The 461373-nt window shown below is 32.3% G+C and carries 422 protein-coding genes, 6 tRNA genes and 1 pseudogene (2 of these 429 only partly in view); 208 read left to right on the top strand and 221 right to left on the bottom strand.

Annotated features, from left to right (window positions below):
• Together Ollyesu_RS06595 and Ollyesu_RS06600 are read left to right on the top strand one after the other, a co-directional pair.
• A protein-coding gene (locus Ollyesu_RS06595; protein WP_279303003.1) for an aspartate kinase crosses the window boundary here: on the top strand, positions 1-13 show its final stretch. It extends 1238 nt beyond the left edge of the window; the window shows 13 of its 1251 coding nt (coding positions 1239-1251); its start codon lies beyond the left edge, outside the window; its stop codon occupies positions 11-13.
• A gap of 44 nt (positions 14-57) precedes the next feature.
• Positions 58-1881, top strand: a complete 1824-nt coding sequence (locus Ollyesu_RS06600; protein WP_279303004.1) for a lysophospholipid acyltransferase family protein — start codon at positions 58-60, stop codon at positions 1879-1881.
• Between the two features lie 13 nt (positions 1882-1894).
• On the opposite strand, the gene Ollyesu_RS06605 is transcribed toward Ollyesu_RS06600, so the two are convergent.
• From Ollyesu_RS06605 to Ollyesu_RS06680, 16 genes are all read right to left on the bottom strand, one after another.
• Positions 1895-2221 carry a metalloregulator ArsR/SmtB family transcription factor gene (locus Ollyesu_RS06605; protein ID WP_279303005.1) on the bottom strand — a complete coding sequence of 109 codons (327 nt, stop codon included), beginning with the start codon at positions 2219-2221 and terminating at the stop codon, positions 1895-1897.
• 116 nt (positions 2222-2337) lie between these two features.
• Positions 2338-2880 (bottom strand): hypothetical protein, encoded by a 543-nt coding sequence (locus Ollyesu_RS06610; RefSeq protein WP_279303006.1) that lies wholly within the window; start codon positions 2878-2880, stop codon positions 2338-2340.
• A 55-nt stretch (positions 2881-2935) separates the two neighbouring features.
• Positions 2936-3322, bottom strand: coding sequence for a VOC family protein (locus Ollyesu_RS06615; protein ID WP_279303007.1), 387 nt, complete (start codon positions 3320-3322; stop codon positions 2936-2938).
• Between the two features lie 5 nt (positions 3323-3327).
• Entirely contained in the window at positions 3328-3783 is a 456-nt protein-coding gene (locus tag Ollyesu_RS06620; RefSeq protein WP_279303008.1) for a DUF1801 domain-containing protein, read from the bottom strand.
• 25 nt (positions 3784-3808) lie between these two features.
• Positions 3809-4747 carry a 2-hydroxyacid dehydrogenase gene (locus Ollyesu_RS06625; RefSeq protein WP_279303009.1) on the bottom strand — a complete coding sequence of 313 codons (939 nt, stop codon included), beginning with the start codon at positions 4745-4747 and terminating at the stop codon, positions 3809-3811.
• Between the two features lie 31 nt (positions 4748-4778).
• The gene (locus Ollyesu_RS06630) at positions 4779-5144 is read right to left on the bottom strand and encodes a cupin domain-containing protein (RefSeq protein ID WP_279303010.1); all 366 of its coding nucleotides are present in this window, start codon (positions 5142-5144) and stop codon (positions 4779-4781) included.
• 34 nt (positions 5145-5178) lie between these two features.
• The gene (gene mgtE, locus Ollyesu_RS06635; protein WP_279303065.1) at positions 5179-6528 is read right to left on the bottom strand and encodes a magnesium transporter; all 1350 of its coding nucleotides are present in this window, start codon (positions 6526-6528) and stop codon (positions 5179-5181) included.
• A gap of 25 nt (positions 6529-6553) precedes the next feature.
• Positions 6554-7351, bottom strand: coding sequence for a 16S rRNA (adenine(1518)-N(6)/adenine(1519)-N(6))-dimethyltransferase RsmA (rsmA, locus tag Ollyesu_RS06640; RefSeq protein ID WP_279303011.1), 798 nt, complete (start codon positions 7349-7351; stop codon positions 6554-6556).
• Positions 7352-7379: 28 nt separating this feature from the next.
• Positions 7380-7703 (bottom strand): DUF4286 family protein, encoded by a 324-nt coding sequence (locus tag Ollyesu_RS06645; RefSeq protein ID WP_279303012.1) that lies wholly within the window; start codon positions 7701-7703, stop codon positions 7380-7382.
• 2 nt (positions 7704-7705) lie between these two features.
• A complete protein-coding gene (locus Ollyesu_RS06650) occupies positions 7706-8218 on the bottom strand; it encodes a GNAT family N-acetyltransferase (RefSeq protein WP_279303013.1) in 513 nt (170 codons plus the stop codon).
• Positions 8219-8223: 5 nt separating this feature from the next.
• On the bottom strand, positions 8224-10008 hold the full coding sequence (locus Ollyesu_RS06655; protein ID WP_279303014.1) for a tetratricopeptide repeat protein: 1785 nt from the start codon (positions 10006-10008) through the stop codon (positions 8224-8226).
• Between the two features lie 168 nt (positions 10009-10176).
• Positions 10177-10299 (bottom strand): hypothetical protein, encoded by a 123-nt coding sequence (locus tag Ollyesu_RS06660; protein ID WP_279303015.1) that lies wholly within the window; start codon positions 10297-10299, stop codon positions 10177-10179.
• A gap of 137 nt (positions 10300-10436) precedes the next feature.
• Positions 10437-11708, bottom strand: coding sequence for a serine--tRNA ligase (gene serS / locus Ollyesu_RS06665; RefSeq protein WP_279303016.1), 1272 nt, complete (start codon positions 11706-11708; stop codon positions 10437-10439).
• Positions 11709-11856: 148 nt separating this feature from the next.
• Positions 11857-13176, bottom strand: coding sequence for an HTTM domain-containing protein (locus Ollyesu_RS06670; RefSeq protein WP_279303017.1), 1320 nt, complete (start codon positions 13174-13176; stop codon positions 11857-11859).
• Positions 13166-14077 carry a bifunctional riboflavin kinase/FAD synthetase gene (locus Ollyesu_RS06675; RefSeq protein ID WP_279303018.1) on the bottom strand — a complete coding sequence of 304 codons (912 nt, stop codon included), beginning with the start codon at positions 14075-14077 and terminating at the stop codon, positions 13166-13168. The genes Ollyesu_RS06670 and Ollyesu_RS06675 overlap by 11 nt, the downstream gene beginning before the upstream one ends.
• An 83-nt stretch (positions 14078-14160) precedes the next feature.
• Entirely contained in the window at positions 14161-16956 is a 2796-nt protein-coding gene (locus Ollyesu_RS06680; RefSeq protein ID WP_279303019.1) for a choice-of-anchor J domain-containing protein, read from the bottom strand.
• Positions 16957-17101: 145 nt separating this feature from the next.
• Here Ollyesu_RS06680 and Ollyesu_RS06685 point away from each other — a divergent pair, with 145 nt between their 5' ends.
• Entirely contained in the window at positions 17102-20455 is a 3354-nt protein-coding gene (locus Ollyesu_RS06685; protein ID WP_279303020.1) for a reprolysin-like metallopeptidase, read from the top strand.
• A gap of 47 nt (positions 20456-20502) precedes the next feature.
• Here the strand turns inward: Ollyesu_RS06685 and pth are convergent, their stop codons facing one another.
• The 3 genes from pth to Ollyesu_RS06700 all read right to left on the bottom strand — a co-directional run bounded on the left by pth (position 20503) and on the right by Ollyesu_RS06700 (position 22862).
• Positions 20503-21138: an aminoacyl-tRNA hydrolase gene (pth, locus tag Ollyesu_RS06690; RefSeq protein WP_279303021.1), complete on the bottom strand. Its 636-nt coding sequence runs from the start codon at positions 21136-21138 to the stop codon at positions 20503-20505.
• 78 nt (positions 21139-21216) lie between these two features.
• Positions 21217-21858, bottom strand: a complete 642-nt coding sequence (locus Ollyesu_RS06695; RefSeq protein WP_279303022.1) for a 50S ribosomal protein L25/general stress protein Ctc — start codon at positions 21856-21858, stop codon at positions 21217-21219.
• Between the two features lie 62 nt (positions 21859-21920).
• Positions 21921-22862 carry a ribose-phosphate pyrophosphokinase gene (locus Ollyesu_RS06700; protein ID WP_279303023.1) on the bottom strand — a complete coding sequence of 314 codons (942 nt, stop codon included), beginning with the start codon at positions 22860-22862 and terminating at the stop codon, positions 21921-21923.
• A gap of 144 nt (positions 22863-23006) precedes the next feature.
• Between Ollyesu_RS06700 and Ollyesu_RS06705 the strand changes: the two genes are divergently transcribed.
• Positions 23007-23088 (top strand) — tRNA-Leu (locus tag Ollyesu_RS06705).
• 35 nt (positions 23089-23123) lie between these two features.
• On the opposite strand, the gene pdeM is transcribed toward Ollyesu_RS06705, so the two are convergent.
• The 6 genes from pdeM to Ollyesu_RS06735 form a co-directional block, all read right to left on the bottom strand.
• Complete coding sequence (pdeM, locus tag Ollyesu_RS06710) at positions 23124-23801, bottom strand: ligase-associated DNA damage response endonuclease PdeM (RefSeq protein ID WP_279303024.1); 678 nt, start codon at positions 23799-23801, stop codon at positions 23124-23126.
• A gap of 16 nt (positions 23802-23817) precedes the next feature.
• Positions 23818-26283, bottom strand: a complete 2466-nt coding sequence (locus tag Ollyesu_RS06715; RefSeq protein WP_279303025.1) for a ligase-associated DNA damage response DEXH box helicase — start codon at positions 26281-26283, stop codon at positions 23818-23820.
• Positions 26270-27883 carry an ATP-dependent DNA ligase gene (locus Ollyesu_RS06720; RefSeq protein WP_279303026.1) on the bottom strand — a complete coding sequence of 538 codons (1614 nt, stop codon included), beginning with the start codon at positions 27881-27883 and terminating at the stop codon, positions 26270-26272. Before Ollyesu_RS06720 ends, Ollyesu_RS06715 begins: the two co-directional genes overlap by 14 nt.
• Positions 27880-28905: a ligase-associated DNA damage response exonuclease gene (locus Ollyesu_RS06725; protein ID WP_279303027.1), complete on the bottom strand. Its 1026-nt coding sequence runs from the start codon at positions 28903-28905 to the stop codon at positions 27880-27882. Before Ollyesu_RS06725 ends, Ollyesu_RS06720 begins: the two co-directional genes overlap by 4 nt.
• Before the next feature lie 293 nt (positions 28906-29198).
• Positions 29199-30209, bottom strand: a complete 1011-nt coding sequence (locus Ollyesu_RS06730; RefSeq protein ID WP_279303028.1) for a LacI family DNA-binding transcriptional regulator — start codon at positions 30207-30209, stop codon at positions 29199-29201.
• A gap of 10 nt (positions 30210-30219) precedes the next feature.
• Positions 30220-31191 carry a type I phosphomannose isomerase catalytic subunit gene (locus Ollyesu_RS06735; protein ID WP_279303029.1) on the bottom strand — a complete coding sequence of 324 codons (972 nt, stop codon included), beginning with the start codon at positions 31189-31191 and terminating at the stop codon, positions 30220-30222.
• A gap of 153 nt (positions 31192-31344) precedes the next feature.
• Here Ollyesu_RS06735 and Ollyesu_RS06740 point away from each other — a divergent pair, with 153 nt between their 5' ends.
• The 3 genes from Ollyesu_RS06740 to Ollyesu_RS06750 all read left to right on the top strand — a co-directional run bounded on the left by Ollyesu_RS06740 (position 31345) and on the right by Ollyesu_RS06750 (position 34080).
• Entirely contained in the window at positions 31345-31935 is a 591-nt protein-coding gene (locus Ollyesu_RS06740; RefSeq protein ID WP_279303030.1) for a HupE/UreJ family protein, read from the top strand.
• A 118-nt stretch (positions 31936-32053) separates the two neighbouring features.
• Positions 32054-32485 carry a dCMP deaminase family protein gene (locus Ollyesu_RS06745; protein WP_279303031.1) on the top strand — a complete coding sequence of 144 codons (432 nt, stop codon included), beginning with the start codon at positions 32054-32056 and terminating at the stop codon, positions 32483-32485.
• Positions 32485-34080 (top strand): S41 family peptidase, encoded by a 1596-nt coding sequence (locus tag Ollyesu_RS06750; protein ID WP_279303032.1) that lies wholly within the window; start codon positions 32485-32487, stop codon positions 34078-34080. The genes Ollyesu_RS06745 and Ollyesu_RS06750 overlap by 1 nt, the downstream gene beginning before the upstream one ends.
• On the opposite strand, the gene Ollyesu_RS06755 is transcribed toward Ollyesu_RS06750, so the two are convergent.
• Genes Ollyesu_RS06755 through Ollyesu_RS06765 form a run of 3 tightly spaced genes read right to left on the bottom strand, consistent with a single transcriptional unit; the run spans position 34077 to position 35490 of the window.
• Positions 34077-34682 carry an FAD-dependent oxidoreductase gene (locus Ollyesu_RS06755; protein WP_279303033.1) on the bottom strand — a complete coding sequence of 202 codons (606 nt, stop codon included), beginning with the start codon at positions 34680-34682 and terminating at the stop codon, positions 34077-34079. The two genes, Ollyesu_RS06750 and Ollyesu_RS06755, sit on opposite strands and share 4 nt — an antisense overlap.
• Positions 34682-34879 (bottom strand): hypothetical protein, encoded by a 198-nt coding sequence (locus Ollyesu_RS06760; RefSeq protein ID WP_279303034.1) that lies wholly within the window; start codon positions 34877-34879, stop codon positions 34682-34684. The genes Ollyesu_RS06755 and Ollyesu_RS06760 overlap by 1 nt, the downstream gene beginning before the upstream one ends.
• A gap of 29 nt (positions 34880-34908) precedes the next feature.
• Positions 34909-35490 (bottom strand): MarC family protein, encoded by a 582-nt coding sequence (locus Ollyesu_RS06765; RefSeq protein ID WP_279303035.1) that lies wholly within the window; start codon positions 35488-35490, stop codon positions 34909-34911.
• A gap of 109 nt (positions 35491-35599) precedes the next feature.
• Here Ollyesu_RS06765 and Ollyesu_RS06770 point away from each other — a divergent pair, with 109 nt between their 5' ends.
• Complete coding sequence (locus Ollyesu_RS06770; RefSeq protein ID WP_279303066.1) at positions 35600-36169, top strand: DUF3109 family protein; 570 nt, start codon at positions 35600-35602, stop codon at positions 36167-36169.
• Here the strand turns inward: Ollyesu_RS06770 and Ollyesu_RS06775 are convergent, their stop codons facing one another.
• Together Ollyesu_RS06775 and Ollyesu_RS06780 are read right to left on the bottom strand one after the other, a co-directional pair.
• Positions 36170-38143 carry a tetratricopeptide repeat protein gene (locus tag Ollyesu_RS06775; RefSeq protein ID WP_279303036.1) on the bottom strand — a complete coding sequence of 658 codons (1974 nt, stop codon included), beginning with the start codon at positions 38141-38143 and terminating at the stop codon, positions 36170-36172. It lies immediately after the preceding gene.
• Between the two features lie 5 nt (positions 38144-38148).
• Positions 38149-38883 carry a LytTR family DNA-binding domain-containing protein gene (locus Ollyesu_RS06780; protein WP_279303037.1) on the bottom strand — a complete coding sequence of 245 codons (735 nt, stop codon included), beginning with the start codon at positions 38881-38883 and terminating at the stop codon, positions 38149-38151.
• 724 nt (positions 38884-39607) lie between these two features.
• On the opposite strand from Ollyesu_RS06780, the gene Ollyesu_RS06785 reads away from it, so the two are divergent.
• The 4 genes from Ollyesu_RS06785 (at position 39608) to Ollyesu_RS06800 (ending at position 44029) form a co-directional block, all read left to right on the top strand.
• A complete protein-coding gene (locus tag Ollyesu_RS06785) occupies positions 39608-40882 on the top strand; it encodes a ribonucleotide-diphosphate reductase subunit beta (protein ID WP_279303038.1) in 1275 nt (424 codons plus the stop codon).
• A gap of 2 nt (positions 40883-40884) precedes the next feature.
• Positions 40885-42666: a ribonucleoside-diphosphate reductase subunit alpha gene (locus Ollyesu_RS06790; RefSeq protein ID WP_279303039.1), complete on the top strand. Its 1782-nt coding sequence runs from the start codon at positions 40885-40887 to the stop codon at positions 42664-42666.
• A gap of 110 nt (positions 42667-42776) precedes the next feature.
• A complete protein-coding gene (locus Ollyesu_RS06795; protein WP_279303040.1) occupies positions 42777-43283 on the top strand; it encodes a zinc ribbon domain-containing protein in 507 nt (168 codons plus the stop codon).
• Entirely contained in the window at positions 43283-44029 is a 747-nt protein-coding gene (locus Ollyesu_RS06800; protein WP_279303041.1) for a type II CAAX endopeptidase family protein, read from the top strand. The genes Ollyesu_RS06795 and Ollyesu_RS06800 overlap by 1 nt, the downstream gene beginning before the upstream one ends.
• A 49-nt stretch (positions 44030-44078) precedes the next feature.
• On the opposite strand, the gene Ollyesu_RS06805 is transcribed toward Ollyesu_RS06800, so the two are convergent.
• Positions 44079-44930 carry an OmpA family protein gene (locus tag Ollyesu_RS06805; RefSeq protein WP_279303042.1) on the bottom strand — a complete coding sequence of 284 codons (852 nt, stop codon included), beginning with the start codon at positions 44928-44930 and terminating at the stop codon, positions 44079-44081.
• Between the two features lie 63 nt (positions 44931-44993).
• The gene (locus Ollyesu_RS06810; RefSeq protein ID WP_279303043.1) at positions 44994-45716 is read right to left on the bottom strand and encodes a DUF6503 family protein; all 723 of its coding nucleotides are present in this window, start codon (positions 45714-45716) and stop codon (positions 44994-44996) included.
• A 77-nt stretch (positions 45717-45793) separates the two neighbouring features.
• On the opposite strand from Ollyesu_RS06810, the gene chrA reads away from it, so the two are divergent.
• Positions 45794-46918 carry a chromate efflux transporter gene (chrA, locus tag Ollyesu_RS06815; protein WP_279303044.1) on the top strand — a complete coding sequence of 375 codons (1125 nt, stop codon included), beginning with the start codon at positions 45794-45796 and terminating at the stop codon, positions 46916-46918.
• Between the two features lie 51 nt (positions 46919-46969).
• Here the strand turns inward: chrA and Ollyesu_RS06820 are convergent, their stop codons facing one another.
• Together Ollyesu_RS06820 and Ollyesu_RS06825 are read right to left on the bottom strand one after the other, a co-directional pair.
• On the bottom strand, positions 46970-49243 hold the full coding sequence (locus Ollyesu_RS06820; RefSeq protein ID WP_279303045.1) for an inorganic phosphate transporter: 2274 nt from the start codon (positions 49241-49243) through the stop codon (positions 46970-46972).
• A 76-nt stretch (positions 49244-49319) separates the two neighbouring features.
• On the bottom strand, positions 49320-50522 hold the full coding sequence (locus Ollyesu_RS06825) for a porin (RefSeq protein WP_279303046.1): 1203 nt from the start codon (positions 50520-50522) through the stop codon (positions 49320-49322).
• A 384-nt stretch (positions 50523-50906) separates the two neighbouring features.
• Here Ollyesu_RS06825 and Ollyesu_RS06830 point away from each other — a divergent pair, with 384 nt between their 5' ends.
• Positions 50907-51266 carry a nicotinic acid mononucleotide adenyltransferase gene (locus Ollyesu_RS06830; RefSeq protein ID WP_279303047.1) on the top strand — a complete coding sequence of 120 codons (360 nt, stop codon included), beginning with the start codon at positions 50907-50909 and terminating at the stop codon, positions 51264-51266.
• A gap of 66 nt (positions 51267-51332) precedes the next feature.
• Here the strand turns inward: Ollyesu_RS06830 and Ollyesu_RS06835 are convergent, their stop codons facing one another.
• Both Ollyesu_RS06835 and Ollyesu_RS06840 read right to left on the bottom strand, forming a co-directional pair.
• On the bottom strand, positions 51333-52502 hold the full coding sequence (locus Ollyesu_RS06835) for a multidrug transporter (RefSeq protein WP_279303048.1): 1170 nt from the start codon (positions 52500-52502) through the stop codon (positions 51333-51335).
• 34 nt (positions 52503-52536) lie between these two features.
• Positions 52537-55341, bottom strand: coding sequence for a TonB-dependent receptor (locus Ollyesu_RS06840; RefSeq protein ID WP_279300493.1), 2805 nt, complete (start codon positions 55339-55341; stop codon positions 52537-52539).
• Between the two features lie 205 nt (positions 55342-55546).
• Here Ollyesu_RS06840 and dgt point away from each other — a divergent pair, with 205 nt between their 5' ends.
• From dgt to Ollyesu_RS06855, 3 genes are all read left to right on the top strand, one after another.
• The gene (gene dgt / locus Ollyesu_RS06845; protein WP_279300494.1) at positions 55547-56890 is read left to right on the top strand and encodes a dGTP triphosphohydrolase; all 1344 of its coding nucleotides are present in this window, start codon (positions 55547-55549) and stop codon (positions 56888-56890) included.
• Positions 56891-56974: 84 nt separating this feature from the next.
• On the top strand, positions 56975-60973 hold the full coding sequence (locus tag Ollyesu_RS06850) for a thrombospondin type 3 repeat-containing protein (RefSeq protein WP_279300495.1): 3999 nt from the start codon (positions 56975-56977) through the stop codon (positions 60971-60973).
• A gap of 4 nt (positions 60974-60977) precedes the next feature.
• Positions 60978-61694 (top strand): hypothetical protein, encoded by a 717-nt coding sequence (locus Ollyesu_RS06855; protein WP_279300496.1) that lies wholly within the window; start codon positions 60978-60980, stop codon positions 61692-61694.
• 38 nt (positions 61695-61732) lie between these two features.
• Here the strand turns inward: Ollyesu_RS06855 and dxs are convergent, their stop codons facing one another.
• The 4 genes from dxs to Ollyesu_RS06875 form a co-directional block, all read right to left on the bottom strand.
• A complete protein-coding gene (gene dxs / locus Ollyesu_RS06860; RefSeq protein WP_279300497.1) occupies positions 61733-63508 on the bottom strand; it encodes a 1-deoxy-D-xylulose-5-phosphate synthase in 1776 nt (591 codons plus the stop codon).
• Between the two features lie 22 nt (positions 63509-63530).
• Positions 63531-64526 carry a hypothetical protein gene (locus tag Ollyesu_RS06865; protein ID WP_279300498.1) on the bottom strand — a complete coding sequence of 332 codons (996 nt, stop codon included), beginning with the start codon at positions 64524-64526 and terminating at the stop codon, positions 63531-63533.
• Positions 64527-64645: 119 nt separating this feature from the next.
• Entirely contained in the window at positions 64646-64975 is a 330-nt protein-coding gene (locus Ollyesu_RS06870; protein ID WP_279300499.1) for a hypothetical protein, read from the bottom strand.
• Positions 64976-65022: 47 nt separating this feature from the next.
• Positions 65023-65355 carry a hypothetical protein gene (locus tag Ollyesu_RS06875; RefSeq protein ID WP_279300500.1) on the bottom strand — a complete coding sequence of 111 codons (333 nt, stop codon included), beginning with the start codon at positions 65353-65355 and terminating at the stop codon, positions 65023-65025.
• A 61-nt stretch (positions 65356-65416) separates the two neighbouring features.
• Between Ollyesu_RS06875 and Ollyesu_RS06880 the strand changes: the two genes are divergently transcribed.
• The gene (locus Ollyesu_RS06880) at positions 65417-65866 is read left to right on the top strand and encodes a nucleoside deaminase (protein ID WP_279300501.1); all 450 of its coding nucleotides are present in this window, start codon (positions 65417-65419) and stop codon (positions 65864-65866) included.
• On the opposite strand, the gene Ollyesu_RS06885 is transcribed toward Ollyesu_RS06880, so the two are convergent.
• The 7 genes from Ollyesu_RS06885 to Ollyesu_RS06915 all read right to left on the bottom strand — a co-directional run bounded on the left by Ollyesu_RS06885 (position 65863) and on the right by Ollyesu_RS06915 (position 76470).
• Complete coding sequence (locus Ollyesu_RS06885; RefSeq protein WP_279300502.1) at positions 65863-66102, bottom strand: hypothetical protein; 240 nt, start codon at positions 66100-66102, stop codon at positions 65863-65865. The genes Ollyesu_RS06880 and Ollyesu_RS06885 overlap by 4 nt on opposite strands.
• Positions 66103-66111: 9 nt before the next feature.
• The gene (locus tag Ollyesu_RS06890) at positions 66112-67893 is read right to left on the bottom strand and encodes a chloride channel protein (protein ID WP_279300503.1); all 1782 of its coding nucleotides are present in this window, start codon (positions 67891-67893) and stop codon (positions 66112-66114) included.
• Positions 67894-67945: 52 nt separating this feature from the next.
• The gene (aspS, locus tag Ollyesu_RS06895; RefSeq protein ID WP_279300504.1) at positions 67946-69694 is read right to left on the bottom strand and encodes an aspartate--tRNA ligase; all 1749 of its coding nucleotides are present in this window, start codon (positions 69692-69694) and stop codon (positions 67946-67948) included.
• Between the two features lie 97 nt (positions 69695-69791).
• The gene (locus Ollyesu_RS06900; RefSeq protein WP_279300505.1) at positions 69792-73328 is read right to left on the bottom strand and encodes an efflux RND transporter permease subunit; all 3537 of its coding nucleotides are present in this window, start codon (positions 73326-73328) and stop codon (positions 69792-69794) included.
• Positions 73328-74503, bottom strand: a complete 1176-nt coding sequence (locus tag Ollyesu_RS06905; RefSeq protein WP_279300506.1) for an efflux RND transporter periplasmic adaptor subunit — start codon at positions 74501-74503, stop codon at positions 73328-73330. Before Ollyesu_RS06905 ends, Ollyesu_RS06900 begins: the two co-directional genes overlap by 1 nt.
• An 11-nt stretch (positions 74504-74514) precedes the next feature.
• Positions 74515-75828, bottom strand: coding sequence for a TolC family protein (locus Ollyesu_RS06910; protein ID WP_279300507.1), 1314 nt, complete (start codon positions 75826-75828; stop codon positions 74515-74517).
• A 36-nt stretch (positions 75829-75864) separates the two neighbouring features.
• The gene (locus Ollyesu_RS06915) at positions 75865-76470 is read right to left on the bottom strand and encodes a TetR/AcrR family transcriptional regulator (protein WP_279300508.1); all 606 of its coding nucleotides are present in this window, start codon (positions 76468-76470) and stop codon (positions 75865-75867) included.
• A gap of 128 nt (positions 76471-76598) precedes the next feature.
• Between Ollyesu_RS06915 and Ollyesu_RS06920 the strand changes: the two genes are divergently transcribed.
• Both Ollyesu_RS06920 and Ollyesu_RS06925 read left to right on the top strand, forming a co-directional pair.
• Entirely contained in the window at positions 76599-77573 is a 975-nt protein-coding gene (locus tag Ollyesu_RS06920) for a polyprenyl synthetase family protein (RefSeq protein WP_279300509.1), read from the top strand.
• The gene (locus Ollyesu_RS06925; protein WP_279300510.1) at positions 77573-77923 is read left to right on the top strand and encodes a hypothetical protein; all 351 of its coding nucleotides are present in this window, start codon (positions 77573-77575) and stop codon (positions 77921-77923) included. Before Ollyesu_RS06920 ends, Ollyesu_RS06925 begins: the two co-directional genes overlap by 1 nt.
• On the opposite strand, the gene Ollyesu_RS06930 is transcribed toward Ollyesu_RS06925, so the two are convergent.
• Complete coding sequence (locus tag Ollyesu_RS06930; protein ID WP_279300511.1) at positions 77920-78465, bottom strand: alpha-ketoglutarate decarboxylase; 546 nt, start codon at positions 78463-78465, stop codon at positions 77920-77922. The genes Ollyesu_RS06925 and Ollyesu_RS06930 overlap by 4 nt on opposite strands.
• A gap of 116 nt (positions 78466-78581) precedes the next feature.
• Here Ollyesu_RS06930 and Ollyesu_RS06935 point away from each other — a divergent pair, with 116 nt between their 5' ends.
• The 3 genes from Ollyesu_RS06935 to odhB are packed head-to-tail and all read left to right on the top strand — an operon-like array spanning position 78582 to position 83011.
• Positions 78582-81338 (top strand): 2-oxoglutarate dehydrogenase E1 component, encoded by a 2757-nt coding sequence (locus Ollyesu_RS06935; RefSeq protein WP_279300512.1) that lies wholly within the window; start codon positions 78582-78584, stop codon positions 81336-81338.
• Positions 81339-81356: 18 nt separating this feature from the next.
• Complete coding sequence (locus Ollyesu_RS06940) at positions 81357-81731, top strand: DUF3887 domain-containing protein (protein WP_279300513.1); 375 nt, start codon at positions 81357-81359, stop codon at positions 81729-81731.
• Positions 81732-81757: 26 nt separating this feature from the next.
• The gene (gene odhB / locus Ollyesu_RS06945) at positions 81758-83011 is read left to right on the top strand and encodes a 2-oxoglutarate dehydrogenase complex dihydrolipoyllysine-residue succinyltransferase (RefSeq protein WP_279300514.1); all 1254 of its coding nucleotides are present in this window, start codon (positions 81758-81760) and stop codon (positions 83009-83011) included.
• 843 nt (positions 83012-83854) lie between these two features.
• On the opposite strand, the gene Ollyesu_RS06950 is transcribed toward odhB, so the two are convergent.
• The 7 genes from Ollyesu_RS06950 to Ollyesu_RS06980 all read right to left on the bottom strand — a co-directional run bounded on the left by Ollyesu_RS06950 (position 83855) and on the right by Ollyesu_RS06980 (position 92528).
• The gene (locus Ollyesu_RS06950) at positions 83855-84496 is read right to left on the bottom strand and encodes a response regulator transcription factor (RefSeq protein ID WP_279300515.1); all 642 of its coding nucleotides are present in this window, start codon (positions 84494-84496) and stop codon (positions 83855-83857) included.
• Positions 84497-84556: 60 nt separating this feature from the next.
• The gene (locus tag Ollyesu_RS06955; protein WP_279300516.1) at positions 84557-85009 is read right to left on the bottom strand and encodes a retropepsin-like aspartic protease; all 453 of its coding nucleotides are present in this window, start codon (positions 85007-85009) and stop codon (positions 84557-84559) included.
• Positions 84993-87500: a CHAT domain-containing protein gene (locus Ollyesu_RS06960; RefSeq protein WP_279300517.1), complete on the bottom strand. Its 2508-nt coding sequence runs from the start codon at positions 87498-87500 to the stop codon at positions 84993-84995. Before Ollyesu_RS06960 ends, Ollyesu_RS06955 begins: the two co-directional genes overlap by 17 nt.
• A 127-nt stretch (positions 87501-87627) precedes the next feature.
• Positions 87628-89580 (bottom strand): PKD domain-containing protein, encoded by a 1953-nt coding sequence (locus Ollyesu_RS06965; protein WP_279300518.1) that lies wholly within the window; start codon positions 89578-89580, stop codon positions 87628-87630.
• Positions 89581-89986: 406 nt separating this feature from the next.
• The gene (locus Ollyesu_RS06970) at positions 89987-90967 is read right to left on the bottom strand and encodes a hypothetical protein (protein WP_279300519.1); all 981 of its coding nucleotides are present in this window, start codon (positions 90965-90967) and stop codon (positions 89987-89989) included.
• 82 nt (positions 90968-91049) lie between these two features.
• Positions 91050-92024, bottom strand: a complete 975-nt coding sequence (locus Ollyesu_RS06975; protein ID WP_279300520.1) for a hypothetical protein — start codon at positions 92022-92024, stop codon at positions 91050-91052.
• Between the two features lie 72 nt (positions 92025-92096).
• Positions 92097-92528, bottom strand: a complete 432-nt coding sequence (locus tag Ollyesu_RS06980) for a hypothetical protein (RefSeq protein ID WP_279300521.1) — start codon at positions 92526-92528, stop codon at positions 92097-92099.
• Positions 92529-92670: 142 nt separating this feature from the next.
• Here Ollyesu_RS06980 and Ollyesu_RS06985 point away from each other — a divergent pair, with 142 nt between their 5' ends.
• From Ollyesu_RS06985 to Ollyesu_RS07030, 10 genes are all read left to right on the top strand, one after another.
• Positions 92671-93252: a sigma-70 family RNA polymerase sigma factor gene (locus Ollyesu_RS06985; RefSeq protein WP_279300522.1), complete on the top strand. Its 582-nt coding sequence runs from the start codon at positions 92671-92673 to the stop codon at positions 93250-93252.
• Positions 93253-93256: 4 nt separating this feature from the next.
• The gene (locus Ollyesu_RS06990) at positions 93257-94012 is read left to right on the top strand and encodes a tetratricopeptide repeat protein (protein WP_279300523.1); all 756 of its coding nucleotides are present in this window, start codon (positions 93257-93259) and stop codon (positions 94010-94012) included.
• A 70-nt stretch (positions 94013-94082) separates the two neighbouring features.
• The gene (locus Ollyesu_RS06995; protein WP_279300524.1) at positions 94083-94850 is read left to right on the top strand and encodes a TatD family hydrolase; all 768 of its coding nucleotides are present in this window, start codon (positions 94083-94085) and stop codon (positions 94848-94850) included.
• Positions 94851-94919: 69 nt separating this feature from the next.
• Positions 94920-95951: an asparaginase gene (locus tag Ollyesu_RS07000; RefSeq protein ID WP_279300525.1), complete on the top strand. Its 1032-nt coding sequence runs from the start codon at positions 94920-94922 to the stop codon at positions 95949-95951.
• A gap of 73 nt (positions 95952-96024) precedes the next feature.
• Positions 96025-96112 (top strand) — tRNA-Ser (locus tag Ollyesu_RS07005).
• Between the two features lie 222 nt (positions 96113-96334).
• A complete protein-coding gene (locus Ollyesu_RS07010; protein ID WP_279300526.1) occupies positions 96335-97123 on the top strand; it encodes a MotA/TolQ/ExbB proton channel family protein in 789 nt (262 codons plus the stop codon).
• Between the two features lie 29 nt (positions 97124-97152).
• Positions 97153-97626 (top strand): hypothetical protein, encoded by a 474-nt coding sequence (locus Ollyesu_RS07015; protein ID WP_111659746.1) that lies wholly within the window; start codon positions 97153-97155, stop codon positions 97624-97626.
• A gap of 2 nt (positions 97627-97628) precedes the next feature.
• Positions 97629-98237: a biopolymer transporter ExbD gene (locus Ollyesu_RS07020; protein ID WP_279300527.1), complete on the top strand. Its 609-nt coding sequence runs from the start codon at positions 97629-97631 to the stop codon at positions 98235-98237.
• Between the two features lie 10 nt (positions 98238-98247).
• Entirely contained in the window at positions 98248-98718 is a 471-nt protein-coding gene (locus Ollyesu_RS07025; RefSeq protein WP_279300528.1) for a biopolymer transporter ExbD, read from the top strand.
• Between the two features lie 124 nt (positions 98719-98842).
• The gene (locus tag Ollyesu_RS07030) at positions 98843-99538 is read left to right on the top strand and encodes a porin family protein (protein WP_279300529.1); all 696 of its coding nucleotides are present in this window, start codon (positions 98843-98845) and stop codon (positions 99536-99538) included.
• Here Ollyesu_RS07030 and Ollyesu_RS07035 read toward each other — a convergent pair.
• The 17 genes from Ollyesu_RS07035 to Ollyesu_RS07115 all read right to left on the bottom strand — a co-directional run bounded on the left by Ollyesu_RS07035 (position 99533) and on the right by Ollyesu_RS07115 (position 118935).
• Positions 99533-100138: a hypothetical protein gene (locus tag Ollyesu_RS07035; RefSeq protein ID WP_279300530.1), complete on the bottom strand. Its 606-nt coding sequence runs from the start codon at positions 100136-100138 to the stop codon at positions 99533-99535. The genes Ollyesu_RS07030 and Ollyesu_RS07035 overlap by 6 nt on opposite strands.
• Positions 100139-100221: 83 nt before the next feature.
• Entirely contained in the window at positions 100222-101682 is a 1461-nt protein-coding gene (gene rpoN, locus Ollyesu_RS07040) for an RNA polymerase factor sigma-54 (protein WP_279300531.1), read from the bottom strand.
• A 52-nt stretch (positions 101683-101734) separates the two neighbouring features.
• Positions 101735-103165, bottom strand: coding sequence for an asparagine--tRNA ligase (gene asnS, locus Ollyesu_RS07045; protein WP_279300532.1), 1431 nt, complete (start codon positions 103163-103165; stop codon positions 101735-101737).
• 41 nt (positions 103166-103206) lie between these two features.
• Entirely contained in the window at positions 103207-105615 is a 2409-nt protein-coding gene (locus Ollyesu_RS07050) for an efflux RND transporter permease subunit (RefSeq protein WP_279300533.1), read from the bottom strand.
• Between the two features lie 63 nt (positions 105616-105678).
• Positions 105679-106968, bottom strand: coding sequence for a DUF5686 family protein (locus Ollyesu_RS07055; RefSeq protein WP_279300534.1), 1290 nt, complete (start codon positions 106966-106968; stop codon positions 105679-105681).
• Complete coding sequence (locus Ollyesu_RS07060) at positions 106955-107692, bottom strand: TlpA disulfide reductase family protein (protein ID WP_279300535.1); 738 nt, start codon at positions 107690-107692, stop codon at positions 106955-106957. The genes Ollyesu_RS07055 and Ollyesu_RS07060 overlap by 14 nt, the downstream gene beginning before the upstream one ends.
• 85 nt (positions 107693-107777) lie before the next feature.
• Positions 107778-108335 carry a ribosome recycling factor gene (gene frr / locus Ollyesu_RS07065; protein ID WP_279300536.1) on the bottom strand — a complete coding sequence of 186 codons (558 nt, stop codon included), beginning with the start codon at positions 108333-108335 and terminating at the stop codon, positions 107778-107780.
• A 70-nt stretch (positions 108336-108405) separates the two neighbouring features.
• Complete coding sequence (gene pyrH, locus Ollyesu_RS07070) at positions 108406-109113, bottom strand: UMP kinase (RefSeq protein WP_111659756.1); 708 nt, start codon at positions 109111-109113, stop codon at positions 108406-108408.
• Positions 109114-109313: 200 nt separating this feature from the next.
• Positions 109314-110273: a translation elongation factor Ts gene (gene tsf, locus Ollyesu_RS07075; protein ID WP_111659757.1), complete on the bottom strand. Its 960-nt coding sequence runs from the start codon at positions 110271-110273 to the stop codon at positions 109314-109316.
• A gap of 84 nt (positions 110274-110357) precedes the next feature.
• Positions 110358-111140, bottom strand: coding sequence for a 30S ribosomal protein S2 (gene rpsB, locus Ollyesu_RS07080; protein WP_279300537.1), 783 nt, complete (start codon positions 111138-111140; stop codon positions 110358-110360).
• A gap of 184 nt (positions 111141-111324) precedes the next feature.
• Entirely contained in the window at positions 111325-111711 is a 387-nt protein-coding gene (gene rpsI / locus Ollyesu_RS07085) for a 30S ribosomal protein S9 (RefSeq protein WP_279300538.1), read from the bottom strand.
• A complete protein-coding gene (gene rplM / locus Ollyesu_RS07090; RefSeq protein ID WP_279300539.1) occupies positions 111711-112166 on the bottom strand; it encodes a 50S ribosomal protein L13 in 456 nt (151 codons plus the stop codon). Before rplM ends, rpsI begins: the two co-directional genes overlap by 1 nt.
• Before the next feature lie 158 nt (positions 112167-112324).
• A complete protein-coding gene (locus tag Ollyesu_RS07095) occupies positions 112325-113698 on the bottom strand; it encodes a glycosyltransferase 87 family protein (RefSeq protein ID WP_279300540.1) in 1374 nt (457 codons plus the stop codon).
• Positions 113699-113806: 108 nt separating this feature from the next.
• On the bottom strand, positions 113807-115297 hold the full coding sequence (locus Ollyesu_RS07100) for a glycosyltransferase family 2 protein (RefSeq protein ID WP_279300541.1): 1491 nt from the start codon (positions 115295-115297) through the stop codon (positions 113807-113809).
• The gene (locus Ollyesu_RS07105) at positions 115294-115986 is read right to left on the bottom strand and encodes a glycosyltransferase family 2 protein (protein WP_279300542.1); all 693 of its coding nucleotides are present in this window, start codon (positions 115984-115986) and stop codon (positions 115294-115296) included. Before Ollyesu_RS07105 ends, Ollyesu_RS07100 begins: the two co-directional genes overlap by 4 nt.
• Positions 115987-116028: 42 nt before the next feature.
• Positions 116029-117621, bottom strand: a complete 1593-nt coding sequence (locus Ollyesu_RS07110) for a 4Fe-4S dicluster domain-containing protein (RefSeq protein WP_279300543.1) — start codon at positions 117619-117621, stop codon at positions 116029-116031.
• 9 nt (positions 117622-117630) lie between these two features.
• Positions 117631-118935 (bottom strand): FAD/NAD(P)-binding oxidoreductase, encoded by a 1305-nt coding sequence (locus tag Ollyesu_RS07115; RefSeq protein ID WP_279300544.1) that lies wholly within the window; start codon positions 118933-118935, stop codon positions 117631-117633.
• A 145-nt stretch (positions 118936-119080) separates the two neighbouring features.
• On the opposite strand from Ollyesu_RS07115, the gene Ollyesu_RS07120 reads away from it, so the two are divergent.
• From Ollyesu_RS07120 to Ollyesu_RS07130, 3 genes are all read left to right on the top strand, one after another.
• Positions 119081-120037, top strand: a complete 957-nt coding sequence (locus tag Ollyesu_RS07120) for a glycoside hydrolase (RefSeq protein ID WP_279300545.1) — start codon at positions 119081-119083, stop codon at positions 120035-120037.
• Complete coding sequence (locus Ollyesu_RS07125; protein WP_279300546.1) at positions 120037-121293, top strand: POTRA domain-containing protein; 1257 nt, start codon at positions 120037-120039, stop codon at positions 121291-121293. Before Ollyesu_RS07120 ends, Ollyesu_RS07125 begins: the two co-directional genes overlap by 1 nt.
• An 82-nt stretch (positions 121294-121375) precedes the next feature.
• A complete protein-coding gene (locus Ollyesu_RS07130; RefSeq protein WP_279300547.1) occupies positions 121376-122002 on the top strand; it encodes a response regulator transcription factor in 627 nt (208 codons plus the stop codon).
• Positions 122003-122254: 252 nt separating this feature from the next.
• On the opposite strand, the pseudogene Ollyesu_RS07135 reads toward Ollyesu_RS07130, so the two are convergent.
• Positions 122255-122350, bottom strand: a pseudogene (locus tag Ollyesu_RS07135) (glycosyl transferase family 2); the annotation flags it as partial.
• A 46-nt stretch (positions 122351-122396) separates the two neighbouring features.
• Here Ollyesu_RS07135 and Ollyesu_RS07140 point away from each other — a divergent pair.
• From Ollyesu_RS07140 to Ollyesu_RS07170, 7 genes are all read left to right on the top strand, one after another.
• A complete protein-coding gene (locus tag Ollyesu_RS07140) occupies positions 122397-123089 on the top strand; it encodes an NUDIX domain-containing protein (RefSeq protein ID WP_279300548.1) in 693 nt (230 codons plus the stop codon).
• Positions 123090-123152: 63 nt separating this feature from the next.
• Positions 123153-123986 (top strand): ribose-phosphate diphosphokinase, encoded by an 834-nt coding sequence (prs, locus tag Ollyesu_RS07145; protein ID WP_279300549.1) that lies wholly within the window; start codon positions 123153-123155, stop codon positions 123984-123986.
• The gene (locus Ollyesu_RS07150) at positions 123986-124945 is read left to right on the top strand and encodes an ADP-ribosylglycohydrolase family protein (protein WP_279300550.1); all 960 of its coding nucleotides are present in this window, start codon (positions 123986-123988) and stop codon (positions 124943-124945) included. Before prs ends, Ollyesu_RS07150 begins: the two co-directional genes overlap by 1 nt.
• Positions 124917-125174, top strand: a complete 258-nt coding sequence (locus Ollyesu_RS07155; protein ID WP_279300551.1) for a hypothetical protein — start codon at positions 124917-124919, stop codon at positions 125172-125174. The genes Ollyesu_RS07150 and Ollyesu_RS07155 overlap by 29 nt, the downstream gene beginning before the upstream one ends.
• Complete coding sequence (locus tag Ollyesu_RS07160) at positions 125158-125706, top strand: RNA 2'-phosphotransferase (protein ID WP_279300552.1); 549 nt, start codon at positions 125158-125160, stop codon at positions 125704-125706. Before Ollyesu_RS07155 ends, Ollyesu_RS07160 begins: the two co-directional genes overlap by 17 nt.
• A 7-nt stretch (positions 125707-125713) precedes the next feature.
• On the top strand, positions 125714-126481 hold the full coding sequence (locus Ollyesu_RS07165) for a metallophosphoesterase family protein (protein ID WP_279300553.1): 768 nt from the start codon (positions 125714-125716) through the stop codon (positions 126479-126481).
• Between the two features lie 8 nt (positions 126482-126489).
• Positions 126490-127941 carry a nicotinate phosphoribosyltransferase gene (locus Ollyesu_RS07170; protein WP_279300554.1) on the top strand — a complete coding sequence of 484 codons (1452 nt, stop codon included), beginning with the start codon at positions 126490-126492 and terminating at the stop codon, positions 127939-127941.
• Between the two features lie 3 nt (positions 127942-127944).
• On the opposite strand, the gene Ollyesu_RS07175 is transcribed toward Ollyesu_RS07170, so the two are convergent.
• From Ollyesu_RS07175 to Ollyesu_RS07220, 10 genes are all read right to left on the bottom strand, one after another.
• The gene (locus Ollyesu_RS07175) at positions 127945-128634 is read right to left on the bottom strand and encodes a TIGR04283 family arsenosugar biosynthesis glycosyltransferase (protein ID WP_279300555.1); all 690 of its coding nucleotides are present in this window, start codon (positions 128632-128634) and stop codon (positions 127945-127947) included.
• The gene (locus Ollyesu_RS07180) at positions 128627-129574 is read right to left on the bottom strand and encodes a DUF547 domain-containing protein (protein WP_279300556.1); all 948 of its coding nucleotides are present in this window, start codon (positions 129572-129574) and stop codon (positions 128627-128629) included. Before Ollyesu_RS07180 ends, Ollyesu_RS07175 begins: the two co-directional genes overlap by 8 nt.
• The gene (locus Ollyesu_RS07185) at positions 129571-130452 is read right to left on the bottom strand and encodes a sterol desaturase family protein (RefSeq protein ID WP_279300557.1); all 882 of its coding nucleotides are present in this window, start codon (positions 130450-130452) and stop codon (positions 129571-129573) included. The genes Ollyesu_RS07180 and Ollyesu_RS07185 overlap by 4 nt, the downstream gene beginning before the upstream one ends.
• A 48-nt stretch (positions 130453-130500) precedes the next feature.
• Complete coding sequence (gene arsM / locus Ollyesu_RS07190) at positions 130501-131469, bottom strand: arsenosugar biosynthesis arsenite methyltransferase ArsM (protein ID WP_279300558.1); 969 nt, start codon at positions 131467-131469, stop codon at positions 130501-130503.
• Position 131470: 1 nt separating this feature from the next.
• On the bottom strand, positions 131471-132283 hold the full coding sequence (locus Ollyesu_RS07195) for a purine-nucleoside phosphorylase (protein WP_279300559.1): 813 nt from the start codon (positions 132281-132283) through the stop codon (positions 131471-131473).
• Positions 132280-132888: a TIGR04282 family arsenosugar biosynthesis glycosyltransferase gene (locus Ollyesu_RS07200; protein WP_279300560.1), complete on the bottom strand. Its 609-nt coding sequence runs from the start codon at positions 132886-132888 to the stop codon at positions 132280-132282. Before Ollyesu_RS07200 ends, Ollyesu_RS07195 begins: the two co-directional genes overlap by 4 nt.
• Entirely contained in the window at positions 132881-133399 is a 519-nt protein-coding gene (locus Ollyesu_RS07205) for a rhodanese-like domain-containing protein (RefSeq protein ID WP_279300561.1), read from the bottom strand. Before Ollyesu_RS07205 ends, Ollyesu_RS07200 begins: the two co-directional genes overlap by 8 nt.
• Before the next feature lie 3 nt (positions 133400-133402).
• Positions 133403-134458: an arsenosugar biosynthesis radical SAM (seleno)protein ArsS gene (arsS, locus tag Ollyesu_RS07210; protein ID WP_279300562.1), complete on the bottom strand. Its 1056-nt coding sequence runs from the start codon at positions 134456-134458 to the stop codon at positions 133403-133405.
• Positions 134459-134514: 56 nt separating this feature from the next.
• Positions 134515-134850: an arsenosugar biosynthesis-associated peroxidase-like protein gene (locus Ollyesu_RS07215; protein WP_279300563.1), complete on the bottom strand. Its 336-nt coding sequence runs from the start codon at positions 134848-134850 to the stop codon at positions 134515-134517.
• Positions 134851-134921: 71 nt separating this feature from the next.
• On the bottom strand, positions 134922-135818 hold the full coding sequence (locus Ollyesu_RS07220; RefSeq protein ID WP_279300564.1) for an alpha/beta hydrolase: 897 nt from the start codon (positions 135816-135818) through the stop codon (positions 134922-134924).
• Between the two features lie 138 nt (positions 135819-135956).
• Between Ollyesu_RS07220 and xdhC the strand changes: the two genes are divergently transcribed.
• Genes xdhC through Ollyesu_RS07235 form a run of 3 tightly spaced genes read left to right on the top strand, consistent with a single transcriptional unit; the run spans position 135957 to position 138251 of the window.
• Positions 135957-136730 (top strand): xanthine dehydrogenase accessory protein XdhC, encoded by a 774-nt coding sequence (xdhC, locus tag Ollyesu_RS07225; protein WP_279300565.1) that lies wholly within the window; start codon positions 135957-135959, stop codon positions 136728-136730.
• Entirely contained in the window at positions 136723-137769 is a 1047-nt protein-coding gene (locus tag Ollyesu_RS07230; protein WP_279300566.1) for a hypothetical protein, read from the top strand. The genes xdhC and Ollyesu_RS07230 overlap by 8 nt, the downstream gene beginning before the upstream one ends.
• The gene (locus tag Ollyesu_RS07235; RefSeq protein ID WP_279300567.1) at positions 137766-138251 is read left to right on the top strand and encodes a nucleoside-triphosphatase; all 486 of its coding nucleotides are present in this window, start codon (positions 137766-137768) and stop codon (positions 138249-138251) included. Before Ollyesu_RS07230 ends, Ollyesu_RS07235 begins: the two co-directional genes overlap by 4 nt.
• Positions 138252-138316: 65 nt before the next feature.
• Here Ollyesu_RS07235 and Ollyesu_RS07240 read toward each other — a convergent pair whose 3' ends face one another.
• From Ollyesu_RS07240 to Ollyesu_RS07265, 6 genes are all read right to left on the bottom strand, one after another.
• A complete protein-coding gene (locus Ollyesu_RS07240) occupies positions 138317-138805 on the bottom strand; it encodes a hypothetical protein (protein ID WP_279300568.1) in 489 nt (162 codons plus the stop codon).
• Between the two features lie 18 nt (positions 138806-138823).
• Positions 138824-139276 carry a pyridoxamine 5'-phosphate oxidase family protein gene (locus tag Ollyesu_RS07245; protein ID WP_279300569.1) on the bottom strand — a complete coding sequence of 151 codons (453 nt, stop codon included), beginning with the start codon at positions 139274-139276 and terminating at the stop codon, positions 138824-138826.
• 9 nt (positions 139277-139285) lie between these two features.
• On the bottom strand, positions 139286-141607 hold the full coding sequence (locus Ollyesu_RS07250; RefSeq protein ID WP_279300570.1) for a molybdopterin cofactor-binding domain-containing protein: 2322 nt from the start codon (positions 141605-141607) through the stop codon (positions 139286-139288).
• Positions 141600-143009 carry an FAD binding domain-containing protein gene (locus Ollyesu_RS07255; RefSeq protein WP_279300571.1) on the bottom strand — a complete coding sequence of 470 codons (1410 nt, stop codon included), beginning with the start codon at positions 143007-143009 and terminating at the stop codon, positions 141600-141602. Before Ollyesu_RS07255 ends, Ollyesu_RS07250 begins: the two co-directional genes overlap by 8 nt.
• Positions 143010-143012: 3 nt before the next feature.
• Positions 143013-143486: a nucleoside deaminase gene (locus Ollyesu_RS07260; RefSeq protein WP_279300572.1), complete on the bottom strand. Its 474-nt coding sequence runs from the start codon at positions 143484-143486 to the stop codon at positions 143013-143015.
• Positions 143487-143602: 116 nt separating this feature from the next.
• Positions 143603-143678, bottom strand: a tRNA-Phe gene (locus Ollyesu_RS07265).
• Positions 143679-143863: 185 nt separating this feature from the next.
• On the opposite strand from Ollyesu_RS07265, the gene Ollyesu_RS07270 reads away from it, so the two are divergent.
• The 7 genes from Ollyesu_RS07270 (at position 143864) to Ollyesu_RS07300 (ending at position 151587) form a co-directional block, all read left to right on the top strand.
• A complete protein-coding gene (locus Ollyesu_RS07270; RefSeq protein ID WP_279300573.1) occupies positions 143864-144592 on the top strand; it encodes a type III pantothenate kinase in 729 nt (242 codons plus the stop codon).
• Entirely contained in the window at positions 144592-145878 is a 1287-nt protein-coding gene (locus Ollyesu_RS07275) for a hypothetical protein (RefSeq protein ID WP_279300574.1), read from the top strand. Before Ollyesu_RS07270 ends, Ollyesu_RS07275 begins: the two co-directional genes overlap by 1 nt.
• A 19-nt stretch (positions 145879-145897) precedes the next feature.
• Positions 145898-147229 carry a hypothetical protein gene (locus Ollyesu_RS07280; protein ID WP_279300575.1) on the top strand — a complete coding sequence of 444 codons (1332 nt, stop codon included), beginning with the start codon at positions 145898-145900 and terminating at the stop codon, positions 147227-147229.
• Complete coding sequence (lptC, locus tag Ollyesu_RS07285) at positions 147229-147783, top strand: LPS export ABC transporter periplasmic protein LptC (protein ID WP_279300576.1); 555 nt, start codon at positions 147229-147231, stop codon at positions 147781-147783. The genes Ollyesu_RS07280 and lptC overlap by 1 nt, the downstream gene beginning before the upstream one ends.
• A 59-nt stretch (positions 147784-147842) precedes the next feature.
• On the top strand, positions 147843-148025 hold the full coding sequence (locus Ollyesu_RS07290) for a hypothetical protein (RefSeq protein WP_111659781.1): 183 nt from the start codon (positions 147843-147845) through the stop codon (positions 148023-148025).
• A complete protein-coding gene (locus tag Ollyesu_RS07295) occupies positions 148026-149315 on the top strand; it encodes a hemolysin family protein (RefSeq protein ID WP_279300577.1) in 1290 nt (429 codons plus the stop codon).
• Between the two features lie 133 nt (positions 149316-149448).
• Positions 149449-151587 (top strand): SurA N-terminal domain-containing protein, encoded by a 2139-nt coding sequence (locus Ollyesu_RS07300; protein ID WP_279300578.1) that lies wholly within the window; start codon positions 149449-149451, stop codon positions 151585-151587.
• A gap of 67 nt (positions 151588-151654) precedes the next feature.
• Here the strand turns inward: Ollyesu_RS07300 and Ollyesu_RS07305 are convergent, their stop codons facing one another.
• A complete protein-coding gene (locus tag Ollyesu_RS07305) occupies positions 151655-152566 on the bottom strand; it encodes a GYDIA family GHMP kinase (RefSeq protein ID WP_279300579.1) in 912 nt (303 codons plus the stop codon).
• Entirely contained in the window at positions 152566-153864 is a 1299-nt protein-coding gene (locus Ollyesu_RS07310) for a hydroxymethylglutaryl-CoA reductase, degradative (RefSeq protein ID WP_279300580.1), read from the bottom strand. The genes Ollyesu_RS07305 and Ollyesu_RS07310 overlap by 1 nt, the downstream gene beginning before the upstream one ends.
• 147 nt (positions 153865-154011) lie before the next feature.
• Between Ollyesu_RS07310 and Ollyesu_RS07315 the strand changes: the two genes are divergently transcribed.
• From Ollyesu_RS07315 to Ollyesu_RS07325, 3 genes are all read left to right on the top strand, one after another.
• Positions 154012-156198, top strand: a complete 2187-nt coding sequence (locus Ollyesu_RS07315) for a S9 family peptidase (protein ID WP_279300581.1) — start codon at positions 154012-154014, stop codon at positions 156196-156198.
• Between the two features lie 26 nt (positions 156199-156224).
• The gene (locus Ollyesu_RS07320) at positions 156225-157820 is read left to right on the top strand and encodes a peptide MFS transporter (protein WP_279300582.1); all 1596 of its coding nucleotides are present in this window, start codon (positions 156225-156227) and stop codon (positions 157818-157820) included.
• Between the two features lie 102 nt (positions 157821-157922).
• A complete protein-coding gene (locus Ollyesu_RS07325; protein ID WP_279300583.1) occupies positions 157923-158474 on the top strand; it encodes a thioredoxin fold domain-containing protein in 552 nt (183 codons plus the stop codon).
• Positions 158475-158479: 5 nt separating this feature from the next.
• On the opposite strand, the gene Ollyesu_RS07330 is transcribed toward Ollyesu_RS07325, so the two are convergent.
• The 5 genes from Ollyesu_RS07330 to surE form a co-directional block, all read right to left on the bottom strand.
• Positions 158480-160453 carry a ComEC/Rec2 family competence protein gene (locus Ollyesu_RS07330; protein WP_279300584.1) on the bottom strand — a complete coding sequence of 658 codons (1974 nt, stop codon included), beginning with the start codon at positions 160451-160453 and terminating at the stop codon, positions 158480-158482.
• A 78-nt stretch (positions 160454-160531) separates the two neighbouring features.
• A complete protein-coding gene (locus tag Ollyesu_RS07335; protein ID WP_279300585.1) occupies positions 160532-161059 on the bottom strand; it encodes a C40 family peptidase in 528 nt (175 codons plus the stop codon).
• Between the two features lie 3 nt (positions 161060-161062).
• A complete protein-coding gene (gene lpxB, locus Ollyesu_RS07340; protein ID WP_279300586.1) occupies positions 161063-162184 on the bottom strand; it encodes a lipid-A-disaccharide synthase in 1122 nt (373 codons plus the stop codon).
• 1 nt (position 162185) lies between these two features.
• Positions 162186-162467: a hypothetical protein gene (locus tag Ollyesu_RS07345; protein ID WP_279300587.1), complete on the bottom strand. Its 282-nt coding sequence runs from the start codon at positions 162465-162467 to the stop codon at positions 162186-162188.
• Positions 162457-163233: a 5'/3'-nucleotidase SurE gene (surE, locus tag Ollyesu_RS07350; RefSeq protein WP_279300588.1), complete on the bottom strand. Its 777-nt coding sequence runs from the start codon at positions 163231-163233 to the stop codon at positions 162457-162459. Before surE ends, Ollyesu_RS07345 begins: the two co-directional genes overlap by 11 nt.
• Positions 163234-163386: 153 nt before the next feature.
• On the opposite strand from surE, the gene Ollyesu_RS07355 reads away from it, so the two are divergent.
• The 3 genes from Ollyesu_RS07355 to Ollyesu_RS07365 all read left to right on the top strand — a co-directional run bounded on the left by Ollyesu_RS07355 (position 163387) and on the right by Ollyesu_RS07365 (position 169149).
• Entirely contained in the window at positions 163387-165555 is a 2169-nt protein-coding gene (locus Ollyesu_RS07355) for a carboxy terminal-processing peptidase (RefSeq protein WP_279300589.1), read from the top strand.
• 8 nt (positions 165556-165563) lie between these two features.
• The gene (locus Ollyesu_RS07360) at positions 165564-166658 is read left to right on the top strand and encodes an ABC transporter permease (RefSeq protein ID WP_279300590.1); all 1095 of its coding nucleotides are present in this window, start codon (positions 165564-165566) and stop codon (positions 166656-166658) included.
• A 106-nt stretch (positions 166659-166764) separates the two neighbouring features.
• On the top strand, positions 166765-169149 hold the full coding sequence (locus Ollyesu_RS07365) for a GAF domain-containing protein (RefSeq protein WP_279300591.1): 2385 nt from the start codon (positions 166765-166767) through the stop codon (positions 169147-169149).
• On the opposite strand, the gene Ollyesu_RS07370 is transcribed toward Ollyesu_RS07365, so the two are convergent.
• Complete coding sequence (locus Ollyesu_RS07370) at positions 169139-170413, bottom strand: Pycsar system effector family protein (RefSeq protein ID WP_279300592.1); 1275 nt, start codon at positions 170411-170413, stop codon at positions 169139-169141. The genes Ollyesu_RS07365 and Ollyesu_RS07370 overlap by 11 nt on opposite strands.
• A gap of 56 nt (positions 170414-170469) precedes the next feature.
• Here Ollyesu_RS07370 and Ollyesu_RS07375 point away from each other — a divergent pair, with 56 nt between their 5' ends.
• Together Ollyesu_RS07375 and Ollyesu_RS07380 are read left to right on the top strand one after the other, a co-directional pair.
• A complete protein-coding gene (locus tag Ollyesu_RS07375) occupies positions 170470-174180 on the top strand; it encodes a metallophosphoesterase (RefSeq protein WP_279300593.1) in 3711 nt (1236 codons plus the stop codon).
• A 12-nt stretch (positions 174181-174192) separates the two neighbouring features.
• Positions 174193-175482: a DUF2254 domain-containing protein gene (locus Ollyesu_RS07380; RefSeq protein WP_279300594.1), complete on the top strand. Its 1290-nt coding sequence runs from the start codon at positions 174193-174195 to the stop codon at positions 175480-175482.
• Here the strand turns inward: Ollyesu_RS07380 and Ollyesu_RS07385 are convergent.
• Positions 175479-176288: an SdiA-regulated domain-containing protein gene (locus Ollyesu_RS07385; RefSeq protein WP_279300595.1), complete on the bottom strand. Its 810-nt coding sequence runs from the start codon at positions 176286-176288 to the stop codon at positions 175479-175481. The two genes, Ollyesu_RS07380 and Ollyesu_RS07385, sit on opposite strands and share 4 nt — an antisense overlap.
• A 92-nt stretch (positions 176289-176380) precedes the next feature.
• Here Ollyesu_RS07385 and Ollyesu_RS07390 point away from each other — a divergent pair, with 92 nt between their 5' ends.
• From Ollyesu_RS07390 to Ollyesu_RS07400, 3 genes are read left to right on the top strand one after another with little or no spacing between them, the layout of a single operon-like run.
• Positions 176381-177058: a glycerophosphodiester phosphodiesterase family protein gene (locus Ollyesu_RS07390; RefSeq protein WP_279300596.1), complete on the top strand. Its 678-nt coding sequence runs from the start codon at positions 176381-176383 to the stop codon at positions 177056-177058.
• A complete protein-coding gene (locus Ollyesu_RS07395; RefSeq protein ID WP_279300597.1) occupies positions 177055-178266 on the top strand; it encodes an NAD(P)/FAD-dependent oxidoreductase in 1212 nt (403 codons plus the stop codon). The genes Ollyesu_RS07390 and Ollyesu_RS07395 overlap by 4 nt, the downstream gene beginning before the upstream one ends.
• Before the next feature lie 2 nt (positions 178267-178268).
• The gene (locus Ollyesu_RS07400) at positions 178269-178808 is read left to right on the top strand and encodes a DUF1697 domain-containing protein (RefSeq protein WP_279300598.1); all 540 of its coding nucleotides are present in this window, start codon (positions 178269-178271) and stop codon (positions 178806-178808) included.
• On the opposite strand, the gene Ollyesu_RS07405 is transcribed toward Ollyesu_RS07400, so the two are convergent.
• Positions 178805-179362, bottom strand: coding sequence for a TetR/AcrR family transcriptional regulator (locus tag Ollyesu_RS07405; protein ID WP_279300599.1), 558 nt, complete (start codon positions 179360-179362; stop codon positions 178805-178807). The genes Ollyesu_RS07400 and Ollyesu_RS07405 overlap by 4 nt on opposite strands.
• 196 nt (positions 179363-179558) lie before the next feature.
• On the opposite strand from Ollyesu_RS07405, the gene Ollyesu_RS07410 reads away from it, so the two are divergent.
• The 6 genes from Ollyesu_RS07410 (at position 179559) to Ollyesu_RS07435 (ending at position 185070) form a co-directional block, all read left to right on the top strand.
• Positions 179559-180641: a diphosphomevalonate decarboxylase gene (locus tag Ollyesu_RS07410; RefSeq protein WP_279300600.1), complete on the top strand. Its 1083-nt coding sequence runs from the start codon at positions 179559-179561 to the stop codon at positions 180639-180641.
• Positions 180642-180669: 28 nt separating this feature from the next.
• Complete coding sequence (locus Ollyesu_RS07415; protein ID WP_279300601.1) at positions 180670-181599, top strand: mevalonate kinase; 930 nt, start codon at positions 180670-180672, stop codon at positions 181597-181599.
• A gap of 143 nt (positions 181600-181742) precedes the next feature.
• Positions 181743-182648 (top strand): geranylgeranylglycerol-phosphate geranylgeranyltransferase, encoded by a 906-nt coding sequence (locus tag Ollyesu_RS07420; protein ID WP_279300602.1) that lies wholly within the window; start codon positions 181743-181745, stop codon positions 182646-182648.
• A 2-nt stretch (positions 182649-182650) separates the two neighbouring features.
• Positions 182651-183601: a carbon-nitrogen hydrolase family protein gene (locus Ollyesu_RS07425; protein WP_279300603.1), complete on the top strand. Its 951-nt coding sequence runs from the start codon at positions 182651-182653 to the stop codon at positions 183599-183601.
• A gap of 55 nt (positions 183602-183656) precedes the next feature.
• Positions 183657-184493, top strand: a complete 837-nt coding sequence (locus tag Ollyesu_RS07430; RefSeq protein WP_279300604.1) for a pseudouridine synthase — start codon at positions 183657-183659, stop codon at positions 184491-184493.
• 187 nt (positions 184494-184680) lie between these two features.
• Positions 184681-185070, top strand: coding sequence for a hypothetical protein (locus Ollyesu_RS07435; protein WP_279300605.1), 390 nt, complete (start codon positions 184681-184683; stop codon positions 185068-185070).
• Between the two features lie 144 nt (positions 185071-185214).
• On the opposite strand, the gene Ollyesu_RS07440 is transcribed toward Ollyesu_RS07435, so the two are convergent.
• Together Ollyesu_RS07440 and Ollyesu_RS07445 are read right to left on the bottom strand one after the other, a co-directional pair.
• On the bottom strand, positions 185215-187716 hold the full coding sequence (locus Ollyesu_RS07440; RefSeq protein ID WP_279300606.1) for a DUF5686 and carboxypeptidase-like regulatory domain-containing protein: 2502 nt from the start codon (positions 187714-187716) through the stop codon (positions 185215-185217).
• A gap of 77 nt (positions 187717-187793) precedes the next feature.
• Positions 187794-188771, bottom strand: a complete 978-nt coding sequence (locus Ollyesu_RS07445; RefSeq protein ID WP_279300607.1) for a pyruvate dehydrogenase complex E1 component subunit beta — start codon at positions 188769-188771, stop codon at positions 187794-187796.
• A gap of 241 nt (positions 188772-189012) precedes the next feature.
• Here Ollyesu_RS07445 and Ollyesu_RS07450 point away from each other — a divergent pair, with 241 nt between their 5' ends.
• The 7 genes from Ollyesu_RS07450 to Ollyesu_RS07480 all read left to right on the top strand — a co-directional run bounded on the left by Ollyesu_RS07450 (position 189013) and on the right by Ollyesu_RS07480 (position 195670).
• Complete coding sequence (locus Ollyesu_RS07450) at positions 189013-189759, top strand: electron transfer flavoprotein subunit beta/FixA family protein (protein ID WP_279300608.1); 747 nt, start codon at positions 189013-189015, stop codon at positions 189757-189759.
• Positions 189760-189867: 108 nt separating this feature from the next.
• Positions 189868-190830: an electron transfer flavoprotein subunit alpha/FixB family protein gene (locus tag Ollyesu_RS07455; RefSeq protein ID WP_279300609.1), complete on the top strand. Its 963-nt coding sequence runs from the start codon at positions 189868-189870 to the stop codon at positions 190828-190830.
• Between the two features lie 113 nt (positions 190831-190943).
• Entirely contained in the window at positions 190944-191552 is a 609-nt protein-coding gene (locus tag Ollyesu_RS07460; RefSeq protein WP_279300610.1) for a bifunctional nuclease domain-containing protein, read from the top strand.
• A 13-nt stretch (positions 191553-191565) separates the two neighbouring features.
• A complete protein-coding gene (locus Ollyesu_RS07465) occupies positions 191566-193254 on the top strand; it encodes a nucleoside transporter C-terminal domain-containing protein (protein WP_279300611.1) in 1689 nt (562 codons plus the stop codon).
• Between the two features lie 95 nt (positions 193255-193349).
• Positions 193350-194174, top strand: coding sequence for a thymidylate synthase (locus tag Ollyesu_RS07470; RefSeq protein WP_279300612.1), 825 nt, complete (start codon positions 193350-193352; stop codon positions 194172-194174).
• 10 nt (positions 194175-194184) lie between these two features.
• The gene (locus tag Ollyesu_RS07475; protein WP_279300613.1) at positions 194185-195066 is read left to right on the top strand and encodes a hypothetical protein; all 882 of its coding nucleotides are present in this window, start codon (positions 194185-194187) and stop codon (positions 195064-195066) included.
• A gap of 1 nt (position 195067) precedes the next feature.
• The gene (locus tag Ollyesu_RS07480; RefSeq protein WP_279300614.1) at positions 195068-195670 is read left to right on the top strand and encodes an energy transducer TonB; all 603 of its coding nucleotides are present in this window, start codon (positions 195068-195070) and stop codon (positions 195668-195670) included.
• Between the two features lie 77 nt (positions 195671-195747).
• On the opposite strand, the gene Ollyesu_RS07485 is transcribed toward Ollyesu_RS07480, so the two are convergent.
• A complete protein-coding gene (locus tag Ollyesu_RS07485) occupies positions 195748-196044 on the bottom strand; it encodes an isoamylase early set domain-containing protein (protein ID WP_279300615.1) in 297 nt (98 codons plus the stop codon).
• Between the two features lie 264 nt (positions 196045-196308).
• Here Ollyesu_RS07485 and Ollyesu_RS07490 point away from each other — a divergent pair, with 264 nt between their 5' ends.
• The 4 genes from Ollyesu_RS07490 to Ollyesu_RS07505 all read left to right on the top strand — a co-directional run bounded on the left by Ollyesu_RS07490 (position 196309) and on the right by Ollyesu_RS07505 (position 201512).
• Positions 196309-197220, top strand: coding sequence for a dihydrofolate reductase (locus Ollyesu_RS07490; protein ID WP_279300616.1), 912 nt, complete (start codon positions 196309-196311; stop codon positions 197218-197220).
• Between the two features lie 158 nt (positions 197221-197378).
• The gene (locus Ollyesu_RS07495; protein WP_279300617.1) at positions 197379-197906 is read left to right on the top strand and encodes an inorganic diphosphatase; all 528 of its coding nucleotides are present in this window, start codon (positions 197379-197381) and stop codon (positions 197904-197906) included.
• A gap of 112 nt (positions 197907-198018) precedes the next feature.
• Positions 198019-200439 carry a sodium-translocating pyrophosphatase gene (locus Ollyesu_RS07500; protein ID WP_279300618.1) on the top strand — a complete coding sequence of 807 codons (2421 nt, stop codon included), beginning with the start codon at positions 198019-198021 and terminating at the stop codon, positions 200437-200439.
• 68 nt (positions 200440-200507) lie between these two features.
• On the top strand, positions 200508-201512 hold the full coding sequence (locus Ollyesu_RS07505; protein ID WP_279300619.1) for a phosphatase domain-containing protein: 1005 nt from the start codon (positions 200508-200510) through the stop codon (positions 201510-201512).
• Positions 201513-201546: 34 nt separating this feature from the next.
• Here the strand turns inward: Ollyesu_RS07505 and Ollyesu_RS07510 are convergent, their stop codons facing one another.
• Together Ollyesu_RS07510 and Ollyesu_RS07515 are read right to left on the bottom strand one after the other, a co-directional pair.
• Entirely contained in the window at positions 201547-202161 is a 615-nt protein-coding gene (locus Ollyesu_RS07510; protein WP_111659824.1) for a deoxynucleoside kinase, read from the bottom strand.
• A 2-nt stretch (positions 202162-202163) separates the two neighbouring features.
• On the bottom strand, positions 202164-202943 hold the full coding sequence (locus Ollyesu_RS07515) for a hypothetical protein (RefSeq protein WP_279300620.1): 780 nt from the start codon (positions 202941-202943) through the stop codon (positions 202164-202166).
• 159 nt (positions 202944-203102) lie between these two features.
• Here Ollyesu_RS07515 and Ollyesu_RS07520 point away from each other — a divergent pair, with 159 nt between their 5' ends.
• Positions 203103-204008 carry a GLPGLI family protein gene (locus tag Ollyesu_RS07520; RefSeq protein ID WP_279300621.1) on the top strand — a complete coding sequence of 302 codons (906 nt, stop codon included), beginning with the start codon at positions 203103-203105 and terminating at the stop codon, positions 204006-204008.
• Between the two features lie 35 nt (positions 204009-204043).
• Positions 204044-206767 carry a TonB-dependent receptor gene (locus tag Ollyesu_RS07525; RefSeq protein ID WP_279300622.1) on the top strand — a complete coding sequence of 908 codons (2724 nt, stop codon included), beginning with the start codon at positions 204044-204046 and terminating at the stop codon, positions 206765-206767.
• Positions 206768-206825: 58 nt separating this feature from the next.
• Here Ollyesu_RS07525 and rodA read toward each other — a convergent pair whose 3' ends face one another.
• Genes rodA through Ollyesu_RS07550 form a run of 5 tightly spaced genes read right to left on the bottom strand, consistent with a single transcriptional unit; the run spans position 206826 to position 212344 of the window.
• Positions 206826-208100: a rod shape-determining protein RodA gene (gene rodA, locus Ollyesu_RS07530; RefSeq protein WP_279300623.1), complete on the bottom strand. Its 1275-nt coding sequence runs from the start codon at positions 208098-208100 to the stop codon at positions 206826-206828.
• Positions 208087-209991, bottom strand: a complete 1905-nt coding sequence (gene mrdA / locus Ollyesu_RS07535) for a penicillin-binding protein 2 (RefSeq protein ID WP_279300624.1) — start codon at positions 209989-209991, stop codon at positions 208087-208089. The genes rodA and mrdA overlap by 14 nt, the downstream gene beginning before the upstream one ends.
• Positions 209988-210494, bottom strand: a complete 507-nt coding sequence (locus Ollyesu_RS07540) for a rod shape-determining protein MreD (protein WP_279300625.1) — start codon at positions 210492-210494, stop codon at positions 209988-209990. The genes mrdA and Ollyesu_RS07540 overlap by 4 nt, the downstream gene beginning before the upstream one ends.
• Positions 210487-211302, bottom strand: a complete 816-nt coding sequence (mreC, locus tag Ollyesu_RS07545) for a rod shape-determining protein MreC (RefSeq protein WP_279300626.1) — start codon at positions 211300-211302, stop codon at positions 210487-210489. Before mreC ends, Ollyesu_RS07540 begins: the two co-directional genes overlap by 8 nt.
• Before the next feature lie 13 nt (positions 211303-211315).
• Positions 211316-212344, bottom strand: a complete 1029-nt coding sequence (locus Ollyesu_RS07550) for a rod shape-determining protein (RefSeq protein WP_028283484.1) — start codon at positions 212342-212344, stop codon at positions 211316-211318.
• Positions 212345-212629: 285 nt separating this feature from the next.
• Here Ollyesu_RS07550 and Ollyesu_RS07555 point away from each other — a divergent pair, with 285 nt between their 5' ends.
• Entirely contained in the window at positions 212630-213349 is a 720-nt protein-coding gene (locus Ollyesu_RS07555; protein WP_279300627.1) for an SIMPL domain-containing protein, read from the top strand.
• 77 nt (positions 213350-213426) lie between these two features.
• Here Ollyesu_RS07555 and purH read toward each other — a convergent pair whose 3' ends face one another.
• Both purH and Ollyesu_RS07565 read right to left on the bottom strand, forming a co-directional pair.
• On the bottom strand, positions 213427-214956 hold the full coding sequence (purH, locus tag Ollyesu_RS07560; protein ID WP_279300628.1) for a bifunctional phosphoribosylaminoimidazolecarboxamide formyltransferase/IMP cyclohydrolase: 1530 nt from the start codon (positions 214954-214956) through the stop codon (positions 213427-213429).
• A 99-nt stretch (positions 214957-215055) separates the two neighbouring features.
• Positions 215056-215508 carry a GAF domain-containing protein gene (locus Ollyesu_RS07565; protein ID WP_279300629.1) on the bottom strand — a complete coding sequence of 151 codons (453 nt, stop codon included), beginning with the start codon at positions 215506-215508 and terminating at the stop codon, positions 215056-215058.
• 77 nt (positions 215509-215585) lie between these two features.
• Here Ollyesu_RS07565 and xrtF point away from each other — a divergent pair, with 77 nt between their 5' ends.
• The 3 genes from xrtF (at position 215586) to Ollyesu_RS07580 (ending at position 220640) form a co-directional block, all read left to right on the top strand.
• Positions 215586-216137: an exosortase family protein XrtF gene (gene xrtF, locus Ollyesu_RS07570; RefSeq protein ID WP_279300630.1), complete on the top strand. Its 552-nt coding sequence runs from the start codon at positions 215586-215588 to the stop codon at positions 216135-216137.
• Positions 216130-216558, top strand: coding sequence for an exosortase F system-associated protein (locus tag Ollyesu_RS07575; RefSeq protein WP_279300631.1), 429 nt, complete (start codon positions 216130-216132; stop codon positions 216556-216558). Before xrtF ends, Ollyesu_RS07575 begins: the two co-directional genes overlap by 8 nt.
• Before the next feature lie 200 nt (positions 216559-216758).
• Entirely contained in the window at positions 216759-220640 is a 3882-nt protein-coding gene (locus Ollyesu_RS07580; protein WP_279300632.1) for a LamG-like jellyroll fold domain-containing protein, read from the top strand.
• A 70-nt stretch (positions 220641-220710) separates the two neighbouring features.
• Here the strand turns inward: Ollyesu_RS07580 and groL are convergent, their stop codons facing one another.
• The 8 genes from groL to miaB all read right to left on the bottom strand — a co-directional run bounded on the left by groL (position 220711) and on the right by miaB (position 228426).
• The gene (gene groL / locus Ollyesu_RS07585; protein ID WP_279300633.1) at positions 220711-222345 is read right to left on the bottom strand and encodes a chaperonin GroEL; all 1635 of its coding nucleotides are present in this window, start codon (positions 222343-222345) and stop codon (positions 220711-220713) included.
• A 119-nt stretch (positions 222346-222464) separates the two neighbouring features.
• Complete coding sequence (locus Ollyesu_RS07590; RefSeq protein ID WP_279300634.1) at positions 222465-222743, bottom strand: co-chaperone GroES; 279 nt, start codon at positions 222741-222743, stop codon at positions 222465-222467.
• Between the two features lie 142 nt (positions 222744-222885).
• Entirely contained in the window at positions 222886-223230 is a 345-nt protein-coding gene (gene secG / locus Ollyesu_RS07595) for a preprotein translocase subunit SecG (protein ID WP_279300635.1), read from the bottom strand.
• Between the two features lie 13 nt (positions 223231-223243).
• Positions 223244-224167, bottom strand: coding sequence for a hypothetical protein (locus Ollyesu_RS07600; protein ID WP_279300636.1), 924 nt, complete (start codon positions 224165-224167; stop codon positions 223244-223246).
• Positions 224168-224193: 26 nt separating this feature from the next.
• Positions 224194-224700 (bottom strand): LptE family protein, encoded by a 507-nt coding sequence (locus Ollyesu_RS07605; protein WP_279300637.1) that lies wholly within the window; start codon positions 224698-224700, stop codon positions 224194-224196.
• Between the two features lie 28 nt (positions 224701-224728).
• Entirely contained in the window at positions 224729-226000 is a 1272-nt protein-coding gene (locus Ollyesu_RS07610; protein ID WP_279300638.1) for a sigma-54 dependent transcriptional regulator, read from the bottom strand.
• Between the two features lie 18 nt (positions 226001-226018).
• Positions 226019-226951, bottom strand: a complete 933-nt coding sequence (locus Ollyesu_RS07615; RefSeq protein ID WP_279300639.1) for a hypothetical protein — start codon at positions 226949-226951, stop codon at positions 226019-226021.
• Between the two features lie 29 nt (positions 226952-226980).
• Positions 226981-228426, bottom strand: coding sequence for a tRNA (N6-isopentenyl adenosine(37)-C2)-methylthiotransferase MiaB (gene miaB, locus Ollyesu_RS07620; RefSeq protein ID WP_279300640.1), 1446 nt, complete (start codon positions 228424-228426; stop codon positions 226981-226983).
• A 155-nt stretch (positions 228427-228581) separates the two neighbouring features.
• Between miaB and topA the strand changes: the two genes are divergently transcribed.
• The 7 genes from topA to Ollyesu_RS07655 all read left to right on the top strand — a co-directional run bounded on the left by topA (position 228582) and on the right by Ollyesu_RS07655 (position 238210).
• Positions 228582-231092, top strand: a complete 2511-nt coding sequence (gene topA / locus Ollyesu_RS07625) for a type I DNA topoisomerase (protein WP_279300641.1) — start codon at positions 228582-228584, stop codon at positions 231090-231092.
• 6 nt (positions 231093-231098) lie between these two features.
• Complete coding sequence (locus Ollyesu_RS07630) at positions 231099-232265, top strand: formimidoylglutamase (RefSeq protein WP_279300642.1); 1167 nt, start codon at positions 231099-231101, stop codon at positions 232263-232265.
• Between the two features lie 164 nt (positions 232266-232429).
• Positions 232430-233797: a gliding motility lipoprotein GldK gene (gene gldK, locus Ollyesu_RS07635; protein WP_279300643.1), complete on the top strand. Its 1368-nt coding sequence runs from the start codon at positions 232430-232432 to the stop codon at positions 233795-233797.
• Between the two features lie 68 nt (positions 233798-233865).
• Positions 233866-234498 (top strand): gliding motility protein GldL, encoded by a 633-nt coding sequence (gene gldL / locus Ollyesu_RS07640; protein ID WP_279300644.1) that lies wholly within the window; start codon positions 233866-233868, stop codon positions 234496-234498.
• A gap of 43 nt (positions 234499-234541) precedes the next feature.
• The gene (gene gldM / locus Ollyesu_RS07645; RefSeq protein ID WP_279300645.1) at positions 234542-236080 is read left to right on the top strand and encodes a gliding motility protein GldM; all 1539 of its coding nucleotides are present in this window, start codon (positions 234542-234544) and stop codon (positions 236078-236080) included.
• Positions 236081-236119: 39 nt separating this feature from the next.
• The gene (gene gldN / locus Ollyesu_RS07650) at positions 236120-237019 is read left to right on the top strand and encodes a gliding motility protein GldN (protein WP_279300646.1); all 900 of its coding nucleotides are present in this window, start codon (positions 236120-236122) and stop codon (positions 237017-237019) included.
• Positions 237020-237169: 150 nt separating this feature from the next.
• A complete protein-coding gene (locus tag Ollyesu_RS07655) occupies positions 237170-238210 on the top strand; it encodes an FAD-binding oxidoreductase (RefSeq protein ID WP_279300647.1) in 1041 nt (346 codons plus the stop codon).
• On the opposite strand, the gene Ollyesu_RS07660 is transcribed toward Ollyesu_RS07655, so the two are convergent.
• Complete coding sequence (locus Ollyesu_RS07660) at positions 238207-238614, bottom strand: DUF983 domain-containing protein (RefSeq protein ID WP_279300648.1); 408 nt, start codon at positions 238612-238614, stop codon at positions 238207-238209. The two genes, Ollyesu_RS07655 and Ollyesu_RS07660, sit on opposite strands and share 4 nt — an antisense overlap.
• 110 nt (positions 238615-238724) lie before the next feature.
• Between Ollyesu_RS07660 and Ollyesu_RS07665 the strand changes: the two genes are divergently transcribed.
• The 4 genes from Ollyesu_RS07665 to Ollyesu_RS07680 all read left to right on the top strand — a co-directional run bounded on the left by Ollyesu_RS07665 (position 238725) and on the right by Ollyesu_RS07680 (position 242181).
• Positions 238725-240632 (top strand): ABC-F family ATP-binding cassette domain-containing protein, encoded by a 1908-nt coding sequence (locus Ollyesu_RS07665; protein WP_279300649.1) that lies wholly within the window; start codon positions 238725-238727, stop codon positions 240630-240632.
• A 290-nt stretch (positions 240633-240922) separates the two neighbouring features.
• Positions 240923-241735 carry a Two component regulator three Y domain protein gene (locus tag Ollyesu_RS07670; protein WP_279300650.1) on the top strand — a complete coding sequence of 271 codons (813 nt, stop codon included), beginning with the start codon at positions 240923-240925 and terminating at the stop codon, positions 241733-241735.
• Positions 241736-241807: 72 nt separating this feature from the next.
• On the top strand, positions 241808-241990 hold the full coding sequence (locus Ollyesu_RS07675) for a CPXCG motif-containing cysteine-rich protein (RefSeq protein WP_279300651.1): 183 nt from the start codon (positions 241808-241810) through the stop codon (positions 241988-241990).
• 118 nt (positions 241991-242108) lie between these two features.
• Positions 242109-242181: transfer RNA gene (locus Ollyesu_RS07680), tRNA-Met, on the top strand.
• A 37-nt stretch (positions 242182-242218) separates the two neighbouring features.
• Here Ollyesu_RS07680 and Ollyesu_RS07685 read toward each other — a convergent pair.
• Positions 242219-242734, bottom strand: a complete 516-nt coding sequence (locus Ollyesu_RS07685) for a hypothetical protein (RefSeq protein ID WP_279300652.1) — start codon at positions 242732-242734, stop codon at positions 242219-242221.
• Positions 242735-242830: 96 nt separating this feature from the next.
• Here Ollyesu_RS07685 and Ollyesu_RS07690 point away from each other — a divergent pair, with 96 nt between their 5' ends.
• Positions 242831-243289 (top strand): RNA methyltransferase, encoded by a 459-nt coding sequence (locus Ollyesu_RS07690; RefSeq protein WP_279300653.1) that lies wholly within the window; start codon positions 242831-242833, stop codon positions 243287-243289.
• Positions 243290-243315: 26 nt separating this feature from the next.
• Positions 243316-244197 carry a GTPase Era gene (gene era, locus Ollyesu_RS07695; RefSeq protein WP_279300654.1) on the top strand — a complete coding sequence of 294 codons (882 nt, stop codon included), beginning with the start codon at positions 243316-243318 and terminating at the stop codon, positions 244195-244197.
• A gap of 2 nt (positions 244198-244199) precedes the next feature.
• Here era and Ollyesu_RS07700 read toward each other — a convergent pair whose 3' ends face one another.
• Positions 244200-244697: a GTP-binding protein gene (locus Ollyesu_RS07700; RefSeq protein WP_279300655.1), complete on the bottom strand. Its 498-nt coding sequence runs from the start codon at positions 244695-244697 to the stop codon at positions 244200-244202.
• Positions 244698-244796: 99 nt separating this feature from the next.
• Here Ollyesu_RS07700 and der point away from each other — a divergent pair, with 99 nt between their 5' ends.
• The 3 genes from der to Ollyesu_RS07715 all read left to right on the top strand — a co-directional run bounded on the left by der (position 244797) and on the right by Ollyesu_RS07715 (position 251541).
• A complete protein-coding gene (gene der / locus Ollyesu_RS07705; protein WP_279300656.1) occupies positions 244797-246104 on the top strand; it encodes a ribosome biogenesis GTPase Der in 1308 nt (435 codons plus the stop codon).
• Between the two features lie 108 nt (positions 246105-246212).
• Entirely contained in the window at positions 246213-248651 is a 2439-nt protein-coding gene (locus tag Ollyesu_RS07710) for a T9SS type B sorting domain-containing protein (protein ID WP_279300657.1), read from the top strand.
• Between the two features lie 109 nt (positions 248652-248760).
• Positions 248761-251541, top strand: coding sequence for an outer membrane beta-barrel protein (locus tag Ollyesu_RS07715; protein WP_279300658.1), 2781 nt, complete (start codon positions 248761-248763; stop codon positions 251539-251541).
• Here Ollyesu_RS07715 and Ollyesu_RS07720 read toward each other — a convergent pair.
• From Ollyesu_RS07720 to Ollyesu_RS07745, 6 genes are all read right to left on the bottom strand, one after another.
• Positions 251538-252014, bottom strand: a complete 477-nt coding sequence (locus Ollyesu_RS07720) for a TPM domain-containing protein (protein ID WP_279300659.1) — start codon at positions 252012-252014, stop codon at positions 251538-251540. The two genes, Ollyesu_RS07715 and Ollyesu_RS07720, sit on opposite strands and share 4 nt — an antisense overlap.
• 81 nt (positions 252015-252095) lie before the next feature.
• Entirely contained in the window at positions 252096-252896 is an 801-nt protein-coding gene (locus tag Ollyesu_RS07725) for a TPM domain-containing protein (protein ID WP_347567241.1), read from the bottom strand.
• Positions 252897-252964: 68 nt separating this feature from the next.
• Positions 252965-253408, bottom strand: a complete 444-nt coding sequence (locus tag Ollyesu_RS07730) for a TPM domain-containing protein (protein WP_279300661.1) — start codon at positions 253406-253408, stop codon at positions 252965-252967.
• 11 nt (positions 253409-253419) lie between these two features.
• Complete coding sequence (locus tag Ollyesu_RS07735; RefSeq protein WP_279300662.1) at positions 253420-254019, bottom strand: LemA family protein; 600 nt, start codon at positions 254017-254019, stop codon at positions 253420-253422.
• Between the two features lie 11 nt (positions 254020-254030).
• Complete coding sequence (locus Ollyesu_RS07740; RefSeq protein WP_279300663.1) at positions 254031-254360, bottom strand: MerR family transcriptional regulator; 330 nt, start codon at positions 254358-254360, stop codon at positions 254031-254033.
• A complete protein-coding gene (locus Ollyesu_RS07745) occupies positions 254360-255331 on the bottom strand; it encodes a M23 family metallopeptidase (RefSeq protein ID WP_279300664.1) in 972 nt (323 codons plus the stop codon). Before Ollyesu_RS07745 ends, Ollyesu_RS07740 begins: the two co-directional genes overlap by 1 nt.
• Positions 255332-255463: 132 nt before the next feature.
• On the opposite strand from Ollyesu_RS07745, the gene alaS reads away from it, so the two are divergent.
• The 3 genes from alaS (at position 255464) to Ollyesu_RS07760 (ending at position 259946) form a co-directional block, all read left to right on the top strand.
• On the top strand, positions 255464-258079 hold the full coding sequence (gene alaS / locus Ollyesu_RS07750) for an alanine--tRNA ligase (protein WP_279300665.1): 2616 nt from the start codon (positions 255464-255466) through the stop codon (positions 258077-258079).
• Positions 258080-258112: 33 nt separating this feature from the next.
• A complete protein-coding gene (locus Ollyesu_RS07755) occupies positions 258113-259081 on the top strand; it encodes a GSCFA domain-containing protein (protein ID WP_279300666.1) in 969 nt (322 codons plus the stop codon).
• Between the two features lie 253 nt (positions 259082-259334).
• Positions 259335-259946 carry a DUF4230 domain-containing protein gene (locus Ollyesu_RS07760; RefSeq protein WP_279300667.1) on the top strand — a complete coding sequence of 204 codons (612 nt, stop codon included), beginning with the start codon at positions 259335-259337 and terminating at the stop codon, positions 259944-259946.
• Here the strand turns inward: Ollyesu_RS07760 and Ollyesu_RS07765 are convergent.
• Entirely contained in the window at positions 259941-260246 is a 306-nt protein-coding gene (locus Ollyesu_RS07765) for a rhodanese-like domain-containing protein (protein WP_279300668.1), read from the bottom strand. The two genes, Ollyesu_RS07760 and Ollyesu_RS07765, sit on opposite strands and share 6 nt — an antisense overlap.
• A 44-nt stretch (positions 260247-260290) precedes the next feature.
• On the opposite strand from Ollyesu_RS07765, the gene Ollyesu_RS07770 reads away from it, so the two are divergent.
• From Ollyesu_RS07770 to Ollyesu_RS07830, 13 genes are all read left to right on the top strand, one after another.
• Positions 260291-260860 (top strand): TetR/AcrR family transcriptional regulator, encoded by a 570-nt coding sequence (locus Ollyesu_RS07770; RefSeq protein ID WP_279300669.1) that lies wholly within the window; start codon positions 260291-260293, stop codon positions 260858-260860.
• Between the two features lie 68 nt (positions 260861-260928).
• Positions 260929-262002 carry a 2Fe-2S iron-sulfur cluster-binding protein gene (locus tag Ollyesu_RS07775; RefSeq protein ID WP_279300670.1) on the top strand — a complete coding sequence of 358 codons (1074 nt, stop codon included), beginning with the start codon at positions 260929-260931 and terminating at the stop codon, positions 262000-262002.
• 167 nt (positions 262003-262169) lie between these two features.
• Positions 262170-263126, top strand: coding sequence for a 1,2-phenylacetyl-CoA epoxidase subunit PaaA (paaA, locus tag Ollyesu_RS07780; protein ID WP_347567242.1), 957 nt, complete (start codon positions 262170-262172; stop codon positions 263124-263126).
• A gap of 101 nt (positions 263127-263227) precedes the next feature.
• The gene (paaB, locus tag Ollyesu_RS07785) at positions 263228-263518 is read left to right on the top strand and encodes a 1,2-phenylacetyl-CoA epoxidase subunit PaaB (protein WP_279300672.1); all 291 of its coding nucleotides are present in this window, start codon (positions 263228-263230) and stop codon (positions 263516-263518) included.
• 58 nt (positions 263519-263576) lie between these two features.
• A complete protein-coding gene (gene paaC / locus Ollyesu_RS07790; RefSeq protein WP_279300673.1) occupies positions 263577-264332 on the top strand; it encodes a 1,2-phenylacetyl-CoA epoxidase subunit PaaC in 756 nt (251 codons plus the stop codon).
• Positions 264333-264411: 79 nt separating this feature from the next.
• Positions 264412-264912, top strand: coding sequence for a 1,2-phenylacetyl-CoA epoxidase subunit PaaD (gene paaD, locus Ollyesu_RS07795; protein WP_279300674.1), 501 nt, complete (start codon positions 264412-264414; stop codon positions 264910-264912).
• 66 nt (positions 264913-264978) lie between these two features.
• On the top strand, positions 264979-265764 hold the full coding sequence (locus Ollyesu_RS07800; RefSeq protein ID WP_279300675.1) for an enoyl-CoA hydratase-related protein: 786 nt from the start codon (positions 264979-264981) through the stop codon (positions 265762-265764).
• Positions 265765-266934 carry a 3-hydroxyacyl-CoA dehydrogenase NAD-binding domain-containing protein gene (locus Ollyesu_RS07805; RefSeq protein WP_279300676.1) on the top strand — a complete coding sequence of 390 codons (1170 nt, stop codon included), beginning with the start codon at positions 265765-265767 and terminating at the stop codon, positions 266932-266934. It begins immediately after the preceding gene.
• The gene (locus tag Ollyesu_RS07810) at positions 266935-267342 is read left to right on the top strand and encodes a hotdog fold thioesterase (RefSeq protein WP_279300677.1); all 408 of its coding nucleotides are present in this window, start codon (positions 266935-266937) and stop codon (positions 267340-267342) included.
• Between the two features lie 6 nt (positions 267343-267348).
• Positions 267349-268563: a 3-oxoadipyl-CoA thiolase gene (pcaF, locus tag Ollyesu_RS07815; protein WP_279300678.1), complete on the top strand. Its 1215-nt coding sequence runs from the start codon at positions 267349-267351 to the stop codon at positions 268561-268563.
• A 64-nt stretch (positions 268564-268627) separates the two neighbouring features.
• Entirely contained in the window at positions 268628-271165 is a 2538-nt protein-coding gene (paaZ, locus tag Ollyesu_RS07820) for a phenylacetic acid degradation bifunctional protein PaaZ (RefSeq protein ID WP_279300679.1), read from the top strand.
• A gap of 57 nt (positions 271166-271222) precedes the next feature.
• Entirely contained in the window at positions 271223-271975 is a 753-nt protein-coding gene (locus Ollyesu_RS07825; protein ID WP_279300680.1) for an enoyl-CoA hydratase/isomerase family protein, read from the top strand.
• 3 nt (positions 271976-271978) lie between these two features.
• Positions 271979-272575, top strand: coding sequence for a transferase hexapeptide repeat family protein (locus Ollyesu_RS07830; protein WP_279300681.1), 597 nt, complete (start codon positions 271979-271981; stop codon positions 272573-272575).
• 3 nt (positions 272576-272578) lie between these two features.
• On the opposite strand, the gene Ollyesu_RS07835 is transcribed toward Ollyesu_RS07830, so the two are convergent.
• On the bottom strand, positions 272579-273052 hold the full coding sequence (locus Ollyesu_RS07835; protein WP_279300682.1) for an Lrp/AsnC family transcriptional regulator: 474 nt from the start codon (positions 273050-273052) through the stop codon (positions 272579-272581).
• A 183-nt stretch (positions 273053-273235) separates the two neighbouring features.
• Here Ollyesu_RS07835 and Ollyesu_RS07840 point away from each other — a divergent pair, with 183 nt between their 5' ends.
• The 5 genes from Ollyesu_RS07840 (at position 273236) to Ollyesu_RS07860 (ending at position 280002) form a co-directional block, all read left to right on the top strand.
• The gene (locus Ollyesu_RS07840; RefSeq protein ID WP_279303067.1) at positions 273236-274522 is read left to right on the top strand and encodes a dihydrolipoamide acetyltransferase family protein; all 1287 of its coding nucleotides are present in this window, start codon (positions 273236-273238) and stop codon (positions 274520-274522) included.
• Positions 274523-274613: 91 nt separating this feature from the next.
• A complete protein-coding gene (locus Ollyesu_RS07845; protein WP_279300683.1) occupies positions 274614-275681 on the top strand; it encodes a branched-chain amino acid aminotransferase in 1068 nt (355 codons plus the stop codon).
• 104 nt (positions 275682-275785) lie between these two features.
• Positions 275786-277888 (top strand): alpha-ketoacid dehydrogenase subunit alpha/beta, encoded by a 2103-nt coding sequence (locus tag Ollyesu_RS07850; RefSeq protein ID WP_279303068.1) that lies wholly within the window; start codon positions 275786-275788, stop codon positions 277886-277888.
• Between the two features lie 58 nt (positions 277889-277946).
• Positions 277947-278234, top strand: coding sequence for a twin-arginine translocase TatA/TatE family subunit (locus Ollyesu_RS07855; protein WP_279300684.1), 288 nt, complete (start codon positions 277947-277949; stop codon positions 278232-278234).
• A 250-nt stretch (positions 278235-278484) separates the two neighbouring features.
• Entirely contained in the window at positions 278485-280002 is a 1518-nt protein-coding gene (locus Ollyesu_RS07860; protein ID WP_279300685.1) for a S8 family serine peptidase, read from the top strand.
• Positions 280003-280087: 85 nt separating this feature from the next.
• On the opposite strand, the gene Ollyesu_RS07865 is transcribed toward Ollyesu_RS07860, so the two are convergent.
• The 11 genes from Ollyesu_RS07865 to kynU form a co-directional block, all read right to left on the bottom strand.
• Complete coding sequence (locus Ollyesu_RS07865) at positions 280088-280567, bottom strand: hypothetical protein (protein WP_279300686.1); 480 nt, start codon at positions 280565-280567, stop codon at positions 280088-280090.
• A gap of 112 nt (positions 280568-280679) precedes the next feature.
• Positions 280680-281321: an O-methyltransferase gene (locus tag Ollyesu_RS07870; RefSeq protein ID WP_279300687.1), complete on the bottom strand. Its 642-nt coding sequence runs from the start codon at positions 281319-281321 to the stop codon at positions 280680-280682.
• A gap of 55 nt (positions 281322-281376) precedes the next feature.
• Positions 281377-282462, bottom strand: coding sequence for an amidohydrolase family protein (locus Ollyesu_RS07875; protein ID WP_279300688.1), 1086 nt, complete (start codon positions 282460-282462; stop codon positions 281377-281379).
• A gap of 88 nt (positions 282463-282550) precedes the next feature.
• Positions 282551-283084: a 3-hydroxyanthranilate 3,4-dioxygenase gene (locus Ollyesu_RS07880; RefSeq protein WP_279300689.1), complete on the bottom strand. Its 534-nt coding sequence runs from the start codon at positions 283082-283084 to the stop codon at positions 282551-282553.
• Between the two features lie 35 nt (positions 283085-283119).
• Positions 283120-283902, bottom strand: a complete 783-nt coding sequence (locus Ollyesu_RS07885) for an SDR family oxidoreductase (protein WP_279300690.1) — start codon at positions 283900-283902, stop codon at positions 283120-283122.
• Complete coding sequence (locus Ollyesu_RS07890; protein ID WP_279300691.1) at positions 283899-284435, bottom strand: hypothetical protein; 537 nt, start codon at positions 284433-284435, stop codon at positions 283899-283901. Before Ollyesu_RS07890 ends, Ollyesu_RS07885 begins: the two co-directional genes overlap by 4 nt.
• A gap of 19 nt (positions 284436-284454) precedes the next feature.
• Positions 284455-285297, bottom strand: a complete 843-nt coding sequence (locus Ollyesu_RS07895) for a hypothetical protein (protein ID WP_279300692.1) — start codon at positions 285295-285297, stop codon at positions 284455-284457.
• Positions 285298-285354: 57 nt separating this feature from the next.
• Positions 285355-286794 carry an aldehyde dehydrogenase gene (locus Ollyesu_RS07900; RefSeq protein ID WP_279300693.1) on the bottom strand — a complete coding sequence of 480 codons (1440 nt, stop codon included), beginning with the start codon at positions 286792-286794 and terminating at the stop codon, positions 285355-285357.
• An 81-nt stretch (positions 286795-286875) separates the two neighbouring features.
• Positions 286876-287301 carry a RidA family protein gene (locus Ollyesu_RS07905; protein ID WP_279300694.1) on the bottom strand — a complete coding sequence of 142 codons (426 nt, stop codon included), beginning with the start codon at positions 287299-287301 and terminating at the stop codon, positions 286876-286878.
• A gap of 75 nt (positions 287302-287376) precedes the next feature.
• Positions 287377-288774, bottom strand: a complete 1398-nt coding sequence (locus Ollyesu_RS07910; RefSeq protein WP_279300695.1) for an NAD(P)/FAD-dependent oxidoreductase — start codon at positions 288772-288774, stop codon at positions 287377-287379.
• A 3-nt stretch (positions 288775-288777) separates the two neighbouring features.
• The gene (kynU, locus tag Ollyesu_RS07915; protein WP_279300696.1) at positions 288778-290043 is read right to left on the bottom strand and encodes a kynureninase; all 1266 of its coding nucleotides are present in this window, start codon (positions 290041-290043) and stop codon (positions 288778-288780) included.
• 113 nt (positions 290044-290156) lie between these two features.
• On the opposite strand from kynU, the gene Ollyesu_RS07920 reads away from it, so the two are divergent.
• Complete coding sequence (locus Ollyesu_RS07920) at positions 290157-290576, top strand: (4Fe-4S)-binding protein (protein WP_279300697.1); 420 nt, start codon at positions 290157-290159, stop codon at positions 290574-290576.
• 106 nt (positions 290577-290682) lie between these two features.
• On the opposite strand, the gene Ollyesu_RS07925 is transcribed toward Ollyesu_RS07920, so the two are convergent.
• On the bottom strand, positions 290683-291354 hold the full coding sequence (locus tag Ollyesu_RS07925; protein ID WP_279300698.1) for a hypothetical protein: 672 nt from the start codon (positions 291352-291354) through the stop codon (positions 290683-290685).
• Positions 291355-291434: 80 nt separating this feature from the next.
• Here Ollyesu_RS07925 and Ollyesu_RS07930 point away from each other — a divergent pair, with 80 nt between their 5' ends.
• Complete coding sequence (locus Ollyesu_RS07930; RefSeq protein ID WP_279300699.1) at positions 291435-292229, top strand: class I SAM-dependent methyltransferase; 795 nt, start codon at positions 291435-291437, stop codon at positions 292227-292229.
• Here the strand turns inward: Ollyesu_RS07930 and Ollyesu_RS07935 are convergent.
• The 4 genes from Ollyesu_RS07935 to Ollyesu_RS07950 all read right to left on the bottom strand — a co-directional run bounded on the left by Ollyesu_RS07935 (position 292226) and on the right by Ollyesu_RS07950 (position 296982).
• Positions 292226-294193 (bottom strand): T9SS type A sorting domain-containing protein, encoded by a 1968-nt coding sequence (locus Ollyesu_RS07935; RefSeq protein WP_279300700.1) that lies wholly within the window; start codon positions 294191-294193, stop codon positions 292226-292228. The two genes, Ollyesu_RS07930 and Ollyesu_RS07935, sit on opposite strands and share 4 nt — an antisense overlap.
• Before the next feature lie 111 nt (positions 294194-294304).
• Positions 294305-294961, bottom strand: coding sequence for a peptide-methionine (S)-S-oxide reductase MsrA (gene msrA / locus Ollyesu_RS07940; protein WP_279300701.1), 657 nt, complete (start codon positions 294959-294961; stop codon positions 294305-294307).
• 140 nt (positions 294962-295101) lie between these two features.
• Entirely contained in the window at positions 295102-295884 is a 783-nt protein-coding gene (locus Ollyesu_RS07945; RefSeq protein ID WP_279300702.1) for a C4-type zinc ribbon domain-containing protein, read from the bottom strand.
• A gap of 3 nt (positions 295885-295887) precedes the next feature.
• Complete coding sequence (locus Ollyesu_RS07950; protein WP_279300703.1) at positions 295888-296982, bottom strand: Nif3-like dinuclear metal center hexameric protein; 1095 nt, start codon at positions 296980-296982, stop codon at positions 295888-295890.
• A gap of 116 nt (positions 296983-297098) precedes the next feature.
• Here Ollyesu_RS07950 and lpxK point away from each other — a divergent pair, with 116 nt between their 5' ends.
• Positions 297099-298103: a tetraacyldisaccharide 4'-kinase gene (gene lpxK / locus Ollyesu_RS07955; RefSeq protein WP_279300704.1), complete on the top strand. Its 1005-nt coding sequence runs from the start codon at positions 297099-297101 to the stop codon at positions 298101-298103.
• On the opposite strand, the gene Ollyesu_RS07960 is transcribed toward lpxK, so the two are convergent.
• The 11 genes from Ollyesu_RS07960 to Ollyesu_RS08010 all read right to left on the bottom strand — a co-directional run bounded on the left by Ollyesu_RS07960 (position 298093) and on the right by Ollyesu_RS08010 (position 309053).
• Positions 298093-300330 (bottom strand): ATP-binding protein, encoded by a 2238-nt coding sequence (locus Ollyesu_RS07960; RefSeq protein ID WP_279300705.1) that lies wholly within the window; start codon positions 300328-300330, stop codon positions 298093-298095. The genes lpxK and Ollyesu_RS07960 overlap by 11 nt on opposite strands.
• A 45-nt stretch (positions 300331-300375) precedes the next feature.
• Positions 300376-301374, bottom strand: a complete 999-nt coding sequence (gene gap, locus Ollyesu_RS07965) for a type I glyceraldehyde-3-phosphate dehydrogenase (RefSeq protein ID WP_279300706.1) — start codon at positions 301372-301374, stop codon at positions 300376-300378.
• Position 301375: 1 nt separating this feature from the next.
• Entirely contained in the window at positions 301376-302257 is an 882-nt protein-coding gene (gene lipA / locus Ollyesu_RS07970; RefSeq protein ID WP_279300707.1) for a lipoyl synthase, read from the bottom strand.
• 36 nt (positions 302258-302293) lie between these two features.
• Complete coding sequence (locus Ollyesu_RS07975) at positions 302294-303508, bottom strand: Nramp family divalent metal transporter (RefSeq protein WP_279300708.1); 1215 nt, start codon at positions 303506-303508, stop codon at positions 302294-302296.
• Positions 303508-304056, bottom strand: coding sequence for a sigma-70 family RNA polymerase sigma factor (locus Ollyesu_RS07980; protein ID WP_279300709.1), 549 nt, complete (start codon positions 304054-304056; stop codon positions 303508-303510). Before Ollyesu_RS07980 ends, Ollyesu_RS07975 begins: the two co-directional genes overlap by 1 nt.
• Entirely contained in the window at positions 304047-305159 is a 1113-nt protein-coding gene (locus Ollyesu_RS07985) for a glycosyltransferase (RefSeq protein ID WP_279300710.1), read from the bottom strand. Before Ollyesu_RS07985 ends, Ollyesu_RS07980 begins: the two co-directional genes overlap by 10 nt.
• Before the next feature lie 3 nt (positions 305160-305162).
• Positions 305163-305366, bottom strand: a complete 204-nt coding sequence (locus Ollyesu_RS07990; RefSeq protein WP_279300711.1) for a membrane or secreted protein — start codon at positions 305364-305366, stop codon at positions 305163-305165.
• A 92-nt stretch (positions 305367-305458) separates the two neighbouring features.
• Positions 305459-306253, bottom strand: coding sequence for an anti-sigma factor (locus Ollyesu_RS07995; protein ID WP_279300712.1), 795 nt, complete (start codon positions 306251-306253; stop codon positions 305459-305461).
• A gap of 11 nt (positions 306254-306264) precedes the next feature.
• Positions 306265-306795, bottom strand: a complete 531-nt coding sequence (locus Ollyesu_RS08000; protein ID WP_279300713.1) for a sigma-70 family RNA polymerase sigma factor — start codon at positions 306793-306795, stop codon at positions 306265-306267.
• A gap of 54 nt (positions 306796-306849) precedes the next feature.
• Positions 306850-307863 carry a UDP-N-acetylmuramate dehydrogenase gene (gene murB / locus Ollyesu_RS08005; RefSeq protein ID WP_279300714.1) on the bottom strand — a complete coding sequence of 338 codons (1014 nt, stop codon included), beginning with the start codon at positions 307861-307863 and terminating at the stop codon, positions 306850-306852.
• Complete coding sequence (locus Ollyesu_RS08010; protein ID WP_279300715.1) at positions 307863-309053, bottom strand: pyridoxal phosphate-dependent aminotransferase; 1191 nt, start codon at positions 309051-309053, stop codon at positions 307863-307865. The genes murB and Ollyesu_RS08010 overlap by 1 nt, the downstream gene beginning before the upstream one ends.
• 125 nt (positions 309054-309178) lie before the next feature.
• On the opposite strand from Ollyesu_RS08010, the gene Ollyesu_RS08015 reads away from it, so the two are divergent.
• A complete protein-coding gene (locus Ollyesu_RS08015) occupies positions 309179-310513 on the top strand; it encodes an aspartyl protease family protein (protein ID WP_279300716.1) in 1335 nt (444 codons plus the stop codon).
• Positions 310514-310562: 49 nt separating this feature from the next.
• Here the strand turns inward: Ollyesu_RS08015 and Ollyesu_RS08020 are convergent, their stop codons facing one another.
• The gene (locus tag Ollyesu_RS08020; protein WP_279300717.1) at positions 310563-310997 is read right to left on the bottom strand and encodes a DUF1573 domain-containing protein; all 435 of its coding nucleotides are present in this window, start codon (positions 310995-310997) and stop codon (positions 310563-310565) included.
• 185 nt (positions 310998-311182) lie between these two features.
• Between Ollyesu_RS08020 and Ollyesu_RS08025 the strand changes: the two genes are divergently transcribed.
• Both Ollyesu_RS08025 and Ollyesu_RS08030 read left to right on the top strand, forming a co-directional pair.
• Positions 311183-313819, top strand: coding sequence for a valine--tRNA ligase (locus tag Ollyesu_RS08025; RefSeq protein WP_279300718.1), 2637 nt, complete (start codon positions 311183-311185; stop codon positions 313817-313819).
• Between the two features lie 6 nt (positions 313820-313825).
• A complete protein-coding gene (locus Ollyesu_RS08030; RefSeq protein WP_279300719.1) occupies positions 313826-314632 on the top strand; it encodes a DNA/RNA non-specific endonuclease in 807 nt (268 codons plus the stop codon).
• Here the strand turns inward: Ollyesu_RS08030 and Ollyesu_RS08035 are convergent.
• Both Ollyesu_RS08035 and Ollyesu_RS08040 read right to left on the bottom strand, forming a co-directional pair.
• The gene (locus tag Ollyesu_RS08035; RefSeq protein WP_279300720.1) at positions 314629-315477 is read right to left on the bottom strand and encodes a glycosyltransferase family 2 protein; all 849 of its coding nucleotides are present in this window, start codon (positions 315475-315477) and stop codon (positions 314629-314631) included. The genes Ollyesu_RS08030 and Ollyesu_RS08035 overlap by 4 nt on opposite strands.
• Before the next feature lie 6 nt (positions 315478-315483).
• Positions 315484-316383: an FkbM family methyltransferase gene (locus Ollyesu_RS08040; RefSeq protein WP_279300721.1), complete on the bottom strand. Its 900-nt coding sequence runs from the start codon at positions 316381-316383 to the stop codon at positions 315484-315486.
• Positions 316384-316437: 54 nt separating this feature from the next.
• Between Ollyesu_RS08040 and Ollyesu_RS08045 the strand changes: the two genes are divergently transcribed.
• On the top strand, positions 316438-319617 hold the full coding sequence (locus tag Ollyesu_RS08045) for a T9SS type B sorting domain-containing protein (RefSeq protein WP_279300722.1): 3180 nt from the start codon (positions 316438-316440) through the stop codon (positions 319615-319617).
• A gap of 3 nt (positions 319618-319620) precedes the next feature.
• Here the strand turns inward: Ollyesu_RS08045 and Ollyesu_RS08050 are convergent, their stop codons facing one another.
• Together Ollyesu_RS08050 and gcvP are read right to left on the bottom strand one after the other, a co-directional pair.
• A complete protein-coding gene (locus Ollyesu_RS08050) occupies positions 319621-320679 on the bottom strand; it encodes a ketoacyl-ACP synthase III (RefSeq protein WP_279300723.1) in 1059 nt (352 codons plus the stop codon).
• Between the two features lie 99 nt (positions 320680-320778).
• On the bottom strand, positions 320779-323628 hold the full coding sequence (gene gcvP, locus Ollyesu_RS08055) for an aminomethyl-transferring glycine dehydrogenase (protein WP_279300724.1): 2850 nt from the start codon (positions 323626-323628) through the stop codon (positions 320779-320781).
• A gap of 165 nt (positions 323629-323793) precedes the next feature.
• On the opposite strand from gcvP, the gene Ollyesu_RS08060 reads away from it, so the two are divergent.
• Positions 323794-324621, top strand: a complete 828-nt coding sequence (locus Ollyesu_RS08060) for a hypothetical protein (protein ID WP_279300725.1) — start codon at positions 323794-323796, stop codon at positions 324619-324621.
• Here Ollyesu_RS08060 and Ollyesu_RS08065 read toward each other — a convergent pair.
• From Ollyesu_RS08065 to Ollyesu_RS08110, 10 genes are all read right to left on the bottom strand, one after another.
• Complete coding sequence (locus tag Ollyesu_RS08065) at positions 324604-324858, bottom strand: hypothetical protein (RefSeq protein ID WP_279300726.1); 255 nt, start codon at positions 324856-324858, stop codon at positions 324604-324606. The two genes, Ollyesu_RS08060 and Ollyesu_RS08065, sit on opposite strands and share 18 nt — an antisense overlap.
• 2 nt (positions 324859-324860) lie before the next feature.
• The gene (locus tag Ollyesu_RS08070; RefSeq protein WP_279300727.1) at positions 324861-325415 is read right to left on the bottom strand and encodes a sigma-70 family RNA polymerase sigma factor; all 555 of its coding nucleotides are present in this window, start codon (positions 325413-325415) and stop codon (positions 324861-324863) included.
• Between the two features lie 69 nt (positions 325416-325484).
• Positions 325485-326363, bottom strand: coding sequence for a methyltransferase domain-containing protein (locus Ollyesu_RS08075; RefSeq protein ID WP_279300728.1), 879 nt, complete (start codon positions 326361-326363; stop codon positions 325485-325487).
• Positions 326364-326367: 4 nt separating this feature from the next.
• On the bottom strand, positions 326368-326808 hold the full coding sequence (locus Ollyesu_RS08080) for a hypothetical protein (RefSeq protein WP_279300729.1): 441 nt from the start codon (positions 326806-326808) through the stop codon (positions 326368-326370).
• Positions 326809-326820: 12 nt separating this feature from the next.
• The gene (locus Ollyesu_RS08085) at positions 326821-327204 is read right to left on the bottom strand and encodes a hypothetical protein (protein ID WP_279300730.1); all 384 of its coding nucleotides are present in this window, start codon (positions 327202-327204) and stop codon (positions 326821-326823) included.
• A gap of 54 nt (positions 327205-327258) precedes the next feature.
• On the bottom strand, positions 327259-327762 hold the full coding sequence (locus tag Ollyesu_RS08090; RefSeq protein WP_279300731.1) for a MarR family transcriptional regulator: 504 nt from the start codon (positions 327760-327762) through the stop codon (positions 327259-327261).
• A gap of 86 nt (positions 327763-327848) precedes the next feature.
• Positions 327849-328943 carry a carboxypeptidase-like regulatory domain-containing protein gene (locus Ollyesu_RS08095; RefSeq protein WP_279300732.1) on the bottom strand — a complete coding sequence of 365 codons (1095 nt, stop codon included), beginning with the start codon at positions 328941-328943 and terminating at the stop codon, positions 327849-327851.
• 54 nt (positions 328944-328997) lie between these two features.
• Positions 328998-331028 (bottom strand): M3 family metallopeptidase, encoded by a 2031-nt coding sequence (locus Ollyesu_RS08100; RefSeq protein WP_279300733.1) that lies wholly within the window; start codon positions 331026-331028, stop codon positions 328998-329000.
• Positions 331029-331584: 556 nt separating this feature from the next.
• Positions 331585-332067, bottom strand: coding sequence for a 5-(carboxyamino)imidazole ribonucleotide mutase (gene purE, locus Ollyesu_RS08105; protein ID WP_279300734.1), 483 nt, complete (start codon positions 332065-332067; stop codon positions 331585-331587).
• Position 332068: 1 nt separating this feature from the next.
• A complete protein-coding gene (locus Ollyesu_RS08110) occupies positions 332069-333223 on the bottom strand; it encodes a 5-(carboxyamino)imidazole ribonucleotide synthase (protein ID WP_279300735.1) in 1155 nt (384 codons plus the stop codon).
• 120 nt (positions 333224-333343) lie between these two features.
• Between Ollyesu_RS08110 and Ollyesu_RS08115 the strand changes: the two genes are divergently transcribed.
• Together Ollyesu_RS08115 and obgE are read left to right on the top strand one after the other, a co-directional pair.
• Positions 333344-334459 carry an adenylate kinase gene (locus Ollyesu_RS08115; protein ID WP_279300736.1) on the top strand — a complete coding sequence of 372 codons (1116 nt, stop codon included), beginning with the start codon at positions 333344-333346 and terminating at the stop codon, positions 334457-334459.
• Between the two features lie 59 nt (positions 334460-334518).
• Entirely contained in the window at positions 334519-335514 is a 996-nt protein-coding gene (gene obgE / locus Ollyesu_RS08120; protein ID WP_279300737.1) for a GTPase ObgE, read from the top strand.
• On the opposite strand, the gene Ollyesu_RS08125 is transcribed toward obgE, so the two are convergent.
• The 5 genes from Ollyesu_RS08125 to Ollyesu_RS08145 all read right to left on the bottom strand — a co-directional run bounded on the left by Ollyesu_RS08125 (position 335511) and on the right by Ollyesu_RS08145 (position 344715).
• On the bottom strand, positions 335511-336611 hold the full coding sequence (locus Ollyesu_RS08125; RefSeq protein ID WP_279300738.1) for an alpha/beta fold hydrolase: 1101 nt from the start codon (positions 336609-336611) through the stop codon (positions 335511-335513). The two genes, obgE and Ollyesu_RS08125, sit on opposite strands and share 4 nt — an antisense overlap.
• 5 nt (positions 336612-336616) lie before the next feature.
• Complete coding sequence (locus tag Ollyesu_RS08130) at positions 336617-337255, bottom strand: SdpI family protein (RefSeq protein ID WP_279300739.1); 639 nt, start codon at positions 337253-337255, stop codon at positions 336617-336619.
• A gap of 4 nt (positions 337256-337259) precedes the next feature.
• Positions 337260-337514, bottom strand: coding sequence for an autorepressor SdpR family transcription factor (locus tag Ollyesu_RS08135; protein WP_279300740.1), 255 nt, complete (start codon positions 337512-337514; stop codon positions 337260-337262).
• Between the two features lie 97 nt (positions 337515-337611).
• A complete protein-coding gene (locus Ollyesu_RS08140; protein WP_279300741.1) occupies positions 337612-337983 on the bottom strand; it encodes a DoxX family membrane protein in 372 nt (123 codons plus the stop codon).
• Between the two features lie 144 nt (positions 337984-338127).
• Positions 338128-344715 (bottom strand): MG2 domain-containing protein, encoded by a 6588-nt coding sequence (locus Ollyesu_RS08145; RefSeq protein ID WP_279300742.1) that lies wholly within the window; start codon positions 344713-344715, stop codon positions 338128-338130.
• A 176-nt stretch (positions 344716-344891) separates the two neighbouring features.
• Here Ollyesu_RS08145 and Ollyesu_RS08150 point away from each other — a divergent pair, with 176 nt between their 5' ends.
• From Ollyesu_RS08150 to Ollyesu_RS08160, 3 genes are all read left to right on the top strand, one after another.
• The gene (locus Ollyesu_RS08150; protein ID WP_279300743.1) at positions 344892-345836 is read left to right on the top strand and encodes a tetratricopeptide repeat protein; all 945 of its coding nucleotides are present in this window, start codon (positions 344892-344894) and stop codon (positions 345834-345836) included.
• A 68-nt stretch (positions 345837-345904) separates the two neighbouring features.
• Positions 345905-347260, top strand: coding sequence for a Mur ligase family protein (locus tag Ollyesu_RS08155; RefSeq protein ID WP_279300744.1), 1356 nt, complete (start codon positions 345905-345907; stop codon positions 347258-347260).
• 131 nt (positions 347261-347391) lie between these two features.
• Positions 347392-348804, top strand: a complete 1413-nt coding sequence (locus Ollyesu_RS08160; RefSeq protein ID WP_279300745.1) for a hypothetical protein — start codon at positions 347392-347394, stop codon at positions 348802-348804.
• Between the two features lie 135 nt (positions 348805-348939).
• On the opposite strand, the gene Ollyesu_RS08165 is transcribed toward Ollyesu_RS08160, so the two are convergent.
• The 4 genes from Ollyesu_RS08165 to Ollyesu_RS08180 are packed head-to-tail and all read right to left on the bottom strand — an operon-like array spanning position 348940 to position 351028.
• A complete protein-coding gene (locus Ollyesu_RS08165) occupies positions 348940-349572 on the bottom strand; it encodes a porin family protein (protein WP_279300746.1) in 633 nt (210 codons plus the stop codon).
• A gap of 36 nt (positions 349573-349608) precedes the next feature.
• Entirely contained in the window at positions 349609-349971 is a 363-nt protein-coding gene (locus Ollyesu_RS08170; RefSeq protein ID WP_279300747.1) for a DUF1304 domain-containing protein, read from the bottom strand.
• 10 nt (positions 349972-349981) lie between these two features.
• A complete protein-coding gene (locus Ollyesu_RS08175; RefSeq protein ID WP_279300748.1) occupies positions 349982-350578 on the bottom strand; it encodes an FMN-binding negative transcriptional regulator in 597 nt (198 codons plus the stop codon).
• Positions 350579-350584: 6 nt separating this feature from the next.
• Positions 350585-351028 carry a DUF1569 domain-containing protein gene (locus Ollyesu_RS08180; protein ID WP_279300749.1) on the bottom strand — a complete coding sequence of 148 codons (444 nt, stop codon included), beginning with the start codon at positions 351026-351028 and terminating at the stop codon, positions 350585-350587.
• A gap of 37 nt (positions 351029-351065) precedes the next feature.
• Between Ollyesu_RS08180 and radC the strand changes: the two genes are divergently transcribed.
• From radC to Ollyesu_RS08200, 4 genes are all read left to right on the top strand, one after another.
• Positions 351066-351764: a DNA repair protein RadC gene (gene radC / locus Ollyesu_RS08185; protein WP_279300750.1), complete on the top strand. Its 699-nt coding sequence runs from the start codon at positions 351066-351068 to the stop codon at positions 351762-351764.
• A 72-nt stretch (positions 351765-351836) separates the two neighbouring features.
• Positions 351837-353063, top strand: coding sequence for a polysaccharide deacetylase family protein (locus tag Ollyesu_RS08190; RefSeq protein ID WP_347567246.1), 1227 nt, complete (start codon positions 351837-351839; stop codon positions 353061-353063).
• The gene (locus Ollyesu_RS08195; RefSeq protein ID WP_279300752.1) at positions 353047-353739 is read left to right on the top strand and encodes a YjjG family noncanonical pyrimidine nucleotidase; all 693 of its coding nucleotides are present in this window, start codon (positions 353047-353049) and stop codon (positions 353737-353739) included. The genes Ollyesu_RS08190 and Ollyesu_RS08195 overlap by 17 nt, the downstream gene beginning before the upstream one ends.
• A 2-nt stretch (positions 353740-353741) precedes the next feature.
• Positions 353742-354554, top strand: a complete 813-nt coding sequence (locus tag Ollyesu_RS08200) for a hypothetical protein (RefSeq protein ID WP_279300753.1) — start codon at positions 353742-353744, stop codon at positions 354552-354554.
• Here Ollyesu_RS08200 and Ollyesu_RS08205 read toward each other — a convergent pair.
• Positions 354551-355828 carry a replication-associated recombination protein A gene (locus Ollyesu_RS08205; protein ID WP_279300754.1) on the bottom strand — a complete coding sequence of 426 codons (1278 nt, stop codon included), beginning with the start codon at positions 355826-355828 and terminating at the stop codon, positions 354551-354553. The two genes, Ollyesu_RS08200 and Ollyesu_RS08205, sit on opposite strands and share 4 nt — an antisense overlap.
• 124 nt (positions 355829-355952) lie before the next feature.
• Here Ollyesu_RS08205 and Ollyesu_RS08210 point away from each other — a divergent pair, with 124 nt between their 5' ends.
• Positions 355953-356702 carry a rhomboid family intramembrane serine protease gene (locus Ollyesu_RS08210; protein ID WP_279300755.1) on the top strand — a complete coding sequence of 250 codons (750 nt, stop codon included), beginning with the start codon at positions 355953-355955 and terminating at the stop codon, positions 356700-356702.
• Here the strand turns inward: Ollyesu_RS08210 and rlmB are convergent.
• The 9 genes from rlmB to Ollyesu_RS08255 form a co-directional block, all read right to left on the bottom strand.
• Entirely contained in the window at positions 356697-357431 is a 735-nt protein-coding gene (gene rlmB, locus Ollyesu_RS08215; RefSeq protein ID WP_279300756.1) for a 23S rRNA (guanosine(2251)-2'-O)-methyltransferase RlmB, read from the bottom strand. The two genes, Ollyesu_RS08210 and rlmB, sit on opposite strands and share 6 nt — an antisense overlap.
• A 63-nt stretch (positions 357432-357494) precedes the next feature.
• Positions 357495-358229: a hypothetical protein gene (locus tag Ollyesu_RS08220; RefSeq protein WP_279300757.1), complete on the bottom strand. Its 735-nt coding sequence runs from the start codon at positions 358227-358229 to the stop codon at positions 357495-357497.
• A 60-nt stretch (positions 358230-358289) separates the two neighbouring features.
• Positions 358290-359798 (bottom strand): RagB/SusD family nutrient uptake outer membrane protein, encoded by a 1509-nt coding sequence (locus tag Ollyesu_RS08225; RefSeq protein ID WP_279300758.1) that lies wholly within the window; start codon positions 359796-359798, stop codon positions 358290-358292.
• An 18-nt stretch (positions 359799-359816) separates the two neighbouring features.
• Entirely contained in the window at positions 359817-363116 is a 3300-nt protein-coding gene (locus Ollyesu_RS08230) for a SusC/RagA family TonB-linked outer membrane protein (protein WP_279300759.1), read from the bottom strand.
• Positions 363117-363362: 246 nt separating this feature from the next.
• Complete coding sequence (locus tag Ollyesu_RS08235) at positions 363363-364394, bottom strand: hypothetical protein (protein WP_279300760.1); 1032 nt, start codon at positions 364392-364394, stop codon at positions 363363-363365.
• Positions 364395-364409: 15 nt separating this feature from the next.
• Positions 364410-365222: a hypothetical protein gene (locus Ollyesu_RS08240; RefSeq protein WP_279300761.1), complete on the bottom strand. Its 813-nt coding sequence runs from the start codon at positions 365220-365222 to the stop codon at positions 364410-364412.
• Positions 365223-365235: 13 nt separating this feature from the next.
• The gene (locus Ollyesu_RS08245) at positions 365236-366753 is read right to left on the bottom strand and encodes a SusD/RagB family nutrient-binding outer membrane lipoprotein (protein ID WP_279300762.1); all 1518 of its coding nucleotides are present in this window, start codon (positions 366751-366753) and stop codon (positions 365236-365238) included.
• A gap of 11 nt (positions 366754-366764) precedes the next feature.
• Entirely contained in the window at positions 366765-369836 is a 3072-nt protein-coding gene (locus tag Ollyesu_RS08250; protein ID WP_279300763.1) for a SusC/RagA family TonB-linked outer membrane protein, read from the bottom strand.
• Between the two features lie 119 nt (positions 369837-369955).
• Positions 369956-371578, bottom strand: coding sequence for a ShlB/FhaC/HecB family hemolysin secretion/activation protein (locus tag Ollyesu_RS08255; RefSeq protein WP_279300764.1), 1623 nt, complete (start codon positions 371576-371578; stop codon positions 369956-369958).
• Positions 371579-371834: 256 nt separating this feature from the next.
• On the opposite strand from Ollyesu_RS08255, the gene rpsL reads away from it, so the two are divergent.
• From rpsL to Ollyesu_RS08435, 36 genes are all read left to right on the top strand, one after another.
• Positions 371835-372209 carry a 30S ribosomal protein S12 gene (rpsL, locus tag Ollyesu_RS08260; RefSeq protein WP_008269190.1) on the top strand — a complete coding sequence of 125 codons (375 nt, stop codon included), beginning with the start codon at positions 371835-371837 and terminating at the stop codon, positions 372207-372209.
• Between the two features lie 22 nt (positions 372210-372231).
• On the top strand, positions 372232-372708 hold the full coding sequence (gene rpsG / locus Ollyesu_RS08265) for a 30S ribosomal protein S7 (protein WP_111659939.1): 477 nt from the start codon (positions 372232-372234) through the stop codon (positions 372706-372708).
• A gap of 6 nt (positions 372709-372714) precedes the next feature.
• Entirely contained in the window at positions 372715-374841 is a 2127-nt protein-coding gene (gene fusA, locus Ollyesu_RS08270) for an elongation factor G (RefSeq protein ID WP_279300765.1), read from the top strand.
• A gap of 12 nt (positions 374842-374853) precedes the next feature.
• Positions 374854-375159 carry a 30S ribosomal protein S10 gene (rpsJ, locus tag Ollyesu_RS08275; protein ID WP_010181931.1) on the top strand — a complete coding sequence of 102 codons (306 nt, stop codon included), beginning with the start codon at positions 374854-374856 and terminating at the stop codon, positions 375157-375159.
• A gap of 143 nt (positions 375160-375302) precedes the next feature.
• Positions 375303-375920, top strand: coding sequence for a 50S ribosomal protein L3 (gene rplC, locus Ollyesu_RS08280; protein ID WP_279300766.1), 618 nt, complete (start codon positions 375303-375305; stop codon positions 375918-375920).
• Complete coding sequence (gene rplD / locus Ollyesu_RS08285) at positions 375920-376549, top strand: 50S ribosomal protein L4 (RefSeq protein ID WP_279300767.1); 630 nt, start codon at positions 375920-375922, stop codon at positions 376547-376549. Before rplC ends, rplD begins: the two co-directional genes overlap by 1 nt.
• Positions 376550-376556: 7 nt before the next feature.
• Complete coding sequence (gene rplW, locus Ollyesu_RS08290; protein ID WP_279300768.1) at positions 376557-376847, top strand: 50S ribosomal protein L23; 291 nt, start codon at positions 376557-376559, stop codon at positions 376845-376847.
• Positions 376848-376857: 10 nt separating this feature from the next.
• Positions 376858-377682: a 50S ribosomal protein L2 gene (gene rplB, locus Ollyesu_RS08295; protein ID WP_279300769.1), complete on the top strand. Its 825-nt coding sequence runs from the start codon at positions 376858-376860 to the stop codon at positions 377680-377682.
• A gap of 6 nt (positions 377683-377688) precedes the next feature.
• Positions 377689-377967 (top strand): 30S ribosomal protein S19, encoded by a 279-nt coding sequence (rpsS, locus tag Ollyesu_RS08300; protein WP_027880209.1) that lies wholly within the window; start codon positions 377689-377691, stop codon positions 377965-377967.
• A gap of 3 nt (positions 377968-377970) precedes the next feature.
• Positions 377971-378378, top strand: coding sequence for a 50S ribosomal protein L22 (gene rplV / locus Ollyesu_RS08305; RefSeq protein ID WP_111659933.1), 408 nt, complete (start codon positions 377971-377973; stop codon positions 378376-378378).
• Positions 378379-378385: 7 nt separating this feature from the next.
• On the top strand, positions 378386-379108 hold the full coding sequence (rpsC, locus tag Ollyesu_RS08310; protein WP_111659932.1) for a 30S ribosomal protein S3: 723 nt from the start codon (positions 378386-378388) through the stop codon (positions 379106-379108).
• A gap of 20 nt (positions 379109-379128) precedes the next feature.
• The gene (rplP, locus tag Ollyesu_RS08315; RefSeq protein WP_279300770.1) at positions 379129-379548 is read left to right on the top strand and encodes a 50S ribosomal protein L16; all 420 of its coding nucleotides are present in this window, start codon (positions 379129-379131) and stop codon (positions 379546-379548) included.
• 13 nt (positions 379549-379561) lie between these two features.
• Positions 379562-379753 carry a 50S ribosomal protein L29 gene (gene rpmC, locus Ollyesu_RS08320; protein WP_111659930.1) on the top strand — a complete coding sequence of 64 codons (192 nt, stop codon included), beginning with the start codon at positions 379562-379564 and terminating at the stop codon, positions 379751-379753.
• Between the two features lie 13 nt (positions 379754-379766).
• The gene (gene rpsQ / locus Ollyesu_RS08325; RefSeq protein ID WP_111659929.1) at positions 379767-380024 is read left to right on the top strand and encodes a 30S ribosomal protein S17; all 258 of its coding nucleotides are present in this window, start codon (positions 379767-379769) and stop codon (positions 380022-380024) included.
• Positions 380025-380026: 2 nt separating this feature from the next.
• Positions 380027-380395, top strand: a complete 369-nt coding sequence (rplN, locus tag Ollyesu_RS08330) for a 50S ribosomal protein L14 (protein WP_111659928.1) — start codon at positions 380027-380029, stop codon at positions 380393-380395.
• An 11-nt stretch (positions 380396-380406) separates the two neighbouring features.
• Entirely contained in the window at positions 380407-380718 is a 312-nt protein-coding gene (gene rplX, locus Ollyesu_RS08335; protein ID WP_279300771.1) for a 50S ribosomal protein L24, read from the top strand.
• 2 nt (positions 380719-380720) lie between these two features.
• The gene (gene rplE, locus Ollyesu_RS08340; protein ID WP_111659926.1) at positions 380721-381272 is read left to right on the top strand and encodes a 50S ribosomal protein L5; all 552 of its coding nucleotides are present in this window, start codon (positions 380721-380723) and stop codon (positions 381270-381272) included.
• A gap of 3 nt (positions 381273-381275) precedes the next feature.
• Entirely contained in the window at positions 381276-381545 is a 270-nt protein-coding gene (gene rpsN, locus Ollyesu_RS08345) for a 30S ribosomal protein S14 (RefSeq protein ID WP_279300772.1), read from the top strand.
• A 59-nt stretch (positions 381546-381604) separates the two neighbouring features.
• Positions 381605-382003 (top strand): 30S ribosomal protein S8, encoded by a 399-nt coding sequence (gene rpsH, locus Ollyesu_RS08350; RefSeq protein ID WP_279300773.1) that lies wholly within the window; start codon positions 381605-381607, stop codon positions 382001-382003.
• A gap of 18 nt (positions 382004-382021) precedes the next feature.
• A complete protein-coding gene (gene rplF / locus Ollyesu_RS08355; RefSeq protein WP_279300774.1) occupies positions 382022-382564 on the top strand; it encodes a 50S ribosomal protein L6 in 543 nt (180 codons plus the stop codon).
• A gap of 10 nt (positions 382565-382574) precedes the next feature.
• On the top strand, positions 382575-382928 hold the full coding sequence (gene rplR / locus Ollyesu_RS08360) for a 50S ribosomal protein L18 (protein ID WP_279300775.1): 354 nt from the start codon (positions 382575-382577) through the stop codon (positions 382926-382928).
• A gap of 6 nt (positions 382929-382934) precedes the next feature.
• On the top strand, positions 382935-383459 hold the full coding sequence (rpsE, locus tag Ollyesu_RS08365) for a 30S ribosomal protein S5 (RefSeq protein ID WP_111659922.1): 525 nt from the start codon (positions 382935-382937) through the stop codon (positions 383457-383459).
• Between the two features lie 11 nt (positions 383460-383470).
• Positions 383471-383653: a 50S ribosomal protein L30 gene (gene rpmD / locus Ollyesu_RS08370; RefSeq protein WP_279300776.1), complete on the top strand. Its 183-nt coding sequence runs from the start codon at positions 383471-383473 to the stop codon at positions 383651-383653.
• An 11-nt stretch (positions 383654-383664) separates the two neighbouring features.
• The gene (rplO, locus tag Ollyesu_RS08375; protein ID WP_279300777.1) at positions 383665-384117 is read left to right on the top strand and encodes a 50S ribosomal protein L15; all 453 of its coding nucleotides are present in this window, start codon (positions 383665-383667) and stop codon (positions 384115-384117) included.
• 13 nt (positions 384118-384130) lie between these two features.
• Positions 384131-385480 carry a preprotein translocase subunit SecY gene (gene secY, locus Ollyesu_RS08380; protein ID WP_279300778.1) on the top strand — a complete coding sequence of 450 codons (1350 nt, stop codon included), beginning with the start codon at positions 384131-384133 and terminating at the stop codon, positions 385478-385480.
• 11 nt (positions 385481-385491) lie between these two features.
• A complete protein-coding gene (gene infA / locus Ollyesu_RS08385) occupies positions 385492-385707 on the top strand; it encodes a translation initiation factor IF-1 (RefSeq protein ID WP_007094967.1) in 216 nt (71 codons plus the stop codon).
• Positions 385708-385711: 4 nt separating this feature from the next.
• Positions 385712-385828: a type B 50S ribosomal protein L36 gene (gene ykgO / locus Ollyesu_RS08390; RefSeq protein WP_013305171.1), complete on the top strand. Its 117-nt coding sequence runs from the start codon at positions 385712-385714 to the stop codon at positions 385826-385828.
• A gap of 2 nt (positions 385829-385830) precedes the next feature.
• Positions 385831-386205 carry a 30S ribosomal protein S13 gene (gene rpsM / locus Ollyesu_RS08395; protein ID WP_111659918.1) on the top strand — a complete coding sequence of 125 codons (375 nt, stop codon included), beginning with the start codon at positions 385831-385833 and terminating at the stop codon, positions 386203-386205.
• 102 nt (positions 386206-386307) lie between these two features.
• Positions 386308-386691, top strand: a complete 384-nt coding sequence (rpsK, locus tag Ollyesu_RS08400; protein ID WP_111659917.1) for a 30S ribosomal protein S11 — start codon at positions 386308-386310, stop codon at positions 386689-386691.
• A 189-nt stretch (positions 386692-386880) separates the two neighbouring features.
• Positions 386881-387486, top strand: a complete 606-nt coding sequence (gene rpsD, locus Ollyesu_RS08405; protein ID WP_279300779.1) for a 30S ribosomal protein S4 — start codon at positions 386881-386883, stop codon at positions 387484-387486.
• 97 nt (positions 387487-387583) lie between these two features.
• Complete coding sequence (locus Ollyesu_RS08410) at positions 387584-388576, top strand: DNA-directed RNA polymerase subunit alpha (RefSeq protein ID WP_111659915.1); 993 nt, start codon at positions 387584-387586, stop codon at positions 388574-388576.
• 63 nt (positions 388577-388639) lie between these two features.
• Entirely contained in the window at positions 388640-389104 is a 465-nt protein-coding gene (rplQ, locus tag Ollyesu_RS08415; RefSeq protein ID WP_111659914.1) for a 50S ribosomal protein L17, read from the top strand.
• Positions 389105-389191: 87 nt separating this feature from the next.
• Positions 389192-390295: a glutamine-hydrolyzing carbamoyl-phosphate synthase small subunit gene (gene carA / locus Ollyesu_RS08420; protein ID WP_279300780.1), complete on the top strand. Its 1104-nt coding sequence runs from the start codon at positions 389192-389194 to the stop codon at positions 390293-390295.
• Between the two features lie 152 nt (positions 390296-390447).
• A complete protein-coding gene (gene eno, locus Ollyesu_RS08425; protein WP_279300781.1) occupies positions 390448-391743 on the top strand; it encodes a phosphopyruvate hydratase in 1296 nt (431 codons plus the stop codon).
• A gap of 180 nt (positions 391744-391923) precedes the next feature.
• Positions 391924-393210 carry a citrate synthase gene (locus tag Ollyesu_RS08430; protein ID WP_279300782.1) on the top strand — a complete coding sequence of 429 codons (1287 nt, stop codon included), beginning with the start codon at positions 391924-391926 and terminating at the stop codon, positions 393208-393210.
• A gap of 66 nt (positions 393211-393276) precedes the next feature.
• The gene (locus Ollyesu_RS08435) at positions 393277-394191 is read left to right on the top strand and encodes an arginine deiminase family protein (protein WP_279300783.1); all 915 of its coding nucleotides are present in this window, start codon (positions 393277-393279) and stop codon (positions 394189-394191) included.
• A 207-nt stretch (positions 394192-394398) separates the two neighbouring features.
• On the opposite strand, the gene Ollyesu_RS08440 is transcribed toward Ollyesu_RS08435, so the two are convergent.
• The 4 genes from Ollyesu_RS08440 to Ollyesu_RS08455 form a co-directional block, all read right to left on the bottom strand.
• Complete coding sequence (locus tag Ollyesu_RS08440; RefSeq protein WP_279300784.1) at positions 394399-395019, bottom strand: hypothetical protein; 621 nt, start codon at positions 395017-395019, stop codon at positions 394399-394401.
• A 132-nt stretch (positions 395020-395151) separates the two neighbouring features.
• Positions 395152-397428, bottom strand: a complete 2277-nt coding sequence (locus Ollyesu_RS08445; RefSeq protein ID WP_279300785.1) for a TonB-dependent receptor — start codon at positions 397426-397428, stop codon at positions 395152-395154.
• Complete coding sequence (locus tag Ollyesu_RS08450) at positions 397421-398320, bottom strand: FecR family protein (protein ID WP_279300786.1); 900 nt, start codon at positions 398318-398320, stop codon at positions 397421-397423. Before Ollyesu_RS08450 ends, Ollyesu_RS08445 begins: the two co-directional genes overlap by 8 nt.
• 47 nt (positions 398321-398367) lie before the next feature.
• Positions 398368-398883, bottom strand: coding sequence for a sigma-70 family RNA polymerase sigma factor (locus tag Ollyesu_RS08455; RefSeq protein ID WP_279300787.1), 516 nt, complete (start codon positions 398881-398883; stop codon positions 398368-398370).
• Between the two features lie 205 nt (positions 398884-399088).
• Between Ollyesu_RS08455 and Ollyesu_RS08460 the strand changes: the two genes are divergently transcribed.
• From Ollyesu_RS08460 to Ollyesu_RS08480, 5 genes are all read left to right on the top strand, one after another.
• On the top strand, positions 399089-401074 hold the full coding sequence (locus Ollyesu_RS08460) for a hypothetical protein (protein WP_279300788.1): 1986 nt from the start codon (positions 399089-399091) through the stop codon (positions 401072-401074).
• Positions 401075-401258: 184 nt separating this feature from the next.
• Positions 401259-402587 carry a signal recognition particle protein gene (ffh, locus tag Ollyesu_RS08465; RefSeq protein ID WP_279300789.1) on the top strand — a complete coding sequence of 443 codons (1329 nt, stop codon included), beginning with the start codon at positions 401259-401261 and terminating at the stop codon, positions 402585-402587.
• Positions 402588-402692: 105 nt separating this feature from the next.
• On the top strand, positions 402693-403091 hold the full coding sequence (locus tag Ollyesu_RS08470) for a four helix bundle protein (protein WP_279300790.1): 399 nt from the start codon (positions 402693-402695) through the stop codon (positions 403089-403091).
• A gap of 41 nt (positions 403092-403132) precedes the next feature.
• A complete protein-coding gene (locus Ollyesu_RS08475) occupies positions 403133-404023 on the top strand; it encodes a bifunctional 5,10-methylenetetrahydrofolate dehydrogenase/5,10-methenyltetrahydrofolate cyclohydrolase (protein ID WP_279300791.1) in 891 nt (296 codons plus the stop codon).
• 55 nt (positions 404024-404078) lie between these two features.
• Positions 404079-404792, top strand: a complete 714-nt coding sequence (locus tag Ollyesu_RS08480) for a TIGR02206 family membrane protein (RefSeq protein ID WP_279300792.1) — start codon at positions 404079-404081, stop codon at positions 404790-404792.
• Positions 404793-404812: 20 nt separating this feature from the next.
• Here Ollyesu_RS08480 and Ollyesu_RS08485 read toward each other — a convergent pair whose 3' ends face one another.
• The 8 genes from Ollyesu_RS08485 to Ollyesu_RS08520 form a co-directional block, all read right to left on the bottom strand.
• Positions 404813-405001, bottom strand: coding sequence for a hypothetical protein (locus tag Ollyesu_RS08485; protein WP_279300793.1), 189 nt, complete (start codon positions 404999-405001; stop codon positions 404813-404815).
• A gap of 62 nt (positions 405002-405063) precedes the next feature.
• Positions 405064-405486 carry a VOC family protein gene (locus Ollyesu_RS08490; RefSeq protein ID WP_279300794.1) on the bottom strand — a complete coding sequence of 141 codons (423 nt, stop codon included), beginning with the start codon at positions 405484-405486 and terminating at the stop codon, positions 405064-405066.
• A 14-nt stretch (positions 405487-405500) separates the two neighbouring features.
• Positions 405501-406448: a DUF4440 domain-containing protein gene (locus Ollyesu_RS08495; RefSeq protein ID WP_279300795.1), complete on the bottom strand. Its 948-nt coding sequence runs from the start codon at positions 406446-406448 to the stop codon at positions 405501-405503.
• A gap of 64 nt (positions 406449-406512) precedes the next feature.
• Positions 406513-407271 carry a 23S rRNA pseudouridine(2604) synthase RluF gene (gene rluF / locus Ollyesu_RS08500; RefSeq protein ID WP_279300796.1) on the bottom strand — a complete coding sequence of 253 codons (759 nt, stop codon included), beginning with the start codon at positions 407269-407271 and terminating at the stop codon, positions 406513-406515.
• Between the two features lie 6 nt (positions 407272-407277).
• The gene (locus tag Ollyesu_RS08505; RefSeq protein WP_279300797.1) at positions 407278-408117 is read right to left on the bottom strand and encodes an alpha/beta hydrolase; all 840 of its coding nucleotides are present in this window, start codon (positions 408115-408117) and stop codon (positions 407278-407280) included.
• A gap of 5 nt (positions 408118-408122) precedes the next feature.
• Positions 408123-408488, bottom strand: a complete 366-nt coding sequence (locus tag Ollyesu_RS08510; RefSeq protein WP_279300798.1) for a cupin domain-containing protein — start codon at positions 408486-408488, stop codon at positions 408123-408125.
• 10 nt (positions 408489-408498) lie between these two features.
• Positions 408499-409050 carry a hypothetical protein gene (locus Ollyesu_RS08515; protein ID WP_279300799.1) on the bottom strand — a complete coding sequence of 184 codons (552 nt, stop codon included), beginning with the start codon at positions 409048-409050 and terminating at the stop codon, positions 408499-408501.
• Between the two features lie 42 nt (positions 409051-409092).
• Positions 409093-410622, bottom strand: coding sequence for a helicase HerA-like domain-containing protein (locus tag Ollyesu_RS08520; RefSeq protein ID WP_279300800.1), 1530 nt, complete (start codon positions 410620-410622; stop codon positions 409093-409095).
• A gap of 106 nt (positions 410623-410728) precedes the next feature.
• Here Ollyesu_RS08520 and Ollyesu_RS08525 point away from each other — a divergent pair, with 106 nt between their 5' ends.
• Positions 410729-411358 carry a 7-carboxy-7-deazaguanine synthase QueE gene (locus Ollyesu_RS08525; RefSeq protein ID WP_279300801.1) on the top strand — a complete coding sequence of 210 codons (630 nt, stop codon included), beginning with the start codon at positions 410729-410731 and terminating at the stop codon, positions 411356-411358.
• Positions 411359-411581: 223 nt separating this feature from the next.
• Entirely contained in the window at positions 411582-413246 is a 1665-nt protein-coding gene (asnB, locus tag Ollyesu_RS08530; protein ID WP_279300802.1) for an asparagine synthase B, read from the top strand.
• Positions 413247-413306: 60 nt separating this feature from the next.
• On the opposite strand, the gene Ollyesu_RS08535 is transcribed toward asnB, so the two are convergent.
• On the bottom strand, positions 413307-414818 hold the full coding sequence (locus tag Ollyesu_RS08535; RefSeq protein ID WP_279300803.1) for an ATP-binding protein: 1512 nt from the start codon (positions 414816-414818) through the stop codon (positions 413307-413309).
• A gap of 439 nt (positions 414819-415257) precedes the next feature.
• Between Ollyesu_RS08535 and gyrB the strand changes: the two genes are divergently transcribed.
• From gyrB to secDF, 6 genes are all read left to right on the top strand, one after another.
• Positions 415258-417207, top strand: coding sequence for a DNA topoisomerase (ATP-hydrolyzing) subunit B (gene gyrB, locus Ollyesu_RS08540; RefSeq protein WP_279300804.1), 1950 nt, complete (start codon positions 415258-415260; stop codon positions 417205-417207).
• Between the two features lie 90 nt (positions 417208-417297).
• On the top strand, positions 417298-418311 hold the full coding sequence (locus Ollyesu_RS08545; protein WP_279300805.1) for a DUF6588 family protein: 1014 nt from the start codon (positions 417298-417300) through the stop codon (positions 418309-418311).
• Between the two features lie 96 nt (positions 418312-418407).
• Positions 418408-419334 (top strand): malate dehydrogenase, encoded by a 927-nt coding sequence (gene mdh, locus Ollyesu_RS08550; protein WP_279300806.1) that lies wholly within the window; start codon positions 418408-418410, stop codon positions 419332-419334.
• Between the two features lie 95 nt (positions 419335-419429).
• Complete coding sequence (locus Ollyesu_RS08555) at positions 419430-420080, top strand: hypothetical protein (RefSeq protein WP_279300807.1); 651 nt, start codon at positions 419430-419432, stop codon at positions 420078-420080.
• 118 nt (positions 420081-420198) lie between these two features.
• The gene (locus tag Ollyesu_RS08560; RefSeq protein ID WP_279300808.1) at positions 420199-420786 is read left to right on the top strand and encodes a hypothetical protein; all 588 of its coding nucleotides are present in this window, start codon (positions 420199-420201) and stop codon (positions 420784-420786) included.
• A 157-nt stretch (positions 420787-420943) separates the two neighbouring features.
• A complete protein-coding gene (secDF, locus tag Ollyesu_RS08565; RefSeq protein WP_279300809.1) occupies positions 420944-423955 on the top strand; it encodes a protein translocase subunit SecDF in 3012 nt (1003 codons plus the stop codon).
• A gap of 309 nt (positions 423956-424264) precedes the next feature.
• Here secDF and Ollyesu_RS08570 read toward each other — a convergent pair whose 3' ends face one another.
• From Ollyesu_RS08570 to folE, 5 genes are read right to left on the bottom strand one after another with little or no spacing between them, the layout of a single operon-like run.
• On the bottom strand, positions 424265-424768 hold the full coding sequence (locus tag Ollyesu_RS08570; RefSeq protein WP_279300810.1) for a DUF192 domain-containing protein: 504 nt from the start codon (positions 424766-424768) through the stop codon (positions 424265-424267).
• Positions 424769-425698 (bottom strand): prolipoprotein diacylglyceryl transferase, encoded by a 930-nt coding sequence (gene lgt, locus Ollyesu_RS08575; RefSeq protein WP_279300811.1) that lies wholly within the window; start codon positions 425696-425698, stop codon positions 424769-424771. It abuts the gene before it with no gap.
• Positions 425699-425754: 56 nt separating this feature from the next.
• Positions 425755-425976 carry a membrane protein insertion efficiency factor YidD gene (gene yidD / locus Ollyesu_RS08580; protein WP_279300812.1) on the bottom strand — a complete coding sequence of 74 codons (222 nt, stop codon included), beginning with the start codon at positions 425974-425976 and terminating at the stop codon, positions 425755-425757.
• A 41-nt stretch (positions 425977-426017) separates the two neighbouring features.
• Positions 426018-427502 carry a cysteine--tRNA ligase gene (cysS, locus tag Ollyesu_RS08585; protein ID WP_279300813.1) on the bottom strand — a complete coding sequence of 495 codons (1485 nt, stop codon included), beginning with the start codon at positions 427500-427502 and terminating at the stop codon, positions 426018-426020.
• Between the two features lie 17 nt (positions 427503-427519).
• The gene (folE, locus tag Ollyesu_RS08590; RefSeq protein WP_279300814.1) at positions 427520-428197 is read right to left on the bottom strand and encodes a GTP cyclohydrolase I FolE; all 678 of its coding nucleotides are present in this window, start codon (positions 428195-428197) and stop codon (positions 427520-427522) included.
• A gap of 195 nt (positions 428198-428392) precedes the next feature.
• Here folE and Ollyesu_RS08595 point away from each other — a divergent pair, with 195 nt between their 5' ends.
• Positions 428393-428866, top strand: a complete 474-nt coding sequence (locus Ollyesu_RS08595; protein ID WP_279300815.1) for a hypothetical protein — start codon at positions 428393-428395, stop codon at positions 428864-428866.
• Positions 428867-428911: 45 nt separating this feature from the next.
• Positions 428912-436105: a T9SS type B sorting domain-containing protein gene (locus Ollyesu_RS08600; RefSeq protein WP_279300816.1), complete on the top strand. Its 7194-nt coding sequence runs from the start codon at positions 428912-428914 to the stop codon at positions 436103-436105.
• A 243-nt stretch (positions 436106-436348) separates the two neighbouring features.
• Here the strand turns inward: Ollyesu_RS08600 and Ollyesu_RS08610 are convergent, their stop codons facing one another.
• Entirely contained in the window at positions 436349-437869 is a 1521-nt protein-coding gene (locus tag Ollyesu_RS08610; protein WP_279300817.1) for an outer membrane protein transport protein, read from the bottom strand.
• Between the two features lie 19 nt (positions 437870-437888).
• A complete protein-coding gene (locus Ollyesu_RS08615) occupies positions 437889-438884 on the bottom strand; it encodes a hypothetical protein (protein WP_279300818.1) in 996 nt (331 codons plus the stop codon).
• Between the two features lie 101 nt (positions 438885-438985).
• Here Ollyesu_RS08615 and proS point away from each other — a divergent pair, with 101 nt between their 5' ends.
• From proS to rpsT, 3 genes are all read left to right on the top strand, one after another.
• Entirely contained in the window at positions 438986-440464 is a 1479-nt protein-coding gene (gene proS, locus Ollyesu_RS08620) for a proline--tRNA ligase (RefSeq protein WP_279300819.1), read from the top strand.
• Positions 440465-440613: 149 nt separating this feature from the next.
• Positions 440614-440685, top strand: a tRNA-Glu gene (locus tag Ollyesu_RS08625).
• Positions 440686-440718: 33 nt separating this feature from the next.
• Positions 440719-440970, top strand: a complete 252-nt coding sequence (rpsT, locus tag Ollyesu_RS08630; protein WP_279300820.1) for a 30S ribosomal protein S20 — start codon at positions 440719-440721, stop codon at positions 440968-440970.
• 169 nt (positions 440971-441139) lie between these two features.
• Here the strand turns inward: rpsT and rho are convergent, their stop codons facing one another.
• Positions 441140-442786: a transcription termination factor Rho gene (gene rho / locus Ollyesu_RS08635; protein ID WP_279300821.1), complete on the bottom strand. Its 1647-nt coding sequence runs from the start codon at positions 442784-442786 to the stop codon at positions 441140-441142.
• 207 nt (positions 442787-442993) lie between these two features.
• Here rho and Ollyesu_RS08640 point away from each other — a divergent pair, with 207 nt between their 5' ends.
• Positions 442994-443407 (top strand): DUF4293 domain-containing protein, encoded by a 414-nt coding sequence (locus tag Ollyesu_RS08640; protein ID WP_279300822.1) that lies wholly within the window; start codon positions 442994-442996, stop codon positions 443405-443407.
• Between the two features lie 58 nt (positions 443408-443465).
• On the opposite strand, the gene Ollyesu_RS08645 is transcribed toward Ollyesu_RS08640, so the two are convergent.
• On the bottom strand, positions 443466-443960 hold the full coding sequence (locus Ollyesu_RS08645; RefSeq protein WP_279300823.1) for a metallophosphoesterase family protein: 495 nt from the start codon (positions 443958-443960) through the stop codon (positions 443466-443468).
• Between the two features lie 114 nt (positions 443961-444074).
• Between Ollyesu_RS08645 and truA the strand changes: the two genes are divergently transcribed.
• A complete protein-coding gene (truA, locus tag Ollyesu_RS08650) occupies positions 444075-444827 on the top strand; it encodes a tRNA pseudouridine(38-40) synthase TruA (RefSeq protein WP_279300824.1) in 753 nt (250 codons plus the stop codon).
• Between the two features lie 32 nt (positions 444828-444859).
• On the top strand, positions 444860-446632 hold the full coding sequence (locus Ollyesu_RS08655) for an ABC transporter ATP-binding protein (protein ID WP_279300825.1): 1773 nt from the start codon (positions 444860-444862) through the stop codon (positions 446630-446632).
• 2 nt (positions 446633-446634) lie between these two features.
• On the opposite strand, the gene Ollyesu_RS08660 is transcribed toward Ollyesu_RS08655, so the two are convergent.
• The 3 genes from Ollyesu_RS08660 to folP are packed head-to-tail and all read right to left on the bottom strand — an operon-like array spanning position 446635 to position 448986.
• A complete protein-coding gene (locus Ollyesu_RS08660; protein WP_279300826.1) occupies positions 446635-447426 on the bottom strand; it encodes a diadenylate cyclase in 792 nt (263 codons plus the stop codon).
• A 35-nt stretch (positions 447427-447461) separates the two neighbouring features.
• Positions 447462-448169 carry a hypothetical protein gene (locus tag Ollyesu_RS08665; protein WP_279300827.1) on the bottom strand — a complete coding sequence of 236 codons (708 nt, stop codon included), beginning with the start codon at positions 448167-448169 and terminating at the stop codon, positions 447462-447464.
• Positions 448162-448986 carry a dihydropteroate synthase gene (gene folP / locus Ollyesu_RS08670; RefSeq protein ID WP_279300828.1) on the bottom strand — a complete coding sequence of 275 codons (825 nt, stop codon included), beginning with the start codon at positions 448984-448986 and terminating at the stop codon, positions 448162-448164. The genes Ollyesu_RS08665 and folP overlap by 8 nt, the downstream gene beginning before the upstream one ends.
• Positions 448987-449102: 116 nt before the next feature.
• Here folP and Ollyesu_RS08675 point away from each other — a divergent pair, with 116 nt between their 5' ends.
• The 7 genes from Ollyesu_RS08675 to Ollyesu_RS08705 all read left to right on the top strand — a co-directional run bounded on the left by Ollyesu_RS08675 (position 449103) and on the right by Ollyesu_RS08705 (position 455087).
• The gene (locus Ollyesu_RS08675; RefSeq protein WP_279300829.1) at positions 449103-449645 is read left to right on the top strand and encodes a DUF1599 domain-containing protein; all 543 of its coding nucleotides are present in this window, start codon (positions 449103-449105) and stop codon (positions 449643-449645) included.
• A 2-nt stretch (positions 449646-449647) separates the two neighbouring features.
• On the top strand, positions 449648-450769 hold the full coding sequence (locus Ollyesu_RS08680; RefSeq protein ID WP_279300830.1) for a BT_3928 family protein: 1122 nt from the start codon (positions 449648-449650) through the stop codon (positions 450767-450769).
• Positions 450770-450781: 12 nt separating this feature from the next.
• On the top strand, positions 450782-451858 hold the full coding sequence (locus Ollyesu_RS08685; RefSeq protein ID WP_279303069.1) for an ABC transporter permease: 1077 nt from the start codon (positions 450782-450784) through the stop codon (positions 451856-451858).
• 11 nt (positions 451859-451869) lie between these two features.
• A complete protein-coding gene (gene tpiA / locus Ollyesu_RS08690; protein WP_279300831.1) occupies positions 451870-452619 on the top strand; it encodes a triose-phosphate isomerase in 750 nt (249 codons plus the stop codon).
• A 194-nt stretch (positions 452620-452813) separates the two neighbouring features.
• Positions 452814-453653, top strand: a complete 840-nt coding sequence (prmA, locus tag Ollyesu_RS08695; RefSeq protein ID WP_279300832.1) for a 50S ribosomal protein L11 methyltransferase — start codon at positions 452814-452816, stop codon at positions 453651-453653.
• A gap of 234 nt (positions 453654-453887) precedes the next feature.
• Positions 453888-454721, top strand: coding sequence for a M57 family metalloprotease (locus tag Ollyesu_RS08700; protein ID WP_279300833.1), 834 nt, complete (start codon positions 453888-453890; stop codon positions 454719-454721).
• 90 nt (positions 454722-454811) lie between these two features.
• Positions 454812-455087 carry an ATP-dependent Clp protease adaptor ClpS gene (locus tag Ollyesu_RS08705; RefSeq protein WP_279300834.1) on the top strand — a complete coding sequence of 92 codons (276 nt, stop codon included), beginning with the start codon at positions 454812-454814 and terminating at the stop codon, positions 455085-455087.
• Positions 455088-455118: 31 nt separating this feature from the next.
• Here the strand turns inward: Ollyesu_RS08705 and Ollyesu_RS08710 are convergent, their stop codons facing one another.
• From Ollyesu_RS08710 to Ollyesu_RS08720, 3 genes are all read right to left on the bottom strand, one after another.
• Positions 455119-455322, bottom strand: a complete 204-nt coding sequence (locus tag Ollyesu_RS08710; protein ID WP_279300835.1) for a DUF2892 domain-containing protein — start codon at positions 455320-455322, stop codon at positions 455119-455121.
• A gap of 164 nt (positions 455323-455486) precedes the next feature.
• Positions 455487-455560, bottom strand: a tRNA-Arg gene (locus Ollyesu_RS08715).
• 64 nt (positions 455561-455624) lie between these two features.
• Positions 455625-455777: an SsrA-binding protein gene (locus Ollyesu_RS08720; protein ID WP_279300836.1), complete on the bottom strand. Its 153-nt coding sequence runs from the start codon at positions 455775-455777 to the stop codon at positions 455625-455627.
• 543 nt (positions 455778-456320) lie between these two features.
• Between Ollyesu_RS08720 and Ollyesu_RS08725 the strand changes: the two genes are divergently transcribed.
• Complete coding sequence (locus Ollyesu_RS08725) at positions 456321-458306, top strand: endonuclease (protein WP_279300837.1); 1986 nt, start codon at positions 456321-456323, stop codon at positions 458304-458306.
• A gap of 63 nt (positions 458307-458369) precedes the next feature.
• Here Ollyesu_RS08725 and Ollyesu_RS08730 read toward each other — a convergent pair whose 3' ends face one another.
• Complete coding sequence (locus Ollyesu_RS08730; protein WP_279300838.1) at positions 458370-460229, bottom strand: M56 family metallopeptidase; 1860 nt, start codon at positions 460227-460229, stop codon at positions 458370-458372.
• 2 nt (positions 460230-460231) lie between these two features.
• Complete coding sequence (locus tag Ollyesu_RS08735) at positions 460232-460591, bottom strand: BlaI/MecI/CopY family transcriptional regulator (protein WP_279300839.1); 360 nt, start codon at positions 460589-460591, stop codon at positions 460232-460234.
• 182 nt (positions 460592-460773) lie between these two features.
• Here Ollyesu_RS08735 and Ollyesu_RS08740 point away from each other — a divergent pair, with 182 nt between their 5' ends.
• On the top strand, positions 460774-461373 hold the 5' portion of the coding sequence (locus Ollyesu_RS08740; protein WP_279300840.1) for a calcium/sodium antiporter. 342 nt of this gene lie beyond the right edge of the window; 600 of the gene's 942 nt are visible here — the first part of the coding sequence; it begins with the start codon at positions 460774-460776; its stop codon lies off the right edge, out of view.

Consider the following 461373-nt stretch of genomic DNA (forward strand, 5'->3'; position numbering starts at 1 on the left):
AGTAACAAAATAAATCTATTGATTACATTTGTATCAACCAAAAATGATAAATATTAAATGGGATTAGTCACTGCTAAAGAAGTTTCAAAAGCTATAAAACTTGATAAGTATGGGTTTTTAGGCACTTTTGTTGGGTGGTTGCTAATGAAAGTTTTAAAAATCTCAACTTTAAATAAAATATACAATCGAAATAAACATTTAAAAGATTTAGAATTTTTAAATGGAATTTTAGACGAGTTTCAAATTAAATTTGAAATTCCAGAAGAAGATTTAAAACGTTTACCTAAAGAAGGTGCTTATATAACAGTATCAAATCATCCACTTGGAGGAATAGATGGCATTCTGCTATTAAAATTAATGTTGGAGCAGCGTGACGATTTTAAAATTATCGCCAACTTTTTACTACATCGCATAGAACCAATGAAACCTTATATAATGCCAGTAAATCCTTTTGAAGACAGGAAAGATGTTAAGTCTAGTATTGCGGGATTTAAAAGCGCTATATCGCATTTAAGAGCAGGTTGTCCACTTGGTATATTTCCAGCAGGAGAGGTGTCTACATATAAAGATGGTAAGTTAATGGTTGATAGACCTTGGGAGGAAGCAGCAATGAAATTGGTACAGAAAGCAAATGTACCTGTGGTTCCTATTTATTTTCATGCAAAAAACAGTAAGCTCTTTTATAAATTATCTAAGATTAATGATACGTTTAGAACCGCTAAATTACCTTCGGAACTATTAACTCAAAAGCGAAGAGTTATTAAAGTTAGAATTGGTAAACCTATAAGTATATCAGATCAGGCAGAGCATGAGTCGCTAACTGATTTTTCTGAATTTATCAGAAAAAAAACCTATATGCTTTCCAATGCATTTGAGCCAAAAGAAAAAATTATAGATACCATATCATCCAGTTTAAAAGTTCCCAAATCATCTAAGCCTCCAAAACAAATTGTCACTCCTGTTAGTCAAGACTCTATGATTAACGAAGTGGAAAAGCTTAGAACTAATGACTGTAAATTATTAACCAGTAAAAACTACGAAGTCTTTTTAGCTCAAGCTGAAGATATGCCCAACTTACTCAGAGAAATTGGACGTTTAAGAGAAATAACTTTTAGAGAAGTAGGCGAAGGGACTAATGAGTCTATAGATTTAGACCAATTTGATAAGTATTATCATCATCTATTTTTATGGGATTACGAAGCCAATGTTTTAGCAGGCGCTTACAGAATGGGATTAGGATCTCAAATATTTGCAAATCATGGTATAAATGGTTTTTATCTTCAAGACTTATTTGGATTTGAACCAGAATTGTATAAAATGATGAGCGAGTCTATAGAAATGGGACGTGCTTTTATTATTAAAGACTATCAACAAAAACCAATGCCTTTATTTTTACTATGGAAAGGGATTGTACATACTACTTTACGTCATCCAGAGCACAAGTACTTAATTGGAGGTGTTAGTATTAGTAACCAGTTTTCAGAATTTTCAAAATCACTAATGATTGAGTTCATGAAATCTCATTATTACGATCCATACGTTGCACAATATGTGCATCCTAAAAAAGAATTTAAAGTAAAACTAAAGGATGCTGATAAAGATTTTGTTTTTGATGCTACTGAAGCTGATTTAAATAAATTTGATAAGATTATTGACGAAATAGAGCCTGGAGCTTTAAGACTACCAGTACTACTTAAAAAATACATCAAACAAAATGCACGATTAGTAGCATTTAATGTAGACCCATTATTTAATAATGCTGTCGATGGGTTGATGTATATAAAAATTGCTGACCTACCAGAAAGTACGGTAAGACCTGTTATGGAAGAATTTCAAGCAGAGTTAGAACGCAAGGTGTCTGAGCAAAATAATGAGTCTTAAATAATTTTGAATATTACTTACTACAATTTACCTGAGTTTTAACAAAAAAATCATTGACCACGCGTCTACACTCATTAAGTTGGTTGGTATCAATAGTATAAAATAGATTTTTACCCTTCACTTTTTGTTTTAATAAACCAATCTTTCTTATTTCAACTAGATGTTGTGATATGGTTGGTTGAGATAGTCCAGTGCTTTTTACAAGCTCATTGCAATTGCAGTTTTTATGTTCGCTAATGTGTTGTATCATGGCAACTCTAGCTGGATGACCTAATACTTTAGTGTAATTTGCTACTTGATTTTGAGTCGTATTAAACAGTTGTTTTTTTGAGAATCCCATAGATTTTAATTATTAATTAATATTATAATTGTGATATTGCAATATCACAATGTTAAAAATACATAAAAAACCAAAATCAAAACAGATTTTGGTTTTAAAATTTTATTGTACTATAACTATTTGCCAAATAATCTTTGGAAGAAGTTTTTTGTTTTCTTAGTCGTTTCTTCTATAACTTCTTTGGCATCCTCTGCAAAATCTTCCAGTTTGTCTCCAGCTTCATCAGCAAATTTGCTAGCTTTTTCTTTAGCGTCATCCAACATTTCTTTAGCATCTTCATTTATAAATTTTGATGCTTTCTCTTTTGCTTTTTCGTAGGTTTCTTTAGCGTCTTCAGAAAAGTCATCAAATTTTTCTCCAGCTTCTTTAGCTAGTTTTGAAGCTTTTTCTTTGGCGTCATCCATAAACTCTTTGGCATCTTCATTAATAAACTCGGTAGCTTTAGCTTTAGCCTTTTCGTATGTTTCTTTGGCTTCAGCCTTGATGTTTTCAAATTTATCTTCTGCTTTATCTAATACTGCTTCTGTTTTTGCTTTTGCTTCTTCAAAAGCCTCATTGGAGGTTTCACTTACTTCTTCAGCAGTTTCATTAACTGTTTCTTCAAGATTGTCTACAGTGTCTTCTGCTTCATTTTCTAAATTTTTATTCTCTTCGCTCATGTGTTTTGTGTGTTAATTTTCTGAATGCTAATATATTATATTTTTCAAATAATTACTATAAAAAGGCCTTATCTACAGGTTCCCAAAGTTCTATTTTATTTCCTTCATTATCCAAGATCCATCCAAATTTACCATAGTCATACTCTTCAATCTCGCCAACAACAGTCACACCTTCTTCTTTTAAAGTGGTCATCAATTCTTTTAAATTTTCTACTCGATAATTAAACATAAACTCCTTTTTTGAAGGCTCAAAATATTTGGTATCATCCTTAAATGGACTCCATTGAGTAGAACAATCTTTACCTTCTTTATCTTTCCACCAAAAGGTGCAGCCATAATCGTCTGTATTAAAACCAAGATGTTTTTTATACCAATCTTTAGAGGCTTTAGGATCTTTAGTTTTAAAAAATAAGCCACCAATTCCTGTTACACGTTTTTTCATAATATCTATTTTTTTATTGCAGACTCATATATTGTTATCCATTCTTCTACAGTCATTTTTGCTAAAAGCTCTTCAATTAAATTATACGGAATATCATCTACTTTTTTAAACCGAACACAACTTTTTCCCATATCTAACTTGGTTTTACAGTGTTTTGGGTACTCAGAAACAAACCAATCATATAATTCCTTTTTTGCATATAAACCAGAATGATACAAGGCTATAAAGTTTTTTTGAGAGGCCAAATTTATAAAAGGTAATGGTGGAAACGGTTTACAATGGTAACCTGCTGGATAAATAGACTTAGGTACATAGTATGCTAGCATACCATATCCCATTCCTGATTCTAAGCCTTTAGGCATATGTTTTTTTATTAGATTGTGCAGTTTTGTAATTGGCGCTTTACGGTTTTCTGGAAGTTGATTGATATACTCTTCTGGAGTTTCAGCTTTTGATGTCATAATAGTTAGTTTTAATGTTATAAAGCTAACAAAATTTTGCTTTTATCTTGTTTACTATAGTTTGCGCTAATTTTTCTTTACTTTCAATGGTCCAACCTGCTACATGAGGAGTTAGTAAAACATTCTTAGACGAAATTAAATTCTGAAACGCTTTTGGTAAGTTTTGATTAGTGAATAAATCTTCAAACGACCCTTTTTCATATTCTAAAACATCTAAACCTGCACCTAAAATTTGTCCAGATTGTAAGGCTTTAACCAAGTCTGAAGTAACGACACTTTTCCCTCTAGCAGTGTTAATTAACCAAAACGGGTTTTTAAACCCATTAATAAAATCTGAATTAACCATATTAATAGTTAAAGGTGTTTCGGGCGTGTGGAGACTTAATACGTCTATTTTTTCTTGAAGTTCTTCTAAGCTAACTTGTTTAGCATTATCATCTCCTACATTTGCTTTTATATCGTAACATAAAACATCAACATCAAACCCACGAAGCTTTTTAGCAAAAGCTTTACCCATATTTCCGTAACCTATTAAACCAATAGTTTTACCATCTAACTCTAATCCACGATTATTTTCGCGTAGCCATTTACCTTGTCTTACTTCTGTATCTGCTTTGTTCAATTTATTAAATAAAGATAGAAGCATTGCCAAACTATGTTCTCCTACTGCATTTCGATTACCTTCTGGTGCAGCAATTAAAGCTATTCCTTTATGTTCTGCATAGTCACAATCTATATTTTCTAATCCTGCACCAACACGACCTATAAACTTTAAATTTGTTGCTGAGGCTAAAAAATCTGCATCAATTTTAAATCGACTTCTAATTATAAATCCATCGTAGTTATGTATTTTTTTTTGAACCTCTGCTTTAGAACTACTGTAATCTTCATGATTTTCAAATCCTAAATCATTGAGTTGATTGATTAAGAGTGGATGGTTGGTATCTAAGTGAAGTATTTTCATGTGTTGAACTAAAAATTTAAAAAATTAGATTTTAAATTTTAGGATAATGGGTTTGTGTTTTTTCATGTTGTACTTGTCCTGTATGTGCAATAGTTAATTTTTCAAATAATAAAACATGGACTTCTTCATCATTTTTTGTTGAAGGATTATGCTCGACGCCTTTTGGTACAACTATCATTTCACCTTCTTTTACAACTTCTGTTCGGTCTCTAAATTGCATGTAAAGAGTACCTTTTACGACTTGAAACAGCTCATCTTCATTTTCATGACTATGCCATACAAAATCACCTTTTAACTTAGCTAAAAGGATTTGCATATCATCCACAATAGCAATTTGATGTGGTTTCCAGTGTTTAGAAAATTTTGTGAACTTCTGATTTACATTTAATGCTTGCATTGATTAAAAATACGGATTTTAATTTCAATCCAAATTAAAAACCAATAATTTGACCAGCAATAATAAAGAATAAGTAAATCCCTAATATATCATTACTTGTGGTAATAAAAGGACCTGTAGCGATTGCTGGATCAATACCTCTCTTGTCTAATATTATTGGCACAAACGTACCCACTAATGCAGCTACTACTATGACAGACATCATAGATACAGCAATAGCAACACTTTCTGTGGTGTCTTGACCTATAAAATAACCAAATAGAATAACCAAAAGTGCTAGTGCAAACCCATTGATTAGGCTTAAACCTACTTCTTTTATTAGTCGGTTAAACAGACTTCCTTTTACATTGTCGTTAGCTAAACCTTGTACAATAATAGCACTGGATTGTACACCAACATTACCAGCCATAGCTGCTATTAGTGGTGTATAAAAAAACAAATTTGGTACAGTTGCCATAATATCCTCAAAGCCTTTCATAATAAATACACTTCCCAATCCACCAAAAAGACCAAGGACTAACCAAGGTAAACGTGCTTTGGTTAACTCTAAAATACTATCATCTGCTTCTACATCTTGAGATATACCTGCTGCAAGTTGATAGTCTTTATCTGCTTCTTCGCGTATGACATCTACGATATCATCAATAGTAATACGACCTAATAGCGTTTTTTCTTGATCTACAACTGGTATAGCTTCTAGGTCATACTTTTGCATAATTTTAGCGACATCTTCTACATCTTCCTCTACATAAACATAGTCTACGTTACTATTAGACAGTTCTGCTATTTTTTGTTCGCTTTTTGCGGTAATTAAATCTTTTAACGAGAGACGTCCAACTAGTTTTTCTTCTTTATCAACCACATAAATCGAGTGTACACGACTAACATTTTGTGCTTGACCTCTTATACGTCTTAAGCAACCAGCAACAGTCCAGGTTTCATAAACCTTTACTAATTCTTTCGCCATTAATCCACCAGCTGTATCTTCATCATAAGCAAGTAGTTCTTCAATTTCTGCTTTATGGTCTTCATCTTCAATTTTGGAAATAACTTCAGCTTGACGATTTTCTGGTAATTCTGCAATAATATCTGCAGCATCATCGGTATCTAATTCTTCAATTTCTTCTGCAATCTCTTTAGCGGAAAGGTTTTTAAGGACTTTTTCACGATTATCTTCATCCAATTCCATAAGGACATCAGATGTAGTTTCAGAATCTAGAAGTTTAATAACATACATCGCATCTTCTAAACCTACTTCATCTAAAATTTCCGCAATATCTGCGTAGTGAAACTCTTCTAATAGCTGTCGAAGTGCTTTATCGTTTTTTAGTTCGATAAATAATTCTACTTGCTCTATAAGTGCATCAGAAAGTTGAAATTGTATGTTTTGGCTGTCTTCCAATTCTAGTTTATTTGTCGTTTTCTATCAAGCTTGTTAGCTCTAAAAATTGAGCGACACTTATTTGTTCTGGTCGTTTGTCAAATATAACATTTGCTTTTAAATTATCAGACAAATCAAATGTTTTTAAACTATTACGCATGGTTTTTCTGCGTTGTTGAAAAGCTGCTTTAACTACTTTAAAAAATAGTTTTTCATCACAGGGTAAATTGTAGTTTTCTTTCCTAGTTAAACGTAACACACCAGATTCTATTTTTGGTGGTGGGTTAAATACTGTTGGAGGTACTGTAAATAAATACTCAGCTTCATAAAACGCTTGAGTTAAAACCGATAGGATTCCGTATATCTTTGAGCCTTCTTTAGAGCAAATACGTTGTGCGACTTCTTTTTGAAACATTCCAGAAAATTCCGGAATTTGATTTCGTAACTCTAAGGTTTTAAAAACTATTTGTGTTGAAATATTGTATGGAAAATTACCAATAATAGCAAAAGATTCTTCTTTAAACGTTTGGCTTAAATCGTACTTTAAAAAATCTTTTTCTATAATTCTAGGTGCTAGATTAAGGTAGTTGTTTTTTAAGTAGTCTACACTTTCTGTATCAATCTCGATAACATAAGTGGTTATAGGTTTTTTAAGTAAGTATTTGGTCAAAACACCCATTCCTGGACCAATTTCTAAGACGTTGTCGTAACCATTTAATGTCAATGAGTCTGCAATATCTTGTGCAATACTTTCGTCTTCTAAAAAGTGTTGCCCTAAGAATTTTTTAGCTTTTACTTGATGATTATTTCCTTTGTGGTTTGACATGATACGGTTTTTTTCAGCGTAAGCTGAATTATTTAAACTCTACATTATATTCATCTATAATCTGAAGCTCTGTTCTAAAAGCTAACATTTTATCTGCAAATTTTTTCAATCCTTCAATTCTTAAAGCGTCTGCGTTTTCTTTATAATAAGCATCTAATGCTTCGCGCGAATAGGATTTATATTGAATAGAGTAGGTTTGTCCACCCATATCTTCATCCACTAAAACTTTTGTCAGGGTTGCTTTTTCAAATTTTCCTGTTGCTAATACTTGTGGAATATGCTCTTTTATCCAGATAAGCCAATCATCATGAACGCTATCGTCTATATTTACTGTAACATTATATATGTACATTGTTATAAGTTTTTTACAAATAACAGAAGTTCTGCATCGTCCTCAAAGGGTTTTACCTTTTTTTCATAGGTCAAGCCTAATTTTTCTAATAGTTTTATAGAATTGACGTTGTGTTCTAATGTTATGGCACCAATTTTTTTAAGCTTATAGGTATTTTTAGCTAATTTTAAAACTGCAATTGAAGATTCGTAACCAAATCCTTTATTTTCATATTCTGGTAACATCGCGAAACCAATATCTGGTAGTTCTAACGTGTCTCGTTTTGTTAAGCCATTAGTACCTATTGGTTTATTGTTTTCTGATTTTAATAATAGTTTATAAAAGCCATAACCAAGTTCGGCATAGTTTTTTAGATGTCCATTAGTGATGCGCTCTTGGGCTTGCTCTATAGTTTTTACTTTACGATTACCTATATATTTTATGAATTTTGGAGTATTAACCAACTCGATAAAAAAAGGAGCATCTTCTAAAGAAAATTTAGTGATTAAAAGACGTTCTGTTTCTGCAACTACCATTACTATTAGTTTAAGGCGTCACCACGTAATGCTCTAAATTTTTTACGAGCCTCTACAGCAAAAATACTATCTGAATGGTTAAACAATATGGCTTCGTATAATTTTTTTGCTTCTTCAGGTTGTGCAAGTTGATTTACATATAGTTCAGCTAAATTATATAATGCATTATCCATTAATATACTGTCTTTGTAATCTTTGATGATACGTTGGTAATTGTTTTTAGCTTTTTCAAAGCCCTGTAGTTTTTCAAATAACGTGGCTTGTTTAAATAAAGCTTGAGGTACAATAACTTCGGTTTTATGGTCTTCTAAGACTTGGCCTAAAATTTTGATGGCATCTTTGTTTTTGTTTTGAAAAGCCAACAAATCTGCTTTTGCATATTTTTTTAAGGCTCGTTGTAACGAGTCCTCAGCTCTGTTATCGCTAATTAATAATTTTAAATCTAAAGCATCATTTGCTGTTAATTGAGAGGTTGAAGATTTTAAAATTTTTAATTGGGATTCTGCCCATTTAAAATCGCCTTTATAATAACTAGTTTTTGCAACCCTAAATCTAGCCTCTTGAGCCAGCGTACTATTTTTAAGATTACGCTCAATTTGAGTGTAATAAATTAAAGCCTGATTAAATTTTTCTTCTAATACTAAAATGTCACCTAATTCTAACTTTACTAAAGCTAGTTGGCTTTCAGAAACATTGTAATTTAAAGTGTCTTTTAATAGGTTAATAGCTTCAGTAGGATTATCAAGATAGAATGCTAAAAAATGAGCGTAACTAATTTGTAAGTCTAGTGTTTGAGGTGTTTTACCGTAGGCTTCAAAAATAGAAACATAGTCTTCTCTGATGTCTTGATACGCTTCAGGCAAACCAGTTTTAGTCTTTATTTGTAGGGTTTTTAAATGACCAGTTAATTTGGTGTCAATATCTTGAGTGGTTTCAATAATAAAATTGAATATAGATAACGCCTCATTATATTGTTTTTGGTTTTCAGCAATTAAACCTAACTCGATAATACGATCTAAACTTTCTAATTCACGTTTATAAATGGCTTTTTCTTGTGCAAATGCTTTATTAAATTCTTTTTGTTGAATAAATAACCAACTGAGCATCTCATTCCACATCACATTTGGCGACTGCTGTATTTTTTTAAGTAGAATTTTTCTAAGGAAAATATTACTTTCATTTGTGCTGTCTTCAGAAATGAACTCACTAACATACCTTTTTATAGAGTCTATATAATTTGGATTAACCTCTGCAAAATCTATATAACTGCTAAACATTTTTTCAACGTTACCTTGCTCTCCATAAATACGTGCTAATTGCATGCTAAAGTTTAAGATTGGCTTCAGCTCCATTGCTTTGTTGTAAGTTGTTATGGCTTGGTCTAAAAGTGATAAATTTTCAAAAGTGCGACCAACGCGATAGGCATTATTTGCGTTGTCGTCTAAAGTTGCTATGGCTTGATTGTAATAGTTGTTGGCGTTGATTGTATCCTTTTGTAATTGATAATTATAACCTAACTCAACCAATAAGTCAGGAGCAGCTCTTTTTTGAATAGCTTCTAAAAGTCTTACTTCTGCATCTTTAAACAATTCTAATTGTTGTTCAATTTTTACAATTTTTAAGAGGTAGTTATTGTTTTTCGTGTTTTTACTATACAGTTTTTTATAACTACTTAACGCTTTTTCAAATTCGCCACTATTAAAATATTCTCGTGCAACCAAATCTTCTTGTGCATTGGCTATGCAAGAAAAAACTAAAAATGATAGGATTAAAAATCGTTTAAACATCATAATTGTAAATATAATAAATCCAATAGCTAGTAAATGTAAATAATATGAAAAAAAATGCCCGAACATTGTTCGGGCATTCAGCCAATCTAAATAAAAGTGCTATTAATCATATATATTCAATATAAGATTCAATTACTTGATTGGGGCTAATCGATATAATTCAAATAATTATTGTTTTACTTGCGCTATAGTTTCTTTATTGATGTTGTCTTGGTCGGAATTAGTATCTAAAACTTTCACCATTACAACTAAAAGCACCACAAAAAGCAAGAGTCTTGCTACGGTTTTCATAATAAGTAGGTTTTTTGGTACACCAAATAAAAGTTTTATTTAGTTAACTACAAAATAAAAACACTAAAAATTTGCAAAACAACGTTTATTTTAACACTTAATCGATGTTTTTGAATTGAAAAGTAGGAAAAATATGTCTAATTTATAATATCGAAATCAGTATACGGAATCAACACCTCAGGTATTTTAATACCATCTTCAGTTTGGTAGTTTTCTAATATACCAGCTAAGACACGTGGTAATGCTAAAGAACTTCCGTTTAACGTATGCGCTAATTCATTTTTACCATTGCTATTTTTAAATCGAAGTTTTAAACGATTAGCTTGAAAGGTTTCAAAATTAGACACGCTAGAGATTTCTAACCAACGGTCTTGAGCAGTTGAAAACACTTCAAAATCGTAAGTTAATGCAGAGGTAAAACCTATGTCTCCACCACATAATCTTAAAATTCTGTAAGGCAATTTAAGTTCGTTAAGTATGTCTTTAACATGGTCAACCATAGTATCTAACGCTTGGTAAGAATTGTCAGGATGCTCCACTCGTAAAATTTCTACTTTATCAAATTGATGTAAACGGTTCAAACCACGTACATGTGCACCATAGCTTCCTGCTTCACGTCTAAAACAAGGTGTGTATCCAGTTATACTTATAGGTAAGTCACTGTCGTTTAGTAAAACATCTCTAAAAATGTTAGTTCCTGGTACTTCTGCTGTCGGGATTAAGTACAAATTATCTTCTGTTACATGATACATTTGTCCTTCTTTATCTGGTAATTGTCCAGTACCAAAACCAGACGCTTCATTTACTAAATGAGGTAATTGATACTCGGTATAACCTGCAGCAGTATTTTTGTCTAAAAAATAGGCAATTAATGCACGTTGTAATCGTGCACCTTTTCCTTTGTATACTGGGAAACCAGCACCTGTAATTTTATTACCTAATTCAAAATCAATGATGTCGTATTTTTTTGCTAATTCCCAATGTGGTAAGGCACCATCAAATAATTTTGGAATATCGCCTTTTTTGAATATTTCCTCATTATCCTCTTCTGTATTTCCTTTAGGAACAGACGTATGCGGTACGTTAGGAATTTTATATAGCAATTGATTTAACGCTTCAGCAGTAGTATTTAATTGCTCATTTAAAGTTTTAGATTCTTCTTTTAAATCTCCAGTTTTAGCTTTTAAAGCGTTCGCTTTTTCGGCTTGACCAGATTTAAATAATATCCCAATTTCTTTAGAGATTGAGTTAGATTCTGCCAATATTGCATCTAATTTAGTTTGTAAAGCACGACGCTCTTCATCTAAACGTAATACGTCTTCAATCATAGCAGTAGCATCCATGTTTCTAACAGCTAATCTGTTGATTACTAAATCTTTGTTCTCTCTAATAAATGGTACTTGTAACATGTTTTTTATTTTGGGCGTTACCTAAAGGTCAGGCTTTCGCAAGTCGCTCTCTTTGAGGAGCTTCAACAATTGCTCAATCCTTAACGCAAAGTGTAACTTCAAATTATAAGTTGTAAAAGTAGTAAGATTTTGTGTAGCTAAAAATAAATTATTTATCTAATTGAGATAGTAATAACCAATCACTATGGTTAAACGGATCCCACTGGACTGCAGCTAAATCTATTTTTGGGTTTACAAGTGTAACATAAGGTCTACCGTTGACACTAACATTACAGTCTACATATACAGATACGTCTTGACCTCTGGACATAAAATCTTGTTTTAAACGTTGGGCAAATTGCCAAATAACATCGGGTTTTGTTGACGCTATTCGTTTTTGCTTTTTAGACAAATAGTGGTCTAAATTTATTGTGGTTGTTTCGTTAGTATGTTTATCAACAACTTTATAAATTGCATATCCATTTTTGGATCTTAACATCATCCTCCAAGATAATCTATGACCTTCTTCGGTCCAAAGCACATCGTCTTTTATAAAATATTGACGGATAGGAAGTAGTAATTGAACACTAAAATATACTGTCGCTAACCCAAGTAGTATAGGTTTGTAATTTGGTATTATTATATTGTGCTCCTTGTACAAGGGTTTTTGTTTTAAAAAGATATTTCTAATAGTTTCAGGAGGAAAGAAAAATACACTAAAGCCTAGTGCTAAATAAGGAAAAATCCCTACTCCAAATACTACCGAGTTAAATAAATGGAAAAAAATAGATCCGAAAAACGCTAATTTTCTGGTGTGTTTATATAACAAAAAGGGTATGATTAAGCCATCATATAAAATTCCACCATAAGCAACTAAAACTGGAAAAAATGGATGCTGTAAAGCCTCTCCAATAATAGGATAATTTATTTTGTTTTGCATTAATATAGTAGGAACAGTCAAATCAATCCAATCTGGATATAATTTGGCAATAGATGCATAAGTGTATAAGATAAATAGTTGAATAACAAATATCCATTTGCACCAATTTGGCATACTTATTTGCTTAATACTTGGGTTAATTTTGACATCTAAAGAGGCGTACCTATTAGCTGGAAGAAATATCATTATTCCGCTTAATAAACACAACAAGTAATAATGATTATTATAAGAGGCTTTTTGCATTAAATAGGTGGCTGTCCACATTACAGTAAATGCAATCATGCTAAGCCTATATTTATATCCTAACATGATTAATAAACCAAAACAACCCATGATGGCATAATAGACATACATCCAATGACCAGGTAAGGGTTGTAAAAATTCAAAACCTATAAAATTAAAAGTAAATTTTGGATCAATGAGAGTGTATTTAATCCAACCTGTGAATATAGCACCAACAGATTCTAAAAAACATAATAAACCAAAAATAATCCTGAAAACTATTAATGCGCTATTATCTATATGTTTAAATAAAAATTTATTGAGCATATGTCTTTAAAAACTCCAGTGCTTTTGTTTTATCTAAATCCAGTTGCACTTTAAGCTTATTTAGGTTTTCAAATCTTTGTTCATCTCTTAATCTATATAACAACTCGATGCTTAAGTTTTTGTTGTAGAGTGACTTATTTAAATTAAAAAAGTGAATTTCAATACTTTGGTCTACTCCATTAACAGTTGGGTTTGTTCCAATATTCATCATACCAAATTCTAATTTGCCATCTATTTTAGCTTGCACTACATAAACCCCTTTTTTAGGGATAAGTTTATAAGCTTCCTCTATTAGTAAGTTAGCTGTAGGGTAATTTATAGTTTTTCCTATACCCTTACCCTTAACGATATTTCCAGTTAACATAAATTGATACCCTAAATAAGTATTTGCAGTTTTAATATCACCTTCAAGTAGTGCATGTCTAATTTTAGTAGAACTGATGGCAACATCATTAATATCTTGCATGGATATTTCTTCAACCTCAAAATTAAATTGCTCTCCAAATTGTTTTAAATCGTCGATGTTAGCATTTCTATTTCTTCCAAAATGATGGTCGTAACCAATAATAACATATTTAGATTTTAGTTGATTGACTAATATCTCTTCAACAAATTCTTCTGCTGTCAATCTGGAAAACTCTTTTGTGAATTTTTTAACGACTAAGTTTGTAATACCAAAACGTTTTAAAAGTTGTTCTTTCTCATTTATGGTATTAATTAGCTTGATGTTAGCATCTTTTTGTAACACCATTCTTGGATGTGGAAAAAACGTTAGTAGAGTAGGCTCTAATTTTTTTGTATCGGCTACATCAACTAAGCGATTAATAATTTTTTGATGCCCTAAATGTACGCCATCAAATGTACCAATGGTTAATACTGTATTATTATGTTTAGTTTTCAATAGTTTATAATTATCATACAAAAGTAAAAAAGCCAATTGAAATAAATCCAATTGGCTTTTAAGATTATTATTTAATTACTCTTTTATTTCTTTATAAAAGGTAGTGTTATTGCATTACCGCCTTTAGAGATTTTAATGAAGTACATACCATTGCTAAATGGTGTAGCATCAATTGTTAAATCTTGAGTATTGCTAATGCTATTTTCAGTGATTAATTGACCTAGCATGTTGTAAATCTTATATGCATTTGGTAAATCGTTATCATTATCTACTTTAATAGTTAATACATCAACAGTTGGGTTTGGATAGATAGAAATAGAATTAGCTAACTCAAACTCTCCTACAGATAAAAATGCTAATTGAGAACCGAAGTAGTAAGTACCAGCTAATCCATTAGCAAAGGTTGCTTCTAATTTGGAGTCTGTTCCAAAAGCAGATATTGTAACAGGTACAACTTCTCCAGTCGTATCATTTTTAACATATAAAGCAGATCTGTTTTCACCAGTAATAGTTTCCCATGCAGCTAGTTCGCCTTCTGTAAAATAGAAGTTAACCGTTGCTGCTCCACTACCAGGATTAGTAGTTGTTACATCAAACGTTTTAGCTGTAACATAACCAGCTACATTTGTACCTCCTGCGTATGGAACTGCACCAGCACCTGCTGTTGCTGCGTCTCTTGATACTGCAACTGTTGTACAACCGTAATCAAATGCTGCTGTATTATCAATATCAGCCATAACATCATTACTAGATACATCGTTGTAATAAGTTAGACCAGCTCCGATTAAATTATTTTGATCAGGAGTGGCTGTATTTACAGTAGTTTGTACTCCTGTAGTAACATTTGCAGTTACAGAAATATCATCTAACATAAATACAAATTCATCCGCAGAAACAACATGAATTGCTATGTATATATTTTGACCGTCATAAGCTGATAAGTCATAAGTATATTCTGTCCAAGTTAATGGTGGAATAATATAAGGAGCAGGTGATATAATTGTAAAGCTAGCCGCATTTGTATTTGTAGTTGAAATACCAACTTGGAAACGTTCTCCGCCTGCATAATTATCTGTTAAAGACTTAGCCCAGAATTTTAGTTCACTTCCAGTTCCATTTAAATTAATTTGAGGCGTGATAGCGTAATCATCGTTTAATATAGTTCCGCTAACATCACCTGTAGAATTGAAGCAGTAGTATCCTTTACTACCTGTATGAGCATCCCAACCTGTATTAGAAGCTGGAGTCGTTGCTGATGGATTAAATACTATAAATGATCCTGTATACCCTTCGTTAGGGAAATCTGTATTAGTAGAATCATAAGTACTATCACCATCATTATCTATTAAAGTCCATCCACCAACTGGTGAAATATCAAAGTCAGCGTATGCTTCAAAACCATCACTAAATATTACAGCGTTACCAGCAGAAATAAGTGCATCGTCATCGTTTGCAATTACATAATTGTAAGTGTCCGAATCTGCAACTGCATCTCCAGTAGTACTTACGTTAATAGATAATATAATGGTTTCATCAGCTTCAACAACACCGTCATTAAAGACTCTTAGTGTTACAGAGTTACTTGGAGTTGTAGATCCAGAGTTAAAGGTTACAGAGTTATTAATTAACATAAAATCTTCACCTTCTAATGCAGTACCAGTATTAGCTAAACTAGCAGTTGCGTTTGCACTTGCTGGAATAGTCATTGTTAAATCAATGGTGTAATCTAAGAAATTACAATCACTTCCTTCAGCAACTTGTCCTGGTGATGGTGAGCCTGGTGAAAAGTTGATAAATGGAGTTGTTGGAGAGTTACAAGCACTTGAGCTAGTTAAAGATGCTCTGTTAACTTGTGTAGCTAAAACAGCTTGCACTCTAGCTTTTTGGTCTACTGTAAATACATTCATACAAGCATCGTCAGTATAATCCATATAATTTTCGATCATATCATTTCCAGCATCTGATGGACAAGAATCTGTACCTGTAGGACAACCATAGTTTGGTGTACCTACTGCAGGTGTATCTGCACAAAAATCTCCTCCTGTAGATCCTGTTCCTGCACAACCACCTTGAAATGTATGAAATAAACCTAGAAAGTGACCCACCTCATGAGTCATAGTTCTTCCTTTATCATATGGTGCGCTTAGATTAAATGTCCCATCGTTATAGTCTGAACTACCAAAAAATCTATAATCAGCTACAACACCATCTGTGTCAGCACTTCCTCCTGGAAACTGAGCATATCCAAGTAATCCTGATCCACCGTTAAAAGCAACAGACCACATATTCATGTAATTAGCTGGATCCCAAATTGTTCCTGGTTTCAATGCATCCATTTGGTTTTGAGCATCAGCTAAACTAGTCTCAAATATTCCGTTTTGACCTATATTAACTCTATCAATACCAGTAGTTGGATTTCCATTAGGATCTGTTTGAGCTAAACAAAATTCAACTTCAACATCTGCACCTACTGAGTTAGTATTGTAACCTGGAGTACCAAGAAGTCTTCTATAGTCCTCATTCATCACAGTAATTTGAGAAATAACCTGTGCATCAGTAATATTTGGACCAGTACCAACAGCTTCACCATTGTTGAAAATATGAATTACAACTGGGATGGTTACAACCACCATTTGATTACCAGTTCTCTGTTGTCTAGCTTCTTCTATTTTATTTTGTACAATTTCTTCAAATGCCTGACTACCCATCATATTTGGATTGCTTTGTAACATTCTTGCATTGTATTCATCCGAACCACATCTAATTACTTGATCAGAATTCGTGGAAATATTATCTGGGATTTTTTTTCCGTTTTGAGCTTGAGTCACTATACTTGAAACAAATAATAGTGAAAAAAGGTAAAAAGTAATTTTTTTCATTTAAAGAAATTTTAGAATTATCCGCTAAAATTATGGAAAAAAATACAATTACATTGTTAAATTAATAAACTAATTATGTTTTTTTTGAGAGTTATTGACATAAATGGTTAATTTTATGTTTCATAATGCTATAAAACCCTCCGCTATGAAATTAAAATTACATATTCTAATACCGTTATGTTTCTTATTTGTAGTACAAACAGCTTTTTCGCAAAGTAAATCTTGGAAAAAATCTACATTTAATGAGAATAATAGTGAAGTATCACTAAAAAGTTTAGATAAAAGTCACTATAATATCTTCAATTTAGATATTGACATTTTAAAACAGCAATTAGCCAGTGCTCCACTTAGAAATCAGTCTCAAGGTCAATCTAATACCTTAGTAAGTTTTCCTACCATTGATGGTAAGTTAGAACAGTTTAGAATTGTAGAAACTCAAATTTTTTCGACTAATGATAATATAAATCAACACCCAGGAATAAAAACATATTTAGGATCTAGAATTGATAACTCTGGTACAAGAATTAGGTTTAGTGTCACGCCTTTAGGCTTTAACGGAATGATTTCGGAACCTGGAGCAGAAACAGTTTATATTCAATCAGTAAATAAAGTTTCTAATGGACAATATATTGTTTACAACAGAAAAACTAGAATTAATAGTCATGAAACTTTTGAATGTTTAACTGAAGATGTAAGTATCACTAGTCGTATTTTAGGTAGCGAAGTCCTTAGAGATGCTAACGATAAATTATTAAGAACATATAAAATGGCTATGTCTGTTACCTCAGAGTATACTGGTTTTTGGGATGATGGAAATCCTGGAAATGGAAATGCGCAACAAGATGCATTAGCCGCAATGGTATCTACATTAAACAGAAATAATGAGGTGTTTGAAGTAGATATGGCAATAACATTTCTTTTAGTAGATACTATGGATGACCCAGCTATAGATTTGATTTATTCTGGTACTGACTCTTATGGTAATAATTTAAATGGTGATTTACAAACTAATTTGACAAATGTTGTTGGAGAAGATGATTATGATATAGGCCACTTATTACATTTTGCTGGTAATAATGGTAATGCAGGTTGTATAGGATGTGTATGCGAAAGTGGAAAAGGAAGTGCTTTCTCTGCGCATTCATTTGCTGATAATGATGGTGGACCTTATATGGCAGATTTCTTTGATATCGATTATGTACCACATGAAATTGGACATCAAATGGGAGCAAACCATACCTTTTCATTTAGCTCTGAAGGGACAGGTGTAAATGCTGAACCAGGAAGTGGAACTACTATAATGGGTTATGCAGGAATTACGGGAGGTAATGATGTACAGGACCATAGTGATCCTTATTTTCATTATTATAGTATCAGTCAAATTTTAAATAATGTAACTAGTGGTAATAATCAATGTGCAACAACAACAAATATATCTAATAATCCTCCTGTTGCAGATGCTGGTTTAGATTATACCATTCCTAATGGTACAGCTTTTATCCTTAAAGGAGCTGCTTCAGATCCTGATCCTACAGATGCATTAACCTATTGTTGGGAACAAATAGACAGTGGTGTAACTACTAATAGCACCTTTGGACCTACAAAAACAACTGGTGCTGTGTGGAGATCTAGACCTCCAAGTACGTCTCCAAATAGATATATGCCTATTTTAAGTAGAGTATTAAATGGACAATTAACTGAGACTAATCCAGTTGAAACAGTCAATAATACTTCTTGGGAAACTGTATCCACAGTAGGAAGAACGTTAAATTTTGCATTAACTGTTAGAGATCGCTCAGAAGCTGGAGGAGTTGGTCAAACCCCACAAACAAGTTTTGGTGTAATGCAAGTTACTGTTGATGCTTCATCAGGTCCTTTTACAGTCACTTCTCAAACGACTAATGAAACTTGGGATGCAGGATCAACACAAACCGTAACATGGAATGTTGCAGGAACCGATGGAGGAGCTGTTAATACACCCACAGTAAATATTTTATTATCTATAGATGGAGGCTTAACCTTTCCATTTACCTTAGCATCAGATGTGCCAAATGATGGTTCACATGACGTTGCAGTGCCTTCAACAGGAGGAGATACAAATATGGCTAGAGTTATAGTAGAAGGTAATAATAATATTTTCTACGCAGTAAACTCTACTAACTTCTCTATACAAGAATCTGAGTTTGTTATTACGGTATCAAATCCAAATGTTGATGTATGCCAACCTAATGATGCTGTTTACAATTATACATATAATACTTTTTTAGGATTTAGCGGAACCACTAATTTATCTGTCACTGGTCTACCTAGTGGAACTTCTGCAGTAATCAATCCAAATACTGCATCTATAGATGGTGATACTGGAACTGTTACGGTTTCAGGAACAGGTAGTTTAGCATTAGGAAACTATAGTTTTACTTTAGAAGGAACTTCAGGATCAATAACAAAAACGGTTGACTTATCTTTTAATGTTTATAGTAGTACACTTAATTCTGTTGTGTTAACATCACCAGCTAATGGAGCTGTAGATGTTCCAGCAAATGGAGATTTAGTCTGGGTAACAAATCCAAATGCAGTAGATTATTTAGTTGAAATAGCTTCAGACTCTGGATTTGGAACAATTGTAGAGTCAGCTTCAGTTCAAACCAATTCATACACGACCACAATGTTAAATGCGGACACACAATACTATTGGAGAGTAACTTCTTCTAATGATTGTGCTACAGCAAGTCCGTCTTCAGTATATAGTTTTACAACAGCAGTATTGACATGTAATAATATTTTTAATGCAACAGATACACCTATAACTATTGCTAGTTCTGGTTCAAATGCTAATTACACCTCGATTATTAATATACCAGAAGATTTAGAAATCACAGATATTAATGTTAGAATAAATATTGATCATACTTGGAATAGTGATTTAGACATCTTTTTGATTAGTCCACTTGGTACGTCCGTAGAATTATCAACTGATAATGGAAGCTCTAGTAATAATTACACAAATACTATTTTTGACCAAGAGGCAACCAATTCTATAACCTCAGGCTCTTCACCTTTTACAGGTACTTTTACTCCTGAAGGAGATTTGTCTGTTTTATACGGAGAAATGACTGCTGGAGATTGGACTTTATCTGTGGATGATGATTTTGGTCCAGCAGATGGAGGTACAATTTTAGAGTTTTCATTGGATTTATGTGTTTTGGGAAGCTTCACAACATTATCTACCGATAATTTTGAAGATAGAGCTACTACCTTTACTGTCTATCCAAATCCAAATAATGGAGAGTTTACAATTGTATTAAATAACAATAACTTTGATAATGATATATCAATAGATGTTTATGATGTTAGAGGAAGAAAAGTATACAATAACTTGTTTGAAAACTCAAATGATTTTAATCAAACTATCACATTAAATAATGTCGAGGCTGGATTATATCTTCTTAACATAACTGATGGAAACTTAACTCTAACTAAGAAGCTGGTCATAAAGTAACCCTATGACATATCCAAATAAAAAGGGAAGTGATATCACTTCCCTTTTTATTTTCCATTAAAGGTGTTCATAGTATTATTAATACCAGATAAACCAAAAGATTTTATAACCTCTACAGCTTTTTCTAAACGTTCTGGTAGTAGTTTGATTTCTTCATCTTCCCATTCTCCTAATACATAATCTACTTGTCTGCCTTTACTGAACGCATCACTAATTCCAAATCTAAATCTATTGTATTTGGTACTGTTTAATGTGTTTTGAATGTCTTTAAGACCGTTATGTCCTCCATCACTTCCTTTAGTTTTTATTCTAATACTTCCAAAAGGTAAATTTAAATCGTCTGTAATAACTAATAGATTTTCTAAGGGTACCTTTTCTTTAGTTAACCAGAATTGTACTGCTTTACCACTAAGATTCATATACGTACTTGGTTTAAGAAGTATAAAAGTCCTGCCTTTTAATTTATAAGTGGTTATATCACCTAATTTCTGGGTTTCAAATGTTAGTGATTCTTTTTTAGCCAAAAAGTCTAACACTTTAAATCCTATATTATGTCTAGTATTAGCATATTTTTCGCCAATGTTTCCAAGACCTACAATTAAAAATTTTTTCATTGGATTTGATTCTTCAACTATAATGTTGTTATTTTTTGAAAGAAATAAAGATTTGATGAATTCCCACATTATAATCGATTTTTTTCAAAAATAAAAAAGCATTCTGAATTAACAGAATGCTTTAAAATTATTTATAGATTTTGTAATCTATTCTTTAACTGCTGCTACATCATCAGTTTCTGTTGCTGGTACATCACCTGCTTCTGCTCCTTCTTCATCTTCATCTTCATCTTCAACAACTGCAGCTCTAGAACGTCTTACTAAACACACAACTGTATTATCTGGATGCATAAACTTATATGCTTCGTTTTCTAATTTAGTAATGTATAATTTGCTACCAATTTTTAATTCAGAAATTTCTGCATCGATAAAATCTGGTAAATTTCCAGGTATAGCTTTTACTCTTAAACTACGTCTGTTTTTACGTAAAACACCACCATTTCTAACACCTCTTGGGTTACCAATGAAGTTTACAGGAATGTCCATTGTAATTTCTTTGTCTGCAAAAGTTTGATAAAAATCTACGTGTAAGATTCTGTCTGTTACTGGGTGAAATTGGATGTCTTGTAAAATTGCATCTAATTTTTCACCATTATCTAGCTCAATCACAACTGTATGTGCATTTGGCGTGTATACAAGTTTTGAGAAGGCTAATTCTGGTGCAGAGAAATGCACTGGTTTGTCTCCTCCGTATAAAACGCAAGGAACCTGACCAGCATTACGTAAGGCTTGAGTTGCTTTTTTGCCCACGCTTTCTCTTTTGGATCCGTTGATTGTAATTGATTTCATTTTTGTTTATTTATATTTAATTATTAATATACTAATATTGAGTAGTCTTATTATTTAAATGACTACATTAAAAACTTAGAGCTAATAGACTTGTTGTAATGAACATTTTGCATAACTTCTGCAAACAAATCTGAGCAGCTTAATACTTTTATTTTTTTACTTTCTTGCTTCAGTGGAATAGAATCTGTTACTATTAATTCCTCTAATTTAGAGTTTTCAATTCGCTCATAAGCATTTCCAGATAATATTGGATGTGTACAAATGGCTCTTACACTTAATGCGCCACGTTCCATCATGACATCTGCTGCTTTGGTTAATGTACCAGCAGTATCTACCATATCATCAACTAATACCACATTTTTACCAGTAACATCACCAATTAATTCCATATGCGAAATTACATTTGCTTTAGCACGTTGCTTGTAGCATATTACAACATCACTTTCCAATGCTTTAGAATAAGCATAGGCACGTTTTGATCCACCCATATCTGGTGAAGCAATCGTTAGATTATCTAAGTTTAATTCTTTTAAATAAGGTAAAAATATAGTAGATGCAAACAAGTGGTCTACTGGTTTTTCAAAAAACCCTTGTATCTGATCTGCATGTAAATCCATTGTGATAATTCTAGTCGCACCAGCAGCTTCTAGCATTTTTGCTACTAATTTTGCAGCTATAGGTACTCTAGGTTTGTCTTTTCTATCTTGTCTTGCCCAACCAAAATATGGTAAAACAGCTGTAACGTGTCTTGCAGATGCGCGTTTAGCAGCATCTATCATTAACAACATTTCCATTAAGTTTTCTGAACTTGGATTGGTTGATCCTATTATAAAAATACGTGTTCCTCTTATAGATTCTTCATAAGATGGTTGAAACTCACCATCACTATATGTTGAAGTAATAACTTTACCTAACTCTGTTCCATATGCAGCAGCAATTTTCTCAGCCAAAGTTTTACTTTGAGTGATAGAAAATATTTTAGCTTCTGGCTTTGTATTTGGCATTGTTAAACAGTTGTTAGGTAGCTTTTTACACTACGTGTTTTTTAATGAGGTGCAAATTTAGTATAATTTTTGATGTTTAAAAGATATTAGACGCTATTTTTAAAGGAATTATCTAAAATATATTTATTTTTGCCTTCTCAAAATGCTCAAGTGGCGGAATTGGTAGACGCGCTGGATTCAAAATCCAGTTCTTTCGAGAGTGTGGGTTCGATTCCCACCTTGAGTACTTTTTAAATCCTTAATTGTCTATTTTTTAGATGATTAAGGCTTTTTTATTGCGTTAACTGTACGATTATTGTTTGGTGTAATCTTAATCACTTCGTCATCTGCAATCGCATAGATAATATTATCTTCTGTAGGCTCCATAATATGCTTACCAGTAAAGGCTCCAAAAGCTGCCAGTATTAGTTGTTGGTTAGAACTATAAAAGCAAGGTAGTGTTAGACGCTGTTTACCTAAACCACTTAAAGTAATTCCTGGATGTATATGTCCTGCAAAATTAAAGTAGTTGTCTGTTATCGTTGGATGATGTGTTAAGTGAAATCCTTTATACTTAAGCTCAACAATAATTTGAATACCTAAATCATTGTAGAGTAGTGGTGATATAATATCATGATTACCTTTTACAAGAATAATATCACAACTTTGTTTGTTAGCCCATATTTCAAAAAGTTGCCATTCGGTATTTAAATAACTATGAAACAAATCACCTAAAAAATAGAGCGATTTGGGCTTGAAATAGGAAATAACTTCATCTAAACGTTCAAAATTTTTATATAAAGCGTCTTGAGGTACTGCAATACCATGTTTTCTAAAATGTGTGACTTTTCCAAAATGTACATCTGCAATAAGCAACATTTGCTCGTCCTGCCAATACACAGCACCACTAGGGTGTAAAATAAAGGTGTTGTTTTTTATGGAAATAGATTGCGTTTTCATTACAACATCAAAGATATTATAACTTTTCTAGTTGAGCAGTCATACGCTTAATACGATCTGCTAATTTCTCTGAAGACAGTTTAGCACGTAATCTATCTGTAATAATAGGAAAAGAAAAAGGGGTCGGTTTTTTGCATTGTTTCCAGATAATATTTTGCTGGTTTATGCGCTCTAAAGCCAATTGTAAGCGTCCTTCTTCCAACTGATGCTCAAAAGTTTCAATAAAGGCTTGCTGAAATAATAAATTGTCTGCTTCATAATCTTGAAACACACCAAAAAATAATTGCGAGCTGGATTGCAAGTGTTTGCTTTTTACTAATTTCTGCGGAAATCCTTTAAATACCAATCCAGAAATCACTGCAATGTCTCTAAATTTTCGTCTAGCCATCTCGCTAGCATTTAAACTTTTTTCAAGGTCACTTTTAAGAAAATCTGTTGATAGTAAATCATTATCCAACATACTTTGAATGTCAATTTCTTGATCAGATAACAACTCAAACCCATAATCATTAACTGCTATTGAAAACGAAGTAGGTGATAATAAACTTATTCTGTAAGCAATAAGACTAGATAACGCTTCGTGTACAAAATAACCTTCAAATGGATAAAATAATGCATGATACCCTTCGCGTGTTTTAAAAGTTTCGATTAGAAATTCGTCTTTTGTTGGTACTATACTTTCTAAACGTTGACGTTTAAAGATAGATTGAAGTGCTTTTAATTCTCTAGAAAGTTTAGGGTTTTCTGCATTTACCTCATAGAGTTGTGCTCTCAGTAATTCGCTCATTTCTGAAGAAAACGTCATGCGTCCACCCATCCAACTTGGTACTTTTGCTTTTTTCTTTTTAGAGTTTTTAACCAGTACTTGCATGTTTTTAATTCTGTAAAGCTCTAAAGTGCGACCAGCAAAAGTAAAGACGTCGCCTGGTTTTAGTTTAGATACAAACCACTCTTCAATAGAGCCAATAAAACCGCCTTTTAAAAACTTTACAGTTAATACTGCATCACTAACAATTGTCCCAATTTGTAGTCTGTGTCGCATCGCAACTGCTCTGCTATTTACTTTTAATTTACCGTCTTCTTCAATATCTACTTTCTTATATTCGTCATAAGCCTGAAGACTTTGGCTTCCCATGGTTATAAAATTTAATATCCATTGGTATTGTGCTTTGGTAATGGTTTGAAAACAAAATGTTGTTTTTATTTCTTCAAAAATAGGTTCAGGATAAAACCCATTGGAAACCGCTAATGTTGTTAAATACTGAACTAGCACATCAAAACTATTTAAATACGGAATCCGATCTTCTATTACTTCATTTTTAACCGCTTCTTGCAACGCTGAAGCTTCAATAAGTTCTAGCGCATAGGTTGGTAAAAAATAAATAACACTTTCTTTTCCTGGCTGGTGACCACTTCTTCCAGCACGTTGTAAAAAGCGTGCAACACCTTTTGGGCCTCCAATTTGAATAATGGTTTCTACAGGTGCAAAATCCACACCTAAATCTAAACTAGATGTGCAGACTACTGCTTTTAAATCGCCTGTGCGAATTGCTTGTTCTACCCACAAACGTGTTTCTTTATTAATGCTTCCATGATGCATGGCGATAACACCTGCAAATTCTGGATGAGCTGCAAGTAGTCTTTGAAACCAAATCTCACACTGTGCTCTCGTATTAGTGAACAGTAGCGTTGTTTTACTGTTGTTTATAATGGGAATAACGTCTTCTATTAAATGCAATCCCATGTGTCCACGCCAAGGAAATGTTTCCATTTTTTTTGGGATGATAGACTTTACCTTAATTTTCTTTTTAAGTGTTGAACGTACTAATACCGAATTTTCAAACGCTTCAGAATTTACGCCTAACAGTACTTGTCTGGCTTGTTCTAAATTACCGATAGTTGCTGATATTCCCCAAATACGCAATTTAGGCGCAATGGTTTTAAAACGCGATAATGCCAACTCCATCTGTACACCACGTTTACTTCCTAATAGCTCGTGCCATTCATCTACAACAACAGCAGTAAGGTTTTTAAAGGTTTTATCGTAATCTTTAGAGGCGAGAAGCAATTGTAAACTTTCAGGTGTGGTAATTAATATATCTGGCATTTTACGCTTTTGTGCAGCACGTTCTTTTTGTGACGTATCTCCTGTCCTAATACCAACTGTTAAAGGGACTTCCAAACCTTCGATAAAACGTTCTGCAGATTGTTTAATCTCCACAGAAAGTGCACGTAATGGTGTAATCCATATCATTTTTGCACCTTTTTGGTGCTTTGTTTTGTAATCGGGATTAGTTTTGATATAGTCTAAAACAAAAGGCACGCATAGTGCATAAGTTTTTCCGCTTCCAGTTGGTGCATTTAACAATCCATTTTTTCCTTGTAAGAAGGCTGTCCATGTTTTTTTCTGAAATGAAAATGGAGCCCAACCTTGTTTAGAAAACCAATTTTTAGCGAGTTGCTCTAATTCACTTCTGTTCATCAACTGTAGTGTTAGGAAGCATTGCCTTGATATCTTCTAAGGTATTTGCGTCTTCAATTTTTTTATCGTGTCGCCATCTTAAAATCCTCGGAAAGCGCGTTGCAATACCACTTTTGTGTCGTTTTGAAAAGGCGATACCTTCAAAAGCAATTTCAAAAACCAGTTCTGGTTTAACACTTCTTACTGGTCCAAAGCGTTCTAAGGTATTCTTTTTAATCCAAGCGTCAACTTTTCTAAATTCGGCATCAGTCAAACCAGAATAGGCTTTAGCAAAAGTGACTAATTCCTTATTATCATTCCATAGTGCGAAGGTGTAATCTGTAAATAGGTTAGAGCGTCTTCCATGACCTCGCATAGCGTAAGTTAAGACTGCATCAATAGTCAGTGAATCAACTTTCCACTTCCACCAATCGCCTTTTTTTCTACCTACTAAATAGGCAGAATCTTTTCGCTTAATCATTAAGCCTTCACTTTGCATTTCTCTTGCACGATCACGTTCTGTAGCAACTTCATCCCAAGACTTAAAAGTTAAAGTAGGAGATAGCTGTAATGGTAGGTTTTGATTGTTTACAGTATTAAATAAGTTATCCAACAACGCTCTTCGCTCTATAAAAGGCATTGTTCTAATATCCTTTCCTTCCCATTCTAAAAGATCATAGATTTTTAAAATAACTGGTACTTTTTGCAATAATGCTTTTGAAACGGTTTTACGTCCAATACGTGTTTGTAAGTCGTTAAATGTACCTAAATCACCATTGATAAACGGAAGAATTTCACCATCTAAAACAGTTCCATTTGGTATAGCACCAATAAAAGCTTCAAACTCTGGATATTTGTCCGTTACCAATTCTTCACCACGACTCCATACGTAAAGTTCATCTTCTCTAATAATAACTTGAGATCTAATCCCATCCCATTTATGTTCTATACTCCAATCTTCTACATCACCTAAATCTGAAGGGTCGTTTTCAATTGCGTATGCGAGGTAAAATGGGTAGGGTTTTGATAAAAAATCTGAAGCATTTTCAACCAAGATTAAATCGTTAAAAGAAATGGTATTGGGATCCCATTTTCCCATAAGTTTGTAAGCTAAAACATCTTCATCTATTCCTGTAGCTTTAGACAGTGCTCTGGTCATTAGTTTTTGGCTGACGCCAATTCTAAATCCTCCAGTAATTAATTTGGTGAAGACAAACCGTTCGTAATAATTTAAAACTGCCCAATTTTCTATTAGATAGGCTTTTTTTTCTTCATCAGTTTTAGGTTTAAGTGCTATCATTTCCTCTAAAAACTGGGTTAAAGATTTGGTTGTACTTTTATCGGAGTCAGGAATGATGAGTGCAATTGTTTCGGCTAAATCACCAACGATGTGGTAGGATTCTTCAAATAACCACAAAGGAATATTGGACAACTCTGAAGCCCAAGTTCTTAAAAGTGTCGTGTTTACAGGTCTTGGTGGTCTTCGATGCGATAAAATAGCAATAGTCCATACTTTATCTTTATCTGAAGCTATTTCAAAATATTCAGCAAGTGCCTTTACTTTTAAAGTTGTTTTATTGGTACTATCTAAAGTCCTTATTAAATCTGCAAAGTTTTTCATGCGTTTTCTAGGACTTCTTTTTTTGCTTCAGCTTCTTCTTGTTCTCCATCATATTGGGTTTTTTCGGTTCTGGCATCGTAACCTTGCTCTCTTAAATATTTTGCAAAAATGTCTGTGTAACCATGTGTGGTAATGACTTTTTCGGCTTCGGTAGCTTTAATAGCAGTAAGAAGTTCTTGCCAATCGCAATGATCTGATAAGACGAACCCTTTATCAATTGCACGTCTGCGTCTTGCACCACGAAAGGTCATCCAACCACTTGCAGAAGCAGTTACAAAGGGAACCATTTTTCTAATCCATGGACTACCATGTGCACTTGGTGGCGCAATGACCATGGATCCTTTTAACTCTTCTTTTGTGGTGTCTCTTGTAATTCTTGTTGTTTCAGGAAATTCGACCATTGGACGAATAACTTCTGTCATATTTTCTATAGCACCATGCGTATATATTTTACCAATGGATGGTTCTAAATATCTTAGTAAACGTTGGGCTTTACCTAAAGAATATCCAAATAATATAGAGGTTTTGCCTTCATCTTTGTTTTCTTTCCACCAGTTATTAATGTTCTCAAATACTTTTTGCTGAGGTGTCCATTTGAAGGCTGGAAGACCAAAGGTGCATTCTGTAATAAAAGTGTGACATTTAACAGGTTCGTATGGTGCAGAAATACCATCATCTTCCAATTTGTAATCTCCTGTAAACACCCAAACCTCTCCTTTATATTCGACACGTACTTGCGAACTGCCAATAATATGACCAGCAGGATGAAGCGAGAACTTTACGTTGTTAATGATAAAAGTCTCGTTATAATGCCTTCCAGACACATTAATATCTCCTAATCGATGTTTTATAATTGGAACATTAGTATGATGCGTAATGTATTTTTTATGTCCCCAACGACTATGGTCTGCGTGACCATGGGTGATTATAGCTTTATCAACTGGTCGCCATGGATCAAGATAGACGCCTGCTACTTCGCAATAAATACCATTGTCATTAAATACTAAAAGAGGAGTTTTCATTTAAGATTGAATTTTGACTACAAGTTCTTTAAAATTAATAACTGTGATTAATGCAATCAAAATAATAATTGACTACAAAACGATGTTTCTATTATACCTTTAAAAGATAAAACTTTATTGTGTTTAATTCAAAAGAACACATAGATTTAACTCAATTTTAAATTAATTTCAAAAGTTGCTTGATTTAGAGCAATCTTAGACCTAATGAAACTGAATAAATACATTTTACGTAACTATCAATTACAAATCAACAAAAGCAAAATCCTAATTACATCCTCTAATATTAGGCGTATTTATTTTGAAGAATCTCTTAAGACAATATCTGTTTCAACTGTTTCTGAAGTTGTTGTTTTAATTTTGTTTTCTAACTTGTTAATCAATAAAGTGGCAGCTTTTTCTCCAATAATTTCGCCATGTTGACTTATAGTACTTAGTCTTGGATTGGAATGTCTGGCTAAAATTCCGTTAGAAAAAGCTAGGACAGAGATGTCTTGTGGTATGTTTATACCTTTTTCTTGGGCAAGTTTTAATGCAGCAATCGCAACCGATTCGTTAGAGGCGATTATAGCATCAAATGTTTGATTAAAAAGGGGGTTTACAACTGCTTCATGATTTTTGTAATACATTTCATGCGTCGTGATAATAATAGCATCGTCTTTGTCTAAATTATTATTTTTTAAACCTGCTAAATAGCCATCATATCTTAATTTACCTACACTTAAATCCATGTTTGCTGCAACAAAAGCTATTTTTTTACAACCTTTATTTTTTAGGTAATTTACTGCATTGACTGATGCCATAAAATCGTTAGTGATTACTTTGTCGCAATCTATATCTTCCACAACTCGATCAAACATAACTAACGGAATTTCTTTTTCTATACAAGATTTGAAATGCGCATACTTTTTTGTCGTTTCCGTCTCCTCAGCTACAGATAAAATAAATCCATCAACAACACCTGTAGATAACATTTCTATAGTTTCGACTTCTTTTTGATGAGATTCGTTAGAGATACAAGTAATTATTTTGTATCCTTTTTGAGTAGCAGTTTTTTCTATGCCTTTTAGCACTTGTGCAAAATAATAATTCAGCATATTAGGAATAATTATTCCTATGGTTTTGGTACGTTGATTTTTTAAACTTAACGCATTAAAATTTGGTGTATAGTTTTTCTCTTTAGCGTATGCTTTTATTTCTTCAGAGGTTGTTTTACTTATCTCTGGACTGTCATTTAATGCTTTGGATACCGTTGAGATGGATACATTAAAGTGATTAGCAATATCTTTTAAAGTGATTTTTTTCATAATGGTTAGTTTATAAATAAACTTCTAATAATTCGCAAGATGTTGAAGATAAAGAAATGTTTTTTATACTAGCAGGAAGTAATATTGTTTCTCCTTTTTTTAGTAGATAGATTTTATCTTTCCAGTTAATTTTTACATGACCATCTACACACATGTAAATAACAAAAGAATCTAATTTAGTATAATCTTTTACTAATGTACCTTCAATCTTTAAAAAATTACTTTTAAAATATGATGAATGGATTAACTTGTTGGAGGTGTTTACCTTTTTTTTGTAATCAGTTTTATAATTTTTATGGACCGTAAAATCTAAAACATCTTTAGCTTGCTCTGTGTGAAGTTCTCGTTGTTGTCCTGTGGTTTTGTCTACTCGGTTATAATCGTAAATTCTATAGGTAATATTAGAAGTTTGTTGTATTTCGGCAAGCATGACACCACCACCAATTGCGTGTACACGACCTGTTGGGATGTAAAATGTATCGCCTTTTTGGACTGTTTCTTTGTGTAAGACATTTAAAATAGTATCGTGTTTTAAATGTGTTTCAAATTGAGAAGGTGTGATTTTTTCTTCAAATCCTACTATTAGTTCTGCATTTTTTTCTGCTTGCATCACAAACCACATTTCGTTTTTTCCAAAAGAGTTATGACGTATTTTTGCAATCTCATTACTTGGATGTACTTGTACAGATAATGGTGTTTTAGCATCAATAAACTTGATAAGTAACGGAAAGTTTTCGCCAAACGTATCATAAACAGATTGTCCTAAAAAATCGCCTTTATATTTTTTGATTAATTGCTTTAATGTAAAATCTTTTAAATCACCATTTAATACTTTGGTCTCATTTGTATCTACATCAGAAATTTCCCATGATTCTCCAATGTTGGTTTCAGAATACTCTTTACCAAGCTCGGTTTTTAATTGTTCTCCTCCCCAAAGTCTATATTTAAAAAGAGGTTGAAATTGTAATGGATATAACTTCATGTGTAAATAACTATAAGGGCTCAAATTTACCAAACAATAGCTTGAATTTATAATTTTTTTGAGTTTCCTTTAATTTAGAGTTTAAAATACAATCTATTTGGAAAGCATTTTCGTTTTTACTTATATTTACAGCAACCCTAAAACTTAACTGTTATGCTCCAGGAATTTTGGATAAATGTACAATACGGAATTAATCATGTACTAGATATAAATGCTTACGATCATGTTTTGTTTTTAATTGTTTTAGCTGTACCGTATCTTTTTAGAGATTGGAAGCGTGTATTGTGGTTAGTTACCATGTTTACTATTGGTCATTCTATATCGTTAGTATTGGCTAGTTTTGGAAAAGTCAAGGTTGATAGTAATTTAATTGAGTTTTTAATACCATTAACCATTTTAATAGTCGCTACTTATAACGTTTTTACCGCTGGTAAGACTGCTAAAAGCCAAAAGATTGGGTTGTTATTTGTGTCTACTTTGTTTTTTGGATTGGTACACGGGTTTGGGTTTGCTAGAGAGTTTAGAATGAATCTTGATGAAGGTGATAATAGAGTAATTAAACTTTTAGAATTTGCCTTAGGTATAGAAATAGCACAAATAATAATTGTTTTTATAGTTCTGTTTTTAGGGTATCTCTTTCAAACGGTATTTAGATTTTCTAAACGTGATTGGATTATGGTTGTTTCTGCAATAGTCATTGGATTAGTTATCCCAATGTTACTAAATAGTCCGTTTTTAGACTAGTTTTCATTAAAGTTTTCATAAAACTTCATATAAGGAATTGTAATTGAAATATGAAGCGAGTATCTTCGTTTATAACAAAATGATTGCTGCCAATTATTTTATTTCTATGTAAATAATTATGCCAAAACAAAAACAACTTAAATACGACAAAGCATATCTTAGAATTGCTACAGAATGGGGAAAACTGTCTTATTGTAAACGTAAACAAGTTGGTGCTTTAATAGTGAAGGATAGAATGATAATTTCTGATGGATATAATGGCACACCAACAGGATTTGAAAATTTTTGTGAAGATGATGATGGATACACCAAATGGTATGTATTGCACGCAGAAGCTAATGCTATATTAAAAGTAGCCTCATCAACACAATCTTGTAAAGGTGCAACTTTATACATTACAATGTCACCTTGTAAAGAGTGTAGTAAGCTAATTCATCAAGCTGGCATTATTCGTGTAGTATATCATCAAGGATATAAAGACGATTCTGGGCTTAAGTTTTTAGAAAAAGCAGGAATAGATATACAATTAATAGAACAATTAGACGCGTAATGTCAAAAACCAAAACATATTTTCCATTAATTATAGGTGTTGCTATAGCAGCAGGCATCTTTATTGGCGGAAAGCTAAATTTTGGTGATACCTCAGACCGATTATTTACATCTAATAGTAAAAAAGACAAACTAAATAGACTTATTGATTATATAGATTACGAATATGTTGAGGAAGTAAATACGGATAGTATTGTTGACGTAACAGTCAATGGTATTTTAGATAAATTAGATCCACATTCCGTATATATTCCAAAAGAAGATATGCAAAAAGTGTCTGAAAACATGAAAGGTAATTTTGTTGGCATTGGAATAAATTTTTACACTTATAGAGACACGATTACTGTTATAAAAACTATTGAAAACGGTCCCAGTGCCAAAGCAGGAATAATAGGAGGTGATCGAATAATTTCTGCTAACGGAGAATCTTTGCTAGGTGAAACTGTCAATAACGATACGCTTGTAGATAAATTAAGAGGCGAAAGATATTCCGAACTAATCTTAAAAGTATTTAGAAGAGGAGAGCCAAAGTTACTCACATTTAATGTCACTAGAGATGAAGTGCCTATTAAAAGCGTAGATGCTGCCTATATGCTAACGGATAATTTAGGCTACATAAAGATTAATCGTTTTGCAGAAAGTACGTTTAAAGAATTTAAAAAAGCACTTAAAAAATTAAAAGCTAATGGAGCAACAAGTCTGGCTTTAGACTTAAGAGGAAATCCAGGTGGTTTTCTTGAAGTGGCATCCAAAATTGTTGACGAGTTTTTAGAGGATGATAAACTTATAGTTTATACCAGAAATAAAAAAGGAAAAGAAGAACGTAGTTATGCTACTAGAAGGGGAGACTTTGAAAATGGTCATGTTTACGTTATGATTGACGAAAATTCTGCATCTGCTTCCGAGATTATTGCAGGAGCGCTACAAGATAATGATAAAGGGACTATCGTAGGCAGACGATCTTACGGTAAAGGCTTAGTGCAACGCGAAATGAAATTAGGAGATGGAAGTGCAGTTAGATTAACAGTCTCTAAGTATTATACTCCTACAGGACGCTCTATACAACGCTCATACGATAACGGAAACAGAGATTATTACGATGATATTGCAGACCGATTAAATAGAGGTGAGTTGTTGGATGAAAAGAAAATAGAAGTTGCAGATTCATTAAAATTTACAACGCCAAAAGGTAAAATTGTTTATGGTGGTGGTGGAATTATACCAGATGTATTTGTTCCATATGATACACAAATGCAAAACGAGACGTTGACTTTTTTAGAAAGAAGAGGTTTTTTAAATAATTTCATTTTTGAAGAATTAGAAAAAAACCGTAACGATTACAACTCTATGTCTAGAGAAGACTTTTTTGAAAACTTTATCATAAGCGATGAGATTGTAAAATCATTAGAAGCCTACTTAAAATTAAAAACGCGATCTAATATTGTGTTTGTTGCTTATAAAGATGAAGTAAAGCATTATTTAAAAGCAACACTTGGAGAGCAATTGTTTGGTTTTGGAGCCTACTATAAAATTTTAAACAAGCACGACATTATGATTGATAAAGTCATTGCTTTAAGTCAGATGTCAAACAACTAAATTTTGTCATGCACTTTGGTGTGCTTACCGTTATTCCAAATGGTCAAAATGTCTGTAGCCACATGTGCACCACTTCCAGATGCTATAGCATATTGACTTCTCCAACCAGCTAATGTACCTGCAACAAATAAATTTTCTTTAACTAAGTGGTTAGTGTTTTCTAACCAGACTCTGTCTTTTTCTATTGCTGCTCTAGGATGCGGTTTAATATAATTTTCTAAACCTTTAATGTTAATTAGGTTAGTGTAACCAATTGCAATGACTAATCGTTTTGCAGTGTATGTGTTTTTATTTGTAATGACTTTAAAATTAGAAGTTGTATCTACAATCTCTCTAACTTTTTCTTTGTCAATTTGTACGACTTTTGGGTAAAGATTATTCAACTGTTTTTTTCCATTTTCCAATACATCTTTGCCTAAAGTGCCAGGTAGTAGCCCTAAAACATTATTAAATAAAGCGCTTTGTAAATGAGATGTTTTTTGGTGAATAACAATACCAACACGTTTACTTTCAGCATAAGGTTTGCTTAATCCAGATCCTAATACTAAAGCGCAAGATAAACCTGCAGCACCACCACCAATAATTAAAGTATCAAACTGCATTATTGTTTGGTTTTAGCTTCAATTTTTTTAGAAACCCGTAAGATTTGGAGTAATATAATAGCACATAACGCTGCTAATATGGTAATAATAGCAACAATACTTTTACCTTCAAACAACGCAGAAAAATCTAGCATTCTTGCATTGTAAATAATTAATCCAATTGCTAAAATGGTAACGATGTAAGTAAAGATTTTCATAAAAAAATGTTTTTACAAAAATACAATATTTAGGCTAACAATATTTTGATGTTATCGGTAAATAACTTGACTGCAATTGCTAATAAAATTACGCCAAATACTTTTCTAACTATGTTAATACCGTTTTGCCCAATTAAGCGTTCTATACGTCTTGATGTTTTTAACACTATATAAATGACAATAACGTTAAGTATTACTGCTATTATTATGTTTTTAATATCATATTCTGCGCGTAATGATAACAAGGTTGTTAAACTTCCTGGTCCTGCAATTAATGGAAACGCTAACGGAAAAACAGACGCTGTAATTGGGTTAGTGTCATCTTCTCTGTATAACGTTATTCCTAAAATCATTTCTAAAGCAATAAAAAATAAAATAAATGATCCAGCAACCGCAAAAGAACTTACGTTAATGCCAATAAGGTTTAGTATACTTTTTCCTAAAAATAAAAATGAAATTAAAATAATTCCAGCAATAATTGACGCCTTTTCACTTTGAATATGCCCTACTTTTTTTCGCAAATCAATAATAATTGGAATATTACCTACAATATCAATAACTGCAAAAAGCACCATAAAAACAGTAAAAATTTCTTTAAAATCTATAGGCATAACTTAATGTTTAAAATTTTCGGCAAAAGTACTCTTAATTGTTTGAAATCCAATATTAAAAAAGGGTTAAGTTTTTACTTTATATTTGCAAAAAAGAACACGTATTTTTATGTTTCAATTGGGTAAAACCATAGTGTCTGAAGACATTATAGAAAAAGATTTTGTATGTAATTTATCTGCATGTAAAGGTGCATGTTGTATAGATGGTGATGCAGGTGCACCACTAACTGAAGAAGAAGCAACTATTTTAAAAGATATTTACCCAAAAGTAAAACCTTTTTTGCGTGAAGAAGGTATTGCAGCTATTGAAGCTCAAGGGACATCTATTGTTACTGATTTTGAAGAGATTGAGACTCCTTTAATCAATGGTGCAGATTGCGCATATGTTATTTTTGATGATAAAAAAACTGCACTTTGCGGTATAGAGGAAGCATATAACCAAGGAGAAGTACAATGGAAAAAACCAGTGTCTTGTCACCTATATCCTATAAGAGTTAAGGATTATTCAGAATTTTCTGCTGTAAATTATGATAAATGGGAAATCTGTGATGATGCTTGTACGTTAGGTAAAGAATTACAAGTGCCAGTCTACAAATTTGTAAAGGAAGCGTTAATTAGAAAATTTGGAGACGATTGGTATACCGAATTAGAAAAAGTTGCAAAAAAGATGTCAAGATAACTAAGCGGTTTTAAGCTTAACTACAGGTATTATTGGTAATTTTAAAATCACACATGTTCCTGTAGCTTTATGTCCTTCATATAAATCATTTATAATCATACTATAATTTTCTGTATAGTTTTTAGAGAAATTTTCTAATCGTTGTTTGGTTATTTCTATTCCTAATGATTTTTGCTTCATCAACTTTTCTTGTTTAATTTTATTAGAAGCCTCTCTTCCTATACCATTATCTGTGATGCTAATGGTTATAAAATTTCGCTCGGTTTTGGATACTTTTAGGCTTATAAATTTATCGCCTTCTTTTGCTGAAAGTCCATGCCAAAGGGCATTTTCAAGAAATGGTTGAAGTACTAAGGATGGTATTTTAATATTTTCAATATCTACTGCATCCTCAACAGTTATGTTGTAATTTATCTGGTTAGAAAATCTAATATTTTCGATATTAATATATAGATCCATGGTTTCTAACTCGTCTTTTAACGTAATTTCTTTTTCGGTAGAAGCAATTAAAATCTTTCTTATTAGTTTAGAAAATTTGTTTAGATAGTAAACTGCATTTTCTTTCTCGTTATTGATAATATAGAGTTTTATAGAGTTTAAAGAGTTGAAAATAAAGTGAGGATTCATTTGATTACGAAGCATGTCTTGTTCTAAGGTTAAAATCTTTTTTTCACTTTTTAATCGTCTTTGTCTGTAAAAAGCAAATGCAGCAATAGCTATTGCTAAAAGCCCTAATAGTATTAGAATAGCAGTTTTTTTACCATTTTCAAGGCTAACTTTTAATAATTCTTTGTCTTTAGCAAGTTCTAAAATCTGATTGTTTTTTTTCTCAGATTCATAGCGCATTCTCAATGTATTAACGTATTGCGAGTTGTTTTCGCCTGTAATTTCGTTATCCAGAATAGTAGCTTCTTTATAATACTGTAAGGCTTTATTAGTATTGCCTAATTTTTCGTAAAGTTTTGACAATTGATGCTTAGCTTCAATTTCCATGGACTGTAAATTATAGTTTTCAGCAGCTTTTAGTCCTTTTTCTAGGTTGTTTTTGGCATTTTGTAATTGGTTTAATTCATTTTGTGCCCAACCCAAGTTAATATAAGCCCAAGCTATATAGAACTGATCCTGTAATTCTTCTGCTAAAGCAACAGTTGGTATAATAGTTTGTAAAGCTAAATCTGGTTTATTTTGTTTAAGATAGATAGTCCCTATACTATTGTTACTAATAACTTTTCCCGTTTTAGAATCTATTTGATTATTATAATCTAAAGAAATTTTGTAATTCTTTAAAGCAAGATCAAGGCTGTCTTTAGCTTCGTAGATAATGCCAATATTATTATAATTAATAGCTAAGCCTAATTTGTTGTTTGCTTTTTTTTCTATTTCTAACGACTTATTAAATTGGTCTAATGCTAAATCATATTCTTTAAGTAATAGGTAAATATTTCCCATACTGTTGTGGGATACTGCAATGCTTTTTAAGTAAGCATCGTTAATATTGGATTGTGATTCTGCTAACCGTAATGCTTCTTGATGATAGTCTAATGCCTCTCTAACAATAGCTTGCCTACGATAAATAACCCCTAACATGTTTAATGAAACAATCTCATAATCTACCAAATTATTATCTCTAGATAAGGTTAAGGCTTTATTTAATAGATTTTCGGATTTTTCGAACAACGATTTGTTTCTGTATTGATTTCCTAGCATTATGTTGGCAAAAATTTGTCCTGGGACATAATTTTGTTCTATACTTTTTTGCTCTAACAGTCGCATGTTTAACGTATCATATTTATCACGTTTTATAGCGTTATCTAATTCTGAGTAGGTAGTGTAATTAATTAATATTAAACTATCAGCAATTTTAGAAAAATTGGTGTTATTTTGAGCTAATGTAGTTGAGCCTAATGAACAACAAATTAAGAGGGTTATTAGTTTTAATGCTATTGTATTTAATGGGAGAATGTACAATTTCATAAGAATTAAAATTTTTCTAAAAATTCAGACTTGCGTTGTCTGGCAACTGGAATTTTGTGGTTGGATTCCATAATAACATAACCTTCATTTTTAATATATTCTTTAATTTTACTAAGGTTGATTATAAACGAGTTGTGTATCCTAAAAAAAGACTGTTCAGGCAGCAATGCATTAACTTCTTTTAGTTTTTTTGTTACTAAAATCTTTTGTTTATCTGACATGAAAATGGTGCTATAATTACCATCAGATTCCACAAAAAGAATATCTTCAATATTTAAAAATAATAACTTACCATCTGTATTTATGGTGATTTTCTTTTTGTTATTATTGGCAGTAAAATTTATTAAAATGTCTTCAATTTTATCCGAATCTATATGTCTTTTTTTAAAGCGTTTAATTTTTTTTATGCTTTCGGCTAAATCATCACTATCAATTGGTTTTAATAAATAATCTATAGCTTCGTTTTTTAAGGCTTTGATTGCATATTCGTCATATGCAGTGGTAATCACAACAGCAATATCTTTACTATTTAATTTTTCTAAAAACTGAAATCCATCCATTCTGGGCATTTGTATATCTAAAAACAAACAATCTGTTGGATTAGTTTCTAAATACTTCAATGCTAATTCTGGATCAGAGAAGGTGTCAATTACCAAGACATCATCACTAAAATTTGATAATTCCCATTTTAAACCTTGAATAGCTTTAAGTTCATCATCTACAATAACAGCTTTTAACATAAAAATAATTGTTTTATATAAAGATAAAATTATAAAAGTTAATACATAAAAGATTTGTGTGGTTGGTTTGGTTTTTTGTATAACTAGTGTTACCAATTATACAGTTTATTTAACCATTTATACATTGCTATTGACTTGGTGGATATAAATTAATTAATTTTAATGGAGTTAGTTTTAGTTAATTTTTGTTTACATAATTAGTGACTTAGGGAATCACATCATGTAAAACTATTATTATCAAAAAGTGAGTAGTTATTTGCTACTCACTTTTTTTGTCTTAATTTTTTTTAGACTTTGTTGAAAATTGGAAATAAATTTTTAAAATATTTCCTAGTCTGAATTATCAAATTTAAGATTAATTTATAGAAATTTTAACAGACTAAAATCCCTTATTTTATCGCTGCTCAGCGAATATTGATATTTATAAGTAACTGAAAATCAAATAGTTATTTTAATTTTATCAAATAGCCCAAAAACAAAGGGTTTTTCAGCTTTGTTAAAAACTTGTTGACAACGTTTGGCGAACACACTTTCTTTTTTAAGTTCAATTACCAATCTTTGTTCAAGGCTAAGAGTAAAAAAAAATTCCAATATTTTTTATAAATCAAAAGCCCTTTTTATTCCTCAAAAAGGAAATTTATAACACGTTTTACAGAATTACAAATATGTTATTTTAAATGATATCAATCATTCTAATATAACCAGCTATTTAACTATCAAAATTATGGAAATTACGCACATTATTAAACGAGATTACGAAACTAGCCCATTTATTATAAATAAAATTTCCAATGCTATTGAAAAAGCAATGATTTCTGTGGGTAATGGTACTAAAGAGGATGCTGCATCAATTTCTTTAAATGTATTAGATGCGTTATTAGACCGAAAAGAAAAAGATAGTAGATATGTGCCAACTGTAGAACAAGTACAAGATCTTGTAGAAGAAAAGTTGATGTTAAGTGCATTTCCAAACGTAGCAAAAGCCTATATTTTATATAGAGATGAACAAGCTAGAAATAGAAAAACAAACATTTTTGAAAAACGTATAAATTTTAAGCCTTTTGAGTATCCACAATTATATGAATATGTAAATGCTATAAGACATTCATACTGGATTCATACAGAGTTTAATTATACAAGTGATATTCAAGATTTTAAAACAGGTTTAAATGAAGTAGAGCGTAGCGCTATTAAAAATGCAATGCTAGCTATTTCACAAATTGAAGTCGCAGTAAAAACATTTTGGGGAGACGTTTACCACAAAATGCCAAAGCCAGAAATTGGTGCTGTAGGTTCTACTTTCTCAGAAAGTGAAGTAAGACATCATGACGCTTATTCACATTTACTAGAAGTATTAGGACTTAATGATGAATTTAAAGAGTTGAAGAAAAAACCAGTAATGATGGAACGTGTTCATTACTTAGAAACTGCTCTTAAAAATTCTAAAAGTGATAATAATCAAGATTATGCCGAGTCTATTGTTTTATTCTCTTTGTTTATAGAACACGTATCGTTATTCTCACAGTTTTTAATCATTATGGCATTTAATAAGCATAAAAATGTATTAAAAGGAATTTCTAATGTCGTAGAAGCAACCTCTAAAGAAGAGCAAATACATGGCGATTTTGGTATAGACGTCATTAAAATATTAAGAAACGAGAATCCAGACTGGTTTGATGAAGATTACAAGACCACTACAACCGAAATGTGTAAGCAAGCATTTAAAGCAGAAAGCAAAATTGTAGATTGGATTTTTGAAAAAGGCGAATTAGATTTCTTACCAAAAAAAGTCATTAACGAATTTTTAAAAGATCGCTTTAATAAATCATTAGTAGCAATTGGTTTAGAAAAAGTGTTTGAAACTGATGAAGCACTATTAAAAGAAACCGAATGGTTTGATGATGAAATTATCGGAACAAAACATGGCGACTTCTTTGTAAAAAGATCCATTGCATACACCAAAAAAAGTAAAAGTATAACTCACGCAGACCTATTTTAATTATGATCCAAAAAACCCTTACCAATGCAACTAAGACTGATGAAAAAACAGACTTAGTTGAAGCAAGAAAAAAAACATTACAAACCCAAAGTGAGATAGGTCAACAACCAGAAATTGAATGGTTAACAGAAAATAGTCGTAAGTTTTTAGAATCAGGCTACTTAACAGATGGTGTTACACCAGAACAACGTATTAGAGAAATTGCCGAAAACGCTGAGCATATTTTAAAAATTGAAGGCTATGCCGATAAGTTTTACAAATATATGGCTGCTGGATATTACTCTTTAGCATCACCAGTATGGTCTAACTTCGGGAAAAAGAGAGGATTACCTATAAGCTGTTTTGGATCCCATGTAGCTGACGATATGGGAGATATTTTATTTACCCAGTCTGAAGTGGGTATGATGTCTAAATTAGGTGGTGGTACTTCAGGATACTTTGGTAAGTTACGTCACAGAGGTGCGCCAGTAAAAAACAATGGTAAATCTTCAGGATCAGTACATATTATGCAATTATTTGAAAAAATGGTTGATGTAGTAAGTCAAGGTTCTGTAAGACGTGGTCGTTTTTCACCTTACTTACCTATAGACCATCAAGATATTGGTGAGTTTTTACAAATTGGTACCGAAGGTAATCCAATACAAGAGTTAACGCATGGTGTTACAGTTAGTAACCAATGGATGGAAGAGATGCGAGATGGTGATGTTGCAAAACGCGAAATTTGGGCTAAAGTATTACAATCTCGCTCAGAGATTGGATATCCATATATTTTATTTAGAGACAATGCAAATAACAATGCAGCAGATGTCTATAAAGATAAAAATATGGAGATTTACGCAAGTAATTTGTGTACCGAAATCATGTTGCCATCTAACGATAATTGGTCTTTTGTTTGCTGTTTATCTTCAATAAACTTATTACATTATGATAAGTGGAAAAATACAGATGCTGTAGAGGTACTGACTTTTTTCTTAGATGCGGTAATGGAAGAGTTTATTACTAAGTTAGACGTATACAGAGAGTCAGAAGATCGTGACAATCAATTGACGTTTAGATTTATGGAAAAAGCGTATAACTTTGCTAAAGAAAACAGAGCATTAGGTTTAGGTGCTTTAGGATGGCACTCATTATTACAGTCTAAAATGTTACCTTTTGACAGTAAAGAAGCGTTTGATTTAAATTACGAAATTTTCAAATCTATAAAAGAGCAATCTTATAAAGCATCAGAAAAATTAGCTGAACTTTATGGAGAGCCAGAAGTATTAAAAGGTTACGGAAGACGTAATGCAACACTTAACGCCATTGCGCCAACAACCTCTTCTGCTTTTATTTTAGGTCAAGTATCTCAAGGTATAGAGCCAATTTGGTCTAATATTTATGTAAAAGATATTGCTAAGATAAAAACGACTATTAAGAACAGTTTCTTAGAAAAGTTATTAGAAGACAAAGGAAAAAATACTACAGAAGTTTGGAGAAGTATTAGAGATATGGACGGTTCGGTTCAGCATTTAGACTTCTTAACAGAGCATGAAAAAAATGTATTTAAAACCTATCCAGAAATCGATCAATTAGATGTTGTGTATCAGGCAGCTAGCCGACAAAACTTTATTGATCAAGGTCAATCTATTAATGTGATGGTGCATCCAGATATGCCAACCAAAGATTTAAATAATATCTATATGACCGCTTGGCAAATGGGTGTTAAGTCTATGTATTACCAACACAGTATGAACGCTGCGCAAAAGTTTAAGCAGAAAAAAGAATGTACTAGTTGCGAAGGATAATACTATTTTAAATTTTAATAAGTTATACTAAAAAAGCATCCACATTTGGATGCTTTTTTTATACTAAAGCTACAAAAAATATTATATTACAAATCAAAAACTAACAACTAATGGAGGTTCCAGAAATTAGTACAAGCCAAATAGAATGTAATCATTGCGATACGCCTATAAATGAAGATATTTCGTTTTGTCCAGAATGTGGTTATCCCGTTCAAGGTGATGAGCAAGATGTTGCTAAGTTCTATGCTAAGCGAGTGATTAATAAAAGAAAAACAAGTGATGCTAAACGAAAAATAAAATCGGCAAGAAACATACTATATGTCATTGCTGGATTTATAATGCTTTTTGGTATTTTTATGTATTTTAAAGATGGCGATTTCCCAGTATTAGTTGTTAACATTGTTATTGGAGGTATTTATATTTTCTTAGGGTCATGGTCGGAGCAAAGACCTTTGGTGGCTTTGCTATTGGGACTATTACTTTATCTAACAACTGTCGTTATTTCTGCTATTGCAGAACCAGCAACACTAGTTAGCGGTATTATCTGGAAAGTTTTAATAATTGCTTACTTAGGTAAAGGGATATATTCCGCTTCCTCTCTAAATAAAGCTATGTAATGGCAGTTTCATGTAAGCATTGTAATACTAATTTTGACACAGAAGTAAAATTCTGCTCGCAATGTGGGCATTCCATTGTTAAAGTAGTCAATACAAAAAAAATACAAAGCTTAAATGTTATAATTAGTTTTTATGTGGTCATGCTAGTTTTTATAGCTTTGGTGTATTACATTGATACTGCATTCCCGTTTAATTTTAAGGCAGATTTAGGTATTGAAATAAGCTTTGCCATAATAGTTTTAGCTTTTGCATTTTTAGATATAAAACCTATTTTAAAATTATACACATTTAAAACCGTTAATTTAAAACTCATCGGTTTTGCCATTATTACACCCATTATAACCAGTGTATTGGTGTATTTTACAATTACTTTTATTGAATATTTAATGTCTGTTGAAGAAACAGCAAATTATTTTGAATCCTATTTATACTTAGAATACCCTTTGTTTTGGTCTATAATATTTATAGCGATAATGCCACCTATTATTGAAGAGTTAGCGTTTAGAGGCGTGCTTTTTAACAAATTAAAGGAGGTAACAAATAGTAGGTTAACTATTATTGCTACTGCATTTTTGTTTGCCTTAATCCACTTTTCTATATTATCATTTTTTTGGATATTCCCATTTGGTTTATTATTAGGTTATTTAAGAGATAGATATAGTACTTTGTGGCTAGGAATGATAATTCATTTTCTTCATAATTTTATTGTTTTAATGCTTGATTATTTTAATTTTTACTCTGTATAAAAAAAGCATCCAAATATGGATGCTTCTTAATCTGTCGTAATTGTATTAGTTAATTTGATGCCATCATCGCAAAAAACTTATCGATATTTGGTAGTAAAACTATTCGAGTACGTCTGTTTCTTGCTCTACCATCAGAGGTGTTGTTGTCTGTTAAAGGTTGGTAACTGCTTCTACCTGATGCGATTAGTTTTTCTGGTGCAACACCAAAGTCATTCTGTAATTTTCTAACAACAGAAGTAGCACGTAATACACTTAAATCCCAATTGTCTTTTACTCTACCATTGCTAATACTTCTAGAATCTGTATGACCTTCTATCATAACATCTAAACTAGGTTCAGAGTTAATTACATCTGCTAATTTTTGTAAAATTTTGTCAGCTTTTTTACTAATTTGGTAGCTACCACTATTAAATAACATTTTATCAGATATTGATATCATAACTACAGTTTCGTCTATACTTATAGCAATATCATCACTTTCATCTAAATCTGTTGTATCTACAAAGCGTTTTAGGTTTAAGGATAATGCTAAGTTCATAGAGTCTTCAAGTGTTGTGTAATACTTCATGACTTCTGGATTTACTTTGCTAAGTGTTTTACGCATGTCAACTTTTGCTTTTTCAGAAATCACTGCTTTATTACCTACCGCATCAAACTTTACTTGGTTTTCTTCTGTTAAAACTCCTACTTCATCGGTTAGGCTGTTTATTTTAGAATTGTAATCGCTTACTCTAGCTTCAATTTTTGCAAATTTAGCTTCGAGGTCTTCTTTTTCGACCTGAGTTTTTTGAAGTTGACTTTTAATTTCGCCATTTTGTTGTTCTAACGCTACGTATTTCTTTTTAGACACGCAAGAAGAAAGAACTACTATTGTAAGTAGTGTGATTGAAATTTTTTTCATAAATAGATAAACTTTTTGTTACTCTATTTACGTCATGCATAAAACTTTAGATGTTTTACAATGCTATTTTTTTAAAATATCTGTTCCTAAAAATTTATCATCCTTATTGTAATACCAAGCTCTAACTTTAGGCATTTTGATATCGCTAACAATTTCTGCGTCCGAAAGTAAAATATATTCGCCACTCTCTGGATTTTCAATACCATTTTTATCAGTTTTAAAAAACTGATAAACCTCCATAGCATACGTCTTTGTATTAAAATAGAAATACCAAATATCTTTACCAACTGTAGCGTTGTATGTAACTTTTAATTTTAGATAGGGTTTGTCTTTAAAAATAACGTGTTCTACTTTTGGATTAATGTTGGTTCCAGGATCCTTAAGTTTCATAGGTAAACCATATAGGTAAGTGTAGTAGTTTTTGTAAAGTGTAGCTCTTTCGCAACTTAATTTTTTGGCTTTTGCTAATGAGTCACTAATTTTAGAACTACCATTATATGCTATTTTGCAGGTGTCTTTTGTAACAGTATATTCTGTAGTTATGGTATCTCTTTGTGCTTTAACGTAAAACAACTCTTTTGGTAAATTTATAATAATTTGACTGTCTCTATCAGTATTTTTAGGTGTTTCCATAGTAACCAATAGTGTGTCATTAAAAGTCTTCCATTGGTTGTTTGGATCGTGATGTTGAATAGCTTTATCTAATAACTCTTGTCCAGATATAGTCTGAGCAACTAAACAATTAAAACTAAAAATTAATAGAATAAGAGAATAAAGGGTTTTCATAGCATGATATTTAATGACCAAAATACAAAACAATCAATTAAATTAGCACTGGATTTTAATTTATGAATGTAATGCTAATGAATAGTAAACTTAAAGAAGTAGCAAAAGTATTTTTTAAATTAGGCTGTTTTGCTTTTGGTGGACCTGCAGCACATATTGCTATGATGGAAGAAGAGGTAGTAAGCAAAAGACAATGGATGACAAGACATCAGTTTTTAGATTTAATAGGTGCAACAAACTTAATTCCTGGCCCAAACTCTACAGAAATGACCATGCATTGTGGCTATGAGCGTGCAGGTAAAAAAGGACTGTTTATTGCTGGAATTGCTTTTATTTTTCCAGCAATAGTTATTACAGCAATTTTAGCTTATTTCTATGTAAAGTATGGGAACTTACCAGAAGTCGCGCCATTTATTTTTGGCATTAAACCAGCTGTATTAGCTATTATAGCTTCTGCAGTTTTTAAGTTAGGAAAAAAGGCTATTAAAACTTTAGAATTAGCCGTTTTAGGAGCTTTAGTAGTATTAGCAAGCCTTATAGGTGTAAACGAAGTTTTTGCATTGCTAATAGCAGGAGTTTTAGGAACATTTTATTTTTATTTAAAAGAAAAAAAAACAGAGAGTTTGCACTCTGTTTTTCCTGTTTTTATGATGTCAGGCATTAGTGCATCCCTAGTAAAAATATCTACCATAAATGTGTTTTTAACCTTTTTAAAAGTAGGTGCTATATTATATGGTAGCGGTTATGTACTTTTTGCTTATTTAGATGCAGAATTAGTAACTAGAGGTTGGTTAACAAGAGTAGAATTATTGGATGCTATAGCAGTAGGACAATTTACACCAGGTCCAGTGTTGTCAACATCTACTTTTATTGGCTATCAATTGTCTGGATTCTCTGGTGCTTTAGCTGCAACAACTGGTATATTTTTACCTTCTTTTCTGTTTGTATTACTATTAAACCCTTTAATCCCTAAAATGCAACAATCTAAACTATTGCGTTATTTTTTAGATGCTGTAAATGTGGCAGCTGTCGCTGTAATGCTAGCAGTTTTGGTTATAATGACAAAAGACACCCTTATAGACTGGAAAGCTATTTGTATAGCTTTACTAGCTTGTTATTTAGTTTTTAAAACTAAGTTAAGTACTATTTGGGTCATCGTTATTGGTTCTGTTTTAGGTTATTTACTAGTTACATTTTTGTAAACAAAAAAGCCACCTGACAAAGGTGGCTTTTAAAATGATTATAATGTATACTTATTCAGGGCTCTCAGTTATTGTAGCTGGTTCTACAGAACTATCATGAGAGTTGTAGTATTCTTCTAAAAGATTCATAGTAGCACTTAATAAATCTTTAGTTTCTAATAATAAGCTAAAATACAATGTTGTATTTTTAGGACTAGATTCTTCAGTTCTTGTACGTGCAACTTGCTTTACAATTTTTGAAGTTACTAAATCAAACATTTCTTTTTTACGATCAATAATAGCTCCAATTTGCTCAAAAGAACGAGAGTCAAAAGCATTTTTAGTATCATTAAATAAAAGTTCTAAAGCATCATCTACTTCTTTTAGCTCTTTAATTTGACTAAATTTTAATTTCTTATGATTGTTATTAATGTGCTTATGACTGGCTTTAGAAATGTACTCTAAAGATTGAGTCATGTCTTGTAAATAACCAAGAATATTAATGTAGAAGCTACTAGCTCTTAAACTAGTTTCATCTAAGTTTTTAATAAAATAAAAGATGTTATCTCTCAAGCTGTCTACTTCAGTTGATAGCTTAGTTATTTGTTTTTTATTCTTTTTAAGTAAAGCTAAATCTTGTTTTGCTAAACCTTTAATGGCATTGGTGTAAATTCTGTTTCCACGCTTTACAACACTTGAAATATTATTTGCACTTTCATGTATCACACCTTGTACAGAGCTGCTTCCAGTCTCTTTTAAGCTATCTTCTTCAATGGTTTTATTAGAAGATTCTTTATGCGATTTGTAGTTTCTGTATAATAAAAATGCAGTAACTAATAGTAAAATAGGAATCATGACTTCTTGATTCCAGTTAATTAAGAAGACTACAGAACCTGCTGCTACAAATGCACCAATTGCAGTACCAAACCATCCACCAATAACGTTAAGTACACCAGCAACTCTATATACAGCGCTCTCTGCTCCCCAAGCTCTATCAGCTAAAGAAGTACCCATTGCTACCATAAAGGTTACGTAAGTTGTAGATAAAGGCAGTTTCATTGATGTAGCAATTGCAATCAATACACCAGCTACCATTAAGTTAACAGATGCTCTAATCATATCAAAAGCAGGAGCTTCAATACTTTGGTCTTTATTAATTAAGACTTCTGGTTTGTTAAAACTCTGTCCTATTTTCTTCTGAATAGACATTGGTATTATAGCACTAAAATATTTAGATAGAGAAGATGATCCTTTAACAACAGCTCTTGATAATGCGTTAGGCTGAAATTTTTCATGTGTATCACCTTGACGCGATAAGCTTAATTCTGTTTCGGCAACTGTTTTTGCTTTTTTAGAAAACCATAACGTTAATACCATTATACCTCCTGCAATAAATAGTAATAACGGTTCTGCAGGTACTTTTTTATCTAAAACACTCATTAACATAGATGAGTCCATACCATTAGCAATCCATGCTTCATAAGAGTGGTAAGCAGCCATAGGGACACCAATAAAGTTTACTAAGTCATTACCAGAAAAGGCTAATGCTAAACCAAATGTACCAACTGCTATAACAATTAATAAAGATGTCTTTTTACTTAATTTTTCAAAAATGAAAGACAACAATGTCCAAAACCCAAAACCACCAAGAATGATAAAGATTTCATTACCTTCTAACATGCCTTTTAGTTCTTTATAATAAGGGGTTCCTTTTAATCCTTTTAAGAAAATAAAATAAGTAATTGCGGTTAATGCTACGCCAGAAAAAATGATTCCAAAGTTTTTAACTTTGTTCTCATAGTTAAAAGTGAATATTAAACGCGATACCCATTGCACAACAGCACCAACCGTAAAGGCTATAAAAACAGAAAGTAAAATACCGCTTATAATAGTTATGGCTTTATCTGAAGCTATATATTTGCCTAAGTCAGTAAACGTTTCTGAAGGTTCGCCACTTATTTTTATTAACGCCATTACAACAGCTGCACCTAATAAATTAAATACGATAGAAACGGTTGTAGAAGTAGGTAATCCTAGTGTGTTAAAAAAGTCAAGTAATAAAATATCTGTAATCATTACTGCCATGAAGATGAGCATAATTTCGCCAAATTCAAACTGGGCAGGTACAAAGATACCTTTACGTGCAACTTCCATCATTCCGCTAGAAAAAACTGCACCAATAAAAATACCTAAACTAGCAACAATCATAATTGTTCGCATAGATAGTACTTTAGATCCTATTGCAGAGTTTAAAAAGTTAATAGCGTCATTACTAACACCAACAATAATGTCAAATACTGCTAAAACAGTAATGGCAATCAACATAAATAAATAAATATTATCCATAATTTTTAATTAAAATAAGTTTGCAAATATCTTAAGAGTTTTTGATAAAGATGTTATCCTAATGTTATGATTTTTGTTAAAAATGAATATCAAAACCAAGCCTAAAGGTAATGTTGTCGTCATTACCATTAACAGAGGTGTAGCTTATATCAGACTGAACTTTTAATTTATGTCCAACAAAAAATTTATTTACACCCAATGTATATTGATCCGTAGGTAAAGCACCAGTTATAGATTCATACTCTACAGTTGTATATCGTGCAGCAATTTCGTAATTATTTTTAAACAAATAACCTGCTTGTAGGTTTAATGCATTTCCAGTTAAAACTACATCACCTGTTGGTGTTACGCCATCCGCTTCTGTTGCAATTTCATTATCAGCTGTACGTTTAGCATATTCTCCTATAAAAGAGAAGCCTTGGTATTTAAACATTGCATCAGCAAAGATGGTTGTTTGATCAGTTTCATAAATAGTACCATCTGTACGTATCATATAATCTCCTGCAAATCCACGTTCTCTAACTGCATCTTGGTTAAAGTTATATGTAAAACCAGCCATTAATTTTGGTTTTTCTTCTCGCTTTAAATCAGATTGACTGTAATCTCCTTTAGATTTAAAAGCTCCAAATGGTAAAAATTCTACTCTAGCAGTATATTGTAAACCACCTTCGTTTCCTTCGGTAACATTACGACCTTCACCTTGTGATATAGAGAATTTTTCACGCATTAAAAAGTTGCCTCCTAAATTTGATTTATGCCTAATCTGAATACCTAAATCACGATCTATATTAAAACGACTGTTTAACAATGAGCGATCAATTAATTGAAGGTTAGCAGATGACACAACACGCTCAACGTTACCTGGTAACTTTGTTTGTCCTGCCCAAAGCTCCCAGTTTTTAGCAAATTTCCACATGATAACTGCATCAAGAATGTACCTTGGTGTGTTTCTATTAAATTGATTTGCACCAGAAATATCTCTATTAGATAAACCTAATTCTAATTTGTATTTAAGTTTTGGACTATAAGCAAAACCGTCAAATTTAAGACGAGCACGACGTAAAATAAAGTTTTGTTGGCCAGTACCGTATTGGTTACCATCATGATCCCAAGAAGTGTTAGATCTAAACTGAAAACGTGGTGCAAATTTAACGCTAAACGAACTGTCTTTTGCAGTAAAATTAATTAACCCTTTACCAAAAGAAGTATCGCTAATTTCTTGAGCGTTTACAAATAAAAATGAGCACAAAATTAGTGCAAGTGTAATGTTAAGTTTCATTATAATTATTAGTTTTTTGTCGCTGCAAATAACCAACTCTAATGTTAACTTAATGTTTCCTAATGTTTAACTTTTTGAATAAAAAAAGACTGCTTTGGCCAAAAGCAGTCTCATTAGAAATCATAACAATGTAGTCGACAAAAACTAATAGATTATATGAATTACTAATTGTTTGTCTATAGACATTAACAAATATCAATACTAAAAGTAATTTTAATGTAACGCTAATATTATCTAATTATTAAGGATTAGAAAGTAAATTGAATCACATAAACATCTAAAATACAGCAATTTGCAATTTTAATGTTAAATTAATGTTATGTAAACGTTGCATAAATGTTATCTAAGCTTTATATTTGATAGATAATATCAAAATCCATAATTATGAAGAAATCAATTTTAGTTTTAATTGCCTTTTCAATTACTGTGGTTTCTTTTGCACAACAAAAAAGAGATTTAAAACTTAACAAGGATACTAATTTAATAGAAGTTGTTTATTATCATGACAATGGAGTTGTAAGTCAAACAGGAGCTTACACTACAGATGGTAAATTGCAAGGTGAATGGTTAAGTTTTGACATGGAAGGCAAAAAACAAGTTTCAGCAAGTTATGATAATGGAAAAAAAGTCGGCAAATGGTTTTATTGGAGTGAAACGACTCTAAAGGAAGTAGATTATGATAACAACACTATAGCTAATGTTAGCGAATGGGAAATTAAATCTCCTGTTGCGACTAGTAATTAGATAGTTAAATTATTAAATAAAAAAAGCCTTGCAATTGCAAGGCTTTTTTTATTTCTTTCTTAGAGTTTAGTTTATTGTCCAATCCGCTCCCCAAGTTGCGTAATCAGTTGCTGTAGCATTACCTTCGCCTGTATAAAAATCTGCATCAGTAAAAGTCACAGTAGTATCGTTTTTTACTTTTGTAGTTATATCAACAAAAGTGACGTCAGTAACTTGTAAATCATCACTTATAACTCCGTTTCCTGTATCTACATCGTCTAAATCAAAAGCCTCTAAATATCCTGTGATATGTACATTAGTAAATATACCTTGTGTACCAGCTCTTAGTCTAATAGCTTCAGCATGTCCCGCTGCAGTACCTTCTCCTACAATAGTAAGGTTGTTAACTGTAGGCCTAGAGAACACACCAGACGCATTACTAAAGTCAGTATTATATCCATCTGCTTCGATAGCTTTGTCATCAGACACTCTATTTGAAATATAAACATGATTTAAAGTTCCTGAAAAACCTTCAGTCCAGTCAACCGAATCATCTTCAGCATTTATTACAGAAATATAATTTACGTTAACTGTACCTCCAAAAAACTCTATACCATCATCTTTACCAGCATATGCTTGAATATAGTTTACATCTGTTCCATTACCCACGCCATAAAATGAAAAACCATTATTTTCAGATTGTCCATCTGCAGCTCCTCCAGAATATTCTACACGAACATAATTTAAAGACCCTGAGTCATCATCTGCTATATTACCACCATAAGGTAAACTTGCAATTTCTGAAGTAGCAGTGTTTGTACCAGTTACAGAATTTACTGGAGCTTTACCTAACAAAATGATTCCACCCCAATCTCCAGCTTGTGGGTTAGAAGCATCAGAAGTAAATACAATTGGGCAATCTGCTGTTCCATTGGCTATAATTTTTGCACCTTGAGAAATGGCAATATAAACATTAGCTCCTGATGATAAGGCTTGGATTGTCATACAAGCTGGAATGGTTAATGTAGTGCCACTAGCCATTATTAACGAACCATTTAATTTGTAAGTATTATTAGCATCTAATGTTAAATCTTCAGTATAAGTTCCAGATAAAAATATGGTGTCTGAATTTGATCCTCCTCCAGAAGAATTGTTAATTACACTATTATCATTAATTATGATATCCGCAGTGTCATCTGTTGAGCAAGAGAATATCATCGATACTAATGCTAGCGATAAGATTAATTGTTTTTTCATTGTTCTTGTTTTTTATTTTTAATTGTATTTAGTTTTAAAATTTATATTTAAGTTGAAGTCCTAAATTTAGTCCTCGTTTATAATCTGTAACTCCTTTTCCGTTAGCAGAAACAACTAATATGTCTCCTTGATTTTGATCTTCTCTTACATATTGTATGGTTGGGTTTAAAAGGTTTTTTGCACTAAAATTAATTTCGAAATTATCGTTAATTGAATTTTTCCAAATAAAGTCTAATGTTGGTACGCCTTTTTCTACAATATTGCCTAAATCCCCAGAGCCCAATGCATCAATACGGTCAGAGAAATAAGAGAATACTAAATTTGCTACTGGTTTGTAGTTTTCAAAAGTAGGAGAGTAGCTAATATCTGCGTTTAATAATAAAGGTGAAGCACCTTGTAAATTATCTTCATTTCTATTAAATGCTAAATCAAAAGTTCCATCTATATTTTCATATAAATCTTGTTTAGTATTCATATATGTTGCATTAACACCAAATGATAAGTTGGTATTGTCATTTTCATCCACCAAAATATTCTTTCTTAATTCAACTTCAAATCCATAAATTGTTGCTTGATCTCCTGTTCTAACGTAGCGTTGTGTTCCTGTAGCGTCACCAACTACAACCAAGTTTATTGGATTATCTATTTGTTTGGTAAAAGCACCTACAGAAAATATTTCGCTTCTGGTAAAAAACCATTCATACTTTAAATCAATATTTAAGATATCTGAATAACCAAGTACATCAGGATTACCGCCTATTCTAGTTGAAACATCTTCATAAACAAAAGGAGCTATTTCTTTAAACTCTGGTGTTGATACTGTTTTGCTGGCTGAAAAACGTAGATTTTGATCTTCATTTAAAGCATATTTAATATTCAAACTTGGAAGTATAAATGTTTCATTGGAGCTTTTAGTGTCTATACCACTATTCCCTAAGTTAATCACATCATAAGAAATATTTTGTTCAAAACTCTCTACTCTCACTCCAGGTACAAATAACCATTTGTCTCCTGCTGTAATCTCAGCATCTAAATAACCAGCATAAATATTAAGTTTACCGTTATAAGTGTTTTCAAATAGTCCTGGTCTGTTCGTATTTGATAATGTTGGAAATGGTTTTAACACTTTAATTTCATAAATTCCGTTTGATTCGTCATTTAGATTCAAGTTTTCTAAATTGAAAACAGAATCAAAATTATTGACATCTGTAATCTGGTAATCACCATCTACAATATCATAACCATATCTAATGTTATTAAACTGTCTAGTTTTATGACGACCATTATATCCAAAATTTAATTTTAGATTTTCGTTGGCTTTGTAAGTAAGATTAATACGACCATTATATTCATCGTCTTCAATTTTTTGGAAATAACGTTGGTTATCAAAAACTACATTACTGTAAAATGTCGGGTTGGTATTAGGGTTATTATCCAACGCAAATTGATAGTTTTCTACGCTAAAACGCTTTCTGTCTGGTTGATCTGCAAACACTTTGTTATAACCAAAACCCCAATCTAATTCTAGTTTTCCAAATTTATGATTTCCAAGCAATTGATTTACAAACATTCTTGTTTGGTCAAACTGTCTATTTTGCTGATAAAAACCCTTATCTGTTTCAATTATAGCGTCTCTATTTCTACCTTGTCCATCGATACCAAAATAACCAACTTCATCAGAAGAGCTATTAATAAATACTGAATTAAAACTAATTCCGTTATCGCTATTAATTTTATAATTTAAATTCGCCATTGCTGTAGTGGTAGTAGAATATTCATATTCTTCAGCTACATCAAAAGCTTTTTTCTCTACAGTCGTAAAATCAACGTTTTTACCTTGTCTGTATTCGTATTTGTTTTCAAAACTTCCCGTTAAAAAGAAACTTAATCTAGAGCCATTTTCAAAATTAAAAGAGCTACCACCAGATGCTCCGTAAGAGACATTTATAGGTGTAGCAACAGTTTCTGGGTCTACACCATGAGACAAAACAACAGCAAATGGATTATGCTCATACCTTCCATAATAACCAAAATATCCAGTGCCTTCATTTCTAATAAAATTTTTGTCAATAGCATTGGTATTAAATCCTGTGCCAGAAAAAGCATCTATAAATGTTGCTCCTTTGTGTTCCTTAGATGTGACATCAACGTTACCAGCTGAAAAATCTCCATAAAATTGTGCTGCATATGCTTTACTTATTGACACATTTTGAATGACGTCTGAAGAGAATAAATTTAGGTCAATATTCTTTTTGTTAACATCATTAGATGGTAATGATAAACCATTCATTGTTGTGTTTAAATATCTATCACCTAAGCCTCTAACATACACATTGCTAGAGCCTTCTTGCTTAGAAACACCAGATATTTTAGCAACAGCTCCAGCTGCATCACTAACTCCTTTTCTAGATAATTCGTCAGCACCAATACTTTGCTTGATTTCTACAGCTTTTTTCTGTTCTAGCAAAAGTGCAGTTTCACTTTCGCGTTTAGTGGTAACTGTTTCTAATACGACTTCATCTAAAGCTGCAGCACTAGCCGACATAACAACATCCAAAGTAGTGGTTTGTCCAGATGTAACTGTAACAGGTAATCTTTGGGTTTGATAACCAACAAAACTAAATTCTATAGTGTAAGATCCTGCTTCTAAATCCGTAAAAGTATAAGAGCCTTCAAAATCAGATGTTGTTCCTGTTGATGTGCCTTGAATTAAAATATTGGCAAATGCTAAAGGTTCATTATTAAATTCTTTATCTGTTATTTTTCCAGAAATTGAGCCTGTTTGAGAATATACAACAACGCTAAATAGAGTAAAAAATAAGTAAGTAAGTTTTTTCATTTTGAACATTAAATTCTTGATGCAAAGAAACCCACATTTTGTAAAGTCAAGGTTAACTAGAGGTTAATACTTAATCACTAAAAAGTTAGCTAAAGGTTATGTAAATGAAGTGTTTTCTCAATTTTAGAAACATTTAGTTAACATTAAAAAATAAGTATTCATTAGTTTTCAAAATACTTATATTGCATCAGTTTAAATTATTACTATGAATTGGGAACAATTACTCTCTTTAAAGCGCTTTGGCGACACTAATAAAAGATTAAGACAAGAACAAGATGAGACACGTTTAGGCTTTGAGGTAGATTATGACAGAGTCATATTTTCTTCAGAGTTTAGAAGTCTACAAGATAAAACACAAGTTATCCCACTATCTCAAACAGACTTTGTACATACTAGGTTAACACATAGTTTAGAGGTTAGCGTTGTAGGAAGGTCTTTAGGAAGAAAAGTAGGTCAAAAAGTATTAGAGAAACATCCACATTTACAAGAAATACATGGGTATTTACCAAATGATTTTGGTGCTATTGTCGCTTCTGCAGCTTTAGCACATGATATAGGTAATCCTCCTTTTGGACATTCTGGTGAAAAGGCAATAGGGGAATTTTTCAAATCTGGAAAAGGCAAACAATACAAAGCAAACCTACTAGATAAAGAATATCAAGATTTATGCGATTTTGAAGGAAATGCTAACGGATTTAAAATTGTTACACAAAGTAGAGCAGGTCGTGAAGGTGGATTAAGACTTAGTTATGCAACACTTGGAGCCTTTACTAAATACCCAAAAGAGTCGTTGCCAAAAAAACCGACTAACAATATAGCAGATAAAAAGTATGGGTTTTTTCAATCAGAAAAAGAGGCTTTTATTGATTTAGCAAAAGAATTAGGTTTACAAAAGAGAGGAGATGCAAAAAATTTGAGTTTTTCTAGACATCCTCTTACTTTTTTAGTCGAAGCTGCAGATGATATCTGTTATACTATTATTGATTTTGAAGATGGAATCAATTTAGGATTAATCGAGGAAGAATATGCGCTAGAGTATTTAATAAACTTAGTTAGACAAACTATTAATACCAAAAAATATCATCAGTTAACCAATACTAAAGACAGAGTTAGTTATTTACGTGCTTTAGCCATTAATACATTAATTAATGAAGCTGTAGATATTTTTATGAAAAATGAAGAGGCAATTCTAGAAGGAAGTTTTAATATTAGTCTTTTAGATAAAAGTCAATATGAGGCACAGATTAATGACATCATTAAATTAAGTGTCGAAAAAGTCTACCAATCCAAAGAGGTAGTCGATAAAGAAATAGCAGGATATCAAGTGTTAAATGCCTTATTAGAAACGTATACCAAAGCAGTGAATAATACTTTTCAAGGTAATGCTTCAAATTATGACACACTAATTTTGAAAGGTTTGCCTACAATTTTAGACTTAGACTCAAGTAACTTATATGAAAGATTATTAAATGTATGTCATTATGTGTCCTCATTTTCAGATAGTGAAGCTATAATTCAATACAAAAAAATAAGAGGGTTTAGCTTTTAAACCTGACAAAAAAAACCCTTTTAACAAAATAATCATTGTAATAATGATAAAAACAATTATTTTTAAGGACTTAAAAAAAAATCAATGAAAAAGAAATTAGTATTACTCACTTCATGTGTGTTAATTTTTGTTGCGTTAATAACTATAAATTCAGCAGATAAAAATGTTATTGTTGTAAATCAAGACGTAAGAGAAACCCACAAAGCAAACTTAGAAAACAGCCCTTTTAAAGAGACCAAAAAATTAAGTAAGGCTGAAAGAAAAGCGCAAGGACTTCCACCTAATAAATTTTACGAACAAGAATGGGAGCTAACAATGAATCCTTCGTTAGGGCGACCAACCTTTGAAAATTTAAGAGAAATCCGTGCTGCTCAGGAATTAAAAAGACAAGCTTTTGAAGCAGCTAGAGTTCCAGGTGATGCAATAGATAATCCCTGGATTGAGAGAGGACCTAACAATGTAGGTGGTAGAACCAGAGCTATCATGTTTGATCCAAATGACTCTACAAACGAAACTGTGTTTGCAGGTGGTGTTAGTGGAGCATTATGGAAAAATACCAATATATCTAATCCAAATTCAACTTGGACTAGAGTTGATATACCAGAAAATTTAGCTGTAAGTTGTATAACTTACGATCCCAATAATACTAACATTTTTTATGTTGGAACAGGAGAGTCCTACGTTGGTGGAGATGTAAATGGAGATGGTGTATGGAAATCTGAAGATGGAGGTACAACATGGACCAATATTTTTGGAGGTATTTCAGGACCTACTACTTTTGAGTCTGCATCAGATATAACTATAAACTCACCAGCAAGTATTGCAGGAGACTATCTATCTTACCCTACAGTTGCATTTGGTTCAGAAATAACTTCAGTTATAACTGCTGATCTAATTTTGGCTAATGACTCTTCAAGTAGTAATCCCACATTAGGCTGTACAGCATTTGGTGCTGATGCAACTGGTAAAATAGCAGTTATAAGACGAGGGACTTGTAATTTTGATGATAAAGTTAGATATGCAGAAGATGCTGGAGCTTTAGGAGTTATTATGATGAATAATATTGCTGGAACTCCAATCCCTATGGGTGGAGACGATGAAACTATAACCATTCCTTCTGTAATGATTTCAAAAGCAGATGGAGATTTATTAGAGGCTGCATTAAACTCAGGTACAGTTAATGGCTCGTTAAATCCAGCTTCTGGTACATTTACAGGAAATTTAGTGCCAGGTATACAGTTTGTTAACGATATTAAAGTAAGAAATAATGGAGGTGTGTCCGAAGTGTATGTTGCAGCAGGAGACAGCTTTTACGGATCAGCAAATGCAACAACGTATTTAACTGGACCAGAGTTTGGATTATACAAATCTGTTGATGGTGGTGCCAATTGGAACGAAATAGGATTACCGTTAACTGCTGATAATAATAAACATTGCCCTAATGATATAGAGATTGGTGCAGACAATAATATTTGGGTATCAACTACTAATAGTGCTGTCTTTGGTGATGGAGGAGGAAAGATTTTTCGATCTGCCAATGGAAATGCTTTTAGTTTAGTAAGAACAGTTCCAGATGCTGATAGAACACAAATAGCAGTATCTTCATCCAATCCAGAGAAAGTTTTCGTGCTAGCAGAAGGTACAGCAAATCCAGTAGTAATGGAAAAGACTGAAAATGGGTTTGCAGGTAATACAGCAACAGCTATGGCATTGCCAAATGATGCCGATAACGGTATACCAGCAACAGACTTTACTAGAGGCCAGGCTTTCTATGATTTAGTTATAGAGGTTGACCCTAATAATGATCAAGTTATTTATGCAGGAGGAATAGACTTGTTTGATTCTTCAGATGGAGGTGCTTCATGGACTCAAATATCTAAATGGTCAAACAATAATAATCTTCTTGGATTAAATGTACCATTAGTACACGCAGATCAGCATGCATTAGTATTCGCTCCAGGATCTTCTTCAGTAATGGTATTTGGTAATGATGGAGGTGTCTATTATTCTAGTAATTCAGGTACATCAATTACATCAAGAGATACTGGCTTTAATACATCTCAATTTTATACTGTAGGTGTTGGACCGACAACAGCTTTCACAGGTGAGTTTTTTGCTGGTGGACTTCAAGATAACGGTACGCAGTTTGTACAAGATGGTAGTAGTACTCAAACATCTTCTTCAGTTGATATTTCTGGTGGTGATGGTGCTTATACCTTTTTTGATCAAGACGGTACAGATAGATATGTAATTACAAACTTTGTATATAATAGAAGTATAAGACTTTTAAATTTAGATACAAATTCATTTGTTACCATCAATAGTGAAACCACATCAAACGGAGCTTTTATAAACCCACAAGCACTAGATTCTAATTTGGATATTATCTATTCAAATTATTCTTCAGACGATTTTATAAGGGTAAGACGTTATTCAGGTATAAAGTCTGCAGGTACTGTAACTGCAACAAACTTAACAGATGTTAATCTTGATAGCAGACCTACAGCATTTACAGTGTCTCCATACACTACAACATCATCAACATTACTTGTTGGTACAGTGTTAGGAGATGTATTTAAAGTAGAAAATGCTGATACTACACCAGTGTGGACAGAATTAGAACTAAATAATATCATTGTTGGAAGTATCTCTGATGTCGAGTTTGGACAATCTGAAGATGAAATTTTTGTAACTATACATAACTATGGTGTGCAAAGTATTTGGTATACTAGTGATGGAGGAGCAAATTGGTTGCCTAAAGAAGGAGATTTACCTGATTTACCAGTTAAAACAATTCTTCAAAACCCTTTAAATTTAGATGAGGTTATCATTGGAACTGAATTAGGAGTTTGGTATACTAGTAATTTTTCTGACGCAAGCCCTAACTGGAACCAAGCCTTTAACGGTATGTCTAACGTTAAGGTATTAGATCTTGATTTAAGAGATGATAATATGGTGTTTGCAGCTACTTACGGTAGAGGTGTATTCTCTGGAATGTTCGATGCATTAGATCCTGATGGAGATGAGGATGGAGATGGTATAACTAATGATGTGGATAACTGTGTAAACACACCTAATGCAGACCAAGCAGATGCTGATGGAAACGGAATTGGTGATGCTTGTCAAGATACAGATGGTGACGGAATACTAGATATTAATGATAATTGTCCTACTCTAGCCAATGCAGATCAAGCAGATGCTGATGGAAACGGAATTGGAGATGCTTGTGAGGATTCTGATGGTGACGGTGTTTTTGATGCGACAGATAATTGTCCAGATACTCCAAATGCAGACCAAGCAGATGGTAATGGAAACGGAATTGGTGATGTTTGTGATACAAGTTATTTGGATGCAGATAATATCTCTCTAGAAGTAGTTTCAGAAACTTGTGAAGGTGAGAACAACGGTCAAATTATAGTCAATGTAAATGAGACTTTTGTGACTTACACTGCAACTGTAGTTGGTACTGGAGTTAATTTGACTGAGCAAATAACAACTAATACATTTCCTTTTGAAAATTTAGCGGTAGGATCCTACACGGTTTGTGTAGCTGTCAATGGTACATCTTACGAGCAGTGTTTTGAAATAAATATTGATGCTGCTGAGGTTATTGAATTAGAAATTGTAAATAATCCAGACAATAACAATGATGCATCTAATACAAGAACTGTAAACGTTAGTAGTGGTACTGCACCTTATACAGTTGTATTTAACAATCAAGTTATTAAAATAACAAGTACACCAATTTTTGATATTGAGTTAGATGGTTCCGGTGAATTAGAAATTAAAACGTCTAAAACATGTGAAGGAACTTTTAAAACTACAATAATCAATCAATTAGATATAACTGCTAGTCCAAATCCTGTTGTTGATATTCTTAAAATCACAATGCCAACAACTGTAACGCAAAATCAAATAGAGGTACAAGTATTTGATGTTAATGGTAAGCTAGTCCTAAATAAAAATTATACCAGATTTACTGCTAATTCTATCGAAGTACCATTTAGCAATTTAAATAAAGGTATGTACTTTGTTAAGTTAAATGTTGATGGACCTAAAGTTTTAAAAATTATAAAAAAATAAGACGATGATTAAGAAAATAAATTTATTACCAATACTATTTGCATGTATATTAATTACATCATGTGGAGGAAGTGATGATGGAGGAGGAGATGGCGGAAGCACACCACCTCCAACACCAAATACAGCACCAACAAGAGTAAGTACTCTTGTATACCCAACAGCTGATCTATTATGTATAGATAATACTATTAACTTTCAATGGTCTGCTTCATCAGATCCAGATGGTGATGCTATAACCTATACATTGAGAATAGCATTGGATAGAGATATGACAAACATTGTTGAGCAATTATCTGCAACAACTAATAGTAGATCAGTAACCCTTGAAACTGGAACTGCGTATTATTGGAATGTAATTGCTAAAGATGCAGAAGACGAAGCTGCGCCTTCACAGACGTATGCGTTTTATACCGAAGGAGATGGTGTGTCAAATTATACACCATTTACCGCAACTTTAAATGCACCTGCAATGGACGGTTTTGTAGATGCTGGAACAACTACACTAAGTTGGACTGGAGGAGATGCAGACGTAGGTGACACCTTAACTTACGATGTATATTTTGGTGATACCGCTAATCCAGCACTTTTACAGTCTGATGTATCTGCATCAACATTTGATGTCACTACAGTAGCTGCAACAACCTACTACTGGAGAATTGATACTAAAGACGATAGTGGAACAAAAAGTATAGGTCAAGTTTGGTCGTTTACAACAAACTAGACTTTTAAAAAACTTAATTTAAAATGACAGACTATTTTTTAGTCTGTCATTTTTTTTAGGAATACACTTAAACTTGTAGCGTCTAATTGAATAGATTGATGTAGTTCTTCAACCGTACCATGTTCTATAAATTGATCAGGAATACCTTTGATAACTAGCTTATTCTTATAGTTGTGTTCTGCTGAAAATTCTGCGATAGCACTTCCAAACCCACCTTTAATAGCAGCGTCTTCAATGGTGATAATAGTGTGATGTGTTTTAAATATATTATGAAGCATTGCCAGATCAAGAGGTTTAACAAAACGCATATCATAATGTGAAAATTCAGAATCATTTTCTAATAAATCTAATGCTTTAGAAACAGTTTTTGCCATGTTTCCAATAGATAAAATAGCAACTGCTTGTCCTTTTTTAAGTTGTTGACCAGTACCAATTTCTATTTTTGTAAAAGGTTGTTTCCAATCGATTGTAATTCCTCTTCCTCGTGGATATCTAATTGCAATTGGCTGTTTTAAGCCCAATTGCGCTGTATACATAATATTACGTAGTTCTGTTTCGTTTCTTGGAGAAAAAATAATAAGATTTGGTATGCAGCGTAAATACGCCAAATCAAAAACGCCATGATGCGTAGCACCATCTTGTCCAACCAATCCAGCGCGATCCAAATAAAAAATTACTGGTAAATTTTGAATAGCAACATCATGTATAACTTGATCGTAAGCACGCTGTAAAAATGTCGAGTAAATATTACAAAACGGGATTAATCCTTGAGTAGCTAATCCTGCTGCAAAAGTTACAGCGTGTTGCTCTGCAATACCAACATCAAAAGCGCGTTCTGGAATCTCTTCCATCATATATTTTAATGAGCTACCTGTTGGCATGGCTGGCGTTATTCCAATTATATTTTCGTTTTGTTTTGCTAACTCTACAATAGTATGTCCAAAAACATCTTGATATTTTGGTGCTTGAAGATTGGATTCAAACTTGGCTATTAACTCTCCTGTGTCTTTGTTGAATTTTCCTGGTGCATGATAAGTGACTTGCTGTTCTTCCGCTTGACGCAACCCTTTACCCTTAGTGGTAATAACATGTAAAAATTTTGGACCTGTTATAGTTTTAAGTCTATTTAATTCTTGGATAATTAATGGTAAATTATGTCCATCAATAGGTCCTGAATAATCAAAATTTAAAGCCTCAAAAATATTGTCTTGTTTTTCAGTACCTTTTTTAACGTTAGTCAAGTATTGTTTTAAAGCACCGACGCTTGGGTCAATACCAATTGCATTATCGTTTAAAATCACTAACAGGTTAGCATCTGTAACGCCAGCATGATTTAAGCCTTCAAAAGCCATTCCGCTAGCAATAGAGGCATCACCAATAACTGCTATATGTTGTGTGCTTAAGTCGCCTTTTAATTGACTAGCAATAGCCATACCTAAAGCAGCAGAGATAGATGTTGAGGAGTGTCCTACACCAAAAGTGTCAAAAATACTCTCATCTCTTTTAGGAAAACCGCTTAAACCTCCAAATTGTCTATTTGTTTCAAAGTTATCTTTACGACCTGTTAAAATTTTATGTCCATAAGCTTGATGTCCTACATCCCAAACTAACTGGTCTTTGGGTGTATCAAATACATAATGTAATGCAATGGTGAGCTCTACTACACCAAGACTTGCACCAAGATGACCTTCTTTAGTGGCAACAATGTTGATTATAAAGTCACGTAATTCTTGCGCAAGTATAGGTAAATCCTCTTGTTTTAAAAGACGAAGTTGTTCTGGAGAATTTATATGTTTTAAAAACTGTTTTTGCACTTAACAAAAGTACAAGTTTTTATTATTCTTCTACATTAAATATTATAGGTAAAGTATATAATACAGCAACAGATTTTCCATCATGCTTGGCGGAAATAAATTCTGGAAGTTTTTCAAGTACTCGTTTAGCTTCTATTTCTAGTGATTTGTGAGCAGCTTTAATATTTTTGATTATAACAGAACCAGTTGTATCAATTTCAAAATTGATGTAAACACGTTGCTTACCTTTTAATCCTAATTGTTTAGTCTTAGAAATATCAAAATTAGCTTTAATAAATTCAGCTAGTTTATTCTGAAAATAGGCCTTTTCGTCTTGCTTTGATAAATTTTGAGGTGTATCTATAAATTTAGGGAAATCATCTACATAGCTAAAAAGAAAAGGTTCAGTGTGTCTATTTTTTTCAAATGAGATATCACCTTCAATAATATCTATAGGCTTATTTACATTTACTGAATGCGTTTTAACAGGATTAGAAATTGTAGCAACTTCTCCTGTGGTAATAGTATTAGTAATTATTAGCCCATCTAAAGCAGGAATAGGTGGTTGTGATATTTTTTTAGGTGTTTTACACTCTGTTTTTTTATAATTAACAGTATCAATATTAGGTGGTGCAATTTTACCCAATATATCAAATACTTGGTTATTTGTAGTGTCAATAACTTCTATGCTATCAATTTTTTTTGGTTTACCGTTATTTGTAGAGCAGCTAAACAAAGACGTTCCCATCACAATTAAAACTGCTAAAAAGAAAGATTTATAAACACTATGATTTTGTTGAATTAAACCTAACGGAATTCTAAGATTAATCGAATCTAATTGTGATTGCTTAATATGTCCACAAATACGTTGGTCTTTATTTTCAATTAAAAAATCCTGAATTTGATAAGTATCCATTTTTGTAAAATCGACAACTGTTTTATTGCAGGCGCTACAAAAGCGACCTTTTTCTTTTGGTGTCATCGTGTCCCAACCCTCGTGACAGGGTTTTGGTATTTTAATAGAATAATAGCTAGCCATATTATTTATCTTTTTTATTAAGCATCAAAAGTCTTGCCGAATAATATGTTTACAAAACAAAAAAGGAAACATCTTAATTAAGATATTTCCTTTTTAATTGATTAGGTTTTAATAAACTATTATTCCATTCCCATTGCTTTTGCAACATCAGGACAGGTTGCCTTAACTAAATTTTGCATTTTTTCACCATGAGCAATTTTCTCTTCGTTAGTCATTGCATCTTCCTTCTTTTTCATTTCACCATCTGGATCAACACAAGTTGTGAAGTCATCCATAGCTTTTTTATAAGCTTGAAGATCTATAGATGCTGGATCTTCTTTCATCTGTTTCATCATAGGTGTTATATCTTCTGAACAGTCACAAAAACGTTTAGCAGCTTCCTCTTCTGGTGTTCCAGCGCAAGACACTAAAGCTAAAGTCATACTTGCTAATAATAATTTTATTTTCATTTATTATATTTTTATTAATATTAAAATTAGAACTTATAAAGCGTTAACTATTTATCCATTCCCATTGCTTCTACAATATCTGGACAAGATGTATTTACTAGACTTTGCATTCTTTCGGCATAGGCTTTACGATCTTCAGGTGACATAGCGTCTTCCTTTTTTTTAAGTTCACCACCTGGATCAGCACAGTCTTTAAATTCTGTTAGGGCTTTATTGTATGCTTCCATATCCATCTTTTCAGGGTTTTCTTTCATTTTAGTAATTACTGTTGTAAAGTCACCAGCACAATCACAGAAGCGTTTTGCTGCATCCTCTTCTGTTGATTCATTACAAGAAAGTAATACTAAAGCAATTGCTGTAAAAAGTATTTTGGTTTTCATTTTTTATTTTTTAGTGAAAATCAAATATATGATTTTCCTTTTTATTTGTATGTTTGAGATTATGATAAATCCATACGACGACAAATACTTTATGCAAAAAGCACTTCAAGAGGCTGAAGAAGCTTTTGATAAAGGTGAAATCCCAGTAGGAGCTGTAATTGTTATCCAAGATAGAATTATTGCCAGAGCACACAATTTAACCGAATTACTAAATGACGTTACTGCGCATGCCGAGATGCAAGCTATAACTGCTGCTGCTAATTTTTTAGGTGGAAAATATCTAAAAGATTGTACGCTATACGTGACTTTAGAGCCTTGCCAAATGTGTGCTGGAGCGTTGTATTGGAGTCAGATTTCTAAGATTGTTTATGCAGCAAGAGATGAAGCACGTGGTTGCATTAATTTAAAAACTACTTTACATCCAAAGACAACTATTGAAGGTGGCGTTTTAGAAGAGGAGGCCTCTAAATTATTGAAGCGATTTTTTATAGAAAAACGTAATTTAAATTAAAGCTTACGCGTATCGCCTTCTTTTTGACGCATCTCTTCTAGCTTTTCTTTAGTTAGCATATACTCTTTAGCATCTCTATTTTTCCATCTGTGATAAGAAAATAAAGGAATAACAACAAAAAATAAACCTACAACACCAAAGCCAATTAGTTTTTGGGAATAGTCAACCTCTAAAGTATAACCGCAAATTATACTGGTTACTGATGCAATAAAAGCAAGTACAATAATATATCTCATAGTATAAATTTAAGTTGTAGTATAATTAATTAATTGTCTTCTGTATGCTGTTAGTAATTTAGATTTGGATACAAATCCAATATACTTATCGTCTTTTATAACTGGTAAATTCCAAGCATTTGAATCTTGAAATTTTGTCATCACAGCTTTCATAGAATCATTTTTGTAATCAATAATATCTGGTGGGTTATGCATTAAATCGCTTACAAAAGTTGTATCGTAAAGCAATTGGTTAAACATGATTTCTCTGACATCATCTAACAAAATAATACCTACAAGCGCTTTATCTTCATTAACTACTGGAAATAAATTTCGTGTTGATTTTGCTACACCTTTATGTAACATATCACCAAGAGTCATCGTTGGTTTTAATTTTATAAAATTAGTTTCAATCACACTATCTAAAGACATTAAAGTCAGTACACTTTGATCTTTATTATGCGTTAGTAATTCACCTTTTAGAGCTAATTCTTTAGTGTAAATAGTAAAATCTATAGCATTCTTTTTTATAATGAATGACATAGACACTGCAATCATTAAGGGTATAAACAATTCGTAACCACCAGTAATTTCAGCGATTAAGAAAATAGCAGTTAAAGGTGCATGAAGTACACCAGCAATTAAACCAGCCATACCAATTAATGTGAAATTAGTTTCGGAGACATTAAAACCTAAACCCAAATTATTAATAATTTTAGCAACCACGTTACCTAAAGCGCTACCCATTACCATGGTAGGAATAAAAATCCCACCAGCTCCTCCAGCAGCAAAGGTTGTGGTCATTGCTATGGCTTTAAAAATTGTAATCCCAATAAGTAATCCAATAATCACCCAAATATTATCTTTTAAATGGTCAAAAGGTGTTGTGCCCAAAGCAGTTAAATGGTCACCAGCTAACAGACTATTAATAAACCCAAAACCTTCACCATAAAGTGGCGGAATAAAATATAACATCACACCAATTGCTAAACCACCAATAATTAGTTTGATGAGTCGCGATCTAAAACGTTCAAAAAACTTTAAAATGAAAAAGTACATTTTAGTAAAATATATAGATGCAAAGCCAGTTCCAATACCTAAAACAACATAAAATAAAGTGTCTTTAATTTCAAACTTATCCGAAAAATTAAAGTTGAATAATAAGTCGTCACCTAAAAAGAAATAGGAGGTTAATACAGAAGATACCGAAGCTATTAATAATGGTAATAACGACGCAAAAGTTAAATCTAAACTAAACACTTCTACTGCAAAAATGATGGCGGCAATAGGCGATTTAAATATTGATGATATCGCTCCAGCAGCAGCACAGCCTATTAATAAGGTTCTGGTTTGTTGATTAACATGAAATAGCTTGCCTAAATTTGAACTTATAGCAGATCCTGAAGCAACAGCTGGTCCAAGCAATCCAACAGATCCACCAAAACCAACCGTTAATGGTGCTGTGATTAACGGAATGTAAATTTTAGAACGTTCTATTAATCCGCTACGTTTTGAAAGCTTAAATAAAATAGAAGGAATAGCATGCTCCACATTTTTTTTAGTGATATATTTTACAAATAAGTATACCAAAAACAACCCAATAACTGGAAGTATAAAATAGACTTGGTTTTTAGAAAACACTGCTAAATTGTCTAAAGTACCTTCTATAGTAAAGGTTATATTTCTTAATGTTACTGCAGCTAAACCAGCCAATAAACCAACAAGTCCACTTAACATGTAAGTGAAGTTTTTTTCAGAGATGTGTTTTAATCTCCAAATAAAAAACCGTTTTAGAAGTGGTTGTTTAGGCATAAATTAAATGTACCAAAAAATCCTGCAATTTGCAGGATTTTTGTTGTTATGATTATAAATCTAATTTTAAATTTAATTCTTTTAATTGTTCATCATCAATTGGCGCAGGAGCGTCAATCATAACATCACGTCCAGAATTATTTTTTGGGAAAGCAATAAAGTCTCTAATAGTTTCTTGTCCACCAAGTATGGCAACTAATCTGTCTAATCCAAACGCTAATCCACCATGTGGAGGCGCACCATACTCAAACGCATCCATTAAAAATCCAAATTGCGCTCTGGCTTCTGCTTCACTAAACCCTAAATGTTTCAACATAATAGCTTGTGTTGCTTTATCGTGTATACGTATAGATCCACCACCTATTTCATTTCCGTTAAGAACTAAATCGTAAGCATTAGCTTTTACTTCTCCTGGTCTTGTGTCTAGTAATTCAATCTGACCTGGTTTTGGAGAGGTAAATGGATGGTGCATCGCATGGTAATGTCCTGTCTCTTCGTCAAGTTCTAATAATGGGAAATCCATTACCCATATTGGTGCAAATACTTTAGGGTCACGTAAGCCTAAACGCTCTGCCAATTCCATGCGTAATGCACTAAGTTGTACACGTACTTTATTAGTGTCTCCAGATAATACACAAATTAAGTCACCAGGTTTAGCACCAGTAACTTCTGCCCATTTTGCTAAATCGTCTTGATCGTAAAACTTATCTACAGAAGATTTGTAGGTGCCATCATCATTAACACGACAATAAACCATACCTAAAGCGCCAACTTGTGGACGTTTTACCCAGTCTATTAATTTATCAATTTCTTTTCTGGTATATGTATTTCCGCCAGGAACTGCAATACCAACAACTAATTCGGCATTATTAAATACCCCAAAATCTTTGTGTTGTGCCACCTCGTTTAGCTCGCCAAACTCCATTCCAAATCTGATGTCTGGTTTATCGTTTCCGTATAAACGCATCGCATCGTCATATAACATTCTTGGGAATTTTTCGACTTCAACTCCATTAACTTCTTTAAGTAAATGACGTGTCAAGCCTTCAAAAATATTTAAGATGTCTTCTTGCTCTACAAATGCCATTTCGCAGTCTATTTGTGTAAATTCTGGCTGTCTGTCTGCACGTAAATCTTCATCTCTAAAACACTTAACAATCTGAAAGTATTTATCCATACCACCAACCATTAGCAATTGCTTAAAGGTTTGTGGTGATTGTGGTAAGGCATAAAATTGACCTTCGTTCATACGAGAAGGAACTACAAAATCTCTTGCACCTTCTGGTGTCGATTTGATTAAGTAAGGTGTCTCTACTTCTATAAACCCTTCATTAGATAAGAAGTTTCTAACCTCTTGAGTCACTTTTGCTCTAAAAATGAGATTATTTTTTACTGGATTACGTCTAATATCTAAATAACGATATTTCATACGTAATTCTTCACCACCATCGGTATCATCTTCAATAGTAAAAGGAGGTAATAACGCTTGGTTCAAAACAGTTAGTTCTTTAACTAAAACTTCAACCTCTCCTGTTGGGATATTTTTGTTTTTAGATTCACGCTCAATAACAGTTCCTTTAATTTGAATGACAAACTCACGACCAAGCTTTTGTGCTTGTTCCATCATAGCTTTTGGTGTGCGTTCTTCGTCAAAAATAAGTTGAGTAATTCCGTAACGATCACGAAGATCGACCCAAATCATAAATCCTTTATCTCTTGATTTTTGAACCCAACCTGAAAGGGTAACTTCTGTATTGATGTGTGACGCTCTTAGCTCTCCACAAGTATGACTTCTGTACATAATCTATTTTTAGAAGTGCAAATTTAATATTTATATTTTGACTGCCATTTTTTAACAGCATAAAAAAAGCCTCAATGTTAATTGAGGCTTTTAATTATTATTCTGCAGCGATTAATTTGTCTTCTTCTAAAATGTTTTCAACTTTAGAAAACTTTTTACGCATCCACATCTTTAATTGCATGGCTAGGTAAAATAATACTGGGACAACAATTAGTGTCAAGAAGGTAGCGACAAATAAACCATAAATTACGGTCCATGCTAATGGTCCCCAGAAAATTACATTATCTCCACCCATGTAAATATTTGCATCAAACTCACTAAATAGAGAAAAGAAATTAATGTTTAATCCAATAGCTAACGGTATTAAACCTAATATAGTTGTAATTGCAGTTAATAATACAGGACGTAAACGTGCTTTTCCAGCTTTTATAATTTGTGCTAATAATTCTTCTTTTGGAAGATAGTCTTCGACATCTAAATCTAAATCGTTTTTCTTTCTGTCTATCAATAATTGGGCATAGTCTAAAAGAACCACTCCGTTGTTTACTACTATTCCTGCAAGTGATATAATTCCCATCATGGTCATTAAAATCACAAAAGAAGCTCCAGTAATTACTATACCACCAAATACTCCAATTAAACTTAAAAAGATGGCTAACATAATGATGGTAGGTTTTGATAACGAATTAAATTGAAAGATTAAGATTAAGAAAATTAATCCTAAACCAGTAAAGAATGCTCCCATTAAGAATGCTTGCTCTTTGTTTTGTTCTTCAATTTGTCCTGTGTAATCAAATTTGACTCCTTTTGGTAACTCGGCAAAATTTTTCATTTCGTTTTTAATCTGATTCACAACAGCTCCAGCATCAACATATCCAGGTGCTAATCCAGAATAAACGGTTACCACACGCTTGGTTTGTTTATGTTTAATAGCACTAAATCCAGAGTTGTTTTTTTGTTTTGCAACTGTAGACACAGGTATTTCTTTAATTTGCCCAGACGCCATATCCCTAAAGATAATTTTCTGATTAAATAGTGCACTTTGATTGTAGCGTAAATCTTCATTAAATCTAACGTAGATATCGTAGTCATCTCCATCTTCTTTGTAAACTCCTGCTTTTGCACCAAATAACGAGTTACGTAATTGTTGTCCAACTTGTCCTGTGCTAACGCCTAATTCTCCTGCTTTTTCACGGTCAACAATTACTTGCATTGCAGGTTTGTCTTTGTTGACATCTATTTTAAGCTCGTCTATTGCAGCAATGTTTTTAGAATTAATATACTCTCGCATATCTTCTGCAAGATTTATTAGGGTGTTGTAGTCGTCACCTTCAATTTCAATATTTATTGGTGCTCCAATTGGTGGTCCATTTGCATCTTTTTCTACAGATATTAACACACCAGGATATAAACCAGTTAAGCTTTCTTGTACTTTTTGACGAAGCACTTCACTATCTTTTCCTTTTCGGAATTTATACTCTGTCATAGACGCAGTAATCTTTCCTTTATGAGGCATTTTATCTGAAGAACCACCATCTGTTTGAGGGTTTCCAGCACCTTCACCAACTTGAGATACTGCGCTTTCTACTAAAAAGTTTTTACCATTTTCTACATATTCTGGATCGTTTAGTATGCTAAATACTTTTTGTTCTATCTCCTTAGTAATCGTATTTGTTTTGTCAATATCTGTACCTTGAGGATATTCTATATAGACTATAATCTGGTTAGGTTTGTTATCTGGGAAAAATTCGATTTTAGTACGTTGGGTGGCAACAGATGCTCCAAATACACCAAATGCAACAAATAATAAGATGATTGTTCCAATAGTAATAAGTTGAGGTCTCCAACCTTTTAATGCAGATGAAAGTGAGTTTTCATAAAAATTCTCAAGCCTTACCAGCGTTTTATTTTGAAAATTATTTGCTGCTTTTCTTAGTATTAATCGGTATACCCAAAGTAGTATAGCTGTAAATACCATAACAGTTCCTAAACCTCTATAATCACCACCAAAAATGGCTATAATTAGACCAATACCTCCAATTATGGAAGATATCATGATAATTCTGTTTAAAGGCATATCCTTGTCTTCAGTTGTCATAAATTGAGAGACTAAAACTGAATTAAAAAAGATAGCAACAATTAAAGAAGACCCTAAAACAACAGATAATGTTATAGGAAAATAAATCATAAATTGTCCCATTAATCCTGGCCATAATCCTAACGGAATAAAAGCAGCAACTGTAGTAGCTGTAGAAATTATAATTGGGAAAGCGATCTCTCCAATTCCTTTTTTAGCAGCTTCTTTACGCGACATGCCTTCTTCATCCATTAAACGATAAACGTTTTCTACAACTACAATACCATTGTCTACTAGCATACCAAGACCCATAATTAACCCAAACAAAATCATAGTATTCATAGTGTATCCGAAAGCATCTAATATCATTAATGACATAAACATAGACATCGGAATTGCAAAACCAACAAATAAGGCGTTTTTAAATCCTAAAAAGAACATTAGAACTGTTACGACTAGTATAATACCAAAAATGATATTGTTTACTAAATCGTCAACTTGTCCAATAGTTTTTGAGGACTGATCGTTAGTGATCGTGATTTTAAGATTGGTAGGGAATACTTCTGCTTTTGCTTTTGCGACGATATCTTCTACTTTTTCTGCAGCAGTTACCATATTTTTACCAGATCGTTTTTTAACATCTAGCATTACTACTGGTTCGCCTTTTCCTGTTTCAGGATTAAACTCTCTGGCGTAAGTTGTTTTGTCTTTGGGTTTAAATGTGATTGTAGCAATGTCTTTTAAATAGATTGGATTATTGTTTTCTGACTTAACCACAAAATTTTCTAAATCTTCAGGCTGATCAATTTCGCCCAAAATTCTAATGGTACGACGTTGTCCACTTGTAATAAAATTACCAGCAGACATTGTTGTGTTACCATTACCAATTGCGCTAATAACATCTTGAAAATTTACCTTAGATGCCATCATTTTAAAGATGTCTACTGCAACTTCGACTTCTTTTTCTTGAGCTCCACGAATATCTACCTTTTTAATTTCGTCTAAATCTTCGATTTCGTCTTCAAGGTATTCTCCAAATTCTTTTAATCTTTCAACTGGGTAATCACCAGAAATATTAATATTTAGAATTGGTATTTCTTCAGACATACTCAATTCAAAAATATTAGGTTCTACTTTAGCATTGTTAAAGGTTGGCCAATCTTCACTAGAGGTTTCAGAATCAATTTCATCTTTAACCTTTTGCTTTGCAGCCTCCACAGTGATGCCTTCATCAAACTCTACAATAACCATAGAAAAGTCTTCCTGAGAGGTTGATGTTATTTCTTTTACATTACTAACATTTTTCAGTTTATCTTCAATAGGATCCGTAATCAGTTTTTCGATATCTTCTGCAGTATTTCCGGGAAATAAAGAGCTAACATAAATTTTGGTTTCTTTTATTTCTGGAAAACTCTCTCTAGGCATACTAAAATAAGCCGAACTACCTAAAAATAAAATTAAAATAATAGCCACATACATTGTGGTTTTATTGTTAATTGCCCAAGTGGATAAACCAAATTCTTTATCGACTTTCTTTTTGTGTTTTTTCTTAATCATTAGTCAATTGTTTTGTTGGTTATTTTGACTGTCTGTTCATCTTTAACACTTCTTGCACCTTCCTTAATGATCTCCATATCTGGTTTTAGACCAGAAATAATTTCAATGTTATCACCTTGTGTTTTACCAGTTTCAATAATAATTTGTTCTGCAACAGCTTTGTCTTCTTTTTTATCTTTTAAGATATAGATGTATTGTTCTCCATTTGCGTTTTCTGAGATAACGCTTTGCGGAATTAAGATGGCTTCCTCATTGGTGTAGTCGTTAATTTTTAGCCTAGCGGTTAGATTAGGTTTAATACTTTTATCCTTATTTGGTACAGCTATTTCAATTTTAAATGTACGATTAGCAGGATTAATAAAATTTCCTGTTTGTCTAACTTTTGCATTTAAGGTTTTTCCTAATACAGGAAACTCAACCATAACATCTTTACCTTCTGTAATATCTGTTATGTAACGCTCTGGAACGTCTGTTTCTATATACATATCGCTTAAGTTAACAATACGCATTAAAGGGGTTTGTCCAGGAGCAACTACACTACCTTGTTCTGTGATAACGTCGTCAATAACTCCAGAAAAAGGTGCTCTAACATTAGCTTTTGCTAATTGTTGGTCAATCTGATTAATTCCTTTTTGTAAGGCCTCGTACTGTGATTTTGCTTGTAAATATTGTATTTCGCTACCTATTTTTTGATCCCATAAACGCTTTTGACGCTCAAAAGTAGTTTTGGCTAAATCTGCTTGAATTTGTAATTGTGCTTTTTGTTGTCCCATACCACCATCATCAACAGTGGCTAATAATTGTCCTCTACTTACTTTTTGACCTTCTTTTACATATACACGTTGTAGTATTCCACCCATTTCTGGTGTGATGACTAAGTTTTGTTTGGTTTCAACACCTCCTTGAAGCTCTAGATAATGCTGAAAAGTTTCAGCTTTAGATGTAATTGTTGTTATTAATGGTACATTTCTGTCTGGATTTATGTCTTCTAGCTTTTCATCTAATTGCTTAATCTGATTAGCAATCTCTTGTTGTTTTGTTACTAATTCTTCTTTTTTCGATTGGATAACTTTAGCATCTCCAGTAGCAATTAAATCTTCTATGGATTGCTCCTTGTTGCCTGAACATGAGGATATTATAAGCGATAGTGCAATAAGTTTATATATGTTTTTCATTTTAAAATGGATTAAAAGTTGGTAGTTTTATTTGTAATGGTTTCTAGAGCTGCTTTGGTATTTATAACATTAAGCATAGCTTGTAAAAATTCTTGTTGTGCGCTGTAAAGTTGCGTTTGAGCTTGTCTTAATTCAAAACTAGAGCCTACACCTTCAAAAAATTTAGTTTGATTTTTTTGTTCTATTCGTTCGGCTAAGTTTAAGTTTAGTTTTTTGTTCTCGTATTCTTCAATTGCAAATTTAAAATCACTTTTTGCAGTTTCTATCTGAAGATTAAGCATTTGCTCTGTGTCTGTTAAGTTTTCTTCTGCGATTTCTAAATTAATTTTAGCACGTTGCGTAGAAGCACTTCGCATCCCAGAACTAAAAATTGGCACACTTAAATTAACACCAACTAAAGATGATCCGAACCATTTGGTATTATTGTCAAAAAATACAAACTGGTTATCAAAAGCGCTATAGCCACCATTAATAAAAGCACTTAGGCTAGGTAACGCTTTGCTTTTTTCAAGTTTAACCATTAGCTCTTTGGCTTTTTTATCGTTTTCTGCAATTCTGAAATCTATTGTATTTTTGACGTCTGTACTATCATCAGTTGTATCTAAAATGATGTTTTTTACAGTTAATGTTTCTAAACTGTCAGTAAGAATGATTGAAGAATTAAAATCTAATCCTAATACCACACTTAGCATTTGATAAGCTATAGTTTTAAGACGTTTAACATTGTTTAGTTGACTGTTTACATTGGATAATGTGATTTGTAGTTGTTCTACGCTTTCCAGTTCTTCGAAACCATTTTCATAGATTTTGGTTACTTCGTCTAAGTTTTTTTGTAAAACGGTTTTGTTACGTTCTAATATTAGAATGTTTTCTTCAATAAGTAAAACGTTACCATAAGCATTAATAACAGCTTGTCTAACCTCTAAATCTGTTTTTTCTTTAGCATTTTTAGAAATTTCTAAAAACACTTTTGCAGATTGTAAACCTACTAAATATGAACCATCAAATAAAAGTTGGCTTAAAGTTGCAGTAGCAGTCGCATTTTGTTTGGTACCAAAAATGACTTCTGCAAATTCACCTTGATTACCTCCAAAAAATTCTGCGGGAATTACTGATACTTGCTGTTTTAAGAAATTTTGGTAGTTAATTTCGGCATTAATTTGGGGTAAACCAGTAGCTGTGGTTTCCCATTTTTGTTGTTTAGCTGCATCAATAGTTCTGGATGCATTTTTTGCTTGTCTATTGTTTTCTAATGCATAATCAATTGCTTCTTGCAAGCTAAACGATAGTGGTTGTTCTTGTGCAAACAAAAATGAACCGAGCATTAAAAATAAGAGTAATGAAAAATGTTTCATTGGTTGTTATGATTGGTTTTGTTTTATAAAATTGTTTAATATTTTCATTCCTTTTTCAGTAACTATAGCACGTAAATGATACTCTAAATAGCTTTCCATTAAATAGTCCATGTTGTACTGTTCTGGCGGAAAAAACATATTGTCTTTTATACCAGTCATACCAGTAAAATACATGCGTGAGATAAAATCTATGTCAATTGTGTTTCTAAACACATCAGTATCAACGCCATGTTTTAAGCTATCTCTAACTGAATCATGCATTTTTTCAAATTGTTTAAATTTAAGTACATCGTGTATCTGTGGATAGTATTTTTTAAGTTGATATTGAGGTGATGTTTTTTCGTTATTTAAATGTTGCATCACAAACATTTTTATGGCATATAACTCCTCAATAGGATTTTTAGACGTATTACAAATACAATCAATACCATCGCAAATAGTATCAAAAAGATGAAAAGTAACCGCTTCTACTAACTTAGTTTTATTTTTAAAATGCACGTAAATGGTCTTTTTAGAAATAGCCATTTCTGTAGCTATATCATCCATTGTAACACTTTTAAATCCAAGGTTTAAAAACAGTTCTGTTGCTTTATTTATTATTTTTTCTCTCATAATTACTTTACAAATGTACACTAGGAAACTTTAAAAACAATAAAAGTTTCCTAAGTTTTAATGTTTTTTTAACATTGCTCTTTTATAAGTATATAGTTTGTTAACACTATTTGCTTTATTTTTGTTGGATGCAAAACATTTCATTTTATCAATCTGTAGTTACAGATTATTTAAAACAGTATTCCTCGAACAAAGAGCCCAAAAACTTATATAATCCTATACATTATATCTTAGAATTAGGAGGAAAGCGTTTACGTCCAGTGTTAACTTTAATGACTGCCGAAATCTTTGAAACAAACTATCAAACAGCTTTAAATGCTGCTTTAAGTGTGGAAGTATTTCATAATTTTTCTTTAGTGCATGATGATATTATGGATGATGCACCTTTACGTAGAGGTCAGCAAACGGTACACGAAAAATGGGATGTAAATACAGGAATTTTATCTGGAGATGCTATGTTAATTATGGCATATCAACTGTTTGAAAATTACGAGCCAAATACTTTTCAAGCCTTAGCTAAGCTATTTAGCAAAACCGCTTTAGAGGTATGTGAAGGTCAACAATACGATGTAGATTTTGAAACTAGAGATGATGTGACAATCCCAGAGTATCTAAAAATGATTGAGTTTAAGACAGCGGTTTTGGTTGGTGCTGCAATGAAAATGGGAGCAATTGTAGCTAAAGCTAAAATAGATGATCAAAATAGCATGTATCAATTTGGACGATTATTAGGCATAGCTTTTCAGTTACAGGATGATTACTTGGATGCTTTTGGTGATCCAAAGACTTTTGGTAAACAGGTTGGTGGAGATATTATCGAAAATAAAAAAACCTACCTATATTTAAGAGCGTTAGAATTTTTAAACGACAAAGAAAAACGCCAATTAGAACAATTATTTACGGTTAATTTGGAAGATAATTCTGATAAAATTGATACAGTAAAGCAGTTTTTTATAAACTCTGGTTCTGCCGAAGCTACACAACAAGCCATAGAAGATTATACAAATAAAGCCTTTAAAGTTTTGGAAAACTTAAGTATTTCTGAAGCTAAAAAGGATATACTTCGTGAATTTGGTATGGGTTTAATGACCAGAAAAGTATAATGAATGTACCATCTACATTTGAAGATTTAATTAAAGAAGCCAATACACTTGATTTGTATAAAAAATTAGTAAGGCAGCTTAATAAAGATTTTTTGTATGCCAATATTGACTTAGATTTTGATGAAGATATTTTACCTTCAAGTTTAAAGTTTCTGCTTCATGAAACCGTTTACAAACTTATACAAGACAAATTCTCAGAATATCTGAATCTACTTTACATCATTGATGTATCAGAGCATCAAATAAAAGCATTGGATGGAACCGACACCTTAGCAATGTCAGAACAAGTCGCTTTTTTAATTTTAAAACGCGAGTGGCAAAAAGTGTGGTTTAAGCATAAATATTCTTAAAAGAAAACCCTAACAAATGGGACCCAAGCATTAGCATAAACACTCTTGGTGTCATCGTAAAGTAAGTCGTATCGTATACCAACAGTTACATTATTTGTTCTGTAACCAGCACCAATAAATAAAGCAGGTACCCAATAATTTCTATCAGGATTACTAGAAAAACTCCCTTCAAATTTTTGATTTACATTGAGTTGCTCAAACTCGGCAGATAATTGTATGTCTTGAATAGGATTAAAAAAAGACATGACACTACCACCTAAGATAGTAGATTTAAAAACGTTTTTACTTCGGTTATATGTTCCGTTTAAACCAACACCTAAAGCAAATGTATTATCAAATTGATATATAGCACTAGGAGCCAGAGTTGCACTAAAAAAATTATTCCCTGTACTTAAGCCTAAACCACCACCAAAACGTACATTTTCCCAAAAATCGCTGTTTTGCTTGGGTGAATTATCTTGAGCAATTGTTGAAGTAATAAAAAAACAAGCAACTATTGATAAAGTGATAATTTTTAGACTTTTATTAAAGCTAATTTTCATAATAATTAATTTAGATATTTTAGAATGTTATAAATATAATAAAAGCATCTCTATATTTAGTAAAAGTTGTATTTTTGATAAAATTTTGTTGAAGCGAACACGTCTTACTTATTGTAATGGATAAATATTCCTTTTTAAACGCAGCACATACAGCATACTTTGCTGATTTATACGACCAATACTTAAAAAATCCAGACTCTGTAGAGCCTAGTTGGAGAGCCTTTTTTCAAGGCTATGATTTTGGTAGTGAAACCTACGGTATGGATGGTGAAATAGTAGAAGGTGTTTCTACTCAAATTCCAGAACACGTTCAAAAAGAATTTCAAGTTGTAAAACTAATTGATGGGTACAGAAACAGAGGACACTTGTTTACTAAAACCAACCCAGTTAGAGAACGTCGTAAGTATGAGCCTACTTTAGATATAGAAAATTTTGGCCTATCGCATTCTGACTTAGATACAACATTTAATGCTGGAGAAATTCTGGGTATAGGTGCTAAAACTTTACGCGAAATATTAAAACATTTGGATAGTATTTATTGTGATGCTATAGGTGTAGAGTATATGTATATAAGAAAACCTGAAGAAATTCAGTGGATTCAAAATAAGTTGAATGTTAATGATAATCAACCTAATTTTTCAGCAGAACAAAAAAAGCACATTCTTAAAAAGTTAAATGAAGCTGTTTCTTTTGAAAGCTTTTTGCATACTAAATACGTTGGACAAAAACGTTTTTCGCTTGAAGGTGGAGAATCTTTAATTCCAGGTTTAGACGCGGTTATAGAAAAAGCTGCAGAATTAGGCGTACAAGAGTTTGTTATGGGTATGGCACATAGAGGTCGTTTAAGTACCTTAACAAACATCTTTGGTAAGTCGGCAAAAGACATTTTTAGTGAATTTGATGGTAAAGATTATGAGCAGGAAATCTTCGATGGAGATGTTAAATATCATTTAGGCTGGACTAGTAATCGTAAAACAGATACAGGTAAGAAAATTAACATAAGTATTGCTCCTAACCCTTCACACTTAGAAACTGTTGGAGCAGTAGTAGAAGGTATAGTAAGAGCAAAACAAGACACATCTTATAGTGATAATTTTAGTAAAGTGTTACCAATTGTGGTGCATGGTGATGCAGCAATAGCAGGTCAAGGCTTGGTGTATGAAGTTATACAAATGGCACAATTAGATGGATATAAAACCAATGGAACAATACATGTTGTGGTTAACAACCAAGTTGGATTTACTACCAATTACCTAGATGCAAGATCAAGTACCTATTGTACAGATATTGGTAAAGTAACATTGTCCCCTGTATTACATGTCAATGCAGATGACGCAGAAGCTGTAGTACATGCTATGTTATTTGCTTTAGATTTTAGAATGAATTTTAAGCGAGACGTATTTATAGATCTTTTAGGATATAGAAAATACGGTCATAACGAAGGTGATGAGCCAAGATTTACACAACCAAAATTATATAAAGCAATTGCTAAACATGCCAATCCAAGAGATATCTATGCTGAAAAATTAATAGCTCAAGGAATTATTGATAAAGGCTATGTTAAACAATTAGAACAAAATTATAAATCTAGTTTAGAGGAAAAGTTAGAAGATTCTAGAAAAGAAGATAAAACAGTAATTACTGCTTTTATGGAAGAAGAGTGGAAAGCATTTACACAAGTAGATGAAACCCAAATGATGCAACCAGTAGATACAACAACAACTACAAATAAGTTAGCTGAAATTACTGAAGTTATTTCTAATCTTCCAAAAGAGAAAAAATTTATCCGTAAAATAGAACGACTAATTAATGATCGTCAAACTATGTTTGACGAAAACCGATTAGATTGGGCTATGGCAGAGCATTTAGCCTATGGAACTTTATTAGATGAAGGTTATAATGTGCGTATTTCTGGACAAGATGTAGAGCGTGGTACTTTTTCTCATAGACATGCAGTTGTGAAAGTTGAAGACAGTGAGGAAGAAATTGTGTTACTAAACCAAATTAACGATAAGCAAGGTAAATTTTATATTTACAATTCTTTACTTTCAGAATACGGAGTTGTAGGATTTGATTATGGTTACGCTATGGCTAGCCCAAATACATTAACCATTTGGGAAGCCCAATTTGGAGATTTCAGTAATGGTGCACAAATCATGCTAGATCAATATATTTCTGCTGGTGAGGATAAGTGGAAAACACAAAATGGATTAGTGATGTTACTGCCTCATGGATATGAAGGTCAAGGAGCAGAACACTCCTCAGCACGAATGGAACGCTACTTACAATTATGTGCTAAAGACAATATGTTTGTTACAGATTGTACAACACCAGCCAATATGTTTCATTTGTTAAGACGACAGATGAAATCTAATTACCGTAAACCGCTTATAGTATTTACTCCAAAGAGTTTGCTACGTCATCCTAAATGCGTCAGCACAATAGATGAGTTTGCAAATGGAAGTTTTCAGACATTAATAGACGATTCCGCAGTTAAAGTAGATAAAGTTAAAACATTGGTGTTTTTAACCGGTAAATTTTATTACGACTTAGATGAAGAACGTGAAAATTTGAAACGTGATGATGTTGCATTGGTTAGAATAGAACAATTATTTCCGTTACCAATCGATAAAATTAAAGCGGTATTAAACAAATATAAAAACGCAGAAGATATAGTTTGGGCTCAAGAAGAACCACGTAATATGGGAGCTTATGCACACATGTTAATGCACCTTGATGAGGCAAAAACTTTCAGGCTAGCATCTAGACGACCATATGGTGCACCAGCAGCAGGTAGCTCTGTACGTTCTAAAAAACGTCATAAAGAGGTCATAGACTACGTGTTTGACAAAACAAAAAATAATCAGCGATAAGCTAAAAATGTATATATCATGAAAAAACTGTTAATAATTATTATGTTTTTAAGTGTGTCTTTTGGATTTGCTCAAGAACAAGACTCGTATAAAACTATAGTATCTACTTTTCAAAAGCATTTCAATAATGGAGATGTAGTAGGAATTTATAATATGTTTGATGATAATTTCAAACAAGTACTAACTTTAGAAAAAACAAAAGCTTACTTCAAGGATCGTATCAATATGGAAGCTTTAGGTAAAATAAAATCCATAGAATATAAAGATACTGTTAGAACAGCTCACAATTATACAGTAACCTTTGAAAACGGAGTGTACAATGCCTTTTTTATGATAGGAGAAGGTAATAAGCTACAAAGTTTTCAGATGGACCAAATAACAAACAAACAATAACACACACAAAATAAAATTACATTACGATGATTTTAGAAATGAAAGTGCCTTCTCCAGGCGAATCTATCACAGAAGTTGAAATAGCAGAATGGTTAGTTCAAGATGGTGATTATGTAGAAAAAGACCAAGCTATTGCAGAAGTGGATAGTGATAAAGCTACTTTAGAATTACCAGCAGAGGCAAGCGGAACAATTACGCTTAAAGCAGAAGAAGGTGATGCTGTAGCTGTTGGACAAGTGGTTTGTTTAATTGATACTACTGCTGAAGCGCCAGCAAGCAGTACTTATGAAGGAGGTGATGAAGGTGGTAATACTAAAGCAGAACAAGATTTAGCTAAAGATCAAAAAGCAACTCCTAATAAGGAGAATCATGAAAAAGCTCCAAATCCAGCACAAAAAACATACGCTTCAGGTGTAGCTAGTCCTGCTGCAAAGAAAATATTAGCTGAAAAAAATATGGAAGCATCATCTGTTTCTGGAACAGGAAAAGATGGTCGTATTACAAAAGAAGATGCAGTAAATGCTGTGCCATCTATGGGTACACCAACAGGAGGAAACAGAGGGACATCACGTAGTAAAATGTCTATGTTACGACGTAAAGTTGCAGAACGTTTAGTGGAAGCTAAAAATACAACTGCAATGTTAACAACGTTTAACGAAGTTGATATGTCTCCAATTTTTGCTTTAAGAAAAGAGTATAAAGAAACTTTTAAATCTAAACATGGTGTTAGTTTAGGGTTTATGTCGTTTTTTACTTTAGCAGTAGTTAGAGCATTAAAGTTGTATCCTGCAGTAAATTCTATGATTGACGGTAAAGAAATGCTGTCATACGATTTTGTAGACATTAGTATAGCAGTTTCTGGACCAAAAGGTTTAATGGTTCCAGTAATTAGAAATGCTGAGAATTTGAGCTTTAGAGGTGTAGAATCTGAAGTTAAGCGTTTAGCAATACGCGCTAGAGATGGACAGATTACAGTAGATGAAATGACAGGTGGAACTTTTACTATATCTAATGGAGGCGTTTTTGGTAGCATGTTATCTACACCAATTATTAATCCTCCTCAAAGTGGTATTTTAGGAATGCACAATATTGTGGAGCGTCCTGTTGCAATTGACGGTAAGGTAGAAATTAGACCTATCATGTATGTTGCTTTATCTTACGATCACAGAATAATTGATGGTAAAGAAAGCGTAGGGTTTTTAGTAGCAGTAAAAGAAGCACTTGAAAATCCAACAGAACTGTTAATGAATGATGATATTAAAAAGGCTTTAGAGCTTTAATCAGTACATTAAAATAAAAAAAAGGAGTAACAATTGTTACTCCTTTTTTTTGATATTATTTATCAAAATAAATAAAGAGATTAAACGAGATTATAATTAATACAATAATAATTATACAGGCAAAAATAATACGGTTTTGTTCTCTTGTTCTTTTCTCTAAATCCACGCTTTTTAGATTTTAAATTAAAACTCTGCACCATTACAGTGCAGAGTTTCCTTAAATAATTCTCCCTAAGAACTAATTAATAGCATTTGCAAGTTATGACATATATCTGACCTGTGAAATACGTAGAACTACGTATTTTTATTTGACTTTATGACAAAAAAAAGCTCCAAACAAATTAATGTTTAAGAGCTTTCTCAATTCTCCCTAAATTGATTAATAACAACTGCAAGTTAAAGTACATATATGACCTATGAAATACGTAGAACTACGGATTTTTATTTGACTTTAAAACAAAAAAAAGCTCCAAAACAAACTTGTGTTTCAGAGCTTTTCCAATTTTCCCATAAATTGATTAATAGCATTTGCAAGATAAAACATTTAATTGACCTGTGAAATACGTAGAACTACGTATTTTTATTTAAACTTTAAAATAAAAAAAGCTCTAAAACACATAAAGTATTTTAAAGCTTTTTAAGGTTATAGGGTTGATTAATAGCATGTGCAAGATATATAATTACGTCAATGCAAAACCACGTATAAACACCTGTTTTAATTTTTTTGAAAAAAGAAAAGCTCTACTTAATACAAGTAGAGCTTTTTTCTGAATTCCCTTCAGAATGATTAATTAATAGCATTGTAAAGATAAATATAATCTTAGACGCATACAATACGTAGAACTACGTATTTTTCAAAACCTCTTTATTCATGTTTGCCCAAAGCATTAATTCGTTATGAGATTTCTTTAAATCCAATTTTTTTACAATATTACTTCTATGTTTTTCTATAGTTCTAGGAGAGCTCTGTAATTGTTCTGCAATTTCGGTAGAGGTCAATTTTTCGGATAACAGCTTAACTATTTTAAGCTCAGTAGGTGTTAACATCTCGATAAGATTGTTACTGGTGTACGTTACTTTAGCATTAAGATAAGATGCAATCTCCTCACTAAAATAAGGTTCTCCTTCTATAACATGTGCAATACACGTTTCAATTTCTTCTACTGCAAATTCTTTTAGAATATACCCATAAACATTATAGGCTCTGGCTTTATCAAACAAATGTTCTTCGTTATCAAAAGTAATCAAGATGATTTTTGTGTCTAACTCATTTTTAAAACAAGCTTTAGCAACATCTAAGCCAGTCATTTTAGGCATTCTAATATCTAGTAATGCTAAATCTGGTTTTAACTTAACAATTAAATTATAAGCGGTTTGACCATCTTCTGCACTACCAATAATATTAAAGCCCTTTGATGTTATAAAGTCAGATAATCCTCTTAACATCAATGGATGATCATCTGCAATGACTATAGATACACTCATAAATGGTTGGTCTTTTAACAGGTTGATTAGTAACTAATAAAATTATAAAAAAATATAACCTTAGACTAATTTTTTCAAGTACAAATATTTTTTTTCGTAATCAATAATTCCTTTTACTTTTTTTAAGATATCTGCACCAATAATACCATCAACTGGTTGTGCATTATGATTTATTAGTGCCGAGTTAACATGACTTAAATCAAATAAAACCAATGCAGCTTTATCAATTTTAAGGCGTCCAATTTTAATGGTATTGTTTTTTGAGACTTGAGTAGCCATATTAGTAGCACCAGCTCCTGCTGCTAATATATTAGAATCTTTTACTTTTAGAAGGTTGAATTTTTGAGTGGCTTCAAAGCCAACGCAACTGTTAGAGGCTCCAGTATCTAGTATAAACAGTCCTTTAATGTTGTTAATAGAAGCTTTAATTTCAAAATGATTGGTTTTGGTTAGTTTTAGTTTGACACGTATATATCCTTTGTCGAATAAAAAATCTTTAAGAGTTTGTTCCATTATAGCGTCTGCGTATTACGAACCATAAAAGTAAGGCAATCCCGAAGCCAACAAAAGCAAAAACAATATAATTTGACATACTTGATGTTGTTTTTGGTGTCAAATCGCCATAATACATAAAAGCGCTCCAGTAATATGGTGATTTTTTGATATTTGAAATAGAAGAATTATTCAAATATCCAACTTTTGAAAGATGATTGGCTACAAAAGCCGATTGCGTTTTGCTGTAGCTTTTGTAAAACGACGCCATTAATTGCGACGTTGATAAATCATTAATTTTCCATAATGAAAACAATAAATTTTCTACTCCTGCAAATTGAAATCCTCTAGCCAAATTCATGCTACCTTCTCCTTTTTGAAGTTTTCCAATACCAGTTTCGCATGCACTTAAAACCACCAGATTATTTTGAATATTTAGGCTGTACAATTCGTTTAAAAATAGTTTTTGGTCAATAAAATCAATATTTGCAGGAATTGTAAAAGTACCACTACTAGCATGAGTCGATAAGTGTAAAACACCAAACTGATTAGCTTGTGCTAATACATCTTGTTTGGTCGCTGCATCATACATTAAAAATTTAGCATTGACGTACTCTTCAATGCTTTCTGCTTCGTCTAAAGAGTAGGTTAATTTGGCATCGGTTTTGTCAAAAACAGGAAATACACCTAACACCAAATTGCTATACTTAAAGGGTTTGTTATTTGCATAAAACAATGCACTTACGTTATAAGCCAACTGTTGTTGTGTGGCAACAAATGGCATTTTAGAATAATTTGTAGAGGTTGTTTGTTGGGATAATAAGCTTTCAAAAGGTATAAAGTTTAAAAAACCATCTGGTATAACTACCACATTTTTACTTGTTGATGTGATTTCAAATCCTAACAGTTGATACAATTTAAAAGCGTCGTTAGTAAATTGCGGAATGTTATTATTTATTACAGACGAATTATTGAAATAATCAATATACTGTTCAATGGTAGTATTAAAATGGTCATCACGCTCAATCTTAAATAAGTCTATGGTTGATGGAGATATTAAAAATTGAAAAACAGCAGTTTCGCCATAAAAATATTCAACTAAAACAGCGTTATCTTTTAAAAGCTTGTCTTGAATAGTTTTAGTAGATAATTTTTGATTGTTAATATTAGAATATTTAGTATCAATCTCTTTTTTTAATTCTTTTAAAGCTATACTGGTTTCAGTCAGTTCTTGACTAATCTCGTTTATTTGTTTTGAATTATTTTGATATTGTGCTTTTATTATGGAGTTGGTTAATCGTTCTTGTTGCTGCAATAAAGTTTGCTCTTTAAGTAGCAAACTATCGTTAGGAAATTGTTGTAACAGTGATTTTTTACCAATAGTTTCTTTTAAAATGGAAGCTTTATTTTTTTCTGCGTAAGCAAAAGCTTGGTGTAAAACATCTACGTTTCCTTCTTTTTGATAGGCATCATATAGCAAGCTAATACATGTTTCGCTACGTGTTCTATTAGCATTTAAATGAATGAGTTTTGCCTCTTGAGAGGTAATGTTGTCTTGCAATAATTCTGAAATATAAAAACTACGATCATAACAGGCTAAAGCATTATTAAAGTTAGATTGAAGCTGAGCCAATAAATCAAAAATGTCTATAAATGTATTGTCTGCATATAAATCGTCTTGTTTTGGAATATCTTGTCCATTATGAGTTGGTATAAGAGTAATTAATGCTAATTTTAATTTTTTTGAAGCTGAATTAAAATCATTTAATTTAAAGTGAAGTTGTGCTTCTTCAACACTTAGTTTAGCATATTCTCTTGCAGAAATTTTTGCTTTATCAATATGCAAAAACTTTAAATTAAATAATGACAAAGCCTTTTTGTAGTCTTTATCTTTTAAAGCTAATTGATATTTGGTTTGGTTGTCATGTTTGGTGCTTAAAACATTAGCGTCTTGAATAGTTGCTTTTTTTGAACTTACAATTTGACTATTTGTTTTTATACGTTGTAGTTTTTCTATCTGAGTATTACTAATACCTTTTATTTTCAATCCTTTGTCAACAATCTCAATTGCAGATTGGTGTTTACCAATAGTAAAATATAATTGCGATAAATTTATTGCTCCACTAATTCTGTGTTGATTGTTTTTTTCTTTTTCTGCTAAAAAAATATATTGTTTTATAACGTTTTCTGCATTAGTATAGTCACCAATTTTATTATAAAGTGTGCTAAGATTTTTAAGACAATTCTCGGTAATGTCGTATTTAAACACACCTTTAATTTCTGACTTATAAATTGTCCAAGCGTTTTCGTATGCAGCAATAGCTTGCATTTGTTGGTTAGTATTAAATAAGTAAAAGCCTTTATTGACTAATAAATTGAGGTAAGCAAAATACTGATCTTTAGTTTTTAATTGAGATTTAAAACTGGCTTCTTTTTCAATTAAAGTTTGAAACGTTGTAGCGTTTGGATTTACATTAAAAGTTTCTGTAGCCACATATATATCTTCTTCCAAATTTTGCGAAAAGCCATTCGCAAAAACTAAAAAGAAAATAATAATGAGGCTGTTTTTCATTTTAAAAATAATATTTCTATGAGCTTAGTTTTACGTTAAAGTAAGCTGTCAAATAACCCTTTAGCGTCTAGAATTTCCATATGGCATATAATTGCATATAGTTATAGTTTTCTTTAAAGTTAAAGACATAGCGTGCACCAACACTTGGTCCAATTCTGGCAAATCCTGCAGTCGCTTCCACTAAAAATCCAGCTCTAAAATTAGTAAAGGTATCTGTAGAATTATTTGACATTTGGTCACTATTAATCAAACCACCAGGCTGTGTGTTTATATTTTCAAATCGCTCAATCAATACCTCTTCATTTCTTTTTTCATTAAGGGTAATGGTACCTTGTAATCCAGCACCTAAACCAATATAATTATTGATGTTATACCTTGCCAATACTGGAATTTCCCAATCGATATTCTCAAAAGATGAGGTTGTTGTTGTACGTTGAAAAAGCTCGTTAACTCCTGGCTCACCTATTAATTCTTCTCTAACTGTTGTATTACCATCAAACTGATGAAAGCTGTTTAATAGCTCAACTTGCCAATACCATCTGTAGGATTTGTAAGGCGAAACAGTTGCACCAATAAAGTAGCTTTTAGAATTGTCTAAATCTGAAAACGAGTTATAACCTGCTTTAGCACCTATTGAAATACCTGGTAAAAAACGAGTTGTTGAGTAATTAGTAATTATTGGATCGTTTTTGTCAAAAATAATTGCTGTACGTGATTTGGTTTTTTGTTTATGAAAATCTTTACCAAACTTGATTCTGTATTGCACAAAACCTTTAGTTGAATCGTACACCTTTACATTTTTTTGTTCGCTACCAGGTAAGTAAATGTTTTTGAAGGTGAAAATAGCTTGTTTTTCTGTATAGGTAGTGTCTAGACAACTATATTCTACGTCATATTTAGGACAGATTTTAACTTTGGGATACATGTCTAAAACTTCTATTGACGATTTGTCAAACATGTCCGGAATATCTGTTTCTAAGCGAATGGTTCTTGCTGGACCTTCGCCATTATTTTGAAATCTAATTTTAAATTTTGGTCGTTTATAGCGGACTAATCTATAATTTAAAAAAGTTGCGTTAGATGACATTTTGTTTGGATCATGAGAGGTGACAATTTCCATTTCCATGTCTTTAACATGGTGGTTGTCATAGTTATCATCTGGAATATACACACCTCTAACACTAATAATAGCACTAGTATCCTTAAGCATTTCTGGTGTAGTTTTTAACGTGTAAAATACGTTGCGCTCTTCATTAGGCTGCATATTACTAAAGCGTAACTGACTAGAGTTTTTATAAGCTGCTTTAGCTTCTTCAAGGGTTAATGGTAAGTTTTGTTTTTCGGTAGAATCTTGGGGTTTAGCATACAATGATATGCTATTGTTTTCTGCGGAAGCGTAATAAGTATCTCTATCAAGTTTCTTGGTGTAAACTAAGTTGTCATTATTTATAATAGTTTCACCATGATGTGTTCTGGTATCTGTGATTTCAAAATTAGCATCCTTGTATACTGTCTCATTATAAAATAGCATGAGTTTTCCGTTAGTGGTATACTCTTTATTGTTTTTGTATTTAAAAATAACTACAATTTCTTCTTCTGGAATGGGTTCTCTGCTTCGTTGTATATCAATTGCGTTGTCCATAGAAGCTTCTTCTTGATAGTCTTGGTCTACATCATCTACTCTTATTTTTTTAGGACGAGAGGTTGGTGGTTTACCTGTATCATAGTTATTGGTAGCCCATAAACGTACTTCATATTCACCAGTTTTTTTGTACGTTTTCGTAGGATTATTTTCTTTGCTGTAGGTACCATCTCCAAATTCCCAATAGTTAGTATAAAAGGCTTTTGGTGCGCCAGCAATTTGGTTTAATTCTGGAGCATTTGGTGAGAATTGTACTTGATTACCTACTGTTTTATATTCTATAGTAGCTATACGTGTTGTAGTATCCACAGTAATTTCCTGTTGTGCAAAGCATATGAGAGTACTTAATGTAAAAAGTAAGGTAATTAAAGTTTTCATTGTAGTTAGTGATTTAATAGCGAAATAAATTTAGTGATAATATTTTTAAGTCATACTTGAGGATAGATAATTGGTTGATTTGAATGGATTATTAATTAGTATAAATGCATTTCAAAAAATTAAACCAGAAACTAAAGCTTCTGGTTTTTTATAAGTTGAGAGTTTAATTATGCAATAGAAGCAATAAGAGTTACCAAAATGGTTAGTCTGATAATGCAAAATAACACTTGTTCTTGTATGGCTTGGGCTGTTTTAAATTTACTAATCGTTTTCATAATACTTCGTTTTAATGTTATTACACCCTTATATCAATACCAATTAGTTTTTGTTACCCCCTATTTATAAAAAAGTCAGAAAAATTAATTTCTGACTTTCAATTTACCACCAATTTTAAGTAGGAGTTTAATTATGGTAGTGCATTTATTATGGCTACAAATTGAGCTTCTGTTACGACGTTTGTTTCACTTAGGTCAAAAGTTATTATATCATTAGCTACAATTGTAACAGCCTTTACAGCATATCTCCACATTCCGTTGTCTTCTGTTGCAAAAATGACGTGACACTCTAAACCAATTGGGATTTGACCATAATGCTCGCTAAATAAATTTAATGTTCCATCATAGGTGTCTAAAGAGGCTAATCCAGAATCTTCACCATCATAGGATAAATAGATTGCACTATTTGTAAAATTATAACCTACTGGTGCTTGGGCTTGAATTAACGTTTTTGGTCTTGGGTCGTTGTAAAAACGATCAATATTAGACCATCCAAATTGTCCTAAAAAAGCGTAGTACTCTCCACCTTCTACAAATACACCACCTTGTCCAGTAGCATCTTCAACTTCATCCCAAGTTAGGTTATCGTCGTTGTCTATAGTACCTTCCCATAAAGTCATAGCTGGATCTGCTCCACCTGTTAAACTGTTAGGTACAATTAACTGGATGTCGCAATTAGTGTCTAATGCTACTCCATTTTGCGTAGCTTCTATAAAAAACTCACCACCAGAAATCAATAAGGCTTTATCTCCATTTGGTAATTCTCCCATAGTTGGTTTATTTGTTGTCAGCATATTTCCTTTTTCAAAAAGTTCGATATAGTCTATATCTACGTTTCCTGTTACAGGATTTCCGTTTAAGGTTAGGCAGCTACCATTAATATTAATTTGTACACCATTATCAGAAGTAAAAGTTACCGATCCATCTTCTGCATTAAAGTTGAAGTTCTGGGTGTTGTTATCCAAAGCTTGTTCTCTAATGTTTTTAAATTCTTGTGCTGTTGGAGGGATAAACTGTGTGTTGTTGTCATCAAAATCTTCATTATTATCACAACTTGTGAATAATAGAGTGGTCATTAATAGGGTTCCGAAAATTGTTTTTAAAGTTTTCATTTTATTTTGTTTTAAGTTGTTATTCATCTTTATATAAACAGGGTAAGTAATTTGTTACCCTGTTTTTAGTTTTTTTTAATTTTTAGTCTAATAGGGCTAAAGCATCTAATATCTCTTGAGTAGATTTAGCTTCAAAGTTTAAGGTTAATTCTTCTTCGTCAGAGATAGTGACGTTCTCTACAGCTAAGTATTGTTGATTATTTTCTAAAGTAATAGCTATATAAGTAACTGCTAATCCTTCTGGTAACATGTCTACATAACTTTGTATTCCGTTTGCGTAAGGCGTAGAAAATTTGACAACAGCAGGTAAATTATTTTCTTCAAAAACTAAGAAGATCACTGTTTCTGCTTCGTTTGGACTATTAGTTAAATTAATATAATTAGTGGTTTTGTTTCCTAGATAGCTGTAAAACTTATCACAGTTAGACCAACCTGTATCAAAGACATCATAGATATAAGATGATGGAGCAGCAATATATTGCATACCATTTGCACCTAAACTTACATCAGTGGTTGGGCTCCATACAATACCTTCTTCGTCAGAAGTTGTACCAGCAAATGGTAGCATTTCTGCATCAAATCCACCAGCAGATGGAACAGATATTTGGTAATTTGTACCAGAAGCTATCAGTAAGTCGTCACCATTTTGCGAAATTCTTACTTCAGTTTCTCCCTCTGATAATAAAAAGGTGTTTTGGCTAGAAAAGTTAAGCGCATTAGTAGGCTTGTTTGATAATATCATTTGACTAGGCTTAAATATTTCTTTTATTGCTACATTTACTAGTCCTGTTACTGGATTGTTACTTCCATCTACAAAAGCATTTGGTGGAAAAGTAACTATTGTTCCGTCTTCTCCAGTGACACTGCCACCAGTTGTAGCATCAATAGTAAATGTTTGATCTTGTACACCATGGGTTTCAAAAAAACCTTGAATAGTAGTATAGCTTAAAGTTTCTTGGTAATTGTTGTTGTCATCAAAATCTTCATTATTATCACAACTTGTGAATAATAGAGTGGTCATTAATAAGGTTCCGAAAATTGTTTTTAAAGTCTTCATATTTTGTGTTTTAAATTGTTATTCATGTTTATATAAACAGGGTAAGTATTTTGTTACCCTGTTTTTGGTAAATTATTTACTAGCTATAATTTTGTAAGTCATAATATCTCCTTTAGCAACTAGTTGTATCATTTGTTTTGCTGAAAACTCTGAAGAAGAAAATCCTTTAGCATATCCTTTTTCACTTTTAACTTCCCAGAAGTATAGGCGTGATTCTTTTTTAAATATCTCGCTTTTTAAGATAAAGTAGTTTGTGATTTTTCGTTCTAAAACCACTTCGTTTTGTCCAACAAGATTAGATCTTTTTTTAGCTTCAAATAATGATGTTGCAGTTCCGGAAAATTCTCCGTTAGTTGTTACAACTGTCCAGTCGTATACTTCTACTATTTCATTTTTTGTAATGTCTACAGGTATTTCACTGTTACCATCTGTTTTTAAATTAGCAGCATTTACGTTTAATAATCCTAATACTACTGTTGCGATAATTAAAATTGTACGTTTCATAATTTCTAAAATTTAAATTGTTTTATTTTTTGTTTAAATGTGTTGTCATTTTTTGACCGTTACACCCTTATATCAAAACCATTTAAAATTTGTTACCCTTATTTACTTAAGTTTTTTTAAATTCGTTGTAAACAAAGGGTTTATGAGTGAAAAAAAAATACACGAAGACCAGAAATATGTAGACGGATTGGTAAATAACAACTCCTTTATTATTCAGGCTATATATGATAAGTTTGCGCCAAAAGTGATTAATTACATTAGGCAAAATAGTGGTGATGCAGAACGTGCTCAGGATATTATACAAGAAACTATTATCACCATTTATAATCAAGGTTGTCAAAAAAAACTGCAATTAACGTGTCCTTTTGATGCCTACTTTTTTTTACTGTGTAAACGTAAGTGGTTAAACTATTTGAAAAAAAGTGGTAATAAAGAGGTAACAATTAATGAAGAAGTTTTATCTAAAGATGACGACGCACAAGAACTGTCTTTTGAATCTTCTATTTTTGAAGGTAAACAAGCCCTTTTTAACGAGATGTTTCAAAAACTAGGAGATGCCTGCAAAGACTTGCTAAAAGCGACTTTTAAAATTAAATCTATGGAAGAAGTAGCAGCTAGCCTAAATGTAAGTTATGCTTACGCACGAAAGAAAAAATCGCTTTGCATTGGTCAATTAACTAAGTTAGTTCAAGAGTCGCCAACATTTAATCAACTTAATTATTAATGTTATGCAAGAACAAGATTACATCCTTTTTGAAAATTATCTATCTGGCGATTTATCTTCTGAAGAGATAGCTGATTTTGAAAACAGAGTCAGTACAGATGAAGACTTCAAACAAGCCTTCACTATTTATAAAGAATTATCGGAACATTTACAGCATGAAATAGGGAATGAGGATAACACTACAGATTTTAGAGCTAATTTAGATAGCATTTCACACAGATATTTTACCAAATTAGATATCGAAGAAAATCCAGTTGAAGTTAAAAAGACCTTTAGTTTTTACAAATTAGCAGTAGCAGCAAGTATTGCATTAATCATGGGCTTCTTTGTATTTAATCAGTTTTCTGGTGGTGCAGATTATTATGATTTTAATGACCACGGAACTATCGATTTTACAGAGAGAAGTAGCGAAGACAATGTTGGTCTATTAATCAAAACAACAAAAGCCTTTAATAACAAGGAATATAAAGAAGCAAAAAGTTATTTAGAAGAGTTATTAAAAGACAACCCTGAAAACGTCGAGTATAATTTTTACTATGCCATTACTAATATTGAGTTAGATAATTTTGATCAAGCAGATTCAATTTTAGGTACCATAGCAAATGGAAACTCAGCTTATAAAAATAAAGCCACTTGGTATTGGGCATTAAGTAAATTAAAGCAGGATAAAAAGGAAGATTGTATTAAGCTACTAAAGCAAATTCCTGAAGATGCAGACGATTACAGTCAAGCACTTAAATTATTGAAGAAGCTAAAATAACACATCTTCAATCTTAAAAATACTAGTTAAAAAGTCATCAAAACCATGATGACTTTTTTATTTTTGCTACATGATTATAACAGATACACATACCCATTTATATAGCGAAGCTTTTGACGAAGACAGAGACCAAATGATGCAACGTGCATTAGATGCTGGTGTGTCTAGGTTTTTTGTACCAGCAATAGATAGTGCATACACACAAGGTATGTTAGATCTTCAATCTAAGTATTCAGATCGCGTTTTTTTAATGATGGGTTTGCATCCAACACATGTAAAAGACAATTATAAAGAAGAATTATCACATGTAGAAGAGATGCTTAACCAGCATACATATTATGCAGTAGGCGAAATAGGTATCGACTTATATTGGGACAAAAGTACTTTAGAAATTCAAAAAGAAGCATTTAGGTTTCAAATCAAACTAGCAAAGCAACATCAATTACCTATAGTCATCCATTGTCGTGAGGCTTTTGACGAGATATTTGAAATTTTAGAAGAAGAACAATCAGAAGATTTATTCGGTATTTTTCATTGTTTTACAGGAACAATAGAGCAAGCACATCAAGCCATATCATATAATATGAAGTTAGGTATTGGAGGTGTGGTGACGTTTAAAAACGGAAAGATTGATCAGTTTTTAAGTCAAATAGATTTAAAGCATATTGTTTTAGAAACCGATTCACCGTATTTAGCACCAAAACCATACAGAGGAAAGCGCAACGAAAGTAGTTATATTACAAAGGTTTTAGAAAAGTTATCCGAAATTTACGAAGTGCCTCAAGAAAAAATTGCCGAAATTACAACCGAAAACTCAAAAAAAGTATTTAAAATTTAAATGATAATGTCATGCTGAGCGCAGTCGAAGCATAATTCGTAATTCAAAATTCGTAATTCGTAATTCAATATGACCAAAACCATCCCAAACATACTCCTTATATATACTGGTGGAACTATTGGTATGATAAAAGATCCAGAAACAGGAGCCTTACGTGCGTTTGATTTTGAGAATTTATTGGTTAGAATCCCAGAATTAAAACTGTTAGATTGTTCTATCAAAACCTATTCATTTAAAAAGCCTATTGATTCTAGTAACATGGAACCAGAATATTGGGTTCAGATTGCAGAAGTTATAGAATCGCACTACGACAGTTTTGATGGATTTGTTGTGCTTCATGGAAGTGATACCATGAGTTATACAGCTTCAGCATTAAGTTTTATGTTAGAGCATTTAGCAAAACCAGTTATTTTTACAGGATCGCAATTACCCATTGGAGACTTGCGTACAGATGCCAAAGAAAATTTGATTACCTCAATCCAAATTGCATCTCTTCAACATTATAATAAACCTGTTATAAAAGAAGTAGGTTTATATTTTGAATATAAATTATACAGAGCCAATCGTACAACAAAAATAAATGCCGAACACTTTGAAGCATTTGATAGTTTAAATTATCCAGACTTGGCAGAAAGTGGTGTCCACTTAAAAGTAAATCATGAGTATTTATTAAAACCTAACCCAAGAAAAAATTTAATAGTACATAAACAACTAGATGCTAATATTGCATTAATTAAGTTGTTTCCTGGTATTTCAAAACAGGTCTTAGAAAGTATTTTTAATTCTGAAGGACTAAAAGGTGTTATTTTAGAAACCTATGGAGCTGGAAACTGTTCGACTAAAGATTGGTTTTTAGATTTACTAAAAGCAACTATAAATAAAGGAATACATATAGTTAACGTTACACAATGTTCTGGTGGAAGTGTGCTAATGGGTCAATATGAAACTAGTGAAAAACTAAAACGTATTGGTTTAATTTCCGGAAAAGACATAACAACAGAAGCTGCTTTGTGCAAAATGATGTATTTGTTGGGACAAAATATTTCCCCTAACTTGTTCAAAACCATATATGAAACAGCATTGCGTGGAGAAATGAGCTAAAATTAACCTTCAAAATTTTATCATTAGCTTATTTTTTTGTTATTTGCTCTGCTGTAATTAAACAATAAATTACAGAGAGGTGGCCGAGTGGCTTAAGGCGCACGCTTGGAAAGCGTGTATGCGTTTATAGCGTATCGAGGGTTCGAATCCCTTCCTCTCTGCAAGAGATTTTAAATTTTATTATTGATATTGGAATAGTTTTTGTGATTTAAAATTAGCTTCAAATACTATTTTATCTTAATTTAAAATCTTTTGTTAATTAAATAAGAGTTAATAAGAAGAACTATTTAGTTTTACTAAACCTCTTTAGCGGTTATTTTTATTTTTAATTGCAATTTTTTTATATCTTTAACACTTTAACTAATAAAATTAAGAACAACAAAATGAAAAGATTATTTTCTATCCTAGCCATCGCGTGTATCATGGTATTCGGAACTGCAAACGCAACGACTAACGTAGCAATGACTACTGCAACTACTGTAGTGCTTACACAACAAGAAAATGAAACAGCTGATGCAACTACAACTGCAGATGGCGAAAATTTAACGTTCCACCAAGAGCTTAAAAAGCGTTTTATTGAAGGTGGTCCAGGATTTATGGGAATTGTATTATTATGTTTAATTCTTGGTTTGGCAATTGCTATTGAAAGAATTATCTTCTTAAACTTATCTACTACAAATTCAAAAAAATTAACTCAAGATGTTGAAGATGCACTTCAGTCTGGTGGTATAGAAGCTGCTAAAGAAGTATGTCGTAACACAAAAGGACCTGTAGCCTCTATCTTTTATCAAGGATTAGACAGAGCAGATGGAGATTTAGAATCTGCTGAAAAAGCTGTAGTAGCTTATGGAGGAGTACAAATGGGACAATTAGAGAAAAACGTATCTTGGATTTCATTATTTATTGCATTAGCACCAATGTTAGGATTCATGGGAACAGTAATTGGTATGATTCAAGCATTCGATAAAATTGAAGCAGCTGGAGATATGCAACCATCATTAGTAGCAGGAGGTATTAAAGTAGCCTTATTAACTACTGTATTTGGACTTATTGTTGCTATTATATTACAAATCTTTTACAACTATATTATTGCAAAAATAGATAGTATTGTTAATGACATGGAAGATTCTTCTATCAACTTAATGGATATGTTATCTAAGTATAAAAAATAATTATTAACCACTTTAAATCATAACATATTATGAATTTACAAAAAATACTAACTTATGTAGTTATCCTAATTGGGATTATTGCAATTGCATTGTGGTTTTTAATGAATGGCAATATTAGTGACTTATTAACTGAAAACGGAGTAACCGATGTCAAGGATTTACCTTTAAACGAAACGATGCCATTAGTATCTCCATTATATTACTTAGTTATAGTTGTTGCAGTTATTGCTTTAGTTTTAACATTAATTTCTGTGATTAACTCTTTAATGAAGTCGTCTAAAGGATTAAAAAACATATTGATAGGTGTTGGAGCATTTCTTGCTGTAATAGTTATTGCTTATGCGTTATCTGGAGGTGATGCTAAAGAGTATTTCTATAACGGAATTGCTGCAACTGACAAAGAATCACATTTAGTTGGAGCTGGACTATACGCATTTTACGCGTTAATAGTTATAGCTGCAGGAACCATGTTATTCACTGGAATTAAAAAATTAATTAAATAATTATGGCAAAAAGATCAGCACCAGAAGTTAATGCAGGCTCTATGGCTGACATTGCCTTCTTATTATTAATATTCTTCTTAGTTACTACAACTATTGAAGTAGATTCTGGTATTAGTTCAAAACTACCACCAGATATTCCACCACCAGATGTAAAAATTAAACAGAAAAACATTTTTACTGTTGAATTGAACAAGGATAACCAAATGTTGGTTGAGGAAGAGTTGATGAAAGTTAAAGATTTAAAAGCAGCAGCCATTAAATTTATTGACAATGGAGGAGGAGAAGGAACAGATGGTACCAAGTGTACCTATTGTAATGGAGCTAAAGACCCAGCGTCATCTGACCATCCATCCAAAGCCATTATTTCTATCACACACTCTAGAGCAACAGACTATGATACATTTATTGTGGTTTATGATCAATTAGTTAGCGCTTATGCAGAGCTAAGAGAACGTTTAGCACAGAAATTGTACAACAGATCTTTTAAAGAAATGGAATTAACATACGACGATTCTAAGTCACCACAATTTAAAAGTGAAAAGTTAAAAGAGAAGATAGATAATATTAAGGATAAGTATCCAAGAATTATATCTAAAGCAGAACCTAAATAATTATTAAACTATGTCAAAATTTAAAAAAGGAGGCAAAAAAGAGTTGCCAGCTATTTCTACAGCATCTTTACCAGATATTGTATTCATGCTATTATTCTTTTTTATGGTAGCTACCGTAATGAGAGACAACAGTTTGAAAATTAAAAACAATCTACCTTCTGCTGCTCAAACTGAAAAGCTAGGTCAAAAAAATCTTGTAATGTTTATCTATGCAGGTAAACCTAGTGATCAATACAGAAATATGGGTGAAGAAGCTAAAATCCAGTTAAACGATAAGTTTGCAGATTTAAACGACATTGCAGCATTTGTAGCTGCAGAGCGTGCTTCTAAACGTGAAGCTGAAATACCACAATTAATTGCTGCATTAAAAGTAGATAAAGAAACCAATATGGGATTAGTATCTGACATTGAGCAAGCCTTACGTAAAGTAGGACAATTAAAAATTAATTACACCACCAAAAAAGGTAGTGGACTTAAATAAGTATTACTCTTAATTTTATAACAAAAGGTGTTTTGATTTTCAAAACACCTTTTGTTTTTTATAACTTTAATATAGTCTATAGGTTTTATTTTTAATCTATCAATTAAAGCAATATATTTAATTCATGAAAAAATTATTACTGCTTTTAATTCTTTTATTATTGGCTCCATTAGCTGTTGCTCAGGATGAGGGAATCAAAAAAAATGTTATAGACTCGCTGTATAGAGAAGATCAATTTTATTTGGGTATTACCTACAACCTTTTAAGCAAAAAGCCAAAAGATGTCTCTCAAAACGGATTTTCTAGCGGAATACACTTTGGAGTCATTAGAGATATGCCTATTAATAAAAGACGCAATAAAGCTATTGGGATTGGTTTAGGAGTATCGCTAAATTCTTATAACAGTAATATATTGATTTCAGAAAATAATAAGCAAACCACATTTTCTGTTTTAGATACTGACCAGGTAGATTTCTCTAAAAATAAATTTTACACTTATGTTTTAGAAATGCCTATACAATATAGATGGCGAACATCAACACCAACAGAATACAGTTTTTGGAGGATTTATACAGGTTTTAAAATAGGTTATGTTTTTGCGAATAGTACGAGGTATTCAGGAACACCTATAGATGTTCGTTTAAAAAATAACGATACGTTTAATACACTTCAATATGGCTTAACAATGAGTGCTGGTTACAATACTTGGAATTTTTATTTGTATTATGGACTTAATGACCTGTTTGAAAATGCAACAGTTAATAATCAATCTTTGGATATGAGTGCTATAAAAATTGGATTAATGTTTTATATCTTATAGCCAATATTGCAATACAATTAATTGTGGTACTAAACCAATAATTAATCCAACAATTAGCTCTTTGCTTGTGTGTGCTTTTAAATGTAGTCTTGATGTCGCTACAGCACCTATTATTAAAGCCATTAGGGCTAAGCTTCCGTTTATATTAATACTAAAATGTATCGAGAAAGCTATAAAAAACATAAAAACTCCGCCAGTAGCAACCAAATGTAAGCTAGCTTTAAATTTCAGGATTGCGAATAGTAAACACGTAATATTAGAAATTAACACTCCAATAAAAAAGAAATATAATTCTGGAATCTGGTCTATTGGGAAGACCCTAATTAGAATTAGACCTAAAATGAAACAGTTTACTAAAAGAGGTAAAATACGTTCTTTAGTTGTTTTTAAATGAATAGATTCCGCTTTACTTAACGTTTTTAGTAAAAAATAGACTAAAATAGGGAGTATTATAGTTAATATAAGTAATGAAATTAACTTGGCATATACAAAGTCTTCTGGAACAAATCTTGGTGTTTTTTTAAAGTAAAAATGTATAGCCAATACAGGCATAATTATAGGATGAAATAGGTACGATATGCTTTTAATTAACCATTTCATCTATAATGTTATTTAAATAGTAGTATTTGAAAGTTCATCCAAGGTAATTATATAAGTTTAAAACTTAAGTTTAGGATGATTTATTATATTTTCTTACGTAATCTCGCCACAGGAATATCTAGCTGTTCTCTATATTTTGCAACAGTACGTCTAGCAATTGGATAGCCCTTTTCTTTTAGTATTTTGGCTAAAGCTTCGTCCGTTAAAGGTTTCTTTTTGTTTTCTTCCTCAATAACGGTTTCTAATATCTTTTTGATTTCTCTGGTAGACACTTCCTCACCTTGGTCATTAGTCATGGATTCCGAAAAGAATTCTTTAATTAATTTGGTGCCATAAGGCGTGTCAACATACTTACTATTAGCTACTCTCGATACGGTTGAGACATCCATATCAATCTCATCAGCAATATCTTTTAATATCATAGGCTTAAGGTTACGCTCATCACCAGTTAAAAAATATTCTTTTTGATAATGCATAATAGTACTCATAGTTACAAAAAGGGTTTGCTGACGTTGTTTTATAGCATCAATAAACCATTTAGCTGCATCCAACTTTTGTTTGATAAACATCACAGCATCTTTTTGAGACTTACTTTTGTCTTTACTTTCTTTATATCCTTTAAGCATGTTACTATACTCTCTAGACACATGCAATTCTGGTGCATTACGACCGTTTAGTGTCAGCTCTAACTCGCCATCAACAATTTTAATTGCAAAATCAGGTACGACATGTTCTACTATTCTGTTATTTCCTGCGTAAGATCCTCCTGGTTTTGGATTTAATCGTTCAATCTCATGAATAGCATCTTTAAGCTGATCTTCAGTAATATCAAACTTTTGCATTAATTTTTTGTAATGCTTTTTAGTAAACTGGTCAAATGCTTTATCAATAATTTGAGTGGCTAATTCTACATCAGGATGTTTTTCTTTTCTGTGTAATTGAATACTTAAACACTCTTGTAGATTTCTAGCACCAACACCAGCTGGATCTAATTGGTGTACAATTTTAAGTATGTTAGCCACTTTATCTTCGTCTGTATAGACACTTTGTGTAAATGCTAAGTCATCAACTATATCGCTTAATTCTCGACGTATATAACCGCTTTCATCAACACTTCCAACTAAAAAAATTGCTATATCACGCTCATCATCAGATAAGCGATATGTGTTTAATTGATTAACTAAATGCTGTGTAAATGATGTTCCTGCAGCATAAGGAACGCTTTTGTCCTCATCATCTGCACTGTAATTATTGGCGTTGGTACGATAATCTGGGACTTCATCATCACTTAAATAATCGTCAACATTAATCTCTCCTGCATCTATAGTTTCGTTGTCATTAAAATCGTCTTGCGTATTGTCAAAATCATCATCTAATTGGTCAGAGACTTCATCTTTACCACTTTCTAACGCTGGATTTTCTTCCAATTCTTGCTTTAAACGTTGTTCAAATGCTTGTGTTGGCAACTGTATCAATTTCATTAATTGAATTTGTTGAGGAGACAACTTTTGCGATAATTTGAACTGTAAATATTGTTTAAGCATATAAGCGTTTGATTATTTAACTAAAGATAATAAAATGTGTCTTAATTATAAATTAAAACTCGGCATTTTGGGGTGTTCTTGGATAAGGAATGACATCTCTAATATTGGTCATTCCTGTTGCAAACATCACTAAACGTTCAAAACCTAAACCAAAACCAGAGTGTACAGCTGTACCATATTTACGTAAGTCTAAGTACCACCATAATTCTTCTTCAGGAATGTCTAATGCTGCCATTTTTTCTTTTAAGACTTCAAGACGCTCCTCACGTTGCGATCCACCAACAATCTCTCCAATACCAGGAAATAAAATATCCATAGCACGTACTGTTTTCCCATCTTCATTTAAGCGCATGTAAAAAGCTTTAATGTTTGCTGGATAATCAAATAAAATTACTGGACATTTAAAATGTTTTTCTACAAGAAAGCGTTCGTGTTCTGACTGTAAATCGGCTCCCCATTCTTCAATAATATAATTGAATTTCTTTTTCTTGTTTGGTTTACTATTACGTAAAATATCAATAGCTTCGGTATAACTAACTCGCTTAAAGTTATTTTCGGTAACAAATTTAAGTTTTTCGATTAAGCGTAAATCGCTACGTTCTGCTTGAGGTTTTGTTTTTTCTTCATCAAAAAGACGTTGGTCTAAAAACTCTAAATCTTCTTGATTGTGTTCTAATATATAGCTTATAACAGATTTCATAAAATCTTCAGCTAAATCCATATTACCAGCTAAATCCATAAAAGCTACCTCAGGCTCAATCATCCAGAATTCTGCCAAGTGACGAGATGTATTTGAATTTTCTGCTCTAAAAGTTGGACCAAAAGTGTAGACTTTACCTAATGACATTGCATAAGTTTCAGCTTCTAACTGACCAGAAACGGTCAAGTTAGTTTCCTTGCCAAAAAAGTCTTCTTTATAATCTATAGTTCCATCTTCATTTAATGGTGGTTTTTTCTGATCTAGCGTGCTAACTCTAAACATCTCACCAGCACCTTCTGCATCACTGCCAGTAATTATTGGTGTGTGCATATAATAAAAACCATTATCGTTAAAATATTTATGAATTGCAAAAGATAATGAAGAACGTAAACGCATGACAGCACTAAACGTATTGGTTCTGGTGCGTAAATGTGCGTTTTCGCGTAAAAATTCGAAGCTATGTTTTTTAGGTTGTATTGGATAGGTTTCAGGATCAGAATCTCCTAAAATTTCAATTTTAGTAACGCTAACTTCAACATTTTGCCCTTTTCCTTGACTTTCTACTAAATCACCTGTAATAGATACTGCAGCACCAGTAGTGATTCGTTTTAGTAAGTCTTCGTCTGTATTTTCAAAATCTACTACGCATTGGATATTTTGCAATGTAGAACCATCATTTAATGCAATAAAACGATTAGCTCTAAAGGTACGTACCCAACCTTTTATATGTACTTCTTGTAATTTGGTTTCTTTTAGTAATGTAGCGACTGTGTATGAGTTCATTTTTAAAAATTTGATTAAAAATAGCGTTTTTCTGTTATTTTTTATTCTTTAAGAAAGGCATTTTCATCATCATCTTCCTCTGGAATAATATTTATAGTTGGTTTTTTTAATACTTCTTTATTGGCAATGCTTCGTTCTAAGGATAATAATAACGAAGGTAATAATAGTAAGTTGGATAACATAGCAAATAGTAAGGTTACAGAAACTAATGCTCCAAGAGCAACCGTTCCGCCAAAACTTGAAATAATAAATACTGAAAATCCAAAAAACAAAACTATTGATGTGTAAAACATACTAACTCCTGTTTCGCGTAAAGCACCATACACAGATTTTTTAATTTTCCAGTTATTGGCTTGTAACTCTTGTCTGTATTTAGCTAAAAAGTGAATGGTATCATCCACAGATATTCCAAATGCAATACTAAACACTAAAATTGTGGAAGGCTTTATAGGCACACCAATGTATCCCATTAATCCTGCTGTAACCACTAAAGGTAATAGGTTAGGTATAAGAGATACAATAATCATTCTGAACGAACGAAACATGTATGCCATAAATAATGAAATTAATATCACTGCAAGTGATAGCGATATGGCTAAGTTTTTTACTAAATATTTAGTTCCTTTTTGAAATACTAATGCTTTACCTGTCATGGTAACATTGTATTTTTTTTTAGGAAATACGTTGTCTATTTTAGCTTGAAGATTTTCTTGGATACGCTCCATTTTGTCGGTTCCAATATCTTTCATAAACGTGGTGATTCTGGCATATTGACCAGTACTATCCACAAAGTTTGTTAACAAATCTACTTTTGAAGACGAGTTTTTTGCATATTTTAAAATGAAAGATTCTTCTAGTCCTGGAGAAGGTAATTGATAGTATTTAGGATTACCATTATAGTAAGCTTGCTTAGAATATTTTACTAATCCAACAACCGAAATAGGTTTAGAAAACTCTGGAGTTTCGTTAATAAACTCTTCAATTTTATCCATTCGTTTGAGAGTACTAGGTTTCATGACACCTTGCTTCTTTTTGGTGTCCACCATGATTTCTAAAGGCATAATACCATCAAACTCGTCTTCAAAAAAGCGAATATCTTTAAAAAACTGGGCGTTTTTTGGCATGTCTTCTATGAGGCTTCCCGAAATTTTTATTTGGAAAATACCAATTAAGCATACAATTAATAATACCAATGACGTCACGTAAATGGTAATACGTTTTTCTTTTACCATACGTTCCATCCAATCTACAAATCCACCAATCCAACGCTTATTAAGGTGCTCTAGGTGTCTGTCTTTAGGAAATGGTAAAAAAGTGTAAATAATTGGAATAATAAGTAAACACAATATAAAAATGGCAAGAATACTTAAAGACGCTACTACACCAAACTCTTTAAGTAATTGACTTTCGGTTAAAATAAATGTTGCAAAACCAGATGCAGTAGTTACGTTGGTCATTAAAGTCGCATTACCTACTTTGGTAATAACACGTTGCAAACTTCTTACTTTATTACCATGAGATTTAACCTCGTTTTGGTATTTATTGATTAAGAAAATACAGTTTGGGATACCAATAACGATTATTAATGGCGGAATTAATGCTGTTAATACAGTAATTTCGTAACCTAGCAATCCTATGATACCTAAGGTCCACATCACTCCTATACTAACGACAATTAACGAGATGAAAGTTGCTCTAAAAGACCTAAAAAATAAAAAGAATATTAAAGATGTCACTAATAATGCAGCTAATACAAAAAGGTTTATTTCATCTACTATATTTTGTGCATTTAGCGTACGTATATAAGGCATTCCGGACACCCTAACGTCTAAATTTTGAGCTTTTTTAAACGCGTCAATTTTAGTAACTAGATTATTAATTATAAACTCTTTTCTTGCTGGTGTATTTACTATATCTTTTTTAAGGTAAATAGCTGTACGAACCGTTTTTGTTTCTTTATTGAATAAAAAATTGTCGTAAAAAGGATATTTATTAAATAATTGATCTGTCAGTTTTTCTATTTCCTGAATGGATGTAACCGAATCTTTAATAAATGGTTCAAGTACAAACTTTTCTTGTTCTTCGTCTTTAATTAGTTTTTGAAGATCTTTTATAGAGACAACTGTTTCGACCTCTGGATTATTTCTAAAACTATCTGATAATGCATTCCAAGCGTTAAGTTTGTCAACCGTAAATAATGTGGAGTCTTTAATACCCAAAACTACAAGATTACCTTCTTCACCAAATACTTTTAAAAAATCATTGTAAGTCACATTAACTTCATGATCATCTGGTAGCAAATTGGCTTCAGTGTAGGTAAAACGCATATACTTCCATTGTGTACTAAATAGTATTGTTACTACAATGACACTTAATAGAATAGCTATTTTATTGCGCAAAATTAATCTTGCAACAACATCCCAAAAGTTTGCTGAAAATAGTTTTAACATAATGCTTTAAAAAACGCAGCAAAGGTATGTAAAACCATTGTATTTACTAAGATAAATTTGGTTTTATAATGTAATATTAAATGTGAATTTTAATGCAATATTGTCTTCTTCTCTAGATAAGTGGTAAGCACCATATCTGTAGGTGGCACTTAAGCCAAAGCCAAATATTAGTTTATTTATTTCAAAACCACTTTCTGTGTAACCATGTTTTAAGGTTTCAAAGCTTACGTTTTGATGTCTTTCAATGTTATTCATATTACCAATTGCGTATCGCGTTACTAATACCAATTGAGGATTAAAGCGTTTAGCAATTGCAAAAGGTTTGACATAATGTTTGATGACTAAAGTAGAAAAACGGTCTGAAAAAAACTCGTTAAAATACATAGTTTCAAAACTATTAATACCTGCTACAGAAAATCGTTGAAGTATAGTTTCTTTGGTAATATTATTAGGGTAAGCGTGATATAAATGTGTTAAAGGTGCATCACCATGTGCAATTCCTGCTGATAGTGTTCCAATAGTGTAGGAATCTTTGTTTAATTTAATTTTATGAATGGTTCTAAAATCTAATTTCGAAAAATTGAAATCTGCATTAAACACATCCTTAAAACTCTTGGTGTATTGTAATGTAAATTTTGGGTACCCTTGATTGATGCTAGTTGTACCATCTTCTAGTTGCACTGTTGAATTAAAAGGGTCCCATTGCAATGCTATTTTTGCGGTAGATGTTTCAAAACCACTATAATTTTTATTATCCAAGACATAATTATAATCATAGGTTGGTCTAATATTGCTTATAGCCAGCTCTGCTTTTGTGTATAATTTAGGATTTATTTCATGTTCAATGGAGACAGCAGAAGTAATGTGTTTATGAAATAAATCGATGTTGAGTAATCGTGGTTCAAAAAAAGAGAAGGATCTGCTATCGGTTAAAAAGGCAGAACTTCCGGTTTCTTTTAAATCGTCAATATAGGAGATGTTTATCCAAGTTTTAGTATCAGGATTAACTCTAAAACCACCACCAATTTTGTATTTAAAACTATCATCTCTAAATCCATAGACTAGGTAAGAATCTATTCTAAATTTTTCAGAAAACGCTTCATTAGTAATACCTCCTAATCCAGTTCTAAACCCTTCATATTGGTTAAATTTGATAAGATATCTTAGATCAAAATTCCAGACTTTAGTTGGGAAAAACCCATTGCCAATTTGTTTTAGCAATTCGCCAGACTTAGTTGTGTCGTTGACTTTTAAATTTTTTTCTTTGGGTTCTTGTGCATGGACTAGAGTCACACTTAAAAAGCACAAAACAACTAATAGATATTTTAATGTAGAAGAATTATAGTGCTGCATTGATGGCTTTTGTAAGTACAGATTTAATATTGGTTCTATAACCTACTTCTTTAGCTACAATTTTACCTTCTTTATCAATGACTATGCTTGTAGGAAAGCTATTAACACCATATAACGAAACAACATCATTAGCATTTGGCACAATAGTAAATGTAAAGTCTTGTTCTTCCAAAAACTGTTCGACAATATCCTTTTGGTTAAACGTAATAGCCAAAAACTTTACTTTTTTGTCTTTATAATTCTCAGATAGTTTATTTAATTCTGGCATTTCTTGAATACAAGGTCCACATTTAGTAAACCAAAAATTGAGGATGACGACTTGTCCTTGTAAATCTGATAATTTAAAGGTGTTTCCGTCTATATCTGTCGCTATAAAATCTAACGCTTTTTCACCTTTTGTAAACTCGGCTTCAGGGTTTTTTGCCACTCTGTTATCTTTAGCTTTTACTCTTTTAAAAACTATGGATTTAAGCTTATTATCTGTATCGACATAAAACAAAGGTTTATAATCTGAATTAGTCATCAATTCAACTTGAGACATAGGTAGTAATTTCCCGCTTTCGTTAAACAATAAAACATCTGGAGTTATCATAATCTCCATTGTCTTAACTTCTTCATCTGTTAACAAACGCTGATCTTTGGGTATAAACTTATAGTCTTGAGCTTGAAGTAATCCAAAAACTAAAAAGGTAATAATAATACAGATGGACTTTAAAAACTTCATAATTGGTAATTTAGGTAAAACAATACAACGTAAAAACCTTGTACAAGGTATAAAAAAAGCGACTAACAAGTCGCTTTTTTTAGAGTTATACAGTCATAATCTCTGATTCTTTATTAGATAATATATCGTCAATTTTTTTAACGAATTTATCTGTCAATGTTTGTACGTCTGCTTCTGCGTTTTTTTGTACATCTTCAGATGCATCTTCTACTTTTTTAATATCGTTATTGGCGTCTTTACGTGCGTTTCTAACTCCTACTTTAGCGTCTTCAGCTTCAGCTTTAGCTTGTTTAGCTAAATCACGTCTACGTTCTTCTGTTAAAGGCGGAACGTTAATTATAATGCTTTCTCCATTATTCATTGGGTTAAATCCAAGATTTGCTACCATAATAGCTTTTTCAATCTCTTGAAGCATTCCTTTTTCCCATGGTTGAACCGTAATGGTTCTACCATCAGGTGTGTTGACGTTGGCTACTTGACTTAAAGGTGTTTGAGAACCATAATAGTCAACCATAACGCTACCTAACATTGCAGGACTAGCTTTTCCGGCTCTAATATTTACAAATTGCTTTTCTAGATGCTTAATGGCTTTATCCATTGCTTCGTTAGCTGTATCTATAATAAATGTAATCTCTTCGTTCATTGTAATGTAATTTAATATTGAATGACTTTCAAAAAGCGAGCCAATTTTAAACCTAATATAATAATCTATTTTATAAACTTACTTGTGTTCCGATATTTTCTCCTGAAACGACTTTCATTAAATTACCTGTTGTATTCATATCAAATACAATAATTGGTAAATCGTTTTCTTGACTTAAAGTAAAAGCTGTGGTATCCATTACCTTTAATCCTTTACGTAACACATCATCAAAAGTAATGTGATCAAATTTAATTGCCGAACTGTCTTTTTCTGGGTCAGCATTGTAAATTCCATCTACACGTGTGCCTTTTAAAATAACATCTGCTTCAATCTCGATTGCTCTTAAAACAGCAGCAGAATCTGTAGTAAAATATGGGTTTCCTGTTCCTCCACCAAAAATAACTACACGCCCTTTTTTTAAGTGACTCATCGCTTTTCTGCGTATAAAAGGCTCTGCAACTTCGTTTATTTTTATAGCAGTTTGTAATCTAGTTTTAACACCTGCATCTTCTAATGCTTGTTGTAGTGCTAATCCATTAATTACTGTTGCTAGCATTCCCATATGGTCACCTTGTACTCGATCCATACCATTCATAGCACCTGCAACACCTCTAAAAATATTTCCACCACCTATTACAATAGCCACTTCAATTCCTTTTTCGGTGACTGCTTTAATTTCTTCTGCGTATTCTGATAAACGTTCGGGATCTATACCATACTGGCGATTTCCCATTAAAGCTTCACCTGATAATTTAAGGAGTATTCTTTTATATTTCATAGTCTAATCTAACGATTATGAGATTCCCAATTTTTGAGGGAACAAGAGTTTGACAAAGCTACACATTTTTTTTATTTTTTTAGAATGAATACCTACCTGTTGCGTTTCTTTTTATTTTATAAAAGCGCATAAAAAAACCACTAGCTCTGTAATAGAGTAGTGGTTTGATTTATAATTATTTCTGCTTAAGCAGGAATTTGTTATCCTAAAGACACACGTTTAAAACCTGTTACTTCAACGTTTTTAGATGCTACATAATCTGCAACAGTCATTTTTTCGTCTTTAATAAACTTCTGGTCAAGTAAACATTGTTCTTGATCTAAAGTCGTGTTATCAGAAATAAAACGATCCATTTTTCCTGGTAAGATTTTGTCCCAGATTTGTTCTGGCTTACCTTCAGCTTTTAATTCTGCTTTAGCATCAGCTTCAGCTTGAGCTAAAACTTCTGGAGTTAATTGAGACATAGAAATGTACTGAGGTACATTTTTAAGCGTCTTACCTAAACGTGCTAACTCTTCATTATCTTTTTCGATAACTGCAATTCTAGCTTCAGTTTCTGAAGCGACAAATGCAGGATCAAAATCTTTGTAAGATAAAGTTGTTGCTCCCATAGATGCTACTTGCATTGCTACGTCTTTAGCTACAGTTTCATCTTCTTGAGATAAACCAACTAAAGCTCCGATTTTATTGATGTGAACATAAGATCCAACATAAGGTGCTTCTAATTTTTCAAAAGCGTTGATTTCTAATTTTTCACCAATTACACCAGTTTGCTCAACTAATTTTTCTGCAACGGTCATACCACCAAAATCTGATGCTAAGAAATCTTCTTTATTATCAAAGTTGATTGCTTTTTCAGCCATTTGGTTTGCTAATGCTAAGAAATTTTCGTTTTTACCAACAAAATCTGTTTCACATCCTAATACGATAGCAACACCTACAGTGTTGTTATCATTAATTTTTACTGCAGCAGCACCTTCTGAAGAGTCTCTGTCTGCTCTTTTTTCTGCTACTTTTTGTCCTTTTTTACGTAATACATCGATTGCTGCATCAAAATCACCTCCAGCTTCTACTAAGGCTTTTTTACAATCCATCATACCTGCACCAGTTGCTTTTCTTAATTTATTTACTTCTGCTGCTGAAATTTTTACTTCACTCATGGTAATTATAATTTAAAAAAGTCGTTCAATTTATTTCTGTAAAGAAAGAATTAAACGACTTGTTTGTGTTTTGAAATAGTTATTTTATTCTTCTTCCTCTTTTTTAGCTGCTACTGCCTTTTTTGGAGCTGCCTTTTCTGCTTTTACTGCATCTTTAGCTGCTTCTTTATTAGCTTTTTCAGCTTTACGCTCGTTAAGACCATTTGTAATAGCGTCTGTAACGTGCGTTAAAATTTTATCGATTGATTTAGAAGCATCATCGTTTGCTGGTATTACGTAATCTACCTGACGTGGATCAGAGTTAGTATCTACCATTGCAAAAATTGGAATGTTTAATTTTTGAGCTTCTTTAATCGCGATATGTTCACGCTTAATGTCAACAACAAATAAAGCACCTGGTAAACGTGTCATGTCAACGATAGACCCTAAGTTTTTTTCTAACTTAGCTCTTAAACGGTCAACTTGTAAACGTTCTTTTTTAGATAAGGTTAAAAAGGTACCGTCTTTTTTCATTCTATCTATAGTCGCCATCTTTTTGATTGCTTTACGGATAGTTACAAAGTTGGTTAACATTCCACCTGGCCATCTTTCAGTAATGAAAGGCATGTTGATGTTTCCAGCTTTTTCTGCTACGATATCTTTTGCTTGCTTTTTTGTTGCAACAAATAAAATTTTACGACCTGAAGCTGCAATTTTTGCTAATGCATCTCCAGCTTCGTCCATTTTAGCTGCTGTTTTGTATAGGTTTATAATATGGATACCGTTACGCTCCATATATACGTAAGGAGCCATGTTTGGATCCCACTTACGTGTTAGGTGACCGAAGTGTACACCTGCTTCAAGTAATTCTTTTACTTCTACTGCCATTTTGTAATAGTTTACGTTCTGTTGAATTAGCAATAATTAAGTGGTCATTATTTAAAATCGCCTTAATTATTTAGATGCTAAACTAAATCCTGTCTTTTGGACTAGGACAACAATAACTAGTTTAAATTTTTGTTTTGCGTTGCGCATCTCGACTACGCTCGAGGTGACAACATAATAAATTGTATTAACGTTTCGAGAATTGGAATTTTTTACGCGCTTTTTTCTGTCCGAATTTTTTACGCTCTACCATTCTTGGGTCTCTTGTTAATAATCCTTCAGGTTTAAGAATACCTCTGTTTTCGTCATTTAACTCGCACATAGCACGAGAAATTGCTAAACGGATAGCTTCTGCTTGACCTGTAATACCTCCTCCAAATACATTTACTTTAATATCAAAGTTACCTTCATTTTCTGTTAAAGCTAATGGTTGGTTTACTTTGTATTGTAATGTTGCTGTATCGAAGTAGTCTTTAATGTCTTTACTGTTAATCGTAATGTTTCCTTTTCCTTTAGAAAGGTACACACGAGCAACTGCGGTCTTACGACGACCAATTTTGTGAATGACTTCCATTACTTGAATTCGTTTAAGTTAATTACTGTTGGTTTTTGTGCTTCATGCGTATGAGCTGAACCAACAACAACATTTAAATTACGGAATAAATCTGCACCTAATTTGTTTTTAGGTAACATTCCTTTTACTGATTTTTCTACTAATCTTGCTGGATCTTTTCCAAACATTTCTGTAGCAGTTAAACTTCTTTGACCACCTGGATAACCTGTGTGACGAATGTACGTTTTGTCATTCCACTTGTTTCCTGTTAAGTTGATTTTTTCTGCATTGATAACAATGACGTTATCTCCACAATCAACGTGTGGTGTGAAGCTAGGCTTGTGTTTTCCTCTTAAAAGTTTTGCAACTTTAGAAGACAAACGCCCTAATGATTGACCTTCAGCATCTACTAAAACCCACTGCTTATCTGCAGTAACTTTATTAGCTGAAATCGTTTTGTAGCTTAATGTGTCCACGTTATTAATTATTTTTTATTAAACATTCCTCTCTCAAAAAGAGTTTGCAAATTTACGATTATATATTTGATTACCAAATAGTGAAAGGACTTTTATTTAATAAGTCTGTGGATATCTTTTTAGTCTTAAAAACATCTTGTGTTTTAGGACTTGAAGTATTACTCGTTTGTTTTTTTTAAAGTAAATTGTAATGGTTTTTTGAAGATTTCCCAAAACAGAATACTAAACACAATGAGATACTCCAAACCAATAACCCATAAATTCTCTATATTGTCTGCATTTGCATACGCCAAATAGCTTATAATTATTATAAAACTCCACACGATAGCATACTTGTAATTAGTAAACACACTTAGTAGTAATATAGTTGCTATATACCAAGGATGTACAGTTGTACTTAATAGTAGATAACAAGTCATTGCAAATAGCATACTTACCATTAAAATAGGTAGATTTTGATTTTTTCTTTTTAAAGCTAATATCCATATAATTATAAAAACTAGTAGTGGTAGAATTTTTCCTATTAGAGCTATCTGATTATATCCTGTAATTTGATATCCAATAGCTCTTAATATATAATATATACTAGCATTAAACTCGAAATTACTAAACCATAAACCTACAGTTTTCGAATAATTATTAACGAATTGCATTGAGAAAAATGGGACGAATAGTATTATAGTTGTAATACCAATAATTATATAAAAACTGATAAGCTTTTTAAAATCGGTGTTATTTTTTTTAGTTCTAAACCATTTTATAAATAATGGTAAAAACAAAAGTGGTACTAATTTAGTTGATATAGATAAAGCAAAAATTATTGCTGACCATTTCCATTTATTAGTGCTTAGCAAATACAAACTAAAGATTAAAAAGAATAACATGATACCTTCAAAATGAAGATTACCTGTCAGCTCTATTATTATAAAAGGATTTAAAGTATACCAGAATATTTTATGCTTTTTTAAACCCAGTTTTGTTAAAAGTTTACCGCCAAAATATAATGTCCCAATATCTGCTGCTATGATTATTAATCTTAATCCTATTACAGAGCCTAAAATACTACAAGTAGAAAACAGGTTAGCAATAATAAAAAACAACTGATTTAATGGTGGGTAATTTGAATAATGACTGGCATTTAATACTTGCATACCATTAACCAACTCTTGTGCTTGATTAATAGGGAATTGTCCATCGGAAATGAAGCTTTGAGGAGTGTATAAATAGGGATTAATACCTTGTAAAATTAGTCGTCCATCCCAAATAAAACGATAAAAATCTTGTGAAAGATTTGGAATAGCTAACAAAAATACTAGTCTGCTAATAATAGCTATAATCACTAATAATTTAAAATTGTTTTTGTTTTGTTGAATTATTTTATAGAAGCAAATAAATAGTCCTGTGTATAATACTATTAGTTTTAAATAGTCAGTTCTAACCAAATCATAAGCAAACACACCATACATAAACAAGCTTAACACTATTAAAAAGGTTGTTAATTTGTTTTTTTTTAAAATAAATGTGTTTAGCATAACGGTTTGCGTTAGCGGTTGAAATGGCATCCTTTATTTTGCTGCCATATATGGCAAAATAAAGATATAATGTAAGACGCGACCCTTGTGGTAACGCTATAAAAAAAATTAAGCTTTAGATGTTAAAGATTTAAAAAATACAAACCCAAAACCAATGGTTAACATTAAATGAAATGGGAATAATCCAAAATCACCACCTTGGTCTCCTACTATAAACGCACTATACATACCAAATGCAAAATATAGCATTAAAGCACCTTCAAATATAACATGTATAGATATGTTTTTACGTAAGTACTTGTTACCTTTCCAACTATCTTTAAGCGTACTGATATTAAATTTTGGTGTACGTACAAACTCACTACGTTTACCTAAATGACCTTCTAAAACTGCAATAGAATTGTGTAACGAAAAACCCATTGCTATTGAGAAAAACGTAAAAAACAAGGCGATGTACTTTAAAAAATCTTTAAACGTATTTCCATGACTTTTTTTATACATTACCCAATAACAGACAAAAAAGATAATGGTACTAACTACAAAAAAACTAAGAACATAATAATAGGGTCTTAAATGTGCGTATTCATTTTTAATGTATAACATAGGAATACTTAATACACCTACAATCAGTACGTTTAAAAACATGGTACTATTTAATAAATGTAATATACCATGAAGTTTTGTTTTAGCTGAAATATTTTTACTTCTAAGTACACGACCTAGCATTTTTCTAAAATTTTCTGCTCCACCTTTATTCCATCTAAATTGTTGTGATCTTGCTGCACTAATTACAACTGGCAATTCAGCAGGAGTTTCAACATTTTCTAAATATTTAAATTTCCAGTTTTTAAGTTGTGCTCTGTAGCTTAAATCTAAATCTTCGGTAAGCGTGTCACCTTCCCAATTTCCTGCATCAATAATACATTGCTTGCGCCAGACACCTGCAGTTCCGTTAAAGTTGATAAAGTGACCTTTGCTACTACGTCCAACTTGCTCTAAAGTAAAATGCGCATCTAAAGCAAAAGCTTGGATTTTTGTTAGTGTAGAGTAATCTCTGTTAATATGTCCCCAACGTGTTTGTACTACGCCAATTTCTGGATCTTTAAAATAAGGAATGGTCTTTTTTAGCCAATTAGGTTGTGGTAGGAAATCCGCATCAAAAATAGCAATGTATTCTCCCTTAGCAACCTCTAATCCTTCCTTTAAAGCACCTGCTTTAAAACCTTGTCTATTAGTTCTTGTTATATGAGAAATGTCTAATCCTTGTGCTTTTAATTGTTCTACATGTGCTTTTGTAGTTGCAACGGTTTCGTCTGTAGAATCATCTAAAACTTGTATTTCCAACTTATCTTTTGGATAGTCTATTAATGCAATATTATCTAGTAATCTATCCATAACATACAACTCGTTAAACACAGGAAGTTGAATGGTTACAAAAGGAATTTCATCTGAATTATTAAAATCGAATGTCGGTCCATTATCTACCTTTTTTTGAGCAGCAATATAATTTAACATTAAGTTTAATTGCGCTAAAGCATACAAGAAGATTAGTACGAGTGCTATAGTATAAATAATGATAATTATGGTTTCTAGAATCACTTTTTAAAACTGTATTTGAAGATCCACGATAAAATTTTAATGCCAGCAAATATACTACCTTTTACGGTTCCTGAAACTTTTGAGACGCCAATTCTATTTCTGTAGTTAACAGGTACTTCTGTGTAGCTTAGTTTTTGCTTAAGGGCTTTTAGTTGCATTTCTACAGTCCAACCATAGGTTTTATCTACCATATTAAGTGCTAATAACTTATTGTATTTGATAGCCCTAAAGGGTCCAAGATCTGTAAACTTGGCACCAAAAAATAATTTCATTAATGAGGTAGCTAGCCAATTTCCAAAAATTTGTTGAGGAGTCATACTACCAGACTCTCTTAACTTTTTTGTGCGAGCACCAATCACAAAATCGATATCATGTTCTAAAATTGGAGCAACAATTTTTGTTAATTCTTCAGGATAATCACTATAATCTCCATCTAAAAACACAATAATATCTGGTTTTTGCTTTTGATTAGTAATATAATCCATGCCTTTTAAACAGGCATATCCATAGCCTTTTTGACTTTCAATTAAAACGGTAGCACCAGCTTGTTTTGCATGGTGTTCTGTTTGATCTGTTGAGTTGTTGCTAACTACAATGACCTCTTGAACAATAGTTGGAATATCTTGTATAACTTTTGCTATAGAATCTTCCTCATTGTAGGCAGGAATAATGACTTTAATAATGGGCATTTAATATATTATCAGGTTGCAAAAGTACAATTGTTTTTTACATTATTTCTGATTAATTAAATCCATTAGATTTACATCATTACCTAATAAGATTTCATTAGGATTAATTCTACCGTCCATATTATCGTTTTCAAGTTTAAGTACTCCTCTTGGGCAAACAGCACTGCAAATACCACAACCAACACAGCTAGAGCGTACAATATTTTCCCCTTTTTGAGCGTAAGCTCGAACATCTATTCCCATTTCGCAATAGGTAGAGCAATTACCGCATGATATGCATTGTCCTCCATTTGTTGTAATTCTGAATTTAGAAAACAGTCGTTGCTGAAAACCTAATATGGCAGCCATAGGACAACCAAACCTGCACCACACACGACTACCAAAAATAGGGTAGAAACCAGTACCAATAACCCCAGAAAATATCGAACCTATCAAAAATCCATACGTTTTTCTAAGCGTTTCAGGTTTGAATAAAAACAGATTACTTTTTGAGCTAAAATAGTATAATGCAAATAGCGCGATTATGATTACAAAATATCCAATTGCACCATATTTAGCGTCTTTAGCGAGTTCTTTTCGTTTAAAAACAAAAGCGCCTACGAAAACAATAGTTAGCAAAGAAGCTACTAAAATTAAAAAAGTACCTTTTGTTAGCCAATATTTAGTACTGTCAACACCTAAATAACTATGGACAACAGCAGTAGTCATTAAAACTACAAATACTAAAACAGAATGTATTACCCAACGTTCAACCTTCCAAGCAAACTGAGATTTATCACTTAACTGTCTAAAACTGTCTCCAGCGGTTTCTGCTAAAGCTCCACAACCACATACCCAAGAGCAATACCAACGTTTACCATATTTGTAGGTTAAAATAGGTGTTATTACAAAAATGGAAACTATACCAAAAATAAGGAGTCCTGTGCCAATATCACCAGCACTAATCATAGAGTTTACTCGGTATTGCTCAAAGTTGTAATAGTTTAGAGGCCAAATGTTTTTAAGGTCGTAATAAGGTAAACTAAACGAATCCGAATTTAACCTTGCCATAAATTCTGGGATTAAAAACGCAAAAGCCAACTGAAAAAACATGACAGAACCTGTACGGATTTTTTCATACCTGTTGTGTCTGTATTTTAAAATAAATTTATACCCAAAAGCTAAAATAGCTAGGGTATAAAGGGTTCCATATACAAACCATTGACTGGCAGGATTGCCACTCAATATTCTGCTAAGTGGATCAAAAAGCGCTATTAAACCTGTATTAGCTTCGCCTTTTTCTGTTAAACCCAATAATTCTGGGAAAAAATATAATACAATGTAGAACCCAGTTAGTACCAGACCAGTTAACCAACCTATTAATCCTCTAGAAGAAATTGATTTAAACCATACACCATCGTTTTTGATACCTTCAGTTGTATTTAAGTAGGCATTATTAGCAAACCAAACCGTACCAATAGCTATTAACAATAATGCTACAGTTAATACAATCCCTCTATCTGGAAATTGAATATTGAATATGGCCAGAAGAAAAATAAACAGACCTAATATACCAATTGCTGATGCTATTTTTTGCGATTTAGATAATCCGTAAGAATTAGCTAAAGACATACTATAATTTAATTTGTTGCTCATAACTTGTTATTAGGCGGTTTGTAATTGGTTATTATAGGCTAGTTTAATGTCTTTTTCAAAATGTTTGTAAAACTCTGGATCAAAATTGGCTTCAGCAAGATGATTAATGACATAATCTACATCACGTTTTTCAGTCAACCAATTATCAAAGGTTTCATGACGCATTCTGATGCCAAAGGTGTTGATACCTAAAAACTCCTTGGTGTCTTTATGGTAAGCAATGGTTATGCATTTGGTGTCATCGTTGTGTTTCCAATGAAAATGTGTCTCGTAATCTGGACGTCCTTTACTACCAAATACCCAACCATAGGTTTGATATTCTATATCTAAAAATTTAGCACTATTAAACCAGTGACCTGGATTGTACTGCATAGAATTACCACACATAGTTTGTGCTAAAACCTCTCCCATCATACGACCTGTGTACCATACTGCTTCTACTGGTCTACGATTACCAATTGCTTCTTTTTGTTCTGCACAATCACCAATTGCATAGACATCTTTGACATTAGTTTCAAGATAACGATTGACTAAAACACCTTTATTAGTTTTAATTTTAGAGTCTTCTAAAAACGAAATATTTGGTGACACACCAGCAGTTAATCCTACAAAATCACATGGTAATTCTTCACCAGTTTCTTCAATAATTATGGATTTTACTTTTCCGTTTTCGTCTGAAATGATTTCTTTTAAATTAGTACTTAAACGTAAATCTATATGGTGATTTTTAATATGTCTATTTATCATTTCACTTTCGCCTTCTGGTAATACACCATTCCAAAAACTAGATTCGCGTACTAAAAATGTCACTGGAATATTTCTGGAGTTTAGCATCTCTGCGAGTTCAATACCAATTAAACCACCACCAACTATAACCGCACGTTTACAGACTTGATTATTTGGAGCTACAACTTCAAGATTATCTAAATTTTGTTTGCTATATAAGCCTTGCACGCCTTTTAAGTCTTGTCCTGGCCAACCAAATTTATTAGGTTTACTACCAGTTGCAATGACTAATTTGTCATAGGTTATAGTGTCTCCTTTAGTAAAATGAAGCGTTTTAGTGTCGGTATCTATTGTATTAACATAGCCTTTTTTGAGGTTTATTTTGTTTTTCTCCCAAAACCAATTTTCATAGGGTTGGGTATGCTCAAACTTTAGGTGTCCCATATACACGTACATTAATGCTGTACGCGAAAAAAAGTAGTCTGTTTCAGCAGAAATAATAGTAATCTTTTTATCAGATAATTTTCTAATGTGTCTAGCTAAAGTTACTCCAGAAATTCCGTTACCAATAATTACAACGTGCTCCATAGTTTTGGTTAAGTTATTATGCTAAGTCGAAGGTTTTGTTAAAACCTTAAACAATTATTTCTATTTGCTTAAATTTAGACATAAATTGACACTTATGAGATGGATTTTAAAATTTTGTGTAATCTTTTGTTGTTATAGTTGTTCTATGACGCCTGTAATTAATGAAAAAATCAATGGTGTTAGTTTTGTGGCACATAGAGATAGTATTTCGCAAAAAAATGTAGATCCTTTACTCAACATTAGTGCTAATTATGCTGCAATTATGCCTTTTGCAATGATTAAAACCCTAAATAGCCCAGAGGTTAATTACGATGCAGAACGACAGTGGTTTGGAGAAACATTAGTAGGAGGTAAACAGTACATAAATACTTTAAAAAAGTCCAATATAAAATCTATGTTGAAGCCACAATTATGGGTTTGGAGAGGAGAGTTTACCGGTTTTATAGAAATGAAGACCGAAGACGATTGGAAATTATTTGAAGATACTTATTCTAAATTTATATTAGCATTTGCACAAGTAGCTCAAGATACTAAAACTCCTATTTTTTGCATAGGTACTGAATTAGAAAAATTTGTTGAAGCTAGACCAGAGTATTGGACCAATTTAATAACTAAAATTAAATCTATTTATAAAGGAAAACTAACTTATGCTGCCAACTGGAACGAGTATAAAAAAACACCCTTTTGGGATCAGTTAGATTATATAGGTATTGATGCCTATTTTCCTGTTAGTGATAGCAAAACACCAACAGTTGAAGCATGTTTAGAAGGTTGGAAAAAGCATAAAGATACTATTAAAAGTTACTCTAAAAAATATAATAAACCCATCTTGTTTACCGAGTTTGGTTACAGAAGTGTTGATTATTCTGGTAAAGCACCTTGGACTGTAGATAGAATAGAAAGTAAGGTTAACTTAGAAGCACAGACTAACACAACCAAAGCGTTATTTGAAACGTTTTGGAATGAAGAATGGTTCGCAGGTGGTTTTATCTGGAAATGGTTTATAAACCATGATAAAGTTGGTGGTTTAAATAACAACCGTTTTACACCACAAAACAAACCTGTAGAACAAGTTATTAAAGCACAATACAGTTTATTTTAATGAGATTTATTTATTTATTTATTGTCTTAGGAATTACATTTTCAAGCGCAACAGCACAAACTATTACAAGTATCAAAATCAAAGGTAATAAAAAACTTAAAACGTCTTTTATTGAAAAAATTTCTAAAACCAAAGTTGGTCAACCTTTAGATTCTACGCAAATTGAAGATGATATTAAATTATTAAAACGATTGCCTTCAGTGTCTTTTGCAGATTACACAATTGAGTATAATAATGAAAATGATTACGCTGTAATTTATACCATTGAAGAGAACTTTACAATTATCCCATCTGTAAATGTTTATACGTCTAATGAGGAAGATATAGCTTATAGAATTGGATTATACGAGTTCAATTTATTAGGGCAGAATATGACTTTTGGTGGCTATTATCAAAAAGATATATACAATTCTTACGGAATTAACTTTAGAGCACCTTTTTTATTTAGTCGCGAGTTTGGGCTAGCTATAAACCATCAAGATTGGCAAACTCAAGAGCCTGTCTTTTTTGATGAAGCAACAGTAAACTATAGATATAGAAATAGAGCTTATGAAATTTTAGGATTATACCAACCTAATTTTAATAATCGGTTGGAATTAGGAATTAATATTTTTAAAGAGAATTACTCCTCTTTAGTGAATCAAACAACATTCGATTTTCCTTCAGAAATTTCAGCAAACAAAACTATGTTGAGAGGTGTTTACGAGTATAATAATCTGGATTTTAATTACCAATACGTTTCTGGTTTTAAAAGCCTATTAAATTTACAATATGTCACTACGGATAATAACATATTACCAGAGTTTTTAATTGGTTGGAACGACTTTAATTATTATAAACGTGTGGGACAAAAAGGAAATTGGGCTAGCCGATTAAGAGTAGGTTTAGCCACCAATAACAACAGTCCATTTGCACCATTTTCTCTAGATAACAACTTAAATATTAGAGGTGTTGGAAACACTATTGATAGAGGTACAGGTGCTATTGTATTAAACACAGAGTACAGATATACATTAGTTGAAAAAGGTTGGTTTGTACTTCAAGGTAATGCTTTTGTCGATGCAGGATCTTGGCGTAATCCAGGAGGGAATTTAGGAGATTTTGGTGATGCAGACAATCTAAGAATATTTCCAGGAGCAGGCTTGCGTTTTATTCATAAATCCATATTTAATGCTATTTTCAGAATAGATTATGGTTATGGAATTTCTAAAAAAGATGGTCGTGGTTTAGTATTTGGTATCGGACAGTATTTTTAATAACTGGTATTACTTTAATCTGGTATTACTTTAATGATATATGATAATTCACTATTTTTATATACTATTTACTGAAATAAAAATGAAGGTTTTAGTTGTTGATGATCATATTATATTAAGAAAAGGAATTATACAAATTTTAAAAAACGAATTTAGTATAGCCTCATTCTTTGAAGCATCCAATGGTATTGAAGCCTTAAAAATATTATCCAAAGAAACTTTAGATATAGCCTTAATAGATATTTCAATGCCAAAATTAGATGGTATTGAAGTTATAAAACAAGCCAAATCATCTCATATTTCTACGCCAATTCTAATACTAAGTATGCAACCTGAAGATCAATATGCTATTAGAGTTTTAAAGGCAGGTGCATTTGGTTTTTTAAAAAAGAATAGCCACCCAGAGGAATTAATTAAGGCAGTAAAAAAAATACTGAGTGGTAAAAAATACATTTCTGAAAATGTTGCAGATATGTTAGTAAATACTACAAGTTTTAAACCAGTAGATTCTTTAGTAGAATTACTATCTGATCGTGAGCTAGAAGTGGTTAGATTGATGGCTAGCGGTAAATCTGTAAAAGAAATTGCCCAGAGTATTTCTTTAAGTGCTAATACCATTAGTACTTACAGAAGTAGAATATTACAGAAACTTAATCTTAAAAACAATGCATCTATTGTAAAGTTTGCTGTGGATAATAATATCTTGTAACTCATACTTGTAGTCAAAAACACTACAAAAATATCATTATAAGCTTTAACAAATTGCGGCTTTACCTTAAATATCTTTGTCGTCCTGAAAATAAGTAAAAAGAGATTTTTTCGAATTATTAGTATAGGAGTGATTGATAGCAACTTTTATGATTTTTAATTATTTTCTAAGAATAACTAACGATAAAAGATATTTATAATAGGTCATAAATATCTTTTAAAAAAAAGGTGGTAACGTGTTTACCGCCTTTTTTTATGCAATATGTTTTTTGTAATAGTCAAACAACTCATCAGACGAAGCACCAAACCACTTCTTTACGTAAATGGTCCAAAAGTGGTATTGTAGCTTCAACTAAAGCATTTAATTTTTATATTTGTGTATATATTACACAAAAATGAGTTCAATACAAAATATAAATGTTGCTGTTGATGCAGTTGTTTTTGGTTATTCTTCTGAAAAGCATCTAACAGTACTTTTAATTAAAAGAGGATTAGAACCTTATAAAGATGCTTGGGCTTTACCAGGAGGCTTGGTTTTAGAAGACGAATCTCTTGAAACTGCAGTACAAAGAGAACTTAAAGAAGAAACAGGTGTAACTATAGATTATTTAGAGCAATTATACACTTTCGGAAAACCTGGTCGTGATCCAAGAAACCGTGTCGTATCAGTCAGTTATTTTGCTTTAGTAAAACCACATCATTTTAAAATACAGGCAGATACTGATGCTATAGAAGCACAATGGTTTGCAATGAATCAGTTACCCATATTAGCATTTGATCATAGTGTTATTCTAGAAACTGCTAAACAGCGTTTAAAAGCTAAATTAACCTATCAACCTATTGGATTTGATTTATTAGGTAAAGAATTTCCATTTTCAGATTTAGAACATTTATATACTTCAATCTTAGAAAAAGATATCGATAGACGCAATTTTAGAAAGAAAATTTTAAGCTTTGATATTCTTGAAGAAACTAATAAAATGAGTCAAAAGGGAAGCGGAAGACCAGCTAAACTATTCAGATTTAACACCAAAAAATATAATGCACTTTTAAAAGAGGGTTTTCATTTTGAGATTAAGTTTGTGTAAAATATACACAAAATATTTTGTCACTATTATTATTTCATTTACATTTGTGTAAAAATAACGCAAATGTATTTAAATTTAGATCCTCAGTTCACGCCTTTTCAATCAGATAAAAATTTAGAGTTTGAAACTTTTACTTTTTCTGGAGGAGAGCCACATATTAAAATCTTATCTAATTTAACTAACGTTTCAGATGTTACCATCACAACAAGAATCCAGTCGTTTAACGACTTTGGATTGTTATTATTAGCTATAGATGCTGTTAAGCGTTTTAATATTGATAAAATTAACGTATTTATACCATATTTTCCAGCTGCAAGACAAGATCGTGTTATGGTTAGTGGCGAACCGCTTTCGGTTAAAGTATATGCTGATTTATTAAACCAATTAAACTTAAATAAAGTTACTGTTTTTGATACACATTCAGAGGTGACATCTGCGGTTTTAAATAATTGCGAATCATTATCTAATCATGTATTTATAAAACAAGTTGTTTCTAAAATTAATAAAGAAGTGTTATTAATATCTCCAGATGGAGGTGCTTTAAAAAAGATATATAAAGTGTCTGAATTTTTAGGCGGAATTCCAGTAATAGAGTGTTCTAAAAAACGAAACGTAAAAAACGGAAAACTTGAAGGGTTTAAAGTGTATGAAGACGATTTAAAAGGAAAAGATTGCCTTATAGTTGATGATATTTGTGATGGAGGCGGAACATTTATAGGTTTAGCAAAAGAACTAAAAAACAAAAACGCTGGTAATTTATACTTGGCAGTAAGTCATGGAATTTTCAATAAAGGATTTGAAATATTAGATCAGCATTTCACTAAAATTTTCACTACTGATAGTTTTAAGACGATAGTGGAAGGTGTAGAACAGATTGCAATCAAAGAGTTATTATAATGAAAAATGAAGCTATAAAAAACATATTTTTAGGCTTGTCCTTAGCAGATGCATTAGGTGTTCCTGTCGAGTTCAAATCTAGAGAATACTTAAAGCAAAACCCTGTTAAAGAAATGATTGGTTTTGGTACACATCATCAACCAGCAGGAACTTGGAGCGATGATAGTTCATTAACGTTTTGTATGGCAGAGAGCTTAGTTAAAGGATACAATTTAAAAAATATAGCAGCTAATTTTATAAAGTGGAAAAATGCACAAATATGGACACCACATGGACACGTTTTTGACATTGGGATTCAAACCAGAAGATCCATTGACACCCTTCAAAATATCATGCAATCAGAAGATTATGAAGCTTTAGGTTTGTTAAAATATGAACCAGATGAATATACAAATGGAAATGGCTCGTTGATGAGAATTTTACCGTTAGTGTTTCATATAAAAGGGAAACCAATTAAGCAACAATTTGATTGTGTATGGGAGGTTTCGGCATTAACTCATGGTCATATTAGAAGTGCCATTTCATGTTTGATTTATTTGAAATTTGCTGAATATCTTATGAAAAACTTTTCAATTAAAGAAGCATATGTAGCGATGCAAAAAGATATCAAACAGTTTTTTGTAGATGAAGATATTTTATCTTCTGAAATCAATCATTTTAAAAGATTAATAAATAATGATATTTCACTTTTAAATGAAACAGATATTAAGTCTGATGGTTATGTTATTAGTACTTTGGAAGCAAGTTTTTGGTGTTTGTTAAAAACAAATTCTTATTTAGATGTGGTTTTTAAGGCAATAAATTTAGGTGATGATACAGACACAACAGCAACTGTAGTTGGTGGAATTGCAGGACTAGTTTATGGTTTGGAAACAATACCAAACCAATGGATTGATAGTCTAGCTAGGAAAAATGATATTATAAATTTGTGTGAAGCGTTTTCAAATGTATATGAGTAAATTAGATAATATAGAAAAAGTATCAGCACAAATTCACGAGATGTGGATGCGTTGGGCAAAAAACCTTTTAAAAGAAGAAATTAATATTTCTGAAGAAAGAAAACAAAGATGGATTAAAGACTGTTTTAAACCTTATGAAGCTCTTTCTGAAGACATGAAACGGTTGGATCGTGATTTTGCAGTGAAAATTGTTTCGATAATAGAAAATAAAAATGAATACAAAAGATAAAAAAAGCATCAGTAAGTTTTTAAGCTTAGTGTTGAGACATCAACCAGAACATATTGATCTAAAATTAGATAAAAACGGTTGGGCAAACATAGAGGAGCTTATTGAAAAATCTAAAAGTAAAAATATTAAGTTTACTACTACAGATTTGGAAGAAATAGTAATAACAAATGATAAAAAACGTTTCGCCTTCAATGAAGACAAAACTAAAATAAGAGCCAATCAAGGACACTCATTAAAAACAATTGATTTACAACTAAAACCAGTAACTCCTCCAGAGATTTTATACCATGGTACAGTTGCAAAATTTATTGAAGCTATTAAGGAAAATGGATTACAAAAAATGAGTAGACAACACGTTCATTTAAGTAAAGATTTAGATACAGCTGTAAAAGTTGGAACAAGAAGAGGAAAACCAATTATTTTAAGTGTCAGAGCTTTAGATATGTTAAATAATGGATTTCTGTTTTACTGTTCAGAAAACGGAGTATGGTTAACAGATAATGTACCAGTAAAATTTATTGATTTTAAATAATAGAATAATGACAAGAACACTAGCAATAGGAGATATTCACGGAGGTTTTAAAGCATTGAAACAATTATTGCAACGTATAGACATAAAGGAAGATGATAGCTTTATTTTTTTAGGAGACTATGTTGATGGTTGGAGTGATTCGGCTCAAGTTATTCAGTATTTAATTGAATTTTCAAAGCAATATGATTGCATCTTTATAAAAGGAAATCATGATGCTTGGTGTGAACAATGGTTAGAAAAAGGAATAGAAAATCAACCTTGGTTTGTAAACGGAGGACAAGAGACTATTGAAAGCTATAGAAGTTTTACTCAAGAAGAAAAGCAAATCCATTTAAAGTTCTTTAAAGATATGAAATTGTATCATATCGATAAAAAAGATAGGTTATTTATACATGCAGGATTTACATCTATGCATGGTGTAGAAAAAGAAGTGCATACAGAAAACTTTTACTTTGATAGAACACTTTGGGAAATGGCTATAACAATGGATAAAAGAATTGAAAAACATTCAGAATTATATCCAAATAGATTAAAACATTATCATGAAATTTATATTGGACATACACCTACAATTCGTTTTAATTCTGAAGTGCCATTAAAAGCCATCAATGTTTGGAATGTAGATACAGGAGCTGCTTTTTCAGGAAAATTATCAGCAATAGATATTGATACTAAAGAAGTATTTCAAAGTGACGAGGTACAAAAATTATATTTAAATGAAAAGGGAAGAAATCATAATCCTTACAGAATCATAAAAAAGAAATACCCAAAATAATAAAACCTATGAATCCACTACTATATACAGACGGTTACAAAGTTGACCACAGAAGACAATATCCCGATAAAACCACATTAGTATATTCTAATTGGACACCAAGGATGAGCAGAATTAAAGACGTAAATCAAGTCGTGTTTTTTGGCTTGCAGTATTTTATAAAAAAATACATGATTGAAGATTTTAATACTAACTTTTTTAATCAACCAAAAGCTGAGGTTTGTAAAAAATATCAAAGACGCATTAATAATTATTTAGGCGAAAACAATGTAGGTATCAAACATATTGAAGATTTGCACGATTTAGGCTATTTACCAATGATAATAAAAGCATTGCCAGAAGGTGTGTCTGTACCAATTCGTGTGCCAATGCTAACCATGTACAATACAAAAACAGAATTTTTCTGGTTGACTAATTATTTTGAAACCATATTATCAACAACCTTGTGGTTGCCTTGTAACTCGGCAACAATTGCAAAACAATACCGTAAAATTTTAGACCAATATGCAGAGGAAACGTCTTCTGTTCCAGAATTTGTAGATTGGCAAGGTCATGATTTCTCGATGCGCGGAATGGGAGGATTGGAAGCTGCTATAGTATCTTCTGCAGGACATTTATTAAGTTTTACAGGTACTGACACAATACCAACAATAGATTTTTTAGAAGACTATTATAATGCAAATTCAGATACCCAGTTAGTTGGTGGTTCTGTTGCAGCAACAGAACATTCAGTGATGTGTATGGGGACTAATTCTGGAGAGCAAGAGACCTTTAAAAGATTAATTACAGAGGTCTATCCAAACGGAATTGTATCCATCGTTTCTGATACTTGGGATTTATGGAAAGTATTAACCGAGTATCTACCAAATTTAAAAGAAGACGTTTTAGGTAGAAATGGAAAAGTGGTCATCCGACCAGATTCTGGTAATCCAGCTGATATCATTTGTGGTAATCCTAACGGAAAAACGGAAGCTGAAAAAAAAGGAGTAATACAATTGCTTTGGGAGATTTTTGGAGGCACAACAAACGCAAAAGGCTATAAAGAATTAGACAGCCATATTGGAGCAATTTATGGAGACAGTATCACCATAGATAGAGCTACAGATATTTGTCAGCGATTAAAAGAAAATGGTTTTGCATCTACCAATGTAGTATTAGGTATTGGCTCTTTTACTTACCAATATAATACACGTGATACTTTTGGCTTTGCAATGAAAGCGACTTATGGCGAAGTAAATGGAGACGCAAGAGAAATCTATAAAAACCCAATTACAGATGATGGAACCAAAAAGTCTGCTAAGGGTTTAATTAAAATTGAAAAAGAAAATGGTAATTATAAACTAGTAGATCAAGTCTCATGGTATGAAGAACAAAAAGGGGAATTAAATGAGGTATTTAGAGACGGAAAACTATTAGTTGATGATTCTTTAGATGAAATTAGAAAACGAATTAGAGCTTAATTTTTATGCAATATGTTTTTTGTAATAGTCAAACAACTCATCAGACGAAGCACCAAACCACTTCTTTACGTAAATGGTCCAAAAGTGGTATTGTAGCTTCCAGACACCATGTTTTTCGTATAATCGTGAAGAGGTTTTTAGCTTTTTGTTAATGACTACAAATTCTTTGCGTCTGTATAATTCATTAATTAAAATATTGTCTTCGTAAATAGTATAGGTTTCGTTAAAACCACCAATGTCATTAAATAAAGCTTTAGTAATAAATTGGCTTTGGTCACCTCCTCGACAAGCTCGCCATGAAAATTGTGTTAACCAACTGGCCAAACGCAACCACCAATGGTTACTATCAAATTGTAGCCTAAAGCAACCAGCGTTATTTCCTTTTTTAATTTCATTTAAAATAAGTTGGTCATAATGTGTTGGCGGAAAAGAATCTGCATGCAAAAAATAGAGAATATCTCCTTTAGCCACTTTTGCACCAAGATTCATCTGCTTAGCACGACCTTTTTCAGATTGTAATATGGTTATATTGAGGTCTAATTGTTTTATAATATTGACTGTATCATCAGTACTGCCTCCATCAACAACTATAATTTCTTGAATAGTATTAAGTGATGCATTGTCTATTAGATGATACAATACCTCTGTAATGTATTTTGCTTCGTTTAAGACAGGAATAATAATACTAATCATTTAAATCCCAATTGTAATCTTTGTAACTAATTTTAGCGTCTTCAGATATATTAGTCGTAGTATATGTATTGATAAAATCTATCAGACTACCATTTTGTTTAAAGTCGTCATCAAACCATCTAAAAATTTTAGATAATTTTAATTTGTTTTTAGTAATCTCATTACGCTTTGTATCACTCAAAAATTCTTTTGTAGCATTGGTCAATTGCGCGTCTAAATTTTCAGCAGTAAATGCTGTGTTTTGAAGTTTAGGACAAGAATATGAGGCACAGACAATAGCAAAATGGATACGAGGTTCGTCCATTTTACGAAGTATTTTATGCTCAATTTCATCTAAATTATACCATTTATTACCTAGTTTCCATAAGCGTTGTTCCCAAGGGTCTTTGATGTCTTTAATGCTTTCTATTGGATAATTTTTTACTATTAAATCTACTGTTAATGCATTGTATGCATTAATCCAATAGGCTAATTTTTCTGCTCTAGACCAATCGTCTGTTGGAACATTTTCGCTTAAAGTATCAATATAAAGAGCTAATGATGTTTTGTCATTTTTAAATTTTTGATAGTTAACATGTCCTTGTTCAGACACATATTTTTGAAGTAAGGTATTCCATCTACTGTGGTTAATTGATAAGGTGTTTTCTTGTTTTGGTGGTTTTGGAGGATGTGACACATACGATATAGTATCTGTTTTTAGAGAATTGTTTACTAAAACTTGTTTAGCCTCTTCATGAGTATCAACCTCTGCAATTATATTGTTATTTTCATCCTTAACTTCAACAGTTTGAGAAATACTATTATTATCCGTTTCAGGAATGTCCTCAACTGTTACAAAAGTATTTTCAGGAATTTGTTTTGAAGACTCTTGAGTAATTTTTTTTGCACTGCAACAAGATGATGTAATTAATGCTAAAACTATAATTAGAAGCTGTTTCATTTTTTTAATGGGTATAACTCTTGATTAATAAAATCTTTTGGAAAGGTTTCATCTCCTTTAAAACCTAGTTCGATATCACGACCACTATGTGGTACGTAATTGGTTTTAAATAGATAGTCCCAAATACTTAAGGTTAGTCCAAAGTTAACACCATACCTTACATGCTCTGGTAATTGTTTAGCATGATGCCATATATGCATTTTAGGATTATTAAAAATGTATTTTAAAGCACCATAGTCCCAACCTAAATTAGCATGATTTAAATGTCCAATTGTAATAGCAAAAAAGTGTACAATAGCTACTTGTTGCGCATCAAAACCACCAATAATAGCAATAGGAATATATAACATAGATTTATATATTATAGGCTCCATCCAATGGTAGCGTAAATGTGCTGCAAACCCCATTTCTTTTACACTATGGTGGACTTTATGAAAGTTCCATAAAAACGGAATACGATGCAGTAAATTATGAGTTACCCACTGTGTAAAGTCGGAAATGATAAAGAAAATAAACAAGCCTAACCACAATGGTAGATCATCCACATCAAACAATTGAAAGCTAGACACTGATAACCCAATAACACCTAAAATATCATCAAAAAAAGTAGTTACAGTTTTAGATAAGGCAATAAGAATAATAAGATTTAGCAAGAAAAAATTAAAAAACATATAAAAGGTATCCAACCAAAAATCTTTACGGAAAATGGCTTGATTTTTTCGCCAAGGGAATGCTATTTCTAATAACCAAACTGCTATGGATATAATGATTAAACCATAAAAATAGTTGTCCCAACTGTTCGGAAAAATAATCTCGTTTTTAAGATAATTCCAGTAGCCAGTATAGGCATTTTTTATAATGTCTATGTACTTTTCCATGATACTAAAATATCATTTTTCTGTATTTAGGATTGTAACATGTGTTACCTAACAACATCCACCACCATCATAATGGTAAGTAGACTCACTAATAAAAATATCGTCTCTTCTTAAGTCTTCCAGCGCACCAGCTGTTTTATCACAAATAGCAATAGGCTGATTTTTTAATAAAATATGTCCTTTTTTGTCATCAAAAAAGTCTTCATTTCCATAATAAATAGCTGCTTTACCAGTAAAAATACAAGGACCATCTTCTGGCATTGGGTCTTTAATGGCAGCAACTTCAATAGATTCAATATAGATTAACTCGTCTGTTGGATAATGTTTTGGATCTAAAATTCTGTATGGTTTTCTGGCTCTAATTTCTATGGTTCCAAAACCTGCATCAGTTAATGCTTTTACGTATTCTGCAATTGGTAAGCTACCGCTTAAGCATAAAGCACGTAATCTGTCATCGTTACGTAGTGTATCATTCATAGGTTGCTCACAGGTTGGGTCGCTCATTACCAATCTTCCGTGTGGTTTTAATACACGATACATTTCGTCTATTGCTTTTTTTAAATCTTCCGCTTTAAAAATATTGAATAAACAGTTTTGTGCTGCAACGTCAATAGAATTATCTTCAACAGGTAGGTTTAAAGCATCTCCTTTTTTAAGGTCGACAAATTCGCTTTTAAACCAATCGTTTTGTGTTTCGGCTTCTATAAAGTTTTTACGTGAGGCTTCTAACATTTCATCAACCACGTCTATACCAATGACACCACCTTTTTGACGATTAAAATAAGAAAATTGTAAAAGCTCCATTCCACCACCAACACCAACATAAAGCATTTTAGGGTTGTTGGTTAAGTCTCTAGCGTTTACAGTGCTTCCACAACCGTAATTCATTTCTTGCATAATTCTAGGAATTTTCAAGCCTGGTAATTCCCAAATAGGGTTGGTCGTACAGCATAATCCAACATCTGGAGTTAATGCTGCTTCTTTGTATAAATCGTTTGTAGCGTTTAAATAGCTCATGTTATAAGTTCTTTATTAATTCTTTAAATAATGTAATCATGTTAGGTTCTGCTTTGTTAGCCATAGCAATGATTTCTGCTATATTCACAGGTTTTAAGTTGTTTGGGTCACATTCGTCTGTCAAAACTGACACTGCTGCAACTTTTAATCCTAAATGATTGGCTACAATCACTTCTGGAACCGTACTCATACCTACTGCATCTGCACCAATAATTTTAAGCATTCTGTATTCTGCTCTGGTTTCTAGCTGTGGTCCAACAACGCTAGCGTAGACACCTTCGTGTAGCTTGATATTATTTGCATTGGCTATACTTTTTAAGGTAGCGTTAATCTTTAAATTGTAAGGTGCACTCATGTCCGCAAAACGTTCGCCAAGTGCTTCAACACCTTTAAAGGCTAGAGGAGAACTACCTTGTAAATTGATGTGGTCATCAATTAGCATTAATTCGCCTTTTTTAAAGTCTAAATTAATGGCTCCAGCAGCATTGGATACTAATAGGGTTTTGATACCTAATTTTTCCATAATTCTAACAGGATACGTTACATCTTGTAACGTATAGCCTTCATAAACATGAAAACGACCTTGCATAACAATTACCTTTTTTCCAGCTAGGTTTCCATATATTAATTTTCCTTTATGAAACTCGACTGTAGCTGTCGGAAAGTTAGGAATATGGTTGTAACTTACCTCTTGAATAATCTCTAATTCATCGGTTAATTTACCTAATCCTGTGCCTAAAATTATTCCAACTTCAGGATTATCAAACCCTTTGTCTTTAAGGTAGTCTACAGTTTTATTAATCTGTTTTATCATCTTGTAATCAATGCTTTAAGTGTGTCGTTATTTTGAATATCTTCAAACGTATCTATGTCGTTTAAAGGTTCTAACAAAAATACGCTTTCATTTTGTAAACCCTTCATGGTGTCTTCAAAAACCGTTTCTGTTCCCCATTTTTTATTTTTAAAAATGTTTGAATGCATGTTTTTCATACCCAAAAGATAATAGCCACCATCTTCTGCTGGACCAATAACAACATCGTTATCTTTTAAAGCACTAAAGGCATCAGTAATATGTTTAGATTTTAAATCATACAAATCACTACCAACAATAACTATATTTTTATAACCTTTATTAAAACCTTCTTCAAACGCATTTTGCATTCTTAAACCTAAATCATCACCACTTTGTTGGTGTTTTTGATAGATGCTGGAGTCCCAAATATCATTATCTCTTACTTGAACTGAATAATAAACCGCTTTGTCACAATCTAAATTGTGTAAAACACTTTCAGTATGTTCTAATAATTTTTCATATATCGCTAAAGCGGAAGTTTTGCCAATGGTTTTGGCTAATCTAGTCTTAACTTTTCCTAATTCTGGATTTCTGGTAAACGTAATAATGAGGTTTTTATTAGTCATTATCTTGATTTGAATCTTTGTCGAAAACTTTAATACCTTTAGTTAACCATTTGCTCCATTGTTTATTAAAGACATGTATGTTTTCTGTTTCTTTTCCTTGTGAATCCACAACACTAAAACCCTTATTCTTCCACTCAAAAATGCCGCCATATAAGTTGTAAACACTTGTGTAACCTAGTTTTTTAAGTTGTTCTGCTATAGTTTCAGATCGTATCCCTAATGAGCAGTATACCACAATTGTTTCATCTTTATTGGGCAAATTTTTAATCACTTCATTTATATCAAAGAGGTCATAACCCACAAAAGTAGCACCTTTAATGTGACTGACTTCAAACTCATTTTTTTCTCTTGCATCCAAAATAATAGCATCAGTTTTTGGCATTGCTAATTCTTGAACACTCATGTAAGGAACGCTATTAGTGTTGTGTTTTTTTAAAAGCTCAGACAGTGTATCTTGTGACCATCCAACACTTGAAAAGAAAACGAGTATATAAAATAAATAATGTTTCATAAGTTAAGCTACACTACCTTGACAGCTACTTCCTGCACCTGCAGTGCAACCATAGCAATGTTGCGAAATAACTATGTTTCGACCTTCTAAAAGCTCTTCATTATATTCTGAAATGTGTTTAGCTTTACTATTTACAGGCAGTTCTAACATTTGATTAAAATCGCAATCAAATAAATAACCATCCCAACTTATAGATAATGTGTTGGTACACATTACATTTTTTACAGCATTTGGGTTATAAGCCTCAACTAAAGCATACATGTAATCTTCGTAGTTTTCTGAAGCAATTAAGTAGTCTAAAAATCGTGCAATGGGTAAATTGGTAATAGCAAATAAATTATGAAACTGAATGCCAAAATCCTCCATTAACGCTTTTTTAAAATCTTTTTCCATTGCAGCTTGATCGCCTGGTAAAAATGCACCACTAGGATTGTATACTAGGTCTAATTTTAAATTACTATCTGGCATACCATAACCAACAGCATTAAGCTCTTGCAACGCTTTAATAGACATATCAAAAACACCTTCACCTCGTTGCTTGTCTGTTTTTCCTCTTGTCCAATGTGGCATAGAACTAACCACGTGAATGTTATGCTTTTTGAAAAAATCTGGTAAGTCGTAATACTTTTTATTAGCACGAATAATGGTTAAGTTAGAACGTACAATAAAATCTTTGATTCCAATTTTTGAAGCTTCTTCAACAAACCATCTAAAATTTGGATTCATTTCTGGTGCTCCACCTGTTAAATCTAAGGTATGTGCTCCTGTAGTTTTTATAACATCCAAAATTTGTTGCATAGTCTCTTGCGTCATAATTTCTTTACGGTCTGGACCTGCATCAACATGACAATGTTCACACACTTGGTTGCACATGTAGCCAACATTAACTTGTAAAATCTCTAATGTTTTCGCTTTAAGCGGAAATTGATTACTCTCTGAAATCTTATTTTTAAAAGTAGGTAACTCACCATTTTGAAATATACCGTTGGATAAAATTTCTAATTGCTTGTTACTTTTTGCTAAATCGCTTCCTTGTTTTTTAAGGGATTTTGTTGCCATTAATTGGATTGTCTAGTTTATTGTTCTTACGTAATTAACAAGTGTATGGTTTTATTTTAACCATCTAACTTATTAATTTTATTCATCATTTGTACACCATGCACTAAAGTTGCTCCACTTTTTATAGCTGCGCCAACATGGATGGCTTCCATCATTTCTTCTTTTGTAATTCCTCTTTGTAAACCATCTTTAGAATAGGCATCAATGCAATATGGACATTGCTCAGTATGCGCCACAGCTAAAGCTATTAAAGATTTTTCACGAGCTGTTAGTGCGCCTTCTTCAAACACTTTTCCATAATAATCAAAAAACTTGTTCCCAAGCTCTTCACTCCATTCTGTGATTTTTCCAAATTTTCTAAGGTCTGCTGGATCGTAATATGTTTTCTGCATAATATTTTTGGTTTAAAGATATAAATCTAAAACGGTTTTGTCGAAAAGAATTAAAAGTACTAACAAACTAATTAGTGATTAATGGTTTTTGCAGCTATGTATTTTGTTATTTGTAAGATTTCATTTTCAAATATGGTTGCACTTAAAAAATCAAAAATAGATTCAAGTTGTTCAACTTGCATATTTGCAGCATCATGATTACCATTTGTAATGATATTAAGATAATAAGGTTTTTTCAAAATTTTTAATTTTTCAGCAATAGTATTAGAGCCATCAAGCATGAGGTAACCAGATTTTGTTGGATGACAATTTTGATGAGGAGCAGTACCAAAAGGGACAACTTTATCTTTATCGCCATGAATTAGGACTGTAGGTATCGCATTTTTATCTGTAATATAATTAACATCCAATAGAGCTCCTGAGTATGAAATTACCCCAGCAAAGTTGATGTTTTTGTAATCAGATGGGTTTGATAAAAAATACGATTTCATATAAACTGCGTTTAATATGGTTTCTGCTCCAGCACTACTTCCTGCTGCAATAATTTTAGTTGTATCCACTTGAAGCATAGTACTATTTTGGTAAATAAAATTAGTCGCATCTAAAAAATCTAAAACAGCTTGATTAAAAGTAAATAATTTATCCTCTTTGGGACAATTGCAACCAAAACCCGTGTCTGCACCTAACCTTAATAATCGATAAGAGATTGAAACACCAATGTAACCTCTTGTTGTAGCAAATTCTGTAATGTTTTTTTCATCAGTTCCGTTACGAGTACCGCTAGAAAAACCTCCACCATGCATCCAAATTATTACTGGTAAACGATCTGTAGATTTAATGTTTTTTGGTGTATAAACATCCATTTTAAGAGTGTCTAAACCTTTGGTAGCGTATGTGAACGTTTTCATATGTTGGGCTTGGGTAGAGAAACTAATTAAAATTAAGATTGTAATGTAAATAATTTTCATTGAAAGGGTTTAGTTTCAAATTTTAATCAAATAACTAATTTTTTACGTCAAATACATTATTTTTTAGAAAGTGTTAAGATAAATATCTCTTTTTGCGATGCCTAAAAAGTATTACTTTTAAGTCCTTTTTTAATACATATGCAAAACTGGATTACTCTTTTAACAGAATTTAAAAGCAAACAGATACCTGTTGCTTTAATAACTGTAACAAAATGTTTAGGTTCCACACCATGCGTGGTTGGATCTAGAATGATAGTAACAAAAGATAAACATATTCATGGAACAATAGGAGGAGGTAAGCTTGAATATAAAGCAATTGATGAGGCAATTATTGCATTAAAAGAAAACAGAATTATTGAGTCCAACTACACATTAGGTCCAGAATTTGAACAATGTTGTGGTGGAAAAGTAGAATTTATTATAGAACCTATGAATCAATCACCAGAATTATTCTTATTTGGAGCAGGACATATTGGAGTTGAAATCTGTAAATTATTAGTTGACACTCCTTTTAAAATAAACTTAATTGATTCTCGTGAAAATTGGTTTAAAAATATAGAGTTCGATAAAAGTATCACAACGCATCAAACAAGCGAAACCGATTTTAAAACCTTTAAAGAGGCTGTGAAATGGGGAAGTAATAGTTATATCCTAGTACTAACACATAACCATGCAATAGATTTTGATATCATAACTATGGCATTACAAAATGAAACTAAATTTCTAGGATTAATTGGAAGTAAAACCAAAAAAGTACGCTTCAATAATATGCTTATTAAAGAGATGAATATTCCTGAAGGTATGACTAATGTAGTTTGTCCAATAGGCATAGATATTGGAGGCGATACACCAAAAGAAATTGCTATTAGTGTCGTTGCACAATTACTACAAACACATTACAAAAATGAGTAATGTCATTAAAAGCACAGCTAAGAATCCTGTATTACAAAACAATAAGTCCATCATTGATAAACTTACTGCACTTTGGGCTTTAAATGAGTCTGGTTTAGGTGGTTTTTTACACGTGTTTAACTCACCATTTACAGGATTAATTGTTGGTGGAATAGCTATTTTATTGATTAGCCTTATTGCATATTATGCTAAAAATAAATGGCAAGCCATTTTAAAAGCATTGGTCATTGTCTTGATTATTAAAATGGCAGTGAGTCCATATTCGCCATTTACTGCTTATATTTCTGTAAGTTTTCAAGCGGTTTTCGGAGCTTTTTTATTTTCTAACTTTTCATGGAAAGGGTTGACTTTAATAGTTTTAGGTACGGTTACGTTTTTGCAATCTGCTCTTCAAAAATTAATAAAACTTACTATTATTTATGGCACAGAATTTTGGGAAGCTATTAATATTTATGGTGCATGGATTCAACAAAAAATGAATTTTGTAACCGAAACAACAACAACATCCCTTATCATAACTGTTTACATTTTAATCTACGGAATTTGTGGTGTGTTAGCTGGATTATTTATAAAAAGTATAATTGGTATTATCTCCAATAAAACAGAAACTTCTTTTTATTTGACAGAAAAAAAGTCACTAAATAAAAAAGTTAAACCAAAAACAATAATTAAAACAAAAGTCATCTGGATATGGCTAGCCACAATAGCTATTGTCATATTGGCTTTTGCCATTTTTGGAGGTCCATTATTTGGTTGGCAAAAAGCGATATACATCATTTTACGAAGCTTTTTAATTTTAATGATTTGGTACTTGGTGTTGGGACCAATTGTTATAAAATTAATTAGTCATTTTTTACAAAAAAAAGAGTCAAAATATCAAGTGGATATTGCTAATGCAATGGATTTGTTTCCGTATTTCCGACAGATTATTTCTTTTACATGGAAAGAAACAAAACACTTAAAAGGTTATACACGTTTTAAATATTTTATAGCAAATAGTATTTTTAATTGTATTCATTTTAAAATTCCTGTAGGATGATTTACATAGTTACAGGAGCTATTAGATCAGGAAAAACAACTGCTTTGTTTAAGTGGTGTAACAACCGAAATGATGTAGATGGTTTATTATGTCCAGATGCTAAAGATGGAAAACGCTATTTTTTGAAAGTTAAACAAAAAGATAGGTTTACACTTGAAGCTAATAATAATGATGAAGACAGTATTGAAATAGGACACTTTAAATTTTTAAAATCTGCTTTTAATGAAGCAAATACGTTTCTAAATTCAATAGCTTCTAATAAAGAAAATAAGTATATAGTTATAGATGAAATAGGAAAATTAGAATTAAAAAATGAAGGTTTGCATCTCTCTGCGGATACATTAATTTCTAAGTTTAAGTTAGATGAAAATCAACACGTCATTTTGGTAGTTCGTGATTATTTGTTTGATGCTGTTATGAAACATTATACTATTTCAGACTACTATCTTTTGAATAAAGAGGATTTAGAGTCCTTTTTTTAAAATGTTTTTCGAGTGAAGCAAGAACGACAAGAAATCTCACAATTTCAAAACAATTGTAAAGTTTATCAACCAAAAATCGTCTCGCTCAACGCATAATAAATTGCCATTAATGCAGAAAAAATAGCACTTCCTAAAAAGCGCCATTTCAATTTAAAACGATTTTGGATAATATAATTGGCAATAAAAGAAATTAAAATATTAGCTAAAAACGACCAAAAGGCAATAGCTATTAAGTTCCAGCTAATAGCATCAAATTGCCCTGAGAATAGTTTAATAAACAATAAGTGTCTGGCAATCCATAATGGATTAAAATATAAAATAGCTAACCCAGTTTTGGTTAGTGTCGCTTTTAAACCTTTTAGACGTTCTGTTTTTTTTACAATCCAATCAAAATAATTTGGAATTTCAAACGCGTAAACAGTAGCGCCAACAAGCATCATCCCAAGTAGTCTATACCAAGAAAATTCATCCAACAAAAGTGCAGCAATAGTGTCTCCTGCACTGTAAATCAATGCACCTTTTAATATGTTTTGTTTTTTATAATGTAATGCCATTAAGGTTTTAGAATGACTTTAAAATCCGTAAGTTTTTTTTGCACTATTAATTTGTTCTGTTTCAGTGGTTTCTGGATACAAAATATATTTTGGTGCTATTATTGGTTTTGATGTAATGATTTTAATAGTGGTAATTGTTTCAAATGGGAATAGGCCTTTTGTCATTTTACTTAACACTTCAGCTCTTTCTAAAAATAAGGAATCCTCTTTTTCAATAATCATAGCTTTTCCATGAATTTGATAGCCTTTTTGTATTAAAATATCAATAAAACTAATACATACATTAGTGTTTTTTTTAATGTTTCTAACAGTGTTTGGTGAAGCAATGTTTGCAATTATTATTTCGTCATTACCATAATAATTAAAAATCTCTTTTGGCGAAACATTAGGTATATTGTCTTCTGAAGCAGTTGCTAACCAACATAAAACGCTTCTGTCAATATAAGTTTTAATTTCCGAAGATAATTTCATTTCAATGTTCTATTTATACAAGCTCATTAAAACTTTCTCTGGTGTCATTGGTGCATGAAATTTTAAATTGTATTCAGGATTAAAAGCTTTTATAGCATTTTGAATTGCAAAATAAGCGCCAATACCATACATTAAAGGTGGCTCACCAACCGCTTTGGATTTTAATATGGCTAGGTCATGACCTTCTGTTTCTACAGGAATGACTTCAACATCTTTTGGTACTGAAAATATATCCGGAATTTTATAAGTAGACAACGCATTAGACAATAGTTTTCCTTCATTATTATAAGCAATTTCTTCCATGGTCATCCAGCCAATGCCTTGTGCTAAAGCACCTTCTACTTGACCTAAATCAATCCCTTTACTCATACTTTTTCCGTAATCGTGCACAATTTTTACACTTTCAAACTCGTAAGTCCCACGAGTGCAATCGACAGTAACAGTCGTGATTGCGGTTCCGTAAACATGATACGCAAAAGGATGACCTTTTTCTTTAGTTTTATCAAAGTGAATTTCTGGTGTAGCGTAATGTGCATTTTCGGTTAATGCTACACGTTTTAACATGGCTTTACCGATGAGTTGCGTCCAAGTTAATTCTGATTTCTTTCCTTTAACATATACAAATTCATCTTTTAAAGTGATATCTTTTTCTGAAGTATTTAAATCTTCCGAAACCACGATTTTCAAACGTTCAACTAAAGCGTTACAAGCCATTAAAGTAGCTTTTCCATTTAAGTCTGCAGTAGAACTTGCAGCAGAAGGAGAGGTGTTTGCAACTCTAGTTGTATTGGTGGTTTCTATCTTTATTTTTTCTATAGGAATGGAAAATACATCTGCAGCAATTTGCATGATTTTAGTATTGACACCTTGTCCCATTTCTACAGCAGCAGTACTGATTCCAACGCTTCCATCTAAATAAATATGTACCAACGCACGAGCATGATTCATAGGTGTGTTGGTAAATGAAATACCAAAAGTAATTGGCATAAAAGAGATTCCTTTTTTGAAGGCTGTATTTTTTTTATTAAAATCTTTAACGTCTTGTTCTAAAGCTTCAATATTAAATAATGATTTCGCAGAATACCAGGTGTTTTTGGCTTCTACTTTTTTAGCTATTTGACCATAGGAAAAGGTGTCGTTTTCATCTAACAAATTGGCTTCCTGAATTTGTCTTGGTAATACTCCAATTTCATGAGCAGCTTTTGCAATTGCGGACTCAATAACAAACATACCTTGTGGTCCACCAAACCCTCTAAACGCTGTGTTTGGTGGTAAGTTGGTTTTACAACTTAAAACAGTTGTAGTTACATTTGGTACATAATAACTGTTGGTGGCATGAAATAAGGTTCGTTCTGCAATTGCAGGAGATAGATCTGCTGCTGCACCAGCATTTTGTAAAAACTCCGCTTGATAAGCTAGGATTTTTAAGTCTTTGGATAAGCCAATTTTATATGCGCTTTCATATGGATGACGTTTGCCAGTCATACGTAAATCATCATGACGATTCAATATTAATTTCACAGATTGATTGAGATGATAGGTTGCCAAAGCAGCCATAACAGCCCAAGGAGTGGCTTGGTCTTCTTTACCACCAAATCCACCTCCAAGTCGCGTTACGTCCACCTCAATTTTATGCATCGCTACATTTAAAATACGAGCAGTAGTGGCTTGCACAGCAGTAGGTCCTTGAGTTGAAGAAGTAATTTTTATATTACCATTTTCTAAAGGTTCTGCATAGGCACCTTGTGCTTCGATATATAGGTGCTCTTGACCATTAGAGAACGTTTCGCCTTCAAAAACATAATCACAATTTTTGAAAGCTTTTTCGGTGTTACCTAAACTAAAAGATCGTGGTGCATTGATAAAGCTTCCTTTTACTTTGGCTTCTTTTGCAGTTGTAATTACTGGTAAATCTTCGATTTCAATGTCTATTAGTCGTCTTGCTTGTCGAGCTATAAATTCGGTTTCTGCTACAATTAGCGCAATTGGCATTCCCCAAAAATGGACTTCGCCTTCTGCAAATAATGGTTCGTCTGCAATGATGCCTCCAATTTCATTTTGTCCAGGAATATCTTTGTAGGTAAAAATGCGGATAACACCTTCTAATGCTTTCGCTTTTGAATAGTCAATATATTTTATTTTTCCGTGTGCTTTTGGCGAATCAAAAACCACTGCGTGAAACGTACCTTGTCTAATATTAACGTCATCCACATACAACGATTCTCCACGAACATGCGTATACGAATCCAAGTTTTTTATGCTTTGTTTTAACGATTGTGAAACAGCATCTAATTTAGAATCTAAACTGGTATTTGAATTGTTTTTATGCATGCTGAACAAAATCGTTTAAGGTGAATTGCTTCGGAAATAATTCGGTAAAATGAGCATAGAATAACTGTCTTCCTAACAAACGTTTATAATCGCTTGTACCACGAACATCACTAATTGGACTGATTTCTTTTTGTAATATTTTATTAGCTTCGTGTATTGTTTCTGAAGTTAAAGGTTTTCCAATCAAAAACTTTGAGGTTTCATGCAAATATTTAGGTATTGCTGCAACTCCTCCAATAGACACGTGAGCATCAGAAATAGTTTTATTTTCAATTGAAATATGCATTGCAGAATTCACACTAGCAATATCTAAATGTGTACGTTTACATACTTTTTCAAAATTGAAAAAAGAGTTTTTTGTTGGTAGCTTAAAACTAATGTCTTTTAGTAGTTCACCTTCGTTTAAATCGTAGGTTTTGTACCCTTGGTAAAAGTTTTTGAGTGCAATAGTTCTTTCTTTTTGATTGTCATCTATAATAGTGATATTGCTATTTAAAGCTAAAAAGAAAATGGTCATATCTCCAATTGGAGAGGCATTTATTAGATTTCCGCCTAAGGATGCCATATTCCTAATTTGTTCCGAAGATACTAACTTTAAGTGTTTTTTTAGATTTGGAAAATAGGTGTTTAAGTCGCTATGATTCCATAAATCTGAAACGGTTGCATTGGTTCCAATAGTGCAAACTTTATTGTCTATAGTAATACCTTTTAAATAATCTTTTTCTGCAATAAGATGCACGTTATTATCTGCTAAATGATCGGGTTGTTGCACATATAAATCAGTTCCTCCAGCGACATATTTTCCTTTAGGCTGATTTAAATCTTTGATTTCAATGTCTTTTAGACGCTTTGGAATACTTTCAAAATACTCTGGAATAAATTCATTTTTAATAAGCCAATTAATAGAATTTTTATTTTGATGCTCTAATTTTTCGACCACTTGATGTGCTGCTTTTTCTATTGCTTTATAACCTGTACATCTGCAAATATTACCGCTTATGGCATCAAGCGCATTACTATAGTTATTTTCAGAATTTGATAACGCATAACCAGTTAAAGCAACTACAAAACCAGGTGTGCAAAATCCGCATTGTGTCGCGTAATTGGCTTTCATGGCTTCTTGAGCAGTGGTGAGTTTGTCTTTTAGGTTTGTGCCTTCAACCGTTACAATATGTTTACCATGTGCATTTCCTAAAGGCGAAATACAAGAAGTGATACTTTGGTATTCAATAGTGTCATTTTTTAAGCTTCCAACTAAAACAGTGCATGCGCCACAATCACCTTCACGACATCCAATTTTAGTTCCTGTAAGACGTTGCTCATAACGAACAAAATCCAATAAGGTCATTCCAGAATGTTCTGGCGTTTTTATAGTTTTATTATTTAGGATGAAGGTGATCATGTGTTAATATTCAGTCTTATCTTCTTTTTTAGTCCATTCTTGAAAGGGTTCTAAAGCAATGTCTCGAGCTAATTGTTCAAAAGGGATACTTCGTTTTTCATATGGTAAAGGGATTTCTTTGTAAATAAACTCGTCATCAAAGCCAATATTAGCTGCATCAACCTGATTGCTTCCGTAATAAACTTTGTCTGGTCTTGCCCAATAAATGGCACCTAAACACATTGGGCAAGGTTCGCAAGAGGTGTAAATTTCGCAACCATCTAATTGAAAAGAATCTAGATTTTTACAAGCATCTCTAATAGCTGTAACTTCTGCATGTGCTGTTGGGTCGTTTGTTGAGGTGACTTTGTTATTACCGCGACCTACAATTTTTCCGTCTTTTACAATAACGCAACCAAACGGTCCACCTTCATTGTTGTTCATTCCCTTTAACGCTGCATTTACAGCTTCTTTCATAAATTGTTTTTTATCTGTCATTTGTTAGTATTGATAAATGTTGCAATAGCTAATATACTACTTTTTGTAGTGAATTAATATTGAATACGTTAGTGTTTAAAACCAAAAAACCCGATTCAGTTGAATCGGGTTTTTAGTGGTGGTGCCTCCAGGAATCGAACCAGGGACACAAGGATTTTCAGTCCTTTGCTCTACCAACTGAGCTAAGGCACCAGTCGCATAATTGCGGATGCAAATATATATTCATTTTTAGAACTAGCAAAACAAAAATTACAAAATTTAATGAGTATTTCTGGTATATTAGTTTTTAAGTGTTTAGATGGCTCTATTTCAATATTATAAAATTATTAAGACTTTTATTACATTGGTTTTGTAAATTTAGCGTTTTTAGACGTTATATGAATTTAGTTATAGATGTTGGAAATACCAGAACTAAACTAGCTGTTTTTAAAGAAAACAGTATGGTTAAAAGGGAAATTGTTAATACATCAGATATTTTAAAAAGTCTAAAAACTTTCAAAAAAACGGATTCTAATATTAATAACGCAATTGTATCTTCTGTTGGACATTTAGATGACAAAACGATGCAGTATTTAAATGATCAATTTAAATTATTGGAGTTAAATCATGAAACACCTGTTCCGTTTTTAAATTTATATGCAACACCAAAAACTTTAGGGATAGATAGAATTGCTTTAGTTTGTGCATCTGTGCAACAATTTTCGGATAATAATGTTTTAATTATAGATGCTGGAACTTGTGTCACCTATGATTTTATAAATACTAAAAACGAATATTTAGGAGGTGCTATTTCCCCTGGAATTAGAATGCGTTATCAAGCGTTACATAACCAAACAGCTAATTTGCCATTGTTGGAAACCAAGATTTCGGAACATTTTATAGGTAATTCAACAACTTCGTCTATACACAGTGGAGTTGTTAACGGAATTGTAAACGAAATGGAAGGAGTTATAAATCAATATAAGTCTGATTATTCAGATTTAACAATAATTTTAACAGGAGGAGATGCTAATTTTTTGTCTAAACAATTAAAAAGTAGCATATTTGCCAACTCAAATTTCCTACTAGAGGGTTTGAATTTTATATTACAATATAACATAGTCTAATGATAAAAAAACTTGTATTAGTTTTTATTGCATTATTTGCAATTCAAAGTTACGGTCAGGATGGTACCGCTTCACCTTATTCGTTTTACGGAATAGGAAGTTTAAAATTTAAAGGATCTGTAGAAAACCGTAGTATGGGAGGTTTGGGTGTTTACAAAGATAGTATTCATATAAATTTTCAAAATCCTGCAACTTTCACAGGAAATAACTTAACCTCATTTAATAACGAATCTAGACCAGTAAAATTTACTGTTGGAGGTAGTTTTACCAGTACAAGTTTAAAAACGGAAACTAGTAGCGACAAAGCCCAAAGTAGTACTTTTAATTATTTAGCATTATCTGTACCAGTTGGTAAGTTTGGATTTGGATTTGGATTATTACCATATACTTCTGTTGGGTATGAGTTAGAAACACTTGACAGTGAAGGCAGAGTAGATTTTAGATATTTTGGAGATGGAGGAGTTAATAAGGCATTTTTTAGTTTAGGATATCAAATTAATAATGCATTAAGCATTGGTGTTGAGATGGATTATGATTTTGGGAATATTAGAAACAATACTATAAATATTGTGTTTAACGATTCTGGAGAGCCTTTAGATTATTTTACTGCTGAGAACAACAGATCAGATATAAGTGGACTTAACTTTAATTTAGGACTACATTATCAAAAAATGATTAATTCTAAGTTAGAATTTCAAGGATCTGTTACCTATGCGCCTGAAGCTGAATTAACTTCAAGAAACCAAAGAATTATTTTTACAGATAATGGAACAGAAGAAAGTAATATAGAAGTTGATCTGGCAGCATCAAATTTAGAAGAAACTAAATTAACACTTCCTTCTAAATTTAGTTTTGGAGCAGGATTAGGTGAGCCAAGAAAATGGTTTGCAGGTGTTGAATATGTATCACAAAATACCAGCGAATTTTTCAATCCGTTTTATGGTAATGTTGGTGCTACATTTGAAGATGCGTCAAAATTATCTATTGGTGGATTTTATATTCCAGAATACAATTCGTTCTCTAAGTATTGGAAAAGAGCAACTTACAGAGCTGGACTTAGATTTGAGAACACAGGATTAAATATTAATAATCAATCTATAAAAGAGTTTGGCATGTCTTTTGGAGTAGGTTTACCAGTTGGAAATGTATTCTCTAATGCTAACATAGGTTTAGAGTTGGGACAAAGAGGAACAACAAACGCTAATTTGGTAAAAGAGAATTTTATAAGTTTCCAATTAAGTCTATCTTTAAATGATAGATGGTTTCAAAAAAGAAAATATGACTAACAGCATAAAATTTAAGATTATGAAAACTAAAATTACTTTATTAATTGCCTTAATGTTTGGATTAAATGTAGGGTTTGCACAAAGCAATGAAGAGTGTATGACTAAATTGTCTTTAATGACAGAGTCTGCAAAAGCAAAAAATTACGAGGCTGCATACCAGCCATTTATGGACTTAAGAAAAGATTGTCCTAAATACAACAAAGCAATATATGTATATGGTGAAAAAATATTAAATCATTATATAGATAAATCTTCAGGAGCAGATAAAATTGCTTACATCAATGATTTAATTAAAATGTTTGATGAAAGAATGGCAAATTTTGCTAGCGAATCTCCAACAGGAGAATACCTTGCAGAACAGTGTCAATTAAAGTATGATAATAAAGCTGCATTAGGATTGTCAGATCAAGATTTATATGATTGTTTTGATGCTGCTTACAAAACAGATAAAGATAACTTTAAAAATGCTAAAAGTCTTTACGTATACTTTAAGTTAATGGTAAGTTTGTATGATTCTGGTAGCAAAACAGCTCAAAACTTATTTGATAAGTATGATGACGTATCAGAAAAAATTGAAGATGAAACTGCATATAATTCTAAAAAATTAAACGAGTTAATTACAAAAGAAGATGCTGGAACTGCTTTAACTAAAAAAGAAGGTAAGTATAAAAAGTACTATGGTCAAATGATTGAAGCTTTTGAAAAAGTACAAGATGGTGTAGATTCTGATTTAGGAGACAGAGCAAATTGTCAAAACTTAATTCCTTTATACCAAAAGGATTACGAATCTAACAAGAATAATGCAGTATGGTTACAACGTGCCATGAACAAGTTATACTCTAAAGGATGTAAAGACGATCCAATGTTTGTTACTATTGTTAAGCAAAAAAATACGATACAGCCAGATGCTAGTACAGCTTACTACCTGTATATTATTACTGGAGAGCAAAAGTACTTAGATCAAACTATGGATTTAGAAACAGATCCGTTTAAAAAGGCTAAATTATATTACAGAGCTGCATTAGACTTTAAAAGTAGTGGTAGTTATGGTAAAGCAAGACAATACTTCCAGGAGTCTTTAAAGTTAAATCCATCTAACAAAAAGCCTCATGAGCATATTGCAAGAATGTATGCTTCTAGCGCAAACAATTGTGGAGACACAAACTTTAACAAGCGTGCAGTATTCTGGTTAGCTGCAATAGAAGCAGATAAATCTGGAAACAGTGGATTAGCTGCAAGTTATAGAGCTAAAGCACCTTCAAAGTCTGAAATATTTACAGAAGGTAATGCAGGACAAAGCATTAGAATTGGATGTTGGATAGGTAGAAGTGTAACAGTACCAAATTTATAATGCCAAAACATAAATTACATAGTATTAAAAACTTAGTCATAGCAATTGCTATGACTTTGTTTTTTTCATGTAATAATCATTTAAAAGATGTTAATAAAATGAGCATATCTGCTAACGATCCAGTAGGTGTCTCAGATAGTATTAACGTTAAATACACAGACTCTGGTCGTTTGTCAGCAAACCTAGTTAGTCCCAAAATGTACGATTTTAGTAACAGAAGTTTCTCTTATTCTGAGTTTCCTGAAGGAGTAATTTTACATTTGTATGATATAAATAATGCACAAACTACAATTATTTCAGATTATGCAATTGTCTACAATAATACAGATTTAATAGATCTAAGAGGAAACGTCATTGCTGCAACACCAACGCAAGATACATTATATGCAGAGCAATTGTATTATGACCAGAAAAAGGAATGGTTATTTACCAATCAACCAGCCACGTATAGATCTAAAGGATATGTTACTAGTGGACTAGGTTTTGACTCTGATAAAGACTTTAAAAAAGCTGAAGTTTTAGGCGTTACAGGTCAATTTGCTGTACAAGACTAATTTTTAAATATCTCTAACAGTACTTTTTTAGTATCTTTACTTAACAACACTATTATTTAATGAAAATCTTTAAATTTTTTCAATACGCTTATTTAGTTTTTGCAGCACTTTTTTTATACGATGCTATTTTTAGTTGGGAAGAACGAGGAATCATGTCTTTGCTATTAGGTTTGACCGCAATTTTTATGTTCTTTTTTAGAAAAAGATTCAATAAAAAATTTGATAACCAAGACCGTCAATAAATGATGTCTTCAATAGTTATTATAGTTGCTTGTTTAATTTTATCTGCTTTCTTTTCTGGAATGGAGATAGCTTATGTGTCCTCCAATAAAATTCATATAGAAATTGAAAAAAAACAAGACGGATTTTTAGCAAATATTCTATCAAAAATTACAGCTAAACCATCCAAGTTTATAGCTACTATGCTAATAGGTAATAATATAGCATTGGTTATTTATGGATTTTTTATGGGTGATTTGTTAATGGATTGGTTTCAAGGTATGCTACCAAGTAACAATACATTAATTACTTATTTACTTACAGATTTAAGCTTATTATCGCAAACCATTTTATCGACATTACTTATATTATTTACTGCAGAATTTTTACCTAAAGTCTTTTTTCAAATTTATTCTAACACTTTATTAAAAGTATTAGCTTTTCCAGCTTATATGTTTTATGTACTATTTAGTTGGGTGTCAGATTTTGTAATTTGGATAAGTGATGTCGTCCTAAAAAAGTTTTTTAAAACCGATGGAGACCAAGTACAACTGGCTTTTACTAAGGTAGAGCTTGGGCATTATATTAGCGAGCAAATGGAAAGTATTGAGGAGCATGAAGATATAGATTCCGAAATTCAGATTTTTCAAAACGCATTAGAGTTTTCAGAAGTCAAAGCTAGAGAGGTTATGGTGCCTCGTACAGAAATTATAGCTATAGAATTGCAAGACAGCATTCAAAACCTAAGTGCTTTGTTCACAGAAACAGGTTGCTCAAAAATTTTAGTGTACAAAGAAACTATAGATGACATTTTAGGGTATGTACACTCGTTTGAGTTATTTAAAAAACCAAAAAATATAGGTGCTATGATTATGCCTATAGAGTTAGTTCCAGAAACCATGCTAATTAAAGATATTTTAAACGTACTTATAAAAAAACGAAAAAGTATTGCAGTAGTAGTCGATGAGTATGGAGGGACTTCTGGTATTATGACTGTAGAAGATATTGTTGAAGAACTTTTTGGAGAAATTGAAGATGAACACGATACCATAGATTTAATTGAAGAACAAATTAATGAAACCACGTATGTGTTTTCTGCTAGAGCAGAAGTAGATTATTTAAACGAAACCTATAAACTAAATTTACCTGAAGGTGAAAACTATGAAACTTTAGGTGGATTAATTGTAGACCATACAGAAGAAATTCCGCAACAAAATGAAGTGGTTTCTACAGAAAATTTTGACTTTAAAATCATTGAAGTTTCCAATACTAAAATAGACTTGGTAGAGCTTAAAATAAAAGAGGAAGATTAGGCTTTAGCTTTAAATCAAGCCCCTTTTTTATACTATAATTTTCTTTTCATCTATTTATTGTAAAAAGTGCTTTTATTATTGAATAGAAAATGGTATTTTCGCCCACTATATTTCACAAAATTCATAATATAAAATGGCAATTTTAAATAAAATTAGACAAAAAACATTCGTATTAATCTTAGTTATTGCATTAGCATTATTTGCTTTTATTTTATCAAGTTTATTTGATAATAAAGACGCATTATTTTCTAAGTCTCCAGACGTTGTAGCCACAATAAACGGAGAGGACATCTCTAGAGAAGAGTTTTCTAACATGGTCGAGTTTCAACAACAACAAAGACCAGGTTCTTCAATTAGTCAAGTTATGAATGGTGTTTTTGAAGCTAAGGTTAGAGAAATTATAATGGATGGTCAGATAGATAAATTAGGTATGACTGTAGAGGCTGACCAAATGAGAGACCTAATTAAAACCACCTATGCAAACGACCCTACGTTTTTAAACGAAGCGGGTCTTTTTGACGAGTCTAAATTAAAATTGTTTATCGATAATTTAAAAAGCTCATCTGAAGAAGCTTACCAAAATTGGGTAGCAAGAGAACAATCTTTAGCTGCTAACGCTTTACAAGCTAACTATTTTAATATGGTTAAAGCTGGGACTACTGCAACATTAGCAGAAGGACAATTAGAGCATAAATTAGAGAGCGAAAAAGTAGATATCAAATACGTACAAGTACCTTACACGTCTATTGCAGATAGCACCATTAAAGTGTCAACTTCAGAGATTAAAGACTATATCAATAAAAATGCTAATGCGTATCAAGCTGATGCTAGCAGAACATTTCAGTATGTATTTTTTAAAGAAGAAGCGTCTTTAGAAGATGAAACAAATATCCAAAACGATTTAAAAGAATTATTTAAAGATCAGGAAGTTTACAACGAAACAACTAAAGAGACAGATACTAGAGTAGGTTTTTTAAATACAAAAGACCCAGAGACATTTGTTAATGGTAACTCTGACGACTTAAAATTTGTAGACAAGTACCAATATAAATCAAGTTTCCCTGAAGCAATAGGAGACAGTATTTTTAGTCTAGAAGCAGGTCAAGTTTATGGACCTTACAAAGATGCTGGTTACTATAAAGTAACAAAGGTTTTAGATTATAAAAAACTTGCCGATTCAATCGAGTCTAGTCACATTATCATTCCTTTTGTTGGAACAACTAGAGCTGCAGCAGATGTCACTAGAACTAAAGAGGAAGCTAAAGCAATGGTTGATAGTATTTTTCCATTAGTAAAAAATAATAAAGCAAAATTTGCTGAAGTTGCTAACGAAATCAATTCTGACGGAACTAAAGGGAAAGACGGAAGTATAGGTTGGACAAGATTAACAACTTATAATCCTGCTAGTTTTGATCCAGATTTTGCAAACTTTTTATTTTTTAATGATAAAGGAAGCATTGATGTGGTGTTAACTAAATTTGGTTACCATATTATTAGAGTTGACGATAAGAAAAATGTAGATACTGCAGTAAAAGTAGCAACTGTAGCTAGAAAAATTGAACCATCTACTGCTACAGAAGATAAAGTTTTTGAAAATGCGTCTAACTTTGAGCTAGCAATTGCTAACGGAAGCTTTGCAGAAGTAGCTAAAAAAGAAAATTACGAAGTGCGTCCAATGACTGCTAAAGAGTTGGATGAAAATATTCCTGGTTTAGGAAATCAACGTCAAATTGTACGTTGGGCTTTTGAAGACGAATCAGAAATAGGAGACTACAAGCGTTTTGATAATGTACCAGGTGGTATTGTAATTGCACAATTAACAGCTAAACAAGAAGAAGGATTAATGAGTGTTGAAGATGCATCTGTAACTGCATTACCAGCTGTAAGAAAAGAAAAGAAAGCAAAATTAATCATGGATCGTGTAAGTGCAACAACACTTGAAGATTTTGCAGCAGCAGAAAACCAAACGGTAAAATCATCATCTGCAATTAATATGAAAAACCCAACCATCGCTGGAGCTGGACAAGAGCCTTTAGTGGTAGGAACAGCATTTGGGTTAAAAGAAGGAGCAACTTCTAAATTAATAAAAGGTAATTCTGGGGTATTTATGGTGCAAGTGACTAAAAAGACATCAGCAGTAGAGTTAGATAACTACTTACCATTTGCTAATCAAGTTAGCTCTCAAAAATTAAGTGCAGTACAAGCAAGATTGTACAATGCGCTTAAAGATGCAGCAGAGATTGAAGATTACAGAGCAAAAACAGTACAGTAAAACTCGATTTTAAATATAAAAAAAGCCTCTTGAGATAATCAAGAGGCTTTTTCTTTTTAATAATAATTTATTTGTTTAAAACCATTGTGTCATACTTTAGTATGGTATCAAATCCTTTGGATTTAAAATAATCTGTAGGATTGGTTTTAGAAGCAACTAAAACAAAATCGCCTCCCCAAGCACCTAAACTTTTAATACTACCTTTAAACTCTTTAAAAAGCTCCTCTTTTACAAGTTTTTGATTGGTGATTTTACCAATTATAGATTCGTGTTGGTCTATCAATTCTTGAAATTGGTTTAAATCATCACAGGTTACAAATGCATCAGTCAAAGCGTTAATATCTCTTATAGTTTCAGTTAAATGACTTCTATTAGCTTTGTAATGTGCAATCCCTTCTCGACTATTTTGCTTTTTATTTAAATGAACAAAATAGAGGTGTTCAGAAAATGAAGGATTAAAAGATATAGTTTCAACTTGAGGTTGCTTGTTTTGTAGCTGATATATTAAAGCTGTTTGATGTTGCGCACAAGCAATATCATAACCACTTCCACCAAAAGTCAATTCCAATAATGTATAGGTATCTACGTCTGCCCAAGTTGCAATGTTATTAATTAAAGTAGATGAGGTACCCAATCCCCAGTTTTTTGGAAACTCCAATAACGTACTAATTTTATAACCACTACTACCATTCAGGAAATTTGGATTTAACTGTTGTGCAGCATTTAAAATCTGTATAAGTCTATTAAAAACCTCATTGTTAATCGTGTACGACGAAGCAATTTGCATATAGGTAAGTTCATCCTCGAACCAAACCGTATTATCTTTAGTAAAACTAGTCCAAATCACTTTGGGTTGGTCAATAGGTTCCACCTTTAAATGTTGCCCAAAAACAGTCGGAACAGCTAATGCTTTTGCACCATCAAGCACTACATATTCTGCGGTTAATAATAATTTTCCTGAACTGTAAAAGGTTTGCATTATTGTCTCAATTTTTCAATAGCTTCCACAACAGCACTATGGGTTACCACATGAGTTTTAAAATGGTTGACAATGTGTTCTTTTTCATCGTTTGTCGCCTCAAACTGATTTAGAATATTCATCAAATGCATTTTCATGTGTCCTTCTTGTATTCCTGTAGTGGTCAAACTGCGTAAAGCTGCAAAATTTTGAGCCAATCCAGCAACAGCAACAATCTGCATTAAGTCTTTTGCACTAGGTTTTTCTAATATATCTAATGCTAATTTTACTAAAGGATGTAAGCTGGTCAATCCGCCAACAGTACCTAAAGCTAATGGTATTTCCACCCAAAATGTAAAAATCCCGTTTTCTATGTTAGCGTGTGACAAACTACTGTATTGTCCATCTTTTGAGGCGTACGCATGGATGCCAGCTTCTACAGCTCTAAAATCGTTTCCTGTTGCAAGTACAACAGCGTCAATACCATTCATGATACCTTTGTTATGGGTTACAGCTCTGTAAGGCTCGACCTCTGCAATCTTAACAGCTTGTACAAATTTTTCAGCAAATTGTTGTGGATTAATATCTTTTTCGGCTAAATCTTCAATTGGACAACTCACTTCTGCTCTAACTAGACATTCAGGCACGTAGTTGGATAAAATACTCATTACTATATCTACTGGTTGTGCTAAATGTTTTTCAGCTTCAGCTTTAAATGTTTTTGCAAACTGCTCTAAACAAGAATTAATAAAATTTGCTCCCATTGCATCTAGCGTTTCAAAAGTGGCGTGCAACTGGTAATAATGGTCTAAAGCGGTAGTTTTATCTATTAATTGGATGTCTAGAATACCTCCACCACGCTTTTCCATGTTGGTGGTAATGGGTTTAGCATCATCAATTAATTGTGGTTTAACTGTGGTGAAAAATTCTTGTAAATTTTGCAATTGACCTTTATAAGTAAAATGGACCTGACCAATTTTAGTAGTAGATATTACTTTGGTTTTAAATCCACCACGTGTTTGCCAGAATTTAGCAGCTTTGCTAGCAGCAGCAACCACAGAGCTTTCTTCAATGGTCATTGGTATGGTGTAAATTTTGTCATTAATCACAAAATTAGGTGCCACACCAAAAGGTAGATAATAATTGGTAATTGTGTTTTCTATAAACTCGTCATGCAATTGTTGTAGCTTATCATCACTATTCCAGTATTGTTTTAGGATGTGCTCTGCATCTTTATGTGTAGATAAATGGTTTTTTATCAGCCAATCAATCTTTTCGGTTTTAGATAATTTAGAAAATCCGGAAACTAACGCACTCATACAATTTATTTTGAATTGCAAAGATACTATTTACCCATTCAATTTTTACTTACCATTAGATTATTGCTGATTTATCTGTTAATATTTAGGGTTTTTTGGGTATTTTTTAGTAAACTTGACATCCTATTATTAAATTATTATAATTAAATGAAGATTTTAAGAATTCTATCCCTTTTTTGTGTCTTAACAACAACATTTTTAACTGCTCAAAATAAGCAAATTACACTAGAAGAGATTTGGAGTGGTACGTTTAGAACTGAAGGTTTAGATGCTTTACACTCGATGAAAAACGGACAACAATATTCCGTGTTAAATTTTGATCGTGCCAATGGTGCAACTACAATTGATATTTATGATTACAAGACATTAGAAAAAGTAAATACCTTAGTGAGTTCTTCTTCCTTAAATGATATTAAATACTTTACGGATTATACCTTTAGTGATGACGAAAGCCAAATACTTTTAGCTACTGAAGAAGAATCTATTTTTAGACGCTCATCATTAGGAAAATACTACGTATACAATACCAAAACAAAGCAAACTACCTTGGTTGCTGAAGAGAAAATTCAAGAACCTACCTTTTCTCCTGACGGAAATAAAATAGCTTACGGTTTAAATAATAATCTTTATGTCAAAGACCTAAAAACTGGTACAACTAAGCAATTTACTTTTGATGGCGAAAAAAACAAAATTATAAATGGAATTACAGACTGGGTTTATGAAGAAGAATTTGCTTTTGTACGTGCTTTTGATTGGAATGCTGATAGTAATAAAATAGCCTTTATTAGATTTGATGAAACTGATGTTCCGGAGTTTTCTATGGATGTGTACGGAAAAGATTTGTACCAAACCCAAACTGTTTTTAAGTACCCTAAAGCAGGAGAAAAAAATGCAGAAGTTTCACTTCATATATACGATATTAACAAAGACAAGCTTCGAGAGGTTAAAGTTGAAAAAACGTATTCAGACTTTTATATTCCAAGAATAAAATGGTCAAAAGGAGGAAACATGCTTAGTGCTATTTACATGAATCGTCACCAAAACGAATTAGATTTATGGATGATTGATGCAGAAGAAAATAAATCGTATTTAGTTATCGAAGAAAAAGACAATGCTTATATTGATATTACAGATAACTTAACCTTTTTAAAAGACAAAACTTTTATTTGGACTAGTGAAAAAGATGGCTATAATCATGTGTATCATTACGATAAAAAAGGAAAGCTTATTAACCAAGTGACTAAAGGTAATTGGGAAGTAACAGATTATTATGGGTATGATAATAAGTCAGAACGTATTTTTTACCAGTCGGTAGAAAATGGAAGTATAAACAGAGACGTATATTCTATTAAATTAAACGGAACCGATAAACGTAGATTATCTCAAAAAGAAGGAACTAATAATGCGGATTTTAGTGCAGATTTTTCTTTGTATATCAATACATTTTCTAATGCAACTACACCATATTTATACACTTTAAATGATGCTACAACTGGACAGGTTTTAAAAGAAATAAAAGATAATAGCGATTTAAAGGAAACTTTAAAAGATTATCAATTATCTAAAAAGGAGTTTTCGACCATCAAGGTTAATGGAAATGACTTAAATATGTGGATGATAAAACCAGCCAATTTTGATGCCACTAAACAATACCCATTGTTTATGTATCAATATTCGGGTCCAGGTTCTCAACAAGTAGCAAACAGATGGAATAGTGCAAACGATTATTGGTACCAAATGTTAGCACAGCAAGGGTATATTGTAGCATGTGTTGATGGTCGTGGTACAGGATTAAAAGGTGCTGACTTTAAAAAAGTAACGCAAAACGAGTTAGGTAAGTATGAAGTTGAAGATCAAATCGACGCTGCAAAATTATTAGGTGCAAAACCATACATTGATTCTAGCCGAATTGGAATTTGGGGATGGTCCTATGGTGGTTTTATGTCTAGTAACGCATTATTTAAAGGTAATGATGTGTTTAAAATGGCTATAGCAGTTGCACCTGTTACAAGTTGGAGATTTTATGACACCATTTACACAGAACGTTACATGACAACACCTCAAGAAAACCCAAGTGGTTATGATGAAAATTCGCCAATAAACCACGTAAATAAATTAAAAGGTGACTTTTTATTAATCCATGGATCAGGAGATGATAACGTGCATGTACAAAACACAATGCGTATGGTAGAAGCTTTAGTACAAGCTAATAAACAATTTGAATGGATGATTTATCCAGACAAAAACCATGGTATTTATGGTGGTAATACACGATTACATTTATATACAAAAATGACAAACTTTATACATCGTACTTTAGGCGATAAACTTTAAAATAAACTAACTAATATTTTACAATTATGGAATTTAAATTTGGAGGTTCAGAAACCAATCAAAAAACCGTATTAGGTCATCCGTCAGGATTATTTGTACTCTTTTTTACTGAAATGTGGGAACGTTTTTCTTATTATGGGATGCGTGCACTTTTAGTGTTGTTTTTAATTGCTCCTTTGACAGGAGAGAATACTGGTTGGAACTGGGAACGTGCTGATGCCTCTATTTTATATGGATGGTACATTGGACTCGTTTATTTAACACCAATTATTGGAGGTTATATAGCAGATAAGTTTACGGGATACCGAAAAGCTGTGATAATTGGAGCTTTTGTTATGACTTTAGGTCATGCAGCTATGGCTTTAGAGATAGTTGGCGACTGGTTCTTTTATGTGGGCTTAGTATTACTTATTTTAGGGAATGGTATGTTTAAGCCGAATATTTCTTCTATAGTTGGACAATTATATAAGTCTCAAGGCAAAGAAAAAGATGCAGGTTATACCATTTTCTATATGGGAATTAACGCTGGAGCTTTTTTAGGCATACTCCTTTGTGGATATATTGGAAAGAATGTTGGATGGCATTATGGATTTGGATTAGCTGGAATATTCATGTTTTTTGGTATGTTACAATTTTATTTTGCTCAAGGTATTTTTGGTAACATTGGAAACACGCCAAAAGAACAATTAGAAATTGATGATGCTATAGAAAATTCTCTTGAAGAGATAGAAGATGATATTGAAGATGTGGTTGATGAAGCTAAAAAATCTAAAGTTACTAGAGACCGATTAACTGTAATTGGGATTTTTGCATTGTTTACCGTTTTCTTTTGGTGGGCTTTTGAACAGGCTGGTTCTTCTATGACTATTTTCGCTAACGATTATACTGATAGAGTTTTAATAGGAAGTTCTGCTACTACATTTAATATCATCAATGCTGTTATAACAATTGTACCTCTATTTGTGTTAACATGGGTCTTATTTAAACTTTTTAAACAAACTTTTGGTAAATATGCTTTGTCAAATATTTTTTTAGGAACAAGTTTTGCAATTATTTGGGGACTAGTTATTTGGATGTTATTTAGAGATTTCAATGCTGGTAAAAATGAAGTTCCGGCAACATGGTTCTCTGTTCTAAATTCATTATTTATCATACTATTTGCACCTCTCTTTTCTAAATTGTGGGAAAGTAAATACAATCCTTCAGGACCAATCAAATTTGCTATGGGTCTTATGTTAGTAGGAATTGGTTTTGCTGCTTTAGCTTATGGTTCTCTAGATATACCATTAGGAGCAAAAACCGCTAAGGTAAGTATGTTATGGTTGATTTTGGCATTTTTATTACACACTCTTGGTGAACTTTGCTTATCACCAGTTGGATTATCTTACGTCAGTAAATTAGCTCCTGCGAAACTTGTAGGAATGATGTTTGGGATTTGGTTTATCTCGAATTTCTTAGCTGGTGTCATTGGTGGATGGACAGCTAGTTTTATGGATCCAATATTAGAAAAATCAGGACTTACATATTTCTTTTTAATATTTACTATTATACCAATTGTTGCTGGTCTAGTTATGCTACTTCTGAATGGTAAAATAAAGAAAATGATGCACGGAATTAAATAACAAACAGTTAAAATACTTAAAAACGCCTCATATATTGAGGCGTTTTTATTTTTTTGTAAATTTGGAATGCTATTTGCGACTACAAAACAAAACATTTAAATAATGAAACATATACTTTTAGTTTTTACTATGCTATTTACTTTTAATGGTATAGCACAAGACCAAATTAATTGGATAACATTAGAAGAAGCAGTCGAGCTTCAAAAAACAGAACCTAGAAAAATAATAATGGATGCGTATACCACTTGGTGTGGACCCTGTAAATTATTAGATGCACGTACATTTACAAACAAAGATTTAATAGCCTACATTAATAAAAATTACTATGCAGTAAAGTTTAATGCTCAAGGTAATGATACAGTGACTTTTAAAGGTAAAACCTATACTAATCCAAAGTATAATCCTGCAAAAGCTAAAACTAGAAACTCGTCACACGAGCTAGCAATAGCTTTAGGGATTAGATCCTATCCTACGTTATTATTTTTTGACGAAGACGCCAATTTAATTACTCCAGTTATAGGTTATAAGACACCGCAACAACTAGAACTGTATTTAAAAATGTTTACGTCTAACAAGCATAAAGACATGAAAACACAAGCAGACTTTGATAAGTATTATAAAGCGTTTAAAGCCACGTTTAAGGACAACGCTTAGTCTACTTAATAATGTATAACAAAAGCTCCTGTTTTACCAGTTTGGTAAAATGGGAGTTTTTGTTTTTGGCAAGTGCTGCTCCAACGATTGATATAAGATTTGTAATTATTACCATCTGCAATAATGGCTTTAGGTTGTAAACTATCGATCAATCTGTTTAGATTTAATTTTGGTGATTGAGTCAATAAAACATAGTCAATTTTAACATCTTTTACATTAAAAACTCCTAAACTATCCACTACCAAGAGATGCTTATCCTTTAATTTATAGATTGGATGTAATGGTGTTGATTTAAATGTTTTTAACGAATTTTTGACGCCATAACTTCTTATAATTGTATTGCTTTCAGCATTTTCTAAATTAGAATAAACCGCCAATTGGTCATTGTGTTTTTGACCCAATAAAGTAGTTCTGTTTTTATGAAATACTATAAAAGAATCTCCTTTAGTATTATAATAATTTAAAATAAAAGTAGCTTGAAAAGCTATTAAAGCAATTAAAGAAAATTGTATCCATTTATAATTTTTCTGATAGTAAAGTTTATAGACAGAAAATATCAAAACATAAGACACAACAACTTGTAAAATAGTAAATGGAATATCTAAAATTAAAAAGTCCTCTTGATTAGATATCCATCCAAAAAACTGATTCATCCAATTAATGACTAGACCAAATGCATCAGACAAAATGGTTTGTGGAGTACCAAATAACGACAAGGTTATTACTAATAATCCCAAACCTAAAATCACTCCTAAAAACGGAATAACAACCAAATTAGACAACCAAAATAAACTAGGAAATTGATGAAAGTAATATAAACTTATAGGAATAATACCAAACTGCGCAGAAACGGTTACCGTAAGTGTTTTCCATAATAGGTTAATTAATTTGTATTTTGGTGACCATAGTCGTTCTAAAATAGGTTGAAAACTAACAATAGCGATTACTGCAGCATAACTTAACTGAAAACCAACATCAAACAAAAAATTAGGTTTAATTAATAGTAATATAAAAACCGAAATAGCTAACGTATTATAAATATTAGTTGAACGTTTCAAATTCATACCTATAGCTACGATACTAAACATAGTAGTTGCTCTGATTATTGAAGCAGAGCCTCCAGCAATCAAAGCATAAGTCCAAAGTAGTACCAGAAGTATAACGGTTTTAATAATGCTGCCATTTTTTAAACGCTCTACAGGTTTAAAAACAAAATTTAGTATTAGTAATATAATTCCAACATGTAATCCTGACACTGCCAAAATATGGATAGCTCCTGCGTTGGTGTAATTGTCATAAACCTCTTTAGTAATGTTCTGTCTTTGACCTAAAATAAGTGCGTTAATGATAGATAATTGGTCATTAGTATAATTGTAACCGCTCAATCTTTCGTTTATATAATTTCTAAATTTAGCTGCATACCCAAATAAAGTTTGTGAGTCGTTTTTTAATTGGAAAATATTTTTTGAATTAACATATAATTGGTGGTGCACTTGCTGTTTTTCTAAATAATTTTTATAGCTAAATTGGTCTGGATTTAAAGGAGCTTTAATGTCAACTAAATTAGAATTAGTTATGTAAATAGCATCAATTGGAAGATTGGTTTGTAAGCTATCTTTTTCAACATTAATCAAAGCTTTACCTTTAACTGAATTTGAATTCACTTTTAAAACATCTACATAATATCGTTCACTAAAAGCGTTAGGCTTTAGTAATTCTCTAACTTTAAATATAATTGTGTTTTCAGACGAGTTTTCAGTCAAATGATGTGAGAAATGATTTAAATTCTCCATATCTTCATTACAATTGGTAATAAAAACACCAAATGCTATAAAAGTTAAATAAGTAGATATGCCAAAGAGATAAATATGGCTTTTATTCTTTTTTAAAATGAAATAAAACCCAACAGAAATTAAAGTAAAGCCAGTAGAAAAAAGGAAACTATTTAGTAAACTAATACTAAATAGTTTGGATAGCATGATACCAATAATCAAGCATATTGTAAATTTTATTATTGAAAATTTAAGAAGCTTCACTTCTCTAATATATAAAATTTCTTACAAAACCCGACGTGCTTGTACAAATGCAAAGTACCAATAGCGCTCAGACAATAAAGACGTCATCACGCCTTTACTGGTACTAGAGTGTACAAACTCGATACGTTCTGGTCTTACCGAAGTGACCAAGCCAACATGGTTAACATTTCTGCTATTTTTTCGGGTGGCAAAAAATAGTAGATCGCCTTTTTGGACCTCTTTTAAATCTACCCAATCCCCATGTTTAGAAAGCGCACTAGTGGTTCTGGGCATTTTAATATTTTCTTGGATAAATGCAGTGTGTATTAAACCAGAACAGTCCATCCCTTTAGAGGTGGTTCCGCCATATTTATACTTTACACCTTCGTAGGCTAACGCATTTTTAACCACATTATCTGTGGTGCTGTTAGAGGTAGTACTAGTACTTGCATTTGGTTTGGTAGATACTTTTGAAGTTTTAGTTTTTTTTGTGGTAACCACACGTTTGCTTTTTGAAGCACCACAAGAAAATACCGTTATTAGAAGTAGGAATAGGGCAATTTTTTTCATGTATTAGTCTTTATCTTTTATAGCATCAAAAATCAACTGAGCAGTGTTTTGGCTGGCACCTTTTCCGCCTAGTTTTTTTTCTAATTCGTAGTAATTTATAAAAAATTTAGTACGCTCGTAGTCGTCTAATATAAGGTCTAACTCTTTTTTAAGACGTTTTGTATTAAAGTCGTTTTGAATCAATTCGGTCACTGCTTCTTTATCTAAAATCAAGTTAACTAAGCTAATGTAGTCTAGGTTTACTACACGTTTTCCAATTTGGTAAGATACCCAACTCCCTTTATAACAAACGACTTGTGGTACTTTAAATAAAGCGGTTTCAAGCGTTGCAGTACCAGAAGTGACTAAAGCAGCAGTCGATAAGCTTAATAAGTCGTAGGTTTTATTACTTATAAAATGCACGTTGGATTGCTTAATAAACGTCTGGTAAAAACTATAGTCTTGGCTTGGCGCACCAGCAATCACGAATTGGTAGTCTGGATAATCGTTAACCACACTTAACATAACCGATAGCATTTTGGTAATTTCTTGTTTTCTGCTTCCAGGTAATAAGGCTATTATTGGTTTTTCGCTTAAACCATGTGTGGCTCTAAATTCAAACTCATCTACTTGCGTACGACTAGAAATTGCATCAATTAAAGGATGTCCAACAAAGTGTACAGGGTAGTTATGCTTATCTTCGTAAAAGGCTTTTTCAAAGGGTAGTATCACATACATGGCATCAATATCTCGTTTTATGGCTTTGATTCGTCCTTCTTTCCATGCCCAAATTTGAGGCGAAATGTAATAATGTGTTTTAAATTGTTTGTGTTTTGCCCATTTAGCAATGCGTAAATTAAATCCTGGATAATCAATAAAAATAATCACATCTGGGTTGTAACTGGCAATATCAGACTTACAAAAAGATAGATTTTTGGCAATGGTTCTTAAATTCATAATAACTTCAGAAAAACCCATAAATGCGAGTGCTTTGTAGTGCTTTACTAAAGTGCCTCCAACACTTTGCATCAAATCTCCACCCCAAAATCTAAACTCTGCGTCAACATCCTGTTTTTGCAGTGCCTTCATGAGGTTAGAGCCATGTAAGTCTCCAGAAGCTTCACCAGAAATAATGTAATATTTCAATTTAAAATCTATTTATTATAAAAATTAATCCAATAATTAGTGTAGCAATTAATACACCTTTTGCTTTGTTATCTTGTTTTTTATTTAAAAATAAAAAGAATAAGCCTAAATTTAATAAGGCACCTAAACTTACCAATTTGCCAACAAACTTAAACTGTAAGGCTTGTTTAATGGTTTCTTCAATACCAAATTTAGAAAACAAAACAATGTATAAAATCACACCAATACAAGTAGAAATTATACCAAGAATAAAGCCTATAATTACGTTCTTTTTATTGTTCAAAATGCCAAGTATTTAAGTGTTGCATATAATGGTGCGCAGTTAAATCAAATTGTACAGGTACTACAGATAAATATCCTTCTGCTAAGGCGTGTTCATCGGTATCTGTTCCTTTATCATAATTTACAAATTCGCCAGTTAACCAATAGTAGTCTTTGCCTTGTGGTGTTTTTCGCTTGTCAAATTTTTCTTTCCAATTAGCACGTGCTTGTCTGCAAATTTTAATGCCTTTTATGTCTTCTTCTTTTAAATTAGGGATATTAACATTTAATACAACACCTTCTGCAATACCATGTTTTAAAGCATTTTCTGCAATTTGCTTCACATACTTTTTTGACGCTTTAAAATTAGCATCCCAACTGTAATCTAGTAACGAAAATCCAATAGCTGGAATGCCTTCAATTCCAGCTTCCACAGCAGCACTCATCGTTCCAGAATAAATTACATTTATTGAGCTGTTAGATCCATGATTAATACCAGACACACATAAATCTGGACGTCTGTCTAGTACCTCGTTAATAGCAATTTTTACACAATCTGCTGGTGTACCAGAGCAACTATATTGTTGTGTTTTATCTCCTTTTTTAGAGACTTTATCCAAATGTAATACGCTATTTATGGTTATGGCATGACCCATTCCACTTTGTGGACTATCTGGAGCCACAACAACAACATCACCCAAGGTTTCCATAACTTCTATTAAAGTTAGAATTCCTGGTGCAGTTATACCATCATCATTAGTCACCAAAATAAGTGGTTTTTTACTCATAAAATAAGATTAATTAACTTAGCTAAAATACATAAAATCTTACGTAACTACTCAATTTAATCAGTTTAACAAAAAATTAGCGAGTTTAGATTTTATTGGCATGGTTTTTTCTTTACTTTAGTAGAAATTTCCCAAAAATATAAATAGAGACAGATGAAAAGGAATTATAATATTATTTTGCTAGTGCTAGTTTTAGCATTTGGTTCTTGTAGTTTTACTGCTAAAGTTGAAGACAATCCAGATAAAGATAAGTTGTTAATTCAAATTATAACCTTGGCTTTAGATCAGTTACATTTTGAACCAAAACAATTAAATGATGCGTTTTCAGCTGAAATATACTCCGATTACTTAGAATTAGTTGATCCTTTAAAACGATATTTTTTACAATCAGATATTAATGATTTTAAGAAGTTTGAAACAGAAATTGATGACCAGTTAAGAGCGTATGATATTTCGTTTTTTAATGTAGTACATGAGCGATTAGTACAACGTCAACAAGAAGTAAAACAATTTTATAAGGACATTTTAGCTAAACCTTTTAACTTTAATGAGAATGAAGAGTATAATGCAGATTACGAATCGTTACCTTATGTAAAAAGTAAAAAAGAATTAAAAGAGCGTTGGAGACAGCAGTTAAAATTTAATACTTTATCTAGTTATGCAGATGCTATCGATCAGCAAAATAATAATAGTTTTGGAGACCAAAAGGCTTTAAATGATGGTGAAGAGACTACAAGCGAGCCAGAAGAATTTAAGTCTTTAAAACAATTGGAAGAAGAAGCTAGAAACGAAACGCTAAAAACTCTAGATAATTACTTTACAGATTATATTGAAGATATGGATCGTGAAGATTGGTTCTCTATGTATGTTAATACTATTGTAGAAGAGTTTGATCCTCACACGTCATACATGGCTCCAACAGATAAAGATAGATTTGACCAACAAATGTCAGGGAAATTAGAAGGGATTGGTGCACGTTTACAAAAGAAAATGGACTACATTAAGATAGTCGAATTAATATCTGGTGGACCAGCTTGGAGAGATGGACAAATAGAAGTTGGAGACGTTATTATGAAAGTGCGTCAGAATAAAGAAAAAGAAGCAGTTAGCGTTGTAGGTATGCGTATTGACGATGCTATAAAATTAATAAAAGGACCTAAAGGCACTAAAGTGGTTTTAACCATGAAAAAGGTTGATGGAACCATTGAAGATTATACCATTACTAGAGATATTGTAGAGCTTGAAGAGACTTATGCAAAATCTTCAATCGTTAAAAAAGAAGATAAAAACTACGGAATTATCAACTTACCTAAGTTTTATGTTGATTTTGAAGACTATAAAAATCGTAATGCTGCAACAGATATTAAACTAGAAATTGAGCGTCTTAAAGAGCAAGGTATAGAAGGATTAGTTTTAGACTTACGTAATAATGGAGGTGGTTCTTTACGAACTGTTGTAGATATAGCTGGTTTATTTATTAAAGATGGTCCAATTGTACAAGTACGCTCTACAGACGAACCAAAAGAAATACTTAGAGATACAGATAAGTCAATTGTTTGGGATGGACCTTTAGTAATAATGGTTAACGAGTTGTCTGCTTCAGCTTCAGAGATACTAGCAGCAGCTATGCAAGATTACAAACGTGCAATTATTATTGGAAGTAACCAAACCTATGGTAAAGGAACAGTACAAAATGTGTTAGACTTAAATCGAATGGTGCGTAATAGTTCTCACGGAGATTTAGGTGCTTTAAAATTAACACGTCAGAAGTTTTACCGTATCAATGGAGGATCCACTCAATTAGAAGGTGTTAAAAGTGATGTAGTTGTACCAGACCGTTATAGTTTTATTGAAATTGGAGAACGTGATCAGGAAAATCCATTAGCTTGGGACAAAATAACACCTGTAGATTATGAATTATGGGATAGATATTATGATTATGATCGTACCATATCTAGAAGTAAAGAGCGTATGGCTAATAACGAACAGTTAAAGTTAATCGAGGACAATGCACGTTGGGCAAAAACCAAAATGGATGAAAACACTTATTCGCTTAACTACGAGAAGTATAAGTCTAAATTAAAGCTAAATGAAGAAGAGGCTAAGCAATTTGATGCTATTTCAGATTATAAAACAGACTTAACGTTTCAGTCTTTACCTTACGAACAGCAATTATTTGAACAAGACACGATATTACGTGATAAGCGTACAAGATGGCATGAAAACTTAAGTAAAGATGTTTATGTTGAAGAAGCATTAAACGTGTTAAACGACTTAAAAATGACTTACGAAATTAAGAAAGTAGCTACTTTAAAAGATTAAAAAATTAAATGAGTCAACAAACACACTCATTATCTCAATTAGCGCTTCAAAAGTTTAAAAAAAACTTTTGGGGCGTTTTTAGTTTAGTCTTCATTGGTGTGGTAGGATTAATTTCTGTGTTTGCTTATGTCTTTGCGCCTGATGCATCACAATACGCTAATCAAATGCATGTGTCCATACACTCTAAATCGCCAGGATTTAGTGTGGATATGTTGACTATTCCATCTCAAATAAAAAACGACCAATCCTTCTTAGATAAAGTGTTTTTTGGCAATAAAAATACGGATACCGAAATCCCAATTTCTAATTATAGTATTATTGGAAATCAATTAACCTATACAGAGTATGCTTCAGATGGATTAGAAGGCGTTACAAAAACAATCAATGCAGATTTTATTAATAAAAATTCAGCAAAACAATACATAAAAGAAGTAACATTTCATTTAGGAACTGATAAATATGGACGTGACTTATTAAGCAGATTATTAGTAGGTGCTCGCATCTCTTTTTTTATTGGTTTTGTAGCAGTATTCATATCATTAGTTATAGGCATTTTTATGGGTAGTCTTGCAGGATATTATGGTGGAAAAGTAGATACATTAATTATGTGGATTATTAATGTTACTTGGTCTATTCCAACATTATTATTAGTTATCGCAATCACATTAGCACTAGGTAAAGGGTTTTGGCAAGTATTTATTGCAGTAGGACTAACCATGTGGGTAGAAGTGGCTAGAGTCGTAAGAGGACAAATTATAAGTGCAAAACAGATGCAGTATGTAACAGCTGCTCGTGCATTAGGATTTAACGATTTCAGAATTATTACAAAACATATTTTACCAAATATTTTAGCACCAGTAATAGTTATAAGTGCTGCAAATTTTGCTGCAGCTATATTAATAGAATCTGGATTAAGTTTTTTAGGTATTGGCGCACAACCACCTATGGCTAGTTGGGGAGCTATGATAAAAGATCACTATAACTATATTATTTTAGGTAAACCCTATCTGGCAATCATACCAGGCTTATGTATTATGTTATTAGTTATGGCATTTATGTTAATTGGAAATGCCTTACGCGATGCATTAGATGTAAAGCACTAATTAATCTTTAATATTTTATTTCACACATTAGTTGATAATCTTGTCAACTTGTTAAAATATATACGACTAACCCATATAATCCGTATTTTTGAGTAACAGCGTAACTATGATTAAAGATTTAAACGACAATATAAACCTTCCGTTCTCGCTACAAATTAGCTTTAATAAGCTAATTGAGCGATATGAAGATTTGGCAAAAAGTAACGACCAATTTCTTGCTGCCAGAGCTCGTCACGTTCTTAAAGCGCAAGAGTCTCATCCTATATTAAGAGAAGGGTTTAGTGAAGTTTCAGTCTTGGAAAAGCACAAAAAGGAAATTCAAATACTACTTCAGGATGCCTTTAGTGAAGTATTAAGTTTAAACGAAATTAAAACAGCAAGTGTACCGTATCATAATTTTATTTTCAATGCTTCAAAACGGTTTGAAAATATTTTAAAAACTGCAGGACCAGATTTTGAATTAGTTATTAAAAACATGCCTGAAAACGATTGGTATATTTTAGGTTGTACCATAATTATGAATTTCTGTTATGGTTACAATGCTAATTTTAAACGTCCATTGTATTACGAAATTCCTGATATAAATGGTATAATTAGAATATACAAAATCTTGTATAATGCAGATTTTATGGAGATTATACCAACTGCTAAAGCTCCTAAATTAACACGCGAAGATTTTCATGAGTTGTTAGATAATTTTGATAATATAGATTTATGGAAAGCTAAATTTCCGCCTAACAGCTATATCTCTAAAGGGTTTGTAATTTCTAATATTTTTGATGTCACAGACGATCAAGCTATTTCTGATATTAAAACGACATTAATTGGAAGTGACAAACGGAAGGATAAGAGATTTATGGGTGATTTTCAAAACGTATTTCGTTCTTTATTAAATGTCAATGACTTACAAGTAGGTTTTTCTATTTATAATGAAGAAGAAAACGCTTTAATGCAAGTCCATGATTCTGGAATAAGTAGTTTTTTATTACAAGCTAAAGAAGAGTTTAATTGTAAAAATTTATTTTGCCATTTTAGTTATGACAAAATTTTAAAAGACAAAGCTAATTTCGCTATTTCAGATGTAGATAAAAGTTTTGAACAGTCAAAGGGACAAGCGCCTCAAGTTAAAGTATTACAAGAGCAAGGTTTTAAAAGCGCCATTTTTGCACCAATTGCAGAGCATGGAAAATTATTAGCTGTATTAGAGTTAGTATCTAAAACTCCAAGAGCATTAAATAGTATAAACTCTAAGAAATTGGAAGATGTTATGCCTTTTATACTCTCTGCTGTAAAACGCTCAAAAAGAGAAGAAGAAAATTTAATACAAGCAATAATACAAAGAGAGTGTACCTCTATCCACCCAAGTGTAAAATGGAAGTTTGAAAAGGCAGCAAGACGATTTATAACAGAAGAACACCAAGGAAATAAAAATCCAACTTTTAGTAAAATAAGTTTTGACAATGTATTTCCTTTATTTGGACAAATTGATGTCAAAGGATCTTCTGATGCCAGAAATAATGCGACTCAAAAAGATTTATCGCTTCAACTTAAAATGGTAGAGCGTATTGTTAAAACTGCTTTTGAAACTGAAAAACTTCCAATTTTTGAGCAGCTTTTATTTCAAATTAAGTCTTATAAAAAAACACTAAAAACAGATTTTAAAGTCGATAGTGAACAGAAAATAACTCAATTTTTTCTAAATGAAATTGAGCCACTTTTTAAATACCAATTAAAATCTAAATCACATTTAACAGAAGTTATAGAAGATTATTACAATAAAGTTGACGATACGTTAAACGTTATTTACTTCTATCGTAAAAATTATGATGACACAATTAGTTTGATAAACAAAAATATGTCTTCATTGCTTGATAGAAAACAGATTGAGGCTCAAAAAATGTACCCTCATTTTTTTGAACGTTATAAAACAGATGGTGTAGAACATAACTTGTATATAGGAGAATCTATAACTAAAGAGGAATCGTTTAATAAAATTTATTTATACAATCTTCGCTTATGGCAATTACAGGTAATGTGTGATATGGAAAATGCCTATTACAATCACCAAAATGAATATCCTCTAGCATTAGATGTCGCCTCTATGATTTTAGTGTTTAACCAACCGTTATCTATAAGATTTAGAACAGATGAAAAACACTTTGATGTTGATGGAACTTATAACGCAAGATATGAAGTGGTTAAAAAGCGTGTTGATAAAGCAAATATTAAAGGCACAGAAGAGCGTGTTACAGATCAAGGTAAATTGACCATTGTATATTCTCAAAAGGAGGACGAAATAGAATATTTAAAGTATGTCAATTTCTTACAAGCTAAACATAAATTGGGTGATGAGGTTGAAATATTAGAATTAGAAGACTTGCAAGGTGTAACAGGTTTGAAAGCAATACGAGTTAATATTCTGTATCACAAAGAATCTAACGATAAAGAGTTTTATACCTACGATGATCTAATGAGTGAGATTAAATCTTAATAACATAAAAGTCTTTTAAATCTTGCATTTTAGGAGTTATAATCTCTACTTCTGTAGTTTCTAATACATCTTGTAAATTTGCGCCTGGGTTATTTTTTACAGCAACACCAAAAGCAATCAAGGACGTAATAATTCCAATCATAAATATTGTATAGGTTACTCGTAATAGTCTATATTTTCTTTCTAAAACCTTACCCAAGAAGTATAAATCTTTAGTTAATGAGTTGTACACATAATTTTTATCCTTCAGCATCTCGTTTATAGCCCATTCAAATTCATTAAGTTCCATTTTATGAAAATTACCAAAAAACGTTAAGTTTACCTTTTTGTTTTCTACATCTTCTTTAGTAAACTGTCCACTAGTAACATTTGGTCGTGTGGCTATTATAGACATAACCATAGAAATAACACTAAATAATGTAAAAATTACTGTTGGCCATGTTAAATAAGGGTTAGTATCCAATTTAGAAATTAAATTAGCCAATACTACAGATATAATAATAGCATTTACAGACAGTAATATGTTAGCTTTAGTATCCGCAATATCGCTAAGCTTTATATGATTTCTTAAGGCAGTTCTATAAAAAGACTGGATAGCACGTTCTGGACTATCGTTTTTAAACTGTGCTTTGTACTTAGCTTTAAGCTTTTCTGTTTTAAGTTTTGTTTTCTGTTTCTTTTTTGTTTTAATTAATTTTGCTAGGTTTTTTTCTTTTCTTTTTTGCCAATTCTGAAGCGCGTAATCTGTATGATAAGAATGTTTTTTTGATAAAACTTTAATATTTTCATCTAACCATTCTCTAGGCGAATAGTTAGCTACTCCAGCTAGTTCTAATTCTTTTCTTAAAAACTCACTAGCTTCAGGAAAATATTTTTTACCAAAGTGAGATGAGTCTGCATCACGTAATATTTTTTCAAGTTCATTTTGCGGTTCAACATCAAATTTAGTAGCTAGAATACAATCTTCAATTTTTTGTATTGTTTTATCCGAAACCCCTTCGTCTGATAAAAATTTTCGTGCTATTTCAGCACTAACTTTTTCGTGTCCAATACGTGTCTTTACATAGCCAACATCGTGCAGTAAAGCTGCTAATTGTAAAACTTCTGCATCCTTAACACCAATTTTAGAATTATCTATAATTTCTTTCGTACTTTTAAATACTCGTAAGGTATGTGTGTGGTTGTGGTAAACTATGGTGTTAGGCAGCTCATTTTTAAGGAGTTCGAAAACAAATGCTTCAGTTTTTTCTATGATTTTAGACATATATACGTATTTAGACCAATCCAAATTACTAAAAAAATAAAACTAAAATTCTATAAATGACTAAAAATAACATAATCCTAACGTTTATTTTTGCTGTCTTATTAACCAATTGTGCATCGTTTGAAGCGCAATACAAAGACGAAAACCCAGTAGTAAATCCACTTCCTAATAAGCCAATCCACAAAACATTTTATTTAATTGGTGATGCAGGAAAATCACCTAAAGACGGATACTCTAAAGGGTTAATTGCATTTAGAGATTACATTAAAAATACAGATACAAAAAAAGACTATGCTGTTTTTTTAGGAGACAATATCTATCCCTCTGGATTACCCGATAAAGACCACGAATCTTATGAAGATGCTAAAAATTATCTGCAAGCACAAGTCGATGCGGTAAAGGATTTTAATGGTGAAATAGTATTCATTCCTGGTAATCATGATTGGTACTCTGATGGGTTAAAAGGTTTAAAAAATGAAGAAAAATATATCGAGGACGCTTTAGGTAAAAATACATATCAACCAGAAGATGGTTGTCCATTAGAAGTTATTGAGGTTAGCGATAAAGTAGAACTAATTGTTATTGATACCCAATGGTATTTAGAGAATTGGAACAAGCATCCAACCATAAATGATGAGTGTGAAATCAAAACCAGAGAACGTTTTTTACTAGAACTAGAAGGCGAATTTAAAAAGGCACAAAATAAAACGGTAATAGTAACTATGCATCATCCCATGTATACCAATGGTACTCATGGTGGTTTTTTTACTGCAGACAAACACTTATATCCTACACAAAATAAAATACCCTTACCAATATTAGCGTCTTTTTTAGCACAAGTTAGAACACAAGGTGGTGTATCTATTCAAGATCGTTATAACGAGCGCTACAATAAAATGATGAATCGTATTGAAACTCTAGCATTAGAATATGACAATATCATCTTTGCTTCAGGACATGAACATTCGTTACAGTACATAGAAAATGATGGAATCAAACAAATTGTTTCAGGTTCTGGTGCTAAAAAATCTGGTGCAGCATTAAGTAATAATGGATTGTTTGCTTATGGTAACCAAGGGTTTGCAACTTTTACTGTGTTTAAAGATGGTAGTAGTTATGTGAGTTTTTATAGCGAAGAAAATAATAAGGCTAAATTAATGTATACTAAGCAAGTTTTTGAAGAAGATGAGCCAGAATATGACATTTCTCAACTACCTGACACTTTTCCTTCTACCACGGAAGCATCTATTTACACTAAAGACGAAACAGATAAATCAGATGTATATGAAGCATTATTTGGAGATAAATATAGAGAACTATACAGTAAAAAAGTAGAGGTACAAGTAGCTACACTAGATACATTATATGGTGGTTTAGAAATAGTTAGAGAAGGCGGTGGGCACCAAACCAGATCTTTGCGATTGCAAACTAAAGATGGACGTCAATTAAACATGAGAGCCTTACGTAAAAGTGCCACACAGTATCTACAAACAGTTATCTTTAAAGAAACATATTTAGAAGACGATTTTGATAAAACTAAAGTTGAAGATTTAATTTTAGATTTTTATACAGCAGCACATCCTTATGCTTTTATAGTAGTACCAGATTTATCACATGCTGCAGAAATATATCATACTAATCCAAAACTGTTTTATATTCCTAAGCATAAACATTTAAAGGATTACAATCGTGATTTTGGAGGCGAATTATACTTAATTGAAGAACGTCCAGAAGATAACTATACAGACGAAAGAAATTTTGGGTATGCAGATGATATAGAAAGTACGCATGATATCATAAAAAAAATCAGAACTGATGAGAAGTATAAAATAGACGAAAATGCTTTTGTCAGAGCAAGATTGTTTGATATGCTTTTGGGCGATTGGGATAGACATCAGGATCAATGGAGATGGGCACAATTTAATCAAGAAAATGGTGATAAATTATACAAACCTATACCTAGAGATCGCGATCAAGTATTCTCAAATTTTGATGGTGCTTTACTAGATATTATGCGTGTAATTTCTGGATCTACCAAGCAGTTACAAGTATATGATGGTGAGCTTAAAGATATAGAGTGGATGAATAGTGCTGGAATAAAATTAGACAAAGTGCTAATTCAACAATCTGGTAAAGATGTATGGCTAAAACAAGCACAATTTTTACTAGATAATGTTACAGACAAAGTTATAGATGAAGCTTTTAATAAAGTTCCAGACGAGGTTAAAGACGAGACCCTTGAACAAATAAAAGTATTCTTAAAACAAAGACGAGGTAACTTGAAAGATATTGCAGAGCGGTATTATGACTATTTAAACGAATTGGTTGTACTTACAGGAACTGATAAGGATGATTATATTGAAGTTAAGCGAATTGGTGATAACGAAACACAAGTTATTATTTCTAGAATTAAAGATGGTAAAAAAGCAGATGTTATTGTAGACAGAACGTTTAACAAAGATGTGACAAAAGAACTTTGGATTTATGCTTTAGACGATGACGATGTTATAGAAGTAACAGGAAAAGCAAATAATTTAATATTTACCAGAATTGTAGGAGGACAAAACAATGATGAATATATTATAAAAAATGGAAGACGCGTTCGTATTTACGACCATAAATCTAAACCTAATACAATTACAGAAAACAAAGGAGCAAAAATTAATCTAACAGATATTTATAATAACAACTTGTTCGATTTTCAAAAAAATATTGTTAAAACAGGTGTTATTACTCCTAGTTTAGGATTTAATCCAGACGATGGATTAAAAGTTGGAATTGGACTAACCAAAACCACTAAAGGGTTTTCTCGTAATCCTTTTTCTCAGCAACATCGTTTTAATGGAGGTTACTTTTTTGCAACAGATGGATTTAGTTTAAATTATGATGGAGAGTTTGCAAACCTATTTGGAGATTGGAATTTACATATAGCAGGACAACTAACTAGCGAGAATTTTACCAATAACTTTTTTGGATATGGAAATGAAACTGTTAATAATGATGATGAGCTTGATTTAGATTACAACAGAATAAAAACTAGTATTTACGCTGCAAGCGTAGGTATTTTGAAAAAAGGTAATTTTGGTTCTGATTTTGGCGTTAAGTTAATGTTAGACGCTATTAAAATAGGAGAAACTCCAGATAGATTTATTGAAACTATAGAGCCTTCTACAACAAATACTGATTTTTATAGCAGACGTTTGTTTACAGGAGTTGAAGGAAACTTTAATTACAAAAGTTTTGACAATTTTGCAATACCAACAAGAGGGATGACTTTTGGTTTAGATATTGGTGCCAAAACCGAGCCTGAAAACACTAAATACACTTATGGTTATATCAATTCTGAATTAGGTTTTTACAACGCGCTTATTACCAACAGAAAGCTAGTACTAAAAACAGATGTGCGCACTCAATTGCGTTTTGGTAACGATTTAATTTTCTACCAAGCAGCTAATATAGGTGGAAATAATGGGTTAAGAGGATACAGATTACAGCGTTTTACAGGTCAAAATAGTTTAACCGGAAGTGCAGATATACGCTATAGTTTTAATAAGTTTAAAACTAAAACATTACCATTACAATTAGGTATTTTTATTGGTACAGATGTTGGTCGTGTATGGTCACGAAATGAAGATTCAAAAATTTGGCACAATGATTATGGTGGAGGTTTTTGGGTGACTGCAGCAAATAGCTTGTCAGGTACATTTAACTTTTTTAATAGTGAAGAAGGATTACGATTTTCTTTTGGATTTGGTCTAAACTTTTAATAATTATTAAAGATGCAAAAATACATACTTTGGCTAATAGATTATATTAGAAAATTAGAAAGTAAGATTGCATTCTATCCTACTGTTTTCAGCTTTACAGGTATTATTTTTGCCTTAATTATGTACTATGCAGAAAACAATGGAATATCTGGTTATATTATAAAATATTTTCCTGCATTAGTTATTAATCATACTGATACAGCATTAAATATCTTAACCACTTTTATCGCTGGATTAATATCCATAATGGTTTTTAGTTTTTCGATGGTAATGATTTTACTTAGCCAAGCTTCAAGTAACTTCTCTCCAAGACTGCTACCTGGATTAATATCTAATAGACGTCATCAAAAAATATTAGGAATTTACATTGCTAGTTTATTATACTGCATATTTACTTTAATTAGCATTGAACCAACTGGTGACAGCTATCAATTACCAGGTTTCTCGGTTTTATTTGCAATAATTTTTATGGTAACATGCTTGGGTGCCTTTATTTATTTTATTCATTCTATATCTCAAGAAATTCAAGTCCACAATATCATGGAAAGAATTTATGCAGATGCTAAACATAGATTAGAAAAATTATTAGATTCTGAAAAAGAAAGCATTGAAGAAATGTCTTTTCCAGACACAGACAATTGGGAGGTTATTACTGCTAAAAGATCTGGATTTTTACAAACCATTAATTTGGATATTATTAGTAAAATAGCTCAAGAGTGTGATAATAAATTTGAAGTTTTCGCCATTAAAGGTAATTTTATTCATTTAAATCAATTGTTGTATAAAGTAGAAAAATCGTTGGATGAAGAGCAACAAGAACTTATTGAAGATGCCTTTTTGTTTTCTAGAGATGAGATTATATCAGACAATTACATTTTAGCTTTTAAACAACTTACAGAGGTCGCTGTAAAAGCAATGTCACCTGGTATAAACGATCCTGGAACTGCCATTATTACCCTAGATTATTTAACCGAACTTTTTACTTTAAGATCTTCTAAAAGTGATGAAAGCTTTGTAACTGTAGATGATGAAGCTCTAATAAAAATTAATACTGTATCTTTTGAAAACCTAATGTTTTATTGTAATTCTGCTTTGCGTACATATGTAAAACATGATTTGGTAATGGTATTAAAAATGTTAGATATGTACAACCACTTGTATAAAAATACTACCAACAAAACATATCAAAAAGTGATTGTCAGTCAAGTTAAAATTTTATTGAAAGATGCTAAAGCTAGTATTAATAACGAGGATGATATAGAAGTCATTGAAGCCAGAGCAAAAGCAACATTAGATAACTAATCTAATTTAAACGTATAGATATTATTGTCTTCTTTACCAGAATCCTCATCTGTAATAAATATGGTAGTATTATTTTTAAAACAAACACCTTCTTTTTGAGAGTCATGCTCTAAATTAATAGATTTGACCTCTCCTTCAAAAAAATTATCTGATTTAAAATTCGTTAAAGTCCAAATTTTATCATGATTTAACAAGACTACTGTCTTTCCATCAGGACTTATATCTGCTGAGGTAACACGCGTATCCTTACCTTTTAATTCATACTCTGTCAAAAAAGTAGCTGTATGTGTACCAATTTGGTTTGGGACTTTAATAACCTTTGTTTTATCCTCTTCTTTACTAAAAATGTAGAAGTTATTCTTCCACAAAAAGAAGGCTTCAAAATCTTCAGATTTTACATCTTTTGGTAGAATAAAGGTGATGGTTTTTGCATTAGTTTTGTTATGTAATTCAGCAATTTCTTCAATTTTATAGATATAAAATATCTTACGTTTTTTGGAGTTATTACCAAAATCTCCAATGTATAAGTTGCCTTTTTTGTCACTGGTTAAGTCTTCCCAGTCTTCATTTTTAACATTGTCTATATCAATATCTTTTATAATGTTTCCCTTTGTATCCATTCCGTAAACATTATTTTTGTTTCCAGCATCTTCAATTGTCCACAGTAAGTCAGAATTTACCACTATTTGTGCAGCAGACGCTTCGTCTAAATCGCTATCTATAGATCCTACAACGTTTAATTTTCCTGTGTTACAGGATAAAAAAAGTATAGCAGAAACAAGTATAGGTTTTAAAGGAAATGTCATAAATTGTGTTTTTTAGTTTTAAAGAATATAGTCATAACTTAAGCCAAACTAAAATATAGACTCTTAAAATATTTATAAAATTAGTAATTAATATGCTTAAAATAGGGCACAGAGGAGCAAAAGGTCACGTTGCCGAAAATACTTTAGAATCTATACATCAAGCCATACAATTTGGTGTAGATGGAATAGAGATTGATGTGCATGTATGTAAAAGTGGACAATTGGTAGTGTTTCATGACTATACTTTAGATCGAATGACCAATGGAACAGGCGAAATAGGAGCATATACTTTAGAGCAATTGAAACAACTTATGGTTGACCAAAAGTATCAAATACCAACATTAGAAGAGGTGTTAGACCTAATCAATAACTCTATGTTGATTAATATCGAATTAAAAGGAGAGGCTACAGCGTTACCAGCTTGTCAAGTTATAGATAATTATGTAGCAAATAATAACTGGTCTTTAGATAATATAATTGTAAGTAGTTTTCAAGAACAAGAATTATTAGAGGTCTATAATCATAATCCTAACATACCTTTAGCAGTACTCACTAAAGCTAGTGTGAGGAAAGCTATTAATTTTGCTAATACAATTAATGCTAAAGCAATACATCCAAATTTTTCGTTGCTAAGTAAAGACAATGTTAAAGAAGCACAAGATTTAGGGTTTAATGTTAATACTTGGACAGTCAATACCCAACAAGCCATAAAAAGAATGAAAAGTTATCGAGTAGATGCTATAATAAGTGATTTTCCTGACCGATTATGAAGCACTATAATGTATTAATAATAGGTGGTGGAGCTGCAGGTTTTTTTGCTGCAATAAATATTGCAGAACAACATAAGCACTTAAAGGTAGCCATCTTGGAACGCGGGAAAGAAGTCTTAACTAAAGTTAAAGTGTCTGGAGGAGGACGATGTAATGTGACCCATGCCGAGTTTATTCCCCAAGAATTAACCCAATATTATCCAAGAGGAGAAAAAGAGTTATTAGGACCTTTTCATACCTTTATGACAGGAGATACTATGGAGTGGTTTGAAAGTAGAGGTGTTGCATTAAAAATTGAGGAGGATGGTCGTATATTTCCAATAACTAATAACTCCCAAACCATAATCGATTGTTTTATAGATGAAGCCAAAAAGTATAACGTCGAGGTATTAACAAATCAATCAGTAACTAGGTTTCAAAACGTAAAACAGACATGGAAAATCATTACAAAAACAGATCAATTTTCCGCAGAAAAATTAATTGTTGCTACAGGAAGTAACCCTAAGATTTGGTCGTTTTTAGAAGGTTTAGGACATACTATTGTTAATCCTGTTCCGTCTTTATTTACATTTAATATAAAGGACGATAGAATAAAAGATATTCCTGGTGTGGTTGCTCAGGATGTTACTGTCAAAGTGATTGATTCTAATTTAGAATCCTCAGGACCACTACTAATCACACATTGGGGAATGAGTGCACCTTCCATATTAAAACTCTCAGCTTTTGGTGCTTTAGAGCTTGCAAGTAAAAATTATAAATTTGATATTGAAATTAATTTTGTTAATCAAGATTATGATATGGCGCTTTCACAATTGAAAGATTATAAACAACAATTTTCTAAAAAAACAGTGGTAAACTATGCGCAATTCAATTTGCCTAAACGATTGTGGAAAGCATTAGTTTTAGCATCTTCAATTTCTGAAGATACAAAATGGGCAGATGTCAATAAATTACAATTAGAAACTTTAACCAGCCAATTAACACAAGCTGTTTTTAATGTTGACGGAAAAAGCACGTTTAAAGAAGAGTTTGTAACTGCTGGAGGAATAGATTTAAAAGAAATAAACTTTAAAGACTACCAAAGTAAATTGCATAATAACTTATATTTAGTTGGAGAAATTATTAATGTAGACGCAGTTACTGGAGGTTTTAATTTTCAAAATGCTTGGACAGGTGCCTTTATAGTCGCCAAAAATTTATATAAATAATAATGCAAACGTATCTAGCTTTTTTAAGAGGAATTAATGTAGGTGGTCACAATAAAATTCCAATGCAAGATCTACGTCAATTATTAGATGATTTGTCATTTAAAGCTGTAAAAACCTATATCCAAACAGGAAACATTGTATTTAAATCGTCCGAAATAGATAAACAAGTATTAGAGTCTAAAATTAAAACAGCAATTTTAAATCAATTTAACTTTCAAATTCCTGTTTTGATAAAAACACCAGAAGAGATTCATTCCATATTAGAGCGTTGTCCTTTTAATACAGATGAAAAACAAAACAGTTACTTTGCATTATTATTTGCTAAAGTTACAAAGCAGCAAAAGGAAGCTATAAGTTCCTATAGCTTTCCTAATGAAAAATTTCAGCTTATCAATAATTGTATTTATTTGTACTCTAGTACAGGTTATGGTAGAGCTAAAGCCAATAATAATTTTTTTGAAAAAAAATTAAATATTACTGCAACTACTAGAAACTATAAAACCTTAATAAAACTTATAGAATTAAGTAATACTGTAGTTTAGTTTTTCTTAATACAATCCCAAGACATCTGTATGGCTTGTTTGATATGCTTATCATTCATCTCTAATTCGCCTTTAAATTTTAACCTTACAGCAGACACAACGTTACCAAAGCACATTTGTAATATTAATCGTAAAGGAACATCTTTGACATGTCCATCTTTAATACCTTGTAAAAAGAAATTTCTAACATTTTCAAAATGGCTAGAAGATTGATGCATTAATTCTTTGCTAATAATAGGAGGCACACCTACAAATTCTACAAATTGAAAGGCTAAAGGATTACCTACAAAATAGTTATAAAGATTTAACCAAACAGTTTCATACTGTTTTTTATAATGGCTATCAGGCAAATTAGCCATTAAAACGACACCGTAATCTTGGTTAATCATTATGTAAATCTCTTCAATAATTTGATTTTTGTTATCAAAATAGTGGTAGATTGTACCAACAGCTACATTAGCTTCTTTTGCCACTTGGGACATAGGCGTAGCATGCACACCTTGTTTTACCACTAGCTCTAGCATAGTGATAATTATACGTTTTTTTTTGTCCATTTAAATAGACTTTTGAGGGTAAGAACGGTAAAGCGAAGTTTAAGGGAACTTTATTTTACCAATCAGTTAATTTGTTTGTTTGAATGTTGTCAATTTGGAAAGGTCTAAAAATCAACAAATTGAATGTTCATTCGGCAGGCAAAATTAAACAAATAGTTTAAATATTAAAACTATCTTTGCACAAATTTAATTTTAAATGGATGTAACTCGTTTTTTATTTAATAATTATAAAAACACATTAGCTGAAGGTAGTGTAACTTGGTCATCTCCAAGTAATATAGCTTTAGTTAAATATTGGGGAAAAAAAGAAGATCAAATTCCAGAAAACCCTTCAGTAAGTTTCACTTTAGACGCTTGTAAAACAATAACAGAATTAACTTTTCAAACAAAAAACAGTAAGGAAACGTTTTCGTTTGAAGTATTTTTAGATGATGTTGCTAAGCCAGATTTTCATCCTAAAATCGAAACCTTTTTTAAACGTATTGAAGCCTATTTACCTTTTTTAAAAGACTTTCATTTTACAATAAAAACCAGGAACACGTTTCCACATAGCTCAGGAATAGCTTCTTCCGCTTCTGGTATGAGTGCTTTAGCATTGTGTTTAATGAGTATTGAAAAGTCATTAAGCCAAGCTGAAGTGACTGAAGCGTACTTTATCCAAAAAGCATCATTTTTAGCTCGATTGGGATCTGGAAGTGCTTGTAGAAGTTTAGAAGGTGACTTGGTAGTTTGGGGTAATCATCCAAAAATTGAAGGTACTAGCGATTTGTTTGGTGTAAAATATCCTTATCAAGTTCATAAGGTGTTTAAAAACTATCATGACACTATTTTATTAGTAGATAAAGGCGAAAAACAAGTAAGTAGTACAGTTGGTCATAATTTAATGCATGGACATCCTTTTGCAAAGCAGCGTTTTAAACAAGCGGTTGATAATATTACATCTATAAAAGAAATCTTAAAAACAGGAGATTTAGACGCCTTTATAGCATTAGTAGAAAGTGAGGCATTGACCCTACATGCGATGATGATGACAAGCATGCCTTATTTTATTTTAATGAAACCAAATACATTGGAAATAATTAATAAAATTTGGGCTTTTAGAAAAGAAACCGGATTACCAATTTGCTTTACTTTAGACGCTGGAGCCAATGTACATATACTATATCCACAGAAAGATGCCGAAAAAATTTATGAATTCATTAAGACACAGTTAGTTGGATATTGTCAAAACGGTCATTATATTTGTGATAGAATTGGTTTTGGTGCAAAACAATTGTAACTTTATAAAGCCAATGGATTAATAGCATATGAAAGGTCCTTTATTTTATTCTAAAATTTTGTTGTTTGGTGAATATGGAATCATCAAAGACTCTAAGGGTTTATCAATTCCTTATAATTTTTACAATGGTGCATTAAAAATGGATAAAAATCCATCTGAAGAGGCACAACAATCCAACAAAAGTTTACAACGTTTCGCAGAGTATTTATCAAAAATAGATGAGCAACTTGTAGTATTTGATATTGATGCTTTACAAAATGATGTAGCAGCAGGTATGTATTTTGATTCCTCAATTCCTCAAGGTTATGGTGTTGGTAGTAGTGGTGCTTTAGTGGCTGCTATTTATGATAAATATGCTCAAGATAAAATTACAGTATTAGAAAATCTTACAAGAGAAAAACTACTAACTCTTAAAACCGTTTTTGCCGAAATGGAGTCGTTTTTCCATGGTAAATCCTCTGGTTTAGATCCTTTAAACAGTTACTTAAGCTTACCTATTTTAATAAACTCTCAAGAGAATATCGAAGCAACAGGCATCCCTACCCAAAGTAGTAATGGGCAAGGTGCAGTGTTTTTATTAGACTCTGGTATTATTGGTGAAACAGCACCAATGGTGAGTATTTTTATGGAAAACATGAAGCAAGAAGGATTTAGAAAAATGCTTAAAAACCAGTTTATTAAACATACAGATGCTTGTGTTGACGATTTTTTAAAAGGCGATATCAAATCGTTATTTAAAAACACAAAACAGTTGTCAAAAGTGGTACTAAACCACTTCAAACCTATGATTCCTGCTCAATTTCATGAGCTTTGGAAAAAAGGAATTGAAACTAACGACTATTACTTAAAACTTTGCGGTTCTGGTGGTGGTGGATATATCTTAGGCTTTACACCAGATATTAAAAAAGCAGAAAAAGCTTTAAAAGATTACAAACTAGAGGTCGTATACAACTTTTAATAATCTATTTATCATGATGTTAAGCTTAGATGGTTCTTCAATAGGAATATTATTATGGCAATTGTTTGTTATAGCTATAGCAATTATAATTTTATACATTTTATTTGTAATTTTTAAGCGAATTTTCTTCAAAAAATAAGTTCATGTTCTCAAGAAAACAGAAACATATCTTACTTAAATTTTTTAGTATGTTTTCTGTAGTAAGAGGCTACAATATTTTAGTTATTGTCATCGCGCAATACTTAACATCAATCTACATATTTGCACCAGACAAACCTTTAAAAAAGGTACTGTTTGACGTTAATTTATTAATGTTAGTTTTAGCATCTGCAGCTGTTATTGCAGGAGGATACATAATTAATAATTTTTACGACTCCGAAAAAGATTTAATCAACAGACCTAACAAAACTATGTTAGATAAATTGGTTAGTCAAAACACCAAACTATCATTTTATTTCGTGCTTAATTTTTCAGCTGTTGTTATGGCAAGTTACGTGTCATTTAAGCCTGTTTTATTTTTCTCGTTTTACATCTTTGCTATTTGGTTCTATTCGCATAAATTAAAAAAGCTTCCCATTATTGGTAATGTAGTTTCAGCAATATTGACATTGACACCATTTTTTGTCATTTTTGTGTATTACTCTAATTTTAAAGCAGTCATCTTTGTACATGCTATATTTCTATTTTTAATAGTCGCTATCAGAGAATTAACCAAAGACTTAGAAAATATTAAGGGTGATTTAACTTTAAACTACAGAACAATTCCAGTTGTTTATGGAGAATCTTTTTCAAAAAAAATAATCACTTTTTTAGTCATTTCAACCTTATTTCCAGTCTATTTTTTAGTAACTAGATTTGATATTGGATACATGTACTTGTACTTTTACATGTGTGAGGCACTACTAATTATTTATCTCATTTTACTTTGGAAATCTAATACTAAAACACACTATTTGTGGCTACATAACATCCTTAAATTTATAATATTAGCTGGTGTTTTTAGTATTTTATTGATTGATGTAGACTTAGTTTTAAACCGAATATTATAACCATGGAACACACATTAAAAGTTGCGATAGCACAAATAACTCCAGTACTTTTAAATAAAATTGAAACCTTAAAAAAAGTAGAAGCATCCATTTTGGAAGCTGTACAACAAGAGGTGGAATTAGTGGTTTTTGGAGAAGCACTTGTACCTGGTTATCCGTTTTGGGTCGCATTAACAGGTGGAGCAGACTGGAATACAAAAGTTAATAAAGAATTACACGCTGCTTACATTCGTAATTCTGTTCAAATTGAATCTGGAGACTTAGACGCTATTTGTAACTTAGCTAGACAACACAAAATAGCAGTATATTTAGGTGTCATGGAACGTGCCAAAAACAGAGGTGGTCATAGTATTTATGCGTCTTTAGTCTATATTAATAATCAAGGAGATATAAAATCGGTACATCGTAAGTTGCAACCAACCTATGACGAGCGTCTCACTTGGGCTCCAGGAGATGGTCATGGATTACAAGTACACGATTTAAAACAATTTACATTAGGTGGATTAAACTGTTGGGAAAACTGGATGCCATTACCTAGAACTGCCTTATACGGTCTGGGAGAAAATTTGCACATTGCAGTATGGCCAGGAAGTGATCATAACACAAAAGATATTACACGATTTATAGCTAGAGAGTCACGTAGCTACGTGATTTCTGCGTCAAGTTTAATGACTAAATCAGACTTCCCGAAAGACACACCACACTTAGATAAAATATTAAGTACCTCTCCAGACGTACTAGCTAATGGTGGAAGTTGTATTGCAGGTCCTGATGGCGAGTGGATTATAGAACCAGTGATACATGAAGAAGGATTAATTACTACAACATTAGATTTTAATCGTGTGCTGGAAGAACGTCAAAATTTTGATCCAGTAGGTCACTATTCGCGTCCAGATGTCACTAAATTAACCGTAAATAGAGAACGTCAATCTACAGTGACGTTTAATGATTAATAGTCATTTCAATTTATAATGAAAAATTCGTTGTAGATTTGCAAAAAATTATATTATGAGCAGACATCAAGGTGCCAATGGTAAAGGAAAATCCTCTGGAAGAGGACGTGATAACTCTAAAAGCAAAACGTATGCTAGAGGTAACGCACCTATTAAGAAAAAAGCAGCATCAAAACCTAATAGCAATCCAGATTTAATCCGTTTAAATAAATATGTTGCTAATTCTGGCATGTGCTCTCGTAGAGAAGCAGACCAACACATTGCAATGGGACTGGTTACTGTAAATGGTAAAGTTGTAACAGAGATGGGTTACAAAGTCAAATTAGAAGATGAAGTCCGTTACGATGGAGCCAGAATTAACCCAGAAAAAAAGGCTTACGTCTTATTAAACAAACCTAAAGGTTTTGCTACAACTACCAGTGAGCAAAAAGGAAGAACCGTTATGGATTTGGTCGCTAATGCAACAAGTGCTAGAATTAAGCCAATAGGACGTTTAGGTCGAAACTCTACTGGATTATTGTTATTTACTAATGATGAAAAAGTGGTAGCGCGTTTTACAAATTCTAACAAAGGTGTAGAGCGTTTGTTTCATTTAGAGTTAGATAAAAATTTAAAATTTGAAGATTTAAAAAAAATTAGAGAAGGTTTTAAAGTCGAAGGGAAGCAGGTTAATGTTGAAGAAATAGACTATGTAAACAACACTAAAAATGAAGTAGGTGTAAAAATTAAAAATACAGGAAACACCATTTTACATACCATTTTTGAGCATTTAAAATACGAATTGGTTAGGATTGACTGTGTACAAATAGCACACTTGACCAAAAAAGATATCCCTAGAGGAAACTGGAAAATTTTAACCGAACAAGAAGTGAATACATTAAAAATGATGTAATGACATCATTTTACTAACATTAAAAAAATCGCTTTTGTAGCGATTTTTTTGTTTTTTACAACATTTATTTACCCTTGAATTTGTCAAAAAAATCAACTAACTTCGTTTAACGATTGATAAAAAATATTGAAACGATTTTTTATCAGAGACATTGTGTATAATTATGAAAAAACTGAAGAATACATATTTGATAATATTTTGCAGTCTTATGACTTGCGGAATTAATGCGCAATCGGAAAAAGATTCAACCGAATTGAAAAAACCGATTTTTACTCATACGGTAAAAGTTGAGTTTAAATCTGATTTTAATATTGAAGGTGCTAAAAAAGCTATTAAGGAAGAAAATATTCGGATTTTATTTCCAGGTGGCTTTGGTGGAATGCCTGATTTCGACAATGAAATAGATATTGCTTTTCAAAAGAAATATTCGGTCGAATTCTTTAGTCAAGGTTGTATTAGAATGGGAGAAGATGAAAACGAAGAGGAATATAACCAAACCATTTTTACTTATTTGGATAAAAAGTACGGTAAAAAATGGCGTAATGAAATCAGAGATGGAGCAATCGGAATGAACTAACTATACACAACACCGTGTATAATTAATTGCTTGGTCACTGCCGACTTACGAACATTCCTTCGGAATATTCTATCTGTGATTTATTTGCTAAATTAGTTGCTTAACCACGCAACTAACCATACACAAACACGTTAAACGAAACATTTAAAAATAAAACCCAAAACTACCAGTCACACCAAATTTTCTAGCATCAGGATTGGTAATAGGGTTAAGGTAATTACCTCTAAAATTAAAGTCTATTCTAAAGACTTTAAAAATATTACCTACACCAACACTATACTCGTAGTATGCTTCTTTACTTGGTGCTCTATATATTAAACCAGAAGCGTTAAGGTCTCTGTTATCTTGAGAGATATCGCCTATAACTCCTCTGGCACCAACAATAGCTCTTAAATTATATTTTTTAAGAAAAGGTATTCTAGAAAACAGTCTTCCATTAAAATTATGCTCTATGTGTAAGGTGGCATACTCGTCGGTCACAAACTCATAAAAATCTAAATTTGAAAAGGTATTGTAAATAGAAAAATAACTTTGGTTACCTGGCACTACACTTAATAAACCTAATGGGACTTCTCCAAAGGTTTTGCCAGCTTCAATTGTGGTATATAAACGTCCAAAACCACCTACAGACCAAGGTTGGGTGTACGAGAATTGTAATTTTGTATAATCAAAATCGCTATTTAAAATACTTTTATCACCTACGGTTACTTGTGCAAATAATCTTGCAAAGTCATCATTTTTTGTACGACGTTCCACACCAAATCCAGTCATCTCACGATTTGGAAAATAAGACATAGAGACCGCAGTTTCGTATTGCTTCACTTCAGACTTAGTGGTAGTTTGTGTGGCATCTGTATAATAGTCTAAACTAAAGGTGTTTGAAGCAGATTCTAAAGTTCTGTAACTTCCGCTTAAGCGAGTTATAAAATTACGGAAAGGCTCAGCTTCAATAGATAAAATACTTAAATTAATGTTAGTTAATTTATCATTTATTCCTGTACCAACAACTGCACTACTGGCTAAACTTCGACCTAATACATCTGTACTGGTTGTCAAACTAGCTCCAATTTGCTCGACATCTCTTCGGTTTCCTCCAGAGATAATTAATCGACTTCGTTTATCTAACAACCATTTTCCTGACAATCCGTATTTAAACTTATTATCTCTAAAACCATAAGCTGTAAACCCTTCTAATCGCCATAAATCGTTTTGTCCAAAGTAGGTTCGTCCTCCTGCTCTTAATCTTAAGCCTTCTACCGCATTAAAACCAAAGGTGGAGAAAATGGGTCCATAATCAAAATTAATGCTAGGAAACTCCACATAACCTGATGCTAAAATGGTCCCAAGATTATACAAACGTTGGAACTTTGGTGTGTTTTTTAAAGAATCCAACATGACGTAAACGCCTTTTTCGTCTTTACTAAGTTGCTCCATACGGTTTTGCTCCCAAAAACTATCGTCTTGGTTGTACAGATCTTGGTCAAAACTGTAGACTTTTTCTTTATAAAACTTTGGGTCTTTTTCAATATCAAATTTGTAGTTGTCGTATAACGTGGTACGTTTTCCGTATATACCTTTAGATTGTTCCTTTTTATTAAATGCAAAATCACTCATAAAGTAATCGCGCTTTATTAAAAATACAGAATCGTTAAGAACCTCAAATTCCTGCTCGATATAAATTTCTTTTACCCAGTTAATATTAGCGCTTTTAGAGGCTTGCATATTAATTTCTTTAATAGCAAATGTGGTATCTGCTACCCAAAAATCACCTTTAAAAGTCAATTCGTTTTTACGTCGCGGATAATAGATAATGTTGTAACACCATTTGTTATCAATAAAGCTACTATCTGCTAATACATAGTTGTATGTTTGTATTCCTGTTCTAGAGATAGGACTTGTAAAACTTTTATCAAAAAACTTCAGGTAATTGTCATACACATCATAATCTGAGTATAAATCATCTACAAAGTCAATAATTATTTGGTTATTACTAAATCCTGAGTTTTTGTTTCCTTTTAAAATATCACGCTTAGCGTTAATAACATTGTCTCCATATACTTCGCTAGAAGATTCGTTAATAAACATAGGTAAATATGTTTTACCAGTAACGTTAGATGTATCTATTTGCTCAAAAACAAACTCCATACCTCTAAACAATTTACTTTCCATTAAAGAGCTGTCAATTGTATTGAGGTCAAACTCTACTTTTTCGTATTTATCGTATTGGTACTGCTTATATTTTTTTAATCCATTACTACGTTTATTAGCCCATATTTTTCTAAGGATATCAATCGCTGGATTATTTTTTTTAGGCTGTTTTCCTGATACTATTACTACTTCGTCAAGAGTAGACACTTCTTCTTTTAAAATAATTTTAAGGTCATAGTTTACTTTTTTTTCAAGCTGAATTTCTTCGGTTTGGTAGCTTATAAATGAAACTAGTAATGTATCCCAAGTGTCGTCATCTTCCATGTAAAAACGACCTTCTTCATTAGTAATTACACCAATGGAAGACCCTTTAAATACAATGTTTGCAAAAGATATAGGTTGATCAAACTCGTCAAACACGACACCACTAACTTTGGTTTGTGCTATACCATAAAGACTTCCTAAGAAAAACAGTAGAATAAAAAGTTTACTATTCATATTTGGGTATTATAAACAAAAAGCTTCATCAACAATCATGCTAATGAAGCTTTTGATATTTCGAAAATACTATTTTTTTATTTATACATTACTTTTTTAACAGCCTTAATAACATCTTTATGGTCTGGTAACCACTCTGCTAATAATACTGGAGAGTAAGGTGCAGGTGTGTCTGCAGTGTTTATTTTAACGATAGGTGCATCCAAATAATCAAATGCTTCGCTTTGTACTAAATAAGTAATTTCTGTAGCAACATTTCCAAAAGGCCATGCTTCTTCTAAAACCACTAATCTATTTGTTTTTTTAACAGATTCTAAAATTGCTTTTCTGTCCATTGGTCTAACAGTACGTAAGTCAATAATCTCACAAGAGATACCTTCCTCTGCCAGTTGATCTGCTGCGATGTACGCTTCTTTGATTATTTTACCAAAAGAGACAATGGTTACATCTGTACCTTCTCTTTTTAATTCGGCAACACCTAACGGAATGGTGTATTCACCTTCAGGTACTTCACCTTTATCACCATACATTTGCTCACTTTCCATGAAGATAACTGGATCATCATCACGTATTGCAGATTTTAATAAACCTTTGGCATCATACGGATTAGATGGTACAACAACTTTTAATCCTGGCGTATTTGCAAACCAATTTTCAAAAGCTTGACTATGTGTAGCTGCTAATTGTCCAGCACTAGCTGTAGGACCTCTAAATACTATAGGACATTTAAACTGTCCACCAGACATTTGTCTAATTTTTGCAGCGTTGTTTATGATTTGATCAATACCAACAAGAGAGAAGTTAAAGGTCATATACTCTACAATTGGTCTATTACCAGTCATAGTAGATCCTATAGCTACACCAGCAAAACCAAGCTCAGCAATTGGTGTGTCTATAACACGTTTAGCACCAAACTCGTCTAACATACCTTTTGAGGCTTTGTACGCACCATTATATTCTGCTACTTCTTCACCCATTAAGTACACGCTCTCGTCTCTGCGCATTTCTTCACTCATGGCTTCGCATATAGCTTCTCTAAATTGAATTGTCTTCATCTAAAAAATAATTTGAAAAGCAAAAATAACAATAAATGAAAAACTTTTAACTAAAGAATTATTTAAAATTTATTATGCACGCATAGTATATTTTCGAAATAAAATAATTATCTTCGTAACCGCAATATTTAAGCGCATTTTTGTGGCTTAAATTTAATTGAAAATTAAATAAAAGTTAGCTTAACTATAACGATATAGTTGACTTTGGCTAACATTTTTGAACAAAAAAAATATATAGAATATGAAAATTTTAGTGTGTATTAGTCATGTACCAGATACGACATCAAAAATTAATTTTACGGATGGCGATACTAAATTTGACACTAACGGAGTACAATTTGTAATTAATCCTAATGACGAGTTTGGTTTAACACGTGCGATGTGGTTTAAAGAAAAACAAGGTGCTTCTGTAACTGTTGTTAACGTAGGTGGAGCAGAAACTGAGCCAACCTTAAGAAAAGCTTTAGCGATTGGAGCAGATAATGCAGTAAGAGTTAACACAGAAGCAAAAGATGGTTTTCAAGTCGCTAAAGAATTAGCCAATGTAGTTAAAGAAGGTGGTTACGATTTAGTAATAGCTGGTCGTGAATCTATTGATTATAATGGAGGTATGGTTCCAGGAATGTTAGCTGAAATGGTTGGTGCTAATTTTGTAACTAATTGTATTAGCCTAGAAGTCGATGGTAATAACGCCAAAGCTGTAAGAGAAATTGATGGCGGAAAAGAAACTGTTTCAACATCTTTACCATTAGTGATTGGAGGACAAAAAGGCTTAGTTGAAGAAAGTGATTTACGTATCCCAAATATGAGAGGAATTATGATGGCACGTCAAAAACCATTAAATGTTGTGGAGCCTACAGGTGCATCTGTTGAAACCGCTTCGGTCAAATTTGAAAAGCCAGCACCTAAAGGAGCAGTAACATTAGTGTCTCCAGATAATTTAGACGAATTAGTTAACTTACTTCACAACGAAGCTAAAGTGATTTAATTCCTCCCTTAGTCCCTCCAAAGGAGGGAAACTCGGGATTTAAACAAAAATATTAACGCTTCTTAGTCCTTTTCTTTGGAAAGGGTTGGGATAGGAAAAATAAAAAATATGTCAGTTTTAGTATATACAGAATCAGAAAACGGGAGCTTCAAAAAAACAGCTTTCGAAGTGGCATCATATGCCAAAGCGGTTGCAGACCAAATGGGAACAACGGTTACTGCAGTTGCAATAAATGCAAACGACACTTCCGAATTAGGAACATATGGAGTCGATAAAGTATTAAATGTATCTAACGATGCATTAAAAAACTTTAATGCAAAATCTTATGCATCTGTTGTAGCTCAAGCAGCAAAACAAGAAGATGCTAAAGTTATCGTGGTTAGTCAAACTGCAGATAGTAAATATTTAGCACCAATTCTTGCAGTAAGTTTAGAAGCAGGATATGCTTCCAATGTTGTGGAAGTACCAACCTCTACATCTCCTTTCACAGTAAAACGTACAGCTTTTACTAATAAAGCTTTTAATATGACTACAATTGATACAGACGTAAAAGTTGTAGGAGTATCTAACAACTCTTTTGGATTGGTTGAAAATAGCGGTAGTGCTACTGCTGAAGATTTTTCGCCTAGCTTACCAGAATCAGGAGTGTCAGTAGAGTCTGTTGACAAAGCAACAGACAAGGTAACTATTGCAGATGCAGAAATAGTTGTGTCAGCAGGACGCGGAATGAAAGGTCCAGAAAACTGGGGAATGATAGAAGAGTTAGCAGACGTTTTAGGTGCTGCTACAGCATGTTCTAAACCAGTGTCAGACTTAGGTTGGAGACCTCATAGTGAGCATGTTGGGCAAACTGGAAAACCAGTAGCCTCTAATTTATATATTGCTATCGGAATTTCTGGAGCTATTCAACATTTAGCAGGTATTAATGCTTCTAAAGTTAAAGTTGTTGTTAATACAGATCCAGAAGCACCTTTCTTTAAAGCAGCAGATTATGGTGTTGTTGGTGATGCTTTTGAAGTAGTACCACAATTAATCGAAAAATTAAAAGCGTTTAAAGCAGCAAACGCATAATTTTTTATAAATTTAAGTTCTATTAACAAAGGACTGTTTAAATTATGTACAAAAACTACAGATTGTAGTTTGGTAAAGTCCTAATTTAAGCAGTTCTTTGTTTTTTAAATACTATGAGTTTAGTTCGATTAAATATTAAGGGTATTTCTTACAGCCAAACACAAAATGGTGCCTATGCACTTATTTTAAACGAAGTGGAAGGTGACCGTAAACTACCTATTGTTATTGGTGCTTTTGAAGCCCAATCTATAGCTATTGCATTAGAAAAAGAAATTAGACCACCAAGACCTTTAACCCACGATTTATTTAAAAATTTTGCAGACCGTTTTGATATTGTTGTTAAGCAAGTCATCATTCATAAATTGGTAGATGGTGTATTTTATTCATCTTTAATTTGCGAACGTGATAAAATAGAAGAAATTATTGATGCTAGAACAAGCGATGCTATCGCATTAGCCCTACGATTTCAAGCACCAATTTTCACTTACAAAAATATATTAGATAAAGCTGGAATATATCTTAAAGTAGATCCTACCAAAGAGAATGATCCTGATAATATTTTGGTAGAAGATATTGTAAATGAAGAATTAGAAATAGAACCATTAAGAGAAGATTATAAATCTAAAACAATAGAAGAATTGCATAGTCTATTGGACGACGCTGTTAATAATGAAGACTACGAAACAGCAGCTGAAATTAGAGACGAAATTTCTAAACGATAATTCCCCTTAAAACATGAAAAAATATACTCTTGCTATAGTAGCTATTTTTATGAGTTTAACTTTAGGTTTTGCTCAAGATATTGAAAAAGAATGGCAACTAGATGCAAGTCAAACTACTTTAGATTCAACTAGTTTAGACATTTCTAAAAATGATGTACTAAGGTTAAAAGAAGGTGCTTTTTCTCATAATAATTACTCTGGAGATTATCTTTTCCAGAATAATGTTTTGATGTTTTATTATGATAATCCATCAGATATTACCAAAAGATTTAAAGTACAGACATTAACAGATTCTACACTTGTTTTCAAAGAAAGAGAATCTGTTTTTTCTTTCAAAATCAAAGAACAAACTGCAGAACAATTAGCAGTTTCTGAAGCTAATAAGATAATACCAAGTGGAGGATTTACTATTGGTAGTCTCTGGAGAGGTATTTTAGGGATGTTGGCTTTAATCTTTATTTCTTTTTTATTTAGTAGTAACCGTAAGGCAATCGATTGGAAAATTGTTGGAATTGGATTAGCTTTTCAACTACTTATTGCAATAGGAGTTTTAAAAGTTGAATTTATAAAAACTGCTTTTGAATTTGTTGGAAGCTTATTTATAAGTGTATTGGATTTTACAAGAGCGGGAAGCAAGTTTTTATTTGAAGGTTTGGTAGTCGATATGGATACTTTTGGATTCATTTTTGCTTTTCAAGTGTTACCAACTATCATTTTCTTTTCAGCTTTAACGTCTTTATTATTTTACTTAGGTATTATACAAAAAGTAGTAAAAGGAATGGCTTGGCTATTGTCTAGAGCACTTAAAATTTCTGGAGCAGAAAGTTTGAGTGTTGCTGGAAATATCTTTTTAGGACAAACCGAAGCACCATTACTAATCAAGGCGTATTTAGAAAAAATGAATAAGTCAGAAATGCTTCTTGTCATGATAGGTGGTATGGCAACCGTAGCTGGTGCAGTACTCGCAGCCTACATAGGCTTTTTGGGTGGAGAAGATGAAGCCTTACGTTTATTCTATGCCAAACACTTATTAGCAGCTTCGGTTATGGCAGCTCCTGGTGCTATAGTCATCTCAAAAATATTATACCCTCAGACGGAAGACGTTAATACAGACGTTTCAGTGTCTCAAGATAAAATAGGGTCTAATATATTAGATGCTATTGCAAATGGTACGACCGAAGGATTAAAACTAGCAGTTAATGTTGGAGCCATGCTTTTAGTATTTGTGGCTTTTATTGCGATGCTTAACGGAATTTTAGGTTGGGTTGGTGATGTTACTAATTTAAACCAGTGGATTGCAGCAAATACTAGTTATGCCTCGTTATCATTAGAATTAATTTTGGGTTACATCTTTGCGCCTTTAATGTGGTTAATAGGTGTGGCTAGTCAAGATATGGCATTGATGGGACAATTGTTAGGGATTAAATTAGCAGCAAGCGAGTTTGTAGGCTACATACAATTAGCAGACCTTAAAAACGTAGCTAACGCAACACACTTAACTTATGAAAAATCAATTATTATGGCAACCTATATGTTATGTGGATTTGCCAACTTTGCGTCAATTGGTATCCAAATTGGAGGTATTGGATCGTTAGCACCTGGACAACGTAAAACCTTATCTAAGTTTGGTATGAAAGCCTTAATTGGTGGAACAATTGCGTCCTTAATTTCTGCAACAATAGCTGGTATGATTATTGGATAAAAGCAGTTAATAACTTTTAATAGATAACTTTGGGTTGACAATTAAATGTTAACCCTTTTTTATATTTTTAAATCCTTGAAATAGAATATATAATAATGAAACAATACCACGATTTAGTTAAGCACGTTTTAAAACAAGGTAACACCAAACAAGACCGTACAGGAACTGGAACTAAAAGCGTTTTTGGTTACCAAATGCGTTTTGATTTAAGTGAAGGTTTCCCAATGGTTACCACTAAAAAACTACACTTAAAATCTATAATTTATGAGCTACTTTGGTTTTTAAAAGGGGATACCAATACCAATTATTTAACCGAAAATGGTGTGCGTATTTGGAATGAGTGGGCAGATGAAAACGGAGACCTTGGACCTGTTTATGGACACCAATGGAGAAACTGGAATAGCGACGAGATAGACCAGATTAAAGATGTTATAAATAGTTTAAAAAATAATCCAGATAGTAGACGTATGTTGGTTTCTGCTTGGAATCCTTCTGTTTTACCAGATACTTCAAAAAGCTTTGCAGAAAACGTTGCTAATGGTAAAGCTGCGTTACCACCATGTCATGCGTTTTTTCAGTTTTACGTAGCAGATGGTAAACTATCTTGCCAATTATATCAACGTAGTGCAGATATCTTTTTGGGTGTGCCATTTAATATTGCCTCTTATGCGTTATTTACTATGATGATGGCTCAAGTGTGTGGATATCAAGCAGGAGATTTTATTCACACCTTTGGAGATGCACACATCTACAGTAATCATTTTGAGCAATTAGAATTGCAATTGTCAAGAGATATTAGACCATTGCCAACCATGAAGATTAATCCTGAAGTAAAAGATATTTTCGATTTTAAATTTGAAGATTTTACCTTAGAAAACTATCATCCGCATCCACATATTAAAGGTGTGGTAGCTGTATAAAATTATTTAAATGAAAAATTTTATTGTTATCATACTTAGTTTATTTGCTATTCTATCCTATTCGCAAAGTAAGCTTAAGTACAATAGAGCGCATGTTATTTTTCCAGGTTGTCAGGATGCTGAGGACGTGTCTGATTGTTATGACACTAAAGTACTTCAGTTTATTGATACGTCTTTAACTGATGAGGTTAATAGTAAGTTAATTCAATATTCAAAAAAAGATACGTTGAAGATTTATACACGTATTTATTTTGATGAAACCGGAACGGTGTTACAAAAACTTTCAAATATTTCTGCATCTGTAGATAGTCTTAAAAACGAGTTGAATTATTTAATCGCTAAATTTCCTAAAGTAGCACCAGTTTTAGACGAAACTAATAAGGGTGTTGCAGAATATAAATCTTCAGTATTTGGGTTTACAATTGATAGAGCACTTAATACTTTAAGTCCTATAGAAAATTATCAACCTGAAGAAGTTCCGTTTAGTATTATTGAAAAAGTGCCTATTTACTTAGGTTGTGAAAAAGACTTATTAGGTGATGAAGCAAGAAAATGTATGAACGATAAACTGAGAATACATATCGGTAAGCATTTTAGAAGTGAATTAGCCAATTCGTTAGATTTGGATGCTGGCATCCATAGAATATTCGTATTCTTTAAAATTAATAAAGAAGGAGAAATAACATCCATCAAAGCCAGAGCGCCACATCCAGCTTTAGAAAGAGAGGCTATTAGGATAATGTCTTTAGTGCCAAAGCTTAGTGCTCCTGGAATACAACGTGGTAAGCCTGTAATTGTCCCATTTTATATTCCAATTTCTTTTATGATTGAGGATGCACATAAACTATCTAAAAAAGAGGTTAGACGATTAAAACGTAAAAAAAGAAATTAATATGAAAAAAATCTTATTGCTAATCCTATTGCTATTTGCTCAACTATCTTTTGCACAAGAAATAGAGGAGGTAGAAGTTGAAGAAGAAGTAGAAAACCAAGAAGTACCATTTTCAATCATAGAAAATGTACCAGTTTATGAAGGTTGTCAAGATTTAGCAAATAACGACGAAAAAAAGAAATGTTTTGACGAGTCTATTAGCAAACATGTAAGCAAAAAATTTAATAGAGATTTAGTTGATAATTTAGATTTAAATCCTGGGTTAGTAAGGATGTTTGCTATTTTTAAAGTCGATGAAAAAGGTTACGTTGTGGATGTTAGAGCAAGAGCGCCACACCCTGAATTACAAGAGGAAACATTAAGGGTTATGAGACTAATCCCAAAAATGCATGCTCCTGGTACACAAAGAGGTAAACCAGTAGTTGTGACTTATGCTTTGCCTATTACTTTTACTGTTGTTGGTAATTTAGCTCCAGAAGAAGAACAATCCTATCCGCTTACACCAGATGAAATAAAAGCCTTAAAAAAGAAAAAAAAGCAAAGAGAAAAAGAATTAAAAAAAGCACTTAAAGAGAAAGAAAAGGAAGAAAAAAACAAAGATTAAAGCAACAATAAAATTTTTTAATAAAAAAGGAGCACAACTAACAGTTATGCTCCTTTTGACTTTTAAATTAGGATGTATTACAAATTAATTACGCTATTGTCTGTTGCAGCATAGTCGTTCCAAGCATAAGCATCTGCTTGTGCTTCGTTTTGCCATTCGCCATCAACTACATATTTAAACTCGTAAGCTTTACCAGCCTCAAGATCTACAGTACCTTTAAAAGTACCATTTTTTAATTTTTTTAAAGGTTCTGCTTTTGTATTCCAGTTATTCCAATTTCCAGCTACAGTTACTTTTTTTGCATCTTCTGCAGGTACAGTAAAGGTTACTTTGCAAACTGGTTTACTTTTTAAAAATTGTTTCTTAATTGCCATAATATTAGTATTTTAATACTTCAAAATTAGATAAGATTTTTTCACTCTTCAAAATAAAAAATAATTAATTTTAAACTTTTACGAGATTCATAAAATCAATGGTCAAAAACAAAGTTTTTATTAATTTAATTGGATAAAATCATAAGAATTAATAATGTTAAAATTTAGTATAACTATCTGAAAATCAAACTAAATCGTTTTCGTTTAAAATAATTAAAATCAAATTCTTATAAAAACACTAACTTTACATTATAAAGACAACTTATGTTTGGAATAAAGAAAAAAGACAGTCCTCAAATAGATAAAGAGCAATTAGAATTAATTAAAAATGCACAACGCAGAATTAAGCAAAAAAAGCGTTTGTATGCACATTTTGTTATCTTTTTAATTGGTGCAGTATTTATAATAATAGCTAATACCGTTTTAGGAATTGGTAAAGACACTACATTTTTTGGGATTAATTGGTTTGTCTTTGCCATTTTGGGTTGGTTATTTTTCTTTTTATATCATGCGTTTACTGTATTTGTTACCACTAAGTTTATGGGTAAAGATTGGGAAGAAAAAGAATTAGCTAAGTTAGTTAATAAGCAACAAGTGCGTATAGAGAAACTTAAAAACCAATTAGAAAAGGAAGATTTACATATTGCAGAAAGTGAAGTTTTTCAAAAAAAGACAAGTAAAATAGTAAACAATCTAACCATCATTGTAGCAGCAGGTGAAAACAATGAGATTGGTAAAAACAACAATTTAATTTGGCATTTAAGTGACGATTTAAAACGTTTTAAAGCTTTAACTTCAGGTCATCACATTATTATGGGTCGTAAAACTTTTGAAAGTTTTCCTAAACCATTACCTAATCGTACACATATTGTTATCTCTAGACAAGCCAATTATAAAGCACCAGAAGGTGTTATTGTGGTAAATAGTTTAGAAGACGCCATTTCTATTGCTAAAAAAGACTCGCAACCGTTTATTATTGGTGGAGGAGAAATCTATAAGTTATCGATGCCTTATGCATCAAAAATAGAATTAACACGTGTACATGCTAACTTTGATGCAGATACCTTCTTTCCTGAAATAGACAGAACTATTTGGAAAGAAACTTCTAATGTGTTTCATAAAAAAGATGACAATCATGAGTATGAGTTTTCATTTTTAACGTTTGAGAGAAAATAATTTGATTTAGAAAGTATCATTTTATTTAAATCAATTTTCATAAAAAACTTCTATCTATTTTCTTTTGCCTAAACCTAAATAATCTCGTACTTTTGCAGCCCGAAAAATAACATTTATATCTAGTTTCCGCTTGACGGAAATAACTAATTAACAACAGTATGAGTCCAGCAGGAAAAATAACATTTGACGTATTAATAGAAATACCAAAAGGCAGTAGAAATAAGTACGAATATGATTTTGAATTAAATAAAATCCGTTTTGACCGTATGTTGTTTTCGTCCATGATGTATCCAGGAGACTATGGGTTTATTCCAGAAACTTTAGCGTTAGATGGCGACCCATTAGATGTATTAGTTATGGGAACAGAACCAACCTTCCCAATGTGTGTTATGGAAGTAAAGCCTATTGGAGTGTTTCATATGGCTGACGAGAAAGGTCCAGACGAAAAATTAATTTGCGTACCTGTGACAGACCCTATTTGGAATACGTATAACGATATTCAAGACTTAAATCCGCACAGAATTAAAGAGATTACTCACTTTTTTCAAGTCTATAAAGATTTAGAAAAAAAGAAAGTTGATGTTGGAGGATGGGGAAATGCAGAAGAAGCTTATGATATTTTAAATAAATGTATTGACCGTTATGAAAATAGCAAACATAAACAAGCTGGAGACTTCAAAATTTAGTAATTCGTAATAAAACAATTAAAAAACCCTTATATATAAATTATAAGGGTTTTTTATTAAGGTCTATTTTGTTACTTTTGCAGACGTTAAAAAACTAATCAAAAACACTTATATGGAATCAATGATGATTTATATGCCAATTGCTATGGCAGTTTTAGGCTTAATTTACATGGTTATTAAACAATCTTGGGTAATGAAGCAAGATGCAGGAGATGGAAAGATGAAAGAAATTTCAGATCACATCTACGAGGGTGCATTAGCTTTTTTGAATGCCGAATATAGATTGCTATCAATTTTTGTGGTGATTGTAAGTTTATTACTTGCTGTGGTTGCTTACTTTGTGCCTACAACAAGTTACTTAATTGTTATTGCTTTTATATGTGGTGCAATTTTTTCTGCTTTTGCAGGAAATATTGGAATGAAAATAGCAACAAAAACAAATGTAAGAACAACACAAGCTGCTCGTACTAGCTTACCTAAAGCGCTTAAGATATCTTTTGGTGGAGGTACAGTAATGGGGCTTGGTGTTGCTGGTTTAGCTGTGTTAGGTTTAACCGCTTTCTTTATTATATTTTACAAATTTGTATTTATGCCAGATGGATGGACTAACACAGATGATATGACCTTAGTTTTAGAGACACTTGCAGGTTTCTCTTTAGGAGCAGAGTCTATTGCATTATTTGCACGTGTTGGTGGAGGAATCTACACTAAAGCTGCAGATGTTGGAGCCGATTTAGTAGGTAAAGTAGAAGCTGGAATACCAGAAGACGATCCACGTAATCCAGCAACAATAGCAGATAACGTAGGAGATAATGTTGGTGATGTAGCAGGTATGGGAGCCGATTTATTTGGATCTTACGTGGCAACAGTATTAGCTGCAATGGTTCTTGGTAACTACGTTATTAAAGATATGGGTGGAAATATTGCTGATGCTTTTGGTGGTATTGGACCAATTTTATTACCTATGGCTATTGCTGGTGCAGGAATTATAATTTCTGTTATTGGTACCATGTTAGTTAAAATTAAAAATAATGATGCTAAAGAAGCTCAAGTAATGGGAGCTTTAAATATTGGTAACTGGACATCTATCGCTTTAGTTGCTGCTGCCTGTTTTGGATTAGTAACATGGATGTTACCAGAAACTATGCAAATGAAGTTTTTCGGTGAAGGAACAGTTGAAATTTCTTCAATGCGAGTATTCTATGCCACTTTAGTTGGATTATTTGTAGGTGCTGTTATTTCTTCAGTTACTGAGTATTATACAGGTTTAGGTAAAAAGCCAATTTTAAATATTGTACAACAATCAAGTACAGGTGCAGGAACCAATATTATTGCAGGTTTAGCAACAGGAATGATATCTACGTTCCCTTCAGTATTATTATTTGCTGGAGCCATTTGGGGATCTTATGCTTTAGCAGGATTTTATGGTGTGGCATTAGCAGCTTCAGCAATGATGGCAACTACAGCTATGCAATTAGCAATTGATGCATTTGGACCTATCTCTGATAATGCAGGTGGAATTGCAGAAATGAGTGAGCAAGAACCAATTGTAAGAGAGCGTACAGATATATTAGACTCTGTTGGTAATACAACTGCAGCAACTGGTAAAGGATTCGCAATCGCGTCTGCTGCATTAACATCATTAGCGCTTTTTGCTGCTTATGTAACCTTTACAGGAATTGATGGAATTAACATCTTTAAAGCACCAGTATTAGCAATGCTATTTGTTGGTGGTATGGTACCAGTAGTATTTTCTGCTTTAGCAATGAATGCTGTTGGTAAAGCTGCTATGGAAATGGTAGAAGAAGTACGTCGACAGTTTAGAGACATTCCAGGAATAATGGAAGGTACTGGAAAACCAGAATACGATAAGTGTGTTGCAATTTCTACACAAGCGTCTTTAAAAGAAATGATGTTGCCAGGTTTATTAACAATAGGTTTTCCATTAGCTATTGCATTTGTACCAATGTTATTTGGTATGAGTCATGTTGCTATAGCAGAAATGTTAGGTGGTTATATGGCTGGTGTTACAGTTTCTGGTGTATTATGGGCAATCTTCCAGAATAATGCTGGTGGTGCTTGGGATAACGCTAAGAAATCTTTTGAAGCTGGTGTAGAAATTAATGGCGAGATGACCTATAAAGGTTCTGATGCTCACAAGGCAGCTGTAACTGGTGATACTGTTGGTGATCCTTTTAAAGATACATCTGGTCCTTCAATGAACATCTTAATTAAGCTAACTTGTTTGATAGGTTTAGTAATTGCGCCTATTTTAGGTGGTCATGCTGAAACTGGTGTAGCAAATACAGAAGAAGTTTCTATTGAAAAAGAAATAATAGTAAAAAATGACGTGTCAGAAGCAACTGTAACATATACTATGGTTGTTAACGGAGAAGAAGTGACTAAAGAAGAGACTTTTAAAGGAACAGAAGCTGAAGTAGAAGCTAAGTTAAAAGCTTTTGAGGCAGAAAACAAAGCTGCTAATGATGTTGACGTAAAAGTGATTAAGAAAGTTGATATCAACAAAGGATAATTCTTTTATTTAAATTATATTTTAAAAACCTGCTAATTTGATTAGCAGGTTTTTTTATATTTGAAAGCATGAGTTGGTTTAAGAAAGATCCTTTACAAATAATTTCGTTTTTAAGTTATGGTACGTCAAGTCATTTTTACCATCGTGGTCGTGCGTTGGAAGACGAAACCATAGACCTAGATCAAAAAAGTTTACTTAACCTTATTTTAAATACATGGAAGCGGTTTGAAACCGACGAAATTAAGCATACTAAACTCAAGATAACCTTACCTAATAATCGTGTGTTTTACACGAAAACCGATAAAGATGGCTATTATAAAGTAGACGAAACCGTTAGTGATTTAGATAGCTTAATAAATGATGAAGGTTGGTTAAATTTTGAAGTCTCTTACGATGAGGCAACTTTAAAAAGAACCATACAAAATCAAAATAGGTTTCCAGCCGAATTACTAATACCTAAACAAGATTGTGACTTTGGTGTCATGAGTGATATTGACGATACTATTTTACATACAGGAGTAGTTTCTGTTTTAAAATGGCGTGTCTTATATAATACCGTTTTTAAGCATGCACAAAATAGAATTCCACTAGAAGGTGCAGCAGAATTTTATCATTTACTGCACAAAGGACCTACAGGTAATAAAGCCAATCCTATTTTTTATGTTAGTCATAGCCCATGGAATTTATATCGTTATTTGGAGTTTTTTCTAAGAACTAATAACTTTCCTAAAGGACCTATTTTATTGCGTAGTTTTAGAAATATGTTTAAAAAGAAAACTGCAGACACTAAACCTCAAAAGCAATTAGAAATTGAAAATATCTTAAAAACCTATCCACATTTACCCTTTGTTTTAATTGGAGATAGTGGTGAACATGATCCTGATATCTATCTAGAAATTGTAAACACCTTTCCAAACCGAATTAAAGCAGTTTATTTAAGAAGTGTCGATGACAAAAAGAAAATAAATCGTGTTAATGGCTTACTAAAAGCTTATAAACACACACCAGTTTTATTAGTTAATACTAGTAAAGATGCCATTATTCATGCTAAGGAAAATGGTTTAATTAAATAATATAACCTAGACGTAAAGTCACTCTAAAATTTAATTAAAACAATCCGTTTATTTCAGCATCAATCTTATTAATTATCGTTCCTAAGTCTTCAGGATTGGATACAAAATCCATATTATCTACGTCAATAATTAATAAATTTCCTTTATCGTAACCATGTATCCAAGCTTCATAACGCTCGTTAAGTCTACTTAGATAGTCAATGCTTATAGAGTTTTCATAATCACGACCACGTTTGTGGATTTGCGACACCAAGTTTGGGATAGAACTGCGTAGGTAAATCAATAAATCTGGTCCAGCAACAAATCCTTCCATTAAATCAAATAGTGATTTATAATTCTCAAAATCACGATTAGTCATTAATCCCATTGCGTGTAAGTTAGGTGCAAAAATATGTGCATCCTCATAAATGGTTCTATCTTGGATAATATCTTTTCCGCTTTCGCGAATTTGAGCCACTTGTCTAAAACGACTATTTAAAAAATAAACTTGAAGATTAAAACTCCAACGCTCCATTTGGTTGTAAAAATCGTCCAAGTAAGGGTTGTCCACAACATCTTCTAATTGTGCTTCCCATTTAAAGTGTTTAGCTAGTAATTTAGTAAGCGTTGTTTTTCCTGCGCCTATGTTTCCTGCTATGGCAACGTGCATAGTTAGTCTGTTTTAAGTTGGTATTGATAAAGCATTTTACGATTGTAAATATAAAGGATTTGATTGGTTACAAAAAACTGACTTATTAACATATTTGGTAAATTGATAGGCAAAAATTGTTTGGTTTTATAATTGTAAAAAATTAAACTATTATCCTTTTGAATCACTAAATTTTCATTGACTGATTTGATGCTTGTGTAATTTTCGTTTTTTAACTTATACACGACACTACCAAAATAATTATAGCAATACAAGTAGTTTTCTGTCAATAACCAACAATAATTATAATTACTTGTTAAGTCTAAAACTTTAGATGTTACCGGAATAGTCTTATAGCGTGTGGTTCGGGTTTTGTAATCATACAACTCTAGATATTGAAAGTCTTGATTAAATAACCAAAGTGTATTGTCAAAACCTGTGGAAATATGCGATATGTTTTTATATGGTTGCGAGGTGTTAAAGTCAAGTTTTGTTATTTCGGCTAAGCGATTATCCAAAATAATAACAGTGTTTAAATTAGCGTAAAACACATTGATTTTTAGTGGGTTATAGGTGTTTACAGATGTTATTTGTCCTAATTGTATATTACTGTAGCTTAGGGTTTCATTGTCTTTAATTTTTAATAATGCATTATTTTTTATGTAGTAGGTGTTTTCAAAATTATTTTTTGCAATAAAAATATCAACATCTAAGCTGTCTTGTTGTTTCAAAACTGGCGTTATTTCAACTTGGGCAACAAGTGAAAACGATAAAAAATATAAGGCGAAAATCAAGTATTTCATGGTGTAACAATGTACAAAAACTAAACCAAATGTGTAACACATTAAGGTTTGAGTATACTAATCTTTTAATTAGTAAACATTTAACAACTAAAAACTAAACTATTAGGTAATTTAGTAGTCTAAATTTAATACTTAAGAAATAATTAAAATTCAATAATAATGAAATTAAAATCTGTTTTAAAAAATCTAGCTATTGTATTAGTTGTCATAACCGCATCTAACACATTAGCGCAAGATGGTTTTCAAGGTCAAGCTATCTACATGTCCAAAACAACCATAGATATGGATAATTTTGGTGGTCGTGAGATGAGTCCAGAGCGTAAAAAAATGATCATGGAACGTATGAAGAGTATGCTTGAAAAAACATACATTTTAGATTTTAATAAAACAGAATCTATATACAAAGAAGACGAAGCGCTTGAAGCACCAGGTGGACCAGGTGGTTTTAGAATGGGTGGTATGTCTGCTGGACCTGTGTATAAAAATGTAAAAGAAAACAGATTAGTACAAGATCAAGAATTCTTTGGAAAGCAATTTTTAATTAAAGACAGCTTGCCAACATTAGAATGGAAAATGTCAGGTGAGTCCAAGCAAATAGGAAAATACACGTGCTTTAAAGCTACTGCAATCAAAAAAGTAGATGCTGCAGATTGGACAAATATGAGAAGACGAGATAGAAATAAAGAAAAAAAGGAAGGGGAAGAAACAGAAACGACAGAGGTTGAAAAGGATAGTACAAAAACAGATGCACCCAAAGATCCTTTTGAAGAGATAGAGATTCCAAAGGAAATTGAAGTAACTGCTTGGTACACCATGGATATTCCTGTTAATAATGGTCCAGGAGAATATTGGGGACTTCCAGGTTTAATTTTAGAAGTTAACTCTGGTAGAACAACCATTTTATGTAGCAAAATTGTAATGAATCCTTCTGATAAAAATGACATTGATGAGCCTACTAAAGGTAAAGAGGTTTCTATGGAAGAATACCAAGAAACCGTTAAAAAGAAAATGGAAGAAATGCGTGAGATGTTTAGATCTCGAAGAGGAGGCGGACGTCGTAATTAGCAAAACCCAATACAAAACTACCAACCATAAAATTCATGAAACATTTATTTTTATTACTGCTTTTGTTAGTAGTGGGCACTTCATTTAGTCAAGTAAAATTTGAAGGCGTTGTAAAAGATAGTACAGGAGTGGGCTTAGAGCTAGCTAATATTGTAGCTATTAACCAAGCAACCAAAACATTAGAAGCCTATGCTATTACTAATGATAAAGGTCGCTACAAATTAGATTTAGAGGTTAATTCTACTTACACAATTCAGGTAAGTTATATAGGGATGAAACAAATCTCTGAAACAGTAGAAACTAAAGAAGCTAGCATTAATAAAGACTATGTTATGTCTTATGATAATAGTCTAGACGAAGTAGAAATAACTTACGAAATGCCTGTTACCATTAGTGGAGATACAATTACTTATAATGCAGACTCCTTTAAAAACGGAACAGAACGAAAACTTGGTGATGTACTAGAAAAACTACCTGGAGTTGAGGTAAATGATGAAGGTGAAGTAGAAGTTGAAGGTAAAAGAGTAGGAAAAGTTATGGTTGATGGTAAAGAGTTTTTTGATGGAGACACAAAATTAGCAACCAAAAATATACCTGCAAATGCTATTGATAAAGTGCAGGTTTTAAAAAACTATTCTGAAGTTGGGCAGCTTAGTGGTGTAACCAATAATCAGGATAATATAGCTATTAATATCAAGTTAAAAGAAGGAAAGAAAAACTTTTGGTTTGGTACTGTTACTGCTGGTGCAGGAAGTTCTAGTAATGGAGAATTATATTTAGCACAACCCAAATTATTTTATTATAGCCCTAAAAAAAGTATCAATTTTATTGGTGATTTAAATAATATTGGAGAGTTGGCTTTGTCTCGTCGAGATATTTTTAATTTTTCTGGTGGTTTCCAAATGCCTAGCCAACAAAGTGGTACTAATATAAGCTTAGGTAGCAACGATTTAGGATTTAGACAACTTCAAAATAATCAAGCAAAGGATATTAATACTAAGTTTGGAGCCGCAAATTTTAGCTACTCACCAAAAACCACATTAGATGTAAGTGGTTTTGCCATATTTGCAAGTAGCAGAATAGAGTTGCAAGAAAATAGTTCTGTATTTTATACAGATCAAACTTTAGGTATTCCTGACGAAAACACACAAAGCAATACCAAGCAAAAAAGTGATTTAGGATTATTTAAATTTAGCACAAAATATAAGCCAAATCCTAATAATCAAATGGATTATGACATCCTTGGGCGCGTCTCTAAAGATGAGCAGTTAAATGGTACATTCTCAAACGTTATTGGGCCTATCAATCAATTTGAAGATGCCAATCCTTACAAGATAAATCAAAGCCTAAATTATTATTATACTTTAGATGAGGATAATATTTTTGCGTTATCTGTTCAGCATTTACTACAAGATGAAGATCCTTTTTATAATGCTATTTTAGAAAACGATCCTACTGCATCTACAGATCCGTTTGATGACACAGCTCAAGGGTTAGGATTAGATGGTACACAAGTTAATTACAATGTTAACCAAGAAAAACGTGTAAAAACAAATCAATTAGATGCTAAGCTTGATTATTGGAATATTTTAAATAAAAAGAGCGATATTAATTTTACGTTAGGTACTATTTATAGTAATCAGCAATTTGACTCTAATATATTTCAGGTGCTAGATGATGGGTCAGAACTGGATACTAATACCGTAATACCTGGTGTATCTGATGTTAATGATATAAAGTATACGTTTAGCGATTTGTATTTAGGTTTGCATTACCGTTTTAAAACCGGTAAATTTACTATTAGCCCAGGATTATCAGGTCATGCGTACAGTGTAGTAAATAACCAATTTGGTACAAAAACTACAGATAACTTTTTTAGAGTATTACCAGATCTAAATGTACGTGTGCAATTAAAGGGAACAGAGAATTTAAACTTATCTTACAGAATGCAAACCCAATTTACAGATGTAAACCAGTTTGCTAGAGGACTAGTTTTAAATAATTATAACTCTACGTTTATTGGAAATCCAATTTTGGAAAATTCGTTATCGCATAACGTTAATCTAAGTTATTTTAGTTTCAATATGTTTAATTATACCAATGTTTTTGCTTTTATCAATTACTCAAAAAATATAGATAATATTAGAAATCGTTCAGTATTTCAACCAGGTTCTGTTATTAGAAGTAGCACACCTTTTAATTCGGGTCTTGAGGATGAAAGTTTAAATGCTAGTGGACGTTTTCAAAGACGTTTTGGTAAGTTACAAGCAAGTGTGAGAGGAAGTTTTGGATATTCAAAATTTAATCAGTTTATTAATAATCAAATTTCTGTAAACGAAAACTATAATCAAAGTTACACGACAGAATTACGTTCAAACTTTAGAGAAGCGCCAAATTTTGAATTACGTTACACCTACGGAGTTAATAATAGCGATCAAGGAAGTAGAAGAACAAAAATATATACTAACGCTCCAGCAGTAGAGTTTGATGCATTAATATTTAAAGCCTTTACCTTTAAAACAGATTATACGTATAGCAGACAAACCATTGATGGAAATAGTAATAGTTTTGGATTGTGGAATGCCAATTTAGCTTACAGAAAAAGTAACGACAGCAAATGGGAGTATGAGTTAAAAGCTACCAACTTATTAGATACATCTTCTAGATTACAAAATAGTAATGGTGCTTTTTCAGTAAGTACTAGTGAGTATTTTATTCAGCCTAGATTTGTAACATTCAGGTTTATATATAATTTATAGAACCTTCAACATCATAGAATTTAAATCCCTTTTAATTTAAGTTAGAAGGGGTTTTTTATTACCACTCGTTAATACGATTAGAGTCTAATTTTATAAATATGAAGACCAAAATAGTGAATCCCCAAAGTCCAGAACCACCATAACTAAAAAAGGGTAGAGGTATACCAATGGTTGGAATTAAGCCCATAACCATACCTATATTTATCATAAAATGAAGAAACAAAATAGAGCCTACAGCATAACCATACATTCGACTAAATTGAGTCTTTTGTCGCTCGGCTAAAATTAGAATTCGTATAATTAAAAGCAAAAAAACAAGTACAGTTAAGAAGCTTCCAATAAAACCCCATTCTTCACCAACAGTACTAAAAATATAATCTGTTTCTTGCTCTGGTACAAAGTTTCCTGTAGTACGTGTGCCTTCCAGAAATCCTTTACCTTTAAAACCACCACTACTTATGGCTTTTTCAGATTCGTTAAGGTTGTAGGCAACTGTTTTTTTCATTTTTTCCAATTTCTCTGGATCATTTTCTAAACTTAACCAAACTGTAATTCTGTCCTTTTGGTGTTCTGGTAAAATATTTTCATAAAAAAACCGAACTCCAAATGCCAAAGCTGTACTAAGAAATAAAACAGTAATAGGTTGTAAAATAGAAGGTCTTTTTTTTCTAGTAAAATAATAAAGTGCAACAAGAGTCGTAGTAATTAATAAAGTACTTGTTATACCAAATTTTAAAGAAAAAATTGATAATGCAATTAATAATGCACCAACTATTAAATATATATGCGGTAAACCCTCTCTATATAATACGAAGAAAAAGGCTCCATATACTAATGTGCTTCCTGCATCTGGTTGTAGTAATACTAATAAAGCTGGTAGTGCTATAATTGCAAGTGTTTTAAGCTGATCATTAAATTTTTTTATATCTGTATTTAAATCGCTAACATATTTAGCTACAGCTAATGCAGTAGCGACTTTAGCAAATTCACCTGGTTGAAGCGTGAATGAGCCTATTGGATACCAAGAAGTGGCTCCATTAATGTTTTTACCAAATACAAATAAACCAGCAAGCAACAGTAGTGAGGCTAGATAAATAATACTTGAAAACCGTTCGTAAAATTTTCCGTTAATAGATAAAATAAAGACTATTAATACCAATGAAAAGCCAATAAAAATTAGCTGCTTGCTGTATAATTTTGATAAATTGAAGTATTCAATCGTTTCTCCACCATAAGTGGCAGATAAAATATTTAACCAACCAAATCCAACTAAAATAAAAAATAGGATAATAGTTAACCAATCAAATTTATAATGTCTATCAGTTTGTCTCATTGGTTGGTTTAGGTACAACTTGTAGTTGTGTTTCTCCGTTTATTTTAAATGGTTCACCAGAGTAAGGTTTAGCATATTCATTTTCTAAACTATGGGTTAATATCCAACTTTCTAAATCGGTTCTACTGATGCTTCCTTTTAAATATTTTTCAATCATTAAACTTGCCATTCTACCAGCAAATCGACTTCCCCAATAGCCATTTTCTACAAATACTGCTATTGCAATTTTAGGGTTGTCTTTTGGTGCAAAAGCAACAAATATTGAATGATCTGTAAGCTGAGTTTTTACTCCATCTATTTTTGCAAAATTTTCTGCAGTCCCTGTTTTACCACAAATATCAATACCTTCAACCTGTAAGTTTTTAGCAGTTCCTTTATTGTAAACGTCAAACATACCTTGTATAACTGGTTCAAAATGTTCTCTATCTATTGTGGTATATCTTGGTGTAGTGTATTTTTTGTCAATGGTTTCTCCTTCAACGTTTTTGATAATATGGGGCGTGTAAAAATAACCTCTATTAGCAATTGCAGCAACCATATTGGCTAGTTGTATTGGCGTAGCTTCAACTTCACCTTGTCCAATAGCATTTGAGGTCATGAATGTAGAACTCCACCGGTTTTTACCATACCATTTATCATAAAACTTACTGTCTGGAATACGTCCTTTTCTTCCAACCACTAAGTCATAACCCAAATAATTACCTAGACCAAAACTTTTAGCATGGTTACTCCACGTATCCATACCTTGTGTTGCAGTAGGGTATTTTTCGATTATACGTCTGTAGACATTCACGAAGTAAGCATTACAGGATTCGTAAATTCCAACATTCATGTTTACTGGACTTTTATGACTGTGACAGCCATGAAGCTTTCTGCCATTATAATAATAGCCTAGTTTACAAGAAAATTGCTCGGTTGTATTAACAACGTCTTCTTGAAGGCCAATTAATGCATTAATGACTTTAAAAGGTGATCCAGGTGCGTATTGTGCTTGCAAGCTTCTGTCAAAAGTCGGATTAGCAATAGAGTCGTTATATAATTTGGTAAAATTTTTAGAGCGATCTCTTCCAACCAAAATATTAGGATCGTAACTTGGACCAGAGACTAATGCAAGAATTTCGCCTGTTTTTGGGTCTAAAGCAATGATTCCGCCACGTTTGTTGGTCATCAATAATTCGCCATATGCCTGTAAAGTAGCGTCGATAGTAATTTTAATGTCTTTTCCTGCTTCTGGTAAAGTATCAAACTTACCATCTTTATAAGGTCCTAAATCTCTATTGTGTATATCTTTTTGGATAAACTTTATCCCTTTTTGTCCACGCAAGGTTTTTTCATAGGAAGCTTCTACACCTTGTTTTCCAATGAGGTCACCAGATAAATAGTAGTTATCGTTTTTTATATTTCTATCATTAACTTCACCTATATCTCCTAAAACATTAGCACCAATAGTGGTTTCGTACTTTCTTAAATTACGTTTCTGAATATAAAACCCTTTATATTTACGCATTTTTTCTTGTAATACTGCATAGTCTTCTTTGGATAAGTGAGACACAAATACATAAGGTAATCTAGGAGAGTAGGTATAAGCTTTCTCGTATTTTTTTAAGAAGGTTGTCTTGTCAATTTTTAAAAGGTTACAAAACTCTATGGTATCTAATGGTTCAACTTCTCTTGGAATAATCATGACATCATACGATGGTTGATTAGACACCAACAACTTACCATTTCTGTCATAAACAAAACCACGTTTAGGATAATCAAAGACTTTTCTTATGGCATTATCTTCGTAAAGATTAGTTGAAGCTCCTTTGTAAATTTGAAGGTATAGTAATCGTCCTGTAAAAACAATTCCTACACTTACCACCAATAAAAGAAGTAATAGTTTTCTCATTTAGATTTTGTACTAAAAATAGTTGTTATTAATATACAGAGTATTATTGTGAATATACCTGAAAACAACGTGTTTTGTAACACAAAAAGTATCTTTGAAATGTTAAAAATTTCAAACAGAAAATAAATAAAATGATGGATAAAAGTTAAAATAGAGATGTAGGTTAGTTTTTGACCAAAATCTATATTATTAAACTTAAGTGCTTGATGCTCGTAAACAGCACCAAAACTAAATTTTAACACAGCTGGTCTGACAAATGCAGTAATTAAAGCAGCAGTAGCGTTTATTCCGCCAGAATCCATAAATACATCAATTATTAAACCTAATAAAAAGCTTAGAAATAAAAATAGAATACGGTTGTTTTTTACAGGGTATAACACTATAAACAACAAGTAAATGTATGGGTTGATGTAGCCTAAAAAATTAATCTTGCTAAACAATAATACCTGAAGTAAAATAAGTAAAACAAACCTAATAGTATGTATGGATAGCAGACTATTCATTAGTATTTAACAAAGCATCAATTAGTGGTTTATCCATGTTTTCAATAACACTTACATGTTCTAAATTAGTCATATCATTAAATAGTTTGACTTCTATTTCAAAATAATTTTTAGTAATGTCTAGTTTGAAATTTTCAACTTGTCCAACTAAAATTCCTTTAGGAAAAATGGCTGAACGTCCAGAAGTTATAATGGTATCTCCTTTTTTAAGTTGAGCATTTTTTTGAATATCTGTTAATTGGACATATTTAGGTGATTGTCCATTCCAACTTAATGTTCCAAATTGATTTGTCTTTTTTAATTGCGCACTAATTTTATTGGTCGTATTTAAAACGGAAATAACTGTAGCATATTTACTATTGGTATTATCGATAATACCAATAACTCCTTTTGATGAAATTACTCCTAGATCTGCTCTAATGCTATCATTTTCTCCTTTGTTAATGGTTAAATAATTATTTTGAAGTGAATAGCTATTTTTTATAACGTTAGCAGGTATAAATTTATATTGTACATCAAAAGTAGTTGTGTCAATATAACTAGTTGTGGGATCTACTTTATTGTGTATTAAAGCTCTTAATCTAGTGTTTTCTTCTTGTAGTTTTTTATTTTCTTCTTTTAAATTAAAATAACTACTTACAGAATGACTCAAACCATAAATACCTCCAGTAATTGAGTTAGCAGAATTAATAAATTTACTTTTATGGTAGGAGTGAGATTGAATGGTTAAGCTTACAGATACTAATAACAACAACAAGAAAAACAAAAATGTTTTGTTTCTAAGTATAAAATTTACAATCTGTTGCATTTAGTTGTTATTACTACTTTATCAATACGCTTTTGTATTTTGGAATATTTTTAAGTGTAATTCCTGTACCTCTTACTACAGCACGTAATGGATCTTCTGCAATATAAACAGGTAAGTCTGTTTTTTGTGATAAACGTTTGTCTAAACCACGTAACATAGATCCACCACCAGCAAGATAAATTCCTGTGTTGTATATATCTGCTGCTAATTCCGGAGGCGTTTGCGATAAGGTTTCCATAACAGCATCTTCAATACGTAAAATAGATTTATCCAGTGCTTTAGCAATTTCTCTGTAGCTAATTTGAACCTGCTTTGGCTTACCTGTTAATAAATCTCTACCTTGTACACTCATGTCTTCTGGTGGAAGGTCTAAATCTTCGGTAGCAGCACCAATTTGTATTTTAATTTTTTCTGCAGTACGCTCTCCAACGTATAAGTTGTGTTGTGTACGCATATAATAAATAATATCGTTTGTAAAGACGTCACCTGCAATTTTTACAGACTTGTCACATACAATTCCACCTAATGCAATAACTGCTATTTCAGTGGTACCACCACCTATATCTACAATCATATTTCCTTTAGGTTGCATAATATCTACACCAATACCAATTGCAGCAGCCATAGGCTCATGGATTAGGTAAACTTCTTTACCATTAACACGTTCTGCACTTTCTTTTACAGCTCGCATTTCTACTTCTGTAATCCCAGAAGGAATACAAATTACCATGCGTAAAGCAGGTGTGAATAATTTCTTTTTTAACGCTGGAATATTTTTGATGAACAGACTTATCATCTGCTCAGACGCATCAAAATCCGCAATTACACCATCTTTTAACGGTCTAATGGTTTTGATGTTTTCGTGGGTTTTACCTTGCATCATATTGGCTTCTTGTCCAACTGCAATTATTTTTCCGCTAATACGGTCGCGAGCAACTATGGATGGTGCATCGACAACCACTTTGTCGTTATGTATTATTAATGTGTTGGCAGTACCTAAATCTATTGCGATTTCTTCTGTCAGGAAATCAAAAAATCCCATGTGTTATTAGTAATTATAAGGCGTTATTAAAAAGATGTTGTAAAAGTAATAAAAGTATGGTAATATAAGGATTTAATGCCTTATAAATTTAATTATCCTCACATAAATAATAGATACGTTAAAAATTGAATTTTAGATGTTTTTGCTTTCGCGGAAATTGAGCTAGGCTAATTGTATTTTGTTGTTTACTCATTAAAAAGTTTAGTTCACTCAATTAAGATTTTTACTACCAATATCTATCAATAAGTTTGAGTAAACTAAAAAAAAAAATTAAACCTTAAAACAATGAAACACTTTACACTTATTTTATTTGCTTTTGCTACATTAAGTAGCTATTCTCAATCTGATAGCTATTCTCAATCTGAAAAAAATGACACAGCTTATCTAGAAACTACTGCTGTCAAAGATTCTTTAGTAGTTCCTGATAGGATTTATTTATCAATTATTGTTAGAGAAAAAGACACAAGAGGAAAAGAGTCTGTTGAAGTATTAGAACAAAAAATGGAAGAGACACTAAAATCTATTAATATCGATATTGAAAAGCAACTTTTTTTATCGGACGCTTCATCAAACTTTAAAAAGTATTTTTTAAAGAAAAAGGATGTGCTAAAAGAAAAAGTATATTCACTTTTAATATATGATGCTATAACTGCTGGAAAAGTTATTATGGAGTTAGAATTAATAGGTGTTTCAAATGTATTTCTTACAAAAACTGAATATTCCAAAACAGAAGATTTAAAAATTGAGCTTAAAAAGTTAGCAGTTATTAAAGCAAAAAAACAGGCAAACATTATGGTTGAACCTTTAGGGCAAAAAATAGGAAAAGCGGTGCGTCTCTCTGATTCAAACTCCTTAGTAACAAGTGCTTTAAGTGGAAATGCTTCTGGAATTGTAATTAGAGGAACTAGTTCAATTTATGGGAGTAGAGCATATCAACCTATTAGCATTGATTTTGAAAAAATTAAAATAGAAAGTGCAGTTAGCGTTAGATTTGAATTAAAATAAAATAAAAAAAACTTCAGATATTACACTGAAGCTTTTTTGTAAATATTTAGTAGATCCTTTTTTTCAAAGGGATTTATTTAATGCTTAAAATGTCGTGTCCCTGTCATAACCATTGAGATATTGTTGTCGTTACAATAATCAATACTTAATTGATCTTTTATAGAGCCTCCAGGTTGGATAACACTAGTGATTCCTGCATTATCTGCAATTTCTACACAATCTGGAAACGGAAAAAACGCATCACTTGCCATCACACTTCCTTTTAAATCAAATTTAAAGGATTGCGCTTTATGTATAGCTTGGTTTAACGCATCTACACGACTAGTTTGTCCTGTACCACTTGCACATAATTGCTTGTTTTTAACCAATACTATAGTATTAGATTTAGTGTGTTTGCAAATTTTTGAAGCAAAAATTAAATCTTCTAATTCTTGTGCTGAAGGTTTCGTGATAGTTGCATATGTTAAATCTTCTATAGCATCTGTTTTATTATCTCTGTCTTGTACTAACACACCGTTTAAGCATGTTCTAACCGTGGTTTGTGCTAAAGCAGCATCTTTTAAAACTAAAAGTATTCTGTTTTTCTTTCCTTTTAAAATGGTTTCAGCTTCAGCTGAAAAAGAAGGAGCTATTACCACCTCGCAAAATAAATTATGAATATCTGTAGCACAAGCTGCATCAATTTCAACATTACTAATTAAAATTCCGCCAAAAGCTGATACTGGATCACCAGCTAACGCATCTGTATAAGCTTGATGCACTGTATCGCGTTGTGCAAAACCACATGCATTATTATGTTTTAAAATGGCAAAGGTTGGTTTTTCGTCTTTAAATTCTGCAATTAAATTAACTGCTGCATCAACATCCAGAAGGTTATTGTAACTTAAAGCTTTACCATGCAATTTAGTAAACATCTCGTCAAAATCTCCAAAGAAAAATCCTCGTTGATGCGGATTCTCTCCATAGCGTAACACTTGTCCTTTTGTTTCAGATAGTTTTAATGACGCAATCTCATGATTGGCGTTAAAATAATTAAAGATTGCCGAGTCGTAATGTGATGACACATTAAATGCTTTGGCAGCAAAACGTTTTCTGTCGTCTTCAGATAAGTTTCCTTTTTTATCTGTAATTAGCTCTAAAAATTCAGCATAATCATTAACAGAAGACACACAAATAACATCTGCATAATTTTTAGCAGCAGCACGAATTAAAGAAATACCACCAATATCAATTTTTTCAATAATGTCTTGGTTGGAAGCTCCAGAAGCTACTGTTTTTTCAAACGGATATAAATCTACTATAACAACATCTATTTGAGGGATATCAAAGTCTTTCATTTCTTTAATATCACCATCATGATTTTGACGGTTTAAAATACCACCAAACACCTTAGGGTGTAATGTTTTGACACGTCCACCTAAGATTGAAGGGTAAGACGTTACATCCTCTACAGGAACAACGTTTATACCTAAATTTTTTATAAAAGTTTCAGTGCCACCTGTAGAATAAATGGTTACCCCTTGTTTGTTTAACTCTTTAACAATAGGCTCTAAACCGTCTTTGCTAAATACTGAGATTAATGCAGATTTAATTGTTTTGTTGCTCATTATAGTTGTGTTAATAAGCAAGCAAATTTAAATAAAATGAAATTGTTTTAGTTAAAAACTGACTTTGTCTTTTCAACTAAAACAACTAGTTATTAACATCTAAAGTAGTTTAGCAACTTTAGCACAAACAAATTCTAAAAAGCGTTCATCTGCTTCTGTAAAAGGATCTGGAGTGTTAGAGTCGATGTCTATTTGTCCTATATTTTCACCATTTACAAAAATAGGAATAACTATTTCTGCTTTTACAGTAATACTACAAGCAATATAATTATCCTGTGCTGCAACATCTGGTACCACAAAATTTTGATTACTTACAGCTACTTGACCACAAATGCCTTTTCCAAACGGGATAATGGTATGGTCTGTAGGTTCTCCAACATATGGTCCCAGTTTTAATTCGTTTTTATCTCCATTTTTAAAATAAAAACCTACCCAGTTATAGTGATCTATATTAGCTTCTAGTAATTTACAAATCTGTAATAATTTGTCATCTGTGGAAGAAGTATTAGAAACTATGGTTTCTATTTGAGGTTTTAAAGTGTCAAAAGTCATTTCTGTAAAAATTTTGGTAAAAGTATTTAAAAAGGCGTAATTTCAACCTTTAAAAAACATAAAATAGCGTTTATTTATTGAAAGATTTAATTGTTACATACAAACCAGTTATAAAGTTTATACTTACGTTTCTGTTAGTATATGGCGTATTATCTTTAGCTTATAATTTTTATTTAGATGCGTCTAAAGACGGAACATATCATCCAGATTATATCACTAATTTAGTCGCAAATCAATCTAAAGACTTACTAGAAAATGTAGGATACAATACTAAAGTTTTACCACATCCAGATGAGCCTTCCATGAAATTAATTGTTAGAGGCAAATATTTAGCACGAGTCATAGAAGGTTGTAATGGAACCAGCATTATTATTTTATTTATATCGTTTATTATAGCATTTTCTGGACGTTTTAAAACCACTTTCTTTTATATTTTATCAGGAAGTGTTCTAATCTATGTTGTTAATTTACTTAGAATTGTCATTTTATCCATTGGATTGTTTCATTATCCATGGCGAAAAGAAGAATTGCATACCGTAATTTTTCCAGGAATTATCTACGGAATGGTATTTTTGTTATGGATGTTTTGGGTAAATCGTTTTTCAAAACTGAATCAAAAAAATGAGTAAGTATTATAAATATATTTGGATTGCTTTTCTATTTATTTTACTGGCTTTAGTAAGATGGTTTGAAAACGAATTGTTTTATGATCCCTATTTGTTATTTTTTCAAAATGACTATTTATATATAGACTCTCCAAGGCAAGAAGTTTTTAAATTAGTAGTCTTTACAAGCTTAAGGTTTTTAATAAATACTACTCTATCACTTTTAATTTTATATCTTTTTTTTAAAGACAAAAGTGTGGTTAAGTTTGCAATGTTAGTTTATATCATTTCATTTATAATTCTAATAGTATTTTACTTGTATTTTGTTTTAGATCCAAAACAAGAAAACTATTATTTATTTTTTAATATTAGACGCTTTTTAATACAACCACTACTATTATTGTTGCTGCTACCGGCTTTTTATTACAATAGACTAATAAATTAATGGTTTTTAATACGTAACTATTTGATAACCAGTTTTGTGTATTTTATCGAATAAATTTACTTTATATTGTATTTTAACTATAATATATGCATTTAGTCGATTTTATTGTTTACTCCTACTAATACAAACTACTTTCGTTTTATAATTTTCTTCTTTTGCCCAGAGAAGCTAATTTATCCCTCAGACCTAAATCTTAACCTATGAAGAAAAATACGCTATTTTTCAGTGCACTTTTAAGTGCTATGTTATGTTTGTCTTACACAACACAAGCACAAGAATCAGATTTTGATAATGACGGAATCGTAGATCGACTAGATGTCGACGATGATAACGATGGTATAAGGGATACTGTTGAGTGTCCAGCAATTTCAGGTGCAGCAACTGCACAGTCTGATAAAATATCTTGGGAGCTAAATCAATATAAAGTATTTACCATTGGAAATAATACCAATGGATTAGGATATCAAGAATCTGGGTTTCAGAAAGAAGTATATGACAGAGGTCAACCGTTAACCGTACTCGATGGTGCTTTAGATTATACTTTTACACAAACAACACCAGGTACTGCTACAACAACTTTAGGGACTTTTGTAGACGGGACATTAGATTTTGAACACAACTATTTATATAGATCTTATGAGATTCATCAGTTTAGAACAACAACTTCTGGTGGATTTACATCAGGAAGTGGTCCTTCAAACGGTTTATATGTTTACCCAGAAGTAGGTAATCAAACAGGAGATTATTACACAGTAAATGTTAATTTTACTGAACCAGTAGCGTCTTTTAGTTTTGATTTTGTAGATATCTATGACACGAATACTGATCCAGCAGTTATGAACTATGAGGTTTATGCTGATGGGAATCTTATTGCTTATTTTAGCAATGCTTACATAGGTGATGATGCTACGGGTAACATTAATTTATATGATGCAAATGGTACTTTTAGAGGCGCAGTATTAGCAGGTCAAAACATAGAAAATACTATTGGTTTTGTTACTAGTGATCCTGTAAGTCAAGTATCTATTAGACACATTGTAGTGTCAGGTGGTTTAAATTCTTCTACGCATGATCCACACGGTCTAGATAGTTTGGCATATAGTTTTTTGTGTGAACCACAATTAGATATTGATGTAGATGATGATGGTATACCAGATAATGTAGAGGCACAAACTACCTCTGGTTATAAAGCACCAAGTGGAAGCGTAAGGACTACAGGTGGTAATATTGGTATGTATACTAATTATGGTGCAGGATTTACACCAGTTAATACAGATGGAACAGATTTACCTGATTATTTAGATACAGATACAGATAACGACGGTGTTTTGGATATAGATGAAAATGGTCACGTTTCGTCTAGCGTTAGTGGAAGTGATACAGATGGTGATGGTCTTGATGATAATTTTGATGCAGACAACTCTATTTATGATGTTAATGATGAGGTAACAACAGGTAATATAACAGATTTAGTTAACTCTTTTGGAGATATGGATAACGATGCATCTTCTGGAGGAGATTTAGATTACAGAGATAGTAACACCCAAATTACAGGATCAAATACTATTGATTTTGACGGAATAAATGATTATTTAATTGTTGAGAATTTAGAACTAGGAGGCTTACAAGAGTTAACCTTAAGTGCTTGGATTAAATTGGATAATAGCTTTAGCACATCTGGCGATGTTGCTGGTCAAAATATGTTTAGAATATGGGTAGATAGTTCCGATAAAGTACATGGATACTTTATAGGAAGTTTAAATGGAACGTCTTATCAATTATCATCTAATTATACTATGCCTAAAAATGAATGGCATCAAGTAACTATGACATATTCTGGCGTTTCAGGTACACTTAAGCTTTATATAGATGGTGAATTAGATTCTCAAAGAACAGTACCTTTGGGTACAACATCTATTGATCCTACATTTACAAATCCAGATTTTACTATTGGAAGATTTGAAAGGAATAATAATAATTACTTTTTTGGATCAATAGATGAGGTTAGAGTTTTTGATGAGGAATTAACTGAAGATCAGTTACAAAGAATGGTTTATCAAGAAATTAAAGAACATTCTAATAGAGTAGCAGGTTCTACTATTGTTGATAAAGATATTGTTGATATTAATACCAATGTAAAAATTGATTGGAATAGTTTGATTGGGTATTATCCAATGTCTTACGTTATGAATGGAATAACATCAGATTATTCTTCGTATGGTAGAGATGCTAAATTAAAAAACATAACAACTATTCAAGATCAAACCGCTCCTTTACCTTATCAAACGTCTTCAAGCGGAGCGTGGACAAGTGAAAGTACTTGGTTACATGGTAATGTTTGGGATATAGAAGACTTGCCAAACAACGATTGGTCTATTGTTAAAATTAATAATAATATAACAACAACTAATTCTCATACCAATTTAGGATTGTTAATTGATACTAATAGAACATTAACGGTAAACGGTAGTAACGGTATTTTTAATACTTGGTATTTAGAAATTGACGGTACTTTAGATTTACAAGAAGAATCTCAATTAATCCAAACAGAACATAGCGAATTAGAAGTAACTAGTTCAGGAAAAATATTGAGACGTCAAGAGGGATTAAATAATGTATACAGATATAATTATTGGAGTTCGCCAGTTGGAGTTCAAAGTACAGCTTCTAATAATACAAGCTTTTCATTAGATATGCTAAAAGAAGCTAACGGAAACATTCAGTTTACATCTGGTTATACACCAGCAGCAACAACACCTGCTACCATAAGTACATATTGGTTATATACTTATAAAAATGGAGTGTCTTATTATAATTGGTCTGCGTTAGATCAAAATTCAGCAATAGAAGCTGGAGTCGGTTACACCCAAAAAGGAACTGGAGTTGGATCCACAGATTTTCAATATATATTTGAAGGAAAACCTAATAATGGTGAAATTTTAGTTAGCGTCAATGATGCTGGTGGTGCTGGATCTGTTGGTGGAGTTTCTAAAACTGAATATTTATTAGGAAACCCTTATCCATCTGCATTAGACGTCTACGAATTTATCTTAGATAATTCAAGCCTTATTAATGGTGCTGTTTACCTATGGGAACAGTGGGCTGGAGACAGTCATATATTGAATCAGTACCAAGGTGGTTACGCTACTTTAAACCTTTCAGGAGGAGTAAGAGCTTATCAATTTGTTGGTTTAAATGGTGCAAATAACGGATCTCAAGATGGAGTAAAAACTCCTGAAAGATATATTCCTGTTGCCCAAGGATTTATGACGGAAATTGTAGGTAATGGTAATATCAAATTTGAGAATGATCAAAGAGCTTTCAGAACAGAAGCATCTGGAAATTCTGTTTTTATGAGAACCGGAACTTCATCAAATGAATCTGACTATAATAATAACGAATTACAGAAAATAAGAATAGAGTTTTCTACGTCTAACAATTTAAATAGAGAATTACTATTGGTATTTGGTAATAATACTTCTGACGAAGAATTTGATTATGGTTACGACGCTAAAGCTACTGAAGTATTTACTAACGATTTATTATCTACTCTAAACAATGAGAAGTATGCGATACAAGCTTATTCTCCAATTCAATCAGATAAAGAAGTAGATTTAGTATTAAAGAGTGATGGAATACTTACCTATACTATAAAAATGACAGAAATTGAAAATATTGATTCTTTACAAGATATTTATCTATACGATAGTATGTTAGGGATATATCACGATTTAAGAACTGGTGATTATAATTTTAGTGCTACAGCAGGAGAAGATGCTGGTAGATTTAAAATAGTTTTTGAATCAGGTGAGTCTTTATCAAATGAAGAATTTGTAGCTGTAAAAAATATTTCAATTTTTACAAACAACAGCAATCAATTATATATCAAAGGTTTAGATCAAGATATACGTGTTTTAAATATGGCTAATATGTTAGGGCAAAATGTTATGCGTTTATCAAATATTAGTAATAGTAAAGTAAACTCTGGAATTAGTCTTAATACTTTAAGTACAGGAGTTTATATAGTGGATGTAACTTTAAAAGATGGTAGGCTATTATCTAAAAAAGTTACTGTGAATTAAATTTGGTTATTTAAATTAAAAAAGCCTCAACAATTGTTGAGGCTTTTTTTATATCATAAGCTTATGATTTTTACATCATTCCAGGCATTCCTCCACCCATTGGAGGCATTCCTCCAGCAGGAGCATCTTCTTTAATGTCTATTAAAGCACACTCTGTAGTTAATATCATTCCCGCAACAGAAGCTGCATTTTCTAAAGCAATTCTAGTTACTTTCTTAGGGTCAATAATTCCTGCTTTAAGCATATCTACATAGGTTTCAGATTTTGCGTCATAACCAAAGTCTTTTTTACCTTCGCTAACCTTGTTAACAACAACGCTGCCTTCTCCACCAGCATTTTCAACAATAGTACGTAAAGGAGATTCGATTGCACGAGCAACAATTTGTATACCAGTTGTCTCGTCTAAATTCTCTGTAGTAATTTTTTCTAAAACAGATTTAGCTCTCACTAATGCAACTCCACCACCTGCAACAATACCTTCTTCTACTGCAGCACGTGTAGCATGTAAAGCATCATCAACACGGTCTTTCTTTTCTTTCATCTCTACTTCACTAGCAGCACCTACGTATAAAACCGCAACTCCACCTGCTAATTTAGCAAGACGTTCTTGTAGCTTTTCTTTATCGTAATCGCTAGTTGTAGATTCTATTTGAGCTTTTATTTGATTTACTCTGTTTTTTATCAATGCTTTGTCACCAGCACCATTTACAACAGTTGTATTGTCTTTATCAATAGTAATACGTTCAGCAGTACCAAGCATGTCTAACGTAGTGTTTTCTAGAGTAAATCCTCTTTCTTCAGACACCACAGTTCCACCAGTTAAGATTGCAATATCTTCTAACATAGCTTTTCTACGATCTCCAAATCCTGGTGCTTTAACTGCAGCAATTTTTAGAGAACCACGTAGTTTATTAACTACTAACGTAGCTAATGCTTCACCATCAACGTCTTCAGCAATAATTAACAAAGGTTTTCCTGATTGTGCAACTGGTTCTAAAACTGGTAGTAAATCCTTCATTGTAGATACTTTTTTATCATACAATAACACATAAGGATTTTCAAGATCAGTAATCATTTTATCACTGTTAGTCACAAAATATGGCGATAAATAGCCTCTGTCAAATTGCATACCTTCAACTATATCTACATAGGTTTCGGTTCCTTTTGCTTCTTCAACAGTAATAACACCTTCTTTACCAACTTTTCCAAACGCTTTTGCTATTAAATCACCAATAACATCATCATTATTTGCAGAAATAGAAGCTACTTGTTTTATTTTTTCAGAAGAATTTCCAACTTCTTTAGATTGTTTTCCTAAGTCTGTAACAATAGCTTCTACTGCTTTATCTATACCACGTTTTAAGTCCATAGGATTAGCACCTGCAGCAACGTTTTTTAATCCTTCTTTAACAATAGCTTGAGCTAAAACGGTAGCTGTTGTTGTACCATCTCCTGCTAAATCGTTAGTTTTTGATGCGACTTCTTTAACCATTTGTGCACCCATGTCTTCGTGTGCATCTTCTAATTCTATTTCTTTTGCAACGCTTACACCATCTTTAGTTACAATTGGTGCACCAAAAGAACGACTAATAATAACGTTTCTTCCTTTTGGTCCTAAGGTTACTTTTACTGCATTTGCTAAAGCGTCTACACCACGTTTTAATCCGTCACGTGCGTCTATATCAAATTTTATATCTTTTGCCATAATGAAAATTTTTATTAAAATTTTAAATTTCAATATTCAAATCCTAAATTCCAAAAGGAATTAATAGGCTTCAATTGAAAGTTTTGGAATTTGTTTATTTATTTATTGGAATTTGGCAATTAAATAATTGCCATTATATCTTCTTCACGCATCATTAAATACTCTTGGCCATCTAATTTAATTTCAGATCCTGAGTATTTTCCGTAAAGAACAGTGTCACCAACTTTTACAGTTAACGGTTCGTCTTTTTTCCCGTTACCTACTGCTACTATGGTTCCTTTGTGTTGCTTTTCTTGTGCTGTATCTGGAATATATAAACCAGAAGCTGTTTGTGTTTCGGCAGGTAGTGGCTCTACAAGCACACGGTCTGCAAGTGGTTTAATGTTTAATTTACTCATTGTATAAATGTTTTAATTAATTAGAATATTTGTGATTGTTACTAAGCCAAAAATGTGCCAATACAAAACAACTGACAAACTTGCAGAAACAAAAAATGCCAACTGTATCAGTTGGCATTAATGTGTTTTGTATAATCTAATACTAGTTAGCTGAATCAATAACTTTAGTTCCTTCGTCTACTGCAGGAGTAGTTGCTGGTGCAGGAGTTTCAATACCATCTAATTCTATTTTAGATTCTGTAGTAACACCTTTTTTATTTATGCCTAAACTTGATGCTAAAATTAATGCTAATAAGATTGTTGCTAACGTCCAAGTACTTTTGTCTAAAAAGTCTGTTGTTTTTTTAACACCACCTAATTGTTGTGTTCCGCCTCCTCCAAAAGAAGAAGATAATCCTCCACCTTTTGGGTTTTGAACCATGATTACCACTACTAGTAGAAATGCTACTATTACGATTAGGACTAAAAAGATTGCAAATGTGCTCATTATAATATTGTATTTATTCTTGTAATTTTTCTATTGCTTTAATTTGGTCTGCAAAGAAACCACTTTTTTCTGGATATTTCAAACTTAAAATTTTATAAGATTGAATGGCTTTTTTATAGTTTTTTTGCTCCACATAAATTCGGGCTAAAGTTTCTGTCATCAACGCTTCAGGCTGTATCATTTGGGCTTTAGCTATGTTGTGTGTTGAGGTGGTTGATTTTTTAGCTTCCAACTTAGGATTCTTAGTAATAAATTGATCAATCAACTCAAACTTTTTAGATCGGTCCAGATTAACATCTGTGTTTTGTTTTTTTGTCTCCTGAGTTGTTTCTCTTTGTATGGGTTTAAATCTTGTCAGGCTCAACCACTCATTAAAACTATGAGTTTCTGATTTGTCAAATTGTAAAGGTTTACCTAAGTTTAAAATAGATTTAGTCTCTTCAGAGATTGTTTTAGTCGAATCTGACTCAACGTCTTCAATAGCTTCATTGGTATCTAAATTGAAGTTTGCTATTTGTTGTTTTTCTATTTTAGGTTGAAACAATTCTGGATTTATAGTTTCTCTAGTAGCTTCTATTTGTTGTTTTAAAGCATCATCAATTCTTACGCTTTTGTTTACTGAAATATCTTCTACAACAACATCTAAACCGTTAATATAAGCAGTGTTTTGTTTGATATATTCAGAAATTTCGTTTTGATTAAACGTATCAGACGTAATAAAGTCAAACAAAATACTCCTGTCTGCGGTGTAAGCTGCAGTTGTTTTTAAAGCTTGGTTGTATTTAAAACTATCTTTGTTTTTTAAGCCTTTAAGGTGTATAGCTCTAGCAGATTGAAAATAAGGAAACCCTACTAAAATATCATCCAATGCATTAGTTTGAGTATCACTAATTAATTGTGGATTTTGAAGTAAAGTAGTAAATTCTGTACTATTCATACATTTCTTATTATTCAATTGGTTTTTTACCAATTAGCTAAAGAGGCATTAAAAATATCTTGTGTTAAACGTTCAAAAATTTCTTCAAAAGCGGTTGTTTTTGTCGAACCAGATAATAACTCACTTCCTTCATAATCATAAAAAAATGAGAACGATCTTTCAAAATCGTTTTCATCATCTTTTTTATTATAAAATCTGACGTTAACACTTATTGTTAACCTATTTTGTGCAGCAGTACTGTTTGCAGTTGCTGTGGTTGGAGAAATACGGTATTCTGTGATTTCTCCCTCGTAAACCAAGTCTCCATTAGAAGTTACTAAACTTAAGTTGGTTTGATTTTGTATTAAATCCTCTAAAGCTATTTTAAAATCTCGTTCTAGTCCAGGTTCAACTAGTGCAGCATTGTTCTGAAAATAATTAACTTGAAACGTATCGACATTACCAAGATCTTGGACACCTGTAAAAGAGTAGGCTCCACATCCTAATACTGTTGAAGCGATAATGATTAGTAAACTGTATTTTAAATATTTCATTGATGTTTTTTAACTTGATAACGACAATTTACAAATCAAATTGCTTTATTTTTCTATACAGTGTACGTTCGCTAATCCCTAATTCTTCAGCAGCTAGTTTACGTTTACCGTTATGACGCTCTAAAGATTTTTTAATTAACTCTAGCTCTTTATCGTGTAAAGACAAGGTTTCCTCTTCTTCAATCTCTTCTGCAAAATGATATTTGTCCTTAGTGTTTTCTATTTCTGGTTGAGAAGTGTTGGATGCATTGTCAGAAATGGATAAAATTTCCAAATCTTGGATTTGTTCATCAAACTCTGCTTTATCTTCATCTTCGCCATAAATTTTCTGTATTAAGGTCTCGTTATTTTTCTGAACATCTTTTGCATTGCCAGTTTTCATTAGTTCCATGGTTAGCTTCTTTAAATCATTTAAATCAGCTTTCATATCAAACAGGACTTTGTACAATATTTCACGTTCGCTACTAAAGTCACTTTCGGATTTAGTAGTATTAATAACAGCAGGAAGATTAGTGCTTCCAGAGGGTAAATAACTATTTAAAGTGGCTGCGCTTATAGTTCTATTTTGTTCTAAAACCGAAATCTGTTCTGCAACATTTCGTAATTGTCTAATGTTACCACTCCAACGGTATTTTAATAATAATTGGATAGCATCATCAGTTAATTTAATAGTTGGCATTTTATATTTTAATGCGAAGTCACTAGCAAATTTTCTAAATAAAATATGAATGTCTTCTTGGCGTTCTCGTAAGGGTGGAAGATTAATATCCACAGTACTTAAGCGATAAAATAAATCTTCTCTAAACTTTTCTTTTTTAATAGCTTCAAACATGTTAACGTTTGTAGCAGCTACTATACGTACGTTGGTTTTTTGTACTTTACTAGACCCTACTTTAATAAACTCGCCATTTTCTAAAACACGTAATAAGCGGACTTGCGTAGTTAGTGGAAGTTCTCCAACTTCATCTAAAAAAATAGTACCACCATCTGCAACTTCAAAATAACCACTTCGGGTTGCAGTAGCACCTGTAAATGCACCTTTTTCGTGCCCAAAAAGCTCACTATCAATAGTGCCTTCTGGAATTGCTCCACAGTTTACTGCAATGTATTTTCCGTGTTTACGATGTGATAATTGATGGATAATTTTAGGAATACTCTCCTTACCAACACCACTTTCTCCTGTAACCAACACAGATATATCTGTAGGCGCTACTTGGATTGATTTTTCTATAGCACGATTTAAACTTGGGCTATTTCCAATTATTCCAAAGCGTTGTTTTATGGATTGAACCGATTCCATTTTAAAAATTAATTGTTTTTAGTTGACGTAATTAAAAGTTTCTTCTTGTACTAAATCTACACCATCTAAAGAGAATGTTCCATTTCTACTTTCAATTCTATTATCAGCATCGTAAGTTATCATAAAAGTAACCGTACTTCCGTCTGCAGACACAGAACTCCAGTTATTGGTGCTATGAAACTGTACAATTGCCGGACCTGCTTCAGAATCGTAATCATCATCTAATATAGTTAACCAGTATTGGTCACTAAATCCGTCTTTTAATGGATTTGTAAATCCATCAAAACCATAGGTTGTATTATTGTCATTTTCACCAGAAGAAATAACTGTTATGCAATTACCATTGGCATCATAAGTCAAGTTTTCTACCTGAATACTTGCGCCAGCTTCAAAAGACTCTTTTTTAATCAATCTTCCTAATGCGTCTGTTGTGTACACTGTAGATATTGGATTTCCTGCTTCAGTCTTAGTAATTGTATTTCCTGAGGTAGTAAAATCATAGGTGTAATCTTCAGCATCATCTTCAAAATCGTCATAAACAATTTGAGAAATAGTATTTCCTGACGAGTAGAATACGTCTGTTTGGTTTATTTGTGTGGTACCTTCAAAGTTTTTAGCACCAATAATTTTACCATTTCCGTCTCTAGTTATAGTTCCAGTTGCTATGATTGGAAAACCAAAAGCTATAGTCTCTACATCTAAAGATGACACTTTATTATTGGCATTAAATATAAAATCTGAGTTGATAGTAATTGGGCCCAAAAACGGAATTTCGGTATCAACATCAAAGGTATAATTATCCAATTGTAATGGATTTGTTCCATCACCACCTGGATTTCCATCACCTGGATTAGTTATCCCATCTGTTCCAGGGAAAAATCCTTCAAGAGGTTCATTTTCACAAGCAGTGAATACACTTAATGATAATACTGCAATCAATATTTTTTTCATGATTATATATTTAATTCGTTTTTCTAAAATTAGTTGTTATTGGATAGTCCGATAGCTTCACCAATAAGTGTAGCTTTGGTGCAATCTGTTACATTAACGTTTACAAAATCACCAACTTTGTATTGTGCTTTTGGAAATACGCATACAATATTATGTTGTGTACGTCCAGACCATTGTTGGTTAGATTTTTTAGATTCTTTTTCTATTAATACTTCAACAGTTGTATTTAAAAACTGACGTGTTCTGTACTCGCTATGTTTAAGTTGAAGTGCAATAATTTCGCTTAAACGTCTACTTTTTGTTGTTTCTGGAATATCATCTTCAAATTTACGTTCTGCTAAAGTCCCTGGACGTTCTGAATACGTAAACATATAACCAAAATTATACTTTACATATTCCATTAAACTTAATGTGTCTTGATGATCTTCTTCAGTTTCGGTTGGAAAACCAGCAATCATATCTTGACTAATAGCACATCCTGGAATTATTTTTTTGATGTTATCTATTAAGGTGAAATACTCTTCTCTGGTATGTAAACGATTCATTGCTTTTAAAATCCGATTGCTACCGCTTTGAACAGGTAAATGGATATGATTACAAATGTTATCATATTTAGCCATAGTTTCTATCACTTCTAGGTGCATATCCTGTGGGTTAGACGTGCTAAATCGAATACGCATTTTAGGTTGTGCTTTTGCACATAACTCTAAAAGTTTCGCAAAATCTGTTGCGGTTGCTTTTTCAAAATCTGACGCTTTTTCAAAATCTTTTTTTAATCCTCCACCATACCATAAGTAACTATCGACGTTTTGACCAAGAAGCGTTATTTCTTTATAACCTTTATTCCATAAGTCATTAACTTCTTCAATAATACTTTGTGGATCACGACTACGCTCGCGTCCTCTAGTAAACGGAACCACACAAAACGTACACATGTTATCACATCCTCTGGTAATAGATACAAATGCTGTTACACCATTACTATTTAATCGTACAGGAGAGATGTCTCCATAGGTTTCTTCTTTGGATAAAATAACGTTTATAGCATCACGACCTTCATCAACTTCAGCAATTAAATTAGGTAAGTCTTTATAAGCATCAGGTCCAACCACTAGGTCTACAATTTTCTCTTCTTCAAGAAACTTGCTTTTTAAGCGTTCTGCCATACACCCTAAAACACCTACTTTCATTTTAGGATTAATTCGTTTTACAGCATTATATTTTTCTAAACGCTTTCTAACAGTTTGTTCTGCTTTATCACGTATTGAGCAAGTATTAACCAATACTAAATTGGCTTCCTCAAGATGTTTTGTGGTATTAAAACCTTCGTTTTGAAGTATAGACGCAACAATTTCGCTATCACTAAAATTCATAGAACACCCATAACTTTCAATAAAAAGTTTTTTAGTGTTTTCCTTTTTTTGAGGAATCACTAATGTTTCCCCTTGTTTAGTTTCGTCTATTGTCTTTTCCATAAATATATTGAAATCACTCACATTCAATAAGCATGCAAAGATAGGATTATTTTAAAATTATGACAATCTGACAGACTTAAAATTTTACCTAAAACTTATAAAATTAGGATGATAAATTTTTTTTGATATACCTTTGCACTCACAAAAACCGAAGAATGGCGAAGAATTTAGTTATAGTTGAGTCACCTGCAAAAGCAAAAACAATTGAAAAATTTTTAGGAAAAGATTTTAAAGTTGAATCTAGTTTTGGTCATATTGCAGACTTACCCTCTAAAGAATTAGGTGTTGATGTAGATGGCGATTTTGATCCAAAATACGAGGTGTCCTCAGATAAAAAAGCACTAGTAAAAAAATTAAAAGACCTTGCAAAAAAAGCCGAAATGGTTTGGTTAGCAAGTGATGAGGATAGAGAAGGAGAAGCAATTGCTTGGCATTTAGCAGAGTCTTTAAATTTAGATAAAGACAAGACTAGACGTATTGTTTTTCATGAGATTACCAAATCTGCCATCCAAAAAGCAGTAGATAATCCAAGACAAATAGATTACGATTTAGTGGATGCGCAACAAGCGCGTCGTGTATTAGATAGAATTGTGGGTTATGAGTTGTCTCCTGTATTATGGCGTAAAGTAAAAGGAGGTTTATCAGCAGGACGAGTACAATCGGTATCGGTTAGACTAATAGTAGAGCGTGAACGTGAAATACAAGATTTTAAACCAGAAGCCTCTTACAGGATAGATGCAGAGTTTTCTAATGAAGCAGGTCAATCGTTTAAGGCTAAACTTCCAAAAACATTCTCTACAAAAAAAGAAGCTCAAGATTTTTTAGAAAGTAATGCCAGTGCTACATTTAAAGTAGCTGACTTAATTAAAAAGCCGGCAAAAAAATCACCAGCTGCACCATTTACAACGTCTACGTTACAACAAGAAGCATCGCGTAAACTATATTTCTCGGTAAGTAAAACCATGACTATGGCTCAACGATTGTATGAAGCGGGTTTAATTACTTACATGAGAACAGATAGTGTTAACTTATCTGACGAAGCACGCAAAGGAGCAGAAAAAGAAATAGTTGCTGCATATGGTAAAGAATATGCAAAAGAGCGAAATTTTAAAGGAAAATCTAAAGGAGCACAAGAAGCACACGAAGCTATTAGACCTACAGATTTTACAAGGCACACTGTAGATATAGATTACGATCAAGCACGTTTATACGATTTAATTTGGAAACGCGCTATAGCCTCGCAAATGAGTGAAGCACAATTAGAGCGTACCAATGTTAAAATTGAAGCTAATACACATAATGAAACCTTTACAGCTAATGGAGAGGTGATTAAGTTTGATGGATTTTTAAAAGTGTATTTAGAAGGTACAGATGACGAAGATTTAGAGCAAGAAGGCATGCTTCCTGCAATGAAAACAAACGAAACGTTATTAAACAAGTACATTACTGCTACAGAACGATACAGTCGTGCACCATATAGATATACCGAAGCATCTTTGGTTAAAAAGTTAGAAGAACTTGGAATTGGTAGACCATCTACTTATGCGCCAACTATTTCAACTATTCAAAATAGAAATTATGTTGAGAAAGGTACTATTGAAGGTGTTGAGAGAGACTATACTCAGTTAGTTCTTGAAGAAGGTAAAGTTAACGATAATACCCTTACAGAAAAAGTAGGGTCTGATAAAGGTAAATTAGTACCAACAGATATAGGAATGATTGTTACAGACTTTTTAGTCAATCATTTTGAAAGCATATTAGATTATAACTTTACAGCAAAAGTAGAAAACCAATTTGACGATATTGCAGAAGGTAAAGAGGACTGGAAAAAGATGATGAAATCCTTCTATAAGAAGTTTCACCCTGTAGTAGAAGATGTAAAAGAAAATGCAGATCGCGAATCTGGAGAACGTATTTTAGGTAAAGACCCAAAAACAGGAAAACAAGTTAGTGTGCGTTTAGGTAAATTTGGACCTATGGTGCAAATGGGAACGGTTGATGATGACGAAAAACCAACCTTTGCAAGTTTAGGACCAGACCAACAATTGGGTAGTATTACTTATGAAGAGGCAATGGACTTATTTAAATTGCCTAGAACATTAGGTAAATATGAAGATGAAGTTGTAGAAGTTAATAACGGACGATTTGGACCTTATGTTAAGTATGGTAAAAAGTTTGTGTCTTTAGCACCAGGACAAGATCCTTTAAATATAGAAATTGAAGATGCAATAGCATTAATTAAAGAAAAAGAAATTGCAGATGCACCTATATATAATTATAAAGGACATGGTGTCACTAAAGGTAAAGGTCGTTTTGGACCATTTATAAAATGGAATAACTTATTTATTAATGTCAATAAAAAATATGATTGGGATAACTTATCAGATACAGATATTGAAGAGTTAATAGACGCTAAAATCCAAAAAGAAATAGATAAAGTTGTCCATAATTGGGAAGATGAAGGGATTCGTGTAGAAAAAGCACGATGGGGAAGACACAATATCTTAAAAGGAAAAATAAAAATAGAATTACCTAAAACTGTAGATGCTGCTGCTTTAACTTTAGAAGAAGTTAAGGATATTATAGAGAAAAAGGCGCCTAAAAAGAAAGCACCTGCAAAAAAGAAAAAAGCAACCAAGAAAAAAACGACAGCTAAAAAGAAATAGAATCCAATGAATTTTAATTTTTTGTCTCCAGTTTCAGATACAGTACTAGCACATAATCAATTATTATCACCTTTATGTCTAGGTAGAAAAATTAAAATTCATTCTTTACAAGAAGGAATTCCAGAATTAGATGACATTAAAATTGTCATACTTGGCGTTTTAGAAAACAGAAACGATGTTAATTATATAGGTGAAGATTTCAATTTAAACGAAATTAGAAAATCCTTGTATACATTATTTCCAGGAAGTTGGTCAACAACTATAGCAGATTTAGGCGATATAGAAAAAGGTGAAACAGTCGAAGACACCTATTTTGCACTTAAAGAAACCTTAACAATCCTTATTCAAAAACGAATTATTCCAATAATCATAGGAGGAAGTCAAGACTTAACATATGCTAATTATCGTGCTTACGATAGTTTGATGCCAATGGTTAACATTGTTAACGTAGACAAATCTTTTGATTTAGGAGATTCGTCAAAGCCTATAAAAAATAACAGTTTTATTGGAAAAGTTATTTTAGACCAACCGTATAACTTATTTAATTATTCAACTATTGGATATCAAACTTATTTTAATAGCCAAGAGGAAATAGATTTGATGGAGCGATTATATTTTGAATCTTATAGACTAGGAGAAGTTTCAAATGATATAACGTTAGTTGAGCCTGTTATGAGAGATGCCAATATTGTAACCTTGGATCTTGGTGTTTTAAAAGCAGCAGAAGTAAGCTTAAAACAAAAAGTATCACCTAATGGCTTAGACGGAAAAGAAGTTTGTGCTGTTGCACGTTATGCAGGCATAAGTAATAAAGTTTCCTCATTCGGTATATACGAATACAAACCATCACAAGATGATGAAATTACTTCAATGCTTATTTCGCAAATGATATGGTACTTTATTGAAGGTGTTAATTGTAGAGTGAAGGATGATGATTTTTCTAATGACGAGAATCACCAGAAATTCATTACTTTAGCCGAATCCCATGAGTTAATATTTTATAAAAGTACAAAAACTGGACGTTGGTGGATAGAAATACCATTTTTATCAAATGTTAATAATAAATTAAAAAAGCATACGTTATTACCTTGCACGCATCAAGATTATTTAGATGCTTGTAACGATAAAATACCAGAAAGATGGTATAAAGCGTATCAAAAGAACAATGTTTAATGGTCATAGATAAACAGATTAACGACCTTTTACATCGTTAAAATGTAAATTTTTTACGATGAAATGTAAAATTTTTACGTTAAAAAGTTGTTTTTTAGAAAATATATAAATATGTTTACGCTCTCAAAAAATTTAAGAGTATAAAATTAACCTCGAGTTTTACAATGAATATGAAGAAGTTTGTATTATTAACAGCGGTTTTCGCACTATTAGTAAGTTGTGGATCAAAAGATAAAGGTCAACTAGTAGGAGCAAAAGGAAAAAAATGGCATCCAGAAAAACCATATGGAATGACATTAGTACCTGGTGGAGCATTTATAATGGGTAAAGCAGACGATGATCTTGCTGGCATCCAAGATGCACCTGCCAAAACAGTAACAGTAGCTTCCTTTTATATGGACGAAACGGAAATCACAAATAGTGAGTATCGTCAGTTTGTAGAATGGGTAAGAGACTCAACCATTCGTACTAAATTAGCAATTCTTGCAGATGAGGTTGGAATGACTGAAGACGATGGAGGTATTGGAGAATTTGCATTTAAAGATGCAGATACTACAGACATGTCTGCTTATGAGAAATATATGATCGATAACTACAGCGGTTTAGGAGAAACAGGTTATGAAGGTAGAAAACTGAATTATGATATCGATTTAATTTTCGATACAGAAGATTATCCAGACGAATATTATGTAGAGGTAATGGATACTATGTATTTACCTTTAGAAGAATCTTATAATGGTCAACGTACTTGGGATGTTACTAAATTTAAGTTTCAATATACTTATATGGATATTGCTAAAGCAGCAAAAAATAAAAATTTACGTCGTAAAGATGTTATAATCAAAGAAGAAGTAGAAATCTATCCAGATACTACAGCTTGGATTAGAGATTTTGCTTACTCTTATAACGAGCCTATGCATAACGACTATTTCTGGCATGATGCTTATAGTGATTACCCAGTAGTTGGTGTGTCTTGGCAACAAGCAAAAGCTTTTTGTGAGTGGAGAACTAAATACCACAACGATTACAGAAGATCAAGAAAAATACATAACGTAGGTCGTTACAGATTACCTTCAGAAGCGCAGTGGGAATATGCTGCAAGAGGTGGCCTACAAGCTGCAACTTTCCCTTGGGGAGGACCTTATGCTAAAAACGATAGAGGTTGTTTCATGGCAAACTTTAAACCATTACGTGGTGATTATGCAGCAGATCAATCTTTATATACTGTAGAGGCTGATGCTTATGAGCCTAATGACTTTAATTTATATAACATGGCAGGAAATGTATCAGAATGGGTAGACTCATCTTACGATCCAGCATCATATGAATACGCATCAACAATTAATCCAAGTGTTAATGATCCAAATAATGCTCGAAAGGTCGTTAGAGGTGGATCTTGGAAAGACGTTGCTTATTTCCTACAAGTAAGCTCAAGAGATTATGAATATGCAGATTCTGCAAGAAGTTACATTGGTTTCAGAACTGTTCAAGATTATATGGGAACAGACGTAACCGCTAATGCAAGAAAGTAAAATTAAAACTATAACTAAATTAATAACCTACTTAAGTAATTAAACTTAACAACTAAAACTTAGAAATTATGGCACAAAAAGGAAAAATCACAGTAACTAATATGATCTACGGATTAGGAGCAGCAATCGTAATTATTGGAGCTTTATTCAAAATTCAGCACTGGCCTTACGGTTCTTTAATCTTAACCATTGGTATGATTGTAGAGGCACTTGTATTTACATATTCAGCTTTTGAAAGACAACAATCAGATTTAGATTGGTCTTTAGTATATCCAGAATTAGCTGGAGGACAATCTTTAGGTAAAAAAGGAAAAGAAGAGCCTAAAGATGCTGAAGGATTATTATCTAAAAAATTAGATAACTTATTAAAAGAAGCTAAAATTGATGGCGAATTAATGTCAAGCTTAGGTGAAAGCATTAAAAACTTTGAAGGTGCTGCTAAAGGTATTGCACCAACTGTAGACTCTATGGCTGCAACAAAAAAATATGGTGAAGAAATGTCATTAGCTGCTGCACAAATGGAGTCTTTAAATAGCCTTTATAAAGTTCAAATGGAGAGCGCTAGTCGTCAAGCTTCAATCAACGAAGAAGCTGTGGAGAATGCTACTAAATTAAAAGAGCAAATGCAATCTTTAGCATCTAACTTATCTTCATTAAATGGAGTTTACGGTGGAATGTTATCTGCAATGAACAAAAACTAATTAGTATTAGTATATCTATTAATAACTTAAAAACTAATTAGAAATGGCAGGAGGAAAACAGTCCGCAAGACAAAAAATGATTAACTTGATGTACTTAGTATTCATCGCGATGATAGCAATGAATATGTCAAAAGAAGTACTATCTGCATTCGGATTAATGAATGCAAAGTTAATTGACAATAACCAATCAGCAGATGTGCGTAATGCTCAATTTATGCAAGGTTTAGCTGATAAGGTAGAAGAGCAACCAGCAAAATACGCACCACTAAAAGCTGATGCAGATCAAATTACTGCTTTAGGTAACGATTTAAGTTCTTACTTAGAAGACCTAAAAGGTAAAATGACAGCTACAGTTAAGGATCCTAGTAACTATGAAACAATGGATGGTACCGACTGGTTAGATCAATACTTTTTTAATGGTGATAAAACAACACCTAAAGGAAAAGAATTTTTAGCTAAAATTGCTGAATATAGAAACGGAGTAAAAGCTGTATTAGCTGATAATCCAGATCTTAAAGATATTGTTGCTGATGTAGAAAAGAAATTTGCTACAGATAAAGTTACTAATAATGATGGTAAACAATTAGAGTGGTTAGATTATCACTACAAAGGGTTTCCATTAGTGGCTTCTTTAACAAAGATGACGCAATTACAATCTGATATCAAAACAACTGAAGCAGAGATGTTATCATCTATGTTAGCTGGTAAGCTAAAGGTAGAAGCGTCTTTAACAAACTTTGAAGCAATTGTTGTTGCAGATAAAACAGCATTCTTTAACGGAGAGCAGTTTTCTGGAAAAATCATCTTAGGTAAAAACGATAAAACATTACGTGCTGATAAAGTAATTGTTAATGGACAAGAATTACCAGAAGATGCAATGCAAGCTGGTCAAACATTATTAAAGTTTCCTGCTGGAAGAGTTGGAGAGCAAAAAATTAAAGGAGAGTTTCAATTTAAAGAAGGAGATTCTATAATTACATTACCTTTTGAAAGTTCTTATGCTGTAATCCCAAAACCAAATGCTGCAACGATATCTGCAGATAAAATGAATGTAGTATATAGAGGTGTACAAAACCCAATGACTATTTCTTTTGCAGGTGTGCCAGATAATAAAGTACAAGCTTCAGCTAATGGTTTATCGCCAAAAGGTGGTGGTAAATATGTGATGACTCCAGGTACAGGAAAAGAAGTAACAATTAACGTTACAGGTACATTACCTGATGGTACAAAAGTGTCAGATAATGCTAAATTTAGAATTAAGGATATTCCAAAACCTTTCGGACAAATAGCAGGTAGAGCAGAAGGATCGTTACCACGTAATAATATTGAAATTGGTACAATTAAGGCAGTATTTGATGATTTTGATTTTGATTTACCATTAACAGTAACGTCATTTAAATTTAAAGTTCCTGGTCAAGCTACAGTTAACGTTTCAGGTAATAAATTAAACGGTCAAGCTAAAGCTGCTTTAAGAAAAGCAAGACGTGGTGATGCTGTTCAGATTTTTGATATCAAATCAAAATCTTCAGGTGGACCAAGAATTAAGCCAGCAAGTCCTATTTCAATAGAAGTTGCTAACTAATCAACTATTTGATTAAATAAATAAAAAAACAATTTTCAGATGAATTATAAATCTTTATTAGCAGTCGTATTTGGTGTAGCGTTTACCGCTCAAATCAATGCGCAATCTAATATTCTAAATGCAAAATCTCCAGAAGAGATTGGAGTTAGAACAGAAGAACAAAAAGCATTAGATAACGATAAACCTCTAGAATACGGTTACGTTGATGATAGAGATATTATGTTTGCTAAAATGACTTGGGAAAAAGTAGTTTTAGACGAGCGTGTTAACTTCCCGTTATATTATCCTGTAGATACTAATAATATTGGAAGCGAAAGACGTTCTCTATTTGACGTACTAACAAAAGCAATAGACGACGGTAAAATAGAAAACGTGTACAACGATTCTTATTTTACAGGACGACGTACTAAAAAAGAGTTAGAGCAAATTAGAACTGCTGTAGATACTATGGATATTGGATACGATCAGTTAAATGCTGATGGTTATGTAGATCCGGAATATATTACAACAACTACTATTTCTTCTTATGATGTTTCTGCATATCTTATTAAAGGATTATGGTATTTTGATAAGCGCCAAGGCGAATTAAAATACAGACTTTTAGGATTAGCTCCTGCTGCTCCAGATGTTAACTATGTTAACTCTGACGATGAAGCAAATAAAGAGCCAATTCCATTATTCTGGATTTTCTATCCTGATGCTAGAGATGTATTGCACGAAGCAAAAGCATTCAATTCTAAGAATAGTGCTATGCCATTTTCTTTTGATCACTTATTAAACTCTAGACGTTTTAATGGTATCATTTATAAAGAAGAAAATGTATTTGGAGACCGTAAGGTTGAAGAATATATAGCAGAAAATGCTTTAATGCAATTATTAGAGTCTGAAAGAATTAAAGAAAAAATTAGGAACTTCGAGTTAGACATGTGGTCTTACTAAAAGCAACTAATTAAACATATCAAAAACGCGTACTGAAAAGTATGCGTTTTTTTGTTTGTATTAATTACCCTTACAATTAGTAATGTCAAGCCTTACTAATTGTAAGGGTAATATTAGTTTAAGGTTATTTGTGTTTATTATCTTCGCATTATGAAAGTAGATTATATCATAGTAGGTTGCGGTTTAGCAGGAATTTCTTTTGCTGAAAAGCTTAAATCTAATAACAAATCATTTGTTGTTTTTGACGATAATTCACAACAATCCTCTATTGTTGCTGGTGGTTTATATAATCCTGTGACTTTAAAACGCTTCACACCAGTTTGGAAAAGTGAGAAGCAGTTAGATTTAGCATTGCCTGTTTATCAAAAATTAGAAAAAGACTTAAAGATTCAATTAGATTATAAGATTGCTGTAAAACGTAGGTTTGCATCTATTGAAGAACAAAACGATTGGTTTTCAAGATCAGATAGACCAGGATTAAAACCTTTTTTAAATACAACCTTATCAGAAAATAATAACCCAAAAATTAAAGCTGAATTTAAATTAGGCGAAGTATTACAAACTGGACGTATAGATACAAAGTTGTTGATTAAAAAATACAGACAAGCATTAAGTAAAAATGAGCTTTTTATTACCAATCGTTTTGATTATGATAAACTAATAATGGATGATAATGGTATTCAGTATAAAAATATAAGAGCTAAGCATATTATCTTTGCAGAAGGTTTTGGAGTAAAGAGAAATCCGTTTTTTAACCAATTACCATTACAAGGCTCTAAAGGACAATTATTGACCATCCATGCACCAGATTTAAATTTAGACTACGTTTTAAAATCCAGTGTATTTATCATTCCGTTAGGTGATAATATGTATCGTATAGGCGCTACATACGAACAAAACGACAAAACCAATAAAACTACACAAGAAGCAAAAGAACTGCTCTTAAACAGGCTTAAGACGTTTACAGATTTTGATTTTGAAGTAGTCAATCATGTTGCAGGAGTAAGACCTACTGTTAAAGATAGAAAACCATTGGTAGGAAGGCATCAAACCCATAATAATGTATATGTTTTAAACGGAATGGGATCTAGAGGCGTCATGATTGCTCCATATATAGCAAATCAACTCTATAATTGTATTGAAAATAATACTCCTCTAGACTCAGAGATTGATTGTTCTAGATTTAATTAATGTTTAGTATCAGAAAGCTTGTTTTTTGAAGCAATAGTTTTATCATAACTCATAAAAATATTAATCCAAATATTTCTGGAAAGCCTTATAATTATTGGGTAAAAGACAATCATAGTTCCAATTATTGTAATAAAAGCGGTATTTAATGTCGTTTTTAAAAACAAATAACTTACAACAAAAGCTGCTACTGCAAATGCAATTCCAACACCATAACTTACATACATAGAACCATAAAAAAAAGAAGGTTCGATTTTATATTTAGTATGACAATTGCTACAACGGTCATGCATGCTAAATAATTTATTTATATGATATGGATTTGGATGAGTATACATAGATTCCTCATGACATTTAGGACATTTTCCTGTAAAAATACCATATAACTTAGAGCCTTTTTTAAACATAATAATTGTGTACTTTTGCAATTCGAAAAAAACAATGTTGAAGCTAAAAAACTTCTAATACAAAATTAAGTTTTATTCGATCAATAGTAAGTAACATAAGTCACAAATCCATGCTAAATATTCATAATTTATCAATTTCATTTCAAGGAGAATATCTATTTGAAGATATTACTTTCAAATTAGGAAATGGAGATAGAGTTGGACTTATTGGTAAAAATGGTGCAGGAAAGTCAACCATGCTAAAGATTTTGTCTAAAGAAATGGAACCAGATTCAGGTCAAATAGCAGCAGATAAAGAATTGAAGATTGGCTTTTTGAAACAGGATATCGATTTTACTTTTGGACGTACAGTATTAGAGGAGTCATATGAAGCGTTTACCGAAATTAAAGCATTAGAAGCTAAGTTAAAATCTATAAATTCTCAATTGGCAGAGCGAACAGATTACGAAAGCGAAGCCTATCACGATTTGATGGTAGAGTTAAACGAAATCCAGCATCAATACGAAATTATAGGTGGTTATAACTACCAAGGTGAAACAGAAAAAATCTTACAAGGATTAGGGTTTAAGCGTGACGATTTTAATAAACTAACAGATACCTTTTCTGGTGGGTGGCGCATGCGTATTGAATTAGCCAAATTGTTACTTCAAAACAACGATGTGTTATTGTTAGATGAGCCTACTAACCACTTAGATATAGAGTCAATAATTTGGTTAGAAGGTTTTTTAAAAAATTATCCTGGTGCAGTAGCAATTGTATCACACGATAAAATGTTTTTAGATAATGTTACTAACCGAACTATCGAAATTTCTTTAGGCCGCATTTATGATTATCCAAAACCATATACTAAGTATTTAGTACTTCGTGAGGAGATTAGAACACAACAATTAGCCTCTCAAAAAAATCAGCAAAAACAGATTGAGCAAACAGAAAAGCTAATCGAAAAGTTTCGTGCTAAGGCCAGTAAAGCTACTATGGCACAATCCTTAATAAAAAAACTGGATAAGATTGATAGAATAGAGGTGGACGAAGATGATAATAGCGTGATGACCTTAAACTTTCCAGTTTCTATTATACCAGGGAAAGTAGTTGTAGAAGCTGAAAATGTGTCTAAAAGCTATGGGGAAAACCACGTATTGAGTGATGTAAATTTAATGGTGGAACGTGATATAAAAACAGCTTTTGTTGGACAAAATGGTCAAGGAAAATCAACTCTAGCAAAAATTATTGTAGGCGAATTAAAACATGAAGGCAAATTAAAACTAGGACATAACGTACAAATCGGTTATTTTGCCCAAAATCAAGCCGAATATTTAGACGGAAGCAAAACCGTTTTAGACACCATGATTGATGCTGCTAATGAAACCAACAGAAGCAAAGTCCGTGACATTTTAGGCTCTTTTTTATTTAGGGGAGAAGAAGTAGATAAATACGTTAGAGTTTTGTCAGGTGGCGAGCGTAACCGTTTGGCATTAGCAAAGCTAATGTTACAACCGTTTAATGTATTGGTTATGGATGAACCAACCAATCACTTAGATATAAAATCAAAAAATGTTTTGAAAGAAGCATTACAGCGATTTGAAGGGACACTCATATTAGTATCTCATGATAGAGATTTTTTACAAGGGTTAACCAATACCGTTTTTGAATTTAAAGACGGAAGCATCAAAGAATATTTAGGCGATATAGATTTTTATTTAGAACAACGCAACGTTCAAAATTTAAGAGAAGTAGAAAAGCGTACAGTGGTTAAAGCTGAAGCAAAAACAACACCTAAACAATCTTATGAAGATCAAAAGAAGCTAAAATCTTTAAATAATAAACTTAGTAATTGTGAGTCAAAAATCAGTCAACTTGAAAAAGAAATCAAAGAGATTGATGTAGAATTGGCAACCAATTATGACGAAACAGTTTCTAAACCTAACTTTTTTGATCATTACCAAGCTAAAAAAGATAAGCTTGAAAAGCTAATGGAAAATTGGGAGACTATTACTCTGGAACTAGAACAATTTTCATAATTAGTTTTTTACTTTTCTAATACACCATCAAGCTAAATTAAAATTAGCAGAGCTGCAAGTACTTCAATTAAGTGGCGAGTTACTAAATGTAGATTTTTAAACGCTGATAATCAGTTGTGTAGTATATCGATACTTGTAGAATGATTTTTAATAAAATACACACTTAATCGGTAAAAAACCTCTTTTCAACATCAAAATGTTAAATTTTTAAGCAGTTAATCGAATCAATTTGTTTTTAATCTTGTTTAAGGTTAGTTTTATATTCTATTAGACCCCAAATCTATAAACCTATGAAAACCTTAAAATTAACTTTTGCTTTTTTACTTGTAGCATGTTTTTCTTTTGCTAACGTTTCAAACTCAGAAAAACAAGCTTTAATAGCATTATATAATCAAACCAATGGAGCCCAATGGACAAACTCTTGGGATCTGGATGCCTCAATAGATACTTGGCATGGTGTAACCATCATAGATTCTAAAGTTGTAAGTCTAAATTTATCTTTCAACAACTTACAAGGTCAAATACCAGCAGAGATTGGACAATTGTCTAATTTACAAGTGTTAAATTTAAGTTTCAATAAATTAAATGGAAGTTTACCAGAGTCTATCTCTAAGCTGCAGGAACTATATTCGCTTCAATTATTTTTAAATAGATTAGAAGGACCTATTCCAAATTGGATAGGTAGTTTAAGTAACCTAGAATTTTTAGCGTTACATAGCAATAAGTTTACAGGAAAAATTCCAGAAGAAATTTCAAACTTAAAAAACTTAAAAAAATTAGAATTAGGTAGTAACTTTTTAGAAGGCAACATACCTTATTCAATAAAAAAATTAAAAAACTTACAGATTTTAAGTCTTATAGACAATCAATTAGATGGTGAAATTCCTGAGAGTTTAGTAGAATTAACTAATCTTGAAGAGTTAGTATTGTCAAGTAATAACTTATCTGGTTCTTTACCATTTGAGTTATCGCAATTATCTAAATTAACACTGTTAATGGTAAGTGATAATCAACTTAATAACGAGTATGTTACTGTAGTTGATGATGCACCTACAAAAGTAACTTTGTTTTTAGAAGACGAAGAAATGGCAAGCAAAAACTAAAGTTTTATTAAAAATAGATATAAAATAGTCAACCTTTGGTTGGCTATTTTTATTTTTGGTAAAAAGTAAAATATGTTCGAACATTATTTTCAGTGTCCTTACTGTTGGGAAACCATTTCTATGTTACTAGATCCTAGCATATCAAAACAAACCTATGTAGAGGATTGTGAAGTGTGTTGTAATCCAATACAAATCACACCACAATTTGAAGACACAGAACTTATTGGTTTTGATGCGATTAATATCGAACAATAAAAATTTTAAAATTATGCTTGCAATATCTAAAAAGCATTGTATATTTGCAGTCCGAAATGTTTTGGTCGGCATTATGAACCGAAAGTTAAAAGTTAAGTAAAACATTTAAAATACAAATCGCGGGATAGAGCAGTAGGTAGCTCGTCGGGCTCATAACCCGAAGGTCACTGGTTCGAGTCCAGTTCCCGCTACTAAAAAAAGCTTCACTTTTTTGTGAAGCTTTTTTACTTATATACGTTTTTTGTCACTATCATTTTCTTTTTCTTCAATTTTAGGAATTATAGCGCGTTGCTGATTAAAAAACTGTTGTTGCATAGCTTCCATACGCTGTCTAATACTTTCTAAGTCTGGAAAATCTGTTGTCATTTTATTTGAAAAAAACGAGTCAGAAAAAAACAGATTCATTATAGAATCTTGATTTTTAAAGTTAGAAAATTCAGAAAATCCAAAATTAGAAAATTGTTGTTTCATCCTAGATTGCATAGCGCTAAATACACTATCCACTTCCATACTATCAAATTGTTTTAAATGACTAGAGCTAGAAGACCAACTGTAAATAGAGTCATATCTAATCACATTACCGTTTTCATCGACTTCTTTATTAACTTTCCAACTTACCTTGGGTTTAATAGTGTCCATAGACGTTTCAGTTTTTATAATATCCTCTTTAAGATTGTCAGTGTCTTGACCATTACAACTAGTAGCTAAAATTGCTACTAATGAAAATAAGATTAGTTTTTTCATTTTTATACAATTTTAAATTTCACTGAAAGTATATAAACAAAAAAAATGCAATGTGGAATTTGACTTACATTTTGTCAGATATTTTATTTTTGCAGCATGTTAGATAATTTTAATAACGAATTTTTTGGAATAGGCATCCAAAATGGAAAAACTCCAGAAAACCTAGGCGTATTGTGGAGATCGGCTCAAAATTTAGGTGCAAGTTTTATTTTTACCATAGGTAATCGATATGCTAAACAAGCTTGCGATACCCATAATGCTGTAAAAGCAATGCCATACTATCATTATAACAATTTTGAAGATTTTTACAACCATTTACCAAAAGGAACGCGATTAGTTGGTGTCGAGTTAACAGAGCAAGCAATTCCGTTAGAAACGTTTAATCATCCCAGAAGATGTGTATATTTATTAGGTGCAGAAGATCATGGATTGTCAAAAGCTGCAATCAAAAAATCACATTTTTTGGTTAAATTTAAGTCTCAATTAAGTTTAAATGTGTCTGTAGCTGGAAGTATTGTGATGTATGATAGAGGAATTAACAAACCAAGGTCGTAACTTTGTGTTGTATTAAATAAGTTAAAATGAAACATAAAGCAGGTTTTGTAAATATCATAGGTAACCCAAATGTTGGAAAGTCAACTTTAATGAATGCATTTGTAGGTGAAAAGCTATCTATAATCACTTCTAAAGCACAAACAACTAGACACAGAATTTTAGGTATAGTTAATGGTCAAGATTTTCAGGTTATTTTAAGTGATACTCCTGGAATTATAAAACCAGCGTATCAATTACAAGCCTCAATGATGGATTTTGTAAAATCCGCTTTTGACGATGCGGACGTTTTAATTTATATGGTTGAGATTGGCGAAAAAGAATTAAAAGACGAAGCCTTTTTTAAAAAAATAACCAACGCTAAAATACCTGTTTTACTGTTGCTAAATAAAATTGATAAATCCAATCAAGAACAGTTAGAAGAACAAGTACAATTGTGGGCTGAAAAAGTGCCAAATGCAGAGATTATTGCAATTTCCGCTTTAGAAGGCTTCAATGTAAAAGAAGTCTTTGATAAAATTATTGAACTACTTCCTGAATCTCCAGCTTACTACCCTAAAGATCAACTAACGGACAAGCCAGAACGATTTTTTATAAATGAAACCATTCGTGAAAAAATATTGATGCATTATAAAAAGGAAATCCCTTATGCTGTAGAGATTGATACTGAGGAGTTTTTTGAAGAAGAAAACATCATCCGAGTACGTTCTGTAATTATGGTAGAGCGCGAGACCCAAAAAGGAATTATTATAGGTCATAAAGGTGCTGCTTTAAAACGTGTTGGAGTTGAAGCTAGGAAGGATTTAGAAAAATTCTTTGGCAAGCAAATTCATTTAGAGCTATATGTAAAAGTTAATAAAAACTGGAGAAGTAACCAGCGACAATTAAAACGTTTTGGTTATAACCAATAGTGTTATTCATCTAATACTTCACTCATAAAGGTATACAAATCGGTCATTTCTTTTTGATTTGAAGATTTGCTTACACGTCCAGAAAAGTATAACACAAACCAAATAATAACCATCAATACCATGCCCCAAAGTTGTAATTGGTAGTCCTCCTTTAATGCATAGTTTGAGTAAGCCCAAATACAAAACGCAATAAATAATCCAGCAACCGCAAAGTGTAAAAACATAAATAAAGTCCAAACGGTTGGATTAGGACCAAACAAACCATAAAGTTGACTTTTATTTTGGTCTATTTCGTTTATTTCTAAATGTAATTGAGGTGACCAAAATTGTTGTTGTGCTTTTGGTAACTTGATAAACACATGGTCATCAACTCTTGAGACAATATATCGATTTTGATTGTGTTTTTTATGTTCAAAAGCTTCTAAAACAGAGGTGTGGCTTTTGTCTAATTCAATTTTAAATCGTGGACGTAGTACGATATCGTTTAGATTCTCATTCATAATAAACTCATAATGAATGTAAAATACTACTTTTTCTCAAACTAAACACTACCTTTGCACTCGCTTACAGGATATGTAATGCAGATAAAATTTTGAAATATGAGTAATATAGTAGCAATAGTAGGAAGACCAAACGTGGGTAAATCCACTTTTTTTAATAGACTAATCCAACGTCGTGAAGCCATAGTAGATGCGGTGAGTGGTGTGACTAGAGATAGGCATTACGGAAAAAGTGATTGGAACGGAAAAGAATTTTCGTTAATCGATACTGGTGGTTATGTAAGAGGAAGTGATGATATCTTTGAAGCAGAAATCGATAAGCAAGTAGAATTAGCTATTGATGAAGCAGACGCCATTATATTTATGGTAAATGTTGAAGATGGAGTAACAGGAATGGATGAAGATGTGGCTAGATTACTTCGTAAAGTGACAAAACCAGTATTTTTAGTCGTTAATAAAGTAGATAATGGTAAGCGTGCTGAAGATGCTGTAGAGTTTTATAGCTTAGGTTTAGGCGACTATTACACTATTGCAAGTATTAATGGAAGTGGAACTGGAGACTTACTAGATGCTTTGGTTGAAGCATTACCTGAAGTAGAAGAGGACGAAGAAGAAGAAGTACTACCGCGTTTTGCTGTAGTAGGTCGTCCAAATGCTGGAAAATCTTCATTTATTAATGCTCTAATAGGCGAAGATAGATACATTGTAACAGATATTGCTGGTACAACCAGAGACGCTATAGATACTAAATATAATAGGTTTGGATTTGAATTTAATTTAGTTGATACAGCAGGAATCCGCAAAAAATCTAAAGTAAAAGAAGATTTAGAATTTTATTCTGTAATGCGAAGCGTTAGAGCTATTGAGCATAGTGACGTGTGTTTATTAGTTGTTGATGCTAATAGAGGGTTTGATGGACAAGTACAGAATATTTTTTGGTTGGCAGAACGCAACAGAAAAGGTATAGTTATTTTGATAAATAAGTGGGATTTGGTAGAAAAAGATCATAAATCTACTAACGAATTTGAAAAACACATCCGCAAACAAATAGAACCTTTTACAGATGTACCAATTGTATTTATATCAGCTTTAACTAAGCAACGTATTTTTAAAGCTATTGAAACTGCTGTGGAAGTCTATAAAAATAGATCTAAGCGTATTAAAACAAGCGAACTTAACGAGACCTTACTTCCTATTATAGATAATTATCCACCACCTGCTTATAAAGGTAAATTTGTAAAAATTAAATACATTATGCAACTGCCAACACCGCAACCGCAATTTGCTTTTTTCTGTAATTTACCACAATATGTACGTGATCCTTACAAACGTTATCTAGAAAATAAACTACGTGAAATTTATGATTTTAAAGGTGTACCAGTAAGTGTATACATGCGAAAAAAATAATTTTTACATAAATTAAAAGGATTTTACTTTTTAAAAATTCTGGATTATTAAGATTTTTTTATCACAAAATGGCAATAAAAATAGGTACATTTATCGTTAGTTAAGTGTATGATGAATTTTAAAAGCATTTTCTTTCTCTGTTTGTTTTTAGCCTATTGTGTTAGTGGTTACAGCCAAGACAATCCGCCTACAATCACTGCAACGGGTTTAAATCAATATTGTCCAGGAGAAGCTGTGCCGATTGTGGATAGTGTTACTATTACAGATCCTGATCCAGGAGATACAACTTTAGATATCATAGTTATACAAATTTCGCAAGGATATAGTTCTGTTGAAGATGAATTGGTTTTGAGTGGTGTACACCCTAATATTTCTAGCTCTTGGGATTCATCCCTAGGCCAATTAACCTTATCTGGTAACGCTACTTTTGCAGAATATGAAGCTGCTATTGAAGCAGTAAATTTTCAGACTACACAGATATTATTTTTAGGGGATAAATTTTTTTCGATAAATATTGGTAATGCCAATTACTTACCTACAACGGGTCATTATTATTTTTATGTAGAAAGTTTGGGTATTACATGGGAACAAGCAGAAGCCAATGCTAGTACAGCTACTTTTTTTGGTTTACAAGGATATTTAGCAACGTTAACTACGCCTCAAGAATCACAGTTGGCAGGCACACAGAGTCAAGGAACTGGATGGATTGGAGCTACCGATGAAGAAACAGAAGGTGTTTGGAAATGGGTAACTGGACCAGAAGCTGGTACTGTGTTTTGGATTGGAGATTTTAATGGTGCACCACAAAATGGTGAATTTAGTTTTTGGAATATAGGAGAGCCTAATGATTTTGGAGGTAATGAGGATTATGCTCATATTACAGATCCTAGCATAGGTTTTCCTGGAGCTTGGAACGATTTGCCAGTAACAGGCTCTTTAGAAGCTGGTAATCCATATCAACCACAAGGATATTTAGTAGAATTTGGAGGTATGCCAGGAGATCCTGTGGTTAATTTGTCTACAAGTACATCCATGATTATGCCAAGAATATTAAGTGTTAATAATACAGATGGATGTGCAAACGAGCCAATAGAACTATCAGTAACAGCTAATACAGATACTGTGTTTTGGTTTGAAGGTCAAACCTCTACGACTGTTCTAAACGAAGGATTAAATTACAGTGCAACAGTATCAAGTTTAACAGTCTTCTGGGTTGCACCTGTATTTGATGGCTGCTCCTCTACAGGAATTAGAATACCTATAATTGCATCAGTCGATGCTACTCCTGAAGTAAATGATATTACAATTTCTCAATGTGATGATACCCTAATTAGTGATGGTATAACCGTATTTAATTTAAATACATATTCTGAAAGCTTTGCTGGTGTTGAAACCGATGACAGAGAGATAAATTATTATTTTGATATTGGATTAACTCAACCTATAAATGGTGATAACTATGCCAATGTAACTAATCCACAAATTATTTTTGTTGAAGTCATTAACACAGATACTGGTTGTACTGATGTTGCAGAAATTACTTTAGAGGTTAACACTAGCTTAGTCAATGATGTTACGTTGCAAGCCTGTGATGATGATATAGCTGATGGTATTACAACCTTTGTTTTATCTGATGCTGATAGTCAGATTTTAGGAGGTTTACCAGCAAATTTAACCACAGCGTTTTATTCTACCTACAATGATGCTTTGTTAGGCCAAAATCCATTGTCAAATACTTTTGATAATACCATCCCATATAACCAAACTATATACACCAGAGTCTCTGAAGATAACAGTTGCTATGGTATTGCAGAGGTGTTTTTGGTTGTTAATCCTATTCTGCCCATTGAAAACAACGAGGTTGTTTATTATTGTACTAACCTATTTCCAAATACAATTACTTTATCAACTCAGGTTACAGATCCTAACTATAGTTTTATTTGGTCAACAGGTGACACTACTTCAGCAATTCAGGTAAACCAAGAAGGAGCCTATACTGTTGATATTATAAATAACAATACACTTTGTTCTCAAACAAAAGTATTTACAATATTAAATTCTAATGTAGCTACAATAGATTCAGTTAATGTTATCGATGTATCTCAAAATAATTCTATAACAATTAATGTTAGTGGAGAAGGTACTTACGAATATGCATTAAATTTTAATGGACCATATCAAGCATCTAACGTATTTAATAATATTGAGGCTGGAGAATACACAGTATATATTAAAGACACCAAAAGCGATTGTGGTACTATATCTATAACAGTTTACGTTTTAGGTTATCCTAAATTTTTCACACCAAATGATGATAATATAAACGATACTTGGCAAATTAAAGGGATACCCTCAAATTTTCAAGCAACATTTAGGGTTAATATTTATAATCGTTTTGGTAAGTTACTTTATACCATGGATAATCCTAATGATAGTTGGGATGGAAAATTCAATGGTATCAAATTACCTACTTCAGATTATTGGTTTACTGCGTTTCTTGCTAGAGGAAAATACTTTACGGGTCATTTTACTCTTAAAACAAATTAAAACTACTTTTTTATGTTTCTTTTAAGACCACTAGTACTAGAACAATGTTATTTTCGTTTAACAAAATAAATAGCTTCTAACTAAGCTTTTAATAGATCAATCAAAACCCATGCAAAAACTAATCACTATTGCTGCACTTTTGTGTATTTCAATTTCATTTGGACAATCTAAAAATTTCAAGATTAGCGGTCAGATTTTTGCAGACTTAGACAAAATGCCACTAGAAGCAGCAACAGTATATATAGAGCGAGTTAAAGATAGTAGTCTAGTAACCTATACCATTTCAGAAAAAGACGGATCATTTAATCTCGAGGATGCCACTTCAGAAGACAGCTTAAATCTATTAGTATCTTACGTAGGTTATAAATCATTTAAACAAAAAATTGCAATTGATAAAGCTGTTATTGTTATTCCTAAAATTAATTTACAAATTAGCAATGCATTAGACGAGGTGTTAATTAAATCATCAGCTCCAATTACTATTAAAAAGGATACCTTAGAATTTAATGTAAGTTCTTTCAAAACAAAAAAAGATGCTACTGTAGAGGATTTACTAAAACAACTCCCTGGAGTTGAAATAGATGAAGAAGGAAAGATTAAGGTAAATGGAAAAGAGGTGAATAAAATACTGGTAAACGGAAAGCCTTTTTTTGGTAATGATCCATCCATAACAATCAAAAATTTAACAAAAGAAATCGTTGAAAAAATTCAAGTAGTCGATACTAAAACTAAAAGTGAAGCTTTTACAGGTGAAGAAGGCGATAAAGAGAATAAAACTATAAACCTTACTATTAAAGAAGAAAATAATAAAGGTGTTTTTGGTCGTGTGGCAGCAGGAGTAGGTACAGATAAGCGATACGAATTTGCAGGTATGTTCAACCGGTTTGATAACGACCAACGTATAAGTGTTTTAGTGGGAGGAAACAATATCAATTCACCAGGTTTTAGTTTTGGTGAAATAGAAAAAATGTTTGGTAATGGAGGCTCAACTTGGTTTAGTAGTAATGGATCCTTCAGTGTAAATGGGCGACAATTTGGAGGTGGACAAGGTATTACAACTTCCAATTTAGCAGGTGCAAATTATGCGGATGCCATAGGCGAAAAGACAGAAGTAGCAGCAGATTACTTTTTTTCTAATAGTAACTCGGAAAATGAAACTGCATCACAACGTGAAACTATTTTATCAGACTCAAGATTTTTTTCAAATTCTAATTCAAGTTCTAGTAATGACACTAGAAGTCATACTATAAATTCTGATTTTGAAATTAAAATTGATACCACATTAATGATTAATATCAAACCAACATTTACAACGTCTAATAGCACTACAGATTTTAAGAGTCAAGACGAAACGTTAAACGAAGACCAGAACTTAACTAACCAATCCGTTTTAAACTCGTTTGTAGAAAATAACATTAAAAACTTGTCTAACGAAATTAGTGCCACAAAAAAGTTTGGCAATAAGGGAGCATTTTTAAGATTTGGTTTGGATAATAGTTTTAATACTAATGAAAGTGAAGATTTTATTAATTCTAATACCGAGATTTTTGGAACTAATCCTGAAACTATAAACAGAAACCAATTGACGGATGGTGATAATAAAAGTAATAATTTTCAAACAGACATAAGTTACAGATTACCAATTAAAGACAAAGAGTTATTTATAAATTTTGATTACGAATATCAACGCAATAAAGACGAAAACATTCAAAGTACATTTGATTTTAATACTGTCTCCAATGATTACGATATTTTTAATGAATCACTTAGTACAGATTTTGAATATACAGATATAAGAAGTACTCCAGGTATTAGTTTAAGTTACCGTAAAGAAAAATGGTCTGCACGTTTTGGAGCAGATTATGTATTTAGAACTTTAAAAAACCAAGATGGATTAAGACCACAATTTAATGTAGAGCGTGATTTTAAAGCTATAGAATTAAACTCTAATTTTAATTATAGATTTAATAAAAAAGCTTCAATTTATGCTAGTTATAGATTGACTAATAATCCACCTTCTCTAAGACAGTTACAAGCGTTTGAAGATGTATCAAATCCTTTAAATACTGTAATTGGTAATCCTAATCTAGAACCTACAAACGAACATAGAATTTACTTAGGTTTTAATGCTTACAATTGGCAAGAACGTACTGGGTTTTATATGTACGCCAACATAACAAAACGCCAAAATGCTGTAGTGTCTAGAACCACAATTGATCCAGAAACGTTAAAGCGTATTACAACTTATGATAATGTGGACGGTAACCAAAATGGTTACTTTGGTGTAGATTACAGTAAGCGATTTAAAATAGATTCATTACAATCTCTGCGTATTAAAATTGGTAATTGGTCAAATTTTTCAAAAAATATCAACTATAATAACGATGTGCTATATGCAAGCAATGTGTTAAGTACAACGCCAAATATTGGTATTGACTATGTTTATACTAGTGTTTTTGAATTTAAACCACGTTACCGTTTGTCATTTACTAATAATAGATATGATATTGAAGCTTTTGAAGACCGTAATTTTACGTCCCATAATTTAGTCTTAAATACTGCTTTCTTTCTTCCAAAAGGATTTGAATGGCGAAATGACATCACTTATAATTATAATCCAAACATCGCAGATGGCTTTCAAAAAGATGCTTGGTTTTGGAATGCAAGTGTATCCTATTCAGTATTAAAAGATAAAGGATTGTTAACCTTAAAGGTTTATGATTTGTTAAACCAAAACACTAATGCTAGGCGTATCGCTACTCAGGATTATATTCAAGATACTCAAAGTACTGTATTGCGTCAATACTTTATGCTTAATTTTAGTTGGAAATTTAATAGCTTAGGTGCAAAAGGAGAAACATCAGGAAATGGACATTACTACATCGATTAATGCCATTTTATTTTTATCGAATCTAATGCTCGAAGTACTCCTTCAAAATAGTTATCTTCTTTAAAATAAGGGATTAATATATTTTCTATTAAATCATAACAAACAGCGTCAGTTAAAATTTTTTCTGTTCCGTAGCCAGTTGCAAACGCAACTTGTCTATCCATTTTAGAAATTAATAATAGTAATCCATTATTTTTTTCAGCTTGCCCAACACCAAGTGTTTGACCAATTTTTGTAGCATAAAATAAAGCATTTTGGTTGTTTGGAATGGAATCAATAACATAAACACAAATTTGATTTGTGCTAGTGTTTTCATAATCAATAATAACTTTTGAAATAGAATCTACTTCTTTGTCAGAAAACAAAAATGCATGATCTTGTACAACTGATGGATTAGCGATTATTGAGGTTTCTTTGTCACTTTTGCATGAAATAAAATAAGTAAAAACTAATAAAAGTGTAAGAAAACGCATTGTATTTAGATGTTTAATGAAGTTTATTAATATAAGAGCAAACATTGCTTACTAAACGCTGAACATTGTAAAAACTATATTTTACCATCCTCCAGAAGCACCTCCACCACCAAAGCCACCTCCACCGAAGCCACCACCAAATCCGCCTCTTCCAAAGCCACCTCCAGAAGAACCGCCAAAACCACCACCAAAGCCACCAGAGCCACTTCTGTAGCCACCTCGACCAGAATTACTTAATATAATTGCTTCAAGTATATCTCGTGTAGTATTGCGACCTCCTCCAAAACTATCAGTGTTATTTCCTCCTCTACGGTTTTTTGAAATGGAAATTAAAATAATGATAAATACAATAATTAAAAAGAATATAACTCCTATAGGAAATCCTTGAGATTGACCTTGACGTGTTCCTTGGTATTCTCCTAATAGTGTGTCAATAATAGCATCAACACCACTATTTAAACCACCATAATAATCGTTTTGTTTAAAATAAGGTATGATATCATACTCAATAATTCTAGAACACATCACGTCTGTTAGCAAGTGTTCTACACCTTCACCAGTACTAATATTTATTTTTCTATCATCTTTTGCCAGTAGAATAAAAACACCATTATCTTTATCTGCACTTCCACCAATTCCCCATTGTTCTCCCCATTGAGCTCCTAAATAGTTGATATACTCGCCTTCAGTAGAAGGTATAATGGCAATAACTATTTGGGTTGAGGTGGTATCAGAGTATTTTACAAGTTTATTTTCTAAGGTTTGTTTTTGACTGTCAGTTAGTAAACCTATATAGTCATATACAGCATCAGGATTAGCTTTAGTAGGCTTTTCAGGTATTTTATATTGTGCAAACCCATTACTAAAAGAAAGTAATGTCAATAAAACAACTAGTTTTCTAAGTTTGAGTAAAAACTGCTTACTGAATTCCGAACACTGCATACTAGCCATCATCCTTTAGAAATCGTATTTGATAGTTCATTAGTGTTGAAATCATCTACAGGAAAATGTGCTTTTAACTGTTGTCCTGCATGCAATACACCATCAACTAAACCTTGTTTAAAAGCACCATTTTTAAAATGTGCTTCAATTATGGATTTAGTGTCATCCCAGAAGTTTTTCGGGACTACTTTATTAATACCTTCATCACCATAAATACCAAACTTATGGTCGTTTACAGCTACATAAATTAAGACACCATTTCTGTCTCTAGTATTATGCATTTTTAAAACGGAAAACACCTCTAGTGCTCGTGCTTCAACATTTGCATTACAGGTGTTTTCAATATGTATTCTTATTTCTCCGGACGTATGATCTTCTGCTACGCGAATAGCTTCAACAATCTCTTGCTCTTCAATAGCTGTTAAAAAAGATTCTACGTCTTCAGGTATCATATTAATTTATTTTAGTCAAATTTAAATTCAACATTTGGAACATTTTCAGAGCCTGGATCAGCTTTATAGCGTGCCATTTCTTTAAATCCAAATAGACTAGCTAGAATCTTATTTGGGAATTTGGTAGTATAAATATCATACTTATTCACAGCTTCATTATATCTGTCTCTAGCAATATTTATTCTGTTTTCAGTACCTTCTTGTTGCTTTTGAAAATCTCTAAACTGATCCGTAGTTTTTAATTCTGGATAGCGCTCAAAAGAGGCAATAAGTCTACTAAACGATCCACTTAATTGGCTTTGCGCTTTTTGAAACATCTCAAGCTTCTCTGGTGTCAAATCGTTTACATCAATATTTACTGATGTTGCTTTCGATCTTGCTTCAATCACTTCATTTAGTGTTTTTCTTTCAAAGTCTGCAGACCCTTGTACAGTACTTATAACGCTACTGTATAAGTCGTTTCGTCTTTGGTATGTACTTTCTACATTAGACCAAGCTGTTTTTGCATTAGCTTCTAATGTAACAGCTTCGTTGTTTACGCCTACACCCCAAGAATATAAAGCAAAAGCTATAATTCCTATAATAATTAAAGGCACAAGTAGTTTTTTCATAATAGTTGGTTTTAAAGTTGTTCTTTTAATTTAATTAATTGATTCTTAACACCTTCTAATTTAGTTATAATTTCAAAATTGTTAAGGGTTTTCTTTTTTTCTTCTTTTAAATGAATTTTTGCACCTTCTAAAGTAAATCCACGTTCTTTTACCAAATGATAAATTAATTGTAAATGTTTAACATCTTCTGGTGTAAACTTACGATTGCCTTTTGCAGTTTTTTTGGGTTGAAGCACATCAAATTCTTTCTCCCAAAATCTAATTAAAGAGGTGTTAACACTAAAGGCTTTGGCAACTTCACCAATAGTGTAATATCGTTTTTCTGGAAGGTCAATAATCATTAATCTAAAGATTGATTTTCTAAAGAAGCACGTTCTAGCAATTTGTTGAATTCTTCAGGTGTTAAACTTCCGTAATAGAAATTAATTGGATTGATTCTGTCACCATCTTTAAAGATTTCATAATGTAAATGTGGTGCTTCAGATCGTCCTGTGCTTCCAACAAAGCCAATTAAATCACCACGTTTTACTCGCTGATTTTTTTGGACATTGTATTTGTATAAATGTGCATATAATGACGTATAACCATAACCATGGTTTATTCTTATGTGTTTTCCGTATCCAGCAGAGTTGCTGTCTGCACGCTCAACAACTCCATCTCCAGATGCATAAACTGGTGTGCCTCTTGGTGCTGTAAAATCCATTCCCCAATGCATTTTTCTTAATTTAGTAAAAGGGTCAGATCGCATTCCATAACCAGAAGCCATTCTAGTTAAATCTTTATTATTTACAGGTTGTATGGCTGGAATAGCCAATAATAATTTTTCTTTTTCTTCAGCTAAAACAGCAATTTCATCTAACGATTTGGATTGTACGACAATTCGTTTAAGTAATTTGTCAATACGTTTATTGCTATTTATAATTAACTCAGAATTATCGTAGCCTTCTAATTTTTTATATCTATTTACACCTCCAAAACCAGCTTTGCGTTGTTCTTCTGGTATTGGATTAGCTTCAAAATATAAACGGTAAATCGCATTGTCACGATCTTCAATATTTGCTAAAACGGTTTCTGCTTGTTCCATTTTTTTGTTTAGCAAATCATATTGTAATTCTAAATTAGAAAGTTCACGTTTTAATGCCTTTTCTTTTGGAGACTCAAAATAATGACTACCAATAAAAATAAAAAGAAATCCAAATAATGCAGACGCTAAAATAAATATAGAGATATACTTAAACGTTCGTCTTTTTCTACGCTCAATTTTCTTGTAAGAGAGCGTTTCAGAATCATAATAATATTTTACCTTACTCATTATCTAATTTATACTATTTTTGCAGTTGTTAAGGCTGAATTTTTCAGCCATCAAAATAGTAACGTATAACAAATATATAAATTGTTTTATTAAGCCTTAAGCTAATGCAAACAAGATTATTAACATTATAGCATGAACTCTCAAGACATACGCGCAACATTCCTAAATTTTTTTAAAGACAAAAAACATAGTATTGTACCTTCTGCACCAATGGTTCTAAAGGATGATCCAACATTAATGTTTGTAAATTCTGGTATGGCGCCTTTTAAAGAGTTTTTCTTAGGAAATGCACAACCAAAAAATAACCGTATTGCAGATACTCAAAAATGTCTAAGAGTGTCTGGTAAGCACAATGATTTAGAAGAGGTTGGTTATGATACGTATCATCACACCTTATTTGAAATGTTAGGTAATTGGTCTTTTGGTGATTATTTTAAAAAAGAAGCAATTGCTTGGGCTTGGGAGTTATTGACAGAAGTTTACAATATTGATAAAGACATTTTATACGTCACTGTTTTTGAAGGTAGTGATGACAAGGATAACCTTAAAATGGATACCGAAGCTTATGATATTTGGAAACAATACATCAGCGAAGACCGTATTTTAAAAGGAAACAAAAAAGACAACTTTTGGGAAATGGGTGAGCAAGGACCATGTGGACCTTGTAGCGAAATTCATGTGGATATTCGTACTCCTGAAGAAAAAGCTAAAGTAGATGGTAAATCTTTGGTAAACGAAGATCATCCTCAAGTGGTTGAAATTTGGAACTTAGTTTTCATGCAATATAACCGTAAAGCAGATGGAAGCTTAGAAGGTTTACCAAATAAACATATTGACACAGGAATGGGTTTTGAACGTTTGTGTATGGTTTTACAAGATGTGAAATCTAATTACGACACTGATGTTTTTACTCCTATTATTAGAGAGATTGAAACCATTACTGGAAAAGATTATAATAAAAACGAAAAAATAGATATTGCCATTCGAGTGATTTCTGATCATGTGCGTGCAGTTGCATTTTCTATTGCAGATGGACAATTACCAAGTAATACAGGAGCTGGTTATGTTATACGTCGAATTTTAAGACGTGCAGTCCGTTATGGTTTTACCTTTTTAGATAAAAAAGAACCTTTTATCTACCGTTTGGTCAATGTCTTGACCGAAAAAATGGGTAAAGCATTCCCAGAACTTAAAGCACAAAAGCAATTAATTGAAAACGTTATAAAAGAAGAAGAAACATCTTTTTTACGCACATTAGATCAAGGACTCGCTATTTTAGATCGTATAGTTGATAATGCTACAGATAAGCAAGTGTCAGGATCTAAAGTGTTTGAGTTAAAAGATACCTATGGTTTTCCTGAAGATTTAACAGATTTAATTTTACGCGAAAAAGGATTTTCATACAATAAAGAAGAATATAATAAACGCCTAAAAGAACAACAAGATAGAGGTCGTGAAGCTTCAGAGTTAAAGTCAGACGATTGGACTATATTAATTCAAGATGACGAGCAAGAATTTATTGGTTATGATCAATTAGAAGCTAAAGTCAAGATTACTAAATATCGTAAAGTGGTTTCTAAAAAAGATGGAACCATGTACCAATTGGTATTTAACTTAACACCATTTTACGCAGAAGGTGGTGGGCAAGTAGGTGATAAAGGATATATACAAGCTGCAAATGGTGACGTGTCTTATATAATAGATACAAAAAAGGAGAATAATATAATTATACATTTAACTAAAGAGTTACCTCGTGATGTTAATCAAACTTTTATTGCAAAAGTAGATGAAAAACAACGTTACAGAACCGAGTGTAATCATACAGCAACCCATTTGTTACATCAAGCTTTAAGAGAGGTGCTAGGTGATCATGTAGAGCAAAAAGGTAGTGCAGTACACTCTAAATATTTACGTTTTGATTTCTCACATTTTTCCAAAATGACAGTTGAAGAATTACGTGATGTAGAAAACTTTGTAAATGCACGTATCGAAAGTAAATTACCATTGCAAGAAGGTCGTAATGTGCCAATGGAAAAAGCAATAGCAGAAGGTGCTATGGCGTTATTTGGTGAAAAATATGGTGATGCTGTGCGTACTGTGCGTTTTGGTCAATCTATAGAATTGTGTGGAGGAACACATGTTGATAATACAGCAGATATCTGGCATTTTAAAATTATATCAGAAGGCGCAGTGGCTTCTGGAATACGTCGTATTGAAGCAATTACTAATGATGCAGTTAAGTCTTATTTTCATGAAAACAACAGAACATTTTTTGAAATGAAAGACCTGCTTAATAACGCTAAAGAGCCAGTAAAAGCTTTACAAAATCTTCAAGACGAAAACACAAACCTAAAAAAGCAAATCGAACAGTTGTTAAAAGATAAAGCTAAAAATATTAAAGGCGAATTAAAGTCTGAAATAGTGGAAATTAACGGAGTTAATTTTTTGGCGAAACAACTAGATTTAGATGCTTCAGGAATTAAAGATTTGTGTTTTGAACTAGGTAGTCAGTTTGAAAACCTATACTTATTATTTGCTGCAGAAAATAACGGAAAAGTTATTCTGACCTGTTACATTTCTAAAAATTTAGTTGAATCTAAAGATTTAAATGCTGGAACCATTGTTAGAGAATTAGGAAAACACATCCATGGAGGTGGTGGTGGCCAACCATTTTTTGCAACAGCAGGTGGTAAAAATCCAGAAGGTATAAAAGATGCTCTGGAAGCAGCAAAAACATATATCGTTTAATTTGTTATTACTGCAAAAGTAGAAATCCACATTATGGAATTTCAAACCGAAATAAAACTCAAAAAGCAAGAAGATAATCAAATAGATTATCACTCTAAAGTATTGCTTTTAGGATCGTGTTTTTCGGAGAATATCGGAGAGACTTTCGAGTATTACAAGTTTCAGAACTACATTAATCCATTTGGCGTTTTATTTCATCCTAAAGCAATCGAAACCTTAGTTAGTAATGCTTTAAACGGTAAAAAATATACTGAAAATGATATTTTTTTAAACAATGAACAGTTTCATTGTTATGATGCGCATTCTAGAATAAGCAACCCAACCAAAAGTTTAGTGTTACATCAATTAAATGCTGCTTTACAAAAAACTAATCATTACTTAAAACATGCTACACACGTAGTCATAACCTTAGGTACTGCTTGGGTATATCGTTTACAGGACACTAAACAAATAGTAGCTAATTGCCATAAAATGCCTCAAAAACAATTTGATAAGACATTGTTAAGTGTTGATGATATTCTGTTATCGCTTCAGGTTATAACTAATCAAATAGAAAAGGTAAATCCTAACGTGAATATCATTTTTACAGTATCACCAGTGCGTCATGTAAAAGATGGATTTGTTGAAAATACTCAAAGTAAATCACATTTAATTACAGCTATTCATCAGTTTTTGCATCGTCAATCATCAATCAAAAATCATAAATCGTATTATTTTCCTGCTTTCGAGATTATGATGGATCAATTACGCGATTATCGTTTTTATAAAGAAGACATGATACATCCTAATGCTATTGCCATTCAATTTATTTGGGAACGTTTTAAAGAAGTTTGGATATCAAAATCTGCTGAAGAAACTATTGAAGACGTTACATATATTCAAAAAGGTATTCAACACAAGCCATTTAATCCAAAGTCTGAAGCCCATTTAAAATTTATTGAACAATTAGAATCTAAAAAACAATTATTAGCAATAAAGTTTCCGCAAATTAAGTTTGATTAGATTGTAATCAATTGATTTGTAAGTATTTTAATACGAAAGGTGTGTACAACTAATTAATACTCTTTTGGTCGAAAAAAAAATGAAAAATATATAAACAGCATTACTTTTAAAGTGCTATTAATCAATCTTCATATTAAACACCAACTAACTAATCACCAATCTGATTTTTTAAGTTGGTGTTTTTTGTTTTAAATCTTTCATTTTATTGTATTTAATATAAAAAACATGTTCCGTTTTTATGTATTTTTAACTCATGCGAAAAATTATAATAGGTATTGTCTTAGCGTTTGTTATTTCCTTTATTTTTAAAAAATGTACAGAAGGAAAAACTAACCAAACCATCATAAACGAACATTCGGCATTAATAGCCAAAGAAATTAAAAACGTTGGTAAACTTATTGTTACGGAAGGCTATTTCAGTGATGCTTATAGTTATAAAAATTCTAAACCAATTTTTGCTAATTTAACCTCAAATAAACAGGCTTTAATTATTGTTAATGCAGAAGTTACAGTAGCCTACGATTTAAGTAAAATAGAATTTGCAATTGATAGCACTAATAAAATATTGAAGATTAAATCTATTCCTGAAGAAGAAATTAAAATCTATCCAGAATTAGAATATTACGATATTGAAAGTGGATATTTTAACGAATTTGATGCAGATGATTATAATAAAATAAAAAATATAGTCAAAGAACGAATCACTAAAAAAGTAGAAGCTTCCAACTTACGCATTAACTCAAAAAATAGATTGATTAGCGAGTTGTCAAAATTCTATATACTAACCAACAGTTTGGGTTGGACCTTGCAATACAACGATAACAAGATTGATAATCAAGATAAATTAGAAATTCTTAAATTATAGTTTGTTATAAAGGCTTTGCCATCCTCCACCATTCATGGCTTCCACACCTTGACTACGTAAAATAGCTGCAGCGCTTCCAGATCGCATACCACTAGCACAACAGGTAATAATAGGTTTATTCCATTGTTTTATTTCTGTAGCTTTAGCTTGGATTTGTTGTAAAGGAATGTGTTTTGAACCAGGAATAGCTCCAGAGTCATATTCTGCTTTAGACCTAACATCTAAAACAATAGCACCTTTGTCTTGAAATGATTTAATCTTATCAGCTTTATTCCCAAACAAAAATCCAAATAATCCCATAATGTACTTTTTTATATAAATTTACAATCACAAATATATCAATTTTGAAACAAGCTATTAGCAAAGACAACATTATCCATACTGCAGCTAACTTATTTAAAGATAAAGGATACAGTGCAGTTACTATGAGAGATTTGGCGTCGCAAATGGGTATTAAAGCAGCCAGTTTGTACAATCATATCAACTCTAAGCAAGATTTACTTAAAACTATAGTTATTACTATTGCAGAAGAGTTTACAAATGGGATGGATAACATTGTGGCTTCTAATACATCAAATATTGAAAAACTTAAGCACATAATAGCTTTGCATGTTAACATTACCGCAAATAACACCAGTGGTATGGCATCTCTTAATAACGATTGGATGCATCTTGAAGATCAATTAGACTATTATTTAAAACTCAGAAGTGATTACGAAACCAATTTTTTAAAAATTATTAAACAAGGTATCGCGTCTTCAGAAATTAAAAATACTAATCCAGAAATAATCATGTTTTCTATGTTAACAACTTTGCAGTCCCTATATCTTTGGATTCCTAAAAAAGAAGATCTTAATGCTAACGATCTAGCCTATACCTTAAGTCAAGTCCTCATTGATGGAATTAACAACTAATTAAGAATTATATTTTGTATCTTTGTTATCTTAACTAACAAGTGTTAGTTTAATATTAAGTAATTGATATGGCAGAATTTCACAACTTAAGAGTTGCAGATATATATAAGGACACAGAAGATACTTCTGTCGTAACATTTGACGTTCCTTTAGAATTATATCAGGCTTTTCAGTTTAGGCAAGGACAGCATTTAACTTTAAAAGCAGATATAAATAACGAAGATGTTCGTCGTTCATATTCTCTGTGCTCAAGTCCTTTGGACAATAAATGGCAAGTAGCAGTAAAACTAATTCCTGGTGGGAAATTTTCAACCTATGTAAATGAAACTTTAAAAACTGGTGACCAAATAGAAGTCATGGCTCCAAGCGGAACATTTGGTGTCGATTGCCAGCCAAAAAAGTCAAAAAATTATTTGTTTTTCGCAGCTGGTAGTGGGATTACTCCAGTGTTGTCAATGATTAAAGCGCACTTGGCTCAAGAGCCAAATGCAACTTGCAAGCTATTTTATGTTAATAAAACAGCAAAATCTATTATCTTTAAAGAAGAACTAGAGCAGCTTAGAAATAAATACTTTGGAAGATTAGAAATTTATTATTTCTTAACCAAAGAAAGAAGAGATATCGAGTTGTTTAATGGACGTTTTGATGATGAAAAGATGAAAGTGCTAACAAATACTTTTATTGATATTCCAGATACAAGTGAAGTCTTTTTATGTGGTCCAGAAAAAATGGTAAACTATGTAAGTGAGTATCTAATCAATGCAGGATTACCAAAAGAATTGGTCCATTTTGAATTGTTTGTCACTGGATTAACCGAAGAAGATATAAAAAGAGCAGAACGTTTAGTAAAACAAAATGTAGAAGGTACACAAGTAACTATTGTTGATGGTGGAAAAGAGTTTTTATTCACCATGACAAAAGAATATGACAATATTTTAGATGCTGCTTTAGGTGCAGGAGCAGACTTGCCTTTCGCCTGTAAAGGTGGTGTTTGCAGCACTTGTAAATGCGAAGTGAAAGAAGGTAGTGTAGAAATGAAAATTAACTACGCATTAGACGACAAAGAAGTAGCACAAAATTTGGTATTAAGTTGTCAAGCTGTACCAACATCAGACAAAGTTGTAGTCGATTTTGACGTGTGAGCCAAAAGGCGAACATTCCCACGAAAGTGGGAATCTCATCAATAGTTTATTCATTGATGAATTGAAAAAAGATGTCATTCCGAGTGTAGACGAGGAATCTCAGATATATAGAAAAAGAAAAATTAACTCGCTTGTGGCCAAAAGCCAATAGCAAAAAGCTAAAGAAAATGAGTGAAGAACAGATTAAAAGTTTAGAGAAACAGTTCGAAGAGCGCATCGCAAGAGACGAAAAAATCGAACCAAAAGATTGGATGCCAGAAAAATATCGAAAAACGCATATTAGACAAATGTCTCAACATGCCCATTCGGAAATTGTTGGGATGCTACCAGAAGGTAATTGGATAACAAGAGCACCATCTTTAAGACGTAAAGTAGCCTTGTTAGCAAAAGTGCAAGATGAAGCTGGACATGGTTTATACTTATATTCAGCAACAGAAACTCTAGGTATTTCTAGAGAAGAAATGTATGAGCAACTGCATACAGGAAAGGCTAAATATTCCTCAATTTTTAACTACCCAACTATCACTTGGGCAGATATGGGAGCAATTGGTTGGTTAGTAGATGGTGCAGCTATTATTAACCAAGTACCATTATGCAACACCTCTTATGGACCATATGCAAGAGCGATGATTCGTGTATGTAAAGAAGAAAGTTTTCACCAACGTCAAGGTTTCGAAATCATGATTAAACTAGCGCAAGGTACTCCAGAACAAAAGGAAATGGCTCAAGATGCTTTAAACCGTTGGTGGTGGCCAAGTTTAATGATGTTAGGACCAACAGATGATGTGTCTGTGCATACAGAACAATCTATGAAATGGAAATTAAAACGTAAATCTAACGACGATTTACGTCAGCAATTTATAGATCAAACTGTGCCTCAAGCTGATTTAATCGGATTAACCATTCCAGATCCAGATTTAAAATGGAATGAAGAACGCGGAAGTTATGATTTTGGAGTAATTGATTGGGACGAGTTCTGGCAAGTGGTAAAAGGTCATGGTCCAATGAACAAAGAACGTATGAAGGCAAGAGTTGGTGCGTGGGAACGTGGTGAATGGGTTCGTGATGCAGCTATGGCTCATGCTGAAAAGAAAGCTAAAAGAAAACAAAAACAAGCAGTATAAATTTTATCTTCAGTTCGAGTGGTTTTCTGTCAGATTGAGCGCAGTCGAAATCAAAGAAAATTGTATCGAGAACAAGATAAAATTAGAAATAAATAAATATTATGTCTGATAAAAAAAACTGGCCTCTTTGGGAAGTCTTCGTAAGAAGTAAAAACGGATTAGAGCATCGTCATTGTGGAAGTTTACACGCAGCAGATGAGGATATGGCTTTAGAAAATGCACGCGATGTGTATACCAGAAGAAGTGAAGGTGTAAGTATTTGGGTTGTAGAATCTAAACACATTACAGCATCTAATCCTGAAAATAATGGTGAATTATTTGAACCTGCACATGATAAGGTGTATCGTCATCCAACGTTTTACGATTTGCCAGACGAAGTAAAGCATATGTGATAAATCTCTGATTTGTCATCCTGAACTTGTTTCAGGATCTCATCAAACTAAGATTAAAATGAAAAAAGAAAACTTATATAATTACATTTTAGGCATAGCAGATAACAGTTTAATCCTTGGTCAGCGTATGGGAGAGCTTTGCGGTCACGGACCAAGTTTAGAAACAGATATAGCTTGCACCAATATATCATTAGATTTATTTGGTCAAGTACGCAGCTATTTTCAATACGCAGCTAAAATTGCAGGTGACGGAAGAACAGAAGACGATATAGCCATGCTTCGTAAAGAACGTGAGTATAAAAATGTATTGTTAGTAGAGCAACCTAATACAAACTTCGCCTATACAATTGGTCGTCAATTTTTATTTGATGTGTATCATTTAGCCTTTCTTTCAGAATTACAAAAAAGTACAGATTTAACATTGTCAGCAATAGCTAATAAATGCATCAAAGAAGTAAGTTATCACGAACGTTTCTCTTCAGATTGGGTAAAGCGTTTAGGTGATGGTACAGAAGAAAGTAAAACTAAAATGCAAGAAGCAATCAACGATTTGTGGACCTATACAGATGAATTATTTCATCAAACGGAAGCAGATAAAGCAATGGTTTCAGATGGAATAGGTTTTGATGTCACCAAATTAAAAGAAGCCTATTATAAAAATGTTAGTGATTTATTGCTAGAATCTACTTTAGAAGTACCAGAATCTAAATACTTCCAAAAAGGAGGAAAGCAAGGTATTCACACAGAACATTTAGGATATTTATTAAGCGATTTGCAATATATGCAACGAACGTATCCTAATATGGAATGGTAAAATTCCTGCGAAAGCAGGAATCTCATAAATTAAAACCAAATGTCATTCAGAGCAAAGCGAAGAATTTCATTTAGATAAAATGACAGCAACAGAACAAAACATAGATCAAATCTTGATTCCAATTCTGGAACAAGTATTTGATCCAGAAATTCCAGTATTATCCATCATGGACATGGGAGTGGTGCGTTCTGCTGTTATTGAAAATGATATTGTAAAAGTTGAAATCACACCAACTTACAGTGGTTGTCCAGCAATGGATGTGATTGGAGATGATATAAAAAAAGCATTAATAGAAGCAGGATACGAATCTAAAATTGATTTGATTTTGCATCCAGCTTGGACAACCGATTGGATTACACCAAGAGGTCGTAAAGCATTAGAAGATTACGGTATAGCAGCACCATTAGATGCAGAAGCAGATAAAGATGTTTTGTTAAACGGAAAGCGAATAGTAAAATGTACTAATTGTGGTTCGCAAAACACACGATTAGTCAGTCAGTTTGGTTCTACAGCATGTAAAGCACAATTTCAATGTGACGATTGTCAAGAACCATTTGATTATTTTAAATGTTTAAAATAAAAAGACATTAGTACAAGTGATTCTGAATTTTTCAGAATTGTATCAAGGACATAATAAAAAATAGGTATGAGCAATAATTCAATTCTATTAAAAATTGAAAATAAAGTAGCGTACATAACGCTCAACAGATCAGAAGTCTTTAATAGTTTCAATCGCGAAATGGCATTTAGTCTTCATGATACTTTAGACGCTTGCGAAAACAATGATGATATAAGAGCAATTGTGCTAACTGGAAACGGAAAAGCATTTTGTGCTGGTCAAGATTTAAAAGAAGTTACAGATCCAGAATTAAACCCAGGATTTAAAAAAATATTAGAAGAGCACTACAATCCAATAATTACAAGAATTCGTGCAATTAAAAAGCCGATTATTGCAGCAGTAAATGGTGTTGCAGCTGGAGCTGGAGCAAATATCGCTTTGGCTTGTGATATAGTTGTAGCGCATGAAAAAGTAAGTTTTATTCAAGCATTTAGCTTAATTGGGTTAGTTCCTGATAGTGCAGGGACTTTCTTTTTGCCTAGACTTATTGGATTTCAAAAAGCATTAGCATTAGCAATGTTAGGTGATAAAATCTCTGCTGAAAAAGCAGAAAAGATGGGAATGATTTACAAAGTGATTCCTTTAGAAAATTTTGAAGAAGAAGTAAATAAACTAGCTGTAAAATTAGCGAACATGCCAACCAAAGCATTAGGCTTAATTAAAGAATTATATAACAAATCAATGACAAACGATTTAGAATCTCAATTAGCATTAGAGTCTAAATTACAAATTGAAGCAGCTCAAAGCAATGATTATGCAGAAGGCGTTGCTGCATTTATAGAAAAAAGAAAACCAAACTTTAGAGGAAACTAAATGAACGTAGGAATAATAGGTTCTGGAACAATGGGAAGTGGTATAGCACAAGTAGCTGCTACTGCTGGTTGTTCAGTAAAATTATACGATACCAATCAAGCTGCTTTAGACAAAGCAAAAGTGTCTTTAGAGAAAATTTTAAACCGTCTTATTGAAAAGGGACGAATAGATACTATTGATAAAAATAGAATTCAATCTAATATTTCTTATGTAGATACATTAAAAGATTTGTCAGATTCAAATTTGACTATTGAAGCTATTATTGAAAATCTGGATATTAAGAAAAAAGTGTTTTCAGAGTTAGAAAGCTATGTGTCAGATGATTGTATCATTGCATCTAATACATCTAGTTTATCAATAGCATCTATTGCAGCTTCACTAAAAAAACCAAAACGTTGTGTTGGTATTCATTTTTTCAACCCAGCACCTTTAATGAAATTAGTTGAGGTTATACCTGCTATTCAAACCTCTTATGAAACATTAGAAAAGTCAATTGATACAATTACTAGTTGGAAAAAAACAGTTGCTGTAGCTAAAGACACACCTGGATTTATTGTAAACCGTGTAGCAAGACCATTTTATGGAGAAGCATTACGAATTTATGAAGAAGGATTAGCAGATTTCGCGACTATTGATGATGCAATGAAAAGTATTGGTAAATTTAGAATGGGACCATTCGAATTGATGGATTTTATAGGTAATGACGTTAATTATACAGTAACGGAAACAGTATTCGAAGCATTCTATTTCGATCCAAGATATAAACCAGCATTCACTCAAAAACGTTTTTCTGAAGCAGGTTATTTGGGACGTAAATCTGGAATAGGTTATTATGAATATGATGAAAATAATAGTATCGTCATTCCGAGTAAAGCAAAGGAATCTCTTGATGAGAAGTTAGCACAGCAAATATTCGAAAGAGTCCTAGTCATGCTAATAAACGAAGCTGCAGATGCACTATTCCTAAACATCGCATCAGCAGAAGATATAGATAACGCAATGACCAAGGGTGTCAATTATCCTAAAGGGTTATTAGCTTGGGCAGACGAAAAAGGTATCGATTGGTGTGTGTCTAATTTAGACGATTTATATAATGAATATCATGAAGATAGATATCGTTGCAGTCCATTATTACGTAAAATGAACAGAGAAAACAAAACCTTTTTTTAAATGAAAGGCGAAGACATTCCATATAAAATGTTATCACAAGATGCCTACAGCACTTGGTTAGGAATAGAAATTATAGAATGCGAAATTGGTCGCTGTAAAGTTGGAATGACCATTAGAAGAGAAATGTTAAATAGCATGAATAAAGCGCATGGTGGAATCAGTTATTCATTAGCAGATACAGCATTCGGATTTGCAGCCAATACACATGGTAAATATGCAGTTTCCATTGAAACCAGCATTAATCACATTGAAGCATTAAATGAAGGTGATTATTTAACTGCAGAATCAGTCATAGAAAAAGTAAATAACAAGTTAGGCTTTAATATTATTGAAGTAAAACGAGGAGATGAAATGGTTGCACTTTTTAAAGGCGTTGTATATAGAACTCAAAAAGATTGGGAAGAATAAAAAGATATGAAAGAAGCATACATAATAGACGGAATTAGAACACCAATTGGAAATTACAAAGGCACCTTATCTGCTGTTCGCACAGACGATTTAGGCGCAATAGTAATTAAAGAAATTGTAAAAAGAAACCCAAGCATTCCAAAAGAGGCTTACGATGATGTTATTATGGGTTGCGCTAATCAAGCAGGAGAAGACAATCGTAACGTAGCACGTATGTCCTCGTTATTAGCTGGATTACCATTTACTGTTCCTGGCGAAACCATAAACCGTTTATGTAGTTCAGGATTATCTGCTATTATACATGCTAATCGTGCTATAAAAGCAGGAGATGGAGATGTGTTTATTTCTGGTGGTGTCGAGAATATGACACGTGGACCATACGTCATCGCCAAACCATCAAGTGCATTTGGAAACGATTCTAAGATGTATGATTCAAGTTTTGGATGGCGTTTTATCAATTCGAAAATGCAAAAATTATATGGTACTGACGGAATGGGAGTAACTGCTGAAAACCTAGTAGAGAAATATAATATTTCAAGAGAAGATCAAGATAAGTTTGCCTATTGGAGTCAAATGAAAGCGACTAAAGCGCAAGAAAACGGAAGACTATCAAAAGAGATTGTCACAGTTGAAATCCCACAACGTAAAAAAGACCCAATTCAATTTTCAAAAGATGAATTTGTAAAACCAAACACATCTTTAGAAGTGTTAGGTAAGTTAAGAGCAGCCTTTAAAAAAGAAGGTGGAAGTGTAACAGCAGGAAATTCTTCAGGATTAAATGATGGCGCAGCAGCAACAATAATAGCTTCAGAAGATGCTGTGAAAAAATATAACCTAAAACCATTAGCGCGAATTGTAAGTTCTGCTGTGGTTGGTGTAGAGCCAAGAATTATGGGAATTGGTCCAGTACAAGCGTCTAATAAAGCGTTAGAAAAAGCAGGTTTGAAAATGGATGATATGGATGTTATTGAACTAAATGAAGCATTTGCTGCGCAAGCATTAGCATGTACAAGAGCATGGGGATTAGTAGACGATGATAAAAGGTTAAACCCAAATGGAGGTTCTATTGCAATAGGTCATCCGCTTGGTGTAACTGGAGCGCGAATTGCATATTCGGCAGCTTTAGAGTTACAAGAACAACAAAAGCGTTATGCACTGATTACTATGTGTATTGGAGTTGGACAAGGCTATGCTTGCGTAATAGAAAACATTAATTTATAGCAAATGTCACCTCGAGCTGTCACTTCGAGCGGAGTCGAGAAGCGAGAGGTCTCAATTGAATGATATGAAAAAAATACAACATTACGTCCAAGGACAATGGACAACAGGAAAAGAAAAAGGACAACCAATTCTTGATGCAGTAACAGGCGAAGCCTTTACAAGTGTAGCAATTGAAGGTCTTGATATTCCAGAAATATTAAACTACGGAAGAACTAAAGGAGGAGAAGTTCTTAGGAAGATGACTTTCCAAGAGCGTGGAAATATGCTTAAAAAATTAGCATTATATCTTACAAAACGAAAAGATGCGTTTTATGATTTAAGTTATCGAACAGGAGCAACCAAAGTAGACAGTTGGATTGATATTGAAGGTGGTTTTGGAAACTTATTTGCTAATGCCTCACTTAGAAAATTATTTCCAAACCAATCGTTTCACGTAGAAGGAGATCCTATCGATTTGTCTCGTGGTGGACGTTTCATGGCACATCATATTATGGTGCCTAAAAAAGGAGTTGCAGTACATATTAACGCATTCAATTTCCCAGTTTGGGGAATGTTAGAAAAATGTGCTGTAAACTGGATGGCAGGAGTGCCTGCAGTAGTATTACCTGCACCTTCGTCTTCATATTTAGCAGAAGCAGTTGCAAGAACCATAATTGATTCTGGAATTTTACCAGAAGGCGCATTACAAATTATAAACGGAACCGTAAAAACCATTTTAGACACAGTAGAATCTCAAGATGTAGTCACCTTTACAGGTTCTGCTCAAACAGGAAGATTGCTTAAAGCACATCCAAGATTAATACAAGAATCTGTACCATTTACCATGGAAGCCGATTCTTTAAATGCATCTATTTTAGGAGAAGATGCAGTTCCTGGAACACCAGAATTTGACTTATTTATTAAAGAAGTCAGGAAAGAAATGACCGTAAAAGCTGGACAGAAATGTACAGCAATTCGTAGAATTATTATCCCAGAAAACCTAGTTGAAGACGTTCAAATCGCATTAGGAAAAGCATTAGATAAAGTCACCATTGGTGATCCAAGATTAAAAGAAGTCCGAATGGGATCGTTAGTCAGTCGTCAACAAGTACAAGCAGTTCGTGATTCAGTGAATGATTTAGCCAAAGAAGCACAAATTGTTTATGGTGATTTAGACAAAATTGAAACCATTGGAGCAGATGCTAAAAAAGGTGCTTTTATTAATCCGATTTTACTCAGAGCTGACCATCCATTCCAGAATACAATCATTCACGAACGTGAAGCATTTGGTCCAGTAAGTACTTTAATGCCATATAAAAATCTAGATGAAGCCATTACTTTAGCACAAATGGGTAAAGGCTCATTGGTGTCATCAATTGCAACAAATGATGATAAAATTGCAAAAGATTATGTGATAAATGCAGCAAGTCATCACGGACGAATTATGGTGATTAATCGCGAAATGGCTAAAGAAAGTACAGGTCATGGTTCGCCATTACCATATTTAGTTCATGGTGGTCCAGGACGTGCTGGAGGTGGAGAAGAAATGGGAGGCATGCGTGGAATAAAACATTATTTACAACGTACAGCCATTCAAGGTTCGCCTACAACCATAACAGAAATCACTGGTATTTACCAGCAAAACGCAAAATATAAGGAAGCAGAGCAGCATCCATTTCAATACCATTGGGAAGACATTCAGCCAGGAATGTCACTAAAAACCCACAAACGAACAATTACAGATAATGACATTCAAAATTTTGCCAATTTAACTTGGGATCATTTTTATGCACATACTGATATTACGTCTTTAGACGGAAGTATTTTTGAGAAAAGAACGGCTCATGGTTATTTCATTATTTCTGCAGCAGCAGGCTTATTTGTGTATCCAAATAAAGGACCTGTAGCAGCCAATTATGGCTTAGATAGTATCCGATTTTTAAGACCTTTATATCATAACGATACCATTTATGTACGATTGACTTGCAAGGAGAAAGTAGATAGAGATGTCGCTTCCGCGGAACATCCTAGCGGAATCGTAAAATGGCATGTTGAGGTATTTGATGCTAACTTTGAAAACCGACCAGAATCTCAAAAAACTGAAAAAGACAGTCCGTTAGTAGCAGTCGCAACGATATTAACTATGGTTGAGAAAAAGCAAGAAACTTTTGTTGAAATGACTGATGACAAAATTGATGAATGTCTTTCAAAGTTAAAAGAAGACACGAAACCAAATTGGGGCATCATGACACCACAACACATGGTTGAACATTTAGAATATACCTATAAAATAGCCTCAGGCGAAATTCAGGATTTTGAGATTTCAACACCAGAAAAGATTCTTGAAAAGGTAAAAAATAGTCTATGGAATTATAATAAATTTCCTAAAAATTCACAATTTCCATTATTAGAAAAGGATACTTTAGATGCATTGAAGCACAAAGATTTAACAACAGCTATTGAAAAATTTAAAGAGCAAAGAGAAAGATATATAGAGTATTTTAAAGAAAATCCAGATGCTAAATTAAATAATATGGTTTTTGGAGAATTAAATAAATATGAGTGGTATTTATTGGAGCGAAAGCATTTGAACCACCATTTCGAGCAATTCGGATTAATATAAATAGAAACTAATGTCACCTCGAGCGCAGTCGAGAGGTCTCAATGATTAGATAAAAATATGAGTGACCCATACGTTAAATTAAATATTGAAAACGAAGTAGGATACATAGAGTTTTTCCATCCTGCTCACAACTCATTACCAGGCGATATATTAGCAGAATTAGCCCAAACCATAACAGATGCTGGAACAAATGACGCTATAAAAGTAATTGTATTAAAAAGTGGAGGAGACCGAACGTTTTGTGCAGGAGCTAGTTTTAATGAACTTATCAATATTAATGATGAAGCAACTGGGAAGGTATTCTTTTCTGGATTTGCCAATGTCATCAACGCAATGCGTAAATGTCCAAAATTTATCATCGGACGCATACAAGGAAAAACTGTTGGAGGAGGTGTTGGTTTAGCAGCTTCAACAGATTATTGTATGGCTACTAAATTTGCAGCTATTAAATTAAGCGAATTAAATATAGGCATTGGACCATTTGTAGTTGGACCAGCAATTGAACGTAAAATGGGATTAAGCGCAATGTCACAAATTGCAATAGATGCAAATACATTTTATCCTCCAGAATGGGCTAAGCAAAAAGGCCTATTCACGCATGTTTATGAAAGTACAGAAGAATTGGATGAGGCTGTAAAAGCTACCGCAGAGCATTTATGTACCTACAATACAGAAGCGATGTTAGAAATGAAAAAGATATTTTGGAAAGGTACTGATGATTGGGATGACTTATTAGCAGAACGTGCTGCTACTAGCGGAAGATTAGTGCTTTCAGAATTTACAAAAGAGAAATTAAAAGGGTTTAAATAGCAAATGATCTACAGTTTTAAAGGTTTTACACCAGTCGTTCACGAATCTAGTTTTGTACATCCTTTGGCTGCTGTAACAGGAAACGTAATTATCGGTAAAAACTGTTACATTGGTCCAGGTGCTGCTATTCGTGGAGATTGGGGACAAATTATTTTAGAAGATGGTGTCAATGTTCAGGAGAATTGTACAGTTCACATGTTTCCTGGTAAATCAATTACACTCAAAGAAAGTGCGCATATTGGTCATGGAGCCATTATTCATGGAGCAAATTTAGGACGTAATTGTTTAATTGGAATGAATTCCGTAATCATGGATGATGCCGAAATTGGTGATGAGAGCATTGTTGGAGCAATGACGTTTGTAAAAGCGGAAACTATAATCCCTAAACGTAGTTTAGTTGTTGGAAATCCAGCAAAAGTTGTTAAGCAAGTTAGTGACGAGATGATGGCTTGGAAAACAAAAGGCACAAAACTCTACCAACAATTACCAACCGATTGTCAAGAAACACTTAAAGAAGTTGAACCTTTAAGAGAAGTGCCAACAGATTTACCAAAACAAGAAGAGGCTTATAAAAATTTGAGAGATACGTTTAAGAAGTAGTTCTTAAACCCGACTCAAATCAATCTCATTAGTTTCCTTTCCAGTAGATAGAGTAATCAAACTTTGGACATTTCCTAAATACGGTAATAGGGTTAATTTCGAAATAATAAAGGTTTCATAAGCTTCAATGTCTTCAACTACTAATTTTAATAGGTAATCAAAATTACCGCTTACACGATGACACTCTATCACTTCTGGGAAATTGTTAATTTGTTTTACAAATTTTTCCAGATAACTTCTTGTGTGACCTTGTAAGGTAATGCCAATAAAAACGGTCTGTTTTAAACCAATTTTCTTATTGTTTAGAATAGCAACATACTTTTTAATATAGCCTTGTTTTTCCAGTTTTTTAATACGTTCAAAAACAGGAGTAGTGGTCATGCCTAATTCTTCAGCAATACTTTTAGTGGTTCTATTACTATTTTGCTGAAGTAATGATAGGATTTTAGTGTCTATTTTATCAAGATTATGTAACATAGAAAATTGTAATTATTAAAGCTATAAATTTACAATATAAAGAATTAAAATCTTAATTATTAAAATTAATTAGAATTATATTCTATATATAAGTTAATGTAAAGATATTAACATATTTAAAAGTTGAAATTGATTAATTTTAATTCTTTAAAATTAAAACTATTGGCAGATTTTCAACTTAAAATGCCCAAAATGGGCGAAAGTATTACAGAAGGTACTATCATCAACTGGTTAGTTTCTGAAGGAGATAGCTTTGACGAAGGCGATATTATTCTTGAAGTTGCAACAGATAAAGTAGATAACGAAGTGCCAGCACCAGCATCAGGAACTTTGGTGAAAACATTATTCCAAGCAAAAGATGTTGTGCCAGTTGGAGAGGTTATGGCAATTCTTGAAGTTTCAGAAGAAGCAAAATCTTCTAAATCAGTTGAGACTAAAAAAACTGTCAGTTCGAGCGCAGTCGAGAACAAAGCAAAAGTAAAAAGACCAAAACCAACTCCAGCTTCAACTGAAACGTCAAAGTCTTTCAGTGTTTCAAATTCAAATACATTCTTTTCGCCATTAATTATAAAGATAGCACAAGAACATCATATTAGTTTTGAAGAGTTAGCTCGAATTCCTGCAACAGGAAACGAAGGTCGATTACGCAAAAGCGATGTGTTTCAATATATAGAAGAAGGACGACCATTTAAGTTCGCACAGCCTGTAGCACAACAAGATCCAACTGCTTATCGCATTCCACAATTAAAATTCGATAAAGGCAAAGGGAAAGTGATTGAAATGGACAGAATGCGTCAAATGATTGCAGATCATATGGTGTATTCTAAACACACGTCACCACACGTTACTGCTTACGTTGAAGCCGATCTAACAAACATGGTAAACTGGCGAAATGCAAATAAAGTAGCCTTTCAAGAAAAGTATGGCGAACGCCTAACATTCACACCTTTGTTTGTAGAAGCAGTAGCAAAAGCTGTTAAAGATTTTCCAAATATAAATGCGTCTGTCGATGGTAAAAACATAATCGTTAAAGAAGACATTAATATCGGGATGGCAACAGCTTTACCTAGCGGAAATTTAATCGTTCCAGTAGTAAAGAATGCTGATACTAAAGATTTGAAAACAATTGCAGCTAACGTAAATGAACTATCAGGAAAAGCAAGAGAAAACAAATTAGCTGGTGATGATATTAAAGGAAGCACGTTTACAATTTCAAATGTTGGAACGTTTGGAAGCGTCATGGGAACACCAATAATCAATCAACCGGAAGTTGCCATTTTAGCTTTAGGAATTATTAAGAAAAGACCAGAAGTTATTGAAACCGAAAATGGCGATGAAATAGCAATACGAAGTATGATGTATTTATCATTATCATTCGATCATCGTGTTGTAGATGGCTTTTTAGGAGGAAGTTTTGTACGTCGTGTAGCCGATTATTTTGAGCAATTTGATGTAAACCGAAAAATATAGAAGCATCGTCATTCCGAGCGAAGCGTGGGAATCTGTTTAATGAGATTGCAACGTCATTTCATTCCTCGCAATGACAAAAAGAATAAATATTATGAGTTACAATATATCAATAACCAAAGTTCAGCAATCTAAAGTTGAAAATATCGATTTCAACAATATTCCATTAGGGACAACTTTTACAGACCACATGTTTGTCTGTGATTACAATAACGGAATATGGGAAAACCCAAGAATAGAACCGTTAGCATTAATTCCAACACATCCAGCAGCTATGGCTTTGCATTATGGTCAGGCTATTTTTGAAGGTATGAAAGCAACAGTTGATGGTGAAGGTAATCCAATGTTGTTTAGAGCCAATAAAAATGCTGCTCGATTGAACACAAGTTCAGACAGAATGGGAATGCCAAACTTTCCTGAAGATTTATTTGTAGAAGGTTTAAAACAATTGGTTGATTTAGAACGTAATTGGATTCCGCCTACAGATGGAAGTGCTTTGTATTTAAGACCTTTTATGTATGCAGACGAGCCATTTATTGGTATGCGTGCAGCTACTCATTTTAAGTTTATAATCATGGCTTCACCAGCTGGACCATTTTTTAGTAAGCGCATAAAACTATGGGCAGAAAAACAATATATACGTGCAGCAAATGGTGGAACAGGAGAAGCTAAAGCAGCAGGAAATTATGCAGCAGCTATACGTCCAACCGAATTAGCAAAAGCAAAAGGCTATGACCAAGTGTTGTGGTTAGACGCAGTAGAACATAAGTATATTCAGGAAGTGGGAACGATGAATATCTTCTTTAAAATCGGTGGAAAATTCATTACTCCAAAACGTGATGGTTCTATTTTAGATGGTATTACACGTATGAGCGTTATAGATGTTTTAAGAGATAAAGGATTTGAAGTTGTCGAGCGCGCAATCACGATTGACGAAATTAAAGAAGCTTCTAAAAGCAATACACTAGAAGAAGCTTTTGGAACAGGAACAGCAGTTGGTATTGCTTACATTCAAGAAATTGGTGTTGATGGTGAAACCATCCACGTATCTAATGAAAGTCCAGTAGGTTTGGAAGTGAATGATACTTTAAACGCTATAAAAACAGGTAAGATTGAAGATAAATTTGGGTGGATGATTAAGGTTGAAAAAGAATTAGCTTAAAACATAACCTCACTTCGAGTGATTTGTGAGGTACGAACAAATTGTATCGAGAAGCCACAATAAAAGAATAAATACAATTAATGAGATTTCCACTTTCGTGGGAAATGAATATGAAAAAAAATATACTAGAAAAAGGATTTTCAAAACTCTGCATAGCAAAAGCTATGGCAGAACTATATGAAGCTAATTTTAAACAAGTTTCAAAATATGTACACGCAACATCAAGAGGTCATGAAGCTATTCAGATTGCTTTAGGCTTACAATTATTACCTCAAGATTATGCGTTTCCTTATTACAGAGATGATGCAATGTTATTATCATTTGGATTAGAACCTTATGATTTAATGTTGCAATTATTAGCAAAAAAAGACGATCCGTTTTCTGGAGGAAGAACCTATTATTCGCATCCAAGTTTAAAAGATGATGATAAACCAAAAATCCCACACCAATCTTCAGCAACAGGTATGCAAGCCATACCTGCAACAGGTGTTGCAATGGGAATGCAGTATAAAGAATTACAAGGTTTAGATAACCTCTCGACTACGCTCGAGGAGACAATCACTGTCCGTTCGAGCGCAGTCGAGAACTCTCTAAAACCAATCACAGTTTGCTCACTTGGCGACGCATCAGTTACTGAAGGTGAAATCGCAGAAGCCTTCCAAATGGCAGCTTTAAAACAAATGCCCATTTTGTATTTGGTACAAGATAATGGTTGGGATATTTCTGCAAATGAAGCAGAAACTAGAGCGCAAAATGCCTATGAATATGCACAAGGTTTTCATGGACTTGAAGCTATTTCTATTGATGGAGCAAACTTTACAGAAAGCTATGAAGCTTTAGAAAAAGTAATTAAAACAATAAGAACAGAACGTCGTCCATTTTTGGTTCACGCTAAAGTACCTTTGTTAAATCATCATACTTCTGGAGTTAGAATGGAATGGTATCGTGATGATTTAGAGGAAGCACGTTCTCGCGACCCATATCCAGTGTTAAAGCAGCAGCTATTAGATGCTGGTTTCAGTGAAAAGGAAGTCGAAGCGATAGAACATTCCGCAAAAGTGAAAGTGCAATTAGATTTTGAAAAAGCGTTACAAGCAGAAGACCCAAAACCTGAAGATTTATTTACTCACGATTTTGCGCCAACACCAATCACAGAAGAAAAAGGAACTCGTGCACCAGAAGGTGCCGAAAAAGTCGTAATGGTAGATTGCGCATTATTTGCGGTTGAGGAGTTAATGCGAAAGCATAAAGAGTGTTTACTATACGGACAAGATGTTGGCGGACGATTGGGTGGTGTGTTTAGAGAAGCAGCAACATTGGCTCAAAAATTTGGAGATGATCGTGTGTTTAACACACCAATACAAGAAGCTTTTATTGTTGGGTCAACAGTTGGCATGAGCGCAGTAGGATTAAAGCCAATAGTTGAGGTTCAGTTTGCAGATTATATTTGGCCTGGATTAAATCAGTTATTTACAGAAGTTAGTAGAAGCTGTTATTTATCAAACGGAAAATGGCCAGTTTCTATGATTTTACGTGTGCCAATTGGTGCATACGGAAGTGGTGGACCATATCATTCGTCATCTGTAGAAAGTGTAATTACTAATATTCGTGGTATAAAAATCGCTTACCCTAGTAATGGAGCCGATTTAAAAGGCTTGATGAAAGCAGCGTATTACGATCCAAATCCAGTGGTTATATTAGAGCATAAAGGATTATATTGGTCAAAAGTACCAGGAACACAAGGCGCAACATCTATTGAGCCAAGCGAAGATTACGTGTTACCCTTTGGTAAAGCTTGGGTTTTACAAGAAATTTGGAAACAAGAGAACGTAGAAACCTTAACCATTGTTACTTACGGAATGGGAGTCCATTGGGCTTACAATGCGTCTGGAGAATTAGATATGCGCGACCAAATTGAAATTATTGATTTACGTACCTTATTTCCTTTAGATGAAGACACAATCATGAAATCGGTTAAAAAAACAAGTAAATGTTTAGTGGTTACAGAAGAACCTTCAAATAATAGTTTTGCAAGAGCTTTAGCTGGTAAAATTCAAGAAGAGTGCTTTAAGTTTTTAGATGCTCCTGTTATGACTATTGGTAGCGAGAATATGCCAGCTATTCCTTTAAATTCTACTTTAGAGCAAACCATGATTCCTTCTACAGAAAAAGTGAAAGCTAAAATTCAAACTCTGATTAATTATTAATAGAACGATTTAACGTCATTTTTAAATGTTGTTTCAATCTACTTAGTATATTTGTAGCATGATTAACGTAACAACATTTTTATTTATTAGTGGTGGCGAAATTATCTTTATTTTGCTCATCGTTGTTATGGTTTTTGGTGCCAAAAATATTCCTGAAATTGCACGAGGATTAGGTAAAGGGATGCGTACTTTAAAAGACGCAACTAATGACATTAAAACCGAAATCACTAAATCTGCAGAGCGTAACGGTCTGGATACTAGTATTACACAAGACGTAAACGAAGAACTTAAAAAAGTTAAAGACGATCTGGAAGACTTCACTGGATCTGTACGTCGTAAATTATAGTTTAATTATTTGGGCGTTACCACAAGGGTCGCGTCATCCGTTATATCTTTTTTTGCCATATATGCCAGCAAAAAAAGGATGTCACTTCTACCGCTAACGCAATACACAACTACATTAAACTTCATGTTTATAATTTAAAACTATCAATTTAATACCAAACACATAGTTTGTTTATTAATTCATCATTTTTGTTAACTTTTTTTTAAGAATAATTTATATATTTAAGCATCAACCTTAAACTATATAAAAAATGAGAAAACCATTACTAAAGCTATCATTACTTTTGGTAGTATTTACTGTATTTAATGCTTGTCAAAATGAAACCTATTTAGACCATCCAGAAGAGGATGCCAAAAGCATCAATCAAGAAGAGGCATTAACAATCCCTGAGATTAATGCAATTATTAACGAGAGTATATCTACAACTGGTACTTTTGATTGGAAAGATGCCACACCACACACACTTTGGAGTGCAGTAATTAGAGGTAATAATATTTTAACTATTGGATATGGTAATGAAGACGAAAGTTTTGCAGAAGTCAAAACAGAACGATTAAAATCCACATTAGATAATATTTTGCAACTTGTAGAAGCCAATGAAGGTTTTGAACGAAGTGAAAAAACAGTTTATGAGCATGAGATTATAAACGTAGTAGATGTAAAAGTGGAACAATTTTCGACCATAAAACTACTATTAAATAGTGATGGTATTAGGTATTTAGAACCTAATGGATACAATCATTACGAGACTGTAAATAATGCACGTTCTAGTTCTGGATGCGATAAAGGCGCAGATTACATAAATCCTGCGCATTACACGACTACTAGTCCAAACAATGCACAAATCTCTTGGCATTTTAATGAGCATAATATTCCTGCTGCATGGAACTATAGTACTGGATCTGGAGTTACTATTGGATTAATAGATACAGGTGTGTCAGCTTCACAATCATTACTAAACGGAAATGGATTTAAAGATGGCTATTCATCTAACTCTAGATACATTCAAAAATACGGAACCTTTATAGATTCTAATTGGTGGTGGTCTAGTAATTATGATGGACCACATGATAAGTGTGGACATGGTACAGCTATGGCTTCTGCTATGGCAGCACCACGAAACGATAACGGAATGCCAGTTGGTGTGGCATACAATGCCAATCTAGTTGCTTATAGAGCAACAGAAGATGTGTTGTTAAACGACTATCATGAGCGTAAAGGTGTATCTAAAGCATTAACACAATTAGGTAACAGAAGTGATGTAAAAATTATTTCTATGTCTATTGGTTATGTGTGGTCTATCGGAAACATAAAGGATGCAGTGCGTTATGCTTACAGTAAAGGAAAATTAATCTTTGCAGCAGGAGGAACGTCGACTAGTTTTACTAATGGTTTTGGAGTGATATTTCCAGCAACTATGAGCGAGACTGTTGCAGTTACTGGAGTAGATGATGGACCAAATTATGACAGATGTGATACGTGCCATAGTGGTAGTAAAATAGATTTTACCATTATTATGGAAGGAGATAACAACACTAGCAAAGCACCTCCAGTATTAGGGTTTTATAATGGAGATAGACGTTATACAGGTGGATCATCTGTAGCAACAGCCACTACAGCTGGTATTGCAGCATTGGTATGGTCAAGATATCCTTCTTGGTCAAGAACACAAGTGTTAAACAGATTAAAGCAATCTGCAGAATTTTATCCTTATAAAAACAGTAGTTTTGGATATGGTAATATAGATGCTTTACAGGCTGTACAATAAAACCTGAAATTTAAAAATGAAAAAGCCTCTCTATTTAGAGAGGCTTTTTTGTTTTTTTGAGGATCGTTTAACGCTTTTTGTTTTCTTATTCTGGCCAATTTATTGTTTCATTATCTTTAAATAAAGGACTTACTTGAATTTCAGATAATTTATTATTATCAAACCAAAAATTAATTCCTAAAGAGTCTGAAGAATATAATTCATGAGTTGGATTTTCAAGAGTTGACATATCCTCATATTCAATATCAATTATTTTAAGATTTTTTAATTCCGATAATGTTTCGTTTTTATTTTGTCCAATAAATATCTTATTTTCAAATAGGTAAGTTTTAGATTCTATAGTTATCAAACAAAGCCTCCAATCCTCTTCTTCATCAAAAGAAATATTCAGTCCTAAATCTTTATAATACCATATTTCCGTTAAATCTTTTTCAGTATTTGAATAGGAATATTTTTCAAAATCATCAGGTTCACCTAATATTTTTTTTGCTTGATCTTTTGATACTCCAAATTTAAGTTCGCCGACTCCAATTCCAGTTTTTATTTTTTTAAAAATTTGTTTCATTGGTGTTGGTTTTCTTAAATGATATACAACTTATTTAATTCTACAAGCTCAGCACTGATGTTTTTTATCAATCGTTAAACGAAGTTAGTTGATTTTTTTAATTAAGTCAAGTTTACACTTTTCTACTAATCGTCAATCCATCACGTATTGGTAGTAACACAGTTTCAATACGTTTATCTTGTTTTAAAAGCATATTAAACTCTAGCACTGCTTTTGTAGAAGTATCTTTATCGTCTAAAGGCTCTATCACTTTTCCGTGCCACAACACATTGTCTGATAGTATAATTCCGCCAGAATTTAGCTTGTCAATTACTAAATGAAAATAATTAACATAATTAGGCTTATCTGCATCTATAAATACCAAGTCAAAAGTGTTATCTAGCGTTGGTATTATATCTATTGCAGGTCCTAAATGTTGATGTATTTGAGGTCCAAAATCAGACTTATCAAAATATTTACGCTGAAAATCTACTAATTCTTCATTAACATCAATGGTATGTATTTCGCCTTCAGATTGTAATCCTTCTGCTAAACACAAAGTAGCGTAACCTGTAAAAGTCCCTAGTTCTAGTATGGTTTTTGGTCTTATTAATTTAGAAATCATGCTTAACACTCGACCTTGATATGGTCCTGATAGCATGATAGGTTGTAATATTTTTTGGTAGGTTTCTCTAGTTAATTGTTGCAATAATTCTGGCTCTTCTTGACTATGAGCAACAACATACTCGTCTAATTTTTCTGGTAAAAAATACATTTAATAAAATATTATTTCTTTTAAACCTCTCGACTGCGCTCGAGGAGACATTAAGTTATCCTAAGATTCGTTTTACTAATTTGTCTTTAGCTGCTTGATCATCACCACATAACCATTGGATGACATTGTCTTCCCAAATAGCATCACGTTGTGTTTCAGTAATAATGTTACGTTGCATTGCTAAATCAAGAATTTTTCCAGGATAGGAGGATTGTTTCTCACTTTCCATTTCTCCTAAAGGATACGGATCGTCTAATCCCATTAGTACTTGTTTAGAGGTTTGATTTTTAATTAATAACTCTAATCCACCTGTATCATGGACTAAGGTATCAAAAAAGATGTTTTTGTGTCCTACTGCTTTTCTTGGGTGACTTTTACCTTCAAATAAATCTGGTCGTCCATCAAAGCCTTGTATACGTCGTCCTAAGTTAATTTGTGCTAATTGTCCACCATGTGCAAAACACGTACGCATATTTGGATATTTATCTTGGTAACCATTTAGGGTTAAAAAATGATACGCATCTGCACATTGTGCTAGCATCCAAATTAAATGAAATCGCCAAGACGTATTTTCTAATTTTATAAATTTTTCACCATCATACGGATGGATTTCTACTGCTAAATTATATTTATTTGCTAATTCAAAAATCGGCTCGTTTTCCTCATCAAAAATACAACGCCAAGTCCCAATAGTATCCATATAGTGTGTTGGTAAACATAATAATTGCATGCCTAATTCTTCCACACAACGTTCAATTTCCCAACAAGCACCTCGCACAAAACCAGGATGCACTACAAATCCACAAGTAAATTTACTTGGATTTTCGTGTTGTACTTTAGCATTAAAATCGTTTTGAAAACGTAAGGCTTGCTTCATTTCTTCAACGCGCAATCCATTACCATATAGTTGAGACAAGTTTAAGACGACTGCATGGTCAATATTGAAACGCTCCATCCATGCTAATTTTTCATTTAAAAAGAACGAAGAATCTGTTATTGGTCTGTTCCAATCTTTTTGGAGCATAAATTTTCGGTCTTTATCCACCCAAAAAATACCTTTATCTTTCATAAACTGAGGAATTTCCTCTGGATAGGGTAATAAGTGTGAGTGACCGTTAATTCTTAGTTTCCGTTTTTCCATATTTATTGTCATTGCGAGCCTTTTGGCGTGGCAATCTTTTTATAAAGAGATTAATTCGTCATACTTCCTCGTAATGACGACTTTAATTTTATTCTACCTGCACCTTTTTTGGTGGTTGCATCACTTGTCCACAATTTGGACAACTACGTTTGTCTGAATCGCCATAATATGCATCAAATATCTTAGGCATATCTGTTTCTATATTGTCTAAAGTAAAGTCTTCTTCGTACAATTTAGTTGTACAATTTTCGCAAAACCAAAGTAAAGCATCTTTTACACCTTTCTCTCTTGGATACTCAATGACTAAGCCAACCGTATTGGCTCCACGTTGTGGCGAATGTGGTACTTTTGGAGGTAATAAAAAGATGTCTCCTTCTTTAATATGAATGTCTTTTGGTGTGCCTTTATCGATAACTTTTAATACAATATCACCTTCTACTTGATAGAAAAACTCAGGCGTTTCGTTGTAATGATAATCTTTTCTACTATTAGGACCACCAACAACCATGACAATAAAATCACCATCTTTCCAGACTACTTTATTACCAACAGGTGGTTTCAAAAGGTGTCTGTTTTCTTCAATCCATTCTTTAAAATTTATTGGTGGAAATAATTTGCTCATGGTTAAAATATTTTAGATTGTGTCATTGTATAAAGTTACAAACTTTTTGTTCTTCCGCCATCAACCGGAAGATTAATTCCGTTTATATAAGCAGCGCGTTCACTTGCTAAAAAGGTGATGGCATCTGCTAACTCTTCTGGTTTTGCAAATCGTTTAGCTGGTACAGCATTTTTCATTGCACTAGCAGCTTCTGCTTCTGTATGACCTGTTTTTGCTGATTTGTTTTTAATAATTTCGGTTAAGCGTTCTGTTCCTGTTGCTCCTGGTAATACGTTATTTACTGTAATACCAAATTGACCTAACTCGTTAGCCAAAGTTTTACTCCAATTAGCTACTGCGCCACGAATGGTATTACTAACTCCAAGTCCATCTAAAGGTTGTTTTACAGAGGTAGAAATGACATTAATTATACGTCCAAAACCTTCTTGTTTCATAAACGGAACAACAGTTTGAGCCAACACATGATTACATTTTAAATGCTGTGTAAAAGCGTTTTCAAATTCTTCAATATCTGCAGAAAAAACAGGCCCTCCTTTTGGTCCTCCTGTGTTATTAACTAAAATATGAAAGCCATGATTATTAGATATATAATCCGAAACTTTAGCTTTTAAATCTGATGGATTTGAAAAATCAGCAACAATATAATCGTGAGGTCTTTGTTGAGGTAACTCTTTAAGAGTAGCTTTTAGTTTGTCTTCGTTTCTAGCAATTAGTGTGACTATTGCACCTTCTTCAGCTAAAGCCAAAGCGGTTGCTTTGCCTATTCCAGCTGTACTACCACACACTAATGCGTATTTGTTATTTAGGTTTAGATTCATGTATTTAATAATTTAAAACTTTTTAGAATGTTATCTCCAATTTCGCTATACTCATCATATTCAGCGATTGTACTACTAAATGTTAAAACATAGGCTTTACCGTTACTAATAGTATATAATTGTTTGAGTTTTAGTAGAATTCCATTTCCGAAATCTGCAGACCAAATTATAATTCTAGCTTCTAAACCACTAATAGTTGTCGATGATTGATTAAGTATTTTAGCAGAAGAGATTTGTTTTTCAACCTGATCTAGTGCTAATTTGGTATATTCTTGGATATTTAATTCAACACTTTTTAAATCTTCCACAGTTAAATTGACGTTTTCTCTAAATTGGTCTTTTACTTGTGTAATTTCTGGGCTAAAAAAAACGGCTTGCACCATTGGATTAGGTTTATTATCACTATAGCTCCAATCTTCTGGGTAATTAATTGCAAAAGTTTCTGTTTCAAAAGTTTGCCAATTTTCTTGAGAGAAAATGAAGGTTGATACTAATGTAAAAAGGACGACTAAAATAGTTGGTTTATATTTCATTGTAAGATTGTTGTAAAAGTTAATTTTGATTTTTCTTATTAAATCGTATTCTGTAAGTTCTTAATAAATTTTCTAATTTACTAGCTTTAATATTTAAGTTTTCAAGCTCAATTTTTGTAAAGTTATAATTATCATCACTAAAGGCTAAAAAATATTTTGTTGAACTACCAAAACCTTCACTTAATATGCGCTCTTCATGTATGTTTACCCAACCCTTAAATTTATTGTCTTCTGTATAGATTCCCTCAGAATTAATTATAATTTGAGGTTCTCTATTAGTTAGTTTTTTGTAAGCTTCTCTTAAGGAAAATAAGCCTACTGCAATTAAAACCCCTCCAATTAAAACCGAACTATTACTGTTTTTAGAAATCAAATATATTCCTGCTATTGTTGCAATAATCATAAATAAAACTATAAATAATGCTGATGAGAATGAATAGTAAATTTTGGTGTCTTCTGGGATTGAAATATCTTCTTCAAAAACTTCCTTTTCATTAAACTTTAGTTCAAGTGTTTTTAATATAATGTTATCTGTTTTAGATCGATATTCAGTTCTCTCAAAGGTAGAACCTTCCTCCCAAATAAGCTTTTTTCGAATTGCTTGACGTTTCAATTCATGCAGATTATTAACATTACTGTAAGCCCAAATTCGCCATTTGGTTATTAGTACACTCCAAACTAACCAAGCTAAAATTACACCTAAAAGTACTCCAATTATTAAAGCGGTTAAATCATCAATGAAGCCTTTACTTGATAAAAAGAAAAATAATAAGGGTAAGCTTACCAAACAAATCAAAACAGGTAAATTAACCATTAACTGACCATAAATAATCGCTTTTTTTACTGAAAGTTTTTGTTTCACAGAAATATAATATTCAATTTAAAAGATTGCTTAGTCTTTTAATTGTTTAATATGACATCAATACTTTATACATACATTTTTGGCTTCAGTAAAAAACCTGAGTGCTTCAAATCCACCTTCACGACCAACACCACTTGCTTTTATACCTCCAAAAGGCGTACGTAAATCTCGCATCATCCAAGTGTTTACCCAAACGATACCTGCTTGTAATTGGTTAGTCATTCGCATGGTGCGTTTAAGATTGTTTGTCCATAACGTAGCAGATAAACCATATTTTACTTTGTTTGCCATTTGTAAGACTTGGTCTTCTGTTTTAAATGGCATGATGGTAACCACTGGTCCAAAAATTTCTTCTTGATTGACTCTACAGTCGTCACTTTGTACTTCAATTACGGTTGGTTCTAAATAATATCCGTTTTCAAAACCTTTTACTGTGACTTGATTTCCACCACATAAAACGGTTCCGTTTTCTTGTTTTGCAATGTCTATATAGTCTTTTACTTTTTCTAAATGCGGTTTAGAGACTAACGCTCCAATGTTTGTTGAGGCTTCAGATGGATGTCCAACTTTTAATGTTTTGACTTTAGCTACAAAATCTTTTTTAAATTTTTGATAAATAGAATCTTCAACAAAAATTCTGCTTCCACATAAACAAATCTGACCTTGATTAGCAAATGAGGATCGAACAGTAGTATTTAACATATCATCATAATCACAATCTGCAAAAATGATGTTTGGGTTTTTCCCGCCTAATTCTAACGATAACTTTTTAAACATAGGTGCAGCTACTTTAGCTATATGTGCTCCTGTTGCAGTGCCTCCAGTAAAGCTAATGGCTTTGATGTCTTCATGTTCTATAATAGCCTGTCCAGTTGTTGTACCAAGTCCATGCACAATATTTAAAACACCTTTTGGTAGTCCTGCTTCATTACAGATTTCGCCTAATAAATACGCTGTCATTGGAGTGACTTCACTTGGTTTGGCAACGACGCAATTACCTGCAGCGATTGCTGGTGCAATTTTCCATGTAAATAAATAGAGAGGCAAATTCCAAGGAGAAATACAACCAACAACACCAATAGGTTGTCGTAAAGTATAATTTACTGCTTGTTGTCCAACACTTTCGTGACTTTCGCTAGCAAACTGCGTTATTGCATTACCAAAAAAGCGAAAGTTACTGGCTGCTCTTGGAATATCTACTGCTTTTGCTAAACTTATTGGCTTACCATTGTCTTTGCTTTCTGCTTCAGCGAAGCGTTGTAAGTTGGCCTCTAATAATTCTGAAATTTTAATAAGTAGTCTACTACGTTCTTCTAGTGTGGTTTGCGACCAAACTGGAAAGGCTGATTTTGCAGCTATATAAGCGTTTTCTACATCTGCTTTTGAAGAGTTAGGAATTTGTCCGTTAACTTCTCCATTGCTAGGATTATAGTTGTTTATCCATTGGTCTTCAATAGGATTGTGAAAGTTTCCGTTTATGTAGTTTTTGATATTCATTTTTTTTATCTGGTCAAGAGCAGTCGAGACCTAATTTAAGTAACCTCTCGACTGCGCTCGAGGAGACTTTAGATTTATAAATTAACTTCCAACATAGGCAACAACCTTAATTTCTACTACTAAGTCTGGATGTGGTAATTGATGTACAGCTACTGTTGTTCTGGTTGGTCCTGTTTCTTTGTCAAAAAATTCGGCATATGCTTTATTGTAATCTGCAAAGTCATTCATGTTTACTAAAAAGGAGGTAACATCTACAACATCTTTTAAACTAGCGCCAACTTTTTTAAGATTGGTGTCTATGTTTTTTAAAACTTCTTGCGTTTGTGTGTAGGCGTTTAGTTTTTTAGTTCCCATCTCGTCGATAATATCTACTCCAGCAATACTGTTATCTGATCTTCGAGAACTGGTTCCTGAAACGAAAATGAAATTGCCAACTTGTTTTACATGTGGATAGGCTCCTCTTGGTGTTACTTTAGTTCCTTGGTTCATTTGTTTATTTTTTGTCATCCTGAACTTGTTTCAGGATCTCATTATTTATTCTTTCAGCTTATCTCAATTTATTTTTAATTAGCTAACTGTTAACTATTTCAACCCAGCAATTCTATCATCTTCAAGAATGGCTTCAGTTTCTATTTTTACTTTGCTTAAAACATCTTTTAAATTATCTGAGGGTTTAATAATTCCATCAGACAACATATTTAAAATGGCTTTGTCTTGAGCACGACCACGTAGCATAGCTTCACGATAACCAATATGCTCATTGAAAGTTACTAAACTATATTTAGATGAATACTCGTTTGGGAATTCTTTTTCTAAAGCTTGTTCTATTTTTCGCTTTTCCTGAAATATGGCTTGACCAACATGATCTTTCATTTCATGAAAATTATCAACAGCTAAATCTGCAATTGCATCGGTATCTTTTTTTCTTGTTTTTTCGTATTCTGAAAAGACTGTTTCCCAATTGCCTTCAAATTTGTCTAGAACAGCATCAAATTCGACAACGTCTTCAAAAGACGCATTCATACCTTGTCCATAAAAAGGAACAATTGCGTGTGCGGAATCACCCATTAATAGTGTGTTACCCTTATAGTGCCAAGGAGAACATTTTACAGTTCCTAAAGGTGCTGTTGGGTTGCTAAAAAAGTCGTCTACTAAATTTGGCATTAGCGCTAAAGCATCAGGAAACTCTTTTTGAAAAAACTCAGTAACAATTTCTGGAGTCGTTAAATTATTAAAATTGTATTCGCCTTCGTCATAGCTTAAAAAAAGAGTCACTGTAAAACTGCCATCTAAATTTGGTAATGCAATGACCATAAAATCACCTCTTGGCCAAATATGTAAAGCGTTTTTATAGGTTTTGTAATCGCCAGTTTCTGTTGGAAGGATACTTAATTCTTTATAACCATGAGTTAAATAGTTTTGAGAAAAACTAAATAAGAACTTTTTACCTAAATAATAGCTTTTTCGCAAGGCAGAACCTGCTCCATCTGTAGCGATGATACAATCTGCATCTTCTATAAATTCGTCTTTAGAATCATAATCTTGAAAAAGTGCTGTTGTATTTTCAAAATCTACAAACTTACATTTTTTATTAAAATGTATGGTCACATTGTTATGTTTTTCTGCTTCGTCTAGTAATAACGAGTTAAGTCCTTCGCGAGATATTGAGTTAATATACTCATGATCACGACCACTATAATTTGAAAGAAATGTATTACCCTCTTTATCATGAATCATACGTCCATTCATTGGTATGCACAAATCTTTTACTTTGTCTTCGATGCCTACCAATTTCATGGCTTTATTACCTCTGTCTGAGAACGCTAAATTGATAGATCGACCTGCTGAGATATCTGTTTTTCGTAGGTCTGGACGCATTTCGTATACGGTTACATTATAACCTCTTTGACCTAGTCTTAAGGCTAGTAAACTTCCGCAGAGTCCTGCACCAATGATTAGTATGTTTTGTTGTTTGCTCATTATTTATAAAATGTCTTTTAACCGTTCTACCATATTATAAACATCTTCAAAAGAGTTGTATAATGGTACAGGAGCACATCTAATCACGTCTGGCTCTCTCCAATCGCTAATCACTCCAGCTTCTGTTAATTTATCATGTAAATTCCGATCAGCATTTTTTACTTGAATAGAGAGCTGGCAACCTCTTTCGGTTGGATTTTTAGGTGTTATGATTTTTATGTCTGAGTTATTAAGTTGATTAATTAAAAACTCAAAATAACCTGTTAACTCTTTTGATTTTTTTAATAGTTTATCGAAACCTGCTTCTTTAAAGATATCTAGTGATGCTCTTATGGCAGCCATAGATAATATTGGTGGATTGGAGAGTTGCCAACCTTCGGCTCCTGGAAGTTGGTCAAACTCGTCACGCATATTAAAGCGTGTTTGCTTATTGTGGCTCCACCAACCTGTAAACCTGTTAAGGTCTTTTCGGTTTGCATGACGCTCGTGCACAAATGCACCAGATAAACTTCCTGGACCAGAATTTAAATATTTGTAACTACACCAAACTGCAAAGTCTGCACCTGAATCGTGTAAATTTAATGCAACGTTTCCTGCTCCATGTGCACAATCAAAACCAACGACACATCCATGTTTGTGACCTAATTCTGTAATGCGTTTAAGATCAAAAAATTGACCTGTATAATAATTAACTCCACCAATCATGATTAGTGCAATCTCGTCACCTTGTTCTTTTAAAATGTTCTCTAAATCTTGGTAATTTGCTAGTTCTTCACCTTCTCTAGCTTTCCAGAGTATTAAACCTTCTTTATCATCATATCCATGATGACGTAATTGAGATTCTACTGCATATTTATCACTAGGAAAAGCATCTGCTTCTATTAGAATCTTATAACGGTTAGCAGTAGGCTGATAAAAGCTAACCATCATAAAATGAAGGTTGGCAGTTAAGGAATTCATAACCACAACTTCAGAAGGTTTAGCGCCAATGATGTTAGCCATAGTAGCTGTTAAAAACTCGTGATAATGCAACCATGGGTTTTTACCTTTGGTGTGACCTTCTACACCTAAATTAGCCCAATCTATAAGTTCTTGGTTAATATAGTCTTTGGTTATTATAGGTTGCAATCCTAATGAGTTTCCGCAAAGGTAGATTATATCATTGCCATCATGGTCTTTAGGAATATGAAATTGATCACGAAAGCTAGCTAGCGTATCGTTTTTGTCTAATTGTTTAGCAAAATCTAAACCTAATTTATAGTTGGTCAAGGTAATTGTATTTTACGGTGTCCAACAAAAATAAGAATAATTAGGTTAGGACGAAAGGTGAAATGTAAGAGACAAAAAAGATTGTTTTTTGTATATTTAATAAAAAGAATATTATGAGTAAAACTAAAGAATACAGTAATAATGAAGTGACTATAGTTTGGAAACCAGATGCATGTATCCATTCGGGTATTTGTGTAAAAGGGCTTGGAGAAGTCTTTAAACCAAAAGAAAGACCATGGATAAAGATTAATGAAGCGTCGACACAAGATTTAGTAAAACAAGTAAAAGCTTGTCCATCTGGTGCTTTAAGTTATTACATGAATGGCGAAGAGAATAAAGAAAAACAAACATTAAAAACCAAAGTAGAAGTCAGAGAGAATGGTCCTTTATTGGTCTATGGAACTTTGAATATTACTCATAAAAACGGAAAAGAAGAAGTCAAAAATAAAACCACTGCTTTTTGCAGATGTGGTGCTTCTAAAAACAAACCATATTGTGATGGAGCACATACTGATGCTGATTTTAAAGGATAGAAAAAGGGCTTCGCAATTTTGGTTTACGAAGCCCTTCCAAAGTTTATGTTGTCGCATAAAGCGGAATTATAATATATACGAGTCAAACACTAGTTTTAGATGTTTATTATTTAGTTTTTATTGAAATATTAGTAAAATAAAGATTCCAATTACCGTTTAGTTTTTTATGATCTTTAGCTATTTTGATGCCATTAAAATCTTCATAATTTTCAAAAGTTGTTATCATAGATGGTTCTTTAATATTACCTTTTCTAAAAACCCATTCTTTAATCATATAATTTTTGCCATAAAAAAAGTCGTAAGCATCTCCAGGTGTATAACCACCTTCTTTTCCGTATACAATGGTTAATTTATTCAACTTACTTTTACTAATTGGTGCAGTCGTATTTATAGAATCTGTAATAATCGTTCCGCTATCCCAAACTAACTGAAAAGGTGCTAATAGCCAATACTTATCGTTAATAAATCCAGCGTCTGTTTTGATACTTAAACTATCTAATTTGGTTCTGTTATAGCTAATAGTATCACTTTTGGTTATTAGCGTCACGTCTTGAGTTTTGGGTTTCCAAATCCACGAACGCTCATAATGAATAGTATCTCTATCTACATTAAACGTAAAGCCAATTTCGGATACTGTATTCCAATTATACACGCCATGTGCTTCAGCTATTTTCTGTGCATTAGTAAGTTCTGTTTTGAGTTGTTCATTGGTTTTGTTAATATCATTTTTGCATGAAAAATAAGTTAGTGCAACAGTTATTAAAAGTAATTTTTTCATTGTAATGTTTTTGTAAAGATAGTCAAGTCTTTTTTCGTTTCAACTAGATGTACTAATTTAGTGCTTAAACCAAAAGTATTATGAAACCAAATTATTTTGATATTAATAAATCTACATGGAATCAAAAGGTGAATATTCATGCAGCAAGTGATTTTTATAACATGGATGCTTTTAAAAAAGGAGAAATCTCATTAAAGCAATATGAGTTGCAAGCATTATCTGATGTAAACGGAAAGTCCTTATTACACTTACAATGTCATTTTGGACAAGATACTTTAAGTTGGAGTCGGCTAGGAGCCCAATGTACAGGAGTAGATTTAAGTGATGAAGGTATAACTTTAGCTAAACAGCTAAACACCGAACTGGATTTAGATGCACAGTTTGTATGTTGTAATGTTTTGGAAACTTCAAAGCATGTTAATGATACGTTTGATATAGTTTTTACCAGTTATGGCGTAATTGGTTGGCTACCAGATTTGAAACCTTGGGGACAAATGATTGCTGACCGATTACATACAGGAGGTACATTTTACATGGTAGAATTTCATCCTATAGTTTGGATGTATGATTATTTAGGTGAAAAACCAATTATGAGATATGCTTACAATAGACAAGAGGTGATTTACGAAGAGGAGCAAGGGACTTATGCAGATGAAAATGCAGATTTTATTTCTAAAACCTATAGTTGGAATCATGGTTTAGGTGAAGTTGTTAATGCATTAACAAAAGCTGGCTTACATATTGATTATTTAAATGAACATGATGAAAGTCCATATAACGTATTACCAGATTTGGTTTCAACCAAATCTGGAATGTATGTTACAAAAGATAAATTGTATCCTTTAATTTTTGAGATTAAGGCAACAAAACTTTAATTTTTAATAATTACTTTAGAACCTATCGTATTAGTATTGTTGTAAAATTTCACAATATATGAGCCAACTTTTAGATGGCTAAAATCTATAGAGTCTTCAGTTTTATTAGAATTTAACTTTAAAATCTCTTGTCCTAAAAGATTAAAGACTTTTACATCACTTATTTGTACACTAGATTTAAATGAGATTATTCCATTTGTAGGATTTGGGTAAAGTTTAAAATCAATATTCTCAAAGTTAATAACACCTAAAGTATTATCTGTTATTTCTAGATTGTATGTTGACTTATAATAGCCACATGCTCCAGCTTCATAAGTTATGATATAATTACCCACTGTAGATGTTGATAAATCAATTATACCAGTGGTCATGTCTATTGTTAATCCAGCTGTACTTGAGAAAACCCCATTAGGCACTCCCATTACATTTGGTGCTGGATCAGTATCAGTAATGTCATAACTTGAGTTTGAATAATTAAAGCTGGTAAAGTTATTATAATGAATGTCTATATAATCCAAAATCACATTTGCGTAGTCTTTGGCAAAAGGAACTAAGGTTTGTGGTCTAGTATCAAAAACACGACCATCATAAGTTCCTAAGTCTCTTACTCTTCTATTAACTTCGGTCATGATTGCATCAATAGTACCACCTCCACCTTGGCCATCACTTGCTGAGGCTCCAGAGCCATGACGTTCGTTATTGTAATAAAAACCATTAAAATAAGCGTTTCCATTAGGCCTTGTGTCATCACATGTATTAATTCCATAATTGGAAGCACTTGGTACTGCTCTATAGCCATTATTAGTAGAGCCATTTTGTCCACAACTAGGATAATTTAAACTACTGTAATAAGAGCTTGTGTCTTCTATATTAGTGGTTCCTGAGGTATGTGGATAATAATCTGCTAGTTGAAACAATTCTCCCAAGCTTGAAGTCCCTCTTACAAGTTGCTCTAAATCTAAACTGTTTAAATTATTATTTCTGAGGTACTCTATGCTTGTGTTAGTAACCGTATTTAAATGCCCAGTTGCAGTGTTATTAAGATCATTGCTAGTTATTCTGTAACCAATTTCAATTCTTGGTACGGTATGACTTTGGCCATGTAAATCAATATACAACCCTTTGCCCCAATTATTAGTTACACTAGTGCTTGCTTGGTCTATGAAGTTATGCCACGCATTCCAATGGTCTATAGCATCTGCATCGCCACAAGTTGCCTCGTTTAGTTCTCTATTAGGATCTAGTTTAGAACGATGCAAATTACTAATTATAACATGTGCATAGCATCCTGTTTGATTGAAAATTTCTTTTTGTATCTCACGTATTAAAATATCTGTATTATCGTCTCTTTCATTAATACCACAATTTCTATCTGGTAATGTACTGTCGTTATCTGGATAATTTATTCCACCTACTGTAGATCCGGATTGCTTAACACCACCATGAGGAGCAGAGATAATTATTGGTAGGTTTCCTGGTATGTATTCTATGTATTGTCTAGTGTCTCCAGCAAATTGCTCATAAAAAATTGGAACTCCAGGTCCAGGTGCAGGAGGATCTTGCACATTAAAAGAAAAAGATTTTGATATTTCTACAGGGTTACCTGAGGTAACATTGTTGTCAAAATCTCCATCAAATTGGAAGGTGTTTACACCGTCAACAATTACTTCCATAGATCCATTACCGTTCCAATCATCACCGTAAAAATCGTAAACAGTTATTGTATAATTATCTGCATTAGGTAGAGCACCATAATTTTCAGAATAGGTATACGCTGCATTACCAACACCATTATAACCGTTAGAAATAATAGGGTTTATGATATTACCATTTGGATCATAAAGCTCTACTTTATTTTCGGATGACCAATTAGGCCAGCTAACGTTAATAACAACATTTGAGGTTTGAGATAAACTATTAGTGTAACAAAAAACACTTAATAACAAAAGAGTTAAATTTTTCATCGATTTGAGTTTTGGCAAAAGTAATAGCTTAATAATCAGACTTTAATCTTAAAGTTTGCCGTATTAGATATATCGCTAAAATACACTATTTAATCGATGAAATGCATTGTTTTAATGATTTTCTTTTAATACCTCTGGCATTTTTGCTTTAAATTTATTTAATCTTGGTATGGATACGTTTCGTATGTAAGGATTATTAGGATGTAATTTTTCATAATCTTGATGGTAATCTTCTGCTATCCAAAATTTCTGAAAGGGATAAACTTCTGCAGCAATTGTGATGTCAAGTTTTTTAGACAGAACTGTTTTCTTAGACTCAATTATACTTTTTTGATTTTCGTTTTGGTAAAAAATAATAGAACGATATTGACTACCTCTATCTGGTCCTTGACCATTTACCTGTGCAGGATTTTGCGATGCAAAATAAACATCAACCAAGGTTTCAAAACTAACAACATTTGGGTCGTAAATAACTTCTACAGCTTCTGCATGGCCAGTTGTACCTGTATTGCTGCTCTCGTAAGTTGGGTTTTTTGTATGCCCTCCAGAGTATCCGTTAATAACTTCGTCTACACCTTTTACACTTTCATACACAGCTTCAACACACCAAAAACATCCACTTGCAAAATAAGCTTTAGCTTTTCCGTCCTCTAAAGGGACTTCAATAGGTTTTGCAGTTTTAACTGCTTCTTGTTTAGGATTAGTTTGTGCGTGGTTATTGCAACTAAACAAAAACAATAAGGTAATAAGCGGAATTAATTTTTTCATAATATAGATTTCTTTTTCTAATAGACGTTTAAAATTAGAAAACCTTAATTTGAATAGTTATAAATATATCTTAAATGTTTTGAGTTTGTTGCAAAAAAAAGCCTTTACAATGTAAAGGCTTTTTATAATTATAAATGTGATTAAGATAATTTAGCAAACATTTTTTCCATTTTTGCACGTTGCTCATCAGCTAAAGCTGCATCCACTAAGATACGTCCACTATGCTCATCTGTAATAATTTTTTTACGTGCAGCAATTTCCATTTGTACTTGTGGTGGAATGGTAAAATAAGATCCTCCAGATGCACCTCTTTCAATTGGTACTACTGCTAATCCGTTTTTTACATTAGTTCTAATTCTGTTATAAGCTTTTACTAAACGGTCTTCAATTTTTTTCTTGTAGTCTTCAGACTTAGCAATAAGCGCTTTTTCTTCTTTTTCAGTTTCTTTTAAGATAGCGTCTAATTCGCTTTTCTTATGCTTTAAATGCGTTTCACGCTCTTTATTATGCTCTTTAGTTTGAGTAATAACTTCTTTTTTCTGCTCGATTTGCGCTTTAAATTCTCTGATGTGTTTTTCTGCTAACTCAATTTCAAGTTCTTGATATTCAATCTCTTTAGTTAACGAGTTAAACTCTCTGTTATTTCTAACATTTTTTTGTTGCTCAGAATATTTTTTGATTAACGCTTTAGATTCTTCAATTAAGTTTTTCTTTGCGCTAATTTCTGAATCAACAGCACTTAAACTGTCTTCTAGTTTTTCTAATCTAGTTTTTAATCCTGCAACTTCGTCTTCTAAATCGCTAACCTCTAGTGGTAATTCGCCTCTTACATTTCTAATTTCGTCAATTCTAGAGTCTATTAATTGTAGGTCGTATAACGCTCTTAGACGTTCTTCTACTGTTGCTTCTTTTGTCTTTGCCATATTTTAAAAATACTTAACAGGATTGGTATTTGTGTTTGATAAAACGATTGCAAAATTAGGAATTTTTTTTGTAAGTAAGGCTACTAAACCGTTTTTTGTGAACTGTTCACTTTCATAATGTCCAATATCTGCTAAAAGTATAGTGTTTTCTGCAGTAAAAAAATCGTGATATTTTAAGTCTGATGTCACAAAAACATCTACTCCTGCTGCTTTTGCAGCGTTTATAGCAAAACTTCCAGAACCACCTAAAACTGCTACTTTTTTTATGGGTTTATTTAAAAATTGAGAGTGCCTGATGTGCGATACCTTCATTTTTTCTTTTAGATAGTTAAAAAATTCGGTTTCCGTTTGAGGTTGTTCCAATTCTGCAATCATACCCATACCAATAGTTTGGTTGGTGTTTTCTAGTGTTGTTACTTCGTAAGCAACTTCTTCGTAAGAATGTGTTTCAAATAGTGTTTTTAATATTTTAGACTCTAAATGTTTAGCAAAAACGACACTAAGTTGTAGTTCTTCTTCGTAATGCGTTTCGCCCTTTTTTCCTTTTGTTGGATTGGCTTTTTCATTAGCCTTAAAAGTTCCTGTTCCGTCCACGTTGAAGCTACAATTACTATAGTTGCAAATGTCTCCTGCACCTGCAGTGAATAATGCTTCTCTTAATTTTTTAGCTTCTTTTTTTGGAACATATGTTACCAACTTTTTTATGGTTTGTTGTTGTGGGATTAAGATGCGTTGATTTTTAAGATTAAGTTGATTGCAAATCATGGCATTTACACCACTAATGTGATTGTCTAAAGCAGTGTGTATAGCATATATAGCAATGTTATTTTTTATAGCTTTTAGTACAGTACGCTCGACATAATTTTTACCTGTTATACTTTTTAAGCCTTTAAAAATAATAGGATGGAAGCTTAAAATAAAGTTGCAGTTTTTGGCTATAGCTTCATCTATAACCTCTTCTAAAGTATCAAGTGTCACTAAGATGCCTGTAACCTTGCTATTGTTATCACCAACAAGTAATCCTACATTATCAAAATCTTCTGCATAATTAAGTGGAGCAATATCTTGAATATGATTAATCAGGTCTTTTACCAACATACTTTTCTGTCTTTATTATTTAAAACAAATATAAAATATTTACTTTCGTTACTGTAAAAGTTGGCTATATTTCATTTTATAAAATGAAAGGGAGCTTTTTTAGATAACTAACTAAAATGAAATTATTACGCATTATTTTATTCCCAATTGTACCCATTTACTATGTAGTGACTTGGATAAGAAATGTAATGTACGATAAGGGTTTGAAACAGTCAAAACAATATGATTTACCTATTATATGTGTTGGTAATTTAAGTGCTGGTGGTACTGGAAAAACACCGATGGTCGAATATTTGATTAGAGTACTAAAAGATGATGCAAAATTAGCAACGTTAAGTAGAGGTTATGGTAGACAAAGCGAAGGGTTTGTATTGGCAGACGCTAACGCAAATGCTGAAACTTTGGGTGATGAGCCCTTTCAGTTTTACAATAAATTTTCTGAAAACATTTTAGTTGCAGTTGATGCTAATAGACAAGAAGGGATAAGTAAATTATTAGATACTAACGCGAAACCTGAGGTAATTTTGCTGGATGATGCCTTTCAGCACAGAAAAGTAAAAGCAGGATTAAATATTTTATTAACTACTTATACCAATTTGTATACTAGAGATATTGTATTGCCTACAGGTAATTTACGTGAACCTAAAAGTGGTGCTAAGCGTGCAGACTTAATTGTTGTAACAAAATGTCCTGTTAATTTAAGTGCAACTGAAAAGAAAAACATAATTGCAGAAATACAGCCACTAAACCATCAACAGGTGTTTTTTAGTACTATAGTATATAGTGATGCAGTAGTTTGTGAAAGTAATACCATTAAGCTTACTAAATTAAAGAATTTTAAACTGGTTACAGGAATTGCAAATGCTAAACCACTGGTTGAATTTTTAAGAGGTTGTTCTCTTAATTTTGAGCATGTAGCGTTTAAAGACCACCATGCTTTTAGCGCTAAAGAAATTGAATATATTGCAACTTTTGACTGTATAGTTACTACCGAAAAAGATTATATGCGTCTTAAAGATAATGCTGCTTTAAAAGGTAAGTTGTATTACCTTCCTATACACTTAGAGATAGATAAAGCGGAACAATTTGATGCAGTTGTAAAATCTTTTATTACGCAGTAGCGTTGCTTTTTTCGCTAAGCATTAATGCGTTAAATAACTTTTTCTCGAAGTCTTCTTGCTTGAAAGGTTTAGGAATTATATCTGTAAATCCAGCATCTTCAAATTCTTGCATTTTATCTTCTATAGTTACAGCAGTTAATGCAAAAATGGTTAAATCTTTATCAAAGGTTCTAATAATTTTAGTTGCCTCAATACCACTTATTCCTGGCATGTGGATATCCATTAACACCACATCGTAGTTAGTTGTCTTAACCTTGTCTACCGCTTCTTCACCATTATCTACAACATCACAATATAGCTTCATTTTATTAAGGATTTTTTTGGTAATCATTTGATTAATCTTATTATCCTCAACAACTAGTATTTTGATATTACTCAATTCCAATTCATCGACATCATTAAAGTAATTAGCTTTTTTCTCGACAATAATTTCATTACTCTTTTTCATAGGAATTTCAAAGAAAAATGTTGTGCCTTTACCTAATTCACTTTTCATATAGATTTTACCTTTTAAAATATCAATTAACCCTTTAACAATTGATAGTCCAAGACCTGTACCACCATATTTTCTGTTTATTTGTATAGACCCTTGAGAGAAACTTTCAAACATATTTTGTTGCTTTTCTTCGCTAATACCAATACCATTATCTTCAACTTCGAAACGAATTTCAAAATTATCGCCAATTTGTTTCAATTTTTTAATTCTTACCCAAATATCACCATCCTTTGTAAACTTAATCGAATTACCAATTAGGTTGATAAGTATTTGAGAAATTTTTAATTGATCAGCATGAAAGTTGGTAGGTAGATCTTTGTCGTACTCTAAATGTAGTTGTATGTTATTGTCTAAAGCAGAATTATTTAAAGCCGATATGACATTCTCAGCTTTTTTCTTTAAATTGAATACTTCTGGTTCAATATCTACTTTATTAGCTTCAATTTTATTGATTTGAAGGATATCGTTAATAAAGGTTAATAAGTAGTCTCCTGAAAATTTTAAAGACTTTAAATGTTGTACTTGTTCTGGTTTAGGATTTTCTTCCAATAACATATTAGTTAGTCCTGTTACAGCATATAACGGAGTTCTTAGCTCGTGAGTTACAGTAGATAAAAAGTTAGCTTTGGTTTTAGTAGCTAATTCTGCTTTTTCCATCGCAATGGTTAATTCTGCATTTTTTTTATGCAGAATATTATTAGATTTTAATCTAATATTATTGTTTTTGTACAGTGATAATGTCAATAAAGATAAGATGGTAATTAAGGCAATACTTAATATAGTAGTTAGTTTTTCTAACCAAGTAGAGCTAGCTTCTTTTTCTAAATCAGCTTCTTTTTCTTTTTGATATTCTATTGGATTGCTATATAATTTATCCAATCTTTTTTCTGGTGAAAGGTAGCTACGTTTTACTTTTAAAAGCGAGTCGTTAAGTTTAATATGTTTTTTTAGGTAATAATTAGCGTCCTTATATTCGCCTTTTTCATTATATATATCACTAAGTGATGCATACGCAGTATTAATGACATTTGGATACTTATTTTGTATTGCAAGGTCTAGTCCTTGTTTGGCTGTATTTTCTGCTTCAGTTAATTTGCCTAATTTAGCTTTAGTCTCTCCCAAACTAATATAAGCACTACTTAGTATTTTGTAATTCTGGTAACGTTTAGCTAGACTAATTGCAGTTTCATATTCTGATTCGGCTTCTTCATATCTTTCTAGTTTTGAATACGCATCACCTTTATATAATATAGTTTCTGCTTCAAAGTCGTGTAGATCTTCATTTTCAAATAGACGCTCGGCAGAGTTAAAATAATCTAAAGCTCTATTATAGTCTTTTTTGCTCATGTAAACATTACCAATAGTCTTGTAGGTTTCGGCAATATTAATGTTGTCTTTGGCAAAACGTTGTTTTTCAACTGCTTTAATTAAAGTCTTTAAAGCTTCTGTATGCTCTTCAGTTATAAATTCAATTTTACCAATTTTAGAGTAAATTAAACCTATACTTTTATTGTCATTTATTTGATTGGCAAGTTTAAGCGCTTCATCTAAATCGCTTTGCGCTTTATAGAACTCATTAGAATCAATGTTTTTCTGGGCTAAACTAATGTTATAATTAATTTTACCTTGAATGATTTCCTTTTCTTTCTCAGATAGGTCCTGAGCCTGTACATTAATAACTGCTAAGCAGGTTACTAAGCACAGCGAAAACTTAATAATTAGGGACTTCATTTTTTACATTTATAACGACAAATATAAATATTTATCCGATAAAAGTCACTTTTTTTCCGATAAATTGAATATTAAGTCAATTATTCTATTTGAATATCCAGTTTCATTATCGTACCAACCAATGATTTTTACCATGTTTCCAATTACAGAAGTCATTTGTGAATCAAAAATGCAAGAATGTGGATTACCGACAATATCAATGGATACAATTGGATCTTCTGTATATTCCAAAACTCCTTTAAATTTTCCATTGGATGCTTTTTTAAAGGCTTCATTAATAGTTTTAATATCTACAGTATGCTTAACATTAAAAGTGATATCTGTTAACGATCCATTAGCTACTGGCACTCTTATACCACAACCACCAATAACATCTGATAAATCAGGAAAAATTTTTGTTAACGCTTTTGCAGCTCCTGTTGTCGTTGGTACAATACTTTGTCCTGCTGCTCTAGCACGACGTAAGTCTCTGTGAGGTTGATCGTGCAGACTTTGGTCTGTTGTGTAAGAATGAATTGTTGTGATATATGCTTGGTTTATACCACATAACTCATTAATAATATCAATCATTGGAGCTGCATTATTTGTGGTACATGAGGCGTTAGAAATTATTGTTTCAGTACCATCTAGCTCAGTTTCGTTTACACCTAAAACTATAGTTTTGATGTTATCTTCTACAGGAGGAACGCTTAAAATAACGCGTTTAGCACCATTTTTAATATGATATTGAAGCTCTGAAGCAGTTTTAAATTTTCCTGTAGCTTCAATAACAAAATCAGGTGAATAGATATTCCAATTACAATCTTTTGGATGATTATTATTTAGTAGCGGAAATTTTTGATTATCTACTATTATAGTGTTTTCTTTTGAAGTTATGGTTGCAGGATGTACACCATGAATACTATCATATTTTAATAAGTGACTTAATGTTTTAGCGTCCGCTAAATCGTTAATAGCCACAATTTTTATGTTTTTATTATTGTGAAGCAACCTAAAAACACGTCTTCCAATACGACCAAAACCGTTGATAGCAACAGTAATCATATTAATTAATGTGTTTTTGAGCTTTGTAAGAAGAACGTACCAATGCACTACTTTCTACATGTCTAAAGCCAAGTTCAAGCCCTATTTCTTCGTATTCTTTAAATTCATCTGGTAGAACAAATCGTTTAACTGGTAGGTGTTTTTTACTAGGTTGCAAATATTGACCAATAGTTACCACATCCACATCGTTTTCACGTAAGTCATAAAGCGTTTGTATAACTTCTTCACGTTGTTCTCCTAAACCAAGCATGATTCCCGATTTAGTTCTTCGTTGTCCTTGTTGTTTTAAATATTTTAAAACTCCCATACTACGTTCATATTTTGCTTGTATGCGGACTTCTCTGGTTAAGCGTTTTACAGTTTCTATATTGTGTGATACAACCTCTGGTGCAACATCAATAATTCTGTCAATATGCATCTCTATGCCTTGAAAATCTGGGATTAAGGTTTCAAGCGTTGTTTCTGGATTCATTCTTCTAACAGCCTTAACAGTTTCTGCCCACATAATGCTTCCCATATCTTTTAAATCATCTCTATCAACACTAGTTAAAACTGCGTGTTTAATTCCCATAATTTTAATAGAACGAGCGACTTTTTCTGGTTCGTCCCAATCGACATCTTCTGGACGACCTGTTTTTACGCCACAAAATCCGCAAGATCTGGTACAAACATTACCTAAAATCATAAAGGTAGCAGTACCTTCTCCCCAACACTCTCCCATATTTGGACAACTTCCTGAGGTACAAATTGTGTTTAATTTATATTTGTCAACTAGTCCTCTAAGCTCAGTATATTTTTTACCAGTTGGTAATTTTACACGTAACCATTTTGGTTTTGGTTGTCTTTCTGACGGTAATATTACAGATGCAGTGTCGTTATTCATAGGTGCAATTTTCTGACTACAAAGATACGAAGTATTCTATAAAGTTTTTAAAAACCAAATGCTAAAACCAATCAAGAAAATAATACCACCAATACTTAAAATATGAAGACCTTTTGATGGTCTCCAATCTTTTGGTGTATGTTTTCCACTAATTAAAATATAATTGATAATGGCATAAAATGGTGCTGTTAAAAATGATAAGATTGTAGCTATTTTTATTAATAAACCCATTTCTGAAGCTAACACAAAAAAAATAAAGATAGTACCTAAAGTTAGTAGGAGTATCCAAAACAAATAGCCTTTATCGAACGTTTTATTGGTTATTAGCTCTAATGATTTGTGCATGGCTCTTGGAGATGCATCTAGAGTAGTTAGAGTTGTACTAAACATTGTTGTAAAAGCAGCTACACCAATAACAACATAAGCCCAACTACCTAAACTGTTGGTATACATCGTGATTAATTGGTTAGAAAATTGTCCAGCAGAATCACTAAAGGTTTCACCACTATTAAACATGACTAAATAGCCTAATAACAAAAAACCAATACCTAAAATAATAGTTGTAATGTAACCAATATTAAAATCTAAAAGTGCTGATTTAGGGGTGAGGTTTATATTGTCTTTTTGTTTTTCAATGGTCCATAACGAATGCCAAACTGAGATGTCTAAAGGTGCAGGCATCCAGCCCATAAATGTGATTAAAAACGTTAATTCTAAAGTATTTTTAGGTAATAGTTGAATAAAAGACAGAGTGGTTTCATTTTTATTTAAAGCAAAAATAACTGCCAAAATAGTGCTGATAGATAGGACGATAATAATTATTTTAATAAGCCTATCTAATAGTTTGTAGCGTCCAAAAAATAATATAATCAAACAGATTGCGAGAATGATAACTGTCCAAACTTTAACCGAAATAACATCACCAAACAGGGTTGAAGCTAAACCAGCAGTAACAATAGTAACCGCTGTTTGAATGGTAAACATGGTAGCAAATGTTAAAATAAAATAAGCTATTAAAACAGGTTTGCCTAACTTTTTATAACCCTCTAGAAGACTTTCTCCAGTAGCAGAAGCATACCTTGGACCAAACTGAAAAAACGGAAATTTAAAACAATTAACTAATAGTAAAGCCCAGAGTAATCCTAGTCCAAAGTCCGCACCAGCACGTGTAGATTGTACTAAGTGTGACACACCAATTGCAGCACCAGCAAATAATAAACCAGGACCTAATTTTTTTAATGAGGTTAACATTACTTTTTTTGAATAATTTCTGCTAATAGCTTTTTAGCACGAAGTAACTTGACTTTAATATTATTTATGGGTTCATTAAGTTCTTCAGAAATGTCTTTATAGCTTAATTCTTGAAAATACCTTAGATTAATAACTTCTTGATAATGAGGTTTAAGTTTTTTTATATCACGCAATAATTTAGCTAAATTTTGCTCTGTAATTAACTTATCTTCAACAGAAGGTGTCTCGTCTAACACTTGATAGACTTCGTTCTCATCCGTTTTTGAAATAGCTTGTTTAATTGAGTTTTTTTCTTTTCTAACAATATCAATGTGGATGTTTTTGGATATAGTAATTAGCCAAGTATTGAAGGCGTATTTACTATTGTAGGAGTCAATTTTATCAAATGCTTTGGAGAAAGTCTGAATAGTTATGTCTTCAGCATCGTTTTCATTTTTTATACGTTTTAATTGAAAACCATAGACCTTGTCCCAATAATTATGGAGTAGATAATTAAACGCTTTTTGATCGTTTTTTTTAGCTCTATTTATGGCTTCTTCTATTTCCAATAATTTGGTTTTGAAATTTGGTTGGTTATAAAGATACTAAATTGAAATACAATTAAGAATATTTCTAAAATAGGAAGTAGTAAGATAGTGTCTAATTCGTTTAGCTTTTTTGCAGAAAAACCAAGACTTAAAAACTGGATTGCAAACCTTATTACAATTAAACCTAAAACAAAAGGCCACAAATAGGTAGATATAGCCAAAGTGATGCCTACAAGCCAAAATAATACTTGAGTGATATAAAAAGTTGATAATAGAAATTTATGTTTAAACTTATAGTGCTTAGCTGTAGACACATGTCTGCGTTTTTGCTTAAACCAATCTTTAAAGGTTGTTTTTGGGATTGAGGTTGTAAAACTATCTTTTGAATAGCAAATTGTAGTATTTTTAGCGCTAGCGACTTCGTTTATGAATAAATCATCATCACCAGATCTAATTTTCATGTGTTTTATAAATCCATTGGATTTAAAAAATTGATCTCTGTGATAGGCTAAATTTCGACCAACTCCCATGTAAGGAAGTCCTACTTTTGCTAATGAAAAGTATTGGGTTGCTGTTAAAAGGGTTTCAAACCGTATTAACATATTAAGTAATGAGTTTTTAATTTTATTATAAGCACCATAACCTAAAACGATGCTGTTGTCTTCAGAAAAATAACTACTCATTTGTTTTATCCATTGATTGGACAGTGGTTGGCAATCTGCATCTGTAAATAGTAAGTTATTATGTTTAGCAGCTTTAATACCAAGTGATAACGCGTATTTTTTATTTCCCCAAAACGCTTCAATGTTTTTGACATCAACAATCTTGATGTTTGAATGTTTTAAAGCAAATGCTTCAAAAACCTCCAAAGTGTCGTCTTGTGAGGAGTCGTTAATTAAAACAACTTCAAAGGTTGGATAGTCTTGTTCTAATATCGAAGGTAAAAATTTTGCGATATTTTCTGCTTCGTTTTTAGCGCAAATAATAACAGAAATAGGATAGAGTGTAGAGGAAGTGTTTTCACTTTTAGAAAACGCAAAGCTTCCAAAAAGCACACCATAGTACAATACTTGAATAACCACTACAATTACAAAACTGTAGAACAATACCTCAAGTATAAGCATGTATTAAGAATGTTGAGTTTCGTTACAACTGTCAAACTGGTCTGGAGTTTTACCACAAAATCCGCAAGATTCTCCTTCTGTATTTAACATTGGATTTTGGCTTGCACAAGTACCAGCAAATTTACCATCTTTTTTTGCCCAAATTTTAATTGCAATACCTGCAAAACCTAATCCTAAAAGACCTAAAGTAAGTAATAAAAGTTTCAAAATATGTTGCTTTTTTAATGCAGCAAAGATACTAAAATTTAAAAGAAAAGATTATTAGATTTTAGTTAATGAAAATTAATATAAGAAGACATTTATTCATTAATCTTTAAAGAGATTTCTGCTACAGGAGTATCATTAGAGCGATTTTGGCTTCCGCCTTTAGGCTCAATGGATATGCTTAATCCTAAAGCATCTTCTGTGTATGGTATCTCTTGTAGACGTCTGTCTGCTTCGCTTAAAACGCCTAAGCTTACCATTTTATCTTGTAACTCTGCCCAGATTTGATACACTTTATTATCTGGTAATTGAGGTAAAGAGACGACATCAATCATAGATTTTTTTTCTTTAGGATTGATGTAGGCAATTGTTTTAAGGTTCTTAGCTCTTCTATTTCCTTTTAAAACATATTTTTCTGTTTCAGGATTATTAAGTTGCTTAAATTGTTCTAACAACTCATTTAATGTGTTGTTATTATTGGCTATATCGCTTCTTAAATCAAAAATTTCATCGACAATAACTTGATTTTCTTCAGATAATTTTTGATTCTGATTAAATAGATATGCAGAACTTCCAGCAAATAAAAGTGCGACTACACAGGCAGCGACAGCTAGACTATACCATTTTGTTGTGCGTTTTGGTTTTAGCGTAATCACAGGTTTATCATCTACAGCATCTAAAACTGCATTTAATACAGACGCAGGTGCTTTTACTGCATTTAATTGTGCAGTAAATTCTAGTTTATCCTGTAGTGTTTCGTATGCTTTTTTAATTTCTGGATATTCAGAAATAAAGTGTTCAACCTCTAAAGTTTCAGAAGCTGTGGTTTGACCTATTAAGTATTTATTTAACAAGTCAGAGTTTAAAAATGTATTTATTTTATCATTCATCACTTTTACAATTAAGGGTTGTAAATTTTCTTCAATTCACGTAACGCAATTTTCAATCTTGATTTTATTGTACCTAATGGTATATCTAGTTCTTCGCTCGCTTCTTGTTGCGTCATTCCTTCAAAAAAGAGCGCGTTTATGACAACCTGATACTTTAAATCTAACGTGTTTAAATGCTTCTTTATATCTAAAACATCCTCATTTAAACTACTGGTTGTCAGTTTATATACGTTAGAATCTTCAATTTGGATTTCTTTATTAGATTTATTGTTTACAGATCGGATTTTATCTATTGCAGAATTATATGCAATACGATATAGCCAAGTAAATAATTTTGCTTTATCTGGATTGTAGCTTTTTCCTTTTTTCCAAACCTTAATTAAAGTCTCTTGTAAAACATCTTGCGCTAAGTCATCATCAGATATTACCTTTTTTATTACACCATATAAGGCATCAGCATAATTCTCGTACAACAAATTAATAGCTTGTTTGTCGCCATTTTTTAAATGTCTTACAATATGTTGTTCTAATGAAAATTCCAAGTTAATTAATGTAGTTGTTAGTTTAACTAATTTAAACCGAAGTTATTATTTAAGTTAAAAAATATTGACTTCAGCTTCAATAGATATATTAAAGATACGATAAATAGTGCTTTGTATTAATTTTGAAAGTTTTAAAATATCATGACCACTAGCTCCACCATAATTTACTAACACTAAAGCTTGCTTTTTGTGGACACCATAATTACCAAAAGATTTGCCTTTAAAACCTGCTGTTTCAATTAACCAGCCAGCTGGTACTTTAATAGCTTTTTTAGATACCACATAATGTGGCACATTAGGAAAATTTTGCTGTAGTTTTTCAAATTCTGATATAGTAATTACTGGATTTTTAAAGAAACTTCCAGAATTACCAATTTCTTTAGGGTTTGGTAATTTGCTTTCGCGAATAGCAATTACTGCTTTTGAAACATCTTGTATGGTTGGGTTTTTAATTTTCATGTTCTCTAACTCAGAAGTAATGGCTCCATAGTTAGTATGCAATACATGATTTTTAGTACTTAATTTAAAAGTCACACTTGTAATAATATATTGTCCTTTAGCTTCTTGTTTAAATATCGAGTTACGATACTCAAATTTACAGTCTTTATTAGAAAAAGTATCTTCTTTTAAAGTGTTTAAATTTAAAGCGTTACATGAATAAAATGTGTCTTTTAGTTCCACGCCATAAGCACCAATATTTTGTATTGGACTGGTACCGACATTACCAGGTATTAACGATAAATTTTCTAATCCTCCATAGTTGTTATCTAATGTCCAAAGCACAAAGTCATGCCAATTTTCGCCAGCTTGACAGTTAATTAAAACATCATGCTCTGTTTGTGAAATTATGGTTTTACCTTTTAAATCTATATGAATCACTAATGCGTCCACATCTTGAGTTAACAACATGTTGCTACCTCCACCAAGTATAAACTTACTAGGATATTTTTTAGAAGCGTAGATATCTTTCAACTCCTTAACAGAGTTAATCGATATAAAGTGCTTTGCTTTAACATCAATACCAAAAGTATTGTATGGTTTTAGAGATATGTTATTTAAAACTGGCACTAATCTTTATAAACTTTTAGTGCTTGTTTAATAATGTTAACTGCTTTCACTAGGCTCTCTTCATTTAAAACGTAAGCTATGCGTATTTGATTAAGTCCAACACCTGGTGTGCTGTAAAAACCTGCTGCAGGAGCTACCATTACGGTTTCTCCATCCACATCAAAAGATTCTAAAAGCCATTGTGCAAAAGCATCACTATTTTTTATTGGTAATTGAGCGATACAATAAAACGCTCCTTTTGGGTTGGCAACTTGTACACCTTCAATTTTGTTTAATTCTTCTATTAACACATTACGTCTATCTACATACTCATTAATAACATCATCAAAATAACTTTGTGGTGTCTCTAACGCAGCTTCACTTGCAATTTGAGCCAATGTTGGAGGACTCAATCGGGCTTGTGCAAATTTTAATGCAGTAGCAATAACCTCTTTGTTTTTTGAAACCAAACAACCTATACGTGCACCACACATACTATAACGTTTAGACACAGAGTCAATAACTATAGCATGGTTGTCCAAACCTACTTCTTGTAAAATGGAGTAGTGTTTTGCACCATCATAAGCAAACTCACGATATACTTCGTCTGCTATTAAAAATAAATCATGTTTTTTTACAATGTCTGCTAGTTTTTTAATCTCTTCTTTAGAATATAAATAACCTGTAGGATTTCCTGGATTACAAATTAAAATAGCTTTAGTCTTTGGTGTGATTAATTTTTCGAATTCCTCAATTGGAGGTAATGCAAAATTATCTTCAATTTTAGATATTACAGGTACGACCTTAACACCAGATGCTGTTGAAAATCCGTTATAATTTGCATAAAAAGGTTCTGGAATAATCACTTCATCATCAACATCCATAATACTTCCAAAAGCAAAAAGCAAAGCTTCACTACCACCAGTGGTAACAATTATGTCGTCATGTTTTACCTTAATATCATTTTTTGCATAATAAGCTGCTATTTTTTTTCTGTATTCCTCAGAGCCTTCAGATCTTGTGTAAGCTAAAATGTCTAATTCATGTAATTTAACTGCATCCAAAGCTATCTGTGGCGTTTTGATGTCAGGTTGACCAATATTTAAATGATACACAGTTTTGCCCATTTTATAGGCTTTTTCTGCAAAAGGAACTAATTTTCGTATTGGTGATTGAGGCATTAATTGCCCTTTTTGAGAGATTTTTGGCATTACAAATTATTTAGAATACAAATTTGCAAAAAATAATTGTAAAGTTTCTTTAAAAATTGCCTTTTAAGATTGATAAAACCTAAAAGATTTGTAAATTGATTTCAGACATCATTTTTTTTCTATGAATGCGTTTACTTAAAATAAGTTTCTTCCTAATCTTAATCTGTAGCTTTTATTCTCAAGCACAAAGTACTTATGTGTTAGATAAAGATAGTGCATCTCAAAAAATTCGTTTTGAGCTAATTAATAACGTCATAATTATTCCAGTTGAAGTTAATGGGATTTCATTGAAGTTTCTTTTAGATACAGGTGTAAGCAAGCCCATAGTTTTTAATTTTTTAAAGGCATCGGACTCATTAAAAGTTTTAAATGCAGAAAAAATAAAATTAAAAGGGTTAGGAGATGGCGATTATATTGACGCATTACGATCTAGCCATAACACATTTAAAATAGGTAATGCAATAAATACAGATCAAACTTTTTTTGCAATTTTTGACCCCAGAGTTAATTTTGCTCCAAAATTAGGAATAGCAATAGATGGTATTATTGGATACGATTTGTTTAAAGATTTTATAGTAGAAATTAATTATTCTAACAGATTTATCAGACTACACCAACCTGATAAGTATACTTACAAAAGTTGCAAAAAATGCGAAACTTTTAATTTAGAATTCAATAATAACAAACCTTATTTGGATGCTAAAGTGCTAACTAACGGTAAAGACATTCCTGTTAAGATGTTAATTGATTCTGGAAGTAGTGATGCGATTTGGTTATTTGAGGATGATGAAAAAGACTTAACCCTTTCAAAAAATTATTTTTATGATTTTTTAGGATCTGGTCTAAGCGGAAATGTATTTGGTAAACGTACCAAAATTGATGCTTTAAAATTAAAGCAATTTGTTTTAGAAAATCCAAAAGCAGCTTTTCCAGACTCTGTTACAATAGCTTCAGTTAAAAAGTTTAAAGATAGAGATGGCACCTTGGGAGGAGAGGTTTTGAGGCGTTTTAATTGTATTGTAGATTATACAAATTCTAAACTTACCTTAAAACCCAATTATTTTTTCAAGAAAAAATTTAGTTACAACAAAAGTGGATTACAGATAGAGCATGATGGAGTAAGAGTAATTATGGAGTTTGATGTGTATGATAACTCGACTACATTTAATCCAAATAGCTCAGGATTACAAGTTAAAAGTATATTAGCTAAAGATTATAAGTATTCAATTAAACCAGCTTATAGAGTGTTTAATGTTATTAAGAATTCGCCAGCATATAAAGCAGGATTACAAAAAGGAGATGTTATATTTGAAATAAACGGTAAGAGTACTCATGACATGACGTTGAATAATTTAGTTGGTTATTTTTATCAAAAAGAAGGTACAAGAATAAAACTTGTTGTAGATAGATTAGGTAAGAATAGAAAATTTGAATTTAATCTAGAATCTCCCATAAAATAAAAAAGCCGAAAACTAATTGTTTTCGGCTTTTAGTATAATTATAGTGTTGTTAACTTTTTTTAGTTTCCATTACACTTTTAGACTTTTTCTCTAATACACTAGTTTTTGAAGGGTCAATAACTTCACCTTTAATTTTAAGTGATACGGTTGGTGTTTCTGCATTAGATAAAACAGTAATTGTTTTTCTAATAGGCATTACACGATTGGTGTCGTACTTTACCTCAATTTCTCCAGTCTCTCCAGGCATGATTGGAGCTTCTGGTTTTTTTGGTACTGTACATCCGCAACTAGAACTAACTTTAGATATGATTAAAGGTGCATTACCAGTATTAGTAAACACAAAAGTTCTAACACCATTAGCACCTTTTTCTATAACTCCGTAATCTATCGTTGTTTCTTTAAACTCAATTTTAGCTATTTTTTCTTGAGCATTCACAGATAGACTAATCAATCCGATAAATAATATTGTAAATAATTTTTTCATTTTATATCTAATTTAATGGTTCGTAAATTTAATTACTTTTTATTCCTCCTGCAAAATTATTAGATGTAATGCACACTTGCAAATACTTATAGCTTATTTAACTATACATTATTCATCTATAAAATTTCACAAAAACAGAAATATAAGTACTTTTGTAAACTATATTTCAAAAACTATTCCAAAGTATGCAAATTCCATCAAAATACGATGCGCAACAAGTAGAAAATAAGTGGTATGACTACTGGATGACACACAATTATTTTCATTCTGAGCCTGACCACAGAGAGCCTTATACCATTGTTATTCCGCCACCAAACGTAACAGGAGTCTTGCATATGGGACACATGTTAAATAACACTATTCAAGATGTGTTAATCCGTCGTGCGCGTTTACAAGGTAAAAATGCCTGTTGGGTTCCTGGTACAGATCATGCCTCTATTGCTACAGAAGCTAAGGTTGTTGCTAAATTAAAGGCACAAGGTATAGATAAAAATGATTTGACAAGAGACCAGTTTTTAGCTCATGCATGGGAATGGACTGAAGAATATGGAGGCGTAATACTTGAACAACTAAAAAAATTAGGATGCTCTTGCGATTGGGACCGAACTAAATTTACAATGGATGACGACATGTCAGAAGCTGTAATAAAGGTGTTTGTAGATTTATATGAAAAAGGACTAATTTACAGAGGTTACCGTATGGTAAATTGGGATCCGGAAGCTAAAACCACGTTGTCTGATGAAGAGGTAATACATGAAGAACGTCAAGGAAACTTATACTACATCAATTATAAAATAGAAGGAAGTGACGACACGTTAACGATAGCAACTACGCGTCCAGAAACTATTTTTGGAGATACAGCCATTTGTATTAATCCAGAAGATGATCGTTTTGCGCACTTACGTGGAAAAAAAGCCATAGTGCCAATTTGTAATCGCGTAATTCCGATTATTGAAGATGAATACGTTGATGTAGAATTCGGAACAGGTTGTTTAAAAGTAACTCCTGCTCATGATGAAAACGATAAAGTTTTAGGTGATAAGCACAAATTAGAAGTCATCGATATTTTTAATGAAGATGCTTCGCTGAATAGTTATGGATTACAATTTGAAGGTCAAGATCGCTTTGCAGCTAGAAAAAATGTTGCAAAAGAGCTAGAAGCTAAAGGTGTTTTGGTTAAAACCGAAACACACATTAATAAAGTGGGTACATCAGAGCGTACCAAAGCAGTTATTGAGCCACGATTAAGCGACCAATGGTTTTTAAAAATGGAAGAATTGGTTAAACCAGCAATAGAAGCTGTTTTAGGTGAGGATGCAGAGATTAAATTATTCCCAAAGAAATTTGAAAACACGTATCGTCATTGGATGGAAAATATAAGAGATTGGAATATCTCACGTCAATTACTTTGGGGACAACAAATTCCTGCCTACTATTATGGAGATGGGAAAGAGGATTTTGTAGTAGCAGAAACTCTTGAGCAAGCTGTTAAGCTTGCACAAGAGAAAACTAACAATTTGCAACTAACTACTAACGACTTGCATCAGGATACAGACGCATTAGATACTTGGTTCAGCTCTTGGTTATGGCCTATGTCTGTGTTTGACGGAATACGCAATCCAGAAAACAAAGACATAAAATACTATTATCCAACAAACGACTTAGTAACTGGTCCAGATATTTTATTCTTTTGGGTCGCACGTATGATTATTGCTGGTTACGAATATAAAAATGAAAGACCTTTTAATAATGTATACTTAACAGGGTTAGTTCGCGATAAGCAACGCAGAAAAATGAGTAAATCTTTGGGGAACTCACCAGATGCATTAAAATTAATAGAAGATTATAGCGCAGATGGAGTACGTGTTGGATTACTGTTAAGTAGTGCTGCTGGTAACGATTTAATGTTTGACGAAGCCTTATGCCAACAAGGAAAAGGATTTGGAAACAAAATATGGAATGCCTTTAAATTAACCAACCTTTGGGAAGTTAGCGAATCTATAGAACAACCTAATTCTAGTAAAATAGCAATAGATTGGTACGAAGCTAAGTTTAATACAGTATTGGTAGAAATAGAAGACCACTTTAGTAAATACAGGTTGAGTGATGCTTTAATGGCTATTTATAAATTAATTTATGACGATTTTTGTGGATGGTTACTTGAAATTGTAAAACCAGCCTATCAACAACCTATTGATGCAATAACATATAATAAAGTGATGGCCATTTTTGAGGATAATTTAAAAATATTACATCCTTTTATGCCATTCTTAACAGAAGATATATGGCAATATATTTCTGAAAGAACTCCAGAAGACGCATTAATTATTGCTAAATGGCCAGAAGTTAAGCCAATTAATAAAGACTTAATCACGCAGTTTGAATTTGCGTCAGAAGTTATTTCTGGTATAAGAACGGTTAGAAAAGAAAAGAATATAGCGTTTAAAGATGCTATCGGTTTTTCGGTTATTAATAATGAAAGGTCAAATACAACTTTTGATACTATAATTGCTAAATTAGGAAACTTAGAAGCAATAGAGTATGTGTCAGAACCAGTTGAAGGTGCTTTAACCTTTAGAGTAAAATCTAACGAGTATTTTATACCAATGGAAGGTGCAATTGATGTGGAAGCCGAAATTGTTAAGCTAACCGAAGAGTTAAATTATACTGAAGGCTTCTTAAAATCAGTACAAAAAAAGCTGTCTAACGAGCGTTTTGTAGCTGGTGCACCAGAACAAGTTGTAGCTTCTGAAAAGAAGAAAGAAGCAGACGCTTTGGCTAAGATTGAGACTTTAAAATCTAGTTTAGAGAGTTTAAAGTAAGTCAAAATGTCAAACAAAACCAAATACTCAATACTTACAGCAATTGTAATTATTGGAACCTATTTAATTAAAGACTATTTAATTGCAAAAGAAAAAATTGAAGTAGTTGCAGGTGGTGCAACTGTAAAAGCAAACACCAACGAGTACTTTTTACCAACTAGCACAACAGGTCAAATTGTCCATCACGAAGGATACAGTCTAAGTTATAGTGAACCACATGAGCAAGCAGAATGGGTGGCTTACGAGCTTAAAAAGTCTCATTTAAGTAACGCTAATTTTAAGCGTCCTTATTTTGAAATTGATGAAGCAGTAAAAACAGGTGCAGCACATTGGCGTAATTATAAACAATCAGGTTATGATCGTGGACATTTATGTCCTGCAGGTGACAGAAAATATAGTCAAGCAGCGCATGACGAAACGTTTTTAACTAGTAATATCTCTCCTCAAAAACACGATTTTAACTCTGGAGTGTGGAATAGGCTAGAACAAAAAACACGCTATTGGGCTAGTAAGTATGATGGTGTTTTTGTTATATCTGGAGGAATATTAAAAGGTAAAATGAAATCTATAGGTACCGAGAAAGTGTCTGTGCCAAATCAGTTTTACAAAGTGTTAATAGATAACAATACTGGTAAAACTAAAATGATTGCATTTTTGATGGATCATCAAGATTCTGACTTGCCACTTTACAAATTTGTGACTTCAGTAGATCACATTGAAAGCTTGACAGGGATTGATTTCTTTTCAGAATTAGATGATGACCTTGAAAACAATTTAGAAGCTTCAAGCGACTATAAAAACTGGAGTTTTTAAAACAGTTTTTTCTTAACTCCTTTCCAGCGTAAATGTCTTATAAATCTACCTTCTTCAACAGTTACAAGTTGTTTAGGTTTATTTATAACAGCTTTTAAATAGCCAATTACATAATCTTTAAAATATTTAAAACTGTTCTTTTTTATTCCCATTTTGATGGCTGTAATAAAAGTAAGTATAAAGCCATATCGCATTTTATACATCGCTTCGCCTTGTAAGTATTTAGCAGATTTATTATAACTGATGCCAGTTGGTTTGAGATGCTTAACATGTAAAGAGTCATCCAAGACAATATTCCAATTATGGTATTTGGCAAGTAGCTCGTCCACAGTATCCCAACCCATGGACTTTTTTAATTGCCCAATTGCTTCAAAACAGTCTTTTTTGTAGGCTTTCAAAGCACCTCTAATGTGGTCCTTACTGGTAATATCCTCTAAAACCCATTGGTTATTTTTTAGAATGTAGCAGTAACCAGCAACCATCCCAATGTTTTTATTGGTATTAAAATGAAGAGCTAATTTTTCTAAATAATTTAAAGGAAAAATTAAGTCAGCATCAAATTTACAAATCACATCAAAATCCTTTGCAATAACTTCGTAACCTTTGTAAAAAGCATTAATTATTTTGGTGCCTGGTAAATGTTTATTGGAAGACGTAATATTAATCAATTTTATAAAATCAAATTTTTGCTGAAACTCTTCAACTATCATTCTAGTCTCGTCAGTCGAGTTATCATTAACTACAACAAGTTCCTTTGGAAGTAAAGTTTGATCAGTAAGTGATTTTAAAGTCAATCCAATGGAGGAGGCTTCGTTGTGAGCAGGAATGATTATATAAAATTTCATTTATTTCTAAGTATATTTAGATATTAGATGAGTTTTATCTTTGGGTACGAAGAAGCAATTTCTAATACCATCATCATTTTCTCTAACTATACTTGTAACTTTAGTTAGATTTTTATTTTTATGGTTAAATATTAAATAATTTAATGGTTTGAAAAAATCTTCTAATTCTTTTTCTATAGTGTTAAACAATGTTTCACAAATAACTATTGGTTGATTCTCAATAATTGTATTTTTTCCATTATTTAATATTTCAATTTCAGTTCCTTCTGTATCCAGTTTAATTATATCGATATTTTTAATATTATTTTGTTTAACAAATTTATCTAAAGTAGTTGTAGATACTTCTCTTTTTATAAAATTCCTTGACTTTGTTTTAGTGCCAGTATTACCTTCTCCAGCTAAATTATACTTTAAATTTTTATATTTAACATTTTCTACTTCATAAAAATCAATTACTCCTATAGAATTTGATAATGCAACATCAAAAGTTTTAATTTGATTTTCAAATTTATTTAGTTCGATATTTTTATCTAAGTAGTATTTTGGACCAATTGCAGGTTCAAATGCATAAATTTTTATTTTAGGATTTGATTGGCCTGCTAGCAGAGAATAATAGCCAATATTTGAACCTATGTCCAAAAAAGTTCTCTTATTTTTTACTAAATCTTCAAATATGACTGAATATTCAAATTTTTTGTAACCTTTCCAATAGAGTAACTGAGTTAAATAACTAGTTTGATTGGTTTCAATTTTAAGAATACCTGATGTTGTTTTTATTTTTATAATACCAGAGGGAGGGAGTTTAATATTTGGAATAAACTTTCCTAAAAGTTTATTTATTTTTCGAAAAATAAAATTTATATTTCTTTGATATATAATTTTATAAATAATATTTGCTAATTTCATTACTAAATATATTAAATTGTAAATATATATTCCTCCTTAATTAAATTAATTTAAATGCGTTTTTATTTTTTATTTTTTTATTTGCTTTTTTCTAAAATTTTATTTTCTCAAAATGTAACTGTCTCAAGTTATCAGAAAATAAATGATTTAAATGGAGGATTTAGTGGGATTTTAAATGATCAAGATAATTTTGGGGTTTCAATTGATAATATTGAAGATTTGGATGGAAATGGCGTCAATGATTTGATTGTTGGAAGTTTTTCAGATGATGATGGAGGAACAAATAGAGGAGCAGTTTGGATATTGTTTTTAGACAGTTCCAATAATGTTATAAATGAAACTAAAATAAGTAATACTTCAGGCGGTTTTGGAGGTGCTTTAGATAATAATGATCGTTTTGGTGGAGCTGTATCTTATCTAGGAGATTTAAATGGTGACGGGAAAATAGAAGTAGCTGTTGGTGCAGATTATGATGGAGATGGTGGTGTGTGGAAAGGTGCTGTTTGGATACTTTCTTTAAATTTAGATGGGACAGTTTTTTCTCATTCTAAGATAAGTAGTACTTCAGGTAATTTTAATGGTAATATTAATGGTGATGCTATTTTTGGAACAGATATAGAAAATATAGGAGACCTAAATAATGATGGAATAGATGATTTAGCTGTTGGATCTAGAAGAGATAATGATGGAGGAGGAAATGAAGGGGCAGTTTGGATTCTTTTCCTAAATTCGGATTTTACTGTTAATGATTACCAAAAGATTAGTGAAACATCTGGTGGTTTAAATATAAATTTAGGTTTTGAAGATTATTTTGGTGGATCTGTTGCAAATCTTGGAGATTTAAATGGAGACGGTGTAATTGACATTGCAGTTGGAAGTTATAGGGATGATGATAGTGTAAGTAATTCTGGTGCAATATATATACTTTTTTTAAATCAAAATGGTACTGTAAATAGCACTCAAAAAATATCGAATATAGATGGAGGTTTTTCTAATGAGTTTAGTCAAGAGGCACTTTTCGGAGAGTCTATTGATGGAGTTTCTGATAGAGATGGTGATGGTAAAATTGAAATCATAGTCGGTGCAATGAAACAATTTAATCCTACATTATCTGTATCTACTGGAGGGTTTTACGTAATAGAATTAAATTCTGATGGTACTATGTCTGAATTTGAGTTTTATAGTTATAATGAGAATTGTTTTCAAGGACAATTAGCAAACGGTGATTTATTTTCTGGTTCTGTTACTATGTTGACAGATTCTACTTTTGCTATAGGTGCTTATGGAGATAGTGAAAATGGTTTTAGGAAAGGTGCGGTTTGGATATTAGAGATTTCAGACGCCTCAAATATTAACGTGAATACTATTGATCCAACTGTTTGTGGTACCAATGATGGTTCAATAATATTTTCTAGCTTTATACCAAATACAAGTTATACTGTAAGTTTTGATCACGATGGTCAATCTGAAGTTTGGATTCCAGACTCTAATAGTTCAGGAGAAATAGTTTTGTCTAATTTAAATGAAGGTTTATATTCAAATATTAATATTACTCAAAGTAACGATTTAACTTGCAATATTAATATTGAAGATGTGGTATTGACTACTAATGATTTTGTTTTAAATTTTTCTGTTAATTCTAATGTAGATTGTGGTGTGTCAACAGGAAGTATTTTAATAGAAAATTTAGCGCCAAACACATCATATATTTATGATTATGAATTTGATAGTTTAATGTTTTCGGGAAGTTTCATTTCTGATACTAATGGAGAATGGATTATTGATGGATTGTCAGCTGGAGATTACGAATTTTTAATGGTAGTTGATTCAGTTAGTTCATGTACCGATGGTATAGGTTTATTAACTATAGGGAGTGCATCACTAAATGCTGGTGTAAATAGTAATAATCCAACACTTTGTAATACAATTGACGGCTCAATTGTTTTTACAGGTTTAACTACAGGATTGCATTATACAATAAACTATGAGCTCAATGGTAATATAACAACGCTTAATATGCAAGCAGATATATCAGGTGAGATACATGCTAACTCATTAGGAAGTGGTGTTTATGAGAGTTTAGTTATAATTGAAGATTTAAGTGGTTGTTCCCAAGATTTTGGAAATGTTACTTTAACGACTCCAATAGTAGATTACAATTTTTCAGTAGTTCCATCATCAAGTTGCGTTGCTGATGGAGCAATTTTAATTACAGGATTAATACCTAATAGTGAGCATGATGTTTTCTATGATTTTAATGGAGTTACTGTTGGCGATTTGATATTTTCAGATGCTTCTGGATATATAACTTTATTAGATTTATCTGTTGGAACTTATCAAAATATTATTGTTCATAGTTATTCAGATGGTTGTTCTGATAGCGAAATGGAACTAATAATTCCTGTAGGGTCAAATTTTACAGCTACGATAACATCAAATAACCCGACAGGTTGTAATATGTCTGATGGGATAATTTCTATTGGAGGTCTTGAAGATGAATCAAGCTATACAATAGTTTATAATAATAACGGAGTTGAAAATACTGTGACTTTAACTTCGAATTCATTTGGGGAATTAAATATAACAGGTTTATCTTTCGGTTCTTACAGTAGTATTTCTATTACAGAAGATAGTACAGGATGTGTTGCTAATTTAGACTCTATCACACTGACGACTTCAAATTTAACTGCAACTATAGATTCAATTAACCCAACAAGTTGTAATGTATCAGATGGAGTAATAATACTATCTGATCTTGGAGACACACTAAGTTATACAATTTCCTATGATTATAATGGAGTTGAAGTTAACATAACATTAAGTTCAAATTCATTAGGGGAATTAAATATAACAGACTTGTCTTCTGGAATTTATGATAATATAACTATAATCGAAGATAGTACTGGCTGTGTTGTTAATGCGAGCCTTATTGACTTAGTTTGTTTTGATGATTTGACAGAATGTATAAAAGTAAAAAAGTTTTTTACTCCAAACAATGATACTGTAAATGATGTTTGGAAGGTAGAAGTAGAGTCTAATTTTTGTGATTTTGAACTTTATATTTTTGATCGGTATGGCAAATTATTAAAAACACTTACTCCAAATAATAGATTTTGGGATGGCACATTTAAAGGCTTGAATATGCCAACTAATGATTATTGGTACTTAGTTGAATATAAAGATGAATTAGGTTTTAAAAAACAACTAAAATCTCATTTTACTCTAAAAAGATAATTTTTAATATTTATAAACTATCGCGTTAATGTGCATACCTGCACCAACACTAGCAAATATAATAACATCTCCTTTTTCTATTTGCTGATTTTCTAATTTATTATTTCTTATTAAATCAAATAATGTAGGAACAGTTGCAACAGAACTATTACCCAGTTTATGAATACTCATTGGCATAATGCCTTCTGGTTCTGGTGTTTTATACAAACGATAAAAACGTTTTATTATGGCTTCATCCATTTTTTCGTTAGCTTGATGAATCAATATTTTTTTGACATCTTTAATGTCAACACCACTATTATCCAAACACTCTTTCATGGCTAATGGCACATTGTTTAATGCAAACTCATAGATTTTACGACCATGCATTTTAATATAACGCGTGTCTTTATCTAAGTCTTGATTGTTTGAGTTGCCAAAGAATAAATAATAGGCTTCGTCATAAGTAAAACTTGCAGTATTATGGGCTAAAATTCCGCCTTCTTCATCTGTAGCTTCTACTATTGTTGCACCAGCACCATCACTGTAAATCATGCTATCTCTATCGTGTTTATCAACTACTCTAGAAAGTGTTTCGCTACCAATAACTAAACATTTTTTTGCCATTCCAGCTTTAATATAAGCTTGAGCTTGTATGACACCTTCTACCCATCCTGGACATCCAAATAAAATGTCATAGGCGACACATTTAGGATTTTTAATACGTAAATTGTGTTTTACTCTCGAAGCTAAACATGGTAAAACATCAGTTTGAATAGTATCCGATTTAACGTCTCCAAAGTTGTGTGCGCAAATTATATAATCTAAGGTTTCGGGATCTACATTAGCATCTTCAATAGCTTTTTGGGCAGCTAAAAATCCTAGATCAGATGAGGTTAATTGCTCTTCTGCATAACGACGTTCACTAATACCTGTAATAGCTTTAAACTTATCAACAATAACTTCGTTTGGGTAATTTATTGTGCTACCATCTTCATTTAAAAATTGATGACTGTAAAAGTCTTCATTTTTCTCGATACCCTTTGGGATATAGCTTCCTGTTCCTGTAATCTTAATATTCATAAAAAAAGAAATTGCCTTAATTTGTTTACTTTGCTAAGATAAGCAGTAAAAATTAAAGGCAATTTGTATTGGTTAAAAAAATACGACGTTCAAATCGTTTTATGCTTCCATATACTCTTCAATTGGCGCACAGGTACAAATTAGGTTTCTGTCACCATAGGCATCGTCTACACGTCTTACTGAAGGCCAAAACTTGTTGTCTGCAACATAGTCTAATGGATAGGCTGCTTTTTCACGTGAATAAGGTAACAACCATTCATCTGACGTTAACATTGCTAAAGTATGTGGTGCATTTTTAAGTGGATTATTATCGTCATCTTTTGTAGTTGCATCAATTTCTTTTCTAATAGAAATCATAGCGTCACAAAAACGATCCATTTCTGCTTTACTTTCACTTTCGGTAGGTTCAATCATCATCGTTCCAGCTACTGGAAAAGACACAGTTGGTGCATGAAAACCGTAATCCATTAATCGTTTTGCGATATCTACCACTTCAATTCCATGGGCTTTAAATGGACGACAATCGATAATCATCTCATGCGCAGCGCGACCACGTTCTCCTGAGTATAAGGTTTCAAAAGCACCTTGCAGTCTGTGCTTGATATAATTGGCGTTTAAAATTGCAATTTCAGTTGATTTTTTTAATCCCTCAGCACCAAGCATTTTGATATATCCATAAGAAATTAAACAGGCTAATGCACTTCCAAATGGTGCTGCAGAGATTGATGTAATGGCTTTGTCTCCTCCAGTTTTTACAATAGGGTTTCCAGGTAAAAATGGAACTAATTGTTTTGCAACACAAATTGGACCCACTCCAGGACCTCCTCCTCCATGAGGAATAGCAAAGGTTTTATGCAAATTTAAATGGCAAACATCTGCTCCGATATTTCCTGGGTTAGTCAACCCAACTTGTGCATTCATGTTGGCACCATCCATATAAACCTGTCCGCCACAATCGTGAATGATTTGTGTGATTTCTTTAATGGACGCTTCGTAAACACCGTGAGTTGAAGGATAGGTGACCATTAATGCGGATAAATTGTCCTTATGTAATTCTGCTTTTTCACGTAAATCGTCAACATCAATATTTCCTTCGTCAGTCGATTTTGTCACCACTACTTTCATTCCAGCCATTACAGCACTTGCTGGATTAGTACCATGAGCAGAGCTTGGAATTAAACAGATATTTCTGTGATGATCTCCTCTAGATTCGTGATAGGCTTTTATTACCATCAAACCTGCAAACTCACCTTGCGCACCAGAATTTGGCTGTAAAGACGTTGCTGCAAAACCAGTAATTTCAGTTAATTGGTCTTCTAATTCTTTTAAAATTTGGGCATAGCCTCTAGCTTGTTTTAAAGGTGCAAAGGGATGAATATTTCCCCACTTGAACCAGCTTAATGGCAACATTTCTGCTGCAGCATTTAGTTTCATAGTACAAGATCCAAGAGAAATCATCGAGTGGTTTAATGATAAATCTTTACGCTCTAGTTTTTTAATGTAGCGCATCAATTCAGTCTCAGAATGATGTGTATTAAAGACGTCTAAAGTTAAAAAATCTGTTGTTCTCTCTAATGTTTTATCAATAACAGTAGCTTCAGAAATTGACGAGATTGTTTTTACTTCTTCATTTGCAACTTCAGCAAAAATTGAAATGATATAATTTAAATCTCTAACAGAAGTTGTTTCGTTTAAAGCAATCGTAACCGTTTCAGCATCTGGATAGAAAAAGTTTACTTTCTTATCTTTAGCTACTTTTTTTACTGTTTTAGCATCTGTTTTTATTTGTAACGTATCAAAATATGAGGTGTTAATTTGATTAAACCCTAATTGTTCTAATGCATTAGCTAGTGTAGTTGCACAATTATGAACTTTGTCTGCTATGTTTTGTAATCCTTTTGGGCCATGATAGACTGCATACATACCAGCCATAACAGCCAGTAAAACTTGTGCTGTACAGATATTAGAAGTTGCTTTATCGCGTTTGATGTGTTGCTCTCGCGTTTGTAAAGCCATACGTAACGCTCTGTTGCCATTTGCATCTTTAGTTACACCAATGATACGTCCAGGAATATCGCGTTTGTAAGCTTCTTTAGTTGCAAAATAAGCTGCATGTGGACCACCATAACCCATTGGTATTCCAAAGCGTTGTGTAGTACCAACAACTACGTCTGCACCAAATTTACCTGGAGCTTCTAATTTTACTAAGCTTAAAATATCTGCTGCAACTGCTACTTTAATGTTGTTGCTATTAGCATTTTCTATAAAGGATTTGATATCTGTAATCTGACCGTTTTTTCCTGGATATTGAAGGATGGCTCCAAAAAATTCTGTTGAAAAATCAAAGGTATCTTCATTGCCAATCACTAATTCAATACCAATTGGGTTAGCTCTAGTTTGTAATAATGAAAGGGTTTGGGGTAAAATATGTTCTGAAACAAAAAACTTATTTATTCCTGCTTTTTTCTGGTTGCGCTCTCTTACTGCAAATAATAAGCTCATTGCTTCTGCTGCTGCAGTACTTTCGTCTAAAAGAGAAGCGTTTGCCAACTCCATTCCTGTTAAGTCAGTAACCATAGTTTGGAAGTTTAATAAGGCTTCTAAACGTCCTTGAGCAATCTCTGCTTGATATGGCGTATAAGCAGTGTACCAACCTGGATTTTCTAAAATGTTACGTTGTATAACTGCTGGTAAAATAGTTGGGTGGTAACCTAAACCAATATATGTTTTATAAACTTTATTTTTTTTAGAGACGTCATTTAAGTAAACCAAGTATTCTTGCTCACTCATAGCTTCATCTAAATCTAAGTCTTTTTTTAATCTAATGTCATCAGGAATAGTTTCGTAGATTAATTGGTCTATACTATCTGCTCCAATAGTTTTTAGCATCTGTTTTTGGTCGTCTTCTCTAGGACCAATGTGTCGTAATGCGAAAGCGTTTGTATTCATTTAAGTTGTGTTGTTAGTTTTTCAATTTAAATGTTGAAAAACATGAATTAAAGTGGCTTTTTTAATGATTGCAAAATTAACGAAAACTAATAGTAATATTTTGTTAAAAATTGAAAGTTTTCAACGAAACGACTGCTTTATTAACAGATTAATTATTTTTGTTTAATGAAGGTTTTTAAACAGCTTTTAGATTTTTATATAAATAGCAGTATTCACGTTGCTTTAGCTGTCTATGCATTGACTTGGATTACTTTAATAAAGTTCAACATAAATTACGATGAAACGATATTATATTTTAATTTTTATGCGACTATAACTGGCTACAATTTTGTAAAATATTTTGGCGTTGCAAAATGGCATCATCGTAGTTTGGCAAAATGGTTGAAAATAATTCAAGTATTCTCATTGGTATGTTTTTTATTGATGTGCTACTATACCTATAAATTAGAATTAAAAACACTAGTAGTAATTGCAGGATTTGGAGTAGTTACTTTTTTATATGCCATACCCTTTTTGCCTAAAAATTGGTATCTAGATACACAACAAAACCTGAGAGACATTAGTGGTCTCAAAGTATATGTTATTGCTTTAGTCTGGTCTGGCGTAACCGTTGCTTTACCTTTGATTAATAATAAGGTTAATTTTAATGCAGACGCTGTATTAATGGTGTTGCAAAACTTTATTCTTGTGATTGTTTTAATGTTACCTTTTGAAATTAGAGATTTGCGTTATGACAGTTTAAAATTGGCGACTATACCTCAAAAAATTGGAGTGAGGCATACTAAAATATTAGGTTTAATTTTGTTGTTGGTTTTTTATTTGCTAGAGTACTTTAAAGATGACACACTTACAAATTATTATCTAATACAATTGGTAGTTTGTATAATTTTAGGATTGTTTTTGATATTTTCTAATCAAAAAAGAAGTACATATTACACCACCTTTTGGGTTGAAGCTATCCCAATTTTTTGGTTGTTACTGATGTTTTTTTAACTCATTGTTAAAAGAAGATTTTAATTTTTCTTTTTCAATTGGTGTTAAGGTTTTTGACTTAATTTTATTAATTAATAAAGTCAATTTTGTATTAGTAATGGTATGTTGTTTACACACTTTACAAATAAAAAGATGAAACTTAAATTTTACTTTTTCCCAAGAAGATGCTTCTTGATATTGTGCTTTATTGCAGATATGTCTTGATTCCTCACAAGAAATCATAAATTTACTTAACATAATTAAAACCAGTTTTTTTCTAAACAACTTGCCATAGCTACACGTGCTCTGTGAATGATTACCCAAAGGTTAGACGCTGTAATTTCTAATTCATTACAAATTGTTTCGGTTTCGTAATTTAAAATGGTTTTCATCTCAAATATTTTAGCTTGTTTTTTTGGAAGTTTTGATAAACAATTATCAATTGCATCTGCTAATTCTGTGTTTTCTATTTGGTCTTCTGCAGTTTTATCAAAAGGGTCTGCAACGCGTTGTTCTAACCAATCACCTTCAGTTTCCGAATCGCTATTATAAGACATTCTAACTTCTGCTTTTCCTTTATTAGAGTTAGTTTTGCGGTAGTGGTCAATAATTTTTCTTTTTAATATAGACACTAACCACGTACGTTCGCTAGCTTCACCTTTAAAGTTTTTCATACTATTTAAGCCAGCTAAAAAGGTTTCGGAGATTAGATCTTGTGCTTTAACTCTGTCATTAACACGCGTAATTGTGTAATTAAAGAGGTAGTCACTATACAAATCTATCCATTGGTTTGGATCAATTTTATGGTTGGACATAAACGTTTGGTTTTCTTTTTCAAAATCAAAAATAAACTAAAAAAACGAATAATCAATTGACCTAAGTCACTACCCTTTTTTACAGCTAATAATGTAGTACCCAAAACTTTTCATGTGCAAGCCAGATAGTAAAGCATAAAAACTGCCTTTTAGATTGTGTAAGCTTTCCTTTTTAAAACCCTTTAATGTTATTAAGTTTTTTAAAAAGAATCCAATAATAGCAAAAGGCACGTGTAAAACTGATGGTGCTACTCTAAATGAAGCATCTTCAATTTTAATATTAGAAAAACCAACTTCTTTTAACTTTTTAATCATATTGTTTTTAGTTTCTAGACGTTCTAAACTCCAATGGTTGCATAGTTTTTTATAAGCATATTTACTACCGTAACATAATTTACTCTCTTCTTTTTTTAAAAATGCATCTGCAATAACCAGTTGTCCTGTTGGTTTTAAAATGCGGAATGCTTCTTTTAAAGAATTTATATTGTGTCCAGAATGACAAAAACTTTCAATAGCTAAAGCAGAATCAAAACTGTTAGATTTAAAGGACGTATTGTTATAGTTTTCTTTTAGAATACTTCCTTTTAAACCCTTAAGTAATTCATTACCTTTTTGTACTTGAAAGTCAGACAGCGTGACGCCAAAAGCACTTAGGTTTTTGTGTTTTTTAATGGCGTAACGCATAGATCCTCCCATACCACATCCCATATCTAGTAAGGTTGACAGTTTGTTTCCATAATTAAAACGACTAATAACTTGATTAGTCATTTGGTTAAGCATAGAATCTCTTTTAAACGGATTGGTTTTAAAAGGAATAAAATAACCAAAGTGCATATTAAAATCTTTACTCCAAAACTCATAGTCTTCAGTTGCTTCGTTATAGAAATCAACCATTTCTATTTTATTTTTTTCTGAATGCTGAATTTGTGTTATTGTCGAAGTCTCCATGATGCTAAAGATTTAAAAATTGATAAATATTTATGCTAAACAGCCAAGTATATATAATTGCAAAAAAGGTGAACAAGCTGTTCATAAAGTAGCTACCAATCTTAAACAATTTCTTTTTAGGGATGTCATACATAGGATAATAAGCAATTTGAGTGGCTACTTTACCAACCCAATAAGCGCATATTAAACCTGTAATAGCTATTGCTAATTCTGTATGGTTTTGTAGTTGATCAGGAAGTAAAATAGCGATAAGTCCAAAAGAAAAATTTAAACCTTGTATATACCTTCCATAGGTTTTAGCAATTTCCTGATTTAATGGTTTTAATTGCTTAACGTCATTATACCAGTCAAAAACTTGATGCCTTATATAAGGATAAATTAAAGCGGTAAAAATTTGACCGCATCCTCCAAGGATGATTAGCCAGTTTGGGATTTGATAGTTCATGATTTATATATTTTAAATAGTTATCTCTTTTTTAATTTTAAGATTCTCATTTGTTGTTTTTATCATAACATCAACAAGAGAAGTTATATATAGATTAAGAAAAGCTAGCAGTACAGAAACAATCATCATTATTAGAAAAAGACCATCGTTACTTGGTAAAAAAGACGTGTACATAAAGAAAAATCCAATAAGAATAACTGTTGTAGTAATGCAATACACAGAAAGTAGATTATAAATTTCTTTAGTTATTTTTTTCTCATTAGCTATCATAACCATTGCCATTATTATTTGAACAATTCCTAAAGGAATTAAAAAAAGTAAGCCCAAATAAATGGTGAACCCTAGAATAATATTAATAATGATTAAGGTTTTGTTGATGTTGTATAAGTTTTTCATAATTATTATTTGTATTAAACTTTCAGAAAATATTGAAATATAAGTTTAAATTTTTTATTTGAATAATTTAAGTAAAGACTTAGTAATCCAGTTTTGTTTTTGATTAACTAATTTATTAATCATAGAATCCATAGTCTCGGTTAACTCGTGTAATGCTTTGGTTTGTTTAATTAGTTCTTTAGTTTTTTCGGTTCCATCGTCTTTAATAGAAGAGACTTCATCTAAAATTTTTACTACAGGTTTTATTTCTCTTCTGCTACGCTCAACAGCAACAATACGTGCTAATTCTTGTACGTCTTTTTCGGTTGTAAAAAATTCTTTACGTTCTCCAGCTACTAATGTTTTGGAGACAATTCCCCAATCCATGAGCTGTCTTAAATTCATACTTGTATTACCTCTAGATATTTTAAGTTCTTCCATGATATCTTCCATAGATAGAGGTTTTGTGGATATAAAAAGCAAAGCTTGTATTTGCGCCATAGCTTTGTTTATGCCCCAAAGTGAGCCTAAACTTCCCCATGTACTAATAAATTTATTTTTTGCTTCTTGGTATTCCATGACACAAAGATATATATTATTTTTAAACTTTCAATAATTATTGAAAGTTTAATTTTAATAATTAAAATCGATTAATTTACTTTTAGTTATGGATTATAGTCTAGAGGTAAGGCGTCTCCTAACTTTTCATAAGACCAATAGCCTTCATATGACACATCAAGAGGGTTTAATAACACGCCTGATGGTTTTAAAATGATATTCTTAGCTAACGGAATTATTGATGAGGTTTGTGGTAAAGGCTGTCTTTTAGTGCTAGACTTGCCCATTTTAAGGTAGCCTGCTTCCTCTTTTTCTTTGGCATATACTATAATTAAATTGTCTTCAAATTTAAGATGTATTATATTATTTTTCTTGTTAATTATGTCTCTAGTTTTAATATTAGATCTATATAAATAATCTGTAAACTTTTGTGGTTTTTCAACATTTGATTGCCCATTAGAATGTGAAACTCGTTTAAATTGATGTACTGTAAAACCCTCTTTGTCAAGAGTGTTATCTATTGCAGATTTAAAAAAATGTCTAATAGAACCATTATACGCTTTTAGTCTATTTTTTTTCCACATTTTTTGCTCATTATCACTACCTTCTAATGGTTGATATCTTGTATATCCAACATAGGTAACAGAGTTGTTTTGTTTTACAAAACTTTCCAACTCGAAGACTATTAAGTAGCCTAAACCTCTATGCTCTATTTGTAGTGGTTCTCTAGCACTAGCTATTAAGATTTTTTGTCTTTTATCAAAATCAAACTGTAATATTTTTGGGTTTAAAATCTTGCAATCTTTTGATAATTTTGTAAAGCCTATGAATTCTTTTTTAAAAACAGAAAGATTATAATACCATTCTTTGTCATAAATAGTTTTTTCAATTATAACTTCGTCTAGTATGTTTCTATCTTCTAATAGAGTAAAAATTAATGGATTTTTGTAAGTAGTAGTGTTTAACTTGTAATTTATTTTTTTGTATCCTAGATAAGAGATTATTAATTGGTGTTGTCCTTCTTTAACAGTAATTTCAAATTCACCTTTAGCATTAGACGTAGTTCCAACCATTGAGTTGTTTATATAAACATTTACGTACTCTAAAGGACCATTACTATCATTAACTGTTCCAGAAATAGTAATTTGTGCTATTGATGAAAATGAAGTGAGAATAAATATGAATAACCATCGAATTTTCATATTTAAAATTAAACAAATAAAATCAATTTTATAATTATTAATATCTAATTACAGTTAATTAATCAGTCCTGCACGTTTTAGTAACGCCTCAGGTTTAGGTTCCTGACCTCTAAAACGTTTGTAAAGTGTCATTGGGTTATCTGTTCCACCTTGAGATAATACATGATCTTTAAATTTTGTAGCTACTAGTTTGTTAAAAATACCTTGTTCCTTAAAATACTCAAATGCATCTGCATCCAATACTTCTGCCCATTTGTAGCTATAATATCCTGATGAGTAACCTCCTTGAAATATGTGTGCAAAAGCCGTACTCATACAGTTGCCTTCAACATCTGGATAAAGTCGAGTACCTTTAAATGCTTCATTTTCATGAGCTTTGACATCTGTAATAGTCGTAGGGTTTGTGCCATGCCAACTCATGTCTAACAACCCAAAGCTAATTTGTCTTAAGGTTTGCATACCTTCATGGAAGCTGGCACTTTCTTTAATTTTTTTGACCAGTTCCATAGGTATCACTTCATCAGTTTTATAATGCTTTGCAAATAACTCTAACGCTTCCTTTTCGTAACACCAGTTTTCTAAAATTTGGCTTGGTAATTCCACAAAATCCCAGTACACACTGGTTCCTGATAAGCTAGGATAATTAGTATTGGCAAGCATACCATGTAAAGCATGCCCAAATTCGTGAAACAAAGTGGTCACTTCATTAAAGGTTAATAAAGACGGTTTGCTTTTTGTAGGTTTTGTAAAATTACACACTATCGAAACGTGTGGACGTTCTTGGATACCATCTTTAACGTACTGTGGTTTATAAGACGTCATCCAAGCACCATTACGTTTTCCAGCTCTTGGAAAAAAGTCTGCGTAGAATATAGAAACAAGTTTATTATTGTCGTCTAAAACTTCATAAGTCATGATATCTTCATGATATTTATCTATAGTATCTATGCTTTTAAATTGAAGTCCAAATAATTTATTTGCTACTTGAAATGCACCATCAATCACTTTTTCTAATTGAAAATATGGTTTTAATTTTTCGTCATCTAAATTAAATAATTGTTGCTTCAATTTTTCAGAATAGTAAGCCGAATCCCATTTCTCTAACTGTTTAATTCCATCTAACGTTTTAGCAAAATTTTGAAGGTTTGCAAACTCACGTTCTGCTGCTGGTTTTGCTTTATCCAACAACTCATTTAAAAACGAGGTAACTTTTTCTGGTGTTTCAGCCATACGCTCTTCTAGTACAAAATGGGCATGCGTTTTATAGCCTAACAATTGGGCTCTTTGGTATCGTAGTTTAGCAATATTTATAACATTTTTTTGATTATCCAATGTATCGTTATTAAATCCTTTACTACCAAAAGCTAAAGCTAGTTTTTTACGTAATGCTCTATTATCTGCATAGGTCATAAATGGAATGTAACTTGGATAATCTAACGTGATTAACCAACCTTCTTTTTGTTTTGATTCTGCTAATTGCTTTGCAGCTTCTATAGCACCTTCAGGCAAACCTGATAAGTCAGCTTCGTCTGTGATTAGCATTTCAAACGCATTGGTTTCTGCTAAAATATTTTCGCCAAACTTTAATTTTAAAGTTGCTAATTGTTTGTCTATATCTCTAAGTTGTTGTTTTTTATCCTCTGGTAAATTAGCACCATTTCTGGAAAAGCTTTTGTATTTTTTATCTAACAACGTGTTTTGTTCTGTATTTAAATCAAACTCGATTTTGTTATCATAAACGTGTTTAACACGTTCAAATAAACCTTCATTTAGAGTTATGTCATTTCCAAATTCTGTTAAAATAGGAGAGATTTCTTGAGCGATTTTTTGAATCTCATCATTTGTTTCTGCAGAATTTAAATTAAAAAAGATACTAGTTACACGATCCAATTGCAATCCTGAATATTCTAATGCTTCAATAGTGTTTTTAAATGTAGCTGATTCAGTATTATTTACTATAGCGTCTATTTCTTTTTTAGTTTGTTCAATAAGTTCTAAAACTGCAGGCTTAAAGCTCTCATTTTTAATAGATTGAAAAGGTGCAGTGTTAAATTTTGTGTTAAAATTGTATAAAAGTGGATTCATTATAACGTTGTAGTAGTGTTTAGATGTTAAAATTAGCATTTTAATTGCATACTAATTATTTAAATGACTATTTTTGTACTGATTTTTTCCCGTGAGTTGGTTACTCACATAAAAATTATTGATTAATAGCGATAAAAAGCCTCAGACAAGTCTGAGGCTTTTTTTGTGTGTAATGTTGTTTTTAATCGATGATAACGAACACTTTATCTAATATTTGAATTATTTGATAGTTGTAAATGCGGTTTTGTTTGAAAAGTAACGTTTTTGCATCTGTTTTTTTGATGTGAGTAACATACTCATATAATAGAAAATAATAGCGATGGAAGCCTCAAACTTTGGTTTGGGGCTTTTTTCGTTCGCAAATATGTAGATTATCGATTATTGATGCATTTTATCGAAATCACACAGTTTGTTCTATTCGAATAATAGAATTTAATTTCTAAATAAGACTTTTGACGTAGTTTTTTTGATGTGAGAATACACTCTCATATATAGAACGATTAATAGCGATTGAAAGCCTCAACTGTGTTGGGGCTTTCTTAATTTATGATATTAGCTATTTTAAATCTTTAGCAGCATTTTCGACTTTAAGCTTTAAGCCTTCCTTATACGTTACTATTTTGTCTAAAACACATTGGTCTGAAACACCAATAATTTGAGCTGCCAAAATCCCAGCATTTTTTGCACCATTAAGTGCTACAGTAGCTACAGGAACACCTCCAGGCATTTGTAAAATTGATAAAACAGAGTCCCAACCATCTATAGAGTTACTACTTTTTACAGGTACACCTATTACTGGAAGTGGACTTAATGAAGCTACCATTCCTGGTAAATGTGCAGCACCACCAGCACCAGCAACTATGACTTTAATATCACGTTTGTGTGCATTTTTGCTAAAATCAAATAGTTTTTCGGGTGTACGATGCGCAGATACAATATCAACCTCTACTTCAATATCAAATCCTTTTAAAATATCTATAGCGTCTTGCATAACTGGCATGTCGCTAATACTTCCCATGATTACTGCTACTTTACTCATTTTATTTGCTTATTACTTTAATACTATTCTTAACCTCTTCTGCAATTTGTCTTGCTGTATCTAAATCTTCATTAACTATGGTAACATGTCCCATTTTTCTAAAAGGGCGAGTATCTTTTTTACCGTATATATGTGGTGTCACACCTTCCATAGCCATTATGGTTTCAATGTTTTTGTATATAACAGGACCTGTGTGATTTTCTGCTCCTACAAGATTTACCATAATTCCGCCAACTTTATTTTTGGTGTTTCCTAAAGGTAACCCTAAAATGGCTCTAATGTGTTGCTCAAATTGTGATGTGTAACTTGCTTCTATGGTTTGATGACCAGAATTATGAGGTCTTGGAGCGACCTCATTTATTAATATTTGGTCGTCTTCTGTTTGAAATAATTCTACAGCTAATAACCCAATATGATTGTAAGCTTCAGATGTTTTTATAGCCACTTCTTGTACTTTTAAAGCCACTTCAGGACTAATTCTAGCAGGACAAATGACATATTCTACTTGATTGGCTTCAGGATGAAATTCCATTTCTACCACAGGATAGGTTTTAGTTTCGCCTGTACTGCTTCTAGCCACAATGACTGCTAATTCATTTTTAAATGGTATGAGTTGCTCTGCAATACATTCGCCCTTAGGCAAATCGTTTAAATCAGATAATTGTCTTACTATTTTTACACCATTACCATCGTAACCAAATTGTGTAGCTTTCCAAACAAAAGGTAAGCTTAATCCACCATTATCAATTGCGTCTTCAATTTCAGACAAATAAGCAAATCTACTAAAAGGTGCAGTAGGTAAATTATGGTCTAAATAAAATAATTTTTGAGTGGCTTTATTTTGAATACGACGTAATGTTTTGGCAGATGGATAAACTTTTACGCCTTCTTTTTCTAGTTTTTCTAAAGCTTGAACATTAACATTTTCAATTTCGATAGTTAAAACATCCACGAGTTTACCAAAATTGTAAACAGTATCAAAATCCATTAAATCACCTTTAACAAATTTATTACAGGCTAATCGGCTAGGTGCTTCTTCACTACTGTCTAAAACACAAGTGTAAATATCAAATTTTCTAGTGTTGTACAGTAACATTTTACCTAACTGTCCACCACCAAGGATACCTAATTTAAAGTCTGAAGAAAAATAATTCATTGGTCACAAAACTTGTTAGCAACAAAAATACATTTTAAAACCAAATTACCACTTAAAAATCGAATTCAAATATCTAATAAGCGCTTGTAAATAGTTATATTTGCGCTTTAAAATTATCTAATGCAAACTATTACGCTTCACGACAAACAATTTAAGTCATTTATTTCTGAAGAAGAGATTGATGCTGCTGTGTCCAAAATGGCAGAACAAGTAGCAAAAGATTTAGGTGATGAAGTACCTGTTTTTGTGGGTATTTTAAATGGGTCTTTTATGTTGGTTAGTGATTTTGTTAAAAAGTACCCTAAGCCATGCGAAGTTACTTTTATTAAATTAGCATCTTATGAAGGTGTTAAATCTACAGAAGATATCCAACGCTTAATAGGATTAACACAAGACTTAAGTGGACGTACAGTTGTGATTCTTGAAGATATTATAGATACTGGGAACACATTACATGAAGTGCATCGTATTTTTAAAAATGAAAACGTCAAACAACTGCTTATTGCAACATTGTTTTACAAGCCAGAAGCTTACAAAAAAGATTTTAAATTACATTATGTTGGTATAGAAATACCTAATAAATTCATTGTTGGTTATGGATTAGACTACGATGGGTTAGGACGAGATTTACCAGCAGTTTACCAATTAAAAACAACACAACACATGACTAATTTAGTGCTATTTGGACCTCCAGGTGCAGGTAAAGGAACGCAAGCTAATTTTTTAAAGGAAAAGTACGACTTAGTGCATATCTCTACAGGAGATGTTTTTAGATATAATATTAAAAACGAAACTGCTTTAGGTACGCTTGCTAAATCTTACATGGATAAAGGACATTTAGTACCAGATCAAGTAACTATAGATATGTTGGAAGCAGAAGTAGAACGCAACGCAGGAGCTAAAGGCTTTATATTTGATGGTTTTCCAAGGAATGAGACACAAGCCAAAGCGTTAGATAAAATTATGGACGCTAAAGATTCGCAGATTAATGCTATGATAGCTCTAGAAGTTGAAGATGAAGTGTTAGTCCAACGTTTATTAGAAAGAGGAAAAACAAGCGGTAGAAAGGATGATTCTGACGAAGCAATTATCAGAAACAGGATACAAGTATACTATAACGAAACAGCTGTTTTGAAAGACTTTTATGCTGCACAAAATAAATATTACGGAGTAGATGGTATTGGTAGTATTGAAGAGATTACAAAGCGCTTACATCAAGTAATAGATAAACTATAACATTTGTTGTAGAGTATAAGAGTGAGCAATTTTTCACTTTTCACTTTTAATTTAAAATAATGACAGAGGGTAATTTTGTTGACTACGTAAAAATGCATGTCTCTTCCGGAAATGGAGGAAAGGGATCTGTACACTTACATCGTGAAAAGTTTATCACAAAAGGTGGACCAGATGGAGGAGATGGTGGACGTGGTGGGCACGTTATTTTAAGAGGAAACTCTAACCTTTGGACATTATTACACCTTAAGTTTAAACGTCATGTGCGTGCTGGACATGGAGAACATGGTAGTAAAAGCAGAAGCTCTGGAGCAGATGGTGAAGATATGTATATGGATGTGCCATTAGGAACAGTAGTTAGAGATACTGAAACTAATGAAATACTGTTTGAAATTACAGAAGATGGTGAAGAGCGTATTGTAGCAGAAGGTGGTAAAGGAGGATTAGGAAACTGGCATTTTAAAAGCTCTACCAATCAAACACCTCGTTATGCACAACCAGGTTTGCCTCTTGAAGAAAAATTTATAACATTAGAACTTAAAGTTTTAGCAGATGTTGGTTTAGTTGGTTTTCCTAATGCTGGAAAGTCTACGTTGTTATCAGTAGTAACTTCTGCTAAACCTAAAATAGCAGATTACGAGTTTACTACACTAAAACCAAACTTAGGTATTGTAAAATATCGTGATTTTAAGACGTTTGTAATGGCAGATATACCTGGAATTATAGAAGGAGCTGCAGAAGGTAAAGGTCTTGGTTATTACTTTTTACGTCACATAGAGCGTAACTCTATTTTACTGTTTATGATTCCTGCAGACGCAAAAGATATTAAAGAACAATATGATATTTTGTTAGATGAATTGCGTCGTTATAACCCAGAAATGTTGGATAAGGATAGGTTAATCGCAATTTCTAAATCCGATATGTTGGATGACGAGCTAAAAGCTGAAATGAAAGCAGAACTAGACCAAAGTCTACCCATACCATATTTATTTATTTCAAGTGTGGCGCAACAAGGATTAACCGAGTTGAAAGATGCACTCTGGAAAATGTTAAACTAAAAGCGAGTCTTAATCCAATCACTAATTAGTTTCAGCGCATTAGTGGAGAAGGTTTCTTCTAATGTTGTATACTCACTAGTTAATCCAGTTTTAGCGGTTTGGAACAAGTGATTTAAATTTTCTAATTTTTTTATAGTTACATCTTTGTTTTTAGCAGTTTTAAGATGTGCTTCTATTGCAGGTAAATTAATTTCATGTAATACTTGAAAATCTTTAGTTCCGTTTAATGCTAAAACAGGACAAGTTGTTTTTTCTAGATATGGTTTTGGGTCTAACCTAATAAACTCAATAAACCAAGGGATAGAATAAGTGTCTATCATTTGCTTTTTTGCAACTGGATTTAAAATAAATGCTACAGTTTTATTGTCTTTATTTTTTTCTTGGTATTTATTAATAAAGGTTTCAATCTTAGTTCGGATACTATAATTTTTTTCTTCAAGTATAATTCTGTAAAAATTAGAATTTAATTCAAGTTGAATGTTTATAGCTTCCTCAGTAAGTCCTATTGATTTTAAAATTTTTTTATTTTGAGTTTCTAATAGTTGATCACCTCTTACTCCTGGTGCAGCAAGCATTACAATAAAAGCAACATCAATATTTTTTGAGGCTACCATTGGTGCAATAATACCACCTTCACTATGACCAATTAAACCAATTTTTGATTGGTCTATATCTGTTCTAGTTTTTAAATACTTTATGCCAGCTTCTACATCTGACGCTAAATCATAAGTAGTTGCGTTTCTAATATCTCCTGTAGATTTACCAACACCTCTTTCATCAAAACGTAAAACAGCTATTCCGTTATTGGTTAAGTAGTCTGCAATAACCCAAAATGGTTTATGTCCAGCAATATTACAATCTCTATCATGAGCGCCAGAACCGTTTATTAAAATGACTACTGCTGGATTTTTTACTTCTTTAGGTAAGGTTAAAGTACCTGAGAGTAAAACACTATCTGCATCTTTATTTGAATAAGTTACCTCTTCAATTGTATAGTTAAAAGGTGCTTTTGGTGTTTGGGGCTTTTCGGTTTGAGAGAATAATAATCCAGAATACATAAGAATTAAAATAACTGTAATATTTATTGAAGTTTTCATAATAATTAGTTTAATTTTTTATATTCTAAGTAGGAATGTAACAGTGGAATAATAGTTAAAATAATTACAATAACTAAAAATAAGGTTGCTGCAGTTTCATTTTTAAAAATCAACCCTACAAAAACAATTAATAAGCCACCAGCAAACCATAATTTGCTTCCTAGTTGGTGTGTTTTTTTCCATACAGTTTCATTTTCTAAAGTCCATGGTGTTCTTATTCCAATAAAATAGTTAGGTTTAACGGTTTTCATATAATTACCTAAAAAGGTAAATAATAAACCTATTAAAATATATATAACATTTGGATTAGAAAGACTTTGTGATTTTGCACTGTGTATAATATATAAAGCTAAAATAGACATAAACAAAACCAAGAAAAACTTAAGTTGATTATACTTTTTACCCATAGTTGCAATCTTTTTTTTAGGGTCTATTTTAGGTACAACGGTCATAATAACATATACTAAAACTGGCAATAGTAAGGTAATTAGCCATAAGGTTGACTTATTACCGTAACCATCAATTTCTCCACTAGCATTCCAATGTGTTGGCACGGTTTCTGGCAAACTATTATAGATATAGCCCAAATAAATTAATGGTAATACAATTATTATTAATAGCGGAAGTTCTTTTTTAAAATTCATAATCCTATTTTTTTAAGGTTATTATCCATTGTAAAATATCTTCTAAAATTGTCGTGTTGATAGAGTACACCACAAACTGACCTTTTTTTTCACTAGTTACCAAATCTGCTTGCCTTAAAATATCTAAGTGATGTGATATACTAGGTTTAGTAATATTAAAAGCATTAGCAATATCACCAGCAGAGAGATCCTTTTCTTTAAGTAACTCTAAGATTTCACGTCTTGTGTTATCATTTAAGGCTTTGAATAACGCATTCATCTATTTAGGTATTTAGACAAATATCTAAATATTATTTTAAAATCACAAAAAAGACTTCCAAATATTTGAAAGCCTTTAAACTATTTTTACTATTAATCTATTGTAATAACGATTTATATTTGTCTTTATAACCATAAAGTACTACAATATTTAGTACAAGTAATATTAATGATCCTGCAATCGTAGCTGGTTCTAACGTGGCGTGAAATAATACTGCACATACAGAAATACTCATTAGTATTAGCGCCAATAAAGCCCCAAATTTGTTAAAAATTAATCCTATTCCTGCTATAATTTCTACTATTGCAACAAGGGTCATTGTTTTTGTTGCAGTTAAAGCTCCAAAATAGTTACCAGCAGCTTCGCTCATTTCTCCCATATCTATAAAATGAAAAAACTTGTTAAGCCCAAAAAATAGGACAAAAGCACCTAGTAATATTCTAAGTACCATAAATACTTTTGAATTCATAATTTATTGATTTTAAGTTAGTAACACTAAATATATAAAATATATTCCATGTAAACTAATTGCTTGGATAGTAAATGGTTTATTTAATAATAAAACCACCTTTTCTAATAGAATAGGTGGTTTTATATACTTTAAAGTTTTTTATCATTCTACAGTAATTCGTACACCTTCGCTATGACTACTAAATTCTGGAGCATACATACTTTGAATAGTAGTAATACCATTGCTCATATTACCAGCACTGTTGACACGTAAATCGTATTCAAATACATAAATACCTTTTGGTAAATAGTCAAAAAAGAAGTTTGTTGATGCATCTTTAGTTGCTTCGTAATAGCCAAGACCATCTTGATATTTATATTGACTTAACACGTTTATAGGCTCTAATCCTGCTGCACGCATATCTTTCATGTGGATAAATTCCATTGCTCTGTCGCATCTTAATTCGATACGTACTCTAATTAAATCGCCAACCTTTAGTTTGGTGTTTTTGGTTATTGCAGAGATTTCTTCACCTGTATCAGTATTGGTTTTTAAGTATAATTGCTTCTTCAGTTTAAGTGGTGTTTCTGCAGAAGTGATTTTATCTAAATCCTCAAAATACTGCCAGTATAAAGCTGCCCAAGCAATACCTTCTCCTTTTTTGGTTAATGTAACATCTGCCATTTTTGGAGTGATGTCAGAACCTGACCAAGATGTTTTGTAGTATCCTGTTCCAGCTTCCACTTTGACATCTTCTAAAGTAGCAGGAGTTATTTTTTCACCACCTAAAACCACATCAACCATATCTGTCACACTCAACCAATCACTACCTTGTAATAATAATGCATACACTGCTTCTGTAGTAGCTTTAGTGGTTTTCCATCGGTTAGTTTGTTTGTTTTTAAGTAACCAGATTTTTAGGTTGTCGATATCTTCAAGATTTTTCGTTTCACTCTGAAATCCTTTACCAACTTCTGCAAACGCTTCAATCATTAGTGCTTGAGTCTCGATTGATGCTTGATGCCAATAGTAAGAATTAGTGTTTTCTTTCCAATACATACCCAATTCTTCAGACGTAATACTATTTTCTTTTAAAGATTTTAATATTGCATTTGCAGTTGTAGTATCATTATTTCTACTCATAATTAAAGTCATCATACCTTTTGCATATAATGGACGTTTTAACCAATAGTTTCTAATTTGCGATAAGTAGTATTTGTGAATTTCTTGTTGCTTTTTAGATTGTTTAAACTCCGGAAAAAAGCTTCGCATATATAAATAATGCAATTGCGTGTAACTTAGATGGTCTTTGGTGTAATCTACGTCATTAGTATACTTAGTTAAGTCGTTATATTCTTTTTCAAACTCATTATCTAAATAGTCTAGAGCGTCTACTACCATATCCATAATATCTCCATCTTTATCACTAATTACGTTTAGTTGTTTTAGATGTCCAAAACCAGTAATAATGTGCTGTGTGATGTAACGGTTAGCTCTGTAATCTCCAAACCAAGACCATCCACCATCAGACATTTGGTTATTTTTAAGTTTGCGTTTGGCACGATTTAATTCGCTAGTCATTTTATTTAAATCAAATAATAATGCGATTCGTTTTTTCTGTTCGGTTTCTGACTGCGCATCGCGTAACCAAGGAGTTTCCTGAATTAAAATGGACTTTAATTCTTCATTTTTTTCAAGATTGCTTAGTAGCGCATCACTGTTTTTCCATTGGTTAAACACCTCTTTAATGCGTGGATTACTATTAACAATATGACTGGCTAGACTATTAGCATAAAATCTGCTAAAGGTTTGCTCGTTACACTCATATGGATATTCCATTAAATATGGTAACGCTTGTACTGCATACCAAGCTGGATTGCTGGTCATCTCTAAGGTTAATTTGTGGTGTTTTAAAGTTGAAGAACTTGTAGTCTTTAACTTATCTAAAGTGAAGGTTCTAGTTTCGTTACTTTTAATCCACATTGGTAAGGTTTCTGTCACTAACATACGGTTAGTTAACACAGGTAATGCGTTTTGTTCTCCATCACTAAAATCGCCTGATTTTGCTAAAATTTTATACTGAATAGCTTGAACGTCATCTGGAATACTAATTTTCCAAGACACTTCAGTATTGCCTTTAGCTTTAACCATAAAATTAGCAACTTGATCTTTGTATTTCTTTTTTAATTCATTAGAAGCAGTTGTTAATTTTAATAATCTAGATGTTACATCTTTATTAGTTATTGGGTCAGTCAGAATTAATTTAGCTTGACCAGACATTATTTTGTCTGTAAGATTAGATATTTTAGTGCTAATTACAATATCATCTCCTTGACGTAAAAAACGAGGCGTATTTGGCAACACCATGAGGTCTTTTTGAGTAACTGTTTGTAATGTACTTTTTGCATAATTACCTTGTTGGTTATGCGCAAACAAATTAAGATTCCATCTGGTTAAAGCTTCTGGTGTTGTAAAATTAAAAGATACATTACCATTTTTATCAGTTGCTAATTGCGGAAAGAAAAAGGCTGTTTCTTGCAAATTGGTTCTAGCTTTGACTTGAGAGAAGTCTTCTTTTGCTCCCCTTTTAGTAGTGATTATTACGACTCCGTTTGCACCTTTTACTCCATATGACGCAGTAGCTTCATCTCCTTTTAATACTGATATTTCTTGTATGTCGTCTGGATTAATTGATTTTATATCGCTAACTATGACTCCATCAACAACATACAATGGATTTGATAAATCGCTAATTGAAGCAGCTCCTCTAATTACAACTTTTTTAGAATCGTTTTCTACTTGTACTCCTGCTACACTTCCTTGTAAAAAACTGGCTTCCATTGGAGCTTCCGCTTCTAAATCATCCATTACAACTGACTTAGATTCTATTCTCGATCTTTTTTTAGTTCCATAACCAGAAATAACCACTTCATCTAAATTAGTATCTGGATTTAAACTAATATTAATAACATTATCAGCACCAACAGTTTTTTCAAGTGTTTCATAACCTACATAACTAAATTGTAATATATCTCCAGCACTAGCTTTTATTAAATAGTTACCATCAAAGTCTGTAGATGTTCCTTCTGAAGTGCCTTTAACCATTACATTTCCAGTCGGAAGAGGTAATCCGTTTTCATCAGTTACGGTTCCTGTTACAAAGCCTTTTTTAACGCTACCATCATAAGCGGTTCTTATTCTGTCTACTTTTAATCTGTTAATGTATTGTTGATAGACCCAGCTATTATTATTCATAGTAAAGCCAAACCAATTAAACTGATCAAAGCTTTTTAGATTGTTAAAACTAGTGTAGTTGTAAGGTCTATTAACTCTAAAGTAAGTGGTTCCAAAACTATTACCATCACCTCTTCTGTAAGACGCATAGTAACTACGTGGTGTAAAGTTGGAGTAGTTCCAGTTATGTGATTTAAATTCGTCCAAAGACGCATCATACATACTTGCTAAAAACTCGGATGCTATTTTTTCGCCTTTTGTGCCTTTAATTTTAAAGCTCCACGTTTCGTCTTTACCTGGTTGCAGTTTGTCCCTAAAGGTTAGGGTTTCAATCTCTAAATCGGTTTTAGGATATGGTACCTGTATAGTCATACTACCACCTTGATAACTATTAAAAGCAGCTAAACTATAATGGATACCAAAACCTCCTAAATCACCTTCCTCAACAGGAATTGAGATTGTTTTTTTGTTTTCATTTAAAGTTATGACGTAGTTTTTTTCGATTTGGTAATCGCGTTCTACACTTACTGTCACTGTTAGGTTTTTTGCAGCAGTTGCTAAAGTTAAGACGACTTTATCTCCAACCTCGTAACTAGATTTGTCTGTAGTAATACTAAATAATTGTTGGTCTGCAAGTGTGTTGTCTTTATCAGAAAACAACATAGTTTTTGCTTTGTCTTTGACTTCTTGACCAAATTTATCTGTAGTTTCTAACTCGATTATATACGCTCCAGACAACCATTTTTTGATGTTTTTTAAGTCGATGGTTTTGGATTGTTCTGTGTCAAACGTTTTAGTTAATACCAAGTCGCCTTTTTCCCAATTTTCAGGATTGTCCTCATTAGTATAGGCATCATGAGGGAAGAAACTTTTAAAGTCGTTTTTAGTAAACCCAGGATAATCTGGAGCAGCCCAAGGACGTTTACGTAATACAGTATTTGGAGCTTGCAGTTTATAAATATTGAGTGTTCCTTTTGCTGGTACAAATTGACCATTTAGGTTTTGTGTGGTAATAGTTATTTGGTGGTCTTTTTCCGTCTTATCTATTACTGGTTTAATACCAATAGTAGCAGTTAACGCATGATACCCAACTCTGACTATGGTTGAAGTACTTCTAGTTTCGCCATTAATGTCTGTGACATCTGCTGTGACCTCGTAACTAAAAATAGGTAAGCCAGATTTGTCTACGGTTTCATCAGGAATGGCTTTAAAAACAACCTCATAGTTTCCATCAGCATCAGTTGTGGTTTCGCCATGTGTGATTTCTTGAGAATCTACATTATAATAGCTTGGTCTGTACCATCTGTACCACACTGGATATTGTACATTTCTTACCACACGATACACCACTTTTGCATCTGTAATTTTACTGCCTGCAAACGCAATAGCTTCACCTTTTACAGTTACACTATCGTTAACTTTAAAGGTTTCTGTTATTGGATTAAAATTAGTTTCAAATTTTGGACGTTTATATTCCTCTACAGAAATAGACGTATTTCCATACAAGTTATTGTTACTAATTCTTATGTTGAAGGTACCTGTCAGACCATCATTTGGTAACATAAACTCGCCAGAAACAGATCCAAAGTCGTTGGTTGTTAGGTTTAACGAACTTACTTTTTCGCCATTTGTGTTATATAAAACCACATTCACTTTTTTATTTGCAATAACTTCGGTTTTATTATTCTTATTTTTTAAAGCAATTGCTTTAAAATAAACGGTTTGCGATGGTCTGTAAATACTACGATCGGTAAAAATAAACGCACGATAGTTAGTGTCGTTATCCTCATGATTTCTGTAATAATTATTGATATAGTAATTACCAAAATACCCAATATCAGATTTGGTTTTAATGGTTAAAGCCACGTTATTACGCTTGTAACTTTTGTTTTTAGATATAGCGATAATACCTTTAGAATCCGTTGTTGTGGTAACAGTATTGATTATTTCGTTTCTATACATATAATCAATATCTACTTTAGCATTTGGTAGTGGTTGACCATTATTACGGTTAATAACTTGATAAAAGACTTGATTTTCATCCTGAAAATTAACAATAGCAATATTGGTAACTTGTGTTAAGGCAGTTGCAAAAAAGTTGTCGTCTAAATCGGTAGACTGTCCAACAATTAGATATAAACCATTATCCAAATTTGGCACTAAAACTTCGGTAGTATGTCGTTGGTAATCGTTGTCGTTTTTTAGAGAAGAAGTCCATGATTTTTCAACCTTTAGCTTGTCTATAAACGCTTTTTTCTCATCCTCTTTATAAATTTTCGTGAAGGCATCTCGTTGCTTTTTGGTAATTTTATGGGCTTCAAACTTAAGTTGTTCGACATTTTTGTAACCTATTAAAAAGCGCGATTGGGTGTTAATTGGTACAAACTGCTCAGCAGTTATGGTTAAACTAGGTTGTAAAATTTGCGATTGTAACGCAGTACATAAACCAGCACCTTTACTATCTGGAAAGTCTGTTATAACCTGTTTGCACAAGTCTAAAGCGTCTTTTATTTTAAATCTTACCTCAGGATTAGTCTCTTTGTTATAAGCTTGACCTTGTGTATTATATAGCGTAGCAATTTTAAAATTGTACAACCCAGAGACTTCGTGTGTGTTGTGTTTTTCGGCTTCAGCCTGAAGTGCTTTTAAGTAAATATCTTCCTTATTTTCAAAAGTAGCATTGAAATACACGTAGTCTAAACGCTCTGTATTGACTTCGGTTAAGGCATACGGTTCTTTATCTTTTAAATGAAATTGAATTAAACCCTGATAAACTTTCAAAGCTTGTAATTGCAATGATGTCGAGTCTTTAGACGTGATGTTTATCTTAGAAAATGCTTCTGAAGCGGATAAATACTCAGGATTATCTATCAAAAATTTATAAGCAGGTTGCGTGATACTGTTTTCTGAGGTTTTATAAAATTCTAATGCATTATGACTTAAAAAATCGAATAACGTTGGTCTATACACTTCAGAATCTCTTCCTTTTGTAATGATCTCGTCAAACTGATTAATGGACGTTTGCTGTAACAACAATCCATTTTGCAACGAGTTGTCAAAATAAAGTTTAATCTCTGCAAATAAAGTTTCTAAATCCCAAGTTCTAAAATCTATGTTATCCGCTTTCTCTTCAGTTTTTGTACGGTTGTAAAATTTATATCTGTTTTGCTGAAAATATTGCCAATATAAGGTCGCCAACATATTTTCTAATACGTTTTTTGTTGGTGCTTTACTTGTAGTAATTTCAGCTTTAAAGTCGTTAATAATACTTAGTTGTGCATCTTCTTCAAGGAGTAATGCAAACTTGCTTTTAAATAATAAAACTTTAATACGTTGTTCGTTATTATCCTCTGCTATAGCTTTAGCCTCAATAGTTTTAACAACTTCCAATGCACTTTTTGGTAAACCGTTAATTTCGTGCGTCTCAACGTTATTCCATAGTTTGGAATAGTTATTGGTTTGAGAGTAGGATGTTGCAAATAATAATATCATTAAAAAAGTGGACAGATGCTTCATGTTATTAATTTTTTTAAGCAATATAGTTTAGTTTTAAAACCAACTAAAGCATAAATGCGTAAAGTAAACGTTTCAATGAGGGAAGCGTTGTGGATTTAAAGTTAAGTAAAATTTAACCATATAAATCAAAAACAATACCAAGAGAATACTATTTTTGTAAACCTTTATAATTCAAGATGAAAACATTTTTATTAGTTTTAATTTTCCCAATTTTTGTTATAGCTCAAACATCTGTGCAAAAAGGAAAAACGTTTTTAGAGAGTAAACAATTTAGTAAAGCCGAAAAAGAATTAAAGTTGTTTGTAGACAATAATTCTGATAATTTGGAAGCTATAGAATTGTTGGGTGATGCTTATGGACACCAAAAAAAATGGGATGAAGCTGCTACAGCATATAAAAGGTTAGTTAAAGCAAAACCTAATAATGCTAATTACCATTATAAATTAGGTGGTGCTCTAGGGATGAAAGCCTTATCAGTTAGTAAAATATCTGCTTTAGGCATTATTGGAGATGTAAAATCGTCATTTTTAAAAGCTGCAGAATTAGATCCAAATCATATTGAAGCACGTTGGGCTTTAGTAGAATTATATATGCAATTACCAGGTATTATTGGAGGTAGTAAAAAAACGTCCCTTAAATATGCTAACCAATTAGAAAACCTATCTAAAGTTGATGGGTATTTAGCTAAAGGTTATATTTATGAATATGATGACGAACCAGAATTAGCAGAAGAGTACTATTTAAAAGCGATTAAAGTTGGTGGTTCTTTAACCTGTTATGAAAAGCTAACTGAATTGTATACCAAAGAAGACCAGCCAGACAAAGCAGTTGCTAATATGGAAGCTGCACAAATCAAGCATCAACGTAACAGTTTGCATTATCAAATAGGTAAGGTATGTGCAGATTATAACGTACAATTAGATAAAGGTGAGCGATGCTTGAAAGTATATATCCAAAACTACTCTGCTAAAGATGGTGTTCCAAAAGCTTGGGCTAATTACCGCTTAGCACAAATCTATAAACACAAAAAAGATAGCACTAATGCGCTTAAGTATATTAACTTAGCCATAAGTGAGTTGCCAGATATTGAAGTGTTTAAAGACTTTAAGGACGATTTGTAGTATCTCACAAAAAGTGCTTTACTTATACTAGCAATTATTATCTTTGAAGACTCTACAAATTACGGATAATGAATGTACATTTTATAGCTATTGGTGGAAGTGCCATGCACAACTTAGCATTAGCATTACACAATAAAGGATATCAAGTTACAGGAAGCGACGATACCATTTTTGAACCCTCAAAATCGCGTTTACAAGCCAAGGGATTATTACCAGAAACATTTGGTTGGTTTCCAGAAAAAATAACCAATACTTTAGATGCAATTGTACTTGGTATGCATGCTAAAGCAGATAACCCTGAGTTGTTAAAAGCGCAAGAATTAGGCTTAAAAATATATAGCTATCCGGAGTTTTTATACGAGCAATCCAAACACAAAACTAGAGTAGTTATTGGTGGAAGTCATGGTAAAACAACTATTACCTCTATGATATTACACGTGATGCATTATCATGATAAGGATGTGGATTATATGGTTGGTGCACAATTAGAAGGCTTTGATGTTATGGTCAAACTTACTGAAGACAACGATTTTATTGTTTTAGAAGGTGATGAGTATCTAAGTAGTCCGATTGATAGACGACCAAAATTTCATTTATACAAACCTAACATAGCGTTGTTAAGTGGAATTGCTTGGGACCACATTAACGTCTTCCCAACCTATGAAAATTATGTGGAGCAGTTTAGCATTTTTGTAGATAGCATCGTAAAAGGTGGAAGTATAAATTATAACGAAGAAGATCCAGAAGTAAAACGCGTAGTGGAAGCATCTGAAAATCCAATACGTAAAATAGCCTACCACACACCAGACTATACTGTAGAAGATGGCGAAACGCTTTTAGAAACACCAGAAGGACCAATGCCAATAGAGGTTTTTGGAAAACATAATCTAAACAATTTAGCAGGAGCAAAATGGATTTGTCAACATATGGGAATTGATGAAGACGATTTTTATGAAGCAATTGCAACCTTTAAAGGAGCCAGCAAACGTCTTGAGAAAATTGCCGAAAGCAAAACCAGTGTCGCCTATAAAGATTTTGCGCATTCGCCAAGTAAAGTAGAAGCCACTACAAAAGCAGTTAAAGAGCAATACGAAAACCGTACGTTAGTTGCTTGCTTAGAGTTACACACATACAGTAGCTTAAATGCAGAGTTTTTAAAAGAATATAAAGGCGCTTTAGATGCAGCAGATGTTGCAGTGGTATTTTATAGTCCACATGCAGTAGAAATTAAAAAATTGGAAGAAGTCACACACGAGCAAATTGCGACTGCGTTTGAACGCGACGACTTAATTATTTATACCAATCCAGACGATTTTAAAAATTATTTATTCTCTCAAAATTTTGATAACAAAGCGTTATTGTTAATGAGTAGTGGCAATTATGGAGGATTGGATTTTGATGAGGTAAAGGGGTTGATTGGGTAACACATTCCTTTGAAAAAAGGAATCTTATTAAAAATAGTTCTTATTTTTTGGTTTCTGCTTTCACAGGAATGACAGTGCGGTTTTTGTAACGTTTTATTGAAAAAGGTTACCAATATATACAACTAACCTTTATGAAATTTAAAAGACTGTTTTTTGATTCTTCAATAAATTATAAAGCTATAACCAAGGGACGTTTTGTTTTAGCTTTAATAATTGGTCTTGCTAGCGCTAATGTTTTATATTCTTTTTTTTATGTTTTAGATGATGTCTATAAAGTTTTAGAAATAGGTTTTACAGATTTTCCAACCTCAGTTAGTGAAAACGAAAAATATAAATCAAACATACTTTATGCTGGAATATCTGTGATAATTGGTAATTCTGTTTTTATTAGTTTTTTGTTTTCAAGACCTTCAAATGCTTTTGATACAAGAAACCCAAAAAGAAGTAGATTACTAAATGACCAAGTTTTTTTAGGTGCGAATTTCACACATTGGTTTTTGAGGATTGGTGTCACATTTGGAGTGTTTTCATCTTTTGGTTTTAATTTTAAAGGTGCAGTGTTCTATTATCCATTGATACTTTTAATACTCGTTGTTTTGTATTTAGACATATGGAAAACCTTATTGTTACTCATAAAAAAGAATAAATACAAGATTTTAATATTTCATTTTTTAGGTACAGTTTTATTAGTATTGACTTTGGCCAAGTTTGATGTTACTGATTATAAGAAAGTAGAAGAAGTCGCGCTAAGAAATAATCCTGTAATTGATTTGCCACACTCTTTATATGATAGTAATTACAACATATATAATGGAATTACGATAAAATTAAAGTTGAACAGTTTTAACAAATTAGAACTATTTAGTGATGAGCATCAGAGATTAGACATAAATAAAATCCATGAATTTCTAAAACAAAGAAAGAGTTGGATTAGAGAAGAAATGCTGCCAAGAATTCCTGTTAATATTATTGCAGATTCAAAATTAAAACTTCATTTTATTAAAGAGTTAGAAGCCAAACTATTGATTAATAATTTATATAAAGTTAATTATATTACAACAGATATCAATAGAGTATTTAACAATTTGGAAATTAACAAAATTAGTTGTAAAATTTCTCCAGATGTATTAAAAATAGAAGAAGAAAAAACTGGAGTTAAATTTCCATTTCCTTCTTATTTACCACCATTACCAAAAGAAACTAGATTTAGTGATTCGTTACTAATTAAAGTAAATAAAAATGTAGAATTAAATGGATTAAGTGTTTCTAAAGAAGACTTAAAACAATCTTTTAAAAATAGAATAAATGCTAAAACATACTTTAGATATATTTATGATGAAAACACTACATATCAAGATTATATAGATGTGTTGTCAGCACATTTTATAGCTGCTGAAGAACTAAGAAAAGAGGAGCAAATAGGTTTTAAAATTTATCCTTATTCATACAATGCTAAAGGTTTTGGAAGTAAAGCTTTTAATAAAGAGCGCTTGAGGTTATTAAATCTTTATCCAATAATAATTAGAGAAAATTATAAACGTTAAAAATTATTTATTCTCTCAAAACTTTGATAATAAAGCGTTATTGTTAATGAGTAGTGGCAATTATGGAGGATTGGATTTTGATGAGGTGAAGGAGGTGATTGGGTAGTTTTTATTATTTAGAAAGTAAGAATACTATCAAATTTTAAAGACAGCTCCTAAATTAAAACTCATGTAAAAGTTTTTGGCATTTCTTTGATCTGTAGTGTCTGTCAATCCAATCATATTATAATTATCAATAACAATAGTTAGGTTAGGGGAGATTTCAAACTTGTAGCCTATTCCAGAATTTAGACCAAATTGAATAGGGTTACCTATATCTATTATATCTACATATCCATTACCATCATCATAATTACCTTCTATTTTGGTTAAAAACCCTAGACTTACACCATAATTAAAATACCAATTTCTATTGGCTCCAAAATGGTAATTTACAATTAAAGGGATTGTTAAGTAATTTGATTTTTCTTTATAATCATCACTAAAAATAAAAAATTTGACCTTTTCAGTTCCCATGTTTTGATATAGTAGACCAGATTGTAAACTCCATCTATTATTTAAATAATAATTTCCGTAAACTCCTATATGAATTCCAGAGGATGGTGAAGAACCGAAAATAAAAGACCCAATGTTATAAGAGGCACTATAACCAATTATCGGAGTTAACTCAATGTTTCCTTTATCTCTTGTTTGTCCTATGCATAAAAAACTGCTTAGTAGTAGTGTAAGACATAATAGTTTTTTTATATTATTTTTTCTTCTTAACATATATGAAATTTTTATAGAGCCAAATGTGTAATACAATTATTTAAGTAAGATTAACCCAATCCCAATCAAAGCAGGAACCGCTTGCACAAAAAATATCTTTTTTGATACGCTTAATGCACCATATATACCAGCAACAGCAACACAACCTAAAAAGAATAACGCAATGTTGTTGTACCATTCAGGATTGCTTATAAAGTAAGTCCAAATCAATCCAGCAGCTAAAAATCCATTGTATAATCCTTGGTTGGCTGCCATACCTTTGGTTGGTTTAAATAGGTCTTTAGGTAAACTTTTAAAGGTTTTGCGTCCTATGGTTTCCCAAGCAAACATTTCGAAATATAGAAAATAGAGGTGAAGTGCTGCTACAATACCAATGATAATTTTTAATAGTATGTTCATGGTTTTCGTTTTAAAAGATGTTATCTAAAAATTGTTTAATACTTTCTTGATTGGCTCGTAACAATTCATTTCTAGCGTGTTCTGTATCTCTTGGATGTTTGTCTTGAGATAGTTTAAATTTGCCTTCCCAAGTGTTGATAGTAATTTCAAACATTTTGATATAGCTAAGGTTAGCAATTAATCTAGGGTTGTCAGGTTCTAAAATATACTTGTGGTCTGGTGCCTCTAAAAACTCGGTCATAGTAATAAGACTTTGTTTTAAAGCTTCATCGCTTTCAATTTTGGAAACTGTTCCTGTAAGGTGTACGCGAATATAATTCCATGTTGGTAATTGTGTTGTGGTATACACACTAGGCGAGATGTAACATTGTGGACCATAAAAGATAATGGTAATATCGTTATTGTCTTGTAACAACTTGGTTTGCGGATTGTATATGTCTATGTGTCCTATTAATTTACCGTCAGATTCGCGATAAATTAATGGTAAATGTGTTACTAATGGTGCATTATCCTTTACAGAAATGATTGTGGCTAATGGATACGTTTTTATGACTTCAATAAGGTGAAGTTTATCATTGTCTTGATGATGTTTAGGAGGATATTTCATAATAAATTAAACACCAAATTGTCTAAAATGATGATCTAAATGTTTGTATTGCATTTGTCCCCATTGCTCTTTTGTTAGTTTACCAAAAGACGGATGATTGTGCCAGTATTTTTTGTCTTTTTGTTGATGAAAATCATCTATCAAATTAACTAACACTTCTTTTTCTGAGTTGAAATCTTTGTCTTCGGTAACTCTAAACGCTTTAGCTGTAGGCATATTAGGCTTCCAAAGTTTGTCATTATACATAGATTTTTTAAATAGTAAATTAATTAACCAATTAGGTTTTAAACCATAATCCTCTTTTTGTAAAGCAACGTTAAGTGCCACTTGACAGTGGTGTGCCATTTGTCCAACTGTCATCTTTCCCCAAGTTGGTGAAGCATTTTCAGAAAGGTTTTCTATTCTGTTTTTAATTTCGTTATAAGCTTCGGTTTCTAATAAAGATTTCATTTTAAAAAGTATTAAAAAAAATATGTAGATTTATAAAATGTCTGATAAAAATACTTCATTTTCAATTAAAAATTGGTCACAAGACGATCAACCTCGTGAAAAGCTGTTATATAAAGGAAAAGCAGCCCTTAGTGATGCAGAATTAGTTGCTATTTTGATAGGTTCTGGTAACAGAGAAGAAAGTGCAGTGGCTTTATGCAAACGCATTTTAGCAACAACAGATAATAATTTAACCGAATTAGGCAAACTCACCATCAAGCAATTAATGCAATTCAAAGGAATTGGTGAAGCCAAAGCCATAACTATAATTGCTGCTTTAGAATTAGGACGACGACGTAGAGGAGAAGAGGCACTACAAAAAAAGAAAATCACATCCAGTAAATCTGTTTTCGAGCTAATGCAACCTATTATTGGTGAGTTACCACATGAAGAATTTTGGATAATTTATTTAAATAATTCTAATAAAGTGATTCATAAAAGTCAATTAAGTAAAGGTGGTATAACAGGTACTTTAGTAGATACTCGATTAGTACTAAAAACCGCTTTAGAAGTTGGAGCAGTAGGGCTAATTTTAGCACACAACCATCCGTCAGGAACTTTAAAACCTAGTCAATCCGACAAGGAAGTGACTACTAAATTAAAAGTTGCAGCACAAAGCTTAGACCTAAAAGTTTTAGACCATTTAATAGTTACAGAGCAAAGTTATTTTAGCTTTGCAGATGAAAATTTACTGTAAATGTTATTGGTTTATACACATAAAATCACACCCAGAGTCAAATATGTTTTTAAACAAATTTGCACCAGAATTTTGGGCATTCCAGTCCATTTTACAACGACTATTGAAGAATTTATAGCACACGACAGTTTAAAGATGTCTTACACTAGACAACCTTTAAGTAGTGAGATTTTTGTACGTAGTAACGAGCTACTTTTTGACCAAGGTCTGTCAGATTTAGATATTAATGTGTTACCTTGGGAAAACACCAAATGCTTTTTTACTACTGGTGAAAAAAGTGTAATACCGTTTGATATTTTTGCAGCAACGTTTTATTTAATTAGTCGTTATGAAGAATACTTACCTCACGTAAAAGATGAGTATGGGCGCTTTACAGCTCAAGAAAGCTTAGCGTTTAAAAATCAATTTTTAGATCAACCAGTAGTAGATATTTGGGCTTACAAGTTTAAAGCTATTTTAGAAAAGAATTATCCAAATTTTAAGTTTCCTAAACAAAAATATAATGTCAAACCTGTGATTGATGTACCAGTCGCTTACGAGTACAAATTAAAGGGAATTATGCGTACGTTTGGTGGGACTACTAAAGATATATTTACATTTAAATTTAGACGATTATACGAGAGATATTCTGTGTTATCTGGATTTAAACGCGACCCATATGACACGTATAAGTATATAATAAACAAACAAAAGTCCTCAAAATTTAAGTTTGTGTTTTTCTTTTCGGTTGGCGATTTTTCGACTTATGATAAAAATATCAACCCTCAAAAAGAAAAGTTTGTGTCGCTTATAAAACACATAGCAGACTATTGTCAAGTTGGTATCAAAACATCGTTTTTCGCCTTATCAAATTTAAGTCTATTAAAAGAGGAGAAGCGTAGGATGGAGGCTATAATTAACAATTCTATTATAGGTTCCAGACAATCGTTTTCTAAGGTCAATTTGCCAGAATCGTATCGTCATTTAGTCGAGTTAGAAATACCAGAAGATTATACTATGGGTTATGTTAATCATTTAGGTTTTAGGGCAGGTACATGTACACCTTTTTTGTTCTATGATTTAGATTTTGAAACACAAACACCTTTAAAAATTGTACCTTACCATGCTTTAGATTTTGCATTTTTAAAATACCAATCGCTACTAGATAAAGAGGAAGTTTTAAAAAAAATAATTAAAAACATCAAAAATGTAAACGGAACTTTTGTTCCAGTCTTTCATAATTATACTTTTAGCAAACAAGAGCGTTGGAAACATTTTAAAACCTTATTTAACATAATTTTAGATGCCAAAACTAAATAAAATAGAGCATGTTTTTTTCGACTTAGATCACACGCTATGGGATTTTGATAAAAACTCAGCCTTAACGTTTGAGTTTATTTTTGAAAAGCACAAAGTGAATACTAGTTTAAATGATTTTTTAAGTTATTATGAACCTATAAACTTAAAATATTGGAAGTTATATAGAGATGAGAAGGTCACTAAAGATAATTTAAGATATAATAGACTTAAGGAAACCTTTGATGCTTTACAATTTCAGGTAGATGACGAATTAATTTATCAACTTTCTGAAGATTATATAAGTTATTTAACTAGCTTTAATCATGTGTATGATGGCACCTTTGAAATATTGGAGTATTTAAAAACCAAATATACATTGCACATAATTACCAATGGGTTTAGAGAGGCACAAAGTAATAAATTAAAAGTTTCAAAATTAGATCATTATTTTGAAACAGTAACCAGTGCAGAATCTGCTGGTGTTAAAAAACCTAATCCTAAAATATTTAATTTTGCATTAGATATTGCCAAAGCTAAAACACAGAATAGTGTTATGATAGGTGATAATTACGAAGCAGATATTTTAGGCGCTTTAAACATAGGTTTGGATGCAATTTGTTTTAATTATCATAATGCAGAATTACAACCAGAAATTAAAGTCATTAATCACTTATTAGACATTAAAAAATATTTATAATTATGAATTTTCAATATAAAATAATTTTATTTTTAGCAGTAATATTTACTTTTTCTAATAGCTTAATTGCCCAAAAAGACTTAAATGACTATAAGTACATCATTGTACCAGAACAGTTTTCTTGTCAAAAAAACCCAAACGACTATAGGTTAAACGAGTTGACACAGTTTTTATTAGAAAAACAAGATTTTAAAGCCTATTTAGCATCTGAAAACTTACCAGAAGAAGCAAACGGTAACAATTGTCTGTCTTTATATGTTGATGTGACTGAAAATAACAACATGTTTAAAACCAAATTGACGGTAAACTTTAAAAATTGTAAAAATGAAGTGGTCTTTAGTTCTGGTGAAGGTGAATCCAGAGAAAAACAATTTAAAACTGCTTATAATATAGCATTAAGAAATGCTTTTAAAACTTTTGATAGTTTTAAGCATAATTATAACAAAGCTACAGAAGTTAAACCTGAAATGGAAGCTCAACACAGTGAGGATAAAGCTGAAGTAATTGTACAAGCAGGTCCTATAGAATTAGAAAAAGAAGTAAACATAGAAGAAGTTAAAAAAGATGTTAATGTACCAGCTAAAACCCAAAATGAAGCAACAGTAAATATTTTATACGCCCAGAAAATACCTTACGGATTTCAGTTAGTAGATAGTCAACCCAAGGTTGTTTATAAAATTAAAAACACAAATCTTAATAATGTATTTTTGGTAGACGGTCAAGAAGCTATCATTTATAAATTAGATGCTAATTGGGTTTTAGAGTATTATCAAGGAGATACCTTAAAAAAACGGCTTTTGAATATTAAATTTTAATAGCCATATTTTTCTTTCCATCGTAATCTCAAAAACTCACGTTGTGCTTGTTCTCTAGCATTGTCACCTGGATCGTATAACTTGGTGTTACAAATCTCTTTAGGTAAAAATTCTTGTTCAGTAAAATTGTTTTTATAATTATGGCTGTACTTATAGTCTTCGCCATAACCTATCTCTTTCATTAATTTAGTTGGTGCATTTCTAATATTTAGAGGCACACTTAAATCACCAGTTTGTTTTACCAATTGTTGTGCATGGTTAATAGCCATATATGCAGCATTACTTTTTGCCGAGCATGCCAAATATGTAGCACATTGACTTAAAATAATTCTTGATTCTGGGTATCCAATAGTAGTCACTGCTTGAAAAGTGGTATTAGCCATAACTAATGCAGTAGGATTAGCATTACCAATATCTTCACTTGCTAAAATTAACATGCGACGTGCAATAAACTTAACATCTTCTCCACCTTCAACCATTCTAGCTAAATAATACACTGCAGCATTAGGATCGCTGCCTCTTATAGATTTGATAAAAGCCGACACTATATCGTAATGATGTTCTCCAGTTTTATCGTAACGTACAGTATTATTTTGCACCCTATCTAAAACCAATTGATTTGTAATGGTAATTGTGTCTTTGTCTTCACTATTGACAATCAATTCAAAGATATTTAATAGTTTTCTAGCGTCACCTCCAGACAAACGCAATAAAGCAGTAGTTTCCTTTAGTTTTATAGTCTTTTTTGATAAATACTCGTCTTTTTCAATTGCACGCTTTAGAAGTGCTTCTAAATCTGTTTTTTCAAAAGCATTTAAAATGTACACCTGACAACGTGACAATAAAGCTGAGATGACCTCAAAACTTGGGTTTTCGGTTGTAGCGCCAATCAATGTTACCCAACCTTTTTCTACAGCTTGCAACAAACTATCTTGTTGTGATTTGCTAAATCTATGAATTTCATCTATAAATAAAATCGGATTTTTAGTCGTAAACAATCCGCCACTATTTTTAGCTTTTTCAATCACGTCGCGTACATCTTTAACACCAGAACTAATAGCACTTAAGGTGTAAAATGGACGTTTTGAAGTTGTCGCGATTATATTAGCCAGTGTTGTTTTACCAATTCCTGGAGGTCCCCAAAGTATCATACTTGGTATTAAACCCTGTTGGATATGTTTTGTTAGCGTTCCATGTCTACCTACTAAATGCGACTGACTAATGTAGTCGTCTAGGGTCTGTGGACGTAATCTTTCGGCTAAAGGCGTATTCATATTGTAAAATTAAATTAATTCTTGTGAAAACAGGAATCTTATCAAACCTAGTTATTAACTATCCTAATGATGACAATATTTCACCTATATAATTTTGGTTAACTATTTGCTATATTTAGATTTTATGAAACAACAAGAACCTTTTAAATTTACTATTGATGTTATTGCTTACCCAATAGCATTTGTAATGCTGATATGGCTAATTTTTGCTTTAGAAATTAGGTTTGGTTTTAATTTGAATAGTCTAGGTATCTATCCACAAAAAGTAACTGGATTAATAGGTGTTTTTTGTAGCCCATTTATACATTCTGGAATTTCACATTTATGGCATAATACTATTCCGTTATTTGTTTTAAGCACTGCTCTATTTTATTTTTATAGACCAATAGCTTTTAAAGTTTTGGTTTTTGGAATCTTGCTTTCTGGATTTTTAACTTGGTGTTTTGGACGACCATCATACCATATTGGTGCAAGTGGATTAATTTACGTATTAGCTAGCTTTATTTTTTTTAAAGGTGTAATTGCTAAACATTATAGATTAATTGCCTTGTCCTTATTGGTTGCTTTTTTATACGGAAGTTTGATTTGGAATACGCTACCGTTAGAAGAAGGCGTTTCATGGGAAGGTCACTTAAGTGGATTAATAGTTGGATTATTTTTTGCATTTATATTTAGAAAACAAATTGCTAAGCCAAAACGATACGTTTGGGAAGATCCAAACTATAATGAAGACGATGATGAGTTTTTACAACATTTTGATGAAAACGGAAACTTTATTGAACGTGTAATAGAGGAGGAGTCTGAAGAAGCATTTCCAAAAGAAAAGAATTCTCTAAACATTAACTACACCTTCAGAGAAAACAAAGACTTATAGACGCTGTCTTACCGCTTCGTACAAAAAAGCACCACAAGCTACACTAACATTTAGTGATTCTATTTGACCTAATAAAGGTAATTTAGCTTTTTCGTTAGCTAGTTTTAAAACGGAGGGATTTATACCTCTTCCTTCAGATCCCATAATAATTGCGCATGGTTCTTTAAACGAGACATCAAAAATGGTATTATCTGTTTTCTCAGTTGCAGCAATTACTTTAATATCTGATGCTTGTAGAAAAAATACAGCATCTTTTATATGATCCACTCTACAAATAGGGACTTTAAAAACTGCACCAGCACTGGTTTTAATTGTGTCACCATTGACAGGAGCTGCACCTTTACTTTGTATAATGATGCCATTAACACCTGTGCACTCTGCAGTTCGTATTATTGCTCCAAAATTTCTAACATCGCTCAATTGATCTAATAATAAAAACAACGGAGTTTCGGTTTCTGTAGAAACCTTTTCATATAATTCCTCAATGTTATAAAACTTCACAGGGGAAATTTGGGCTACTGCACCTTGATGATTGTTTCTGGTTAATCTATTTAACTTCTCAACTGGTACATAAGATGAGTTAATTCTTTTGTTTTTTAAAATAAGCTCTAACTCTTGGAATAATTCGCCTTTTAATCCCTTTTGTAAAAAGACTTTGTCAATGTGTTCTCCAGCGTTAACTGCTTCTATTATTGCTCTAAGACCAAATATTTGTGTAGTTTTTTCCATAAAGTAAAGGTATAAAAAAACCGTTCAAAGAACGGTTTTTTTATATTGATATGTGGTAAGCTATTACGGTAATGTAAATGTACCAGATGTACCAGCACCATAAGCACCTGAAGAACTAAATAAAGTTGTTCCATCTAAAGTACTTAAAGAGATAGGACCAGCTCCGTCAGCATAATCATCAGTTACAGTAAAAGTATAAGTTCCACTTTCTAAACAAAGTGTAGACGCTAAAGTTCCTGATAAACCAGCATATGCATTTGCGTATGGAGAATATGGTCCATTTTCAGTAACTACGTTTCCATTAGAGTCAGTAATCGACCAATATACCTCTTCAGGCCAAGAATCAAAAGCAATATTTAAGACTACTTTGTTGAATAAACATTGCTCTAATAAAGATAAAGTAATTCCATCATCAACAGATAAGCCATCACCACCAACTAAATTTAACACTATAGTTTTAGCAGTAGCTAAATCTAAATCAACATCTGTAGCAGTTACTTGTAATTTTCCCGAATTAGTATTGGCAGGAATAGTAACAGTAGATGGTAAGTTGTAAGTTGAAGGATCTGCTGTAGATGCGTCAGATACCTGTACACTAAATGTTCTATCTGAACCTTCAAAGTTAGCTGAATATACCATTACATCAAATGTAGAGGTACCATCAGGTACTACTTCTAAAGTTCTATCTTGTTCAAAAGTTACATAATTTGTTCCAGGTGCTTCAAGTTCATCTTCACAACTTGTGAAAAATAAAGCAGTTGTAGCAAAAGTTAATAAAATTAGTTTAAAGTTTTTCATGATTTAGTTATTATAATAATTAAGATACTACCCTTAATCAGGGTAGTATCTTAAATTAGATTATTGGTTTTGACTTCCTATAAAAGGATTGTTTTGAATTTCGTCTTGTGGAATTTCAAATTGCATTCTTTCATCATTATAAGGTATTGGATCACCTACAAATGATAAGTGGTTAGATCCTCTAACAGTTGTAGCCTCATTACGCTTCATAGCTAAGAAACTTTTCCCTTCTCCCCATAATTCTATACGAGTTTGTAGGTAAATCTCATCTTCTAAAGCTTGACCAGATAAACCATCTACGTATGCAGAACTAGGAACTCTTTGGTCTAATAAAGCTTTTAAGCTTGTTCTAGCAGGACCTTCAAATCCAGCTCTAGCATTTGCTTCAGCATTTAATAAGTACATTTCTTCTATACGCATGTATACGTAATCTGCTGTAACAATTTGCGAAGCACCACCAATTTGGCTAGATGCGTAGAACTTAAATAATGGTTGTAAGTGTCTTCCATTTGATGGATTGTTAAAGAATTGAGCTTTTCTAGCGTCATTACTTGGAATAGCAGCAAATAAATCTGCATCTATTACTTTGTAATCACCAGCCCAAGCATAACTGTAAGACCAAGCGTCAACTTGTCCCCACCATGATACTAAACCTAAACTATTATTTTCAGTAATATCAATTCCCCACATCCAACTTGGTGAGTTTACGTCACAAAAACAGTTTGTAACATCTCCAGAACCAAGCATTGTGTAGTTACCAGAATTAATAACTTCTTGTGTTAAGTTAGCAACATCAGTATCTCTACCACCTTTAGCGCCTAATGCATAAGCTAAAATTGCTTTAGCAACATCTTGATTAACTTGGTTTTTAGCAGATCTGTTAAATCCATCTAATAATGCAATAGCATCAGTCAAATCTTGTTCAATTAAATTATATACTTCTTCAGCACTAGACTTTGGCAAGTTTTGATTAATTGGTTCAGTATATAACGGTAAAATTGCTTCTGATGCATTGTATTCTTTTTGGAAATACTGTGCTAAGTAGAAATAAGAATGAGCACGCATAGCTTTAGCTTGACCCATTGCATATTTGTTTTCTTCTACTTCTGGAACTGCATTATTACCTCCTAAGTTTTCAATTACAGTGTTTGCAGATCTAACTATTCTGTAGTAGTATCTCCATACCATTCTGTTTCTACCTCTTGTAAAATCTAAAGGTGCTTGAAATTCTGTAATGTCTGCACGATACCAACCATATGTACTAACACTAAGAGCCATATCTCCAGATAACATATCTCCGTAGATATCATAAGCTTTGTGACCAAAATCATCATGATTTAAGTTAGTTCCACCTGATCCAGCTTGAATCATTTGTGCATACAATCCATTAATGAATGCAGCAGGAATGTTAGTGTTAGTTTCAGCAGCTTCACTTAATTGTGCTGAAGTTAATAATTGTGTAGGCTGGCTATTTCCTGATACTCCACTATTATCTAGTAGATCTTCAGAACAGCTTCCTAAGCTTAGCATCAAACCTGATACAAAAGCGATTTTTAATAAATTTTTCATAATTTTCTTTTTTTTTAATTAAAATTTCACTCTAGCTCCTAAAGTGATAGTTGTTGCAGGAGCATAAATTCTACGACCAGAATTTCCTGCTTCCCTTACTGAAGGATTAAATCCTTCTCTTGCAGTTTTGATAAGTAAGTTATCACCTGAAACCCAAATGTTAACGTCATCTAAACCAATATTATCTGTAAATCTGTTTGGTAATGTATAACCAATTCTTGCATTGTTTAATGCTATAAAATCTGTACTTGTAATGAATCTAGAAGATTGAGAAGTACCATTTACAATTGCATTATCTGCTAAGATTGGCACATCAGTAACATCACCAGGATTTTGCCATCTATTAGCAATATCTCTGTGGAAATTGTTTCCAGCAGCTCCAAAACGATCACTCATTAATTCTGCATACTGTCCATCATAAGCGTAACCACCTATGCTGTAAGTAAATTGAGTAGAGAAATCAAAGTTCTTATATCTTGCAGATACTCTAAATGCTCCTCTTAAATCAGGAATAAATGATTTGTCAAGATATACTTGTGTTGCATCAGCATACGTTTTAGTTACAGTCTTTTTGATGTTTCCACCAACTTTTTGTCTGTACTCAAATAACGAACCTGAAGTGTTTAAATCTCCACCGCTACCATCATCAATCGAAAATGACTCTTCACCAGCATCAAGGATACCATTATTGTTAGCATCATCGTAGTACTGATACCACATTGGAGAACCGTCAGCAGGATCAACTCCAGCCCATTCTCTCATCCAGAAATCAAAGATAGAACGTCCTTCTGCGTATGCATAAGCACCATCTGGACTTGTTCCAGAGTCAATAACTCTTGGTAATCCTGTACTAGGATCTAATGGCATAGCAGTCATTTCATTACTTAATATTTCACCATTAACAGAAACATCTAATTTGAAGTCTTCCGTGTTGAAAATATGACCAGTAATATCGAATTCTATACCTGAGTTTAAGATTTCACCGTCATTTACTCTAATAGCAGCGATACCAGCAGAAGGTCCTCTACGTTGATTAAAGAAAAGATTGTCAGTGTTTTTTCTATAGTAATCAACATTAACATCTAAATAATTACCAAAACTCATTTCAAGTCCTCCTTGTAACATTCTAGAAGTTTCCCATGTTAAATCTGGATCACCTACAGTATTTAAATCTAATGCTAATTCTCCACCTACTAAACTAGAGTTGAAAGTATCAAATCCTAAAGCTGTACTTACACCTTGCTGGTCTCCAGTAATACCGTAAGAACCTTTAACTTTTAAGTAAGACATAAAGCTATCACTCATAAAATCTTCGTTAGAAACTATCCAAGCAGCTCCTAATGATCCAAATACACCCCATTTGTCATTTACGAATCTAGAAGAACCATCAGTTCTAACAGAAGCTGTCAAATAATAAGTGTCATCTAAACTATAGTTTGCTTGACTAAAGTATGATTCTAAACCAGACGCATTTTCATATCCATCAGGTAAACCTTGCGTTTCTAAATAGTTTTGTAAGTTATAAACTCCTGGTAAAATAACATTCTGCATGAATTGTCTTGACTGTGTAAAGCTTTGTTCAAAAGATTCGTGTGCAGCTAATACTTCAAGAGAGTGTCTACTATCACCAAATGTTGTGTTATATCTTAATAATTGTAAGAAAGATTTTGTCCATCTTACTTGATCAGTAACACCTAAAGAACCATTAGTGTTTGCTCCTGTACCATAAACGTGGTTAGAAGCATTATTTCTTCTAAAGAAAGAATATTGACCACCAAAAGTATTTTCAAAAGTTAAATTATCAGTTATCTTAAATTTCATACTGATGTTACCATTTACGGCTTGAGTATTTCTACCATCAAAATCTAAAACAGCTGAACCAATTGGATTCAATAAGTTTGCATTAGGTCTGTTTCTAGTGAAACCATTAAGTGCACCAGTTGGAGAACCATAATCATATTGAGCACCTCCATAAATTGGATCTGGTATTAATGTTCCAGTGTTTGGGAATCTAGCAAAAACAGGATAGATTGGTGCCATTTTATCAGCAAATTCAAAAACGTTTTCTGAACCTACGATTTGACCATTATTAGTTGTTTTAGTATTAGAGTAACCAATATTAGTACTAACGTTTAACCAATCTTTTAAGTCAGAGTCTAAATTTAATCTTGCACTAAATCTATTAAAATCTGAATTAATTGAATATCCTTTATCATCTAAATAACCTACAGAAACAAAGTACTTTGATTTTTCAGAACCTCCACCCATACGTAAGTTAGATTCAGTTCTAAAACCAGTTCCGAATGCTTCATCAGCGTAACGTTCAGGTGTAAATAATCTATTAACACCTGCTCTTACTGTTCCAGTTGCTGGATCAATTAAATCAGCAGCTGTTGCAGCATCCCACATGTTGTAACCATCACCAATACCATTATCAGTTAATAATGTATTGTTTGCAAATCCTACTGGATCTGGGTTACCAGTTACTACACCTCTGTTTCTTAAACCTTCCCATACATATCCAATGTATTCTTCTGGAGAAGTAATTACATCATATCTTGGGATAATTTGAGTGTTGATACCAGTTTTAAGGTCAACTTCAATGTAACCTTGCTCTGATCTAGTACCAGATTTAGTTGTAATTAATACAACACCATTAGCACCTCTAGATCCGTAAATAGCAGTTGCAGTTGCATCTTTAAGTACTGTAGTACTTTTAATGTCTGCTGGGTTAATTGAGTTTATCTCAAAAGTTCCATTAAATGGAATACCATCTACAACGTATAAAGGAGAACGGTTACCTAATGGCGAACCATATCCTCTTACACGAACAGTAGCAATTGTTCCAGGTTGTCCAGAAGTATTAATTACTGATACACCTGCAACCTCACCAGCTAATGCTTGAGTTACATTTGTAAATGATTTTGCTTCAAGATTTTCTGCACTAACAGTAGATGCTGTACCTGTAAAGGCTTTAGTAGTTGTGGTACCATAACCTACAATTACAACCTCATCTAATGCATTATCAGGCTCTAAAGAAACATTAATTGTGTTGGATGCTCCAACAGCTACCTCTTTAGTACCATAACCAACATAACTAAATTGTAACATTTGACCAGCGCTTGCGCTAATTGAATAATTACCATCAAAATCTGTTGATGTTCCAGTAGAAGTTCCTTTTACAACTACATTGGCAGTTGGTAATGGTAATCCATTTTCGTCGGAAACGACTCCTGAAATTGTTTTTTCTTGAGCAAACGATATTTGCACAACAAACGCTAGAAATAGCGTTAAAATTCCACTAAACTTTGTTTTCATTTTTTATTTTATTTGAATTAGTCTCCGCCAAAAATCATAATAAAAACTTAATAAAACAACTTTTTTCTCATAAATATTTACATTTTGGATATAAATTTTGAAACTAAAAAGAATTGTTTTTGAGTGATTTCATAATTCTATAGTCGTATATTTTCTGTAATAATTACAGGATACACCTTTTTTTTACCCAAAAAAGCTATCAAAATAGTAATAATGATAGCTTTTTTATTTGGTTTTTGAAAAAAATTATTTTTTCAGTTTTTTCTTTTCTTCAATGGTTATCCTATTGTTTTTTGTTCTTCCTTGTACTATTTGACTGTTATTACTATCTGTAACTGTATAAATATTTCCAGTTTTATTTATAAAAAAAGTTGTGATAGCACTACCATTACCGTCTAATAGCCCTCCGTTTGCTAAAGGGAATAAAGATGATAAATCAACCTCTTGATAAAAGACTCCTGATTTTGCAAATATTATTTTTACTGGTACGTTTGTAACTGAAGATGATGTAAATCCATTATTTGTCCAAAAACTAGCGTCTATTTCATAACTTCCATCTGGATAAGTATTAAAAATTATTATTTCCTCTGGGCAGTCATTATAACTAAAATCGGCAAATCCACCATTAAAGTAAAGTTCTAAATCTAGATCTAATCCGTCAAAACCATCACATGCTACAACACCATTGTCTAAATAATCACCAGCCCAATCTAGTCTTGTTATTAAGTCTTCCCCTATTAGGTTTTCAATGTTTATAGTCACTACTTCATCTATTGTAGCTTCTAGTAAGTTAGTAGATGTAAGTCTTAATTGAACAGTTTTAGTATCGTTTGGTAATATATCTTCAATTGTTTCGATATTAATATCTAAATTAGTTTGACCAGAATCAAAGACTGCTATATAACCTGATCCTCCTTGATAGCCATAAGAGAAGTAGCCGGAATCAAACCAAGTATTATATGGTACAAATATATCTTCAATTTCAATTGGCGAGTAGCCATTTCCTGAGTTTGAATCTCCATCAGATGGCTCTACAACTACTATTGGGTTTCCACTTTCGTCCAATACATCTATTCTTATACTAATAGGATTAATTGTTGCATAATCTACGACTAAGTTAAATGTTGCTGTTTCACCTTCGGTGACAGTTACAGTTTTATTAGTTACAGTTATTGATGGTTTACCTTTTCTTGCGATGCTATCATCTTCTTCACAAGAGAATATCAATGTTCCTGCAAGGATTAAAAATGACAGTATTTTTATTTTATCTATGTTCATGATTTTAGTAATTTATTAATTTGGTATTAAATCAAAGCTCATGTCTTGAGCGTTATCTTCTAGGTCAAAATCGTTTATTTGTATTGTGCCATCTGATAACAGTACACCGTTTCCTGTAACCATATTTGAAAATGTATCCAATGTTCCTGTAAGTGTTATTGTGTTATCACTATTTAAGATAAAGTCCCAAGTGAATACACCGTTAAAGTTTGGTAAATTACTAGCTCTATATACATTACATTCTAGAGCTGTAATGTTAACAGTTTCTCCGTCACCATTTGAAGAACCATTAACTGTGTTTGCAGCTGTGTAAGTTCCGACCAAAGGAGGATCACATCGCTCAAAAATAATATCTATGGTTCCTATTTGTTGACCAGTCACAACACCATTAGTTTGTGATATAAGGTTTATTTTGACATTTTTTTGTTCGTCAAAAGGTAAGTTTGAAGGAAATATTGTGTAATCCAAAGTTTCGCTTGAAATTTCTCTTCCTGCTGGAATTGTAAAGGTGTTTGAAGTATTTAAAATTTCAAATTCAGAACCAATAATTGCATTAGAGTTGGCTGTATCAATTTCGTAACTTACTGTGGTATCCTGCGATGAATATAACCCGCCAGGTCCACTACCTAATTGAATGCTTACACTAGCGTTTACAGGGTTAACATCACTTGGTAGGAAAACATAACTATCTGAAGTTCTATCAAAACCAACTACGTAAGGCAGGTTTGAAAAATCTGATTCTAGTTGTTGTGGGTTGTCATCAACTGAACAAGAAATAGCAAGAACTAATGCTAAAATTGTTAGTGGTATTAATTTTATTTTTTTCATTGTCATAATTTTATTAGTTAACGTCCCAAAAAACTTTGGTATCAAATGCACTATCAACAGTTTGTCCGTATGGATTTACATTAGCGGAATTTCCTGAATACTCTGAGGTAGGATATAATAACCTATTTGGTCTATCTGGTCTACTTGTTATATCTGGAAGAGGCATGTTGCTTGGGAAACCTGTTCTTGTGTACTCAATCCAAGTTTCAATACCATTCGTGCCTCCTAAATCTATCCATTTTTGGGTAATTATAGCCTCTAATTTATTAGTGCTTCCGTCCCATCCAACTGTATTTATATTATTAATCGAACTTAAGTAACCTCCAATGTTAGCACCTAATCTATTAAATGACGATTCTATAGCTGATTCAAATAAAGCTTTTGCATTACCTGAAGTTAGTAATCCTTTTTCTACTGCTTCAGATTGTAAGAATAAAGATTCAGACGCTGTCATTATATAACCATCTTGTTGTGGTGAAATCAATAAACCTGGACCAATTCTGGAAGGTTGATCACCTCCACCTTGAGTGTTACCTTGTATAGACGATTGACCAGATCTAGTTGCATATAATCTATTTAGTCTCGGGTCCATGACACCATTTGTGGTACCATTTAAAAATTCTACTAAAAAAGTAGTAGGGCCAGCTCTTAAATTTGAAAAAGTTTGATTACTTGAGTTGCCAAATTCTCCAGGATCATATCCGAAGGTCTCAGCAAATGGATTCATTCTTCCTTGTTCATCTGAATATCCTGGGTTAATGGTTACGTCTTCTCCAGAACCAAGAAAATCTGCACTGTTTAACATCGTAACTTCAGAATTTAAAAATGTTAATACATCTGGTGTTGTTTGCGCATAGTCATACATTCTTAATAACATTCTAAGTTTTAAGCTATTTCCAAATTTAACCCATTTATCCATGTCTCCTCCCATAACAACATCATTAGTTCCCATTGTGATTGCAGAGTTTGTATCTGTATTGGAAATTTGTGCTATAGCTTCATTAATTTGAGAAATTAAATTTATGTAAACTTCAACCTGATTATCGTATGTTGGAAATAGTAAATCACCTCTTTGATGTATATCCGTAAAAGGAATATCTCCATACAGGTCTACTAGATATTGAAAGTAGAATGCTCTATAAATTTTTGCAGCAGCCTTGAAATAATCATAATTACCTGGGTTGTTATTATTAATAATAGTAGTTAAATTACCGGTTCTTGCCATTAAATTATCCCAAATACCACTGTAAAAATCTGTGGTAAGTTGATATTGAAATTCTACAAAATATGGTGCTTGTACTTGTTGTGCATTACCAGACCAAGTTGCTATCATTGTATTACCTAGTCCGTTCATTGTTGTGCTTAATGTTGCTGCAGGTAATGTTAAAGCTCCTGGTAATATTACTTCTGGTGGTAACTCATCAATTACTACTCCATTAGGATCTTCGTTTACAAGTACATCACTACAAGAGATTATTAATGTAGATATTACAAGTAAAGATATTTTTATTATCGTGTTTATGTTTTTCATTTTCTTAGACATTAAAAGTTAAATTTCACATTCATAGAATAGAATCTTGTTGGAGGTGTTTGACCATAACCTCCAATACCAGAACCTATTTCAGGGTCATTATATCTTCTATTTTCTTTTGGTAGAATAGTTATTAAATTTCTTCCAGAAATACCAACAGAAACTCCGTCTAAAAACGTATTGTCTAAAAACTTTCTATCAAGTGTGTAGCTTAATGCTATTTCTCTAATTTTGAAAGCTGTTGCGTCTAAGATAAAGTTTTCATCAACACCAGTAAAATCACCACTTTGAATAAATGATTGATATTGTGCATATTGGCTTGGTCCACCGTAAGAAGGTCCAGTTAATGTGCTAGTATTAGTTGTTCCAGAGCCTAGAACTGTAGAATTTGGGAATACAAAATATCCTCTACCATTTTCAGCTGTAATAAAACTTCTACCTTGTCCAGTCAAATTATTATATATATTGGAGTAAAAAACATGTCCAGTTCTAAAATCTGCTGTAGCACTTAATTTAAATCCTTTATAGGAGAATTCTGTATTGAAATTCAAAATATAATCTGGTGTAGTTTTTCCTAAGATTTTTAAACCTGATGCAGTTCTTGGCGAGCCATCTGGATTTAATACTACACGACCTTGATCATCACGTTCATATGCGCTACCTCTTATTAACGGGAATTCTTCGCCTTGAACAGCGTAAATACCAGGAGAACCTGATCCTAAAATATCAGAGTCTTCTGTTATTTTATTAGCAATAGTTTTTTGAGATGCATAACCAAAGTTTAGATTCCACCTCATATTGTCAGTTTTGATAGGTGTTAAACCTAAGTCAACTTCATAAGCGTTGGTTTCAGTTTCACCAACATTTACACCTGCACTAAATACGCTAGTTGCAGATGATACACTAGCACTTAAGATTTGGTTGTCATTAGTGTAGAAAGAATAACTACCGTCTAAAGTTATTCTAGGTGTACCGCCTCTTTTAAGTAATTCTAAATTAAGATTAACCTCATAGGTGTTTATAAATTCTGGTTCAATTGCATTGTCAAATGTTGATGATGGAATTAAAAATGAATTTACGCCACCTGGATAAGGAAATGCTGAGGGTCTAAACCCAGTGTCATATAAATCATGAGCACCAAGTGCAGAAATGTTGGCTGTTTTAACATAGCCACCAGATATTTTTATTTTATTTAAAAAGTCACTTTTTATTTCAGGAAATGCTTTTGTTGGTATAAATGATGCACCAGCAGAATAATACAGAAATCCAATGTCTTTTAAAGACCTACCTGGTGACTGTAATCTAGAATCCCACTCTTGTCTTCCTGTTAAGTTTAAATATAAATAGTCTTTATAGCTTAAATCAACATTAGCGAAAACAGCTTGTTGTCTTCTTTTAGAGCTAAAGTCTGACACTGTAATACCACTTGATATGTTTTCTACTGTATATAATCCTGGTAAAGTTAAAATATCACCTGAAGTAGTTTGAGAGAAACCTTTGCTTTCTGTTGTATTAAAGCCAATAAGTGATTTTAATTCAATATCGTCTGTTAACTGATAATTAAAATTTGTGATTAAATCTGTATACAATGTTCTTGAGTTAGAACTAGAAACAGCTAAGGATGACTGTATATCTCTAGCGTCTCCAGTTATTGTGTATTCAGCTACATAATCATTAACATATTGAATGCTTTTACCACTATTTGTAACAACGTTACTTCTTAAGATAGTGCTAATATTATCATTAAATTTATAAGATAATTCAGCAGATAAATCAGACCTTACATTGTCAGAATTTGAGCGCTGATTATTTCTAACCCAATATGGACTATCTCCAAAAGCAGTCCAGTGATCAGTATTGCTACCTGAATCAAAATCTCTTACATTGACATCACTTGGTAATTGGGCTAATTGTCCATAAACACCATTAGAAACTGATTGATCTTCATTGGTAAAACGAACATTTCCTGATATGGAAAATTTATTAAAAGTTTTACCAGCACTTAAGGCTAAAAAGTCTTTTTTGTAAGTGTCTTGTCCAATTATTCCATCGGTTTTTCTACGGTTTGCAGTTAGTGAGTAAAACCCTTCGCTGTCACCACCAGATGCAGATACTGTATTTTGAAGTGCTACACCAGTATTAAAAAAGTCTTTCATGTTGTCTTTTCTAAACTCGTATGGTGCATATCTAAAATCTGTAACTGTTGGATAAGGTAAACCTACAGGTTGGATAGAACCATCATATTCTGGTCCCCAAGACCCTTGATCAAACGCATCAACTTCTCCCCAATACCCTTTACCATATCTATCTTGTAGTTGTGGTAAAAAGGCGATATCTTCAAAGGTTACTGTAGATGAAAAGTTGATATTTAATTTACCTTTATTTTTAGTTCCTTTTTTTGTAGTAACAACAATAACACCATTACCACCTCTTGATCCATATAGTGCGGCTCCATTAGGACCTTTGATGACGTTTATGGATTCTATAATTTCAGGATCTAAATCAGAAAGAATTGTCGCTGATGAAATAACATTATCAATAACTACTAGTGCAGAATTAGATCCAGATAAAGATCTTGTTCCTCTTAATGAAATAGTCGTAGATGGATTTACACCAGTATTAGTCGTATTTATTTGTAATCCAGAAACTTTTCCTGCAAGGGACTGTACAGCATCTGGATTGTTTGCTGCGACTATCTCTTCAGCTTTTAAGTTTTCATATGCTGTGGTTATTTCATCTGGTTTTCTTTTTATACCTACTGCGGTTATGATTACTTCGTCTAAAGTATTGTCCAAGCTTAAAGAGACATTAATGGTGTCGTCATTTCCAATAGCAATTTCTTTGTCAGCATAACCAACATAGCCAAATACTAAAACATCACCTTCATTAGCTTCGATAATATAGTTACCATCAAAATCTGTTGAAGTACCTTCTGATGTGCCTTTAATAACTACAGTTGCTGACGGTAGAGGTAAATTGTTTTCATCAGAGACCACACCACTGATAGTTCGATTTTGCGCAAATGACAAATTTATGGTCATTAACAGAAATAGAGTTAAAATTCGATTGAGATTTGTTTTCATATAGTTTTGTTAAATTAGTCTTAATCAAATTTCTTAATTTTTTGTTAATAAAACAATTATATGACAACTTATTTTAATAAAATTTTAACATTTTTATTGAAGTATATTTAAAGTTGTGTTTAAAATGTAGCATTTAAGCTAAGATGTATTTTTGAATTTGAAAAATTAAATGTTTCATTATCTGTTTTACCGTTAGCATAAATAAAGCGAAGCAGTCCTCCTTTAGTTAATATCCCAAAACCAAATCCAAAACCATATAAGTTTTCTTTTTGATTTATAACATTGTTACTGAAGTTGCCAATATCTATGACTGAATTTATGAAAATACTACTGCTAAGCTTATATCTGTATTCTGAATTTAATATATACAAACTGTTTGCAGAAAGGCTGTTTTCTGTAAAACCACGAATGGTGTTTATCCCTCCAAACCTAAACAATTCATTTTCTAAATAAGTGTCAGAGTTAATGGATTGGACAATAGCCTTTAAATAAATACTATTTTTAGGATTTAAATTAAAAATATGATGGGCACTTACGTCAATTAAAGTTTGCGTTTCACTAAATATATTAGTGTCTCTTTTACCAATTCCAAATTGAACCTTGAAAAGAGATTTAATTTGAAATAACTTTTCTAAATTCTGACGTTTGATGTATTGATAGCGCGTAGTATAAAATACCGAATTGAAATCTTCAACATTATTTATAATATTAGAGTTGGATAAATTACTAGATTCTGTACTTTCTAAACCTAAATAAATACTGTTTTTGTCATTTAATTGATAAAACAAACTAGCTTGTTGCTTGGTGTTAATAAACGTAGAATCTCTTTTAAGTATAGCTAAAGAAGCTTCCACACCTAAAGGAGAGCCAAATATATATGGAAGGTTTGCTTTTAAGTTAAAATTTTTCTGGTCACTTTCATCACTTTTATAATCCAAATAGAGGCTTTCGCCATAATTTAAATTGTTTTCAAGATATAGATTAAGGTATCCATTAAATTCAATTTTATTACTAGTTTCATTGGTTGTGAAACCAATAAAACCATCAAAATTATTACTTGGTGTTTTTTCTAAATAAAGATATAATTGTGTGGAGTCTTTACTAAATAAAATCTCAGGAGGTTTAGTTTGATTAGCAAAACTTAGATTATTTAAGGTAATAACTTTTTTGTTAATTGATTCTAAATTAAATGGTTTTCCGGTATCAATTTTTAAATATCGTTTTAAATAAGAAACAGGAAACTTTTCATATCCTTTTATAATTACTTTGTCTAGTTTTCTAATTTGTTCTTTTGTGTCAATTTCCAATTTAGCACTTAATGTGGCACTGTCTTTTTGTTTTATATCACTTAGTTTTAAGTTTGAAAACGGATAGCCAGATGAGCTTACTATTTGATTATATTTTTTTAATTCCTGTTCAATGCTATTATATTCAAGTACAAAGCTGTTATTATTTAACTCTGGTAATTTTAAATTTGAATAAAAACTTTTTGAACTGATTGTAGAGTCTATATATATGACTATGTTCTCGATTTTATTTTTTAAATGAATTTTTGTCACAAAAACAGAATCGTTGTCGAATTTAGCAGAAATCACTGTATTATTTAAATATCCATCCTTTTCAAGTTTGTTTTGAAACAAATTAACTTCATTGGTAATAGATTCCAAATTATTATGAATAACCTCGTATTTGTAGTCAGAGATTAAAGTGGTCTCATTATCATTAAATCCAATGATTTTCAATTTTAATTCTTGACTTAAACTAAGCTGAAAAGAAAATATAATGGATACTAGTAAAAGTTTTTTGATAAAATTCAATACTATTTTTTAAGAATTAAAAGAATAAAACTAACGTAAAAAACTTACTATTTAATACGTTGGTTATATTAAATTTTAAAAACTACTAAAAATTAATACATTAAGATTTGAATAATCCATTTTAATTTCTACCTTTGCAGCCCTCTTAGAGAGAGGTAACATAAAATTATATTAAAATTATATGCCAACAATTTCACAATTAGTACGAAAAGGAAGAGCCAAAATAACCAAGAAGAGTAAATCGGCTGCTTTAGATTCGTGTCCTCAAAGACGTGGTGTATGTACTCGTGTTTATACAACGACACCTAAAAAACCTAACTCAGCAATGCGTAAGGTGGCAAGGGTTCGTTTAACAAACGGAAACGAAGTAAATGCATACATCGGTGGAGAAGGTCACAATTTACAAGAGCACTCGATAGTATTGGTTAGAGGTGGAAGGGTAAAAGATTTACCAGGAGTTAGATATCACATCGTTCGTGGTGCTTTAGACACAGCAGGTGTTGCAGGTAGAACACAACGTAGATCTAAGTATGGTGCAAAACGCCCTAAAAAGTAATTTAAAACTTTAAGAAGAAGACATGAGAAAAAGAGCAGCGAAAAAAAGACCGCTTTTACCAGATCCGCGTTTTAACGATCAGTTAGTAACTAGATTCGTAAACATGATGATGTGGGACGGAAAGAAGTCTGTAGCTTTTAAAGTATTTTATGATGCAATTGACATCGTAGATTCTAAAAAGACGGACGAAGAAAAAACAGCTTTAGAAATCTGGAAAGATGCATTATCAAATGTTATGCCTCACGTAGAAGTACGTAGTCGTAGAGTAGGTGGAGCAACATTCCAAATTCCTAACCCAATACGTGCAGACCGTAAGGTGTCTACTGCAATGAAATGGTTAATTAGTTTCTCTAGAAAGAGAAATGAAAAATCTATGGCATTACGTTTAGCTTCAGAGATTTTAGCAGCAGCTAAAGAAGAAGGAGCAGCAGTTAAAAAACGTGTTGATACACATAAGATGGCAGAAGCCAATAAAGCATTCTCTCACTTTAGATTTTAATAAGACATGGCAAGAGATTTAAAATACACAAGAAACATAGGTATTGCAGCGCATATTGATGCAGGAAAAACTACAACTACCGAGCGTATTCTTTATTATACAGGAGTTTCACATAAAATTGGAGAAGTACATGATGGTGCTGCTACAATGGACTGGATGGAGCAAGAGCAGGAACGTGGTATTACCATTACATCTGCAGCTACAACTTGTACGTGGAATTTCCCATTAGAAAACGGAAACCCAACACCAGATACTAAAGGATATCACTTTAATATTATTGATACTCCTGGTCACGTAGATTTTACTGTAGAGGTAAATAGATCTTTACGTGTTTTAGATGGTCTAGTGTTTTTATTTAGTGCAGTTGATGGTGTAGAGCCTCAATCTGAGACTAACTGGAGACTTGCAGATAATTATAAAGTGCCTAGAATAGGTTTTGTTAACAAAATGGATCGTCAAGGATCTAACTTTTTAGCAGTATGTCAGCAAGTAAAAGACATGTTAAAATCTAACGCAGTACCAATTGTTTTAAATATTGGTGATGAAGCAGATTTTAAAGGAATCATTGATTTAGTAAAAAACAGAGCTATAGTATGGCATGACGAAACTCAAGGGGCAACTTTTGATGTTATTGATATTCCAGAAGATATGAAAGAGGAAGCTCGTAAATATCGTGCACTTTTAATTGAGGAAGTAGCAAGTTATGACGAAGATCTTTTAGAAAAATTCATGGAAGATGAAGATTCTATTACAGAAGAAGAAGTGCACGCTGCACTTAGAGCTGCTGTAATGGATATGGCTATCATTCCTATGATTTGTGGTTCTGCATTCAAAAATAAAGGAGTTCAGTTTTTATTAGACGCAGTATGTCGTTACTTACCATCTCCAACAGATAAAGAAGGTATAGTAGGAACTAACCCAGAAACAGGTGAAGACGTTTTACGTAAACCAAGTGTAGATGATCCATTTGCTGCTTTAGCATTTAAGATTGCTACTGATCCTTTTGTAGGTCGTTTAGCTTTCTTTAGAGCATATTCTGGTCGTTTAGACGCTGGTTCTTATATCTTAAACAACCGTTCAGGAAAAAAAGAGCGTATTTCTCGTATCTACCAAATGCATTCTAATAAGCAAAATGCTATCGATTTCATCGAAGCAGGAGATATTGGAGCAGCAGTAGGATTTAAAGATATCAAGACAGGAGATACTATGTCTGATGAAAAACATCCAATTGTTCTAGAATCTATGGACTTCCCAGATCCAGTAATTGGTATAGCTGTGGAACCTAAGACTAAAGCAGATGTTGATAAATTAGGTATGGCATTAGCTAAATTATCTGAAGAAGATCCAACATTTACAGCAAGAACAGACGAAGCTTCAGGTCAAACAATTATATCAGGAATGGGTGAGCTTCACTTAGATATTATAGTTGATCGTTTAAAGCGTGAGTTTAAAGTTGAGGTAAACCAAGGTCAACCTCAAGTAGAGTACAAAGAAGCAGTTACACAACGTGCAGAACACAGAGAGGTTTATAAAAAGCAATCTGGTGGACGTGGTAAATTTGCAGATATTGTATTCACTCTTGAGCCTGCAGAAGAAGGTAAAGAAGGTTTAGAATTTGTATCTGAAATTAAAGGTGGTAACGTTCCTAAAGAATTTATCCCTTCTATTGAAAAAGGATTCAAAATGGCAATGGTAAATGGTCCATTAGCAGGATACGAAGTTGATGCTATGAAAGTAACATTAACAGATGGATCTTATCACGATGTGGATTCGGATCAATTATCATTCGAATTGGCTGCTAAATTAGGATTTAAAAATGCTGCAAAAGCTGCAAAAGCAGTAATTATGGAGCCTATTATGAAACTTGAGGTAATAACACCTGAAGAAAACATGGGAGACATAGTTGGAGATTTAAATAGAAGACGAGGTCAAGTAAGTGATATGGGAGACAGAGCAGGAGCAAAAACTGTAAAAGCTACCGTTCCATTATCAGAAATGTTTGGATATGTTACGACATTAAGAACATTATCTTCTGGTCGTGCAACGTCTACTATGGAATTTTCTCATTATGCAGAAACACCTTCTAATATTTCAGAAGAAGTTATCAAAGCAGCAAAAGGAGTTGAATCGTAAATCTTAAATAAAATGAGTCAAAAAATCAGAATAAAATTAAAGTCTTACGATCACAACTTAGTAGACAAGTCTGCTGAAAAGATTGTAAAAACAGTAAAAAGCACAGGTGCTGTTGTAACTGGACCAATTCCATTACCAACACACAAGAAAATTTTCACTGTATTACGTTCACCACACGTAAATAAGAAGTCAAGAGAACAATTTCAATTAAGCTCTTACAAGAGATTATTAGACATTTACTCTTCATCTTCTAAGACCATTGACGCTTTAATGAAGCTTGAATTACCAAGTGGAGTAGAAGTTGAGATTAAGGTGTAAGTAAAAACAATCGTTTAGCAAAGATTAAACGAAACATGTCCTAAGCTTCGGGCGAAGGAAAAACGGTAAAAATACAATTCAAGGCTGAAACGTATTTTCAGCCTTGAATATTAATAAATAGTAACAATAAATAAATAATAATTATGTCTGGGTTAATTGGAAAAAAAATCGGTATGACCAGCATCTTTGATGAAAACGGGAAAAATATTCCTTGTACAGTAATCGAAGCTGGACCATGTATCGTTACCCAAGTCAGAACTAAAGAAGTTGATGGCTATGAAGCTGTTCAACTTGGTTTCGATGACGCGACAGAAAAAAGTGCTACTAAAGCTGACTTAGGTCATGCTAAAAAAGCAGGAACTTCTGTAAAACGCAAAATCGTAGAATTTAAAGGTTTTGATGCGGAGTACAAATTAGGTGATGCAATCACTGTAGAGCACTTCACAGAAGGTGAATTTGTTGATGTATCAGGTACGTCAAAAGGAAAAGGATTTCAAGGAGTTGTTAAACGTCATGGATTTGCTGGTGTAGGTCAAGCTACTCACGGTCAACACAATCGTTTAAGAGCGCCAGGATCTATTGGAGCAGCGTCTTATCCAGCTAGAGTATTCAAAGGAATGCGTATGGCAGGAAGAATGGGAACAGATTCAGTTAAAGTTGAAAATTTAAGAGTTTTAAAAGTAGTTCCTGAAAAGAATTTACTTGTTGTCAAAGGTTGTGTACCAGGACATAAAAACGCTTATGTAATTATTAGAAAATAATGAAAGTAGCAGTTTTAGATATAAACGGAAAAGAAACAGGTAGAAAGGCAGACCTTTCTGACGGAGTTTTTGCTATTGAACCTAATAATCACGCTGTATATTTGGATGTTAAGCAATACTTAGCAAATCAAAGACAAGGTACTCATAAAGCTAAAGAAAGAGCTGAGATTACCGGAAGTACGCGTAAGATTAAAAAACAAAAAGGTACAGGTACAGCCAGAGCTGGTAGTATCAAGTCTGGAGTTTTTAGAGGAGGAGGTCGTATGTTTGGACCAAGACCAAGAAATTACTCATTCAAACTTAATAAAAATTTAAAACGTTTAGCACGTAAATCTGCTTTAAGTATCAAAGCAAATGAAAAGTCAATTATCGTTTTAGAAGACTTTAATTTTGATGCTCCAAAGACTAAAAATTTCACTGCAGTTTTAAATGCATTAGACCTTCAAAACAAAAAATCATTGTTTGTGTTGGGTGCTTCAAATAATAATGTATATTTGTCGTCACGTAATTTGAAAGGCTCTGAAGTTATAACTAGCTCAGAATTAAGTACTTATAAAATATTAAATGCAAATCAAGTTGTCCTTTTAGAGAGTTCTTTAGAAGGAATTGAGTCGAATTTAAGTAAATAGAAACAAAATGAATATCTTAATTAAACCTATAATCACAGAAAAAGCAACTGCTAGTAGCGAGTTAAATAACTGCTATAGTTTCTTTGTGAACACTAAGGCGAACAAGGTAGAAATCAAAAAAGCAGTAGAAGCTGCTTATGGAGTTTCTGTTGAAAAAGTTCGTACTATAAATGTCCGTCCAGATAGAAGTACCAAGTTTACAAAAACTGGTATTCAGCATGGTAAAACAAATGCAATGAAAAAAGCAATTGTACAACTGGCGGAAGGTGAAATGATTGATTTATACACTAACATGTAATTAAAGACAAATGTCAGTAAGAAAATTAAAACCAATCACGCCAGGTCAGCGATTTAGAGTAGTAAATGGGTTTGACGCCATTACTACTGACAAGCCGGAAAAAAGCTTATTAGCTCCGATAAAAAGATCAGGTGGTAGAAACAGTCAAGGACGTATGACGACACGCTATAAAGGTGGTGGTCACAAACGTAGATATCGTATTATTGATTTTAAAAGAACTAAGACAGGTATACCTGCAGAAGTTGCTTCTATTCAATACGATCCAAACAGAACAGCATTTATCGCATTATTGAATTATCAAGATGGCGAGAAAACTTATATCATTGCTCAAAATGGTTTACAAGTTGGACAAACTGTTGTTTCTGGTGAAGGTGCAACTCCTGAAATAGGAAACGCAATGCCTTTAGCAAACATTCCATTAGGAACAATTATTTCTTGTGTAGAGTTACGTCCAGGACAAGGAGCTGTTATGGCTCGTAGTGCTGGTGCATTTGCTCAGTTAATGGCAAGAGATGGTAAATTCGCAACCATTAAATTGCCTTCAGGTGAAACTAGATTAATTTTAGTAGCATGTATGGCAACTATTGGAGCAGTTTCAAATTCTGATCATCAATTATTAGTTTCTGGTAAAGCAGGACGTAGTAGATGGTTAGGTAGAAGACCAAGAACAAGACCAGTTGTTATGAACCCTGTAGATCACCCAATGGGAGGTGGTGAAGGAAAATCATCGGGTGGACATCCACGTTCTAGAAACGGTATACCAGCTAAAGGATATAGAACACGTTCTAAAACTAAAGCGAGTAATAAATATATTGTAGAACGTAGAAAGAAATAATAAGACATGGCAAGATCATTAAAAAAAGGACCTTACGTTCACTATAAATTAGAGAAGAAAGTAGCTGCTAATGTAGAAGCAAACAAAAAAACGGTTATCAAAACTTGGTCAAGAGCAAGTATGATAACTCCAGATTTTGTTGGACAAACTATTGCAGTACATAACGGTCGTCAGTTTGTTCCAGTTTATGTTACAGAAAACATGGTTGGACATAAATTAGGAGAATTTTCACCAACAAGATCTTTTAGAGGTCATGCAGGTGCTAAAAATAAAGGTAAAAAGTAAGCTATGGGAAGTCGTAAAAAACAAATGGCAGACGCTATTAAGGAAGGTAAAAAGCAAATTGCTTTTGCAAAACTTAATAACTGTCCTACGTCACCAAGAAAAATGCGTTTAGTAGCCGATTTAGTAAGAGGTGAACGCGTAGAAAAAGCACTTAATATTTTAAAGTTTAGTCAAAAAGAAGCATCAAATCGTTTAGAAAAACTATTACTTTCTGCGATTGCTAACTGGCAGGCTAAAAATGAAGATGCAAGTATAGAAGAGGCAGAATTATTTGTTCAAGAGATTAGAGTAGATGGTGGATCTATGTTAAAAAGATTACGCCCAGCTCCTCAAGGACGTGCACACAGAATAAGAAAACGCTCAAACCACGTTACCATCGTTGTAGGAGCTAACAATAACACACAAAGCTAAGATAGATATGGGACAAAAGACAAATCCAATCGGAAATCGCTTAGGAATTATCAGAGGATGGGAATCTAACTGGTACGGAGGAAACGATTATGGTGACAAACTTGCCGAAGACGATAAGATTAGAAAATACGTTCACGCGCGTTTATCTAAAGCTAGTGTATCTCGTGTAATTATTGAGAGAACTTTAAAACTTGTAACCGTTACTATCACTACTGCTAGACCTGGTATTATTATCGGAAAAGGTGGTCAAGAGGTAGACAAGTTAAAAGAAGAGCTTAAGAAAATTACTGGGAAAGAAGTTCAGATCAATATTTTTGAAATTAAAAGACCTGAATTAGACGCATTTTTAGTAGCATCAAGTATCGCTCGTCAAATTGAAAATAGAATTTCATACAGACGTGCAATAAAAATGGCAATTGCTGCAACTATGCGAATGAATGCTGAAGGAATAAAAGTACAAATTAGTGGTCGTTTAAACGGAGCTGAAATGGCACGTTCAGAACACTACAAAGAAGGACGTATTCCTTTATCAACTTTTAGAGCCGATATTGATTATGCTTTAGTTGAAGCTCATACTACTTACGGTAGATTAGGAGTAAAAGTATGGATCATGAAAGGTGAAGTATATGGTAAAAGAGAACTTTCTCCTCTTGTTGGCTTAGCTAAGAAGCAAGGAAAAGGTGGACGAGGCGGAAGAGATAATAAAAATCAATCTCGTCGTAGAAAGTAATTTTTTAAAGCACAGAAAAAATGTTACAGCCTAAAAGAACAAAATTTAGAAAAATGCAAAAGGGTCGTATGAAAGGGAACTCTGGTAGAGGTCACCAACTTTCAAACGGAACTTTTGGAATAAAATCATTAGATTCTAACTTTTTAACATCACGTCAAATAGAAGCAGCTCGTATTGCAGCTACACGTTACATGAAAAGAGAAGGTCAACTTTGGATTAAAATATTTCCAGATAAGCCAATCACTAAAAAACCTCTTGAAGTACGTATGGGTAAAGGAAAAGGAGCAGTAGAATATTGGGCAGCAGTAGTTAAACCAGGAAGAATCCTTTTTGAAGTTGGAGGAGTGCCTTTAGATATCGCTAAAGAAGCATTAAGACTTGCAGCTCAAAAATTACCAGTAAAAACTAAGTTTGTAATCGCTAGAGATTACGAAGCATAATTTATTTGATATTATGAAACAATCAGAAATTAAAGAATTATCTGTAGCTGAGTTACAAGAGAAACTTAGTGATACAAAGAAGAGCTATTTAGATTTAAAAATGGCTCATGCAGTTTCTCCTTTAGAGAATCCAATTCAATTACGTCAGGTTAGACGTACAGTTGCAAGAATTGCAACAGAATTAACTAAAAGAGATTTAAAATAATTCTGCTTACAAGATGGAAAAAAGAAACTTAAGAAAAGAGCGTATAGGAATTGTTACTAGTAACAAGATGCAGAAATCAATTGTGGTATCTGAAGTTAAAAAAGTAAAACACCCTATGTACGGAAAGTTCGTGTTAAAAACTAAAAAATACGTTGCACACGACGAAACAAACGATTGTAATATTGGAGATACTGTAAAGATCATGGAAACAAGACCTTTAAGTAAATCTAAATGTTGGAGATTAGTTGAAATAATTGAAAGAGCGAAGTAATTATGGTACAACAAGAATCAAGACTAAAAGTAGCAGATAACACTGGAGCAAAAGAAGTATTAACAATACGTGTTCTAGGGGGTACTAAAAGAAGATACGCTTCTGTAGGTGATAAAATAGTTGTCACTGTAAAAGATGCAACTCCTAATGGAAACATTAAAAAAGGAGCTGTGTCAACAGCAGTTGTTGTACGTACAAAAAAAGAAGTTAGACGTCCAGACGGATCTTACATAAGATTTGACGATAACGCTTGTGTCCTTTTAAACCCAACGGGTGAAATGAGAGGTACACGTGTATTTGGACCTGTAGCTAGAGAACTTCGTGATAAACAATTCATGAAAATTGTATCATTAGCACCAGAAGTGCTTTAATTGATAAAAAAATGACAAAGCTTAAAATAAAAACAGGAGATACCGTAAAAGTTATAGCTGGTGATCATAAAGGGTCAGAAGGTAAAGTGCAACAAGTATTTATCGACAAAAATAAAGCTATAGTGGAAGGTGTGAACATGGTTAAGAAACATACTAAACCAAGTGCACAAAGCCCTCAAGGAGGTATTGTAGAAAAAGAGGCGCCTATCAACATCTCAAACTTATCATTGTTGACTTCTAAAGGAGAAACAACAAGAGTAGGTTATAGAGTAGAAGGTGATAAAAAAGTCAGATTTTCTAAAAAATCTAATGAAGTAATATAGTTATGGGATATTCACCGAGACTAAAAGAAGAGTATAAAAGCAAAGTAATTGCTGCTCTTACAGAAGAGTTTGGCTACAAAAATGTAATGCAAGTACCAAAATTAGAAAAGATAGTATTATCTAGAGGTGTTGGTGCTGCTGTAGCTGATAAAAAATTAGTTGACTATGCAGTAGACGAGTTAACTAATATTACAGGACAAAAAGCTGTTGCTACCATATCTAAAAAAGATGTAGCTTCTTTCAAATTACGTAAAGGAATGCCAATTGGTGCTAAAGTTACGTTAAGAGGAGAAAGAATGTACGAATTTTTAGATCGTTTAATTACTTCTGCACTTCCACGTGTAAGAGATTTTAACGGGATTAGAGCTACTGGTTTTGACGGAAGAGGTAACTACAATTTAGGAGTTACTGAGCAAATCATATTCCCAGAAATTAATATTGACAAGGTTAATAAAATTGATGGTATGGATATTACATTTGTAACTTCTGCAGCAACAGATAAAGAGGCTAAATCATTATTAACAGAATTAGGGTTACCTTTTCAAAAAAACTAAGTTATGGCTAAAGAATCAATGAAAGCCCGCGAGGTAAAAAGAGCTAAAACAGTAGCTAAATATGCTGCAAAACGTAAAGCTTTAAAAGAAGCTGGAGATTATGAAGCATTGCAAAAGTTACCAAAAAACGCTTCACCAGTACGTCAGCACAACAGATGTAAATTAACTGGTAGACCAAAAGGTTACATGCGTACATTTGGAATTTCTCGTGTAATGTTCAGAGAAATGGCTAACCAAGGTTTAATACCTGGTGTTAAAAAAGCAAGTTGGTAAAATTATAATTGGTCTAAGGTTCGGAATAGTCCGAAAACCAAGTCCGCAAATCAATACATATGTATACAGATCCAATAGCAGATTATTTAACTAGAATTAGAAACGCAGTGCGTGCTAATCACAGAGTAGTTGAAATACCTGCTTCAAATTTAAAAAAGGATATAACTAAAATTTTATTCGATCAAGGATATATTTTAAGTTATAAGTTTGATGACTCTTCAGTACAAGGAACTATTAAAATAGCTCTTAAGTATAATAAAGAGACAAAAGAACCAGTAATTAAAAAATTACAAAGAATAAGTAAACCAGGTTTACGTAAATATTCTAGTTCTAAAGAATTACCACGTATTCTAAACGGTCTTGGTATTGCTATCGTTTCTACTTCTCATGGAGTAATGACTGGTAAGCAAGCACAAAGAGACAATGTAGGTGGTGAAGTTTTATGTTACGTTTACTAATCTAAAATCCAGAAGAAAATGTCAAGAATAGGAAATAATCCAGTTGCCATTCCAGAAGGAGTAACTGTAACAGTAGACAATAATACAATAACAGTAAAAGGAAAATTAGGAGAATTAACTCAGGATTTTGATACTGTTGAAGTAAAAGTTGAAGAAGGAAATGTATTAGTAACGCGTTCAGCAGATACTAAAGATCAAAAAGCTAAACACGGTTTATACCGCTCATTAGTATATAATATGATTGAAGGTGTATCTAAAGGATGGACTAAAGAACTAGAATTAGTAGGAGTTGGATACAGAGCATCTAACCAAGGGAACGTCCTTGATTTAGCTTTAGGTTTCTCTCATAATATAGTTATTAGTTTAGCTCCAGAAGTTAAAGTTGAAACAGTTTCTGATAAAGGAAAAAATCCAATAATAAAATTAACCTCTCACGATAAACAATTAGTAGGACAAGTTGCTGCTAAAATTAGAGGTTTCAGAAAACCTGAGCCATACAAAGGAAAAGGTATTAAGTTTGTTGGAGAAATATTAAGAAGAAAAGCAGGTAAATCAGCATAATAATTTAGTTATGGCGTTAACAAAAAACGAAAGACGAATAAGAATTAAAAGCAGAATCCGTAAGGTTGTTTCTGGTACAGAAGCTAGACCAAGATTAACTGTTTTTAGAAGTAATAAAGAAATTTATGCTCAAATAGTAGATGACGTATCTGGTAAAACATTAGCTGCTGCATCTTCTAGAGATAAAGATATTTCAGCAAAAGGAAGTAAAGTAGAAGTAGCTGCATTAGTAGGTAAGTCTATCGCAGAAAAAGCTTTAAAAGCTGGTGTTGAAACTATCGCTTTTGATAGAGGTGGTTATTTATATCATGGTAGAGTAAAATCATTAGCTGAAGGAGCTAGAGAAGGAGGACTTAAATTCTAAGAAATTATGTATCAAAAATACAAAAGCGCAGAGTTAGTAAAACCAAGTGGATTAGATCTTAAAGATCGTTTAGTTGGTGTACAAAGAGTTACAAAAGTAACAAAAGGAGGTAGAGCATTTGGTTTCTCAGCAATCGTAGTGGTTGGAGATGAAGCAGGTGTTGTAGGTCATGGTTTAGGAAAATCTAAAGACGTTGCTAGTGCAATAGCAAAAGCAATTGAAGATGCTAAGAAAAACTTAGTACGTATTCCAATCATGAAAGGAACTTTACCACACGAACAAAAAGGAAAATTTGGTGGAGCAAGAGTAAATATCATTCCTGCAGCTCCTGGTACAGGAGTTATTGCTGGTGGAGCTGTAAGAACAGTTTTAGAGGCAGTAGGTGTACATGATGTATTATCAAAATCTCAAGGATCATCAAACCCTCATAACGTGGTAAAAGCAACTTTTGATGCTTTATTACAATTAAGAGACCCTAAAACGATTGCTCGTCAAAGAGGAATCTCTTTAGAAAAAGTTTTTAACGGATAATCATTACAGAAATGTCTAAGATAAAAGTAACAAAAGTTAAAAGTGCAATCAACAGAACACAAAGACAAAAAAGAACTTTATTAGCTCTTGGTCTTAAAAAGATTGGACAAACTATAGAACACGAGGCTACTCCTAATATCTTAGGAATGATAGCAAAAGTAAATCACTTAGTTTCTGTTGAAGAAACTAAATAACAATACTGAAAATGGATTTAAGTAATTTAAAACCTGCAGAAGGTTCAGTTAAAAGTCAAGGTAAACGAATAGGTAGAGGACAAGGCTCTGGAAAAGGTGGTACTGCTACACGTGGTCACAAAGGAGCTAAATCTAGATCTGGTTATTCTAAAAAAGTAGGTTTTGAAGGAGGTCAAATGCCACTTCAACGTAGAGTACCTAAATTTGGCTTTACTAATATTAATCGTAAAGAATATCAAGGAGTAAATCTTGATGTAATCCAACAATTAGTTGACGATAAAAAAATAAAAGGCACATTAGATTTTGATACGCTAGTAAATTTAGGATTAGTTGGTAAAAACGAACTAGTTAAAATTTTAGGGAGAGGTGAATTAAAATCAAAATTAAGTGTAACAGCTCATAAATTTACTGCTACTGCAAAAGCTGCTATTGAAGCTGCAGGAGGAGAAGCTGTAACTTTATAAGACAATTAGACGCATGAAATTTATAGAGACATTAAAAAATGTTTGGAAAATTGAAGAACTAAGAAACAGAATCATAGTTACACTAGGTTTGTTATTAGTTTATCGTTTTGGAGCACAAGTAGTATTACCTGGTATTGATGCAGCACAATTAGAAAACTTACAATCTGGTACATCAGAAGGAATTTTCGGAATATTAAATGCATTTACTGGAGGCGCATTTGCTAACGCATCTGTGTTTGCACTTGGAATTATGCCTTACATTTCTGCTTCTATTGTAGTTCAGTTAATGGGTATAGCTATTCCTTATTTACAAAAACTACAAAAAGAAGGTGCTAGTGGTCAGAAAAAAATCACTCAAATCACACGTTGGTTAACAATAGCAATATGTTTGGTACAAGCTCCAGGATATTTAGCTAGTTTAGGTCCAATGTTTGGTATTCCAGATTCAGCATTTTTATTAGGTCAAGGTGGAATGTTTTATTTCTCATCTATTATAATATTAGTTACTGGATGTATCTTTGCAATGTGGCTGGGAGAAAAGATTACAGATAAAGGAATTGGTAATGGTATCTCATTATTAATTATGGTAGGTATTATTGCTACTTTACCTAAGTCTTTCTTACAGAATGCAGCATCAAGATTAGAAACAGGAAACAACGTAATGATGATTTTATTTGAAATCGTTATCTGGTTTGTAATTATACTGTTATCAGTATTGCTTGTAATGGCAGTACGTAAAATAGCAGTACAATACGCTAGACGTTCTGCAACTGGTGGATATGAAAAAAACGTATTTGGATCTAGACAATATATTCCATTAAAGCTTAATGCTTCAGGAGTAATGCCAATTATATTTGCTCAAGCAATTATGTTCGTACCTGGTTTAATAGGTGGATCTTCTTTATTAAAAGATACCTCTGCAGGATTATGGATGCAATCTAACTTTTCAGATATCTTCGGGTTTTGGTATAATTTAGTATTTGCATTATTAATTATCATATTCACATATTTTTATACTGCAATTACAGTACCTACTAATAAAATGGCTGATGATTTAAAACGAAGCGGAGGATTTATTCCTGGTATTCGTCCTGGATCTGAAACTTCAGAATATTTAGACAAAATTATGTCTCAAATAACCTTACCTGGTTCTATATTTCTTGCATTAATAGCTGTGTTCCCAGCGTTTATTGTTAAGTTATTAAATGTACAATCTGGTTGGGCTTTATTTTTTGGAGGAACCTCTTTATTAATCATGGTTGGAGTTGCAATTGATACTATGCAACAAGTAAACTCTTACTTGTTAAATAGACACTATGATGGCTTAATGAAAACCGGTAAAAACAGAAAAGCAGTAGCTTAATATTTTTAACGATGGCAAAACAAGCAGCAATAGAACAAGACGGAACAATAATTGAAGCATTATCAAATGCTATGTTTCGTGTAGAATTAGAAAATGGTCATATCGTGACTGCACATATCTCTGGTAAAATGCGTATGCATTACATAAAATTATTACCAGGAGATAAAGTAAAATTAGAAATGAGTCCTTATGATTTAACTAAGGCTCGTATAACTTATAGATACTAATACGATGAAAGTAAGAGCATCAGTAAAAAAAAGAAGCGCAGATTGTAAAATCGTGCGTAGAAAAGGTAGACTTTACGTCATTAACAAAAAGAATCCTAGATTCAAACAAAGACAAGGGTAATTATGGCAAGAATCGCAGGTGTAGACATACCAAAGCAAAAAAGAGGAGTAATCTCTTTAACTTATATCTACGGAGTAGGTAGAAGTAGAGCAAAAGAAATTTTAGCAGCAGCTAAGGTTGACGAAAGCATCAAAGTACAAGATTGGACAGATGATCAAATTGGAGCAATCCGTGACGCTGTTGGAACTTATACTATTGAAGGTGAATTACGTTCTGAAACTCAATTAAACATTAAGCGATTAATGGATATTGGATGTTACAGAGGTATTCGTCACAGAGTTGGTTTACCTTTAAGAGGTCAACGTACTAAAAATAACTCTAGAACTAGAAAAGGTAGAAGAAAAACCGTTGCTAACAAGAAAAAAGCAACTAAATAATAATTTGGTCTTTAGTATTTAGACGTTGGAAGGAATCTGTTTGAAATTATAAAAGGTTTAGGATTCTAACGACTATCAACTAAAACAAAGAACAATAATAATATGGCAAAGACAAGTACAAAAAAACGTAAAGTTATTATTGATGCTGTAGGAGAAGCGCATATCACTGCATCTTTTAACAACATCATTATTTCTCTTACCAATAAAAAAGGAGATGTTATTTCATGGTCATCTGCTGGAAAAATGGGATTTAGAGGATCTAAAAAAAACACACCTTATGCAGCACAGTTAGCAGCAGAAGATGCAGCTGAAGTAGCTAAAGAAGCTGGATTAAAAAAGGTAAAAGTGTATGTTAAAGGTCCAGGAAATGGTAGAGAATCTGCTATCCGTTCTATCCATAATGCAGGTATCGAAGTAACAGAAATTATAGATGTTACTCCATTACCACACAATGGATGTCGTCCTCCAAAAAGAAGAAGAGTTTAATCACGTTTTATTAAACGTGCTTTGAATAAAGCAACGCATAAAAATTAATATCATCTGCTATACAGATGATGTTAATTTTTTGTGTAAATTTGCAAACTGAAATTTAAAACAAGTATCAACAAGAGATTAACGATTATCGAAGGATAAGATTAAGACCTTAATTCATAATCACTCTTAAATCAATTTAAAATGGCAAGATATACTGGTCCTAAAACTAAAATAGCTCGTAAATTTGGCGAAGCTATATTCGGAGATGACAAATCTTTCGAAAAAAGAAATTACCCTCCAGGTCAACACGGAAACGCTAGACGTAGAGGAAAAAAATCTGAATACGCAATCCAATTAATGGAAAAGCAAAAAGCAAAATATACTTACGGTGTATTAGAGCGTCAATTCAGAAACATGTTCAAAAGAGCTACTGCAGCTCCAGGAATTACAGGTGAAGTTTTATTACAATTATGTGAGTCTAGATTGGACAACGTAGTGTATAGAATGGGAATTTCTCCTTCAAGAAGCGGAGCTAGACAATTAGTATCTCACAGACATATTACTGTTAACGGAGAATTAGTAAATATTCCATCATACCAACTTAAAGCTGGAGATGTTGTTGCAGTAAGAGAAAAGTCTAAGTCACTTGAAGCTATTGATAGATCTTTATCAAACTCAAGTAACGTATACGAATGGATTACATGGAATAGCGAGAAAAAAGAAGGAACGTATGTTTCTGTACCAGCTAGAATCCAAATTCCAGAAAACATTAATGAGCAATTCATCGTCGAATTATACTCTAAATAATAAATTAATAACATTGGTATTTAGCCAAAGGGTTTATTTGTACTTCTTCAAACTTATAAACCGCGCAACTAAATAACAATTAAAACGAAGAAAAACTATGGCAGTATTTAATTTTCAAAAGCCGGATAAAGTAATCATGATTGATTCTACTGATTTCGAAGGTAAATTCGAATTCAGACCTCTAGAACCAGGATATGGATTAACAGTAGGAAATGCTTTAAGAAGAGTTTTATTATCTTCTTTAGAAGGATTTGCTATTACATCGGTAAGAATAGAAGGAGTAGATCACGAATTTTCAACCATTGCAGGTGTTGTAGAAGATGTTACAGAAATTATCTTAAACTTAAAACAAGTACGTTTTAAGCGTCAAATTGATGATGTAGATAACGAGTCTGTTTCTATCTCAATTTCAGGTCAAGATAAAATTGTAGCAGGAGATTTTCAGAAGTTTATCTCAGGATTTCAAGTATTAAATACAGATCAAGTGATTTGTAACCTTGATTCTAAAGTAAACATCAACATGGAAATTACTATTGAAAAAGGTAGAGGATATGTTCCAGCAGAAGAAAACAAAAAAGCTTCAGCACCAATAGGAACTATTTTTACAGATTCAATTTACACACCAATAAAAAATGTTAAGTATAGCATAGAGAATTACCGTGTAGAGCAAAAAACAGATTACGAAAAATTAGTTTTCGAAATCCAAACCGATGGTTCTATCAATCCTCAAGATGCATTAACAGAAGCTGCAAAAACATTAATTCACCACTTCATGTTATTCTCTGATGAGCGTATCACTTTAGAAGCTGATGAAATTGCACAAACTGAAACTTATGATGAAGAGTCACTTCACATGCGTCAGTTGCTTAAAACTAAATTAGTGGATATGGACTTATCTGTTCGTGCTCTAAATTGTTTAAAAGCTGCAGAAGTAGATACTTTAGGAGACTTAGTATCTTTTAATAAAAACGATTTAATGAAGTTCCGTAATTTTGGTAAAAAATCTTTAACAGAGCTTGAAGAGCTAGTAAACGTTAAAGGTCTTAACTTTGGGATGGATTTATCAAAATACAAATTAGATAAAGATTAATTAATCATATTTTGCTCCCACGCTGGTAGTGTGGTTAGGTAGCAAGATGATAAAACAAATGTCATGAGACACGGAAAAAAAGTAAACCACTTAGGTAGACAAACAGCTCATAGAAAAGCAATGTTAGCAAACATGGCTTGTTCTTTAATCGAGCACAAACGTATTAACACTACAGTTGCAAAAGCAAAAGCTTTAAAGCAATTTGTAGAACCAATGATCACTAAATCTAAAAGTGACACCACTCACAATCGTCGTTTAGTATTTTCTAAGCTACGTCAAAAAGAAGCGGTTACAGAATTATTTAGAGATGTAGCAGCAAAAGTAGGTGATCGTCCAGGTGGATACACAAGAATTATTAAGTTAGGAAACCGTTTAGGAGATAACGCTGATATGGCAATGATCGAATTAGTAGATTATAACGACATCTACAATGCAGATAAAAAGCCTAAGAAAACGACGCGTAGAAGTCGTAGAGGAGGAAGCACTAAAGCAGTGACACCACCTGTAGCAACTAACGAAGAAGAATAAATGTTAATAAGCATTTAATATATAAAGGATAATCTATTTTAGATTATCCTTTTTTTTATGCAATTTTGTGAAACTTTTTAAAGAACTATGAAATACCAAAAACTAAAAAAAGCATTAATCTTATTGGAAGATGGCACTATTTTTCATGGAAAAGCAGTGGGTAAAGAAGGATCAGCATTTGGAGAAGTTTGTTTCAATACAGGAATGACTGGTTATCAAGAAATCTTTACAGACCCATCTTATTACGGACAACTTATGGTAACCACCAATGCTCACATCGGTAACTACGGAGTCAATGATAATGAGGTTGAATCAGATTCAATAAAAATTGCAGGTTTAATTTGTAAAAATTTTAGTTACGATTATTCAAGAGTAGATTCTAATGGATCTTTAGAAGATTTCTTAAATAAAAATAATCTTTTGGCTATATCTAATGTCGATACAAGAGCATTAGTAAGTTACATTCGTGATAATGGAGTGATGAATGCAGTAATATCTACAGAGGTTGATAACATTAATGGTTTAAAAAAACAATTAGCAGATATTCCATCAATGAATGGTTTGGAATTAGCATCAAAAGTTTCTACAAAAGATCCCTATTTCGTTGGAGATGAAAAAGCACCAATCAAAATAGCAGCTTTAGATATAGGTATTAAAAAGAACATTTTACGTAATCTAGTTAAAAGAGACGCTTACGTTAAAGTATTTCCATATAACGCTACTTTTGAAGAATTAAGCGCTTGGAATCCAGATGGTTATTTCTTGTCTAATGGACCTGGAGATCCAGAACCTCTAGTGGAGGCTCAAGCATTAGCAAAGGAAGTGATTAAAAGAGATTTACCTTTATTTGGAATATGTTTAGGGCATCAAGTCATTGCATTAGCTAATGGTATTTCTACTTATAAAATGCATAATGGACATAGAGGAATTAATCATCCAGTTAAAAACTTATTAACTGGTAAAGGAGAAATCACCTCACAAAATCACGGATTTGCAGTAAACAGAGAAGAAGCAGAAGCGCATCCAGATATAGAAATTACCCACGTACATTTAAATGATAACACAGTTGCAGGTTTAAAAATGAAATCTAAAAACGTGTTTTCTGTACAGTATCATCCGGAAGCTAGTCCAGGACCTCATGATTCTTCGTATTTATTTGATCAATTTATTGATAATATTAAATCCAATTAATATAAAAAAGACAACAAAACTTAAATTTTGTTGTCTTTTTTCTTTTACTAAAACGATATAGATAGAAATTTATGTATTTCTTCTGTAAAACCTATCTATAGCTAAAAATTTAACCTTAAATTTGAAATTAATAAACTAAAAATCACACATATATGAGTATTATAATTAATGTTCACGCAAGACAAATTTTTGATTCAAGAGGAAACCCAACTGTAGAAGTAGATGTAGAAACAGAAAATGGTTATGTTGGTAGAGCTGCAGTGCCTTCTGGTGCTTCAACTGGAGAGCATGAAGCAGTAGAGCTACGTGATGGTGGAGATACATACATGGGAAAAGGAGTGATGAAAGCGGTAGAGAATGTTAATTCTATATTAGCAGAAGAGTTGTTAGGTGTTAATGTTTTTGAACAAAATTATATTGATACCTTAATGTGTAACATTGACGGAACACCAAATAAATCTAAACTTGGAGCCAATGCTATATTAGGTGTGTCTTTAGCAGTAGCTAAAGCTGCAGCTGCAGAATTAGGAATGCCATTATATAGATATGTTGGAGGTGTTTCAGCTAATACGTTACCTGTTCCAATGATGAATATCATTAACGGAGGATCACATAGTGATGCGCCAATAGCGTTTCAAGAGTTTATGGTAATGCCAGTAAAAGCAAATAACTTTACGCATGCATTACAAATGGGTACCGAAATTTTCCACAATCTTAAAAAAGTTTTGCACGATAGAAGTTTAAGTACTGCTGTAGGTGATGAGGGTGGTTTTGCACCAAACTTAGAAGGTGGTACAGAAGATGCATTGGATACTATAAAAAAAGCTGTGGATAACGCAGGTTATACTTTAGGTGATGATGTTATGATTGCTTTAGATTGTGCTGCAGCAGAATTTTATGTAAACGGAAAATACGACTATACTAAATTTGAAGGCGATTCTGGAAAGGTTAGATCAAGCAAAGAGCAAGCAGATTATTTAGCAGAATTATCAAGAACATATCCTATTATTTCAATCGAAGATGGTATGGATGAAAACGATTGGGAAGGTTGGAAATATTTAACCGAGCAAATTGGTGATAAAGTACAATTAGTTGGTGATGATTTATTTGTAACTAATGTAGAAAGATTATCAAAAGGTATTGCATCTGATACTGCCAATTCAATTTTAATTAAAGTTAACCAAATTGGAACGTTAACCGAAACCATTGCAGCAGTAAATATGGCTCATAACGCAGGATATACTTCTGTAATGTCACATAGATCTGGAGAGACAGAAGATAATACGATAGCAGATTTAGCGGTTGCATTAAATTGCGGACAGATAAAAACTGGATCTGCATCACGTAGTGATCGTATGGCTAAATACAACCAATTATTACGCATTGAGGAAGAGTTAGGAGAAGTAGCTTACTACCCAAAAGAAAAGGCGTTTAAAGTGAAAAAATAACTCTTTTTTTAAATTATAATTTTAAAGTCTTTCAGGATTCACTGAAAGACTTTTTTCGTTATTCAGGTTTATAAATTTAAGCTATATCAAAATTGTTAAAACCATTATAAATAGGCTTTCTAAATCGTTATAGTTTTCGTAAATTTACAATCCAAAATAATATAAAATAAATCAATATATATGTCAAACAAAGCGACGCTTGAAATTAATGGACAAAAGCACGAGTTTCCTTTAATTGTAGGTACTGAAAATGAAATTGGAATAGATATAAAATCTCTTAGAGCAGTTACTGGAGGAGTAACTACTATTGATCCAGGATATAAAAACACGGGTTCTTGTGAGAGTGCTATTACTTTTTTAGATGGAGAAAAAGGAATTTTAAGATACAGAGGATATTCTATTGAAGAGCTAGCTGAAAAAGCAGATTTCCTAGAAGTTGCTTTTTTATTGATTTTTGGAGAATTACCAACTAAAGACCAATTACAAAAGTTTGAAGATGATATAAAAGCACAATCTGTGGTTGACGATGATATTAAGAAAATTTTGGACGCTTTTCCAAAGTCAGCTCATCCAATGGGTGTGTTGTCATCACTAACTAGTGCGTTAACAGCTTTTAACCCATCTTCTGTAGACGTCGATTCTGAAGAAGAAATGTATAAAAGCGTTTGTAAAATAATGGGTAAATTCCCAGTATTGGTTGCATGGACTATGCGCAAGAAAAGCGGTTTACCTTTAGATTATGGAGACGACAATTTAGGTTATGTAGAAAACATCCTTAAAATGATGTTTAAAAAGCCTAATCAAGAGTATACACAAAATCCAATTTTGGTTAATGCTTTAGATAAATTATTAATTTTACATGCAGACCATGAGCAAAATTGTTCAACATCTACTGTAAGAATTGTAGGTTCTGCACACACAGGATTATTTGCTTCTATTTCTTCTGGTATCTCAGCACTTTGGGGACCATTACATGGTGGTGCTAACCAAGCTGTTTTAGAAATGTTAGAAGCCATTAAAGAAGATGGCGGAGACACTAAAAAATATATGGCCAAAGCTAAAGATAAATCGGACTCTTTTCGTTTAATGGGCTTTGGACACAGAGTTTATAAAAACTTCGACCCAAGAGCTAAGATTATTAAAAAAGCTGCAGACGAAGTATTAGGTGATTTAGGAATTGAAGACCCAGTTTTGGATATTGCTAAAGGATTAGCAGAAGAAGCTTTAAGCGATCCGTATTTTGTTGACCGTAAATTATATCCAAATGTAGATTTCTATTCAGGAATTATTTATAGAGCAATGGGTATTCCTGTAGAAATGTTTACAGTAATGTTTGCTTTAGGTCGTTTACCTGGTTGGATTGCACAATGGAAAGAAATGCGTAACCGTAAAGAGCCTATTGGACGTCCAAGACAAATTTATATTGGAGAAAATTTAAGACCGTTCAAATCTGTTAACGAAAGATAAATTTTAAGACAAGTTATTATATAAAGCTTCATAAGTCATTATGAAGCTTTTTTATATCTTTACTTTATGCTACAATTAAACGTAAAAAACGAAACGTCAAGGCTTAGAGCTGTAGTTTTAGGGACTGCAGTTAGCAATGGTCCAACACCTAAATTAGAAGAGGCATACGACCCAAAATCGGCATTACATATTAAAGCAGGTACTTATCCTGTTGAAGCTGATATGGTTAAAGAAATAGAAGCAGTAGCTGCTGTTTTTAAAAAGTATGATGTCACAGTGTACAGACCAGAATTGATTAAAGATTGTAATCAGATTTTTGCACGTGATATTGCTTTTGTTATTGACGATGTATTAGTAAAAGCCAATATTTTACCCGATCGTGAAAACGAGCTAGAAGCCATACAATATGTCATAGATAAAATTAATCCAGAGAAAGTAATTCGTCCTCCAGAAGAAGTACATATAGAAGGCGGAGACGTGATGCTTTGGAACGATTATATTTTTATAGGTACATATAGAGGAGACGACTATGCAGATTATATTGTAGCTAGAACCAATCAAGAAGGTGTCGATTTTATTAAAAAAACCTTTCCGCATAAAAAAGTAAAGAGTTTTGATCTTAATAAGTCACAAACCAATCCTTATGATAATGCGTTGCATTTAGACTGTTGTTTTCAACCTATTGGAACCAATAAAGCTATATTACACAAAGAAGGTTTTAGAGACCAATCTGAGTATGAGTGGTTACTAAATTATTTTGGTGAAGACAATTGTTTTATTATCACAAAAGAAGAAATGTTTAATATGAATAGTAACATATTTAGTATTTCTGAAAATGTGATTATTTCCGAAAAAAACTTTACACGATTAAATTCGTGGTTGCGTAACAATGGATTTACAGTCGAAGAAGTCCCTTATGCCGAAATCGCTAAACAAGAAGGATTGCTGCGTTGTAGCACAATGCCTTTAATTAGGGATTAATTAAATTCCTTTGAAAAAAGGAATCTTATATATCGAAAAAAACACCTATTTTAGAAATTAAATAGGTGTTTTTTTTATGATTTCGTTGAACGTGTTTGTATATGGTTTAAACACTAAAGTTAGCAAATAAAAACCGAATAGAAAATCCGAGAGGATTTTCGTAAGTAGACTAGAACTAGCAATAAATTATTTACGGTGTTGTATGCTTTACTTAATATCAACAGTCAATTTGGTTAATTCGCCTTTTTCAATTATTCCATTTAAATTTTCGTCAATTAAAATTGCTAGATAAAAAGTAGATAATTCAGTTTCTCTCATTGAAACATCTTTATTATTTAGATACAATCGATTAATTTCAAATTCTAATTTTCGGTATTCTTTTTCAGTTTTTAATAAGTTCAGTCTTTTACTATCAGAGTTTTCATAATTCAAGTAATGATGTCCGCTATTATTAAAAATCAAACTTTCATATTTTCCACTAGTGTCAGGTGCCATTCCAGAACCAAGTTCAAAACAAGGTAAATCTTGAGTTTTCATTCCGACTTTAATTTTCTCCAAGTCGTTTGGGTCAATAAAAGCTCCAATCTGTGTAGCATAATATTTTTCAGTTACTGAATTATACTTTTTGTTATAAAATCTTAATGAGAATTGATCTTTATTTATCGCAATCGAACTAGTTCCTTTTGGGATGATTTTTTCATTCCCGTTTTGATAAAGAGTTATTTCAGCAGTTTTGGATTCATTCGTTGCGTTTTTCAGACTTTTACAAGATTGAGTCAAGACTAAAATTCCAATAATTAAAATATGAAGTTTATTTGTGTTATTCATTTTCTGGTATTGCTTACAACTTATATGATATAAAAATGTTTTAATACTTCGACAAGCTCAGAACAAGTGTTTTTTATCAGTCGTTCAACGAAGTTAGTTGAAAAAAATAACAAAATCAAACTTGCTAAATATCTAAAACTTAACCCTAAAACTAACATTTGGTGTTAGTCCCAACGATACGTTTTCTACTTTATTAACTTGACCGTTGTTATTGATGTAGTAGGTGTTTAAACTATTTTTTTGATCTAAAATATTCCAAATAGAGACTCCAGCTACTGCTTTGTAGTTTCCTAATTTAAATTGGTACGTTGCAGACACGTCTGTTCTTAAATAATCTGCTAATCGGCTACTGTTAGGTGCTTGATAATTTATGGTATTACCAGTTATTGGGTTGTTAGTATTAGGTTTTGTAAATGGTCTTCCAGAGTGCCAATTAATACCTAAAGCCAGTTTTAACTGCCTCCATTGGTAAGTACTACCATAATTAATTTGATGTTGCACATCAAAATTATTAGGAAATGGATTTCCGTTATTTAAAGCATTAAACGTGTAGTTATTACTACTATAACTGTAACTTAACCAAGAGCTAAAGGCATCAAGTTGTTTGTTAATAAGCACATCAATCCCTTTAATGTTATAACTACCAATAGCATTTAAAAACTGATACTGGTTTTGGAAACCTTGACTTCTACTAATTATACCATCTACTTGTTTAACATAGGCTTCTGCGCTAATCAGTAATTTATTTTTATTGTAACTTAATCCTAAACTGGCTTGTTTACTTTTAATAATTGGGATGGTATTTTTATTGGCTAAAACCCATCTTCGGGTTTCTACACCTAAAAAATCGTTTTGTAAATCTATAAGTTGTGAGGTACTTTGACTTTTATATTCAGCAGAAAATTCTGCTCTAAAATGCTCTAGAAAACGCTGACTTACATATACTCTAGGTTCTGTTGTAGAAATATTAAATTTTCTGAAATAATTATGTCGTAACCCTATTTTAATTAACGTGTTTTTATTTTTAGAGTTAAACACTGTTTCCGCGTAAGCGCTATAAGTACGAAGCACGCGTTTGATATCTCGTTTAAAAAAAGGCGAGTTAACCTCTTCTAAATTACTAATACCGACTTCGTCAAACTGAACACCTCCAAATAAAGATAATGCTGTGTTTAAATTATAGTCTGCGTCAATTTTTAATCCATTATTAATGACCTTATTTTCTTGTATCAAACGTTGGTTGTTAGCAATATCAAATTCTGAAGATTTTAAGTCGTAGTTAGAATAATACGCTTGTGCTGATGTCCTGAATTTAGAATTCCATAGTCGTTGATAGTGTAAACCAGAAGCACGATTTTGTTGTTTTAATTGATTGGTTTTATTCTGCGTATCTGTAGATTGGTTATTGTTTTTGTTATAATCTAACTGGTTAAACACATTAAATAATGTAAAACGTAATTTATCTTTTTGACCAATATCGTGCAATAATTTTAATGAAATATCACTAAATCGAAACGTTTGATTATTAGACGTAGACACTTGATTGTCTGTCACATCTGAATCTTGAAACACACGATTGAAATATTGATTGTAAGTTGGTGTATTTAATACATCAGTTATAGATCGTCGTGTTGCTAACTGTAATTGTGTGTGTTTTGCCAACGGAATAACTGCAAAGCCATCTGCTGTAATCATGTTTAAACCAAGTCCAGCACTAAATGCGTCGTTAGTATCATCAGACAATTGCATGTCGACAACACTTGACACACCATCTCCATATTTGGCGCTTGTTCCGTTTTTTATGATGTCTACATTTTTAGTTAAATACGGATTAAATGCAGAAATCAACCCAAAAAAATGACCAGATTGATACATTTTTATACCATCATACAAGATTAGGTTTTGGTCATGTGTACCACCTCTAACATTTATATTAGACACGGTTTCGTCAACACTCAAAACTCCAGGAAGTGCTTGAATGGTTTGTAACACGTCAGGTTCTATTAATCCTGGTAAAATCCCGAATAGCTTAGGTTTTATAGTGATGTTACCAGACTTATTTTTGCTAATTCCAGTTGTTAAATAGTTGGAAACAATAACTTCATCTAGGTTTTGAATAGAAAAACTATTAGCAATACTAGAAATTGTTATAAAGTGTGAGTCTAATATGTTGAATTTTAAAGTGGTCTGCGTTTCAAATTTTGTCAAGATAGTATCTAAATCGTCTTTAGTATCAAGCTCAACCATAACTCCTTTTATAGTTTGGTCTGCATAAGAAAAACTCACTTTAAATTGTTGTTCTACTATAGAAAGCGCATCAAGAAGTGGTAAAGTTTTATTTTGGGCATACGTAGAGAAGCTACTTAAAAATACAATTAAAAATAGAGCGATTTTTAACGATTTACTCACGCGTTAAAATAATAGTGTTATTAGTTTTTTTAAACTGTAATTGTAATGGTTCGGTTATAGATTTAAGCGCAATATTGATATCGTTGTGCGTAAATTTTCCCGAAAACAATGTACTAGTTTGTATAGTATTAACTTCAATTTTTACATTGTATTGTCTTTCAAATTCTGCTAATACTTCGCTTAAAGGTACGCTAATAAAACTACTTACGTTATTTAACCAGTCTGGTTGTGTGTTTTTAGAGGGTTGTGTTTCTATTATTTGTCCATCAATAATAACAAAAGAATCACCAGTCTTTAAATTAGTTTTTCCAGTGTTATAGTTAATCTGCACTTCGCCTTCAAAGCAATTTACTTCAAAATAATTTGGACGTTGTTTTATATTAAATTCTGTACCAACAACAGTGACTATACCAGCATCTGTCACGACCTTAAAAGTACTGCCTTGTGTGACTTTAAAAAAGGCTTCACCTGTTAGATTTATAGAACGATTAGTGGTGTTCCAATCGTTTTTATTAAAACTAATTTTTGATAATGCGTTTAAATTAACTTGGGAGTCATCTGGTAATTCTACCTGAGTTTTTTCAGCAAATTGAGTAGCAAAAGTAGTATCTAAAGTAGTTGTATAATAGTAAGTCCCAAAACAAATAGCTAAAATAGCTGCCACTTTTAATAGAGGTTTTATCCAATTAATTTTTGTGGATTTTTTAGCTTCAATTTTGGATAAAACGGTTTGTAAAGCGTCATCAGTATTATACTCTGGTGCTTTAAAACCTTGGCTATAGTCTGATAATTTAACCAAAGCCTCATAATCTTCAAGCGCTTTAAAAGCTTCAAGTTCTTGCGGACTCAGGTCATTATCCAACCATTTTAATATTAATTCTTCTTTATTCATTAGTATGTAATTCAGATATATAACAGTTAGGTTTAAATATTTCCTACCTATATACCTTCTATTTCTTCTCTTAATTTTTTTAAAGCACCATAAATTCGTTTTTCTACCGCTTTAGTGCTAATGTCTAATAACTGTGCAATCTCTTTAAAGCGTTTTCCTTCTACACGATTCATTAAAAAAGCAATACGTTGTGCTTCTGTTAAATTAGCAATTGCCTGTTCTAATTTTTTACGATACTCGTCTTCCTGCATTAAAAATTCCGGAGACTCATTGGTCTGATTAGTGCGTTTTAGTTTTTGATGTTTTAGTACTACTTTTTGATGCGCAGCTTCATTTAACATTAAATTATTAGCAATAGTAAATACATAACTTTTGGCTTTATCAGGACTCACTTTTTTACAGTTTTCCCAAAGTTTAATAAAGGCTTCTTGCGCTTTGTCTTCTGGATTTAACCTATCTCCAAACTTATAATACAAAAAGTCATGAAGGTTTTTGGCGTGTCGCTTAAAAAACGCTTCAAATTTTATTTTATCACAAATATTATCGTGTAACGATTGAGCCATACATGTTTTAATGTATTGCAAAATAGAAATATTTTTTTTGAATATAGGGTAGGAATTTTTTAAAAAGAGATGTTTTATTAATGAAGACTAAAAAATAGCTATGAAAAAGATTTTTCGTCTTCATTAAACAACCCAAACTCAAAACCAAATAGTTATGACTATTAAGAAATTCCTTTTTTTGTCCCTAAGCGTATTAACTGTTTTAATGTCTTGTCAAAACGAAGAGACCAACATTGCAAATCCACAACAAGACGATATTATTGATAGCAATTCGCTAACTGCCAATTTAATGACCAGAACTGCTTTAAATGATGGCTCGACCGATAACATTATTGATTATGCCAATTGCTTAGAAGTTGTATTACCTGTAACAGTTACTGCAAATGGAGTTACTATTACCATAGAAAGTTATACAGATTATAATGCATTAGAAGCACTCTTAGATGCTTTTACAAATGATGAAGATGAAGTAGAAATCACGTTTCCTATTACTGTAATTTTAAACGATTATACAGAACTAGTCATTAACAATCAAGCAGAATTAGAAGCTCAAATAGAAAATTGTAATGGCGAAAATGAATACGATGATGATATCGAGTGTATCGACTTTCAGTATCCTATAAGTTTCTCAATTTACAATACAGATTTTCAAGTTATTGAAACCATAACTATTAATAACGATGAAGCCTTGTACAACTTTTTACAATCTTTAAATGGACCTGTTTTAGCAAGTCTTAACTTTCCAGTAACCTTAGTTTTGGCTAATGGCGAAACTATTGAAGTAAATAGCAATCAAGAATTAGAAGTAGCTATTAGTGACGCTGAAGATGATTGTGATGAGGATGATGATTACGATTATGATGATGACGATTGTAATGAAGAATCTATTGAATTAGCGTTAAAGGAGTGCTTATGGGAAATTACAAGCTACAATACAACAGATTATTTTAATGATTACTACTTAGATTTTAATGCTAATTATGAGTTTACAGTAACTTATAATGGCAATATTTTACACGATGGGACTTGGGCTGTAAGTGAGAATAGTGTAGGTGAGTTTGTATTAGACTTTGGAACCAACTGGCAAGATTTAAATGGTGCTTGGGTTATAGAAAACTGTAATGATTTGGATGAGTTTAATTTATACAATATGAGCATACAATCTACAATGCAAATTGAACAAGTATGTGATGTTAACTCAAGTTCTTTAGGTTGTTTGGAAGCTAATGCAATAGTATTGTGTGATGAAAATAATGATGGTGTTGAAGTTTTTAATCTGTATGAGGGATTAAGTAATATTGACGGTTGTACAATCAATAGTGCAGTTGTTGTTAGTTACCATATGACATTATCAGACGCTGAGACAAATATAAATCCTATTCCTAGCGTGACATCCTTTACTAATACTGTAAATCCGCAAGTCGTATATGTTAGAGTAGAGGTTTTAAATAACCCTAGCCAATTTGAGATTTTAGAAATAGAATTAATTTTAGAGGACTGTTCAATGTCAACCTGTACGGAAGGAGATGTTGACGGTACATTACAAAATTGCGAATGGACATTTACAAGTTATGCAGGAAGTGATTTTGGTATGTTTAATATAAACTTTACAAGCTTGACAGATGCAGTTATTTATATGCCAAACGGAAATGAAGAATATACCATGAATTGGTCTACTTCTCAAGGTGCCAATGGAGTAGAAGTAACATTTTCTAATATTTCTGGAGGTAATGTACAGGTTTTAAATGGAACGTATATAGTAGTTGAATGTACAGGAGAACAACTAATTTTGCATGATGTAAGTAATAGTAATAATGAAGTAGTTTTAGATATAGATTGTACAGGTAATTCGTCGTCATGTACAGAATCTGACGTAGAAACTTATTTGCAAAATTGTATATGGAATACCGTAAACTTAGATGGAAGTGATAGTCTAATACATTTTGATTTAGACTTTAACGCTAATAATGATTTATCGATAACCAACGCAACAACAAATCAAACTTACTCTGGTTATTGGAATGTATCAATTACAGCATCAGGAAGTATTTTGTTAGAATTAGCAAATATAAATGGTCCTAACATTCAAGCAATATCTGGATATTGGGATGTAGTAGAATGTGATTCAGATAGATTACAATTTACAAACGATAATAATGCCATATTTGTTATTGAGCAAGATTGCAATTAAAATTTAGTTTTAGTTAAGTTTGATTATTAATTAATATTAAAAGGTTGCTAATTTTAGCAGCCTTTTTTTATGGAATTATTTGTAGGCTAAACTTCGTAAATACGCATCAAATTCCTATTTTTGCCAATCATAAACAACGAGTCAGACTAGTTACTACTTACTGACTACTGAACACTAAATAAACATGTTTAATAATTTAAGCGAAAAGTTAGATAAAGCGTTACACGTATTAAAAGGACACGGTAGTATTACAGAAGTAAACGTTGCCGAAACCTTAAAAGAAGTACGTAGAGCACTTTTAGATGCCGATGTTAACTTTAAAATAGCTAAAGACTTTACCAATAGAGTAAAAGAAAAAGCACTTGGTCAAAACGTATTAACGACGTTACAACCTGGACAATTAATGGTTAAAATTGTTAAGGACGAATTAACCGAATTAATGGGTGGTGATGCAGAAGGAATTAATCTGTCTGGTGCGCCAACTGTAATTTTGATGTCTGGTTTACAAGGGTCTGGTAAAACCACGTTTTCTGGTAAATTAGCTAACTTCTTAAAAAACAAAAAAACAAAAAAACCTTTATTAGTAGCTTGTGATGTGTATCGTCCAGCAGCAGTTGATCAATTACATGTTGTAGGAGATCAAATAAATGTTGAGGTTTATAGTGATAAAGGAAATACAGACCCAGTAGCCATCGCACAAGCAGGTATTGCTCATGCCAAGCAAAATGGACATAATGTAGTGATTATAGATACAGCTGGTCGTTTAGCAGTTGATGAAGCTATGATGACCGAGATTTCTAATATCCATAAAGCTATTCAACCACAAGAAACCTTGTTTGTTGTGGATTCTATGACAGGTCAAGATGCAGTGAATACTGCAAAAGCTTTTAATGATGTGCTTAATTTTGATGGTGTTATCTTAACCAAATTAGATGGTGATACACGTGGTGGTGCAGCAATTTCTATTAAATCTGTAGTTAATAAACCAATTAAATTTATTGGTACAGGAGAGAAAATGGAAGCCATCGATATTTTCTATCCTTCTCGTATGGCTGACCGTATTTTAGGGATGGGAGACGTGGTGTCTTTAGTAGAACGTGCTCAAGAACAGTTTGATGAAGAAGAAGCAAGAAAATTACAAAAGAAGATTGCTAAAAACCAATTTGGTTTTGATGACTTCTTAAAGCAAATCCAGCAAATCAAGAAAATGGGTAATATGAAAGACCTTATTGGAATGATTCCTGGAGCTGGAAAAATGATGAAAGGTATAGATATAGATGATGATGCGTTTAAAGGTATTGAAGCTATCATCCACTCTATGACACCAAAAGAGCGTACCAATCCCTCAATAATTGATGCGAGCAGAAAAAAGCGTATTGGTAAAGGATCTGGTACATCTGTCCAAGAAGTTAACCAGCTACTAAAACAATTTAATCAAATGAGCAAGATGATGAAGATGATGCAAGGTGGTAAAGGAAAAGCAATGATGAATGCAATGAAAAACATGAGGTAAACAAAACTCAGTTTTCAGTAGCAGTCTCAGCTTTTCAGTCTTACTCAAAATTGCTTACTCTAACTTTAAAATAGTTAAGTTTAATAATTAGATAAATATTATAGTATGGATTTCAAAAATTTAATAGCCTACCAAAAAGCGTTTGATTTGGCTATGCAAATTTTTGAGGTTTCCAAATCATTTCCTTCAGAAGAAAAGTATTCACTTACAGATCAAGTCAGAAGAAGTTCGCGTTCAGTTTGCGCAAATATGGCTGAAGCATATAGGAAAAGGAGATATTTAAAGCATTTTATTAGTAAATTAACAGATTGTGATGGTGAAAATTCAGAAACGAATACTTGGTTAGATTTTGCTTTAAAATGCAATTATATTTCAAAAGAAGAACATGTAAAGTTGACTAATCAATCTACAGAAATCGGAAAGCTGATAAATTACATGATAAATAATCCAGAAAAATTTGGAGTAAACATCAAAAAACAGATAAAACCAAAACCGCAAGAGTAAGAAAACTGTAAACTGCAACTGCGACTGAAAACTAAATAAGAATGATAATACTAGACGGAAAAAAAGTTAGTAACGACATTAAAAACGAAATCAAAGCTGAGGTTGACAAAATGAAGGCTAATAATGAAAAAGTTCCTCATTTAGCAGCAGTCATAGTAGGTAATGATGGCGCAAGTTTGACTTATGTAGGTAGTAAGGTTAGAGCTTGCGAGCGTGTTGGTTTTGAATCTACTATGGTGAGATTGTCCAATACTACTAGCGAAGTGGAGCTGTTAGATAAAATTGAAGAACTTAATAACAACGATGATATAGATGGTTTTATCATTCAATTGCCATTACCTCCACAAATTAATACACAAAAAGTTTTAATGGCTGTGCATCCAGATAAAGATGTTGATGGGTTTCATCCAACTAATTTTGGTAAAATGGCATTAGATATGTCCACTTTTATTCCTGCTACTCCATTTGGGATTTTAGAATTATTAGATAGATATGATGTTGATACTAAAGGTAAGCATACAGTTGTGATTGGACGTTCGCATATTGTAGGTCGTCCTATGAGTATTTTGATGGGTCGTAAAGGATTTCCTGGAAATTCTACAGTTACATTAACCCATAGTCACACTAAAAATATCACGCAAATTACAAGTCAGGCAGATATTATAATTTCTGCGTTGGGTGTTCCAAACTTTTTAAAAGCAGAGATGGTTAAAGACGATGCAGTTATAATTGATGTTGGAATAACACGTGTACCTGATGACTCTACAGAAAAAGGATATCGTATTACTGGTGATGTAGATTTTGAAAATGTAAGTAAAAAAGCTAGTCATATTACTCCTGTTCCTGGTGGAGTTGGACCAATGACCATCGCGATGCTACTTAAAAATACATTATTAGCAAGAGAACGTCACAGAAAAGGATATAAAGAATAAATACAATTTAATTACTTATTTTTAAAACCTGAAACTTATCGTTTCAGGTTTTTTTATGCAGATATTATCAAGAGTTCAATTTGGAAGCTTAGAGCATGTGTTGCCTGTTATTTTGGCTATTGTTTTTTGTGTTTTGTTGTTTAATTATGCCAAATCAAAATCTGAAACAACCAAGCGTTTAATTTTTAAATATTTAGGTGTTTTTGTTTCGGGATTTATAGTTGTATTTCATATCTATCAAATAGGTTTTGGGACTTATAATTTTAAGACCGATTTACCCTTATTCTTATGTAGTTTTATTGCACTGTTTATATGGGTTTTCACAATCACTCAAAAATATATTCTTTTTGAAATTTTACTATTTTGGATTATTGCTGGAACGTCTCAAGGTGTGATTACACCAGATATTTCAATAGGATTTCCAAATTTTGAATACTTCAGATACTGGGTGGTTCACCTTGGGTTATTAACAATTATCGTTTATGCAATTGCAGTTTTAAAAATGACACCGACAATAAAAAGTGTATTTAAATCTTTTTTCACGTTACAAATATATGTAGTAATTATATTGGCTATTAATTATAGTTTAGGAACTAATTATTCTTATTTAAATAGCAAACCTATTTCAGGTTCAGTTTTAGATTATTTGGGAGATTGGCCTTATTATATTATAGTAGTTCAGTTGATTTTGATACCGCTTTTTTTACTAATTTATTTTCCGTTTTATTTAGTCAAAAAAAAGAGTCTCAATACTATTGAAACTCTTTAAATTATTCTTTTTAAATGTTATTAAGAATCTGCAGGTTGGTCTTTTCTGTATTTCAACATAGATACACCAGCTATAAAAAACACACCACCTAAAATGGTTAGTGCCCAAGGATTTAGTGATGTCATATCGTTTCCAAAGACACCTAATACACCTAGTGTTAATGCAATCATTCCACCTATTGTTAGGATAAGCGCTAAAATTTTAATCATAGTCTTAAAAAAAATTAGTTAGTAGTTATAAAAATAAACAATTTTTAATTAATGGTTTAAAATTACTTGGCAAACAATTGTGACTGATCTTTAAAGGCTTTAAACTCTAATGCATTGCCTGCTGGATCATTAAAAAACATGGTTTTCTGCTCACCAACCAAACCTTCAAATCTAATATAAGGTTCTATGATAAAGTTGATGTTTTTAGATTTTAAATGGGTTTCAAAATTTGTGAAAGTCTCCCAATCTAAAACCACTCCGTAATGTGGTACAGGGACGTGTTTTCCATCTACTTCATTTGCTGCTTTATCTTCAATAGATTGTGCTTTGTTATGAATGACTAACTGGTGCCCAAAAAAATTAAAGTCAACCCAGTGATCACTACTTCGTCCTTCTTCGCAGTTTAAAATATCTCTATAAAATATGCGACACTCTTCTAAATTATGAACAGGAATTGCTACATGAAAAGGTGATAGTTTACTCATTATTGTATTTATTATTAGTTTACTTTATTCCAAATATCTAGAAATATTTTCCAATCATCTCCTGTTTTTTTCCAAACTATAACATATTTTCCTTTCCAAGATACTTCTTCATTTTCTTGAGTTCTTGTTTTTCCTTCATAATAACCATAATCGTAAGCATAGTTCCCTTCAACTTTAATCTCTGTTGGAGTTACTTTGTGTGATATAATTTTGACACCTTCAGGTAGCATCCAATATTTTTTAATGGATTCTTTGCTAGAAATAATATTAATATTGTTAGGGAAAATTTTACCGTCATCCGTATATTTATTAGCTAAAGCATCTATATCGCCTTCCATATAAGCTTTAGAAAACGCTATTGTGTTTTCTTTAATGATATCAATATCAGATTTGGTTTTATCTGCTCTTTTACATTCAATTTTCCAAGTAGGATATACCGTTTTTTCAGTTTTGTCAACCCATTCACCAATCCACTTATATCCAGAAGAATTTATATCATAAAAAGTAAGTCTGTAGAATCCTTCCATTCCATTTGGTGCTTTTTGCTTGCGATATAAAACTATCTTGTTGTCTTCAGTTTTATTCCCTTCCCAAGTAGAAAGTGTTGTTGTTGGGTTTTTTGAGGAATAATAATGGACATACCATTTACTACTATCTGCAATGTACTGTCTAATACTTCCTGAATGTGCACCATCTTCTTTTAAGGTTTCGTCTTGGACAGCATTACCATTCATTATATACTTCCAATTCCAAACCATATTTTGTGACTCAGCCCAACTACCATCTTTATTTCTTGCAGTAGATTTACAATTGCATGAACCTATTAAAGGTTGAAAATCTTTTATTTGTTTCGGAGCATCAGGATGTGCTTTTCCATATGGGAAATCTGTCGAAGGTTCATTTTCTGTTTGTGAGTATGCAGAAAGGCTTAGACATAAAAACAATATGAGAGGATATTTCATAATTAGTTGGTTTGTAATAAAAATACTTATGAAATATGTAATTTATAGGAAGATTAAGATTTAATTAACGTCTTTTTTTAGTTTGTCTTTCCTCATAAGTTTTTGTAGAATCCTCCAATAATAAGTTTAATGTTTTCAATTCAGTATCTGTAAATTCTCGGTATTTGCCAATAGGTACATCCAACTTTATATTCATGATACGTACTCGTTTTAAGGACGTCACTTCATAAGTTAAATATTCGCACATACGTCTAATTTGCCTGTTTAAACCTTGCGTTAGTATTATACTAAAGGTATGAGAATCTATCTTTTTAACCGAACATTTCTTTGTGGTTTTGCCTAAATCTTCTAAATAAATTCCTCCAGACATTCTTTTAATAAAGGTTTGAGAAATTGGTTTATCTACTGTGACAATATATTCTTTTTCGTGATTATTACTAGCTCTTAATATTTTATTGACTATATCACCATCGTCCGTTAAAAAAATTAAACCTTCACTAGGTTTATCTAAGCGTCCAATCGGGAAAATGCGTTTTGGGTAATTTATAAAGTCAATAATATTATCTTTTTCTACACTGGTATCTGTTGTGCAGACAATGCCTACAGGTTTATTAAAGGCTAAATAAACAGGTTTTTCAGTGTTGTTTTTAATGATTTCTCCATCAACTGCAACAATATCTGTTGGGCTTACTTTAGTACCCATTTCTGGTATAACACCATTAATAGTAACACGTCCAGCTTCAATGAGTTTATCCCCTTCACGTCGCGAGCAGTATCCAGCTTCACTTAGATATTTGTTAAGTCGTGTTAGTTTAGTTTCCAAAATAAGTTAAGATTTAATAAAATTAATAACTGCCTCGTTTACACTATTATCACGTAAACCATGTCCAAACCCTTCAGTAGTTATTAACGTTGAATTTTTAAAATTAGAACTAATCAATTTTGCTTCATCATATTTAATGACCTCATCATGTTTGTCGTGTATTATCAATCCTTCAACATTTATTTTTGAAGCAAATTTAGCTGATGAAAAATGTGAAGGTTCATAATTAAACCGATCAAAAACCAATTGGTTTAATCCGTTTTCAATCCTTCTATTATAACCTAGCATGTTTACATAGTTTTTAAACACATTGGTAAACTCTGAAGGTGCACCTAATAAAGCTAGTTTTTTTAAAGCTTGATGTTGATAGTTATGCTGAAAAAATACTGAAGCCATTCCGCCAACAGAGTGCCCAACAATAGTATTAGGTTGGTAATGGTTAGCAACAACATTAATAAACTCAGAGTATAATATGGCGTTAAATTGTTTTCCACCAGATTTACCGTGTGCAGGACCATCTAATGCAACAATATTATAATCTTGAGCTTGTAACGTTTTAATTAGTTTTTTCCATCTAAAACTATTGCTTTCCCATCCATGAGCAAATAAAACAGTCTCTTTAGAACCTTCCCAGAGATAGGTTTGTATGTCTAAGTTATTATAACTTAAAGTATGTTGCTTTGCAGTATCCAAAAATTGTTCTTGTTTTAGATTAAGACGACCCTGTCTTGGCGTAGCAAATAAATCAAGTGCTTTTACACTGGCATATTTAGGGGCTACGTAGCTAACCATATTTAAGGAACTACCTATAATTTTTGGTACTGCTTTAGCAATGACTTTTTTCATTTTATTTATTGGTCTTCTCGGTTAACTAAATCCATAGAAAATGCAGGTGTGCATATTGCTATATACTCGCAAGCTACGGTAAAAGGATTAGAGTATTGTACTCTCGTGTTTTTTTCAATTTTAATAGATTGTCCTGCTTCTAAAACAATTAATTCATCGTCTATTATAAATTGTTTTTTGCCTTTAATAATATACGTGTATTCGTCAAATTCTGGAGTTTGAAATGGTTCGCTCCATCCAGCAGGTGCAACCATATGTGCTATGCTGATATCTTTATTGCCATCTGTAGCTAGACCGAAATGTTCTTCTATTAGTTTTCCATCGGTTGTTGGCACAATGAATGGGTTGTTTTGTACTTGATATTTTTTCATGTTTTTTAATTTACCATCCAACCATAAAATGTTTAATCTTGGCTGTATCTGGTATATTTGCTTCTTCTATTGTTTTAGTAATATCAAATCTAAATTCTGCAGGCAATTCATTTTTATCTATTAAAAAGAATATATCGCTATCTTTTACAAAAACTGAAATGCTTCTAAAAGAATTTTGAATTCTGGTAATAGTATATTTTGATTTAATATCTCCAAAAGTACTAGTGTTACTAATACCGTTTTCCGTTTTGTATCTAGGGTCTTTTATTTTTATACTAGATATCGTTGCAGTAGAATCTAGAGCTTGATTGGGTGTTAAACTTAGTAAGTGTTTTCCGCCTTTCTCATAAATATTTATAGTGTTTAATGTACCTGTAAACTCGTCTCCTGCAATAGGACTAATTATAGAGTCTTTTGCAAAAATGATTTTTAAATCTTTAACTTCTGTCGAGTCTGTTAATAGTCCAATATTTTGATTTTGAACTAAAAATGGATCAATCTCTGTTTTGCAAGAAGTAAATGTTATTGCTATAATACTAAGGGCTAATAGTGTTTTTTTCATCAAAAATTATTTAGTTTATTGTTTTACACCAGAAAGTGTAATTTATTTCATAACGCGTTTTAAAATACCAAAAACACTTCTAATAAAGGTTGCGCTTGTTAATACTTTAATTATTGGGTTTTGTGCTGTGCTACGTCGTCTTGTAGTTTTTTTGGTTTTGGCTGCTTTTTCTTTTTCCTTTTTTAATCTTGCATCTTCTTTTTGTTTAAGTTTTTCGGCTTGATCAATTTTTTTGTTAAGCATCTCGTAGGCACTTTCTCTATCTATGGTTTCATTATATTTTAAAACCAATTTAGAGTCATCAAGTAGCGTTTGTAATTCGGTTTCATTTAAAATATCCATCCTACTCATTGGTGCACGCATCATGGTTGCAGCTAATGGAGTAGGACGTCCTTTTTCGTCTAAAGCAGAGACTAAAGCTTCTCCTGTACCTAAAGAGGTCAAAACATCAGCAGTGTCATAATACTCGGTATCTGGATAATTTTGAGCAGTTAATTTTATAGCTTTTCTGTCTTTAGCTGTAAAAGCACGTAAAGCATGTTGAATTTTAAGACCTAACTGACTTAAAACACCTTCTGGAACATCAGTTGGGTTTTGGGTAACAAAGTATAATCCGACTCCTTTACTTCTGATTAACTTTACAATACTTTCTATTTGATTTAATAATGCTTTTGAAGCTTCATTAAAAATTAAATGGGCTTCGTCTATAAACATGATTAATTCTGGTTGTCCAGAATCACCTTGTTCTGGCAAGGTTTCATATATTTCAGCTAATAGACTCAACATAAATGTTGAAAATAATTTAGGTCTGTCCTGAATGTCTGTTAAGCGAATAATATTAATATAGCCACGACCATCTCTGGTGGTTCTTAACAAATCTTCGACTTCAAAACTTTTTTCTCCAAAAAACAAGTCGCCTCCTTGCTGTTCTATTTCTATTAGTTTTCTTAAAATAGCACCTGTTGATGCGGTTGAAATACGTCCATAGGCTTCTTCAAACTCTGGTTTACCTTCGTTAGTACAGTATTGTAATATTTTTTTAAAATCCTTTAAATCTAAAAGCGGTAGTTTATTATCATCACAATATTTAAAAATAACCGAAACTATTCCAGATTGTGTTTCTGTAAGATCTAAGATTCTAGATAATAAAACAGGTCCAAATTCGCTAATCGTTGCACGAAGTCTAACACCATCTTGCTCCGAAAGACTCATGATTTCTACTGGAAACGATTTTGGAGTAAAGTCTAAACCTATTTTTTCGTGACGTTCATCAATTTTAGGATGTCCTGGACTAGGTTGAGCAATTCCACTTAAATCACCTTTAATATCCATTAATAAAACCGGAATGCCTTTTTCGCTTAAATTTTCAGCCAAAACTTGTAGTGTTTTAGTTTTTCCAGTTCCAGTTGCACCAGCAATTAAACCATGTCTATTCATGGTTTTTAAAGGTACGTTTACATAAGCATTTTTAATGGTTTGACCATCTAACATGGCAGAGCCAAGTGTAATAAAATCGCCTTTACAAGTGTTTCCTTTAGTGATATGGTTAAAAAAATCCTCCTGTCTACTCATTCTTAAAAATATTTGATGTAAAAATACTAATCTTAGCTTAAATCCCTGAAAACTTTCAACTTTAAATACTTAAAATTTCCAACAGATAAGATTATATTTGCGCCACATGAAGCAAGAAATACAAGATTTAGTTAACAAAGGGTTGATGTTGCCTTTAATGGAAGAGTTTTACACTATTCAAGGCGAAGGTTACCATAAAGGAACTGCTGCTTATTTTATAAGAATTGGTGGTTGCGATGTTGGTTGTCATTGGTGTGACGTCAAAGAAAGTTGGATTGCAGATTTGCATCCTCCAACAAAAACAGAAACAATAGTCCAAAACGCTAAAAAATATAGCGATACAGTTGTGGTTACTGGTGGAGAACCTTTAACTTGGGATATGACCGAGTTAACCACACAGCTTAAAGCTGAAGGTATGAGTATTCACATTGAAACTTCAGGTGCTTACCAATTAACAGGTGAATGGGATTGGATTTGTTTGTCGCCTAAAAAAATGAAGCTTCCAACACAAAGTGTTTATGAAAAAGCCAATGAACTAAAATGTATTATTTATAATAAAGATGATTTTAAGTTTGCTGAAGCGCAAGCCGAAAAAGTAAATAACGATTGTATTTTATACCTACAACCAGAATGGAGTAAGCGTGATACTATGATACCTTTAATTGTAGATTATGTTATGGCTAATCCAAAGTGGAAAGTGTCCTTACAAACTCATAAATATTTAAATATACCTTAATAAAAGCCTTCATTTTTTGAAGGCTTTTTAGTTAACACACTTTTCAAACTATTATTTTTTTACTGAAAGTAATAATCTTTGCTACTTTACTTTCATTTTAATATAAATACATATTTTAAAGTACTAAATTGTAAGTGTTTTATGGTTTAGTGTTTTTATAATGAAACATAAAGCTAATATTTGCTTCAACAAATAGAACTAAAGAATTTAAAAATATAAGATTATGTGTGGAATTGTATGTGCTTTCGACCTTAAACAAAAAAGCGAAGATTTAAGACCTCAGGTTTTAGAAATGTCAAAAACTATTCGTCATCGTGGACCAGATTGGTCAGGAATATATAGTGACGATAAGGCTATTTTAGCCCACGAACGATTAGCTATTGTAGATCCAGCTTCTGGTAAACAACCCTTATATAGTCCTGATAAAAAATTAGTTTTAGCAGCTAATGGAGAAATATATAACCATAGAGAGTTACGTAAGCAGTTTGATGATAAATATGATTTTCAAACCCAAAGTGATTGTGAAGTTATATTAGCATTATATCAAGAAAAAGGTGTGGATTTTGTAGATGAAATGAATGGTATCTTCGGATTTGCAATCTACGACGTTGAAAAAGACGAGTATTTTATAGCTCGTGACCACATGGGTATTATCCCATTATACATTGGTTGGGATCAAAACGGTACGTTTTATGTCGCTTCAGAATTAAAGGCATTAGAAGGTGTTTGTACTAAAATAGAATTATTTCCTCCAGGACATTACATGTCAAGTAAAGACGGAAAATTTGTTAAGTGGTGGAATAGAGAATGGAGAGACTATGATGCAGTAAAAGATAACGAAACTAGTATTGCAAAAATAAAAGAAGCTTTAGAAGCTGCAGTGCATAGACAATTAATGAGTGATGTTCCTTATGGTGTATTGTTGTCAGGTGGTTTAGATAGCTCTGTGACTTCTGCAATTGCAAAAAAATATGCCGATAAGCGTATCGAGTCTGATGATACGCAAGCTGCATGGTATCCACAATTACACAGTTTTTCTGTAGGTTTAGAAGGGTCGCCAGATTTAGCTGCAGCCCAAAAAGTAGCTGATTACATTGGAACAGTGCACCACGAAATAAAGTTTACCATCCAAGAAGGATTAGATGCTATTAAAGATGTGATTTACAACATCGAAACCTACGATATTACAACCATACGCTCTAGTACTCCAATGTACTTAATGGCTAGAGTTATTAAATCTATGGGAATAAAAATGGTATTATCTGGTGAAGGTGCAGACGAGATTTTTGGAGGTTACTTATACTTCCATAAAGCACCAAGTGCAAAAGAATTTCATGATGAAACAGTTCGTAAATTAGATAAGCTTCATATGTACGATTGTTTACGTGCAAATAAAAGTTTAGCAGCTTGGGGAATAGAAGGTCGTGTACCGTTTTTAGATAAAGAGTTTATGGATGTAGCCATGAGTATCAATCCAAAAGATAAAATGATTAATGGTGAACGTATGGAAAAATGGGTAATCCGTAAAGCATTTGAAGATATGTTGCCAGAAAGTGTAGCATGGAGACAAAAAGAACAATTTAGTGATGGTGTTGGTTACAGTTGGATTGATACTTTAAAAGAAGTTGTTGAAGAAGCTGTGTCTGATGAGCAAATGGAGAATGCTAAATACAGATTTCCAATTCAGACACCTCAAAACAAAGAAGAATTTTATTACCGTTCAATTTTTGAAGAGCATTTCCCAAGTGATGCAGCAGCACATAGCGTGCCTCAAGAAGCAAGTGTAGCTTGTAGTACAGCAATTGCGTTAGAATGGGACGAAGCCTTTAAAAATATGAATGAACCGTCAGGTCGTGCCATAGCCAATGTACACGATAAAGCCTATTAAATATATTTGATATTGAAAAATAGCCAACAAAAAAGCCCAATTTATAAATTGGGCTTTTTTTTAGCTATAAATTAATTTACTCATAATAGGATCTGGTGTTAAATGTTCAATCCTATCAATGACTCTAAATAATTTTGTTTTATCTAAAGGTTTAGATATACAATCTATAAATCCAGCATCATAGACTTCGCTGTTAATTTCTGCAGATGAATAAGCTGTATGTGCTATAATTGGTAAATAAGGTCTAAAGCTTTTAATTATTTTTTTGGCTTCAAAACCACCCATTAGTGGCATTTTTAAATCCATAATGACAAGTTGGATAGAATCATTTTCTCTACATATTTTAACAGCTTCAATACCATTATTAGCTCTTAATACAGTGTATTTTCTAATATCCATGACACGCTTAATAAGCATAAAATTAATATTATTATCCTCAGCAATAAGTATAGTTAATGGTTTTACCTTATCAACTGGATTTAATTCAATCTCTTTTTTAGGTGTAATAGGTAATCCGTTTAATTTTAAGGGAATGGTAAATGTAAATGTAGTTCCAACGTTTTCTTCAGATTCTAACCATATTTTTCCGCCTAACATTTCTATATAAGCTTTAGATATAGCTAACCCTAAGCCTAATCCACTTAAGTTTATGGTGTGATCGTTTTGTATTCTATTAAATCTATTAAAAATGTTTTTAGAATCCTCTTTAGACATACCAATACCAGTATCTTTAATGTAAAACTCCAAAGCATTATCGTCAGGATTAATTTTATATCCAAAATTAACAACTCCTTTTTCAGAATACTTAACAGCATTATTAACTAAATTGACAATTATTTGTCTAAACTTAGTTTCGTCTGTTATAAATTGATAGACAACAGGGTGATTTGGTTGGTCTAAAAATATCTGTAAAGGCTTGTCTTTTGGTATTGTAATTTCTACTGTTTTTTTAATATCATGTAATACTTCATCTAAATTAAAAGCTCCAAAATTTGGCTTAACCTGGTTGGTGTCAATTTTAGACATTTCTATCAAGTCGTCAATAATGGATACTAAATTTTTACCACTACGTGTAATAACCTCAATGTATTCGTTTTTTTCAGTTTCAGATAATTGTTGTGTACTCAAAATATCAGAAAACCCTAAAATAGCATTCATTGGTGTTCTAATCTCATGTGATAGATTAGTTAAAAAAGACGATTTTAATAATTCACTTTCTTCAGCTTTTTCTTTAGCATTTTTAAGCTCTTCTTTTTGCTTATTATTACTTATAAATAAGTCACCAATATGTGAAAACTCAGTAGAAAATTTCTGAAGCTCAGAGATTGCAACTTCATCATTATTTTCTAAAATTTTAGTAATTAAACTTAATGGTTTATTGATTAACGTTTTATAAGTAATAGCATATATTGTAAGAATGACTATAAAACTTGCCATTAGAATAATGATAGCTGTATTATAATGATTGTCTAAGAAAAAAATAGAAACTAAGCAAAGTGTTAGAAATAGAATACCAGTTATAGAAATTAAAGCTAGCATTCTACTAAAAGTAGTAGAAAAATGTTCTTTCATAATTTAGGTTAATATAGTTTGGGATGGCGAATTTAATATTTTTATTCATTTTCTTACAAAAAAAACGTATTAATTTCCTGCAAATCAAAGAATTGAAAGTTTATAATGTCAAAACACTTTAGATTTGACTTAAATAGGTGCATTTTTCTGATAAAGTGTACTAAAGATTAATCCATTAAATAAGCGCTATTGCATTTTACTTTTTTTCTAAATTTATGATGCTAAAAAAAACTTCAAAATTGATTTTAAGATACTTTTTAGACGATTTAAGCGTGTTTTAGGTTTTTAACAAATGTTAATAATTTTTCACTTGTAAGCTTATTTTAGCTTGAAAAACCCTTAATATTTCGTATATTTGTTTGTATTCAAAAGGATGCTTTAAGGCATCTTTTTTTATGACATAAAGATTTAAAAAACTAGAATATAAACACTATAAACCATGAGTGAAAAAAAAGAAGAGTTTAATAAGCATAATTATTCGGCTGACAGTATCCAAGCTTTAGAGGGAATGGAGCACGTACGTATGCGTCCTTCCATGTATATTGGAGATGTTGGAGTACGTGGTTTACACCATTTAGTGTATGAGGTTGTTGATAACTCTATTGACGAAGCATTAGCTGGACATTGTAATAATATTACAGTAACCATTAACGAAGATAATTCAATAACTACAGAAGATGATGGACGTGGTATTCCTGTAGATATTCATAAAAAAGAAGGGATTTCGGCACTAGAAGTTGTAATGACTAAAATAGGTGCAGGAGGTAAGTTTGATAAAGATTCTTATAAAGTTTCTGGTGGACTTCACGGAGTTGGTGTAAGTTGTGTAAATGCATTATCAGAACACTTAAGAGCAACGGTTTACAGAGACGGAAAAATTTGGGAGCAAGAGTATGAAAGAGGTAAGTCGTTATATCCTGTAAAGGCTATTGGCGAAACTGATAAAAGAGGGACTACAGTAACCTTTAAACCAGATTCAACTATTTTTACCCAAACTCTTGAATATAGCTATGATACGCTAGCTAGTAGAATGCGAGAATTAGCCTATTTAAATAAAGGAATTACCGTTCATTTAGTAGATAAAAGACATAAAAAAGAAGATGGATCTTTTGAAGGTGAAACCTTTCATTCTGAAGAAGGACTAAAAGAGTTTATCAAGTTTTTAGATGGTAACAGAGAACCTTTAATGAATGATGTTATTTCTTTTGAAGGTGAAAAAAATGGCGTACCAGTAGAAGTGGCAATGGTTTATAATACTAGCTACGCAGAAAACTTACACTCTTATGTAAATAATATTAATACACACGAAGGTGGTACGCACCTGTCAGGATTTAGACGTGGTTTAACACATACACTTAAAAAGTATGCAGACGAGTCTGGTATGTTAGACAAATTAAAGTTTGATATTGCAGGAGACGATTTTCGTGAAGGACTGACAGCAATTGTGTCTGTAAAAGTACAAGAGCCACAATTTGAAGGTCAAACTAAAACCAAATTAGGTAACCGAGAGGTGTCTGCAGCAGTTAGCCAGTCCGTATCAGAGATGTTAACTAATTATTTAGAAGAACATCCAGACGATGCCAAAACTATCGTGCAAAAGGTTATTTTAGCAGCGCAAGCACGTCACGCAGCACAAAAAGCGCGTGAAATGGTGCAACGTAAAACGGTAATGAGTATTGGTGGTTTACCAGGAAAGTTATCTGATTGCTCAGAGCAAGATCCAGCAAAATGTGAGGTGTACTTAGTAGAGGGTGATTCGGCAGGTGGAACTGCAAAACAAGGTCGTGATAGAGCTTTTCAAGCTATTTTACCATTGCGTGGTAAAATTCTGAATGTGGAAAAAGCAATGACACATAAAGTATTTGAAAATGAGGAAATTAAAAACATTTTTACTGCTTTAGGTGTTACTATTGGAACTGAAGAAGATAGTAAAGCATTGAATCTTTCAAAATTAAGATACCATAAAATTGTAATTATGTGTGATGCCGATATCGATGGATCACACATTGAAACTTTAATTCTGACATTCTTCTTTAGATACATGAAAGAATTAATTGAAAATGGTCACATTTATATTGCAACTCCTCCTTTATATTTAGTGAAGAAAGGTAATAAAAAGCAATATGCATGGAATGATGAAGAGCGTCAAGCCATTATGGAAGAGTTTGGTGAATCTGCCAAAATACAACGTTATAAAGGTCTTGGAGAGATGAATGCTGAGCAATTATGGGATACAACCATGAATCCTGAGTTTAGAACATTGCGTCAAATCCATATAGACAATGGTGTAGAAGCGGATCGCGTATTTTCTATGTTAATGGGTGACGAAGTACCACCTAGACGTGAATTTATAGAGAAAAATGCTATTTACGCAAATATTGATGCCTAACATAAATTAGGATAAAAATTAAAAAAACACTCTTAAATAAAACTTTTAAGAGTGTTTTTTCGTTAATATATAAACAACAAAACAAAAAAAATGAAAAAATGTATATTACTAAGTTTAGGATTTATTTGTAGTCTTACTTTAACTGCTCAAGAAAACTTAAACGATCTATTAGCTGCAGGTGTCAGTGATGCTAAAAAATTCTCTACAGATTATTTATTACCTGCAACAGATGGTTTGGCGTATGGTGTTAGTGCTGGTTGGTTTAATAATGCAAAAACATCAAAAAAATATGGTTTTGAATTATCAATTATTGGTAATGCAACGTTTATTAAAGACGAAAGCAAATCTTTTACATTAAATGTATCAGATTACGAAAACATTAGGTTTCCAGACAATGCACCCTCAAAATCGGTAGCAACTGCTTTAGGACATAATGATCCAGATATTACTATTATTGTAACTTATGATGACCCTATTTTTGGAAATCAAGAAGTCGAGTTAACCTTACCTACCGGAATTGGAGCAGCAAATGTCAATTTAATACCTACCGCTTTTTTACAAGGAAGTTTTTCTGTGTTTAAAGGTACCCAATTAAAAGCTAGATTTTTTCCTAAAGTTGAAACCGAGGATGCGAAAATTGGCTTATACGGTGTTGGACTACAACAAGAATTTACAGCTTGGTTACCAGAGGAAAGTAAGTTTCCGTTAGCTATTTCTGGATTAATTGCATATACACATTTAGATGGTAATTATGACTTTACAAATACAGAAATTATAGATGGAGAAGACCAACAAGTGCAAACAAAATTAAATAGTTTATTGTTTCAAGTCATTGCTGGCACTAATTTTAAGGTTTTTAATGTTTATGGTTCACTTGGATATTTAAGTGCTAAATCAACCACAGATTTACTAGGGACCTACAGAGTGTCTAATGGTATTTTGTTTTCAGAAGAAATCGTTGATCCATTTTCTGTAGAATCAGAAACTAATGGTGTCACAGCAACATTTGGAGGAAATTTAAAATTAGGATTTTTTGGGTTAAACGCCTCTTATACTTTTGCAGAATTTGATGCTGCATCTATAGGAATTAATTTCATCTTCTAGATTTATTGTTTTCTTAATAAAAAGTAATTTTAAAATGTTAATTTTGTAAAATTAATCACACACAAATCATTAACATTTAAAATATTACATAAAATTATGAAAGTAACAGTAGTTGGAGCAGGAGCAGTAGGAGCAAGTTGTGCAGAATATATAGCAATAAAAGACTTTGCATCAGAAGTGGTTTTATTAGACATTAAAGAAGGTTTTGCAGAAGGTAAAGCGATGGACTTAATGCAAACCGCTTCATTAAACGGTTTTGATACCAAAATAACAGGTGTAACAAACGACTATACAAAAACTGCAAATAGTGATATTTGTGTTATCACATCAGGTATACCTCGTAAGCCAGGTATGACTCGTGAAGAGTTAATTGGCATCAATGCTGGGATTGTAAAATCAGTATCTTCAAGCTTAATCCAACACTCTCCAAATACTATTATAATCGTGGTAAGTAATCCAATGGATACTATGACGTATTTAGTACATAAAACCACAAGCTTACCAAAAAACAGAATTATTGGAATGGGTGGTGCTTTAGACTCTGCTCGTTTTAAATACAGATTAGCAGAAGCTTTAGGTGCACCTATTAGTGATGTAGACGGAATGGTTATTGGAGGACATTCAGACAAAGGAATGGTGCCACTAACTGCACATGCGACCAGAAACAGTGTAAAAGTATCAGAATTTTTATCTGAAGATCGATTAAATCAAGTCAAAGAAGATACTAAAGTAGGAGGTGCAACCTTAACTAAATTATTAGGGACATCTGCTTGGTATGCTCCAGGAGCTGCAGTAAGCGGATTAGTACAAGCAATTGCTTGTGACCAGAAAAAAATGTTTCCGTGCTCTGTGTTATTAGAAGGAGAATATGGTTTAAACGATTTATGTATTGGTGTACCAGTAATTTTAGGTCGTAATGGTATCGAAAAAATAGTAGAAATAGATCTTAGCGATGCCGAAAAAGCGCATATGAAAGAAAGTGCAGAAGGTGTTTCTAAAACTAATGGATTATTAGAATTATAATCGCAAATAAAGTTGTAAAGTTTGTTATGGCAAGGTATTTGTCTTTAATAGAACAACACAACAAAACAAATAATTAACGTAACAAAATTTACACAATGAAAAAATTAGTATTCTTATTATTAGCAACTTTTAGCATATCTGTAGTTGCTCAAGACCAATTAACTGAAGGCGTAATGTCATCAAAAATGACGATGTCAAGTTCTAATGAGGAAATGAAAGCTCAGTTTGAAATGATAGGTGATATAGCTATTACTACCTATTTTAAAGATGACAAAACAAGGTCAGAAACTAACAATCCTATGTCTGGGGAATCTGTTTCAATTATAGATACTGAAGCAAAACAAATGTTGACTTTGATGAATAATCCAATGTTAGGCAAAAAGTATACTTTAACAGATATTGAAGATTCTCCTGATACTTCTGGGATTAATGTGTCTAAAGGTGATGAGACTAAAACCATTTTAGGGTATGAGTGTCAAGAGTATAATGTAGAAATGACACAAGAAGGTGTGACTATGACTATGGATATTTATACGACTGAAGATATAGTTGCTGCAAACCAACAAACGGTTGAGTTTGGTGAAGATTTTAAAGGTTTTCCGTTGTTAATGACAATTAATGTTAATCAAGGCGGTATGGATATGTCAATGACTTATGAGGTAACAGAAGTTAAAAAAGAGACTGTTGCAGATGAAAAATTTAGTATGACACCTCCAGAAGGATATGAGAAAATGGAAGGGATGTAATAATTAACATCTAGAAAAACAAAAAAGAGCAACTATTTTAGTTGCTCTTTTTTGTTAAATCGATATTTGATTGTCTTTAGCATTAGCAATAAACACTATATTTTTCTATATTTGGCGGATGAAGTTTACAAGGTACTTTGGTATTATAATTGCTGCACTCGCGTTTTTTGTTGTTAGTCAGCAACAAATCACTGTACCTAATCAAGAAATTGTTTTACATAGTTCTAGTAGTCAATTTACTGCTTCTCAAACTGAGCAAGCTATTACTACTATAAAAACTCAGCTTAAAAGCTTAGGTATTGAAAACATCCATGTACTTGATCAAAACGGAACTTTAAAAATCATCTATTACAGTGACATTGATGTCGAAAGTGTAAAACATGCAATTTTAGATGGAGGAGAGTTAGTCTATGTAACAGACAAACAATCAGATGTTCCTCAAAGAGAAAACTACAAATTTGATGTCTTTGAGATTAATACATCTACTGAATCTGGTATAGGTTTTGACGGAAAGTTTATAGTTGAGGTCAAACAAGAATACACCAGAGCCTCTCAAATAACGGTTACTTTTTCAGCTATAGCTGAAAACATAAATCCATTACAACAACTTATACAAGTTGCCCAAAAAGTAAATACGTCTATCTCTATTGGTATTGATAAGGGCACTTTTAATATCCCAGAAGTTAGAGCAGGACCTACTGCTTAATAGATTTTATTTTAAAATCAGTTCACCTTACAAATCTTCAACTTAATTAAATGTTGAAGACATAAACCATTCATTTTTAAAACTTAAAATAATTGTCAAAGACTGGTGTAAAGTATATATTTGCGCGATTAAAATTTGACATTAAATAAATAAAACCATGCAAAATAAAGGATTAGTAAAATTATTTGCAGTATTGTTTGGATTGGTAAGTATTTACCAATTATCATTCACGTTTAAAAATAACGCGATTGAGAGCAATGCAGCTGAATTGGCAGAAAGTAAAATTGAAGCCTCAGCAGAAGACCGTTCTGCTAAAGTAAACGAATTTGCAACGAACTATTTAGATTCGTTAGCCACTTCAAAAGAAACGGTATTTTTAGGTAACACTTACGGAGAAGTTAAGCAAAACTCAATGAAGTTAGGTCTTGACCTTAAAGGAGGTTTAGAAGCTATACTTCAAATATCAGTAAAGGATATCTTACTTGGATTATCAAATCAAAGTAAAAATCCAAAATTTAGAAAAGCATTAGATGATGCGGACGAGATCCAAAAAAATAGCCAAAACACCTATTTAGAAGATTTCTTTGTGGCTTTTGATGCGATTAAAGGTGATACTAAATTAGCCTCTCCAGATATCTTTGCAAACCGTTCTATGGTTGGAGAGATTGATTTAAATATGTCTGATGACGATACTAAAGCAGTATTAGAAACAAAAATGGACGATTATATTGTCTCTGCTTTTGAAGTATTACGTAAACGTGTTGATGAGTTTGGGGTAACATCTCCAAATATCCAACGTTTAGGTAACTCTGGACGAGTATTATTAGAATTACCAGGAGTAAAAGATGTAGAGCGTGCAACAGAGTTAATTACAACAACTGCACAATTAGAATTCTGGGAAGGTCTAAAAGCGGAACAGTTTACAACATTTTTAGCACAAGCTAATGACGTTATAAAAGCCAAAGAAAAATCTAGCACAGAAGACGAAGAAGCGACTACTGAAGAGCAAGAAATGACTGAAGCTGAAAAAGCTATTGCAGAATTAACAGGTGAAGAAAATGAAGTTGTAAACGTTGTTAATCCATTAAGTGATTTATTAGTAACTCCTGGATATGGAGCGACTTTGGCAATGGTTAAACTATCTGACAGAGAACAAGTAGCAAACTACTTAGCAATGCCAGAAGTTAAAGCATTATTACCTGGCGAATTAAAATACACTAAGTTTTTATTTGGGAAGCCAACTGAAGATAGTGAGTTAGTAGAATTATTTGTTTTAAAAGGAAACAGAGATAATGAGCCACCATTAAGTGGAGCAGTAGTTACAGATGCACGTCAATCTTACAACCAAGCAAACAAAGTGGTTGTAAGTATGCAGATGGATAGTAAAGGTGCTAAGATTTGGGAAAAAATGACAGGTGATGCCTTTAAAACCCAAAGTCAAATTGCAGTGGTCTTAGATGATATTGTATATTCTGCACCAACATCTACATCAGGACCAATTGCTGGAGGAAGCACTGAGATTTCTGGAAGTTTTACCTTAAGTGAAGCTACAGATTTAGCTAACGTATTACGTGCTGGTAAGTTACCTGCAAGTGCAGAGATTATTCAAAGTAGTGTGGTTGGACCATCTTTAGGTCAAGAAGCTATAGATAGTGGAACTATGTCTTTTGGTATTGCATTAGCATTAGTATTATTATGGATGGTATTTTACTATGGTAAAGCAGGTTTATTTGCTGATATTGCCATGTTATTTAACATCTTATTAATTTTTGGAATTCTGTCAGGTATTGGAGCAGTATTAACACTTCCAGGTATTGCAGGTATTGTCTTAACTATTGGTATGTCTGTGGATGCCAACGTACTTATCTTTGAGCGTATTAGAGAAGAGCTCACTAAAGGTAAAGACCAGAAATCTGCTATTCAAGATGGATTTAGTAATGCCTTATCATCTATTTTAGATGCTAACATTACAACAGGTTTAACTGCATTAATCTTATTTATTTTTGGTACTGGACCAATTAAAGGTTTTGCAACAACATTATTAATAGGTATTGGTACGTCGTTATTTACAGCCATTTTTATTACTAGATTATTAGTAGATTGGTATGTAAACAGAGGCGGTAAATTAGACTTTGCAACAGGATTAACTAAAAACTTATTTAGAAACATTAATATCGCTTTCCTTTCAAAACGTAAAGTCGCTTATGTTGTGTCAGGTATTGCTTTAGTTGCAAGTTTAGCGTCATTAACAATTAATGGTTTAGATCAAGGTATTGACTTTGTTGGAGGACGTACTACACAAGTGCGTTTTGCAGAACCAGTTAGTGCAGTAGAAATTGAAGGTATTTTAGCATCACCAGACGTATTTGGTAGTGCAACAGTAAAAACTGTTGGAGATGATAATAATTTAAAAATTTCTACTAAATATAAAGTTAACGAAACTGCAAACGAGGTTGACGAAGAAATAAGAACTAAGATGTATGATGCTTTACAGCCTTATCTTAAAGGTGTTTCTTTTGAAGAGTTTAAAGATCTATCAAAAGAAAACAAGCAAGTTGGTATTATGGATCAATACAAAGTAAGTCCATCTATTGCAGACGATATTAAGCAAGCGTCATTCTGGGCAGTTTTAGGATCTTTAGTAGTGGTGTTCTTATATATCTTATTCCGTTTTAAAAGATGGCAATTCTCTTTAGGTGCAGTAGCAGCAGTATTCCACGATGTTATCATTGTATTAGGAGTATTCTCTATTACCTACAAGTTTATGCCTTTCTCTATGGAAATCGACCAAGCTTTTATAGCAGCAATCCTAACCGTAATTGGTTACTCGCTGAATGATACAGTAGTTGTATTTGATAGAATTAGAGAATTTTTTAACGAGCATACCAACTGGCCATTCAATAAAGTCATTGATAGCTCATTAAGTAGTACATTAAGTCGTACGTTAAATACGTCTTTAACAACCTTAGTGGTGTTATTAGCCATCTTTATTTTTGGTGGAGAGTCTATTAGAGGCTTCATGTTTGCCTTAATTATTGGTGTTATAGTAGGTACCTACTCATCTTTATTTATTGCAACACCAATCATGTACGATTCGGTTAAAAAAGGAAATGCAGCAGACGCATTAAAAAAGAAAGAAGAAGTTATTGACGAAACAGTAGTCAAGTAGTCTTTAACTAATCTTATATTAAAAAGCCTTTCTATTGATTTAGAAAGGCTTTTTTTTAATTTAGTTTTAATGTTTTGGGCGTTACCCACTTTTGCTTTTAGAGGCAAAAGTGCGTCAGGCTTTTCACTCCAATCTTTTTGCTCGTGCCTCACAAAAAGGATTTCTATTACAATCCTTAACGCAGGCAAGTCGATTATGCTATTTTGTGGGCAAAAAACATAGCAGATAGACTAATTTGGATTCAAAAAAAGACCATTAAAATTGTTGTAAACAAATTGAATGGTCTTGATATTTATAGATTAAAATAAATTATTCCACTAACTTATACTCAAAATAGTCCATTTTATCACCAACATCAAGAAGTAGTTTTTGTGCAGTGCCTGCATTAACTTCTAATACAAATTGTGCAGGTGTATTGGATGGTAAACTACTTTCGTCCATAGGTTTAGCATTCTCTTGGAAACTAACAATACGCTTGTTATGGTCAAAAAAGATAAGGTCTAATGGGATACGTGTATTTTTCATGTAAAACGAACGCTCTCTAACATCATTAAACACAAACAACATCCCTTGATTATCTTTCATGCTATCACGATACATTAATCCTGTTTGGATGTCGTAATCTGTTTTAGCAATTTCTATATTAAATACTTTTATAATAGTATCTGTGGTACCTTTAAAAAGGGTGAGTTCACCTTCTTTTTTAAAATCTACTTTAATAGGCTCTATTACTTTCTCTTCTTTACAAGACGTCAAGTTAACAACTAGCGTAACGCATAAAATAAGTAGAGAAGATTTGATATAATGTGTCATTTAATTAACTTTTGTTTTTGGTTTAAATACAAACATAAAATACAAGCCTATTAAAATAAATGGGATACTTAACCATTGTCCTGTATTTAGTCCAAACCAGTTTATAAATTCGTCGCCTTGAGGTTCTTTTACATATTCTACAAAAAATCTAACTGTCCAAAGAAGAACTAAAAATAGCCCAAATAAAAATCCGGTTTGATCTTTTTTTGCGGTTTTAGTATACACAAACCACAAAATTAAAAACACAAAAATATAACTAAATGATTCGTATAATTGTGCAGGATGACGGTAAGGTACAGCTTCTAATAATTGAGACATATTAGAATTTTCAGTGATAGATGCATAAGCCTTTTTTACATCTTTAATTCCTGTTTTTTCTACAATCTCATATTTGTTATAAAAGTTTTGTATAAAACGTACACCATAGTCGCTATCTGTTACTTTTCCAATAATTTCAGAATTAATAAAGTTTCCAATTCTAATAAACACAGCACCAGAAGCTACAGGTATAACTATGCGATCTAAAATCCACATTAACGATTTGTAATTGTATTTTTTTCGGTATAAATACATACCAGCAATTATCCCAATTGCTGCACCATGACTGGCTAATCCTTGAAATCCTTGAAACTCAAAACCACCTGCAAACTTAAACGGTAAAATAACACTTAATGGATCTTGTGTAAATAATTCGGGTTGATAAAATATAACATGACCCATTCTTGCACCTAACATAGTGGCTAAAACGGTGTAAATAAATAAAGGGTCTAAATACTCTAACTTGATGTTTTCGCGTTTAAAAATACGTTTCATAATAGCATGTCCAAGGACAAATGCAACAATCCACATTAAGCTATAAAAATGAATTTTGAAATTTCCAACAATATCGATTCCTGTTAATGGATTCCAATCGAATTTAAGTAAGTACATAGTTTGTTTTTTGGAGTTGTAAATATAGCATTTATGCTTTATTTATTAGAATTTATTTAAGGTACAGGATCAAAACCACTTCCTCCCCATGGATGACAACTAAAAATACGTTTTAGGCTTAATCGTCCACCTTTTAATAATCCGTGTTTTAATAATGCTTCTTTGGTGTAATGTGAGCATGTTGGTTGGTATCTACAGGTTGCTGGAGTAAATGGAGAGATAAGGGTTTGATAAACCTTTATTAAAAATAAGAATGGTGCGATTAATAGTTTTTTCATAATAAAAAAGTCCTCTCTAAAACAAAAGGACTTAATTAGTTTTAATTAGTAGAAAAGGTCGTCCCTTCCTTACCATCGTTAAGTTGAATACCTGCTTCTGCAAGCTCGTCTCTAATTTTATCCGACAAGGCAAAGTCTTTATTAGCTCTGGCTTCTTGACGTAGTTTAATTAATAACTCTACTGCTCCAGTAAGTTTATCTGTTCCAGATGAGCTTATCGATTTATCGTTTTTTAGACCTAAAATATCAAAAATAAAAGCATTGATGGATTTTTTAAAACTGTCTAAATCCTTTTCAGAGATAGTTTCTGTGCCTTCTTTAATTTGATTGATGTATTTAACACCTTCAAATAAATTGGCGATTAAAATAGGTGTGTTAAAGTCATCATTCATCGCATCATAGCATTTTTGTTGCCATGCTTCTATATTTAATGATGAGGTGTCAGCAGTTTTTAAATCATCTAACTGACTCACTGCTTCCATTAATCTGTTATAGCCTTTTTCGCTTGCTAATAATCCATCATTTGTAAAATCTAAAATACTTCTGTAATGTGCTTGAAGCATAAAAAATCTTGCAACACTTGGTGTGTAGGCTTTGGTAATGTGCGGATTATTACCAGAAAAAATCTCTGAAGGTAATATAAAATTACCTGTTGATTTTGCCATTTTTTTACCATTCATAATTAGCATATTGGCATGCATCCAGTAGTTAACTGGCGTATTACCTTTGGCTGCTTGGTTTTGGGCAATCTCACACTCGTGATGTGGGAATTTTAAATCCATTCCGCCACCATGAATGTCAAAATGCTCACCAAGATATTTGGTGCTCATAGCTGTACATTCCAAATGCCAACCAGGGAAACCATCGCTCCATGGTGATGGCCAACGCATAATATGTGTTGGTTCTGCTTTTTTCCAAAGTGCAAAATCTTGAGGGTTTTTCTTGTCTGATTGTCCATCAAGCTCTCTGGTATTATGAATAAGATCTTCTAATTTACGTTTACTTAAAATACCGTAATTATTAGTTATATTGTATTTGTGTACATCAAAATAAACAGACCCATTAACCTCGTAAGCAAAACCATTGTCGATAATGGTTTTAATAAGCTCTATCTGCTCAATAATATGTCCTGTAGCAGTAGGTTCTATACTAGGAGGAAGAAAGTTAAAGGTGTTTAATATATTATGAAAGTCTACTGTATAGCGTTGCACGACTTCCATTGGCTCGATTTCTTCAAGACGTGCTTTTTTAGCAATACGATCTTCACCAACATCTGCATCATTTTCTAAGTGTCCTGCGTCAGTAATGTTTCTAACGTATCGCACTTTATAACCTAAATGTTTAAGGTATCTAAAAATAACATCAAAAGACATAAATGTCCTTACGTTTCCTAAATGGACATTACTGTAAACGGTTGGCCCACAAACATACATACCTATATAACCAGAATTAATTGGTGTAAAATCATCTTTTTCGCCACTAAGCGAATTATATATTTTGATGTGTTGTTGTTTGTAAAGTTCCATTAGTTATTTAGTTATTACTAAAATTTTGTGTCCAATTTGATGTAATCTAAAAATTCGCGTCTAGTCGCTTTCTTTTTAAATTGTCCACCAAATTCTGAAGTTACTGTACTGCTTTCTACGTCTCTTATTCCTCTAGAATTAACACATAAGTGTTTAGCATCAATGACGCAAGCAACGTCTTTTGTGCCTAACACATCTTGTAATTCTTTTACAATTTGAATAGTTAAACGTTCCTGTACCTGTGGTCGCTTTGCAAAATAATCTACAATGCGATTCATTTTAGATAAACCTACTACTGTTCCGTTTGAAATGTAAGCCACGTGAGCTTTACCTACTATCGGTAACAAATGATGCTCGCATGTAGAATACACAGTAATGTTTTTTTCTACCAGCATTTCTCCATATTGATATTTGTTTTCAAAGGTTGAAGCACTTGGTTTTTTGTCAGGATGTAAGCCTCCAAATATTTCGTTAACAAACATTTTAGCAACACGTTTTGGTGTGCCTTTTAGGCTGTCATCTGTTAAATCTAAGCCCAAGGTTTCCATGATGTTTGTGACATCTTTTTTGATGCTTTCAATTTTGTCAGAATCTGATAACTTAAAAGCATCTAGTCGTAATGGAGTATCGTGATTGGTGCTAATATGATTTTCGCCAATAGCATCGTTTTCTTCTATATTATTTTCAATCTTCATTTAAATACGGTCTGTAAATAGGTGTATAAAATAGTTTGCAAAGATAAGCAATAAAAAAATTTCTATAAGGGTAGGAAAATATTAATTACAGTTGTTATATATATAGGAATAAAAAAAATAGCAATAAGATAGACGTATTAACACTTATTTTATTAAAATTTTCTTAATTTTCCCACTTAATTTCACCTAAAAGACATGAGACTTAAACTATTATTTACTCTATTATTCGGTTTTGTGATGTTTACACAACAAGGCACTGCTCAAACCAAAAGAAAGCTACAAACACAATTAGTTAACTATGATAAAAATGTTGATGCACCATTGACTGCTAAAGAGTTAGCTATGTTGAAAGAAGTGTATCAAGATAAGTTAGAGGAATATGTATTAAGTAATGCGCAACGAGTTAAAGATTTTAAGCACCTATTAAGAAATAGACTTGTAATTAGAGAAATACCAAATGTTACAGATGAGAGTAAATATACATTACTGTCCAGTGTTAAGCTATTTAATAATTATAATCCTGACCTTAAAAGAGACGATACGTTTAATAGTTCTACATTTAATCCACTTAAATATAACTTAGGGTTTTTTACAAGTGGATCAAGTATTTATAAGATTGATAATACTAATTACTTTATTATTATTAAGCCTCAAACCACAAAAAAATAAATACATTAATTGTAATAGATTAAATTGTATTCTAAATATACTACAATGAAGAAATTTTTACTAGCCCTCATATTTCTAAATACTTATATCACCTTTTCTCAAGATGTATTAATGCAAACAACTACTGTTAATCAATGTGGTGGTGTGTTTTACGATTCTGGTGGAGCAGCTAATAATTATGCAGATGGTGAAAGTTTTATTTTGACTATTTGTCCAGACACGCCTGGTCAACAAGTACAATTAGATTTTACAGCATTTAGTACTCAATTAAATGCAGATGTTATGACCATCTACGATGGTGACGATACAACAGCTAATCCTTTTGGAACATATTCTGGTGGTGGAGCAGCAGCAAATCCTGGAATGTTTTCAGCAACTCCAACAAATCCTACGGGTTGTTTAACTATAGAGTTTGTTTCTGATGGAGCAGGAAATACTAGTGGTTGGGAAGCAAACATATCTTGTTATGAACCTTGCCAAACAATTATATCTCAAATAGACACTACAATGCCAGCTCCAAATGGAGACGGTTATATAAGAGTCTGTCCAAATGAAGAAATCATTTTAAATGGTAGTGCAACATTTTCAGTAGATGGTACAGGAGCAACTTACGAATGGGATTTAGGTGATGGAAATTTTATAAGTGGTCAATCCGCGACGTTTTCTTATCCAACACCTGGCGTCTATATTGTCAATTTAAATGTAACAGATACTAATACGGATCCTGGTCCTGGAGGTTGTACCAATGATAATTTAATTAATCAAGTAGTACAAGTAGGTACAGAACCTGATTTTGCTGGTACTCAGGCTGTAGATAATGTAATTTGTTTCGGAGATTCAACAACTATAAATGGTGTAGTAACTCCAACTGAGTTTATTAACGATTGTACACCTCCTGTAAGTGGTTTAACATCCCTTCCCGATGGAGGAGGTTTAACTTATGAAACCTCTGTGACAGTAGATTGTTATGATTCTGCGCAAACGCTAACAGATGTCAATCAAATTGTCGCTATATGTGTTAATATGGAGCACTCCTTTATGGGTGATTTAGATATAAATATTATAAGTCCTACAGGGCAATTAGCTGTGTTGAAAGGGTATCCTGGTGGAGGAGGTACTTATCTTGGTGGAGCTGACAACAATGACGATGAGGTACCTGGAGTTGGTGCAGAGTATTGTTTTTCTGTAACAGGTACAGTTACTTTAGAAAACGGACCTACAGTTATTGCTGGATCTAATCCTCCTAATAATTCTATTGTATCCGGAACATATTTACCCGAAGGTGGCTTTGGGCCATTATTAGGAAGTCCATTAAATGGAGACTGGACTATACAAATTATTGATAATTTAAATATTGATGATGGTACTATTTTTTCATGGAGCATAGAGTTTGATCCTAACTTACAACCACCAGAATTATCATTTACTCCTGTAACCGTTACTGAAGGATGGGATGCAGATCCTGCTATTGTAAGTACAACAGGTAATGATATTGTTGTACAACCTGCTACTGCGGGAACACATTGTTTTACTTACAGAACTACAGATGATTTTGGTTGTGAATATACTGAAGTTGTGTGTATCGACGTATTGCCAGAAATTGATAATGGTTTGCCAAGCGATTTGTTTTTATGTAATCCAGGTGCGCCACCTTATATTTTTGATTTAACTCAAAATGATGCTACTATTACTGCTCCTTCTGCTATTCCAGGTGATTTAGTAATTACTTATTATGAAGCTCAAGCAGATGCAGATAATGACACAGCACCTATAGCTACACCAGCTAATTATAGTTCTTCAGCAGTGTTAGGAGTGCCTCAAACCATTTATGTAAGAGTTGAATATTTAAATTCTGGGTGTTATGAAACTGAAACGTTTACTTTAAACATAACAACCCAACCAACAATAAATCCTGCTCCAGATATGGAGACTTGTGATGATCCTTCAAATGATGGGTTTGAACCATTTGATTTAGAGTCTCAAAATTTAGCTATTTTAGGGACGCAATCTTCTGCTAATTTTATAGTTACTTATCATTTAAGCTTTGCTGATGCAGATATGGGAGTAGGAGCTTTGGTAAGTCCATATACCAATACGGTTAATCCACAACCAATTTATGTTAGAGTTCAAGTTATAAGTGATGCAGCTTGTTATATTGCCTCTCCAATACCAGTCTTTAATTTAATTGTTAATTTAAACGATGATTCATCGTTTACTATGACGCCTAATTGTGCTGGAGGAACAGTAAGTGGAGTAGTTACTCCAGGTGGTACGTTTTCTTTTAACCCTGTTCCTACAGATGGTGCTACTATAGATTCATCAACTGGTGATGTAACTAATGGTGTCTCTGGAGCTAGTTATACTATTGAATATACGACTTCTGGAATTTGTCCAACAACAACTACTCAAGGTCTAACCATACAAACTACTGACGACCCTTCTTTCACACTACAACCAACATGCGATGGTGGTGTTGTAGATACAGTAACTACACCAGGTGGAACCTTTGCTTTTAATCCTGTTCCTACAGATGCAGCAGTTATAGATTCTACTACCGGAACTATTACAAGTGGTACATCAGGAGCAACTTATACAGTAGAATATACAACTAATGGTACTTGTCCAGATAACAGCACACAATCAGTTACTGTATTTCCTGCAGAAGATGCTACGTTTTCTGTAATTGAAAATTGTGATGGAGCAACCATGAATATTATTGGAGATATGGGTGGAACATTCGTATTTAACCCTATGCCGACAGATAGCGCAACTATAGATGCAACAACAGGAGAAGTAACCAATGGAGTTTCTGGAACCACTTATACCGTAGAATATACAACTTCAGGACCTTGTCCTGAAAATAGTTTCCAAAATGTTACTGTTTTAAACCAAGATGATCCTTCTTTTACAGTTCAAGCTAATTGTGATGGTGGAATTGTAGATTCTGTCGTTACACCTGGCGGAACTTTTGCATTTAACCCAGCAGTAACAGATGCAGCGGTAATTGATGTCAATGCAGGTACAGTAACATCTGCAACTCCAGGTGCAAGTTATACCATTGAATATACAACTGCAGGAGCTTGTACAGGCACTAGTACTCAAATTTTAAATGTGCTTTCTGCTGATGATTCCTCATTTACTTATACACCAACATGTGATGGAGGTGTAGTAGACACAGTAGCAACACCAGGTGGAACATTTACATTTAATACACCACCAGCAGATGCAGCAGTTTTAGACGCTTCATCTGGTTTAATAATAGGAGGAAATCCTAACTCAACTTATAGTGTTGATTACACGACTAATGGACCATGTCCAACAACAACTAATCAATCAGTAACTGTATATCCAGAACCTGTTGCAATAGCACCTACTCCACTTGAAGTATGTGATGATAACACTCCAGACGGATTCACATCTATAGACTTAAGCATAAAAAACAATGAGATTAGTGGAGGTAATCCAGCCTATGCAGTGACGTATTATCTAACGCAAATGGATGCAGATATGGAAGTTAATCCATTACCAATTCCCTACACAAATATTAGTAATCCACAAGTGATTTTTGTACGAGTTGAGGATGTTAATACAAGCTGTTACACAACTACAACCTTACAATTAGATGTCGAGCAAGCACCAGTAGCCTTTACACCAACCCCTTTAGAGTTTTGTGATCCAGACAGTGATGGTTTTGGCGTATTTACATTAAGTGATGCCGAAGCGGAAATCACAGGAGGCGCACCAGGCTTAACGGTTACTTATCACGAAACACCAAGTGATGCCCAAAACAACGTCAATGCACTAGCTAGTCCATACAATAATATTGTGGTAGACATGCAAACCATTTATGTACGCGTAGAAAGTTCAACAATAGCGACAGCTTGTGCTAGCTTTGTCGATTTAGTATTAATAGTAAACCCAACACCTCAGATTACAGACCCAAGCCCATTAGAAGTTTGTGATAACGATGCAGATGGTATAGCAATATTTGATTTAGAATTAAACAATGCAGAGATTTTAAACCAATTAGATACAGATGCGACTAACGATCTAGCAGCAGCAGACTATACCATCACGTTTTATGAGACTGCAGCCAATGCAGCAGTACCGCAAAACGCTATAGCCACACCTAATGCCTACACCAATACTACACCAGACATGCAAACCGTTTGGGTGCGTGTAGATGATAATACTAATGGGTGTTCTACCATAACCACTATGGATTTAATAGTCAATCCATTACCAGTATTAGTACAACCAGACCCATTAGAGTTATGCGATTACAATAATCCAGGAGATGAGGTAGAAGCTTTTAATTTAGAAGATGCTAATGCACAAATATTAAACGGACAAACGGGAATTACATTAACGTATTACGACACACAAGCAGGAGCAGACAATGCAATCGCAGCAAATCAGATTTTTAGCCCTTATACCAATACCATAGTTGCTCCAGCAACGTCAGCAAACCCACAAACAATTTATATACGTGCAGAAGATAATGTAACAGGCTGTGTTAGTACTATAACCTTAGATTTAAGAGTCAATCCTATCCCGTCACCAGTAGCCAATCCAACAGCACTAGTAGAATGTGATGACGATAACGATGGGTTTACCAGCTTTGATTTAGACAGTCAAACAGCAACCATATTAAATGGCGAGCCAGACGTTAGCATTAGCTACCACGAAACCCAAGCAGATGCGACCAATGACTTAAACCCATTAACCAGTCCATACACCAATATTGTAGCCAACAATCAAATGATATATGTTAGAGCAGAAAACGATCTAACAGGCTGTATTACCGTTGTTGTATTACCACTAGAAGTACAACCTTCACCAGTAGTACCAGTAGCTTTAGACGATTATATTGTGTGTGATGATAATAGTGATGGCTTCAATCAATTTGATTTTGATACGGTCATGACACCGCAAATCTTAGGAGCTCAAAACCCAGCAGATTTTACATTAACCTATCACACTACACAATTAAACGCAGAGAATGGTACCAGTCCAATTGTCAATACAGGCAACTATACCAATGCTACCAATCCACAAACTATTTATATCAGACTAGTTAGTAATACCAATGGATGTGTAAGTACAGGACAGTTTATTATACGTGTAGAGTTCCCACCAGTAATTGTGCAACCAACACCATTAGCCATTTGTGATGAGCTAGACGCTAACTATTATGAAAATAATGATGACATGGCAGTCTTTGATTTAACGGTTAAGAATGACGAAATCACCGCAGGAAACGTCAGTTGGATTGTTACCTATTACGAAACCCAAGCAGATGCACAAGCAGACACCAACGCTATAGTAGACCCAACCATGTATACCAATATGATGGTTAATGGCAATCCAGCCAATCCACAGACGGTATATGTTAGAGTTACAGATGAAGACACAGGATGCTTCAGTTTTACCACACTTACTATTCGTGTGTTACCAAACCCAACACCAACACCAAATCCAGATAATTTAGAGTTGTGTGATGATGTTAACGTCGTTGGTCCAAACGATTTAATAGAAATCTTTGATTTAACTACCAATGAAGTGGCAACCATTAATGGCGAAGCAGGAGTAAGCGCAAGCTACTATACAGATTTAAATGACGCCTTATCAGGAACCAATCAAATAGCAGATCCAACGATGCATACCAATGAGGATCCAGCCAATCCAGGCGTAGCCATCAATCCACAAACCATCTATGTACGTGTTACAAACGGGACAGATGCAACAGGAACAAGCGGAACAGGATGTTATACCATTGTTAGTTTTGATGTAATTGTCAATCCATTACCAGTAGTAAGTCCAATAGAAGATTATATCTATTGCGAACTATTTAACGATGGACAATACGGATTTGATTTAGAAAGTAAAACAGACGAGATATTAAATGGACAAGACCCAAGTATATTCACGGTAACCTACCATGAAACACAAGGTGAAGCAGACACAGCGATGAATGCATTAAGCAGTCCGTATACCAATACCAGTAACCCACAAACCATTTATGTAAATATTACCAATACGCTAACGGGTTGTGACACGACGACCAGCTTCAATATAGAAGTTCAAGAAGCCGCACAAGCCAATCCAGATATGGTACCAATCGTATATGAGATTTGTGATGATAATATGGAGACTGATGGAGATACGACTAACGACAGTGCTCAGTTTGATTTACTAACTCAAAACCCAGACGTGTTAGATGGACAAGATCCAGCCAACTACATTGTTAGCTACTATGCGACACAAGCAGATGCAGATGCAGGTACCAATCCAATACCATTCTTGTATGAAAATACGACCAACCCACAAGTCATTTATGTACGTGTGGATAACGACACGATGGTAGATGACGGTACAGGAACCGGAACCATGATAGACAGTTCTATTTGTTATGAAACTGCAGAAATCACCTTGCAAGTCAACCCATTACCAGAGTTTGATATAGACGATAGCTATTTGCTATGTATCAATACTAACGGAACAGAAGTGGTTAATCCACCAGTAATAGAAACAGGATTAAACACTACAGACTATACCTTTGAGTGGTTATTAGAAGGTGTTACCCTTGCAGGAGAAACCGGAAGTAGTTTAACACCAACACAAGGCGGAAACTATACTGTGATTGTTACAGATGTGACCACAAGTAGTGTTACGATGTGTCAAAACTCAGATACCACTATTGTAGAAGAAAGCGAACCACCAGTGGTAGACGCAGAGGTTACCACCGAAGCGTTTGCAGACGTCCATAATATATTAGTCACAGCCACAGGAAGCGGAGTCTCAGCTTACGAGTTTAGCTTAGATGATGGTGTATGGGAATTAGGTGTATTAAATACAGATGGCAGCTACACTTATACCTTTACAGATGTTGCAGGAGGCGATCATATAATAACGGTAAGAGACATCAATGGATGTGGAGAAACCAGTGTGCCAGTAACCGTAATGGACTACCCACACTTCTTTACACCAAATGATGATGGCTTTAATGACACTTGGAATATTTACGGAATCCAAAACCAGCCAGATGCAGTCATCTACATCTTTGACCGTTATGGTAAGTTGTTAAAGCAGTTAAGTCCAACCAGTCCAGGATGGGATGGAACCTTTAATGGTAACCCAATGCCAACCAGTGACTATTGGTTTACAATAGACTATAAAGAACCAAGTGATTTAACACAGCAAAAACAATTTAAAGCACACTTTACTTTAAAACGATAAGATTGCTTAAAAACATAAACATAAAAAAGCCTGAACATCTCGTTCAGGCTTTTTTAATACCATTAAGAACTAAAATTACTTTACTTCAAAAGTAAGTTTTAGATTTACTCTAAACTCAGTAACATCATCATCTTTAATAATAGTGATATAGAACGTATGTTTTTTACACTAATTGACAAATTATATAGACAAAAAAAAGTCCGAACTAGAAATTCAGACTTTTTAAATATTCAAGTATAAATTTTATAATTTAAAACCTAAGGTTAACGTAATGTTGGTATTATCATTATTGATGTTAGCAGCATTAATTAAGCCTACATTGTAAAGTTGTTCGTTACGCTCTTGGCTAGAATTACTATAAGCTAAATCCAAATTTATAGCATTAAAATTATAACCTAAGCCTAACGAATATCCAGTCAAATCTCCAACAGTGCTTCCATCTGCATAAGGGCTTTCTTCAAATCTATAACCACCTCTGAAACTAAATTGTTTTACCTTGTATTCTGCCCCAATTCTATAAGTAGAAGCAGCAGTTAGTGTATTTTCAATTATCGTGTTTTGTAAATCAAAATAAGTGTCAGATGTAGGTTTAAATTTAGTTTTACTATAATCTCTTCTAGAGTAATCAAAACTAATTAATCCTTGTGTTCCAAATACATAAGCTAAGCTTCCTGTGATTTTGCTAGGCGATTGTATTCTGTAGCTTGGAAATACATTTAAAATGTTAGGATCTACTATTTGATAGAAATCTCCATTAGTGTCATCTAAAACTAAAGTTTCTAAATATTGTGTAGTTTCTTCCCTTATGGTCATCCAGGTTGGAGAATCGTAAGTGAATCCAGCTCTTAGCTCGTTAGTTAGTTTAAAAATACTTCCTAATTGAAAAGAAAATCCAGAGCCATTAGTAGTAAGTGTGTTATCAAATAGCACTTCACCTACCGTTGAGCTTGCACTGGAATTAGATTCTAACAAACTAGTAAAACGGTTGTAGTTTAAAAAATGAGAATTAAGATTTAATCCCAAGTATATGTCATCCTCGTATTGAGCAGCCATATTAAAACTGATTTTTCCGTTATATCCTGTAGATGTATATAAATAATTTTGTTGAAATGAGTTACCAGTAATGTTACTAGAATAGTTAGTATTGTCATCATCAAATGAGTCAGGTTCTAATATGTAAGAATCATAACCTAAAAAGGCTTGTTGATGTTGATAACCAAATGCACTACCAATTTCTGAATAGGCTTCCGATGTGGTTTCACCTGGAAATGATGAGATTTCATCCAAACGTAATCCTTGGGCATTTGCTAAAAAATAATTTCCAATACTTGTATTACCAGTACCAATTGCTCTCCAATCATCTTCGTAATTTTTTGTATTATCAAAAGCTAATCCTAGTGAAAATTTTCTCCAAGGAGAATTGTTATTTTGGTTTTTAAATACAAATACAGCTCCACCTTGGGTTAAGTCAATTGTAGAGTTTGACGTGTTTCGATTACCGTTAAAGTAGTTAGTGTTATTGTCTTTACTATCACTACCCAATGAGATGGAAGCAAAACTAGTAGTAAAAACAGCGGAACCAGCTGGATTTAAGCTTATAGCACTTAAATCTCCACCTAGTGCTCCGAATGCTCCACCCATAGCTTGAAATCTTGCAGAACCTTTTATAGTTCCATCAGTATACCTTAAGGCGTCGTTAATATCTTGTGCTTGACTTATAGACATAGATAGGGTACCTATGACTAGCATAATTAATTTCTTCATAAACTATTTGTTTTAAATTTTAACCTCTACCTCTTCTTGATCCTCCGCTGCTACCTCTTGATGAAGAACTACTTCTTGTAGAGTTACTTCTAGAAGGTGAGCTTGTTCTAGGTGTAGAATTGTTGCTTCTAGGTCTTGACGAATTAGTTCTAGGTCTTGAGTTAGTACTCCTAGGTCTGGTAGTATTGGTTCTTGGTCTAGAATTTGTGCTTCTAGGTCTTGTGGTATTAGTTCTAGGTCTAGTAGTATTAGTTCTAGGTCTAGTAGTACTTGTTCTAGGCCTTGTAGTCGTATTAGTTCTTGGTCTAGTTGTAGTATTAGTTCTAGGTCTATTAACAGAATTTCTTGTACTTAAAACAGAACCTCTATTGGCAAGTGTTCCACGTCGTCCAGTGTTATAAGCAATTCCTCTTCTATAATAATTATTTCTATTAAATCCATTATACGCATAACCATAGTATGGTGGGCACCATGCATTCCAACCAAATCCAAAACCAGCATTCCAACCCCAACCATAATTCCAAGCGTAAGGATTATTCCATCCCCAATTGTTCCATCCCCAATTATTCCAACCCCAACCCCAACGATTGAAGCCCCATGGTCTATTCCACGCCCAAGGATTGTTCCAACCCCAACCAAAGTTATTCCATCCATTATCATATACGTTAATTACGACGTTTTCGTTAGCAGCTCCCCAACCACCATTTTGGTTTTCGCCATCTAAAGTTTCATCGTAAGTACCTTGGTAAGAATCAATGTCAGTGAAAACATCATCAGATTCATTATATATTTCAGCTTCTAAAGCTTTTTCTTTAAAGTAATTGGTGTAGTAATCATTATTAGTTTCTACTGGTCTAGCTTCCGTTTCTTGAACTTCAATTTGTGTAGAAGTTTCATAAATACCGTCACTTGTTTGTCCAACGTATTGATATGAGCCACATGAGCTTAAAGCCAATACAGCAAAAAGCGCCATAAAAGCAGGTATTTTGTTAGATAAGTAGTTAATTAATTTCATAACGTGTTGTTTTTAATTGTTGAACATTACAAAAATAGTTAGTTTTGTCGAACTATTTTATTATTTAACATAATCACAATATTTGTGCCAAAATACTGTATATGAGTAAAAAACTAACAAGTAGAGCCGAAAATTATTCCAAATGGTATAATGAATTGGTTGTTGAAGCGGATTTAGCAGAAAATTCAGCTGTAAGAGGCTGTATGGTTATCAAACCTTATGGATTTGCTATTTGGGAAAAAATGCAAGCAGAATTAGATAGAATGTTTAAGGAAACTGGTCATCAAAATGCATATTTTCCTCTGTTTGTGCCTAAAAGCTTGTTTGAAGCTGAAGAAAAAAACGCTGAAGGTTTTGCTAAAGAATGTGCAGTTGTTACTCATTATAGATTGCAAAATGATCCAGATAAACCTGGTAAATTAAGAGTAGACCCAAAAGCCAAACTAGAAGAAGAGTTAGTAGTGCGTCCAACGAGCGAAGCTATTATTTGGAATACCTACAAGGGATGGATTCAATCTTACAGAGATTTACCATTGTTGATAAATCAATGGGCAAACGTAGTTCGTTGGGAAATGCGTACAAGATTATTTTTACGTACAGCTGAGTTTTTATGGCAAGAAGGTCATACAGCTCATGCAACAAAAAAAGAAGCTTTAGCTGAAGCTGAACTAATGAATAATGTCTATGCTACTTTTGCTGAAAACTTTATGGCTATTCCAGTTATACAAGGTCTAAAAACAGAAAGTGAACGTTTTGCAGGTGCAGATGAAACCTATTGTATTGAAGCCTTAATGCAAGATGGTAAAGCGTTACAAGCTGGTACGTCTCACTTTTTAGGTCAGAATTTTGCCAAAGCATTTGATGTAAAGTTTACTTCAAAAGAAGGAAAGCAAGATTATGTATGGGCAACATCTTGGGGAGTGTCTACCAGATTGATGGGAGCTTTAATTATGACCCATAGTGATGACAAAGGATTAGTATTACCTCCAAATTTAGCACCTAATCAAGTAGTTATTGTTCCTATTTATAAAAATGAAGAGCAATTAGACGCTATCACTGAAGTAGTTAATGGAATAATGAAAGATTTAAGATCTAAAAATATATCTGTTAAATATGACAACAGAGATACGTTTAGACCAGGAGCAAAATTTGCTCAGCATGAATTACAAGGTGTACCTTTAAGAATTGCAATTGGTGCTAGAGATTTAGAAAATGGTACCGTAGAACTTGCTAGACGTGATACATTAACAAAAGAAATAGTACCATTAAACAATCTAATAAAAACAGTTGAAGATTTAATGACCGAAATACAAGATGCATTATTTAAAAAAGCATTAGATTTTAGAGAAGCACACATTACAGAGGTAGAATCCTTTGAAGAGTTTAAGGAGGTATTAGAAACTAAAGGCGGATTTATCTCTGCTCATTGGGATGGTACTACTGAAACAGAAGATAAAATCAAAGAATTAACTAAAGCAACTATTAGATGTATCCCTTTAGAAGGACAGTTTGAAAAAGGAGCTTGTGTCTTCACTGGTGCGCCATCTAAACGTCGTGTATTATTTGCAAAAGCGTATTAATGCAATTTTTTTCAATTTTTTTTAATTAGTTGTTGCAACATTTAAAAATAGTTGTATTTTTGCATCCGCAATGGAAACATTGAAGGTTATTTGAAAAAGATTGCAAGATTTAAATATTAAATTTATATTTGCGCTCTCAATAGCAAAATGGCCCGTTCGTCTATCGGCTAGGACGCCAGGTTTTCATCCTGGTAAGAGGGGTTCGATTCCCCTACGGGCTACAATTTTTTAATAAAAAAGAAAAAATAAACAAAATGGCAAATCATAAGTCATCGTTAAAAAGAATTAGAAGTAACGAAACTAAGCGTTTAAGAAATAAGTATCAGCATAAGACTACTCGTAATGCGATTAAGAAGTTGCGCGAGATGGATAACAAGAAAGAAGCTGTGGCTTTGTTTCCAACTGTTGTATCTATGTTAGATAAGTTAGCTAAGAATAACGTTATTCATGCTAATAAAGCTTCTAACTTAAAATCTAGTTTAGCTAAGCACGTTGCTGCTTTATAAACAGTTTTAGTTATATAATATTATAAGCGTTTCACTTTGTGAAGCGCTTTTTTTTATGCTTTAAATTTTGATGGTATTATTTAGCAATAATAGATTGTTAGGTAAAATGATGCCATAAAAAAAGCCTTAATTTGAATATTAAGGCTTCTTAGTTTATTGCAAAGTTTCTTTAACCGTTCATAGAGATTAAAAACTCTTCGTTATTTCTAGTTTGTTTAAATCTATCGTTTATAAATTCCATAGCTTCTACAGGATTCATATCTGCTAAGTATTTACGCATAACCCACATACGTTGTATTGTAGTTTCATCTAATAATATGTCATCACGACGTGTACTAGACGATGTTAAATCTATTGCTGGGAAAATACGACGATTAGATATTTTTCGATCCAATTGTAGCTCCATATTACCTGTACCTTTAAATTCTTCAAAGATTACTTCGTCCATTTTAGAACCAGTTTCTGTTAAAGCAGTTGCAATAATTGTAAGTGATCCACCATTTTCTATGTTACGTGCTGCTCCAAAGAAACGTTTTGGTTTGTGTAATGCATTAGCATCGACACCACCAGACAATATTTTTCCTGATGCTGGTTGTACTGTATTGTAAGCTCTAGCTAAACGTGTAATAGAGTCTAAAAGGATTACTACATCGTGTCCGCACTCAACTAATCGTTTTGCTTTTTCTAACACGATATTAGCAATCTTTACATGCTCATGTGCTTCTTTATCAAACGTAGAGGCTATAACTTCTCCACGCACATTACGTTGCATGTCTGTTACCTCTTCAGGACGCTCGTCTATTAGTAAAATCATTTGATAGACTTCTGGATGGTTTGCAGCAATTGCATTAGCCACATCCTTTAATAACATAGTCTTACCAGTTTTTGGTTGAGATACAATCATACCACGTTGTCCTTTTCCTATTGGAGAAAATAAGTCCATGATTCTTGTAGAAATGGTGCTTTGTTTTTCAGCTATGTTAAATTTTTCTTGCGGAAATAATGGTGTTAAATGCTCAAAAGCTACACGGTCTCTAACTACATTTGGGTTTTGACCATTGATTTTGCTAACCTTTATTAACGGGAAGTATTTTTCGCCTTCTTTTGGTGGACGTACATGACCTAAAACCGTATCTCCAGTTTTTAATCCAAATAAACGGATTTGAGATTGTGATACATAAATATCATCTGGTGATGATAAGTAGTTGTAATCTGATGAGCGTAAAAATCCATAGCCATCTTGCATGATGTCTAAAACTCCTTCACTTTCTATGATAGCGTCAAATTCAAAATCTGGTTCTCTGTAACGGTTACGGTTGTCTTTGTTACCATTATGTTGATTACCGTTTTTTTGATTTTTCTGATTTTTTTGGTTGTTGTGTTTTGGACGATTTTGTTGCTTGTTATCTTTTTGTTTCTCGTCCTTATTATCGTTAGCCTGTTTGTTTTTTTGATGATTATGAACTGGCTTTTTGTGCTGTGCTTTTTCTGGAGCAGTGTCATGAGATTTATCTTTAGACTCTAGCTCTGACTTTAAATCTAACTTAGATTGGTTAGTGTTGTCTTTTTGAGGCGCAGGTTTTGCAACTCTTGCTCTTTTAGGTTTTTGTTGTGTAGGTTTTGCTGGTGCTTGTTTTGCTGGTGCATCATCCTTTTTAACGTCTAAAACAGCTTTTGGATCTGCTGCTTGCTTGTCTAGTATTTTATATACTAAATCTAATTTTTTAAGTGAACGAAATTTTGGGACGTTCAATTTTTTAGCTATATCCTGTAATTCAGGTAGCTTCATTTCTTTTAATTGTGAGATTTCAAACATTGATGTTGAATTAACTTATGTAAAATAGTTTTTTTGAATTGATTGTTTCTTGAAGAAAATAAGATAAACTTCTGAAGAATTAACGTTCTGCTAGTGTGAGTGTTGCACAACGTTACTGCAATTATACGACTTTTATTTTAATTTTTTATTCAATATTTATAAAAGAAACTATATTTTTGTCATTCAATTTTATTTTGAAACTATAAAATGTTACAACGCATCCAAACAGTATACTTATTAATTGTAGCTATCATCTCTGGCGGATTGATTTTTGTCTTTGATTTATGGACTACTGCAAATGAGGTTGTTGTATTTGCAAAAGACGAGCTAGTTGTTTTTGGTTTGTTTTTAGGGTCTGCGTTATTAGCATTAATTTCAATATTTAGTTATAAAAACAGGAAATCTCAATTTATGTTGGGACGACTCAATCAGATATTAAACTTAATTTTACTAGGATTTTTCGTGTATCGAATACTAACCGCATCTGGAGAAGCAAATGATGTTTCTGAGAAAGGTGTTGCGATTTTCCTTCCTGTTATTTCTATCGTCTTTTTGATTTTATCAAACAGAGCCATTAAGAGGGATGAAGATCTTGTAAAATCTGTAGATCGTTTACGTTAAACCTAACATCTTAGTAGTATTAGTGCGAAAAAAACCCAAAGTGAAAGCTTTGGGTTTTTTATTTTCTTGGATATTCAATCACTTCCAAATGGTCAATTTTACCATTCTCTACAGTAAAACGAAGCATGGTTCTTACGTTATGAAACCCATGAATTCCGATTGCTCCAGGATTCATATGTAATAAACCTAATTTTTTATCTGGCATCACTTTTAGGATATGTGAATGTCCACAAATAAATAGTTTTGGAGGATTTACTTTTATTTCATCTCTCACTCTACTATTATATTTGTTTGGATAACCACCAATGTGTGTGATCCAAACATCAACACCTTCTATAGTAAATCGGTTATGTTCTGGAAACTCCACACGTGCTTTATTATTATCTATATTTCCCCAAACTGCACGTAAAGGTTTTAATTGTTTAATTTGGTCAGTGACGTTTAAATCACCAATATCTCCAGCATGCCAGACTTCGTCTGCTTGTTTGACGTGTTTTAAAATAGTGTCATCAATATAACTATGTGTATCTGAGAGTAACAGGATTTTTTTCATTTGTTGTTTTCGTGTAAGCGATACTCTTTTTAGTGTCTTAAATTTCTCTAAAACATTCTCACCTTAGTAGGAATAAAATTATCTTTGTTTTTTAAATGTAAAAATACAGCTTTCTTGCGCTATTTTATAGAACTCTCATACAATGGATCAAATTATCATGGTTGGCAAAATCAACCCAATGCTATTTCTGTACAAGAAGTAGTTGAGAAGGCATTGTCAACTATTTTGGGTGAAACTATTGTTGTAATGGGAGCAGGACGTACAGATGCTGGTGTACATGCCAAGCAATTGTTTGCACATTTTGATACAGATTTGGTTTTAGATTTTATAGCACTTAAATTTAAACTCAATTCTTTTTTACCAAATGATGTTGCTATTTGTTCAATTTTTAAAGTAAAAGAAGACGCACATGCCAGATTTGATGCTACAAGTAGAGCCTATTTATACAGAATTGCATTGCAGAAAAATCCTTTTAATGTAGATGCTGCTTATTACGTTAAGCAGACTCTTGATGTTAAAAAGATGCAGGAAGCCTCAGAAATTCTATTTAAGTATAAAGATTTTCAATGCTTTTCAAAAACAAATACTGATGTAAAGACGTATAATTGTGTAATAATGAAAGCCCATTGGCAAGTCATTGAAGACGAATTGCATTTTACAATAAAAGCAGACCGATTTTTACGTAACATGGTTCGTGCAATTGTAGGGACGTTAATTCAGGTTGGAATAGGTAAATTACAAGTTGAGGATATGCATACTATAATAGCTTCAAAAAATAGGAGCGAAGCAGGTTTTTCTGTTCCAGCACATGGTTTATATTTAACAGAAGTAGCGTATCCAGAGGACATAATATTAAAAGAAGACTAATTTATATATTTTCGTAATCACGAAAAGTAAACATGACAAAAACTAAAGAAAACATATTTGATCTAGGCTTATTTAAACGCTTGTTTAAATACACTAAACCATACAGAATAGTATTTTATAGCTTAATCATTTCAGTATTAATTTTAGGAGCTTTAAGTATTGCTACTCCTGTGTTACTTAGAGAAATTATTGACGAGCATTTAGTAAAAAACGACTTTAAAGGCTTTGTTAATTTGATTGTATTAATGATTGGTTTGTTGGTAGCTCAAGTGGTGTTTCAGTGGTTTTTTATTTTTTATTCGTCTTGGTTAGGGTTAAAAATGGTAAAAGATATTCGTGTGAAGTTGTTTGACCATATTCTAAGCTTTAAAATGAAGTATTTTAACACCTCTTCAGTTGGTGTGTTAATTACAAGAGCAGTAACAGATATGGAGCGTATATCGTCTGTTTTTGGTGATGGTTTATTTACTATTATCAGAGATTTACTAGTCATGGTAGTTATTTCTGGAGCTATGTTGTATTACAATTGGCAATTAAGCTTAATTGTATTTGTAACCTTACCAATAGTATTATTTGCTACAAAAATTTTCCAACGTTACATGAAACGTGCGTTTGAAGATGTACGTAATGAAGTGTCTAATCTAAACTCGTTTGTTCAAGAACGTGTAACTGGAATGAAAATTTTACAATTATTTACGCGAGAAGACACAGAATATAAAAACTTTAAAGAAATAAATAATCGTCATAAAAAAGCATGGTTAAAAACGGTTTGGTATAACTCTATTTTCTTTCCGATAGCAGAATTTTTAGGCTCCTTAACCACAGGTTTAGTGGTGTGGTATGGTGGATTAAATATTTTGGTTGAAGGTAGTAATGTCACACCTGGTGCATTGTTTATGTTTATTACTATGATACCTATGTTGTTTAGGCCATTACGTCAAATAGCAGATAAGTTTAATACCCTTCAAATGGGAATGATTGCCTCAAACCGAGTCTTTAAAATTTTAGACACCACCTCACATATTGACAATTCAGGTAGTTTAATTGCAGATAATTTTGAAGGTCATATTAACTTTAACAACGTGCATTTTAGTTATGTTAAAGATGAAGAAGTGTTAAAAGGAATTTCTTTTAACGTCAAAGCAGGAGAGACAGTTGCTATTGTAGGTGCGACAGGTGCAGGAAAAAGTACGGTTATTAATTTATTAAATCGTTTTTACGAAATTAATTCTGGAGACATCAACATAGACAATACAAACATCAAAGATTATACTTTAGTCTCATTAAGACAGCAAATTGCTGTGGTGTTACAAGATGTATTTTTGTTTGCAGATACCATTTTAAACAATATTACTTTAAATAATCCTAATATTACCGAAGCACAAGTAGTAAAAGCAGCAAAGGATATTGGAATCCACGATTTTATTATGAGTCTACCAAACGGTTACCATTATAACGTTAAAGAGCGTGGTGTGATGTTGTCTTCTGGACAACGTCAACTCATTTCATTTTTACGTGCCTATGTGACTAATCCAAGTATTTTGGTGTTAGATGAAGCTACATCCTCTGTAGATTCTTATTCTGAACAGTTAATACAAAATGCTACCGAGAAAATAACAAAAGGTCGTACATCTATTGTAATTGCCCACAGATTAGCGACTATCCAAAAAGCAGATAATATCATTGTGATGGATGCTGGTCAAATTGTAGAGCAAGGAACACATCAAGAGTTGCTTAAAAAAGATAATGGGTATTATAAAAACTTGTACGAAGTACAGTTTTTGCAAGCAGAAAAGGTGGCTTAAATTTAATCCAAATCCTTCTTCAAAATCTCAGCTAATTCTGTCGTGTCTTTAAATGGCAAGAATTCGCCATTTCTAAAACAAGAAATTTGTCCAGTTTCTTCACTTACAGCAATAGCAATTGCATCTGTACGTTCTGTTACACCAACTGCAGCACGATGACGCAATCCAAAGCGTTGCGGAATGGTCTTCTCGTTATTAACAGGTAAAATCACGCGCGTTGCTTTTACTATATTATCTTGGATAATAATGGCTCCATCGTGTAATGGACTATTTTTAAAAAAGATACTTTCTATAATAGGTTGAGTGACTTTTATATTCATCTCGTCACCTGTTCCAGCTAAAAAATCTAGGTTATTGTTACGTTCTAAAACTATTAAAGCACCAGTTTTTGAGCTACTCATTTTATTGCATGCAGCAATAACAGCATCAATATCTGTGATTGACGTTGAAATCCCTTCGGTTTTTAAAAATTTTAAATGTCTTAAAAAGCCACGTTTAGTAGAAAAGTTAGTCGAGCCAATCATTAATAAAAACTTTCTAACTTCCTGCTGAAACACTATAATTAAAGCAATAAATCCAACACTAATAAAGCCACCTAATATTTTGGTGAGTAATACCATTTGTAAAGCTTCAACCGTTAAATAGATAAAGTAAATCACTACAATACCAATAAAAATATTAATAGCAACAGTCCCTTTAACTAGTTTGTAGGCATAATAGAGGAGTAATGCTACTAAGACCACATCTATAATGTCAATCCAGCTAAATTTTAAAATGTCGTTAAATATCTCCAAGTAAATGCGGTTTTGGTAAATTTAGTAAAATTGGGTTAATAAATGAATTCATGATTATTAATCACCTTTTTATCATTTTTAAAATTTTCTAATTTTGATTTGACAGTTATGTAATCTTGAAAACTTAAATTTTTATTAATACCTATATTAATATTATGATAGTTAATGCTATGTTTATTGTCTTCAAATAATTCATAGTTAAAAATTGATTCAAGAGTATGATTTAATTGATGGATATTAGTTTTAGCATTAATAATTATGGAGTCAATATCAATATTGTCAAGATCTTCAATTATTATATTTATTTCATTTGAGTCATCTTCTGTTATTATTTCAGTATTTATACTGTCGTTGTAAGTAAAATGATATTCTACATCAGTAAAATCAATAAACCCTAAGTTTTTAATGCTAGTATCATTACAAGTAAAATAATTACGTGCTTTTTCATTTTTATGCATTGAGGCATTACGTTTTTTGTCTTGTAATTTAATAATAGAAGGTAAGGCTTGTTTCAAGGTTAATCGTTTATCGACATTAACTAACCAATTGGTAGAAATAATTAGATTTTTTCGGTTTAACTCGACACTATCTTGCTTGGTTTCATCATAAAAAATATAAGCAGGAGAGACGTCTAAAACCTTAGTGATTTCTGCATTTTGTATTTCTGGTAGTTGTACAATTTTTTCGTTTCCGCAGGAAAACAACAATACTATAAATCCAATAAATAATAGTTTGTTACGCATGTAATTGGTTATAAAGTGTGATACATTCTTGAGCTTCTTTAACATCATGCACACGTAATATTTTTGCACCTTTTTGTAAGGCAACCATGTGTAACGCAGTGGTTCCGTTTAAGGCTTCAGTAGCTGTAGTGTTTAGTGTTTTGTAAATCATAGATTTTCTGGACACACCAGCAAGTAAAGGTAAATTTGCAATGTTAAGTAGCTCAAAGTTGTTGAGTAATTCAAAATTTTGTTCTGTTGTTTTTGCAAAGCCAAAACCAGGATCTAGAATTAAATCGATAATTCCTAAAGTGCGTGCTTTTGCAATGCGCTCTGAAAAATAAAGATTAATATCTTTTATTAAATCATCATAATTAGTAAGTGTTTGCATAGTTTGTGGTGTACCACGCATGTGCATCATGATGTAAGGGACTTGTAATTCAGCAATGGTTTGCAGCATGTTTTGGTCTTGTAAACTAGCAGAAATATCGTTAATTAAAGCAGCACCAGCTTCAATACTTTGTTTGGCAATATAGCTTCTAAAGGTATCAATGGATAAAATAATTTTTGGAAATTTTTCAACTAATAATTCAACAATTGGTAAAAGACGTTGTAATTCTTCGTCTTCAGACACAAAAGGTGCATTTGGTCTAGAGCTGTAAGCACCAACATCTATAAATGTTGCACCTTCTTGAAGCATCGATTCGACTTGATTTAAAATTGAGGTTTCGTCTTTATAACGTCCTCCATCATAAAACGAATCTGGTGTGACGTTTAAAATACCCATCACTTTTGGAGTACTTAAATCTATAAGTTTACCTTTACAATTAATTGTCATTTATACCTTAGTAATTGGTGTTGGGATAATCGTATGAAAACTTTAAACCCTAAACCTTGAAGTTTAAATAATTTTATGCGAAATTTACACAAATTTCAATTCATAGTATATCATTTATGCAAGATACTTCAAAACAATACGATGCGGTTATAAAAACTTGTCGCGATCTTTTTATTAATAAAATGACTGATTATGGAAGCGCTTGGCGCATTTTACGTTTACCATCTTTAACCGATCAAATTTTTATAAAGGCACAACGTATTAGAAGCTTACAACAAAACGATGTGCGTAAAGTAGATGAAGGTGAACAAAGTGAATTTATTGGCATTATCAACTATTGTATTATGGCATTAATTCAGCTTAAAAAAGGCGTTGTAGAACAACCAGATTTAGAGGTTGAAGAAGCTATCAAGTTGTATGATAAAGAGGTCAAAGCGACAAAACAATTAATGCAAGATAAAAACCATGATTATGGTGAGGCTTGGCGAGATATGCGTGTTAGTAGTTTAACCGACTTAATTTTACAAAAATTACTACGTGTTAAACAAATCGAAGATAACTCTGGTAAAACCATTGTTAGTGAAGGGATTGATGCTAATTATCAAGACATGATTAATTATGCGATTTTTGCGATGGTTCATTTAAACGAAAAAGAATAAATATGAAATATTTAGTAGGTTTTTTAAGAATATTTGTTGGTATATTTTTTATCATTTCTGGATTTATAAAACTAAATGACCCAATTGGGTTTGCTTTTAAATTAGAAGAATATTTTGGTCCAACCGTTTTAGATTTACCATTTTTAATTCCTTATGCTCTAGGTATTTCAATAATAGTAGTCGTTTTAGAAGTGTTGTTAGGTGTCTTTCTAATTATAGGTTATAAACCTAAATTTACGGTTTGGAGTTTACTGTTAATGATTGTATTTTTTACGTTCCTAACTTTTTATTCGGCTTATTATGATAAAGTTAAAGATTGTGGATGCTTTGGTGATGCGATGAAGATGGATCCATGGGAAAGCTTTGGTAAGGACGTTGTCCTACTGGTTATGATTTTGGTTATTTTCTTCGGAATTAAATATATCAAGCCTTTATTTGGAAAGTTAGCAACAACTATCATTTCACTATTAAGTTTTATTGCTTGTTTAGGATTTGCGTATCATGTATTAATGCATTTACCAACTATAGATTTTAGACCATTTAAGGTTGGGAATAACATTACAGATAAAATGATAATTCCAGATGATGCTCCAAAACCTGTTATTGAATATACATGGACCTTCAACGAAAACGGAACAGAAAAACAATACATCACAGATGGGTCTTATCCAGAATCTCCTGGTAAATATGTTGATGTAACTACCAAAACCATATCTGAAGGGTATGAGCCACCAATTCATGATTTTTCTATTGAAAAAGATGGCGAAGATTTTACTGAAGATATTTTAACCAGACCACATGTTTTATTAATTGTTAATTACAATCTCGCTAAAGCAGAAACGGAAGGTTTAAAAGCTGTAAAAGCAACAGCAGACAAAGCTTTAGCTAATGGTTATGACGTTATTGGTTTAACAGCATCAGGACCAGAGGAATCTGCAGCAATTAAGGAGCAATACAAATTAGGCTTTGACTATTATTTTTGTGATGAAACTGCGTTAAAAACCATTTTACGTTCTAATCCAGGAATTTTAAAATTAGAAAAAGGAACCATAATCCAAAAAGTCCACTGGAATGATGTAGATGAGTTAGAATTGCCTAAGGTTGAAGTAATATTTAAAGAGTAAACACATAAAAAACTGATACGATACTTACTAAATAAAATCGGTTACGCACTACTCACTTTATTTGGAGTAGTCACAGTTATATTTTTATTATTTAGTGTACTTCCTGGTGATCCAGCTCAAATGATGTTAGGTCAAAATGAAGATAGTAAGCAGTTAGCCATCGTCAAAAAAAAGTATGGTTTTGATAAGCCAATAGCCACACAGTATCTGTACTATTTAAACGATTTGTCTCCACTATCCTTTCATTCTAAAACAGAAGGACATTACACATATTTAAGTCAGAATAAATATACTGCAAAATCACTATTTTCAATAGGAAACACAACCACAGTGTTGAAGTTTCCATATTTACGCGAATCCTTTACTAAACAAGGCAAAAAAGTCAGTCAAGTCTTAGGCGAAACCTTACCAAACACCTTTGTGTTAGCAGTAACAGCAATAATAATTGCAATGCTATTAGGCATGATGTTAGGCGTGATTTCAGCATTAAAAAAAGATACATTTATAGATAAAAGTATTCAGGTTTTAAGTACATTGGGTATGAGTGTCCCTTCCTTTTTTAGTGCTATTTTATTTGCTTGGATATTTGGGTTTCTATTACATAAATACACCAATTTAGAAATGACAGGTAGTCTTTACGAATTAGACGATTTTGGAGAAAAAATGCACATCAAATGGAAAAACCTTATTCTTCCAGCAATTGTTTTAGGGATCAGACCATTAGCAGTTGTTATTCAGCTAATGAGAAACTCCCTATTAGAGGTCTTTAATCAAGATTATATCAGAACAGCAAGAGCAAAAGGCTTATCCGAGTTTCAAATTATAAAAAAACACGCTATTAAAAATGCACTAAATCCTGTAGTAACAGCAATTTCTGGTTGGTTTGCTAGTATGTTAGCAGGTGCAGTATTTGTAGAGTATATTTTTGGTTGGAACGGATTAGGAAAAGAAATAGTCAATGCACTAAACACTTTAGATTTGCCTGTAATTATGGGTTCTGTGTTAATTATAGCGTTACTCTTCATTATAATTAATATTTTTGTTGATATTATCTATACGTGGTTAGATCCAAAAGTGAAATTAGAATAAAATACAATATCATGAGAAAAAATATAGTAGCAGGAAACTGGAAAATGAATAACGGATTGTCACAAACACAAGCGTTAATTACAGGATTAAAAAAGCAAACAAAAACGTCAGAAGCAGAAGTAATGATTGCGCCATCTTTTACCAATTTATGGCATGCTTTTGAAGCGTTAAGACAACATGATATAGAAGTAGTAGCACAAAATATGCATTTTGCAGAAGATGGTGCTTACACAGGCGAGGTCAGTGCAGGAATGCTTAAAAGTGTAGGAATCCAAACGGTTATTTTAGGACATTCAGAGCGTCGTGCCTATTTTAATGAAGACGATGCTACATTATCCAAAAAGGTAGATGCAGCACTAGCAAATGATATGCGTGTCATATTCTGTTTTGGTGAGGAATTAGCAGACCGTAAATCAGGTAATGAAGAAACAATTGTAGAAGCACAAATTAAAAATGCACTGTTTCATTTAGACGCATCAGCATATAAAAATATTGTTTTAGCCTACGAGCCAGTTTGGGCAATAGGTACAGGTGAGACTGCCAGCCCAGAACAAGCGCAAGACATGCATAAATTCATTAGAAAAACTTTACAAAACCAGTATGGAAACGATGTTGCAGATAACATGACTATTCTTTATGGTGGTAGCGTAAAACCAGCAAATGCTAAAGAAATTTTCTCAAAGCCAGACGTGGATGGTGGATTAATTGGAGGTGCTTCACTAAAAGCAGAAGATTTTTACGCCATAGTCAACGCATTTTAAAACAATAATTTGGGCGTTACCTTTATCCTGATTTGAGATCAGGATAAAGGTCGCGCTATCCACTATATCTTTTTTGCGCATAAGCGCACACAAAAAAGGATGTCGTTACTATCGCTAACGCATTAGCCTATGGTTAAGGTAAACATAAATGGCAATTAAAATGTCAATCGTAATTTATAATTCAATAATCACACATGTCAGACAACATATACATAGGCTATTATTTTAAAGTAGAACCCTTACAACCTGCAACCGAAATTTTGATTGCAGAATTAGGTTATGCAGGATTTGAAAGTTTTGTAGAAACCGAAGGTGGAGTAACAGCTTATATCCAAAAAGAAGAATGGCAAGAAGATATATTAAAAGATATTCAAATTTTAAATTCTGACGAATTTAAAATCACCTATACTTTTGAAGAGATAGAACAAACCAATTGGAATGCAGAGTGGGAGAAAAATTTTAATCCAATTGTAGTAGATAATGTATGTGCAGTTAGAGCACCATTTCATGACCAATTCGACACGCAGTACGAAATAATCATTGAGCCAAAAATGAGTTTTGGCACAGGACATCATGAAACCACACATATGATGATTCAGCATATTCTTAAAAATGATTTTAAAGACAAATCTGTATTAGATATGGGTTGCGGTACTGCAGTACTAGCAATTTTAGCTGAGATGAAAGGTGCCAAACCAATAGATGCAATAGACATAGATAACTGGTGTTATTTAAATAGTCTAGAAAATGTAGAACGTAATAATTGTAAACATGTTTCGGTTTTTGAAGGTGATGCGTCATTGTTAGAAGGAAAAAATTATGATGTTATTATTGCTAATATTAACCGTAATATTCTACTTAATGATATTAAAATCTACTCTAAATGTCTAAATCCAAAGGGCAGTTTATTTTTAAGTGGTTTTTATGATACTGATATCCCTCTAATAGAAAAAGAGTGTTTAACTAATAATCTTATTTTAAAGGATTCTTTAAAAAGAAATAATTGGGTTGCCCTTAAGTTTGAAAACGAATAATACAGTCATACTTTTTAATTTTCGACAAAGCACATAAAATTTTAACATTAAAAGTGTCTAAAATGTATCATTTGTGGCTAAAACCACAATAAATATTTCTTGTAAATAATTACCTTTAACTTGATAATTATCTCACATAAGATTAATAGCAAATTCCTTAAACTAACTTTTTTAAGATTGTGTGAAACATTTTACGTAAAGCAAACCATTTATTAATTTAAAATTCAAATCAAAATGAAAAAAATTAAATTTATGGCTTTAGCTAGCCTATGTTTTATTTTAGGGTTACAATCTTGTCAAAAAGATCAAGACAGTATTATAGATGAAGAAGTCTCCCAAACACGAGAGGTCTCTGCTGAGGTTTTAGAAAAATTAGCCAACGCACAGATTAATACCGACAATGTAAAAATCGTTGACTTTTATTTGCCAGATGGTACAACTAAAGAAATGGTAGAAATGGAAGGAGATATTTACATGAGTGAAGAAGACATTTTAGAACTCAACCAAGTTTCCGATAATGGTAGAAACTACCGTACAAATAATTTAGTATCTCAAGGTAAAACGATATCTATTATTGGTTATACTGGTGGAGGCGGTTTTGGATTGTCAAATAAAGAAAGAACTGCTTTGCAATGGGCTGTAAATAATTACAATGCATTAAGTGGTGTTTCTATATCGTTTCAACTATCTTTTGGAACAAATTATCAGTCTAAGGACATGGTAGTATATCACAATCCTAATCAATCTGGAGCAGGTGGATCTGCTGGTTTCCCAAGTAATGGTAATCCAAACAAGTTTGTTCAAATTTATGGGCTGAATGGCTATAATACTAATGTTGTAGAGCATGTTATAACTCATGAAATCGGTCATTCTGTTGGATTTAGACACACAGATTGGTTTAACAGAGCTAGCTGTGGTCAAAACGTAAATGAAGGTGCTGGGTCTATTGGTGCTATTGATTTAGGAGGTAATGATCCTGCTAATTCTGTTATGCTAGCATGTTTTAGTAGTGGAGAAGATGGAGAATTTGGCGCTGATGATGTTAGAGCTTTAAGAATCATGTATTAACTGTAGACCAACTATAATTTTAAAGGCTTTTGTGACGACAAAAGCCTTTTTTTTCTAATATTTTTTTACATTTATAAAAAAAAAGTCTCAATGAGTACTAGAGAAAAAATACAAGAACAACACGACGTTGACACTTTAGAACAAAAAAACAACGAAATTGTATTATATAACGATGATGTTAATACCTTTGACCATGTTATAGATACATTAATTTATGCTTGTGATCATACACCAGAGCAAGCAGAGCAATGTTCTATTTTAGTACATTATAAAGGTAAATGTACAGTTAAAACAGGTGTTTACGAAGAACTTGAGCCAAGATGCACCATGCTGCTTGATGCAGGATTAAGCGCAGAAATAGTTTAAAAAAAGAGCCTTTTGTAAAAAGGCTCTTTTTTTATTTTGTTCTACATGTATTAATGCCAATAATGCTATACAAAGGGCAAAAATTAATAAAACTTGTCACCAAAAATATAATAGCTACAGCCATTAATATGTAAGCAGTTGTTCCTGTTATGACATCTAGAAAGTATAATAAAGCAATAACTGCAGCAGCTAATACTCTTAGACTTTTATCTAATGCTCCCATGTTTTTTTTCATGATACTATAATTTAATAATAGTACTAAATGTAGTTAATACAACTAAAAAAAGCAAGCTAACATTTAGCTTGCTTTGTTAAAAAGGATTTCCTTTCTATCAAAGGATCGATTTAAAAACAAAAAATCCAATTAACTAAATATCAGTTAATTGGATTTTAATAAAGTGACCTCGACAGGATTCAAACCTGTAACCTCTTGAGCCGTAATCAAGTGCGCTATTCAGTTGCGCCACGAGGCCTTTTTTTGTGGGTGCAAATATATTTCTTTTTTATATAAACATCAAAATTTTAAGACAATTAAAATTAGTCTAATGCATTTTTGGTTACATAAACTTTCCAACCAAAAATAGCCATCTGTAATTTAGTGGCTTTGCTTAAGTCTAATTTTTGCTTTGTATAGCTAGGAAGTAGCATCTTATTAAGTTTAGCTAATACTTTAAATGCTTGCTTTTTCATTATTTATGATTTCCTCAAAATTATTCTTTTATTATGTGTCTGCCAAAAGTTGCTTATAATTTTAAAAATAGTAAAACTTATTCTAGACTAAGTTTTACATTTTTGGTTTAAAGCATAATCGATGTTAAAATATCGACTATTAGTTTGGCAAGTGTTAGCATAATTTTAAAGTTTTAAGGGTTAATAAACATCCATTTTTCAGGATTGTTTTTTGAAGATATATTTTTTCAATATTAACCACCAAATAAAAACACTGAAATCTATACAATTGACTTTACTTTTATAAGTCAAAAAATATAATATGTTTTAATATTTACTGTTACCTCTTGATTAAAGTTTTAATATGTAATATAAATTATAAAATAAGGTTTCATACTGAAGTAAATGTAGAGGCCTTTTTTGCATTTTTATTTTTGTCAAGGGAGTTTTGATTTAAAAAAGTACTAAAATTGATAGTTCTATTTTTTTAATTTAAAAAGTTAATTAATCACTCGACAAAAATAAAGACCAACATTAAGTACTATATTTGCAAAAATTAATGTTATGAAAAATTTATTAGTGCTAGTCTTTTTATTATTTGCAACTTTAAGTATGTCTCAAGTTGTAATTAACGAATTAGACTGTGATACACCAGGAATTGATGATATGGAATTTGTTGAATTATTATCTGATACTCCAAATTTTCCACTTGATGGTTATGTATTAGTGTTTTTTAATGGGTCTACGTCTGGTGGTGATTCTAGTTATTTTACTGTTGATTTAGATGGTTATACTACAGATGTAAACGGTCTGTTGCTAATAGGTAGTAATACAGTTACGCCTTTTCCACAACTAATTATAGCAGCTAATACTATACAAAATGGTGCAGATGCTGTTGCATTATATTTAGGTGATGATACTGATTTTCCTGAAGGGACTCTGGCTACTCAAACCAATTTAGTGGATGCATTATGTTATGATACAAGTGATTCAGACGATACTGTTTTAATGGCATTATTAGGAGTTACAGAGCAAATTAATGAAGGTTCAAGTAATAATACCAATTCTATCCAACGTTTTGATGACGGTTTAGGCAATCCTAATAGTGTAACTTACACCTCAACAACACCAACACCTAGAGCTTTAAATGATGGAAGTGGGATTGTGTTAAACGGACTATTAATAACGGTTGCTCAAACGCAATATAATGAAGGAGATACTTTTAATATTGACTTTACTACAGAGCAAAATGTAGATTCTGATTTAAATTTTAATTTTACTTTAAATAATGGAGGATTTAATACTTCAGATTATACAGGAAATACATCGCTCACTATTCCAACTGGTCAAAACTCTGTCTCAACTACAATTAGTTTAATAGATGATACAACTGATGAAGGCGATGAAGTCATGGAAATAGTAGTATCAACTTTGCCAACAGAGTATTTAGCATTAAATAATAATATTGAAGTAAGAATAGTAGATAACGATTTTACTATGGCACCTTTTGGTGTACCCACTAGTCAGCCATACCCAAACTTAAATCCTGCTCCATTGACGGTACAAAGCACGCAACCAGTAGGTTATTATGATAGTTTAGATGGATTGTCTGGTGCTAATTTAGAGCAAGCCTTACAAGATATAATTGCTGAAGAAGGCGTAGTTAGAGCACAAACTTATAGTGATGTTATTGATATATTGGAAGAAGCAGATCAAAACCCAGCTAATAGTAATCAAGTGTGGTTAGTCTACACAGAGCAAGGTCGTGCAAAATTAGATTTTCAAACTACATCCAATAATTTTGGAACATGGAATAGAGAACACACATTTCCAAGATCGTTAGCAGGCTACAATAGTATTGATTTAGACGATATTAGAGATGGTAAGGATGTTTTTTGGAATACTACCGCAGATTCTTTAAGACATGGTAATAGTGATGCACACGCTTTACGTGCTGCAGATGGACCAGAAAATAGCTCTAGAGGAAACCAGCATTATGGGCAGTACAATGGACCTACAGGTAATACAAGTAGCTTTAAAGGTGATGTGGCTAGAAGTGTTTTGTATATGCAAATTAGGTATAATGGACTAAGCGTGGTCAATGGTTTTCCAACCACCACTGGACAAATGGGAGATTTAGCCACCATTTTAGATTGGCATAGAAATGATCCTCCAGACGATTTTGAAATGAATAGAAACAATGTGGTTTACACTTGGCAATTTAACCGTAACCCATTTATAGACCATCCAGATTTGGTCGAATATATTTGGGGAAATCAAGTTGGAAATCCTTGGAGCCAACCATTGAGTGTTACAGATTTTAACCCAGAAGCTATTAAGGTGTATCCAAACCCAGTAACCGATAGATTATTTATTTCTGGAAAACAACAAAATTATAATATTGCTATTTTTTCTTCGGAAGGTCGAGCTGTGTTAAACCAAACTATAACTAACAATAGCTACGTAGATTTAAAATTAGCAAGTGGTTTATATCTAGTTAAAATTGAAGCAGAAGGCGATAGCTTAATCAAAAAGATTATTGTTGAATAAAGTATAATTCAAAATAAAAAAAAGACCTTCAATTGAAGGTCTTTTTTTTATATAATAATAGTTTTATTTTTTTGTCTTAATTTCAATCACTCCATCTTTACCTTTATCCCCATAAAGCTTTTTAGCTTGCTCTCCTTTAATAACATTCATACTTTTGATATCATCTGGGTTTAAAGATTTTAATTCTCCTTTTTTAGCTTCTTTGCCATCAATAATAATTAATGGTGTTTCTCCATTACTACTTCTTATTTCAATATCACTGTCTGCAGAATTTTTTACTTCTATTCTTTTTTTTATGGTTTTACCGTCTTTATCTTTAATTATAAAAACATTAGAATCTTCTGTGCTGTTTATGTCATCTACTGTTATTTCTTTTTTAATGATGAAAGTGTTTTTATTAGGATTTGCATCATTTTTAATCTTCATAATATGAATGCTATCATGTTTTTTGCCAACCCATAAAGTATCAGTATTAATATACTTTGTAACGATTTTTGCCTTTATCTTTTCACCATCAGCACCATCCATTACAATAATATGACTGTCGTCTATATCTTCTAAGTCGACATGAATAGAGTCTTTACTTTTCCAAATAAATGAATTGCTTTTAATACTATCGTTTTTATTCTTAATTATAACTTTTACATCTTCATGATGTTTATCATTATCATCAGATGAAATGACAAAAACATTATTCCCTTTTTTCTTTGTTATAATTTTTGTGTGATCATCATTGGTAGAAAAATGATAGTCTTTTCCGTGTTCAGGCTTACCGTTTCCTATTGATACACTATTTTTAGTTTGGTCAAATATTATCTTTATAGGATTAATCGGATTATCTGAGTTTACGCTAAAATTTGCATTAGAATCTTTAGTTTTGGCAGAGATTTTTATTGCGATAATCTCACCACTAGAGTTTCTCTTAACGCTTTTAAACTTTAAGGTAACATCTTTCTTTTTAAACTCCTTTTCAGCTTGAGACAATTCAGCATCAGTTGTATACTTATTTATCATAAGTATTTCTATATCACTTGTTTTATTTGGTGTAGTATTAGTTTCTTTATTTGTTTTGGTAATGTAGATGTCTTTGGTATTAAAGCTCATTAAAAATAATGCTAGTGCTGGAAGTATTAAAAAGTATTTCCACGCATTTAAGGTACTTGATTTTGACTTGTGTAACATAATGATTCGTTTTTTGAGTAATGAATTGTAAAAATTATTAGCAATAGCTAATTTATAATTTGGTATTGTGACTTTAAGTAAAACCTGCTGATAACTAATATCACAATTGGCGTTACTTTGTGCTTTTTGGTCTGCAATAAATTCTAAGTTTTGCTGCATTTCTTTTTTGTATAACCAAATAAAAGGATTAAACCAAAACACAATACAAGCTAATTGTGTGACAATAATGTCTATCGAATGGTATTGCTTTGCATGAATTTTTTCATGATTAATTATATGGCTTAATTCGTCTTTGTTAAACTGATTAGGGTTATAAACTATCCAATTAAAAAATGAAAACGGTGAGACCTTATTATTTGTTTCTATAAGTTTAAAATTTTGAATGGACTTGTAAGGTTTGTTGTAAAGTTGATGTATAAGAGAGCTAGTTTCAAAAATTAGTTTGATACTAAAAAAGAGTATGCCAATAGCGTAGCACCATTGTAGTGTATTATAAAAGTTAAAAGCAGAATTGCTTTGTTGTTGAGTTATTACAGTGTCCTTAATGCTAATAGTTTGGGTAGGAACATCCAGAATTTCAATATATACAGGTATTACTAACAAAGGTATACATGCCGATATGATTAATCCAATAACAAAAAACCATCGGTTTGCTTGGAAAAACGTTTCGCGTTGTAAAAACAATTTATAGCAAGCATAAAATAGTATGATAACTGCAGAAGCTTTTAAAAAATAATCCATAATTAATCTTGTTTTTCTATTAAACGAATAATCTCTTTTAATTCATCAATACTTATTTTTTCCTCCTTGGCAAAAAATGAGACGACGTTTTTATAAGAGCTATTAAAATAGTTGTCTATAGCTGTATTCATAAATTTTTTACGATAGTCTTCTTTTTTAATAATAGGGAAGTAACGGTGTGTTTTTCCAAATGCTTCATAACTAACATACCCTTTCTCTTCTAGATTTCTAATCATTGTAGACAGCGTGTTATAATGCGGTTTGTCTTCTTTTATTTCGGCCATAACATCTTTAACAAAAGCATGTTCTAGCTTCCATAAAATATGCATGATTTCTTCTTCTTTGTTTGTTAATTTTTGCATTTTTTAGAATTTTATTAACTTCTTAAAAGCAAACATAACTAAAAAAATAGTTATATAACTAAAAATATAGTTTTTTAACTATTTTTTTAGTTTTGTGTTGAATAGTTTTTACTGTGTAGAAAAAATAGAAATGGAATTTATCTAATAAAAATTCTAACTGTATATTCGCAAAAAAATAATGTATGAGTGTTGCTTTTTTAATATTAGGATTCGTGCTTTTAGTTATAGGAGGAGAGTTTTTAGTAAGATCTTCAGTTGCGTTATCATTTAAGCTTAACATATCTAAAATTGTAATAGGTATGACGGTTGTGTCTTTTGCAACGTCTGCTCCAGAGCTTTTAGTTAGTTTACAAGCAGCTTTAAAAGGCTCGCCTGCAATTGCTATTAATAATGTGGTAGGTTCTAATATTGCCAATATAGGTTTGGTGTTAGGGATAACAGCAATAGTTGGAGCAATCGCTATAGATAAGTCTTTTTATAAGTTAACTTGGCCAGTCATGATGTTGTTTTCAATAGCGCTATACTATTTTCTTTGGAATGACAATCAGTTAATTGCTATTGAAGGTGCAGTATTGTTTATTGGATTAATCATCTTTATTGTTTATTTAATTAGAAGTCAGAAATCTTCAGACGATATAGAAGACGTCGATGATGCTTTAGCAGTAGTGTCCAACTTTAAAATTATAATTTGGTTAATAATCGGAGCAACTGCATTGTATTTTGGAAGCGAGTGGTTAGTCAAAGGAGCCACTCAAATTGCAACAAGTTTAGGTGTTAGTGAA

Source organism: Olleya sp. YS (assembly GCF_029760915.1).
GTDB lineage: Bacteria > Bacteroidota > Bacteroidia > Flavobacteriales > Flavobacteriaceae > Olleya.

What these genes read in the sequence shown, in the direction of transcription:
- Ollyesu_RS06745 (WP_279303031.1), top strand. Translation starts at nt 32,054, where the DNA reads ATGCCAAAACAAAAACAACTTAAATACGACAAAGCATATCTTAGAATT.
- Ollyesu_RS08150 (WP_279300743.1), top strand. Translation starts at nt 344,892, where the DNA reads ATGAAAACATTTTTATTAGTTTTAATTTTCCCAATTTTTGTTATAGCT.
- Ollyesu_RS08730 (WP_279300838.1), bottom strand. Translation starts at nt 460,229, where the DNA reads ATGGATTATTTTTTAAAAGCTTCTGCAGTTATCATACTATTTTATGCT.
- Ollyesu_RS08225 (WP_279300758.1), bottom strand. Translation starts at nt 359,798, where the DNA reads ATGAAAAATTTATTAAAAATCGCTTTTGTATCAGGTTTGATGCTAAGC.
- asnS (WP_279300532.1), bottom strand. Translation starts at nt 103,165, where the DNA reads ATGAACTCATACACAGTCGCTACATTACTAAAAGAAACCAAATTACAA.
- Ollyesu_RS07715 (WP_279300658.1), top strand. Translation starts at nt 248,761, where the DNA reads ATGCAAAAACTAATCACTATTGCTGCACTTTTGTGTATTTCAATTTCA.
- Ollyesu_RS06990 (WP_279300523.1), top strand. Translation starts at nt 93,257, where the DNA reads ATGCAAGAACAAGATTACATCCTTTTTGAAAATTATCTATCTGGCGAT.
- Ollyesu_RS07500 (WP_279300618.1), top strand. Translation starts at nt 198,019, where the DNA reads ATGGAATCAATGATGATTTATATGCCAATTGCTATGGCAGTTTTAGGC.
- dgt (WP_279300494.1), top strand. Translation starts at nt 55,547, where the DNA reads ATGAATTGGGAACAATTACTCTCTTTAAAGCGCTTTGGCGACACTAAT.
- asnB (WP_279300802.1), top strand. Translation starts at nt 411,582, where the DNA reads ATGTGTGGAATTGTATGTGCTTTCGACCTTAAACAAAAAAGCGAAGAT.
- Ollyesu_RS08735 (WP_279300839.1), bottom strand. Translation starts at nt 460,591, where the DNA reads ATGCAAAAATTAACAAACAAAGAAGAAGAAATCATGCATATTTTATGG.
- Ollyesu_RS07615 (WP_279300639.1), bottom strand. Translation starts at nt 226,951, where the DNA reads ATGAAAAAAATATTGATTGCAGTATTATCATTAAGTGTATTCACTGCT.
- alaS (WP_279300665.1), top strand. Translation starts at nt 255,464, where the DNA reads ATGAACTCTCAAGACATACGCGCAACATTCCTAAATTTTTTTAAAGAC.
- Ollyesu_RS06750 (WP_279303032.1), top strand. Translation starts at nt 32,485, where the DNA reads ATGTCAAAAACCAAAACATATTTTCCATTAATTATAGGTGTTGCTATA.
- Ollyesu_RS07490 (WP_279300616.1), top strand. Translation starts at nt 196,309, where the DNA reads ATGTTTGGAATAAAGAAAAAAGACAGTCCTCAAATAGATAAAGAGCAA.
- Ollyesu_RS07775 (WP_279300670.1), top strand. Translation starts at nt 260,929, where the DNA reads ATGGCAGAATTTCACAACTTAAGAGTTGCAGATATATATAAGGACACA.
- Ollyesu_RS07485 (WP_279300615.1), bottom strand. Translation starts at nt 196,044, where the DNA reads ATGGCAATTAAGAAACAATTTTTAAAAAGTAAACCAGTTTGCAAAGTA.
- Ollyesu_RS07865 (WP_279300686.1), bottom strand. Translation starts at nt 280,567, where the DNA reads ATGAAACAAATTTTTAAAAAAATAAAAACTGGAATTGGAGTCGGCGAA.
- Ollyesu_RS08495 (WP_279300795.1), bottom strand. Translation starts at nt 406,448, where the DNA reads ATGAAATATCCTCTCATATTGTTTTTATGTCTAAGCCTTTCTGCATAC.
- Ollyesu_RS07600 (WP_279300636.1), bottom strand. Translation starts at nt 224,167, where the DNA reads ATGAATAGTACAGAATTTACTACTTTACTTCAAAATCCACAATTAATT.
- Ollyesu_RS07315 (WP_279300581.1), top strand. Translation starts at nt 154,012, where the DNA reads ATGAAGATTTTAAGAATTCTATCCCTTTTTTGTGTCTTAACAACAACA.
- Ollyesu_RS08520 (WP_279300800.1), bottom strand. Translation starts at nt 410,622, where the DNA reads ATGAGTAGACAGGAGGATTTTTTTAACCATATCACTAAAGGAAACACT.
- pcaF (WP_279300678.1), top strand. Translation starts at nt 267,349, where the DNA reads ATGAAAGAAGCATACATAATAGACGGAATTAGAACACCAATTGGAAAT.
- Ollyesu_RS07405 (WP_279300599.1), bottom strand. Translation starts at nt 179,362, where the DNA reads ATGGACAAAAAAAAACGTATAATTATCACTATGCTAGAGCTAGTGGTA.
- Ollyesu_RS08250 (WP_279300763.1), bottom strand. Translation starts at nt 369,836, where the DNA reads ATGAAAACAAATCTCAATCGAATTTTAACTCTATTTCTGTTAATGACC.
- Ollyesu_RS07755 (WP_279300666.1), top strand. Translation starts at nt 258,113, where the DNA reads ATGGAATTTCAAACCGAAATAAAACTCAAAAAGCAAGAAGATAATCAA.
- Ollyesu_RS08030 (WP_279300719.1), top strand. Translation starts at nt 313,826, where the DNA reads ATGTCAAACAAAACCAAATACTCAATACTTACAGCAATTGTAATTATT.
- rpsI (WP_279300538.1), bottom strand. Translation starts at nt 111,711, where the DNA reads ATGGAAGTCATTCACAAAATTGGTCGTCGTAAGACCGCAGTTGCTCGT.
- rplB (WP_279300769.1), top strand. Translation starts at nt 376,858, where the DNA reads ATGTCAGTAAGAAAATTAAAACCAATCACGCCAGGTCAGCGATTTAGA.
- gldN (WP_279300646.1), top strand. Translation starts at nt 236,120, where the DNA reads ATGAATTATAAATCTTTATTAGCAGTCGTATTTGGTGTAGCGTTTACC.
- Ollyesu_RS07495 (WP_279300617.1), top strand. Translation starts at nt 197,379, where the DNA reads ATGAGTCCAGCAGGAAAAATAACATTTGACGTATTAATAGAAATACCA.
- Ollyesu_RS08240 (WP_279300761.1), bottom strand. Translation starts at nt 365,222, where the DNA reads ATGAAAAAAATAAAATTAATACCACTAACAATTTTAGCATTAGTTCTT.
- Ollyesu_RS07825 (WP_279300680.1), top strand. Translation starts at nt 271,223, where the DNA reads ATGAGTGACCCATACGTTAAATTAAATATTGAAAACGAAGTAGGATAC.
- Ollyesu_RS07760 (WP_279300667.1), top strand. Translation starts at nt 259,335, where the DNA reads ATGCGAAAAATTATAATAGGTATTGTCTTAGCGTTTGTTATTTCCTTT.
- Ollyesu_RS06855 (WP_279300496.1), top strand. Translation starts at nt 60,978, where the DNA reads ATGATTAAGAAAATAAATTTATTACCAATACTATTTGCATGTATATTA.
- folP (WP_279300828.1), bottom strand. Translation starts at nt 448,986, where the DNA reads ATGACAATTAATTGTAAAGGTAAACTTATAGATTTAAGTACTCCAAAA.
- Ollyesu_RS08560 (WP_279300808.1), top strand. Translation starts at nt 420,199, where the DNA reads ATGAAGTTTACAAGGTACTTTGGTATTATAATTGCTGCACTCGCGTTT.
- rplE (WP_111659926.1), top strand. Translation starts at nt 380,721, where the DNA reads ATGGGATATTCACCGAGACTAAAAGAAGAGTATAAAAGCAAAGTAATT.
- Ollyesu_RS07380 (WP_279300594.1), top strand. Translation starts at nt 174,193, where the DNA reads ATGCAAAAATACATACTTTGGCTAATAGATTATATTAGAAAATTAGAA.
- Ollyesu_RS07000 (WP_279300525.1), top strand. Translation starts at nt 94,920, where the DNA reads ATGACCAAAACCATCCCAAACATACTCCTTATATATACTGGTGGAACT.
- purH (WP_279300628.1), bottom strand. Translation starts at nt 214,956, where the DNA reads ATGAGCAACAAAACAATTAAATCTGCATTAATCTCAGTATTTAGCAAA.
- Ollyesu_RS07845 (WP_279300683.1), top strand. Translation starts at nt 274,614, where the DNA reads ATGAGTTACAATATATCAATAACCAAAGTTCAGCAATCTAAAGTTGAA.
- Ollyesu_RS06935 (WP_279300512.1), top strand. Translation starts at nt 78,582, where the DNA reads ATGGATAAATATTCCTTTTTAAACGCAGCACATACAGCATACTTTGCT.
- tsf (WP_111659757.1), bottom strand. Translation starts at nt 110,273, where the DNA reads ATGAGTGAAGTAAAAATTTCAGCAGCAGAAGTAAATAAATTAAGAAAA.
- Ollyesu_RS06970 (WP_279300519.1), bottom strand. Translation starts at nt 90,967, where the DNA reads ATGAAAACTTTAAAAACAATTTTCGGAACCCTATTAATGACCACTCTA.
- Ollyesu_RS06975 (WP_279300520.1), bottom strand. Translation starts at nt 92,024, where the DNA reads ATGAAGACTTTAAAAACAATTTTCGGAACCTTATTAATGACCACTCTA.
- Ollyesu_RS06835 (WP_279303048.1), bottom strand. Translation starts at nt 52,502, where the DNA reads ATGAAAAAACAATTAATCTTATCGCTAGCATTAGTATCGATGATATTC.
- surE (WP_279300588.1), bottom strand. Translation starts at nt 163,233, where the DNA reads ATGAGTAAAAAACCACTTATTTTGGTGACTAATGATGATGGTATAACT.
- Ollyesu_RS07355 (WP_279300589.1), top strand. Translation starts at nt 163,387, where the DNA reads ATGAAAAGGAATTATAATATTATTTTGCTAGTGCTAGTTTTAGCATTT.
- Ollyesu_RS08510 (WP_279300798.1), bottom strand. Translation starts at nt 408,488, where the DNA reads ATGAAAAAATATCAAGTACAAAACAACCCATTCATTGTGCCAACAACC.
- era (WP_279300654.1), top strand. Translation starts at nt 243,316, where the DNA reads ATGAAACATAAAGCAGGTTTTGTAAATATCATAGGTAACCCAAATGTT.
- Ollyesu_RS07060 (WP_279300535.1), bottom strand. Translation starts at nt 107,692, where the DNA reads ATGAAGTTTTTAAAGTCCATCTGTATTATTATTACCTTTTTAGTTTTT.
- rplC (WP_279300766.1), top strand. Translation starts at nt 375,303, where the DNA reads ATGTCTGGGTTAATTGGAAAAAAAATCGGTATGACCAGCATCTTTGAT.
- Ollyesu_RS06630 (WP_279303010.1), bottom strand. Translation starts at nt 5,144, where the DNA reads ATGCAAGCATTAAATGTAAATCAGAAGTTCACAAAATTTTCTAAACAC.
- rpsH (WP_279300773.1), top strand. Translation starts at nt 381,605, where the DNA reads ATGTATACAGATCCAATAGCAGATTATTTAACTAGAATTAGAAACGCA.
- Ollyesu_RS07670 (WP_279300650.1), top strand. Translation starts at nt 240,923, where the DNA reads ATGAAAACCTTAAAATTAACTTTTGCTTTTTTACTTGTAGCATGTTTT.
- Ollyesu_RS07855 (WP_279300684.1), top strand. Translation starts at nt 277,947, where the DNA reads ATGATTAACGTAACAACATTTTTATTTATTAGTGGTGGCGAAATTATC.
- Ollyesu_RS08025 (WP_279300718.1), top strand. Translation starts at nt 311,183, where the DNA reads ATGCAAATTCCATCAAAATACGATGCGCAACAAGTAGAAAATAAGTGG.
- Ollyesu_RS08095 (WP_279300732.1), bottom strand. Translation starts at nt 328,943, where the DNA reads ATGAAAATTCGATGGTTATTCATATTTATTCTCACTTCATTTTCATCA.
- Ollyesu_RS07030 (WP_279300529.1), top strand. Translation starts at nt 98,843, where the DNA reads ATGAAAAAATTATTACTGCTTTTAATTCTTTTATTATTGGCTCCATTA.
- Ollyesu_RS07255 (WP_279300571.1), bottom strand. Translation starts at nt 143,009, where the DNA reads ATGATCACCTTCATCCTAAATAATAAAACTATAAAAACGCCAGAACAT.
- rho (WP_279300821.1), bottom strand. Translation starts at nt 442,786, where the DNA reads ATGTTTGAAATCTCACAATTAAAAGAAATGAAGCTACCTGAATTACAG.
- Ollyesu_RS07170 (WP_279300554.1), top strand. Translation starts at nt 126,490, where the DNA reads ATGAATCCACTACTATATACAGACGGTTACAAAGTTGACCACAGAAGA.
- lptC (WP_279300576.1), top strand. Translation starts at nt 147,229, where the DNA reads ATGCCAAAACATAAATTACATAGTATTAAAAACTTAGTCATAGCAATT.
- Ollyesu_RS07370 (WP_279300592.1), bottom strand. Translation starts at nt 170,413, where the DNA reads ATGTCTAAAATCATAGAAAAAACTGAAGCATTTGTTTTCGAACTCCTT.
- rodA (WP_279300623.1), bottom strand. Translation starts at nt 208,100, where the DNA reads ATGAGACAAACTGATAGACATTATAAATTTGATTGGTTAACTATTATC.
- Ollyesu_RS07165 (WP_279300553.1), top strand. Translation starts at nt 125,714, where the DNA reads ATGACAAGAACACTAGCAATAGGAGATATTCACGGAGGTTTTAAAGCA.
- Ollyesu_RS08010 (WP_279300715.1), bottom strand. Translation starts at nt 309,053, where the DNA reads ATGCCAAAAATCTCTCAAAAAGGGCAATTAATGCCTCAATCACCAATA.
- Ollyesu_RS08035 (WP_279300720.1), bottom strand. Translation starts at nt 315,477, where the DNA reads ATGAAATTTTATATAATCATTCCTGCTCACAACGAAGCCTCCTCCATT.
- Ollyesu_RS07995 (WP_279300712.1), bottom strand. Translation starts at nt 306,253, where the DNA reads ATGAATGATAAAATAAATACATTTTTAAACTCTGACTTGTTAAATAAA.
- Ollyesu_RS06775 (WP_279303036.1), bottom strand. Translation starts at nt 38,143, where the DNA reads ATGAAATTGTACATTCTCCCATTAAATACAATAGCATTAAAACTAATA.
- Ollyesu_RS07150 (WP_279300550.1), top strand. Translation starts at nt 123,986, where the DNA reads ATGAAAAATGAAGCTATAAAAAACATATTTTTAGGCTTGTCCTTAGCA.
- rlmB (WP_279300756.1), bottom strand. Translation starts at nt 357,431, where the DNA reads ATGGAAAAAACTACACAAATATTTGGTCTTAGAGCAATAATAGAAGCA.
- Ollyesu_RS07440 (WP_279300606.1), bottom strand. Translation starts at nt 187,716, where the DNA reads ATGAATAGTAAACTTTTTATTCTACTGTTTTTCTTAGGAAGTCTTTAT.
- Ollyesu_RS08145 (WP_279300742.1), bottom strand. Translation starts at nt 344,715, where the DNA reads ATGAAGCATCTGTCCACTTTTTTAATGATATTATTATTTGCAACATCC.
- rpoN (WP_279300531.1), bottom strand. Translation starts at nt 101,682, where the DNA reads ATGCTTAAACAATATTTACAGTTCAAATTATCGCAAAAGTTGTCTCCT.
- Ollyesu_RS08595 (WP_279300815.1), top strand. Translation starts at nt 428,393, where the DNA reads ATGAGACTTAAACTATTATTTACTCTATTATTCGGTTTTGTGATGTTT.
- Ollyesu_RS07175 (WP_279300555.1), bottom strand. Translation starts at nt 128,634, where the DNA reads ATGATTAGTATTATTATTCCTGTCTTAAACGAAGCAAAATACATTACA.
- Ollyesu_RS06955 (WP_279300516.1), bottom strand. Translation starts at nt 85,009, where the DNA reads ATGGAACAAACTCTTAAAGATTTTTTATTCGACAAAGGATATATACGT.
- Ollyesu_RS07765 (WP_279300668.1), bottom strand. Translation starts at nt 260,246, where the DNA reads ATGGGATTATTTGGATTTTTGTTTGGGAATAAAGCTGATAAGATTAAA.
- gap (WP_279300706.1), bottom strand. Translation starts at nt 301,374, where the DNA reads ATGATTACTGTTGCTATCAACGGTTTTGGTCGTATTGGAAGACGTGTT.
- odhB (WP_279300514.1), top strand. Translation starts at nt 81,758, where the DNA reads ATGATTTTAGAAATGAAAGTGCCTTCTCCAGGCGAATCTATCACAGAA.
- rpsQ (WP_111659929.1), top strand. Translation starts at nt 379,767, where the DNA reads ATGGAAAAAAGAAACTTAAGAAAAGAGCGTATAGGAATTGTTACTAGT.
- lipA (WP_279300707.1), bottom strand. Translation starts at nt 302,257, where the DNA reads ATGAATAACGACACTGCATCTGTAATATTACCGTCAGAAAGACAACCA.
- gldM (WP_279300645.1), top strand. Translation starts at nt 234,542, where the DNA reads ATGGCAGGAGGAAAACAGTCCGCAAGACAAAAAATGATTAACTTGATG.
- Ollyesu_RS08680 (WP_279300830.1), top strand. Translation starts at nt 449,648, where the DNA reads ATGAAATATTTAGTAGGTTTTTTAAGAATATTTGTTGGTATATTTTTT.
- Ollyesu_RS07700 (WP_279300655.1), bottom strand. Translation starts at nt 244,697, where the DNA reads ATGAATGAGAATCTAAACGATATCGTACTACGTCCACGATTTAAAATT.
- Ollyesu_RS07630 (WP_279300642.1), top strand. Translation starts at nt 231,099, where the DNA reads ATGAATTTTAATTTTTTGTCTCCAGTTTCAGATACAGTACTAGCACAT.
- Ollyesu_RS07960 (WP_279300705.1), bottom strand. Translation starts at nt 300,330, where the DNA reads ATGAAGTCCCTAATTATTAAGTTTTCGCTGTGCTTAGTAACCTGCTTA.
- Ollyesu_RS07445 (WP_279300607.1), bottom strand. Translation starts at nt 188,771, where the DNA reads ATGAAGACAATTCAATTTAGAGAAGCTATATGCGAAGCCATGAGTGAA.
- Ollyesu_RS07905 (WP_279300694.1), bottom strand. Translation starts at nt 287,301, where the DNA reads ATGACAAAAAATAAACAAATGAACCAAGGAACTAAAGTAACACCAAGA.
- cysS (WP_279300813.1), bottom strand. Translation starts at nt 427,502, where the DNA reads ATGGAACTTTACAAACAACAACACATCAAAATATATAATTCGCTTAGT.
- Ollyesu_RS07505 (WP_279300619.1), top strand. Translation starts at nt 200,508, where the DNA reads ATGAGTTGGTTTAAGAAAGATCCTTTACAAATAATTTCGTTTTTAAGT.
- Ollyesu_RS07330 (WP_279300584.1), bottom strand. Translation starts at nt 160,453, where the DNA reads ATGCTATCCAAACTATTTAGTATTAGTTTACTAAATAGTTTCCTTTTT.
- obgE (WP_279300737.1), top strand. Translation starts at nt 334,519, where the DNA reads ATGACAGAGGGTAATTTTGTTGACTACGTAAAAATGCATGTCTCTTCC.
- Ollyesu_RS07810 (WP_279300677.1), top strand. Translation starts at nt 266,935, where the DNA reads ATGAAAGGCGAAGACATTCCATATAAAATGTTATCACAAGATGCCTAC.
- Ollyesu_RS07590 (WP_279300634.1), bottom strand. Translation starts at nt 222,743, where the DNA reads ATGAGTAAATTAAACATTAAACCACTTGCAGACCGTGTGCTTGTAGAG.
- Ollyesu_RS06880 (WP_279300501.1), top strand. Translation starts at nt 65,417, where the DNA reads ATGATAAATCCATACGACGACAAATACTTTATGCAAAAAGCACTTCAA.
- Ollyesu_RS06730 (WP_279303028.1), bottom strand. Translation starts at nt 30,209, where the DNA reads ATGAAAAAAATCACTTTAAAAGATATTGCTAATCACTTTAATGTATCC.
- Ollyesu_RS06670 (WP_279303017.1), bottom strand. Translation starts at nt 13,176, where the DNA reads ATGCTCAATAAATTTTTATTTAAACATATAGATAATAGCGCATTAATA.
- Ollyesu_RS06805 (WP_279303042.1), bottom strand. Translation starts at nt 44,930, where the DNA reads ATGAAAAAAATTTCAATCACACTACTTACAATAGTAGTTCTTTCTTCT.
- Ollyesu_RS08675 (WP_279300829.1), top strand. Translation starts at nt 449,103, where the DNA reads ATGCAAGATACTTCAAAACAATACGATGCGGTTATAAAAACTTGTCGC.
- Ollyesu_RS06735 (WP_279303029.1), bottom strand. Translation starts at nt 31,191, where the DNA reads ATGAAGTTATATCCATTACAATTTCAACCTCTTTTTAAATATAGACTT.
- Ollyesu_RS07860 (WP_279300685.1), top strand. Translation starts at nt 278,485, where the DNA reads ATGAGAAAACCATTACTAAAGCTATCATTACTTTTGGTAGTATTTACT.
- Ollyesu_RS06760 (WP_279303034.1), bottom strand. Translation starts at nt 34,879, where the DNA reads ATGAAAATCTTTACTTACATCGTTACCATTTTAGCAATTGGATTAATT.
- Ollyesu_RS06825 (WP_279303046.1), bottom strand. Translation starts at nt 50,522, where the DNA reads ATGAAACTTAACATTACACTTGCACTAATTTTGTGCTCATTTTTATTT.
- topA (WP_279300641.1), top strand. Translation starts at nt 228,582, where the DNA reads ATGGCGAAGAATTTAGTTATAGTTGAGTCACCTGCAAAAGCAAAAACA.
- Ollyesu_RS07475 (WP_279300613.1), top strand. Translation starts at nt 194,185, where the DNA reads ATGAAAAATTTTATTGTTATCATACTTAGTTTATTTGCTATTCTATCC.
- Ollyesu_RS08535 (WP_279300803.1), bottom strand. Translation starts at nt 414,818, where the DNA reads ATGAAAGAACATTTTTCTACTACTTTTAGTAGAATGCTAGCTTTAATT.
- Ollyesu_RS08515 (WP_279300799.1), bottom strand. Translation starts at nt 409,050, where the DNA reads ATGAAAAAAACACTATTAGCCCTTAGTATTATAGCAATAACATTTACT.
- Ollyesu_RS07235 (WP_279300567.1), top strand. Translation starts at nt 137,766, where the DNA reads ATGATTTACATAGTTACAGGAGCTATTAGATCAGGAAAAACAACTGCT.
- Ollyesu_RS08200 (WP_279300753.1), top strand. Translation starts at nt 353,742, where the DNA reads ATGAATTTTCAATATAAAATAATTTTATTTTTAGCAGTAATATTTACT.
- Ollyesu_RS07215 (WP_279300563.1), bottom strand. Translation starts at nt 134,850, where the DNA reads ATGCAGAAAACATATTACGATCCAGCAGACCTTAGAAAATTTGGAAAA.
- Ollyesu_RS07885 (WP_279300690.1), bottom strand. Translation starts at nt 283,902, where the DNA reads ATGAATCTAAACCTAAATAACAAATACGCATTAGTGTGTGGTAGTACA.
- der (WP_279300656.1), top strand. Translation starts at nt 244,797, where the DNA reads ATGAGTAATATAGTAGCAATAGTAGGAAGACCAAACGTGGGTAAATCC.
- rplR (WP_279300775.1), top strand. Translation starts at nt 382,575, where the DNA reads ATGGCGTTAACAAAAAACGAAAGACGAATAAGAATTAAAAGCAGAATC.
- lpxK (WP_279300704.1), top strand. Translation starts at nt 297,099, where the DNA reads ATGAAATTATTACGCATTATTTTATTCCCAATTGTACCCATTTACTAT.
- Ollyesu_RS08410 (WP_111659915.1), top strand. Translation starts at nt 387,584, where the DNA reads ATGGCAGTATTTAATTTTCAAAAGCCGGATAAAGTAATCATGATTGAT.
- Ollyesu_RS07550 (WP_028283484.1), bottom strand. Translation starts at nt 212,344, where the DNA reads ATGGGATTTTTTGATTTCCTGACAGAAGAAATCGCAATAGATTTAGGT.
- mreC (WP_279300626.1), bottom strand. Translation starts at nt 211,302, where the DNA reads ATGCAACAGATTGTAAATTTTATACTTAGAAACAAAACATTTTTGTTT.
- Ollyesu_RS07400 (WP_279300598.1), top strand. Translation starts at nt 178,269, where the DNA reads ATGCAAACGTATCTAGCTTTTTTAAGAGGAATTAATGTAGGTGGTCAC.
- paaC (WP_279300673.1), top strand. Translation starts at nt 263,577, where the DNA reads ATGAAAAAAGAAAACTTATATAATTACATTTTAGGCATAGCAGATAAC.
- pyrH (WP_111659756.1), bottom strand. Translation starts at nt 109,113, where the DNA reads ATGAAATATAAAAGAATACTCCTTAAATTATCAGGTGAAGCTTTAATG.
- Ollyesu_RS07920 (WP_279300697.1), top strand. Translation starts at nt 290,157, where the DNA reads ATGAGTAAAACTAAAGAATACAGTAATAATGAAGTGACTATAGTTTGG.
- Ollyesu_RS07745 (WP_279300664.1), bottom strand. Translation starts at nt 255,331, where the DNA reads ATGAGTAAGGTAAAATATTATTATGATTCTGAAACGCTCTCTTACAAG.
- rpsL (WP_008269190.1), top strand. Translation starts at nt 371,835, where the DNA reads ATGCCAACAATTTCACAATTAGTACGAAAAGGAAGAGCCAAAATAACC.
- Ollyesu_RS07280 (WP_279300575.1), top strand. Translation starts at nt 145,898, where the DNA reads ATGAAAACTAAAATTACTTTATTAATTGCCTTAATGTTTGGATTAAAT.
- Ollyesu_RS06910 (WP_279300507.1), bottom strand. Translation starts at nt 75,828, where the DNA reads ATGCTCGGTTCATTTTTGTTTGCACAAGAACAACCACTATCGTTTAGC.
- gyrB (WP_279300804.1), top strand. Translation starts at nt 415,258, where the DNA reads ATGAGTGAAAAAAAAGAAGAGTTTAATAAGCATAATTATTCGGCTGAC.
- carA (WP_279300780.1), top strand. Translation starts at nt 389,192, where the DNA reads ATGAAATACCAAAAACTAAAAAAAGCATTAATCTTATTGGAAGATGGC.
- Ollyesu_RS07565 (WP_279300629.1), bottom strand. Translation starts at nt 215,508, where the DNA reads ATGACTTTTGACACTTTAAAACCTCAAATAGAAACCATAGTTTCTAAT.
- fusA (WP_279300765.1), top strand. Translation starts at nt 372,715, where the DNA reads ATGGCAAGAGATTTAAAATACACAAGAAACATAGGTATTGCAGCGCAT.
- Ollyesu_RS07430 (WP_279300604.1), top strand. Translation starts at nt 183,657, where the DNA reads ATGAGCAGACATCAAGGTGCCAATGGTAAAGGAAAATCCTCTGGAAGA.
- Ollyesu_RS07290 (WP_111659781.1), top strand. Translation starts at nt 147,843, where the DNA reads ATGAAAATCTTTAAATTTTTTCAATACGCTTATTTAGTTTTTGCAGCA.
- Ollyesu_RS08180 (WP_279300749.1), bottom strand. Translation starts at nt 351,028, where the DNA reads ATGAAATCTTTATTAGAAACCGAAGCTTATAACGAAATTAAAAACAGA.
- Ollyesu_RS07465 (WP_279300611.1), top strand. Translation starts at nt 191,566, where the DNA reads ATGAAAAAATATACTCTTGCTATAGTAGCTATTTTTATGAGTTTAACT.
- Ollyesu_RS08100 (WP_279300733.1), bottom strand. Translation starts at nt 331,028, where the DNA reads ATGAATCCACTTTTATACAATTTTAACACAAAATTTAACACTGCACCT.
- Ollyesu_RS07800 (WP_279300675.1), top strand. Translation starts at nt 264,979, where the DNA reads ATGAGCAATAATTCAATTCTATTAAAAATTGAAAATAAAGTAGCGTAC.
- folE (WP_279300814.1), bottom strand. Translation starts at nt 428,197, where the DNA reads ATGAAGATTGAAAATAATATAGAAGAAAACGATGCTATTGGCGAAAAT.
- Ollyesu_RS07035 (WP_279300530.1), bottom strand. Translation starts at nt 100,138, where the DNA reads ATGAAATGGTTAATTAAAAGCATATCGTACCTATTTCATCCTATAATT.
- Ollyesu_RS06840 (WP_279300493.1), bottom strand. Translation starts at nt 55,341, where the DNA reads ATGAAAAAACTTACTTACTTATTTTTTACTCTATTTAGCGTTGTTGTA.
- rpmC (WP_111659930.1), top strand. Translation starts at nt 379,562, where the DNA reads ATGAAACAATCAGAAATTAAAGAATTATCTGTAGCTGAGTTACAAGAG.
- Ollyesu_RS07460 (WP_279300610.1), top strand. Translation starts at nt 190,944, where the DNA reads ATGAGTTTAGTTCGATTAAATATTAAGGGTATTTCTTACAGCCAAACA.
- serS (WP_279303016.1), bottom strand. Translation starts at nt 11,708, where the DNA reads ATGTTACAAGTACCATTTATTAGAGAGAACAAAGATTTAGTAATCAAC.
- Ollyesu_RS08475 (WP_279300791.1), top strand. Translation starts at nt 403,133, where the DNA reads ATGATAATACTAGACGGAAAAAAAGTTAGTAACGACATTAAAAACGAA.
- Ollyesu_RS07310 (WP_279300580.1), bottom strand. Translation starts at nt 153,864, where the DNA reads ATGAGTGCGTTAGTTTCCGGATTTTCTAAATTATCTAAAACCGAAAAG.
- Ollyesu_RS06980 (WP_279300521.1), bottom strand. Translation starts at nt 92,528, where the DNA reads ATGAAACGTACAATTTTAATTATCGCAACAGTAGTATTAGGATTATTA.
- rpsB (WP_279300537.1), bottom strand. Translation starts at nt 111,140, where the DNA reads ATGGCAGTAGAAGTAAAAGAATTACTTGAAGCAGGTGTACACTTCGGT.
- Ollyesu_RS08645 (WP_279300823.1), bottom strand. Translation starts at nt 443,960, where the DNA reads ATGAAAAAAATCCTGTTACTCTCAGATACACATAGTTATATTGATGAC.
- Ollyesu_RS07130 (WP_279300547.1), top strand. Translation starts at nt 121,376, where the DNA reads ATGAAGGTTTTAGTTGTTGATGATCATATTATATTAAGAAAAGGAATT.
- Ollyesu_RS07390 (WP_279300596.1), top strand. Translation starts at nt 176,381, where the DNA reads ATGCTTAAAATAGGGCACAGAGGAGCAAAAGGTCACGTTGCCGAAAAT.
- Ollyesu_RS08455 (WP_279300787.1), bottom strand. Translation starts at nt 398,883, where the DNA reads ATGGCTCAATCGTTACACGATAATATTTGTGATAAAATAAAATTTGAA.
- Ollyesu_RS08125 (WP_279300738.1), bottom strand. Translation starts at nt 336,611, where the DNA reads ATGAAAACTTCAATAAATATTACAGTTATTTTAATTCTTATGTATTCT.
- Ollyesu_RS06885 (WP_279300502.1), bottom strand. Translation starts at nt 66,102, where the DNA reads ATGAGATATATTATTGTACTTGCTTTTATTGCATCAGTAACCAGTATA.
- Ollyesu_RS08430 (WP_279300782.1), top strand. Translation starts at nt 391,924, where the DNA reads ATGTCAAACAAAGCGACGCTTGAAATTAATGGACAAAAGCACGAGTTT.
- Ollyesu_RS06795 (WP_279303040.1), top strand. Translation starts at nt 42,777, where the DNA reads ATGGAGGTTCCAGAAATTAGTACAAGCCAAATAGAATGTAATCATTGC.
- chrA (WP_279303044.1), top strand. Translation starts at nt 45,794, where the DNA reads ATGAATAGTAAACTTAAAGAAGTAGCAAAAGTATTTTTTAAATTAGGC.
- eno (WP_279300781.1), top strand. Translation starts at nt 390,448, where the DNA reads ATGAGTATTATAATTAATGTTCACGCAAGACAAATTTTTGATTCAAGA.
- Ollyesu_RS07275 (WP_279300574.1), top strand. Translation starts at nt 144,592, where the DNA reads ATGATAAAAAAACTTGTATTAGTTTTTATTGCATTATTTGCAATTCAA.
- Ollyesu_RS06605 (WP_279303005.1), bottom strand. Translation starts at nt 2,221, where the DNA reads ATGGGATTCTCAAAAAAACAACTGTTTAATACGACTCAAAATCAAGTA.
- Ollyesu_RS06890 (WP_279300503.1), bottom strand. Translation starts at nt 67,893, where the DNA reads ATGCCTAAACAACCACTTCTAAAACGGTTTTTTATTTGGAGATTAAAA.
- Ollyesu_RS08665 (WP_279300827.1), bottom strand. Translation starts at nt 448,169, where the DNA reads ATGCGTAACAAACTATTATTTATTGGATTTATAGTATTGTTGTTTTCC.
- Ollyesu_RS07120 (WP_279300545.1), top strand. Translation starts at nt 119,081, where the DNA reads ATGACGCCTGTAATTAATGAAAAAATCAATGGTGTTAGTTTTGTGGCA.
- Ollyesu_RS08440 (WP_279300784.1), bottom strand. Translation starts at nt 395,019, where the DNA reads ATGAATAACACAAATAAACTTCATATTTTAATTATTGGAATTTTAGTC.
- Ollyesu_RS06915 (WP_279300508.1), bottom strand. Translation starts at nt 76,470, where the DNA reads ATGAGAGAAAAAATAATAAATAAAGCAACAGAACTGTTTTTAAACCTT.
- Ollyesu_RS07935 (WP_279300700.1), bottom strand. Translation starts at nt 294,193, where the DNA reads ATGAAAAATTTAACTCTTTTGTTATTAAGTGTTTTTTGTTACACTAAT.
- Ollyesu_RS07180 (WP_279300556.1), bottom strand. Translation starts at nt 129,574, where the DNA reads ATGAAACAGCTTCTAATTATAGTTTTAGCATTAATTACATCATCTTGT.
- Ollyesu_RS06660 (WP_279303015.1), bottom strand. Translation starts at nt 10,299, where the DNA reads ATGAAAACCGTAGCAAGACTCTTGCTTTTTGTGGTGCTTTTAGTTGTA.
- Ollyesu_RS08705 (WP_279300834.1), top strand. Translation starts at nt 454,812, where the DNA reads ATGAGTACTAGAGAAAAAATACAAGAACAACACGACGTTGACACTTTA.
- rpsS (WP_027880209.1), top strand. Translation starts at nt 377,689, where the DNA reads ATGGCAAGATCATTAAAAAAAGGACCTTACGTTCACTATAAATTAGAG.
- gldK (WP_279300643.1), top strand. Translation starts at nt 232,430, where the DNA reads ATGAATATGAAGAAGTTTGTATTATTAACAGCGGTTTTCGCACTATTA.
- Ollyesu_RS08205 (WP_279300754.1), bottom strand. Translation starts at nt 355,828, where the DNA reads ATGAATACGCCTTTAGCCGAAAGATTACGTCCACAGACCCTAGACGAC.
- groL (WP_279300633.1), bottom strand. Translation starts at nt 222,345, where the DNA reads ATGGCAAAAGATATAAAATTTGATATAGACGCACGTGACGGATTAAAA.
- gldL (WP_279300644.1), top strand. Translation starts at nt 233,866, where the DNA reads ATGGCACAAAAAGGAAAAATCACAGTAACTAATATGATCTACGGATTA.
- rplW (WP_279300768.1), top strand. Translation starts at nt 376,557, where the DNA reads ATGAATATCTTAATTAAACCTATAATCACAGAAAAAGCAACTGCTAGT.
- Ollyesu_RS06985 (WP_279300522.1), top strand. Translation starts at nt 92,671, where the DNA reads ATGAGTGAAAAAAAAATACACGAAGACCAGAAATATGTAGACGGATTG.
- Ollyesu_RS07605 (WP_279300637.1), bottom strand. Translation starts at nt 224,700, where the DNA reads ATGAAATATTTAAAATACAGTTTACTAATCATTATCGCTTCAACAGTA.
- rpsC (WP_111659932.1), top strand. Translation starts at nt 378,386, where the DNA reads ATGGGACAAAAGACAAATCCAATCGGAAATCGCTTAGGAATTATCAGA.
- yidD (WP_279300812.1), bottom strand. Translation starts at nt 425,976, where the DNA reads ATGAAAAAACTATTAATCGCACCATTCTTATTTTTAATAAAGGTTTAT.
- Ollyesu_RS06720 (WP_279303026.1), bottom strand. Translation starts at nt 27,883, where the DNA reads ATGAAAAACTTTGCAGATTTAATAAGGACTTTAGATAGTACCAATAAA.
- rplX (WP_279300771.1), top strand. Translation starts at nt 380,407, where the DNA reads ATGACAAAGCTTAAAATAAAAACAGGAGATACCGTAAAAGTTATAGCT.
- Ollyesu_RS08570 (WP_279300810.1), bottom strand. Translation starts at nt 424,768, where the DNA reads ATGACACATTATATCAAATCTTCTCTACTTATTTTATGCGTTACGCTA.
- Ollyesu_RS08015 (WP_279300716.1), top strand. Translation starts at nt 309,179, where the DNA reads ATGCGTTTACTTAAAATAAGTTTCTTCCTAATCTTAATCTGTAGCTTT.
- Ollyesu_RS07655 (WP_279300647.1), top strand. Translation starts at nt 237,170, where the DNA reads ATGAAAGTAGATTATATCATAGTAGGTTGCGGTTTAGCAGGAATTTCT.
- Ollyesu_RS08165 (WP_279300746.1), bottom strand. Translation starts at nt 349,572, where the DNA reads ATGTTAAGAAGAAAAAATAATATAAAAAAACTATTATGTCTTACACTA.
- Ollyesu_RS08700 (WP_279300833.1), top strand. Translation starts at nt 453,888, where the DNA reads ATGAAAAAAATTAAATTTATGGCTTTAGCTAGCCTATGTTTTATTTTA.
- Ollyesu_RS07125 (WP_279300546.1), top strand. Translation starts at nt 120,037, where the DNA reads ATGAGATTTATTTATTTATTTATTGTCTTAGGAATTACATTTTCAAGC.
- Ollyesu_RS06820 (WP_279303045.1), bottom strand. Translation starts at nt 49,243, where the DNA reads ATGGATAATATTTATTTATTTATGTTGATTGCCATTACTGTTTTAGCA.
- Ollyesu_RS08610 (WP_279300817.1), bottom strand. Translation starts at nt 437,869, where the DNA reads ATGAAGAAATTAATTATGCTAGTCATAGGTACCCTATCTATGTCTATA.
- Ollyesu_RS06755 (WP_279303033.1), bottom strand. Translation starts at nt 34,682, where the DNA reads ATGCAGTTTGATACTTTAATTATTGGTGGTGGTGCTGCAGGTTTATCT.
- rpsJ (WP_010181931.1), top strand. Translation starts at nt 374,854, where the DNA reads ATGAGTCAAAAAATCAGAATAAAATTAAAGTCTTACGATCACAACTTA.
- miaB (WP_279300640.1), bottom strand. Translation starts at nt 228,426, where the DNA reads ATGGAAAAGACAATAGACGAAACTAAACAAGGGGAAACATTAGTGATT.
- rpsT (WP_279300820.1), top strand. Translation starts at nt 440,719, where the DNA reads ATGGCAAATCATAAGTCATCGTTAAAAAGAATTAGAAGTAACGAAACT.
- arsS (WP_279300562.1), bottom strand. Translation starts at nt 134,458, where the DNA reads ATGGCAACAAAATCCCTTAAAAAACAAGGAAGCGATTTAGCAAAAAGT.
- Ollyesu_RS08555 (WP_279300807.1), top strand. Translation starts at nt 419,430, where the DNA reads ATGAAAAAATTAGTATTCTTATTATTAGCAACTTTTAGCATATCTGTA.
- Ollyesu_RS08050 (WP_279300723.1), bottom strand. Translation starts at nt 320,679, where the DNA reads ATGAATATTAAGATTACAGGAACAGGAAGCTATATCCCAAAGGGTATC.
- Ollyesu_RS06645 (WP_279303012.1), bottom strand. Translation starts at nt 7,703, where the DNA reads ATGTACATATATAATGTTACAGTAAATATAGACGATAGCGTTCATGAT.
- Ollyesu_RS07320 (WP_279300582.1), top strand. Translation starts at nt 156,225, where the DNA reads ATGGAATTTAAATTTGGAGGTTCAGAAACCAATCAAAAAACCGTATTA.
- rpsE (WP_111659922.1), top strand. Translation starts at nt 382,935, where the DNA reads ATGTATCAAAAATACAAAAGCGCAGAGTTAGTAAAACCAAGTGGATTA.
- Ollyesu_RS06610 (WP_279303006.1), bottom strand. Translation starts at nt 2,880, where the DNA reads ATGAGCGAAGAGAATAAAAATTTAGAAAATGAAGCAGAAGACACTGTA.
- prs (WP_279300549.1), top strand. Translation starts at nt 123,153, where the DNA reads ATGTATTTAAATTTAGATCCTCAGTTCACGCCTTTTCAATCAGATAAA.
- purE (WP_279300734.1), bottom strand. Translation starts at nt 332,067, where the DNA reads ATGAGTAAAGTAGCAGTAATCATGGGAAGTATTAGCGACATGCCAGTT.
- Ollyesu_RS08615 (WP_279300818.1), bottom strand. Translation starts at nt 438,884, where the DNA reads ATGAAATTAATTAACTACTTATCTAACAAAATACCTGCTTTTATGGCG.
- Ollyesu_RS06620 (WP_279303008.1), bottom strand. Translation starts at nt 3,783, where the DNA reads ATGACATCAAAAGCTGAAACTCCAGAAGAGTATATCAATCAACTTCCA.
- rsmA (WP_279303011.1), bottom strand. Translation starts at nt 7,351, where the DNA reads ATGTCAAACCACAAAGGAAATAATCATCAAGTAAAAGCTAAAAAATTC.
- pdeM (WP_279303024.1), bottom strand. Translation starts at nt 23,801, where the DNA reads ATGAAAACGCAATCTATTTCCATAAAAAACAACACCTTTATTTTACAC.
- Ollyesu_RS07115 (WP_279300544.1), bottom strand. Translation starts at nt 118,935, where the DNA reads ATGGAGCACGTTGTAATTATTGGTAACGGAATTTCTGGAGTAACTTTA.
- rpsD (WP_279300779.1), top strand. Translation starts at nt 386,881, where the DNA reads ATGGCAAGATATACTGGTCCTAAAACTAAAATAGCTCGTAAATTTGGC.
- Ollyesu_RS07335 (WP_279300585.1), bottom strand. Translation starts at nt 161,059, where the DNA reads ATGAAAAAAATTGCCCTATTCCTACTTCTAATAACGGTATTTTCTTGT.
- Ollyesu_RS06725 (WP_279303027.1), bottom strand. Translation starts at nt 28,905, where the DNA reads ATGAAAACTCCTCTTTTAGTATTTAATGACAATGGTATTTATTGCGAA.
- tpiA (WP_279300831.1), top strand. Translation starts at nt 451,870, where the DNA reads ATGAGAAAAAATATAGTAGCAGGAAACTGGAAAATGAATAACGGATTG.
- Ollyesu_RS08230 (WP_279300759.1), bottom strand. Translation starts at nt 363,116, where the DNA reads ATGAAAACAAAGTTTAGTGGAATTTTAACGCTATTTCTAGCGTTTGTT.
- ffh (WP_279300789.1), top strand. Translation starts at nt 401,259, where the DNA reads ATGTTTAATAATTTAAGCGAAAAGTTAGATAAAGCGTTACACGTATTA.
- Ollyesu_RS07470 (WP_279300612.1), top strand. Translation starts at nt 193,350, where the DNA reads ATGAAACAATACCACGATTTAGTTAAGCACGTTTTAAAACAAGGTAAC.
- Ollyesu_RS08710 (WP_279300835.1), bottom strand. Translation starts at nt 455,322, where the DNA reads ATGAAAAAAAACATGGGAGCATTAGATAAAAGTCTAAGAGTATTAGCT.
- Ollyesu_RS07525 (WP_279300622.1), top strand. Translation starts at nt 204,044, where the DNA reads ATGAAACATTTATTTTTATTACTGCTTTTGTTAGTAGTGGGCACTTCA.
- Ollyesu_RS07395 (WP_279300597.1), top strand. Translation starts at nt 177,055, where the DNA reads ATGAAGCACTATAATGTATTAATAATAGGTGGTGGAGCTGCAGGTTTT.
- Ollyesu_RS06715 (WP_279303025.1), bottom strand. Translation starts at nt 26,283, where the DNA reads ATGAACAGAAGTGAATTAGAGCAACTCGCTAAAAATTGGTTTTCTAAA.
- mdh (WP_279300806.1), top strand. Translation starts at nt 418,408, where the DNA reads ATGAAAGTAACAGTAGTTGGAGCAGGAGCAGTAGGAGCAAGTTGTGCA.
- frr (WP_279300536.1), bottom strand. Translation starts at nt 108,335, where the DNA reads ATGAACGAAGAGATTACATTTATTATAGATACAGCTAACGAAGCAATG.
- Ollyesu_RS06765 (WP_279303035.1), bottom strand. Translation starts at nt 35,490, where the DNA reads ATGCCTATAGATTTTAAAGAAATTTTTACTGTTTTTATGGTGCTTTTT.
- Ollyesu_RS06940 (WP_279300513.1), top strand. Translation starts at nt 81,357, where the DNA reads ATGAAAAAACTGTTAATAATTATTATGTTTTTAAGTGTGTCTTTTGGA.
- Ollyesu_RS07220 (WP_279300564.1), bottom strand. Translation starts at nt 135,818, where the DNA reads ATGAAAATTATTTACATTACAATCTTAATTTTAATTAGTTTCTCTACC.
- Ollyesu_RS08090 (WP_279300731.1), bottom strand. Translation starts at nt 327,762, where the DNA reads ATGGAATACCAAGAAGCAAAAAATAAATTTATTAGTACATGGGGAAGT.
- Ollyesu_RS06950 (WP_279300515.1), bottom strand. Translation starts at nt 84,496, where the DNA reads ATGAGTGTATCTATAGTCATTGCAGATGATCATCCATTGATGTTAAGA.
- rplF (WP_279300774.1), top strand. Translation starts at nt 382,022, where the DNA reads ATGTCAAGAATAGGAAATAATCCAGTTGCCATTCCAGAAGGAGTAACT.
- Ollyesu_RS07385 (WP_279300595.1), bottom strand. Translation starts at nt 176,288, where the DNA reads ATGACATTTCCTTTAAAACCTATACTTGTTTCTGCTATACTTTTTTTA.
- Ollyesu_RS06925 (WP_279300510.1), top strand. Translation starts at nt 77,573, where the DNA reads ATGAATGTACCATCTACATTTGAAGATTTAATTAAAGAAGCCAATACA.
- Ollyesu_RS07410 (WP_279300600.1), top strand. Translation starts at nt 179,559, where the DNA reads ATGGATGTAACTCGTTTTTTATTTAATAATTATAAAAACACATTAGCT.
- Ollyesu_RS06875 (WP_279300500.1), bottom strand. Translation starts at nt 65,355, where the DNA reads ATGAAAACCAAAATACTTTTTACAGCAATTGCTTTAGTATTACTTTCT.
- pth (WP_279303021.1), bottom strand. Translation starts at nt 21,138, where the DNA reads ATGTGGGAATTCATCAAATCTTTATTTCTTTCAAAAAATAACAACATT.
- Ollyesu_RS08235 (WP_279300760.1), bottom strand. Translation starts at nt 364,394, where the DNA reads ATGAACATAGATAAAATAAAAATACTGTCATTTTTAATCCTTGCAGGA.
- Ollyesu_RS06680 (WP_279303019.1), bottom strand. Translation starts at nt 16,956, where the DNA reads ATGAAAAAAATTACTTTTTACCTTTTTTCACTATTATTTGTTTCAAGT.
- Ollyesu_RS08110 (WP_279300735.1), bottom strand. Translation starts at nt 333,223, where the DNA reads ATGAATTATTTTTCTTCAGACTTTAAATTAGGTATCCTTGGTGGTGGA.
- Ollyesu_RS07230 (WP_279300566.1), top strand. Translation starts at nt 136,723, where the DNA reads ATGAGTAATGTCATTAAAAGCACAGCTAAGAATCCTGTATTACAAAAC.
- Ollyesu_RS07805 (WP_279300676.1), top strand. Translation starts at nt 265,765, where the DNA reads ATGAACGTAGGAATAATAGGTTCTGGAACAATGGGAAGTGGTATAGCA.
- Ollyesu_RS07690 (WP_279300653.1), top strand. Translation starts at nt 242,831, where the DNA reads ATGTTAGATAATTTTAATAACGAATTTTTTGGAATAGGCATCCAAAAT.
- rpsM (WP_111659918.1), top strand. Translation starts at nt 385,831, where the DNA reads ATGGCAAGAATCGCAGGTGTAGACATACCAAAGCAAAAAAGAGGAGTA.
- Ollyesu_RS08655 (WP_279300825.1), top strand. Translation starts at nt 444,860, where the DNA reads ATGACAAAAACTAAAGAAAACATATTTGATCTAGGCTTATTTAAACGC.
- Ollyesu_RS06830 (WP_279303047.1), top strand. Translation starts at nt 50,907, where the DNA reads ATGAAGAAATCAATTTTAGTTTTAATTGCCTTTTCAATTACTGTGGTT.
- Ollyesu_RS07870 (WP_279300687.1), bottom strand. Translation starts at nt 281,321, where the DNA reads ATGTATTTTTTACCAGAAAAATTAGACGAGTATGTTGTTGCTCATAGT.
- Ollyesu_RS07685 (WP_279300652.1), bottom strand. Translation starts at nt 242,734, where the DNA reads ATGAAAAAACTAATCTTATTTTCATTAGTAGCAATTTTAGCTACTAGT.
- Ollyesu_RS07200 (WP_279300560.1), bottom strand. Translation starts at nt 132,888, where the DNA reads ATGACTAATAAAAACCTCATTATTACGTTTACCAGAAATCCAGAATTA.
- proS (WP_279300819.1), top strand. Translation starts at nt 438,986, where the DNA reads ATGAGTAAAAAACTAACAAGTAGAGCCGAAAATTATTCCAAATGGTAT.
- rplV (WP_111659933.1), top strand. Translation starts at nt 377,971, where the DNA reads ATGGGAAGTCGTAAAAAACAAATGGCAGACGCTATTAAGGAAGGTAAA.
- Ollyesu_RS06900 (WP_279300505.1), bottom strand. Translation starts at nt 73,328, where the DNA reads ATGATTAAGAAAAAACACAAAAAGAAAGTCGATAAAGAATTTGGTTTA.
- Ollyesu_RS08505 (WP_279300797.1), bottom strand. Translation starts at nt 408,117, where the DNA reads ATGAAAAAAGTCATTGCTAAAGCAGTACCAAAAATTATAGGTAGTTCC.
- Ollyesu_RS07455 (WP_279300609.1), top strand. Translation starts at nt 189,868, where the DNA reads ATGTCAGTTTTAGTATATACAGAATCAGAAAACGGGAGCTTCAAAAAA.
- rpsN (WP_279300772.1), top strand. Translation starts at nt 381,276, where the DNA reads ATGGCTAAAGAATCAATGAAAGCCCGCGAGGTAAAAAGAGCTAAAACA.
- lgt (WP_279300811.1), bottom strand. Translation starts at nt 425,698, where the DNA reads ATGTACTTACTTAAATTCGATTGGAATCCATTAACAGGAATCGATATT.
- Ollyesu_RS07095 (WP_279300540.1), bottom strand. Translation starts at nt 113,698, where the DNA reads ATGCTAAACACATTTATTTTAAAAAAAAACAAATTAACAACCTTTTTA.
- Ollyesu_RS08600 (WP_279300816.1), top strand. Translation starts at nt 428,912, where the DNA reads ATGAAGAAATTTTTACTAGCCCTCATATTTCTAAATACTTATATCACC.
- Ollyesu_RS07205 (WP_279300561.1), bottom strand. Translation starts at nt 133,399, where the DNA reads ATGAAACATTATTTATTTTATATACTCGTTTTCTTTTCAAGTGTTGGA.
- Ollyesu_RS08450 (WP_279300786.1), bottom strand. Translation starts at nt 398,320, where the DNA reads ATGAATAAAGAAGAATTAATATTAAAATGGTTGGATAATGACCTGAGT.
- paaB (WP_279300672.1), top strand. Translation starts at nt 263,228, where the DNA reads ATGTCTGATAAAAAAAACTGGCCTCTTTGGGAAGTCTTCGTAAGAAGT.
- Ollyesu_RS07720 (WP_279300659.1), bottom strand. Translation starts at nt 252,014, where the DNA reads ATGCGTTTTCTTACACTTTTATTAGTTTTTACTTATTTTATTTCATGC.
- Ollyesu_RS07985 (WP_279300710.1), bottom strand. Translation starts at nt 305,159, where the DNA reads ATGCTTATACTTGAGGTATTGTTCTACAGTTTTGTAATTGTAGTGGTT.
- Ollyesu_RS07925 (WP_279300698.1), bottom strand. Translation starts at nt 291,354, where the DNA reads ATGAAAAAATTACTTTTAATAACTGTTGCACTAACTTATTTTTCATGC.
- Ollyesu_RS07025 (WP_279300528.1), top strand. Translation starts at nt 98,248, where the DNA reads ATGTCAAAATTTAAAAAAGGAGGCAAAAAAGAGTTGCCAGCTATTTCT.
- Ollyesu_RS08130 (WP_279300739.1), bottom strand. Translation starts at nt 337,255, where the DNA reads ATGAATTTTAAAAAAGAACTTCCGCTATTAATAATAATTGTATTACCA.
- rplO (WP_279300777.1), top strand. Translation starts at nt 383,665, where the DNA reads ATGGATTTAAGTAATTTAAAACCTGCAGAAGGTTCAGTTAAAAGTCAA.
- Ollyesu_RS07710 (WP_279300657.1), top strand. Translation starts at nt 246,213, where the DNA reads ATGATGAATTTTAAAAGCATTTTCTTTCTCTGTTTGTTTTTAGCCTAT.
- Ollyesu_RS07540 (WP_279300625.1), bottom strand. Translation starts at nt 210,494, where the DNA reads ATGAATAGTCTGCTATCCATACATACTATTAGGTTTGTTTTACTTATT.
- Ollyesu_RS07900 (WP_279300693.1), bottom strand. Translation starts at nt 286,794, where the DNA reads ATGAATATCAAAAACTACATAAACGGAAACTTTCACAATCCTATTGAA.
- Ollyesu_RS07450 (WP_279300608.1), top strand. Translation starts at nt 189,013, where the DNA reads ATGAAAATTTTAGTGTGTATTAGTCATGTACCAGATACGACATCAAAA.
- Ollyesu_RS07375 (WP_279300593.1), top strand. Translation starts at nt 170,470, where the DNA reads ATGACTAAAAATAACATAATCCTAACGTTTATTTTTGCTGTCTTATTA.
- Ollyesu_RS06740 (WP_279303030.1), top strand. Translation starts at nt 31,345, where the DNA reads ATGCTCCAGGAATTTTGGATAAATGTACAATACGGAATTAATCATGTA.
- Ollyesu_RS08195 (WP_279300752.1), top strand. Translation starts at nt 353,047, where the DNA reads ATGCCAAAACTAAATAAAATAGAGCATGTTTTTTTCGACTTAGATCAC.
- Ollyesu_RS07010 (WP_279300526.1), top strand. Translation starts at nt 96,335, where the DNA reads ATGAAAAGATTATTTTCTATCCTAGCCATCGCGTGTATCATGGTATTC.
- Ollyesu_RS08210 (WP_279300755.1), top strand. Translation starts at nt 355,953, where the DNA reads ATGAAACAACAAGAACCTTTTAAATTTACTATTGATGTTATTGCTTAC.
- Ollyesu_RS07365 (WP_279300591.1), top strand. Translation starts at nt 166,765, where the DNA reads ATGATTAAAGATTTAAACGACAATATAAACCTTCCGTTCTCGCTACAA.
- Ollyesu_RS07105 (WP_279300542.1), bottom strand. Translation starts at nt 115,986, where the DNA reads ATGCCCATTATTAAAGTCATTATTCCTGCCTACAATGAGGAAGATTCT.
- Ollyesu_RS07300 (WP_279300578.1), top strand. Translation starts at nt 149,449, where the DNA reads ATGGCAATTTTAAATAAAATTAGACAAAAAACATTCGTATTAATCTTA.
- Ollyesu_RS06615 (WP_279303007.1), bottom strand. Translation starts at nt 3,322, where the DNA reads ATGAAAAAACGTGTAACAGGAATTGGTGGCTTATTTTTTAAAACTAAA.
- Ollyesu_RS06770 (WP_279303066.1), top strand. Translation starts at nt 35,600, where the DNA reads ATGTTTCAATTGGGTAAAACCATAGTGTCTGAAGACATTATAGAAAAA.
- Ollyesu_RS08640 (WP_279300822.1), top strand. Translation starts at nt 442,994, where the DNA reads ATGTTACAACGCATCCAAACAGTATACTTATTAATTGTAGCTATCATC.
- Ollyesu_RS07510 (WP_111659824.1), bottom strand. Translation starts at nt 202,161, where the DNA reads ATGCACGTTGCCATAGCAGGAAACATAGGCGCAGGAAAAACAACGCTT.
- Ollyesu_RS07015 (WP_111659746.1), top strand. Translation starts at nt 97,153, where the DNA reads ATGAATTTACAAAAAATACTAACTTATGTAGTTATCCTAATTGGGATT.
- Ollyesu_RS07325 (WP_279300583.1), top strand. Translation starts at nt 157,923, where the DNA reads ATGAAACATATACTTTTAGTTTTTACTATGCTATTTACTTTTAATGGT.
- radC (WP_279300750.1), top strand. Translation starts at nt 351,066, where the DNA reads ATGTCTGATAAAAATACTTCATTTTCAATTAAAAATTGGTCACAAGAC.
- Ollyesu_RS08160 (WP_279300745.1), top strand. Translation starts at nt 347,392, where the DNA reads ATGAAATTTAAAAGACTGTTTTTTGATTCTTCAATAAATTATAAAGCT.
- Ollyesu_RS07890 (WP_279300691.1), bottom strand. Translation starts at nt 284,435, where the DNA reads ATGAAATATAAACCAACTATTTTAGTCGTCCTTTTTACATTAGTATCA.
- Ollyesu_RS06865 (WP_279300498.1), bottom strand. Translation starts at nt 64,526, where the DNA reads ATGGCTAGCTATTATTCTATTAAAATACCAAAACCCTGTCACGAGGGT.
- Ollyesu_RS08140 (WP_279300741.1), bottom strand. Translation starts at nt 337,983, where the DNA reads ATGAATTCAAAAGTATTTATGGTACTTAGAATATTACTAGGTGCTTTT.
- Ollyesu_RS07185 (WP_279300557.1), bottom strand. Translation starts at nt 130,452, where the DNA reads ATGGAAAAGTACATAGACATTATAAAAAATGCCTATACTGGCTACTGG.
- Ollyesu_RS07480 (WP_279300614.1), top strand. Translation starts at nt 195,068, where the DNA reads ATGAAAAAAATCTTATTGCTAATCCTATTGCTATTTGCTCAACTATCT.
- Ollyesu_RS08135 (WP_279300740.1), bottom strand. Translation starts at nt 337,514, where the DNA reads ATGAATGCGTTATTCAAAGCCTTAAATGATAACACAAGACGTGAAATC.
- Ollyesu_RS07945 (WP_279300702.1), bottom strand. Translation starts at nt 295,884, where the DNA reads ATGGCAAAGACAAAAGAAGCAACAGTAGAAGAACGTCTAAGAGCGTTA.
- Ollyesu_RS07740 (WP_279300663.1), bottom strand. Translation starts at nt 254,360, where the DNA reads ATGATTATTGACCTTCCAGAAAAACGATATTACACTATTGGTGAAGTT.
- Ollyesu_RS07910 (WP_279300695.1), bottom strand. Translation starts at nt 288,774, where the DNA reads ATGAGCAAACAACAAAACATACTAATCATTGGTGCAGGACTCTGCGGA.
- paaA (WP_347567242.1), top strand. Translation starts at nt 262,170, where the DNA reads ATGAGTGAAGAACAGATTAAAAGTTTAGAGAAACAGTTCGAAGAGCGC.
- Ollyesu_RS06870 (WP_279300499.1), bottom strand. Translation starts at nt 64,975, where the DNA reads ATGAAAATAAAATTATTATTAGCAAGTATGACTTTAGCTTTAGTGTCT.
- rpsK (WP_111659917.1), top strand. Translation starts at nt 386,308, where the DNA reads ATGGCAAAGACAAGTACAAAAAAACGTAAAGTTATTATTGATGCTGTA.
- Ollyesu_RS06650 (WP_279303013.1), bottom strand. Translation starts at nt 8,218, where the DNA reads ATGGTAGTTGCAGAAACAGAACGTCTTTTAATCACTAAATTTTCTTTA.
- Ollyesu_RS07580 (WP_279300632.1), top strand. Translation starts at nt 216,759, where the DNA reads ATGAAGAAAAATACGCTATTTTTCAGTGCACTTTTAAGTGCTATGTTA.
- aspS (WP_279300504.1), bottom strand. Translation starts at nt 69,694, where the DNA reads ATGTACAGAAGTCATACTTGTGGAGAGCTAAGAGCGTCACACATCAAT.
- Ollyesu_RS07975 (WP_279300708.1), bottom strand. Translation starts at nt 303,508, where the DNA reads ATGTTAACCTCATTAAAAAAATTAGGTCCTGGTTTATTATTTGCTGGT.
- Ollyesu_RS08045 (WP_279300722.1), top strand. Translation starts at nt 316,438, where the DNA reads ATGCGTTTTTATTTTTTATTTTTTTATTTGCTTTTTTCTAAAATTTTA.
- Ollyesu_RS06965 (WP_279300518.1), bottom strand. Translation starts at nt 89,580, where the DNA reads ATGAAAACTTTAATTACCTTACTTTTTACATTAAGTACTCTCATATGC.
- Ollyesu_RS08170 (WP_279300747.1), bottom strand. Translation starts at nt 349,971, where the DNA reads ATGAACATACTATTAAAAATTATCATTGGTATTGTAGCAGCACTTCAC.
- Ollyesu_RS07250 (WP_279300570.1), bottom strand. Translation starts at nt 141,607, where the DNA reads ATGCATAAAAACAATTCAAATACCAGTTTAGATTCTAAATTAGATGCT.
- Ollyesu_RS07575 (WP_279300631.1), top strand. Translation starts at nt 216,130, where the DNA reads ATGAGTAAGTATTATAAATATATTTGGATTGCTTTTCTATTTATTTTA.
- Ollyesu_RS07835 (WP_279300682.1), bottom strand. Translation starts at nt 273,052, where the DNA reads ATGTTACATAATCTTGATAAAATAGACACTAAAATCCTATCATTACTT.
- Ollyesu_RS07270 (WP_279300573.1), top strand. Translation starts at nt 143,864, where the DNA reads ATGAATTTAGTTATAGATGTTGGAAATACCAGAACTAAACTAGCTGTT.
- msrA (WP_279300701.1), bottom strand. Translation starts at nt 294,961, where the DNA reads ATGAAAAAATTAATTCCGCTTATTACCTTATTGTTTTTGTTTAGTTGC.
- Ollyesu_RS07880 (WP_279300689.1), bottom strand. Translation starts at nt 283,084, where the DNA reads ATGAGCAAATTATTTCCACCAATAAATTTTAAAGAATGGATTGAAGAA.
- Ollyesu_RS06780 (WP_279303037.1), bottom strand. Translation starts at nt 38,883, where the DNA reads ATGTTAAAAGCTGTTATTGTAGATGATGAACTTAAAGCTATTCAAGGT.
- Ollyesu_RS06700 (WP_279303023.1), bottom strand. Translation starts at nt 22,862, where the DNA reads ATGCCAAATACAAAGCCAGAAGCTAAAATATTTTCTATCACTCAAAGT.
- Ollyesu_RS07415 (WP_279300601.1), top strand. Translation starts at nt 180,670, where the DNA reads ATGAAAGGTCCTTTATTTTATTCTAAAATTTTGTTGTTTGGTGAATAT.
- ykgO (WP_013305171.1), top strand. Translation starts at nt 385,712, where the DNA reads ATGAAAGTAAGAGCATCAGTAAAAAAAAGAAGCGCAGATTGTAAAATC.
- Ollyesu_RS08725 (WP_279300837.1), top strand. Translation starts at nt 456,321, where the DNA reads ATGAAAAATTTATTAGTGCTAGTCTTTTTATTATTTGCAACTTTAAGT.
- Ollyesu_RS07425 (WP_279300603.1), top strand. Translation starts at nt 182,651, where the DNA reads ATGGAACACACATTAAAAGTTGCGATAGCACAAATAACTCCAGTACTT.
- Ollyesu_RS08175 (WP_279300748.1), bottom strand. Translation starts at nt 350,578, where the DNA reads ATGAAATATCCTCCTAAACATCATCAAGACAATGATAAACTTCACCTT.
- rplQ (WP_111659914.1), top strand. Translation starts at nt 388,640, where the DNA reads ATGAGACACGGAAAAAAAGTAAACCACTTAGGTAGACAAACAGCTCAT.
- Ollyesu_RS07520 (WP_279300621.1), top strand. Translation starts at nt 203,103, where the DNA reads ATGAAATTAAAATCTGTTTTAAAAAATCTAGCTATTGTATTAGTTGTC.
- Ollyesu_RS08525 (WP_279300801.1), top strand. Translation starts at nt 410,729, where the DNA reads ATGAAGCAAGAAATACAAGATTTAGTTAACAAAGGGTTGATGTTGCCT.
- secY (WP_279300778.1), top strand. Translation starts at nt 384,131, where the DNA reads ATGAAATTTATAGAGACATTAAAAAATGTTTGGAAAATTGAAGAACTA.
- infA (WP_007094967.1), top strand. Translation starts at nt 385,492, where the DNA reads ATGGCAAAACAAGCAGCAATAGAACAAGACGGAACAATAATTGAAGCA.
- Ollyesu_RS07295 (WP_279300577.1), top strand. Translation starts at nt 148,026, where the DNA reads ATGATGTCTTCAATAGTTATTATAGTTGCTTGTTTAATTTTATCTGCT.
- Ollyesu_RS07875 (WP_279300688.1), bottom strand. Translation starts at nt 282,462, where the DNA reads ATGGAAAAACGGAAACTAAGAATTAACGGTCACTCACACTTATTACCC.
- Ollyesu_RS08460 (WP_279300788.1), top strand. Translation starts at nt 399,089, where the DNA reads ATGTCTTGTCAAAACGAAGAGACCAACATTGCAAATCCACAACAAGAC.
- Ollyesu_RS06930 (WP_279300511.1), bottom strand. Translation starts at nt 78,465, where the DNA reads ATGAAAATTAGCTTTAATAAAAGTCTAAAAATTATCACTTTATCAATA.
- Ollyesu_RS07055 (WP_279300534.1), bottom strand. Translation starts at nt 106,968, where the DNA reads ATGCAGCACTATAATTCTTCTACATTAAAATATCTATTAGTTGTTTTG.
- Ollyesu_RS07610 (WP_279300638.1), bottom strand. Translation starts at nt 226,000, where the DNA reads ATGGAATCGGTTCAATCCATAAAACAACGCTTTGGAATAATTGGAAAT.
- Ollyesu_RS07830 (WP_279300681.1), top strand. Translation starts at nt 271,979, where the DNA reads ATGATCTACAGTTTTAAAGGTTTTACACCAGTCGTTCACGAATCTAGT.
- Ollyesu_RS06905 (WP_279300506.1), bottom strand. Translation starts at nt 74,503, where the DNA reads ATGAAAAACATATATAAACTTATTGCACTATCGCTTATAATATCCTCA.
- Ollyesu_RS07665 (WP_279300649.1), top strand. Translation starts at nt 238,725, where the DNA reads ATGCTAAATATTCATAATTTATCAATTTCATTTCAAGGAGAATATCTA.
- Ollyesu_RS07850 (WP_279303068.1), top strand. Translation starts at nt 275,786, where the DNA reads ATGAATATGAAAAAAAATATACTAGAAAAAGGATTTTCAAAACTCTGC.
- rplN (WP_111659928.1), top strand. Translation starts at nt 380,027, where the DNA reads ATGGTACAACAAGAATCAAGACTAAAAGTAGCAGATAACACTGGAGCA.
- rplP (WP_279300770.1), top strand. Translation starts at nt 379,129, where the DNA reads ATGTTACAGCCTAAAAGAACAAAATTTAGAAAAATGCAAAAGGGTCGT.
- paaZ (WP_279300679.1), top strand. Translation starts at nt 268,628, where the DNA reads ATGAAAAAAATACAACATTACGTCCAAGGACAATGGACAACAGGAAAA.
- Ollyesu_RS07140 (WP_279300548.1), top strand. Translation starts at nt 122,397, where the DNA reads ATGAGTTCAATACAAAATATAAATGTTGCTGTTGATGCAGTTGTTTTT.
- arsM (WP_279300558.1), bottom strand. Translation starts at nt 131,469, where the DNA reads ATGAGCTATTTAAACGCTACAAACGATTTATACAAAGAAGCAGCATTA.
- Ollyesu_RS08245 (WP_279300762.1), bottom strand. Translation starts at nt 366,753, where the DNA reads ATGAAAAACATAAACACGATAATAAAAATATCTTTACTTGTAATATCT.
- Ollyesu_RS08060 (WP_279300725.1), top strand. Translation starts at nt 323,794, where the DNA reads ATGAAGGTTTTTAAACAGCTTTTAGATTTTTATATAAATAGCAGTATT.
- secDF (WP_279300809.1), top strand. Translation starts at nt 420,944, where the DNA reads ATGCAAAATAAAGGATTAGTAAAATTATTTGCAGTATTGTTTGGATTG.
- Ollyesu_RS07730 (WP_279300661.1), bottom strand. Translation starts at nt 253,408, where the DNA reads ATGATACCTGAAGACGTAGAATCTTTTTTAACAGCTATTGAAGAGCAA.
- Ollyesu_RS07840 (WP_279303067.1), top strand. Translation starts at nt 273,236, where the DNA reads ATGCCCAAAATGGGCGAAAGTATTACAGAAGGTACTATCATCAACTGG.
- Ollyesu_RS07420 (WP_279300602.1), top strand. Translation starts at nt 181,743, where the DNA reads ATGTTCTCAAGAAAACAGAAACATATCTTACTTAAATTTTTTAGTATG.
- Ollyesu_RS08480 (WP_279300792.1), top strand. Translation starts at nt 404,079, where the DNA reads ATGCAGATATTATCAAGAGTTCAATTTGGAAGCTTAGAGCATGTGTTG.
- Ollyesu_RS06695 (WP_279303022.1), bottom strand. Translation starts at nt 21,858, where the DNA reads ATGAAATCAATTACAATCAACGGATCCAAAAGAGAAAGCGTGGGCAAA.
- Ollyesu_RS07260 (WP_279300572.1), bottom strand. Translation starts at nt 143,486, where the DNA reads ATGACAGATAAAAAACAATTTATGAAAGAAGCTGTAAATGCAGCGTTA.
- Ollyesu_RS07735 (WP_279300662.1), bottom strand. Translation starts at nt 254,019, where the DNA reads ATGAAAAAACTACTTGTGCCTTTAATTATTATAGGAATTATAGCTTTT.
- Ollyesu_RS07195 (WP_279300559.1), bottom strand. Translation starts at nt 132,283, where the DNA reads ATGATAAAACAGATTAATAAAACTGTAGACTACCTTAAAGACAAAGGG.
- Ollyesu_RS08435 (WP_279300783.1), top strand. Translation starts at nt 393,277, where the DNA reads ATGCTACAATTAAACGTAAAAAACGAAACGTCAAGGCTTAGAGCTGTA.
- Ollyesu_RS08065 (WP_279300726.1), bottom strand. Translation starts at nt 324,858, where the DNA reads ATGTTAAGTAAATTTATGATTTCTTGTGAGGAATCAAGACATATCTGC.
- Ollyesu_RS06995 (WP_279300524.1), top strand. Translation starts at nt 94,083, where the DNA reads ATGATTATAACAGATACACATACCCATTTATATAGCGAAGCTTTTGAC.
- Ollyesu_RS08115 (WP_279300736.1), top strand. Translation starts at nt 333,344, where the DNA reads ATGCAAACTATTACGCTTCACGACAAACAATTTAAGTCATTTATTTCT.
- gcvP (WP_279300724.1), bottom strand. Translation starts at nt 323,628, where the DNA reads ATGAATACAAACGCTTTCGCATTACGACACATTGGTCCTAGAGAAGAC.
- Ollyesu_RS07515 (WP_279300620.1), bottom strand. Translation starts at nt 202,943, where the DNA reads ATGAAATACTTGATTTTCGCCTTATATTTTTTATCGTTTTCACTTGTT.
- Ollyesu_RS06600 (WP_279303004.1), top strand. Translation starts at nt 58, where the DNA reads ATGGGATTAGTCACTGCTAAAGAAGTTTCAAAAGCTATAAAACTTGAT.
- Ollyesu_RS08080 (WP_279300729.1), bottom strand. Translation starts at nt 326,808, where the DNA reads ATGAACTATCAAATCCCAAACTGGCTAATCATCCTTGGAGGATGCGGT.
- prmA (WP_279300832.1), top strand. Translation starts at nt 452,814, where the DNA reads ATGTCAGACAACATATACATAGGCTATTATTTTAAAGTAGAACCCTTA.
- Ollyesu_RS06655 (WP_279303014.1), bottom strand. Translation starts at nt 10,008, where the DNA reads ATGATGTTTAAACGATTTTTAATCCTATCATTTTTAGTTTTTTCTTGC.
- Ollyesu_RS07110 (WP_279300543.1), bottom strand. Translation starts at nt 117,621, where the DNA reads ATGAGCAACAAATTAAATTATAGTATGTCTTTAGCTAATTCTTACGGA.
- Ollyesu_RS06790 (WP_279303039.1), top strand. Translation starts at nt 40,885, where the DNA reads ATGATCCAAAAAACCCTTACCAATGCAACTAAGACTGATGAAAAAACA.
- Ollyesu_RS08470 (WP_279300790.1), top strand. Translation starts at nt 402,693, where the DNA reads ATGGATTTCAAAAATTTAATAGCCTACCAAAAAGCGTTTGATTTGGCT.
- Ollyesu_RS07360 (WP_279300590.1), top strand. Translation starts at nt 165,564, where the DNA reads ATGAGTCAACAAACACACTCATTATCTCAATTAGCGCTTCAAAAGTTT.
- Ollyesu_RS06625 (WP_279303009.1), bottom strand. Translation starts at nt 4,747, where the DNA reads ATGAAAATACTTCACTTAGATACCAACCATCCACTCTTAATCAATCAA.
- Ollyesu_RS06850 (WP_279300495.1), top strand. Translation starts at nt 56,975, where the DNA reads ATGAAAAAGAAATTAGTATTACTCACTTCATGTGTGTTAATTTTTGTT.
- Ollyesu_RS08720 (WP_279300836.1), bottom strand. Translation starts at nt 455,777, where the DNA reads ATGAAAAAGCAAGCATTTAAAGTATTAGCTAAACTTAATAAGATGCTA.
- secG (WP_279300635.1), bottom strand. Translation starts at nt 223,230, where the DNA reads ATGAGCACATTTGCAATCTTTTTAGTCCTAATCGTAATAGTAGCATTT.
- Ollyesu_RS08485 (WP_279300793.1), bottom strand. Translation starts at nt 405,001, where the DNA reads ATGATTAAAATTTTAGCGCTTATCCTAACAATAGGTGGAATGATTGCA.
- Ollyesu_RS06920 (WP_279300509.1), top strand. Translation starts at nt 76,599, where the DNA reads ATGCAAAACATTTCATTTTATCAATCTGTAGTTACAGATTATTTAAAA.
- Ollyesu_RS07050 (WP_279300533.1), bottom strand. Translation starts at nt 105,615, where the DNA reads ATGTTAAAACTATTTTCAGCAAACTTTTGGGATGTTGTTGCAAGATTA.
- Ollyesu_RS06810 (WP_279303043.1), bottom strand. Translation starts at nt 45,716, where the DNA reads ATGAAAACCCTTTATTCTCTTATTCTATTAATTTTTAGTTTTAATTGT.
- Ollyesu_RS08490 (WP_279300794.1), bottom strand. Translation starts at nt 405,486, where the DNA reads ATGAGTAAACTATCACCTTTTCATGTAGCAATTCCTGTTCATAATTTA.
- Ollyesu_RS07930 (WP_279300699.1), top strand. Translation starts at nt 291,435, where the DNA reads ATGAAACCAAATTATTTTGATATTAATAAATCTACATGGAATCAAAAG.
- Ollyesu_RS07675 (WP_279300651.1), top strand. Translation starts at nt 241,808, where the DNA reads ATGTTCGAACATTATTTTCAGTGTCCTTACTGTTGGGAAACCATTTCT.
- rpsG (WP_111659939.1), top strand. Translation starts at nt 372,232, where the DNA reads ATGAGAAAAAGAGCAGCGAAAAAAAGACCGCTTTTACCAGATCCGCGT.
- rplD (WP_279300767.1), top strand. Translation starts at nt 375,920, where the DNA reads ATGAAAGTAGCAGTTTTAGATATAAACGGAAAAGAAACAGGTAGAAAG.
- mrdA (WP_279300624.1), bottom strand. Translation starts at nt 209,991, where the DNA reads ATGAGAAAACTATTACTTCTTTTATTGGTGGTAAGTGTAGGAATTGTT.
- Ollyesu_RS08070 (WP_279300727.1), bottom strand. Translation starts at nt 325,415, where the DNA reads ATGTCCAACCATAAAATTGATCCAAACCAATGGATAGATTTGTATAGT.
- Ollyesu_RS08220 (WP_279300757.1), bottom strand. Translation starts at nt 358,229, where the DNA reads ATGAAAAACTTTAAACTAATTTTATTAACTTTTGCTACAACTGCTTTA.
- Ollyesu_RS07240 (WP_279300568.1), bottom strand. Translation starts at nt 138,805, where the DNA reads ATGGCATTACATTATAAAAAACAAAACATATTAAAAGGTGCATTGATT.
- Ollyesu_RS07555 (WP_279300627.1), top strand. Translation starts at nt 212,630, where the DNA reads ATGAAACACTTTACACTTATTTTATTTGCTTTTGCTACATTAAGTAGC.
- Ollyesu_RS08075 (WP_279300728.1), bottom strand. Translation starts at nt 326,363, where the DNA reads ATGGAGACTTCGACAATAACACAAATTCAGCATTCAGAAAAAAATAAA.
- Ollyesu_RS07020 (WP_279300527.1), top strand. Translation starts at nt 97,629, where the DNA reads ATGGCAAAAAGATCAGCACCAGAAGTTAATGCAGGCTCTATGGCTGAC.
- Ollyesu_RS06685 (WP_279303020.1), top strand. Translation starts at nt 17,102, where the DNA reads ATGAAATTAAAATTACATATTCTAATACCGTTATGTTTCTTATTTGTA.
- Ollyesu_RS06785 (WP_279303038.1), top strand. Translation starts at nt 39,608, where the DNA reads ATGGAAATTACGCACATTATTAAACGAGATTACGAAACTAGCCCATTT.
- Ollyesu_RS06800 (WP_279303041.1), top strand. Translation starts at nt 43,283, where the DNA reads ATGGCAGTTTCATGTAAGCATTGTAATACTAATTTTGACACAGAAGTA.
- Ollyesu_RS08020 (WP_279300717.1), bottom strand. Translation starts at nt 310,997, where the DNA reads ATGAAAAAATTATTTACAATATTATTTATCGGATTGATTAGTCTATCT.
- xdhC (WP_279300565.1), top strand. Translation starts at nt 135,957, where the DNA reads ATGCAAAACTGGATTACTCTTTTAACAGAATTTAAAAGCAAACAGATA.
- Ollyesu_RS08040 (WP_279300721.1), bottom strand. Translation starts at nt 316,383, where the DNA reads ATGAAATTAGCAAATATTATTTATAAAATTATATATCAAAGAAATATA.
- Ollyesu_RS08085 (WP_279300730.1), bottom strand. Translation starts at nt 327,204, where the DNA reads ATGAAAAACTTATACAACATCAACAAAACCTTAATCATTATTAATATT.
- paaD (WP_279300674.1), top strand. Translation starts at nt 264,412, where the DNA reads ATGACAGCAACAGAACAAAACATAGATCAAATCTTGATTCCAATTCTG.
- Ollyesu_RS07160 (WP_279300552.1), top strand. Translation starts at nt 125,158, where the DNA reads ATGAATACAAAAGATAAAAAAAGCATCAGTAAGTTTTTAAGCTTAGTG.
- rpmD (WP_279300776.1), top strand. Translation starts at nt 383,471, where the DNA reads ATGTCTAAGATAAAAGTAACAAAAGTTAAAAGTGCAATCAACAGAACA.
- Ollyesu_RS08155 (WP_279300744.1), top strand. Translation starts at nt 345,905, where the DNA reads ATGAATGTACATTTTATAGCTATTGGTGGAAGTGCCATGCACAACTTA.
- Ollyesu_RS08545 (WP_279300805.1), top strand. Translation starts at nt 417,298, where the DNA reads ATGAAAAAATGTATATTACTAAGTTTAGGATTTATTTGTAGTCTTACT.
- Ollyesu_RS07660 (WP_279300648.1), bottom strand. Translation starts at nt 238,614, where the DNA reads ATGTTTAAAAAAGGCTCTAAGTTATATGGTATTTTTACAGGAAAATGT.
- Ollyesu_RS07245 (WP_279300569.1), bottom strand. Translation starts at nt 139,276, where the DNA reads ATGAAATTATCTTCGGAAATTAAAACTTATATTGACAGAAGCGTTTTA.
- Ollyesu_RS07305 (WP_279300579.1), bottom strand. Translation starts at nt 152,566, where the DNA reads ATGCAAACCTTTTACAGTTCAGGAAAATTATTATTAACCGCAGAATAT.
- Ollyesu_RS07950 (WP_279300703.1), bottom strand. Translation starts at nt 296,982, where the DNA reads ATGTTGGTAAAAGACCTGATTAATCATATTCAAGATATTGCTCCACTT.